We start from the raw sequence: 370663 nt of genomic DNA, 5'->3' as shown, positions 1-370663 counted from the left end.
AAGGTCTGGGCGTGCACGCCCGTGGAGGTGCGGGTGTCTTTGAGTTCGTCGTCGACGTGGACGGTGCAGGTGATGGAGTCACCGTCGCCTTGGGCGACGATGTTGGGCGACGCTGCCGGTGCGGTGGTGGACAGGACGAGTTTCCAGGGCAGCGTGGCGTGGTCGACGCGCTGCGGCTTGGCGTCCAGGTCGAGGTAGTTGATGTCGGCGTAGGCGCCGGGTTCGCCGGTGATCTCGTAGGTGACGACCTTAGGCTTGAACGGTTTGGCGTCGTCGGCGAAGTTGCGTGGGGTGACGATGACGGGGTTCTGGCCGAAGTAGCCGCGCACGCGTTGCACGGTGAAACCGGCGACGAGGGCCACGGCGAGGATGAGCAGCGGGATCCACGCCTTCTTGAGCGCAGTGCCGATCATGCAGCGATCTCCTTGGTCATGCTGACCTCCCCGTTCCTCGATTGCTCGACATGCCTTGGCGGATTGCGTGACCTGGGGCGCTGCGCACGGTTTGTGCGGCGCCGCCGGCTGTGTCACATTCAGTCTGCCGATCGGCAGACTCAGAGTATCCACCAAGGTAAACTTAGACAAGTTAAGCGATTGAATTGATGCAGGTCGGTGCGCACATCGGGGCATCCCGTGTGACGCACGTGACGTCGCCGTGATGGCGGTGACCAGGGCTACACGGCGACCACCCGGTCGGCGGTGAACAGGGAGCGGGGATTGGCCAAATCGGTGGGGCCGCGCGGATCAGCGCGTACGCGGGTGATCGAAGCTGCCCTGGCGTTGTTTGCGGACCACGGCGTGAACGGCACATCGCTGCAGATGATCGCCGATCACATGGGGGTCAGCAAGGCCTCCGTGTACTACCAGTTCCACTCCAAGGACGACATCGTGCTCGCCGTTATCCGGCCGGTGTTCGCCGACCTCGATCAGCTGGCCACCGCGATCGAGGCCGAAGAGAGAGGGCCGGCCCGGCAGGAGGCCGCGATCACCGGGTTCGTCGAGCTCGCGGTCCGGCACCGGCGCGTGACGGCAGTCTTCTATCGCGACCCGGCCATCGACACCCTGGTCAACTCCCACGAGGAGTGCAGCGCCATCAATCGGCGGCTACGCAGCGTGCTCGGACTGGACGGCGCAGACACCGAGACCAGGGTGACCATGTCGCTGGTGATCTCGGGCGTCTACGGCAGCGCGATGGACCCCGAATTGCAGGACATTCCCGACGGCGAACTCCATCGCATCTTGTTGCAGTCCGCGCGTCGGTTACTGCCGATCGGGGAGCGGGAAATTATTCGGCGATGAAGACCGGGATCAGACGGTCGGTCTTGGTCTGATACTCGGCGTAGGGCGGGTAGGCCTCAACTGCCCGGTCCCACCACTCCTGGCGTTCGTCGCCCTCGAGCTCGCGGGTGGTCAGCTCCACGACCGTCTCGCCGTCCTGCGCCGTGATCCGCGGGTTGGCCTTGACGTTGTGGTACCACGACGGGTGCTCCGGGGCGCCGCCCTTGGACGCCACCAGGGCGTAACGGCCGTCGTGCTCGACCCGCATCAACGGCACCAGACGCTTCTTGCCGGACTTGGCTCCGGTGGTGGTGAACAGGACCACCGGCCGATCGAGGATGTGCACGCCATCGGTGGTGCCCTGCGCCAGAATCTGTTCGGTCTGCTTGCGGACCCAGTCGGTGGGGCTCAGTTCATGTTCGGTCACGTCAGTTCCCAACGGATTGAGGAAGCCGGGTTATTCCGGTCGAACCCAATTCTTACCGGTCGGCGGATGTCCCGGGGCGATCCTCGGCGGAAATCCCCTTGGGCGCACCGAGGTGGCCAACCTGAGCGGCTGAACTTAGGTTAGCCTAAATTATGTGTCGACGATATGGGAGACGCTGCCGCCGGAGGTGAGTTCGGCGATGCTCGCGACCGGGCCGGGGCCCGGTTCGTTGTTGGCGGCCGGCGCTGCGTGGCGTGGATTGGCTGCCCAATATGCTGATGCGGCAACGCAATTGACGGGCATCCTGGCGGCGGTCCAGGGCGGGGTGTGGGACGGCTCGACTGCCGAGCAGTACGTGGCTGCCCATCAGCCGTTCTGTCACTGGCTGACTTCGATGGGTGCCGTCGCCGAGCTGATCGCCCAGCAGCACGACACCGTCGTCGCCGCCTATACCGTCGCCGTCGCGGGCATGCCGACGCTGGCCGAACTCGCTGCCAACCATGCCGTCCACACCAGCTTGCTCGCGACGAACTTCCTTGGCCTCAATACCATTCCGATCGCGCTGAACGAAGCCGACTACGGCCGGATGTGGTTGCAGGCGGCTGCCACCATGCGGGTGTACGAGGGCGTGTCCGCGGTGAGTGTGCAGTCGTCGCCGACCGCAGCGCCGGCTCCGGCCATCCTGTCCGCTGATTCTGGCGCTTCGGCCCGCGCCGCGTCGGCGACGTCGGGTTCCGGTCAATTCACGTTCCGTGATCCCGCGGGCATTGTGGTCGAGCAGGTGCGAAAACTCGTCAATGCGCTGGCCGAGTGGGCCCGTGAGCTGCCGGAACCGTTGCGCAGCATCGCGACTCAAGCGTTGGACGGCGCGGCGGCCGCGGTGAACGCCAAACTCTTCAGCATCCTCACCTACTCCGTGCTGGATCCGCTCATCTATTTCGGCCCGTTCGCCGCGGTGCCCGCGCCGGCAGCCGCTGCTGCCGCGGCCGCGGCAGCGAGCGGTGTTCCGCCGGCCGAGCCGGCCACGGACGTAATCCCGGGTCCGGTTGCCGAATCACCTGCATTGGGCCACAACGACATTCAGGATCGCAGTGATTGGCCGGCGGCCGGAACGACGCCGGCGGGCATGACGTCATCGGCCGCGCCGCAAACCGGTTCGGCGCCGGCTCCGTCATCGCCGGCCGCGCCGATGGCTCCTGTGCCCGACGTGCCGTACCTGTACGCCGTGGGTGTCGGCCCGGACGGGGAGGGTTCCGCGCCGACGGTGCGTGGTTCGGCCACCCAGGTGGCATCCGCCCCGGCTCAGGAACCGGTGGCGGCGAGCGTGGCCGTGGCCGAGCGCCGTGCGGCCCGCCGGCGCCGGAAAGCGCGGCAATACCGGCACGAAACAATGGCGGCCGATGGTCGGATGACTCTGCCTGGCACGCCGGCAGAGCCCGACGTCATCGGAACCAATCACGATGCGGGACTAGATGTCTCGGCGCGCGGTTTGGTTGGCCCGCGGGCGACGGTGTTACGCGATGTGGTGCGTACGCCGATGCTGCCGTCGACCTGGGCTGGGCCTAGTTGACGAACCGCTGGGCGCGACTGGGTGCCGATGAGGTGGCGCGGGCCTGCCGGTATCCGACCAAGCCGCCGGCGGCGGTGAGGGTGATGATGCCGGCGAACCCGGGGACGGCGACCGCCGCGACCTCGCTGAGTCCCGCGGCCCGCAGGTAGTCCGGATAGCCCGGCCGGAAGTCCGTCGATGCGACGAGGTGGCTCTCGGCGGCGAAGACGTTGCGGGGCTGGATCGGCGGGACTGGCTTGACGGGTGTGCCCGGAGCACCGGGCGAGACGTCGCGCGGTACCGAATCAGTGCTTGCGGCAAAGGTTTTCGGAATCTGGGGCGCGTTCTGCTGGAGAGTCCGGTTGTCCAGCGGCGACTGGATGAGGGGCATGCCCGGCTCATACTGCAGGAACGGCAGGTCGGACGCGGCTGCCGCCAGGTCTCGGACGGTGCTCTCGATGGGGTTGATCAGGGCATCGGCGAAGGCCGGCAGTGCGGCGAGACCTGGAATCGGCACGGCTTCGACGACTGTCGGGAGGGTGGTCTTGACCAGGTCGAGCGCCGTCAACGGAACCTGGGCGGCCATCAGTGGGAGTTGCGCCAGCGGGGGCTTGGGTGCGGCCGCGGCGGTGGTGTCCTCGGTGGTCTTGGCCGGCTCCGGCGCCAGGGCGGCAGACGGTTGCGGCGCCGCGATGTTCGTCGGCGCGGGGGCCGACGCGGCGAACGTCGATGTGGCGCCAGGCGTCAGCTGCGGGGCGTTCTGGTTGGGCTTGACGCCGGGGATGATGCCGGTGAGTGGTGCGCCGCCGATGATGCTGGCCGGGTGCTGGATGATGCGGGTGAACTGACCGACCATGCCGCCCAAGGTGTTCGGCAGACTCGACGACGAGCTGCTGCCCGTGGTGGAGCCCGTGGTGGTCGAGGATCCGCTGGTCGTCGACGTCGTGCCGGTGCCGGTCGTCGTCGACGTGTCCGAGCTGCCGGTGGTGCCGCCAGTGGACGTGCCCGTAGTGGTGCCGGTGGTGCCAGTGGTTGAGCTGGTGCCCGTCGTCCCCGTCGTTGAGCTACTACTGCTGGTGTCGGAGTCAGAGGACGGAAGCGCGAATGCGACGGCGGCTTCGGGAAGGAATGCCAGGCAGCCTGCGGCGAGGAGGCTGGAGGCGGCGGCGAGCCGCGCGTGGGGCATCACGCGGAGATCACCTCCCCTTTTCTGACCAGAGTGCAGTATGTCACACCCGTCTGACCATTACCTATGAACAAAGTAAGGCCCTACTCCGGCGTCAATTGATGTGGGGTGTGTTCGGCGCTCGGTGGTGGGTCAACCGGGTTCTGGTGGAACGCCCGAAAGCCTGCATCTGGCCGAGTATTGACGCCTCTTCCAAATTGTGCCGGAAGGTGCTAATGAGGCAAATGTGACTACTGGTGTTATTGAGTTGAAGCCCCCATAAGAAAAGGGGACAGAATTTCAGTCCGGTCTCAGAGATCAACGTAGCGAAACGCATAGGGTTCGAACGGTTATCGGTCCGTGTTGTATTTGTGACATTTGTAGCCCACCGTTACCGAAGTGAAATCAGTGCCCAATGTGGCGCCGAGCACTCAGGAACAGGGAGCGTGCTGATGACCGCAACGACTGAAGTGACGTACCGCAGGCGATCGGTGGCTGCCCGCCCGGGCCGGCCGAAGACCGGAAGGACACAGGTCGGCTCCGTGGATGTCATCGCGACATCTGCCGCGGTGCTGCGGCCTGTCGTGGTGGCCGGGGCGATCGTCGCCGCGGCTCTCATGTGGGGGCCGCGCGCCCAGGCCGACGTCGTCCATGACGCGCTCAATGATGTCGGCATCGGCAACAACGGGCCCGTCAGCAATGCGATCGCCGAAGTGGGTACCTCGATCTGCCCGCTGCTCGTGCAGCCCGGCAGCCAGATGGCCAGCACGGCAACTCAGATGAGTGGCAACGGCGGCATCGCGCCGCCGCTGGCCGGGTTCGCCACGCAGGTCGCGATCCAGACTCAGTGCCCCGCCTTCATGACGGCGCTGGCCAACGGGAACATCCCGGCGTTGATGAACGGCGGCCTGCCGGTGGCACCGCCGGGGCTGCCCTCTGTCGGGCTGCCAGACCTGTCGGGCGCCACCGGGGCGCTTCCGGGCACCCTGGGCGCGGTTCCGGGCACGCTGGGCGCGGCTACGACTCCCGTATCGAGCGTCTTGGGCGCGGCCACGGCTCCGGTGCCGGGAACGTTGGGTGCGGTGACGGCGCCGCTGCCGGGAACGTTGGGGGCCGCGACGGCACCGGTTCCTGGTGTGCTCGGTACGGCGACCGCGCCACTGGCTCCCGCGCCTGGTCTGGCCACCCTGCCGGCGGTCACGGCGCCCGCGCCGGGCCTGCTGGCACCTGCGGCGCAGGCGCCGTTGCAGCTGGCTTCGTCTCCGGTCGTGCCGGCGATTCCTGGTTACTGACGTCTGACCCCGTCCACCGAACGTGGGCGGGAATGCATTGAGGGCTGTGGCTTTTCGAAGCCACAGCCCTCAATGTTGTTGTGCTACGTGCTAGCTGTCGTGGCTGCTGCTGCTGCTGCTGCTCGAGCTGTGCGACGAGCTGCCGCCGTCGGGCGCACGGTGCTTGCCGCCGGTCGAACCCGCGGGCACGGAGACCGAACCGCTGGCACCGTCGGGAGCGCTGTGCTTGCCGCCCTTCGAGGTGGACTTGTCGGTCTTCTTGGACTTGCTCGAGTCCGCCTTCGTGGACTTGTCGGCGGTCGACTTGTCGGTGCCCGACTTGCTGTCCGACTTCGTGTCGGACTTCGTGTCGGACTTGGTGTCCGGCTTGTCGGCGCCCTTGGTCTCGGTGTCCTTGGCGTCGGTGCCCTTGGTGTCGGTGCCCTTGGTGTCCGACTTCTCGTCGGTCTTGCCGGCGGGCTTGGTCGTGTCCTTGGCCTCGGTCGGGCTGTCAGTGGTGGCGCCGGAGCCGGTGCTCTCCGTCGTCTTCCCGGTGTCGGTGGCGGCGGGCGTCTTGTCCGGCGTGCTGGACACGGGCGACGTCTTGGCCGAAACACTCGGCGTATCCGCCTCTGCCGCTGCGGGTTTGACCGTCAGAGACAACGGCTGGGTCGTGGGCACAACCGTGGCCGCGGACAGAGTCTTCAACGAGGTGGTGGCGGCCAACGGCGTTGCGGCCAGGGGGAATCCGGACAGGATGGCGCCCGGCAGGGCGTTCAGTCCGGCGATGAGCGCGCCCGGCAGGGCGCTGATCCCCTTGATGATGGTGGCGGGCAAGGTGCTCAGGTTCTGCAACGCGGCGATCGCGGTGTTGATCGCCGTGGTGATGAGCACCGGGATCTTTGCCGTCGTGCCGTTGAAGAACGACGCGTTGATGGCGTTGATGCCCTTGATGATGGCGTTCGGCGCCGCGATCAGGGTGTTGACGATGGGGAGCAGCGTCGCGGCGTGGATCGCCTTGTTGATCGCGTTGAGGTTGTTGATGATCGCGTTCGGGCCCTGGATCAGCTGGGCGACGAACGGGCCGACCGTCTGGGCGTAGATCGCGGCGTTGAGCGTGTTGAAGGCCTTGATGAACTCGTTGGGGCCGGCGATGAGGTTGTTCACGAACGTCTGGTACGTCGTGAACGGCAGCGAGATCAGCTGCAGCAGGTCTGCCGGGAAGGCAGTCAGGTAGTACTTCTCCGCGTAGGTGGAGACGGTCGTCACGGCAGAGTGTGCCGCCGCGGGCACGGCCTGCGGTGCGGGCAGCGGCGCCACGGCTCCGACCGAGGCGACGATGCACACCGAGCACATTCCGGCAACGAGAGACGAAGGCAGTGCGTTGTGCCGAACAGCGATTTGCATGATGGACCCCGGATTCAGTGAAACAGAACGGAATTAGGCGGTCTGAAGGTAGCGGATACCAGCACTCGCCTCTAGCTGAGAAAATTCACTCGTCGGCCGTCTGACCTGCCGATACGTGCACAATTTGCCTGCCCGGGTAAATAAATCAAGCTGAAGTTTTCCAAGAATTCATCCAGGCCCGGAGATTACGACGGGCAATCGGTTTGCCGGGACGCGGTGTGGGCGCTCGCCGAACGGGTCGCGGTGTGATGTGGTGGTGACGATGTCCGACTTCACATTCCGTGCCGCGGGGCTCCTGGCTGCAACCCTGACGGGTGCGACGCTGGTGCTGGCCGGGAGTCCGGCGGCGTCGGCCGATCCCGCCACGGACGCGCAGGGGTTCGTCGACTCGACAGCCCGCTGCCCGACCGGCGATACCGCGGTGGCTTTCGGGAGCACCGCCTCGTCGCGGGTGGCCATCTGCAAGAGCGCCGGCGGTCAGTATCAGTACCGCGGCGTGCGCATCAGTGACGGTGCGAAGCTGATCGTCTCCGCCACCGCTGATGGCAACGGCGGCTACACCGCGACGAGTGACGGCATCACCTACGTCGTGAGCGCCAAATCGCTTGATATCAGCGCGGGTTCACAATCGATCAGGTCCGAGCCCATGACCTTTTACCGCAGCGGCGGGCCGCTGACCGGCACTGCCGCCGCGGCGCCCGCGCCGGCGGGCACGCCACCCGCACCGGTCACCGGAGCTCCCGCGCCCGTGCCGACCACTCCACTTCCGCCGCCATTGCCCGCGGAAGTCGGTGGAGCCCGCTCGAGCGGGCACTGACGGAATCAGCCGGCGGCAGTCTGGGAGTCCCAGGGCTTGGCGGGGTGAATGCCGCAACTGCAGGCGTCGATCGACGGGCAGGTGCACTGGAGACCCCACTCGACGATCGCCCGGGCGAGATGTAATTCGGCGATCTTGGTGTCGATCTCGGCGAGCTTGGCCGTGGCCAGTGCGCGCGTCGAGGGCCGGCCGGGGGCGTCGTCGGCGAACAGCAAGAGGATCTCGTCCAGGGAGAACCCGGCGGTCTTGCACACCCGGATGACGTTGAGCCGATCGACGACGGCGCCGTCGTAGCGGCGCTGGCCGCCGACCCGCGCCGGTGCGGGGATCAGACCGATCTGTTCGTAGTACCGCAGCGTCGTCGCGGCGACGTCGGTGCGCGCCGACACTTCGCCGATGGTGAACGTGGCCATGACACTCCTGGATCGGGCTTGACTTGGAGCCAACTCTAAGTCGTTGACTGTGTGCATGGCTACCAACGCACAGCGATCAGACATCAGCGAGTTGAGCAGGACCCGGTACGCACTGCTCCGGAGCTACCGGAAAAGTGGCGAGCCGGTCGATACCCCGATGTGGTTCGCCGCTGCGGGCAACTCCGTCATGTTCCGGACCAAGCGCGGACCGAAAACCGCACGCCTGCGGGCGCATCCGCAGGTGGAGCTGACCGCCTGTGACTATCGCGGCCGAAAACTCAGCGGCGCAACCGTATTCACCGGCACGGCGACGATCCTCGACGGTGTGGATGCGGCTGCCGCGAATCGCGTGCTGCACCGACGCTATGGGTGGCAGTGGAATCTGGTGCCGCTCATCAGAATTCCGGGCGTGACGCAGGTGCACGCCGGTCTTCCGTGGCGCGAGAAGTGGCGCAAGGCACGGAACCGGAATGTCTGGGACGACAGCGTGATCGTGCGCGTCGACTTCGCATAGGCGACGCGCACGCAAAAACACGGTGCCGACACCAGGATTGGTGTCGGCACCGTGTTGGAGGTCGAAGGTGTCAGAAAGCCGGCGTCGCGAGATGCGTCTTACGACGGTGGTGGTGGAGCAGGGCACTCAGCCAGCGGAGATCGATCAACATGTTCAGTTCCTGTCTTACGCGGACTTCTTGGTGAGGAACGGCAGCAACCGACGGCGCTCGTACATGCTGTCCGAGAAATGGTGCAGCGCTTCGGAGACGGAGGTTGCGGTCGGGAAGGCGGACTCTGCGCCGCAGGCCAGCAGTGCGGTCGAAACCGGCTGGGATGCGATCAGGGACCACTCATTACCTGCTGCGATGCAGCTGTCGTTGACCTTGTCGAGCAGTTCGACACAGGACACTGCGAACGAGGTGACCCCGCTCAGGTCCAGGATGAACGGCTTCTCGGGAAGGACGCAGCGCCGTGCCTGCGCTGCTACCAGGTCCACATCGGATTCGTCGATGACTCCGGTGACGGTGAGTACCGTCGCCAGTTGGCGGCACTGGGCGCGCACCTCGGCGTCGCCGCAGGCGACCGCCGGATTGCCATAGCGGAAAGCGGCTGTCGATGCCGAGTCGCTGGTGACCATAGCCATGTGATGCCTCCCTTCGATGTTGCCGAACGCCCGACTGCTGTGTCGTTTCTTCGGCTCAAGATCGAAGTTATGTGCCCAAGTTAAGGTACCGGGGAGTAAGTCCTAAATCATCGCTAAGAAGTCTGATGGCTCCAGCTAGCAAACATGGTCTCGGCGGGGTAACGCTCACGGACGGCGCCACTGGTTGCCCTGATAGCCCACCCACGGCGAATAGTCGGCGATGAGCGGCTCCTGCGGCGGCCGCAACTGCTCCGGCACATGCTGCAGGTTGATCCGGATGCGGTACCAGATCGAGCTGGGTCCACGCATGCCGTCGACCAGAACATCGATGGCTTCCAGGGCAGATGCCGCTTCGGGATGACGGGACCGCCACACCTCGAGGGCGGCCATCGCCTCGTCACGGGTCTTGGTGCGGGCAACCTCGATGAGCGGCATCTGCGACGCGCGCCGCCCGTCGGCCGTCGCGCCGCCCTCTGGTTTCTCCGCCTTGGGCATCGGACCCAGTTCGTCGGCCAGCGCCAGCAATCCCTCCAGACCGCCTGCAGCGGCGTCCATCCCGGCCCACGGGTCGCCGAATTGCGCGTACCGGCCGGGCACCGTCGCCACGGTGAATTCCTCGGGACGGCAGCCCGGGACCTCGTCCCAGAACAGCGGTGTCGAGACCCGGGCATCGGGCCGCGACCGCACCGAGTACGCCGACGCGACCGTGCGGTCCTTGGCGTTCTGGTTGAAGTCGACGAACACGCCCTGGCGTTCCTCTTTCCACCATCGGCTGGTCGCCAGGTCGGGTGCGCGTCGCTCCACCTCGCGGGCCACCGTCTGGGCGGCCAACCGCACCTCCTTGTACGACCAGTTCCGCTGGATCCGGGCATAGATGTGGAAACCCCGCGAGCCGGAGGTCTTGGGCCATGCCGTCAGCCCGTAGTCGGTGAGCACATCGCGCACCACGATGGCGACGTCGACGATCTGCGGCCACTCGACACCCGGCATCGGGTCCAGATCGACGCGCAGTTCGTCCGGGTGCTCCAGGTCGTCGGCCCGGACCGGATGCGGGTTGAAGTCGATGCAACCCAGGCTCACCGCCCAGACCAGCCCGGCGGCCTCGTCGATCACGGCTTCTTTCGCTGAGGTGCCGGAGGCGTATTTGAGCTCGGCCACCTCGATCCAGTCCGGCCGTTTCTCTGGCGCCCGCTTCTGGAAGATCGCTTCCTGGGCAATGCCTTTCACGAACCGCTTCAGGATCATGGGCCGCCGGGCCACGCCGCGCAGCGCGCCGTCGGCGACGGACAGGTAGTAGTTGACCAGGTCGAGCTTGGTCACCCCGGGTTCCGGGAAGATCACCTTGTCCGGGTTGCTCACGGCAACCTCGCGTCCGCCTACCTCGAGGGACCGCGAGTCACCCATGTGGACAAGCGTAATCGGCCCGATAATTGGGGCGGGAGTTCCGGCCGCGTTACCCGGGGTGTCACATATGGTTGGCTCATGGCGAAGCTGACTGACCTCCCGTCGCAGGTGGCAAACAAGGTTCAGGAAACTTTGGAGAAGTCGGTCGGTAAATACGTCGACCGCGGCGCCGCCGAACTCCACTACGCCAGGAAGATGTTCGAGGCGGGCGCCCTCAAGCTCGAGTCGCCGCAGCACATGGCGGCCATGCTGGCCGACATCGTCCGCTGGGGTGAGATCGGCATGGTCCCGGCGCTCAATGCGCGCCGCACTCCGCACCGCACCGCCGTCATCGACGACGACGGCGACATCACCTTCCAGGAGTTCGACGACGCCGTGAACGCGACGGCCAACGCGTTGCGCGCCAAGGGCGTTCAGGCCGGCGAAGGCGTCGCGATCCTGGCCCGCAACCACCGGTGGTTCCTGGTGTCGGTGTACGGCGCGGCGCGTGTCGGTGCGCGAATCATCCTGCTCAACACCGAGTTCTCGGGTCCGCAGATCAAAGAGGTCTCCGAGCGCGAGGGCGCTCAGCTGATCATCTACGACGACGAATACGCCGACGCCGTCGCGCTTTCGGAGCCGCCGTTGGGCAAGCTGCGGGCGCTGGGCCACAACCCGGACAAGCCGGAGCCGTCGGGCAGCGTCGACGAATCACTGGCCGACGTCATCGCTCGCACCAGCAGCCTCGCGCCGCCGAAGGTCGCGAAGTCCGCTTCCATCATCATCTTGACCAGTGGCACGACGGGAACTCCCAAGGGCGCCAATCGAAGTGCCCCGCCATCGCTGGCCCCGGTGGGTGGTGTGCTGTCCTCGGTGCCGTTCAAATCCGGCGAGGTGACCAGTCTGCCCGCGCCGATGTTCCACGCGCTGGGGTACCTGCATTCGACCATTGCCATGCTGCTCGGCAGCACCCTGGTGTTGCGCCGCCGGTTCAAGCCGGCGACCGTGCTCGCCGATATCGAACGCCACCAGGTCACCGCCATGGTGGTGGTGCCGGTGATGTTGTCGCGCATTCTCGACGAACTCGACAAGACGTCGCCGAAGCCGAACCTGTCGAGCCTGCGCATCGTCTTCATCTCGGGTTCGCAGCTCGGGTCCGAGCTGGCGACGCGGGCACTCAAGGATCTGGGCCCGGTGATCTACAACCTGTACGGGTCGACCGAGATCTCGTTCGCCACCATCGCCCGCCCGCAAGACCTGTCGATCAACCCGGCGACGGTCGGCCCGGTGGTCAAGGGCGTCCGCGTGAAGATCTTCGACGACAACGGCAAGGAGCTGCCGCAGGGCAGCGTCGGGCGCATCTTCGTCGGCACCACCTTCCCGTTCGAGGGGTACACCGGCGGCGGTGGCAAGGAGATCATCGACGGCATGCTGTCGTCGGGCGACGTCGGCTACTTCGACGAGCGCGGACTCCTGTACGTCAGTGGCCGGGACGACGAGATGATCGTCTCCGGCGGTGAGAACGTTTTCCCCGCCGAGGTAGAGGATCTGATCAGCGGGCACCCCGAGGTGGTGGAGGCGACCGCGATCGGTGTCGACGACAAGGACTTCGGCGCGCGCCTGCGGGCGTTCGTCGTCACGACCGATGGCGCGACGGTCAGCGAGGACGACATCAAGACCTACGTCCGAGATCACTTGGCGCGCTACAAGGTTCCGCGCGAGGTCGTCTTCCTCGACGAGTTGCCGCGTAACCCGACGGGCAAGATCCTCAAGCGTGCGCTGCGGGAGATGGACCTCTAGTTACCGTTGACGTACCAGGACAGGCAGCCGGGCTTGTCGTGGCACGCGATGATGGCACCCGCGTCGGGAGCCGCGCCGCGCACCTTGGGTATGTTCCGCACGGGCAGGTTGCAGTTCACGACGTACGGGTTCCACGGGACGACGCCGTTCACGCACGGGTCACCGCCCGCCTGCAGCGTTGTGGCCGGGCTGCGTAACGCCGTCGGGAGGACCGTGAATGCGATCGCGATGGCCCCGATGGACACCAGTCGCAGCACGCGCGACGCCGGTGTCCTCAGCTCGTGTGTGGTCATGATCATCACCACCAAATATGCTTCCGTCTACGTCAACGGTACACCGGGGCAGTAGTCCTCAACAGTCGGGAAAACCCCCATCTCCGCTCGAAAATGGGGGTTTTCACGACTCTTCGCGAGAAACGGTTACGGGTCGCGGGGCAGGCCCAGCAGCCGTTCGGCGATGATGTTCAGCTGCACTTCGGAGGTGCCGCCGTAGATGGTCGTCGCGCGGCCGGCCAACAGGTACTCGTCCCACCGGCCCGAGGGCTGTTGCGTATCGCCGATGACCGCGTCGCTGCCGAATGACGCGACCCCGAACTCCGCGTAACCCTGACCGGTCTTCATGGACAGCAGCTTGGAGATCGCGGCGGCCGGCATGGGATCGCCACCGGCGAGGGTCAGCAGCGTCGACCGCATGTTGAGCAGTTTGGCCGCGTGGCCCTCGGCGATCAGCTTGCCGGCCTCGTGACGTTGCAGCTCGTCGAACTCGCCGGCGCGCAGGAACTCCACGAACTGTTCGAGACTGGCCAGGAAGGGCGGTTCACTGCTGCCGATCGACACCCGCTCGTTGGTCAGGGTGTTCCGGCTGACCTCCCAGCCGCGGTTCACCTCGCCGAGCACCATGTCGTCGGGCACGAACACGTCGTCGATGAAGACGGTGTTGAACATCGCGTTGCCGGTGAGTTCGCGCAGCGGCTTGACCTCGACGCCGGGACTCTTCATGTCGAGTAGGAAGTACGTGATGCCCTGATGCTTCGGCGCGCTCGGGTCCGTCCTGGCCAGCAGGGCGCCCCAGGCGGAGAACTGGGCCCCCGTCGTCCAGATCTTCTGGCCGGTGATGCGCCAGCCGCCGTCGACCTTGACGGCCTTGGTGGTCAGGCTGGCCAGGTCACTGCCGGCACCCGGCTCGGAGAACAGCTGACACCAGATCATGTCGCCGCGGAACGTCGGCGGCAGGAAATCCTGCTGCTGCTTGCTGGTGCCGAACGCCACGATCGACGGGATGATCCAGGCCGCGATACCCATCTGGGGGCGCCGCACCTTTCCGGTGCTGAACTCCTGGGCGATGATGATCTGCTCGATCGGCGCGGCGGCCCGGCCCCACGGCGTCGGCAGGTGCGGTTGCACCCAACCGCCTTCGGCGATCGCGGTGTTGCGTTCCGGCCCGCTCGGAAGCGCTTTCAGCGCAGCCACTTCCGCGCGTATCTCGGCGCGCAGCTTCTCGGTGTCCGGATCGAGGTCGATGTCGATGGACCGCATGCCGGAGGTCGTGGCCAGGTCCACCACCTGCCGTGGGTGGTCGGCGGCGCGGCCGAACCCGGCGACCAGTGCGATGGCGTGCCGGTAGTAGACGTTGGTGTCGTGCTCCCAGGTGAAGCCGATGCCGCCGTGCACCTGGATGCAGTCCTGTGCGCAGTGCTGGGCGGCGACGGGCGCCAGGGTGGCGGCCACGGCGGCGGCGAACTGGTAGTCGGAGTCGGCGTCGCCCGATGCGTGCTCATCGAGTGCGCGGGCGGCGTCCCAGACCGCACCGGTGGCACGCTCGGTTTCGGCAATCATGTTGGCGCACTTGTGTTTGATGGCCTGGAACTGACCGATCGGCCGGCCGAACTGTTCACGAATCTTCGCGTACTCGGCGGCGGTGTCGGTGGCCCACCGCGCGACACCGACACATTCGGCCGACAGCAGCGTGGTGATCAGGGCCCGGGCATGCGCCGGTGTCAGTCCGCTGAGCACCCGGTCGGCACCGACCGTGACGCCGGCGGCGCGCACCTGGGCCGCCGGGTGCAGCGGGTCGACGGTCTGGACCGGGTCGATCTGCAGCGTCGCGGTATCGAGTACCACCCACTGAGCGCCGCCGTCGACGGGGACGACCAGCAGTGCGGCTTGCGCCGCGGCGGGGACGGCACGGATGTCGCCGCTGACGACGAGTCCGTCGCCCTGGGTGGTGGCGGTCAGGTCCGAGGCCAAGGCGTAGGCGGCGATGGTCTCGCCGGAGGCCAGGCCGGGTAGCAGGGGCGACTTCGGGTCGTGCGCGGCGATCAGGGCACTGGCAATGGCCGAGGGGACGAACGGTCCGGGGACGGCGCCGTAGCCGAACTCGGCCAGGGTGATCGCGAGCTCGAGGATGCCAAAGCCTTGTCCGCCAACGGCTTCTGACAGGTGTAGGCCCTGCAAGCCCTGGTCTGCGGCCGCGCCCCAGTAGGGCGGCGGGTTACTGATCGGGGTCTCGAGGGCCTCGTGCAGCACCTCGGACGGCGCGACGCGCGCCACCAGGGATCGGACCGAATCGGCCAGATCGTTGTGCTCGGACATGATCGCGATGGGCATCGTTGCCTCCTGTGACCGGCTATGGGCGTGGTTCGGCGCACCCGACCAAATAACTGGTCGGTTGGTTTCGAGAGTAACCCACTTGACGGGTGTCTAGAGGTTGACTTCGTTCACTACGTTGGCCAGCTGGTGTCCGATGGCGAGTCGCTCGCAGTTGGCGACGGCTTCTTCCAGGTAGCGGCGCATCGTGTCAGCGGTGTACCAGGTGACGTGCGGGCTGACGACGACGTTGTCGAGCGCCAGCAGCGGGTTGCTCGGATCGACGGGCTCGGTCGCGAAGACGTCGAGGCCGGCGGCCTGCAATGACCCGCCGCGCAGGGCGGAGATCAGCGCGGCTTCGTCGATGACCGCGCCGCGTGACGTGTTGACCAGGACCGCACCCGGTTTCATCCCCGCCAGTGCGTCGGCGTCGAGCAGTCCTTCGGTGTGCTCGGTGAGCGGCAGGTGCAGCGAGACGACGTCGCTGGTGGCGAGCAGGTCAGGGAGCGCCCGCCAGCCGGGGTGGCCTTGTGCGCCACGGGTATGGGTGTGCACGACGGTCGCGCCCATCGCGGTGACGATGGTCTCCACGCGCTTGGCGATGTTGCCGTAGCCGATCAGGCCGACGGTGCAGCTGCCCAGGTCCCGCACCGTCTCGCCGAGGGTCGGGTCGGTCGGCCAGCCATCGCCGGCGCGGGTGGCGCGGTCGAGTTCCGGGAGCCGCCGCAGTGCCGCCAGCATCAGCATCACCGCGCCCTCGGCGACCGAGGGGGCGTTGGCGCCGGGCATGTTGGCCACCGCGATTCCGAGTCGCGTCGCCGCCTCGACGTCGATGGTGTTGACGCCCGCGCCCATCTTGTGGACGAGCTTGAGCCGGCGGCCCTGTGCCAGGTCATCGGCGCTGACCGGCCGCAGGACGTGCCAGAGCACATCAGCGTCGGGCAGTTCCCGGTAGAACGTGGTGTCGTCGTCGGCCGCGCAGAATCGTACGTCGATCAGATCGTGCAGTGGGGCAAGGAAATCGGTGACTCGCGGGCCGGGGGTGAAGTGCGCCAGTACCCGAACGGGTGGCGTCACCGCCATCTCTTGGCGATCCATTTGGCGATGAGATCGGCCTGCTCGCTGCGGGCGCCCGGGGTGGTGAAGTAGTGGTCGGAGTCGATGGCGTGCAGCGTCTTGTCCGTGGTGGCCAGCGCATCGAAGATGCGTTGTGCGTCAGAGGGATACACGCCCGAATCCTGCTCGGCGTTGATCACCAGCGCGGGGTTGTCGATGAGGGCCAGGTGTGGCTCGGCCCGGGTCTGGGCGTGCCGCAGGCTCCACATGGTCAGCCAGCTACGCAGCGTGCAGGCGGCGGCGATGCCGTTGGCCGACCGGTTGGCCTGGACGGGGACGCCCGCGTAGCACTGATTGGCCGGGCGTTTGGTGGGTTCGAGGGTGGGGTCGATCATGCGCAGGTCGGCCCAGGTCCGCATGACGGTGAACGGGCGGTCCCGGAATCCTGCGGCGCGGACGCGTGCGTACTCGGTTTCCACCCAGTCGGTGATCGCGTGGTTGCGGGCGACCTGTGCATCGCGGTAGCGCTGGACGAATTCGGGGGAGAAGGGCGGGCCGTTGTGCTCGGCGTAGGGGTCGAGATCGGGATCGGTTGCCAGTGCGTCGGATTCGTCGGTCACCGAGCCGTCCATCCAATTGGTGAGTACGTCCGGTCGGCCGGGATGGGCGGCGCTGGAGATGTAGCCGTCGGCGGGCAGCAGGTCGAAGACGCCCGCGGCCGGGCGCATGCCGTCCAGCGGGGTGATGTGCGGGGACAGCGCCTGGGCCTGGTAGGCGGCCATCAGCGATCCGCCCCCCGAATTGCCCAGCAGAATAACGGTTTCCACGCCGGCCACCTCGCGCAGCCAGCGCACCCCGACACCGATGTCCACGAGCGCGTGATCGAGCAGGAAGCTGGACTCGTAGCCGCGGAATCGGGTGTTCCAGCCGAGGAACCCGATACCCCGGGTAGCCATGTAATCGGCGAGATAGTGCTCGGCGAAGTCGATCTGGTAGTGCGCGGCGATCATCGCCACCTTGGGCTTGCGGCCCATGCCCCGGTAGTAGATGCCCTGGCAGGGATGTCCACCGGACCCGGCGCGCAGCGCGGTCGGCGAATCCATCCCGATGAACTCTCGGGTGACTCCCGCGGCGGACGAACTTCCGGGTTTGTTCATGTACGCGGATTCCCCTCGTGGTAGATGGTCCGGTAGAAGATGTTGGCCAGGGTGGTGACGCAGGCGTCGTCGTCTGCGGTGGTGGCGCCATCGCCTGACAATTGGGTATAGCAGAACTGGTTCAACATCGATACCAGAGCCACCGCGACGAGGCGTGGTTCATCGTCGGGGCAGAAGCCTTGTTGCTGAGCATGTTTGACCATCGCCATGATCAGCGAGATGGGCAGTTCGCAGATTTCGGCCCAGCACTGCGCGAAATCGTCGTTGACCATTGCCAATTGAGAGATGCCGATGACCTCGGCCAACCGGTGCCGGTAGGTGTCCCAGTGCGCGGCAGCGGCCTGATGGGAGCGTTCCCAGTTGGTCAGCTCGGGACCGGTGCCGGCCAGCGCCCGATCGCGGGCCTCGTCGCGGAAGCGCTCCGCCCATTCACGGACCATCGCTTCTTTTGAGTCGTAGTAGTTGTAGAACGACGCGGTGGACCGGCCGGCTTCGGCCGCGATGTCCGAAATGGTGGTCGCCAGAATGCCTTTTCGGGCGATGACGGCGCGGGCGGCGTTGTCGATGGCCGCCTGCGTCTGGCGGCCCCGCACGGTGGGGAGCTGCTCGCGTGGCGCGACGGTCACGGTGGCTACCTTTCGAAACGTCATTGATCAAACCTGAACCTGATGTTAGATTCAGATTCGGTGATTGACCAGACCCTGGCGTCAGGAGTGGCACGATGATCAAGCCGGACAACCGCAACACTGAATTCGAGCTGGGTGGCATCAACCATGTCGCCCTGGTCTGTGCGGACATGGCGCGGACGGTCGACTTCTACTCGGGCGTACTGGGCATGCCGCTGGTGAAGTCGGTCGATCTGCCAGGTGGCATGGGGCAGCATTTCTTCTTCGACGCCGGCAACGGGGACTGCGTAGCGTTCTTCTGGTTCACCCAGGCGCCCGACGGTGCGCCGGGCATCTCACAGCCGGCGGCGCTGCCCGGGATCGGGGAGTTCATGAGTGCCGTTGGTTCGTTGAACCACTTGGCCTTTCACGTGCCCGCCGAAAAATTCGACGAGTACCGGAAACGGCTGAAGGAGAAGGGTGTCCGGGTCGGCCCGGTGCTCAATCACGACGAGAGCCCCATGCAGGCGTCACCGTCGGTGCATCCCGGCGTGTACGTGCGGTCGTTCTACTTCCAGGACCCCGACGGCATCACGTTGGAGTTCGCCTGCTGGACCAAGGAATTCACCTCGGCCGATACGGTGACCGAGCCGCGGACCGCGGCCGACCGGCGGCCCGCTGTGGCACCGGTCTGACTTGCTACGTCGAGCGTGTGGGCTGCCGATCGTCCGAGCGGCGTGTCGTCTCAAGATCCCCCACGCTCGGTGAAGGGCGTTAGCCGATGACCGGACGCTTGCTGTCGGCCGAGGAATGCGACCGGCTCTGGCAGGCCTGGACGCCCGCCGAAGAGGCGGACGACATGCATCAGACCTGGTTGCGCGAACCGGCGACCGGGCACTATCGCCTTGATGGGTTCCGCGAACCGCACCATGGCGACCGGGCCATCCCTGGCTGGCAGAACTCTCGCGCCGCGGGTGTTAGGTCGGGCACGTCCATGGGAACCGCGGCCAATGCGCCTTGATCTCAACTATGGTTGAGGTTGCAGGCTTGGTGCATGCCTACTTGGATTTGCGATGGATGTGGAGTCGAGCACGCCGACACCGAAGCGCGGCCTCCCGAGAACAGTTGCGTTTTCACCGCTGAGGTTGTTCCCATCGAGGAGTGCGGTCATCTGCCATCGCACGGCACCTGGACGACTCTGGAACTTCTTGCCGCGCAGCCGCATCAGACTGAATACGTCGACCATGGTCGAGGAGTGCACAGCCTGCGCAGGGCACCTCGGTTCGCGATCGGGCACCGGTCATATCTGGTACAGACCGCGGCCGGGAACATGCTGTGGGACGCGCCGGCCTATTTGGACGATTCGATCGTCGGTCTGGTGAAGGCACTCGGCGGGATCGCGGCGATCGCAGCGAGTCACCCCCACATGTTCGGCGCCCAGCTGTCCTGGAGCAAGGCATTCGGTGGCGTCCCGGTCTACGTGAATGCTCGTGACCAAGAATGGGTTCCCGTCGCCGACCCGGTCATCGAATACTGGGACGGGGAGATGGAGCCGCTGCCGGGAGTGCGGCTGGTGCACGTGGGTGGTCACATGCGGGGCAGCGCCGTGGCGTTGACCGCGGACGGCACCCTGCTCGTCGGTGACACCATCTCCGGTGGTCTTGCCAAGGATTGGGTGTCGTTCCAGCGCATGTACCCCAAGCACCTGCCGTTATCGGCGGCAGTGGTGCGACGCATCGTCGACCGCCTTGATGCCTACGAATACGACCGGCTCTACACCCTTGGTGGCGACGAGATCGATCACGATGCCAAGGACGTCGTCCACCGTTCCGCCGACGCGCATATCCGCCATGTCAGCGGTGAATTCGACCACCTCACCTGACATCACGGCTAAGGCGCGGTTACTTCGTCGCTTCCACGAAGTAGCCGCGTGGCACGTCGGGCACGTCCATGGGGACGGCTGGTGCGAACCACCGGCCCCAGGCATTGCCCGGCTCGGCCACGTCGGTGACCACCGCCGACCAGCCGTGGTGCTCGGCGAGTTCGCCCGGCTGGTCGGTGCCGAACAGCCACGGTGCGCCGTTGCGCGCCATCGACTGTCGCACCGCTGCCAACAGCTGCGCGTCCAGCAGCGTTCTGCCGACGATGTCGTACAGCAGCACCGAACCCGGCGCCGATAGCGCGTCGACCCGTGCGAATACCGTGCCGACCGCGGCTTCGTCGAGGTATTGCAGCAGCCCTTCGATCAGCCACGCCGTCGGCCGGCGGGCGTCAAAGCCGTTGGAACGCAGGCTGTCTGTCCAGTCGCCGGTGAGGTCGGCGCCGATGGCCACCCGCGTGCACGACGGCTGCTCGCCCTCGAGCGCCGCGGCCTTGGCGGCGATCACCTCGGGTTGGTCCAGTTCGTAGACCGTGGTGCCGGCGGGCCACGGCAGCCGGAACGCGCGGGCATCCATACCCGCCGCGAGAATGACGACCTGGCGGACCGACTGCGTGGCGCGGAGCAGGGCCTCGTCCCAGAACCGGGTGCGCACCACGATCTGGCGGGTCGGCCGGTCTCCGGCTTCGGCGACGGCCTCGGCGAGCAGCCGGTGGCCGGTCTCGCCTGCCAGGCGTTCGGCGAACGGATCGGTGAAAAGCCTGTCAGTACGGCGGGATTCGTCGGCGCGGATGGCGGCGACCAGCAGGCCGGTGTTCGCCACGGCCTTGGCTCCTTCGTGCATCCCACCATGGTGCCGGTCTGCCGAGCACGGCGCTTGGATATTTTTGCCGCGGCTCGATCAGCCCGGCAGCCCCACATGGCTCGGTAGCGCACTGCGCCGTGATGCGTACTGCGTCGGGGTGATCGACGTGAACCCGCGGAATTCGCGCACGAAGTGGGGTTGATCGAAGTACCCGAGCGTGGCCGCGACGTCGGCGCCGTCGCCGGTGCCGGCATCGAGCAGGCGCAGGGCGGACTGGAGCCGCCGCACGCGTAGATACGCCTTCGGGGTCAGGCCGATCTCGTGGCGGAACGTCGCGATCAATCGCTTGGGGGACAAACCCGTCAGCTCGGCTGCCTCGGAAACCCGAAGGGACGGTTGATGTTCGGCGACGTGCAACACGGGCATGAGCGTCAGGGGCGTCGGCCGCAGCCGGGTGAGCAGAAAATCCTCCACGATCTCGATGCGCCGCGGCCAGGCCGGTGTCGCGATCAGTCGCTCACGCAGCAGCGCGGCATCGGCGCCCCAGAGGTCGGTCAGGTTGACGCAGGCATTCTCCAGGTCCGCCAACGGAATTCCGAAGAACGGGAGTGCGCCGCCGGGGCGGAAGTGGATGGTCAGTACCGCTTCACCCGGGTCGATGCGGGTGACGTACGACAGGGTGCCTGGGCCGGTGAGGAACGCCGGTTCCGCCGGCATGCGGGTGGTCCCGTCGGCCGAGTAGAAGTCGACCCGCTCCCGTCCGCCGACGTCGATCACGACGGTGGCCGCGCCGCGGGGCAGGGCTCTGCTGCGGTCGGACACCTCGCCGTCATGCGACCAGTAGCCGAAGAAGTCGATGTGCTGGTTCAGCGGCGGCCGGGGTCGGCGCAGTCGTGGCCCGGTCACCGGCGGACGGCCCGCTTACCGAGCGTATCGAGTAGCAGCGCCAGGTGATCGACCAATTCGTCTGGGCTGAAGGTGATTTCACCGGCCAGCCAGGCGCTCAAGGTCTGCCCGACGCCGCCGACCGCGAAATGCGTACTGGCCCGGCGCCGATCCCCGGCGGGCAACTGCAGGGCGTCACCGGCGTACTGGCCGAGCAGCACAGCGAAGAAGACAGTCGACTCACTGCGTTTGCGCGCCACCACTTCGTTGGACAGCTGGGTGCTGAACAGCAGCCGGCCGACCCGGGGGTCGTCGGCGATCGCGTGCACGATGTTGGCCATGCCGGCACGGCTCTGCTCGTCGGGTGCCGCTGCGGCCACCGCCGCCTGGGTCGTGGCGGCCAGGTCGGCGATGACGTGGTCGTACACCGCCTCGACGAAAACGTCCTTGTCGGTGAAGCTTTCGTAGAAGTAGCGCATCGCGACACCGGCGCCGCCGCAGATGGTTCGGACGGTGAGTTCCGGCGCCGGCGGCGCGGCACCCAGAATCTCCAGTCCGGCGTCGATCAGCCGGGCCCGTCGTTGGGCCAGGCGTTCTGTCGCGTCGATCCCGCGGTACGGGCGTACCTGAGGCACCCCGCCATCTTGACACCCCACCGCGGCGCAGGCAATATCAGGAATCAATCGTTCTCACTTTTGCGAGGAGTGACCAATGACGGTCGATCTGGTCGAACTGCCGGTCAATGCGTGCGCGCCGGGCCGGCGGGTGCGTCGCGATGTCCAGTACGCCGACGGGTTGGTCGGCGCCGCGCTGCTGGCGGGCCCGGCCAACGTGATCATGCAGCTGGCCCGGCCGGGCGTCGGCTACGGCGTCCTGGAGAGCCGGGTCGAAAGCGGGCGGACCGACCTGCACCCGATCAAGCGGGCCCGCACCACCTTCACGTACCTGGCTGTCGCGATCCTCGGATCTGACGACCAGAAAGCGGCGTACCGCAGCGCGGTGAACAAGGCGCACCGGCAGGTCTACTCGACTGAGGACAGCCCGGTGAAGTACAGCGCCATGGACAAGAACCTGCAGCTCTGGGTGGCAGCATGCTTGTTCAAGGGTGCGCTGGACGTATACCGCATGGTCGTCGGAGAGCTGGACGACGAAAGTGCCGAGGAGTTCTACCGGCAGGGCATGACGATGGGCACCACGTTGCAGGTGACGCCGGAGATGTGGCCGGCCGACCGGGCGGCGTTCGACAAGTACTGGCAAGAGTCGCTGGACCAGGTCCACATCGATGACACGGTGCGGGACTACCTGTATCCGATCGCCGCGGTGCGGATGAAGGGGCTGCAACTCCCGGGGCCGCTGCAGCGCTGGTTCGAGGCGTTCTCGCTGCTGCTCACCACCGGCTTTCTGCCGCAACGCTTCCGCGACGAGATGCGGTTGCCATGGGATGCCAAGCGGCAGAAGCGCTTCAACTCGCTGATGAAACTGGTGAAGGTGGTCAACCGGGTGCTGCCCGGGCCGCTGCGGCGTTTCCCCTTCAACTGGATGTTGCGGGACCTGGACTGGCGTATCCGTACCGGGCGTCCGCTGGTCTGAGTCTGGTCTGAGTCGGCAGTCAGATTGTCGGCGTACCCTCGCGCGGGTGCGGACCGACAATGACACCTGGGACATCAACACGAGCGTCGGATCGACTGCGGTAATGGTCGCAGCGGCGCGGGCCTTGGAAGCGGCAAAGCCCAATCCGCTTGCGGTGGACCAATATGCCGAGGTGTTCACGCGCGCGGTCGGCGGTGTGTGGGCCGACGTGTTGGACGGCGAGGCCCCGGAGCATCCCTTGGCGACGTCCGAGTTCGGCGAACCGTTCATTGACTTCCAGGGCTCGCGGACCAAGTACTTCGACACCTATTTCCAGAGTGCCGCGGCCGCCGGCGTGCGCCAGATCGTGCTGCTGGCCGCGGGTCTGGACTCGCGTGCCTACCGGCTGGACTGGCCCGCCGGCACCACCATCTATGAACTGGATCAACCGCAGGTACTCGAATTCAAGCGCGAGGTGCTGGCCGGCATCGGGGACGAACCGAAAGCCGAGCGCCGGGAGATCGCCGTAGACCTGCGCGACGACTGGCAGACGGCGCTCACGGACGCCGGCTTTGATCCCACGCAGCCTTCGGCATGGATCGCCGAGGGCTTGCTCATCTACCTGCCGGCCACCGCGCAGGGCCAGCTGTTCGCCGGTATCGATGCGCTGGCAGCGCCCGGCAGTTGGGTGGCGGTCGAAGAGGGCAAGCCGATGCCGGCCGATGTGTTCGCGGCAAAGCGTGCGGCGTCGGACGAGATGGCGGACGGCTTTTTCAAGCTGATCTACAACGAGCAGATCGCGCCGGCGGCCGATTGGTTCGGCTCGCGGGGGTGGCGCGCGGAGGCCACCGGTCTCGCCGACTATTTCCGCGCGGTCGGGCGTCCGGTGCCGACGAATCCGGAAGCAGCAACCATGATCGCCTCGAACAGCCTGGTCACTGCCGTTAAGGAGTGAGCGTCGTCACCTGCTCCGGCGGAGGGGTACGTCTCGACAACTTAAGTTATGCAATGCTAACTTCGCAGGGTTAGCTTAGGCATACTTAAGGAGATATGCGGGGACTCTAATATCCCGCGAACACCACCATGGGCACTGACACATTTGCGGTATCCGCCGCGGTGCATTTCGAGCAAACCGCGCCCGCGCGGCACAGTGCCCGTCTCGCGGCCCGCCGGGAACCAATCCGTTCCGGGTGCCGACTCCTTCTTAGGACGGCCGCCGCATGAGTGGTGGAACGTCCTCTGGCGTGTCGATGACGGAAAGGACCCACGTGCGACCGAGCAACGCGGGCAGTAACACAGTGGTCGCCGATGGTGACGCCGCGCAGCGGGCATCACGCGTCGATCGCGACGTGCTGACCCGGTTCTCCAGCAGCTGTCTGGCGCTCGGCCTGAGTGTCGACGGTCGCCGTCGCCCGGCCGACCTCGACGCCGCCCTGGGTGGCTTCCTGACTTTGACGCGTATTGCCGGCGAGCACTGCGATGCCTGGACCGGCTTGGCTGCCGCGGGTGCGGCAACGCCCGACGTGATCGAGGCGATCTGGCGCACGGTGTCCTCGGCGGGCGTGCTGCAGCGGGCCCTCGACCTCGCTGACGGCGATCTCGGCTTCAGCTACGACAGCGGTCTGTACCTGCAGTTCCGGGCGACCGACCGCGACGGCTTCCAGTTGGCCTATGCCGCAACCCTCGCCGGCGCCGGCGCCTACGAAGAGGCTGATCAGCTGGTGGGCGACCTGCTCGACCGCAAGCCGGGCTGGCTGCCGGCGCGCTGGGTGCGGGTGGCGATGTACCACCGCACCCGCCGCTGGTCGGACGTCGTCCGGCAACTGACCCCCATCGTGAGCGACCCGAACCTGGACGCGTCCTACGCGCATGCCGCGCGGGTGGCGCTGGGTATTGCGTTGGCGCACTTGGGCATGTTCGCTCCGGCGCTGTCGCACCTGGAAGACCCGGAGGGGCCGGTCGCGGTCGCCGTGGTCGACGGCACCTTCGTCAAGGCGCTGTCCCTGCGCGCGCAGGGCGAGGACGACGAGGCCACCGATGTGCTGGCCGAGCTGTACGCCGCGCACCCCGACAACACCGCTGCCGAACATGCTCTGACCGACACCAGCTTCGGCATCGACCCGACCACCGCGGCCCGCATCGAGGCCCGGCACAACCCGTGGGATCCCGAGACCGAGCCGACCGAGGCCGATTTCGTCGACCCGGATGCCAAGTCGCGCAAGGCGCACCTGCTCGTCGAGGCGGAGGCCGAGCTGGCCGAGTTCATCGGCCTGGAAGAGGTCAAGTACCAGGTGGCCCGGCTGAAAAGCTCTGTGGCCATGTCGATTCGGCGCCAGGAGCGGGGCCTGACCGTCGCCCAGCGCACCAACCACCTGGTGTTCGCCGGGCCGCCCGGAACCGGTAAGACCACCATCGCCCGGGTGGTCGCCAAGATCTACTGCGGTCTGGGCCTGCTGCGCAAAGAGACTGTGCGCGAGGTGCATCGTGCCGACCTGATCGGCCAGCACATCGGTGAAACCGAGGCCAAGACCAACGCCGTCATCGACAGTGCGCTCGACGGCGTGCTGTTCCTCGACGAGGCGTACGCGCTGGTGTCCACCGGCGCAAAGAACGACTTCGGCCTGGTCGCCATTGACACCCTGCTGGCCCGCATGGAGAACGACCGCAACCGGCTGGTCGTGATCATTGCCGGCTACCGCAAGGACCTGGACATGTTCCTGGACACCAACGAAGGTCTGCGGTCGCGCTTCACGCGGAGCATCGACTTCCCGTCGTACTCGGCCTCTGAACTCACCGAGATCGCCATGCGCATGGCCGAAAAGCGGGACAGCGTTTTCGAACCCGCGGCGCAGACCGAGATGGAGCAGCTGTTCGCACACCTCGCGACGGCGACCACGCCCGACGCCGCAGGTGTCGCGCGCCGCAGCCTCGACATCGCGGGCAACGGCCGTTTTGTGCGAAATCTGGTGGAGCGCTCCGAAGAAGAACGTGAGTACCGGCTGGATCACCTTGCCGCACACGACTTCACCGACGACGAACTCATGACGATCACCGCGGGTGACGTCGGCAACTCGGCCGCGCCGCTGCTGCGTGGTCTCGGACTGGTGGTGCCCGCACAGTGAGTGACGACCGAAAGACTTTCAGTTCCCGTACTCCGGTGAACGACAACCCGGAGCAGGTCGAGTACCGCCGCGGCTTCGTCACCCGGCACCAGGTGTCCGGTTGGCGATTCCTCATGCGGCGCATCGCCTCTGGCGTCGCCATGCATGACACCCGCATGCTGGTCGACCCGTTGCGGACCCAGAGCCGCTCCGTCCTCGTCGGTGGGCTGGTGCTCGTCACCGCACTGGCAGGCTGCTTCGTCTTCTCCCTGATCCGGCCCGCCGGTGTCGCGGGTAACGACGTGATCCTGGCCGATCGGGAGACCTCTGCGCTGTACGTCCGGGTGGGTGACCAACTGCACCCGGTGCTGAACCTGACCTCGGCCCGGCTCATCGCCGGACGGCCGGACAATCCGACCACGGTGCCGAGCGCGGAACTGGACAAGTTCGCTCGCGGCAGCCTCATCGGCATCCCGGGTGCGCCGGAACGCATGGTGCCCAACACTTCTCGCGATGCCGACTGGACCGTCTGCGACGCGGCCACCGGTGACGTCGTGGGCGTCACCCTGATCACGGGTCCGCTGGCCGACGGCGGATCCCGCGCCGCCGCACTGGGTGCCGACGACGCTGTGCTGGTTCGCAACGATGGCGTCGGTTCCGCCGGGGTCAACGGCGGCAGCTGGCTGTTGTGGAACGGCAAGCGCAGCGCGGTCGACCTGAACAACCGCGCGGTGACGGCGGCACTCGGCCTGGGCGCCAACGGAACTGCACTGCCCGCGCCGCGCGCCATCGCCGACGGCCTGTTCAACGCGATCCCGGAATCGGCCCCGCTGGCTGCCCCGGCGATCGTCAACGCCGGCCAGCCGACGCCGTACCCACTGCCGGTCGCCGCACCCGTCGGCGCGGTGGTCACCGCCATCACGACCGGAGCCGGCTCGGACAACGCGGGCAACGCCCTCCAGTACTACGCGGTCCTCGATGATGGCCTGCAACCGATTTCACAGGTCGTAGCGGCAATTCTGCGCAACACCGACTCGTACGGTCTGGAGCAGCCGCCGCGGCTGTCCGCCGACCAGGTCGCCCGCATCCCGGTCTCCACCGCGATCAACACCGCGGCGTACCCGGAGCGCCCGCTCACCGTCGTCGACGTCACCAAGGCGCCACTGACCTGCGCCCGTTGGACCAAACACGATGGCGCCACGACAAATTCGCTCACCCTGCTGTCCGGAGCGATGTTGCCGCTGCCCGCCGACGAGCACCCCGTCGCGTTGGCCGGCCCCGCCGGCACCGCGCAGCGCGTGGCGGTGGCCCCGGGCACCGGATACTTCGTCCAGGCCACCGGACAAGCCGGCACCCCGGCGCTGTCCGGCTACTGGATCAGCGACACCGGCGTCCGCTACGGCATCTCCACCGAAGGTGACGCCACCAACGCAAATCGCAAAACCCCTGCCGCGCTGGGGCTTACCGCGTCACCGCTGCCGGTGCCGTGGTCGATCCTCAGCCAGTTCGCGCCCGGCCCGACATTGTCGCGGAGTGACGCGTTGCAGCTTCCGGCACTGGTTCGCCCAGCTGTCGACACCGTTTTGAGGGAGAACCCGTGAGCCGTCTGATCTTCGAAGCGCGGCGCCGGCTGCCCGTCCCGGCGACCCGCGCGAGCGTCATCACCATCGAGGCGCCGCCCGAGCTGCCGCGCCTGGTGCCGCCGTCGCTGCTGCGCCGCGTGCTGCCCTACCTGATCGTCATCCTGATTGTCGGCATGGTCGTGGCCCTGGTGGCCACCGGCATGCGCGTCATCTCGCCGCAGACGCTGTTCTTCCCGTTCGTGCTCCTGTTGGCCGCCACCGCCTTCTACCGCGGTTCGGACAACAAGACCCGGACCGAAGAGGTCGACGCCGAGCGCGCCGACTACCTGCGCTACCTGTCGGTGGTGCGGGACAACGTCCGGGCCCAGGCCGCCGAGCAGCGCGCGGCCCGCGAATGGTCCCACCCCGCACCCGAGCAGCTGGCCGCCGTCGCGGGCACCCGACGCCAGTGGGAGCGCGACCCGCACGACGCCGACTTCCTGGTGGTGCGCGCCGGGCTGCATGACGCGCGCCTGGAGACGGTGCTGCAGGTCAAGGACACCGCGGCCGAGATCGATCTGGAGCCGGTGTCGCACAGCGCATTGCGCGGACTGCTCGACGTCCAGCGGACGGTTCCCGCGGTTCCCGGTGGTATCGACCTGACCAAGGTTTCGCGGATCACCGTGCTCGGCGATGCCGACGAGGTACGGGGCGCGTTGCGCGCCTGGATCGCGCAAGCGGTGACCTGGCACGATCCCGCCCTGCTCGGGGTCGGCCTGGCGGCCGCGGATGCCGAGGCTCTCGAATCGGAATCCTGGTCCTGGCTGAAGTGGCTGCCGCACAGTGACATTCCCGGCCAGATCGACGGTGTCGGCCCGGCGCGCTACCTGGCCGCCGGTGTTCCCGAACTCGCCGGCATGCTGTCCGATGAACTCGCGGACCGGCAGCCGTTCGGCGGCGCGGACACCGCGCCGCTGCGGCACCTGCTGATCGTCGTGGACGACCCGGATGCCGACATCAACGAGCTCCTGCCGCGGGCCGGACTGGCCGGCGTCACCGTGGTGCAGCGCGGCACGGAACAGCCGGAGTACGCGGACCCCGACCGCCCGGTGCTGCGGGTGGCCGACGGCCGCATCGAGCGGTGGGCGGCAGCCGGCTGGCAGTCGTACTTCGATGCCGCCGACGGCTTTTCGCCGCGGGCCGCCGCGCACCTGGCGCGCAGTCTCGCGCGCTGGGACTCCAACCCGAACCGGGCCCGGAGTACCGGTGCCGGACTGACCACCTTCGGCACCCTGCTGGGGATTCCCGATGCGGCCGCATTGGACGTCGCGGGCCTCTGGGCGCCGCGCACGCGGGCCGACGAGCTGCGGGTACCCATCGGCGTCACCGCCACCGGTGAACCGTTGATGTTCGACCTGAAGGACGAGGCCGAAGGAGGCATGGGGCCGCACGGTCTGATGATCGGTATGACGGGCTCCGGCAAGTCTCAGACCCTCATGTCGATCCTGTTGTCGCTGTTGACGACTCACTCGGCCGAACGCCTCATCGTCATCTACGCCGACTTCAAGGGCGAGGCCGGCGCCGACATCTTCCGGGATTTCCCGCAGGTGGTCGCCGTCATCTCGAACATGGCCGAGAAGCGGTCGCTGGCCGACCGGTTCGCGGACACCCTGCGCGGTGAGGTGGCGCGGCGTGAGCAGCTGCTGATGGAGGCCGGCCGCCGCGTGCAGGGCAGTGCCTTCAACTCGGTGCTCGAATACGAGGCGGCGCAGGCGGCTGGGCACGACCTGCCCCCGATCCCGACGCTGCTGGTGGTCGCCGACGAGTTCTCGCTGATGCTCGCCGACCATCCCGAATACGCCGAGCTGTTCGATTATGTTGCCCGCAAGGGCCGTTCGTTCCGCATCCACATCCTGTTCGCGTCCCAGACGCTGGACGTGGGCCGGATCAAGGACATCGACAAGAACACCTCGTACCGCATCGGTCTGAAGGTCGCGAGCCCGTCGATCAGCCGGCAGATCATCGGTGTCGAGGACGCGTACCACATCGAGGCCGGTCCGGAACACAAGGGCGAGGGCTTCCTGGTCCCCACCCCCGGCGCCGTGCCGGTCAAGTTCCGCAGCACCTACGTGGACGGTATCTACGACCCGCCGCGGGTCGAGAAAGCCGTTGTGGTGCATGCGGTTCCGCAGCCACAGCTGTTCCCGGCAGGCCACGTCACCCCGGCTCCCGACACGGTGATCGTCACCGACACGGCTCCGGATCTGCGTGCGCCGCGCAAGCTGGTCGCGACCGTCGGCGAGCAGCTGGCCCAGTACGGTCCGCGGGCGCCGCGGCTGTGGCTGGCGCCGCTGGACCAGCCGATCGCGTTGCCGGAGCTGTTGGCCGGCACCGAGATTCCTGCGGGCCATGGCCGTTGGCCTCTTGGCGAGATCGACCGTCCGTTCCAGATGCGTCGCGACCCACTGGTCTTCGACGCCGGTTCGGCGGCCGCCAACCTGGTCATCCACGGTGGGCCGAAGTCCGGGAAATCGACGGCACTGCAGACGTTCATCCTGTCCGCGGCCGCGACGCACTCGCCACGCGCTGTCACGTTCTACTGCCTGGACTACGGCGGCGGCGGGCTGCGCTCGCTCAAGCCACTGGCCCATGTCGGCAGCGTCGCGTCGCCGCTGGAGCCCGAACGCATCCGTCGCACCTTCGGTGAACTCGAGCAGCTGCTCGCGTCCCGCCAGGCCCGGGCCGCCGCCGGCGACGGTGATCTGCGCGATGACGGCTATGGCGACGTGTTCCTGGTGATCGACAACCTGTATGCGTTCAGCCGGGACAACACCGACACGTTCAACACCCGTAACCCGTTGCTGTCCAAGGTGACCGAATTGGTCAACACCGGCATGGCCTACGGCATCCACGTGGTGCTCACGACGCCGAACTGGCTCGAGGTGCCGCTGGCGATGCGCGACGGGCTGGGTCTGCGGCTCGAGCTCAAGCTGGCCGACTCGCGCGACAGCAATGTGCGGTCGCCAGGTACCCCCGGTGTGGCGGCCCTGTCCCGCCCCGCCGACGGTGTCCCCGCCGACCAACCGGGCCGCGGCCTGACCATGGCGGCCGAGCATTTCCTGTTCGCCGAACCGGATCTCGGTGCGATCGCTGCCATCAACGCCCACTACCCGGGGCAGACGGCGCCGCCCGTGCGTCTGCTGCCGACGGACCTGGCGCCGGAAACCCTTGCGCCGTTGTACCGGAACCCCGAGTCGGTGGTGATCGGTCAGCGCGAGCAGGACCTGGCACCGGTTGCGGTCGACTTCTCGGCCAACCCGCTGCTGATGGTGCTGGGCGACGCCAAGTCCGGTAAGACCACGTTGCTGCGGCATCTGATCCGCACCATCCGGGAGAACTCGACGCCGGAGTCGGTGGCGTTCACCGTGATCGACCGCAGACTGCATCTGGTGGACGAACCGTTGTTCGCGGACAACGAGTACACCCCCAACGTCGACCGGGTCACCCCGGCGATGCTCGGCCTGGCTGCACTGCTCGAAAAGCGCAGGCCCCCAGCGGGTCTGTCGGCCGCGGAGCTGAGCGGGTGGACCTACCGGAACGGGCAGGGCAACCACCTGCACTACCTGATCATCGACGACGTCGACCAGATCCCGGATGCACCCGCGGTCAGCGGTCCGTTCGTCGGCCAGCGGCCCTGGACGGTACTGCTGGGGCTGTTGGCCCAGGCCGCCGAACTGGGTCTGCGGGTGATCGTCACCGCCCGGGCCGCCGGCTCGGCCCACGCGGTGATGACTGCCCCGCTGTTGCGCAGGCTCAACGAGCTGCAGGCCACCACCGTCATGCTGTCCGGCAACCCGCAGGACAGCGGCCGGATCCGCGGCCACCGGTTCAACCGCCTGCCCGCCGGTCGCGCCATGGTGGTCGGCGACAGCGATGAAGCCACGTATGTCCAGCTGATCAATCCGCTGGTGGCAGACCCGATTACGGGCCGACCCACCGGACCACAACGAGGGGAGTTCCACTGATGACCTTGCGCGTTGTTCCCGAAGGACTGACGGCAGCCGGGGCGGCCGTCGAAGCACTGACCGCCCGCCTGGCCGCCGCCCATGCCGCGGCCGCTCCGGCGGTCACCGCGGTGATCCCGCCCGCCGCCGACCCCGTGTCGCTGCAGACGGCGATCGGGCTGAGCGCCCACGGCGCCGAGCACGAGGCCGTCGCGGCGCAGGGCGTCACCGAACTCGGCCGTGCCGGTGGCGGTGTCAGCGAGGCGGGCATCAGCTACGCGACGGGCGATGCCGAAGCCGCCGCCACCTACGTGACGGTGTTGGGCTGACATGACCGCCCCTGTCTGGATGGCGCTGCCACCGGAGGTTCATTCGACGCTGTTGTCCAGTGGCCCCGGTCCGGGTTCGCTGCTGGCCGCGGCGGCTGCCTGGCAGTCGCTGAGCACCGAATATGCCTCGGCCGCAGCTGAACTCACCGCGCTGTTGGGTGAGGTCCAGGCGGGAGCATGGGAGGGGCCGAGCGCCGAGCAGTACATCGCCTCCCATGCGCCGTACCTGACCTGGCTGGCCCAGGCCAGCGCCAACAGTGCCGCCAGCGCGGTACAGCACGAGACCGCCGCCGCGGCCTACAGCACCGCCCTGGCCGCGATGCCGTCGCTGCCCGAACTGGCCCTCAACCACGTGGTGAATGCGGCGCTGGTCGCCACGAACTTCTTCGGTATCAACATGATTCCGATCGCGCTCAACGAAGCCGACTACGCCCGGATGTGGCTGCAGGCCGCGACGGTGATGGGCACCTATCAGGCGGTGTCGGGTGCCGCGGTGGCGGCGGCCCCGGCGACCACGCCGGCCCCGATGATGCTGGCGGCCGGCGTCGGCGAGGCCGGTACCGCCACGGCGAGTGCCACGCAGGCGGGCGCGCAGTTGCAGGCGGCCGATGCGGGCACGTCGTTGAACGCGTCGAACGCGATCACCGATTACCTGTACAACTACATCAAGACGCTGCCGGGCGGCGACCTGATCTGGAAGTTCCTGCAAGACCCGCTGGGCCAGATCCAGCAGATGATCTTCGACTTCCTGACCAACCCGTCGCAAGCGCTGACCACTTGGGGGCCACTGCTTTTCGCGTTGGGCTATCAGGCGTTCTTCCAGCCGGTCGGCTGGGGTTCCTGGGGTTTGATGCTGTCCGCACCGCTGTGGGGGCCGGCTCTGATTGCGGTCGGTCTGTCCAGCCTGGGGTTGTTGACGCTGTTGGAACCCGACTATGTGCCGGATCCCGAAGTCGCCGATGCGTTCCCACCGCCGCCGCAGTTGCAGATTGCCGACCATCAGATGCCGGTCGTCAGCGTCGCCCCGACGGTGCCGGCCACGCCCGCCTCCCCGGCGAGCGCGCCTGCGCCCGCACCGGCTTCGGCGGCGGCTCCCGCGCCGGCGGCCCCGGCGCCGATGATGGCCTACGCGGTGGCCGTCGACGACCCGGGTCCCGGATTCACCCCGACCCTGCGGGACGGCGCCACCGCGCCGGCCCCGGCGTCCGGTATCGCTGCCGCAGCCGCGGCGGCTGCCGCTGCCGCCGCGACCGAGCGGCGGCGCGCCCGTCGCCGTCGCGCGGCGAAAGAGCGTGGTGTCCGCGACGAGTTCATGGACATGAACTCGGAAGTCGATCCGGACTTCGGCGATGACGCCGGAGCGGACAGGGCCCCACGCACCGATGTTCTGGCCTCCGCCCGCGGTGCCGGACCGATCGGCTTCACCGGCACGGTGCACCGCCAGGACCAGCAGGCGACAGGCCTGAACCGCCTGACCGGCAACGGTTTCGGCGGTGGCGTCACCGACCCCATGCTGCCCGGCAGCTGGGGCTCGGAAGGCGGTGCCAACCGCTGAACCTGCAGACCAGAAGACCTGACCACCAAAACAATCCGGACGTACCCCGAGAGGAATCACAATGAGCATGCTCGACGCACACATCCCCCAGCTGGTCGCTTCCGAGTCGGCCTTCTCGGCCAAGGCCGCGCTGATGCGCAGCACCATCGCCCAGGCCGAACAGGCTGCGCAGTCGGCGCAGGGCTTCCACCAGGGTGACTCGGCAGTCGCGTTCCAGGCCGCACACGTGCGCTTCATGGAAGTTGCGGCCAAGGTCAACGCCCTGCTCGACATCGCGCAGGCCAACCTGGGCGACGCGGCAGGCACCTACGTCGCGCAGGACACCGCCGCAGCCGGCACGTACACGTCCGTCTAGCCGCCGCACGCCGACCCCGACAATCAGGAGCGAGGAAATCCCATGTCCCAGATCATGTACAACTACCCGGCGATGCTGGCCCACGCCGGTGAGATGACCGCCTACTCGGGTGCCCTGCACGCCGTCGGCCTCGACATCGCCAGCGAGCAGGCCGCCCTGGCCGGCGCCTGGCAGGGTGACACCGGAACCAGCTACCAGGCGTGGCAGGCCCAGTGGAACACGGCGATGGAAGAACTCGTCCACGCGTACCGCGCGATGGCGACCACCCACGAGACCAACACGCTGTCGATGAGCGCACGCGACAGCGCCGAAGGCGCCAAGTGGGTTTAAGTCCAACGGTTTCGGCGCGTTCCGGGGTGTCAGGCACCCCGGAGCACGCCGAAATCCCGGTCTCCGCGGTCGAACTGACCGCGGAGCAAGCCTGGTTCCTCGCGGATCGTCTCGGCGCTGGGAGCTTTCCGTGGGTGCTGGCCATCACGCAGCCCTACAGCGAGCCCTCCGCCAAAGCCGGATTCGATGCGGACCAGGTCACCGCGCTGACGCGGATGGGAGTGTTGTCTGCCGACGGCTCCGTGCATCCCGCTGTCGCGCACTGGATTCGGACCGTGTGCCGGCCCCGCCGCTGGCTGGAACTGCGATGGGTGTCCGGATCGGGCGCCATGCTGCGCGGGATTCTCGCGCGCAGGGGCGACACCACCGTGGCGGTCCTGCGCAGCGAGCACCTGATGACCTGCACCGAACTGACCGTCGCGTCCCCGGACGCGCTGGTGTCGGTGCTCACGGCAGGGTTGTCCGGCCGCGCGGCCGCTCGGTTCGATGAGTTCGCCATGCCCGCCCACATCGGGGCCAAGGCCGACGAGCGCTTGCGCCGCGGCGATTCGCTGGACGAGGTGATGGATCACCTCGGCATCCCGCCGACCGCGCACGCCGTGGTGCGGGCCGCGTTCGCACCCGGCCGCAGCTACGTGGAGATCGTCGCGGGCGATCACCGTGACGGCCACCGGATCAGCACCGACGTCGGCGTCAGCATCGTCGACACCACCGCGGGTCGCGTCGTCGTGGCCCCGGTGAAAGCCGCTGACGGCACCTGGATTTCAACTTTTGCCCCGGGTACGGATCTTGCCGTCACCGCTGCGGTGCAGCGACTGACCGCGAGCCTGCCCGACGGTCCCTGGTTCCCCACAGTGAACCCGACCCGAGACTTCGAGACCTCGACTGGAGAACGGAAAGAAAATGTCCCAGAACACGTCTGGTAGTACCGCGATGCCGATTGTGCGGGTCGCAGTGCTCGCCGCCGGCGACGAGCAGGGTGGTCGCGGGCGACTCACCGACGTCGCACTGCCGGCGGGCCTGCCCTTGCGGGAGATCGTGCCCGCGGTGCGGCGCATCGTCGCGCCCGACGCCGCGAGCGGCGCCGAATTGTCGCTGGCCCCGCTGGGTGGCGCGGCGTACAGCCTCGACGCGACGCTCGACACGGTCGGCATCGTCGACGGTGATCTGCTGGCGCTGCAGCCGGTGCCCGCCGGTCCGCCGGCGCCGCGCATCGTCGAGGACATCGCCGATGCCGCCGCTATCTTCTCCGCCGCTCGCGAAAACCCTTGGGGTAACACGCATATCCGCCGCCTCGCCGGTTGGGCAGTCGTGGCCTTGACGGTGCTCGCCACCGCGCTGGCGACGCTGGTGCGGGTACGCACCGGCCAGCCTGCCGGCCTGTTCACGGTCGTGGGCGTGGCGGTGCTGACCGTTGCGGCAGCCCTGCTGACGCGGCCCGCCCTGCCGAAGCTGGCGACGGCTCTGAGTCTGGCCGCCCTGCTGCCGGTCGGCGCGGCCTTCACGCTGGCGGTCCCCGGCGCGTCCGGTCCGGCCGGCTTGCTGCTCGGTGCCGCGGCGGTCGCCGCCTGGTCGATCGTCAGCATCGCCGTCGGCGGGCAGGCCATCGCGGCCTTCACCGCCACGACCGTCCTGGGTATCGCGGGCATGATCGTCGGTGGCGCCGCTTCGGTCTGGCAGCTGGGCAACACCGTGATCGGCGCTGTGCTGATCGTTTTCGCGCTGTTGGTCGTGGTCCAGGCCGCTCAGCTCTCGACGCTGTGGGCCCGGTTCCCGGTCCCGAACATCCCGGCGCCGGGTGACCCGACGCCGTCGGCCTTGCCGCTGTCCGTGCTGGCTGATCTGCCGCGCCGCGTCCGGGTGTGCGACGCACACCAGACCGGCTTCCTCGCCGGTGCCGTGCTCACCTTGACCGCCGGTTCGGTGGTCCTGGTGGCGGGGACGCACCCGTCGGCGTGGGCCTGGTACGTGGTCGTGGCCGCCGCCCTCGCGACGGCGCTGCGGGCCCGGATCTGGGACTCGGTGCCGTGCAAGCTGTGGCTGCTGAGCCAGCCGTATCTGGTTGCGGCCGTGCTGCTTACGATGTTCGCCGCCGGCGGGCACTACTCCAACGCATGGTGGTCGCTGGGCGTGCTCGCGGTGCTCGTGGCGGTGGGCGTGGTGGCTGCGCTGAACCCCCAGGTGGCCGACCCGCAGACCTATTCGCTGCCGATGCGTCGCCTGGTCGGCTTCGCCGCGACGGCGTTGGACGCTTCGCTGATCCCGGTGCTGGCCTACCTGGTGGGTCTGTTCGCCTGGGTCATCAACCGGTGATGGTGGCCATCCGGCGCGGAATCTCCGTCCTGACAGTTGCTTTCGCCGCCTCATCCGCAGTACTGCCGGCGGCGGTGTTGCCGGCCGCCGGTGCCGTCGTGCCGCCGCACGTCGACGAGCATGCGGCACCGCCGTCGGGCAGCGTCGGTCCCGTCGCGGCGATGGGCCAACGCGGACAGTGCGTCACCGCCGGCGTGCTGCCCGGCACCGATCCGGGCGCACCGGGTCCGGGTCACACCTTGCTCAACGTGCCGGGCGCCTGGGCCTTCAGCCGCGGTGACGGACAGACGGTGGCGGTCATCGACACCGGCGTGCATCCCGGACCGCGGTTGCCCAATGTGGAGGCCGGCGGTGATTTCGTGGAGAACACTGACGGACTTACCGATTGCGATGGCCACGGCACTCTGGTCGCCGGCCTGGTCGCCGGTCAGCCGGGCGCGGACGGGTTCTCGGGCGTCGCGCCGGGCGCCCGCATCCTGGCCATCCGTCAGACGTCCGAGCGCTACGCCCCGCGTGGCAACGGGGGAGACGCGGCTGCGGCGCAGGCGACCATCGCGGTCACGTCACTGGCCCGGGCCGTGGTGCATGCCGCCGACCGCGGCGCCAAGGTCATCGCCATCACGGCGGTCACCTGCTTGCCCGCCGATCGGCCCGTCGATCAGACCGAACTGGGTGCGGCACTGAAATACGCTGCGCAGGAAAAGGATGCGGTGATCGTCGCCGCCGCAGGCAATGACCGGGCCGGCCTGGCCGGCGGCCCGTCGTGCGAGGCCAACCCGCTCGACAACCCCGGGAATGCGGCCGACCCGCGTAACTGGGCCGGCGTCAAATCGGTGTCGATCCCGTCCTGGTGGCAGCCGTATGTGCTGTCGGTCGGGTCGCTGGACGCGGCCGGACAGCCGTCGGACTTCACCACTCCCGGCCCGTGGGTCGGCATCTCTGCGCCCGGCGAGCACATCGCGTCGACTGGTGTGAATGGTCTGGCCAACGCGCTGCCCAACGAGCGGGGCGACCTGTTCCCGTTGCGCAGCAGCAGCTACGCGGCGGCCTACGTCGCAGGTGTCGCGGCCTTGGTGCGCAGTCGATTTCCCGCGCTCAACGCGGCTGACGTGACGCACCGGCTGACCGCCACCGCGCACGGTGCCGCGCGCATGCCGTCGAACCTGGTGGGCGCCGGCGTCGTCGACCCGGTTGCGGCATTGACGTGGGACCTGCCGGCGACCGGTTCGGCACCGAAAGCCGTGTCTGTTGCCATGCCGCCCGAGCCGGCCCCGAAGGACACCACGCCGCGGACCATCGCGTTCGCCGGTGCGGCAGTGCTGGCGATCGCCGCACTGATCGCACTGATCGCGTACCGAAGAAAGGACGGCGCCCGATGACGGCCCGAATCACGTTGGCATTGCTGGCGATCATCCCGGCGGCCATGACGTACCCGTGGCACACGACGCCACAGAAGTGGATCCTGGGCATCGCGGTCGCCGTGGTGCTGCTGGTGTTCGCCTGGTGGCGCGGGATGTTCCTGACCACGATGGTGGCCCGCCGATTCGCGGTGTGGCGGCGGAACCGGCGCGGTGCGGCGGCCCCGGCGGCTGATCAGGTCACGGTGGTACTGGAAGCCGACGGATTCCCGTACCACGCACTGCCTCTCGTGGCTTCTTACGTCGACCGCTACGGCGTCCGGTGCGACTCGGTGCGCGTCACGGAACGTCAGCTCGACGGCACGCGCAGTGCATGGGTCAGTGTCACGGTGACGGCGGCGTCGAATCTTGCTGCCCTGCAGGCGCGGTCGTCGGATCTGCCGCTCGCGGACACGGCGGAGAAGGTGGCCCGGCGGCTGGCCGACCAGCTCCGTGAGGCCGGGGTGCCGGTCGCGGTCACCGAGGCAGCGCCCTCGCCCATGGCAACCGACGCGCGCGAGACGTGGCGTGCGGTCCGCGACGGGGACGGCTACCTCACCGCCTACGGATTGCCCGCGGATCCGCGCCTGCCGGAATGCCTGGCCGCACTGGCGTCGACGACGGAGCTGTGGACGGTGCTCGAATTCTCGCCTGGTGCAACCATTTCCGCGGCCTGCGCGGTGCGCACGGCCAACGCGCCTGCCGCGGCCGCCGTCGCGGGCCTGACGCGCGAGGCGGGTCGGCAGGGTCCGCTGCTCACGGCGATGGCGCCCGCATCGGTCGGTGGCCTCGCCACGCGCGCGGGTGTGCTGACCACTGCGCTGCTGGCGGAATTGTCGACGTTCGGCGCTGGCGCTGATTCTGCCGTCGACGCTGCGGCCAGGGCGTAAGAGGTCGAGTAGCGGCGGCCCTGCCCACAGGGTCAGCGGGCAGTGCCTGCCCGGTCAGCCGGGCAGTCGCTGCCGTCGAACATGAACGGGCTCATGAACTTGGTCATCCGGCGCAGGTAGTCCGGCTGGCTGACGTGCAGGATGTGGTTGCCCGGGAACCAGTGGAACGCGCAGCGATCCCAGTGTTCCCAGAGCAATTCGGCCTGCTGCGGCGGCGCCAGGCGATCACCCAGGCCGGCGATGATCAATCGGCGATCCCGGGGCACCACCGGCGCGTAGTTCAGCGGTGAGTGGTACCGGCCGGCAGCTGAAACCAGATCCTCATCGATATGCGCCAGCCGGTTGCTCAGCCTGACGAGCAGGTTGGCCGGGAACCACTCGTCGACCGTCCGGTCCGGTGTCACGACCGGAACGTTCGGGATGACGGCCTGGATGCGGTCGTCGACCGAGGCGATCAGTGATGAGGTGTAGCCGCCCAACGACATTCCGGTCAGCGCAATGCGATCGACGCCCGTGTGCTCCAGGTAGTCGAGGACGGAACGGAAGTCGTGCACCGCTTGCGCCATGGCTTCGGCGAAGCCGGGGACACCGTCCATGAAGAAGCCGTATCCACTGTAGGGAGAGCCCTTCTCGGCCCGGGGCCCGTGGAACGGCAGGGTGTACAGCAGTACGTCGTACCCGGACCGGAAAAACCATGGCAGCGAGAAGAACAGGCCATTGAACAGGTAGGGCGAGCCCATGAACCCGTGGATGACGCACAGTGTCGGGCGTGGACCGTCGTCGTGCCGCCAGTGCTGGGCATGCACCACGTTGTTGCGCGTGTAGCTGCGGCGCCGCTCTCGGATGCCGGGATACACGGCGTCGTAGGTGCTCGGGAACCAGATGTTGTCCACCTGGCCGCGTGCAACCCGCTGCGCGACCGGGCCGGCGGGACGAGCGGATACCAGCGGAGGACCGCTGGGCGCCGGGAAGCACTGCTGTGGGTCCTTGGTGGCGGCGAGTTCGGCGTAGAACCGCAGGGCATCAGGGTCGTCACCGGCTCGGCTTCGTACCGCCGAGGCGGCCATCCGCGGAATCATGCCGGCGCCGATCACCGAGGCCAGCGCCGTGCGAAGCCCCAGGTCGGCCACCGCCGAGGAGTCGACGATCAGCTTCTGCTGCCAGGTCAGGTCGGCCCGTCGTGGCAGTCCACGCGCGGTGGCATCCGCACCCGCTACGTCGGGAACCGGGACGGGTGGGTTGAACGCATCGCCTGGCGGACTGGTCACGTTCGGATGCTAACCCCGGTTCTCGGCCCCCGTCAGCTGATCTTCCAGATCAAACAGCCTGGCGGCGTTGTGGTACAGCACTTTTCGCAGCCAATCGTCGTCGGCGGCGACCTTCGTGAGCACCTCGAGGGACTCGGCGTACCGGTACGGAATGTTGGGGAAATCGCTGCCGAACAGGACTCGGTCACCGAGCTCACCCAGACGCGGCAATTCGGCGGGCGGGAACGGCATGTTTTCCTCGATGAACGGCGTGAACGCCATGGTGGTGTCCAGGTGGACGCCGTCGAATTGCTCGCAGAGGTCCAGGAATTCGCTGTACTCGGGCATACCCAGGTGCGCGATGATCAGCTTCAGGTCGGGGTGGCGGTCCAGCACGGTGCGGACCTGGTCGGGGCCGGTATGAGTACCGGGCGCCGGACCGGAACCGCAGTGGATGATCACCGGGACGTCGGCGTCGGCGATGGTGCCCCACACGTCATCGAGCAGTGGATCGGCCGGGTTGTAGTCGCCGACCTGAACGTGCGCCTTGAACACCCGAGTGCCGCCCGCGATGGACTCGGCCACGTAGGCGGGTGCGCCGGGCTCAGGGTAGAAGGTCGCGGTGGACAGACAGTCGGGGGTCTGCGCGGCGAACTGAGCGGCCCACTGGTTCAGCCAGGCCGCCATATCGGGCTTGTGCGGATAGACCAGGGAGGTGAACGCCAGCACCCCGAAACCGCGCAGCGTCTCCAGCCTGTGCTGCTCCTCGGTGCGATACGTGATCGGCCAGGTCCGGCCGGTGAGAGGCCCGGCGCTGTCGAAATACTTCCACACCTTGTCCATCACGGACTTGGGCATGAAATGGGTGTGCACGTCGATCAGGCCGGGGAGGCCCAGCGACTGCCAGAGGTCGCGTACTGACTCGTCCATCGCCTACCAGAATGGCAGGCACTCATCAGCCTCCGGCGGCAGGATGGGGTTGTGTGGAATCCAGACATCTACCTCGCCTTCGCTGACCACCGCGGCCGGCCCTTCTACGACCTGCTGGCGCGCGTGGGTGCCCAGACGCCGCGGCGGGTGGCGGACGTGGGTTGCGGGCCGGGAAATCTGACCGCCACGCTGTCGGAGCGCTGGCCCGACGCAGTGATCGAAGCGGTGGACAACTCACCGGAGATGGTGGCTGCAGCCCGGGCTCGCGGCGTCGACGCCCGGGTGGTTGCCGCTGCCGACTGGTCGCCCGCGCCGGACACCGACGTGATGGTCAGTAATGCTGTGCTGCAATGGGTTCCGGAACATCGTGAACTGCTGCGGCGGTGGGTGACGCAGCTGCCGAAGGGCGCCTGGCTGGCCTTCCAGGTACCCGGCAACTTCGACTCGCCGTCGCATCAGGCCGTACGGGAGGTGGCCCGGCGCCCGGAGTTCGCCGACGCGCTGGCCGATATCCGATTCCGGGAGACGAATGTGGTCGACGACCCGGCGGGTTACGCCGCGCTGCTGACGGCCGAAGGCTGCACCGTCGACGCCTGGGAGACCACATACCTGCATCAATTGACCGGCGAAACCCCGGTGCTGGACTGGATCACGGGTACCGCGCTGACCGACGTCCGCTCGCGGCTGACCGACGATGCCTGGGAGCAGTACCGGCAGGCGATCATCCCGCTGCTGGCGCAGGCGTACCCACCCCAGCCCGACGGCACCACGTTCTTCCCGTTCCGCCGGATTTTCGTGGTTGCCCAGACGTGAATCAGTGGTTGTGCTGGTGGTGGTGATGGATTGGGGTGCCGGGCTGGGGGAAGTTGTTCTGGTGCGGGAATGTCTGGTGCACCGTGCTCGAGGTGCTGGCGCCGGTGTTCGGCTGGGCGTGGGCCGAGGTGGCCAGCCCGATGGCGATCATTCCGGGTGCGATGGTCAGACCGATGACGATGATGAAGTAGCTGACCCAGCGGGTGACGATGCTCATTTGAATTCTCCTGCTGCTGTGGGCTTTTGATGTCGTTTCCGGAGTGATCCGGTGTTGACTCAAGAGTCCCGCAGCAGGGCCCCGATGTATGTCCGCCAGGTGGGCCCCGTACAGGATGAATTCGTTGTCCCCCGATTGGGGGACACGGCGATTTGTGCACGTTTTTCCGCGCCGACCGCGKAAAAACGTGCACAAATCACGGGTCAGCGCAGGGTGTTGAGCGCCCCCAGCACCTGGGCCACCAGGGTGTTGATGTCGGCGCCGGTGGTGTCGACCACGAGGTCCGGGTTCTCCGGCGGCTCGTACGGGGCGTCCACCCCGGTCAGGCCGCGCAGCTCGCCGGCCTTGGCGCGGGCGTAGAGGCCCTTCGGGTCGCGCCGTTCGCACTCGGTGCGTGGGGTCGACACGTAGACCTCGATGAACGGCAGCTTGGCGACGGAGCTCAACTCGCGGGCGGTGTCGCGGTCCGACTTGAGCGGCGACACCAGCGACGCCAGTGCCACCACACCCGAGTCGGCGAGCAGCCGGGCCAGGTGGCCCACCCGGCGGATGTTCTCGGCGCGGTCGCCCGCGGAGAACCCCAGGTCGTCGGACAGCCCGTGCCGGATGTTGTCACCGTCCAGCAGGTATGCCACCTGCCCGGTCTCGACCAGTGCCCGCTCGACTGCGACAGCCAGCGTCGACTTCCCCGACGCCGGCAGTCCGGTGAACCAGATGGTGGCGCCGCGCTGCCCGGTACGTGCCCACCGGTAGGACCGGTCCAACGATGAATGGTGCCAACGGATATCGCTGCGTGAGTGGGTGCCGAGCTTGACCTCGCGCGGCTCGGTGATGGTGCCGGCGCCGACGGTGTCGTTGGACGTCTCGTCGATCAGGATGAAGGCGCCGCTTTCGCGGTTGTCGCGGTACGGGTCGGCGATCACCGTCGAACTGGTCCGGAGCGTGACGGCGCCGATGTCGTTGAGTACCAACTCGACCGGCTGATCGATGTCGTCGAGCGTCTCGGGATCGAGCCGCGTGTGCAACGCCTGTACGGTGGCTCGCACGGTGCGGGTGCCCTGCTTGAGCGCCAGCCGGTCACCGGCTCGCAGCGGGGTCTCCGCGAACCAGCACACCGTTGCGTCGAGTTCGCGGGCCAGTACCGGAAGTGACGCGTTGTCGGCGCTACTGACCAGCACATCACCGCGGCCGACGTCGATGTCGTCGGCCAGTTCGATCGAAACCGACAGTGGGGCAACGGCAGTGGCGCGGTCGTCGTCGAGGGTGTCCACGGCGGTGACGGTGGAACTGGTGCCGGCGGGCAGGCTCAGCACGGTGTCGCCGACCTGTAGCGTGCCGGCACTCAGCCGGCCGGTGTAGCGGCGCCGCTGTTCGGCGGTGGGCCGGGACACCCATTGGATGGGCAGCCGGAGCTTGGCGGGTTCGGGCTGGGGCGCGCTGAGTTCGATGCCCTCCAGATACTCCAGCAGAGTCGGGCCCTCGTACCACGGGGTGTGCTCCGAGCGGTGCACGACGTTGTCGCCGTGCTTGGCGGCCAACGGGATCACCGTCAGATCCACCGCCCCGAGCCGGGCCGCGACCTGACCGAGTTCGTCGTGCACCGCGTCGAACCGCGCCTGGTCGAAATCGACCAGGTCGATCTTGTTCACGGCGGCGGCGAAGTGCTTGATACCCAACAGCTTTGCGATGCGGGCGTGGCGCAGGGTCTGCCGCAGCACGCCGGCCCGGGCGTCGACCAGCAGGATGGCCACATGCGCGTTGGACGCGCCGGTGAACATGTTGCGGGTGTACCGCTCGTGGCCCGGGGTGTCGGCGAGGATGTAGCTGCGCGCCTCGGTGGAGAAGAAGCGGTAGGCCACGTCGATGGTGATGCCCTGTTCCCGTTCGGCGCGCAGACCGTCGGACAGGGCTGCCAGGTCGGCGACGCCGTCGTCGTCGGTGACCGCGTCGAGGTGGTCCAGGGGCAGGCTGTCGGTGTCGTGCAGCAGCCGGCCGATCAGGGTGCTCTTGCCGTCATCTACGGAGCCGGCCGTGGCGATCCGAAGCAGCTGTCTCGTGCTCATCAGAAGTAGCCCTCTCGCTTGCGGTCTTCCATCGCCGCCACCGAGGTCCGGTCGTCGGCGCGGGTCTCGCCGCGTTCCGACACTGTGGCAGCGGATATTTCGTCGATCACGCTCGCGATGTCAACGGCTTTCGAGCGCACCGCGCCGGTGATGGTGAGGTCGCCGACCGTGCGATAGCGCACCCATTCGACGGCGGCGGTCTCGTCACCGGTCGGTTGGGCGTACTCCGACACCGCGAGCAGGATGCCGTCGCGCTCGAACACCTCGCGTTCGTGGGCGAAGTAAATCGACGGCAGCTCAAGGCCTTCCAGCTCGATGTAGCGCCAGATGTCCAGCTCGGTCCAGTTGGACAGCGGGAACACCCGGACCTGCTCGCCCCGGCGGATACGGCCGTTGTACAGCGACCACGGCTCGGGCCGCTGCGCACGCGGGTCCCACTGGCCGAACTCGTCGCGGAAGCTCAGGATGCGTTCTTTGGCACGGGCGCGTTCCTCGTCGCGGCGGGCCCCGCCGAACGCGGCGTCGAAGCCGCCGGCCTCGAGCGCGTCGAGCAGGGTGCGGGTCTGCTGCCGGTTGCGTGACGCCCCCGGCCCGGGATCGGCGACCCGTCCGGTGTCGATGCTCTCCTGTACCGACCCGACGAGCAGCTTGTGCCCGACGCCGGTGGTGCGGCGATCCCGGAAGTCGATGACCTCCGGGAAGTTGTGGCCGGTGTCGACGTGCAGCACCGGAGACGGCAGCGGCCCGGGGCGGAAAGCCTTCTCCGCCAATCGGAGTAGCACGATCGAGTCCTTGCCCGCCGAGAACAGCAGCACGGGGCGCTCCAACTCGGCGACCACCTCGCGGATGATGTGCACGGCCTCGGCCTCGAGCAGCCGGAGCTCGTCGACATGGATACTTTCGGTGCTCATACCGGCAGTCCTTCCTGTTCGGCTTCGGCGCGGTAGCGCTCCACCCATTCGTCCGAACGCTGATCGGCCTGACGTTCCAGCACCGGTCTCGGTGCGAGCCTGCGGTCCTGGCCGAGTGCCTCGAGCACGTCGCCGACGACCTCGGTGAGGTTGCGCCACAACACCGGATAGGGCACTTCGATCCGATTGACGTTCTCGTCGAGGAACCATTTCTGCCAGCCCTCCTCCTGGGCCCGCAGCATCCGTACGACGTGCGCGATGGCTCCGGCGTGGTACTCAGCGCGGGCGTCGCGCACCGGGTCCGGGCGGCCTCGCCACACGCGGGTCTGCACCGCCCGCCAGAACGACACCGCCTGAGACACCACGTCGGGCCGGTGGATGTGGATCAGGACCGGATCGGAGCCGACGACGTCGCGGATGGCGGCCAGCAGCCCGTCACCGGAGCGGTCCGGCAGATCCGCGGCCCGACGTTGCAGCTGTGCGGTCTGGTTCCACATGAGCTTGCCGCCCCAGATGCCGTTGGGCGTGCGGCCGGCGGTCTGGATGTAGTCACGCCAGATCGTCGCGGGCGCCAGTTCGGGCCTGCCGTCGATCAGTGGATCGAGCAGCCGCAGGATCGATTCGTCCTCGGTGTCGGCGAACCATTCCCGGGGCTGCGGCGACATGCTGGTGTGTGGCAGGTACTGAAAGAACTCCTGCGGTTCGCCGGCCACACCGGTGGCGCGCAGCGACTCAACCAGCAGTGTGCTGCCGCTGCGCTGGGATGCGAGGACCAGATAGGCCGTCGATGCTGTCATGGCGCATGAGCCTAGCTTGCGTCGAAATCCCTTGCAGAAGGGGATTTTTCGCACACTGAGTATTAATCTTGCGAGGTGGATTCCAGGTCGATTCCGCGGTCGGACGCCGCTGCGGACCGGCTCGAGGCGGGGCGCCCATGGAGGCTCAGATAGGTCCCGGTGAAGCGGTTCGAGATCTGTGTTCCGGTGAAATCCGAGGGTATGACATCGCCCGTCTGCTGCCGCCAGGTGTTGAGCTTGAGTGCCAATTGCGCTGCCACTGCATGGTATTCGGGCTGCACGTCGAGGAGCAGGTTGTGCCGCTCGGTGGGGTCGGCGTGTAGGTCGTAGAGCTCACGGGCCGGACGCGGGTCTGCGATGGCCGGCTGCACTGCCCGGCCCGGTGGGCTGTCGGCGATGTCCCACGGTAGGTCCAACAACGGACGCGAAGCATAGTTCTCGATGTAACTGAAGTCTTTTGTTCGCACTGCGCGAATAGGGTCGAACGAGTCGTGATAAGTCTTGGCGGTGTAGACCTCGGTGCGGATTTCGGGGCCCGCCGCCGCGCGGACCAGCGCCCCCGCGTGTGAAAGCCCTTCCACTTCAACCGGAACCGGCACGCCGAGCAGATCGAGCAGCGTCGGCAGCAGATCCACCCCACTGAACAGTTCGTCGTAGACGTGCGGCTCGATTCCGGCGTCGCGCGGCGGCCGCACGATCATGGCGATCCCGGTCCCGGCGTCGTACAGCGTCGACTTGGCCCGCGGCAGGGCCGGCCCGTGATCGGTGAGGAATACCACCCAGGTGTTGCGGTCCAGCCCTCCCGCCTGCAGTGCGTCCAGTAGCCGGCCCACCGCCGCGTCGGCGACGGCGATGGACCCGTAGAACTCGGCCAGATCGTCGCGGATGGCGTCGGTGTCGGGCAGGTAGTCGGGGACGGTGACGGTGTCGCTCGCCGCAGGCTCGTAGCGTTCCCGTGGGTACGGCCGGTGGGTCTCGAAGAATCCGGCGGTGAGCAGGAACGGTTTCTGCGGTGGCTCGCTGAGCCACCGCAGGGCCTGTTCGACGACGTACTCGCAGTAGGAATTCGACACGTCGAACTCGTCGAAACCCAGCCGCGACGGGAATGACGTCTCGTGCTGCATGCCGAACAGTGCTGTGTGCCAACCGGATTCGGAGAGCAGCTGGGGTAGCGTCTGGACGCCGGCGTGGTATTCCCAGCCGTGGTGCGCCAGCCCGACCAGCCCGTTGCTCTGTGGGTAGCGCCCGGTGAAGATGGAACCGCGCGACGGCGAGCACAGCGGGGCGGTGGCGTGGGCCCGGGTGAACAGGATGCCTTCGGCGGCCAGTTGGTCCAGCCGGGGGCTGCTGACGTCAGGGTGGCCGTATGCGCTGAGATAGCGCCCGAGGTCGTGCCAGTGCACGAAAAGTACGTTCTGGCCCGGCGATTGGGACACGAGTCGGCTACCTCCTACGATTCTGCTGCCGAACCAGCCATGCCACCCTGTGTTGGATTGTTGGACAAGGGTTTTACGCTGCGCGATTTGTGCATGTCCCGTAACGGCCAGCGTTACCAGACGTGCACAAACCACTCACCGCCAGGCGAACACCGGCTGCTCGAGCTCGTCCACGCGGTCGGGCCGGCCCTCCAGGCCGAGCCAGCGCATCTGCAGCAGGACCGCACCCGTGGGAGCGTGGATGAGGTCGTTGCCCAGCGGAATCTGCACCACCGGACGGTCGCTCTCCGGGATCGTGATGAACCGCGGCGAGTCCGGCCGTTGCAACTGGTGCAGCCCGACCCGATACACGGCCACCACCTCGTCCGGGGAGGGCTGCGGGTCCAGGCGGCCGCCACCCCACAGCACCACCGGCGTGATGACGTATCCGGAGCGGGTCGGGTAGTCGTCCAGCAGGCCCAGCACCGACTCGTCGGACAACTTGATGCCGACCTCCTCGTGCAGCTCCCGCAGCGCGGCGTCCACCACCGTTTCGCCGGGATCGAGGCGCCCGCCGGGCAGCGCCCACTGGGCGGAATGGGAGTTCAGCCGGGACGTCCTGCGGCACAACAGAAACGCCGCGCCGCCGGCGACGTCGACCATTCGGCCGTCCAGATTCTGGTCGGGCAGGGGCCGCCCGCCGATCCATTCGTCGACCGGAGCCGGGTCGATCCGGTCCTCACCGGGTTCCGAGTCCACCAGCACGATGGCCACCGCGGCGTGGCGCTTGCTCGGGTCGTCGACCACTCGCCGCCGGTGCCCGGCCAGGTGCGTCCCGACCTGCTCGCGCAGCGCTTCGTCGTACCGGATCGTCATCGGCCCGACGCTACGCCCCGGCCAGGTCAGGTGGTGGTGGGCATCCCACAGGCGAGGTAGACGTACTTGCTCGGGACGTCGAACGTGAACTTGCGCGCCGGCAGTGCCGCCAGCACCTCGGCCGGCAGTGGGGTCTTGTAGCGCAGCGACATCGAGCCCTCGAAAGTCGGATCGATGGCGGAGATGTCCGTGGCGTCCAGCAGTAGCCCGGAGTCGTCCAGTTCGGCCTGGACCATGGTCCCGGCCGGCGCGTCCCACGGGTGGTTGACGGTCTTGACGGCCTTCTTGGGGGCCGACGACAGCGTGCCGATGAGGCGTTTCTCCGTCACGATCAGCGCGCCGACCAGGCTGCGGAGGGTGCTCTTGGCGACCTTGCCGGGGATGTGGCCGGAGAACCGGAAGGTCACCGGCACGAACTCGGCCACGTGCAGGACGCCCTCGGCCTGGAGCTGCTCGCGGATGTCGTCGGGCACGTTTCCGATGCCGAGCATCTTCCGCAGCAGAACGGGCATGCCTCCAGCGTATGCCTCGGGGGTGAATCCACCACGCGAAACGGCGCCGAGCGTGGACGTGTTGTCCCGCTCGACGCCGTTCGTGGCCGTGTCGCCGTCAGGTCTGCGCAGGCAGGACGTGCTCTCCGGTCTTGTCGGTCGCCAGGCACAGCGAGCAGATGTAGCCGCCCTCGGCCGAGGCCAGCATGTCCGGCCGCTCGTACTCGTGGTGGCAGTTCTGGCACAGCAGGTGCGCGTCGGACGGGTTGCCGTACTCGTCGTACATCGGCAGGTCGATGCCGTCGTCGGTGCGGCGCAGGTAGTACTTGCCCTTGGTCGCGATAGCGAAGATCGGCGGCAGCACCAGGCCAAGCACGATCGCCACCAGCGGCGAGTACGGCCGCAGGGCCTCACCCAGCCCGCCGAAGAACGCGATCACCGACAGACCCGCCGCGATCAGCATGGATCCGAATCCGACCGGGTTGAAGGCGTAGAGCATGCCGCGGCGGAATTCGGGCTGCATCGGTGAGAGCTTCAGCACGAACTTGTTGAACACGATGTCGCTGGCCACGACCACGATCCAGGCCATACCGCAGTTGGCGTAGAAGCCGAGGATGGTGTTCAGGAAGTCGAACATGTTGGCTTCCATCAGCACCAGCGCGATCAGCAGGTTGACGCCGAGGAACACGATCCGGCCCGGGTAGTGGTTGGTGACGCGGGTGTAGGAGTTGGTCCAGGCCAGCGAGCCCGAGTAGGCGTTGGTGACGTTGATCTTGATCTGGCTGATGACCACCAGGATCACGGCCAGGGTCAGCGCCAGCCACTTGGGCAGGAAGTTGTCGTAGATCTCCAGGAACTGGTGCACCGGCTGGTTGGCGACGCCGGCGCTGTCGGCGACGTGCCCGATCAGGTAGACGGCCAGGAACAGGCCGATGATCTGCTTGATGGCTCCGAAGAACACCCAGCCGGGGCCGGCCAGGATCATCCAGGTCCACCACGACCGCTTGTTCTCGGGCGTCTTCGGCGGCATGAACCGTAGGTAGTCGTTCTGCTCGGCGATCTGGGCGATCAGCGACAGACACACACCGGCAGCCAGCAGCGTCGAACCCATGTCGAAGCCCTGCGCGCCGTTGGCGCCCTGGTAGGCGAAGAAGTCGTGGATCGATTCGGGGTGCGAGATCAGCAGGTAGCCGAACGGCAGGACCATCAGGACCAGCCACAGCGGGGTGGTCCACACCTGCAGTGTCGAGAGCACCTTCATGCCGTAGATGACCAGCGGGAAGATCACCAGTGTCGACGCCGCGTAGCCGAGCCACAGTGGTATGCCCAGGCCCAGTTTGAGGCCCTGGGCCATGATCGACCCTTCGAGCGCGAAGAAGATGAACGTGAACGTCGCGAAGATGACGTTCGTGACCACCGAGCCGTAGTAGCCGAAGCCGCTGCCGCGGGTCACCAGATCCAGGTCGATGTTGTAGCGGGCCGAGTAGTAGGCCACGGGAAACCCGGTCAGCAGGATGACGACCGCGAAGATCGCGATTCCGGCGAGCGCGTTGGTGGTGCCGTACGAGATGCCGATGTTGGCACCGATCGCGAAGTCGGCCAGGTAGGCGATGCCACCCAACGCCGAGATTCCGACCACGCGCGTCGACCATTTCCGGTAGCTGCGCGGCGCGAATCGAAGGGTGTAGTCCTCCAAGGTCTCTCGCGTCGCGGTCAACCGGTCCTGATCGACTTCTGGTACAGCTGTGGCCGGCAACGGCTCCTGGCTGAGGTCTTGGGTCATGGTTAGCGAAGCTATGGTCAGTTTGTTTCGTGGCCGTGACAAATATGTTCCGGCCCGTAGCGAATTTCTCGCCAGAAACGGAACTGAGAAGGAGACCGGTGACGAACCGCAACCGCTGGCTGATCGTAGCCGCGGCCGCGATCGGCTACGCCCTGCTGTGGGTGGGCTGGGTCGCACAGTGGTCCTGGGTGACGACGCTCGACGAGTCGCTGCTCGAACCCGCGCACCGTTACGGCGTGGCGCACCCCGGCTGGGTGCTGGGCTGGCGATGGCTGTCCTTCGTATTCGGTCCGTGGACCTTTCAGATCACTGCCGTGCTGGTCGCGTTCGTCGCGCTGGCCCGGCGGCAGCGGCGCACCGCGATCTTCCTACTGGTCGCGGTCGCGTTGTCGGGTTTGGTGACCGAGGTCGCCAAGGACATCGCGCAACGGGCACGGCCGCTGACCGCGCTGGCGCACGAACCGTCCTGGTCGTTCCCGTCCGGGCATGCGCTGGGCACCATCGCCGGTGCGCTGGGGCTGTGCGCGGTGTTCCGGATGGCTCAGGTGGCCCGCCTCCGGCTGATCGAGGTGCTCTGCGCGGTGATCGTGGTGGTCGTCGGGGTGAGTCGGGTGGTGCTCAACGTGCACAACCCGACGGATGTCCTCGCGGGGTGGTTGCTGGGCGGCGTGTGGTTCCTGGTGTGCCTGCCACTGCTTGCACCCAGCGGGTTTTCAAGCCGAAGCCCTATCGTGCCCAAACCTTGACCCGCCCTGGCTTGACCAGCCATCGGACCGTTCTCGACCATGGACGGGTGCGCCGACTGTTCGCTTTGCTGTGTGCTGCCGCGCTGGCGGTGGCACTGGCTCCGGTCGGCAACGCGGTGGTCACGCCGTGGTTCGCCAACTCGGTGGGTTCGGCCACGCAGGTGATTTCGGTTGTGGGCGTGGGCGGTTCGTCGGCCAAGATGGACGTGTACCAGCGCGGGCCCGCCGGGTGGGACGCCGTCGCCGTCGGCATCCCGGCGCACGTGGGCTCGAAGGGCATGGTCCCGCAGAGCCACGACGGCAACCTGCAGACCCCGATGGGCATCTTCACGCTGCCGTTCGCGTTCGGTACCGCGGCCAACCCGGGGACGGGTCTGCAATACGTCCAGACCACACCGGATCACTGGTGGGACGGCGATATGAAGAGCCCCACCTACAACACCATGCAGGTCTGCAAGCAAGCGCAGTGCCGCTTCGATACCGACCCGGCAAGTGGCACCGAGAACCTCGACATCACGCCCTACAAGTACGCCGTCGTCATGGGCGTCAACCCGCAGCGGACGCCCGGTAACGGTGGCGCGTTCTTCGTGCACATCGGTGACGGCCCGACGGCCGGATGTGTGGCGATCGACGAGGGCACCTTGGTCAAGGTCATGCGATGGCTGCAACCGGGAGCGCTGATCGCCGTTGCCAAGTAATCAGATATGAAGAGCAGCACCGGTTTTCGGCTTGAAATTCAAGTTTTCGAGCGGCCTCGTCGCGTCCTCGCCCATGTTGGACATTGCAACACACCGGGTGCACAGGCTCAGCCGGTTTGGTCCACAGGGTGGGCACAGCGGACGAAAAGTAATCTGCGAGAACGCCGTTCGTACGTGTCACAAGCTGCGCTGACACGGTCGCGCGTTAGGGTGGTGGGGTTATGAGCCACCAGCTGGGGTTCTCCAGCGCAAGTGATTGCTAAATGAATTTGACTCGCGTGGCTATTCCGGGTTGGAACAAGACGTGTACGTGTCAGACTCCCAAACATGGGAATGACCGAAGAAAACCGCGCGTGGGCGCGTGAAGCTCTGAAGGTACTCGACGCTGTCATCGAAGAGGACGGACCGGGTCCGAAAAGTGAAGCGGCGCTTGTTACAAGGCTGACTAGGCACAAAGACGAGCCAGTAGAGGCCGCGCTTAGCGAGCTTCTGGTTGGGATGGGAATGCTCGCTAACCTGCTCGTCCTGATGCGTAAACATGACAGCGACGTGTCGACCGATGAGACCATCGCGGAGCTTGGCAGGATCGTGGCTCCCCAACAGTGATGCCGGTCTTATGCCGCCGGCCGAATGCCTAGCCGAACCTTGCCCTCCACTGCGAACGTGTCCGGCACGCGGGAGGCCACCTGTGTGGCTCCCTGGGTCTCTGCCAGTGAGTGGACATGTCCAACTCCCGGAACAACTTTCCGACGTCGCACAGCGGCTCTCAGAGCCCCCAGGGCGTCCAGGTAGATGTCCTCGGCGTCACCGGGTGACTCCGCCGAATAGGCGGTCATCTCCACGACTGGGAACGTCAGCAGGTCCGGCATACCGGAGCCGATACCGCCGTCGCGGCGGAGGTGGACGTACGGCAATTGCCGGTGATCGGCGCCGGGCTCCCACGTGCCGATCGTGGCGCCCGGCAGGGCCTCCCGGAGGATCGGTAGAGCCAGTTTGGCGGGTCTGACGGTCATAGGGCATCTACCGCTCGGGTGATGACGTAGATGCCTTCGGGCGCCTTGGTTTTGGTGCCCTTGAAGATTCCGGAGGGGGAGTGGCCAAACTCCAGGGCCATAGCGTTGGGTCCCTTGAGCATGAATTCGGAATCCACCTCTCCGTGCTCCACTTCGATGTGAGCACCGGATACGGTCCCGTCGATCCGCTTGCGCTTGTGGCCGGCTAGACGGGCTTTGGCTGCGTTGCCGCCCTTGTTGGCTACGGCCTGGACCTCGGCGTTGACACCGTCCAGGTGGCTCACGATGGTGTTGATTGTCTTGTCCGCGTAGAGACGTACGGCCACTAGGCCCTCACCATGACGTACGACGTATGCCGCGTACGCGGGGAGCCGGTGTACTGCCGGGGTTCGCCTTCGATGGCGTACCGCTTGCCCTGCCACTCCACGGCACTCTGCGGGCCGAGGAGGGGGCCGCCTACCAGCCGGAGCCGGTATCGGCTCTCGGTGGTGAATCCGGTGGTTTGGTCCTCGGTGAAACCGATCGGCTGGACCGACGCACGGGCGACGATGCCGACGGTGCTCGGCCGGGTGATGGTGTTTCCGTCGGAGTCGGTGGTGACCCCCTGTGGGTAGACCGTGACGGCCTCAGTTCCCTTGTGTAGCAAGCTCACAGGGGCCTCACCAGGTTCGGGACGATGCAGAACATGCCGCCGGTCTGGACTCCGAGGGCCTGCCACTCGGCGGCCAGAATCTCCAGCTTGCCCGATGCGGCCTGTGAGCTGAACTGATACGAGTAATTGCCGTCGGACTCCGAGGTGTACCCCTCGGGGTTACGCACGAGGCGGAGAACAGCCTCGGCCTGAATCTGTTTGACGTCTTCGGCGTCGATCGTGCCGGCGGTGACCTGGTCGTCTAGGTCACGGATTCGCTTGCGGATAAGCCTCTCTGCGTCCGCTAGGCGGATGGTGACGAGGCCGGTCTCTGCGGGGTCCAGCTCCCGGCCTAATCGGGACTGGACGTCTGCGGGGGTGGCGTATGGCACCGGTAACTCCTGTCTACGGGGTGGTCTGGGTCGATGTGGGTAATACAGTCGTGGAGCCACGACTGGAACATGGCCATATCTGGGCCGGTGTCTTTGTGCGCGTTGGTATTCCAGCGCGTGGGCATTAGCGGTCATCCCACCTGACGCGGGCGGCGCGCCTGTTGCGGTCGGAGATGGACTCCCCGTCCCCGTTGTCCGGGAGGCCGAGAGCGCGTAGATGCTCGGTCAGTGTCTTTTGCTGGAACCGGATTTCGGCGATCAGCGGGTGAACGGTCAACTGTTTCGCAGACCCGTAAGGGCCTATCAGCGGCTGACCGGCCATACCGGTTTGCAGTTCGTCCAACCGGTCACGAACTCGACAAGCCTGCTCAAGTATGGCGACCAGGTGAGGCTCCTCGGTGAAGTTGAAGACGGCGCGGATGTCCCGCCAGAGGGCCTTACCGGCCTTGTGGAGCCCTGCCGGGGCACGGGGGATGGTTGGGGTTACCTCGGCCAACTTGGTCCCTTTCCGGCCCTTTCTGGGCCTGCTCTAGCCATGCATAAATATGCATGACGTGGGCGTTTAGTTCGTGGGAGTCGAAAATCTGAGCTATGCATATGCATCAGATGTCAGAGCCGCATTACCTCCCGGTCGGGGTGCCGGGGTGAGGGGCTCCTCCCGTGGGGGTGGGCTGCATGTTATGCATCAATCGCGCATAAACATTCCCTTGTGCTTGGCCTTGTGGATATGGAGCTGCGGCCGGTCCAACACGATGACCGGAGGGCCGGCGGAGAACGCGTACTCGGTGCCGTGTTTGTTGGCGCGTTGGATGGCTACGTCTTGCAACCTGTTGGGGTCGTTTCTGGCACGGCCTCGTGTGCTATGCGGCACGCCAGGCCAGCTCTCGCCATTGTTCCTTGGTCATACCGGACTGCTTGTATACCGAGGCGAACTCTTTGCGTAGCGCGGTGAGCGCATCGTTGAACGCGACAGCAGCGGACCATAGCTCGGCCGACCCGGGGTGGCCTTCACGACATATCCGTTCGGCTTTTGCCATCTCGTCGTCTGCTACGCGGCATGAAACAGCGCAGTAGTCATATCCGCTTCTCGGGTTTTTGGTGCAGCCTTCTCGCGGGCAGCGGGCTTGGTTCACGGTGTTCCTTTTCGGTTTATGTGTGGATTTGTCGTAGGGGCTGGATACCGTTGTGGTGCGGGACAGTCCGCTTACAACAAAGGGGTTGCCATGGCAGGGGAAGAGTCGGGGGCGGAGCGAGAGCCGTGGAGTAAAGAGACGCGTGACTTCACGCTTGACGCGCTCGCGGTCGCAAGAGAGAACATGGCGGGCGGGTCACGGTACGCGATGGAGGACGTCGCGGCCGAGCTGAAGGCAGCGGTGAAGCGACAGGCGGAGCGCGGGTCCACCAATTCCGAGGAGGGTGCGCTCGCCGGGTTCGTCCTCGGTTTCATTCGCCTGTCCGAGGCCCTGCTGTCTTGGATGCAGGCGGAAGCGGACAACAAAAAGATTCTGCTGGCCGATGTCAGGCGGAGGCTGCCCGACTATGAAGAGCCTGATACCTACCCTCACGAGCCCCGATGGGCGACGTGGGACGGGATGCTGCTGGATATTGAGAAGGCCATTCGAGCCGGCGCCGTAAGCGATTCAGAACCCGTGAACTTGCGGCAGGACGGGGAAGGCTAGTGACCGCTTACAACCTGCGAGTCAGGGAATTTGACGACGTACCGAACATCCGATTAGGTCCGGTAACCATGACGGTCCTGGAGCGGCTACAAGAGCTGCTAGCGGCCGGAGACGACGTACCGGCCGAACAAATCTGCGACTCGATACTGACGGCCGTAGCCAACCTGGAGGTCAACCTCGTTGTCCTCCGGACTGCGACTCAAAATGTTTACTCTCGCGTCCTCGATCTGGAATTGAGACTCCACGACAGTGGTTGTACGCTGCCAACTTCTGATCTACCCCAGATAACAGATTGGCAGGCAGGGGACGGCTAATCCGCCGTCCCCCAACCTATTTAGGCCCTACGTCACGGAGCGTCGTAGCCTCGGACGTTGGCAGCTTCGTGCAGGAAGCCGAGTCCGTAGCGGAAGTTCGCCATGATGTCGAGCGCGTAGTTCAGGAACGAAGACTGCGTGCTCCGCTCCACCTCGGTGCCCTGACGGATCACAAACACGTTGCGGGCCTTGGAGATACCCCAGAACTTGGTGCTGACGTCGACCAGAGGGCTAGTGACGACGGGGAGGCCGGCAATCACAAGATCGCCTGCATCGTTGTACGTCAGTAGCGACTCGTTAGAGCCGGTCGTCAGCTTCTTCAGCTTGAGGATGTCCCGGGCGACGTTCGGGTGCATAACCCACGAGGTCAGCTTTCCGCCGCTTGCTTCGGCGGCAAACTTGGCGTCGATGAACGGGTCCAGGTTGGCCAACGCAGCGCCGGTATCGACGGTGGTGTAGCTGGTGCTCAGCAGCCCGTCGGGACCGTCGGGGGTCGTGTTGCCGAGGAACGCAGCGTCAACAGCCAGTTTGATCTGTTCGACCAGCACACCGGCAACCATGTCTGCGGTGTCCGGAGTCGAGTCGGCGGCCAGCTCCCGCGACGCCCGGTGAGCGCCAGCGGTCCGGTAGATGTCTACCGGAATTTCAGTCGTGGTCGGATCGGCCAGCGCGATCTCCTGGAGCTGCTTGTAATGCGCCACGCTCGGGAACGAGACCAGCTTCGGGTACCGAATCTTGTCCTTATCGGTGGCGGTGCTCGTCGCCACGCGGCCGGCGACGGAGTCCGACTTCACGGCGACGTCCACCAGCTTTCCGAAGTCCTCGGGGGTGAATGCCTCGGCGGCAGAGGTCAGGCCGGCGCCGGTCATGTTGTTAACAAATGCCATTGGATTGTCCTTTGTGTAGGCATGACAAAGGCCCCCAGCGATATGCTGGAGGCCCGAATTGTGTTGCGGTGTATGAAGTTGTTGGGCTACCTCTCAGAGGCAGCTAGAAAGGAGCTCTACCGGCCTCGGGCCGGTCAGTGCTTCAGGAGAGGACCCCACGTCAGGGCTCGCCTGGCTACGCCTCCCCCGCCTTGGCCCTGCGTCGGGTCGACTGCGCGGGTGCGACGGAGGCCCGGCCGGGTGTCCAGCACGCCGGCTACGGCCTTGGAGACCAGTTCGGGGTCTACGTTGCCGTCGGCGTCCCGTAGGTCCGCCACGGTCACGCCGCCGAGGGTGAACAGGTCGGCTGGCTCGGCCAGCTTGTCCGCTAGCCGTTCGATCTCGGCCCGCTGGAGCTGCTCAATCCGAGCGGCAGCGGCGGTCAGTTCCTCACGGGCGGAATCCCGTTCGGTCCGGTACCGGTCCCGTGCCTCCACGAGGCCGGCGTTCACGTCCGGCTGGCCCTCTGGGCCGGCCTCGGGTACCTCGGCGGTCTCGGTGACGATGTCGGTCATGCTGCGGCCTTCCCCTTGTACCGGCGCATGAACAGCTCTCGCTGCGCGTCTACCCCGGTTGATGTGATTCCGAGGCGTGCGAGCTTGGCCGGGTCTTCAAACCACGGCAGGTCCCCGGCGTCTCGGATCGCCTGGAAGTAGTTCACGGTGGAGGTAAGCGTCCGTTGAAACGCAGCCTCTCTTTGTTCGTTGTCTCCCAATGGATTCCCTCTCTTGTCAACAAGAAAGCCCCCGGCGGTTGCCGAGGGCTCTAGTCGTATTCAGTTGTGCGTCAATGGTTTTAGTGGTATTGCAGCGCCCGCTTGTGGAGCGCATTCTGTTTGGCTGCTAGTGCCTCGTCCATATTCGACACTTGGAAGTTGAACGTATCGCCTTGCGGTTGAGCACCTTTGAACAGGTCTCCCGTCAGCGCACCCTTGCCGAGCTCCATCCCGTAACCCATGATTGCCTCCAGAGCGCCGTTGCCGGAGCCTCCGAGGTCGGTAATCAGTTGGTTTCCGTTCGCGCTGGCGAAGTCGAACGCCGAGTTGATCCCCTGATTCTTGTAGGTCCCGAGGTTCTCAAACGGCGCTTGGATGGCGTCTGCCAGCGACTGTGCGGTCTTACTGGCCGGGTCGATCATGGCGTCTAAGCCGTTCACGAACCCTTGCCCGGTGTACTGGCCGAGTTGCTCGAATACCTTCGACGGGGAGTGGATACCCAGAGCCGACTTGGCAGCGTTGATAGCGGACGATGCAAGGCCGGAGACCTTGTCGACCAACGAACTCACAAGTGAGCCAACACCGTTAATCATTCCCTGCACAAGCTGGACGCCTGCGTCCCAGCCGGCTTTTGCCATGCCGGCGAGTGCCGAGGTGACCTTGCCCGGAAGCTCGGAGACCACCGTGACAATCCGCCCCACGGCGTCGGTCAGTCCGGAGACCAACGTGTTCCACGCATCGGAGCCGGTTGTCTTGACGGCCTCCCAAGCGACGGATGCCGCCGTGGTGAGTCCGTCCCACATGCCGGACCAGTTGATGCCGGAGAACATGCCGCTGATCGACGTGAACAGCTTCTCCATCAACTGAATTGGGACCTGGAGGAGGAGTGGCAGCTTCTCAAATTCCCCGGTGAACAGCCGCAGCGGAGCCAGAATCGTAGTGAGCGTTGCCGACAGCACCTGGAACATCGGACCTAGAACGGCCATCGTCGCGTTGATGGCGTCCTTAATGTCGATGAACGTACTCACCAGGGCCGTACCGAATTTCGGGTCGGACAGCCACTCGATGCCCTTTGCGACTAGGTCGCCTACGAGGCCCACGACAACCTGGATCGACGCTCCGAGGTTGTCGAACGCAGCGGACAACTGCCCGTTGCTGGTCACCTTGGTAACCCACTTGTCGAACTGGGCTCCGATCTGCGAGAACCACTGGCCGATCGCTGGCAGCTTGTCGGAGAACCCTGTAGCAAGACCCAGTAGGGCGGAGGTGAACGCACCGATACCCGGCGCCGCAGCCTGGAGGCCGGCGGCGATGTTGCCGATGGTCCAGCGGATGTGGTCCAGTCCCTGCGCCGATGTCGCGGTGTCGATAGCGGACTTGGCCATCGCCCCGAGGCCGTCGATTACCTTGGGCAGTTGCGCTGTAAGCGTTGGGAATACGTTCTTCAGACCGCCGAGGATCGGCGTGAACACGTCCTCGGTTTTCTTCGACATCACAGCTTTGAGCTGGTCAAACGGAGCCTTGAGTTGCTCCGCCGCTTTCTTGAGTCCGTCGATACCAAGGGTTAGTGCCCCGATGGGTACCAACAGCGACGTAATCAACCCTGGGACAGCCGCTAGGGCGCCGGAGGCCAAGGCGATGGCCGGCGCGAGGACCGAGGCGATCAGGGCTCCCAGCGCGGCAATGCCGGCCATGCCGGCGAGTCCCTGCTTACCGAACCCTCCGGCGGTTCCCATGCCGGCCTGGAGGCCGGTGGAGACCTGTTCACCCGCTTGCTCCGCAGCCTTGGCCATCTTCGGGCCAAGAGCCTTAAGGGAATTCAGCGCGGTGTTGCGGTCTACCTCGGCTTTGATCTTGACCGTGGGACTCTCGGCGCCGAGTCGGGCCTTGAGCTCTGCCATGGTCTCCCGGAGCGATGTCCGGTCCAGATCGACCTTGACCTCTACGGGGTCTCGGGTCTGCCGTTCTAGGTCCCGCTCTAGTTCCTTGCGGAATCCCTTGGTGTCGGGGGAGACCTTGATGGTCACCCGGCCGACGTTCTTAGTTCCTTCGGCCATACGGCCTCACCTCCTTTCTGGGGGCATGAAAAAGGCCCCCAGCTGCTCGCTGGAGGCCCTAAGTTGTGTTAGTTGGTATGTCTGGGTGGTTAAGCCTTGATTGGCTCTCCTGTGGCCCTGGAGCGGTAAACCGCGAACGGGTCACGGGCTACGGGCGGCTCATCTCCGGGCTCCAGCCAGATAGTGGTCTCGGTGTCGTCGTCCAGGTCCGTGAACGGGTTCGTTGGGTGAATCGTCGGCTTGGCCCGCTCCTGTGGCCCTGGGGCATCCGGCTGGCTCTCGAATGCTTCGAGCTGCGCATCGAAGTCGGCCGGGAGGTCGAATCCGGCTGCGGCCGATTCGAGTTCCTCGAAGGTTCGAAGGGTGTCCTGTGGGACACCATTGGACTGACTAGTTGCTTCGCAGTTGGCTGCCCGAATACCCGACCCGAAAAACGGGTCGGTGGCAAGGGTGTCCTGTGGGACACCCTTCTCTGGAGAAGTTCCCTCCCCTATGAACTTCTCTTTAGGAGAAGTTCTAGGAGAAGTAGGGGTGTCCTGTGGGACACCCTTTACCGGTCCTGTAGGACACCCTTCTCCTTCCAATGGTGTCCTGTAGGACACCCTTTCGGGTTGGCCATCTGTGGCAAGGGTGTCCTGTGGGACACCCTTCGGGTAGGTCAGTCGGTACGTATTGGCAAGACCGGATGAGTTTCCAGACTTGACCACTTCGAGCCAGCCGGCCTCGACGTTCGCCGCAATCTGCTTGCGAACCCCTCGAATCTGGAGGCCGGTCGCCTCTGCGAGCGTCTCGGCCTTCACCCAGCCGACAAGGCTGTCGGAGTTCACATAGGTACGGATCACGTTGACCACGGACCTCTGGAGCTTCGGGTCTCCGTTGCGGTTGTATGCCTGATCCCAGAGGATCACGGCCGGCACGCTCACTTGCCGGCCTTCAATGCCTCCAGCTCGGCGCGGAGCACGTTACGTTCCACTCGTAATCTCGCGGATTCCTTGCGTAGCCTGATGATGTATTCCGCTACCTCTACGGGCAGGGTGGCCATGTCAACCATGTGTCCCCCTCTTGGGTTATCGCTTGCCACCTGGGCAAGCTGCGATGTGCGGCAACGTGTTTCGTTGCCTTGTTCAGGCGACTAGGGCCTGAAGTTTGACGGCGATTTCGACTAGCTGCGTTCGTGTCGGGTCGTCCACCATGGCGACTCGGTCCGCTAGTTCTCTGGCCAATGCGAGCGCGGCGCGGTTGCGCTCTCTGCGGCGCCGTTCGGCGTCCGCTTTGCACTTGCGGCAGTGGCCTTGTGTGTCACGGTCGGTCGATGTCTTGAGCTTGTGCCCATGCGGGCACTCGGGTGTAACGAGGTGCATCAGCTTTCCTTTCCGTGCACGTGTACGTGGATAGGCAAATGAGAGACACCCACGGCCAGAGAGGTCGCCGTGGGTGATCCCAAGGAGGAGGGACGCCGGAAAGAAAGGAAACGGCGTCCCGAGGGTGGGCCTAGCAGCGAGTAGGCCCGATGGCTGCGATCACTCCCCACCGAGGCGGATCAGCGAGCCAAGTTTGAGCGAAGGGGTTGACCCTCACACTTAGTAGTAGGTCTGACTTTCGGGATTTGGTCCCCACTTAGTAGTAGGTCCCTTTTCTGCGGATGTGCACGAGCGGTGTGGCCGGAGTCACCAACCGGTGGCTTTACCCTCACACTTGATAATGGGAGCCTTTTCCGGGGACTGCCCCTCCTGTGTGACTCACTTCACGGGCGTGAGGGCCAGGGCCGGCCGCAGCCGGACCCCTCCCCGCTGGTACCTACGTCACTCCGTGCGTTCGGTGGCTGTGAATCCGAGCTCGTTGTTTCGGATCGACTCGGGGTCGATGTTCCACACCTTCGGCGCCGCTACCGGGCCGGATGTCTCGTCCATCTTGTTGACCAGTTCCTGTACGGCCTGTTCGAGCTTGTCTGTCATTTTTCCCTCTCACTCGGTAGTAGGTGTCGACGGAGAACCCGCCCGACATTGTGTGACTCAGTTCACGCTGCGACATCATCGGGTATCCGCAGCGTCCACATGTGATCGGTACCGCCGTCTACCTCCAGGGCAGTGACGTACTCCAGGAATCCCAGCTCGTCTAGGTCGATCAATGCCCATTCGATGTCATCGTTGTCTAGGTCATCGGTGGCCGGCGTCCCGTAGAGCGCGATCGACGTTGCGACCAACCGACACACGTCGTCGGCGCCGTCGTGCCGGAGAACGGCGTCCAGCCACTCAAAAGCGTTCACCCCGTCGCCCATCACTTGCCGCCCGCCATGCCGGGGACGCACAGGTCCCAAGCCCCGGCCGGCATCAGCTCCCGCATACGTGTGGCTAGGCCGTCTTGGTCCCCGTGTGCACGGGCAAAGTTGGATATGTAGACGGCTACGTTGGTCGGTCCGCCGTCGGTGTTCCCGATGAGCTGGGACATGTTCCACGATGCGAGGTACTCGGCCGCCTCCCGGAACTTCCGGTAGTCGGTCAGCTCCAGGCCCTGGTTCCACAGGATCACGGCCATATCCGGAGCACCGGCAAAGTACAGAGACGGCATGTCGTCGATGACTAGCTCAGTCTCGAATTTCGTTGTCACTTGGTCCCTTTCATTCGTGCACGGATGTTCTCGGGGATGCACAGCTCGCCTCGGAATACGCCAGCCTGGGTGCGGGTCCTGTCTTCGAGCATCGCCCGTAGGCGAATGCCGGAGTCCAACAGCAGACGGCGCCGTCCCTCGGTGTCGGCGCCCTCCCATTGCTCCCCGTAGGTCACACCGGTAGGTACGTCCTCGGTCCTAGCTGGCTCCACGGGGAGCCGCTCTAGGTTGGCGATCAACGCATCTAGCTCTTCGATCTGGCCCGCCAGTGCCGCACGTACGGCGGCGGATGACGCCTTGGCCATCGCGGCGGCGATGTCCTCCATCGCCAGCTTTGCGTTCTCCAACTCGTCGGTGTGGTCGGACGCCGGAATCACCCGCTTGTCGTAGACCTCGACGTCCCCGAGGTGGCGGAGGAACGCATCCTCAAGTTCCGCCTCCAGCCGGTCCGCCTGGATGTTGCCGACTGTCTCGGTGCACTTCGACCGGCAGTAGTAGTAGCGGTACCGCTTGCCCTTCATCTCTGCGGACCGGTGATGGAGCAGGGCTCCGCAGCCGTAGCAGACGGCGACACCGAGCAAGGGGGACGCCTTGCCGGTTCGGTTGAAGTTGCGCGGCTTTTTGCGCCCGGCCAGAACGGATTGGAGCTCTCGGAACTCGGTGGCCGTCAGGATCGGCGGAGCCTTGAGAACCGTCGGGTCGGCGTCGTCTCCGTGGGTGGTGTACCCGAGCAACGTCTTGGACTCCAACAGCCGGTGCAACGTCGTGGTTGGCCACTTCGAGCCTCGGATCGGCTTGCCCTGGAGTTGCCGCGCTCTGTCGCTGGAGGACAGAACACCCTCCCGAGTGAGCTGGTCGGCTATCGACTGGACTGAGTCACCTCGGTGAACGTCTGCGATCACCCGCCGGATAACGGCGACGGCCTCGGCGTCGTGGACCAGCTTGTAGCCACCACCGGGGAGCTTCTCCGGCCGGAGGCCGTAGTGGAGCTGCTCACCGCCCCAACGGGCCTCCGCGCGTAGCTTCTTGCGGGACTGGAGAACCCGTTCCTTAATCGCGTTCCGCTCGACCTCGGCAAAGATGGATGCCAGCTTCACCCAGACTTGGCCCATCTGGGTATCGGTGTCGATTCCGTCGTCTACGCAGACGATGCGCTTGCCACGGTCGGTGCACCAACGGAGAAGGTTCTCGGTGTCCAGCGACGACCGGCTAATCCGGTCTAGCTTCCACGCGACCAACGTGTTCCAAGGTTGCGGCGGAGTATCTGTGAGCCAGATACCGAGACCGTCACGTTCAAATGGCGATACGGCACCGGAGGTGTCCAGGTCTTCGGATACACAGACAACGTTGGCATCATGGCCCTGTGTCCACCATGCGATCCGTTCACGCTGTCTGGCTACCGAGGTTGACTCCTCGGTCAGCCGGCTCAGACGGACAGCCCCTAGCACTTGTAGAGGTTGTTTCGTAGTCATGGTTGGGCAATCTATAGCGTTGGGGTTGTCGATCGGGACGACCAACCTGGTCGCGGCGCGCATCGGTGAACCGCCCATGGTGCGGCGCGCGGTGTTGAGCCTGTTCCGCGACCGCGCGCCGCAGGTCGGGCTGCCCGCGGATGCCGTCGACGATGGAGTGACGCTCCGCGGCTTCGTCGAACGCGTCGGTGATCCGGTGCCGATGGTGGCGCCCGACGGCACGGCGTATCACGCCGATCAGCTGGTCGCCGAGGCCCTGGACGCCATGATCGAGGCGTCCGGCGGGGAGCCGCCGACGGGGCAGCTGGCGATTTCCGTTCCAGCGCACTGGGATACCGCGACGCTGCGGGCCATGCGGGCCGTGATGCGATCCAATCCGAGTCTGGCTCCCAACGGCGTACCGGCGCGGCTGGTGTCCGATGCGGTGGCGTCGCTGACGGCTCTGCACGCCAACCCGGGTCTGCCGGCCACCGGTACCGCTGCGTTGCTCGATTTCGGTGGCGGCGGCACCAGCATCACGCTGGCCGCGGCGGACTCATCGTTCGAGCCCATCGAGACCGTGCGGTACACCGAATTCTCCGGCGAGGCCGTCGATCAGCTGCTGCTGTCACACGTGCTCGCCCAGGTCAGCGGTTCCGGGGGAGTGGATACCGCGGGCACCGCGGCTGTGAGTTCACTGGAGAAACTCCGTGAATCATGCTGTGCGGCAAAAGAACACCTGTCGGAAGCCGCGACGGCCACGGTGCCGGTGGACATTCCGGAGCACCAGGGCGACGTCGAGGTCACCCGCGCCGAGTTGACCGGCCTGTTGGACGAACCGCTGACCGGGGTGTTGGCCGAGCTCGATGATCTGTTGCAGCGCAACAAGATTACCTGGCAGGCCATCAGCTCGGTGGTCGCAGTCGGTGGCGGCGCCCGGATCCCGATGGTTGGCACGCGGCTCGCGGAACACGTCGCGGCACGTGGTGCCGCGGGCACTCTCGTCACAACCCCACAGCCCGCGCTGGATGCCGCGGTGGGCGCGGCTCTCTTCGCGGTGTACGGCGCCGACGCGGACGCCCAGACCGGGATGGCTCCCGCCGCGCTGCTGAGTGGCACCGCGCCGACCGCCGCCGTCGACGGCGGCTCGGCCACAGCGCCGGCCGCCCTCGTCACCGACCTCGAGCTGCCCGCCGACACGGCGGCCGACCGCGTGGTCAAGGCCACCGGCCCGTCGTTGGCCTGGTCCGAGGATTCCGACGGCGGCGGCGACCTGCTGCCCTACACGGGCGACGATGCCTTCGGCGACACCACGACGACCCGCGCGATCGCCCAGTACGTGGCACCGGCCGCGCCGGTGGACGCCGAACCGTCCAAGGCCTGGCAGCGGCTGCCACTCATCGTCTTCGGCGTCGCAGCCCTCGCGGCGATCGCCGCCGTCGGTGGCGTGACCATCGCGTTGACCGGCGACCGCAAGCCGGTCGCCCCGCCGACCACCCCGCCGCCGTCGATGAGCGAGTCGCCGACACCGCCTCCTGCGCCGCCTCCGGTCGAGCCGCCGCCCAGCACGGTCACCGTCACCAACGAAGTCCCCGCGCCGCCACCGCCGCCGCCGAGCCCGACGTACCAGCCGCCGGTGACCCATGCACCGGCGCCGACGCACACCACCACGACGCACGCCCCGACGACGACTCCGCCGCCGTCGACCACCACCACGCCCACCACGACCGAGCCGCCGCCTCCGCCGCCTCCGCCGCCACCGTCTACGACGGAGACGACGACCTCGGCGACGCCGACCATGACGACGAGCTATATCCGGCTGCCGTTCGTCCCCGTGCCGATCCCGATCCAGGTGCCAAAGGGGCCCGATCAGCCAGTGGAATCCCAGCCGCCGGCCAACCCGTACTACCCCCCGCAGCAGCAATATCCGTACGGGCAGTACCCGCAGCAATATCCACAGCAATACCCACAGCAGTACCCATATTGATGATTTGAACTGCGTAAATCGCTATTGACGCAGGCGTCAGACTATGGCGTGAACAGGAATTTAACTTGCCCGCATATCACGAATGCGGGAACCTTGTTCTATGAATCTGGCAAGAACTCGTTTGGTGGGCCTCGTTGGCGCCGCGGCGATGGTAGCGGTCGGTGTGATCGGCGCGGTTGCCGCCGGAGTCACTGATGGCGGCGCGGTCGCAGGTTCTGACCATGCTCCGACCAACACCGTTTTCAACAAGCCTGAAGTGCCGGATGTGAACATCGGCGCGACGCAGACGTGGGCTCCGGCGACTTCAACTGCGCCGACAATGAGCGCCGCGCCGGCAATTAAGGCAGGATAGGCGCCTATGAAAACTGCATGGGGTGTTGCTGCGGCAACGTCGCTGGGTGCTGTTGCGTTGATGTGCAGTGGCGTGGCTTCCGCCGGCTCTGCACCCAATGTGGTCGGCCAGAAATTCAGCGACGCACGATCTGCGCTGGCTAGCGCGGGTTTCAAGCCGTTGGTGTCGACGACGGTGGGCGATCAGCTCCAGTGGCCGAGCTGTGTGGTGACCAATCAGGTCGCCCGCACGGTCTCGGCACCGGCCAACAGTGGCGGTTCGAGCAGCAATCAGGTTTTGCTGTCGCTGAACTGTGAGGCCGCGTTCGCCACCCCGGGCAGCCCGGGCAACTCTCTGGGCAGCCCGGCGGGCTCGCAGGCCTACGCCTCTGCGTCTGCATCGGCAGCTGCCGCCGCGGCGTCGTCGTCAGCTGCTGCCGAGGCGGCTGCGGCTGCCGAAGCGGGCCAGGTCTGGGAGGGCCAACAGTCCGGACGCTGAACCTGAACGGCTTGTTACCGGACGGTTTCAGTTTTTTTCGGCGGTGTCGAATACCCGGCTGACTGCAAAACCGGGTACTCGACATTGCTGATTCGGAGAGTTCGCCATGGACTCGCTGGCTGGCACGGATATTTCACGTGAACCATGTTTTGCTGATGGCGTGCTGTCGCATGCCCGAAGACGATGAGAATGCCGCTCTGACAGGTGATTTCAAGCGTGTCGCAAGTTGCGTCAAGTCTGCCTGAGCGGCTTGTATATTCCACTGTGCCGGAAATGGATCGTCGTAACTTGATGCGCGCGTCGGGGCTGGGCCTGTTGGCCGCCGCCGCGATGCCGTCCCCCGCCGCTCTGGCGGATCCTCAACCGGGCAGCTCGCCCACGCCGCCGCTGGCCCCGCCGCCGGCCGCGCAAACGCCCTCCTACATCTTCCACGACGAGTTCGACGGCCCCGCTGGTTCGCGGCCCGACCCCGGCAAGTGGAACATCTCCCCGCAGCGCGAGACCATCAAGAACCCGGTGTTCTGGGACCGCCCGGAGAACATGGGCCAGTACCGCGACGACCGGGAGCACGTCTTCCTGGACGGCAAGGGCAACCTGGTCATCCGCGCCACGCGCGACGCCAACGGTAGGTACACGAGCGGCAAGGTCTTCGGCACCTTCTGGGGTGGCATCAACACCACCTGGGAAGCCCGGATCAAGTTCAACTGCCTGACCAACGGTTGCTGGCCGGCCTGGTGGCTGTCCAACGATCACCCCGTCGTCGGTGGCGAGATCGACCTGGCCGAGTGGTACGGCAACGGCGAATGGCCGTCGGGCACGACCGTGCACGCGCGGTCGGACGGCACGTCGTTCGATACCCACCCGCACCCTATCGACGGCGGCTGGCACACCTGGCGCGTCACCTGGAACGACGCCGGTATGTCGTTCTGGCAGGACTACGCCGAGGGCATGCAGCCGTACTTCTTCGTGCCTGCGAACTCGCTGGACGACTGGCCGTTCAACCTGCCCGGCTACTCGGTGTTCCCGGTGCTGAACCTGGCTGTGTCCGGTTCCGGTGGCGGCGATCCCAAGGGCGGCAGCTACCCGGCCGAGATGCTCGTCGACTACGTGCGGGTCTGGTAGACCGCCGACAACTGTCAATGGGCCCCGCTTCGGCGGGGCCCATTCTCTATTGCGGCCCGCGACCGCGGAACGTGGTGCCGGCCCGCTCCAGCAGTCCGCGCACGCGGGTGATGCCATAGCCGGTCTCCTCGGCGAGCTGGCGGATGCTCTCGCCGTTCTCGTAGCGGATGCGCAGTTCCTTGCCGATGCGTTCGGACGTCGTCGGGTCCAGCCGAACGTGCTTGGTCACGGGTGGCACGTCGATGGCGCCGCCGGCGTAGCCCTTGTGCACCTGGCCGCGCGGCGTGACGTCGTCGGCGGACTCGTCGCCCCAGGCGGTCCAGCCCGGCTGCGGGTGCCGGGCGAACAGTTCCAGGTACGGGCCGGGGGAGCAGGCCTCGATGAAGCCGTACTGCTCGTCGGGCTTACGGGAGTGCTCGCGCTTGCGGGTCTCGATCATGTTGACCTGGCTGCGGGCGTGCGGCAGCGTGCGCATGCTGCCGCGCACGCCGAACAGGATGATCTCGGTGACGTTGCGGAAGTAGAAGCCGACACCGCGGCCGTCGGGCCCGCCGTCCTTGCGCCGCTTGGCCCAGATGACGTTGGAGACGTAGCGGTAGCCCCAGGCCTCCATCACGCGCAGTCCCTCGGGCAGCAGCGCGTTGGGCACCCACAGGTACAGGTGCGAGTCGCGTGCCGCGACGGTGGACACCGGGATGTCGCAGATGGCGTCGAGGTCGAGGGTGGAGTAGCGGTCCAGGCGCCGGTGTTCCGGCGCGACCTTGCCGGTCCGGTTGGTGAAACGCCAAGGGGGGTCGGCCAATACGGTCTTCCAGCCGCCGTCGACGGTGGGCAGCGGCGGCGGCGCGGCGATATCGCGCAGGGGAGCGGCCTGTTCCTGGTCGCTGCGTTTCGCCACGTTGACACTCCTACCTTCGAATTAGATCTTTTCGAACGGAGAAGATCTTCACGAAATCGTAGGCGATGACACCGACAGGTCAGGCCTCCCAGAGGCCAGCGAGTCCGGATTCGTCGGTTGTGGTGTCTGCGGCGTCCGGGTCTGGGGTGTGCTCAACCCAGGTGCGGGCGCAGATCGCGACCGCCAGCAGCGGGCAGCCGCCACTGTCGCCGCGTTGCATCCGCGGCCGCAGTTTCTCGGTGTTGGTGGTGGTCGTGGTGGCCAGAATCCGGCGGGCGCGCTCGTCGTCCATGCCGGCCTCGATGCCCAGCCGGTAGCCCAGGGTGCGCAGGTCGGTCTGGGTGCGGGTGATGATGACGGCGACGTCGATCAGCGCCGCGTCGTACAGCGCGCGGTAGGCGCTGAGATCGCGATCGAGGTTGCCGTCCTTGGCATTCCACTCCACATCGAGTGCCAGCCGGTCGACGAAGTTGTCGACCTTGTAGCCCTCGTTGAACACCTCGGTGTCCGCCAGGGTGGGGTGCGCTTCGCCGGCGGGCTTGTGCGGCATCTTGCGCAGCTCGAGGCGGATACGGGTGTCGACGCGTGCCTCGCGCCAGCCCTTGTCGCGGAAGGCGGTGTTGAGCCGCGCTGCCAGCTCGGTCTCCTGGCCCCCTGGTTGGACGAGGTCGTCGGTGCGCAGCTGAAATTCGTGCAGGGCGCTGAGGAGCTCGTCGAACCGCTGCGGGTTGGTGGCGGCCAGGATCGCGGCGGCGTTGCGGGTCTCGATGAACTCGTACCGGTCGCGGATGTGCGGCGGCAGCACGCGGGTGTACGAGTCCGTCAGATCCACGGGGCGACGGTAGCAGTGCGCTCAGCGGCGCAGCACCGTCTCCAACTGTTGGGCGGTGAGCTCCCAGCCATTGTGGAAGTTCTCCTGTTCGTGAGCCGGCAGCAGGGAGTGCTCGATCGCCATCAGCGTCTCGCCCTCGCCGTGGGGTTCGAAGGTGACGTTGACGACGCTGGCCATCGTCGGATCAGGCCAGTTCGAATTGCTCCACGTGAAACGCAGCAGACGCGGGCGGTCGATCTCCAGGAAGCGCCCGATGATCAGGACGAGGCTGCCGGAGTGTTCGACGTCGAACTGTAGCTTGCCCCCGACGTGCGGCTCGACGGTGATGGCGACACAGCGGTCGGGGCGCGGACACATCCAGTCCGCCAGTGACTCGACATCCAGCCATTCGCCGAACACCACGTCCGGCACTGCCGGCATGATGCGCTGGACGCGTACGGTGACGGGCTCTGTCATTGACCATTTCCTTTGCGACGCAAGCGGTCAGCGAGGGCGTCTGCCCGCACCGACCAGAAGTTGGATTGTTCGTTGATCCACTGCTGCGCCACGGTCAGCCCATCGGGGCGCAGGGACACCCAGCGTTCCCGGCCGCGAACATCGCGTTGCACCAGGCCCGCCGATTCCAGCACGCCGATATGGCGGGAGACGCCGGCAAACGTCATCGGCAACGGTGCGGCCAGGTCGGTGATGCGCGCATCGCCTTGCCGCAGCGTCTCCAGCAGCCATCGGCGCGTCGGATCGGCCAGGGCGGCATAGGCCCGGTCCAGCAGTTGATCTTCAACCATCTTGTTGACTATAGCGATGGATGATGCTCTGCTGGAATAGAGATGTTCAACAAAGTTGTTTAATGATTCTGTAGAGGAGGAACACCATGCAGAAACCCGAAATCGTGACAGCGGCCGAGTGGGACGCCGCGCTCGAGAAAATGCTCGTTGCGGAGAAGGAATCGACCCGGCAGCGGGACCAACTGGCCGCGATGCGGCGCCGCATGCCCTGGACGCCGGTCACCAAGGACTACACGTTCATCGGACCGGACGGTGAACTGAGCCTGGCCGAATTGTTCGGTGGGCGAAGGCAACTCGTCATCTACCGGGCGTTCTTCGAGGAAGGCGTGAAAGGCTGGCCCGAGCATGCGTGCCGCGGCTGTTCGATGATCGCCGACAACGTGGGACACGTCGCACATCTCAACGCTCGCGACACCACGCTGGCGTTCGCGTCACGTGCGCCGCAGCCCGACATCGCCCGGATGACGGCCAAGATGGGCTGGAAGATGCCCTGGTACACCATCACCGACGACTTCGACGTCGACTTCGGCGTGCACGAGTGGCACGGCACCAACGCGTTCATCCGGGATGGCGACGCCGTCTTCCGCACCTACTTCATCAACAGCCGCGGCGACGAAGCATTGGGCAGCTCGTGGAGCTACCTCGACATGACGGCGCTGGGCCGGCAGGAGACCTGGGAAGACTCCCCACCCGGATACCCGCAGGACGCGCCCTACGAATGGTGGGACTGGCACGACACCTACGGCGAGCACCAACCGTCCCGCTGGTTCGGCGACCCCGACCCCAGCAAGCCCAATGATCCCCGTCCGCCGCGCGAAGAAGGGTGCGACTCCTGTGAGCGATGAATCCGAACTCGCGGTTCTCTACCAGCAGACCCTGGACCGCATCATCGAATTGGTCAGTGCGCCAGGTGCTTCGGCAGATGCGGCGGTCGCCGCCTGCCCCGGCTGGTCGGTGCGGGATGTACTGGCACATATGGCCGGCGTCGCACAGGACTGGGCCGCGGGCCGCCCGGCCGCACCGCCCACCGACGCGCAGACGGCAGCTCAAGTGGCCCGGTTCGACGGGCTCGGCGTGGACGACATCCTGCGGGCCTGGGGCGAAGCGGCAACGGAAATGCCGCGGCTGGCCCGGGAGGGCATCGCCCCTCCCCTCGGCGACATCGTCGTCCACGAACACGACATCCGGGACGCGCTCGGCCGGCCGGGTGTGCGGGATTCCGCTGCAGTGCAGAGTGTTTCCGATCAATTGCTGCGCATGCTGGACACGCCGGTGCCGGTGCGGGTCATCGTCGAGGACGGCGAGTACCACTGTGGTCCGGATGGGGACCCGGCGATCGATCTGAAGACCACGCGATTCGAATCGATCCGCTGGCGCACGGGGCGGCGCAGCCGCAGTCAGATGGCGGCCATGGCCTGGTCCGGGGACCCGGCGCAGGTACTCGATCAGCTGTACCTGTTCGGGCCGGCGACTGCCGATCTCGTTGAATGACAGTCAGTTCCAGTCGACCAGGCCCAGTTCGATCAGCCGGGTGGCCGTGCTGAGGGCGTCGGTCCTGATCTGATCGGGGGCGAAGCCCGTGGCGTCTGCTGCTGCGACAATGAGGTCGCGCAGCGGCCGTCGCCCGTCGAGCTCGAGCACCACAGGGAGCGCCACCGGAGATACGGTGGCGCACACGCTGAGCCCGGGTAGGGTCCACAGCTGTGTCGGCGCCGGTTCGTACCCGCCGTCTCCACGGGACAACGTCTGGTCCAACCGGTTACCGGGCAGCGGCGTCAGCACCGCGTCGAGCAGGTCCTCATCGGTCAGCTGGGCCAGCCGTCGCCGGTGCGCGAACACCCGTTGAATCTGATCACTGGCCGACCCCGTGGGGGAGCCCGGCATTTCGTCGGTCCACAGGTGCTCGGTCCGAGTGTCATTGCGCTGCATGATGATTGCGCCGGTCGTCAGCGCCTCGATGGCCTGGTCGCGATAGAACGCCAGCCAGCGATCGAGGGCGGCCGCGAAATCGGCGGTGGCGTGCACGCTCTGCGCCAGCCAGGTCTCGGCATGCTCGATGGGATCATGCGTCGCGAACCGCAGAACACAAGCGTCGCAACCTGATTCCGCGAACCACGAGCGGACCGGCGCCACCCAATCGCCGTCCGCCGGATGCGGCCAACTCGCCAGCATGGTGGCCCAGCCCCCGGTGCGCAGCCGCGGCACGATGTCGTGCACCAGCTGCTGGCCCAGGCTGCCGGGCTTGCGGGCCGCCTGACCGGCGTCGCGCCACAGGTAGGTGTTGTCGGGCGAGATGATGAAAGGCGGATTCACCGTGATCAGGTCAAAAGTCTGATCGCCGACGGGTTCCAGCAGGCTGCCTTCGCGCCAGCTGACATTGGACAGGCCGTTGAGTCCCGCGCCGAACTCGGCCAGCCGCAATGCTCGGGTGTTCACGTCGGTACCTGTCACGTGGGCAGCGTGGTCGGCGGCTTGGAACGCCTGCACACCACCGCCGGTGCCGACGTCGAGCGCATCGACATCGGGGAGGCGCACCGTGAGGTCGGCCAGCGTCATGGACGCCTGCGCGACGGCGACGACGTGTTCCCGGCCGGTCGGGCGCCCGTCCTGCCAATCGTGGGCGACGAGCATGTCGTCGGCCCACCCGATGCACATCGTCGCCCGCACATCGTCGTCGCTGCGGGTGAGCAGGCGGGCGTCGACCAGGTCATCGATGTTCAGTGGGTGTAGCGCCCCCGCTGCGTCGGCGGTGGGCACCTTCGAACCGGCCAGGAACAGGTTGGCCAGGGTGGCCAGTGGATCGGAACCCAGGCGGTGCGCCAGCACAACCGCCTCAAGGGGATTCGGCGCGATGCGGCCGCCACCGAGCTGGCTCGGTGAGTAGCGCGCGGCAGCGAGCACCTTGCCGAGGTCTGCGGCGCAATCGACCAGTCGTGCGCCGGCTTCGGTCACTTGTGGAACGGGTTGGTGATCGAAAGCGATGGTGCGCCAGTGATCTTCTGGAACACGTTGAACTTCTGGAAGACGTTGACCTTCTGCAGGTTGTCGAACTTCTGCAGGTTGTCGAACTTCATGAACGGGAGGTTCACCTTCTGCATGTTCCAGAACTTGATGAATGGCGCGTTCAGCTTCAGGAACGGGGGCGGGGCGGTATTGATGCCGCCGACGTCGCAGCCCGTTTCGCAGGTTGCCGGCGCGGCCGCGGCCGACGAGGCGGTGGCCAACGTGACACCGGTGGTCGCCGCCAGCGCCACCAACGACAACGTCACGGTCCGGTTCAATTTTTCGCTAGCCATAGCAGCCTCCGATTAGCCACACGGTGCAAAAACATGCAGGTCAGATGCTATCAGCGAACAGCTCGGCGGACCTAGGAAAATATCTCCGTATGGTTTGCCACTACCGTCGCGGCTGGGTCAGCAACGCGACGACGGCATCGGTCAGCGCCGAGCGGGCGACGTCGAGATCCGAGGTGAAACCGATCTGCCGTTCGTTGCTGAGACCGCGGATCGCAGCGGGCAGCAGGCATCGCACGCGATGCAACTGGTCCGGGTCGACGTCGAGCCCGTCCATCAGATAGTCGAAACCCTGTATCCAGTCGAGCTCACGGGCCGCGAAAGCCGCTGCGGTGCGCGGGTATTCGGCAGCGATATCGGAACGCCGCGCCGGCAGTGACGTGCGCAGTGCGGTCAGAGCCCGTCCCTCCGCGGTGTCCAAGTAGCGCCAGACGGATTCGATGGCCCCTTCCACCCGCTCCCGCAAGGTGCCGCTGCGCGGCGTGTCCGGACCGGAAGACCAACTGCGGGAATGGATTTCGGTGATGACCGCAACCCAGAGTCCGTCGAGGTCGGCGAACTGGTGCTGCACCGTGCCCCAGGTGACGCCCGCATCCTTGGCGATGCGGTTCGCCGACACCGGTTCGCCACCGCTGTCGGCCAGACAGCGGATGGCGACGTCGAGCAGGCGCGCCCTGGTTTCCAGGCCGCGTTTGTTCAGCTTGGTGCCGGCGCCGGACTGGGTGACGACGGCCTGCCACTGCTCCCGGGCAAGGGCCGCCTGCAGGGAATCCCGGGCCGCGTGCTCAGGCAAATCGACCGGGATTCGCCGCGACCGCACGGTGCAGCGTCGGCCGGTCGGCGCGGTAGGCCTCGACCACCGGGGCGAGTTCGTGCGGGCTGGCCCCGTGCATGATCACCGAGTGCACGCCCAGATCGTACTGGCGGGCAATGGTTTTCGCGCAATCCTGTGGCGAGCCCTTGGCGACGGCGTCCAGCCAGTCGGTGGGGATCAACTCCGCGATCCGCTGCAGCGTCTCGAACGACGCACTGGCATCGATGGGTCCGGCAGTGGCCGCATCGGTGAACAGGTCGGATTGGCGGATACGGTCCCACGTCGCTCGATCCCAGCCATTGGCCGAGACCAGCACATCCGGATAGGCCTGCAGATAGGTCGCGAGCCGCCCGACACCACGCCGGATCCGGTCGTCCTCGGACAACGCATCGGGGACCGTTGCCAGACATGCCCAGATGCGGACGCTGTCGGGGTCCCGGCCTGCCTTCTCGGCGCCCCGGCGCACCGCGGCAACCGACTTCTCCGTCGCTTCGTCGGAGAAAAAGGTATGCAGCACAACGAAATCGGCGATCTCGCCGGCGAGCTCCATGGTCTTCGGGCCGACCGCCACCAGGCCGATCGGCGGCCCGTCCTCGAGGCCGTTCACGTGGCGCAGCATGGGCCACTTCCCGGCCGGGCCATCGTGATTGAGGATCATTTCGCCGGCCCAGAGGCGGCGCAGGATGCCGAAGAAGTCGCGCAGGCGGGCCTCGGTGACCACCGGGAGGCCGATCGCCTGCCAATACGGTCCCATCCCGCGGCCGAACGCCATGGCGAACCGGCCCTCGGTCAGCGCGTGCATCGTCGACCCGATGGTCGCGGTCACGGTGGGGTGGCGGGTGTGGTGATTGGTCGACGGCGCGATGCCCAGCGTCGTGCTCGCGCCGGCCACCGCGCCACTGAGGACGCCGGCGTCCTTCACGGTGAAGCGCTCGCCGATGTGGCAGGAGCCCAGCCCGAGCGCCTCGGCCGCCCGGGCCTCGGGCAGCACCACCCGGGTGTCGGCGGGATGCCGGGTGACGGCGTAGTAGCCGAGCTCGTTGAGCTGGTCTGGCGTGCTCATGGTGCGCCTTTCATCGGAGACGCTTAGCACTGTTAACCATCTGGGAGCAATTGTCAATGAGGGTTCTCAATAACTTGGTGAGGGCGTATCCGCCGAGGCGCCCGCTGTGTCGATGCAGGGGAATCGGGCATGCAAGCGATCGATCAGGAACTTGGCCTCATCGAGGTCGCGGCGGAGCTCGTGGGCGCGTCGCCGCATCGACCGCGCCCGCTCTGACCACGCCGACGCATCAGGTAGCGACTCAACCCGGGACAGCCTGGACGTCAGGTCCCACGCATGCCTGCGTAGCTCCGCGCGCAATGCCCGAGCCTGTGCCACATCGGCATCTTCAGTCACAAGGGACATATTTACACCACGGTAAATTGCTTAGCATGGCGGCCTGCGGCTCGCGGAGCGCTAGTTGGCCCGCTCTGGGGTGGCTGACACCTTCTTGTGGCTTGATGCCGACACTGTCAGAACGATGTCGACTACAGCGTCGAGGAACGTGTCGTCTATCGGTTCACCCGTCACGATCACGCGATGGTGAATCGGGCCGACGAGCCACTCGGCCAAGGCGGCCACGTCGGTCTCGGGGGGCAGCTCATTGCGTTCGATCGCGCGGAGGAACGGTTTCTGGTCGCGGGTGCGCTGATCAGAGAGGTAGCGGGATCGAAAGGTCTGTGCCAACTCCGGATCGTGTTGGGCTTGTCCGATGAGTGCGCGGTAGACGACGCCCGCGTCATCGGTGGTCAGGAAGTGGGCGGTATCGCGCAGATGTGCGCGCAGATCGGAGTCCAGGCGGCCGGTATCGGGTGGCTCCAAAGCTGCGGCGGCATCTTCGAGGAATGCGTCCATGAGGACTTCTGTCTTGGAGTTCCACCAGCGATAGACGGTCTGCTTGGCGACCCCTGCCGCTTTGGCAATGCCTTCGATGGTGACCCCGGAAAAGCCCTTTTCGACGAGTAGGTCATCGGCAGCGCGCAGTACGGCATCCCGCGCAGCTTCACTGCGACCGTGCCGGTTTCCGTGATGCGGTTGCGCGTCTGCCATGGCTCGATTGAACACCATCGTAGCCCTAGCCTAGACGCAACGTTGCGTCTATTGTAAAACGCATGACCTCAACCTTGAACCGACCGGAATACGCCTCGATCATCGATCGCCTGTTCGCCGATGCGCAGTTGGACGATCAACGGCGGCAAGGGCTTTCGCCGACCGCCTATGCCATTGCAGAACGTGCCGATATTTGCCAGGACTTCTACCTTTCGGTGGCTCCGGACTCGGGCCGACTGCTGTACAGCCTGATTCGTGCACTGAAGCCCTCGACCATCGTGGAGTACGGGATGTCCTATGGCATCTCCACCCTGCACCTGGCCGCCGCAGTCCGGGACAACGGCGTCGGGCGGATCATCACCACCGAGATGAGTTCGCGGAAAATAGCGGCAGCCCGCGCGACATTCGCCGAGGCGGGGGTTGCTGACTTGATCACGATTCTGGAAGGAGACGCTCGCACGACCCTCGAGACCATCACGGGCCCAGTGCAATTCGTGCTTCTCGACGGCTGGCCCGATCTGGACTTGCCGGTGTTGAAGATCCTGGAGCCGGTGTTGGCGCCCGGCGCGTTGATTCTCGGCGACAACGTCAGGCTCGACCCGGAGCACGTCTACCTCGACTACGTCAACGCGCCGGCGAACGGTTACGTCAGTGCCCCGATTCCCCTCGACAAGGGCATGGAATTGACCGTTCGGGTGTAGTCCCGACCTACAACTCTCGGATCGCCCGCGCCGGCGAGCCGACCGCCAGGACGCGAGGTGGCAGGTCGCCAGTGACCACCGAACCGGCTCCCACGACAGTGTCGGCGCCGATGGTGACGCCCGGGCACACGATGACGCCGCCGCCGAGCCACACGTTGTCGCCGATCGTGATCGGTTCGGCTGCTTCCCACTTGGCTCGGCGGGCGCCCGGCTCCAACGGGTGGGTGGCCGTCAACAGCTGCACATTGGGGCCGATCTGGACGTCGTCACCGATGCTGATCCTGGCGACGTCGAGGAGGATCAGGCCGAAATTTGCGAAAGTGCGGGTGCCGATGGTGGTTTGGTATCCGTAGTCGCACTGCAGCGGCGGACGGATCTCGCTGCCCTCGCCGAAAGCGCCGAGGAGTTCGCGAAGCAGGCGGTTTCGTCCCTCGGTGTGGGTCGGATCGAGGGTGTTGATCTGGTGAGTGAGCTGCTGCGCGCGTTGCGAGTCGCTGATCAATTCGGGGTCGTCGGCAATGTAGAGGTCACCAGCGAGCATGCGGTCGCGCATCGAACGATCCATAGCACCACGTTAGGGGCCTCCTCTGAAGTGAACCTTTTTGACGCCGCATTCGTTCAATTGGTATGAGCATCATCGACTTCCGCCGCCGGCGCCCCACAGCGCCGACCTTCGTGGTGGTCGACCGTCTGCATGGCCGGCGCGCCGAAGAGGTGCCCGGCGAACAGATCGCGGCGACGGTCTCGACGTGGCTCGCTGAACTGGGCGTGGAGAGCCCGCTGATCGACGCGCTGGAAACGGCCGCGCAGAGTCAGGACTGGCCGACCGTGTACGCGCTTGGAGAGCGGCTGTCGGTCGACGTCATGGTCGCGTAGCCGAAATCGCCCGTGCAAGTGCCCCACGTCGCGCACAGTGAACGCATGACAAAGTTGCGCGTTGGGAATGCCTGTGCGGCACTTGGCCTGGCGATGTTGTCGGCACCCGTCGCCGGGGCGACGCCGCCCGAGGGGGACGTCGTGCGCACAGACCTCGCTCGCGGCGATACGTCAGCTCCGGTCGAGATTGTCACCGGCGGCACACCGTCGACCCTGATCGTTCAGGGGCTGAAGCTGGCGCCGGGTGCGAGCAGCGGCTGGCACACCCACCCCGGAACCGAGTATTCGGCGATCAATGCCGGCGGCGTCGTGCTGCAAACCGCCGACAACTGTGCGGGAATCGAATTCGGCAGTGGCCAAGCGGTTTTCATTCCGGCCGGAGTGCCGCATCGGGTCGCCAACGAGAATGCCGGTGCCGCGGAAGTCGTCGTCACCTACACGATGCCCGCCGACGTGCCGCTGCGCGTCGATGCCCCCGACGCCTGCGCCGGCTGAGGTCAGTCCACAGCCAGCTTCGTCGGCATCCCGTCGATGCTCGACAGGTTCTTCTGCTGCCAGTATTCGGCGACGCCCTCCGGGCCTTTCTTCTCGGCCCAGGTGTCGAGCAGCACGCGCTCGGACTCGACTGACATGAGCGGCACGCCGAAGCCGCACGAGGTCTGGACCAGGTCCACGGTCATGTCATAGATCTGGCGGGCGCTGATGTGCGGCGGGAACTCGCGGTAGAGCTCGTCCCAGTCGGGGTCTTTGGGCTGGACTTCTCGGGCCGTGCCATACAGCCGCAGGATCAGGGGCTCGCGGTCGAACGAGCAGAACATCAGCGTCATCCGCGGGTTGTCGAGCAGATGCGCCGAGGTCTCATTGCCGCTGCCGGTCAGGTTCAGCCACGCCACCCGATTCGGCCCGAGGACTCGGAGGGAGTCCAGGCCTTTCGGAGAGAGATTCACCCTGCCGTCACTCGCCGCCGTCGCCACGAAGTACATGCTCTGCGCGGCAATGAAGGTGCTGAATCTGTCAGTGATCTCCGGGAACTGCTTGGCCATAGGGGCATGGTTTCACGGCGGAGTGGAATTGGTCGACAGAGTTTCGCGCGCTACGGAGCTGTGTTGGCGACTGCGTCGTGATGCATCTGGACTGCCGGGGCGACCCAGCGATGGAGGAAGGCGCGCAATTCCTCGCCGTGCCGCTCGGGGCCGCCGGGATCCAAGATGAACGACTGCAGTGTCCGCAGCATGAACTCGACCAGCTCGTCCAGCTGCCTACCGCTGAAACCGGCTGCGGGCCAATCGACTTGGAAGCGCTCGAGGATCGACCGACCGAACGAAATCGACGTTTCGGAGGTGACGCCGGCGGCGAAGGCGCTCGCCCTGCCGGGGTGCATGACCAAGCTCAGATAGCGATCGTTGGGGAGTTGTTCCAACGTGTAGGCGATGCCTTCGATCACGGCCTCGGTGGGGTCAGTGATCGACTGCAGGTCTTCGGCCAAGCGGTCTAGAAAGCCTTCGACTGCCGACAATGCGGTGCCGGTCATCAGCGCGTCGAGGGTGGGGAAGTAGCGATACACGGTCTGCCGGGTGATCCCGAGTTCGGTGGCTACATCGGACACGCTCACCGAACCCCGCTCGTCGATCGACGAGCGGGCCGCGCTGACGATGCGGCGCACCGCCTCCTCGTCGTCGACGGGGATGTCACCAGACCAGCCGTGTCTGCGCATCACCGCATACTTCCATCCCGCTGCTCCCCGGCGGACCTCATCCACTCTTGACCATACATAGTGTCTCTAATGTATGGTCCGATTACTTCCGAGCGTGAAATGAGGTCAGCCATGACGGCGATCGCCGAAGGACCGGTCAGCAATCAAGACGAAGAACTGACCAGGCGTGCCCTGCGTCATGCCGTCGACAAGACGACGGACCTGGCCGACCGCGAACTGCGGGTGCCGCTGCACTACTACCGAGATCCGAAGATCACTGAGATCGAGGAGTCGCAGGTGCTGCGCCGTGTGCCGCTTGCGATCGTGCCGTCGGCCCAGATCCCCAACGCCAACGACTACGTCGTGCGTTCGGTGCTGGGTGATTCGCTACTGGTGACCCGCGATCGCGACGGCGTCAGTCACGTGTTCCTCAACTACTGCCGCCATCGCGGCGCGAAGCCGGCGTGCGGAGCTGGTAACGCTGCGCGGTTCACCTGCCCGTACCACGCGTGGAGCTACAAGAACACCGGCGAACTTTTCACCGTTCCCGGCAAGGCGGGTTTCGATTCGATGGACAAGGCCGACTACGGACTCGTTGAGCTGCCGAACGAGGAGCGCCACGGCTTCATTTGGGCCGTCCTGACCGCCGGTGCCGCCATCGACGTCGGCAGCCACCTCGGGCCCATCGGTCCGGAACTCGAGCTGATGAATTACGCCGCGTACGGGTATCACACCGAGAAGGAGTTCCAGTCGCAAGTGTCGTGGAAGGGAGCCCTCGAAGCGTTCGCCGAGGGGTACCACTTCCCATTCGTCCACGGCGAGAGCGTGATTGGGCAGAACACCCTGCCCAATACCGGGGTGTACGACGAGTACGGCAAGCACCACCGGATCGGCTTTCCCTTCAACTGGGTCGCCAACCTCGCTGACGACCCGTCCGGCTCCTGGGACCCGCACCAGAACATGGGCGTCATCTACTGGATCTATCCCAATCTGATCCTGGCGAACAGCCCGATTGGTGTGGAGATCATCGACATCCTGCCCGCTGGCGAGCCAACCCGATGCTCGGTGCGCCACAGCTGGATGGGGCGCGTGCCGGCCACTGATGACGATATGCGTGCGGTCTATGACCAGGTGTACGACAACGTCCACGCCGCGGTCGTCGACGAGGACTTCGCCATGTTGCCCCAGTGCGGGGAAGGTGTCAGGCACGGTCAGCACGACCACATGATCATCGGCCGCAACGAAATCGGAGTGCAGCACATGATCAGGGTGTTCGCCCAGGAGCTCGGTGTAGCGCTCCAATAAGGGCGCACCCGTCGCTCGTTGGGGCGATCTCTGAGTCGCCAATCGGAATCTGCCGTCCCGCGGTCGTCCGAGGGCTAGATTCGGTGCCAAATCCGGACCGAAGAAGGTGCGCCCCATGCCGAACGCCCGCGGACTGCTGCTCAACCCGAACGATTTCGACCCTCAACACCTCGATCCGGAGTCGCGGCGCCAGTTGCGCGCGCTGATCGAATGGTTCGAAGATCGCGGCAAGGTGCGGTTGCTGCAGGACGACCTGGCCGCGACCTGGGTGACCGACTTTCTCGAATTCATCAAGCGGGAGAAGGTTTTCGCGACGTTCCTGACGCCGTCGGAGTTCGCCGACGGTGATCCGAACAAGCGCTGGGACACCTCGCGCAATGCCGTGCTGAGCGAGATCCTCGGCTTCTACGGGCTGGCGTATTGGTACGCCGAACAGGTCACCATCCTCGGTCTCGGCCCGATCTGGCAGAGCGACAACATCAAGGCCAAGGAGCGTGCCGCCGCCCAGCTCGAGGCGGGCGGCGTCATGGCGTTCGCGTTGTCCGAGCGCGAGCACGGCGCTGACATCTACAACACCGACCTGCTGCTGACGCCGACGACCGACGAGGGCGTGGTGTTCCGGGCCTCGGGGGAGAAGTACTACATCGGCAACGGCAACGTGGCCGGCATGGTGTCGGTGTTCTCGCGCCGCACCGACGTCGACGGGCCCGACGGTTACGTCTGGTTCGTCGCCGACAGCGGCCATGAGAACTACGAGCTGATCGACAACGTGGTGCACGGCCAGATGTATGTCAGCACCTTCCGGCTCAACGACTATCCGGTGCATGAGGAGGACATCCTGTGCACCGGGCCGGAGGCGTTCTCGGCGGCGTTGAACACCGTCAACGTCGGCAAGTTCAATCTGTGCAGCGGCTCGATCGGGATGTGTGAGCACGCCTTCTACGAGGCGATCACGCACGCGAACAACCGGATCCTCTACGGCAACCCGGTCACCGACTTCCCGCACGTGCGTGCGTCATTCGTCGACGTCTACTCCCGGTTGATCGCGATGAAGTTGTTCAGCGATCGCGCCATCGACTACTTCCGCAGTGCCGGCCTCGACGACCGCCGCTACCTGCTGTTCAATCCCGTCACCAAGTCCAAGGTCACCTCCGAGGGCGAGCGGGTCATTACCCTGTTGTGGGATGTGCTGGCCGCCAAGGGGTTTGAGAAGAACACCTACTTCAACGAAGTGAACCGGCTGATCGGTGCCCTGCCCCGACTGGAGGGCACGGTGCATGTGAACGTCGCGCAGATCCTGAAGTTCATGCCGAATTACATGTTCAACCCGGGCAGCTACCCGCAGATCGGTACCCGCGACGACGCGGCCGACGACGTGTTCTTCTGGGCGCAGGGGCCGGCGCGCGGCGCGTCCAAGGTGCAGTTCGCGGACTGGGCGCCGGTGTATGAGCGGAACCTCTCGGTCCCGAACGTCGCCCGGTTCTACGAACAGGTGGTGGCGTTCAAGGACCTGCTGGCCACGGCGGCGCCCGATGCCGACCAACAGCGCGACCTCGACTTCGTCCTCGTTGTCGGGCACTTGTTCACGCTGGTGGTCTACGGGCAGTTGATCCTCGAGCAGGCCGAACTGACCGGGCTCGACCGTGACCTGGTGGATCAGATCTTCGACTTCCAGATCCGCGACTTCTCGTCATATGCGGTTGCGCTGCACGGCAAACCGAGCTCGACGGTGGCGCAACAGGAATGGGCGTTGGCTGCGATCCGCAAACCCGTCGCCGATACGGCGCGCTTTGACCGGGTCTGGGAACAGGTGGCGGCCTACGACGGTGCGTACGAGATGCGGCCCTAGGGCAGGGGCCGAAACACCGGCAGCGCCCGGTAGCGCACGCTGAAGCTGGCCTCGCTCACCGCTTCGCCAACCTCACCGTCATAAGCCACGGTCGTGGGTCCGTCGACGGCGACGAAGCGGAACTCCGGCACCTGCAGCTCGTGATACAGCGGGCTGCGTTCCAGCCTGCCCAACGCCACGGACGTCGAGATGCGCAGCCGGCCGAACCGTCGCCCGGTCTCGAGGATTCGCACGTCGATCAGCCCGTCGTCGAGACGTGGTCGCTGCGACGGGGCGAATCCGGATGGGAAGTACTTCGAATTGCCGAGGAAGAAGAGTTCGGTCTCAAGTGTCTTGTCGTCGTAGCTGATTCGCACCGGAGCTTCCCGGCGCAGCGTCAGATAGAGCGCGCATAGCGCGGCCAGCGGCTTGCCCATCCGGCGCTCGAGCTTCTCGCGTGTCCGCACGTACTTCGGGTAGGCGCCGATGCTGGCGGTGTTGATCACCATGCGTTCGTCATTGAGGCAGACCAGGTCGACGTAGGCCGCGGTGCCTTCGGTGATCGCCTCGACGGTCCGGGCCACCGAATCGCAGCCGATGTCCTTGGCGAAGTGGTTGAACGTCCCACCGGGGAACACCGCGAGCGGGACACCCTGCTCGACGGCGATGCCCGCCGCGCACGCCACCGTTCCATCGCCGCCACCGATCGCGAGCACCTCGACGCGTTTGGCTGTTTCGCGCAGCACCGCTTCGATGTCGTCGTCTTTGTCGAGCTCGACGATCTCCATGCCCGGCAAGGCTTTTCGGGCCTCGTCGATGATGCGCTTGCCCGTCCCGTCACCGGAGGCCGGGTTGATGACGAGTGCGACGCCTGTGCCGTCCGGTCGCGGCTCGGTGTGGAATCGCAGCGGTTCAGAAGTAGGCAGGGTGGCCGCGGGGATGGTGGGGACGATGCGGGCGCCGAGGACCGCGATCGCGGCGCCGATGCCGAATCCGGCGAACACGTCCCCGGGATAGTGCGCGCCGGTGGCGACCCGCGACAACCCGACGAGGCCGGCGAGGAGTGCCAGCGGCAGGCCGGCCAACGGCGATTCCAGTCCGACGGCCACGGCGAAGGCCGCCGCGCTCGCGGAATGACCGGACGGCAGGGAATGTGAGGTGGGGACGCGCTTGGTCTGCCGGGCCAGTGGGATGAGGCTGCGGTCCGGCCGAGGCCGCCGCCAGATCCGTTTGGCCAGCTGGTTGGTCACCAGGCTGGTCACCGCCAGGCTGACGACGCCGCGCGCCGCCCCGCGTTTCACCGATGCGCTGCCGAGCGTGCCCAGCCCGGCGGCGATGGCGAACCACAGCTTGGAATGGTCTGCGGCCCTGGTCAGCCGGGGCATCACGGTGTCCAGGAATGGGCTGGGTGATTCGGCGACCGCCTCGAAGACCTCACGGTCCAGAGTGCCCAGGCCCTTGCCAATCGCGCGGACGTCCATGGGGCCAACGTATCTGTCGCGGCCAGATCGTGCCGCAGGCTTTAGGTGGAGCCGATGACGGGAATCGAACCTGCGTATTCAGCTTGGGAAGCTGATGGGACGTGATCGATGGGTAGCAACTGATCCCAATATCGCGCCCGATGAGCTGTTCGGTGATATTCGCCGCAGGTTGCGAACGATTTGCGACTACCTGATTCGCCGTAAGCCTCCAGATGCTGTCGAGCGCAGCAAGCGGTGGCGGCCGAAGCGCCAGGCTGGGTTGCCGGGGTGACAGATCTACCGAGTGATGTAGTTAAAAGCCGTGCGAAATCGTCGCAGCACCATAAGTAGAGTCAGTCCAAGATGGACGAAGAGCCACACTACGGCGGGGGTCCATCCCCAGGCTAACGCGGTACCGCTTGTTACGGCCGCTGCGACTCCGAGTATTGAACTCAGGGCAAAGCCAACGGCGATTGCGTAGGTGATGTTCGCACGCAGGTCAGCGATGGCTATTGGAAGGTTGTGTGCGTTGGGGAATTTCTCGCCCTCTTTTCGGAGGGTCACACCCATGTTAAAAATCACACCCAGCAGGCCGAAAAGTAGACCCGTGAAAATGGAAGTGCCAGCGAGAACCTGCCCGATATTGCTCAATTCCAAACGCCAGAATACGAAAGGAGCGGCACACGCGGTCGGCGTGATGAAGAACCAAGCCGCCCATTTGCGTCGTTCAGACTTTGCGACATTCTGAACTGGCGAGTCGGACCAGGTGTCGCGATGGTCCTTCCAGATCGCGGGCACACCTGTTCTGCGTTCCAGTAGGGCACTCCAACTGGCCATGGCTCGCCTACCTATGTTGCGGTCGGGTCGCTCCCCGCCCATCCGGCGGGAAGCGAGACGCCTCGGTTGCTCAAGATCGTTTCAGCATGACTCACCCACGCTGCCCACAACTCCGAGTCAGACAATCGCCTGCCGGTCTCGTACACGAACTGAGGCATGCTGTCGCGCTCCACCGAGAATACTCGCTCCGGCCGACGAGTTCCTACGCTCACTTCGTACGACGAGTGCTCAAGCCCCTGCTCAGCAGCATTTTCGACGGGATTCAGATCATTGATTAGGTCGGCTATTGATCTGTCTGTGTGCGAGTCAAGTTCTGCAAGCCTCGCCGCGATGAGTTCTAAGCGCTGTTTGTCTTCGACCGTGAAGGCGTCGTTGGCGGCCTCGCGCTGCTCGGTGGCCAGTCGCTTGGCCTCTAGCCTGGCCGATTCGGTTACGAGTTGAGCCCGGTCATTCCTGCGAGTCACCCGATCGATGACCATCTCTTTGAAACGTTCGGTAAGACCGCGCAGCGTTCCGCCGGTTATCGTGACCTTAACCGTCTTGTCTTCGGCTGTTGAGGCGTCGTCGCCGGGTGCTGACTTGAGCAGTTCTGACACCTGTAAGACTTGCTTCTCCGCCAAAACTAATTGCCAGTCGGATGCCTCGGCGAAGCCTTCTAGTCGAATTATCGATTCGCGAAGGCGAAACATCGACGGCTTTAACACCCAATTGTCGATTAGCTCTTTCAGGTGCCGCCGTCCAATTCTTTCCACAAATAGAATTCCGTAGTAAGAGTCGGATGGAAGAATCATCATCGCGCGCAGTCCGCTGAGAAGAGCCTGCCGTTCGCCAGTCGGAACCGATTCCTGAGTATCCATGTCGTACGTTTCGCCTTCAATACCCGCCGGGCCCTTGTAAATCTTGACCCAGACGCTGCGACCGGATGTTCTGAACTCTTTCCGGCGGAAGCCTTCGGCGGTGCGACTCTCGGAGCGGTAGCCACTTCCCATCGCGTCGAAAGCTTCGGTGACGAGATCAAGCAGGTCAAGGCCATCGGCTCCGCAATGGCTCACGCGCTCCACTGAACGGGGTCGACGCGTTACAGAAACGCGAACGAGGTAGACGAGGTAGCCAAATGCGGTAGCCATCGGTCGGAAAATACCACCAACTGCCCACGTAATTGGTTAGGCGGCGTTTGCCGCGTTTCTTCCGATGAACTTGATGCTTGAATTCTCGAATTCGGCGGAGTGGCCCGAATGGCGAACATCTGGAGCCGCTCTACAAGCGTGTTTGCGGAGAAAGAGCAACCTTGGGCAGGCTCAAGATCGCACGCGGATGCAGTGCAGTTCGTTGGTGATGCGACGCGCAGGGCCTCCGAGTCTGGTCAGGTGCCGCTCATCGGCGCAGATGTCGACATCAGCGTTACCGTCTCCCTGCAGGTGTTTCGTCGATGCCGACCGAGGGCGTGGAACCGGACGGTGAACAGCACTCCACCCCGACGGCAACCATCGCCGTATCGGATGCGGTGGTGCCGCCTGCGCTGAAATTTCACGCGCAGAGCCACATTCACTTGAGCTCGCGCGCGGCGGCAAGTATTCCGCCGCTGCGCTTTTCGCGCTTCATGGGGCCTGTCGAAGGTCGCGACATCCATCTTGATTTACGCCAACGTTCTCGCTGGCGACTGCACGGAAAGAACGATGGTGCGTGAAGCGATCAGCAGGCCAAGCGGCGAGTCGAACGTACTGTCGATGCGCTGCAGTTAGGCAGTATCGGAATCGTGCGGTCGAGCGTCATACTCCTCAACGGTGCGTCTGAGTTGCCGAACATCTTCCGTTATCGAACGCAGCTCGCTGGAGGAAATTGAACCGACCGGACCGCCGTGTACAATTCTGTTGCGCAGTTGTAGGCCGCGCAGTGTCTGGTTGGCTTGGTAATTCGAAAAAACCTGTATATCTTCGATCGATCTGATCATGTCGCGGAACCCGGCGCCAGCATCGCCGAACCGTTCCATGTAGAGAGTTCGAATTGCTTGCTCAAGCTGTTGCCATTCGAATAAGAATGTGCCGATAAACCCAGGGGCAACGGTGAGTGCCGAGGTTGCGGATGTGGGCTCAATCGAGGTCTCTTGCAGCTCTGCTGCGGAACGGCCGCGCAGCACTTCCGTTCTGTAGTCGATCCACCGCTTGGCGAAGAACCTCGACAAGAAAGCGATTGCGAATCCGAGGTAGGCGAGTATGAAGGCGCCATTGAGCCCAGGGTAGTACGAACCAGATTCGCTTGTTCGGGGCAGAAGGAGCACCGTTACTTGATAGATTGCATACGTTAGTCCGCCGCCACCTATGACAATTCCAAGCATTTGATAAGCGTCGAGTAGAAAGCGTAAACGGTGCGCCCGGCGCTCCTGGTATTCGACAGCTGACGGAATCGCTACGCTTTGGCTGGATAATCCGATCGGATGAATTTCGGCGATTGCCTCGGCGATTGCCTCCGCGTCGAAGGGCCTAGGATTTTTATCGGCATAGTTGCGTCTATATGCACGACTAAGAATCTCTCGTCGTTCGTTTTCTAGGTACTTATCTAGCTCGCGCTGGGCAGCCTCGGAAAGTGAATTGTCTGGCATGTTAGTGCCCCTTCACAAAGCGCACAGTCTCACAAGACAGTGCAAGGATGACGGCTACAACAAGTAACACGGCGCCCCAACTCTTGTTGAGATTATTGGTCGCCACACCGGCGATGAATGCTCCGGCGGGTGAGCCGAGTACAAGTAGTAATTCCCCGCGATGGCGTTTTCGGGGAAGGAGCCCCTGGCGGATAACAAGGTCACCTTGGATTACGTGCTGTGCGGTGATTTCTTGGGGCGCGCCGCTCGCGCGGGCTCCTGACTCGAACCGGTCCGCTTCTTGCACGAGGTCGGCCTCGTACCGCAATTTCGCGTTGTCGAACGCGGTCTGACCACCTTGTGAGAAGTTCGCTGTCAACGCGCTCCCGCCCGCTCTTTGATTGACTATCGCGCAAATTGTTGCGTCGCCGATGCTAGCGGACCGGGTGGGTTGGCAAACAGCTTCTCGATGGAAGTATCGAGGCCTGGCGGTCACCGTGGTGATCGCGCAGTGGCAAGAGTGGTACCTGAGGTCCGCTGGGCTTGACTTTCGTGGAGCCGATGACGGGAATCGAACCCGCGTATTCAGCTTGGGAAGCTGATGTTCTGCCATTGAACTACATCGGCACGGTGGTGCTGACGCAGGATATCAAGCTGGCCGTTAGTCTCGTCGGGTGCTCCTCTCCGACCGCGATCTCCGGGCCGAAATCGCTGCTGGGCGTCTCGGCATCGATCCGTTCGACGACGCCATGGTGCAGCCCTCCAGCGTCGACGTTCGCCTGGACAGCCTGTTCCGGGTTTTCAACAACACCCGCTACACGCACATCGACCCCGCGCAGCAGCAGGACGAGCTGACCACCTTGGTCGAGCCCGACGAAGGTGAGCCCTTCGTCCTGCACCCGGGCGAGTTCGTGCTGGGCTCGACACTCGAAACCTGCACGCTCCCAGACGATCTGGCGGGCCGGCTGGAAGGCAAGTCGTCGCTGGGTCGGCTCGGGCTGCTGACGCACTCGACCGCGGGCTTCATCGACCCGGGCTTCTCCGGCCACATCACGCTGGAGCTGTCGAACGTCGCCAACCTGCCGATCACCCTCTGGCCGGGCATGAAGATCGGCCAGCTGTGCCTGCTCCGCCTGACCAGCCCAGCCGAGCACCCCTACGGCAGCGACAAGGTCGGCTCCAAGTACCAGGGCCAGCGTGGCCCGACGCCGTCGCGGTCGTACCTGAACTTCTCCAAGCCCTGACCTGCATTGACTGCGAACTGACGCACAACTTTTGCAAGTAGGGAACTGCGTAGATTCGCAGTCAACGCCTGCCGGGGCTGGGTCTGCTCTGGCGGCGTCAACCACTCGGCCTTTCCAGCCATAGATTCAGGGTCAACGGCCACGGACGAGCTTCTGCAGTTGATCCGGTAACCAGGGCGTTCGTTACTCGCACTTTTGCGCCCTCACGTGAGAGTCAACGGAAACTAGCCGCTCGGGGTCGCGCTCGTCGGCCCAGCTGAGCTGGTGGGCACCGTGGTCGTCGACGTAGAAGACGTTGTCGTGGAAGTAGTCGTGGTGGTTGTCGATGACGTTGTCGTCGGTGAAGTGGTCGTCGTATGAGTCGCAGGCGGCGCCACCGGCACGTGCGTCGTCTCGGTGACGGTCTCGGTCGATGTCGACGCCGAGGGAGAACCAGCCGGAGCCAGCACCGCACACGCCACGCGCCCGCCGGCGTCGCCGGTGGCCAGCGTCTCGGCGTCGGGACCTGAAACACCGTCGTGCGTGTACCGCGGCGGGATGTTGGCGAAGTTGTCCGGACCCTGGTGGATGATCAGCGCGCTGCCTTGCGGCCCCTTCAAGGCTGCCTCGGTGAACGCGTCGGTGGTCGCAACGACCTTCCCGGTGCCGTCGCCGCGGATGTTCAGCGGCGTCAGATCGCCGCTCGAGGGATGCCCGGTGTGCCCGGCGACCTGCAGATGGCCGCCGGCGGACGTGAAGTCTCCTTCGCACTTGCCCACGGAATGGATGTGCATGCCGTGGCTGCCGGGGGCGAGGATGCCGCCGCCGGTGGTCTCGACGGTCACCGTGGCGTAGCCGTCAGAAAAGTCGATGGCGGCGTTGGCGACGGGTCTGCCGTCGGACGTCTTCAGCACGACGTTCAGTGCTGACGGATTCGCCTGGGTCCAGGTGGTGGGCGGCGCAGAGGTCGACGGCTTCGACACCTGGCCGGAAGTGCAGCCCGCCAGCACAAAGGCCGGCGCGGTGAGCAGGGCAGCAGCGACAGTTGTGCGGTTCAACATCCCAGCCGAATACCCCGAACGACCACTGTCTAATCGCCCGTTGTTTCACGCGAAACCACGCTGCAAACCCCCGTGTGAGGCTGGTGTAACACAGCGGAAACGCAGTCGCCGCGCGCCGGAAACTCCGCCGATACATCCTCGTCAAGATTGTCGAAGGAGACCCACGTGCAAGGCATCGATCCCGCCGCCACCGCCTGGCTGCTCGCCAGCACCGCCCTGGTCCTGCTGATGACCCCGGGCCTGGCCATCTTCTACGGCGGCATGGTCCGTACGACCGGCGTGCTCAACATGATCATGATGAGCTTCATCTCGATTCCGCTGGTCACGGTCGCGTGGCTGTTGCTGGGATACACGCTCGCCTTCTCGGAGGGTGACGGTTTCCTCGGCAACCTCGAACACTTCGGCATGCTCGGCATCGGCCCGAGCACGAACCACGGCGCCGTCCCGGAGCTGCTGTTCGCCACCTTCCAGCTGACCTTCGCGATTATTACCGCCGCCCTGATCAGCGGCGCCATCGCCGACCGTGCCAAGTTCTCCGCATGGATGGTCTTCGTCCCGGTCTGGGCGATCGTCGTCTACAGCGTCATCGCGCACTGGGTCTGGGGCCCGGACGGTTGGCTCGCCAAGATGGGCGCGCTGGATTACGCGGGCGGCCTGGTCGTCGAGATCGCGTCGGGTGCCTCGGCGCTGGCACTGGCGATCGTGCTGGGCCCGCGCATCGGCTTCAAACAGGACTCCATGCGTCCGCACAACCTGCCGTTCGTTCTGCTCGGCGTCGGTCTGCTGTGGTTCGGCTGGTTCGGTTTCAACGCCGGCTCGGCGTTGGCCGCCAACGGCACCGCCGCCGCGATCTTCCTCAACACCCTGGTCGCGGGCTGTCTCGGCATGCTCGGGTGGCTCACCGTCGAGCAGGTGCGTGACGGCAAGCCGACGACGTTCGGCGCCGCGTCCGGTGTGGTCGCCGGCCTGGTCGCGATCACCCCGTCGTGCGGCACGGTCAACACCCTGGGGGCGCTCATCGTCGGGCTGCTGGCCGGCGTGGTCTGCTCGTTCGCGGTCGGCCTGAAGTTCAAGCTCAACTACGACGACTCGCTCGACGTCGTCGGCGTGCACTTCGTCGGCGGTGTCGTGGGCGTGGTGCTGATCGGGCTGCTGGCCACCGACGTCATGACCGGCGGCGCCCGCGGCCTCTTCTACGGCGGCGGTTTCGCGCAGCTGGGTAAGCAGCTGCTGGCCATGGCCGTCGTCGCGGCATATGCCTTCACGGCGACCTTCGTGCTCGGCAAGATCATCGACAAGGTGATGGGTTTCCGGGTCAGCGCAGAAGACGAAACCGCCGGCGTCGACTTCACGCAGCACGCCGAAACCGCCTACGCCGAGGGCGTGCACGGCCACCTGGGCACCCGCCGGCCATCCGGTTCCAGCTCGCTCACCGATCTGCTGAAGCAGCCCCGCCCGGACGCCGAAGACGCCTAAAACTGCTTAGGTCATCTACGCCAAACGCGGGTAGGGTTGAACCACCGGCATTGGCGGGACTCTGTCAGCCAGCGCCGCGGCCAGAACTGCATCGGGCCCATTGAGCTGGGGGAATCGGTAACGCCTCCGCCGCCCGCCACGATGAAGTTTCTAGTTGTGGCCTGCGCGTCAGGGGTTTCTCGGTGTCGGCCTAGATAGCGTAGCGAACACTATTGGAGGGTCAGTGGACATCGTTTTGGGTGTGTCTATGACGCCAACCACGGTGCGTATGGCGCTGGTTGAGGGCGATAAGGCCGACGGTGAAATCGTCGACCACGATATTTTCGAAACACAGACGGCGGACAGTTCAGCAACGCCCGTCGAGCAGGTTGTCAGCGCCATCCTGGGTACCCGGGAGAGCGCCGCGGAGGGTGGTCACCACCTGAAGTCGGTGGGTGTCGCCTGGAGTGACCACGACGCTGCCGCGCGGTTGCGCGACGCGTTGGACGCCGCCGGCGTCAAGGACGTCATGATGGTTTCCGAGCTGCACGCGGCCGGCTCTCTGGCGCAGGCCGCGGGGCAGGCGGTCGGCTACTCGAGCACCGGTCTGCTGTTCGTCGACCGCGACACCGCCACCATGTCCGTCGTCGATTCCGACGGTTCCATCTCCAAGGTGCTCAGCCGCAGCCTGCACAGCACCGACGCGATGGCCGTGCTCGGCGATATGGCCGCCGCCGTCGCGAGTGCGGACTCGTCGCCGCAGGGCATGTTCGTCGTCGGCGCAGGCGTCGACGTCACCGCGGTCCGGGCGCACCTGGCCGAGCTGCTCGACATCCCGGTGAACGCCCCCGGCGACGCTGACCTGGCGCTGGCCCGCGGGGCCGCCCTCGCCTCGGCCAACGCGCCGATGTTCGACGCCGCCACCGCAGGTCTGGCCTACTCGGCCGCGCCGGGTGGCGCCGTTGCCGCAGCTCCGCTCGCGGCTCCGCTGCTGACCGCCGACGAGTTCGGTTTCGACGAGCTGGGCGACGCCCCGGTGGTCGCCGATCAGGGCCGCAAACCGTTCCTGCTCGTCGGTAGCGCGCTCACCTCGATCTTCGTGGTCGGCGTTGTGGCCCTTGCCATCTCGCTTGCGGTGAGCATCCGCCCGACGGTCGATCAACGGCCGGCACCTGCGCAGGCCGCCATCGTGCCCAGCGCTCCGGTCGTCGCACCCGTGCCGCCGCCGGCGGCCGTCCCGCCGCCCGCACCCGCCGCGGTCCCCGAACCGGCACCCGAAGTCGTCGCCCCGGCGCCGCGCCACGTCGAAGCGCCGCAGGTGGTCAAGGAATCGGCGCCCCAGGTGCATGTGCCGGCCCCGGCGCCCGAAGCTCCGGCCCCGGCCCCCGTCCCGGTGTCAATGCCTGACGTGCCGGCCGCTCCCGTCGAGCCGCCCGCGGTGGTTCCCGCCCCGGCTCCCGTGGTGTTGCCGCCTCCGGTCATCGCGATCCCCGGTCCGCAGCCACCCGCCTGGAACCCGTGGGTGCCGCGTCCGCAGCAGCCCCAGTGGAATCCGGGCAACAACTACCCGGACTACCCGAGTCGCGGCGGCCGTGGCCACGACGACGACGGCTACCCGGGCAACTACCCCGGCAATGGCTATCCCGGAAACCAGTACCCCGGCAACGGATACCCGGGCAACCAGTACCCGGGCGGCTCGAACGGGTACCCGGGCGACTACCCCGGTGACTCCGGCAAGAAGCCGAAGCAGCCCAAGCAGACCTGCTTCCTGATCTTCTGCGCCCCGAAGTAGTCACCTGCCGTTGGCCTGACGCTCAGTGTCGCGTAGCGACGCGCTCATCGAGGCTGCCTATCAAGGCAGTATGAGATGCACCGTGTTCGGTACTGGCTATCTGGGCGCGACGCACGCCGCAGGCATGGCGGAGCTGGGTCATGAGGTCCTGGGTATCGACATCGACCCCGGCAAGATCGCGAAGCTGGCCGCCGGCGACATCCCGTTCTACGAACCCGGGCTGCGAAAGATGCTGCGCGACAACATCGAAGCCGGGCGCCTGCAGTTCACCACCGACTACGACGAAGCCGCCGAGTTCGGCGACGTGCATTTCCTCGGCGTGGGCACCCCGCAGAAGAAGGGGGAGTACGGCGCCGACCTGCGGCACGTGCACTCCGTCATCGACACCCTGGTGCCGCGGCTGCGCCGGTCCGCGGTGATCGTCGGCAAGTCCACGGTTCCGGTCGGCACCGCCGCCGAACTCGTGGCCCGCGCCCGCGAGCTGGCGCCGGTGGGCGTCGACGTCGAGGTGGCGTGGAATCCGGAGTTCCTGCGCGAAGGCTTCGCCGTCAAGGACACCCTGCACCCGGATCGCATCGTGCTTGGCGTGCAAGCGGATTCGCAGCGCGCCGAAGCGGCGGTCCGCGAACTGTACGCACGGATCCTGGAACGGGGCGTGCCGTTCCTGCTCACCGACCTGCAGACCGCGGAGCTGGTCAAGGTCTCCGCGAATGCCTTTCTGGCCACCAAGATTTCCTTCATCAACGCTATCTCCGAGGTGTGCGAAGCGACCAACGCCGACGTCACCGTGCTGGCCGACGCGCTGGGTCACGACCCCCGCATCGGGCGGCGATTCCTCAACGCCGGCTTGGGTTTTGGCGGTGGCTGCCTGCCCAAGGACATCCGCGCCTTCATGGCCCGGGCCGGTGAGCTCGGTGCCGACCCCGCGCTGACCTTCCTGCGCGAAGTCGACAGCATCAACATGCGTCGGCGCACCCGCATGGTCGAGTTGACCACCAAGGCGTGCCGCGGCACGCTGCTGGGCGCCAACATCGCGGTGCTGGGCGCGGCGTTCAAGCCCGAGTCCGACGATGTGCGCGACTCGCCCGCCCTCAACGTGGCCGGGATGCTGCAGCTCAACGGCGCCGCCGTCAACGTCTACGACCCCAAGGCCATGGACAACTCTCGCCGCGTCTTCCCGACGCTGAACTACTCCACGTCCGTCCTCGAGGCCTGCGACCGCGCCGACGCCGTGCTGGTCCTGACCGAGTGGCAGGAGTTCCTTGACCTGGACCCCGAGCAGCTGGCCGGCACGGTCCGCGCGAAAGTGATTGTCGACGGCCGCAATTGCCTGGACGTCGCGAAATGGCAGGCCGCGGGCTGGCGGGTATACGCACTGGGTCGCAATCTGTCGGCCTGATATCCGACTGCAGTATGTAGCCCGACCCCGCCGGGCGTGCCTAAGCTCGGCGTCATGACGCTGAGGCAACGGCTCAACTGGTTCGCGCTACATGCTGTCATCCGTCAGCTCGCGGGCTACGGCGCGCGGCACGGAGACCTGCAGGGACGGCTCATCGCCGACCCCGCGGTGCGGGCCGACCCAGGGGCGTTCGCCGACGAGCTGCGCAGCCACGGCCGGATGTACCGTGGCCGCGCCGCTTGGATCACCGCGGATCATGCTCTGGTGCACCAGATTCTGCGTTCGGACGACTTCACCGTCACGCAGATCGGCGGCACCCTGCCGGGCGCGCTCGGCTGGCTGGAGGGCAAGACCACCGTCAAGGGCCGGTTGCATCCGCTGCTGCCGCCGTCGCTGCTGTCGGTCGACGGGGAACAGCACACGCGCTACCGCAAGACCGTCTCGGCGGTGTTCACGACGCGCGCCGTCGCGGCGCTGCGCGAACGTGTGCAGCAGGCCGCGACCGTGCTGATCGACGAGCTGGTGGTCGCGCCACCCGACACCGCCGTTGATGTCGTGCAGAGCTACTGCTCGCAGCTGCCGGTCACGGTGATCGCGGACATCCTCGGGGTGCCCGAGCACGACCGGCCGCGCATCCTCGAATTCGGCGAGCTGGCCGCACCCAGCCTGGACATCGGGCTGACCTGGCAGCAGTACCTCAGCGTGGAAGACGGTTTGGACGGGTTCAACACCTGGCTCGGCGACCACCTCCGCGCGCTGCGGGCCAACCCCGGCGACAACCTCATGAGCCAGCTCATCGCCGCGAGTGACGGCGGCGCCCGGCTGAACGACGAAGAGCTGCGGGCCACCGCCGGGCTCGTGCTGGCAGCCGGGTTCGAGACCACGGTGAACTTGCTGGGCAACGGCATTCGGCTGCTGCTGCAGCACCCGGATCAATTGGCGCTGCTGCTGGCGCAGCCCGACCTGTGGCCCACTGCGGTCGAGGAAATCCTGCGGCTGGACTCGCCGGTCCAGCTGTCGGCCCGGATCGCCAAGGTCGATGTCGACATCGCCGGGTACCAGGTGCAGGCCGGTGAGCCCGTCGTCATCTACCTTGCCGGAGCCAACCGCGACCCGGCGGTCTTTCCCGATCCGCACCGCTTCGACGTCACCCGCGACAACGCGGGCAAGCACCATTCGTTCTCCGGCGGACGGCACTTCTGCCTCGGTGCGGCGCTGGCCCGGTCCGAGGGAGAAGTGGGCCTGCGGACGTTCTTCGAACGGTTCCCCGAAGCGCAACTCGCGGGTCCCGGTACCCGGCGCGACACCCGGGTGCTGCGCGGTTGGGCGGCATTGCCGATCGCACTCGGGCAGGCGCGCGCAGCGGTACCGTCGTGAAATGGCCTTCCGCACAGCCCTGATCGAGGAAACTGCCGCTTTCGGCGAGATCATTCGCACTGCCGATCTCACGACCGAAGTTCCTACCTGTCCGGGGTGGACGCTCAAGCAGCTGTTCAAGCACGTCGGACGCGGCAACCGCTGGTGCGCACAGATCGTCGCCGATCACATGAAGGAGCCACTCGATCCCCGCGACGTGCGCGACGGGAAGCCGCCCGAGGATCTCGACGGCGCCATCGACTGGCTGAACGCCGGCGCGCAGGCCCTGATCGACGCCGTCGAGCACGTCGGGTCGGATGCGAAGGTGTGGACGTTCGTCGGGCCGAAGCCCGCGGGGTGGTGGATCCGGCGCCGGCTGCACGAGCAGACTGTGCACCGCGCGGATGCTGCTCTGGCGCTGGGCCTTCCGTTCGTACTCGATCCGGAGCTCGCGGCCGACGGGGTGACCGAGGCACTGGAGCGCGTGGCGCTGATGGCCCCCGCGGCCGATCCGCCGCTGGAGCGCGGCCGGTCGCTGCATCTGCATGCCGCGGAGTCCGAGCTGGGCCCGACCGGCGAGTGGCTGGTGGTCAACGACGAAGACGGCCTGGGTTGGTCGCACCAGCACGCCAAAGGTGATGCGGCAGTGCGTGGTCCGGCGTCCGGGTTGCTACTGGCGGTCAACCGCAGGCAGACGGTCGAGGAAGCCGGCCTGGAAGTGATCGGCGACGCGGCCGTGTGGCAGCGCTGGGTTGATCACTCCGCTTTCTGATTGCGGGAGTAGCGTTTCAGCCATGACGACTTCCGAGATCGCAACGGTCCTCGCCTGGATCGACGCCCTCAACGACCGGGACTTGGACACCCTGGACAAGCTGTCCAGCGGCGACATCGAGATCGGTGACCCCAGCGGGGCAACCCAGGGCCGGAATGCGTTGCGGGCCTGGGCAACTGACCTCGATGAGAAGTCGACGGTCGGTCGGCTGTTCGTGCACGACGGCGTCGTGGTCGCCGAGCAGACCATCACCGGCGCCGGCGCCGACCGTCAGGCCGCCACAGCATTCCGCGTGGTCCACGACCACGTCACCTCGGCATTCCGGCACGACGACCTGGCGTCGGCACTGGCAGCGACGGAGCTCATTGAGTCGGACGCGGTGTAATTCCCGCGGCCGGGCGTGTCGGCTCTCCTATGGCACTTGCGATCTGAGCCCGTCAACTTTCCCTGACGTCAGGGAAAGTTGACGGGTCCAGATCAAACATGTGAAGGGAACCGGGTCAATCCGTAGCGGGCCGCGGTGTAGCCAGCACCGCGGCGATCGCGGTGGTCAGCGGAACTGACAACGCCAGCGCGATGCCGCCGACCGCTGATCGGGCGATCTCGATGGCCACGCTCTCGCTGGTCAGCACGTCGCCGAGCGACCGGTTGGCGACACTGAACAACAGCAGCAGCGGGAGCGCGCTGCCGGCGTACGCCAGCACCAGCGTGTAGACGGTGCTGGCGATGTGGTCGCGGCCCACGCGCATGGCGCCGGTGAAGATGGCCCGCCGCGGCGCGCCATGCTCGGCCAGCTCAAAGGCCGTCGACGCCTGCGTGACGGTGACGTCGTTGAGCACACCCAGCGAGCCGATGATGAACCCGGCGAGCAGCAGCCCGGTGATCGACACCGACCCCATGTAGGCCGCGATCTCGTTGTTCTGATCCTCGGACAACCCGGTGAGGTGCGCCAATTCGATTGCTCCCCAGGACAACACCGCGGACAGCAGCAGCGCGCTCAACGTGCCGAGCAGCGCCGCACTGGTACGCAGGCTGACTCCGTGCGCCAGGTAGATCACCGCGTACAGGATCACCGACGACGCGACCAGGGCGACCGGGATGGCCGGGCCGCCGTCGCGCAGCGCCGGTAGCAGGAACACCGTCAGCACGACGAACGCGACGGCGATACCGACCAGGGCCCGCAACCCGCGCCAGCGGGCCACCGCGACGACGACCACGGCGAAGACGGCAGCCAAGGCGGTCAGCGGCCAGGTGCGCTCGAAGTCGAAGAAGGCGTAGGTGGTGGTGCCGGAGTCGTCGACCTGGCGGGTCACCCGGATGTGGTCGCCGGCGGCGAGGTGCGGCTGGCCGGGGCCGGTGCTGAACTCGAGCAGGGTGTTGGCGCCGGAGTTCGGCCCGGAGTCGATGCCGATCACCGACTGCACGCAGCTCCCCGCACCGGGAGGTGCGGTGACCGGAGACGAGGTCAGGACCGCGCCGACCGACGGGCTGCCGCAGTTGTTCATCCCCGTCGACGCGACGTGCCCGGCCTCGGTGCTGACGGCGCCGCCGTGGGCGTTCTGGAACGGCAGCGGGATGTCGACGGCCTTGCCGTGCGGCCACAGCAGCACAGCGCCGATCACGGTGGCCAGTCCGATCACCGCCAGCAGCCCGACGACGATCTTCGCCGCCAGGGGACTCAGCGGCGCCGGGCCGGAACTGTGCGAGTGGGAATGGGAGTGCGCCACCCGAGCCAGCCTAGGGGGTCGGCCTGAGAGCTTCCCGTCGCTCGGCTTCGATCATCAACTTGGTGGCCAGCGTCGTCAGCACGTACTTCACGACGGCGCGGTAGCCCAGACCGACGACCCGCCAACGACTTTCGAACGTCCCGTGCCAGTCGATGCGGGTGCCGTCCTGCTCTGGGGTGAAAGTGACCTGCGCCTGGTAGTTCCGCACCGGAGTTTTCGAGATGATGGTGTACCCGTGCCGCTGCCCGGGCTCGTGGATGGTCGTCTGCTCCCGGGCGGGAAAACGCGGCGTCCCCACGGCGCGGATGGCTCCGACGCCGCCGTCGTCGGCAGGTCCGCGGGTCTCCCAGACTGAGTAATTGATCAGCGGTCGCGCCCACTCGGACCAGCGGGATCCGTCCGCCACCACGTCGAACAGCGTGCTCGGCGTGGCCTGCGTATGCCGGGTGACCAGGACTTCGTAGCGGTGTGTCATGTTGACCAAGTTAACGGAACAGTGTTCTATTAAGCAATGGATTCGCCGGATTCCGCAGTGGCGCTGCCTTTTGCGCGGGCGCGCAGCCCGCAGCAGCGCGAGGATCGGGTGCGTCATCTGACTCAGGTGACCCGCGACCTGCTGGACGACACCCGGGCCAGCGAGCTGACACTCGGTGAGATCGCGGCCGCGGCCGGCTTGGCCAAGTCGGGCGTACTGCGGTACGCGGGTTCGCGGGAGGCCTTGCTGCTCTTGGTGATGTACCACGAGCACCTGGGTTGGCTGGAGGGCCTACACGCCCAGCTGCAAGACGAACGACGCACTCTGGCAAAGGCTTTGGCGCACACGCTGGCCCAGCGCCCGGTGCTGTGCGACCTGATCAGTGCCGCCCCGGTCCTGATGAACCGGCTGACACCCGAGGCGGCCGAGACGGTGCGCGGTCAGGCGCGCGACATCGAAGACCGGCTACGCGAGACCCTCGAGCCGCGGCTGTCGCTGGACCGGCAGCGCCTGGTGCTGCTCACCGCCGCGATCCACGCCTTCGTCGGCTCGGTATGGGGTTGGGCCGCAATCGATTCCGATAAGCAGCCCGAACCCGGCACCGAACTCGAAAACACCCTCGCCGCGCTGCTGCGGACCTTCATCGCGGGCCTGCAGCAGTAGGGACCTACTGGCGGTAGCTCGCCAGGAAGTTGCCCAGCCGCTCGATGGCGTTGGACAGGTCCCGGGCCCACGGCAGCGTCACGATGCGCAGGTGATCCGGTGTGGGCCAATTGAATCCGGTGCCCTGGGTGAGCAGGATCTTCTCCTGCAGCAGTAGGTCGAGGACCAGCTGCTCGTCGTCCCGGATCTCGTGCACCTCGGGGTCCAGCCGGGGGAACGCGTACAGCGCGCCTTCGGGCTTGACGCAGGAGACGCCGGGAATCTCGTTCAGCTTGTTCCACGCGACGTCGCGCTGCTCGAGCAGTCGGCCGCCGGGCAGGATCAGGTCCTCGATGCTCTGGTGTCCACCAAGCGCCACCTGAATGGCATGCTGCGCAGGCACATTCGGGCACAGTCGCATGTTCGACAGCAGGCTGATGCCCTCGAGGAAGCTGGACGCGTGCTCCTTGGGGCCGGTGATCGCCAGCCAGCCGGAGCGGTAGCCCGCCACGCGGTAGGCCTTGGACAGGCCGTTGAACGTCAGGCACAGCATGTCGGGCGCCACCGACGCCATCGGGATGTGCTTGGCCTCGTCGTAGAGGATCTTGTCGTAGATCTCGTCGGCCAGCAGCAGCAGCTGGTGCTTGCGGGCCAGGTTCGCGATCGACTCCAGCGTCTCGCGGCTGTACACCGCGCCGGTGGGGTTGTTCGGGTTGATCACGACGATCGCCTTGGTGCGGTCGGTGATCTTCGATTCCAGGTCGGCGATGTCGGGGTTCCAGCCCTGCGTCTCGTCGCACAGGTAGTGCACCGGGGTGCCGCCGGCCAGCGCCGTCGACGCGGTCCACAGCGGGTAGTCCGGGGCCGGGATCAGCACCTGGTCGCCGTTGTCGAGCAGCGCCTGCAGCGTCATGGTGATGAGCTCGGAGACGCCGTTGCCGAGGAAGACGTCGTCGACGTCGAAGCGGGGGAAGCCCTCGACCAGTTCGTAGCGCGTGACCACCGCGCGGCGCGCGGACACGATGCCCTTGGAGTCGGAGTAGCCCTGGGCGTACGGGAGGGCGGCGATCATGTCGCGCATGATCACGTCGGGCGCCTCGAAGCCGAACGGCGCCGGGTTACCGATGTTGAGCTTGAGGATCCGGTGGCCCTCGGCCTCGAGCCGGGAGGCCTGCTCGTGTACCGGGCCACGGATCTCGTAGAGGACGTCCTGCAGCTTGGTCGACTGCGCAAACGTCCGCTGGTTACGAGGGTGGCCGCTATGCCATGTGCGGTCAGCGGGTACCTGGTGGGTGGTCACGGTTTCCATGCTCTCATCGGTGTCGAATTCTTTTGCCCATCTGCGATCTGGGCCACATATGCCAATGGCCAGCTACGACGCTCCTGGAGGCGGGTCGTAGCTGGCCATTGCGGTGTACTTCGCGTTACCGCTTACCGGGGCGCCGTGCGCCCGGCTTCATGCCCAGTCCGACGACCGGCGGTTCCGGCTTGGCCTCGGCCGCCGGGGCCGGTTCGACCGCAGTCGAGGCAGGCTCGGTGGCGGTCGATGCCGGCTCAGCAGCCGCCGGGGCAGCCGGAGCTGCTGCCGGAGCAGCGGCCTTCTTGGCGCCCGGACGCTTCGCGCCCGCAGCCAGACCCAGCCCGACAACCGGAGCCGCAGGAGCGGCCGGTGCGGCGGGAGCCGCCTCAGCAGCCGGGGCAGCAGCTGCGGCCGGAGCGGCAGCCTTCTTGGCACCCGGACGCTTGGCGCCGGCAGCCAGACCCAGGCCGGCAGCCGGGGCGGCGGCCGCAGCCGGTGCTTCAGCGGCCGGAGCGGCAGCCTTCTTCGCGCCCGGACGCTTGGCGGCCATGCCGAGACCGGTCACCGGCTTGGCGGCCGCGCCACCGGCGGCCGGGGCGGCAGGTGCCTCGGCAGCGGGAGCGGCTTCAGCGACAGGCTCCGGAGCCGGAGCAGGCTTCGGGGCTTCCTTGGCCTTCTTCTCGGCCAGTGCAGCGGAAGCCTTTGCCGCCGTGCCCTTCTCGGGCAGCGTCACCTTGCTGGTGTCCAGCGAGTTCAGCAGCAGCTGAGCGACGTCGAGCACCTCGGTCTTCTCGATGCTGCGGGTCGCGGCGACGTCGTCGACGCCGTCGCTCATCATCACGCGGCAGAACGGGCAGCCGGTCGCGATCGCCGAGGCGCCGGTGTCGACGGCCTCTTCGGCGCGCTCGGTGTTGATGCGCTTGCCGATGTGCTCTTCCATCCACATGCGGGCACCACCGGCACCACAGCAGAGGCCGCGGTCGGCGTGGCGAGGCATTTCGGTGAGCTTCGCGCCGGCAGCGCCGACCAGCTCACGCGGGGCCTCGTACTCCTTGTTGTGGCGACCGAGGAAGCAGGGGTCGTGGTAGGTGACCTCTTGGCTGGTCGACGACACCGGGATCAGCTTCTTGTCCCGCACCAGGCGGTTCAGCAGCTGCGTGTGGTGCACGACGGTGTAGTTGGCGCCCAGCTGCGGGTACTCGCGACCGATGGTGTTGAAGCAGTGCGGGCAGGTGACGACGATCTTGCGCTTGGCTGGGTCGACGCCCTCGAACAGCTCGTTGATGGTCTCGACGTTCTGCGCGGCGAGCTGCTGGAACAGGAACTCGTTACCGGCGCGGCGGGCCGAGTCACCGGTACAGGTCTCGCCGGTGCCCAGCACCAGGAACTTCACGCCCGCGGTGGCGAGCAGTTCGGCGACGGCCTTGGTGGTCTTCTTGGCGCGGTCCTCGTAGGCGCCGGCGCAGCCGACCCAGAAGAGGTACTCGAAGCCGTCGAAGCTCTCCACGTCCTGGCCGTAGACCGGGATGTCGAAGTCCAGCTCGTCGATCCAGGTGGTGCGTTCCTTGGTGTTCTGGCCCCAGGGGTTGCCCTTGAGTTCCAGGTTCTTGAACAGCACGCCGAGCTCGCCGGGGAACTCGGACTCGACCATGACCTGGTAGCGGCGCATGTCGACGATGTGGTCGATGTGCTCGATGTCCACCGGGCACTGCTCGACGCAGGCGCCACAGTTGGTGCAGGACCACAGCACGTCGGGGTCGATGACGCCGCCCTGCTCAGCAGTGCCGACCAGCGGGCGCAGCGCCTGCTCGGGGCCGGAACCTTCGATGCGGGCGAAGCCGTCCTCGGGGACGCCGTGGCCGTGCAGGCTGTCGCCCAGCGCGGCGAAGTCGACCGAGCCCTCTTCGGGAATCTGCTTGCCCTCGATGATGTACGGCGCCTTGGCGAACAGGTGGTCGCGCAGGTTCATGATGACGAGCTTGGGAGACAGCGGCTTTCCGGTGTTCCACGCCGGGCACTGCGACTGGCAACGACCGCACTCGGTACAGGTGGAGAAGTCGAGGTTGCCCTTCCAGGTGAAGTCCTCGATCTTGCCGCGGCCGAACACCGCGTCCTCGGCGGGATCGTCGAAGTCGATGTTCTCGCCCTTGTATTCCATGGGCAGCAGCGGGCCGAGGCCGTCGGGCAGGCGCTTGAAGGTGACGTTGATCGGGGCCAGACCGATGTGCAGGTGCTTGGAGTGCAGCACGATCAGCAGGAACACCAGCATGACGCCGATGTGGCCCATCAGTGCGATGGTCTCGATCCAGACGTTGGCGGTGTGGCCCAGCGGGGCCAGCAGGGCGGCCATGCCGTCGGAGAAGAACGCGCCGTTCTGGTACGGGAAGTGCTCACCGAGGACGTTGACGGCGGCACCGCGGAAGATCGCGTAGGTCAGGATGACCAGGAAGATCATGATGAGGATCTCCCACGCGCCACCGTTGTGCGATCCGTAGAACCGCGACTCACGACCGATGTTGTCGGGGTTCTTGGTCAACCGGATGATGGCGAAGACGATGATGCCGGCCAGCACGGCCAAGGCGAAGAAGTCCTGCAGGAAGCCCAGGACGGCCCAGTGTCCGACGAATGGGATGGCGAACTTCGGATCGAACAGGACGCCATAGGCTTCCAGGTAGACCGATGCCAGGACGAAGAAGCCCCACATGGTGAAGAAGTGCGCGATGCCGGGGATCGACCATTTCAGGAGCTTCGACTGGGCGAAGACTTCCTTGTTCTGGTTGAGGAACCGGCGGACGAGATCGTCCTTGCGGCCACGTTCGTCGCCGAGCTTCTGCCCGGAGCTGATCAGCTTGGTCAGCCACAGGACGCGCTTGGCGGCGAACCCCAGGACGATGACCGTTGCCAACAGCCCGATGACCAGTCTGGCCACGTCGAGCGTGTGTTCGAGATTCTCCACCGCGCCTCTCCCAAATATGTAGCTACCAACCGGTAACTTGTTGAGGTTACTGATCGGTAACTTAAGCTAGATGCCTGCTCATAGTCGCATCCTGGGTAGAACGGACGCTAGCAAGGCTGTCCTAACTTGAGCTGCGGGTTCGGGCCGGCTTTTTGCCATGAACCGGCGTTCGCCGGGCGCGCGCTTCGCGGCCCTATATATAAGGCCCGGCGTCAGACCTTTTCGACGAGCAGCGCGCGCAGCATCGACAACATCTCCGACCGTGATTCGGCCCCCAACCTGCGGCGAATGCGGGCGACATGGTGTTCGACGGTCTTCGCTGAGATCAGTAGACGAGCCCCGATGTCGCGGTAGGGCATGCCCTGCAGTACCAGTTCGGCGACTTCGCGTTCGCGGTCGGACAACCGGGTCCAGGCCGGTGTTGCGGCGGATGTGGCCCGAGCGTCGCCCGAGGCAGGAGGTGGTGTGGTGTTGCGCACATCTGCGTTCGGACGCGGAATAGCCGGGGCCGCCGGCTCGATGGGATCGGCTGCGGCCTCGAGGGCTGCGTCCTGCTTGAGGTCACGCGCCAGCTGCAGCATGGCACCCGAGATCCGGCCGTCCGCCGAATGCAGCGCCGCCTGACTGGCCAGGCGCGTGGCATCCCACGTCAACCCGAAGCGGGCCAGCCCGCGGGCGGCCGTCGTCACCTCCGCGGCGTCGACGCCGTCGGCCAGCACCCGCAGCCAGGCGCGACCGGCGCCGGCCAGCGCGGTGGCGTACGCGCCGTGCGCGCCCTCGGCCCGGCTGGCCGCGGCCAGTGCCTGCCCGTGCGGGGCGACGGCCTCGGGCGCGTTGGCCAGGATGCCGGCGTGCACGCCCGCCCAGTGCAGCGGAACCGACCACAGCGCCGGATTGCCGGCGGCCCGCAGCAGCCCGAACGCCTCGGCCAGAGGCTGGCGCAGCTGATCGACCTGCTGCAGCCGGGCCGCGGCCACCCACAACTCGCCCAGCGGCAGCAGCGCGAACAGGTCCAGTGAGTATTCGGCCAGCACCTCCATGGCCGCGTACCAGTGTTTCTGCAAGGCGCCGGTATCGCCGCTGCGCCGTGCGACGGCAGTCTGCAGCGCGCTGAACCACAAGGCGTCGCGGCGGTGCAGGTCGGCAATCTCGGCCGTGCCCAATGCCGGGACCGCGGAATCGAGTTGCCCGTCGAGCATCCGGATCCAGCCGAGCAGCAGTCGGTGACGAAGACCGGAGAACCCCTGGTCGGTGCCGGTCCGGACCGCCCGGCCGATGACGCTGCGCGCGCGGACGGCGTCGCCGCCGTGCAGCGCGACGAGGCTCAGCAGCGCGGCGGGGCTGTCGGGCGCGACGGAGTGGACACCGTTGGTGGATCCGACGGCCTGCGTGAGGCGCGCCATCGCCACGGCGAACGGCTGGTCGAGCGTCAGCAGCAGGCCCTCCGCCATGCCCCGCGCCGCACGCGCGGAAGACGTTGGCGGCATGGAGTTTTCGGCCTGCAGGCAAGCCCGGGCCAGCTCCGCGTCGGCCGTGGCGACACCGACCACGGCACCCGCGGCAGCGACGAACGGGTCGGCATCAGGGCCGAGCCACCGGAACAGGTCCGCGGCATGCGCGGCGGCACCGTCGTGCATGGCGACGCTGGCCGCGATGCGCACGGCCTGGGCGCGGACGCCCGCGTCTGCCGCGGTGAGCAGCTCGTCGGCCAAGGTGCCTGCGGTGGTGCAGTCGCCGGTGACGGCCAGCGCATCGGCGAGGTGGACGTCCGCCGGGGCGGTGCCGGCGCGGGCCGCGGCGCGGTACAGGCGAGCTGCCTGCCGGGGCTCGGCGGTCGCGGCGCGGTGGATCAGGTCTGCCGCCAGCAGGTCGTCGACCGCGCCGTGCTCCGCCAACTTCAGTGCCAATTCGGTTGACAGCGTGGATGATTCGATCTGTGAGCGCAGCAGCCGGGACTCGGTCTCGCGATGCCGCGCGGCGCCGACCAGGCGGGTGAGGCACCGGTGCAGCGTGTCGGTGAACCGCGGGTGCAGCGCCGCGGACAGCAGACCCGTGGCGCGGGCCCGGTCCATCAGCACCGCTGCCGCGTCGCCGGGCAGTTGCAGGGCGGCGGCGATGTCGTCGGCCCCCAGTTCGGGGCTGAGCGAACACAACAACAACGTGTCCAGCAGGTGCTCGTCCAGCCGGCGTAACCGCTCGCTCAGCGCGACGGACGCGGCCCGGACCGGATCGCCGCCCGCGGCCAGGGCCGACAGCGCCGAATACACCAGCAGCGGGATGCCTCCGGTGCCGGCGATCAGCCCGGGCACCTGGGCGCCGGAGACGCCGGCGCGGGCCAGCGCCTCGTTGATGTCGCGGGGCGTCATCGGCGCCAGCTGAATCGGCGGATGCTGCCGGCTCAGGGTGGTGGTGAGGGCGTTGAGCGCGCGCTCATGCGCGAGCGGCTCGGCGCTGACCACCACGGTGCGGCCCGGATCGCCGGCCAGCTCGGTCAGCACATCCAGTTCTGCCGGGGAGAGCAGCTGGGCGTCGTCGATGACGATGGCCGCGTCCGGTGCTTCACCGGACTTCGGTACCCGAGCGAGCATCGTCGTGCCGTTGGCCCGCAACGTCTTTCGCACCGCTTCCAGCGCGGTGGTCTTGCCGCTGCCGATTCCGCCGAGCACCAGCGACGTGCCGGCTGCCGCGGTCATTGGCTGGTCGAAGCCGAGGGTTGCGCGGTGATCGGTGCCGACGCGGTGGCCACCGACGCTGTCGGCGCCGACCCGGTTTCCACCGATGCCGAGGCCGTCTTGGGGGCTTGCTCCACCGGGGCCTGGGTGGTCGGCGCCTGCGTCGTCGGCGCAGCCGTGGGTGTCTGCGTGCTGGGCTGCGTCGTCGGCGGCTTCGTCGTCGTCGGCGGCGGCTGCGTGGTGGTGGGCGGCTGCGTCGTCGTCGGCGGTTGCGTCGTGGTCGTGGGCGGCTGGGTGGTGGTCGTGGTGGGCGGCTGCGTCGTGGTGGTCGTGGTGGTGGTCGTCGGCGTGGTGGTCGTCGTCGTAGTCGTGGTGGTGGTCGTCGAACTGGTCGTCGAACTCGTGGTCGACGGATCGGTGGTAGTCGTTGTTGTCGGTGTGTCAGTGGTGGTGACCGGGTTGGTCACCGTCGACGTCTCCACCTGGCCATTCTGATTCGTCTGCGTCACAACGGACTTCGTGGCCTTGTAGGTGCTCGTGGTGATGGAGCCGTCGGGGCCGGTGATGGTGGTGGTGACGTCGACGGTCACCGGACCGGACGGGGTGTCATTGCTGGTGAGCCCCACCGCGGCCCAGCTGCCGCCGGCGACCAGGAACGCCGCCGCGGCCGCGCCGAACAGCAGCGGTGGGCGCCGGTACCAGGGCATCGGCGCCACGTCGGGCAGGTTGTCCTCTTCTTCATGCGCGAAGTCCATCGCCGGCCGGGCGGTGGTGCCGTCGGCGTAGCCGGTCGCGAAATCCGACGGGTATTCGCCGCCCGAGTAGGGCTCGACACCGTCGTCCGGGAGACCTACCGCGGCACCGGGCTCTTCATCGTCAGACCAGGCCAGGGACGGCCCGACGGTCGAGGACGGGTTCGCGTCCGCGGGCGGCACCGGAGCGGCCATGGTTGCGGGGCCACCCGACCAGCCCGCGGGGCCGGCCGCCCAGCCCATGGTGGGAGCCATGCCCGTCGGTGCGTCGGCGCTCATGGTGCTCGGGTCCACCAGGGGGGCACCGGCGGCCGCGGTCAGCGCGGGCTGCGGCGAGGTCACCACCGGAACCCGGAAATACTCCGAAAGCCGTTGGGTGACAATCGGAATCGAGGCACCGCCGCCGACGGTGGCCAGGGAGGTCAGGACACCGGCCGGAATCTGGTTGCGCTGCAGGGTTTCCTGGACCACGGCGAGCAGCCCCGCCAGGGCCGGTTCGAGCAGCCGCTCCAGCTCCGGGCGGGTGATGCGCAGAGCCGACGCGAAGCCGGGCAGGTTGGCGTTGACCGACGTCGCGGTCTCGGACGACAGCCGCTCCTTGGCCTGCCGGCACTGGTCGCGCAGCTGGGACAACGAGCCGACCGCCGCGGTACCGGCCGGGTCGGCGTCGGCCGACTCGGTGATGCCGGCGATGACGTGGTTCAGCAGCGCCTGATCCACCAGGTCGCCGGAGAACTCCGGGTAGCGCACGGTCTCGCCGATCTGGCTCAGGGTCGCGGCGTCGGCGATGGTGACGCTGGTGCCGCTGCCGCCGAAATCGCAGAGCGCCACCACGCCGTGATCGGGCAGCCCGGAGCCGGCCTTGAGGCCGGCCAGGGCCGCGGCCGCGTCGGAGACCACCGGTGCGGCCGCCAGACCCGGCTTGCCGCGCAGCGCCGCGGAGAGTGCGCCGATGGTGGACATGCCCCAGTGCGCGGGCGCGGCGATGACGATCGGGGCGCCGCCGCCCGCGGTGCGGGCCATGGAGTCGAGGGCCTCGGCCAGGACGGCTTCACCGCGATGCGCCGAGCCGTCCGGGGCGATGAGCGGGATCGGGTCGCCGACCCGCTCCACGAAACCGGTCAGCACCAGGCCGCCCGACTGCGTGGGGATGCCGACTTCAGCGGGCCGATCCGGGTACAGGGCCAGGATGGCGCGACGGCTCACCGGCGGTCGCCCGGCCGGCACCGCCACCAGGTTGGTCTGGCCGATCGACAAACCGAGCCCGTTGCTCATGAAGTCCACTCCTTTGACGCGCTCTCGAACTGTGGCCACCCTATGCGCTGGCGGCCTGGGGGTGGGACACAATCCCCTAACGATTGGTAAATCCCTAATGGGAGTGCCCCTAACGGGAGGTGTCGGGTGCTGGGGTCAGCACCGATCTCCAGGAGCTATATCGGCGATAGCATCAAAATAGTTATCGAGGGGTCTACCTGGTGTGAGACCCGAAATGTCGAATCGACGGAAGGAGTATGTGCCGTGGCAAATCCGCTACTGGATTTCGTCATGTCGGTGGTCCGCGATCCCGACGTGGCGGCCCACTACGCCGCCGACCCCGCCGGTGCCATCGCCGACGCCAACCTCAGTGGCGTCACCACGGCGGACGTCGCGCACCTGATCCCGGTGGTGTCCGAGTCCCTGGGGACGGTGTCCTCCATGGCGGGTGGCGTACCGACCGTCGGATTCGACGATCCGAGCGTCAACGTATGGACCAGTGGTGCTGCCACCGCGGCTTTCGACGCCTTCGACGCCGTCAACACCCACGTGCCGACAGTCGTGTCCCCGCACGTGATTTCTGATCCTGACCTGGGTGGATTCGACGGCGGACCGGGCCTGCCGGTCCACGACACCGTGCCGGACCTGGCCGTGTCCGACGACCTGGGCCTGCAGGGCGATGTGCCGGTCGTCGACTCTGGGCAGCTGTCGGATCCGGGCGCGCTCGATTGGCACCCGATCGACACCGCAGACCCGTCGGCCGGCCTCGAGCACCATCAGGGCTTCGACTTCTTCAGCTGACCAGCTCACACCCGACAAACGCCGGTGGCCGCCATGGCCACCGGCGTTTTGCGTTTTCTCACCGCATACTCAGCAAACACCCTAGTTATCCCCTAATCCCCTAATTGGGGGAGTAGCGATACCCCACTATGTTCCATTGGGGGTAGGGGTGGTTGCCCCGTTTGCAGGGCCCTTGACGGCCCCTAACGTTGTTCTCAGTTCGCCGGACACAACGGCAACCCAAAACTTCCAAGAGCAACACCCCAACGAAAGGGACTCCAATGACCAGCCTGATCGAATTCATCATCGACCTGTTCCGCTTCCCCACCGTCGCGAGCTCGTTCGTCGCGAACCCCGAGCAGACCATGCGCGACGCCGGCCTGGCCGGCGTCACCTCCGCGCAGATCGCCGCAGTCGCCGCCAGCGCCGTCCCGGCCGGTGTGGTGCTCGGTGGCGGCGACCCGGTCGTCGGCCTGCAGAACGCGGTCTCGGACTACTACAGCATGTCCTCGCCGTTCTCCCCGCAGACCGCATTCGCCCCGCAGACCGAGTTCGCCAGCCGCAACCAGACCGACTTCGCGAGCCACAACAACGTGCCGATCGCCAGTGGCAACGACATCCCGGTGCTGAGCCCCGACCAGCACGCCGGCGCCAACGCCCAGCAGGGTGCCTTCAACCTGGGCTTCGGTGACATCACCCTCGGCGGCAGCCACGTCCAGCAGGGCGACGGCGGCGTCAACATCGCGGGTAACAACCACGGTGACATCGCCAGCGGCAAGGGCGCGGTGCAGGGCGACGGCAACACCGTCACCAACGGCGACATCCTCACCGGCAGCCACTCCCCGGTGATCGTCGGCACCGGCAACCACGCGAGCGACAGCTCGACCACCGCGGGCGGCAACGTCATCGCCGGTAACCACGGCCCGGTCATCAGCGACGTCAACACCGGTGGCGGCAACGGCGGCAGCGCCAGCGCCGGCGGCGGCCTGCTCGGTGGCGGCCACGCCAACGCGGGCAGCGGCGGCAGCGGTGGCAACATCGTCATCAACGACGGCAACACCACGTCGACGCACGTCGGTGGCAGCCAGACCACGGTCGGTGGCGACCTGGGCAGCGGCAACAAGAGCGTCATCGACGACTCGTCGCACTCCTCGACGGTGAACACCAGCCTGAACAGCGGGAACACGGCCAACACCAGCATCGGTAGCGGCAACAGCACCCACACCAACATCGGCAGCGGGAACACCACCCACACCGATCTGACCGCCGACAACTCCGTGCACAGCACGGTCGCCGACAACTCGGTGCACGAGGCCAGCATGAACACCTACGCACCGGTCGAAACCCACACCACCACCGACATGAGCCACAACACCCACATCGATCCGCACATGCACTGATCGATCGCGACAAACCGTTCCGGCGGGGCCACCTACAGGCCCCGCCGGTCGTTTGCGCATACCGTTAGTCAGCGAGAATGCAGTCGAGGAGAGCCCAGTGACGCAACCGAACGAGGCGAATCCGCGCCCGGTCGCGGTGATCGTCGAGTTGATCGACCACACCAGCCGGATCGCGGGCCTCAACGACCGCGACGACCTGGCGCAGCGGTTGCTGGCGGCGAAGACCCGGATCAGCGATCCACAGATCCGGGTGGTCATCGCCGGCCAGCTCAAGCAGGGCAAGAGCCAGTTGCTGAACTCGTTGCTGAACATGCCGGTCGCGCGGGTCGGTGACGACGAGAGCACCGTGCTCACCACCGTCGTGCACTACGGCGATGCGGCGGCCGCGGAACTCGTGCTGGCCTCGCCCCAGGAAGGTGGCGATCCGTCCGTCGTCGCCATCCCGCCCAACCAGCTGTCGACCGATCTGCGGCAGGCTCCGCAAGCGCAAGGCCGTCAGGTGCTGCGCGTCGAGGTCGCGGCGCCCAGCCCCATGCTCAAAGGCGGACTCACCTTCGTCGACACCCCCGGTGTGGGCGGACTGGGACAGCCCCACCTGTCGGCGACGCTGGGACTGCTGCCCGACGCCGACGCCCTTCTGATGGTCAGCGACACCAGCCAGGAGTTCACCGCCCCCGAACTCACGTTCATCCGCCAGGCCGTCGAAATCTGTCCGGTGGCAACGATTGTCGCCACCAAGACCGACCTGTACCCGCACTGGCGGGAGATCGTCGCGGCCAACGATGCGCACCTGCAGCGTGCGCGCTTGTCGCTCCCGGTGACTCCAGTTTCTTCGGCGCTGCGCACCCACGCGCTGGCCCTGGGTGACAAGGAACTCAACGACGAGTCCAACTTCCCGGCGATCATCAAGTTCCTCACCGACAAGGTGCTCAGCCGTGAGAACGACCGGATCAAGGACGAGGTCGTCACCGAAATCCATGCGGCCGCCGAGCATCTCACGCTGACGGTGTCCACCGAGCTGGCCGCGATCAACGACCCCGACAAGATCGAGCGGATCAAAGCCGAGCTGGAGCGCAAGAAGGACGAAGCGCAGGAGGCGTTGCAGCAGACCGCATTGTGGCAACAGGTGCTCAACGACGGTATCGCCGACCTGACCGCCGACGTCGACCATGACCTGCGCAACCGGTTCCGCAACATCACCTCGCACACCGAGCGCATCATCGACGGCTGCGATCCCACCCAGCACTGGGCCGAGATCGGCGCCGAGCTGGAGAACGTGGTCGCCACCGCCGTCGGCGACAACTTCGTCTGGGCCCACCAACGTGCCGAGGCGCTGGCCGCCGAGGTGGCCCGCAACTTCGTCCAGGCCGGGTTGGACTCCGTGGAACTGGCCGAGGTCAGGGCCCGCGACATGGGTGCCGGCCTGGGTGAGTTCAACCCCGTGGCGCCGCTGGAGTCCCAGCCGATCAGGGCCGGACACAAGGTGATCACCGGGATGCGCGGGTCGTATGGCGGTGTGCTGATGTTCGGCATGCTGACGTCGTTCGCCGGGCTGGGCATGTTCAACCCGCTGTCGCTGGGCGCCGGACTTGTGCTGGGCCGCAAGGCATACAAGGAAGACATGGAGAACCGGATGCTGCGCGTGCGCGGCGAGGCGAAGATGAACGTCCGCCGGTTCGTCGACGACGTGTCGTTCGCCGTCGGTAAAGAGTCGCGCGACCGGCTGCGAAACATCCAGCGCCACTTGCGTGATCACTACCGTGGCATCGCCAACCAGACCACCCGATCGCTCAACGAATCGCTGCAGGCGATGCTCGCCTCAGCACAGATCGAAGCGGGCGAACGCGACAACCGCGTGCGGGAACTGGAGCGGCAGTTGAACATTCTGCGCCAGGTCCTCGACAACGCGGTGAAACTGACGCCGTCGCTGGCCCAGTGAGCACAAGCGCCCGCGTCCGCGCCATCCTGGGCGGCGTCACCTCTGCCTACCGATCCGACCCCGTTTTCCAGCACCGGCCGCAGGCCCTGGCCGAACTGGACTGGATCGCCCGGCGGCTCGATCAACCCATCCGGATCGCCTTGGCCGGCACCCTCAAGTCCGGCAAGTCGACACTGGTGAATGCGCTTGTGGGCGAGGAGATTGCGCCCACCGACGCCACCGAGGCCACCCGCCTGGTCACCTGGTTCCGGCACGGCACGGCGCCGCGCGTCACCGCCAATCATCGGGACGGCCGCCGCACCGACGTGCCGATCACCCGTGCCGACGGCCTGACGTTCGACCTCGCGAGGTACTCCGGGGCGCAGGGCGCGGCCAACGTGGGAGACATCGTCGATCTCGACGTGCAGTGGCCCGCAGTCGAATTGGAGCACACCACCATCATCGACACCCCGGGCACGTCGTCGCTGTCGCGTGACGTGTCCGACCGGACGCTGCAACTTCTGGTGCCGCGGGACGGCGTCCCGCGCGTGGACGCCGTCGTGTTCCTGCTGCGAACTCTCAACGCGCCAGACATCGCGCTGCTCAAGCAGATCGGGGAACTCGTCGGCAGCGGCTCGGGTGCCCTTGGCGTCATCGGGGTGGCCTCGCGCGCCGACGAGATCGGGGCCGGACGCATCGACGCGATGATGTCGGCCCGTGAGGTGGCCACCCGGTTCACGACGGAGCTGGACCGGACCGGAGTCTGCCAGGCCGTCGTCCCGGTATCGGGGCTGCTGGCGCTGACCGCGCGCACGTTGCAGCAGAGTGAGTTCACGGCACTGCAGAAGCTGGCTGCCCTGGATGGTGACGGCGCTACCGCTCTGACCAAGGCCATGCTGTCGGCGGATCGTTTTGCCCGACAGGATGATTCGCTGCCGGTGGACGCCATCACCCGGGCCGCGCTGCTGGACCGGTTCGGCATGTTCGGCATCCGGATCGCGATCGCGGTGCTGCGCGCCGGTGTCACCGACTCGCAGGGGCTGGCTGACGAGCTGCTGGAACGCAGCGGGCTGGTGTCCCTGCGCGACGTCATCGACCAGCAGTTCGCGCAGCGCGCCGACATGCTCAAGGCGCACACGGCGCTGCGCTCGCTGCGCCGCTTCGTGGACGCCAATCCCATTTACGCGACGCCGTTCATCCTGGCGGACATCGATCCGCTGCTGGCCGATACCCACGCCTTCGAAGAGCTGCGCCTGCTCGGTCAATTGCGTTCCCGTCCAACCACATTGAACTCCGACGAGATGGCCTCACTGCGCCGCATCATCGGTGGGTCGGGCACCGATGCGGCGAGCCGGCTGGGGTTGAGCAACGATGCGCCGTATGACGGCCCGCGGGCGGCGTTCGCGGCGGTGCAGCGGTGGCGTCGACGGGCCGATCACCCGCTCAACGACCCCTTCACCGCACGCGCCTGCAAGGCCGCTGTGCGCAGTGCCGAGGCCCTGGTCGCCGACTACGCGGCGCAGGGAAGGTGAGATATTCGAGATCGTTCGCCATTTGGTACCCAGCGCAGCTACCGTTTGCGGGTGGCTCAATCGTTTGACCCCTTTGGACTGGTAGGACGCGCGGTCGACGCCGCTCGACTCGGGCTCGACGTCTACAGCTGGACCGAACAGCAGATCGTCGGCGCGCTGCGTAAAGGCCTCAACGAACTGGAACCGGAAGAAGGCGACGACGACGTCGTCTCGGCGGGCGATACGTCCAAACAGGCAGACAGCGACGACTCGCTCAACTCCAAGATGAGCCAGCTGCTGAATCGGGCGCTCGACCAGAACACCGCCGGCAGCCAGACCGAGCTGTACCACCACCTGCTCGATCAGTTGGTCGCCGACGAGGCCCGCATCGTCGGAGCGCTGTCCGACGGCTCCGTCTCTCCGTTGGTCAACGTGTTCGACCGGACCCGCAAGGCGGTGCTGGAGAACGCGGCACTGGTCGGCCGGACCGCGAACGTCGCGCTCCCGCAGATGACGCCGCAGTACGTCGGGCATTTGCTGGCGCTGCGCCTCGTGGAGATCGGGCCGGAGGATTCTGCGCTGAAAACCGAGTATGAGGTGTTGATGGCTGAGACCATCGTCCTCAACGCGATCAAGGCCGCGTCGAAGGGTCCGCTGCCCGCCAAGGTGGAGAAGCTGACGTTGACGTTGTCGCCGCTGGGCCGATCGCTGTGGGCCGCCGCCACCGCGGAGGACAACCAAGACGGGTGGCACTGATGTCTTTGACCGAGATCCTTCTCGACTTCCGCGAGCACTGGATCATCTACTTCTCCATGCCGCTGGTGGCCGCGTTCGTCGGCTGGAGCACCAAGATCGTCGCGATGGAGATGATCTACCGGCCGCTGGAGTTCAAGGGCATCGGTCCCATCGGCTGGCAGGGCATCATCCCGCGGCGCGCCGGCAAGGTCGGCTCCACAACCATCGAGCTGCTCACCGCGAACCTGCTCAAACCCGAGGAGCTGTTGTCCCGGATCGACGCCAAAGAGGCCGTCGAGGCGTTGCGCGAACCGCTGGCGGCGTCGATCAATGACATCGCCCGCGATGTCGCCGAAGAGATCCGCCCGGGCCTGTGGAATTCGCTGCCCGAGGCCGGGCGGCAGGCCATCCTGAACCGCATCCACTCCCAGGCGCCGCGCATCACCGAGAAGATGCTGAACGAGATGCAGACGGACCTGAGCCGGTTCGTCGACCTGCAGTTCCTTGCGGTCACCACGCTGGTGCGCAACAAGGACAAGCTCAACAAGCTGATGCGCGGCCTGAGCGACGACGCCATGGCGTTCGTGCGGCGCAGCGGTATCTACTTCGGCTTGATCATCGGCACCGCGCAGATGTTCGTCTGGGCCATTTTCAAACTGCCGTGGATCATGCCGGCGTTCGGTTTCGGTATCGGTCTGGTCAGCGACTACATCGCGCTGAACATGCTGTTCCGACCGGTCAAGCCGACGAAGTACCTGGGCTTCATCAAGTTCCAGGGGCTGCTGCACGCCCAGCGCGAGAAGATCACCGCGGACTACGCCCGCATCCTCTCCGAGGATCTCTTCGCTCCCGACATTCTCTTCGACGGCATCCTCAAGGGCCCGGGTGCGGACAAGCTGTTCGCCATGATCGCGCGCGAGGTCGAGGCCGCGATCGACAGCGAGGTCGGCGGGTTGACCGGCACCGTCGTGAAGTTCGCGGTCGGCACGTCGAAGTACAACGCGCTGAAGGACCGGATCGTCGAGCTGGTCATCGAGCGGCTGCCGGACACGCTGCTGGACGCGCAGGACTACGCCATGAGCCAGATCGACCTCGAGCGCACGATCGTCGAGAAGATGAATCAGCTCTCCAACGAGGAGTACGAGTCGATTCTGCGGCCGGTGTTCAAGGACGACGAGCCGTTGATGATCGCCATCGGCGCCATCCTCGGTGGCTGCGTCGGTGAACTCCAGGTCCTGATGATCGAGTTCTTCACGCACTAGTGCGGGCGCGGCCCCGTCGGGTGGGTGCGCCGGGACTGGGTGATCGACGTCGACGTCGTTGGTGTCGGGGTGCGGCGGGTGGTCGTGCTGTCGCCCGACGGCGCGGTCGTGGTCGTGGTCGACGTCGTGTCAGTCGTGAGCGGCAGGTCGATGTCGGTGGTCGTCGGCGTCGTCGACGGGTAGCTGGTCGACGTCGGGGAGGTCGTCGCCGTTGTGGTCGTGGCCGAGTGACTCGAGTCATCCACGATGACGGGCACCGGCGGGGGCTGCGGCTGGTTGTAGTGCCGCGTCAGCCATGACCCCGCGAAATACAGCAGCGCGATCGCGGCGACCGCCGCGATGCTGGCGCCGACGACGTGCGGGGTGCGCTCGTGCCACGGCCGCTCGGTCATGGCCGGTCAGCGTAGCTGTGGAATGACTTCCGTGCTGAAGAAGTCGATGTGGTCGAGGTCGGCCATGTCCAGCACCTGAAGGTAGATGCGCTCGACCCCCGCGGCGACGAACGGCGCCAGCTTGTCGACGATCTCGGCCGGAGTGCCGACGGTGGGGGAGTTGCTGCGCATCTCGTCGACCTCGCGGCCGATGGCGGCGGCCCGGCGGGCGATCTCCGCATCGTCTTTGCCCGCGCACAGCACGAAAGCTGCCGAGTACGTGATGCTCTCGGGTGCCCGGCCCGCTGCTGCCACGGCTGCCCGCACCCGGCCGAACTGGGTGGTGAGCGTCTCGATATCGACGAACGGGATGTTGAACTCGGACGCGAACCGGGCGGCCAACGCCGGAGTCCGCTTGGCGCCGCCGCCACCGATGATCACCGGCGGGTGGGCCTGCGCCGGCTTCGGGAGGGCCGGGGAGTTCTTGACGGTGTAGTGCTTTCCGGCGAAGTCGAAGTGTTCGCCGACCGGGGTGTCCCAGAAGCCGGTGATGATCTGCAGCTGCTCGTCCAGCCGGTCGAAGCGCTCGCCCAGCGGTGGGAACGGAATGGCGTAGGCCTCGTGCTCCTCGGCGAACCAGCCGGCGCCCAGGCCCAATTCCACACGGCCACCGCTCATTTCGTCGACCTGTGCGACGGCGATGGCGAGCGGGCCGGGATGCCGGAACGTCGCCGAGGTGACCATGGTGCCGAGCCGGATGGTGCTGGTCTCGCGGGCGATGCCGCCGAGTGTCACCCACGAATCGGTGGGGCCGGGCAGCCCGTCACCGGCCATGGCCAGGCAATGGTCGGACCGGAAAAACGCCGAGTAGCCGAGGCTTTCGGCGGCCTGCGCCACGGCAAGCTGGTCGGCGTAGGTGGCACCCTGCTGCGGTTCGACGAATACCCGGAAGTCCATGTCGGCCAGCCTAGTTGCTCAGAACGCCTTCACGCCCGCGGTCGAGACGAACATCCCGTGGCCGGTACCGGCATTGGTGAACCGGGTGCCTTCGGCTCCGGCGAGGATGGTCCACCCCACCGCCGAGTACGTCTGGTAGTCGAGGGTGACCGTCGGGATGGCCCCGAGATTGCCCACCCCCCAAGACAATTTGCCGGCAGCGGTGACCCGGACGCCGCGCGCGGTCTCCCCGTCGATCGTCGGGGCGTTGGCGAAGGCCGACTCGCAATCGACCGCGTCAGTGTTGAGCTGGCACCGGGTCTGGCCGGACTTCGTCGCGACGAAGACGTAGCCGTTCTGCGGAGCAAGGGCCTGCGCGGTAGGCGGCGCGGCGCTCGGTGCCGGGATCGGGCTGACCGGCACCGGGCGGATGGCCTTTTCGGATGGTGTCGGGGTGCTCACGGCAGACGATTCGCCCGCGGGGAGTCCCGACTTCGGGCTGCCGGGGGTGGTGCTGTCGCAGCCCGCGAGCAGCGCGACCGCCAGCGCAGCGGTGGCAGACATGGTGAGCCGTGTGTGGTTCATCGGCCATCAGGCTACGGGAGATCCGATCGCGCTGATCCAGACCGCTGCCCCGGCGCGTCCTGCTGCCTAACGTCGATCTTCCGTAGTGAACAGAGGTGGCGATGAGCAGAAAACACATATCCCCGCTCGGTGTGGTCGGCGTCGTCGCCATCGCGGTGGCCGGAGTTCTGATCGGGTTCAAGAACATTCACGGTTCATCGCCGGATGCACTGCTGAACGTGTCGTACGACCCGACGCGCGAGCTGTACGCGGCGCTGGACCCGCAGTTCATCGCGCAGTACCGCAAGCAGTCCGGCGTCACCGTCGACATCGCGCAGTCGCACGGCGGATCCGGCCGGCAGGCGCGCAACGTCATCGACGGCACGTCGAAAGCCGGTGTGGTCTCACTGGCCTTGGTCAGTGACGTCGACAAGCTGGCCAAGCGCGGGCTGATCGCCAAGGACTGGCAGCACCGGCTACCCAACAACTCGGTCCCCTATACGTCGACCATCGTGTTCGTGGTCCGCAAGGACAACCCGAAGAACGTCCATGACTGGCCCGATCTGGTCAAGGGCGATGTCTCGGTGGTGACCCCGGACCCGCGCACGTCGGGCAACGGCAAGCTCAGCGTGCTCGCCGGGTGGGGTTCGGTGACGACCCGCGGTGGCTCTGAGGCGGCGGCCCACGACTACCTGGCGGCGTTGTTCAAGCACGTCGCCGTCGCCGATGAGGGCGCGCGCGGCGCGGCCACCAGCTTCGCCGTGCAGAAGATCGGCGATGTGCACCTGACGTGGGAGAACGAAGCCATCCGGGAAGTGGCTGCGGCACCCAACGAGCTGCAGATCGTGTATCCACCAGTGAGCATCAAGGCCGAACCTGCGGTGGCCTGGGTAGATACGAACGTGGCCGGCAAGAAGACCGAGGCCTATGCGAAGGCCTACCTGAACTACCTGTTCACCGACCCTGCCCAAGACGTCATTGCGCAGTACGGTTACCGCTCGATCAACCCGCAGATCCAGGCCAAGTATCGGGCCAAGTTGCCGGACATCTCGCTGTTCCCGGTGTCCGCGATCGCCAAGGACTGGGACGACGCCGCCGAAAAGTTCTTCGGCGACAACGGAATCGTCGACACCATTCATCTTCCTGCGCAACGAACGGTGGTGGGATCGTGAGCCTGCTTTCGAACCTGAAACACAACTACGACCGCACCCTCGCCCGGCGCGATCTGATCGCCGGCCTGACGGTGGCCGCCATCGCGCTGCCGCAGGGCATGACCTACGCCCTGATCGCCGGCGTCGACCCCAAATACGGCGTCTTCTCGGCCATCGTGGTGACGCTCATCGCGTCGATATTCGGCTCGTCGTCACACCTGATCAACGGACCCACCAGCGCCATCTCGCTACTGGTGTTCAGCTCATTGGCGTTCATCGATCCCGAGAACCGCACCGAACTGTTCGAAGCGCTGTTCCTGCTCGCCGTGCTGGTCGGCACCATTCAGATCCTGATCTCGGTGTTCAAACTGGGTGACCTGACCCGCTACATCTCCGAGTCCGTGATCGTCGGGTTCATGGCGGCAGCCGCGTTCCTACTTGCCTTGGGCCAGTTGGGAAATGCGCTCGGCGTCAAGGACCGGGGCAACGGCAACATGCAGGTGCTGTATCGCACCTACCTCACGCTGTTCCACGGCGACGCGATCAACTACCGAGCCGTGGTACTGAGCGCCACAGCCGTCGTCGCAGCCGTGGTGCTCCGAAAGTTGGTGCAGCGCTACGGCTGGCCGCAGATCGACATGCTTGCCGTCTTGGTCATTGCGGCGCTGATCGCCTACTTCTCGGGCTGGTCGACACCCGGACACGGGGGCAAGACCGCGGTGTCGATCACCGGAAAGATTCCCGCCAGCCTGCCCGACTTCCACATTCCGGTGGTGCATTGGGAGTGGCTGCCGCATCTGTCGGAGGGCGCGTTGGCGGTCGCTTTCATCGGCTTGATCGAGGCGCTGTCGATTGCGAAAGCCATTGCGCACCAGACGCAGCAGAAGATCGACTACAACCGGCAGATTCTGGCGGAAGGGTTGGCCAACCTCAGCGGCGGCTTCTTCCAGAGCCTGCCCGGTTCGGGTTCGTTGTCGCGGTCTGCCATCAACTTCCAAGCCGGCGCGGCCACACGGTTTTCCGGCGTCATCGCGTCGGTGGCGGTCGCCGGCGCACTGCTGCTGTTCGCGCCGCTGCTGAGCTACATTCCGAAGGCGGCGCTGGCCGGCCTGCTGCTGGTGACCGCGGTTCGCCTGGTTGATTTCCAGCGACTGGTGCACACGGTCAGGGCATCTCGCTACGACGCCGGGTTGGTGATCGTCACGGCAATCACCGGCGTGGTCATCGATCTGGACAAGGCGGTGCTGCTCGGCGTGCTGCTGTCGATCCTGCTGTTCGTCCCGCGGGCCTCCAAGCTCAAGATCGCCGAGCTCGTGGTCACTCCGGAACGCGTCGTCCGGGAACGGGTCGGCGACGAGCCGGACAATCCGGCGGTGCTGATCTACGACATCGAAGGAGAGTTGTTCTTCGGTGCCGCACCGGAAATCGAGCATGCATTGGACGCGCTCACCGAGCGGGTCAAGGCCGAAGGCACCCAATTCGTGGTGCTCCGTCTCAAACGGGCCCGCAACCCTGACGCGGTCGGTATCGAGCGTATCGAGCGGTTCCTGCATGACCTGACCGAGCTGGGCGTCACAGTCCTGCTGGCCGGCGTTCGGCCCGACACTCTGGACGTCCTGGGCAACGTCGGGCTGCGAAAGTGGTTCCCGGACGAGCGCATCTTCCCTGAAGGGGAGAGGGAGTTCTCGGCAACGCTCAAGGCGGTCCGCTACGCGGAGTCGCGGCTGGTCCCCGGTGGCGTCAGCAGCGCCGAGGAGCTGTACTACCTGGTCTGACGGGACCTGCTACTGCGGAGGCAGCACCGGCGGCCGGCAGATGTTGTTGATCGGGTCCCACCAGGCGCCGTCGCGGCAGTCGAGCGGTGTCGTCGAGACCGGCGGGCGGCAGCTGTTGATGTTCGGGTCCCACCAGCCGCCGGGACAGTTCTGCACCAGCGGCGCCTGGCACCGGTTCTGCACCGGGTCCCACCAGGTGCCGTTGTCGCAGTCCGCGTGGCGGCCGCGGCGATGATGGCGGCACGCTGCAGAGATTTATGCATGAACTCACCATAACGACGTCGAACGTGAAGTAGATGGCGAGATTTCGCTGAATCTTCGCGATCTACTTCACATTCGGCGCAGCGAAGCTCAGTTACAAGGCAAGTCGCCCGGTGTGTAGTAGGGCACCCCGGCCGGGGTGTAACACGGCGGCCGGCCCGCGGCAGCCTGGGCGGCCGCGTCCTCCGGAGCGGCGGCGGCCACCGCGGCGTCGCCGGCGACGTTCGTGCACCCACCGGCACTGACGTGCCGGCCGCCGACACTGCCACACACATCGGCGTGTGCGACCGGTGTGCTGACGGCCGGTACGGCCGCGGACGCCAGCAGGAAAAGCACTGCAGCTGCGGACTTCTTCATACGAAGATTATTGACGAAGTCGTCAGGCTGGTGTCAGCTTTCCTTGTAACTGCCATCGTCTGTCCGGGTGAAATAGCGGCCCGGGGGTGGCAGGGGGTCGCGGCGCAGCGGCCCGGCGACCGGGCGGTGCCACGGCGTCATCGGCACCTCGTCGACGACGCGGACGAACGCCGGCCGTTGCTCGGCCGGCAGGTTCGCCAGCGCCTCGTTCAGGTCGGTGACAGAGATGTCCCGCCCGTCGACCAGTGACAGTGCCGTCACCGCGATGTCGTCATCGCCGTCCCGAACCCCGTAGGTGTGGACCAGGTCGACGGCCGGCAGCTTGCCGATGGCCGCGGTGCTCACCAGGGACGCCACCACGCCGTCGGCGGTGTGGATTTGGGTGTCGACGGAGTCGATCAGCCAGTAGTCACCGTCGGCGTCCCGGCTGACCAGGCTGCCGCTCGAGAACCAGGAGTCGCCGGCGTCGAACACGTTCCGGATCGGCGGCGCGGAGGCCGTGGTCGCCGAGCCGATCTTCACCAGCAGTAGCCCGGCCTCGTCGTCGTCGCAGCGGATCGCGTAGCCGTCGTCACCCGAAATGACTTGCTGCGCTTCGGGATCCCAGCGCACCACCGCCACCGTCGCGCTGCCGGGCAGCGGCCGGCCCAGCGACCCGGGCTTGGCCGGGTTGATGTTGGCCAGGATGGCCTCGCCCTCACTGGTGGCCCAGAAGTCCAGGACACCGGCGGGTGCGAAGCGATCGAGCACCCGGCGCCAAAGTCCGCGGGGCATACCGGAACCGACGAACAGTCGTACCGAATGGTTGCGCTCGGCGGGCTGCGGCGCGGCGTTGACCAACGGTCGCAGTTGCGCCCACGTGTAGCAGACGATGGTGACGCCGTAGCGGCGCACTTCGGTCCAGAACGTGGTCGGGTCCAGGTCGGTCGCCATGGCCAGGCGGCTACCACCGGCGACGGCACCGCCGATACCGGTGAGCAGGCCGGAGGTGTGGTAGATCGGGTTGATGCAGTAGACGGTGTCGGAATTGGTCAACTCCGCCGACGTCGCGGTGCCGTACGCCGACAATCCGAAGCGGCCGTTGGTGACTCGGATGGGTCGGGGGTCGCCGTCGGGCCCGCCGAAGAAGATGAACGCGAGCTCACCGGCGCGGCCCGGGTTGGGGCGGTACCAGTCGGGGATGCGCACGGCGTTCGTCTCGCCGATCTCGAGCGCGGTGAGGGTGCGATCGCGATGCAGGTAGGGCGTGTCGAGCAGGAAGGTGTGCAGCGGGCGCCCGGCGAAGTCGGCCTCGGAGTGTTCCGGGTCGGCAATCACCCTGTTCACCTTGCCGAGTTCGACTTCCCGCGCGGTGTCGGCATCGGGCCGCAACATCACCACGACCGCGCCGATGCGGTTCAGTGCGACCACCACGGCCAGCGCCGAGGGGCGGGTGCCCATCATGACGCCGACGTGCTCACCGGCGCGCACGCCCGCGGCGAGCAGGCCACGCACCACGGCGTCGATGCGGACCTTGTTCTCGCCGTAGGTGTAGCTGCGGTCCTCGTACATGAAGCTGACGTCGTCGGGAGCGTGCTGGGCCTGTTCATCGAACAAGAGCGCCAACGAGATTCGCGTGTTCGCATCGAGGCTGCGGATGCGGGCCAACCGCGGCATCTGGCGTGCCACCGTGCCGAACATGCCGCGCATGTTGCCTACCGAGCGGGCCACCGAACCGGCGACCGTGCGGCCGGCGTCGATCAGGGTCTGGACGCCCTCGGCCGGTCCCGCGGGCGCCGTCTCGGCGACGGTCGTCGTGGTGTCGACCTTGATGACGTGCTCCGGCAACGGGCCGAGGCCGTCGGCGTACCGCATCCAGTCGGCCACCAGCGGCCAGGTGTGGTTCGTCGCGGTGCTACCCACCACCAGACCGAAATGTCCTGCGTGCAAGGTGCTTTCGAAAATCTCGGTGCGCGGTGCGGCGCCGACGATCCCGCGGACCGATGCGGGAGGGGCGATTTCGTCGACTTCCCCGACGAATGCCAGGATCGGCGAGGTGATGTCGGCGAGCGTGACGGGCCGTCCGGCGATGCTGAAGCCACCCGTCAACATCCGGTTGTGGACCAGGAACTGCTGCAAGAACTCGGCGAGTGCGGGTCCGGGCCACGCCACCCAACCGTCGTTCATCAAATAGCGACGCTGGCCCTCACGGGGCAACAGCGCGTCGCGGTCGTGCAGCGCGAACAGGAACTGCAGCTGCCCTGTCACCGCCTTCACCGGGTCGAGCATCTGGAAACCCAACCGGGTCGCCCAGCCCGGCACCGACCGGCCGCGCAGCACGTTCTCCATGACGAAGCCCATGCCGGGGATGGCGAGTTCCGCAGGGACGCCCATCGGGGCCGTCTTGCTCAGGTCCACCGGGCTGCCGAACGTCACGACACTGCCGATGCCTTCGCTGCGCCGGTACGCCGACGCCTGGTAGCAGAACATGCCGCCCTGCGAGTACCCGGCGAGGTGCACCTTGGTTCCGGTGGTGGCGACGATCTCGTCGATGGCCGCGTCGATGGCCAGCACGTGATCGGCCAGGGTGCGCTTGAGCCCGCCAGGCTCCTGCTCCGGCGACCCGAAGTCGATGATCCACGGATCGATGCCGTGCTCGATCAACGTGCGCACCCCGCTGGCCTGCGGCGACACGTCGAACACGTCGGCGGTCAGCATCAGCGGCGGCACCAGCAGCACCTGGGGCCGACCCATCTCGCCGTCGGTGCGGTACCGCCGCAGCTTGTGGATCCGGCCCTGGGCGACGACGTCGTACGGCGACGGCTCTTCACCCGTTTCCAACCCGCCGTAGCGGGCCACTTCCAGCCAGTTACGAGTCGTTGCCACAACCCTGTCGAAGATCACGGTCCGCCCTTTCGATCAACACTCGGTGCAGATCATGCCAAGCGGACGCGCTCACCATGGCAGTTTGACCGCCAGCCTGGGTGATGGCGGGTTCGTCGACCGCAAATGCACGTCGGTGGAGCGGATCGGATCGAGGACTCGGGTCAGGAAAGTCAGCTCGTCGGCGAGGGCCGCCTCGTGGCACGGCCCCGAGTAGAAGTCGAAATGGTCGGCGGGGTATTCGCACAGATGGGCCAGGTAGCCGGCCTTTTTCGCGGCGCGGCGGGCGGCGTCGGGCGGTGCGATGAGGTCGTTGGTGCCGACTTGGACCAGCAGCGGGCACTCAAGCTGGCTGGCGTGCACAGTCGGTCGGTTGAACGCGACCTCCAGCACCGTGCGGGCGGTGAATTCGTTGCGCCAGGTCGGGCCGGCCATGGCCAGGTAAGCCTCTTCGGCGCCGGGAGTCGTGAGCGCCGCGGTGGCGCCGTGCTGCCCCGTGAGCGGCACGTTGTGCGGACGGCGGCCGAGGCGCGCCCCCGCGGCGTCGAGCACGCCGTGGGCGACCAGACGGGCCAGCGGCCCGGCGCCGGCCTCGTGGAATCCCTGCACCAGGGCGGCCATGCCGTCGGTCGCCGGACACAGCGACACCACGGCGGCTACCCGCTGGTCCTCGGCGGCAACGGCGATGACGTGCCCTCCGGAATACGAGGTGCCCCAGAGCGCGATGCGATCCCGGTCGACGCCCGGCAGATTTCTGGCGGCGTCGATGGCGGCGTGGTAGTCCTGCCGCTGTTTCTTCGCCGAGATGTATTGACGCGGTTCGCCTTCGGAATCGCCGAAGCCGCGGTAGTCGAACACCACCACGTCCATACCGGCGGCGGCGAAGGGCTCCGCGAACGCGAGCAGGCCCGAGTCGCGGGTCCCGCCGAAGCCGTGGGCCATGACCACGCACGGCCGCCCCGTCTGGCCGGCCAGCGCGTCACTCTCAGCGGTCAGATGCCAAGCGGCACAACGCTCGCCGTGGCTGAGGAAAAAGAAGTCGGTTCTCATGATCGCTCCTTCGGTCAGACCACGGGCAGTGGTGCGGCAGCGGGTGTGAAGACGAGAGCCGGGTCTTCGATAGGCCCGTTGCGCAGCCGCTCCTGATCCATTTCGTAGGCATGTTTGAACGCCCACGGGCCGTACGTGCCGCCGCGCGGGAACTGCGCCACGGCCCGCTGGACGTAACCGGAAGTCATGTCCAACAACGGAACTCGTTCCATCGTGCCGTCTTCCAGGATCGGGACGACCTTGCCGTAGCCATGCTCGTCCATGTAATCGAGCATCCGGCAGAAGTGCTCGCACACCAGATCGACCTTCAACGTCCAGGCGATATTGGTGTAGCCGACCGCGAACGCGAAATTGGGCACCCCGGAGAGCATCATCGCCTTGTAGACGGTGAGGTCGGGCAAGTGGAGCGAGTGCCCGTCGACGCTCAGCGCGATCTTGCCGAAGGGCGTCATATTCAGTCCGGTCGCCGAGATGATGATGTCGGCAGCCAGCTCCTGTCCGGACTTCAGCACGATGCCGTTCCTGGTGAACCGGTCGATGTGGTCGGTGACGATCGAGGCCTTACCCGACGCGACCATCTTGAACAGATCGCCGTCGGGCACCATGGCCAGCCGCTGCTGCCATGGGTTGTACTTGGGTGTGAAGTGCGTGTCGACGTCGAAATTCTTGGGCAGTTGCCGAGCTACGTTGGCGATCAACAGCTTTCGCATGACCTTGGGGTAGCGCATGCACATCTTGTACATTCCGCGGTTCAGCGAGATGTTCTTGCGCCGCACGATCTTGTACGCCCGCTCGTGGCCGAGCACCTTGTTGAGCACATTGGCGATCGGGTCGGATGCCGGAATCGAGAACACGTAACTCGGGGAGCGCTGCAGCATGGTGACGTGCGCGGCCTTGTCGGCCATGTTCGGGATCAGTGTGACGGCCGTGGCGCCGCTGCCGATGACGACGACGTTCTTGCCGGTGTAGTCCAAATCCTTCGGCCACAGCTGGGGGTGGATGACCGGGCCCTCGAAGTCGTCGCGGCCGGGGAAGTCGGGAATGTACGGGTTCTCGTAGTCGTAGTACCCGGTGCCCAGGAACAAGAAGCGCGAGGTGAAGGTCTCGGTCTTGCCGTCGTGGGTGGTCGTGACGGTCCAAAGCCCTTGGTGGGAATCGAAATTCGCCGAATCGACGTGGTGGCCGAACCGGAGGTGGTCGGCGAGGCCGTTCTCTGCGACCGTCTGCTGCAGGTAGTCCAGGATGATGTGCCCGTCGGCGATCGACTTGCGGTGCGTCCAGGGTTTGAAGCCGAAGCCGAAGGTCGGCATGTCCGAGTCGGACCGGATGCCCGGGTACTGATGCAGGCTCCAGGTACCGCCGATCGCGTCCCGCCCCTCCAACACCGTGAACGACGTACCCGGCCGAAAAGTCTTGAGGTGATAGGCCATGCCGATGCCGGAAATCCCGGCGCCGATGACCAGCACGTCAACGGGAGCGGTGATGGTGGTCATGGGCACTCCTTTGCCGGCCCGGCGGGTGTACCTGGACTGTAATTCCGTGACGCGCTGTTCACGCTGGGTTTGGCAGGGCTGGGCCTAGCTGGAGGCGATGGGCTGAGCGAACTCGTCGATGGCGTTGACCATCTGGTCGAGGCCCGGTAGTTCGAGCGGGTAGTGGCCGGCGTTCTCGAGCACGACCGTCGTCACCGGAACGCGGGTGATCCGACGCAGGAACGGTTCGCTGAGGTGCTCCGGCGTCCACCGGTCGGCTCCGGGTTGGGTCAGCAGGACGGGACAGGCGGTGAAGTCCTCCGGTTCGACGGCGGGTTGGTAGTTCATGTACGACGCGAGGAACGCCACGGAGACCCAGTTGCCTGCCGACGTACGGTCGGCGAGGCAGGCGCGCAGCGCCGTTTTGTCGTTGACGAGGGTGTGCATCTTGCTGACCGCCCACATCGGAATGCGCATCCGGCGCAGTGGTGTCCGGGCGACGCGGCCCATCATCGGTCCGCCGAGGCGACCCATCATCGGGCTGAGCGCGGTCTCGACCTGGACCTGGGGGTTGCGCTGGTCCAGGAACGTCATACCGACGATGCCCGCCACGTGGGGGCTGATCGCGGCGACGTGGTAGGTGAGCATTCCGCCAGCGCTAAGCCCGTAGAGCAGGATCGGTCGGTCGTCGCGCTTGCGTTCTGCCGCAACGAGATCGATCCCGGCCGCGACCCAGTCGTCGTACGTGACCAGCGCATCCGACGCGACTTCCGTGACTCCGTAGCCAGGCATGTCGACGGCGATGGTCTCGTAGCCGCGCCGGGCCAGCGGTGCCCCGGCGATGGTGCTCATCTGGCGCCCGTTGGTGCCGACACCGTGGAAAAGGACGATCTTCACCGGCGCGTCCGGGTTGCGGTACGTGTCGAGATGCACGCGGTGACCCTGCCAATCCCACCATTCCTCGGTGGGTTCCATGCCGGGCTTGATCCGGTACTCGGCCGGCAGGTGCTGTTGGATTGTGCGCCAGGCTTTTTGGTCGGTGTAGCTCATAGCGAGAGACTAACGGTCGGCTGGCTGGCGCGGCATCGTCGATGGTTAGGTGAGCTGAGTAATCGGCGGCCGGTCCTGTGCTCCCTTCGCCCCACCGTGCGCCGCCCCCGTCTTCCCGCGATGCGATCGTCTGCGGTTAGGTCAGCTAATCGATGCATGCCACCGTTCGCCGTGAGACCGGGCGAACCCTCGCCTCTCTGTCGGGCGACCGCGCTCGGAGGCTAGGCCACCTAAGCATCGACGATGACCGAGCGGTCCCAATCCTGTTGCAGTCCTTGTGTTTAGGTGTCCTAACCGTCGTCGATGCAGGCCCGTGCATTCGGCGCGTTCTTGTCGGTAGGCGCGAGTAATGTCGCACGTATGTTCGAATCGAATAGTGGTCCCCACGCCGCGCCCGCGGCGGTCGACGCGATCACCCTCGCTACCCGGGAAGAGAACGCCGCCGGTGCCCGTCGCCTGGCCGCGATCGGCGACCTGTGGGCCCTGCGGGCTCCCGACGGTGATGTGGAGAAGCGGTATTGGGCGATCGACGGGTATTCGGGGTTGGTGGTCGAGGTTGCCGCCGCTCTCGGGGTGTCCCGCAAGCGGGCGCAGGCGCAGGTGGACCGGGCGGTGATGCTGCGCACCCGGCTGCCGAAAGTGGCGGCGGTGTATGCCAAAGGCCTGATCGATGCGGTGCTGGTCGCGATGATCGTCTCGCGCACCGACCTGATCATCGATGACGACGTCGCTCAGCAGGTCGACGCCGACCTCGCGGCCAAGATCGTGTCCTGGGGGCGGTTGTCGAAACCGAAGATGGAACAACGCATCGACGCGATCATCGCCGCCTCCGACCAAGCGGGGGTGCACGCACCACGGCCTCCGTCGCAGGCCCGCTACCTCGATATTCGCGTCTGCGGCCCGGGAAGTGCCAACGTCTGCGGCACTCTGGATGCGGCGACCGCTGCCGTGCTGGACGCGGCCCTCGATGACCTGGCCCGCGGGGTGTGCAAGAACGATCCGCGATCGCATGATCAGCGGCGCGCCGCCGCCATTGATGCCCTGGCCCGGGGTGGCCGGCTGCAGTGCCAGTGCGGCGACGCCGACTGCCCCGCCACCAGGGTGGAGCTGCCGGCGCCGACCGTCGGGACCCGCGCGGTGATTCACGTGATCGCCGCCGCCGATACCCTCGACGGTGGTGCGCCGGGATTCCTGCCGGGGTACGGGCAGATCCCCGCAGGCCAAGTGACCCAACTGGCCGAGGGCGCGACGGTGCGGCAGGTGCACACCCCGCCGGATGTCGTCGAATCGCGGTACCGGCCGTCGGCCAAGCTCGCGGAGTTCGTGCGGTGCCGCGACCTGACGTGCCGCTTCCCGGACTGTGACCGGCCGGCTGAAGCCTGCGACATCGACCACACCGTGCCCTACCCGGCTGGGCCGACGCACCCGTCAAACCTCAAGTGCCTGTGTCGGTTTCACCACTTGCTCAAGACGTTCCACGGCTGGACCGATCACCAGTTCCCCGACGGGACCGTGGTGTGGACCGCGCCCACTGGGCACACCTACGTCACCAAACCCGAAGGTGCGCACTGGTACCCGCAACTCGGCAAGCCGACCGGAACTCCCGAAATCACTGGGGAGCCGGTGCGGAAACCGGGGCGGGGATACTGCATGCCTAAACGCAAACGCACCCGAGCCCAGGAACGCCAACAATGGGCGAACGAAGCCCGGATGGTCAACGAAGAACGCGTCGCCTCCGAGGAATGGCGCCGGTGTCGTGAACTCGAAATGGCCTTAGCCGCAGAGGAATGGGATGAACCGGCGCCGTTCTAGGCGGTGGCTGCCATTTCGGCGTAGCCCTCGGCGAGCGCTCGCAATTGGGCGGCGCCGTCGCCGGTGTAGGACGAGCCGTGCATGAGGGCCAGGGTTGAGGGATTCAGCGCGGCGAGCTGCTCGAGTGTTGGCGCGAGGTTCGTCGTCAGGCCGGTGGCGTGGAAGATGGACTCGGCCTCCAACGCCGGTGCCACGCAATCGGATTCGGTCAATGCCGGGCAATGCCCGGTGTGCGTCAGGAGGTCGCCGGCGAGCAGGGTGGAAGTGGTCTCGTCGAACCACAGGCCCGCCTCCCAATTGTGGGGAACGTGCGGGGTGGCGATGAATCGCAGCCGGTGTCCGCCGATATCCAGCGTGTCACCAGGGGCGGCGACGGGTGGGCGGTCGCACATGTCGACCAGTGACAGCATCAACGCGAGCCCGCCGTGCACAACCTCGGCGTGCGGGGCGGCGGCCAGCAGCAGGTTCATCGCGCCGCACTCGTCGGCCTCGAGATGTCCGAACGAGATCCAGCGCAGCTTGGGTAGTGGGATGACCTGGCTGATCGCCTCCGACACCATCGGGAACAGCTGCCGCTGGCCGCAATGGAAGAGGAATGGCTCGTCGCCGGTCAGGAGGAATTGGTTGAACGTGAAGCCGTTCTCGGTGATGCCAGGAATCCAGGTGGATAGCCGGTAGATATCGGGGGCAATCTCGTCGACTGCCGTGCTCAGTTCGGCATTCATCTGCCCATGGTGCGCCCTAGTTGAGCGCCGCGGCGACGGAATCAGCAAAGCGCTTCGCAGTCGATCGGTCGATCTGCGCGAAGCCGACCGCGAGGCCATTGATCACGGAGTCGGCCCGCTGGGGAAAGTCTGACAGCGGCGCGACGAGGAGGCCGTCGGCCCCGAGCCGCCCGGCCACGTCGCGGTCGCGACGGTCACCCGGCAGCAGGATGGCGACGTGCAGACCAGCCTGAACGCCGAGCACCTCGAGGTGCGGGCAGCGTGCTTCGAGTTCGGTGATCAAAATATCTCGGCGGCAACGGTATTCGCGGCCGGCCCGGGCCAGGTGCCGTTGCAGTTCGCCGGTGGTGATCAACTCCGTGAGGGCGCCGCGCGTGATGGCGGATACCGCGATCCGGTGGTCGCGGAGGTAGGTCTGAACCGCGTCGCGCAGGGGCAGTGGCGGCACCAACCAGGCGGCGCCCAGGCTCGGCGCGAGGATCTTCGACGCGGTGCCGACGTAGGCGACGTGTTCCCCGGCGCCCGGTATCGACCGGATGGCAGGCAAGGGAGCAACGCCGTAGCGAAACTCGCCGTCGTAGTCGTCTTCGATGACGATCGACCCGGTCCGCTTGGCCCACGCGACCAACTCGGCGCGGCGATTTACCGAGAGCCGGTGCCCGAGCGGGTACTGGTGTGCCGGTGTCGTGTAGACGATGCCGGCCTCGTCGCCGAGGCTGTCGACGCACAGCCCGTCGTGGTCGACGGGTACGAAGATCGGGTGCAGGCCGCCGCGGGTGAACTCCTCCGCTGCGGCGGGGTAGCAGGGCGACTCGAGATAGCAGCGGTTCAGACCGCTCACGGCGGCCAGCGTCTGAAACGCGGCAGTCGATCCTGGAACGTCGAAGACCGTGTCGGTGTCGATGCCGCGGCTGATGCGGAGATGGTGGGACATGGCGGCGGTGAAGGCGGCGTCGGCGCCCTGCCACGGAGACAGCGTCGTGGGTTGGGACGAAGCCGCGGTCCGCCACGCGCGGGTCCAGGCCCGCATGTCGATGAGCCCGGTGTCCGGGGAGCCGGGGCGCAGATCAACGACGGAGTCGGTCTGGTGCGCCGGAGTAGGAAGTGCCGGCACGACACTCTCGTCGAGGCGCGGCGCGCGGCTGGACAGCCCGGCCCTGGCGGCCGCCGTGGCGCCGGCCGTCGTTCGAGTTCCGGCGCCGGCCACACCTTCGAGGAATCCGGCAGCGACCAGCTCGTCGTAGGCGGCCGCGACCATGGTTCGTGAGGCCCCGAGCTCGTGGGCAAACGCACGGGTCGACGGCAGCCAGTCCCCGTCGCCGACCTGTCCGGCGGCGATCAGAGCCACCAGCTGACTCGCGATCGCTCTGGCGCTCAGGTCGGTGGTGTCGAGCGGCAGATGCACCGCCCGGGTGTGGCGGGCCATCCCGCCAGAATAGTGGCCTCTCGAAAATTGCGTTTCCGGCTATTCCAACCAGTCCGCAATCATGGTGATCTTGAATCATGGAAAAGCTCACCCGCAAGTACGGTCGGCAGTCCACGGCCCGCGCCGCTCTCGAAGAGTTCCTCGACGAACAGTGGTGGGGCGTGCTGAACGTCGGCGCAGTGGCCCGTCCGAACGGCAAGGTCAGGCCGCTCGCGGTGCCGACGCTGTACGTGCGTCACGAGGACCGGATTCTCATTCACGGTTCGACTGGCGCGGGCGCGTTGGGGGTCAACGGCAAGCCAGTCTCCGTCGCCTTCTGCGTGACGGCCATGGATGCACTTGTGGTCGCGCACAGCACCTTTGACTCCTCGGTGCACTATCGCTCCGCGGTGCTGTACGGAGAGGCGGAACCCGCCGGCCGCGAGGATCGCGAAGCCCTGCTCGAGCGGTTCAGCGAGCTGCTGATTCCTGGCCGCACTGCGGAGGTGCGTGCGATGTTGCCCAAGGAGATCGCGGCGACCAACGTCATCTCCCTGCCGATCGTCGACGGCGATTGGGTGTACAAGGTCAACGGCGGCCCGGTCGACGAACCGGACGAGGAAACCACGGCCTGGGCGGGCATCGTGCCGTTCTCTGTCACCTATGGAGCACCTGAGCGTGCGGAGTGGTCGACGGCGGAGTTGCCGGAGTCTGTGCGGGCGATGGTCGCCGGGGGAGGCGCCTGACCTGCGCGGGTAGCACCGGATAGACATTTTTGGGGAATCGGGAATAGATCGGGAAGTGCCTCCGTTGGACTCACCGACACCAAGTTGAGTGCACCAGGCTCAAGTTCGGCTTGACAGACGGCCCCGTCCGATAGCAAGCTTGAGCGCAGTTCGCTCAGATCACCCAACAATGTCTATCAGGAGGCATCACTATGGCTCGTGCGGTCGGTATCGACCTCGGGACCACCAACTCTTGCGTCTCGGTGCTGGAGGGCGGCGATCCCGTCGTCGTAGCCAACTCTGAGGGCTCCCGGACCACCCCGTCGGTCGTCGCGTTCGCGCGTAACGGCGAGGTGCTGGTCGGCCAGCCCGCGAAGAACCAGGCAGTGACCAACGTCGACCGGACGATCCGTTCGGTCAAGCGTCATATCGGCACTGACTGGACCGTCGAGATCGACGGCAAGAACTACACCTCGCAGGAGATCAGCGCGCGCACGCTGCAGAAGCTGAAGCGTGACGCGGAGGCGTACCTCGGTGAGGACATCACCGACGCCGTGATCACCGTCCCGGCCTACTTCAACGACGCTCAGCGTCAGGCCACCAAGGAAGCCGGCCAGATCGCCGGCCTCAACGTGCTGCGCATCGTCAACGAGCCGACCGCGGCCGCCCTGGCCTACGGCCTGGACAAGGGCGAGAAGGAACAGACCATCCTGGTCTTCGACCTCGGTGGTGGCACCTTCGACGTCTCGCTGCTGGAAATCGGCGAGGGCGTCGTCGAGGTCAAGGCGACTTCCGGTGACAACCACCTCGGTGGTGACGACTGGGACGAGCGCATCGTGCAGTGGCTGGTCGACAAGTTCAAGGCCACCAGTGGCATCGACCTGACCAAGGACAAGATGGCGATGCAGCGTCTGCGTGAGGCTGCGGAGAAGGCCAAGATCGAACTGAGCTCGAGCCAGAGCACCTCGATCAACCTGCCGTACATCACCGTCGACGCCGACAAGAACCCGCTGTTCCTCGACGAGCAGCTGACCCGTGCCGAGTTCCAGCGCATCACACAGGACCTGCTCGACCGGACCCGCCAGCCGTTCCAGTCCGTCATCAAGGACGCCGGCATCTCGGTCTCCGACATCGACCACGTGGTCCTCGTCGGTGGCTCGACCCGTATGCCCGCCGTCACCGAACTGGTCAAGGAACTGACCGGTGGCAAGGAGCCCAACAAGGGCGTCAACCCGGACGAGGTCGTGGCCGTCGGTGCCGCGCTGCAGGCCGGTGTGCTCAAGGGTGAGGTGAAAGACGTTCTGCTGCTTGACGTCACCCCGCTGTCCCTGGGTATCGAAACCAAGGGTGGCGTGATGACCAAGCTGATCGAGCGCAACACCACCATCCCGACCAAGCGGTCCGAGACCTTCACTACGGCCGACGACAACCAGCCGTCGGTGCAGATTCAGGTCTTCCAGGGTGAGCGTGAGATCGCTGCGCACAACAAGCTGCTCGGCAGCTTCGAGCTGACCGGCATCCCGCCGGCCCCGCGTGGCGTGCCGCAGATCGAGGTCACCTTCGACATCGACGTCAACGGCATCGTGCACGTGACCGCCAAGGACAAGGGCACGGGCAAGGAAAACACGATCAAGATCCAGGAAGGCTCGGGCCTGTCGCAGGACGAGATCGACCGGATGATCAAGGACGCCGAGGCGCACGCCGAAGAGGACAAGAAGCGTCGCGAAGAGGCTGACGTCCGCAACCAGGCCGAGTCGCTCGTCTACCAGACGGAGAAGTTCGTCAAGGACCAGCGCGAAGCCGAGGGTGGCTCGAAGGTTCCCGAGGACACCTTGACCAAGGTCGACGGTGCCATCGCCGAGGCCAAGACCGCGCTCGCCGGCACCGACATCGCCGCCATCAAGACGGCCATGGAGAAGCTGGGCGTCGAGAGCCAGGCCCTGGGCCAGGCGATCTACGAGGCCACCCAGGCCGAGCAGGCCGCCGGCGCGGGCGCTCCCGGTGCCGCCGCTGCCGACGACAACGTCGTGGACGCCGAGGTCGTCGAGGACGATCAGGAGCACAAGTGAGCCAAGACGATTCGCACGAGCCGGTGACCATCACCGACAAGCGGCGCATCGATCCGGAAACCGGCGAAAAGCGTGAGGGCGCTCCGGCGTCGGCCCCTGAGGGGTCGACGCCGGAGGCCCCGGCCTCCGCTGAGGAAGCCGAGGCTCCGGTGTCCGACGAAGCCGCAGAGCTCAAGGCAGACCTGCAGCGACTCAAGGCTGAGTACGACAACTACCGCAAGCGGGCGATCCGTCAGGAGCAGGCCGCGGCCGAACGGGCCAAAGGCATTGTCGTGCAGCAGTTCTTGCCGGTGCTCGACGATCTCGAGCGGGCTCGCGCCCACGGTGATCTGGAGTCCGGGCCGCTGAAGTCGGTGGCGGACAAGCTTTCCGGCGCGCTCGACAGCCTCGGTCTCTCGGCGTTCGGCGCCGAGGGCGACGAGTTCGACCCGTCGCTGCACGAGGCCGTTCAGCACGAGGGTGACGGCTCCAACCCGGTGTTGGGCACCGTCATGCGTCGCGGTTACAAGCTCGGTGAGCAGGTGCTGCGGCACGCGATGGTCGGTGTCGTCGACGCCGAACCCGCAGCTGATGCGCCCGACACGCCCGCCAATGCCACCGCTGCGACTGAACAGAAACCACAATCAAACGAATAACCGAGCGACGCTGAGGAGGTGACGCGACATGGCTCAACGGGAATGGGTCGAGAAGGACTTCTACAAGGAACTCGGCGTCACCTCTGACGCCACGAAGGATGAGATCAAGCGCGCCGCGCGCAAGGTGCTGGCCGACAACCATCCGGACCGCAACCCGAACAACCCGGCAGCCGAGGATCGCTACAAAGCTGCGACCGAAGCCAAGGAAGTTCTGACCGACGACGCCAAGCGTGCCGAATACGACGAAACCCGGCGGCTTTTCGCCAACGGTGGATTCGGCCGCCGCTTCGGTGGCGGCGGGGGCGGTGGTGGCTTCGGAGGTTTCGGCGGCGAGACGTCGGACTTCAACCTGGGCGACCTGTTCGACCAGGCGGGGCAGACCGGCGGCGCCAACATCGGTGACCTGTTCGGCGGCCTGTTCGGCCGGGGTGCGCAGCAGCCGCGTCCCAGCCGTCCGCGCCGCGGCAACGACCTGGAAACCGAAACCGAGCTGAGCTTCCTGGAAGCGACCAAGGGCGTGGCGATGCCGCTGCGCCTGACCAGCCCGGCACCATGCACCAACTGCCACGGCAGCGGCGCGCGTCCGGGCACCAGCCCGAAGGTGTGCCCGAACTGCAACGGCGCGGGCGTCATCAACCGCAACCAGGGCGCGTTCGGCTTCTCGGAGCCGTGCACCGATTGTCGCGGCACCGGCTCGATCATCGAGCACCCGTGTGACGAGTGCAAAGGCACCGGCGTCTCGACCCGGACGCGCACCATCAACGTGCGCATCCCGCCGGGCGTGACCGACGGTCAGCGCATCCGGCTCGCCGGCCAAGGTGAGGCGGGTCTACGCGGGGCGCCCTCGGGCGACCTGTACGTCACCGTGCACGTCCGGCCCGACAAGGTGTTCGGGCGCGACGGCGACGACCTGACCGTCACCGTTCCGGTGAGCTTCCACGAGTTGGCTTTGGGGACAACGCTTTCCGTGCCGACGCTGGAAGGCAAAGTCGGTGTTCGGGTGCCGAAGGGGACCTCTGACGGACGCATCCTGCGGGTACGTGGGCGCGGCGTGCCCAAGCGCGGCACCGACGCCGGTCATGGCGACCTGCTGGTGACCGTGAAGGTTGCCGTGCCGCCGAACCTCGAAGGTGAAGCGGCCGAGGCGCTCGAGACATACGCAAAGGCGGAGCGGGCCAGTGGATTTGATCCACGGGCAGGATGGGCCGGGTCGCTATGAGCGCCCGGCGCAAGGCCGAGGAAGCCCGCACCTTCCTGATTTCGGTGGCCGCCGAGCTGGCCGGTATGCACGCACAGACGCTGCGTACATACGACCGGCTCGGCTTGGTCAGCCCCGAGCGCACCTCGGGCGGCGGGCGGCGGTACTCGCAGCACGACGTCGACCTGCTGCGCGAGGTGCAGCGCCTGTCTCAGGACGAGGGCGTCAACCTGGCCGGCATCAAGCGCATCATCGAGCTGACCAATCAGGTCGAGGCGCTGCAGGCCCGGCTCAGCGAGGTGACCGCCGAACTCGAACGCGTCCGCAAGCCCAGCACCGCACTGGTGCTGTGGCAGCCGCGGCGGGGCGGTAGTTCGCAGCGGGGCTAGGCGTTCAGTCAGCCACCCGGTCGCGCAACAAATCCCGCAGCTGGGCAATTTCGCCCCGAAGGTCTTCGATGTGCGCTGCTGTCACGGCGTCTTGTTTCTGGTCGTCGTCCGACACGGTCTGCACGATCCACGACGCGATGGTGGCGGTGATCGAACCGACCAGGCTGATGCCGCCAATCATCATGAGGCTGGCCATGACTCGGCCGGTGGTGGTGACGGGATACATATCGCCGTAGCCGACAGTGGTGATCGTGGTCATTGCCCACCACACCGCGAGTCCGAAGCTGGTGATGTGGGCGTCCGGTGCGCTGCGTTCGGCTTCGTAGACCGCGAGTGCGCCGACGTACACCAGCAGCACCGCGCCGGAGATGGTGTAGATGATCACCTTGCCCCGGATGGCGCTGCCGATGGCCTTCTGCAAGGCGCCGACCAGGACGACCAGACGCAGCAGGCGAAGCGGCCGCAACAGCGGCAGCAGCACGATGGCCAGGTCAACCAGATGCCGGAAGAACCATTGCTTGCGGTCGGGCGCGAGGTAGAGCCGCGCCGCGTAGTCGGCGGTGAACACCGCCCACGCCAACAGGGTCGCCAACGTCACGAGCCGCGCGAGTACTCCGTGCGGCTGAGCGAGGACCTCCACGCTGTACGCGGCCAGGAACACCGCGGCAACCGCGGCGAGCGGCCATTCGGCCCGATGTTCCCACCTGTCGAGGCGGTCTTGCGTAGTCACGTCAGAAAGTGTGCGGCACCGGCGAACTTTTCGGAACTCAGTTGACCGAGATGGAGAAGCGCGCCACCGCTGGTCGGCCCGGGGACGCGACGCGGTAACCGCCGCGACGCAGCGCATCGGTGGGCGCGGCCATGGGCTCGATGGCCACCAGCGCGTCGCCGGGCGGCGCGAACAGTTGCGCGGCGGGGTAGCCGGTTTCGAACGTCACCGTGATCCGGTGGTCGCCGCCGCGGAGAATGAACTGCGCGCCGTCGGGTACCTGGTCGAAACCGTCGTCGTAGGCGGTGTCGCCGAGCGGCGCGGAACTCGCCGGCCAAGCCTCAACCGCACCGGAAGGCAACCCGCGATCATCGGTCGGCAGGTGCCGCATCGCCGGCGCCTCCAGCACCCAGTCCTGCCGAGGTACACCGGGAATGGTCAGGTACGGGTGATAGCCGAAGCACAGCGGAACCGCTGCCGACGTGGACGGCCGGATGGTGGTCTCGACCGTCAACCTGCGGCTCACCAGCGTGACGCGCTGCGTCAGCACATGCGGGAACGGGAACGACGCCAGCAGGCCGGGCCGGTTGAAATCGACTGCGGCAGTTACCGAGTTCGGCGACTGCTCGGTGATCACCCAGCCCGGGTAGGCGGCCAGGACGCCGTGCATGGGTGAGCCATGGGCGTCGACGCGCACGCCGCCGGAGCCGGGCGTGAACGTGACGACCGCGCCGTCGACGTCATAGGTGGTGGCGCCCAACCGATTCGCCCACGGATACAGCAGCGGGATGCCCATGGTCTTGGCGTTGGTCAGGTAGGCGGCCAGGCCGCGCCGCTGGCCGAGGAACTCGACATCGCCATCGGCAAACGACGTGCCGATCATGCCGGCGGCGGGGACGAACGTCGCCGTCATCGCGGACTCGGGGTCGCTCAGTACGACGGTGTCGAGTTCGGCCATCGGTTCCTCCAGTGTCAGTGGGCCAACGGATCGTGCTGAATGCGTTCTGGTGGTGCGCCTTTGGCGATCAGGGCGGCTTTGGTCGCGGTGACCATCTGCGGGCCGCCGCACAGCAGGATCTGCCGGTCGCCCCAGCTGCCGTAGCTGGTCACCACGTCGGGTAGCAGCCCCGTCTGCCGGACGTGTAGCCCGCGCGGCGGCTGCACGTCGGGGTAGTCGCCGGCCCACGGTGGGTCACTGGTGTATTCGGACACCGGCGTGACGGACAGCCACGGATTGGTGGCGGCGATCTCCCACAACGTGCGCAGGTCGTAGAGATCGCAGGGGTAGCGGCCGCCGAAGAACAGGTGCACGCGCGGATTCTCGGCCTCGCGGCACAGGTTCATCAACAGAGCGCGCAGCGGCGCCAGGCCGGTGCTGCCGGCCACCATGAGCACATCGCCGTCTGAGCGCGAAACATGCATGCCGCCATGGGGATTGGACAGCCGCCAGCGGTCACCGGGTGCGGTCTGGTTGACGATCGCGGTGCTCACCATGCCGCCGCTGACCGACCGGATGTGGAATTCGATGGCACCACTGGCATCGGACGGCATCGACGGACTCAGGTGCCGCCAGCGCCGCGGCCACTGCGGCACCTGCACCGCGACGTACTGTCCGGCGTGATACGACAGCGCTTGGTCCAGTTGCAGCCGCACCACCGACACGTCGCGGGTGACGCGCAGATGCTCGACGACGGTGCCGTCGACGTAGGGCGGGGTCTGTTCGGAATCGGCGGCGCCGCGCATGACACCGACGATCAGATCCACGGCGTGCGTGGTGGCCTCGGCGACCCGAGCATCCCAGCTCGCGCCGAGCTCGTCGCGCAGGGTGGCCAGCAGTGCGTCGTGCAGCGCCGCGTAATGCTGTTGCCCGACACCGTATTTGCGGTGATCCCGGCCGAGCTGCGCCAAGAATGCCACCGGTTCCTCGGCGCGCTGCTCGATGAACTCACCGAGCACCCAGAACAGCGCCTGGCTGAAGGCGGTGCGCTGCGTGGCCAGCTCCGGGGGGAACAGATCGCGCGCCGACAGGTCGGTGGCGAACCACCGGGTGTAGAAGCGGCCGATCACGTCGTCCCCGCCGCGCGCGGGGTCGACCGCGGCGCGCACCGTCATCAGGGCTTCGCGGTCGTCAAGCCCCATCAGGCATCGGCGAGGTGGTGTCGAAGTGGTTCTGCCCCAACGTGCTGACGAAGGTGGGGCCCAGCAGGTCGAGTTCGCGCCGGTGCGCGTCGGCCCACGTGCCGTACGGCTGGTGCGCCAGGTATTCGTTCCGGAACCGGTCGTCCTCGGACACCTCGGTGACGCAGAACGTCGGGATCGCCAGGTCGACGACGGGTCCGCCGCGCTCGACCTCGGCCAGCAGCAGCGGGGCGTTGCCGTTCAGGAACCGGTCGATGATCCAGCCGTCCTCGCCCAGCCACACCGAGTACCGCACCTTGGTGACGACATGGTCGGCGCGACGGACGATTTCGCCGGCCACCAGCGGATCGAGTTCGCGCTCGGCCTCGTAGCGGGTGCCGCCCGCGGCCGGGCCCTTGGCGGTCATGGTGCCGATCGAGTCTTCGCTGATGGCCTCGATGAGGTCGATCGCCGCATTGCTCAGATCGGCGGGGGCGGGTCCCTGGACGCGCACCCGGACGGCGTAGCCGTCGGACGCGAACAGGTATGCCTGCACGATCAGGGCAGGGGTCGGGTCGGACGCGGTGACAGCGGGCAGGTCGCGGACGAGGAACTTTCGTTCGAACTCGAAATCGCCGAAGCCGGATTCGGACATGCTTAGACGGTAGTCCTAGAGGTGGCTGAGACCCTTGTATGCCACGAGGAGTCCGATGATGATCAGGATTCCGGCGACCAGCACGGCGTGCTGACGGTGCAGCCAGGCGCCAAGACGGGCCATGGCCGGGTCCAGCCGCTCACCGGCGGCGACGTAGGTGAGGACCGGGATGGCGACCGAACTGCCTGCCACCACGGCGAAATACAGCACCGATGCCCAGGTCGCCGCTTGCGGGAGTTCGTCGGTGCTGATCGCCAGGCCGGCGGCGATGCACATGAACAGCACCTTGGGGTTCACCACCGCGAGTACCGCCGCGGTCACGAATCCCCGTGCCGGAGTGACGGTGGTCAGCTTGCGCATCCAGGCGGGCTCGTGGGCGTCGTGCTTGCGGGTGGCCCACCGGTAGATGCCGAAGGCGATCAGCAGGGCGCCGATCACGATGCGCACCCATGACGCCGTGGTCGACGGGTGGCCGGCCTCGGGCATCAGTCCGGACAGTTGGACGAATACGCCGGTGAGCACCGCGATGGTGACCAGCCACCCGGCGAGGAAGGTCAGACCGGTGATGCGGGCGTGGGGTGATTGCAGCACGAGCACTGCGGGAATGATCGACAGTGGCGACAGCGCGATCACGAGGGCCAGGGGAATCAGTTCGGTCAGGACCGAAACCCAGTCAGTCATTCACTGCCCCCTTCGTGTCGCGACCAGTATGGACGGGGATCGCGCGGAAAGGCATTCGGGCCGTCGTGAAAGGGTCTTGTGGCCGTATTGAAAACTCGTGGAAATTTCCTAGACTTGAGCGGAACAGACTCAACCTTGACGGCGTTGAAAACAGCGACAAGCATTTTTCTGTAGACGAAAGGGAGGTGTCGTGGACTCGTTCAACCCGACCACGAAGACTCAGGCGGCGCTGACCTCAGCGTTGCAGGCGGCAACAGCCGCCGGAAACCCGGAGATCCGTCCGGCGCACTTGTTGATGGCTCTGCTGACCCAGAACGACGGCATTGCCGCACCCCTGCTGGAGGCCGTCGGCGTCGAGCCCGCGACCATCCGGGCCGAAGCCCAGCGGCTGATCGACCAGCTGCCCAGTGCCAGTGGCGCCAACTCGACGCCGCAACTGTCGCGTGAGTCGGTCGCGGCGCTGACCGCTGCCCAGCACCTGGCCACCGAGATGGACGACGAATACGTCTCCACCGAGCACCTGCTGTACGGCCTGGCCAGCGGCGACTCCGACGTCGCCAAGATTCTGGTCAACCACGGCGCCGCGCCGCAGACGCTGCGCGACGCGTTCGTGAAGGTCCGCGGCAGTGCCCGCGTCACCAGCCCCGATCCCGAGGGCAGCTACCAGGCGCTGGAGAAGTACTCCACCGACCTGACCGCGCGTGCCCGGGAAGGCAAGCTCGACCCGGTCATCGGACGCGACAACGAGATTCGTCGCGTGGTCCAGGTCCTGAGCCGGCGCACCAAGAACAACCCGGTGCTGATCGGTGAGCCCGGCGTCGGTAAGACCGCGATCGTCGAGGGCCTGGCCCAGCGCATCATCGCCGGCGACGTGCCGGAGAGCCTGCGCGACAAGACCGTCGTCTCCCTGGACATGGGGTCCATGGTGGCCGGCGCCAAGTACCGCGGTGAATTCGAGGAGCGGCTCAAGGCCGTCCTCGACGACATCAAGAACTCGGCCGGCCAGGTCATCACCTTCATCGACGAGCTGCACACCATCGTGGGAGCCGGCGCGACCGGCGAGTCCGCGATGGACGCCGGCAACATGATCAAGCCGATGCTGGCCCGTGGCGAGCTGCGGCTGGTCGGCGCGACCACGCTCGACGAGTACCGCAAGTACATCGAGAAGGACGCGGCCCTGGAGCGCCGGTTCCAGCAGGTGCTGGTCGGCGAGCCGTCGGTCGACGACACCGTCGGCATCCTCCGCGGCCTCAAGGAGCGCTACGAGGTACACCACGGTGTACGCATCACCGACTCCGCGCTGGTCGCGGCGGCCACGTTGTCGGACCGCTACATCACCAGCCGGTTCCTGCCGGACAAGGCCATCGACCTCGTCGACGAGGCGGCGTCGCGGCTGCGTATGGAGATCGACTCCCGGCCCGTCGAGATCGACGAGGTGGAGCGGCTGGTCCGTCGCCTCGAGATCGAGGAGATGGCGCTGTCCAAGGAAGAGGACGACGCCTCGAAGGAACGGTTGGAGAAGCTGCGTTCCGAGCTGGCCGACCACAAGGAGAAGCTGGCCGAGCTGACCACCCGGTGGCAGAACGAGAAGAACGCCATCGACATCGTCCGCGAGCTCAAGGAACAGCTGGAAGACCTGCGCGGTGCGGCCGACCGGGCCGAGCGCGACGGCGACCTGGCCAAGGCCGCCGAGCTTCGGTATGGCCGGATCCCACAGCTCGAGAAGCAGCTCGACGCCGCGCTGCCGGTCGCCGAGGCCCGTGAGAACGTCATGCTCAAGGAGGAGGTCAGCCCCGACGACATCGCTGATGTGGTGTCGGCGTGGACCGGCATCCCGGCCGGTCGCATGATGGAAGGTGAGACCGCCAAGCTGCTGCGCATGGAGGCCGAGCTCGGGAACCGGGTGATCGGTCAGGAGCGCGCCGTCCAGGCCGTCGCCGACGCGGTGCGTCGTAGCCGGGCAGGGGTGGCCGATCCCAACCGGCCGACGGGCTCGTTCATGTTCCTGGGTCCGACCGGTGTCGGTAAGACCGAACTGGCCAAGGCGCTGGCGGAGTTCCTCTTCGACGACGAGCGCGCCATGATCCGCATCGACATGAGCGAGTACAGCGAGAAGCACTCAGTGGCTCGCCTGGTCGGTGCCCCTCCGGGCTACGTCGGATACGACGCCGGTGGCCAGCTGACCGAGGCGGTACGCCGGCGCCCGTACTCGGTGGTGCTGTTCGACGAGATCGAGAAGGCGCACCCCGACGTGTTCGACATCCTGCTGCAGGTGCTCGACGACGGCCGGTTGACCGACGGTCAGGGCCGCACCGTCGACTTCCGCAACACCATCCTCGTCCTCACGTCCAACCTGGGCGCGGGCGGCAACGAGGAGCAGGTGATGGTGGCGGTGCGCTCGCGGTTCAAGCCCGAGTTCATCAACCGTCTGGACGACGTCATCATCTTCGAGGCGCTCAAGCCCGAGGAGCTGGTGCGGATCGTCGACATCCAGCTGGCTCAGCTGCAGAAGCGGCTGGCGCAGCGGCGGTTGACGCTCGAGGTGTCGCTGGATGCCAAGAAGTGGCTGGGTGACCGCGGCTTCGACCCGCTGTACGGCGCCCGTCCGCTGCGCCGCCTGGTGCAGCAGGCCATCGGCGACCAGTTGGCCAGGAAGCTGCTGGCCGGCGAGGTGCACGACGGCGACGTCGTGCCGGTCAACCTCAGCGCCGACGGCGACAGCCTGGTGCTCGGCTGAGTTGAGTTACGGGAAAGCCCCGTCACACATTTCGTGTGGCGGGGCTTTTCTAGATGTTGAAGCGGCCGGCGAATCCGCGCAGTGGCACGTCGGCGCTCGTCAGCAGTCCAGGCGGTGCCTTGACCACCGAGGCGATGACGTTGAGTGCGGGTAACCCGGTCACCGTCATCCCGATCGAGGCGAAGGACTCCGGATTCGACAGGTCCACACCGGGTTTCGGGTAGATCATGTGCTTGTTGTAGACGCACGGGTCGCCCTTGATCTGAGTAATGTAGCAGCCCTTGATGTTCCAGTTCGGTTCGGTGTGCGGCGTCATCTGCCATTCGAGATGGGTCTCGATGCGCGGTACGCCGTCGACCATGCCCTGGTACTTGATGTAGTTGCCGCCCAACGATCCTTTGGGCAGCGTGTACCAGCCCAGGTCGACATCCTTGGTGCAGGCGCCGAGCTCGGCGCTGAACTTCACCTCGTCGAGCTCGAGGCCGAAGCAGTCGGCCATCATCAGCACACTGTCGGCGAACACCCGGGTGTATTTTTCCAGCTTGGCCGGGATCGACGGATCATCAACGGGCAGACCGTATCCCACCTCGATCCAGGTGTCCTTGCTGTGGTGGCAGGACACGTCGACGGACTCGATGGTGGTGACGTTCTCGATCTCTGCGACGTCGGCCGAGCACACCACGCCCAGAATCTGATTGACGCCCGGGTTCATACCGGTGCCGTAGAACGTCGACCCGCCCTTGGCGCACGCCTCGGCCAGCAGCTGCGACACCGGCTTGCCGGAGGGGTGCGGGTGGTTGGTGTCGCGGTGCCAGCCGGTGATCCAGTCCGCCGTGGTGACGATATTGATCCCGGCCTCAAGGACTTTCACGTACAGGTCCTCGTCGGGGAAGACGCCGTGGAAGGTGAGGACGTCGGGACGCGCGGCGATGATGTCCTCGACCGACCCGGTGGCGACGACGCCGATCGGTCCGATCCCGGCGATCTCACCGGCGTCGCGCCCGACCTTTTCCGGTGTGTAGCAATGCAATCCGACCAGCTCCAGGTCGTCGCGCTTGCCGATGCGCTTGATCATCTCGGTGCCGACGTTGCCGGTCGCCACCTGGAAGACACGAATCTTGGACATCTGGCTCAGCCCTTCTGATCGGGATAGAACTGCATGGCCCACTTGCGGATTGCGGTGAAGCCCTCGTATTCGGCGGTGGCCAGCGCCGGCGGATCGGAGTAGCGCTGGTGCGACCAGATGTGGATGTCCTGGGTGAACTGCCGGATCACCTCGTCGCCGAATGCGGTGGCCCGCTCGGCGTTCCAGGGCGCCCGCCCGATGTAGACCATGAACCGCACGTCGCAGGTGGACTCGTCGACGGGCGTGACGGCCGAGATCGTGCGGTTGTCGATCATGCCCCAGCTCTTGGTGACGGCGATGCCCAAACCGCCGTTGATGGCCTCCACGCCGCTGCGCACATCGTCGATCGACTGCTGGTCGCTGCCTTCGAAGGTGATGGTGAAGTCGACGTAGGAGATGGGCGCGGCGAAGTCGTGCCGGGTGAACACCGGCACGATCGGCGTCTGGTGCACGAACTTGAAGTGCGCGAAGTCGACGCCGTTCTCCAGCACGTACTGCGGATGCAGCTCCAGCGTTTCGCGGAACAGCCGCTGCTGCGGGTAGTAGTCGGCGGCGGTGCTGCCGTCGTTGAACGAAGCGAACACGTCGGGCGCCTCGAAGAACGGTTCGCGGCCTTCGGTGTCGTGCCAGATGTAGATGGCCTCGTTGCGCTCGGTGACGGGGTAGGTGCGAATTCGGCGGCCGCGGTTGGGCCGGTCCTGGTACGGGATGCAGACGTTGTGGCCGGCGGCGTTCCACTGCCAGCCGTGGAACGGGCACTGGATCGTCTCGCCGACGACGTGGCCGCCGAAGCCGAGGTGCGCGCCGAGGTGCTCGCAGTAGGCGTTCATGACGGTGACGGCCCCGGATTCGGCGCGCCAGGCGACCATCTCCTCGCCGAAGTACTTCATGGCGTGCACCGCGCCCACGCTGACCTGGTCCGACCAGGCGACCTGGAACCATCCCGTCGGCTTCATCGGCAACTGGGGTTTGGCCATGACCCGAATCGTAGGAGGTTCTGTGAAACTTTGGAAGAGGGTTCTGTGAAACTGGGGTAATCTCTGCCAGATGACCGCCGCACGCCGAACCAACAGGCGCGGCGACGCCACGCGGGAAAGCATGTTGGAAGCCGCGCGCAAGGCGCTGGCCACCGGGGACCCGGGCGCGGTATCGGCCAACCGGATCGCCAAGGAGATCGGCGCCACCTGGGGTGCGGTGAAGTACCAGTTCGGCGATATCGACGGCTTCTGGGCCGCGGTCCTGCGCCGCACCGCCGAGCGCCGCGCGGGCATGCTGAGTCACCACGACACCGGCGCCACGCTGCGGCAACGCGTCGCGACCATCATCGACCTGCTCTACGACGGACTGACCATCGGCGATTCGCGGGCCATCGAGAATCTGCGCGCCGCTCTGCCGCGCGACCATGCCGAGCTGGAACGGCTCTATCCGAAGACCGCCGCTGAGCTGTCGTCCTGGGGGCAGAGCTGGCTGCAGACGTGCCAGCAGGCCTTCGCCGACCTGGACGTCGACCCCGAGCGGGTACGCGAGGTGGCGTCGTTCATCCCCGGCGCGATGCGCGGCATCGCCTCGGAGCGTCAGCTCGGCACGTACACCGATCTCGAGGTGGCCCGGCGGGGGCTCACGAACGCGATCGTCGCGTACCTCAAATAGCATGTGACCAGCTTGTGACCAATTCGAGTTCGGGCATTTCGGGTACCAGCCAGTAGGCTTGGCCCGATGGTCCCGCTTTGGTTCACGCTTTCCGCGCTCTGCTTCGTGGGTGCGGCGGTGCTGCTGTACGTCGATATCGACCGTCGACGCGGCCTTGGTAGGCGCCGAAAGTCATGGGCGAAGTCCCATGGATTCGACTACGAACACGAGACTCCCGACCTGGTCAAGCGGTGGAGCCGCGGCATCATGTCGACCGTCGGTGAGAACGTGCTCGCCCGCAATGTGGTGCTCGGGCAGATCCGCGGCGAGGCCGTGTTCATCTTCGATCTCGACGACGTGGCCACCGTCATCGCCCTGCACCGCAAGGTCGGCACCAACGTGGCCGTGGACGTCCGGCTGAAGGACATTCCGGAGCCGCGCGAGAACGACATCTGGCTGCTCGGCGCCATCGGCCCGCGCATGGTCTACTCCACCAACCTCGATGCCGCCCGTCGCGCCTGCGACCGCCGCATGGTGACGTTCTCGCACACCGCCCCGGATTGCGCCGAGGTCATGTGGAACGAGCAGAACTGGACGCTCGTCTCGCTGCCGATCACCAGCACCCGCGCTCAGTGGGACGAGGGTCTGCGCACCGTCCGCCAGTTCAACGACCTGCTGCGCGTGCTGCCGCCGGTGCCGTCCGGCCAGAACAGCGTCGCCGGCCAGGCCGTCGCCCGTCGTAGCGGTTCGCCGAGCCGTCCGCTCAGCGCCGGCCCGATGCGCCAGAACGAACTGCCCGCCGGCCGCAGCAACCAGGCCCCGGGCCGCGCCGACGTCGGTCGTTACACGCAGTTCGCGCCCGCCCGCAACGGCCGCAACGCGCCCAACTACCAGCGCTAGTGCCCGACGGGGTGGCCAGGTGCTCGCAGTAGCCTGATCCCCATGCAGGGTTTGCGCGGCTTGACCGCAGCGTTGTTGGCCGTTTTGTTGGTGGGCTGTTCGAGTAGCTCCGCGAGCACCGTCATCTTCGGTGCGCCCAGCGTGAAGGTCGGCGAGTCGCAGGCGCTGCTGGGCTGGAACGTGTCGGTGTCCAACCTCCGCTTCCAAGATGATCAGGTGCTGATCGACGTCGACCTGGCCGCGGCGAAAGCCGGCGGCGAACACGCCAAGCCCGAGACGCTGCGCTTCGGCCTGTACGGCGCGCTGGCGCACCCCATCGAATCGAATGTGATCGGCGGCTGCGACGGCGTCCCGAACCTGCAGATCAATCCGGCAGTCGTCCAGAATCCGGACAAGGTCACGGGCACAGTCTGTTTGGGCCCGATGCGCGACCAGGCGCAGGTGCGTGGCGTCTACCTGTATTCACCGGCCGACCGGATCAAGGACACCACGGTGGCCTACGGTGCGGCGTACCCGGTGGGGCTGACGCCGACCAACGAGTCCGACACCGGGCTGACCCTCAAGGCCACCAGCGTCGATGGGTTCCGGGCCGACGGCGGGCAGCTGATCCCCGCGGCGCTGGGCGATCCGGCCGCGTTCACCGGCAAGGGCTACATGCTGCTAGGCCTCGAAATCGGCGGTCTGGCAAGCAGATACAAAGACGATTCGGCCAAGCGCGGTGGGCCGTTGATGATCGCTGTGGCGCCGACGCTGCCGCCGCCCGGACTGTCGCATGCCTGTGACGTCTACGGCGCGACGCTGCTGGTGCTACCGGACTCGAAGGTCGGCGCGATCTCGACCCGAGCCTCGTTGTGCACACAGGGGGACATCAACCAGGCGCTGCTGTACGCCACCGTCACCGTGGTGGGAACCCATGCGGCGGTGTGGATTTCGCGTGAGTGATCAGGACGCAGAGCACGCTGATGTGCCAGGCCCCACCGAGTGGGGAGCCGGGCCCGGCGTCGGCCCCTGGCCGGGCGAGCTGCCCGACGATCCGCGCTACGACCCGGAGTTGTTGCGCGAGGGCGACACTCGCAACGTCGTCGATGCCTACCGCTACTGGACGCGGGAGGCCATCATCGCTGACATCGATCAGCGCAGGCACCCATTGCACATCGCGATCGAGAACTTCGGCAACGACGCGAACATCGGCGCAGTGGTCCGCACCGCGAACGCGTTTGCGGTGGACACCGTGCACATCGTCGGCCGCCGGCGGTGGAATCGCCGGGGCGCCATGGTGACTGACCGCTACCAGCGGCTCGTACACCACGCCACCACCGCGGAATTGCTGGCCTTCGCCGACGACGCGGGGCTGACCCCGGTGGCTGTCGACAACGTGCCCGGCTCGGTACGGCTGGAAGAGACGACGCTGCCCCGTGCCTGCCTGTTGATCTTCGGGCAGGAAGGCCCCGGCATCACCCACGACGCCAAGACCGGGTCGATGATGACGGTGTCCATCGCGCAATTCGGCTCGACCCGGAGCATCAACGCCGGGGTGGCCGCCGGGATCGTCATGCACACCTGGATCACTCAACATGCAGGACTGGATCGGGCCTGGTAGGGCAGGATGTATCGCATGGATCAGCTTTGGGCTAACCGTGCGGCCAGCGCCGAAACGGCTGTGTTCAATCGGCATATCCGCCGGCTCTGGGGGATGCCCGGCACCCAGCTGGGCGTGGTGGCCTGGCCGTCGACGCGGGCCGACCGGATGTTCAAGAGCTGGGACTACTGGTGGCAGGCGCACCTGCTGGACACCATGATCGATGCGCAACTGCGCGATCCGCAGGAGTACCGCATCGCCCGGATCGCCCGGCAGATTCGTGGACATCGGCTGCGCAACAACGGGGCCTGGACCAACAACTACTACGACGACATGGCGTGGATGGCGCTCGCGCTGGAGCGCTCCGGCCGGCTGCTCGGCGTGGCGCGGCCCAAGGCGCTCAAGACATTTGCCGACCAGTTCCTCAACGCCTGGGTGCCCGAGGACGGCGGCGGTATCCCCTGGCGCAAGCAGGATCAGTTCTTCAACGCCCCCGCGAACGGCCCGGCCGGCATCTTCCTGGCCCGCCATGACCGACTGCGGCGGGCGCAGCAGATGGCCGACTGGATCGACGGCACGCTGATCGACCCCGATACGCACCTGGTGTTCGACGGCATCAAGGCCGGTTCGATGGTGCGCGCCCAGTACACCTACTGCCAGGGCGTGGTGCTGGGCCTGGAAGTGGAGCTGGCTGTGCGCACCGGGGATGCGCGGCACTCTGAGCGGGTGCACCGCTTGGTGGCCGCCGTCAAGAACCACATGCTCGACGACGGCGTCATCAGGGGAGCCGGCGGCGGCGACGGTGGCCTGTTCGGCGCCATCCTGGCCCGCTACCTGACGTTGGTGGCGACCACGTTGCCCGGGGATTCCGAGGACGACGAAGCCGCCCGGACGACGGCCCGCGAGTTGGTGTTGAAGTCGGCGCAGTCGGCGTGGGACTACCGGCAGTCCGTCAACGGCATTCCGCTGTTCGGTGCGTTCTGGGATCGTGCTGCCGAGCTGCCGAAGGACACCGGCGACAAGGCGAAATCGGTTGACGGCGCGGTGAATTCGTCCGATATCCCGGAACGCGACCTCTCGGTGCAGGTGGCCGGCTGGATGCTGATGGAAGCGGCCTACGCGTTGGGTGCTGACGGTGACGCTGAGACCGAGACCGAGGCCGAGGAGTCCTGACCGACGGCTACTTCGGCGTCAACTCGCGGCAGTACGCGTAGATGGCCAGCCCGCCGAACTTGACGGCATCGTCGTTGGACAGGTTGCCGGCGTTCTTCTTCAGATAGCTCAGCGCCGAGTTGACGCCCCCGCTGCGCATGGCGCTGCAGGTGCCGTGCGCGAGCTTGATGGCGGTGCTGTTCGGCATGAGGATGCCCTTGTCGTGCACTGCTTGCAGGAACATCGGGTCGATCTGATCGTCGGCGTGGGCGGGGACCGCCATCACGATGGTTACCGCCGACGAGACCGCCGCGAACAGAGCTGCTGTGCGTGTGCGTTTCATTCGGATCCCCCATGCAAGATCGGTTTGCTGACAGGTTACGCGAGGCCCGCCGATCCGGGGCGGAGTCGGTTGTTGGCGGGCACAGGAATTTCTTCAGACGCGTCAGCGTCATATACTTAGACCGCATATTGCATTTTGATTTTTTTGCTTATTTCGGAGGTTGGCCATGGCCACGTTCAAGAAGATTGCGTTGACTACAGCACTTGCGGGAAGCATCGGAGCTGCGCTTTTGGGTGTCGGTGCGGGAGCGGCCAGTGCCGCTCCGTCGCAGGATTCCGCCGTCATCCCGATGGACCGTGGCCACGGCCACGACGACTGGGACGATCACGGCCGTGGTTGGGGTGGCCCGGGTTGGCGCGGTGGTGGCTGGGATGGTCCGCGCGTGTACGTCAACCTGCCCTGCGTGACTGGCCCCGCCGGTTTCGTCACTGTTTGCCCATAGTTCTTCGCCGCTGACGATTCATCTCCTTCGCACCGGGTAACCCCTGTTGGTGCGCAAGAGTGTCGTGATCTGTGTGGTGTCCGTCGGGCTGACCGGTTGTTCGACCTACGAATCCGAACCGAATGCCGGCTCGTTGGATTCAGGGATGCGTGCGCCGCAGGTCATCGTCGACGGACAGACCCGGCAGGTGACCGGTGGAGTCACCTGCCACCAGGCGGGCGACCACATGACGATCGGGATCGGGGACGTCTCCAGCGGGGTCGGTGCGGTGGTGACCACGAGCAATCCGCCACAGGTTCGAACCGTCGGGCTCGGCACGGTAGATGGTGTCGCGCTCGGGTTCACGAATTCCGAACCCGGTGAGGCGAACAACGCCGGGGCCGCGGTGCGGGGCAAGTCGTACACGATCCGGGGCACCGCCGACGGCAGCGATCTGAGTGATCCGCAATCGCCGCGACAGGTGAGCAAGAGCTTTGAGATGGACGTGACGTGCCCGTAGCACCAAGATGATTGGTCGTGACGGCACCTGAGGAGGCATCGCCCACGCTGGGCACGGTCCTGAAGGAGTGGGGCACCATCGGGTGCATCGGTTTCGGGGGCCCGCCCACGCACATCAAGTTGCTGCGCAGCCTGTGCGTGGAGCGGCGCCGCTGGATCGGCGCCACCGAATTCGAGGACGCGATCGCGACCTGCAATCTGTTGCCGGGGCCGGCGTCGACGCAGCTGTCGATCTACTGCGCCTGGCGGGTTCGCGGCCGGCTGGGTGCACTGGTCGGTGGCGTTGCGTTCATCGTTCCGGGCCTCATCGTCATCCTCGGACTGGCTGCGCTGTTCCTGGCCGGCTCACCACCGCGGTGGGTACTTGCCGCGGGGGCCGGCGCGGGTGCGGCGGTGGCTGCTGTCGCGGTGCATGCCGGGGCGGCTCTGGTCCCGGCCAGTTGGCAGCGGCGCACCAGCTCCATTCGATGGCCGGTGTACCTCGCGTTGGGTGCGGTCGCGGCCGCAGTGCTGGGGCCGTGGCTGGTGGTTGTGCTGTTGGCTTGTGGCGTAATCGAATTGGCGCGGACGACGACCCTGCCCAGGTCCGGCGCGCGCAGCATGCCGGTGCTGGCGTTTCAGTCGCTGACTTTGGGCACGCTGGGTTCGCTGTGCTGGGTGGCGTTGAAGGTCGGCGCGCTGTCGTATGGCGGCGGCTTCGTCATCATTCCGCTCATGCAGGGCGACGCCGTCGACCACTACCACTGGATGACCGGGGCGCAGTTCCTCAATGCCGTTGCGCTGGGCCAGATCACGCCGGGGCCGGTGGTACAGACCGTCGCCGTCGTCGGCTACGCCGCCGCGGGTCTGGTCGGCGGAGTGCTGGCCTCGGCGGTGGCCTTCAGTCCGTCGTTCCTGTTCATCCTGTTGGGCGCCAAGCACTTCGACCGGATTAGGAGCAACAACTACGCGCGGGCATTCCTGGACGGTGCCGGTCCGGCCGCCGTCGGTGCGATCCTGGGCTCGGCGGTGCCGCTGGCCATGTCGATCAGCCAGACCTGGCAGTACGTGGTGCTGGCCGCCGCGGTGGTCGCGGTGTTCAGTCGCGTGAATGTCGTGCTCACGTTGCTGCTGGCCGCCGGGGCCGGCGTTCTCGCCACGACGTTCGGCATGCCGTTGCCGAGCTGAGCGCCTACTGCCGCGGGATACCCTGCCGCAGCAGTTCGTGGGTGCTGGCGGTCGGCGCGGTGAGCCACAGCCGGAGTAGATGGCGGCGGAGCTCGGGGTCGGCATGGTCGGTGTACTGCTCGCGGGAATGAAGAACGTTGGCGTTGTTCAGAATTTGAACGTCGCCAGGTTCAAAGGTCATCTGGATGTGGAAGGCGGGGTCGTTCGCGACGGCCTCGAAAAGTGCCAGCGCGGCGAGTTGATCGGCGCTGAGCCGCGGGGCGTCTGGGTGCCGTTGCGAGTCGCGGATGTACCAGGCGATGAAGAACACCCGTGGCGTGCCGTCGATGTCGAAGATCGGCGGCAGCTCGAAGAACGGTGGTTGCCCCTGGGGCTGTTCGTCGTTCCGGTCCCAGGGCATCGGTTGATACATCACATCGACCAAATGCGGTGCCCGCCGCAGCGCTTCGTTGTAGACCGCGTGGGCGCTGACGATCTTCGATTCGCCACCGGCCAGGGCCGGCTGCAGGCAGAGCAGGCTCACGAGATCTGAACCGTCGCTGTGGAAGTCCTGGCGCTGATTGGTCCGGTACTTGCGGACGCCCGGGTCGGGCGCCAGTCGCTCGTCGCGAATGTGCGTGAGTACGTTGGCATCTCGGTCTTGGCCGACCGGCGTGCCGAGCAAGGCGCCCAATGCCAGGTAAGTGCGTTCGATTTCGTCAGCCGACAGTTCGTCGATCGGGAACGATCGCAGCCGCAGGAACCCCGCACCGTGCTGCAGCAGGGTGGTCCACTCGATGGCTGCATCGCGGAAGTGTTCGGCCAGAGACGCGGCGTCGCCGTGGCGGCCGGCGGCGATGAGCGCGTCGCGGTCGGCTGCCGTGAGGTCGATGGACCAGGTGCCCTCGTCGGGGAAATCGGCTGGCGTCCATACGGTTGCGGCCGCCGCGGACACTGGTGATCGCATGTCAGCAGCAGTTCGGGTCGAGGACCCGGCACAGTGCGGCGAGCGCGTCCCGGCGGGGAGTGTGGTGCACGTTCATGCCCTGTCGTTCGGAGGTGACGAACCCGGCCGAACGCAGCTGGCCGAGGTGGTGGCTGACGGTGGATTCGGCCAGGCCCACCGCGGCGGCGAGGGAGCCTGTGGTGCAGGGCTCGCCGCAGGTGAACAGCAGGGACATCAATTTCACGCGTGCCGGGTCCGCCAGTGCTTTGAGCCGCATGGCCACGTCGAGCGCGGCGTCGTCGCCGGTCGGGCTGGCGGCTACGGGTGCGCAGCACAGCGGCTCGGACATGTCGATGACGGGCAGTGCCTTGGGCATGTGGCCGATGCTACCTCAGTTTGTTGACATATATCGAAAAGGTGCGTAGAACAGTGCTGCAGGCAGATTCGATATACGTCACATACCCCAGGAGGTCTGCAATGTCTCGTGTCCAGCTCGCCCTGAACGTCGACAATCTCGACGAGTCGATCACCTTCTACCGCAAGCTCTTTGGCGCCGAGCCGGCGAAGGTCAAGCCCGGCTATGCGAACTTTGCGATTGAGAACCCGCCGCTCAAACTGGTGCTGCTCGAGAATCCCGGGCACGGCGGGTCGGTCAACCACCTGGGTGTCGAGGTCGAATCCAGCGACACCGTGCACGCGGAGATTGCGCGCCTGACCGACGCGGGGATGTTCACCGAAGAGGAGATCGGCACCACCTGCTGCTTCGCCACCCAGGACAAGGTCTGGGTGACCGCACCCGGTGGTGAGCGCTGGGAGGTCTACACCGTGCTGGCCGATTCCGAGACGTTCGGTGCTGCCCCCAGCGAATCGGACGATGCGGTGTGCTGCGGGGCGCAGGCATGACACAGACCGCTGACGCCGGTGCGGCGACAGCTCGACTCTCGACGCTCGACCGGTACCTGCCGGTCTGGATCGGGTTGGCGATGGCGGCCGGGCTGCTGCTCGGCCGCTGGGTCCCCGGACTGGATGTGGTGCTGGAAAAGGTTCAGGTGGACGGCATTTCGCTGCCCATCGCGCTGGGGCTGCTGATCATGATGTACCCGGTGCTGGCCAAGGTCCGGTACGACCGCCTGGACACCGTGACCTCCGACCGCAAGCTGCTGGTGTCCTCGCTGGTGCTGAATTGGGTGCTCGGGCCGGCGTTGATGTTCGCGCTGGCCTGGTTGTTCCTCGCCGATCTGCCGGAGTACCGGACCGGGCTGATCGTCGTCGGCCTGGCCCGCTGCATCGCGATGGTGATCATCTGGAATGACCTCGCTTGTGGTGACCGCGAAGCCGCCGCCGTGCTGGTGGCGCTCAATTCGATCTTCCAGGTGCTGATGTTCGCGGTGCTCGGCTGGTTCTACCTGTCGGTGCTGCCGGGCTGGCTGCACCTGCCGCAAACTGCCATCGCGACCTCGCCATGGCAGATCGCGAAGTCGGTGCTGATCTTCCTCGGGATCCCGCTGGCCGCAGGCTATTTGTCGCGTCGGTTCGGCGAAAAAGCCAGGGGGCGTGACTGGTACGAGTCGACGTTCCTGCCCCGGATCGGGCCGTGGGCGCTGTACGGACTGCTGTTCACCATTGTGATTCTCTTTGCGCTGCAAGGACATCAGATCACCACCCGCCCGTGGGACGTGGTGCGCATCGCGCTGCCACTGCTGGTCTACTTCGCGATCATGTGGGGCGGGGGCTATGTCCTCGGCGCTGTCCTCGGACTCGGCTATGAACGCACCACGACGTTGGCGTTCACCGCGGCGGGCAACAACTTCGAACTCGCCATCGCCGTGGCCATCGCGACCTGGGGTGCGACGTCCGGTCAAGCCCTGGCGGGCGTCGTCGGACCGTTGATCGAGGTGCCGGTGCTGGTAGGGCTGGTGTACCTCTCGCTCGCACTACGACCACGTTTGAGGAGCAACCACCGATGAGCCCGAAACCGAGCGTCCTGTTCGTCTGCGTGCACAACGCGGGCCGGTCGCAGATGGCTGCCGCGCTGCTCACGCAGCTGTCCGACGGGCGCATCGAAGTCCGTTCTGCCGGAACAGCACCCGCTGATCAGATCAACCCGGTCGCCGTCGCGGCCATGGCCGAACTCGGCATCGACATCACCGCCGAAACGCCTAAGGTGCTAGCCGCCGACACGGTGCAAACCAGCGACGTGGTGATCACCATGGGCTGCGGAGACACCTGCCCGTACTTTCCGGGCGTCTCCTACCGCGACTGGAAACTCGATGATCCGGCGGGTCAGTCGATCGAGGCCGTCCGGCCTATCCGCGACGCCATCGCCGACCGGGTGCGGGACCTGGTCGACGAACTGCTGCCCGGCTAGGCCAGACTTCCGAGGTACGCCTGCGACTCGATCAGCCCTTCGTCGCTGGGTGCCTGCCCCTCCCCGAACACGCGCTGCTGCTGCTTGGCGCGTAGATCGTGATGGGCGTCAGCAGGCCTGGGGTAGCCGTAGCGCGTGCGCGCCTCGTGCGGGGTGAGCACCTCGTCGGACACCGGCGCGATGCCGAGGATGTACGGCGCGGCCACCGGGGCCACTGACGGCGCGATCAGCTGTGCCACAGCGATTTTCAGCCGGGGATTCGCATCGACGATCCCGTATCCCAGCTTCAGCAGCGGGCGAACGGCGATGTCGACCGCCCGCGGCTGGTTGAAGCCGCTGAGCTTGCGCATCCAGCGGGGCATGGTGGCGATGGTGCCTGCGCGCAGGACGAGGTTGATGAGCTCGACGACGGGCCGCAGCGGCAGCGGTGCCGGTGGCAGCACGACCTTGGCGTTGAGCAGATGGTCCATCATGCTGCGCGCGGCTTCGCTGACGGCCAGGTGCGGGCGCATCTCCTCGAAGTAGGTGCGCACGCCCGCACTGGTGCGGGGGACGTCGGCCGGGTCGCAGGTCTGGAACTCGGCCGCGATGGCGCACTCTTCCCAGTACTGGTTCTCTTCCTCCGGGGTGAGCTTGCCGCCGCCGTACATCTCGTAGGCGGTCAGCACCGAATGCCACCCGGTCAGCAGAATCCACAGCTGCGAGTGCGGGTTGTTGGCGTCGTACTTGTTGCCGCTGACGGGCTCGGTCCCGATGGCTTTGGAGTGCACCTTCACCAGGACGTCGGCGGCCTTGATCACCGTCTCGCTGTCGCCGAAGGCGACGGTCGCGAAGTACCGCACGGTGCGGTCGTAACGGGTGCGGGGCCGGTCGTAGTTCGCCTGGGTGGCGTCGACCGCGGCGATCAGGGACGGGTCGAGTTCCTCCACCACGACGGCGCGCTGCAGGCCGGTCACGGGAGTTGTGGTGTGTCCCCACACCTTCCACGTCACGGTGCCTGGGCCGAAGAATCCGTAGTCCGCGAGGGGCTGGACGGGCTGGGCCATGTCGTTTCTCCTTACTAGGCTGCCGCGAACGCGCGGCACATGAGTCGTCCGTAAAACTCGCCGAGACTGTCTGCGTCCCAGTCGTTCTCGGGGTCCAGCAGGGACCGGACCGCGGCCTCGCTCGATGACACGAACAGTTCGGTCAGGATCGGCATCTTGCGATTGAGATCGGCGGTCTGCCACCACGTGGTCAGCGCCGGGGCGATCCAGCGCGAGGAGCTGGCGGTGAGGGCACGACGCGTTGCCGCGACCATGTCGGCAACAGCGGGATCGACGTGCGACAGGTACACGAAACGCCAGGTGTCCGGCTGGTCCTCGACGGCGTGCAGCAATGCGCGGTACCCGTCGATGAAGGCGGCTTCTGGGTCGTCGCCGCGGCCGGTGTGCAGCGCCGCCAACAGGGTCTCCCGGAGGGATTCGCCTTCCCGATCCAGCAGCGCGGCAAGGAGTTCCACCCGATCGCTGAAACACGAGTACACCACCGGGCGGGTGACGCTGAGGTGTTTGGCCACCGCGCCGATGGTCACTGCCGCGGTGCCGGATTCGGCCGCGATCTGCAACGCGGCATCGAGGATCTGCGGCCGCCGGCGCTCGGGGCCCAGATGGGCGGCCCGCTCCCGCGGCTTCGTTGCGGCGTCGGTGGTCACGTACCCGAATGTAGCAGGATTATTCTCGCTTGAATAATTTTGCTTCATTTCTGTAGGATTTGCCCACATGACCATGCTCAACCCGCACAAGCCGGACTTCGCCGACTTCGACGAGCGGACCCAGCAGATCTTCTCGGCGACCATCGAGTTCTTCGAGAGCCACGGCAAGTCTTGGCTGACGCAGCAGGACCGGGACCGCGTCTGGTACGCGGAGTTCATCGAATTCCTCAAGAAGGAAAGGGTTTTCGCCACCTTCCTGACGCCGTCGTCGGAGGCCGGCGGCGACCCGGACAAGCGCTGGGACACCGCGCGCAACGCCATGTTCAGCGAGATCCTGGGCTTCTACGGCATGCAGTACTGGTACGTCTGGCAGGTCACCATCCTCGGGCTGGGCCCCATCTGGCAATCGTCGAACGCCGCGGCCCGCAAGCGCGCCGCCGATCTCCTGGAGGCCGGCGAGATCTTCGCGTTCGGCCTGTCGGAGAAGGAACACGGCGCCGACGTGTACTCCACGGACATGGTGCTGACGCCCAGCTCTGACGACTCGGCGGAGGCCTACCGCGCCAACGGCGGCAAGTACTACATCGGCAACGGCAATCTGGCCCGCATGGTGTCGGTGTTCGGTCGTCGTGCCGACAAGCCGATCCTGGACAGCTCGACCGCGCTCGACGGCGGTAAGCCCGACGAGGATTTCGAGGGGTATCTCTTCTTCGCGGCCGACAGCCAGCATGCCGACTACAAGCTGCGCAAGAACGTCGTCAACGGCCAGATGTACGTCGCTGCTTTCGATCTCGAGGACTACGCGGTTTCCGACGACGACATCCTGCACGCCGGCAAGGGCGCGTTCCATGCCGCGATCAACACCGTCAACATCGGCAAGTTCAACCTCGGATTCGGCGCCATCGGCACCTGCGAGCACGCCATGTACGAGGCCATCACCCACGCCGAGAACCGAATCCTGTTCGGGCAGCACGTCACCGAGTTCCCGCAGATTCGCCGCATGCTCACCGAGGCCTACGCCCGGCTGGCCGGCATGAAGCTCTACAGCGAGCGTGCCATCGACTACATGCGGTCGGCGTCGGCCGCCGATCGCCGGTACCTGCTGTTCAACGCCATCGAGAAGATGACCGTCACCCGCGAGGGCGAGAAGATCGTCACGCTGCTGTCGGACACCATCGCCGCGCGCGGCTTCGAGAACGACATGTTCTTCCCGATGGCGCTGCTGGGTTCGGTCGGCCTGCCCCGCCTCGAGGGCACCGTCCACGTCAACATGGCGCTCTCGCTGAAGTTCATGCAGAACTTCATATTCCGTCCCGCCGACGCCGGCCTGCTGGCGCTGCAGCAGCTCCCCGTGGAGTACTCGCCGAACGTGGCGACGCGGGCCGTGGCCAACGGCCTGCGCGCCGCCGGTTCGGCCGTGGTGCGGCAGATCGCGCGGATTCCGAAGGCCCCGAAGGCATTACGCACCGAACGGCTGCCGCAGGTGCGCCGCCGTCGTGACTTCACCAACGACGACTTCCTGTTCGCACAGGGCCCCAGCCGCGGTCTGGGCCGGGTCGCCTTCGCGGGCTGGCGTGACGTGCTCCAGGAGTTCGCGCATCTGCCGAACGTCGCGGTCTTCCTCAAGCAGGCCAACGGTTTCCAGACGCTGCTGGCGGCCGCCACGCCGACTGCGCAGCAGCAGGACGACGTCGACTTCCTGTTCTCGATCGGTGAGCTGTTCACCCTGCTGCCCTACGCGCAGCTGATCCTGGAACAGGCCGCGATCGACGGCACCGACGACGACGTGCTGGATCAGCTGTTCGAGGTCCTGGTCACCGACTTCTCGCGGCACGCCACCGCGTTGCACTGCAAGACCAGCGCAACCGCCGCGCAGAAGAAGCTGGCGCTGGACCTCATCGCGGAACCCGTGGGCGACCCGGATCGCTTCGAGCGGATGGTGCGCACCGTGCGGGACCTGGCCGGCCGGTACGAGATGGCGCCCTGACGGGCGCTAGCGGGGTGGCTTCCGTCGACTTGCCGACGCCGGTGCGAATTGCTTTACGTACAAACCCAACGGCAGCAAGGAAATCCGGTCCAGGATCGCCTGTGCGGTCGCGCGATCTTCAGGTGTCCCCGTGGATTCGCTGCGTCCCAGCAGCCAGATGATCGGGGCAGGGGACCGGTGTTCGGTGACACCCGCGGGAAGTTCTCCGTTCCAGCTGGGGCCGGTGATGGCATACGTCTGCGGTTGGGTCCAGGCGACGTGTTCGGCGGTTTCGTCAAACACGTCGGCGCGGCCTGACAGCACCTGGAACAGGTAGCGGCGGTCGGAGGCGCTCGGCAGGGTCAGCACCCACGGCTCGTTGTTGACGTCGAGCAATCTGTCGACATACAGGGCGTGGGATGCGGTGACGTGCCGGGAACTGGTGCGGGGGTACTCGCGCGTCTGCAATACCTGGTGCAGTGGGCATCGGGTGGGGGTGCTCCCGGTGACCTGGGCACGATCCGCGCGGTGCCCTGCGGGCCAGGCCATGATGACCAGTGCGGCCACTGCGATGGACAGCGTGCCGCACCAGAGCAGAATATCGGCTGACACGGCTGCCGTACTCCAATCTCGTTGTGGCCCAGCTCATTGCTGGGAAGGCCCGCTATTTCCACTGTGCAGGATGGCACCGCCGGAAGTCTTGACATCTCGAGACTGATTCTTGACAGTTCGGGACGTGCGTCATCCGAATATGGCGCTCCAGCAACGAAACCGGGGCGGGACCACGAGAATCGCGATCCCGCCCCGGTCGTCGGTATCCAGGTGCTAGCAGGGGGCGCCGGGCGGGGTGTAGTAGGGCACACCTTCGTCTGTGTAGCAAGGCACTTCACCGGCGATGTACGGGTCGTGGGCCGCCGCGATGGCGGTTCCCACGGCGACGTCGCCCGCGATGTTGGTGCAGCCGCCGGCGGAGAAGTGGCGGCCGCCGGCGCTGGCGCAGACGTCAGCACCGGCAGTGGGGGCCACCAGTAGTGGCGCCACTGCCAGGGTTGCGCCCATCAGTGGGATGGCTACCAGCGCGGTGATACGTGGGCTCATGGTGCTCCTTGGGTTGATGGAGACGAAACGGTCTCCAGCTGAGTGCTTTTCGTGAGTTACGGGAGTTTCGTTACTGCCGGGGGCTGCCAGGTGCCGTCGATGATCGAGGGCGGGTTCTGCTTCGGCCAGTACAGCCGCAGCATCAGATTGAACGCCCCGGCCGGTGCGGGCAGCCAGTTGGTCTGCTGTTGCGGGCCCGGATTGTCGTGCTGCAGATACAGATCGACAGAGCCGTCGGGGTTGCGGGTCAGGTTGTCTCGCTGACTCAGCGTGTAGCGGTTGAGCGGGTTGTCGACGAAGAAGTAGCCCTCGTCATACATGGTCAGCGACCAGAAGCCCTCGGCCGGCGGCAGCTGATCCTTGGCGAAATGCACCACATACTTGTTGGCGCCGTTGTACGGCTGGCCCGCGGCATCGGCCTTCGACGTCGGGTAGACCGCGTCCTGGGGCCGGTTGGCGCCCAGTCCGATCGCCGTGATGAGGGCCCGCTGCAGATAGTCGGTGCCGTATTGGCCGGTCTTGGTGGTGAACTGCCATCCGTTGACGGTGTTGAGTGCGCTGTAGTGGTCCATGATCTTGGCGACGCCGACCTTGGGCGTCGGTTGCAGGGCGGCGGCCACATCGGGGCCGAGTTTGCCCATGCCGAACTTCTCGCCGGGCACGATGCCGAGTTTGGCCATCTTCTCGACGATCGGCTTATCGGCCTCGGCCGGCGGGTTGTCCTTCAGCAGCCCGGCCAGCAGGTTGAAATAGGCTTCGGTGCTGAGGTTTTCGACCTGGTCGCGGACCGGTGTCTGCATGTCGATGCTCGGGTCGACCTTCGCGGCCGGCGGGGTGTACGGCTTGCCGTACGAGCTCAGTGGCACCAGGGAGATCTGGTCCTGCATCGCGTGCACCGCGGCGTAGTCGGCAGGCGTGCCATCGCAGTAGATACGGCCGAGCAGCCACACCGTCGACGTCGGCGACTTGTATTCGGTGACGCCGGCGGGCAGCGTGCCCTGCCAATTCGGACCGGTGATGGCGTACGTCTGCGGCCCGGTGCCGGTGGTGCGCTTGCCGGGGACCTGGAACACATCGGTCCATCCCGACAGCATCGGGAACAGGTAGTAGCGATCGTGGGCGTCCGGCAGCGTCAGGACCCACGGCTCGTCTTTGACGTCGATGAACCCGCTTGTGTACAGGGTGTCGGCGTTGGGGGCGGTGACGTCGCGGAATGCGGCGTTCGGGTACTCGCGCATCCGCATCAGCCGGCCCATCGGGGCCCGGGGTGCCTGAGGCTGCGCGACGTTGGTCATGACACGTCGCGTCATCTCGACGGTGACGAGCGGGTAGCCGTAGATGTAGGCGTCGGTCGCGATGGACTTGGCCTCATCGACAGACAGCTTCGTCGGTTTGCTGGAAGCGGAACATCCGACAGCGGTGATCGCGAGTGCCGCGATCGTCAGTGCGGCCAGCGCGCCAGTCCATCGGCGATGTCTGTGCAGCATAGGGGAAGCGCTCCTGTTTCGTTGGTGTGCGGTTCACATTGCTCGGAACTGCGACGCGACGCTGCGTCAGCCCATCGTGGGGATTGACTGTGCTGCACCATACCGATTTGTGTCTTGACATTTCATGACAAATTTTTGACAGTTGGAGACATGTCGGTCATCAGGGGGACGGCGCTCACGAGCTTCCAAGAGCTCGTTGCTGAACTTGGTGGCGACAGCGGTGCACTGCTTGCCGCGGCACACATCGCGGGTGACGACATCGGCCGTCACGACCGGTTCATCTCGCTGCCCAGAGGTGCCCAGATGCTCGAGTTCGCCGCGGCGGCTCTGCAGGCACCCGATTTCGGCCGTCGGCTGGCGTTACGTCAGAGCATCGACATCCTCGGCCCCGTGGGGCTGGCGGCCCGGAACGCCGAGAATGTGGCCGATGCCTTCGTCATCTTCGACAAGTTCATGGCCGCCTACTGCCCGGCGATCAGTGCCCGCATGACCATCCCCGTCGGCGCAGACCTACGCCGCTTCGAGTTCGAGTACCTGTTGAACCCGGCGCCGCCGCAGGCGCAGGCGATCGAGTTGTCGCTCGGTGTCACGTTGCAGGTGTTGCGACTATTCCTCGGTCCGGATTACCGACCACTCATGGTGCACCTGCCGCACTCGGCGCGGACCCCGGCAGTTGAGTACCGGACCTACTTCGGCTGCCCGCCAGTCTTCGGTGAACCGGTGGCCGGGTTCACGCTGCGCGCGTCCGATTTGGAGCGACCTTTGCTCACGGACCGGATCGCGCACCAGACCGCGATGGACTACCTCGTCAGCACCATCGGCGAATCCGAACCTGCCGCAACCCAATTGGTCCGCACCCTGGTTCGTCAGCTGCTACCGGGAGGGGCTGTCGGGCTGCAAGATATCGCTCGTCATGTCGGGCTGCATCCGAAGGCGTTGCAGCGGCGCCTGGCAGCTGAGGGCACGACCTTCGCCGAGGTCGTCGATCAAGCCCGTCGCGAGACCGCGCAACGACTGCTCCGCGAAACCGACCTGACTCTCGACCAGCTCTGCCGTCAGCTCGGCTACGCCGAACAGAGCGTGCTCACCCGGTCGTGCAAGCGGTGGTTCGGTATGACTCCCACGGCTTTTCGGGGCAATCGAAGCTGATGGCTCAGCCGAGCCGCGTCCAGAGGCAGTAGCCCGAGAACTCCACGGTGGAGGCGGTCGGTGCGACGTCGAAGTGCACCGTCTGGTCCGCTGCGCCGTCGGTCGCCACCGGCGCGCTGACCACCCCGGCGCTGACCACCGCGCGCTGCTCGACGTGGCACCGGTTCCCCGGGCTGAGCGGGGTGCCACTCCACTTGCCGGACATCAGGTTCGGATTGCGCATGCCCTGACCGCGCAGGGCGATGACCGGGCCGGTGCTCCACCAGCGGTCGCTGGGTTGGGCGGGCAGCGCGACGGGCTGCCAGCGGCCTTCGTGACACTGCAGTGGGGTGTTGGCTCCCGATGCCGGCGACGGCGTCGTCGGCATGGTGGTGGCTTCATCGGCTGTCGGCGGACACAGCTGATCCTGTTGCGGTGCAACGGGATCAGCCGCGCACAGGGGCGCCAGCGCGGTTACCAGGGCAACTGCGGCAGCGGTCAGGACGGTCGCGCGGATCACGGCTACAGCTTGGTGAGATCGGTCTTCATGAGCATGACGTTGTACTCACTCCACAACGACAGGTTCCAGTACAGGTCGGTGCCGGTGCCCAGGGTCGACGGCGACCAGGGCTGCATCATGGGCGCATAGATGCCGCCGTTCTGCTGCGGCATCAGGACGGTGGCCGCCGACCAGGTGCCTTCCGGGCTGTCGGCGGTGCGCAGCACGATGTTGTTGAACTGGTCGCCGTAGAGGGTGACGTACTTGCCCAGCGTCGGGTTGTACTGCACGGACATCTCACTGACGTGGTTGCCGGCCTTGGCGATACCGCACGCCCCGGTGTCCTTGCCGAATACCGCGCCGGCTTTCGCCGGGTCCTTGTACCAGCCTTGTTTGATCGCACCGATGCCGAACCAGCCGCCGGCACTGCCCTTGTTGTAGTACTCGTACTTGGACGCGTCGAGGATGTCGGCCTCGGCGACCCGCGACACGTAGGCAGCACCGCCGCGACCGTTCGGGGTGCCGTACGAGTAGACGTAGCCGTCGCCCGGGCGTACCAGGGCCGCCTGCTGGAAATTGGCGTTGCCGCCCCAGTTCTGCCGGACGCTCTTGGGCGAGACGTACCAGTTCTCCCCGTTATCGGTGGAGTAGGCCATGGCCGAGTAGTTCGTCGTCCACTGGCCGGGTGCACCCCACTGCTTGACCGACATGAAGCTCAGGTACTGCGTGGCGCCGTACTGGGTGCCCGGTGTCGGCACCGAGATACCGGACGTCGGGATCAGCGTCACCCCGGTGGGCAGGCCGGCCGGGAGCCGCTCGGGCAGGATGATCTGGCGCGAGTACGTCGCGCCCCACAGGGGAGACCCGCCGAACATGTTGCCGTTGAGCCACTGGCCGTCCGGGATCGACATGCCGTCGGACAGATCGGTGTCCGCCGTGCGGAACAGGATGTTGTTGCGCCAGGTACCGGTCATGTTGGGGCCGTTGAACGTGTCGCCGAAGGCGATCAGCACCTGATGCTCGTTGATGGGGGTGCTGGGATCGTCGGCAATGCCGTTGTCCCACATGGTGCCGACGTCGGTACCCCAGACGCCGAACCGGGTGAAGGTGTCGTTGGGGGCGAAGTTCCCGCTGACCCAGTCGACGAAACTCGTTGACGGACTGAGCTGTTGACCCGGCGTCGGCCAGGCCGGTCGGGGATTCATGACCGCGGTGAGCGCGGCCAGTGGATTGCTCAGCACCTGGCCGGTGGTGGTGAGGGCGCTGACGACGTTCTGCGGCTTGATCGCCGTCAGGAGGTTGTCGATCTCTTTGCGGGCGAAGGCCAGTACGGTCCACGCCAGGGTCGGCTGGGTGGGACTGCCGGCCGGGTTGAACGCCCAATTCAGCGCGCCGGAAACGGCTTTCATCACGGCGGCCACCGGGTTGAGTGCCTTGGCGGTGGGTGCGGTGACGTTCGGGGTGAGCAGGCTCGTCGTCGCGCTGACGGGAGTCGGTGACGTCGTGACCGCGCTGGTGGTGACCTTCATGACCGTCGGCGCGACGGCGGCCACGCTGACGGGCTTGGGTGCGTTGGTCTGCTGGGCGGCGGCGGCCGGCTTGGCGGTGGCGGGCTTATCCGGCGTCAGCCGTGGGCGTTTCGGCGCTTTCGGCACAGCAGCGGCCGGCGGTTGCTGCCCGCGGTCGCGGCCCTTGGTCGGCTTGTCCGGCTTGGTTTCGGGCTTGGTTTCCGTCTTGGGGTCGGACGAGGTGTCGCCGGTGGTCCCCGTGGACGGTGTCTCGGTCTTGTCGTCGTCTTTCTTGGGCTTGGTCTTGCCGCGACGTGGCTTGGTCGGGTTGCCCGAAGTACCAGAGACCCCGGCATTTTCGCCCGAGGAAGCTGCTGCTGGGCCGACGGGCGCGCCGGTGTCGGTCTGGTCGGCCCAGGCGGCGCCCTGACCGGAGGCGATCGCGGTCCCGATGCCGAGTGCGACGGCGAGTCTTCCGACGCGGCCGACGTATCTTGCGGCGCTCATCGTGTCTCCCTGTTGTTCCAGCTAATTAACCTATGGAACAACATGGGGACGCGCCGCGGGGGAGTTTGAGCGGGTTGTGTCCGTGTCGATACCGTCAGCGGAGCAGGCCGGCTTCCCGCAGTGCGTCCTCGTACAACTCGATGGCGTGATCGATGCCCCGGTCGACCCAACTGTCGACGAAGGCCACCCGGTCGGCGATCAGCTGGATGCCGGTGGCCCAGCGCTCGAAATCCCCGGTGCGGCGCAGGATATCGATCTGCACGCGGGTGCCCTTGAGATGGATGAAGCCACCCAATTCGGTGGTCTGTGGGCGCAGCACCGTGACGTCGAACTCTTCGATCCGGCCGTCGTCGACGAGTGCCTGCAGGTAGCCACGGGCGTCACGCAGGGCCGCGAGGGCCTGGAGTTCCCGTCCCTGGGTGGGCAGCCCCCAGGCGATCCAGATTCCGGTTTCGGACATGGCGTCCTACGCTACGCGCGGGCCGAGCAGTCGGCGGGGAAGGCGCGGGCGTCGCATGGTGCGCGCCACCCATTCGCCGAGGGTCACACCGGCAGCGAGCGTGCAGCCGACCATGACGGCGGTGAACAGGTTGGAGATGGCCGCCAGCGTCTGGCCGGCCATGATCTCGGACAGCCCGCGATAGACCGCGAGACCGGGCACCAGGGGCGTGATGCCGGCGACGGACACGATGATCGGCGGGACCACCGCGCGCCGGGCCAGTAGGCCACCGGCGAGGCCGACGACCGTGGCAGCGACCGCGGAGGCGACGATCGGGCCCAGCCCGGCGTCCAGGATCGTCCCGACCAGTCCGGCCCCGACGGCGCCCGACGCGAACGAGGTGGCCAGCGCCTTGAGGGAGGCGTAGCTGGCGAGGGCGAAGGCCGCGGCCGCGAGGCCGCCGGTGAGCACCATGATCGGCAGCGGTGCGTAGGGGAACACCTCCTGCTGCATCGGCGGCAGGCTGGCGCCGAGGGCAGAGGTCAGCCGCAGCGCGATGCCCACGCCGCCGACCAGACCCGCGGTGAAGACCATGACCTCGATGAACCGTCCGGCCGCCGTGACCGGCGCACCCGTGATGGCGTCCTGCACCGAACCGACCAGCGACAGCCCGGCCATCAGCACGATGATGCCGGACACGATGATGCGGTACGGCGCGACGACGGCGCTGTGTTCGATGGCCAGCTTGTAGATGAACGCGGCCGGCACCGTCGCCATGAAACCGCCCATGACCTGCTGGAAGAAGTACGGCAGGCCGAGTTTGCCGAGCGCGACGTTGGTGCCGTAGATCGCGGCGGTGGTGAAGAACGAGACGACGGCGAGCGTCGGGCTGCCGCCGAGCATGAGCGTCACCGCGGCAGCCATCAGCGCCCAGCCGGACAGCGCGACCTTGCGCGAGTACGGATGGTCGGCGGCGACGATGTGGTCCAGCGCCGCGCGGGCGGGCTTCAGGCCGAGATGCCCGCGGCCGATCCGCCGGAGCAGCGTGTCCACCTGTTCGAGGCGCGTGTAGTCCAGCGAACGGTATTTCACCGTGCGCATGAAGTTGGTGGGCGGCAGGCCTGGACCGCGTCTGGCCGAGACGTGGATGGCGTTGTAGGTGACGTCGACGGCGCAGTCGGGTAGGCCGTAGGTGGCGGCGACGAAGGCGATCTGCTTGCTGGTGTCGATGGCGCCGGTGCCCGAATCCAGGAGTACCTCGCCGACGTTCATCGCCAGCTCGACGACCTCGGTGACGGCATGTTCGTCGGTCAGGTCGATGGGCTGCGCCGACGTGATGACGGGCAGGCCCGCGGTGTCGGCGGTGGACGGCCGGTCGCCGAGTATGCGGCGTCGCGCGGTGGCGACGCGATCACGCAGTGTCACACCAGCAGCGTAGGTCCCGAAAGTGGTGCCGCATTGCCAGTGGGCTAGATCACCGGCCGCCGGCGTTCGGTTGGGTGGCGGTCCGCCGACTACACCTTGGACAGGCTCGTCGTCGTGGATGGGCGGGGGTTCTGTTGTGCACAGGGGGAATTGGGCGTGGGTGATTCGCTGCCGGGTGACCGGCTGTGGCGGCGTGCTGCTCGCTGGTGGCCGGTGCTGGTGGCGTTGGCGGCCACGATCGCGCTCGCGATCGGCGGGCAGCATTGGTTTGCCAGTTCTGGCCACTCAAAACCTGTAGGTGAGCCTGCCGCGTCGTTGGTGCAGCGAATCGCCGCAGGGCCAACCGACCTAGGATGGAGGCCAGCGTGGGGCGAGGGGGCTGAAAGTGACCGATGATCCGGTGATCGCACAGTTGGTGCAGGCGGTCGAGCAGAGTCCGGACGCGCTGGCCTTGCGCCTGCACCTCGCCGGAATGCTGGCCGAACGGGGCCGGCACGCCGAGGCATTGGCGCACTGCGGCGCGGTACTGGCCGCCGACCCGACCGACACCACGGCGCAACGGTTGTTGCAGCAATGCACCGCGGCACTTGCTGCCCCGGCGCCGGCGCCTGAACCCGAAGTACCGCAACCGAAGTCATCGTTCGACTGGGAGGCGGCCGAGGATCAGGTATCTGACATCGTCAAGCCCGCTTTTGTCGATGAACCCGCGCAGGCCGTGGGAGAGGACGACTTCGAGGCGGTCACCCGCAGCGAGGTGCGGCTCGCCGACGTCGGCGGCATGGACGCCGTCAAGAAACAGCTCGAACTCTCGCTGCTCGGACCGCTTCGCAACCCAGAGCTGATGAAGGCCTACAAGATGTCGGCTCGTGGCGGTCTGCTGCTCTATGGGCCGCCCGGGTGTGGGAAATCGTTCATCGCCAAGGCGGTATCGGGCGAGCTGGGCGCGAACTTCTATCAGGTCGGCATCGCAGACGTGCTGCACCGCTGGTTCGGCGAGAGTGAACGCAGCATCCGCTCGGTCTTCGACACCGCGCGCCGCAACGCGCCGTGTGTGCTGTTTTTCGACGAGGTTGACGCACTGGGCCACCGCCGGTCCGCGTTGAGCGGTACCTCCGGTATCCGGACCATCGTCAATACCCTGCTGGAGGAACTGGATTCGGCCTCGGCCAGCAACGACGGGGTGTACATCCTGGGTGCCACCAACGCGCCATGGGATGTCGACGCGGCCCTGCGTCGACCGGGACGGTTCGACCGGATGGTCTTCGTTGGGTTGCCTGACACCGAGGCGCGGGCCAGCATCGGGCGGCTGCACCTGCAGGATCGACCGATCGAGGGAATCGACCTGTCCGCGCTGGCGGCCCGTACCGCTGGCTTCTCCGGTGCGGACCTGGCTCATGTCTGTGACACCGCAACGCAATTGGCGATGGCCGACTCGCTGCACACCGGGCAGGTGCGGCCGGTGCAGATGTCCGATGTAGATGCGGCGCTGCGTCAGGTTCGTCCGTCGACCGGTCCGTGGTTCGATACGGCCCGCAACGTCGTCGAATTCGGCAATCGGGACGGTACCTACGACGACCTGGCGAAGTACCTGCGTCGCAACAAGATTCGGTGACAGCCGACGCCGTCGATGCCGCGCTGCAGCAGGCGCGGTTGTACCTCGACGTTGACAACCATCAGCGCGCCCGCGAGGTGCTGGCCGGTGCACTCTCGATGGCGCCGGATGATCCGGTGCTGCTCATCCTCGATGCCCAGGCCGCCGTCGGGCTCGGCGACCACATCGGTGCCGAGCGCCGCCTCTATGCGGCACTGAAATTGGCCCCTGGCAATGAGCATGCAATTCGCTTGTACGCGTTGGCACTTCGTGGGCAAGGGCGGCTGCAGGAGGCGAAGTGGATGGCCTGGCGAGCGGTCTGCGGTAACCCGAACGAGTACCGAACCCACCTGGTGTACGCCCAAATCCTGTCGGATGAAGGCTGGCTGGATGCCGCGCTGACCGAGGTCACCGAAGCGATCCGCCTGGAGCCCTCAGATCCTGATCTGTTTGTCCTGCGGGGAAACATCTTTCGCAAGTTGTCTCGAACCGCCGACTCGGATGCCGAATACACTGCCGCGCTCCGGCTGCAACCCGATCATGCAATAGCGACACACAATCTGGCGGTCAACCGGATGACCCGGGGACGGCTGTTGGGCGCGCTTCGGGGGTTCCTCGGTGCCGGCACGCTCGACCCTGCCCTCGGAGGTCTGGCCCGCAGCAACATCGCCCTCGCGCTGGCCCGCTGGCTGCGGTGGTGCAGCGTCGGAGTGCTGTTCCTGCTGTGGCTGCTGCTCGTCACGGCAGCTCCGGGCAACACGCTGGGTTGGGGACCTCGGGTCGGGATCGCCGTGGTGACCGTGGGTCTTGCCGCTGCGCTGGGAAAGTTGGTGGCCACCGTCGGCCACCGTACCTTCGTGTCGGTCCTGAAAAGCCGGCCACTGGTGGCCGTACGCCTGCTGATCGTCTCCGTCGCAGTGGTGCTGGGGGCCCTCACGACCGTCAGCCCCCGACAGTTGGAGGTGGTGCAGGTCGGCGCTCCGATACTGCTCGTCGTCAGCATCGTGCTGGCCTGGGTGAGCCGCTTCACGCGGCACTAGTACGACTGCCCATTGGCGTATCGCTCACGACGGAAGTGGCGGCCGTTGCCGCGGTTGCGGCTCTTGTACGTCGGCAGCTGTGAGTCACAGTTCGGACAGACGAGCCGCAGGTTCTCTCGACGGTTGTTCGTTGGGTCGCCGTCGATGTGATCCAGTACGAACGCCAGCGGCAGGGCTTGCCAGGTTGTGTTTCCGCCGCAGATCGCGCAGCAGCCGGTCTGGGCGGCGATCAGATATTGCCGGACGTAGTGGCCGCGGCGGCCGTCGATCCAGGTCTCGCCAGATTCGAGCCACCGTTTGGTGCTGGCGTCGCGGCGGGCCGACGCCTGGCATGCGTTACTGCAGTAGACCTTCTGGCTGCGCTTCAAGAGTGGACTACCGCAAGCGAGACATGACCTCATGGGCGGACGTTACGACGGGCCACCGACAAGTAGACACGGGATGATGGAGCCCCCTATCGGGATTGAACCGATGACCTACATATTACAAGTATGTTGCTCTACCACTGAGCTAAGGAGGCATGCGGTCCGAGAAGGCTCGAACCGCCCAGAATCCTAACCCGTCAGGGTGCCTGGGTGGATCCCGGCTGGTCCTGGCCGTTCTCGTCGACGACCCGCTGCGAGGCCGCGGCCCGAGCCGCCGCCCGCCTGCCGCGCTGCCGGCTCCCCGGAATCCGGCCGGCGATGTTGCTCAGCGGATTCACCGCGTCATTGAGCACGAGCACCGCGTCGTACAGCTTGTCGACGGTCGGGGCGAGCCCAGCGAGCACGGGCGCCAGTTGGTTGAGGTTGTCGACGACGTCGTTCAGTTTCATCAGGGCGCCGTCGGGCGCGGTGAGGACGTCGATGGCGCCGCCTTCGTCGAGCAGTCGTTCGGCGATGCCGCCCTCGCTGAGCAGTCGGTCCACCAGGCCGCCGTCGGCGAGCATTTTGTCGACCGATCCACCGTCGCCGAGCAGGCGGTCGGCGATGCCGTCCGCTCGCAGCACCCGATCGACCACGCCGTTGTCGGCCAACAGTCGGTCGGCTATGCCACCTTCACCGATCAACCGGTCGGCGATGCCTTCCGGTCGAAGGACCCGGTCCACAATGCCGCCGTCAGCGAGCACCTGGTCCACGACGCCGCCTTCGGCGAGGCCACGGTCGGCCACCCCACCCGGGGCGAGCACCCGGTCGAGGATGCCGTCGGTGGACAGCACACGGTCGACGACGCCGCCGTCGGCGAGGACGCGGTCGGCCGGTCCACCCGGTTCGAGCAGTCGGTCGACGATGCCGCCCGTACTCAGCAGTCGGTCCACCACGCCGTCGTCGGCGAGGAAGCGATCGGCCGGTCCATCCTTGGCGATCAGGCGGGCGGCGATGCCGTCCTCGCTGAGTACCCGGTCAACGACACCGTCGGGGGCGAGCACCTGTTCGGCGAAGCCGCCCGGGGCGAGCACTCGCGACAACGCGCCGTCGTCGGAGGTCAATTGGTCGAGCAAGCCACCGTCGAGGGTCAGCTGGTCGATGATGCCGCCTGGTGCCAGTGCCCGTGTCACGGCGCCGCCCTCGGCGGTCAGGCGGTCGAGGAGGCCGCCGTCCTGGCTGATCTGGTCGACCAGGCCGCCCGGGCGGAGCAACCGATCGAGCACACCGCCCGGCGCCAGCGCCCGGCCGAGGGGAGCGTCGTCGTCGATCAGTCGGGTGAGGCGACCGGCCCGGCTGAGCGCGTCGTCGAAGCCGAAGATGCGGCTCATCGACGGGGCGACGATCGCCGGCCCGCTGCCGTTCAGACCCCGCTGGACGGCGGTGACGGTGTCGCCGGCGATTTCGAGGCCGGCGGAGGCGATGCGGAGCGGCGTCGAGGCCAGGTCTGACAGGGCTTTACCCAAATCCATCGGCCAAGTGTATGGCGCCGGTCACATCCGATGTGGCCGAGGTGCGAGAGGTCTGGCAAATGCCTGCGCGACTCACAGTATCTTCACAGCCACCAGGCAGGGAGGATTTAAGGCCTGCGAGGACCATGGCTGCATGGCCATGGCTGCACTTCCCGAGGCGACGCCCGAAGCACGGATTCTGGTAGTCGACGACGAGACCAACATCGTCGAGCTACTTTCGGTGAGCCTGAAGTTCCAGGGCTTCGAGGTGCACTCCGCCTCCAACGGCCCCGCCGCGCTGGACAAGGCCCGCGAGGTCAAGCCTGATGCGGTCATCCTCGACGTGATGATGCCGGGCATGGACGGGTTCGGTGTGCTGCGCCGGATGCGGGCCGACGGTATCGATGCGCCGGCGCTGTTCCTCACGGCCCGCGACAGCCTGCAGGACAAGGTCGCCGGTCTGACGCTCGGCGGCGACGACTACGTCACCAAGCCGTTCAGCCTCGAAGAGGTCGTGGCCCGGCTGCGGGTCATCCTGCGCCGCACCGGCCGCGGTGTCGAAGAGCCGCGCAGCGCCAAGCTGACGTTCGCCGACATCGAACTCGACGAGGACACCCACGAGGTGTGGAAGGCCGGGGAACCGGTTTCGCTGTCGCCCACCGAGTTCACGCTGCTGCGCTACTTCATCATCAACGCGGGCACTGTCCTGTCGAAGCCGAAGATCCTCGACCACGTGTGGCGTTACGACTTCGGCGGTGACGTGAACGTCGTCGAGTCCTACGTGTCGTACCTGCGCCGCAAGATCGACACCGGCGAGAAGCGCCTGCTGCACACCCTGCGCGGTGTCGGCTACGTGTTGCGCGAGCCGCGGTGATGAGCGCTCGCGCGAAGAACAGACAACACTGAGCGCTTTGCGCGATTCCTGGGTGGACATCGCCAACAATGGAGTGATGACACGCCTGCGTTCACGCGGCATTCCGCTGCGGCTGGGGCTGGTCGCCGCGACCGTCCTGCTGGCGGCCTGCGGTCTGCTGGCCTCCGGCATCGCAGTCACGTCGATCATGCAGCACAGCCTGGTCAACCGCGTCGACGAAACCCTGCTCGACGCCTCCCGTAGCTGGGCGCAGGAGCCGCGGCGGATGCCCGCCACTCCGATCGAGGGACCGAACCCGGCACGGCCGCCGTCGAACTTCTATGTGCGCGGCATCGATCCCGACGGCCGGGTGTGGATCGCCGTCAACGACAACGATGCGCAGCCGTCCCTGCCGGACAGCAATGACGTCGGCCCGGTGCCGACGACGGTCGGCTCGATCCATCATTCGGATGTGAAATGGCGGGCCATGACGGTGCGCGGCCCGGCCGGCGAACTGACGACGGTCGCGATCGACCTGTCCGACGTGACGTCGACGGTGCGGGCGCTGGCGTGGTCGCAGGTCGGCATCGGCGCCGCCGTGCTGCTGATCCTGGGCGTCGCCGGGTATGTCGCGGTGCACCGCAGCCTGCGGCCACTCGTCGAGGTGGAGCGGACGGCCGCCGACATCGCCGCCGGGCAGCTCGACCGTCGTGTGCCGGCACGGGACTCGCGGACGGAAGTCGGCCGATTGTCGTTGGCGCTCAACGGAATGCTCGCGCAGATTCAGAGCGCGGTGGCCTCATCGGAGCAGTCGGCGGAGACGGCGCGTACCTCCGAGGAGCGGATGCGGCGCTTCATCACCGATGCCAGCCACGAGCTGCGGACGCCGCTGACCACGATTCGCGGCTTCGCCGAGCTGTACCGGCAGGGCGCTGCCAGTGACGTCGAGATGCTGATGAGCCGGATCGAGAGCGAGGCCCGCCGCATGGGTCTGCTGGTCGAGGATCTGCTGCTGCTGGCGCGGCTGGACCAACAGCGGCCGCTGGAGCAGCGCCCCGTCGACCTGTTGATCCTGGCCACCGACGCGGTGCACGACGCCCGGTCGATCGCACCGCTGCGGACGGTGTCGCTGGAACTGCTGGACGGGCCGGGTACCCCGGAAGTCCTGGGCGACGAAGCCCGGTTGCGCCAGGTCTTGGGCAACCTGGTGATGAACGCGGTGCAGCACACCCCGGAGACCGGTGGCATCACCGTGCGGGTCGGCACGGTCGACGGCGACGCGGTACTCGAGGTGTGCGACCAGGGCCCTGGCCTGACGGCCGAGGATGCCCACCGCATCTTCGAGCGCTTCTACCGCACGGACTCGTCGCGCACCCGGACCAGCGGCGGCACGGGCCTCGGGCTGTCGATCGTCGACTCGCTGGTGCGGGCGCACGGCGGCGTCGTCACCGTGACCACGGCGCCGGGCCACGGCTGCCGGTTCACGGTGCGCCTGCCGCGGGTCGGCGGCGCCGCCGGCTCAGCCGAGGGCAGCGATGATCTTGGCCTGAGCCTCGTCGAGTGATTCCGGTGACGGGTTCCGGTCGACGTTCGCGAACCCGAAGTCGGACAGGTTACGGGCCGGGAACACGTGCACGTGCAGGTGCGGCACCTCGAGCCCGGCGATGATCACACCGGCGCGGGGCGCGTCGAACGCCGTGCACACCGCGCGGCCGATCTGCTGTGACACCGCCATGACCTTGTTGAACAGCTCGGGATCCAGTTCCTGCCAGTTGTCCACCTCGGCCCGGGGCACGACGAGCGTGTGGCCCTGCGTCATGGGTTCGATGGTGAGGAACGCGACGACGTCGTCGTCCTCGTAGACGAATCGGCCCGGCAGGTCGCGGTTGATGATCATGCTGAAGACGGTCGGCATGGGCCCAGCCTATTGCTCGACGCGGGTGCCGGACAGCCAGGGATCGATGTGCGTGGCGAAGGGGCTGTCGCCGATGGTCTCGTAGTCCTGCTGAAAAGCGTCCGCCGTCAAGTGTTTTCGCGGATTCCGGCCGGTCCCGATGAATCCCGCGAGCTCGAAGTCGAGGGCGCGGGACAGCGATTTGTTGCCGCCGAAGTAGACGGCGCGTTTGACGGCCGCGATGGCGTACGGGGAGCGCCGGGACAGCCGCTGCGCGGTGGCGTGGACGTCGTCGAGGAGGCTCGCGGCGGGCGCGAGTCGGTGCACGACGCCGGCGTCGAGCGCTTCCCGCGCGGTCAGCGGTCGCCCTTCCAGCATGTGCTCCAGTGCGGCGGACATGCCGAGCATGGCCGGAAGTCGTTGGCTCCCACCGCCACCCGGCACCAGGCCCGCGAGAATCTCGATCAGGCCGATGCGGACCTGGTCGGTGTCGGCGGCGATCCGCAGGTCGCAGAACAGCGCGAGCTCGAACCCGCCGCCGAGGGTCGTGCCGTTGATGGCGGCGAGGTAGACGACGCCCGAGCGGTTCATCCGGGTGATGGTCCGCTTGAGGATCGCGCTGTAGACGATGCCGGTGCCCCAGTCTCCGCCGCGTGTCTCGGTGGCCTTGAGCAGGGCCGGGACGCGCATGGCGGCGTTGTTGAGCTTGATGGACCAGCCCACGGCGCGCGACGGCAGCGGCGGCGTCGCCAGCTGGAAGAACAGTTGCACCTGTTCAGGTTCGGAGTGCGAGATGAACTTGTCGCCGGTCCCGGTCAGGATCACCGCGCCGACCTCGGGATCTAGATCCGCGGCGCGGGTCAGCCGGTCCATGTCCTTGACCAGCCGCAGCGACAGGAACTGATTCGGCGGGTCGTCGAACCGCGCGGTGAGGACGCGGCCGTCCTGCTGCAGCGTCAGAGTTTCCAGGTCCAGCTCGGCGGTACGCACCGGGGCTCGTCGTGGCACGGCGGTCTTCCTAGGAGTTCACGGTCTGGACCAGGGCGGGGATGGGCCCGTCCGGCACGATGGTGAGGGGCGCGGTGATGGGGAACGTCGATTCGCGCGACGTCAGCCGGCAGTGCCGGACGATCGACGCCAGCTCCAGGGTCGCCGCGGTCAGGGCGAAGAACTCGCCGATGCACGACCGCGGCCCGCCGCCGAACGGCAGGAACTGCCATTGCATCCGCGAGCGGCCCGCGCTGAACCGGTCGGGATCGAATTCCAGTGGGCGGTCCCATAATTCCGGGTCGCGGTGCATGGCGTACACGCCGACCAGCAGCATGCTGCCCGCCTCGACGCGGAAGCCGTCGACTGCCATGTCCTGCCGGGCAATCCGCATCACACCGGGCGTCGGGCCGCCGAGACGCAGGGCCTCCTGAATGACGCTCACGGTGTAGGGCAGCTGGCTGCGCGGATTGGTCCGCAGTGCCGCCTCGTCGACCGCCGACACCTCGGCCGCGACCCGGTCATAGATGTCGGGATGACGGCCCAGCGACCAGAGCGCGAAGGCGAGCGTCGTCGCGGTGGTCTCCAGCCCGGAGGCCAGGAAGATGACGAGCTCGTGGCAGATCTCTTCGTCCGTCAACGGTTCTGACGTCTCCGGATCCCGGGCCTCCATCATCGCGCGGACCAGGGGCGCGCTCAGCTCCGGATCGGTGCGGCAGTCCTGCAGGATCTGTGCGGCGAGGTCGTGCGCCACCTTGTTGAACTTGACCGCGAAGCGGCGCTCCCTGGTCGGCACCCAGCTCGGCAGCTTCACCGGTGCGCGGCCCCGGTCGGCGATGTACTTGCTGATCCGGCGTAGTGGATCAACCAATTCGTCTGTGTAGGAACCGGGTTCGAATCCCATGATGGTGCGGCCGAGCACCCGCATGGTGATCCGTCGGCTCTCCTGGTCGAGGTCGATCTCGGACCCGTCGCGCCACGAGGTCGCGGCGTCGGCGGCGATGTCGTACATCTGCCCGTTGAGTTCGGCGATGCGCGCGGTGGTGAACACCGGTTGCAGCATGCGCCGCCGCCCGACCCATTCCCGGTGGCTGAAATTCAGCAGCGATCCGCCGTTGAGCTTCTGCTGCTCGGTCATGAACGGGAAGTCGCGGTCGACGGCCGGGTACGTGGCGGTCAGCACGTCGCGGGCGCCCTGCGGAGAGGTCACGGCGACGATCGGCGGCATCATCCACTTCGGGGCGATCCGCACGATGGTGACCGGACCGCCCGCGTCGCGGAAGGTCTCACATCCACTGTGCGCCACCTGGATCGCGGCGATGCGCTCGCGCAGGCTCAAGGGCACGTCGGGGGCCGGCGGCAGCCGGCCGACATCCGTTGCGTCAGTTGACACTGTCGGCTCCTGTCGTCAGATGCCGTACCGGACACCGGTGTGGTGTTCGGCGGCAACCCAATTCGCGGTCATCAGGGCCTGGTCGGTGGCGGCGCGGCCGGCCTTCGCCGGGGCCGGGAGGCCGCGCATCCCGAAGAACCGGTCGGGCCCGTAGTAGCCGCCGGCGACGACGTCGTCCGCGGCGGCAGCGTAGGTGATCGACAGGGCCGCGACGTCCGCCGGCTGACCGATGGCCCGGCACGAGGCACGCCACGAGACGTCGCCCCACTTGCGGCCGGAGTGCATGCCCGCGTCGGTGTCGGCCCAACCGGGTTGTGCGGACACCGATTTCACCGTGCTCCCGGCAGCGGTGAGGCGGCGCTGCAGCTCACCCGCGAACAACAAGTTGGCGAGCTTGGCCTGGCAGTACCCGTCGAACGCGGAGTACCTGCGGGTGCGCCACCCGGGATCGGCGGGCGCGAGCTTGCCGAAGCCCGGTCGGCCGACGAACTCGTGTGCCCGGCTGGTGACCACCACGACCCGGTCGGTGATGCGGTCCAGGAGTTGGCCGACCAGCGCGAAATGTCCGAGATGGTTGATGCCGGTGTGCAATTCGAAACCGTCGGCGGTCAGGCCGTAGGGCACGTGGCACACCCCGGCCAGCGCGATGACGGTGTCGACGGGGCCACAGGCGGCCGCTGCGGACTTCACAGAGTCCAGGTTGGCCAGGTCGAGGTTCAGAGTCTTTGCGGCAGGGCCGATTTCGGCGGCCAACGCCTCGGCTTGCTCAGGGCGGCGGCACGCCAGGATGACCTGAGCTCCCGCGCTCGCCAGGTGCCGCGCGGTGGCGGCGCCGAGGCCACCGTTGGCACCGGTGATCAGGACCGTCCGGCCGGTCTGGTCAGGAATGTGCGCGCCGAGCCAGTCTTTGGCGACTTTGGTGGCGTTGGCGCCGATCGACCGCGCCATCTAGCCGCGGGCCCACTTGGGCTGGATGAAGATGCCCTCGGCTTCGATGGTGACGCCCTGCTCGTCGGCGATGTGGGCGACGCCGTAGGCCTTGAAGCCCTCGGTGCGCACGATGCGTGCTTCGGCTCGCAGCTTGCCCAGCGGGGTGGGGCGCACGTACTTCACGTTGATGGTGCCGGTGAACCGGGTCGTGCCGTCGTTCGATGACACTTCGCCCAGCACATGGTCGAGAATCATGGCGCAGACGCCGCCGTGTGCGTGGTTGGGCGGGCCCTCGTAGGCGGCGCCGAGGGAGAACTCGGACCAGACGTAGTCCTTTGCCTCGAGGACGACGGTCAGCGGCGGTGCGACCGGGTTACGCAGCCCCACAACGGCATTGGCCCATGGCAGCCACTCACCTTCGGTGGTGAAGCGCAGGCCCCAGGTCTTCTCCAGCTGCTTGGACCGCAACCGCGCGGTGGCCGATTCGATTTCGGCTTTCGCGGCCGCGATGGTGTCGGCGTCGGCGTCGCTGCGGACCGTCACATCCATCAGTTCCCGGACCGATTGGGTCAGCGGCTCGAATACGGAACGGAGGCGTTCGGCTTCCTCGGGGCTGAGGGTGTCGGTGCTGAAGTCGAGCATGTCGCTACTAGAACATGTTCTACCGGATGCTGTCGAGCCCAAAGTTTGCTGCGATGGTGGTCGAGGGTTTGCCACGGCGCCGGGCGTCGCGGCGGTGGGCGCGCGGTCCGCAAGCTGATTCACAGCATTGGTCGGTGTCCTTCGAAACACTGTTATCGGTTGTGCGGCAACGTGGTTCCTGCTGTGACGGGGGTTACATCGATCATTGCGTCGAGCAATTATTGAAACAGGTTCTAACTAGTTCGCTAAATTGATAATTAACGCCTCCGACGTGGATATTTACGCCAAAGCAATATGGACTGCACTGGGAATGCGTGTTACAAACTATTGCCGTTAGTTGCTGATATCAGTACGGCGAAGAACAGCCATGCCGTTATGTCCACGCGCACACGACAGTTCTGAGCAGTCCGCGGATTGCGTGGTGCCGCTCGTGGATGACGTTGCCGAGGAGGACAAGAATCTTGACCAATCCCGTAGTCGTTGCGTATGCGCGAACCCCGTTCACGCGTTCGCTGGTAGGTGGGCTGGCCAACGTTTCTGAGTTCGACCTCGCGAGCACGGTGATCCGTGAGGTGATCGACCGCGCCGGCGTCGACCCGCAGTGGATCGACAACATCGTGATGGGTGAGGTGCTGCAGGGCGGCGGCTGCATCGCCCGCTACTCGGCCCTGGACATGGGGCTGCCGCTGGACACCCCGGCCGTCGCGGTCGGCGGTTGGTGCGCTTCGGGAATGATGGCGATGCACCAGGCGGTGGCGACCATCAAGGCGGGCATGGGCAAGTGCGTCATCGCCGGCGGTCTGAACACGCCGTCGGCGTCACCGTTGGCGGGCCCGCAGTTCGCGGCCACCGGCATCACCGACACCAAGATCGCCCCGATGCACCCCGGCATCGGCGAGATGCCGGCGCTCGACCTGGCCCGCACCCTCGGTGAGGGCACCGCGCGGATGTTCGGCCTGACCCGCGAAGAGGTCGACGAGTGGTCGGCCCGGGCGCACACCCTGGCCTCGGACGCCATCGACGCGGGCGTGCTCGATACCGAGAAGGTTGCCGTAACTGTCGACGGCACAGCAGTTTTCAATGACGAACTGCCGTGCCGCGAGTTCAACATGAAGAACCTGTCCGCGCTGACGTCGTTCCTCGGTGAGGACTGCACGGTGACGCCGGGCAACCAGACGGGCCTCACCGACGGTGCCGCCGCCGTGATGATCTGCGACCCCGACTTCGCCGCGGCGCAGGGCCTGACCCCGCTGGCGGAGATCGTCGGCTGGTCGGTCGTCGGCTCGGAGCCCGAGCGCGCCACCGAGGCCGCGATCACCGCCACCCGGCGCGCCCTCGACGGCGCCGGCATCAGCACCGAGTCCGTGGACCTGTACGACGTCCACGACTCCTACGCCTCGATCGGCATCGCCTACGAACGCTCGCTCCACATCGGACGCGACCGGCTCAACGTGCACGGCGGCGGCCTGGCGCTCGGCCACCCCTACGGTGCCTCCGGTACCCGCGTGGCCGGCACCTTGATCAATGAACTGCAGCGCCGCGGCGGCGGTATCGGCGCCGGTGCGATCGTCAGCGCGGGCGGCCTGGGTGCCGCCGTCGTGCTCAACGTCTTCCCGCCGGCGGCGTGACGCGACGATGCTCGAGCTGATCTCGCGTGTCGTCATCGCCGCGCCCAAACGGATTCTCCTGGCCACCGTCATCCTGATGTCGCTGTTCGGGGTCCTGTCCGCGCCCGTCGCCGACATGCTCGGCGCCGGCGGATTCACCGACCCCGACGCCCAGTCCAACCGCGCCAACAAGGTGCTCACCGAAGAGTTCCATCGCGGCTTCGTCAACCTCAATCTGCTGGTGCAGGCGAAGGAGCCGGTGAGCTCGGCCCCGGTGCGGGCCCAGGTGGACCGGCTGGTCACCGAGTTGCGTGGCACCGAGCACGTCGCCCGGGTGCTCTCACCGTTCGAAGCTCCTGATCCGGTCGCGGCCGGCCTGGTGAGCAAGGACGGGCGCTCGGCCCTGGTCATCGCCTTCATGGACGGCAACGAGACCACCGGCATCGCGTCCTCCACCGCGTTGGTGGAACGCTATGTCGGTCAACGGGATCCGGGCCTCACCATCTCGGCGGGCGGTCCCGGCGCCGTGTATTCCGCGGTCAACGAGCAGAGCCGGCACGACCTGACCGTCAGCGAGGCCATCGTGCTGCCGCTGACGTTCCTGGTCCTGGTGTGGGTCTTCGGCGGCGTGGTCGCGGCCCTGGTGCCGCTGGCGGTCGGGGCCTTCGCAATCTCGGGTTCGGTTGCGATCCTTCGGGTGCTGGCCGAGTTCGTCGACGTCTCGATATTCGCGCTCAACCTCGCGGTGGCGTTGGGGCTGGCCCTGGCCATCGACTACTCACTGCTGCTGGTGAGCCGGTACCGCGAGGAGATCGGCGACGGCTCCCATCCCGACGAGGCGTTGCGGCGCACCATGCGCACCGCCGGCCGCACTGTCGTCTTCTCGGCGGCCACGGTCGCGCTGTGCCTGGCGACCATGGCGGTCTTCCCGATGTACTTCCTGCGGTCGTTCGCCTACGGCGCGGTGTCGGTGGTGGCCATGGCCGCGCTCGCCGCACTGGTCATCACCCCGGCCGCCATCCGGGTCACCGGCAAGCGGATCGGCAAGCCGGGCCAGCGTGGTCCGCTGACCGAATCACGTTGGTATACCTGGACGCACGCGGTGATGCGTCGTCCCAGGATCGCCGCCGCCGTCACCCTGATTCCCCTCGTCGTCGTCGGGCTGCCGTTCCTCAACATCAAGTTCGGCTTCCCCGATGACCGCATCCTGCCGACCACGTCATCGGCGCGTCAGGTCGGTGACCACATGCGCAGTGACTTCACGCAGGACGCCGGGTTGCCGGTGCACATCGTGCTGTTGCACGGCAACGGAACCCGCGACAACGCCGCCATCGACGCCTACGCCGCGGAGCTGTCCAAGGTGCCGACCGTGGTGGCCGCGGCCGGGCCGGGTGCCACCTACGCGGGCGGACGCGCCATCGGTCCCGCCGGTCACGAGGCCGGCACCGGCACCGACGCCAGCTTCCTGACAGTGACCACCACGACGCTGCCGTTCAGCGCGGCGTCCGACGAAGCGCTGGACCGGCTGCACGCGGTGCCGCCGCCGGCCGGGATGACGCCGTTGTTCACCGGTGCCGCGCAGTCCAACCGCGACGGCGTCGAGGCCATCGCCACCCGGGTGCCGACCATGCTGGGGCTGATCGCGGTGGTGATGTTCGTCCTGCTGTTCCTGCTGAGCGGCAGCGTGATCATCCCGCTGAAAGCGCTGGTGCTCAACGCCTTGTCGCTCACGGCGACGTTCGGTGCGCTGGTCTGGATCTTCCAGGAGGGTCATCTCGGCGGCCTCGGCACCACGGTGGTGGGCACTTTGGTGTCGACCATGCCGGTGCTGATGTTCTGCGTCGCGTTCGGCCTGTCGATGGACTATGAGGTGTTCATCATCGCCCGCATCCGCGAATTCTGGCTTGCCTCAGACCGATCCGATGCGGCCGGCCGCGAATCGGTGGCCCTTGGTCTGGCCGGCACCGGCCGGATCGTCACCGCCGCGGCGCTCGTCATGGCCATCACGTTCGCCGGGCTCGTCGCGTCGCAGGTGTCGTTCCTGCGCATCTTCGGGTTCGGGCTGGCGGTCGCGATCCTGGTGGACGCCATCGTGATCCGGACCGTGCTGCTGCCGGCCGTCATGGTGCTGCTCGGCAAGGCGAACTGGTGGGCGCCGGCGCCGCTGGCCCGGCTGCATGCCCGCATCGGTCTGAATGAGGTTGCGCCAGCGAAGAATTCGTCAGTTCCAGCGGAAGTCGGGTAATGAATCAGATGGCGACACGAAGTCTGCTGTTGACCGGTGCCACCTCCGGGCTGGGGCTCGGGCTGGCGAAACGCGTGGTGGGACAGCCCGGTTGGCACGCGGTGCTGCCGGTCCGCAATGCCAAGCGGGGCGAAGAACTGAAGGCGGCGCTCGGTGACCGTGCCGCGGCCGGCACCACCCATATCGTGGTGTGCGATCAGGGCAGCCAGGAGAGCGTGCGCAACGCCGCCGCCGAGATCACGCGCCTGGTGGCGGACGGCGTCATCCCGCCACTGCGCACCGTCGTGCTCAATGCCGCGGTGCTGCGCAACGATGCGCACGAGCTCAGTCCCGACGGCATCGAATTGACCGTGGCCACCAACCTTTTGGCCCCGCACGCGCTGCTGGCGCGGATCAGTCCCCAGCTGGCCGCTGATGCGCGCGTCATGATCGTCGGGTCGCCGACCATCCGGCAGACCTTGTTCCAGCGGCTGGCGCGGGTCAAGACCGCCCAGTGGCAGCCGCTCGCCGAGCAGTGCCTGCCCAGCGATGACGGGGTCCAGGCGTACGCGCGCACCAAACTCGGCTTGTTCTACCTGTCCCGCGCGGCCGGCGGACTGGTTCCCGAGGGCATGTCCGCGGCGTATTTCGATCCGGGCGTGATGCCTGGGACGAACATCCTGCGCGAGCGTGGCCAGTTCAGCCAGGTCTACTGGCGCCGGGTGCTGCCGTACATCGCCTGGACGTTCGGCGGGGTCACCGTCGGCCGCGGCGCGCGGTCGATGTCACCCTATGTGCTGCACCAGAAGTCGATGGGGGACAGCGGATTCCTCTCGGTCAAGTGGGGTAAGCGCGCACCGGCTGTCGACCCGGCGCGGGTGCACGAGTACTTCGTTGAGGCGAACGACATCACCGGAATCGGGGAGTCCGACGCCGCGCCGTGGTGGTCGCAACCCGACCGCCTGCTCGGCCMGGCGGTCGGGCCGCGAGCCTGATGGCGCCACGCAAGTCACTGGTCATGGGAGCCAGTGGCTTCCTCGGCTCCCACGTGACGCGTCAGCTCGTCGAACGCGGCGACGACGTGCGGGTGCTGCTTCGGGAGAGCAGCTCGACCCGCGGCATCGACGACCTCGACGTCGAGCGTTGCTACGGAGACATTTTCGACGATGACGCCGTGCGGGCCGCGATGGCCGACCGGGACGTCGTCTTCTACTGCGTCGTCGACGCGCGGGCCATGCTGCCCGACCCGGCGCCGTTGTTCCGGACCAACGTCGATGGCCTGCGCCAGGTGCTGGACATCGCGGTGGACGCCGAGCTCGACAAGTTCGTCTTCGTCAGCACCATCTGCACCATCGCCGTCAGCGCGGACGGGAGTGCGGTCACCGAGGACACCCCGTTCAACTGGGCGGACAAGGGCGGCGACTACGTCCGATCACGGCTTGCCGCAGAACAACTCGTGCTGGATGCGGTCGCCGAACGGGGATTGCCCGCCGTCGCGATGTGCGTGTCGAACACCTACGGCCCGCGGGACTGGCAGCCGACGCCGCACGGTGAGATCGTGGCGCGCACCGCGGCCGGCAAGATGCGGTTCTACGCCGCCCACGCGGCCGCGGAAGTGGTCGGCATCGAGGACGCGGCGCGGGCGCTGCTCCTGGCGGCCGAGCATGGCCGCATCGGGGAGCGGTACATCATCTCGGAGAGTTACCTGCCGCTGCGCACCATCCTGGAGACGGCAGCCGACGAAACCGGTGTCCGGCCACCACGATTCGGTGTCTCCAAGGCCGCGATGTACGCGGGCGCCTACGCCTCGCTGCCGCTGCGCGCGGTGCGCCCGGGCAAGGTGCCGCCGCTGCTGACCATCACGCGGCTGTTGCACGTGACGTCACCGGCGGACAACAGCAAGGCGCGGCGGGAGTTGGGCTGGGAACCGGAGCCGACGGTGAATGCCATTCGCCGCGCGGCCCGGTTCTACGCCGACAATCAGTTGGCCTGATCGGCCGGCTGCTCGAACTTCATGGCCTCGAGGTTCCAGTAGCCACGCAGGTTGGTGATGAGGCCCTCGGCGTTGACCTTGTACGTGAAGGGGCCGCGGACGGTGGCGACGAAACCGTTCGGGAATTCGGTGCGCAGCACCAGGATGTAGGCGATCTCGTTGGGCGAGCTGGACGGGAACGTCTCCTCGCAGGTGATCGTCAACTGGTTGGGCCCGATGTTGGTGTCGTAGAAGGCGGCCAGCGCCTCCTTGCCCTTCACGCCGGTGCCGTCGGGGTTGGTGACGGACTCGCCGATCGGGTCTTCGACGACGATGTCGTCGGCCATCAGGGCCAGCCAGCCCTCCCGGTCGTGGCTCTGAACGCAACGCCACGACGACTGCGACGCGATGACAACGGGATTCATGTTTCTCCTAAACGTGATTTGTGCACGTCCTGTGTCGCTGGGCGTTACAGAACGTGCACAAATCGCCTGAGGGCGGTCAGCGGTCGGCGTCGGTGTACCGGATGACGCCGCGGATGTTGCGGCCCTCCAGCATGTCCTGGTAGCCCTCGTTGATCTGCTCCAGCTTGTACTGCCGGGTGACCATGTCGTCGAGGTTCAGGCGGCCGGCCTTGTACATGGCCAGCAGCGACGGGATGTCATGGTGCGGGTTGCCGCCGCCGAAGATGGTGCCCTGCAGGCGCTTCTGCATGAGCGTCAGCATCGACAGGTTCAGCTTCACGTCCAGGCTGGCCATGTTCGCGACCGCGGTCACGACGCAGGTACCGCCCTTGCTGGTGATGTTGAGGTAGTTGTCGATGTCCTCGCCGTGCAGTTCACCGACGGTGACGATGGTCTTGCTGGCCATGCGGCCTTCGGTGACCTCCGCGACGCCGGCCATGGCGCTGAAGATGTCCGGGTAGGCGTGCGTGGCGCCGAACTTGAGGGCGTTGTCCCGTTTGAACTCAACAGGATCCACGACGAAGACGTTGCGGGCACCGGCGTTGAGTGCACCCTGCAGCGCGCCGGTACCGACACCGCCGACGCCGACGATGCAGACGTCGTCGCCGGGGCGGACGTCGCCGCTGCGCACCGCGGAGCCGTAACCGGTGGTGACACCGCAGCCGACGAGGCAGGCGACCTCGAACGGGATGGTCGGGTCGATCTTCACGACCGAGCTCTTGTGGACCACCATGTAGGGGCTGAAGGTGCCCAGCAGGGTCATCGGGAGGACCGGCGTGCCGTCGGCGGCGTGCACGCGGTGGGTGCCGTCGGAGACTGCGGTGCCGGTCAGCAGGTACATGCCGAGGTCGCACAGGTTGCGCATGCCGGCCTGACACGACGGACACTCGCCACACGACGGGATGAACGACAGCACGACGTGGTCGCCGACGGCGATGTGGTCGACACCGGGGCCGACCTCGACGACGATGCCCGCGCCCTCATGGCCGCCGAGGACCGGGAAACCGGCCATCGGGATGTCGCCGGTCACCAGGTGGTGGTCGGAGTGGCACATGCCCGAGGCTTCCATCTGGATCTTGACCTCGTCTTTGACGGGGTCGCCGATTTCGATTTCCTCGATCGTCCACGGCTTGTTGAACTCCCAGATGAGAGCACCTTTTGTCTTCACCGCATGTGCCTTCCACTAGAACGTGTTTCACTTAGACTAGAGGCAAAAGTTAGATACGTCACACCCACCCCCAATCAACTGCTTGGGCGGGTTTCACCAGATCGGGACCGGAGCTTCGCCCAGCGGGTAGTAGCCGGGCAGCTGCTCGCCGGCCAGGCTGCGCTGGATGCGCTGCTGCATGCCCTTGGACAGTTTGCCCGCGGTCATCAGGTCCAAATAGAGCTTCTGCACGTGGCCGAAATCGAAGAAGTCGCGCTGCCAGGCGATCTTCGGTTCCCCGCCCGCGTTCTCCAGCCGGAACCAGCTGCCGCCGATGCCGTAGATCTCCCGCCCCTCGGCCGACGGCTCGTCCGGATCGGTGACCACCTGCTTCCAGAAACCGACGACCTCGCCCTGCTTGTCGTCGATCACCACCCGTTGGTACGGGTACTTCCAGCCTTCGAGGCCCTCCATCTCCAAACCCAGTGCGATGTCGCGGATTTCGGCCTTGCCGAGGCACATGACGTCCTCCTTGGGCCCGATGTTCCAGCCGTAGGTGGCGTCGTCGGTGTAGAAGTCGGCCATGGGCTTCCAGTCACCGGCCGCCTCGGCGTCCCGGTTGACCTGCAGCCACCGCTGCACCCACTCTTCGAGTTGTTCGCGGGGGAATGACGTCATTGTCTTGTCCTTTGTTTTCAGCTGGTTTCGCGAATGAACAGGGCTTGGGTCGGGCATTCGGCGACGGCGCGCTCGATCTCGTCGCGCGCTTCGTCGGGCGGGGTCTCGTCGAGGATCTCGACGGTGCCGCGCTTGGGGACGTTGAAGTAGTCGGGTGCCTCCAGGGAGCACATGGCGTGGCCCTGGCACAGGTCGCGGTCGACTTCAACGCGGTAGCCACCCATTTCAGGAGCGCTTCCGGTACTGGACCGTGGCGGGCCGGGCCAGCTGGACGACCATCTTCGAGTGGTCGTTCCGGTAGCTCTCCGGGGGCTGGGCCATCTCGAACTCGTACTCGCGCAACAGCACCGAGAAGATCGCCTTGATCTGCATCTGCGCGAATGCCGCACCCACGCAGCGGTGCTTGCCGGCGCCGAACGGGATCCAGGTCCACCGGTTGAGCAGATCTTCCTGCCGCGGCTTCTCGTAACGGTCTGGGTTGAAGGCGTCGGGGTCCGGGAAGTCCTCGGGAATCCGGTTGGAGATCGCCGGCGAGGCGGCCACCATCTGGCCCTTGTGGATCGGGTGCTCGGCGACCTCGAACTCGTCCTGCGCGACGCGCATCAGGATGATCAGCGGCGGGTGCAGGCGCAGGGTCTCCTTGAGCGCGTTGTCGAGATTCGGAATCTGGCGCAGCGCATGGAAACTCACCTCCTGGCCGTCGGAGTAGAGGTCGTCGAGCTCCTGCTGGACCTTGGTATAGAAGTCGGGGTGGCGCAGCAGCTCGATCAACGTCCACGACGACGTACCCGAGCTGGTGTGGTGCCCCGCGAACATCAGCGAGATGAACATGCCGGTGACCTCGTTGGCGCTGAAGCGCAGGTTGCCCTCTTCGTCCTTGATGGACACCAGGACGTCGAGCAGGTCACGATCGCTCTTGTCGGTGGGCGGGTTGGCAATTCGGCCGTCCATGACCTCCTGCACCAACTCCACCAGGTTGGCCCGGGCCTCGTCGCGGATGCGGAAACTCTCGATGGGCAAGTAGGGGTCGACGTAGCAGAGCGGGTCGGTGCCGCGCTCGAGCAGGTGGTAGTAGTTCGCGAACCGCGAATCGAGCTGGTTGCGGAATTTGGGGCCGATGAGGCATGCCGTCGAGGTGTAGATGGTGAGCTCGGAGAAGAACTCCAGCAGGTCGATTTCCCCCGATTCTCCCCAGTTTTCGGTCATCCGCCGGACCTCGCGCTCGATGGTCGTGGCGTGGCCCTTCATCTGCTCGCCGCGCAGCGCGGTGTTGTGCAGCATCTCGGCCCGACGTTCGGGGTCGGCGTCGAATACCACGCCCTCGCCGAAGATCGGGGTCATGAACGGATAGGCCTCGGCCTGGTTGAGTTCACTGTCGCTGGAGCGGAAGAAGAACTCGTTGGCCTCGGAGCCCGTCAGCAGCACCACCTGCTTGTCCGCGAGCTGGAACCAGCCGACGTCGCCGCATTCGTCGCGGATGCGCTGCATCAGGCCGATCGGGTCGGTGCGGAATTCCTCCAGGTGGCCGTGTTCCTCGGCGCCGCCCGAAACCCGTTGTACCTCTTTGGTGATCGTCATTGTCCAGGCATCCCTTCTTCACCCAGGGCGAGTGACTGGCGGTCCTTGATCTCAGTCAGCGGCGCTTCGGGCTGCAGTTCCATGTTGGCGATGTACCCGCCGCGCGGGGTCTCGGCGACGAACGTGATGGCGCGGGCCAGGTCGGCGGCGCGCAGGAAGTAGCTGTGGCGGGCCTGGCCCCATTTGGCCCAATCTTCGAGGGCCGGACCGATCTTCTCGGCCGGCAGGCTCCAGCCCATCGACGTCATGGTCGGGCCGGGGTGCACGACCGAGGCGCGCACGCCGGTGCCTTCCAGCTCCATCTGGAAGTTGGTGACCATCGCGACCAGGCCGGCTTTCGCGGCGCCGTAGGCGCCCATGTGCGGACGCTGCCGCAGTGCCACATCGGATCCGACGAAGATCAGGTCGCCGCGTCGCCGCTCGACCATGCCGTCGAGGACGGCACGGGCCATCCGGTTGGCGCCGACGAGGTGAATCTGCAACTGGGCCGCGAAGTCGTCGGTGCTCATCTCGTGCAGCCGACCGAAGTTGGTGTCGCCGGCGCCGGTGACCAGGACCTCGATGTCGCCGAGAGCGGCTGTCGCCTTGGCGACGAAGTTCTCGACCGACGCGGTATCGGTGACGTCCAGCGGCAGCGCGATCGCTTCTCCGCCTTCGGCTTTGATCTGGTCGACGAGTTCCTGACACTTCTCCACCCGGCGGGCGCCGAGGGCGACCGGGAAGCCACGGGCGGCGAGTGCCGTCGCCGTCGCGGCGCCGATGCCCGACGAGGCGCCGGCCACGATGGCGGGCCTGCGGGTGGGGTGCGGTTCGAAACGGGCCATGTAGCAATGCCTCTCAGAATCTGGCGGTTCAGCGGGTCTGGACGGTGACGGGCAGGTGGGCAAATCCGCGGACGCTGCTGGAGTGCACGCGGACGCAGTTGTCCTCGTCCACCTCGTAGCCGCGGATACGTTTGAACAGTTCGGTCAGGGCGACCCGGGCTTCCATCCGGGCCAGGTGGGCGCCGAGGCAGAAGTGGGCACCGCTGCCGAAACTCACCAGCTTCGAGCCGATCTCGCGGCCGATGCGGTACTCGTCGGGCGCCTCGAACACCCGCTCGTCGCGGTTGGCGGAGCCGGCGAGGAGCACCAGCACCTCGCCTGCCGGGACGGTGGTGCCGTGAAACTCGAGGTCCTCGACGACGGCCCGGGCCAGCAGCTGGCTGGACGTGTCGTAGCGCAGCGTCTCCTCGATCCACGGCGAGATCAGCTCGTGGTCGTCGAAGACCGGAGCCAGCTGGTCGGGGTTCTTGTGTCCCCAATAGGCCGCATTGGCAAGCAGTTTCGTGGTGGTCTCGTTGCCGGCGATCACCATCAGGAACAGGAACGCCATGATCTCGTCGTCGGTGAGTTTGTCGCCGTCGATCTCGGCCTCGACCAGTGCCGAGGTGAGGTCGTCGCTCAGGCTCTTGCGGCGCTGCTTGACCATGGCGGCGTAGTACATCAACAGCTCACCCGAGGCGGCGATGGCGGAGGCCGGGACATCGGGTGCCCCGTCCTCGCGGTGCATCACGCCGTCGGCGAGTGCCCGGATGCGCACGCGGTCTTCGTCGGGGACGCCCATCAGCTCGCTGATGACGTCCATGGGCAGCTTGCCCGCGAAATCGTCGACGTAATCGAAGGTGTTGTGCTGCAACGCCTCATCGAGGTGCTGGACCGCGATCTCGGTGACCCGCCCTTCCAGCTCGCGGATGCGCCGCGGCGTGAAGCCCTTGGAGACCAGGGTGCGCAGTCGCAGGTGCGCCGGATCGTCGAGGGCCAGAAAGGACATCACGCGGTGCGCTTCGTCGTTGCGGGAGATCGGGTCCAGCGAGACGCCGTGCTTGTTGGACAGGGCGACGCTGTTCCGGAAGCCGCGCAGCACGTCCTCGTGCCGCGACAGGGCCCAGAAGTTGAGCTTGTCGTTCCGGTAGATCGGCGCCTCGTCGCGCAGTCGCCGGTAATACGGATACGGATCTTCATGGAAGTCGTAGCTGTAGGGGTCGATGAGTAGCTCGACATTGGCTGTCATGCGTTGTCTCCCACGATAAGTCCGACGACATAGGACAGCCGGTCTGCGATTTGGTGATAGGTGTAGACGCCGCTGCCGGCGTTGACGAGTGCGCCGAAGTACGTCATCTCCAGCGCCGACAGCAGGCGCGGATCGGCGTCCGGCCCGACGGCCGAACGGATCCGGCGATGGATTTCGCCACCGATGCGGTCGCGCACCTTGCGGACCGTGTCGTCGTCGCCGGACAGCAGGGCCGTCGTGCAGGCGGCCGCCACCCCGGGTTCGTCGGCGACCACCAGGGCCAGGCTGCGCAGCGCCTGCTCGACGCGGCTGGCCATCGACTGGTTCACGTCGGTGAAGTAGGGCACCTGCCGAACCATGTCCAGGTACACCTCGGCGATGAGGTGGTTCTTGGACGAGAAGTAGGTGTAGGCGGTTGCCGGCGCGACCTTGGCCCGCGCCGCCACCGCCCGCACTGTCAGGTCGGCGTAGGACGATTCCCGCAGCATCTCGCGACCGGCGGCCAGAACCTTCTGAAAGGTTTCCTCCTGGCGGCGGTTGCGCGGCTGGTCGTCCGCTTCTTGGCCGGTACTTGTGACTGCGGCCACTGCATCGCTGGACACATGTCCAAGTTAGCCGATGACGCGTCGCGGAAGCAAGAAGGTGACCAGAAGTACCAGGTAAATAGACGTTTGTTGCGATGGCGACGTTGCCGATCCAGCCCGACCCTTGCCACTCGGCGGCGCGTGAGGTTATGGTTCGACTGAACGTTGTCGGACAGCTGTCCAGAATTTTCAGGAGTGCAGATGACCTTGCTGGGTGATCGCGAAAGCCGCCTTCTCATCGACGGGAAATTGGTGCCGGGCTCGCGCGGCGCGTTCCCGACCATCAACCCCGCGACCGAGGAAGTCCTCGGCGTGGCGGCCGATGCCACCGTGGGGGACATGGCCGACGCCATCGACGCCGCCCGGCGGGCCTTCGACGAGACCGACTGGTCCACGAACGTCGAACTGCGGGTGCGCTGCCTGCGGCAGTTGCAGCAGGCCATGCGCGACCACCGCGATGACCTGCGCGAGCTCACGATTGCTGAGGTCGGCGCGCCCCGGATGCTCACCGCCGGCGCGCATTTGGACGGCCCGATCGAAGACCTGAGCTTCGCCGCCGACACCGCCGAGAACTACCAGTGGACCACCGACCTGGGACATGCCACGCCGCAAGGGATTCCGACCAACCGGACCATCGCACGCGAGGCCGTCGGAGTCGTCGGTGCCATCACGCCGTGGAACTTCCCGCACCAGATCAACCTGGCCAAAGTCGGGCCGGCACTCGCTGCGGGCAACACCCTGATCCTCAAGCCGGCACCGGACACCCCGTGGGCCGCCGCGGTGCTCGGCGAACTGATCGCCGAGCACACCGACTTCCCGGCCGGCGCCATCAACATCGTCACCTCCCGCGACCACGGCGTCGGTGCCATGCTGTCGAAACACCCTGACGTGGACCTGGTTTCGTTCACCGGATCGACCGTCACCGGCCGCGCCGTGATGACCGACGCCGCGGAAACCATCAAGAAGGTGTTCCTGGAACTCGGTGGCAAGTCGGCGTTCCTGGTGCTCGACGACGCCGACCTGGCCGGCGCCTGCGCGATGGCCGCATTCACGGCGTCGATGCACGCCGGCCAGGGCTGCGCGATCACCACCCGGCTGGTGGTCCCGCGGGCGCGCTACGACGAGGCGGTCGCGGCCGCGGCCGGCACCATGGGCGGCATCAAGCCCGGCGACCCGTCCAGCTCGCGCACCGTCTGCGGTCCGGTGATCTCGGCGCGCCAACGCGACCGGGTGCAGAGCTACCTCGACCTGGCCATTGAAGAGGGCGGCACCTTCGCCTGCGGTGGCGGCCGGCCGGCGGACCGGGACACCGGGTTCTTCATCGAGCCGACCGTCATTGCCGGACTGGATAATTCGGCCCGCGTCGCCCGCGAGGAGATCTTCGGGCCGGTGCTCACCGTCATCGCCCACGATGGCGACGACGACGCCGTGCGCATCGCCAACGATTCGCCGTACGGCTTGTCCGGCACGGTGTTCTCGGCTGACCCGCAGCGGGCGGCCGGAGTGGCTGCCCGGCTGCGCGTCGGCACCGTCAACGTCAACGGCGGCGTCTGGTACTCCGCCGACGCGCCGTTCGGCGGCTACAAGCAGTCCGGCAACGGCCGGGAGATGGGCATCGCCGGGTTCGAGGAGTACCTGGAGACCAAGTGCATCGCCACCCTCGCGACCTAGCCGCTCCAGTGGCCAACTGTGACACGCAAATCAGCGAAAACCGTGTAGTAACTGCCCATTCGGCGGAGAGGAAATCATGAGGTTCGAGAACAAGGTCGCGATCGTGACCGGAGCCGGCGGCGGCATCGGCCAGGTCTACGCCGAGTCGCTGGCGCGCGAAGGCGCCGCGGTCGTCATCGCCGACATCAACGTCGAAGGCGCCGAGAAGGTGGCCGCCGGCATCAAGGCCGAGGGTGGCAAGGCGCTGGCTGTCCGGGTCGACGTCTCCGACATCGATTCGGCCAATGACATGGCCGCCCAGGCCGTGGCCGAGTTCGGCGGGATCGACTACCTGGTGAACAACGCCGCGATCTTCGGCGGTATGAAGCTCGACGGTCTGCTGACCGTGGACTGGGACTACTACCGCAAGTTCATGAGCGTCAACCTCGACGGTGCGCTGGTGTGTACCCGCGCGGTGTTCCCGCACATGGAGAAGCGCGGCGGCGGCTCCATCGTCAACCAGTCCTCCACGGCGGCATGGGTTTACGCCAACTTCTACGGGCTGGCGAAGGTCGGCGTCAATGGCCTGACGCAGCAGTTGTCCCGTGAACTGGGCTGGCGCAACATCCGCATCAACGCGATCGCGCCGGGGCCCATCGACACCGAGGCCAACCGCAGCACCACGCCGCAGGCCATCGTGAAGCAGATCGTCCAGACCCTCCCGCTGGCGCGGATGGGCACCCCCGAAGACCTCGCCGGTATGTGCCTGTTCCTGCTGTCCGACGAGGCCAGCTGGATCACCGGGCAGATCTTCAACGTCGACGGCGGACAGATCATCCGGTCATGAGCGACGTGCGACTCGGGTATATCGGTCTGGGAAACCAGGGCGCGCCGATGGCCAAGAGGCTGGCCGAATGGCCGGGCGGGCTCGTCGTTTTCGACATGCGCGCCGAGGCCATGGCACCGTTCGCGGAACTCGGCGCCACCCTGGCCACCAGCGTTGCGGAGGTCGCCAAGGCTGACGTGATCAGCGTGACCGTGCTCAACGACGAGCAGGTCCGCGACGTCGTGACGCAGCTCGCCGAACACGCCGAGCCCGGCACGGTGATCGCGATCCACTCCACGATCGAACCGACGACCGCCGTCGAGCTGGCTGAGCAGTTGCGGCCCAAGGGGATTCACATCGTGGACGCCCCGGTCAGCGGTGGCGCCGGCGCGGCGAGCAAGGGCGAGCTGGCGGTCATGGTCGGCGCCGACGACGACGCCTACGACAAGGTCAAGCCCGTCTTCAAACAGTGGGCCTCGCTGGTGGTGCGCGCCGGTGAGCCCGGCGCGGGCACCCGGATGAAGCTGGCCCGGAACATGCTGACCTTCATCGGTTTCGCCGCCGCGTGTGAGGCGCAGAAGCTGGCCGAGGCGTCGGGCATCGACCTGCAGAAGCTGGGCCGCGTGGTGCGGCACAGTGACGCGCAGTCCGGCGGACCCGGCGCGATCATGGCGCGGGACGACACCAAGCCACTGGCGCCCGACCACTTCCTCTACAACATGTTCGTCCACACCCGGGGGTTGGCGGAGAAGGACCTGTCGCTGGCACTCGGTCTGGGTTCTGCTGTGGGAGTGGACCTTCCGCTCGCCGAGCTGGCCCTGGCCAACCTCGCCGAGGGACTCGGCGTACCGCATTCGAAGGAGCAGTGATGGACGAGTTGCGCGCCAAGGGCCTGGCGAAGATGAACGAGGTCTACGGCTGGGAGATGCCCAACATCGAGGGCGACCCGTACTTCGATCTCACCGTGGATCACCTGTTCGGCACCATCTGGAGCAAGCCCGGACTGTCCATGCGGGAGAAGCGGCTCATGACGTTCACGTGCGTCACTGCCGTCGGCTCGCAGGACCTCGCGGAAATCCAGGTCAACGCCGCGTTGCTCAACGAGGAGTTCACCGAGGCCGAACTCAAGGACATCGGCATCTTCCTCACCCAGTACCTCGGCTTCCCGCTCGGTTCGGCCTTCAACGGAACGGTGTCCAAGGTGGTGGCCAGGCGGCGTAAGGCTGCCGAGAAGGGTCTCGGCGAGGACCGCAAGGCCAACGTCAACGCCGCGGTCAAGATGAACACCGGGACCGAGCTCGATGACCAGTAGGTATGCCTCGCTGTCGCGTGCCGAGCTCGCCGCGCTGGTGCCGGAGCTGCTGCTGATCGGCCAGCTCATCGACCGCGCCGGAATGGCCTGGTGCATCGTCGAATTCGGCCGCGAAGAGATGCTGCAGGTCGCCATCGAGGAGTGGGCCGGCTCCAGCCCGCTGTACACCAAGCGGATGCAGAAGGCGCTGAAATACGAAGGCGTGGACGTCATCACGATCTTCAAGGGCTTGCAGCTCGACATCGGCGCACCGCCGCAGTTCATGGATTTCCGGTACACCGTGCACGATCGCTGGCACGGCGAGTTCCACCTCGACCACTGCGGCGCCCTGATGGATGTCGAGCCCATGGGCCCCGATTACGTGCGCGGCATGTGCCACGACATCGAGGATCCGACGTTCGACGCGACGGCGCTGGCGACCAACCGGCGCTGCCAGGTGCGCCCCATCCACCGGCCGCCGCGCGTGCCGGCGGGCCGAACGCCGGCCTGCGCGTGGACCGTCACCATCGACGAGTCCTATCCCGAGGTCGGGTTCATCCCGCAGCTCGACATCATCGGCGCGAGTGGTGCGTACAACTGCGAGCTCGATGCGATCGATCCGTCCGACGACGGTCAGGCCGACTACTCCGGCGCGCTGCTGAGCGACGTCGACTTCTCCGCCTTCTCGCACTCGGCCCTGGTACGCATCGCCGACGAGGTGTGCTTGCAGATGCACCTGCTGGTGCTGTCCTTCGCGCTGGCGGTGCGGGCCCGTTGCGACGGTGACGTCGACAAGGAACGGTCGATCCGGACCAAGTCGCTGATCGGCATCTCCGGTGTTGCGGCCGAACGCATCCGGCGGGTGCTGGAGCTGCCGAACGACGCCGCCGGCGCCCTTCGCGTGCTGGAGCTGCATCCGCTGCTCAACCCGGCCGCCTATGTGTCCGTTGATGTTTCGGGTGACGAGGCGCACGTGCACCCCTCGCCGGCGCACGAGGACGACGCCTGGATCGCCCTGGTGTCCCCGGGGTCCGTCCTGCCGCTGCAGGCGATCGCGACGGCCGTCAACCCGCTGCTGCGCGCGGAGGTGTCGGGCACCGACACCGACTGGACCGTCCGATTCGTCGAAACCGACACCCCGGCAAAGGAACTCGGCGAGGTCTCGGTGTGCAAGGTCAGCAGCGGGGCGGCGTGGGTTTTCGAAGAACGCAAATCCCTGCCGCTGACGGTGGTCTAGGCGCGCTCAAAAGTCGTCGAACTCGCGGTCGAGACTCTGGATTCGTCCCGCGACCCCCGACAGGTCCGTGTGTGAGCGCTGGATGATGTCGGCGACATCGCCGCTGGCCTTGCCGATCGCCGACCACAGCGCGTGGTCGGCGGCGGCGGTCGGCGTCTTCTTGGCCTCGTCGGCGAGGTCGTTCACCCACTGCTTGAGCGCGTCGAGTTCCCGGCGCCCGCCGTTGACCACGTCGGCGGACCGCTCGAGTTCGTCGCCCACGAGCTTGTCGAGATCGGCCAGCCGGCCGAGGGCCTGGGCATGCTCGTGGTTGGCGTCGGCGTAGCGGTCGGCTGCGCCGCCCGTCCAGTGCGATCCGGGACCCGCGGCCTTCACCTGGTCCTGCAGCCCGCGCAGCTCCGCGCTCTTGTCGAACTCGGTGCGGTCGTGCGGAACGCCCTCGCCGAAGGTGGCGCGGGCCCGTTCCCACATCAGCAGGAAGGCATCCAGCGGCTCCACCGGTGTGGACCTCCTCGCGTGCGTCGGGCCTGCCCAGTTTAGGACGAGCCGACCAGCTATTAGTGTGTGGCTGTGCGCGTCCTCGTGATCGGCTCTGGAGCCCGTGAACATGCCCTGCTGCTTGCCCTGAGCCGCGACCCCCAGGTGGACTACCTGGCTGTCGCTCCTGGCAATGCCGGCACCTCCGCCGTCGCCGAACAACACGACGTCGACATCACCGCCGCCGACGAGGTGGTCGCGCTGGCCAGGAAGCTGTCCGCCGACCTGGTGGTGATCGGACCCGAGGTGCCCTTGGTGCTCGGGGTCGCCGACGCCCTGCGCGCGGCCGGCATCGCCTGCTTCGGGCCGTCCAAGGACGCCGCCCGCATCGAAGGCTCGAAGGCATTCGCCAAGGACGTCATGGCCGCTGCCGGGGTTCGCACCGCGACCAGCGAGATCGTCGACAACCCCGCTCACCTCGACGCCGCACTGGACCGCTTCGGCCCGCCTGCCGGTCAGCAGGCGTGGGTCGTCAAGGACGACGGCCTGGCCGCCGGCAAGGGTGTCGTCGTCTCCGCTGACCGCGACGCGGCCCGCGCGCACGCCGCCGAACTGCTCGAGTCCGGCCACCCGGTGCTGCTCGAGTCGTTCCTCGACGGACCCGAGGTGTCGCTGTTCTGCGTCGTCGACGGCGAGACCGTGGTGCCGCTGCTGCCCGCCCAGGACTTCAAGCGCGTCGGCGACAACGACAGCGGACCCAACACCGGTGGCATGGGCGCCTACACGCCGCTGCCGTGGCTGCCCGCCGCCGTCGTCGACCAGATCGTCGACGAGGTCGTCAAACCCGTTGCCGCTGAACTGGTTCGGCGTGACAGCGCGTTCTCCGGGCTGCTGTACGCGGGCCTGGCCATCACCTCGCAGGGGCCGGCCGTCGTCGAATTCAACTGCCGCTTCGGCGATCCCGAGACCCAGGCGGTGCTGGCGCTGCTGGAGACCCCGCTGGGCTCGCTGCTGAACGCCGCCGCCACCGGAACCCTGGGCTCGCTGGGCGAGCTGCAGTGGCAGGACGGCTCGGCCGTGACCGTCGTCGTGGCCGCCGAGAACTACCCGGGCCGTCCCCGCGTCGGCGACGTGATCACCGGATCGGAGACGGCCGGCGTGCTGCACGCGGGCACCACCCGCCGGGCCGACGGCAGCGTCGTCTCCTCCGGCGGCCGGGTGCTGTCGGTGGTCGGCACCGGCGCGGACCTGGCAGCCGCGCGGGCCGACGCCTATCGGATCATCGAGTCAGTTCGCTTGCCGGGCAGCCACTTCCGCACCGACATCGGCCTCGCCGCCGCTGAGGGCCGCATCTCCCTCTAGGCGACCAGCAGCGGGGCCAGCCAGGAGATCTCGGCGGGCAGCTGTGAGCTCCAGAACGCCCCGTCGTGCCCGCCGGGGGAGAACCCGCCCGCCGCACCGTTGGGCAGCTGGGCGATGAACTGCTTGGTCGCCGAGTAGAACGGGTCGCTGTCGCCGCAGTCGATCCGGATCGGGATGCCCGCCAGCCCGGGCAGTCCCCACACCGAGTTGGCCGCATAGTCGCCCGCGCCATCGAAGGCGCCCGGAGCCGTCGCGCCCGACGACGTCCACAACGCCGGACTCACCGCGCAGATCGCCGCGGTCCGGGCCGCCCCCAGCCGACCGCCCAGCAGCAGCGCGCCGTAACCGCCCATCGACCAGCCGAGGAAGCCCACCCGCGAGGTATCCAGCCCCTGACCAGCCAGCATCGGGATCAGCTCGTCGAGCACCATCGCGCCGGCATCCTCACCGGATGCCCGCTTGTGCCAGTAGCCGCCACCGCCGTCGACGGCCACCACCGCGAACGGCGGCAGTCCCGCCGCCACGGCCTGTGCGAGCCCCTGTTCCACACCGCCGGCCATCACGGTCGCGGCATCGCTGCCTTTGCCGTGGAGCGCGATCACGGGGCGCAGCGGCGCGGTCTGGCCCGGCGGGCGGGCGATGGCCCAGTTGGTCGAGACGCCGCCACGGGCCTGCGAGACGAACGAGCCCGTCACATAGGTGGGCGCCGGGTCCGCGACGGCCGGGGGTGGCGCCAGCGGCGTTCCCACGCTCGTCATCGTCACCGGTTGCGCGGTGACGGCCGGGCGGTTGATCGTCGACCCCAACGCGAACGCGCCGGCGGCCCCTGCGGCGGCACCCGCTCCGAGACGGAGGACGGCGCGTCGGCTCAGCTCTGTCATGGCCGCCATCATGCCATCGGCCACCAGGCGTCATTCCTGAGTAATGCCTAATGGATTACGTCAATTCGTGATCACCACGTGACCATTGCTGGCAGCATTTACCTGGTGATGACAGCAGTCACCCCTAAGGGGGAACGGCGACGGTATGCGCTGGTCAGCGCCGCCGCCGAGCTGCTGTGCGAGGGGGGCTTCGACGCCGTCCGGCACCGCGCCGTGGCGCAGCGAGCCGGGCTGCCGCTGGCCTCCACCACGTACTACTTCTCGTCCCTCGACGACCTCATCGAAAAGGCCGTCGAGCACGTCGGCGAATCCGAATCGCAGCAGCTGCGGCTGCGGGTTTCGGCGCTGTCCCGGCGCCGCCGCGGCGCCGACGCGACGGCCGATCTGCTGGTCGATCTGCTGGTCGGCGACGGTAACCGGGCGTCCGACCAGCTGATTTCCCGCTACGAGCGCTACATCGCCTGCGCCCGCCAGCCCGGGCTGCGGGACGTGCAGCGACGCATCCTCAAGCAGCGCTCCGACGCCGTCATCGAGGTGGTGGAACGGTCGGGACGCTCGGTGCGCGCCGAACTGCTGACGGCCCTGGTCTGCGCGGTGGACGGGGCGGTGGTCGCCTCGATGGTCAGTGACGGTGACGGCCCGCGCGCGACGGCCCGGGCGACCCTCGTGGACGTCATCGACGTCTTGGCGCCCTTCGACCAAGAACGCCGGATCGCCCTGTAAATAGGCCGAAGTAGGCTTAAGCCCCGTGAGCATCCCCAATGTGCTGGCCAACCGTTACGCCAGCGACGAGATGGTGGCCATCTGGTCACCGGAGAACAAGATCGTCGCCGAACGCCGGCTGTGGCTGGCCGTGCTGCGCGCGCAGTCCGAGCTCGGGGTGGCCGTGCCGGACGGTGTGGTGGCCGACTACGAGCGCGTGCTGGAGCAGGTCGACCTGGCGTCCATCGCCGCGCGCGAGCGCGTCACCCGCCACGACGTCAAGGCGCGCATCGAAGAATTCAACGCGCTGGCCGGCCACGAGCACGTGCACAAGGGCATGACGAGCCGCGACCTCACCGAGAACGTCGAGCAGCTGCAGATCCGGCAGTCGCTGGAACTGGTGTTCTCGCACGGTGTCGCGGTGGTGGCGCGGCTCGCCGAGCACGCCGCGCTGTACCGCGACCTGGTGATGGCCGGTCGCTCGCACAACGTGGCGGCGCAGGCCACCACCCTCGGCAAGCGGTTCGCCTCTGCAGCCGAAGAGACTCTGGTCGCGCTGACCCGGCTGCGGGAGCTGATCGACCGGTACCCGCTGCGCGGCATCAAGGGGCCGATGGGGACGGCGCAGGACATGCTGGACCTGTTCGGCGGTGACGCCTCGCGGCTGGCCGACCTGGAGCGCCGGGTTGCCGAATTCCTCGGATTCACCGAGGTTTTCACCTCGGTCGGCCAGGTGTACCCGCGGTCGCTCGACCACGACGTGCTGTCCGCGCTGGTGCAGTTGGGCGCCGGTCCGTCGTCGTTCGCGCACACCATCCGGCTGATGGCCGGCCACGAACTGGCCACCGAGGGCTTCGCGCCCGGGCAGGTCGGCTCGTCGGCCATGCCGCACAAGATGAACACCCGGTCGTGTGAACGTGTCAACGGTCTGCAGGTCGTGCTGCGCGGCTACGGCTCGATGGCCGCGGAACTGGCTGGGGCGCAATGGAATGAGGGCGACGTCTTCTGCTCGGTGGTGCGCCGCGTCGCGCTGCCAGATGCCTTCTTCGCGATCGACGGGCAGACCGAGACGTTCCTGACGGTGCTCGACGAGTTCGGCGCCTACCCTGCGGTGATCCAGCGTGAGCTCGACCGCTACCTGCCGTTCCTGGCGACGACCCGCATCCTGATGGCCGCGGTGCGCGCCGGCGTCGGCCGCGAGACCGCGCACGAGGTCATCAAGGAGCACGCCGTCGCGGTGGCGCTGGCGATGCGCGAAAAGGGTTTGGAACCAGACCTTCTGGATCGGTTGGCCGCAGATCCGCGGCTGCCGCTCGACCGCGTCGAGCTCGATGCGGCGCTGGCCGACAAGCAAGCGTTCAGCGGTGCGTCCGGTGACCAGGTCGACGCCGTGGTGGCTGCGGTGGACCGGTTGGTCGGGCAGTACCCGGAGGCGGCCAAGTACACCTCGGGCGCCATCCTGTGACCCTGGCGCGAAGTCTCGCCGGGGTCGACCTGACCGACCTCGACAACTTCGCGTCGGGTTTCCCGCACGAGCTGTTCGCGCGGCACCGCGTCGAAGCCCCGGTGTACTGGCACGAGCCGACCGAGAACACCCCGGACGGCGAGGGCTTCTGGTCCGTCGCCACCCATGCCGAAACCCTTGCGGTACTGCGTGATCCGGTGACGTTCTCGTCGGTGACGGGCGGTTCGCGGCCGTTCGGCGGGACCCTGATCCAGGACCTGTCCATCGCCGGCCAGGTGCTGAACATGATGGACGACCCGCGGCACGCGGAGATCCGGCGGCTGGTGTCGTCGGGGCTGACGCCGCGGATGATCGCGCGGGTCGAGGATGACCTGCGTGCGCGCACCCAGGCGCTGCTGGACGCTGTGGAGCCGGGTGTGCCGTTTGACTTCCTGGTCGACATCGCCGCCGAGCTGCCCATGCAGATGATCTGCATCCTGATGGGTATCCCTGAGTCGCAACGGCATTGGCTGTTCGAGGCGATCGAGCCGAGTTTCGATTTCGGCGGTTCGCGCAAGGCCGCCATCACCCGGTTGTCGGTGCAGGAAGCCGGGTCCCGGATGTACAACTTCGGGATGGAGCTGATCGCATCCAAGCGGGCCGAACCCACCGACGACATGCTGTCCGTGGTGGCCAACGCCGAAGACGTGTCAGACCTCGAGGTCTATCTGTTCTTCAACCTGCTGTTCAGTGCGGGCGCGGAGACCACGCGCAACTCGGTCGCCGGCGGGCTGTTGGCCTTGTGCGAGAACCCATCTCAGCTGGCACTGCTGCGCGCGGACCCGGCACTGCTGCCGTCGGCGATCGAGGAGATGGTGCGCTGGACCTCGCCGTCGCCGTCGAAGCGGCGTACCGCCACCCGCACCGTCGAGCTGGGCGGGTGCGCCATCGAGGCGGGGCAGAAGGTCGTGGTCTGGGAAGGTTCGGCCAACCGCGACGAGCGGGTGTTCACCGATCCGATGGCCTTCGACGTGGCCCGGAAACCCAATCCGCACTTGGGATTCGGGCAGGGACTGCACTACTGCCTGGGCGCGAACCTGGCCCGTCTCGAGCTGCGGGTCCTGTTCGACGAGCTGCTGGCCCGGTTCCCGGACATCCAGGTCGTTCGGCCACCGGAATGGACTCGCAGCAACCGGCACACCGGGCTGCGGCACCTCTGGGTGTCACTGTCGTGATTTGTGCACGAAAATCCGCGGGTGGCGCGGAAAATCGTGCACAAATCACGGGGTTTTCTCCAGGGTGAACTGGTTGACGTCGACCTGGCGCAGCCGGAAACCCTTTGCGCACCCGGTCAGGTATTTCATGTATCGGTCGTAGACCTCGACCGATTGCAGTGCGATGGCTTCGTCGCGGTGTGCTTCGAGTGCTTCGGCCCAGAGGTCGAGGGTTTTCGCGTAGTGCGGCTGCAGTGACTGGACCCGGGTCACGGTGAATCCGGCTGCGGTGGCGTGCTGTTCCACCATCGCGGTCGACGGCAGTCGGCCACCCGGGAAAATCTCGGTCGTCATGAACTTGATGAATCGAGCCAGCTCGAAGGTGATCGGAATACCGAGTTCGGCGGCCTGGCGTGGGTCGAAGCCGCAGATGGAGTGGAGCAGCATCACGCCGTCGGGTGGGAGGGCGTCGTAGGCCATCTGGAAGAACGCTGGGTAGCGGTCGTGGCCGAAGTGTTCGAACGCGCCGATGGAGACGATCCGGTCGACCTGTTTGTCGAATCGCTCCCAGCCTTCCAGTAACACGCGACGGGAGCGGGTGGTCTGCATCCCGTCCAGCAGTTGCTCGACATGCGCGGCCTGGTTCTTGGACAACGTCAGTCCGACGACGTCGACGTCGTACTTCTCGATTGCGCGTCGCATGGTGGCGCCCCAGCCGCAGCCGATATCGAGCAGCGTCATCCCGGGGGCCAGGCCGAGTTTTCCGAGGGCGAGGTCGATTTTGGCTGTTTGGGCTTGTTCGAGGGTCATGTCGTCGCGCTCGAAGTAGGCACAGCTGTAGGTCTGGCTGGGGTCCAGGAACAGTCTGAAGAAGTCGTCGGACAGGTCGTAGTGCGCTTGCACGTCCGCGAAATGTGGTTTGAGTTTGTCTGCCATGGCTTTTCCTTCCCGGCAGTGGATGTGGAGTGCTGTCACGTGCACATCTGTCGGGCCGGCCACAGCGACGGTCCCTACGCGATGCGATGTTCAGAACACGTAAGCGGGGGCAGCGTGGTTCGCCGGACCAGCCAGGCATTCATTTCAGGTATTCGTCGCCAAACTTCAGTTGGATGGCTCGAACATCGAAATTGATGGGTACAAACTGCTGAAGCAATGGAGTTGGGCAGGAATCAGCAGGGCAGGACGTCGCGGTCCGGCGGCGCCCACGCTGCTGGAGCGATCATCCAGAGACGTCCCGAATATGTTGGCCAACCGGCCGCAGGCCCGCGGACCGCAGCTCCAGCGCCGCCAATTTCCGGATCGCGATGGTGTCGTGGGTGCGCCAGGCGGTCACCGGGTCGTCGGAGACCTCGGTGAGCTTGGCCAACGGCCGGTTGGCCAGCGCCCGCAACGCCAGCAGCTGTTCGCCGGCGTCGGTCGAGGCCAACGCCACCGCCGTCCACTTGCGCCGGAAGAACCGGATCCGCAGCACCAGCCACGGCATCGCCACGGCCAGGATCGGCGGCAACGCCACCGCCAGCGCGAGCACCCACGCCAGCCAACTGGCCGTGCTGTTCAGGCTGTCACCGGCCCCCGCGATGTCGACGGCGGCGCTGCCGGCCGATCGCAACGGACCCCCGAAGGCCTTCCCGATCAGGGGAATCCCGTCGGCGTTGTGGCCGGCAGAGGCCAGGCTGTCGGCGACGCCGCCGGCGCCGTCGTGCACCTGACGCCCGACGTCGGCGATGGTGGCGATGGCGCTGTGCACCGCGACGCCGACCGAGATCCAGATGACGAACCACACCAGCGCGACGACGTCGCTGGTCAGCTGGGCGAGCAACCGGCCCGGCGTCCGGGCGTAGGGCACGTAGCGCGAACTCATACCAGCTATCCCAACAGATAGGGTGGTCCGATGCGCCCAGCTTTGTCCGACTACCGGCATCTGACCAGCGGTAAGGTTCGCGACCTGTACCGCATCGATGACGACCACCTGCTGTTCGTCGCGTCAGATCGGATTTCGGCGTTCGATTACGTGCTCGACAGCGAGATTCCGGACAAGGGCCGGGTCCTGACCGCCATGAGCGTCTTCTTCTTCGACTACCTGGCCGAGCAGCTGGGCACCGCCAACCACCTCGCCGGCCCGGCCGACGACGAGCGAATCCCCGCCGAGGTGCTGGGCCGCGCCCTGGTGGTGCGCAGCCTGGAGATGATGCCGGTCGAGTGTGTGGCGCGCGGATACCTCACCGGTTCGGGGCTCATCGACTACCGCAAGACGGGGCAGGTGTGCGGTATCGCCCTGCCCGCGGGGCTGACCGAGGCCAGCCCGTTCGCCGAGCCGCTGTTCACGCCCGCGACGAAGGCCGAGATCGGTGCGCACGACGAGAACATCGCGTTCGACGCCGTCGAGAAGCTGGTGGGTACCGAGCGGGCCGAGCAGCTGCGCGACGAGACCCTGAAGGTGTACAGCGCCGCCGCCGCGCACGCGCTCACCAAGGGAATCATCTTGGCGGACACCAAGTTCGAGTTCGGGGTCGACGCAGACGGCACTCTGGTGCTGGCCGACGAGGTGCTGACGCCGGACTCGTCCCGGTACTGGCCGGTCGATGGGTACACCGAAGGTGTGGTGCAGCCCAGCTTTGACAAGCAGTTCGTCCGGAACTGGCTGACCGGGCCGGACTCCGGCTGGGACCGCGCCGGTGACACCCCGCCGCCGGCGTTGCCCGACGACATCGTCGAGGCGACGCGGGCGCGGTACATCGAAGCGTACGAACGGATTTCGGGTCGCCGCTTTGCGGATTGGATCGGCGCATGAGCCGGCCTCCCGTCGCCAAGAAGGTCGAGCACCGCCGCGAGCACCACGGCGACGTGTTCATCGACCCGTACGAGTGGATGCGGGACAAGAACGACCCCGAGGTGCTCGCGCTCCTGAACGCGGAGAACGCCTACACCGAGGAGATCACCGCGCCGCTGGAGCCGTTGCGGCAGAAGATCTTCGACGAGATCAAGGCCCGCACCAAGGAGACCGACCTCTCGGTGCCGACGCGCCGCGGCGACTGGTGGTACTACGCCCGCAGCTTCGAGGGCAAGCAGTACAGCGTGCACTGCCGTTGCCCCATCAGCGATCCCGACGACTGGACGCCGCCGCAGCTCGATGAGCACACCGAGGTCCCCGGCGAACAGGTGCTGCTGGACGAGAACGTCGAGGCCGAGGGCCACGACTTCTTCTCGCTCGGGGCGGCCACCGTCAGCGTCGACGCCAACATCCTGGCGTACTCCGTCGACACTGTCGGCGACGAGCGATACACGTTGAAGTTCAAGGACTTACGCACCGGCGAGCTGTACGACGACCGGATCACCGGCATCGGTGCCGGAGGTACCTGGGCGGCCGACAACCGGACGCTCTACTACGTCACGGTCGACGACGCCTGGCGTCCGGACACCGTGTGGCGGCACCGGCTGGGTTCCGGGCTGCCCGGCGAGAAGGTGCACCACGAATCCGACGAGCGGTTCTGGGTCGGGGTCGGCCGCACCCGCAGCGACAAATACGTCTTCATTGCCGCGGGCAGTGCCGTCACCTCCGAGGTGCGGTACGCCGACGCGGGTGACGCCAAGGCCCAGTTCGCAGTGGTGTTGCCGCGCAAGGACTCTGTGGAGTACTCGGTCGAGCACGCGGTGATCGGCGGTGAGGACCGGTTCCTGATCCTGCACAACGACGGCGCGGAGAACTTCACGCTGGTAGATGTGCCCGTGTCCGATGCCCCACTGACCGGCCTGACGAACGCCCGGACGCTGATCGAGCACCGCGACGACGTCCGCCTGGACGGTGTCGACGCCTTCGCCGACCAGTTGGTGATCAGCTACCGCAGCGAAGCGCTGCCGCGAATCCAGCTGTGGCCCTTGGATTCCGACGGCAACTACGGCGATCCTCAAGAGATCACCTTCGAGTCGGAGTTGATGTCGGTAGGCCTGTCGGGCAACCCGAACTGGTCGTCGCCGCGGCTGCGGGTGGGGGCGACGTCGTTCGTCATCCCGGTGCGGATCTATGACCTGGACCTGGCCACCGGCGAGCGAATCCTCCTTCGCGAGCAGCCGGTTCTCGGCGACTACCGGCCGGCGGACTACCTGGAGCGCCGGGATTGGGCCGTCGCGCCCGACGGCACGAAGGTGCCGCTGTCGGTCATCCAGCGGGCCGGTGCGCCGACCCCGGCGCCGGCGCTGCTGTACGGCTACGGCGCCTACGAGTCCTGCGAGGACCCGCGCTTCTCGATCGCGCGGCTGTCGCTGCTGGACCGTGGCGTGGTGTTCGTCATCGCCCACGTCCGTGGCGGTGGTGAGCTGGGGCGCGGCTGGTACGAGCACGGCAAGCTGCTGCACAAGAAGAACACCTTCACCGACTTCATCAGTGCCGCAGAGCATCTGATCGCCACCGGGGTCACCCGGCCGGAGAACCTGGTGGCCCTCGGCGGTAGCGCCGGTGGTCTGCTGATGGGTGCGGTGGCCAACATGGCGCCGCAGTTGTTCGCCGGGATTCTGGCGCAGGTGCCGTTCGTCGACGCGCTGACCACCATCCTCGATCCGTCGCTGCCGCTCACCGTCACCGAATGGGACGAGTGGGGTAATCCGTTGGCGGACAAGGATGTCTACGAGTACATGAAGTCCTACACGCCGTACGAGAACGTGACGGCGCAGGAGTATCCGGCGATTCTCGCGATGACGTCGCTGAACGACACCCGGGTGTATTACGTCGAACCGGCCAAATGGGTTGCCGCCCTGCGTAGTACCAAGACCGACGACCATCCCGTCCTGCTCAAGACCGAGATGGCCGCCGGACACGGTGGCACCAGCGGGCGCTATGAGCGGTGGAAGGAAGCGGCGTTCCAGTACGCGTGGGTGCTAGCCACCGCGGACCGCGACAAATATGGCAGCGGCCAGGTAGATGACCTCCTCGACGGAGCGCACGCTTAGGTTCGATGCCATCGAAGGTGGGGTATCGGGCATCTGCGCGGCATAGATGTTGGCGGGAAACATGGCCAGCATCAACAGGAACAGGCAGATGGCCGCGGCGACGCGGGTGGGTGGGAACAGCAGACCGGCCGCGCCGAGCAGTTCGAGCACGCCCGTGACCGTCACCAGCAGCTCTGGCGACGGCAGCCGCGGCGGGACGATCGCGATCATGTCGCCGCGCATGCCGGGAACGAAATGCGCGATCCCGGTCATGACGAACATCAGCGCCAGGCCGACCGCGATGGCGTTCGGCCAGCTGTTGACGTAAGCAACCCCGAGCCAGCCCACAGTGCGGGCGCCCAGGCTGCCCAGGACGAGAGCAAGAAGTACGGCCACGAACTGTGCCTCCCTCATCTAGTCGGTGTCTAGATTGAGGATAGCCCTGAACTAGTCGCTGTCAAGATAGGATGTCGATATGGCCAAGGGCAGCTACCACCATGGCGACCTGAGGGTCGTCATCCTGGCGCAGGCGGCCGCGCTCGTCGCCGAACGCGGCGCCGACGCCATCTCGCTGCGCGAGCTGGCCCGCGCGGCCGGGGTATCGCACGCGGCGCCCGCCCATCACTTCACCGATCGGCGCGGATTGTTCACCGCGCTGGCGACCGAGGGCTTCACGCTACTGGCTGCGGCACTTGCTGACGCCAAGCCCGAATTCGCCTACGCCGCACGGGTGTACGTGCAATTCGCCCTCGACCACCCCGGCCACTACGCCGTCATGTTCGACAAGATGCTCTACGACCCGGCCGACCCGGACCTGCGTGCCGCCGAGGACGAGGCGGCGGCCGAACTCACGGGCGGCGTCGCGACCCTCACCGATCCCAACGCGCAGCGTGACCCCGAGGGCTCGGCGCTGGCCGCCTGGTCGCTGGTGCACGGCTTCGCGCTGCTGACGCTCAACGGCACGGTCACCGACACCGACCCCGTCGACACCGCCGAGCGCCTCGCCCGAATCCTCTTCTCCGGCTGAAACGTCTCGCTGGCGGTAGCGGGAACTGTTCAGGTGGCACCAATGTCACGGCAACCATCGAGACACCTGGAGTTGCCACACTGCTTACATGGCTGGCCAATTGATCGTCTCGATCTCGGGCATCCGGGACCGCACGCTGGGCGATGTCGCCGACTTCTGTAGCGAACTCGACGCACGTCAGATTCCCGCATCGCTGCTGGTCGCCCCGCGGCTCAAGGGCGGCTACCGACTGGACCGCGACATTCCGACCGCCGAGTGGTTGACCAAACAACGCGCAGCAGGAGCCTCTGTCGTCCTGCACGGATTCGACGAAGCGGCCAGCAAGAAGCGCCGCGGCGAATTCGCCGCGCTGCCCGCCCACGAGGCCAACCTGCGGCTCATGGGCGCCGACCGGGTGCTCGAACACCTCGGGCTGCGCACCCGGTTGTTCGCGGCACCCGGCTGGACGGCGTCACAGGGCACCGTGATGGCCTTGCCGCGCAACGGTTTCCGGCTGCTGGCTGGAGACAGCGGCATCACCGATCTGGTGCGGTCGACGACCCTGCGGGCCCGGGTTCTCGGCATCGGCGAAGGCTTCCTCACCGAGCCATGGTGGTGTCGCACCCTGGTGCTGGCCGCCGAACGCACAGCCCGGCGCGGCGGCACCGTCCGGCTGGCCGTGGCTGCCTCCCAGCTGCGGCGGATCGGTCCGCGGCAGGCCATGCTCGACGCCATCGATCTTTCGCTCATGCACCGCTGCGGCCCCGCGGCCTACGAGTGGCTGCCGGACCCGGCACTAACCGACGCGGCCTGAAGGCCGGGGCGCTAGCGTGGCCCCATGGACGCTGACGTCATCGTCGTGGGGGCCGGGCTCGCCGGATTGGTCGCCGCCGCTGAACTGCTGGAGCGCGGCCGGTCGGTGCTGATCGTCGACCAGGAGAACGAGGCCAATATCGGTGGCCAGGCGTTCTGGTCGTTCGGGGGCTTGTTCTTCGTCGACAGCGCCGAGCAGCGGCGCGTCGGAATCCGCGACAGCTACGAGCGAGCGCTGGAAGATTGGCTGCGCACAGCGGGATTCGACCGCAGCGAGGATCACTGGCCCGAGCAGTGGGCGCGGGCCTACGTCGACTTCGCGTCCGGCGAGAAGCGCAGGTGGCTGCGCGAGCGCGGACTGCAGACCTTCGCACTGGTCGGTTGGGCCGAGCGCGGCGGCTGGGACGGCAAGGGGCCGGGCAATTCGGTGCCGCGCTTCCACATCACCTGGGGCACCGGTCCGGCGCTGGTCGACGTCTTCGCCCGACGGGTCGTCGGGCATCCCAAGGTGAAGTTCGCGCACCGGCATCGAGTCGATGAGCTCATGGTCGACGGTGGCGTCATCACCGGTGTGCGCGGCGCAGTGCTGGAACCGTCGACCACTGCCCGCGGCGAAGCGTCGTCGCGTAACGCCGTGGGGGAGTTCGAGTTCCGGGCGCAGGCCGTGATCGTCGCCAGCGGCGGTATCGGCGGCAACCACGATCTGGTGCGTCAGAACTGGCCCAAGCGCATGGGCCGGGTGCCCGGCCAGCTGCTGTCGGGCGTCCCCGCGCACGTCGACGGCCGCATGCTCGGCATCAGTGCGGCCGCCGGCGCGAGCATCATCAACAACGACCGGATGTGGCACTACACCGAGGGCATCACCAACTACGACCCGGTGTGGCCGCTGCACGGCATCCGCATCCTGCCCGGCCCGTCGTCGCTGTGGCTGGATGCGACCGGCAAGCGCCTGCCCGACCCGCTGTACCCGGGCTACGACACCCTGGGCACGTTGGAACACATCTGCCAAACCGGTTACGACTACACGTGGTTCGTGCTCGACCAGAGCATCATCGCCAAGGAGTTCGGCCTGTCCGGCCAGGAGCAGAATCCCGACCTCACCGGCAAGAATCTGCGGGAAGTGCTGGCGCGCAGCCGAAATGGCGGCCCCGCCCCGGTCCGGGCGTTCGTCGACAAGGGCGTGGACTTTGTGTCGGCGAAGACGTTGCGGGACTTGGTGACCGCCATGAACAACGTGCCCGACGTGGTGCCGCTGGACTACGCGACCGTCGAAGCCGAGGTCACCGCCCGCGACAAGGAGATGACCAGCAAGCTCACCAGCGACGGCCAGACCGTCGCCTACCGGGCGGCGCGCTCGTATCTGCCCGACCGGCTGGCGCGCATTGCCGGGCCGCACAAGCTGACCGATCCCAAGGCCGGCCCGATGATCGCGGTGAAGCTGCACATCCTGACCCGAAAGTCGTTGGGTGGCTTGCACACCGACCTCGATTCGCGGGTGCTGACGCCGGAGGGTGCGGTGCTCGACGGGCTGTACGCCGCCGGTGAAGCTGCCGGGTTCGGTGGCGGCGGGGTGCACGGCTACCGGGCGCTGGAGGGCACCTTCCTCGGGGGCTGCATCTTTTCGGGCCGGGCCGCCGGACGTGCCGCCGCCCGCGCCGTGGGCTGAGGTTTACCGCCGAACACTTCCACTTCCCCAGTGGGAGGCGCCCCTGGTTCGCGAATGGTGCAGGGCCTGCGGGCCGGCGGCCAACACCGCCAGGCACACCATGGACGTGGCATAGAACGCACCACCGATGATGTCGGTGAAGTAGTGGAAGTCGTTGCTGGCCATGCCAATCGAGGGGATGGCGGCACCGATCACGGCGAGCGTGACACTCCACGGGTGAATACCGATCGCGAGCAACAGCATGGCCGCGACGGTGATCGCCACCGTGGTGTGGCCGCTCGGATACGCCAGATTCTCGCCGTACCAAGGCCGGCCGAACAGCACCTTGAGCACCTTCGCGCCGATGATCGAGATGAGCGGGCACAGCGCGGCCACGGTGGCCAGCCGCCACTCGCGCCGCCACAGCGGGATGCCGATCGCGAGCAGGTAGAGCGGCACGAGCACCCGGACCCGGTTCAGCGCCAGCATCCAGTACGGGTGCTTGCCGAGTAGTTCCTGCGACGTCTCCATGAACCAGCGGTCCAGGCCCGAGTCACCTGACCTCACGGCCAGGCCCAGCACGATCGTCGCGGTGAACCCCACCAGGGGCCACCAGACCAGGAACCGCCGCGTGCTCAGAACCGCGTCTCCTGCTCGGGCGTCAGCACCCGGAAGTCCGTGTCGGTCATCTCGTCGAGCCGGCCGTAGTAGATGCCCTTGGCCTGTTCGGCGACGACGCCCTGATGGATCGGCACCGCGTGCTGCGGCGCCACGGCCCGCAGGAAGTCGACGGCCTCGGCGATCTTCATCCACGGCGCGGCGGCCGGTGCGGCGAGCACCTCGACCGGCTCATCCGGCACGAACAGCGCGTCACCCGGATGCATCAGGCGGGCAGCGTGACCAGCATCACCGACCAGATACGAGATGTTGTCGATGATGGGGAGCTCCGGGTGGATCACGGCGTGCTTGCCGCCTGCGCCGCGCACCGTCAGGTGACCGATCGAGAGGGTGTCGCCGACGTGCACCGCCTGCCACGGCCCGCCCAGCTGCGCCGCCGTCATCGGGTCGGCGTACAGCTTGGCCTGCGGATTCGCCTCGACCAGGGCGGGCAGGCGCGCCGGGTCGGCGTGGTCGGGGTGCTGATGGGTGATCAGGATGGCGTCCAGTCCGGTGATGCCCTCGAACCCGTGCGAGAAGTTGCCCGGGTCGAACAGCACCGTCGCTTCCGCGTCGCCATCGGTGAATCGGGCCAACAGGCAGGAATGTCCGAAGTGCGTCAGCTCCATCAGTCCATTCTGGCGGCACTCGGGCGGCATCGCGCCTTTTCCCGGCGCCGGTAGAGTAAGCGCGAGCAATCCGACCCGAACAAAGGAGCGCGCGTGGCCCGCGTCGTTGTGCACGTGATGCCCAAGGCCGAGATCCTGGACCCGCAAGGCCAGGCGATTGTCGGAGCGCTGGGGCGCCTCGGAATCACCGGAGTGTCCGATGTCCGGCAGGGCAAGCGGTTCGAGCTCGAGGTCGACGACACCGTGTCCGACGAGACGCTGGAGCACGTCGCCGAGACGCTGCTGGCCAACACTGTCATCGAGGACTTCTCGGTGCACCGGGAGGACGCGTGACCACCAAGGTCGGTGTCATCACCTTCCCCGGCACGCTCGACGACGTCGATGCCGAGCGCGCGGTGCGCGCCGTCGGCGGCGAGGCCGTCAACCTCTGGCACGCCGATCCCGACCTCAAGGGCGTCGACGCCGTCATCGTCCCCGGCGGTTTCTCCTACGGCGACTACCTGCGCTGCGGCGCCATCGCCAAGTTCGCGCCCGTGATGACCTCGGTCGTCGAAGCCGCCGGCAAGGGCATGCCCGTGCTGGGCATCTGCAACGGCTTCCAGGTGTTGTGCGAAGCCGGGCTGCTGCCGGGCGCGCTGACCCGCAACGAGGGCCTGCACTTCATCTGCCGCGACGTGTGGCTCGAGGTCACCGCGACCTCGACCGCGTGGAGCAGCCGCTACGAAGCCGGCGCCGACATCCTGATCCCGCTCAAGTCGGGCGAAGGCCGGTATGTCGCGTCGGAGAACGTGCTCGACGAACTCGAGGGCGAAGGCCGCGTGGTGTTCCGCTACCGGGACAACATGAACGGCTCGATGCGCTCGATCGCCGGGGTCAGCTCGGCCAACGGCCGCGTCGTCGGCCTGATGCCGCATCCCGAGCACGCCACCGAGGCCCTCACCGGCCCGTCGGATGACGGGCTCGGCATCTTCTTCTCGGCGCTCGACGCGGTCCTGAGCGCCTGACAGCTCAGCTGTCGAGCGCGACCGACGCCTCGGCGGTGTAGCACAGGAACGTCAGCGTCTCCTGCAGGTACAGCTGCACCGAATCGGCATCGTGGGACAGGTATCCGATGGTCACGTCGGTGCCCAATTGCAGATCGAAATCGCCGCCGCGCGTGGACAATACGAACGCGCCGTCGATGGCGGGCGCCCAGATGATCTCGCCGTCCACCAGCCGGTTCAGGTGCTCCAGCAGCGGGTAGCCGTGCTCGGTGGTCTCGGTGACCTTGGTGTAGGCCTCCGCCGACAGCAGCACCGAGTACGGCCCGTCCACACCGGCCAGCCGGAGCTCCGACAACGCCTGCGAGATCACGTCGGGGTAGCCGCGCGGATCACTCGGCAATGCCAGCGCCGGGTTGGAACCGGAGGCGCGGATGCCTTCGATCTGCGCGTCCGCGTAGCCCTCGAAGATCGCGCGGTCCTCGGCGAAGGCCAGCTTCTTGGCGGCCTCCTTGACCGGATCCCAGTCGGAGTCCTGCGCGCCCCGCTCGACGTCGTCGATTGCCGTGCGCGACACCGTGAACGGCACCCGCAGCCGCACCAGCGGCCGGGACTCGCGGAGGTGCGCCTGGACGCCCTCGGCCGGCGATGCGACATCCACCAGATGGCCGGTGCCGACGGCAGCGGCCGTCGGGCCGTTCGGGCCGCTCACGTCGACGACGCGGCGACCGGCGATGTGCCGCTTGAACGTCCGCGCGGCTTCCTCCTCGATCTGCGCCCAGGCGGCGGAGGTGACGGGAGCCAGTTCGCGGTACAGGTTGTTCATTGCGGTTGACCTTTCAGACTGCCGATAGACAAGGGGCTGACGTGCTCGGGTACTGCGGGTGCGGCGGGTGTCGCCGGTGGCGGCGGGGGAGAGTCGAGGAAATCCGTTGTGGGCGTGAAGAACAGGGCGCCGGTGACGGCAGTGGAGAAATCCAGGATGCGGTCGGTGTTGCCCGGCGGGTCGCCGATGAACATGTTCCGTAGCATCCGCTCGGTGACCTCGGGATCGGCCGAATAGGCGATGTAGTACGTGCCGAACTCGGCGGAGCCGACCCGGCCGAAGGGCATGTTGGCCCGCAGAATCTGCAACTGGTTGCCGTCGTCATCGGTGATGACGTTAAGTGCCAGATGGGAATTCGCGGGTTTCACGTCGTCGGCCATCTCGATGTCGTCGAGCTTGCTGCGCCCGATCACCCGCTCCTGCTCGGCGACACTGAGTGAGTCCCACGACGACATGTCGTGCAGGTACTTCTGAATGTGAACGTAACTGCCACCGGCGAATTCGGGATCGTCGTCGCCGATCTGCACAGCCGCCACGGCGTCCGGCCCGTCGGGATTCTCTGTGCCGTCGACGAACCCGAGCAGGTCGCGGTTCTCGTAGAACTTGAACCCGTGCACCTCGTCGACCACCGTGACGGCGCCGTCGAGTGACTTCAGAATCTGGCCGGCCATCTCGAAACACACGTCCATGGCATTGGCCCGGATATGGAACAGCAGATCGCCCGGCGTCGACGGGGCGTGGTGCCGCGCGCCCTGCAATTCGGGGAACCGATGCAGGCAGGCCGGGCGCGGCCCCGAGAACAGGCGATCCCAGGCGTCCGAGCCGATCGACGTCACCACGGCCAAAGCGCTTGCCGGTGTGCGAAATCCGACGGCCCGGCCCAGACCGGACAGTCCGGAGAGCGCGTCGTTGACCGCGGATTCGGCGCCTTCGTTGATGGTGGCGATGAGGAAGATCGCTGCGGACGTCAGGGGGCTGGTGACCGGTTGCGGTCTAGGCGGTCGCACGAATTCGACCCTAGCGGCAAGCGCCGCGGATTTCCGGGTGATGATGGCCTCATGACCGGAGCTACTGCCGCGGGCCTCTGCGGGTTCATCGACGCGTCGCCCTCGCCGTTCCACGTGTGCGCCACGGTGGCCGCGCGTCTGACCGCCGCCGGCTTCACCGAACTCGCCGAGACCGACGCCTGGCCCGCCTCTCCCGGCAACTACTTCACGGTGCGGGCCGGCTCCCTGGTGGCGTGGCAGACGACGGACGCACCGAACCCGTTCCGCATCGTCGGCGGCCACACCGACAGCCCCAACCTGCGGGTCAAGCAGCACCCGGACCGGTTCGTCAGCGGCTGGCAGGTGGTGGCGCTGGAGCCGTACGGCGGCGCCTGGCTGAACTCCTGGCTGGACCGCGACCTCGGCATCAGCGGCCGGCTTTCGGTGCGGCGCGGCAACGCCGTCGAGGACGTGCTGGTCCGGATCGACGACCCGATCCTGCGGGTGCCGCAGCTGGCCATCCACCTGTCCGACGACCGTAAGGGCGTCAGCCTCGATCCGCAGCGGCACGTCAACGCGGTGTGGGGCGTCGGGACGGGCAGCCGTGACTTCGTCGGCTATGTCGCTGAGCGCGCGGGCGTGGCGGGCGCGGACGTGCTGGCCGCCGACCTGATGACCCACGACCTGACGCCGTCGCGGCTCATCGGTGTCGACAGCGAACTCATCAGCGCACCCCGGCTGGACAACCAGGGCACCTGCTACGCCGGGCTGGAGGCGTTCCTGGCCGCTCCCGCTGCCGCATACGTTCCGGTGCTCGCGCTGTTCGACCACGAAGAGGTCGGGTCGACGTCCGATCACGGCGCGCAGTCCGACCTGCTGCTGACGGTGCTGGAACGCATCGTGCTGGCCGCCGGCGGGACGCGGGAAGACCTGCTGCGCCGGCTGGCCGGGTCGATGGTGGCCTCCGGCGACATGGCGCACGCCACCCACCCCAACTACCCCGAGCGGCACGAACCGGGCCACCTAATCGAGGTCAACGCCGGTCCGGTGCTCAAAGTGCAGCCCAACCTGCGGTACGCCACCGACGGCCGGACTGCCGCGGCGTTCGCCCTGGCCTGTGCCCAGGCCGGGGTGCCGCTGCAGCGGTACGAGCACCGCGCCGACCTGCCGTGCGGATCCACGATCGGCCCGATGACCGCCGCGCGTACCGGCATCCCGACGGTCGACGTCGGCGCCGCGCAGCTGGCGATGCACTCGGCGCGCGAGGTGATGGGCGCTCACGACGTCGCGGCCTATGCCGCGGCGCTGCAGGCGTTCCTGTCGCCGGCCTGACCTAGAGTCGCGACCATGGCACTCAAAGTGGAGATGGTCACGTTCGACTGCACCGACGCGCAGGCCCTGGCCGACTGGTGGGCCGCGCAGTTCGGCGGCAAGGTGCACACCCTGATGCCGGGGGAGTTCTTCGTCGTCAACTTCGCCGAAGGCCCGAACCTGGGCTTCCAGCAGGTCGACGATCCGACGCCCGGCAAGAACCGGCTGCACCTGGACTTCCATCTCGAGGGCGACATCGAGCCCGAGATCGAGCGGCTCAAGGCTGCCGGCGCGAGCGAGACCGAGCGGCACGCGTTCGGCGAGGTGGCCCGCTGGGTGGTGCTGGCCGACCCGGAGGGCAACGCCTTCTGCATTGCCGGCGCGGCCTGACGGCTTACGGACCTCGACTGTCGTCGACGAGTTCGACACCGGTCGACACATACGGCTCAGACGCGGCATGCCACGCCTTGGACGCGACGACGATCGCGCCGGCACAGATACACACCAAGGCCGCGACCACGGCAAACACCGCGATCGTGGCTCGGTTGATACCCAGTTGGAGTCTCATTCGGCCACGCTAAATCCGGTGGGTAAGGGCTACGTTTGTGCTTCTTAGCTGCCGGCTGTGAGTGCGGTCGCGATGAGTCTCGGCGCCCGCGACGGTCATAGTCTTGAAACCTCGATCGAGAACGGAGTCCGCCATGACCGGCGCCAAGGATGTATCGAAATCACGGTCCGCGTTCGCCGGCCGCACCACACCGGAGAAGGTCGGCCTTGCGCTGAGCGCCTTCCTCCTGCTGTTCCTGCTGGCCGATGCCATCCCGAAGATTCTCGGGGTGGAGTTCGCGCGCACCGCGACCGAGGGACTCGGCTTCCCGCCCTATCAGACGTACCTCATCGGATGGGTGCTGCTGGCCTGCGTCATCGCGTGGGCGATCCCCCGCACGGCAGTGCTGGGCGCGGTCGGGCTGACGGCCTATCTCGGCGGTGCGGTGACCATCGATCTGCACGAGCAGGCCTGGTTCCCGGTGGTCTTCGCGGTGGCCTTCGGCCTGCTGATCTGGGGCGCGCTCATTCTGCGGCGTCCCGCATTGCTCAAGGTGTTGATCGGCGGGACCGAGTAGCCGGCATTCGCCGTGGCGGCCGGGCGCGATCGGCAACGATAGACTCATCGGCGTGACGTCCTCGGTCGATACCGTCAATAACGCGACTACCACGCCCGATCAGCCGCAGCCGTATCGCGAGCTCGGTCTCAAGGATGACGAGTACCAGCGCATCCGCGAGATCCTCGGCCGTCGGCCCACCGACGCCGAGCTGGCGATGTACTCGGTGATGTGGAGTGAGCACTGCTCCTACAAGTCCTCGAAGGTGCATCTGCGCTACTTCGGCGAGACCACCACCGACGAGATGCGGGCCGGCATGCTGGCCGGTATCGGCGAGAACGCGGGCGTCGTCGACATCGGCGACGGCTGGGCCGTCACCTTCAAGGTCGAGTCGCACAACCACCCGTCGTACGTCGAGCCCTACCAGGGCGCGGCCACGGGCGTCGGCGGCATCGTCCGCGACATCATGGCCATGGGCGCCCGCCCGGTCGCGGTGATGGACCAGCTGCGCTTCGGCGCGGCCGACGCACCCGACACCCGCCGCGTGCTCGACGGCGTCGTCCGCGGCGTCGGTGGCTACGGCAACTCGCTCGGCCTGCCGAACATCGGCGGCGAGACCATCTTCGACCCGTCCTACGCGGGCAACCCGCTGGTGAACGCCCTGTGCGTCGGCGCGCTGCGCGTCGAGGACCTGCACCTGGCCTTCGCCTCCGGTACCGGCAACAAGATCATCCTGTTCGGTGCCCGCACGGGTCTGGACGGCATCGGCGGTGTGTCGGTGCTGGCCTCGGACACCTTCTCCGGCGACGAGTCCGGCGCCGGCCGCAAGAAGCTGCCGAGCGTTCAGGTGGGCGACCCGTTCACCGAGAAGGTGCTCATCGAGTGCTGCCTCGAGCTGTACGCCGCACACCTCGTGGTCGGCATCCAGGACCTCGGTGGCGCTGGATTGTCCTGCGCCACTTCGGAACTGGCGTCCGCTGGTGACGGCGGCATGCACATCGATCTGGACCAGGTGCCGCTGCGCGCGACGGGCATGACCCCCGCCGAGGTGCTCTCCAGCGAGTCGCAGGAGCGCATGTGCGCGGTCGTGACCCCGGAGAACGTCGACGCGTTCATGGCCGTCTGCCGCAAGTGGGACGTGCTGGCCACCGTCATCGGTGAGGTCACCGACGGGGACCGGCTGAAGATCAGCTGGCACGGCGAGACCGTCGTCGACGTGCCGCCGCGCACCGTCGCGCACGAGGGCCCGGTGTACAACCGGCCCGTCCAGCGTCCCGACACCCAGGACGCGCTGATCGCGGACACCTCCGCCAAGCTGACCCGGCCGAAGACCGGTGACGAGCTGCGCGCCACCCTGCTGCAGCTCATCGGCAGCCCGCACCTGTGCAGCCGGGCGTTCATCACCGAGCAGTACGACCGCTACGTGCGCGGCAACACCGTGCTGGCCGAGCACGCCGATGGCGGCGTGCTGCGCATCGACGAGGCCACCGGCCGCGGTATCGCGGTGTCGACCGACGCGTCGGGCCGCTACACCCAGCTGGACCCGTACACCGGCGCGCAGCTGGCGCTGGCCGAGGCCTTCCGCAACGTCGCCGTCACCGGCGCCACCCCGGTCGCCGTCACCAACTGCCTCAACTTCGGTTCGCCGGAGGACCCGGGCGTCATGTGGCAGTTCTCGCAGGCCGTGCGCGGCCTCGCGGACGGCTGTGCGGCGCTTGGCATTCCGGTCACCGGCGGCAACGTCAGCTTCTACAACCAGACCGGCTCCACCGCGATCCTGCCGACCCCGGTGGTGGGCGTGCTCGGCGTCATCGACGACGTGCACCGCCGCATCCCGACCGGCATCGGCCTGGAGCCGGGCGAGACGCTGATCCTGCTGGGCGACACCCACGACGAGTTCGACGGCTCCGTCTGGGCCCAGGTCACCGGCGACCACCTCGGTGGCGTGCCGCCCAAGGTGGACCTGGCGCGCGAGCAGCTGCTGTCCGAGGTGCTGACCGCAGGTTCGCGCGACGGCCTGATCTCGGCCGCGCACGACCTGTCCGAGGGCGGGCTGATCCAGGCCGTCGTCGAGGCTGCCCTGGCGGGCGAAACCGGTTGCCGGGTCCTGCTTCCCGAGAACTCGGATGCGTTCGTGCAGCTGTTCTCCGAGTCGGCCGGCCGCGTGCTGGTCGCGGTGCCGCGCACCGAGGAGAGCCGCTTCCTGGCCATGTGCGAGGCCCGCGAGCTGCCGGCCGTCCGCATCGGTGTGGTGGACCCGGGCAGCGACTCGGTCGAGGTGCAGGGCCAGTTCAGCATCACGCTGGACGAGCTGCGGCGCACCTCCGAGAGCGTGCTGCCCGCCCTGTTCTCCCACGAGTGATCTGTGCACGAAAATCCGCGCTCGGCGCGGAAAAACGTGCACAAATCACCGAGGCTGAACCATGACCGGGCGTAAGGCGCCCGACCCGGCCAAGACCCGGGCAGCGGTGTTGCTGGTCGCCGACTGGCTGCGCGACGAGCAAACCGAAGCGCCCCCGCGGGCCGCGATCGCCGACGCAGTCCGGTTGACGGCGCGCACTCTGGCGGCCGTCGCACCCGGCGCCAGCGTCGAGGTGCGGGTACCGCCTTTCGTTGCGGTGCAGTGCATTTCGGGGCTCAGTCACACCCGCGGCAACCCGCCCAACGTGGTCGAGACCGACCCGCGCACCTGGTTGCTGCTGGCCACCGGACTGTGCACTGTGGCCGACGCCGCCGGCTTGCAGATGTCCGGATCGAGGGCCGCGGAGATCGCCGACTGGTTGCCGCTGGTGGCGCTCACTTGAAGAACGGGTACTCCTGGACCCAGTGAAAACCCCGGTTGCGCAGGGTGAATTGGTCGAGGTCAACCTGATCCAGGTCGATCAGCACGGGCCGGCCCTGCAACGTGCCGCTCAGCCTCAGCTGGTGGACCGACGGGCGTGACACCTTCAGATCGGCCAGCGTGGCACCGCCGGGTTCCGTCGCCTTGATGGTGTCGGAACTGACGGTGGCGGCGGCGTCCACCAGCTCGCCGTTCATCCGCTGGTACGTCAGTGCGCCGTCCTTTTCGAAAACCAGGCGTTGCCAACGGGTCTGATCGGTCGCCAGGGGCGGCACCGGCTTGCCGTCCACACTGAACTCCCGGACCGACCAGATGCCGTACAGCTCAGGCTTGGCCTTGCCGCCGCCGTAGGCGTGCCACGCCTGCCAGCTGCCGACGATGCAGCCGACCATCACCCACAGACCCAGTACGGCCTGCGCGGTGGCGGCTCGCCGATTGGCCCGCTCGGAGCTGAACAGCGCGGGCTGGCTCACCGGCTCGGACGGGCGTTGCAGGACAAACATGTTCGTCAGCCGGCCCAGCTGCGGGGCCAGCAACACCAGGCTCATCAGCAGCAGATGCCCGGACAGGATCTTGACCGGCACATCGAAGGTCATGTTCAACAGGAACACCTGAGCCATGCTGGCCAGCCCGAGCAGCGTCCCCAGGGTCGCGGTGCGCGGCAGGAACATCAGCAACCCGGCCAGCACCTCGACGGCGCCGAGCACCATCTCGTACGGATGGGAGCTGCCCACCTGCAGCCACAGCACCGACGCCGGGCTCAAATCCCCGTAGGACCGCAGCAACGCGCTCGGCGGCGGCGTCGGCATCTGCGTGGGCACCAGTTTGGCGAACCCGTAGAACAACATCTGCCCGGCGACGCACAACCGCAGGAACGTCAGGAACCACGCCGACAGCCGCGCGTAGTCGGGCCGCTGTCGGTCGACCAGGGTCCACACCGCGGTCCCGACGACCGCGACGAGCAGGAGGCAGAACATCAGCACCCAGACCACAGCCTGATCGCCGCTGCCGGAGTCCTGGTGCAGGACCGCCTCGACACCGAAGACCTCGCGGCCGACCCATTTCAGCGGCGGACCCAGCACGGCCATCTGCCACATGACGGCAAGCTTCGGCAGCCACTCGCCCACGATCCCGAAGAAGGCGAAGAGGATCTGCGCGAACACCACACAGAACAGGCCGAAGTACAGAAAACAAAACCTGAATGCGATCTTCGTCACTGTGGACCATGGCCGGGTCGGCTCCGCGGCGACCGAATCTACAAGCGCGGTACCGGTGTTCCCGGAAAATTGACTGGCCATGAAATCCATATAAACAGCCGGACTGAAGTGGGCTGATAGGACGGCTGACGGCCATGCGCGAAGCCCGCCGCGGCGCGGCAGCCGAGCCGGAGTTGAGCCCGGCCGGTGCGTCGGTGGAGCGGGACGCGAAGGCGGACCGGCAATTCGATTCCGTTTACCGGCCGGCTGGACCGTAGACTCATACGTGTCACCAACCGCCTCCCTGGGAGCAGCCCTATTGTGACCGAACAGACCGAGAACGAGCCACGCGAGGAATGCGGCGTATTCGGGGTCTGGGCCCCTGGCGAGGATGTGGCAAAGCTCACGTACTACGGCCTTTATGCGCTGCAGCACAGAGGGCAGGAAGCGGCAGGCATCGCCGTCGCTGACGGATCTCAAATCCTGGTGTTCAAGGACCTCGGTCTGGTCAGCCAGGTCTTCGACGAGCAGACGCTGGCCGCCATGCACGGCCACGTCGCCGTCGGGCACTGTCGCTATTCGACCACCGGCTCCACCACGTGGGAGAACGCGCAGCCGGTGTTCCGCAACACCGCTGCCGGCACCGGCGTCGCGCTGGGCCACAACGGCAACCTGGTCAACACCGCCGAACTGGCCACCCGGGCCCGCGCAGCCGGGCTGATCAACTCGCGTGGCCACGTCGCCGCCACCACCGACTCCGACATCCTGGGCGCCCTGCTGGCCCACGGCGCCGCCGACTCGACCCTGGAACAGTCCGCGCTGGAACTGCTGCCCACGGTCCGGGGTGCGTTCTGCCTGACCTTCATGGACGAGAACACGCTGTACGCCGCACGCGACCCGCACGGCGTGCGTCCGCTGTCCCTCGGCCGGCTGGACCGCGGCTGGGTCGTCGCCTCCGAGACCGCCGCGCTGGACATCGTCGGCGCCTCGTTCGTCCGGGACATCGAGCCCGGTGAACTGCTGGCCATCGACGCCGACGGCGTGCGCTCCACCCGGTTCGCCAACCCCGAGCCCAAGAGCTGCGTCTTCGAGTACGTCTACCTGGCCCGCCCGGACAGCACCATCGCCGGCCGCTCGGTCCACGCGGCACGCGTCGAGATCGGCCGCCGGCTGTCCCAGGAGAAGCCCGTCGACGCCGACCTGGTCATCGGGGTCCCGGAATCCGGCGTACCCGCGGCTGTCGGCTACGCGCAGGGCTCGGGCATCCCGTTCGGTCAGGGCCTGATGAAGAACGCCTACGTCGGGCGCACCTTCATCCAGCCGTCGCAGACCATCCGCCAGCTCGGTATCCGGCTCAAGCTCAACCCGCTGAAGGAAGTCATCCGCGGCAAGCGGCTGATCGTCGTCGACGACTCGATCGTCCGCGGCAACACCCAGCGCGCCCTGGTCCGCATGCTGCGCGAGGCCGGCGCCGTCGAGGTGCACGTGCGCATCGCATCGCCGCCGGTGAAGTGGCCGTGCTTCTACGGCATCGACTTCGCCACCCCGGCCGAGCTGATCGCCAACGCCAAGAGCACCGAGGCGAGCGAAGCCGAGATGCTCGAGGCCGTCCGGCACGCGATCGGCGCCGACTCCCTGGGCTACATCTCCAAGCAGGGCATGATCGCCGCCACCGAACAGCCCGCCACCCGGCTGTGCAGCGCCTGCTTCGACGGCGACTACCCGATCGAACTGCCCGGTGAAGCTGCCCTCGGCAAGAACGTCGTCGAGCACATGCTGGCGTCCGCAGCCCGCACCGGACTGCCGCTGACCGTCGACAACGACAACGCCTCAGCCCTGCGTCGTCCCTGACCAGCGGCCGTCACCCGGGCGCGACGTGCATCGGCAAGGGTGCGACCGGTAGCCTTGGGGCCGATGACTAGCCAGGATGAGCGAGCTGAATCGATTGGCGCCTCCTACGCTTCGGCGGGGGTTGACATCGAGGCAGGCGATCGCGCCGTCGAATTGTTCAAGCCCTACGCCAAGAAGGCCACCCGGCCCGAGGTCCGGGGCGGCCTCGGAGGTTTTGCCGGGCTGTTCGGCCTGAAAGCCGGGTACCGCGAGCCACTGTTGGCCTCGTCGACCGACGGTGTGGGCACCAAACTCGCCGTGGCCCAGGCCATGGACAAACACGACACCGTCGGCATCGACCTCGTCGCGATGGTCGTCGACGACCTCGTGGTGTGCGGCGCCGAGCCGCTGTTCCTGCAGGACTACATCGCCGTGGGCCGCACCGTGCCCGAGCGGGTGGCCGAGATCGTCTCGGGCATCGCCGAGGGCTGTGTGCAGGCCGGCTGTGCCCTGCTGGGCGGCGAGACCGCCGAGCACCCGGGCCTGATGGAGCCGGACCACTACGACATCTCCGCCACCGGCGTCGGTGTCGTCGAGGCCGACGATCTGCTGGGCCCCGAGCGGGTCAAGCCGGGTGACGTGATCATCGCCATGGCCGCGACCGGCCTGCACTCCAACGGCTACTCGCTGGCGCGCAAGGTCCTGCTCGACATCGACCGGATGAACCTGACCGCGCATGTCGAGGAGTTCGGCCGCACGCTCGGCGAGGAGCTGCTGGAGCCGACGAGGATCTACGCCAAGGACTGCCTGGCGCTGGCCGCCGAGACCAAGGTGAGCACCTTCTGCCACGTCACCGGTGGTGGGCTGGCAGGCAACCTGGAACGCGTCATCCCGCACGGCCTGACCGCAGAGTTGGACCGCGGCACCTGGACGCCGGCACCGGTGTTCCAGATGATCGCTCAGCGCGGCCGCGTGGAGCGTGCCGAAATGGAGAAGACGTTCAACATGGGAGTCGGCATGGTCGCCGTCGTCGCGCCGGAGGACACCGACCGCGCACTGGCGATTCTGACTGCCCGGCACCTGGACTGCTGGACTCTGGGCACCGTGAACAAGGGTGGCAAGAGCAGCGTTCGCGCCGAGTTGGTGGGCCAGCACCCGCGCTTCTGACCAGACGAGTCATGCGCGGGGCTGGGCCTGCGGCCCTGATCTCAGGGCCGCACGTGGGGTCTAGTGACGCCAGTCGTCTTCGGGTACGGCCCAGCGACCGGCGGGCTCGTCGCCCGAGTCGTCGTCCAGGTCGTTATCGATGGCACTGGTGCTGTAACCAACGGTGTCGTTCGACAGCTCCCGTTGCAACCGACCGAAATCGGTCTGCGGTGAGCTGTACTTTAGGTCTCGAGCAACCTTGGTCTGCTTTGCCTTTGCCCGGCCGCGGCCCATGGGGGACCCCCTCGCGCAATAACGGAGCGGCCCGATGTGCAGGCGGCTCCGATCTGAGTGTGTTTATTGTCCTGCCGCTAGCTTACCGTGCCCGGCGGTCTCATGCTGGCAGGCCACCCTCCCCGGGCGTCGGAGGCGAATCAGTGCAGCGCTCAGGCCTGTCCGGACGCGGTGGCCCCTAGCGGGCGCCGCCGCGTAGCCGGTCCACCGCGGCCCGGCCCGCACCGGCGGTCTGGTCCGCGTCCGGCAGCGAATCCGCGTCGATCGCGGCGGGCACCTCGGACTCGCCGCCCGTGGTCAGTTCGGTGTCCGCGGGCACGCCACGCTTGAGCAGCGCCAGCGCGATCGGGCCGAGATCGACATGGTCCGCGACGGTGCCCAGGCGGCCGATCGTCCGGCCGCCGGCGAGCACCGGATCACCCGTCGCGGGGCGGTCGTCGCCGCCGTCCAGGTGCAGCAGGACCAGCATGCGGGGCGGCTTGCCCAGATTGTGCACCCGCGCGACGGTCTCCTGGCCGCGGTAGCAGCCCTTGTCGAGATGCACGGCGCCGACGCCCGGCCCGCCGATCCAGCCGACCTCCTGCGGGATGGTCCGCTCATCGGTGTCGACACCCAGCCGCGGCCGCAGCGCCGCCACCCGAAGAGCTTCGTAGGCCCACAGCCCGGCGGGCCGGACGCCCGCGTCCAGCAGCCGTTGCCGCCATGCCGGGGCATCGGCCCGCGGCACCACCAGATCGATCTCCTGCGGCCCGACACGGCGTACGAAACCGCCGTCGGGCAGCGGGGCCGCGGCCCACTCGGCGTCCGGGGTCGGCAGGTCGAGTGCGTTGACGGCGGGCCCGAGCAGCGACAGCACCGCGAGGTCGGCGGGGTTCACCTCGACCTTGGACCAGAACACCATCTTGCGCAGGAAGTCGGCGAGCGGCTGCCCGCGCCATGACTCGGTGTCGAGCGTGGTGACGCCGCCGAGTTCGGTCTGCAACCAGTGGTCCTCGACGCGGCCCTGCAGGTCCAGGCTGAGGTTCTGCGCGACGGACCCCTCCGGCAGGGCGCTGACGTGCTGGCTGGAGATGGTGTGCAGCCAAGTCTGTCGTTCGGGGCCGGTGAGTTCGATGGTCGCGCGGTGGCCGCGGTCCACAATGATGGCGTCGACGGCTGCACTGCGCTGCTCCCCGAGTGGGTCGCCGTAGTGCCAGACGGCGCCGGCGTCGGGTCCGGATTCGGGGGCAGGAACAGCGCTCATCCTTCGAGCCTAGTGAGTGCGGCCCCGACTAGCCTTTTGCCCATGACCCCGCCGCCGCTCGTCGTCCCGGTCGAGGACTGCCGGGCCTCGGTTCGCGTCGACGATCCGGTGTTCTCCCGCGGTGACGGCGTCTTCGAAACGGCGTTGGTGCGTGGCGGCGTCGTCTTCCTGCTCGACGAGCATCTGGCGCGGCTGACGGCGTCGGCCGCGCTGGCAGGCCTGCCGTGTCCCGATGCCGTCCGGTGGCGGGCGGCCGCGTCGGCCGCGGTCGGTCAGTGGCCCGAAGGGGACGCGGTGCTACGGCTGGTGCTCGGACGCGGTGTCGACGGCGTGGTGGCCTTCGTGATGATCTCCGCGGTGCCGGATCGCGTGGCGGCGGCCCGCCGGGAGGGCGTGGCGGCGGTGACGCTGGTGCGGCCGTACTGGCCGCTGGCTGCTGCGAAATCGCTGTCCTATGCGGCGAATGTGGCCGCGCTGCGGCATGCCGAACTGGCCGGCGCGGGCGACGCGGTGTTCGTCGATGCGACGGGCGCGGTGCTCGAAGGGCCGCGGTCCGCCGTCGTGCTGGCGGTCTCCGGCTCCGGCGGCGAGCCGGTTCTGGTGACGCCGGACGCGTCGTCGATCCTGCCGTCGACGACGCAGCGCGCGCTGTTCGCGGCCGCCGAGGCGCGGGGTGTCGAGTGTGTGTACCGGCGGATAGAGGTGTCGGATTTGCTTGCCGCACAAGGTGTTTGGCTACTGTCGGCGATCACGCTGGCAGCCCGCGTCCATACCCTGGACGGGCGCGCGCTGGCGGTATCGCCCTTCGAGTCGGTGGTCGCCGAGCTGATCGACGGGCAGTTCTGAGCCCGAGAAAAATCGGTTGTCGGGGCTCGGACCTGGGAGTACGGTCGCACGTACACAGGGAAGGAGGTGGTCCGACAAATTGATTGAAACTTTGAGGACATGTGAGGTGGCTGCCCGCTAGTAGCGCCGGGTATTTCGTCCGAGCGCACTCGCGAAATCCCGCAGCCACCCGGCCCCCGAGCCTCCCGGTCTTGTCCAACCAGGAACCTTGGCTCGGGGGTCGCCTCATGTCCGGGGTCAGCTGTGAACTGGCTGCGCCGCCGGAGGGTCAGCCGACGAAACGTGCCAGGCGCGCGGAGAGATGCGGGGTCAGGCCGCCGTCGGCGTCCACGCGCTCCTCGACGTAGGCCAGGTCGCCGTTCTCGATGATCCCGTAGAGCCGCTTCGCGCCGCCGACCAGAACGCCCGACTTGCTGCGGGCCAGGGCATCGGTCGCCAGTTCCCAGGAGGACTGGTTCAGCGGGCCACCGTAGAACAGCTCGACGTAGCCGGCCGAATGCGCCAGCAGCAGCTCGATGGCCTGCGACTCGTCCTGTCCATGCGGATCGGTCGGGTCGTTGACGAATCGCCAGTAGCCGGTCTCGCGCAGACCCGGACCGGCGTACTCGCCGTTCTCGTCGAGCCGCCACGAGCGGGCATCCCAGTTGAGGTAGTCGTTGCCGTTGTGCGACACGATGATCTGCTGGCCGAACCGGTAGTCGCCTGCGGCATCGCGGCCTTCGCCCTCGCCGCGCCAGACGCCGACCAGCGGCAGCAGGGCCAGCAGGGCGTCGTTGAAGTGCGCGCCTTCGCGCAGGTTGGCGGTATCGGCGGGCAGCGGCAGGTCGTCGAACCCGGGCACGTTGCGCGCGGCCGTGGCCTTGGCGCGATCGGCTGCCGCGGCGATGGCGCGGTCGCCGGAACTGGCCAGTGCGCCGAGCTCGGAGCTCGGATCGCCCGGGCCGTTTTCAGGGTCCGGGGCGGACGTCACAACTCGTCGGTGATCAGTCGGTACAGCGCGTAGAGCGCAAACCAGGTGATGGCCAGCGAGGCCACGACCAGCAGGATCTCGAAGAAAAGCACCACGGGGAGACAGATTACTCGCGATGCCGGTGTGACGTGCGCCGCACCGGTCCCTCAAATGCGACGAGCGGCCGCATCTGTACGTCCGGACAGGGAGTGTCCGGGTACAAACACGGCCGCTCGCGGCAAAAGGAGTTACGCGACCTTGACGTCGACCTCGTGGATACCGGCACCGGTCGGGGCCACCACGGCGTCGCCGTTGCCGACCTTGGAAAGTGCACGCAGCGTCCAGGTGCCGGGGGCGGCGAAGAACCGGAAGTCACCGGTGGCCGACGCGACGACCTCGGCGGTGAACTCGTCGGTGCTGTCCAGCAGCCGCACGAACGCGCCACCGACCGGCTGGCCCGAGCCGTCGACGACGCGGCCGGTGATGACGGTTTCCTTCTCCAGATCAACGCTGGCCGGCAGCGTCAGGCCTTGCTTGGGTGCAGAGCACATATCAGTTTCCCAACTCGATCGGGGCACCCACCAGGGAGCCGTATTCGGTCCAACTGCCGTCGTAGTTCTTTACATTCCGGTGGCCGAGCAATTCCTGCAGCACGAACCAGGTGTGCGACGAACGCTCACCGATGCGGCAGTACGCGATGGTCTCCTTCTCGCCGTCGAGGCCGGCGTCGGCGTAGATCTTGGCCAGCTCCTCGTCGGACTTGAAGGTGCCGTCGTCGTTGGCGGCCCGGCTCCACGGCACGTTGATGGCGCTCGGCACGTGGCCGGGGCGCTGGCTCTGCTCCTGCGGGAGGTGAGCCGGAGCCAGAATCTTGCCGGAGAACTCGTCGGGGGAACGCACGTCGACCAGGTTCTTGGTGTTGATCGCGTCGATCACCTCGTCGCGGAACGCGCGGATGCTGTTGTCGATCGGCTTGGCCTCGTACGACGTGGCAGCGCGGACGGTCGCGTCCTTGACCAGTGGCCGGTCGTCGAGCTCCCAGCGCTTGCGGCCGCCGTCGAGCAGCTTGACGTCGCCATGGCCGTACAGCTTGAAGTACCAGTAGGCGTAGGCCGCGAACCAGTTGTTGTTGCCGCCGTACAGGACGACGGTGTCGTCGTTGCTGATGCCCTTGTCGGACAACAGCTTCGAGAACTGCTGCTGGTCGACGAAGTCACGCTTGACCGAGTCCTGCAGATCATCGCGCCAGTCCAGCTTGACGGCGCCGGGGATGTGCCCCTCGTCGTCGTAGGCGCTGGTGTTCTCGTCGACCTCGACGAACACCACGCCGGCGGTGTCGAGGTTGTTCTCGGCCCATTCGGTCGAGACCAGGACGTCGGAACGTGCCATGTACGAATTCCTTTCGGTTGCTTTTGAGCTCTAGCGGGTCAGGTGGCGGGGATCGCCGTGCGGCGCAGTCGCGCCACCAGGGGGTAGATCTGGCAGCCCAGGCAGATGCCGAAGGCGGCGTTGAGGAACGCGGCGATCAGCGCGAAGGCGGTGGCACCCAGGCCGAGGGCGGTGATGCCCGTCGCGAAGCCGACGGTACCGGCGATGGCGAACAGCAGCCCGACGAGCTGGGCGAACTTCAGCGGCGCGACCGGTTCCTTCTCGGTCACCGGCGCCAGCCGCGGCGCGATGAAGGTGGCGAAGATGCGGCCGTACGGGTGCTTGCGCGGCCCGCCGATCGCGCCGATCGCGAACATCACGGCCTGAATGCCGAGAATCACGGCTGCGGCGATCGGGCTCGCGGCCGAGACCAGCAGCGCAGCGATCAGCACGCCGGTGGTGACCCAGGCTGCGAAGCGGGGTCCACGCACGTCGACCTGCGGGGTTTCGATGGAATTGTCTGACATGGGAAAGCTCCTGTTGTTGGTAAACGGAGGCGGCCGCAGAGTGATTCGCGGCCCGCCGCGGAAAGCTCCTCGGAGCGCAACACGAAACGACGGCGCGACTCTCAGCAGCTACAACAACAACAGCAACAACCCGCAACGCGGCACAGATCAACTGCGCGACGCTTGGTGAGCAGGAGCTCGCGGGGGGACAACACGGCAGACAGCTTACCCAACGACGGGGTGCTCAAGCCAACAGCGGTAGCAGGGCATCCCGCAGGTCAGCGGATTTCGGGACCCCCGCGGTGCGGTACCGCTGCTGCCCCGAGGCGTCGAAGATGAACGTCGTCGGCAGTGAGAGCACCGACAGTCGTCGGGCCGCAACAGGATTGGCGTCCAGGTCGATCTCGACGTGCGCGACCCCGAGCTCGCCGCACACCTGGTCGACGACGCGGCGGACGGCCGCGCACGGTCCGCACCACGTTGCGCTGAAATGCACGACGGTCGGGCCGGTGGTGGACAGGCCGAGATCGGAGTTGTCGTTTTCGGCGTACGGTTCGGCCGGTGGGACTTCCTTCATCAAACCGGCACGCCCGGTGAGCAGCCGGCCGACGATGTACGCGATCCCGAGGGCGGCGACCAGGACCGTCAGCACCAGAACGGTGGAGTTCATGACTGTCTGAACCCATCCAGGGGCACGGTTACTCCCGTTGTGATGCCTTCGATGATGACGTCGGAGCCGCGGGCGCCCTCGCTGGTCGGGGCCAGCCCGAACGGCAGCTTCATCCCCGGCATCGTGGTGGAGAAGGCGCGGAACACCGCAGCCTTCTTGTCGTCGGGCACCTGCCGCTCGGCGGTACCCGGGCCGGTGAGCACCTCGGTGGCCGTGAACACCAGGTTGGTGTGGTCGGCGCCGGTGATCGACAGATCCACCGCGACGCTGACGCGCTTGTCGAGGCCCGCGGCGGTCGGGGTGCCGGTGAACACCAGCCCGTGACTGTCGGAGATGCCGGACTCAGTGGTGCCGCCGGTCGCATCGTCGGTCTCGTTCGGCGGGGCCTCCACCAGTAGATCCTTGATACCCATGAAGCGGCCGACGTGGGTGGAGTCGATGATGATGCGGCTCTCCAGCTTGGACGCCGAGAGCTTGGCGTCGGGTCCGATCAGCCAGGACTTCGGCGACGAGACCATGTCGTACATGGTGGCTTCCAGCGACACCTTGCCGGCGACGGGATGCGAGACGCTGCCCGCCTTGATCTCCACCTCGTCGTACTCGCCGCGCGCGGCCTGCGGTCCGAACGGGAACCCGAGGATCGCGACCCACGGATCGAAGTGCAGGTGCGCCGCGGTCCGGACGCTGCGGGCCATCCGGTATTCGGCGAAGATCGCGAACCCGAAATCGGTGCCGACGACCACGAGGATCAGCACGGCCACCGGGATCAGCAGCCGAGTCATCACCTTGCGCATCCGGACATTCTGGCGTACGCCCAGCCACGCGGTGCCGCGACCGGCCGTTCCAAGCCGCTAAATCGCAGGTGGCAAGCTATCGTTAGGTGATCTTGGCCGGTAACGGCCATGTGTCAGCCATGATTCTCCGGAGTCAAGCTGGATCGAACCGCGACAGCGTCGTCGCCGGGAACGGTCCAGTGCGGCTCCGGACGCACTGGAGGACCCGTTGGATCTTCTGCTATTGACCGTCGACCCGCACCCGGAGTCGGTACTTCCGGCGCTGGCGCTGTTGCCGCACAACGTGCGGCCGGCACCCACCGAGGTGTCGTCGTTGCTGGAAGCCGGCAACGCCGACGTGGCGATCGTCGACGCGCGCACCGATCTCGCGGCCGCCCGCGGACTCTGTCGTCTGCTGGGTAGCACCGGCGCGTCCGTACCCGTCGTGGCGGTGGTCAACGAAGGCGGTCTGGTGGCCGTCAACATCGAGTGGGGTATCGACGAAATCCTGCTGCCCGGCACCGGGCCCGCCGAGATCGACGCCCGGCTGCGACTGCTGGTGGGACGCCGCAACGGCGTCGCCGACCAGCAGAGCGCCGGCAAGATCACCCTCGGTGAGCTGGTCATCGACGAGGGCACCTACACAGCCCGGCTGCGTGGCAAGCCCCTCGACCTGACCTACAAGGAATTCGAGCTGCTGAAGTACCTGGCCCAGCACGCCGGCCGGGTGTTCACCCGCGCCCAGCTCCTCCAGGAGGTGTGGGGCTACGACTTCTTCGGCGGCACCCGCACTGTCGACGTGCACGTGCGGCGCCTGCGCGCCAAGCTCGGCCCCGACTACGAGTCGCTGATCGGCACCGTCCGCAACGTCGGCTACAAGGCCGTCCGGCCCGCACGCGGCCGCACCAATGGTGCCGCCGAGGCGGTCGACGACGTCGAAGACGAGGACGACGCCGACGACGTCGAAACCGGGCCTGACGCTCGCCAGACCCTGCCCGCCCAGTGACGGAACTGACCTGGCACACCGCGCTGAGTGCTGACCATCAGGCGGCGATCCGCGCACTCGTCGGGGCCGCGACTGCCGCAGACGGGGTGGCCCCGGTGGGGGACCAGGTGCTGCGGGAGCTGCCGTTGGACCGCACCCGGCATCTGCTGGCCCATGACTCCGGTGAGTTGGTCGGCTATCTGAACCTTGCGCCGGACATGGCCGAGGCCGTCGTCTCCGTCCCGGCGCGGCGCCGCGGGATCGGCAGCGACCTGATCCGCACGGGTTTGGCCGCCGGTGGCCCGGACACCCGAATCTGGGCGCACGGCAACCTCGATGCTGCGCGCGCCACCGCCTCGGCACTCGGCCTGACGGCGGTGCGAGAACTCTGGCAGATGCGCCGCTCGTTGTCGGCGCTGCCGCCGCTGTCCGATGCGCCCGGGGTACGGCTGACCACCTATCCGGGTCCCGTGGTCGACACCGAGCTGCTGCGCGTCAACAACGCCGCGTTCCACTGGCACCCCGAGCAGGGCGGTTGGACGCAGGCTGACGTGGACGAGCGCCGGGGTGAGTCGTGGTTCGACCCGGCGGGGTTGTTCCTGGCCTATGACGCCGGGGATCTCGCCGGGGAACGGTTGCTCGGCTTCCACTGGACGAAGATTCACCCAGGTTCCGGGCTCGGCGAGGTGTACGTCGTCGGGGTCGGTCCCGACGCGCAGGGCCGCGGGCTCGGTGCGTTGCTGACGCTGGCCGGGCTGCACTATCTGGCCGACCGCTTGGGAACCGACGGGACAGTACTGCTGTATGTCGAGGCAGACAACACTGCGGCGGTGAAGACGTATCAACGTCTCGGGTTCGAGCTGTACAGCGCCGATGTCGCGTACGCCGGAGCGCCGACCGTTAGCTGAAACAGCGAGTTGGCTGAAAAGTCGCTGACCGTGTTCACCCCGTGTTCATTCCGCATCAGGAATTCGTCCACCACGGCCGCATACGTTGCGCGGGAGTCGGAAGCCGACCCTTGAAGCCGACCATCGGCCGACACCGAAAGAGGACCCGTGAAGTTCACCATCATCGGTAAAGCACTCGTCGTCACCGCAGCGGCCGCGTCGCTTGCCGTTGGCATGACCGCGTGTGGCAACGACAACAAGTCCAGCACCGCGTCGTCGACCGGCGGTTCCGCCGCGGAGTGCGGCGGCAAGAACGCGCTGACCGCCGAGGGCTCGACCGCACAGCAGAACGCGATCGCCGAGTTCAACAAGGCCTGGGGCCAGGTCTGCTCGGGCAAGACCCTGTCCTACAACGGCACCGGCTCGGGCGCCGGCCGCCAGCAGTTCATCGCCAAGCAGGTCGACTTCGCCGGCTCCGACTCGGCGCTGGCCAAGGAGCAGATCGAGAAGGCTGCCGAACGCTGCGGCGGCAACCCGGCGTGGAACCTGCCGCTGGTCTTCGGCCCCGTCGCCATGGCCTACCACCTCGAAGGCGTGAGCAAGCTCGTCGTCAACGCCGACGTGCTGGCCAAGATCTTCCAGGGCGAGATCAAGAAGTGGAACGACCCGGCCATCGCCGCGCTGAACGCCGGCACCACCCTGCCGGACACCGACATCAAGCCGGTCTACCGCTCGGACTCGTCGGGTACCACCGACAACTTCCAGAAGTACCTGGCCGCCGCGGCTCCGGAGAGCTGGAAGAAGGGCGCCGGCAGCGAGTTCCAGGGCGGCGCCGGTGAAGGCGCGCAGAAGTCGGCCGGCGTCGTGCAGGCCGTGCAGGCCACCCCGGGTGCCATCGGCTACGTCGAGAAGAGCCCGGCCGCGGCCGCGGGCCTGCCGTTCGCGCAGATCGACACCGGTTCCGGCGCAGTCGAACTGACCGATGACAACGCCAAGAAGGCCATTGCCTCCGCCAAGTTCGCCAAGGACGGCAACGACCTGGCGCTGGACCTGAAGTCGCTGTACTCGACCAAGGAAGCCGGCGCCTACCCGCTGGTGCTGGCCACCTACGAGGTCGTCTGCTCCAAGGGCTACGACGCCGACACCGCCGCTGCGGTCAAGTCGTTCCTGAAGGTGGCGGCCAACCAGGGCCAGGCCAACCTGTCGAAGGCGGGCTACATCCCGCTGCCCGACGCCTTCAAGGCGCGTCTGCTGCAGTCGGTCGACGCAATCGCTTAAGCAGTACTGCTGGCGCTCCGGTTCCATCCCGGTGAGGATGGAACCGGAGCCCACGACCGTTAGGTTCCTGACAGGATGACAGTGACAACACCGAATCCAGCCGACGCGGGGTCGGGTGAGGCGCTCGCCGCACCCCTCCCGGAGCCGACGCCGGTGTCTCTCGACCCATCGAAGGGCTCGAAAGTTCGCCTGGGCGACCGGGTTTTCCGCCTGCTCGCGGAGGGCTCCGGCGTACTGATCGTCGTGCTCATCGCGGCCATCGGCGTCTTCCTGCTGTGGCGCGCCATCCCGGCGCTGGCCCGCAACAAGGAGAACTTCTTCACCTTCGGCGGCAACTGGGTCACCACCGACACCTCGGCGATGCACTTCGGCATCCTCGATCTGCTGCAGGTCACCGTCTTCGTGTCGGTGTTCGCGCTGCTGATCGCAATGCCGGTCGCCCTGGGTATCGCGATCTTCGTGACGCAGTACGCCCCTCGCAAGATGGCCGGTCCGCTGTCGTACATGGTGGACCTGCTGGCCGCGGTGCCGTCGATCGTCTACGGCGTCTGGGGCCTCTACGTCCTGGCCCCGGTGCTCAAGCCGTTTGCGTTGTGGCTCAACAAAGATCTGGGCTGGCTGTTCCTGTTCAAGAGCGGCAACGCCTCGGTGGCCGGTGGTGGCACCATCTTCACCGCGGGCATCGTGCTCGCGGTGATGATCCTGCCGATCATCACCGCGGTGAGCCGCGAGGTCTTCATTCAGACGCCGCGCGGCCAGATCGAAGCGGCGCTGGCGCTGGGCGCCACCCGCTGGGAAGTCGTCCGCACCACGGTGCTGCCGTTCGGCCTGTCGGGCTACATCAGCGGTGCCATGCTCGGCCTGGGTCGCGCGCTCGGTGAGACCATCGCGCTGCTGATCATCCTGCGCGGCACCCAGACCCAGTTCAGCTGGACGCTGTTCGACGGCGGCTACACGTTCGCCAGCAAGATCGCCGCCACCGCAAGCGAATTCAACGACCAGTTCAAGGCCGGCGCCTACATCGCCGCCGGCCTGGTGCTGTTCATTCTCACCTTCGTGGTGAACTCCGCGGCGCGCGCCGCGGTGGCCGGTAGGGGAGCGAAATGAACGCCAAGATGGCCGCGATGCTGGATCGGCCGGTCAAGCACCAGTCCTTCGAAGGGGTGGGCCTGCGCCGCAAGGTGGTCGACAATCTGGCCACGGTGCTGGTCAGCATGTCGGTGCTGTTGGCGCTGATCCCGCTGGTGTGGGTGCTGTATTCCGTTGTCACCAAGGGATATAAGGCCCTCACCTCGGCGGAATGGTTCACCAATTCGCAGTCCGGCATGACCGCGTTCGTGGAGGGCGGCGGTGCCTACCACGCGATCGTCGGCACCGTGCTGCAGGCTCTCGTGTGCGCCGTCATCTCCATCCCGATCGGCGTGCTGGTCGCGGTGTATCTGGTCGAGTACGGCGGCGGCACCAAGCTGGGCAAGCTCACCACTTTCATGGTCGACATCCTCACCGGTGTCCCGTCGATCGTCGCCGCACTGTTCATCTACGCGCTGTGGGTGGCCACTCTCGGCTTCCAGCGCACCGGTTTCGCGGTGTCGCTGGCGCTGGTGCTGCTGATGATCCCGGTCATCGTGCGATCCACCGAGGAGATGCTGCGCATCGTCCCGATGGATCTGCGCGAGGCCAGTTACGCACTGGGCATTCCCAAGTGGAAAACCATTGTGCGCATTGTCATTCCGACAGCGCTGTCGGGCATCCTCACGGGCGTCATGCTGTCCCTGGCTCGCGTCATGGGCGAGACGGCACCGTTGCTGGTTCTGGTGGGCTACGCCCAAGCCATGAACTTCGACATGTTCGGCGGCTTCATGGGCTCGCTGCCCGGCATGATGTACGACCAGATCGGCGCCGGCGCGGGCGCCAACGAGGTCCCCACCGACCGGATGTGGGGAGCGGCACTGACCCTGGTGCTGCTGATCGCTCTGCTGAATGTGGCAGCGCGGTTGTGCGCCAAGTTCTTTGCCCCGAAAAAAGTTTGAGCAGGAGTGCGGGTTAATGGCCAAACGGCTTGATCTCAAGGATCTCAATATCTACTACGGCTCGTTCCACGCCGTGGCGTCCGTCTCGCTGTCGGTGGAGCCGCGCAGCGTCACCGCGTTCATCGGGCCGTCGGGCTGTGGCAAGTCCACGGTGCTGCGCACCCTGAACCGGATGCACGAGGTGATCCCGGGCGCACGCGCCACCGGATCGGTGCTGCTCGACGGTGACGACATCTACGCCCCGGGCGTGGACCCCGTCGGCGTCCGCAAGACCATCGGCATGGTGTTCCAGCGCCCGAACCCGTTCCCCACCATGTCCATTCGCGACAACGTGGTGGCCGGGCTGAAGCTGCAGGGTGTGCGCAACAAGAAGACGCTCGACGAGGTCGCCGAGCGGTCGCTCAAGGGTGCCAACCTGTGGAACGAGGTCAAGGACCGGCTCGAGAAGCCGGGTGGCGGCCTGTCCGGCGGTCAGCAGCAGCGGCTCTGCATCGCCCGCGCGATCGCGGTGCAGCCCGATGTGCTGCTGATGGACGAGCCCTGCTCGGCGCTGGATCCGATCTCGACGCTCGCCATCGAAGACCTGATCTCAGAACTGAAGCAGGACTTCACCATTGTGATCGTCACGCACAACATGCAGCAGGCTGCGCGCGTGAGTGATCAGACGGCGTTCTTCAACCTCGAAGCCACCGGCAAGCCCGGCATGCTGGTCGAGATCGACGACACCGAGAAGATCTTCTCGAACCCGTCCAAGAAAGCCACCGAGGACTACATCTCCGGCCGCTTCGGGTAATCCCCGAGCAGACGTGAAAACCCCCAAATCTTGCGGGATTTGGGGGTTTTGCGTCTGCGCGCGAGCAATCAGGGCGTGATGACGACGCGGGTGCCGGAGGGTTCCTTTGCCGCCCAGACGTTTTCGATGTCGGCCAGTGGGCGGGCGACGGTGGTCAGCTGAAGTTCGCCGGCCGCCAGCATGGCGAACAGCCTGGGCAAGCCTTCGGTGCGGGCGCGCAGCAGGGCCTCGGGCGGGACGCTGCCGATGCCCACGCCCTGGAGGGTAATTCCGGTGCTGCGCAATGTCGCAGCGTCGACGCTGATGCTCGCGCCGGTCATCGAGCCGACCTGGATGAAGCGGGTGGCGTGGAAATGCGTCGACGAATGCGCGGCCGCCAGGGCTGCCAGGGTCTGCTGTGCGGGCGTGCCCCACAGGTAGTCGATGACGGCGTCGAACGGCCGCGCCGAGTGTTGGGCCACAACGGTTTCGGTGAGATCGTCGGTTCCGAGCGCGATGACGTCGTCGGCTCCGACGGTGCGGAGCCAGTTCAGTCGCTCGGGGTTGCGGCCGGCCACCACGACGCGCCCCGCCCCGAACACGAACTTGGCCAACTGCACGGCCAGCGACCCGGTGACGCCCGTGGCGCCGAGGATCAGCACGTGGTCGCCGGGTTTGGTCTGCGCGGCGTAGTCCAGGCTCATCCATGCCGACATACCGGGATTGGGCACCGCGGCGGCCGTCACCGAGTCGACGTGCTCGGGTATCGGGACACCGTCGGCCGGGACGACGAGGGTGCGTTCGGCCATCAACCCGTACGGTGTCAGTGACCCGGTGTACACCCGGGTGCCGTCGTCGAGGCGGGCGATGCCGTCCACCCCGGCGATGGCGGGCAGCTGAATTTCCTTGCTGCTGTAGTGCTTTCCCATGATCACCATGCGGCTGAGGTTGGTCAGCGCTGACGCCTCCACCGCGGCGACGACAGCGCCGTCGCGCGGCTGGGGTTCGGGGAAATCCAGGTACCGGGGCTGCTGGCCCCACTCGTGCACGACCGCTGCCTTCATGTGCGCTCCTCGGCTCAGAAATAGTTTCTACGGAAACTATATGGCGAGCGCCGTCCGGATGGCAAGATGGTTTCCGTGAAAACCAAGTCAGCGCTGATCACCGAGATCGGTGCGCTGGTCGGTGCGGTCGGGGACAAGTTCGACAACGACGAGGCCGATGCCGAGCGTGATTACCTCGCCGAACACTGCCCACCGCGGCTGGAACGCACCGCGCGTGAACTACCCACGCTCAGCCTGCATCTGCTGGCGGTACTCGCCGACGGCCCGATCAGCGTGGTCGGCCTGGCCGCCCGCGCCGACCAACTCAAGGGCACGGTGTCCAAGCATGTGCAGCGCCTGGTCGACGCCGGTCTGGTCACCCGCTCGCCGGTGCCGGGTAACCGTAAGGAGCTGCAGCTGACGCCCACCGCAGACGGGGAGCTGGTCATCGAGGTGCACCAGCGCATGCACCACGAGATGGATGCCGGCCGGCACGACTTCCTGTCGCGCTACACCGCCGCGGAACTGTCAGTGCTGGCGAAGATGCTGCAGGATCTGCTGGCCGCGGGCCGGGACGGCGTCCGGCTGGTGCCGGCCGACTAAGACTTGCTGAGCACCAGAAACCTAGCGAATGGTGGGTAGGCCGTCGCTGTCGTCGGAGAAACGGCCGGTGACCTGGAAGATCACCCGGCGGGCGACCTCGACCGCGTGGTCGGCGAAGCGCTCGTAGAAGCGGCTCAGCAGCGTCACGTCGACGGCTGCAGTGACGCCGTGCTTCCATTCGCGGTCCATCATCACGCTGAACAGATGACGGTGCAGGTCATCCATCGCGTCGTCTTCTTCTTGGATACGGGCGGCGCGCTCCGGGTCCCGGGTGAGCAGTACCTCTTGTGCGGTGTTGCCCAATTCGACTGCCAGGCGGCCCATTTCGGCGAAGTAGCCGTTGACCTCCTCGGGCAGCGCGTGCTGGGGGTGGCGCCGGCGGGCGATCTTGGCGACGTGCAGTGCCAGCGCGCCCATGCGGTCGACGTCGGCGACGATCTGGATCGAGCCGACGACGGACCGCAGGTCACCGGCGACGGGGGACTGCAGAGCCAGCAGGACGAACGCCTGCTCTTCAGCGTGCGCGCTCATCGCGGCGATCTGTTCGTGATCGGAGATGACCTGCTCGGCCAGCACCAGATCGGCCTGCAGCAGCGCCTGGGTCGCGCGCTCCATGGCAACGCCGGCCAATCCACACATCTCGCCAAGGCGATTGGTCAGGCCCTCAAGCTGCTCGTGGTACGCGGTACGCATGGGCTCCACACTACTTTCTGGCCATGAGACATGCCGTGATCTGGCAATGAACGCCCGGTGAATGGGACAGGTCAGGTGCTATTTGCAGCTGGTGTCGGCCGCATTGGTGATGCTGAGGTCTTCCGGCAGCTTGGTGGGCTCGCCGGACAGGCTGCCGTGGGTCACCCGCATCTGGGCCGCTGAGCCGCTGGTTGCCGGGGTGCCCACCGAGGTGAAATCGGTCCCGAGCACCACGCGCACCACGTCTCCCAGGCCGGATACCCGCTCGACGTGGGCGTTCGGCAACGACGAAGCCACGGTCGCGGCGGCCTGCTCATGACCGGCCGAGAAGAACACCGTCGTCGACGTCACCTGGCCCTGGTAGTCGTCCGGGGAGGTGACGGTGAAGCCGTGCTGCTCGAGTTCCTTGGTCGCGGTCGCGGCCAGGCCGTCCTGGCCGGTCGAGTTGGACACTCGGACCGTCACCTGGCTCGGATCCGTCGTCGTGGTGTCGACCTGTTCGGCGTCCGAGTTGGCTGACGTGGTGCTCGGCGCGGCCGGCGTGCTGGGCACCGGAGTGCTGTCGGCGTTGCGCTCCTCGGGCAGCGGGTCGTCGTTGATGATGGCGTCGAACAGCGCGCGCATGTCGTCGACCCGTGGTGGTTCGTTGCCTTCGGAATCGGTGACGCCGGTGGGCACCGTGACGAAGGTGACGCGGCCCGCGCTGACGCCCTGGATGGACTGGCCCAGCTGAACGAGATCCTTGGTGGTGACGTTGTCGACCGAGGAGTCGTCGATGAACAGGTTGACGACGTTGTTGAGCTTGCCGAGGTTGAAGAAGGTGTCCTTGGAGATCATCGACCGCAGCAGTGAGGACAGGAACATCTGCTGGCGCTTGATCCGGCCGTAGTCGCCGTTGACCTCGGTGGTGACCTGGCGGGCGCGGACGTACTGCAGCGCGGTGTGACCGTCGATGACCTGGCGGCCGGAGTGGTCCAGCACGGTGCCCAGCTCGTAGTCCTCGAGGGGTGTGGGGCTACAGACTTCGACGCCGCCGACGGCGTCGACGAGTTTGGAGAAGCCGGCGAAATCGACTGCCATGAACCGGTTTACCGACAGGCCCGAGAGCTTCTGGATCACCTTGACCAGGCACTTGGGGCCACCGAAGGAGTAGGCCGAATTCAGCTTGGTCTCGGTGTAAACCTGGTCGGACCCATAGCTTTTGGTGTCTTCGTCGTAGATGGGCCCGTAGGCGCCGGTCTTCGGATCCCAGGCTTCGCACAGCGTCGACTTGATGGCCAGGTCGCGCGGGAACGACACCGCCACAACACGTTTGCGGTTCGCCGGGATGTTCACCAGCATGATCGTGTCGGAGCGCGCGCCACCCGCCTCTTCGGTGGTACCGGCACCCATGTCGGCGTTCTGGCCGTAGCGGCTGTCCACGCCGACGATCAGGAAGTTCTCGTCGCCGAACTGCGCCTTGGGGTCGACGATGTCGCGGGAGTTGAGGTCCAGCGCCGAGACCCGGTTCATGCTGTTGTTCTTGATGTTCTGCCACTGCCAGGCAGCACCGGTCATCGTGAGCGCGATGACGGCGGCCAGCGCGATGATGACGCGACCTGCCACCGCGAACCGATGGCGGGTGTGGTGATCGACGGGCGGGGGAGCGTCGGCATGCGTCGGCCGCTCCGGATGGTCGATGTAGTTCCGCACGTCGGTGCGCACCACGGCGCGCGGCCGCTCGGGCAGCTCGACCGGGTCGGCCAACGGCACCAGCGCGCCGAAAACCTCTGTGGCGGGGTCAGATTCGGGCAGACGGCGCGTGGGGCGCGCAGGCGCCTCGGCCGCCGGCGCCGGGCTGACGGGCTCGGGCTTCGGTGCGGGACGCGGCGGGGGTACGGGCTTCGGGGCAGGCTGCCGCGGCGCCGGCGTCTTGGGTGGCGAGGGCGCTTCGATGGCCTGCGCCGGCGGCGCCGAGCCACCCGAGAGTCGCGCGATGAGTTCGGCGACCGTGACGCCACCACCGCCGTGGCTGCCGGTGACCTCGTCGTCCGGTTGATCCGGCAGGCGACCGGCCCGTTCCCACGGCGCCCGGACCGGCCCCGAGGCCCGCGTCGTGCGCGTTACCCAGGGGTTCTCGCCGGCAGCATCGCCGTCACCCTCACCGGGGGTGGTCCGGTCGCGGTCGCTCACGTCTACCCGCCGGAGTTGACCAGGTCGGCGCCGAACGGCACCGTGCAGTCGTCGGGATCGTCGAGCCAGCCTTCGGGCAGCACCACCGAACCGGGTGAACCCTGCCGGCCACGTGGGCCTTCGGCGCAGTCCGGGAACGGTACATCCGAATTGAGTTGGGTGAGGAGCTCATCCAGCTCGGCCAGGGTCTTCACCAGAGCCAGTGCGCGCCGCAGATCGGTGCCGGCGGGCAGGCCGTGCAGGTACCAGGCGACGTGCTTGCGGATGTCGCGCATGCCTTTGTCCTCGCCGAAATGATCGGCGAGGAGCTGGCCATGGCGGCGGATGATGTTCGCGATCTCGCCGAGGGTAGGCGGAGTGGGGCGAGGCTGCCCGTTGAATGCCGCCGACAATTCGGCGAACAGCCAGGGCCGGCCCAGGCACCCGCGCCCGATGACGACGCCGTCGCACCCGGTCTCGGCCATCATCCGCAGTGCATCGTCGGCGTCGAAGATGTCGCCGTTACCGAGCACCGGAACACCGGTGACGTGGGCTTTCAGGGCCGCGATCTGGTCCCAGTCGGCCGTGCCGGAGTAGCGCTGCGCCGCGGTGCGGGCGTGCAGCGCGACGGCCGCGGCACCCTCCTCGGCGGCGATCCGGCCGGCATCGAGGTGGGTGTGGTGGGCGTCGTCGATCCCGACCCGGAACTTCACGGTGACGGGGATGTCGGTGCCCTCGGTGGCGCGCACGGCGGCGGCGACGATCTGGCCGAACAGCCTGCGCTTGTAGGGCAGGGCCGAACCACCGCCGCGCCGGGTGACCTTGGGCACCGGGCAGCCGAAGTTCATGTCGATGTGGTCGGCCATGTTCTCGTCGACGATCATCTTGGCCGCCGCGTAGGTGGTGGCCGGGTCGACGGTGTAGAGCTGCAGTGAGCGGGGTGATTCCTCGGGCGCGAACGTCGTCATGTGCAGGGTCGAGGCGTTCCGCTCGACCAGGGCACGCGCGGTGACCATCTCGCAGACGTACAGGCCGCTCACCGTGCCCACGCGGGCCAGCTCCTGCTCGCGGCACAGGGTGCGGAAGGCGACGTTCGTCACACCCGCCATGGGGGCGAGCACGACCGGGGAGCGCAACGAGATCGGCCCGATCCGAAGGGATCGGGCCGAAGGCGCCGCGTCTAGCGGTGGAGTTACGACGTTGATGACGACACCAAAAGGTTCTTCATCGCCTTCTTCTCGGCGACCTTGCGCTCGCGCTCCAGACGGCGTTGCTTGGCGACCTCGAACTTCTCGCAGGTGTCCTCGAGCTCCTCGATCAGCTTGCCCAGGTCGTCGCGCAGCCGGGCGCCCTCACCGGTGAAGTCCTCGCGCTCGAAGATCCGCCACTTCTTCAGGATCGGCATCACCACGTCATCGAGGTGGATCCGCGGGTCGTAGACGCCACCGACGGCGATGACGACGGCCTTGCGGCGGAAGTCGGGCACGGTGTAGCCGGGCATCCTGAAGTTGCGCAGCACGCGGTGCAGCGCCTCCATCGCTTGGTTGGGTGCGATGTCCAGGCCCGCGGCGGAGATGTCGCGGTAGAAGATCATGTGCAGGTTCTCGTCACCCGAGATGCGCTGCAGCAGCTGGTCGGCGACCGGGTCGTTGCACGCCTTGCCGGTGTTGCGGTGCGAGACGCGGGTGGCCAGCTCCTGGAAGGACACGTAGATGACCGACTCGAACAGCTTGTCGGCGAACAGGTCGCCCTGTCCGTTCTGGCCGGGGGAGAAGCCGCGGGTGACCTGCTCTACGCGCAGTTCTTCCAGCTCGACCGGATCGCAGTTGCGGGTGACCACGAGGTAGTCGCGCAGGGCGATGCCGTGCCGGTTCTCCTCGGCGGTCCAGCGGTTGACCCAGAAGCCCCAGGGGCCGTCCATGCCCATGTTCATCGCGATCTCGCGGTGGTAGGACGGCAGGTTGTCCTCGGTCAGCAGGTTCTGCACCATGGCGGTCTGCGCGACCTCGGACAGCTTTGACTGCTCCGGGTCCCAGTCCTGGCCGCCGAGGGCGTAGTAGTTCTTGCCCTCTTTCCACGGGATGTAGTCGTGGGGGTTCCAGTCCTTGCGCATGTTCATGTGCCGGTCGATGAGCGTCCCGACGACCGGTTCGAGCTCATGAAGGAGCTGCAGGTCGGTCATTTCCGCTGTCATCGCGCCTCCCGATGTATCTGTACCTGTTGGTAGCAGTCAGAGTATCTGTGTCGGGTAGTGACATCAAGTTGCTGTGACGCATGTCGGACTGGTGAATCTGAACTGTTATCTCGGGAATTGCTTGTCTTACTGGCGTGACGGGACCCGGCTGAGCAACATGTCGACGCAATAATCGACGAATTGCTCCCGGGTGACGGGCAGCTTCCCGCCCAGATATCCGGTAAACAGCGCGGTCAGGGCGCCGATCAGGCTGGTCGCCTCCAGGGTTCGGCGGGCGGGGTCGCCATCGGGGAACATCTTGTGCTGCACCAGTTCGATGAAGCTCGGCATCCAGTCGGCGCCTGACCTGGTCAGCACCGGTTCCTGGGCCGGGGCGATCAGCAGCACCCGGCCACGGGTCGGGTCGTCGACCATCATCGTGACGAACCGCTCGACGGCGTCGCGGGCGTTTTGTGAGGTGGTCAGCGCCGCCATGGCGGTCGTGCACACCTCGTCGTAGACGGCGCGGACGAAATCGTCACGGTCAGTGAAGCTTTCGTAGAAATAGCGTTCGGTGAGGCCGGCGGTCCGGCACACCGCGCGGACGGTCGCCGCCGGGCCGGCGGCATGGCCGAGCGCGGCGATGCCGGCGTCGATGAGCGCCTCACGGCGCCGTGTCGGGCGGTCCGCCAGTGGGACGGTGGACCAGCGGCCCTGTCGTTGACCGGAAGGCACGTGACTCCTAGGCTATGGCTGACAACGCGTGTAGTCAGGATACCCGCTGACATCCAGGAAAGAATGCCGGTGACCCAAAATACTTCCGACGTATGCCCCGTGACCAGCGACTCTGCCCCTGTGTCCGCCGGTTGTCCGGCTGCGCCCGGCGGCTACGACGCAGTGCCACTCGGGCCGGACTCGTTGACCTGGAAGTACTTCGGCCAGTGGACCGGGCTGTTCCAGGGCACTTGGGCGGGCTCGATGCAGAACATGCACCCGCAGTTGGGCGCCGCCGTCGAGGAGCACTCGATCTTCTTCATCGAACGGATGCCGCGGTTGTTCCGGTCGATCTACCCGATCGGCGGGGTGGTGTTCGACGGGTACCGCGCACCGCAGACCGGCGCCGAGGTCCGCGACTATCACGTCGGCATCAAAGGGGTGGACAAGCAGGGGCGGCGCTACAGCGCACTGAATCCCGATGTCTTCTACTGGGCGCACGCGACGTTCTTCAAGTCGACGCTGCTGGCGGCCGAGAAGTTCGGCGGCGGTATCACCGAGGCCGACAAGCGACAGCTGTTCGACGAACATGTCACCTGGTATCGCATGTACGGCATGAGCATGCGGCCGGTGCCGAAGAGCTGGGAGGAATTCCAGGAGTACTGGGACCACATGTGCCGCAATGTGCTGGAGAAGAACTGGGCCGCGACGACGGTGATGGATTTGTCGACAATGCCCAAACATCCTTCGCTGCAATGGGTTCCGGATCGGCTGTGGAAGCTGAACCTGTCGGTGATGCAGCGGTTCCTGACCTTCATGACGGTGGCGCTGTATGACGAGCCGGTGCGCGAGTTGATGGGGTACACCTGGTCGCCCCGGCAGCAGCGGCTGCATGACCGGCTGTGCACGGTGATCACGCTGGCCGCCAAGTACGGCCCCAAGCGGGCGCTGATGCATCCGCGCAAGCGCTCGGCGGTGGATCGGGCGTCGGGCCGGCTGCCCGTCGACGCGCCGCTGGTGCAGACACCCGCGCGCAATCTGCCGCCGGTCGAGTACCGCGACAGCCCCAACTTCTACAGCCCAAAGGTCGACTGAGACCTGCCGGCATCGCAGCGCGAGGGGTCTGCGATGCCGATGCGGCCGCTGGAGTCCGCTGACCGGCATCAGGACTAGCGTTGGAGTCATGCCAGCCCCGGGCGTTCTTGCCGATCGATACCAGTTGCGGGGGACGCTGGGGCGCGGCGGCATGGCCGAGGTACGCGACGCCTGGGACACCCAGCTGCAGCGGCCGGTCGCCGTCAAACTGCTCTATGCGCAGTTCAGCGATCAGCCGGATTTCCGGCGCCGGTTCCAGGTCGAGGCCCGTGCCGCGGCCGGGCTGAACCATCCGCACGTCGTCGCGGTCCACGATTACGGCGAGCAGGACGGCACGCCGTACATCGTCATGGAGCGGCTGCCGGGGCGGACGTTGGCGGATGCGATCGCCGCGGGTCCGCTCTCGCAAGACCTCGTCCGATCCGTCCTCGACGGTGTGCTGTCGGCACTGGCCATGGCTCATGCGGCCGGCATCCTGCATCGCGACATCAAGCCCGGGAACATTCTCTTGGCTGATTCGGGAGCGGCGAAGCTCGCCGACTTCGGCATCGCCAAGAGTGCCGACTCGAACCACACGGTGGCCGGCCAGGTCGTCGGAACGATGGGCTATCTCAGCGCCGACCGGCTGTCCGGGCGACCGGCCACCGTCGCCGACGACCTCTACGCCGTCGGCGTCGTCGGATACGAGGCGCTGACCGGCCGACGACCCTTCCCGCAGGACAATCTGGTCGCCTTGGCCCGCGCCGTCGCCGACGGGCATCCGGTGCCGCTCCACACGCTGCGGCCCGATGTCGAACCGGCCCTGGCGGTCGCCATCGAACGGGCGATGACCCGCGACCCGCGGATGCGTTTCACCAGCGCCGACGAGATGCGTGCAGTCCTGTCCGGAGCCGTGCCCATCGCTCGGCCGCAGACCCTGGTGCTCGGCCAACCGTTGCCGGATCCGACGACGTCGCTGCTGCCGGTTGTTGCTCCGCGGCGTCGCTCGCGGATCCTGCTGTGGGGTGCGGCGGCCATCGCGGTGCTGGTGACGGTTGTCGCGGTGATCGTCGACGCCGCGTCGCGCCCGGCGGGGCCGCCGACGCCGGTGGGGACGAGCACGACGGAGTCGGTCCCCACCTCGACGTCGACCCCGGCGCTGACGTCAACCCCGACGTCGGCTGCTGATGTCCCTCCGTCCAATGGTCCGGGCAACGGGCGAGGCAAAGGTCCCAAGAACAAGCACCACGGTGACTGAGTGAGGGCGGAGTACATTATTTTCTGAATACAGAATTTGATGTACTGTTCTGGCATGACCACGGCGCAGCACACCGACGCGTTGTCGCGTTTCGGCCATGTCCTGTCCGACCCGACGCGCACGCGAATCCTGTTGAGCCTGAACGGGACTTCTGGCTATCCGTCGGATCTGGCCGACCAGCTGGGCGTCTCCCGGCAGATTCTGTCCAACCACCTGACGTGCCTACGTGGCTGCGGTCTGGTGGTGGCGGTGCCCGAAGGACGTCGCATGCGATACGAACTGGCGGACAGCCGCATCGGCCGCGCTTTGGACGACCTCATGGGTCTCGTGCTGGCGGTCGATCCGAACTGCGCCTGCGTCGGCGCGGACGGCGAGCCCTGTGGGTGCGGGCAATGACGCTCACCGACGTGCGCCGCGGTCAGCTCGGGCGGCGCATCAGGTGGCTGGTCGCGGCGACCATCTCCTACAACGTCATCGAGGCCGTCGTCGCGCTGTCGGAGGGGGCTCGCGTCTCTTCCGTGGCGTTGGTCGGCTTCGGCCTGGATTCGGTGATCGAGGTGTCCTCGGCCGCCGTGGTGGCCTGGCAGTTCGCCGGGGCCGACCCTGAAGCGCGCGAGAAGACCGCACTCCGCGTCATCGCGTACTCGTTCTTCGCATTGGCCGGCTACGTCACCGTCGATGCGATCCGGGCCCTGCTTGGATTCGGGCAAGCCGAGCACTCGACCATCGGCATCGTGCTCGCCGCGGTCAGCCTGCTCGTGATGCCGGTGCTGTCGTACGCGCAGCGCCGCGCGGGCCGTGAGCTCGGCTCGCGGTCGGCGGTCGCCGACTCCAAACAGACGCTGTTGTGCACCTACCTGTCGGCCGTGCTGTTGATCGGCCTGCTGGTGAACAGCGTCCTCGGCTGGTCCTGGGCCGACCCGATCGCCGCTTTGGTGATCGCCGGGATCGCGGTGAAGGAAGGCATCAACGCCTGGCGGGGTGACGTCTGCTGTGCGCCGGCCGTACGCGAGCCCGCCGCGGCATCCGATGACTGCGGATGCTGCGACTAGGCCCGCGGGTCGTGCTCAGTCCGTTCGGTTGGCCAGGTCCCGCTTGAGCACCTTGCCGGTCGGGTTGCGCGGCAATTCGTCGAGGAATACCACCTCACGTGGCACCTTGTAGCGCGCCAGGTTGTCCTTGACGAACTGCTTGAGGTCCGCCTCCGAGACCTCGGCGCCGGAAACGGTAACCACGAAGGCGCGCAGGCGTTTTCCGAACTCGTCGTCGTCCACGCCGATGGCGGATGCTTCGACGATCGCGGGATGGGTGACCAGGAGTTCCTCGATCTCGACCGGGAATACGTTCTCGCCACCGGAGACGATCATGTCGTCGTCCCGGCCGTCGATGTAGAGCCGGCCCTTGTCGTCGAAGTGCCCGACGTCGCCGCTGGCCATCAGCCCATCGATGAACTCCTTGGTGCCGCCGCCGGTGTAGCCCTCGAATTGTGTTGCCGCGCCGACGAATATGCGCCCGGTCCCGGGCGTCGGCACCTCGTTGCCATTGTCGTCGATGATCTTGATCCGGCAACCGAGCATCGGCTTACCCACTGAGGTGGGGGCCTCGCGGACGTCGGCCGGCGTCGCCATGGTCGCCAACGCGACTTCGGTTGAGCCGTAGAGGTTGTAGACCACGTCGCCGAGCAGGTCCTGCGCCGCGGTGGCGACGGCGGCCGGCAACTGAGAGCCGGCGCAGAAGATGGCGCGCAGGCTCGAGGTGTCGTAGCTGCGGACCGTGTCATCGCCGAGGCCGAGCACGCGCTGCAGCATGACCGGCACGACACATACCGTCGTCGCACTGTGTTTCTCGATGTCCGACACGAGCTGCTCGGCGTCAAACTTGCGCCGCAGCACCAGCTTCGAGCCGAGGGCGATCGTCATGATGGCGATCAGCAGCCCGGTGCCGTGGAACAGCGGCGGCCCGATGATGGTGGCTTCGCGAGCGCGCATGGGCAGGCGTTCCAGGAGACCACCCGGGAGGATGAAGCTGCGCGGCTCCGCGCGGGGAGCGCCCTTGGGGGTGCCCGTCGTGCCGCTCGTCAGCAGGATGATCCGGCCCTGCTTGGCCGGTGCCGGCGGCGCCTTCGGCGATGCATCGGCCGCGAGTGCGTCGAGATCGTCGGTGGCGCTGTCGATGTCGGCGACGAACGTGCCTTTCCTGGCCTCGATATCGGCGACCAGATCGGTGAATTCGACGTCATGCACCAGCAGATCGACACCTTCGCGGTTCGCGACCTCTGCCGCCTGGCGGGCCGAGAACGCCGTGTTGAGCCACACCGCGTTGACCCCGGCGCGGGACGCGGCGAACGCCACGATCAGCGGCCCGCGGTGGTTGCGGCAGAGGATGCCGACGGTGTCGCCCGGAGCCAGTCGCTGCCGCAATGCGTTGGCAATCCGGTTTACTGCCTCATCGAATTCGGCGTACGTCAGCTCGCCGCGTTCGTCGGCGATCGCCGGATACGCGCCGTGCCGGATGGCGGCGATACGCGGCGCGGCCCCGAACGGCCCATAGGTGTTGAGGGCCTGCAGGACCTGCACCAACCGGTGCGGCAGATCGACGCCGATGGCGCCGGCCCGTACCAACGCCACGAGGGCGCGGGTTTCGAGGCCGGCCCGCCGGGCCGGCTCGGCAAGCAATGAGTTCAGGTCCATGCCAGTCCTTTTCTATTCGGCCGCAACGGGTTCGGTGGACTCTTCCGGTGCCGACTGGGCAGCGGCGGAGTCACCGAACATCGAGTAGACCTTGTTCCGCACCATGTCGAACGGCCGCGGGCTGAGGGCGTCGGTGAGGGCGGTGAGCTGTCCCGACGGCGGGCTCAGCCGGCGCGGGCGGTGCATGATCGCGTCGCACAGCGTGGCCGCGGCCTGCTCGGGGGTGAGGGTGGGGAAGCGGTCGTACATCTTGGTCGGGGCGATCATCGCGGTCCGCACCAACGGCATGTGCACCGTGGTGAAGGTGATGTTCTCCGACACCGTCTCACCTTGCAACGTGTCGCACAGTCCGTCCAGTGCCGACTTGCTGGCGATGTAGGCGCCGAAGCGCGGCAGCTTGGTCTGCACGCCGATCGAGGACACGTTGATGATGTGCCCGAAGCCGCGCTCGCGCATGCCTGGCGTGAACTTCAGGATCAGCTGGACCGGCGCGAAGTAGTTGAGCTGCATGGTGCGCTGGTAGTCGTGCATCCGGTCGTGCGACAGCTCCAGTGAGCGGCGGATGGAGCGGCCGGCGTTGTTGATGAGGATGTCGACGCGGCCCAGGTCGGCCAGCACCTGGTCGGCCATGGCGCCGATGGCGTCAAGGTCGCTCAGGTCGCAGGGGTACACGTGGGCGGTGCCGCCGTCGGCGCGGATGTCGTCGGCGACGCGGTCCAGGTTCTCCCGGGTCCGGGCCACCAGCACGACCTCGCCACCGGCAGCGCCGATGCGGCGGGCGGTGGTCTCACCGATGCCCGCCGACGCGCCGGTGATCACGACGATCTTGCCCGCGACGGCGTCCTCGAGGGTGTAGCCGGTGATGGCGTCGACCACGGTCTGCAGGTAGATGGGGCGGGTCTTGATGGGGGTGTTCATGACGCTGGCGAAGACGGCGAGCGGCTTGGCGGCGACGACGGCGACGGGCTTGGTCGCCAGTGCGGTGATGTCGGAGAGGTTCACGGCTGGGGTCCCTTCTTGAGTGTGGTTGGTTGTCAGCCCAGAGCCCGGCGGGCCAGGCGCAGGGCCGGCAGCAGCAGGGCGTGGGGGGTGATCGAGCCGGTGATGGCCATGAGCTTCACGACGGTGCCGGGCACGATCTGCCGGGCGCCGGCCTGCATGCCGTCGACGGCCTGGGTCGCGACGTCGACGGGGGAGACCTGAGCCGGTCGCAGGCTGAATTCGTGGGCGGAGGCGACCTCGGCCCACTCGGTGGGGACGGGTCCGGGGCACAGCGAGGTGCAGGAGACGCCGGTGCCGCGCAGCTCTTCGTGCACGGCTTCCGAGAACGAGTTGACGAACGCCTTGGACGCTCCGTAGGTCGCCATCGACGGCATGGGCTGGAACGCGACGACGGATGCGACGTTGAGGACGGCGCCGGCGCCGCGCTCGACCATGCCGGGCAGGACGGCGTGGGTGAGTTCCTGCAGCGCAACAACATTGAGCTCGACCTGCTCGCGTTCGCGATCCATGGGCAGGGTGTGGAAGGCGCCGCTGGTGCCGAAGCCGGCGGAGTTGGCCAGGCCGGCGACGGGCCGGGTGCGCAGCTCCCCGATCAGGGTCTGGCGCTGTGCGGCGTCGGCGAGGTCGCACGGCCGCACCGTCACCCTGACGCCGTGCTCGGCGCGCAGTTCCTCGGCGAGGGCGTCGAGCCGGTCCTGGCGACGTGCGACCAGAAAGAGGCTGTAGCCGCGGGCGGCGAGCACCCGGGCCAGTTCGGTTCCGATTCCGGACGAGGCACCAGTGATGACGACCTCGGTGGTGGCAGAGGGCTTCGGCAGAGTCATGTGGCTCTCATTTCATGTCGACGTGTGACTGTGCCAGTAACACTGGCACAGTGTGAATGTTGGTGTCTATACTTCGTGGAATGACAGATGTCACAGTCGAGGAATTCACCATCGACGAACTCGCTGCACGCACCGGAATGACGGTGCGGACCATCCGCTTCTACAACGAGAGCGGCCTGCTGCCGCCGGCCGAGCGACGTGGTCGCCTCGCCTATTACGGTGCGCCGCACCGCATTCGGCTGGAGTTGGTGCAGCAGCTACAGCAGCACGGCTACACCCTGGCGGCCATCACCAAGGTGCTGGCGCGGCTGCCCGAAGGCGCGACGGCCCACGACCTCGCCGTGCGTGCGGCGCTTCTCACACCGTGGAGCCCGGCCGAAGACGAGACCGTGGACCTACGGGAACTCGAACAACGTGCCGGCCTGTCGTTGGACGACCGGGCCCTGCAGACGCTCGAGGCGCTGGGCGCCATCCGGCGCCTGGATGACGGCACGTTCAGCGTCCGGCAGTCCGTCCTGGGCGCGGCCATGAACCTGCGCGACACCAACGTTCCGGCCGAGGATGTCCGGCGCCTGGCCGGCGTCGTCGACAAGCACATCGACGCCCTCGCCAACGAGGTGACGGACGTCGTCTTCAGCCGGATTCGGGAGGCCGAGGACCCCAATGTGTACCTGGGGCGGATCGCCAAGGTGGTGCCGAACCTGCGGCCGCTGGCGGCGCAGATGATGGCCGACCGGTTCACCGCCGCGATCAGTCAGGCGGTGCAGGAACGCGTGGCGGAGCTGGAGATTCCGGCGAAATAGGCCGCTGCGGTTACTTTCGGCGGAGCTGGCAGGTCGCCTGGGTGGTGGCCACGACCGTGCCGTCGGCATCCGTCACGACCGCTTCGACGACGTATTCGGACTTGCCGTTCTGCGCCGCCTCGGCCTCGATCCGTGCGATGTCTGCGTCGCTCATCTCGGCCTGTGCCCGCACATCGGATTTCGCCGGTGCCTTGTACTGGATCGACATGTCCTTGACCAAGGGATAGAACTGGCTCTGGTCGAACGCGGTGAGGGCGAGAATCCCGCCGAGTACCTCAGCGACTGTGAACAACACGCCGGCGTACATCACGCCAAAGTGGTTGCCATTACCCGTGATTGGGGCGGTGGTGGCGGCGAACCCGCGGCGGACCTCGACGACTCGGACGCCCAGGCCGTGAGCGGACGGAATGGTGGTCGCGAACGCCGAGTTCATGAACTCGAGCTGGGCTGCATCGGCGGTGTTCGTCACGTTGCCAAGACTATCCACCGCGATGAACGCGGCTACTGATTTCGCGGGCTTGTGGTGCTTGTGGTGCCCCCACCAGGGCTCGAACCTGGGACCTGCGGATTAAAAGTCCGTAGCTCTACCGACTGAGCTATAGGGGCGTGGGAGACAGGATACTGCGTCCCGCGCGGCAGCCTTCGGGGGTGGCCGGTTGTGCGGCGCCGAGGGGTCTGTAGTGCCGATTTGGGCCGTGAGGCAGTCGTGCCCTAAGCTATCGAAGCTCCCAACGGAAACGTTGAGAGTGCCCCCGAAGAGATTCGGATTGGCCCCCATCGTTTAGTGGCCTAGGACGCCGCCCTTTCACGGCGGTAGCACGGGTTCGAATCCCGTTGGGGGTACGCAACGCGGAAACGCGGAGCAAGCAGTGCGTAAGGCCCTGTGGCGCAGTTGGTTAGCGCGCCGCCCTGTCACGGCGGAGGTCGCGGGTTCGAGTCCCGTCAGGGTCGCCAGAACGGCGAGGCAACTTGCCCTTCCGGCCAGGTAGCTCAGTTGGTACGAGCGTCCGCCTGAAAAGCGGAAGGTCGCCGGTTCGATCCCGGCCCTGGCCACTTCAAGAACCACCTGGAGACGGGTGGTTTTTCTCGTATCTGGGGCAGGTTCTGGCAGGGCTCCGATGACCCAGAGTGACCCATTCCGGATTCAATCGCCCGCCGGTTACCCCGATGACCCACGGCTGGGTCACTCCGACGCGTCGATGGCTCGTTTGAATCCACCCGACAGCGGGATGGGGCGGCGGTACTGTCAGCGCACTATGAGAGCACGACTGCTCGCCGCGACTGCGATGCTCGCCGCGTTCACAATCAGCAACGCGGGCACGGCATCCGCCAACGAATACTCATGCGCCAACGCAGCTGCGGCGAACGGCTACGTCAACTCGAACAAGTTCCTCGCGGAGGTCCAACAGGACTGTGCCGTCGCATACGGGATCGCCAACGCGAAGGGCGTAGGCACTCAGTCTGAGGCCAGCGCCGCTGTTGCCGCCGCTGAGCAGTACTTGCGTTCGCGCGGGTATGACGCTGCGACGGTAAAGCAGATGGACATCGCCGGCCACGGGGTGTAGCTGCTGCGAGTTACTCCGCGGCTCTGTCCGGCTTTGCGGTCGTGATCGAGCTGCGGTGACAAGCTCTACGTGAACCAGCCCCTGATTCGATCCCACAGGCTGGGTGGTTTCGGCTCGGGTCGTTGCAGTGGATTGTTCTGCCGCCACGCAGGGACATCGCGGCACGGTTCTTCGAACCGGTAGCGGATGCCGCGTATGGGATCGGGCAGCGCACCGCGCTCACCCATGGTCGGCCGTCTCCGCTCGCTCACGCCGCCCGCCCTCCGATAGTCCGTCCGTGTGCAACTGAATGTAGGCCCGGCCCGACGTACGAAGGATCACTTCGACCGCATCTTCCATTCCAGCCTGCGCGACCGACTGCCCGGGCAAATCAACAGAGGGGGACCCGGGCCTCAGCCCTTACGCACGGGGATGGCCTCCGCCAGCTCGCCCGACAGTCGCCACCGGGCATGGTGGCCGTCTTCAACCGAATGGCCGATGCTGAGGGTGATGTGGGCGGCGACGCAGAGATCATCGGCGGGGTTCCACTGCACTCCCGTCGGGCCGAACGATGACAACAGTCGCCTGCCCCCGAGTGCGGCCCATCGCCGATCGTGAAGCTGGTCTCGCAGCGTCTCCGTCGATCCCAGCCCTGCCTCTGCAAGCCGCTGAGCTTCGGCTGCTCCGTCGGTGCCCTCGTGGCTGTGATAGGCGCTGATGATGCCGTCCAGCGTCGGCTTCACGATGTAGGCCAACGAACTCGCGGGCCTGTCCTTCCTCGTGTCCGTTACGTGGAGCTTGAGAAGGAAACGTGTTGGCGCCGTGGCTGTCTCGCCTGGTGGCGCCGCGAAGTCCCGGATTGACTTCCACACCGGCGCGGGCTTGCCGTTGACCGAGTCCACCGGGACGCCGGCAAACGCTGCCAGCTGCTTTCCCGACCTCCGCGAGGCGCGGCTTGACGGTGTCGCTTAGTTCGGCCATCTGTGCCGTGGAGAACCGCGTCACCACTCGCCGTCGTCGTCAGCCGGCGGACGTGGCTCGCGCATCATCACCCTGAGCGAGCCCGAACCAGATGCGGTACTGCCACTCCTCAGGCTCACCATGGCGATCGACGTACATACCCCGGACTCGCTCGACCGCAGCGTCTGCGGACAAGCCCCAGTCGGGAACCTGGTTACCGTCGCCCGGTAGATCCCCCACGCTGACCAGCCCCTCACCCAGCAGCGCGCGCAACACCGTCGACACCAGGTCGAATCGGTCGCTGTCGCCCGCCGCGAGCTGCTGTTGCGTCACGATCTGATCGACCTCGATCATGGGCACCCAGTCGTAGGCTGCGGCGTCCAGGATCTCGCTGCGCAACGTGTTCTGCGCTCCGCTTTCTGGCTCGGTCATCGCGGTGTGCTCCTCATGTTCGTCATCACCATTGTCTCAGTGCCCCTCGAAGTCGCGGGGATTCTCGTTCGGGTTGTCATCGCCGAGGATCGGGAAGTGGTGATTGATGCTGCCCGGCGGGTGCACCGGCTGCGGCCCCATCGGCTCGGCGGATGGCCCGCCCCACCCCCCGATACCTGGCGTGGGTTTCACCGCGGGCGCTGGCTCGGCGACCGGTGCCGGTTTCGCGGCGGGGCCGGCTTCCGCTACCGGCGGTGGTGCTGGCCGCGGCGCTTGCGGTTCCGCCACCTTCGGCGCCTCGACCGGTGCCTTCGGAGCCGGAATGTTCGGTTCGGCGCCCTTCTCGGGGTTGATGTGCACCTTGATGTAGCCCCGGCCGGGGACGTTCACGTCCAGCGCGGACTGGCCCGTGGATCGCGCTGCGGCACGCTCTCCGACTGATGTCCCGTCGGGCAGGTCGACCGAGACCCCGTTGGTGCCGCCGTACCGCCCCGGATTCTCCACTCCGTTCTGTTTCATCCACTGCCAGAGCCGGTCGATGTCGGCCTGAGAGCGCACCACCTTGATGTTCGGCCTGCTGTCACTCGGCAGCTGGTCGAGCACCTTGGCGATGTCTTGCCCGTTCGGGCCCGCAGGAGGCGGGGGCGGAGGCTTCGGCACGTCCCTTTTGAACCCGTAGTCGACGGCCTGCACCGTCGGGTCGTGCTTGCCGTCGCCGTCGTGACCTGGGAACGTGACCCCGTTTAGCGAGGAGAGTGCGCCGTGGATCCGGTCGGCGGTCTGTTTGTCGGCGTCGACCAGCTGCTGCACCGCGGTTTGGATCGCGTGCGCGTGTTCCTTCGCCTTCGATTGCCGGTCCTCGCCGTCGCTGAGGAGAGACGGCATCGACGTGTCCTTCACGGAGCAGTCCTGGCCGACAGTGAACCCGTCCTCCTCCGCCTCGACGATCGCGTTCAGGGCCTGTCGCTTCGCCCACGCCACGTCGCCAGACCCGGTGGTGGCGTGCGCGCTCGCGCTGTGCAGCGCGTCCGCGGCGCCCCGGACTGTCACCAGGTCCGCCCAGGAGCGTTCGGCGGCAGCGTCAGCCCCGGCGCCCTCCCAGGTCGTCCCACCGGGCCGGGTCATGCCGCTGTGGATCGTGGTGAAGTGCTCTTCCCATGCCTGGGCTGTGCTCGACCAGTGGGTCGCCGCGGTGTCGAGGTGCTCGGTGCTCCACGCCTCGATGTCGGCGCGGGTGAGGGATCCGCTGGCCAAGGTTCAGACCTGAACGGTCGTCGAGATCGCCTGCCCGGAGTCGCCGTCGGTGTGCGTGTAGCTGGCCGCCGCCGCGCGCAATGTCTCCCCGGTGCTGGTGGCCCGGTTGGACAAGGTCGAGGTGACGGTGTCGATCAGCGAGTGACTCTTGGTGACGGCAGACATGCTGGCCTGGGTATGGTGGCCAGCCGCGACGGGCGCGGTGATGCCGACGAGGGACGCAGCGGTGGTATCGCAGACGTCGGCGTGCGACTGCAGGCCCTCGGAATCGACGCGGAGCGCATCGGACATAGATCCCCCTTCCCCCGAGGATCCAGCATAGGGCCGTATCTAGTGCAGTCCCACGCCGATTTCGACGTGTGGGCGCTGGCGTCGGGGTCGCGTGGCGGCAAGCTCACGCGGGTCGAATCCGGGAGACGTGCAGCGTGACGCGACGGAGTGCCAGCGGTAGTCGCAGTGACGGGGACAGCGCCAGCACCGACCCGTGGTGCTGGGGCTGCTTCGTGCGTATGTGGTCGCGTAGGCGACTACTACATGTTCAGGCTGACGACCGCGGTTCCCACCACGACGCGAAGCACCTGCACGGTGACGTCGCAACGGCCTGGCGCCAAGGCTTCGCGTCGTGGTGCGGGGGAGGGGAACAACCGTGCGAGCAGTACTGCCCGATGCCCCACCGTTGACCCATTTCGTGCGAACCGGCCCGCGACCGACGCAGAGAAAGCCCAGTTCACCGCGCCGAGGCTTCCGGGCTGAACTGGGAAACAGTCCGCAGGCGTTCTGAAAGCGGAAGGTCGCCGGTTCGATCCCGGCCCTGGCCACTTCAAGAACCACCTGGAGACGGGTGGTTTTTCTCGTATTTGGGGCGCGTGCCGTGATCGTCAGCCGCCCCCACCACTGCAACCGCCCCCGCCGCAGCCGCTGTGCCCACCACCGCAACCCGAGTGCGCCCCGTGGCCTCCCTCGCCGCAGCCGGAGAAGTCGGCACCGGCCGCCCAGCCGGCAGCTCCGGCGTCGGCAACAGGCCCGAAGCTCCCGCCGCGGGTAGTTCCAAGGCGCTGAAGCCCCCGTCGCTTGACGGTTACGAAGAGCAAAATGAGCGCCGCGTCGAACGCGATGACCACTACCGGAATCGTCCACCACATGATCGCGTCCTCCCGCATCGTGTACGCACTTACGGGACGAAGCGGACCATCACCGCAGCGCTACCGATCCCAACTCCGGTGTCGTACTCGCCACGTACCTCCACCGCCGTCACTCGGCACCCGACGCGTCGTTCAATGCGGCCCTCTGCGCCGTGGAGAACCGCGTCACCGCCAATCCGGGTGGAGATCATTCGGCCCGGGTCGGGCGAGGCGCCCACACCCGGCTCCACACTTCACGAATCGCGATGCCGACTAGCACCAGCACGAACACGATCACCAGGTTCAACTGGAAACCACCGCCGAAGCGGGTGCCGTAGTGGAGCGCACTGAGGATGATGACCGCGCCGGTGATCGGCGTGAGAATCGTGGCAATGCCTGCTGGCCATCTCGCGACGGTTGTCGCCTCGACCGTGGCGGCAATCGTAGTGATGGCCAGCGCCACGACCGCGACGGTCGAGAGGACGTTCACGATGAAGAACCCATCGTTCAGCGCTGGCGGATGGCCGGTCAGCGGCTCGTACGCCGTCCAGCCAGAGTCTTTGTGCCCCAACCCGACTCCGAATATCGACTCGTCGTAGTCGGCGTACCGCCGCGGCAGGCCGAAGTTCAATGGCGCTGAATTCATCTCCGTCATTAGACGAGCGACGACGAACACCCACCACGACACGGCCCCGGTGACGTGAGCGATCTGCGCCGTAACGAAGCGCCGACCGTGGAGTTCAACGCAGCTCATCCGAATACCGGCGCGCCGTTCGGGACGATCTGTGGCGCCGGCATGAAGCACGGCGGGATTCCCGGTGCGTACGGGGGCACGCAGGGCTGCGGGAAGCACGGCTGCCCGTTCCAGTACGTCGACTGGTTCGGAGGACACACCGTCATCGGTTCGGCGGTGGACTCGGGGGCAGCCGACAGCGCGGCAACTCCGGCAACCGAGGCAACGATCGCTGCGACTGCGGACCAGCGAGTCATAGTTCGTCGTCTTCGTCTTCAAGCCGCGGGCGTGGCTTGCGCATCACCACCACTGCCCAGATCACGCCGCCGATAAGCACCGCGACGATCGCCAAGAAGACGAGCTGTCCCGCCAGGTAGTCCATCGCATCCCCCTGCCCCCGAAACCAAGGATAAGCGGATCACCGGCATGGTCCCCGCGGAGATTTGGGCGTCTCCCGCTGAGGTGACAGCGGGACGGAACACGCGCACTCAGCTCAGTCGACTTGCGGGTACCTCTAACCGTGGGCGTCGGGCTACGTTGGTCATTGAACGGGTGAAAGCGTGGCGATGATGGCCGGTCTCCTTCGGATGGGCACGTACCTGGCGGCATGCGGGGCACTGGCGATCGGCCTTGCATCGCCCGCGGCGGCCGACGCTGCTTTCGATCCGACCGGGAACCGATCAGGTGGACCGGTACCGACCATCAACGGTGTGCCATGTGTCGGCGGCGGCCTGGGCGCTTGCCTGAGTATGAGGCAGAACCGTCCGCCCATGTCGGTGCCGCAGTCCGGGGTGGGGCACAGTCCGACGGTGCGTCGCTGAGTATCGAGGTGCCGGCCGGTCTCGCAACCCGCGGCCGGTGAGTCCCGCTGGGTAAGGTGCTGGTGATGACCAATTTCCCTGAGCCGGTCGACGACCTCGAGCCGCAGCTCGAACCGGTCGCCGCCCGCCTCCTCGACGCGCAGGTGGCGTTCGCCATGCAGCAGCTGCGCGGCGAGAACTACCACAGCTTGGTGCTCGACGAGATCGAGCACGCCCTGCTGGAGGCGTCGGAGATCACGCTGTCTGACGCCGTCACGCCCACCATGATCAAGAATGTTGCTGCGAAATACGCCGTGCAGGTGCCGGTGGAAGGCGGCATCGCGGAACTGGTCAGTGAGGTTGCCTTGCGGCTGTATCAGCTCACCGCGACCACGGACACCAGCTTCGGCGACGTCATCGACGGGCGGCGTTTCGGCGAGCTCAGCGCGATGGTGGTCGAGATGGGGGTCACCCAGCGCGTGCTGGAGCGAATCCTGAGCAGCGAGGCGTTCGCGGAATTCTGCGTGACGCTGGTTCAGCACTCGCTCGCGGAATCTGTCACCGAGGGTGGCAAGTCATTGGCCCGCGGCCGGGTGGGCCGCATCATTGGCGGACTCGGCGCCCGGATGCCGCAGTCTGCGGTCGAACGGCTGGAGCTTCGGGCAGAGGGCCTGGCGCGCCGTGGCGCCCGCTTTCTCCTCGCGCACACGCATGCGGACGAGAACGTGCTCGCCGATGCGGTCAACGAGCTGTGGCGCAGTAACCTCGACACCCCGCTGTCGTCGGCGGCATCGGCGATTTCCGCTCGCGACGTCGAGGACGCGGTCGTGCCGGTCTACGAATTCTGGCGCACCTTTCGCGACACCGACTACTTCCGGGCGCTGCTCGACGAGGGCATCGACCACGTCTTCGAAAAGTACGGCGAGGTAAGCCTTTACGAGCTGCTGCTCGATCTCGGAGTTGGGCGAGAGGACATGATCGAGGAAGCCCTCCGTTTCGGTCCTCCGGTGATCGCCTTGCTCGACGAGCGGGGCTATCTGGAGTCGGTGCTGCGGCGTCGTCTCATCCCGTTCTATGTCTCGGATGAGTTCCGGGAGGCCTTGGCGGGAGGCTGAGCCTCCAACTCGGCTACTCGCGCCCTGAGCGTGTCGATCTCGGCCTGCAGTTCGGCTTCTCGCGCGTCGAACTTGGCTTGGTACGCCTCACCCAGCTCACGGAGGTACTCGCGATCGAAGCGCGGGATGATGGACCGCGAGCAGTTCCAGTCGAAGGCTTCGACCGCGATCTCGATCTCCCGCTGCGGCCCGTCTTTGACGACTGTCCCGCGGCCGAAGACCTTGAGCCTGCTGCGCCGTGGGTAGTCTACGAAGAACATGGCCAGCCGGTCGTCGGCCGCCAGATTGCCCAGGGTGACGAACTGGTTGTTGCCCGGCAGGTCGACAAACCGCAGCCGGTCGGTCTCGGGCAGGTACCGCACGAATCCGGCTGGGCCACTACGGTATTGGAGATAGGGCCAGCCGTTGGGGGTGACGGTGGCCAGGCAGAACTGGTCCGCCCGCCGGATCATCAGCAGCTCGCGGTCGTCGAGGCGCTGGGGGCCGTCGTCGGCGCGTTCGGTGTGCCGGCCATAGGCCAGGTAACTGCCGTTGTGCTGCTGACGATTCAGCGCATCGGGGCCGAATGCCAGGTGGTGATAGTGGTTGTTCGGCTCGGTCGACACAACGGCCACGCTACTCCCGCGGCGCGTCAGGGCGCGGCGGTCACCACGACCTGAACGACGCCGGTGTCGGTGTCCGATGCGATCACCAAGGCCGGTGCGTTCGCGGCTGAAACCACGTGGCCGCCGGTGACGGTGACTGTGTACCCGTTCGGGTATGCGACGGCGGGCACCGAAATGGTGCTCTGTGAACCGACCGCGAAGTTACCTGAACCATCCGCCTCCGCCGTCGAGTAGCTGAAGGTGAAGGTGCCCTTGGCATTTGAGAGTCTGAGCGGGGTTCCGGAAACCGCCTGCGGATACGGAGACGCCAGCACCTGCAGGCTGCCCGCGTTGACGTTGCCGCCGGTCGGTGGCAGGGCCGGGTCGTAGACCACTGACTCGCCATCGGTGCTGCCGCTGGTGGTGATGTCGCCGACACCGGAGTAGGCCCACTCGGACCAGCTCATCAGGTATTGGTCGGCGGCGCTCATCTCGGCTTTCAGATCCGATGGCAGGTTGGAGGCGCCGAACTCGTTCATGAACACCGGGACGTTGTGGGCCTTCCCGTAGGCGTTCGCGGTGCTGGCCTGCTGCCTCGCCAGCCACCCGCAGATGCTGCTGGTGGCCGACCCGGCGCAGTAATCATGAAATGCCAGAACGACATTCGTGTCGTCGATGGTGCCCAGCTGGATCGGTGCGCCGAGGATCGCGGGTATTTCGGAGACCGCGGGGTTGGCGGGCTCGACGAACAGCGCGGTGTTCGGATCCACGGCCCGGATGGCAGCTGCTACCTGGTTGTACATCGGGGTCAGCTGTTGCTCCGCGTAGAACGGGCTGCCCAGCAGGGTCGGCAGCCAGGAGGTGCCCGGGAAGGGCTCGTTCATGATGTCGTACCCGATGACGCTGTTGTTGCCGGCCATTGCGGCAGCTACCGTTTCCCAGGCCTTGGCGTAGTTGTCCTGGAGCCCGATTCCGTTGGCGGCGTTTGAGTTGTTCCAGAATGCGTCCCACGCCGCGGTTTCGGCGGGGTTCAGGTAGTAGCTGCCGGGGAAGCCGAATCCATGGTTGGGCAGTCCACCGGTCTGCGTGGCCCACTCGGGGGCGCCCTCGCCGCCGAGCGATGCGCTGTACAGGTCCTGGTGCATGTCGATGATCGTGTAGATGCCGTGTGCGGCGAGCATCTGGACGGTCTGCTGGATCGACGCGACGTAAGCGGCGTCGTACACCCCGGGCTCGGGCTCGACCCCGGCCCAGATGACACCCAGCCGCACCACATTGAAGCCGTTGGCCGCCAGGAATGCAGCGTCGTCCTCGCTGAATCCGCTGGCCGACGGTTCGTACGGCGCGAGCTTGTACACCTCGTTGAATCCGTGCAGCAGGACAACCTGCCCGTCGCTGTTGGTCAACCAGACACCAGTGGACGTCACGGACAGCATGGAGCCGTTGGCGCCTGTCTGGACGAGCGTGGCTCCGGTACCGGACTTACCGACCGAGCCGTGGTTGCCCAGCAGGCCCGCGTTGCCGCCTGCTCCACCCAGCGCCGGCAACCCGGTGGACACGGCGCCGACACCGCTGTTTCCGGCATCTCCGCCGGCACCGCCGATGCCCAGAATGAAGGCGCCGGAGCCGCCATTCCCACCGCGGCCGCCGTCGGCCCCGTCGCCGCCTCGGCCGCCACCACCACCGGCGCCGAACAACAGGCCCTTACCCTGGCCGCCCCGTCCACCCGCTCCTCCGGTGCCCCCGGACATCGCACCGCCGTTTCCGCCGTGACCGCCAATGCCCATCAGGAAGCCACCGGCGCCACCGGTGCCGCCGGACGCTCCGGTGCCGCCGGTCCCGCCCCGCCCGCCGTTGCCGACCATGCCCGCTGCGCCGCCGTTGCCTCCGGAGACCGCGGCCTCGGTGCTGTCCCAACCGGCCCCGCCGTCGCCGAGCAGCCATCCGCCGGCCGTGCCATTCGGTGCGGAAGCGGTGCCGGTTCGGCCGTTCCCGATCACGTAGGTGCCGGCCAGCCTGTTGATGACGCCGTCGACGCCCTGCCCGAGCGGACTGTTGATCCAGCCTTCGATGCCGGTGTGCAGCGGGTTGTAGATCAGCGCACGCATCCATCCGGCCGGGTTGTTGGGTGGCGCCGGCACGGCGTTCTGGGTCGTTGTCGAGGGGAGCGCAGCGGCAACGGCGGCAGGCGTAGTGCTGGTTGCGGTCGGGGTTACGGCCGATACCCCGACCGGTGGCTTGGGTTTGGTGACAAGGGGATTCGACGTGGCGCGGGGTCGCGACGATGATGCGCCGGTGGTTGATGTGGCCGTGCCGGGCGCCGGCTTACCAGCCGACTTCGTCGCGGGTTTGATGCTGGCGGGGGATCGGCTGCCGCTCGTGCGTGGGGCCGTGCGGTTACCACCGGCGTGCGCGGTGGAGCTGACAGCCGAGGAGGCGGGACCACCGGCAGCGTCGTGGCCGGAATCGTTGTCGGCCGATGCGACGGCTGTCCCGGTGGTGAGTCCTACCCCGATGATGGCCGCTGCCAGTCCGCCGATGCCCCATAGACCGGCGCTTACCGTCATCGTCTGTGTATACGTGACGGCCGCTCGTGTCGCGGCTTAATTGGCGAGGCTGTCTGAATTGCCGAACGCTCCGACCGTCGGGAGCGGTCCGGCACATACGATTTGGGCCCGTCAACCGGAGTTGACGGGCCCAAATCGTGTATTCAGTTGGCCGGGGCCGGAGGAACCGGCGGCACCGGTGCCCCTGGCGGGGGCGGGACATCGGCGGGGTCCGGTCGGAACTCGACCAGGCCCGGCGGGATGTTGGTGCCCGGCGGCGGAGCGGTACCGGGCAGGGATTCGCCGAGCTGTTCGCGCGGCATCTGTCCGAGCAGGCCGCCCTTGAGGCGACCGTCGCGGTACATGTCGATGTAGCGGCCCAGCCACTGACGTCCGGTGACGTCCTCGTTCTCCTGGCCGGCTTCGACGCCGAACTGCTCGCACTTGCCCGGGGCCGACGGCTTGAGGCACTGCTGCGGGCCGTAGCCGTTGTTGAATGCGCGCAGGTTGGGTGCGGTGACGGGCCCGCCCGTGCCGGGAGCCGAGGGTGCGGCGTACTGGCCGAGAACGGAGCCGCGGTCCAGACCGGTCAGGTCCGACGGTGCGCCCAGCGCGGCGGCGAGCGGATTGACGTCGCTGGTCTGTCCCAGGACGTTCAGACCCTGCGGGCCCAGGTTCGCACCCGCGATCGGCACCGCCAGGTTCGCCCCGGGACCGTCGGCTGCGACGGGGGCCGGTGGCGGCAGGGCGGGGCCGGGCGCCGGGACCGGCGTGGGCACGGGATCCGCTGACGCGATGTCTGTCTGCGTCATTGCCGCCGCCGCAGCGAAAACCGCTGCGGCGGTGACAATTCCGCGTGTAATGCGGTGCATCAGACCGACTTGGTGATGCCGTAGTAGGCGACGATGTCGTCGGTGTCGGTGGTGGAGCTGGTCAGCACCGCGTAGGACCGCAGGAAGGACTGGCCGACGCAGCCGTCGATCTTGATGTGGGTGTCCTTGAGGGTGACACGCACCGGCGCCGACTTGAAGGTCTTCTTGTCGACCGGCACCTGGGTCACGGTGCCCGGCTTGGCGTGAATCTCGATGGTGCCCGACATCGGGACGCTGATGCCGGTGGGCAGCAGGCCGGCCAGGGTGGAGCCGGAGGTGCTGATACCGATCTGACCGATCAGGCGGACCTGGCCCAGCTCGATACCGCAGCCGATCTGGTAGCCGGCTTCCAGCGTTCCGCCGGCCAGCTTGGTCTTGCCGTTGCCGGTGACGGTGCCGCTGAACGTGCCGCCCACCAGGTACTCGCGCGAGCTGACCGCGGTGGTCAGCGGGGCGACCGGCAGCTGGGTCTCGTTCTTGGCGACGACCTCCAGGTTCCAGCCGTCCGGGCTGGTGATGCGCGCGGGCTCATCGGAGGCGACGATGCCGGTGTCCGGCGGCGGGCCGTCGAAGCCGGCGGGGTCAACCGGGTCGGCCAGGGCGAGCGGCGTAACGGTCGCCGACAGCAGCACGCCTGCTGCGGCAGCCAATGTGGCAAGTCGGTTCAACATGGGGTTACGGCGCCTCTCGTGGTTGGAATCCGAGATCGGAACAATTTCGATTCTCGGAGCATTCAATAGTCGTATTTCGAATTGGTGAACGGCTGGCCAATTACTCGGAACTGGCTCGGTGGTGCGTGACAATCAAATTCTTTAATCAGTGACAATATTTTTGTTCTGACTGATTAAATTCACGTCCGGTGTCTGTGTCCGGTGCGGACGGGCTCGCGGTGAGCTGCTTTGCCCGCACCGGACATCAGGTCAGACGGACTTGGTCACACCGAGGTAGGTGATGACGTCGTCGGTGTTGTCGGTCGAGCTGGTCAGGGTGGCGTACGACCGGATGAAGGACTGGCCGGCGCACTGGTCGGTCTTGATCCGGACACCGGTGATGGTGACGCGGGCCGTGGTGCCCTTGAACGACTTCTTGTCGATCGCGACGGTGGTCACGGTGCCGGGCTTCAGGTAGACCTTGCCCTGCAAGCTGATACCGGTACCCAGGCTGGGGTCAGTGCCGGCGAACGGGATCTTGATACCGGGCGTGAAGCTCGCGCCGGGGTTGATCTCGGCCTCGTCGGAGATGATGCCGCAGCCGATCTGCTCTCCGGCTTCCAGCGTTCCACCAGCCAGCTTGGTCTTTCCGCCACCGGTGACGGTGCCGGTGAAGGTGCCGGCGACCCAGTACTCGCGCGAGGAGATCGCGGTGGTCAGCGGGGCGACGGGCAGCTGGGTCTCGTTGGTGCCGACGACCGACAGGCGCCAGCCGTCCGGGGTGTCCAGGATTCCGGCGGGGCCCGACGGCACGGCGCCTTCGCCCGGAGGCGGGGGACCCGGGTTACCGGCCGGCTGCACGGCCGGGTCGGCGGGCGGGTCAGCGAGTGCCAGCGGCGCGGTGCCGACCGGGAGCACCACGCAAAGGGCTGCCAACATGGCATAACGGTTCGACATGGTGATGAGCGCGCCTCTCGTATCGGGTAATCAGCGTCGCTGCGGATCGCTGAGCGTTGCTGAATTTGTGTCGCTGCGGAGCATCTACTGGCCGGGTTGCCGGACGGTTAACGGACTGCAAAAACTTGCCCCTGCGTTATCAACTACTGGGCGAAGCGGGAATATGCGTGTATTGCTGGAATCATTTGTCGTGGTAGCCGACCAGCGAATGCGCAGTTCAGTGAGTGTGATCTAGATCATTCGGCCACCGATGCAATGCAACCGACGGGGATTGGAAATCGCCGGTTTGTCTTTTGTTAACCAACTGGCCATGTACACGCCTGACCGTGAGAGGGTCGAACGCCGAGCGTCCGCCATTGCCGGAGGCGATCGTCTCCGGAGGATGCGGCGGTCACACCGAATGACTTGGAGGAAACGGTGAAGTCTTCACGCACCTGGGTACGGCTGGTTGCCGCGTCTGCTGTCGTATTCGGCGCTGGGGCGATGTACCTGCCCGCGGCGGCGGCCGATGACGAAGCGGGTCCGATCGGTCCTATTGATGCCGGCGCTGGTGTGCAGGCTTCCGGTGTCACGTCGTCGAACGCCGACCCGGCCGCGGTGGTGGCGTGCTCGCAGTTCGCGTCCGCGCTTGACGGCGCGGCCTCCGGTTACGAGGGCTTCGCCGACAGCCTCGACGCAAACGACCCTTACGTTCACCAGAGCAATGTGGCGGGCCGGACCAGCCTGCGACAGTCCGCGGCGGTTGCGATGGATGCGGCGAACACGCCCGGCCTGGCGCCGGACATCGCCGGCCCCATGCGGTCCTGGTCGATGGGTGCCGCCAAGCTGCTGGTGAAGATGGGCATCGGGATGACGGGCGGCAGCCTCGACAGCACCGCCACCGAGGTCAACACCAACGCCGAGGCCGTCCAGCGCGGGTGCGCCGCGGCCGGTACCCACGCCTGAGCGCGCGCCGGTATATAAGGAACACGTGAAGCGACACGCCTTGGGCGTTGCCGTGCTGTGCCTGGCCCTGGCTGCCTGCGGCGGTAAGACTGGCACGCCGACACCAGCCACGCCGTCGGTCGTAGCCGAGTCGAGCATCAACGATCTGCTGCTGACCCCGGCCGAGCTGAACAAGACGATGGGTGTCACGGGCCTGGTCGGCCAGCCGCCGACAGATGTGATGGACGACCACCGCAACATGCTGCCGAACCTGAATTGCCTCGGCGTTTGGCAGATCAACGAGGCCGTCATCTATTCGAAGGACGGCAAGGACGTCAAGAGCGGCCAGGACTGGAAGGTCATGCGGCAGCAGATGCTGCGGACGCCCGATGTCGATCAGTGGAACTACCTGGCGGCACAGTCGGTCGTCTACTACCCGACGTCCGCGGCGGCCCGTAACTTCTTCAACCTGTCGGCCGAGCGGTGGTCCAAGTGCACCAACCACCACGTGAACATCCGGCTCAACGACAAGCCGCTGCCGAAGTGGCTGTCCGGCGACCTGGAACGTACCGACACCAAACTCGCGATGCCCATCACGCGTGGCACCGGACCCGAAACCCGTTGGTGCCAACATGTTTTGCAGCTGGTCGCCAACTTGATTATCGACGTCGAGGCGTGCACTCCCAAGGCGCCGGTGACGGCGGCCGCTGATATCGCCACGAAGATCCAAGCGGGCATCCACTAGCGGAGATCGTCCCGCTGGTTGCACCATCCTTGCCACGACGCTCGCCACTGTGGTCTATCGTCGCGCCATGGCAGTCAGCGCGTCGCACGAAGTGACCATCGAGGCAACCCCTGAAGAGATCATGGATGTCATCGCCGACCTGGCGCAGACACCTGTGTGGTCGCCGCAGTACACCAAGGCCGAGGTGCTAGCCACCTACGACAACGGCCGGCCGAAGCAGGCCAAGATGACCATCAAGGCTGCCGGCATGGCCGACGATCAGATCCTGGAGTACACCTGGACCGATCTGACGGGCAGCTGGGTGCTGATCAGGTCGTCGTCGCTCAAGAAGCAGGAAGCGCGCTACACGCTGACCCCGGCCGGCAACAAGACCAAGGTGAAGTTCGAGATCACCGTCGACCCGGTGGTGCCCATCCCGGGATTCCTGTTGAAGCGCAGCGTCAGCGGCGGCGCGGAGACCGCCACCGAGGGGCTGAAAAAGTTCATGGCGAAGAACAAGAAGGGCTGACGCGCACCGGGATTCAGCCTCGTCGACCCATGGGCTAACGTCGCGGGATGACGAATGTGGGACCACTGGCCGGTGTCAAGGTGATCGAACTCGGCGGGATCGGCCCCGGGCCGCACACCGCCATGATGCTGGCCGACCTCGGCGCCGACGTGGTGCGGGTCCGTCGCCCCGGCGGTCTGACCATGCCGGCCGAGAACGTCGACCTGCTGCACCGCGGCAAGCGGATCGTCGACCTGGACGTGAAGTCCGACCCGGCCGCGCTGCTCGCGCTGGCCGCGAAAGCTGATGTGCTGCTTGACTGTTTCCGCCCCGGCACCTGTGAGCGCCTCGGCATCGGGCCGGCCGAGTGCGAGGCCGTCAACCCGCGGCTGATCTTCGCCCGGATCACCGGCTGGGGGCAGGACGGACCGCTCGCGCAGACCGCGGGCCATGACATCAACTACCTGTCGCAGACCGGCGCGCTGTCGGCCATCGGCTACCGCGACCGCCCGCCGGTGGCACCCCTGAACCTGGTCGCCGACTTCGGCGGCGGTTCGATGCTGGTGTTGATCGGCATTGTGACGGCACTGTACGAACGCGAACAGTCCGGCCGCGGCCAGGTGGTCGACGCGGCGATGGTCGACGGTGTCAGCATGCTCGCCCAGATGATGTGGACGATGAAGTCCACCGGCGTGATGAAGGACCAGCGCGAGTCGTTCCTCCTCGACGGCGGCGCCCCGTACTACCGCGTGTACGAGACCTCCGACGGCGGTTACATGGCGGTCGGCTCGATCGAGCCGCAGTTCTTCGCCCAGCTACTTGTGGGTCTCGGCCTGGATCCTGCCGACGTCCCGAACCAGTTCGACCTCGCGCGCTACGACGAGATGCGCGACATCTTTGCTGCCCGGTTCGCGAGCCGGACCCGCGCCGAGTGGGCCGAGACCTTCGCCGGCACCGACGCCTGCGTCACTCCCGTGCTCAACTGGACCGAGGCCGCGGCCGGTGACCACCTCCGGGCCAGGTCGACCATTGTCACCGTCGACGGCGTCGACCAGGCCGCACCGGCGCCGCGGTTCTCGCGCACCCCGTCCGGCCCGGTCGGTGCCCCGCCGCAGCAGACCACGCCGATCGACGAGGTCGGTTGGTAACGGTTGCGAAGTTAGCTGACGTATTCCCTACCCGAGGCCGGTGTAGAGGACTAAATTTGCTCTTATGGCAGTTATGGCGTCCCGAGAGCTGGTGATCGACGCCTCGCCCGAAGCCATCATGGATGCGCTGGCCGATATGGACGAGGCGTCGCAATGGCGCAGCTTGCACCGGGAACTACAGGTAGTAGACCGATATCCCGACGGTCGTCCGCACCACGTCAAAGCGACCGTGAAGATCATGGGCATCACCGACAAGGAGCTCCTGGAATACCACTGGGGTGATGACTGGATGGTGTGGGACGCGGCCGACACGTTCCAACAACGCAGTCAGCATGCCGAGTACAAATTGACTCGCGAGGGCGATCGGACCCGGGTGCGGTTCGACATCATCGTCGACCTGGTTGCCCCCATTCCGGAGTTCTTGTTGCGCCGAGCCCGCAAACTGGTGCTCGATGCTGCGGTCGACCGGCTGCGGGCCCGGGTGACTCGGCTCTACGGCTAGTCCACACTCTGTCGACAGGGAGCTTGTATGGCAGACCGCCCACCTTCTCCGCTGTTGGAGAAGCTGGTGGTGGTGCGGCACGGTGGGCCGCAACAGACCGTGGTGACAGAACTGCGTCGGGTGATCCTGCGCGGTGACGCGCCGCCCGGAACGCCGGTGCCGCTGACCGAGGTTGCCGAGCTGTTCGGCGTCAGCCACATTCCCGTCCGGGAGGCGCTCAAGACGCTGATCAGTGAAGGCCTGGTGACCCACCGGCCGAACTCGGGGTACGCCGTCGCGCGGATGACGAAGCAGGAGCTGCACGAGATGTACGTTGTGCGCGCGGCACTGGAGGGCGCGGCGCTCGCGGTGGCCGCGGAGCGGGCCACCGACTACGAGCGGGCCGTCGCCGTCGAGGCCAATCACCGCATGGCGCAAGCGATTCAGGACTCCGACGGCGCGGCGTTCCAACGGGAGAGCCGCAACTTCCACATGGCGCTGGTGCGTCCGTCGGGCATGCATCGGCTGCTGCACATTCTCGAGATGTCGTGGAACATGATCGAACCCGTGCAGGCGATGATGCACGTGACCCCGGACGACCGGGCCAAGCTCAACCACGATCACGACGAGATGCTCGAGGCCTTCCTGGCCCGGGACACCGAGCGGCTCAATGCGGTGGCGCAGCGGCACAACGACAGCGTCGACGCCGCGATCGGCACCCTGCCCACCGACACCGGGCTACTCCACGACGAGTAGCGCGCGATTCGTGCACGATTTTCCGCGGCGAGCGCGGATTTTCGTGCACAAATCACAGGGTGCGGAGCCGGCTGATGGCCTCGTCGAGGGTGTCGTCGCGCTTGCAGAAGGCGAAGCGCACCAGGTGATTCCAGCCCGCCGAGTCCGGTGAACCGGGATCCAGGAACGCGGACATGGGGATGGCGGCGACGCCGACCCGTTCGGGTAGTTGCGCGCAGAACGCCGTGCTGTCGTCGTAGCCCAGCGGCCGGGGATCGGCGCACAGGAAGTAGGTGCCGAAGCTGTCGTGCACATCGAATCCGATGTCGGTCAGGGCGCCCGCCAGCCGGTCCCGCTTGCCGCGGTAGGACTTTCGCAGCGCCGCGACCCAGGCGTCCTCGTGGTCGAGCGCGTGCGCGACGGCCGGCTGGAACGGCGCACCCCCGACGTATGTCAGGTACTGCTTGGCGGCGCGGACGCCGGCGATCAGGTCGGCGGGCCCGCAGGCCCAGCCGATCTTCCAGCCGGTGCAGTTGAACATCTTCGCGGCGCTGGAGATGGTGACGGTGCGCTCGGCCATGCCGGGGTAACCCGCGAGCGGCCGGTGCTCATGGCCGTCGAACGTCAGCTGTTCGTAGACCTCGTCGGTGATCACCAGCAGGTCGTGCTCGATGGCGAGTGCGGCGATGGCCGTCAGCTCGTCGTGGCTGGCGACCATGCCTGTCGGGTTGTGCGGTGAGTTGAGGATCAGGGCGCGGGTCTGCGGGGTGATCGCGGCGCGGAGCCGGTCGATATCGATGGCGAATCCATGGCTGTCCGGTGCCAGCGGGACGACGACCCGGCGGCACCCCGCCATCGCGATCACCGGGGAGTAGGAGTCGTAGAACGGCGCGATGATCAGGATGTCGGACCCCGGCTCGACCAGTCCGATCACGGCCGACGCGATGGCCTCGGTGCCGCCGACGGTGACCAGTACCTCGGTGTCCGGGTCGTAGTCGATGCCGTAGTGCCGTTTTCGCTGGGCGGCGATGGCCTGGCGCAGCGCGGGGATGCCCGGACCCGGCGGGTACTGGTTGACGCCGTCCGCGATGGCTTGCTGCGCCACCGCGAGCATCGGCACCGGGCCGTCCTCGTCGGGAAAACCTTGGCCGAGGTTGACTGCGCCGACCCGCGCGGCCAGCGCCGACATCTCGGCGAAGATGGTGGAGGCGTAGGGCCGCAGGCGGGCGACCATCCTCGGGGGCGTCACCCCGAGATTGTCGCAGAACCCCTGACGTTGTCGGCCGCACCCTGATGCCGCTGCTGCCGCGCGATGACCGCGAAGTAGAACGCCAGCGCGAAGGCGCAACTGGTGAACAGGCTGCTGACGAAGAACAGCCACGGATGCCGGATGCCGCGCCGCAGGCCGTCCGCGATGGTGAACAACGGCAGCAGGATCACATTGATGATCGTGTAGTCCTGGCCGGCAGAGGACGACGCGGGGTTGACGAACATCAGCCGGATGTAATCCGACCAGCTGCCCGGCCCGGTGATCGGATTGCCGTTCGGCGGTTGGTAATCCATCACGAACTTGGTGTTGAAGTAGTAGCCGAGCGCTATCGAGGCGATGCCGATCACGTAGTAGGCCACCTCGAGAGCCGAGAACGCGGGTCCGTCGGCGGGCTTGCGGAACACCGCCGGATTGAGCTTGACGATGAACGCGATGGTGATCAGTCCGAGGACGGCGTGGACGATGAGCGAGACCATGCCAGCGGAGTCTGCTCGCCACCCAATGTTTTGTCAATCATGACAAAACATTCTGCGGTACCGTACTGGGATGCCACGCCCGCCGCAGACCGTTCGTAGTGAGCGCACGCGTGAGGCGTTGCAACAGGCGGCGTTGGTCCGCTTCCTGGCGCAGGGTGTGGAGGGCACCACCGCCGAGGAGATCGCCGCGGATGCGGGGGTGTCGCTGCGCACGTTCTACCGGCATTTCACCTCCAAGCACGAGCTGCTGTTCGCCGACTACGACGCCGGTCTGCACTGGTTCCGGACGGCGCTGGCCGGACGGCCCGCCGACGAGCGCGTACTGGTGGCCGTGCAAGCCGCGATCTTTGCCTTTCCGTACGACTTTGGCGCCGTCACCAAGATTGCGGCGCTGCGCGAACAGGAACTCGACGCCGATCGGATCGTCAGCCACATCCGCCAGGTCGAGGCGGACTTCGCCGACGCCATCGCCGAGCACCTGGCTCGGCGCGGCGGATCCGAGGACCGGCTGCGTATCGCGGTGACCTCGCGGACCATCGCGGCCGCGGTGTTCGGCGCCATGGAGGTGTGGATGCTGGGCGCGGAGCGGTCGCTGGCCGATCTGGCGCGCATGTGTCACCAGGCGTTGGATCAGCTGGCGGCCGGACCGGTCTGAATCCCGTCGGTCAAAGTTTTGTCACTATTGACACAACTGGTCCGACGGTGCGAGTCTGCGGACATGGCGCAATTCGACGCGATCGTGGTGGGAGCGGGGCACAACGGACTGGCTTCGGCGGTGATGCTGCAGAAGGCGGGACTGCGCACGCTGTGTCTGGAATCCAAGCTCTACTCCGGCGGCATGGCCTCGACCGTCGAGCTGTTCGACGGCTTCAAGTTCGAGATCGCCGGGTCCGAGCAGTTCCCGACATCTCTCAAGGTGAGCCAGGAGCTGGGCCTCGACGAAGTGCCCAGCGTCGAGCAGGAGGTCATGTCGGTCAACATGCGGGGGATCGGCGACGAGCCGTTCCTCTTCTACTCCGATCCGATGAAGCTGCTCACCCACATGAACGAGCTGCACGGCGCCGAGGCCGTCAACGGCATGGCCGGACTGATGGCCTGGAGCATGGCGCCCGCCCGGGCCCTCGGCCGGTTCGACGCGGGGCTGCCGCCCAAGACCTACGACGAGATGTACGCCTGCGCCACAAACGAATTCGAGCGGTCGGCCATCACCGACATGTTGTTCGGTTCGGTGACCGACGTGCTGGACCGCTACCTGCCGGACAAGGACAAGCACGGCGCCATCCGCGGCATGCTGTCAGTGCTGGCGTGCAACACCACCTACCGCGGCCCGGCCACCCCGGGCAGCGCTGCCGCACTGGCGTTCGGGCTGGCCATCCCCACCGACGGCGCGTCGCTCATGCGAAAGCTCAAGGGCGGCATCGGGGCACTGTCCAAGCACCTCGAGGACACGTTCGTCGCGCACGGCGGTGAGGTCCGGTTGCGCAGCGCCGTCGCCGCCATCACCGTCGACGACGGCCGAGTCACCGGCGTCCGGCTCGAAGGCGGCACGGAAATCGCCGCGCCCGTGGTGGTTTCGTCACTCGCACCGTCGTACACCGTGGACCGGCTGCTCGGCGGCGCCGTGCCCGACGACGTGCGGGCCCGCTACACGCGCGTCGACCACCGGGGCAGCTACCTGCAGATGCACTTCGCGCTCGACGGCATCCCGGAGTTCGACGAGCCCTACGAAATCCTGAACAACCCCGAATTGCAGGGCACCATCGGACTTTTCAGCACTCCGGAAGAACTGCAGCAGCAGTGGGAGGACAGTCGCCGGGGCATCGTGCCTGCCGATCCGTCCATCGCCTGGCAGATTCCGTCGGTGCAGGATCCCGGGCTGGCGCCGCCGGGCAAGCATGCGTCGTCGGCGTTCGCGCTGTGGTTCCCCGTAGGAGAGGAGGCAGGTGATTCCGCCAGTTACGGTTCGATGAAACGTGAGATGGGACAACGGGTCATCGACAAGATCACCCGCGTGGCACCCAACTTCGAGAAGCTGATCCTGCGCCACACCACCTTCACCCCACGGCACATGGAGCGAATGTTCGGTGCCCCCGGAGGCGATTTCTGCCATGGCCTGATCCACCCCGAGCAGATGGGCCCGAACCGGCCCGGCCCGCGCGGCTACCTCGACCAGGAGCTGCCGGTCGACGGCCTGTACCTGGGCGGCGCCGGCTGCCACGGTGGCCCGGCCGTCAACTTCATCCCGGGCTACAACGCCGCCCACGCCGTGCTCAACACCTGACTCCGCTAACAAGGTGGAAACTTCGCCGAAACGGGTTCGGGAACAACGGCGACCTAGTCTGCGGGTATGCGGCCACACCGGCGTTCGGTCCTGCTCGGACAGCTGGTCGCGGACCGGGCTGCGCCGTCACAGCAGGGGGTGTTGAACGAACTGCGCCGTGCGCTCCTCGACGGCGGTGTGCCGCCCGGCACGCCCATCCCGTTGGCCGACGTGGCCGACGTGTTCGGCGTCAGCCAGATTCCGGTGCGGGAGGCGCTCAAAACCCTGATCGGGGAGGGTCTGGTAGAGCATCGGCTCAATTTCGGCTACACGGTGGCCCTGTTGACACCGCAGGAACTGCGCGAAATGTACATCGTGCGTGAGGCTTTGGAGTCGGCGTCGCTGGCAGTCGCCGTGGCCAACGCCTCCGACGCGGACCGCGCGGCTGCGGTCGCGGTCAATGTCAGGCTGCAGCAGGCGATCCGCGACGATGACGCGGGCGCCTACCACCGGCAGAGCCGGGAGTTGCATGCCGCCCTCACCCGGCCGTCGCGCATGCACCGACTGCTGCACATGCTGGAGGCGGCGTGGAATGTCACCGAACCAGTGCAGTCGATGGTGCATGTCAGCCATGACGACCGGGCGGACCTGCATGCCGATCACTGCGCGATGGTCGACGCCTTCGTCGCCGGCGATGCGGAGCGCCTGATCGCCGTCGCGGCGGACCATGCCGTCCGGCTCAACGCGGTGATCGCCAAACTGCCGACAGACACCGGGCTGCTGGCGTAGCCGCGAAACATATATCTTTTCCGCAATTGCCGCATATCTCAGGTGAAACAGCAGGGAAACGTTCCATTCCTAGCGTTTTCCAGCATGACTGACACCCTCGTTCCCAAGGAAATCATGCCACCGGGCGCGGTGGTCGGCGCAGGTGACATCGTCGAGGCCGCCGGCCACCCAGTCGGTGGCGGCGTCATCAAACCGGAGTACGACCCGCGGTTGACCAACGAGGACCTGGCCCCGTTGGGTAAACAGAGCTGGGGCTCCTACAACATCTTCGCATTCTGGATGTCCGACGTGCACAGTGTCGGCGGCTATGTGACGGCGGGCAGCCTGTTCGCGCTGGGCTTGGCCAGTTGGCAGGTGCTGGTGGCGTTGCTGATCGGCATCACCCTCGTCTACTTCCTGTGCAACCTGGTCGCCAAGCCGAGTCAGGTTGCCGGTGTGCCGTACCCGGTGATGTGTCGCACCGCGTTCGGCGTGCTGGGCGCGAACGTGCCGGCCGTCATCCGCGGCCTGATCGCGGTGGCCTGGTACGGCATCCAGACCTACCTGGCGTCGGCCGCCCTGGATGTGGTGCTGCTCAAGCTCTTTCCCGGGCTGGCGCCGTATGCGGACCTCGGCACCCATGGCTTCCTCGGCTTGCCGGTACTGGGCTGGGCCAGCTTCTTGTTGCTGTGGGTGTTGCAGGCCTGCGTCTTCTGGCGCGGCATGGAGGCCATCCGCCGGTTCATCGACTTCTGTGGTCCCGCGGTCTACGTCGTCATGTTCATGCTGTGCGGTTACCTGATCTACAAAGCGGGTTGGGGCGCAATCGATCTGAACCTCGGCGCGGTCAAGTACACGGGCCTCGATTCGATTCCGGTGATGCTCGGCGCGATCGCGCTGGTGGTGTCCTACTTCTCTGGTCCGATGCTCAACTTCGGCGACTTCTCCCGCTACGGCAAGTCGTTCGCCGCGGTCAAGAAGGGCAACTTCCTCGGGCTGCCGGTCAACTTCCTGGTGTTCTCGGTGCTGGTGGTGGTCACCGCGTCGCTGACGCTGCCGGTGTTCGGCGAACTGCTCACCGACCCGGTACAGACAGTGGCCCGCATCGACAGCACGTTCGCAATTGTGTTGGGCGCGTTGACCTTCACCATCGCGACCATCGGCATCAACATCGTCGCCAACTTCATCAGCCCGGCATTCGACTTCTCCAACGTCAGCCCGCAGCGCATCAGCTGGCGTGCCGGCGGCATGATCGCCGCGGTCGGCTCGGTACTGATCACCCCGTGGAACCTCTACAACAACCCCGAGGTAATCCACTACACGCTGGAGATTCTGGGCGCCTTCATCGGCCCACTGTTCGGCGTGCTGCTGGCCGACTTCTACCTGGTTCGTAAGCAGCAGGTGATCGTCGACGACCTGTTCACCATGAACGAGTCCGGAAAGTACTGGTACACAAACGGATACAACAAGGTCGCGGTCATCGCCACCGTGGTCGGCGCGGTGCTCGCGGCGCTTCCGGTGCTCCTCGCGGGTACCGTCTACGGCATGCACACCGCCGCTCAGTACAGCTGGTTCATCGGCTGCGGCGTGGCGTTCGTTCTCTACCGTCTACTGGCTGCGCGCGACCGGTTCGTCGCAAAGTCATTGTCGTGAGCCGGATTTGGGTTATCAACCCCAACACCACGAAATCCATGACCGTCGGGATCGGCCGCTGCGCACAGGCAGTGGCCGGTCCCGGCGTTGACGTCGTTGCCGTGACGTCCGAATGGGGTCCGCCCTCGATCGAAAGTCACTACGACGAGGCCATGAGTGTGCCGGGTCTGCTCGAGATGATCCGGCGCGGTGAGGACGCCGGGGTGGACGGGTACGTGATCGCGTGCTTCGGTGATCCCGGTCTGGACGCGGCCCGAGAGATCGCCACCGGCCCGGTCATCGGCATCGCCGAGGCCGCGATGCAGACCGCCAGCCATCTGGGACGGGGATTCTCGGTGGTGACGACGCTGTCCCGGACCATGGGCCGAGCCGCCGATCTGGCGGAACGCTATGGGATGCAACGGTTCTGCCTGGGCATACACGCCTGCGACATTCCGGTGCTCGATCTGGAGACCGACCCGACGGCGCGCAAGGTCATCACCGAGGCGTGCCGGGAGGCGTTGGAGGCCGACGGCTCCGACGCCATCGTGCTGGGGTGCGCGGGCATGGCCGAGATGTGCGCGGCGATCACCGCCGAGCTGGGGGTGCCAGTGGTCGACGGGGTGAGCGCCGCGACGCTGACGGTGCAGGCCCTGGTGCGGATGGGTCTGCACACCGGCAAACGCGGTGAATTCGCCGCTCCGCCGGTCAAGGAGTACACCGTCCGGCGCGGAGGCTAGCCGGCCGGGTGTACGGCGCGCCAGTGCTCGGCGATCTCGATGCGCCGGGCCAGCCACACCCGTTCGTGGCGCTGCACGTGGTCGAGGAATCGTTCGAGGGCGGCACTGCGGGCCGGTCGGCCGACCAGGCGGCAGTGCAACCCGACGGAGAGCATCTTCGGGCTGCCGCCCAGACCTTCGGCGTAGAGCACGTCGAACGCGTCACGCAGATGCGCGAAAAACTCCTCGCCGTTGGAAAAGCCTGCCGGAGAAGCGAATCGCATGTCGTTGGTGTCCAGCGTGTACGGCACCACAAGATGGTCGGTGTCGGCCACCCGCACCCAGTACGGCAGATCGTCGGCGTAGGAGTCCGAGTCGTAGACGAACCCGCCGTGTTCGACCACCAGCTCGCGAGTGTGTGGTGAGTCCCGGCCGGTGTACCAGCCCAGCGGCGCGGCGCCGGTGAGCTCGGTCAGGATTCGTACCGCTTCGGCCATGTGCTCGCGTTCGGTGTCGCGGTCGGTGAGCTGGTAGGACTTCCACCGCAGACCGTGACAGGCGATCTCGTGCCCGAGTTCGCCGAACGCGGCCAGCGCCTCCGGGTTGCGCTGCAGGGCCCGGGCCACTGCGAAGATGGTCAGCGGGACACCCCGGCGCTCGAAAAGCCTTAGTATCCGCCACAATCCGGCCCGCGAGCCGTACTCGTAGAGCGACTCCATGCTCATGTGCCGGTCGGGGAACGCGTCGGCCGGGGTCATCTCGGACAGGAACGTCTCTGACGTCGGATCCCCGTCCAGCACGTTGTTCTCCGCGCCCTCTTCATAATTGAGGACGAACTGCACCGCAATCACCGCACCCCCGGGCCACTGCGGGTCCGGCGGGGTGCGGCCATAGCCCACCAGATCGCGCGGGTAGCTCACGTGAGCTCCCCGAACAGCCGCAATCGCGCCAATCCTCCGTCCGGATAGATGTCCAGTCGTGCCTCGGACACCACGTCGGCGGTGTCGATGAGGAAGCGGTGGCGTGTGTCTGGCAGCAGTTCGGTGCGGGGCAGGAGTTCGATCCACTGCCCGTCGGCGCGCAATCCGGTCAACGCCGCGGCCCCGGGGCTGTTGCCGATGAAGTAGGACGTATCGATTTCGGCGAGCTGCACCCGGCCCGGTCCGGCCAGCCGGATACGCACCCAGTCGTTGGAGTCGTCGCGACGACGGGCGGTTTCCCAGCCGTCGCCCATCACCTGCGCCTGTCCGGGGAAGATCAGATTCTGCGGCGAGCTGTAGAACCGGTTCGAGCAGTCCAGCACCAGACCGCCGTTCTCCAGCGCCGCGAGGTCCAGGGGGCCGATGCCGAAGAACCGCTTGTCCGGACGGCCCTCACCGTGCACCCGCAGTCGCGCCACCCCACCGTCCGGGTAGATGTTGAGGCGCACATGCGTCCATCGCTGTTCCGAGGAGACCTCGAAGTTGTTGCGCGTGTCCCCGTATGTCCGCGAGCGTTCGATGAGCGGCGCCCAGCCGGGGTCGGTGGCCAGCTGTTCGGCGGTCGGATACCCGTCGACCTCGATGGCGTCGACGGAGACCGCCGGCGGATAGTTGCCTTTGAACCACGCGGTGTCCACCACCACGCCGCGGATGACACCCGGTACACCCAGCCGCACGATCGCCGTGTCGTGGCCGGCGTCGCGGCGGCGCCGGGTCTCCCAACCGTCGTATACCTGTCCCTTGTGCCCGAACGATGCCGGCCGATATGCCGAGGGGCCGGGGGAGATGAGGTTTTCTTTCTCGGCGAACACGTCGTCGTTGGCCCAGATCACCGCCCCACCGAGGCTCCGTAGCGCGAGGTCCGGCAGCCAGGTGAAGTCTGGCAGTGATTCAGTCATGAGAGCTTCCGGTTCTTGAGGTTTCGTAGTACTGCGACGGTAGCGCCGGGCGCGACGGCGAGGACGTCATCGGCACCGAATGCGCCGCAGTCCAGGCCACGCAAGACGACCGCCGCCAACGCCTCGGCGGTCGCGGGTTCATCGACGATCGGGCCGCCGCTGCGGTCCAGGTAGGCCTGCAGCCGTGGCGCCGCGGCGGACATGGCGGCCCGGAAGAACGTGAAGGTGGCCAGCCACCGCGTCACCAGGTGGCCGGGGTGCATGTCCCAGCCCTGGTAGAAGCCGCGCTCGAGTGACCGGGTGACGAGCCGGTGGTGACGCCGGATCGCCTGCACCACTTGATCTTCGGTGCCGACCGGGGCCACCTGCGTCGAGCCGTCGGCAACCCAGACCCCGGTTTGTGCGGCGGCGGTCTGCATCACCACCTTGGCGTGGTCGGCCACCGGGTGATCCAGTGCTTGGTGCTGCGGTGCGATACCGCACGCTGCGCTGTAATCGTATGTGCCGTAATGTAATCCGCTGCACCGTTGGTTGGCGAGTTGGATCGCGCGGGCGAGGGTCGCGGTCCCGTCGGGGCCGAGTACCGCTTGCGGGCTCTCGATCTGCATCTCGAAGCGCAGCGTGTTCTCCGCCAGACCGTGTGCGGTCTCCAGGGCTTCGCACAGCCAAACCGCCGCGGTGACCTGTTCGGCCGCACGCAATTTCGGCACGGTGAAGACGAACCCGTCGATGGCGCCGGTGTCCAGGACCAACTCGAGGGTGCGCAGCGCCCGGGGTCGCTCGGCGGCGGTCAGCCCCTTGATGCGAATCCCGCTGTGGCGCAACCCGAGTGCACGTAGGGTCACCGCCGCCCGTTTCGCGTCACGATCCTCCACATCGTCCCCACGGCGGCCGTAGCCGTCCTCGAAATCCAGCCGCAGATCGGTAATCGGCGCTTCGGCGAGCTGGTCGCGCACCAGCGCCACAGTGGTGGGGTCGCCGAGTTCGGCGAAGACCTCTGCGTGCCGGTCCAGCAGTTCGAGCGCGGCCTGCCCCCATTGCGCGGGAGTGTCGGGAGCGGCGTCGGCCGCGCTGACATAGACGGTGTGTATCGGCTGCACGTCAGCGCTGTCTCCCGGGAACCGCGCTGCAAGGTCGGCGTCGACGCGGGACAACAGGGTGTCGATGCGATGTAGTGCATCCGCGGGGATGCGATGTTGGGGGGCCGACACCTGCCTATCGTGCCGTGCCAACGCGATCTCAGCACGTCGAGTCCACGCCCCCATCGGGGAGCTGATCTAGTCTCGGCACAGCAACGTTGCCAAAGGAGGCCCTATGACCAGCGCCGAACGGATCGACGATCCCTTTGAGGGCTCTGCGCCGGAAACCGCGACGTACACCGGCCCGGAATGGATGGGCAAGGCCAACTGGCATTCGGTCGCAGAGACCTACCTGCTCAAGGCCATGAAGCCGATCATGTTCCTGTTGACCAAGGTGATGCTGGCCATCAACAAGCGGTTTCCGCAGGTCCTGCTGAACCGCGCCTACGACGGTGCCGAGCGCGTCATGCATTGGATGCCGGGCGTGGCCGGTTCTCGGACCGAAAAGGTCGAACTGCCGAACTGCCCGGCGGAATGGGTCTGGAACGAGACCACCCCTCCGGTCGATGGGCGCGTCATCATCTACTTCCACGGGTCGGCGTTCATCGCGCTCGGCATCAACAGCCACCGGCCGCTGGTCAGCCACATCGCCCGCGACAGCGGCGCGCGTGCTCTCAGCGTCGGGTACCGGCTCTGCCCGCGCAACCTCGTCGAGGACGCGGTCGACGACGGCGTCGACGCCTACCGCTACGTGCTGGCGCAGGGCGTGAAGCCGGAGAACATCGTGTTGGCCGGCGACTCTGCCGGTGGCTTCATCGCGGCGATGACCGCCGTCGCGGTGCGCGACCTGGGCCTGACGCCGCCCGCGGGCTGTGTGCTGCTCTCGGCCGCCACCGACAGTGACATGACGCCGAAATATGAAGCAGCCAAACGCATTCCCGACGCCATGTTCCCGATCGACTTCCTGCGGATGATCAGCGAGGTCTTCCTGCTGCGCAATGGTGCCCGCGGCCCGATCCCGTCGCCGGTCGACGCCGACCTGCGCGGCCTGGGTCCGTTCCTGCTGCAGGTGGGATCCGAAGAGGCGCTGCGGCCCGACTCTGAGCTGATGGCCGAGCGGCTCGCAGCGGCGGGAGTGCCGGTGCGGCTGCAGGTCTTCGACCGCGCCGTCCACGTCTTCCAGGCGTTCGCCTTCTCGAACCCCGACGCTCGTCGTGCGGTCCGCGAGGTCACGGAGTTCGTGAAGTCCGTCGCCTGATTCCGCCGAGTGTCGGCTCGTGTTCGAGGATCCGCGAAATCGTCGAACACGAGCCAACATTCGATGCGGTTGACCACAGCCGGGAATGAACCGGCGCCGTGCGGCGGTTGCCTACTCCGTGACTGCCGCTCCCTTCCGTCTTGCCACCGACGCCGCGCTGCTCAAGCCCGTTGAGGTCGGTGACACGCTGGCCACCAACCGTCTGTTCATGGCGCCGCTGACCCGGTCGCGGGCCGACGCCGACGGCACGCCGTCGGATCTGGCGGCCGAGTACTACTCGCAGCGCGCCGTCGCCGGGCTCATCATCTCGGAGGCCACCGCCGTCTCGCGGAGCGCCAACGGCGCCTACATGAACACCCCCGGCATGTACACCGACGGGCATCAGGCGAAGTGGGCCGAGATCGCGCAAGCGGTACACGATGCCGGCGGGAAGATGTTCGTCCAGCTGTGGCACGTCGGCCGCATGGCGCATTCGGAGATCAGCGGTACCACGCCGGTCGCGCCGTCGGCCATCGCCGCCGACATGGTCACCCACACCCCCACGGGCAAGAAGCCGCTGGAGATCCCTCGGGCGCTCGACATCGCGGAGATTCCCGGGATCGTCGCCGACTTCCGTGCCGCCGCGCGCCGCGCGGTCGACGCCGGGATGGACGGCGTGGAGATTCACGGCGCCAACGGTTACCTGCTGCACGAGTTCGCGTCCGATGTGATCAACCAGCGCACCGATTCGTACGGCGGATCACCGGAGAACCGGGCCCGGCTGACCGCCGAGGTCGTCGAAGCGGTCGTGGCCGAGATCGGGCCCGGTCGGGTCGGGCTGCGGATATCTCCCGGGAACCCGGCCGGCGACATGCATGAGGACGACGCGTTCAGCACGTACGAGGCCCTGCTGAACCGGATCGACCCGCTGGGTATCGCCTACCTGCACGTGCTCATCGACCCCACCGAGGGTCTGTTCGGTGCGATCCGCGCGCTGTGGTCGGGGACCTTCGTGCTCAATACGGGTCGGGGTTCAGGCACCGATTTCTGCCAGCTGAACAGCTTCGTCGACCTGGGTGCCGTCAGTGCCGTCGCGGTCGGGCGGTCCTTCCTGGCCAACCCCGACCTGGTCGACCGGCTGATCCTGGGGGCCGAGCTCAATGAGCCTGACGTGGCGACGTTCTACGCGCCGGGTCCCGTCGGCTACACCGACTATCCGACCCTCACCGAGGCTGTCGCTTAACTCGCGGCGCAATGGCCACTTATTGCACGTCAGGTCGTCCAGAACGTGCAGTAGGTGGCCTTTTGCGTTCCTCTGGTCACTCTCCCAACCACCTGGTTGGGAGGGCCTGTTACGCTTCCGGGCAGGGGACCGTCGACCTGCTGGTGGGCGCACCCACAACCCCATCTCAATAGGACCTGGAGCAAACACATGTCCGAAGAAGCCTTCATCTATGAGGCCATTCGCACGCCCCGTGGCAAGCAGCGCAACGGTGCACTGAACGAGGTCAAGCCGGTCAACCTCATCGTCGGCCTGATCGACGAAATGCGTCGCCGCAATCCCGACCTCGACGAGAACCTGATCAGCGACGTCATCATGGGCGTCGTCTCGCCCGTCGGCGACCAGGGCGGCGACATCGCCCGCACCGCCGCTCTCGTGGCCAAGCTGCCCGAGACCACCGGTGGTTTCCAGCTCAACCGCTTCTGCGCCTCCGGCCTGGAGGCCGTGAACCTGGCCGCCCAGAAGGTCCGTTCCGGCTGGGACGACCTGGTGTACGCCGGTGGCGTCGAGTCCATGAGCCGCGTCCCGATGGGTTCGGACGGCGGCGCGTGGGCCGGTGACCCCGAGACCAACTACCGCATCGGCTTCGTCCCACAGGGCATCGGCGCCGACCTGATCGCCACCATCGAGGGCTTCTCGCGCGAAGACGTCGACGCCTACGCGGTGCGCTCGCAGGAGAAGGCCGCCGCGGCCTGGTCCGGCGGCTACTTCGCCAAGTCGGTCATCCCGGTCAAGGACCAGAACGGCCTGACCATCCTGGACCACGACGAGCACATGCGTCCCGGCACCACCGTCGAGAGCCTCGGCAAGCTGAACTCCGCATTCGCGGGTCTGGGCGCCATGGGCGGTTTCGACGACGTGGCGCTGCAGAAGTACCACTACGTCGAGAAGATCAACCACGTCCACCACGGTGGCAACAGCTCGGGCATCGTCGACGGTGCCGCGCTGGTGCTGATCGGTTCGGAGGCCGCCGGCAAGTCGCAGGGCCTGACCCCGCGCGCCCGCATCGTGGCCACCGCCACCAGCGGTGCCGACCCGGTCATCATGCTGACCGGCCCCACCCCGGCCACCAAGAAGGTCCTGGACCGCGCCGGCCTGACGGTCGACGACATCGACCTCTTCGAAATCAACGAGGCCTTCGCCTCGGTGGTGCTCAAGTTCCAGAAGGACCTGAACATCCCGGACGAGAAGCTGAACGTCAACGGTGGCGCCATCGCGATGGGCCACCCGCTGGGCGCCACCGGCGCCATGATCACCGGAACCATGGTCGACGAGCTCGAGCGCCGCGGTGCCAAGCGTGCCCTGGTCACGCTGTGTATCGGCGGCGGCATGGGCGTTGCCACCATCATCGAGCGCGTCTAGGGAGATTGAAAAACAATGGCTGAGAAGACAATTCAGTGGGACAAGGATGCCGACGGCATCGTCACCCTGACGATGGACGACCCGACCGGTTCGGCCAACGTGATGAACGAGCACTACAAGGAGTCGATGCACTACGCGGTGCAGAGCCTGCTTGCTGAGAAGGACTCCATCACCGGCGTCGTCATCACCAGCGCGAAGAAGACCTTCTTCGCCGGTGGCGACCTCAAGGGCATGATGCAGATCGGTCCGGACGACGCCGGCGAGGCGTTCTCGATGGTCGAGGACATCAAGGCCGACCTGCGCGCCCTGGAGACCCTGGGCAAGCCCGTCGTCGCCGCCATCAACGGCGCCGCCCTCGGCGGTGGCCTGGAGATCGCCCTCGCGTGCCACTACCGCATCGCGGCGGACGTCCGCGGCAGCCAGATCGGCCTGCCCGAGGTCACCCTGGGCCTGCTGCCCGGCGGTGGCGGCGTCGCCCGCACCGTCCGCATGTTCGGCATCCAGAAGGCCTTCATGGAGGTCCTGAGCCAGGGCACCCGGTTCACCCCGGCCAAGGCGCAGGCCACCGGCCTGGTCAACGAGCTCGTCGACACCGTCGAGGAACTGATCCCCGCCGCCAAGGCATGGATCAAGGCCAACCCCGAGGGCGGCGTGCAGCCGTGGGACGTCAAGGGCTACAAGATGCCCGGCGGCACCCCGTCGAGCCCGGGCCTGGCCGGCATCCTGCCGTCGTTCCCGGCTCTGCTGAAGAAGCAGCTCAAGGGTGCTCCGATGCCCGCGCCGCGCGCCATCCTGGATGCCGCCGTCGAGGGTGCGCAGGTCGACTTCGACACCGCGTCGCGCATCGAGAGCCGCTACTTCACCACCCTGGTCACCGGCCAGACCGCGAAGAACATGATCCAGGCGTTCTTCCTGGACCTGCAGGCCATCAACGGCGGCGCCTCGCGTCCGCAGGGCATCGCCAAGCAGGACATCAAGAAGATCGGTGTCCTCGGCGCGGGCATGATGGGCGCCGGTATCGCCTATGTGTCGGCCAAGGCCGGCTACGAGGTCGTCCTCAAGGACGTCACGCAGGAAGCCGCCGACAAGGGCAAGAACTACTCCGAGAAGATCGAGGCCAAGGCCCTCGAGCGTGGCAAGACCACTCAGGAGAAGTCCGACGCGCTGCTGGCCCGGATCACCCCGACCGCCGACCCGCAGGATCTCAAGGGCGTCGACTTCGTCATCGAGGCCGTGTTCGAGAACCAGGAACTCAAGCACAAGGTGTTCCAGGAGATCGAGGACATCGTCGAGCCGAACGCGCTGCTCGGCTCGAACACCTCCACCCTGCCGATCACCGGTCTCGCGACCGGCGTGAAGCGCCAGGAGGACTTCATCGGTATCCACTTCTTCAGCCCCGTCGACAAGATGCCGTTGGTGGAGATCATCAAGGGCGAGAAGACCTCTGACGAGGCGCTGGCCCGGGTGTTCGACTACACCCTGGCCATCAAGAAGACCCCGATCGTCGTCAACGACAGCCGTGGCTTCTTCACCTCGCGCGTGATCGGCACCTTCGTCAACGAGGCGCTGGCCATGCTGGGCGAGGGCGTCGCGCCCGCGTCCATCGAGCAGGCCGGTTCGCAGGCCGGTTACCCGGCGGCGCCGCTGCAGCTTTCGGATGAGCTCAACCTGGAGCTCATGCACAAGATCGCCGTGGCTTCCAAGGAGGGCGTCGAGGCCGAGGGTGGCACCTACGTCGGGCACCCGGCCGAGGCTGTCGTCGAGAAGATGATCGAGCTCGGTCGCCCGTCGCGCCTGAAGGGTGCGGGCTTCTACGAGTACACCGACGGCAAGCGGACCCAGCTGTGGCCGGGTCTGAAGGACGCCTTCAACTCGGGCTCGGTCGAACTGCCGCTGCAGGACATGATCGACCGCATGCTGTTCGCCGAGGCGCTGGAGACCCAGAAGTGCATCGACGAGGGCGTGCTGACCTCGACCGCTGACGCGAACATCGGCTCGATCATGGGTATCGGCTTCCCGCCGTACACCGGTGGTTCGGCTCAGTTCATCGTCGGCTACCAGGGCGAGCTCGGCGTCGGCAAGGAAGCCTTCGTGGCCCGGGCCAAGGAACTGGCCGCCAAGTACGGCGACCGCTTCCTGCCGCCGGCTTCGCTGGAGAGCTAGCCTCTTAGCGCAAGCAGTCGCGAAAACCCCCAAATCCTCAGGGATTTGGGGGTTTTTGCGTTTCTGGTGTGGTGCTGCACACGTGATTGTTGACAGCGAGCTTTGGCGCGGGGCATAGTTACGCCTGCCATATAGTATGGCTAACGTACTAAATCCGATTGAGGAGTGATCACCTTGGCTGTCCAGATTCGCGAACTGCACCACATCGGCCTCGGCATGGGAAGCGCAAAGGCCGACGAAGCCAACGACTACTACCGCGATGTGCTCAACCTGACCCAGGACGGCGGCCGCTGGCACATCCCGGGCATCCATGGCTACTTCCTGGATGTCCCGAGCGATGTCCAGATTCACCTGCTGGGCAGCGACGGGCCGTCGCCCTACAGCCAGGGGCCCGGCAAGGATCCGGTCGAGAACCACATCGCGCTCGCGGTCGACGACGTCGCCGAAGCCGAGGCGGAGCTGGGCCGGTTGGGTGTGGACTACTTCGTGCTCGACAACGTCGCGTCACCCGAGTTGAAGCAACTGTTCCTTCGAGACCCCGCGAACAACCTCGTGGAGATCCATCAAATCGGGCAGTGCCGGTGCCGCAAGAGCCGGCGGTAGCGAGTTCAGGCTTTCCCCAACGGATTACGAGACAGCTCAGGAGACCGACATGCTCTTCGATATCGACGCCATGGACGTGAAACCGCGCTACAATCTACTGGCTTCGCTCATCGTTCCTCGCCCGATCGCCTGGGTCACCACCGTCGACCAGTCGGGCCGAGTGAACGCGGCGCCCTTCTCGTTCTTCAATCTCATGTCCGGCACGCCCCCGGTGGTGGTGCTCGGCATCGGCAATCGCGATGGCGCGCCGAAGGACACCGCCCGCAACATCGTCGACACGGGCGAGTTCGTCATCAATCTCGTCACCGCAGAGCTGATCGACGCGATGAACGTCACGGCGATCGACTTCGACGCCGAGGTCGACGAAACCCGCGAGGCCGAGCTGGAAACCGTTGCGTCCCATGCCGTGACGCCACCTCGGCTTGCTGCCAGCCCAGTTGCGTTGGAGTGCGTGTTCACTCAAACGGTGCCACTGGGACAGGGCCGCAATCTGCTCGTCGGCGCGGTGGCGTATGCCCACGTCCGCGACGACGTCGTCATCGATGCCGGCCGCGGGCATATCGACGCGACCCGGCTGAACATCGTCGCGCGCATGCACGGGGGAGGCTGGTACACCGCGACCTCCCCCTTTCGCCTCGATCGAATTACGTTGGGCGACAGAAAGTCTCAGTCTTCGGGGGCCGAGGCTGCGGGCGCTTTCATATGAAGCCACAGTTTGTCGAGAATGCGCTGCAGGTCCTTGCGGTCACGTTCGCTCAGCACATCGACCAGCTCGCCGCACGCCTGCTCGAAGATCGGTACCGCCTCGGCGGCCAGTTCTTCCCCTTCGGGGGTGATTCGGACCGGCGTGCTGCGGCGGTCCGTGGCATGGCGGGTCCGCGTCACGAGCTTCCGGTTTTCCAGCCAGTCGATGAGCCCGGTCGCGCTGGCCTTCGTGATACCGAAGTACTCCGAGAGCCCGCTCGGTGTTTGGCGAACACGCCATTCCTCTTCGGGCTGGGTGAGTTGCGCCGCGAAGATCATCAGGACATCGAGTTTGGCCTCCGAGATGTGCAGGCGTTCGAGCTTTCGATTCACCGCGGCGATGACGTCGTCGGCCAACCACAGCAGGGACAGCCCCAGCCTGGCCGCACTCACATCCTTCGACGGATCGGAGCCCCGCATGAGGTCGAGCACGGGCTGCATAGCTTCCGGCGCAGTGAGTTTGACGCGGGCGGCCGAGGGGCTGCGACGACCGTTGGGGCTGCTGCTCTGCGACCGGCTCATGGCGACAGTCTATGAGCCAGACAATAAGGCTACCGAACCGAATCGCCGTGCTGGAACGTCCGGCAATCGACCAGAGGGATCACCACACGTGATGTACATGGTGCAGGCACAACATGTTTGGCGGGCCGGCGCCCGTAGGCACGGTGACATCTCGTGCTGAGCGCAGACACCGTGGCGGCGGTGGCCGCCCAACTCGAGGCCGCGCAGGTGAACCGCCAGCAGATACCGCAGGTCTCCCGCGCCTACCCGCAGATGGACATCGACGACGCGTATGCGGTGCAACAAGCGTGGATGCGGCACAAGATCGCCGCCGGGCGCGAGGTGCGTGGGCACAAGATCGGTCTCACCTCTCGGGCCATGCAACGATCGTCGAACATCGAGGAGCCCGACTACGGCGTGCTCCTCGACGACATGTTCTTCGAAGACGGATCCGAGCTGCCGGCCGACCGCTTCATCGTCCCCCGCGTCGAGGTGGAACTCGCCTTCATCCTCGACCACGCGCTCGCCGGGCCACACTGCACCACCGTCGACGTGCTGGACGCCACGCGTTACGTCATGCCGGCCCTCGAGATCATCGATGCCCGTATCGAACAGGTCGATCGAGAAACCGGCCGAACCCGGACAGTGCTCGACACCATTTCCGACAATGCGGCCAACGCGGCGGTCGTGCTCGGCGGAAATCCTGTCCGCCCCAACGCTATCGACCTTCGCTGGGTCAGCGCCCTGTGTTATCGCAACGCGGGAATCGAAGAAACCGGCGTAGCGGCAGGCGTCCTGAACCACCCTGCCGTGGGGGTTGCCTGGCTGGCCAACAGGCTGGGTGCCCGCGGCGTGACACTGCAACCGGGCGACGTCGTCCTCTCGGGCTCGTTCACTCGTCCCGTTCCAGCCCGCCCCGGCGACAGCTTCCATGTCGACTACGGACCGCTCGGATCCATCTCCTGCCGATTCGGCACTTCCGGCGAAAGTGCAAGCCATGAAAGCTGATTGGTTCACGGGTGGTTCGGGCGGGGGACCGGCTTTTGGCCTGTGGCTGGGGCTGGCCAACTCCTACAGCGCAGAACTGTGCGCAACCCTGGGTTTCGACTGGCTCCTCATCGACGGAGAGCACGCGCCCAATACCCTGCAAACCGTTCTCCACCAGTTGCAGGCAATCTCCGGAGCCACGAGCACTGCCGTGGTGCGCACACCGACCACCGACGCCGACACCATCAAGCGCTACCTCGACATCGGCGCACGGCACCTGCTGCTGCCGATGATCGACAGCGGGAAGCAGGCGCGAGACGCCGTCGCCGCCTCGAGATACCCGCCGCATGGAACCCGGGGTGTCGGAAGCGCTCTCGCGCGCGCGTCCGAATGGGGTACGCAGGAGGACTACCTCGCGACGGCGAATGCCGGTCTTCGCCTCATCGCGCAGATCGAGACTCCCGCAGCGGTCGCCGCCGTCGACGACATCGCGAGAACCGACGGGATCGACGCCATCTTCGTCGGCTTGTCAGACCTCGCCGCCACCATGGGGCACCTCGGCCGGCCGGCGCATCCCGACGTCCAGAGTGCCTTCGCCCACGTGGTCGCTCGTGCTCGTCACGCGGGGAAACCCGTTGGCACACTTGCCACCAATCCGACGCTCGCCCGGTCCGCCGAACAGTACGGGTGCGGCTTCATCGCCGTGGGTACGGACGTCGGGCTGCTTGTCGGCGGTGGTCGCCAGCTCCTGGCTCGGGCGCGGGGCGTGGTGGACCGGCCACCCGCGACGAGTGGGTACTGAGCGCCTCAGCGCGCGGGGTTCGAATACACGCGCGTCGGTGAGATCAGCACCGCGGCGCGACCCTCGTCGCGCATGACGCGGTCGTAGGTGTCCCAGTCGTCGTGCGTCCCGCCGGCGGCGGTGAAGACGTTGCGCAACAACACTCTCAGGGTCTCGGCGTCGGTGTCGGAAGGGCCGATGACCTCCGCGGTGCCTTCCACCGTCAGCCACTGCCACCCCGCGTGCGCGACGACCGAGGTGCGCGGATCGGCGCGCAGATTGCGCAGCTTGCGGGTGGACCCGATCGCGACGAGCGCGACGACCGGCTCCCCGGTGTTCGGGTGCGGCATCACGCCGGCATTGACGACCGAGGACTGGATGCTGCCGTCATCGCGCAGGGTGTTCAGCACACACAGGCCGTGATCACGTGCGGACAGCTCGGTGAAACCAGAAAGGTCGGTCATGGAGTCCTCAATCCGCCACATCAAATGCGGCAATGACTTTTGTGGGTTTGACCCGCACCACGAGCTCGCCGGGTACGCCGTTGCGCCGGCCGAATTCGTCGGCGCGGTCGGCGCCCATGTATCGGCCGCCGGTACGGGTGGCGATGTCGAGAAGCTCGTCGGGATCTTCGCTGATCGACACGACGCCCTGAACTTGGACGAACGCATAGGGCGGGGACGTGTCATCGACACATAACACCACCCGTGGGTCGCGTGCCAGCGCTCGTCCCTTGGCGGTGTTCTTGTCGGTGTTGAACACCAACTCGCCGTTGTCCACGACGAACCACACGGGTGCGGCCAACGGCCGGCCGTCGGCGGCAACCCAGCCGAGCACCGCGGTGCGGGTGCCCTCGGAGAGGAAAGCGATCACATCGTCGGAAAGTTCGCCCATGCGGCCACGCTACGCCCGGACGCCGTCGGCCTGATTCCGGCGGCTGACCGCGCAGACTCAGGTGCGCCGCCGCGCGAACAGGTAGTACCGCGCCGGGTTCTTGCCATTGTGGTCCAACCCCGGCTCGTCGCCGCTGTCCAGCAGCGTCCACCCGAGCGCGAACCGTCGCTGCACCTCCGCCGGATCGATCCCCGGCACCCCGAACGAGGCGTCCGGGACGAACGCGACGATCAGCAGCCGCGCGTCCGGGGCCGCGACCGCGGTCACCTCACCCACGTAGGCGTCGCGGTCGTCGGCACTCATCCCGTGCAGGCAACCGTTGTCCACGATCAGCGTGAAATCCGCGCCGATGCCCTGACCGGTGAGCCGGGTGGCGTCGGCCTGGTCGAACCGCACCGTTCCCGGTGCGGAGTCGGCCCGCTTGGCGGCCTTGGCCCGCGCCTTCTGTACTGCGGTCGCGACGTAGTCCACTCCGGTGACGTCCCAGCCGAGCCCGGCCAGATACAGCGCGTTGTCGCCGGTGCCGCAACCGATGTCGAGCGCGGTGCCCGGGGTCAGGGCAGCGTCACCCTCGACCAGCTCACGCAGGCTGGTGGCTAGCGGATGACCGTCCCACGGAGTGAATCCGAGCCGGTAGAAGACCCGGAACAAGCGCTGCCGGGACGACATGGCATCACAGCGCCCCGAGGTCGGCCGACAGCCAGTGCTTCGGGTCGACGGTGACGGTCACGCTCGCGCCATGCTCGCGCCGGGCCATCTCCAGATACGCCGGGGCCTTCTCTTCACCGAGGTACCGGACGGCCATCTCGACCAACTGCTCGTCGGTACCTGGCTCGATGCTGAGCACCGGACCGTCGACGGCGACGTAGCGGACCGTCGGATCCAGACGCTCGGCCATCAGCGACAGGTGCCCCGCCGCCTCGATCAGTTTGTGCTTGCGGGAGCCGAGCCCGGTCAGCAGCCACAGCTTGCCGCCGGGCGTGTACTGGTACCAGATCGGCACCGTCAGGGGGCCGCGGTCTGCGCCGGCGTTGACCGACAGTGCCCCGATGTGTGGTTCGGCCAGAAACTTTTCGCGTTCATCCTTGGAAAGCGCCATGGGATCCAACGTAGCGAAAATGAGTGACACCGCAGCGGCTTCCGCCACACGCGATGACGTCAGTTCGGCAGCGGCATGGTGTCGTACAGCCTGACGCCCTTCTCATTGAGCCGGGCCAGCCGCTGCGTCAGGCCGCTCGGCAACAACGAGACAGTGCGTGCGGCGCCGAGGAGTGCCCTTGTGCCCCAATGTGATCCGGGCACGACGGTCTTCGCGTTGACCCGCGCCATGGTGCGGCTGCCTGCCACCGGAGCGGCCATGGTCCGTTCGTAGGCGGCGAACGCGGCAGTGTGGTCGCCGCGTGCCGTGATCAGGGCGTGCGCCAGGACGTACGCCCCGTACACCGCCAGGCTGGTACTGCCACCGACCGCGGGCCCCGGGCAATATCCGGCGTCGCCGACCAGCGTGACGCGCCCACGCGACCAGGTGCTCATCTCCAGTTGGGTGATCGCGTCGAAATAGAACGCCGGAGTACGGTCCGTTTCCTGCAGCCAGTAGTCGACTTCGGGCGCCAGCCCGGCGAACGCCGCCCGCAGCTGCCGCTGTTGGCCGGCGACGTCGCGGTAGTGGTAGTCCAAGGGCTGCTGCGTCCGGAACATGAAGACCGCGCGAGCGTCGTCGAGATGGTCGGCGGTATAGATCATGGCGATCCGCCGGGGCGCCAGATATCCGCTCATCTCACCTTTGGGCGCAAGCACTTTCGGCACAGAGACCACCGCCAGGTACCCGCCGAGGAACCGTTCCCGCACCTGATCGCCGAAGGTCAGTCGGCGCACTCCAGAGTGCAGGCCGTCAGCGCCGATCACCAGGTCGTACCGTTCCGGGGCGCCGTGCTCGAACGTCACCTCTCCGGCGTCGGTGATGGACGTGATCTGGTCTCCGAAGCGGAACTCGGCGTCGTCGCGGACGGCGTCGTAGTAGGCCTCGCTGAGGTCGTCCCGCATGATCTCGACATGCCGGTCGGACATGGCCGCGAGGAGCTTGACGTAGTCGACGTTTGTCCACCGGGTGCTGGGCGGGCGGTTGAGGGCGAGCATGGTGGTCCCGGTGGCGCGCGACTCGATGCGGTCCAACACGCCCATGCGCTCGGAGATCTCCATCGCCGGCCGGAACAGGTCGACGGCATGGCCGCCGGTCTTGCGCAGCGCGGGCGCGCGTTCGACCACCGTCACGTCGAATCCGTTGCGGGACAGCCAGTAGGTCAGGACCGGGCCGGCGATGCTGGCGCCGGAGATGAGCACCTTCATGGGGTTCCTCCGTGTTTACTTAACGGTCGGTAAGTAGATGTCCGGTCAGCTTACCGCCCGTTAAGTAAGTTAGGGTGGTTACGTGGCGAGACCCCCTTCCGAGACACGGCTGCGCATCCAGGACGTGGCGCGCGAGCTATTCAGTCAGAAGGGCGTGCAGCGGACCAGCCTGCAGGACATCGCCAACCGGCTCGGTATCAGTAAACCCGCGCTGTACTACCACTTCAGTTCGCGCGAGGACCTGGTGCGCAGCATCCTGCAGCCGCTGGTCGACGAGGGTGAGGAGTTCGTGGCCGCCCAGGAACGCCTGCGCGGGTCTGCCCGGGCCACGCCCCGCGAGCTGCTGCAGGGCTACTTCGACTTCCACTACCGGCACCGCGCCGATCTGTTGCTGATCGTCACCGACCTGACCACGCTCGCGGATCTGGGGCTGATCGACGCCATGCTGGCCTGGCGCGACCGGCTCGGCAAGCTGGTCTTCGGACGCCGGCCGACGCTGGAACAGTCCACGCGCGCCGTCATCGCTTTCGGCGGCCTGCAGGACTGTTGCCTGCAGTTCCCGGACGTCCCGGCCGACCAGCTGAGACGGGCGACGGTCGACGGCGCGATGGCCGCGCTCGGGCTGCCGGACTGAGGGCCGTCGCGTCGACCACAGCTGGCCAGGATGTCGCATTCAGAACCCCGCAAGGCGGCGTCGGTACGATTGCCCCATATCGGTCTGAGCGATCGACGTCGAACGCAACGGAGAGTGCCTGTTGGAGATCCCCTTTGTCGGGCCACTGACGCTGTCCGGGTTCTCCAGTGCGTGGTTCTTCCTCTATCTGATCGCCGTCATCGGGGCCGTCGCGATTTACCTGCTGCTGCGCAAGGCGCGGCGCAAGCGGGTGCTGCGGTTCGCCAACACCGAGCTGCTGGAGCAGGTCGTCGCGGCCCGTCCGAAGACGCAGTCGCGGTGGCGGCATGTGCCGGCGGTGTTGCTGGTGACCTCGCTGGTGCTGCTCACCACCGCTATGGCCGGACCGACCCACGACATCCGGATTCCGCGTAACCGCGCCGTCGTCATGCTCGTCATCGACGTCTCCGAGTCGATGATCGCCACGGACGTCAAACCCAGCCGCATCGAGGCGGCGAAAAGCGCAGGCAAGACGTTCGTGAAGGGCCTGACCAACGGGATCAGCGTCGGCCTGGTCCAGTTCTCCTCCAGCGCAACGATGTTGGTGGCCCCGACCAGTGATCACGACGTCGTGGCGCGAACCATCGAGACTCTGGAGCCGTCACCCCGCACCGCGACCGGCGAAGGCATCTTCACGGCGTTGCAGGCCATCGCCACCCTCGATGCGGTGATGGGTGGCGGTGACGGTCCGCCGCCTGCCCACATCGTGTTGATGTCGGACGGTAAGGAAACCGTGCCGGCGGACCCGAACGACCCGCGCGGCGCCCTGACGGCGGCGCGGGCGGCCAAGGACCAGGACGTCGTGATCTCGACGATCTCGTTCGGTACGCCGTCGGGCGTCATCACCTACGAGGGTCAGGAAGTGCCGGTCCCGACCGACGACCTGTCGCTGCAGAAGATCGCGAAGGTGACCGGCGGCGAGTCGTTCCGCGCCGAGACCCTCGACCAGCTGACCCGCGTCTACGCCAATCTGCAGGAGCAGATCGGCTACCAGACCATCCGCGGCGACGCCAGCGGCAGCTGGACGCGAGTCGGATTCTTCGTGCTGGTGTTGGCGTTGTTCGCGGGCCTGAAGATCAACAACCGCCTGCCGGGCTGAGCCATGGACCGCCGGTTGATCGCGGTGTCGCTTGCGGCGCTGGTCGTGGCCGGCTGCGCCAACACCGAGCCCGGGCAGGCCGAGAAGCAGGGCGGCGGGCCGCCGTCGTCCGCCGTAGACGCGACCCTGCTCGGCAGCGGGAACTTCCCGGTGACGCCGACACCTCCGCTGGGCACGGCGGGAGCGGCGTCCACCGGGGCGCAGATCGATGCGCGGCGGATGGCCGACGACGTCGTCGGGCCCTGGGAGATCGATCCGCAGATGGTGCTGCCAGGTGAATCGCGGGCCGTCGTGATCACCGGAGCACCGGCCCTCGGCACGATCCTGCCCGCCGCCGTGGCGAGCACCGTCACCGCCCACCACATGCTGTACGGCTTCGCATCAGACCGGCAGGACCCTGACCAGTGGCGGTTGATGAACGGCGTCCTGCGGTTCCCCGACCCCGCCGCCGCCGTTGCGGCGGCCGCGGATCTGGCCGGTGCGGTCGCCGGGCTGTCGCCGACGGTGAATCACCCGGTACCGATCGCCGGGCGTCCGGACGCGCGCGCCACGACCTACAGCTCGAACCTGAACACCGGCCCGGATCAGCCGGTCACGCTGTACTCGTTCACGCCGCACGGTCCGTATGTCCTCACCCAGCTGGTTTACGGGCCGGACCAGGACGATGCCGCGGCGGCCGTCGGCGCTGTGTTGGACGCGCAAATGCCGCGCATCGACGAGTTCGTGCCGACCGACCCGGCGAAGCTGCCGACGCTTGCCGTGGATCCGTCAGGCTTGCTGTCGCACACCATGTCGCCGCCGACTTTCCCTGATCCGCCGTCCTCGCGGCTGCCGGACGCCAAGATTGGCAGCTACCTGCCGCGGGCCGCGCTGCACTTTCAGGACGAGCCGACCGGCGCCGCACCGTTGTTCGCGGCTGCGGGCCTGCAGGAGATGACCTACAACCAGACGATCGTCTATCGCGTGAAAGATGCGGCGGCCGCGAAGAAACTGGTCGATGACCTGGCCGACCTCAGCGCGCGCGTCGAGGTGTCGGCGCATCCGGCCAATGCCGTCGATTTCCTGCCGGGCAGCCGGTGCGTGCAATCCGAGATCGACCCGACGATGACCAACGGTTCGATGTTCTATTGCTTTGCGGCGCTGAACAATACCGTCATCGCAGTGCGCAATGCCGATGCCACCGGGGCGCGTCAGGAGACGGCGGCGCAGTACAAGATGCTGCTGGCCCCGTAGGGCCGCGGGCTGATCAGCGTCCCGGCATGGTCTTGCCGATGGCGCTACCTGACGTGGCATCGGTGTTCTGGTACTTGGTCGCCGCGGTGCGCAGTGAGTCGGCGTACCCCGTGACCGCCTTCCCGAGGTTCTGGCCGTCGGTGTTCAGCAGCGGGCCGACGCGTTGGCAGGCGGCCCCGGTCGCGAGCCCGGACATGCCGGACGCGGCCGAATTCAGCGGCTCGCCCGGCTTGAGCTCGCCGACGGCGGAACCGCACGACGCCATGGTGCTCGCCGCGGTTGTCAGGACCTGCGGGTCGACGCGCAATTCGGGTGCCACTTCTTCAGCCTAAGGCCGCGGCGGCGTGGTCTCCGACGCTGTTTCTTTGCCCCGTTTGATCGTCGTACGGCCTAAAGTCGGGGCCATGCGCTTCGGATTGTTCATCCCGCAAGGTTGGCGTCTCGATCTGGTGGGGATCGCTCCGCAGGACCAATGGCAGGTGATGCGCGACCTCGCCGCGTACGCCGACGCCGGACCGTGGGATTCGCTGTGGGTGTACGACCATTTCCACACCGTGCCGATGCCGACCGCAGAGGCCACGCACGAGGCGTGGACGCTGATGGCGGCCTACGCGGCGACCACCAATCGCATCAAGCTGGGCCAGATGTGCACGGCGATCAGCTACCGCAACCCCGCATATCTGGCGAAGGTCGCCGCGACCACCGACATCATCTCCGGCGGCCGCGTCCAGATGGGCATCGGCGGCGGCTGGTACGAACATGAGTGGCGCGCTTACGGTTACGGTTTCCCGTCGGCCGGGGTGCGGCTGGCGCGGCTCGACGAAGGCGTGCAGATCATGCGCGCGGCCTGGCGCGACGGCGTGGTGAGCTTCGACGGCAAGCACTACCAGGTCGACGGTGCCATCGTGCAGCCCAAGCCGTTGCAGGCCGGCGGGATTCCGCTGTGGATCGCGGGCGGCGGGGAGAAGGTGACGCTCCGGATCGCCGCGAAGTACGCGCAGTACACCAACTTCACCTCCGAGCCCGCCGGTTTCGCGCACAAATCCGAAGTGCTGCAACAACATTGCCGCGAGGTCGGCACCGACTACGACAGTATCGTCAGATCGGCCAACTTCAACGTCGTGATCGGTGACTCCGAGGCCGACGTCGCGGCCCGCATCGCGCGCATCCGCGAGCGGCAGGTCGCTGTCGCGCATGAGGCTGCCGTCGACGCGATGGTCAAGAACCTGACCTCGCCCGACTCTGCCTGCGGGACAACCGAACAGGTCATCTCGAAGCTGCAGAAGATCAAAGATCTCGGGTGTGAGTACGCGATCCTGTATTTCCCGGAAGCCGCGTACGACCGGTCGAGCATCGAGGCATTCGAGCGCGAAGTCATTCCCGCGCTGAGTGACTAACCGGCATGAATGGCTTCCTGGTCGACGCCCCGCCGCTGCCGCCGCCGGTGTGGGTCGAACAGTTCTGGGGCGACCTCACATTCCTGCACTGGCCGGTCGACCCGGCGACCGTCGCGCACCTGTATCCGCCCGGCACCGAGCCGGACGTGTTCACCGACGGGCTGACGTACGTCGGCCTGATCCCGTTCGTCATGCACCGCTCCGCGGTGGCCGGCAGGGTGCCGCTGCCGTACTTCGGCGCCTTCGCCGAAACCAACGTGCGGCTGTACTCGGTGGACGCCGCGGGCCGGCACGGCGTGCTGTTCCGGTCGCTGGAGACGACGCGGCTGGCGGTCGTCGGGATGACGCGGCTCGGCATGGGCGTGCCGTACACCTGGGCCAGGCTGCGGGTCGCCCGCACCGGTGACCGGATCACCTATACGGGCACGCGCCGGTGGCCGGAGCGGGGCCTGCGCAGCCTCGCGGAACTGGCGATCGGTGAGCCCGTCGAACCCACGGCGTTGGAGGTGTGGCTGACGGCTCGGTGGGGCGCGCACACCCGCAAGGCAGGCCGGACGTGGTGGGTCCCCAATGCGCATCCGACCTGGCCGCTACGGCAGGCCGAACTGATCGAGCTGACCGACGATCTGGTGCCCGCCAGTGGTGTGGTGCCGGTGGGGCCGCCGTTGCGCGCGCTGTTCTCGCCGGGCGTGCAGGCCCGTTTCGGGCGGCCCACCGCGCTCCGCTGACCTTTACCCGAAGGTGTCTGATTCCGGTCCGGAAGATGAACGGTTGGTAGCGCAAAGGTGCAGTCTCGGTGATCATTGCGCCATGTTGCCGACGATGCGCGAAACCGGACGCCGAGCCGCCCCGGTGCCGATCCCCTCCAATGCCACGGCCACCCGGCGCACGGTGCGCCAGGGCGTCGTGAGCGGCCGGCCGCGCGTCGATACGCAGCCCCGTCCCGCCCACCGCGCCGACCTGGCGCAATCACGCCTGTTCGCGGCGCTGTTGCTGGACGAGATCGCCGATCTGGAAGACCAGATGACGTTGGTGGAGCGGCGATCCCGACGTGCGCAAGGCACCGCGGCAGCGGGGTCGGAGCTTCCGTCGGACACTCTGCTCGCACTGCGTCGGCGACTCATGGAGGTGCAGCGGATGCTCGACGCACTGGGCCGTCGCTTCCCCAACGAGGGGGATTCGCTGCGCGTGATTTAAACCGCCAAACGGTTCCGGTGGGCATTGCTGAAGCGGATATTTGAATCATGGAGAAAATCTCGCTGACCGCTCTGGCGCGCCAGCATCTGGATATCGCGCGGGATGGGAACGGTGGGCGCAGTGCTCACACGATCTTCGGCGGCCACGAGCACGCGTTGCGGCAGACGCTGATCGCTCTCGCCGACGGCAACGAGTTGGCCGAACACGAAAGCCCCGGCGAGGCCACGCTTCAGGTGCTGCAGGGCCGGGTGCGGCTCGTCGCCGAGCAGGCCAGCTGGGACGGTATGGCCGGTGACCACCTCATCATCCCGTCCACCCGGCACAGCCTGAAGGCGCTCGCCGACTCGGTGGTGCTGCTGACGGTGGTCAAACAGCCTGCGCGTTAGGTGGAATGAACGTCATCGCACGCTCGGCGAGCGCGGTGATGGTCAGACTCGGATTGGCACCCACATTCGCCGGGACGGCTGCACCGTCGGTGACCAGCAGGTTTTCGTAGCCGAACACGTGGTTGCGGCTGTCGACCACGCCCGTCTCCGGAGAGGCGCCGATCACGGCGCCACCGAGGATGTGGGCCGTCGACGGGATCGCGAAGATGCCCTCCGTCACGCCGGTGTAGGGAACGCCGCCCATCCGCCGAGCGAACCATTTCGCCGCGTCGTAGGCGGCCGGCACGAAATCCGGGTTGGGGTTGAGCGGGTCCTGCTCGGTCGTCAGCGCCACGTTTCCGTTCGGCAGCCGCATCTTGACCTTCAGGCGCATCGCGTTGTCGATGGACTGCATGACCAGCAGGATGATCGTGCGGCGTGAGGTGCCCTTGATCTTCCACGCGGCCAGGGCTGCCTTCGGGTTCTTCGCCGCGGCGGCCAGGAAATGAAGTGGCCTGGTGCCGCGCTTGCCGGCCTCGATCATCAGGTTGAACAGCATCGACTGGGTGTCGCCGCCCTTGCCGTACGTGACGACCTCGATGTGGGTGGTCGGGTCGGTGTAGATACTCGACGTGATCGCGATCGAGTGGGTGAAGTCGTCGGGGTAGTCCTCGGGCGCCATCACCGCCATGATCGATTCGCTGTTGGTGCGCACCACATACCCGAGGCGGTCGGAGATGTTCGGGAGCGAACCGCTGAGCTTGCAGCGCTGCAGCAGCCGGTTGGTGCCCAAGGCCCCGGCCGCGACGACGACGCCGCGGGCACGCAGCGTCTCGCTGGTGCGCTTGCCCAATGCGCCGCTCTTGCGGTGTGTCACTTCATATCCCGCTGAACCGTCGTCGTCGAGCGGCTTGATGTCGGTCACCGTACGCTCACTGAAAATGCGGACGCCGAGCTTCTCGGCGAACCACAGATAGTTCTTCCGCAACGTGTTCTTCGCGCCGTGGCGACAGCCGACCATGCACGAACCGCATTTGATGCAGCCCGTCCGGTCGGGTCCGTCGCCGCCGAAATACGGGTCCGGCACCGTCCGGCCCGGCTGCCCGAGGAACACGCCCACGTGCGCACGGCGGTAGGTGTCGCCGACGCCGATCGACTTGCCGTACTCCTGCAACAGCAGGTCTGCCGGTCCGTCGTCGTCGTACTCGACGACGCCCAGCATCCGTTCGGCCTCGTCGTAGTGCGGCGCCAGCTCGGTTTCCCAGTCGGCCAGGCCCTTCCACTGCGAGCTTTCGTAGAAATTCGGGAACGCCCGGTAGAGCGTGTTCGCGTAGCCGAGGCTGCCACCACCGACACCGCAGCCCGAGCCGATGAAGATGTCCTTGAACAGCGTCAGCCGCAGGATGCCGCGCATCCCGAGCTGCGGCGCCCAGTAGTAGTTCTTGGCGTCCTTGGTCTCGTCCGCGAAGTCGGCATCCTCGAAGCGCCGCCCGCATTCGAGAATCGCTACGCGGTAACCCTTTTCGGCCAAGCGCAGCGCCGAGACGCTGCCGCCGAAACCGGACCCGATGACCAGCCAGTCGTAGTCGTACGTCATCTGTGACCTCCGCAATCGGCGAACTGCGAAGAGCCTATGCCCTGATTGCTGGGACTGACTAGATAGCGGGCCCCAGCAGGTCGTCGGCGTCCTTGATGACGTAGCCGTAGCCCTGCTCGGCCAGGAAGCGCTGCCGGTGTGCGGCGTACTCGGCGTCGAGGCTGTCGCGCGAGACCACCGAGTAGAACACCGCGCCGCCGCCGTCGGCCTTCGGGCGCAGCAACCGGCCCAAGCGCTGGGCCTCCTCCTGCCGCGACCCGAACGTGCCCGAAACCTGAACGGCCACAGATGCTTCCGGCAGGTCGATGGAGAAGTTGGCGACCTTCGACACCACCAGGGTGCGGACCTCACCGCGCCGGAACTGATCGAACAGCGCTTCGCGTTCGGCGTTCTTGGTCGAGCCCTGGATCACCGGGGCGTCCAACTCCTGGCCGAGTTCCTCCAACTGGTCCAGATAAGCGCCGATCACCAGGGTCGGTTCATCAGGATGACGGGCCAGGATCGACTTCACCACCGCGATCTTGGTGTGCGCCGTCGAGCACAGCTTGTAGCGCTCCTCGGGCTCGGCCGTCGCGTACGTCATGCGCTCGTTCTCGGTCATGGTGACCCGCACCTCGACGCACTCGGCCGGGGCGATCCAGCCCTGCGCCTCGATGTCCTTCCACGGGGCGTCGTACCGCTTGGGCCCGATCAGGGAGAACACGTCGCCTTCGCGGCCGTCTTCGCGAATCAGGGTGGCGGTCAAGCCAAGTCGGCGCCGGGACTGCAGATCGGCAGTCATCCGGAACACCGGCGCGGGCAGCAGGTGCACCTCGTCGTAGATGATCAGGCCCCAGTCGCGGCTGTCGAACAGTTCCAGGTGCTTGTACTCGCCCTTGGTGCGCCGGGTGATGACCTGATACGTCGCGATGGTGACGGGCCGAATCTCCTTGCGTTCACCGGAGTATTCGCCGATCTCCTCTTCGGTCAGCGAGGTGCGCGCGATCAGTTCGCGTTTCCACTGCCGGCCGGCGACGGTGTTGGTGACCAGGATCAGCGTCGTCGCCCCGGCCTTGGCCATCGCCGCCGCACCGACCATGGTCTTGCCCGCGCCGCAGGGGAGGACCACCACACCGGAGCCGCCCGCCCAGAACGAATCCGCGGCCAGCTCCTGGTAGTCGCGCAGCTTCCAGCCGTCTTCCTCCAGCGCGATCGGGTGCGCCTCGCCATTGACGTAGCCCGCCAAATCCTCGGCGGGCCAACCGATCTTGAGCAGCATCTGCTTGACGCGGCCGCGCTCGGACGGGTGGACGATGACGGTGTCGTCGTCGATCTGGGCGCCCAGCATCGGGGCGATCTTCTTGTTGCGCAGCACCTCGGTGAGCACCGCGCGGTCGAAGCTCACCAAGGTCAGCCCGTGCGCGGGATGCTTCACCAGCTGCAGGCGCCCGTAGCGGCCCATGGTGTCGACGATGTCGACCAGCAGTGGCTGCGGCACCGCGTAGCGGGAATGCGACACCAGCGCGTCGACCACCTGCTCGGCGTCGTGACCCGCGGCGCGCGCGTTCCACAGCGCCAAGGGCGTGATCCGGTAGGTGTGCACGTGCTCGGGCGCACGCTCCAGCTCGGCGAACGGCGCGATCGCCGCCCGCGCCGCCCCGGCCAGCTCATGGTCGACCTCGAGCAGCACGGTTTTATCCGACTGAACGATCAGGGGTCCGTCAGTCATGTGCGATCCATTCCATTACTCGCTCGCAGGCCATCCGATCCATTATCCAGACTCTGGGGAGTGGATCGGATTCCGTCAGTCCGGCGCCACCACCGAGGTCACCCGGTGGATGGCGAATTCGCGGACCCGGCCGGCGGCCGGGTCGTAGGCGGTCAGCTGGCCGCCGCGGACGTTGACCGGCGACACCACCCGCTGCGTGGCGACCCCGGCGGCGTCGACGTAGCCGATCACCACCGAAGACTGGGTGACTGCGGCATCGGTGAGCAGCGAGATCGCGGCGGCCGGGTCCAGTCGCTCGCCGCCGTTGCCGCGGCCGGTCTGGCGCAGGACGGCGACGATCGCGCCGAGCGTCTTCGGGTTCGGCGGCTGCGGGTGCCGGAAGGTGCGACGGTGTATCGGTGTGGACACCCGCGCGCCGAGCGGGCGCAGGTCGACGATGGTGCCCGACCAGTCCTCGGCGGCCGGGGCGAAGCCCGCGGTGCGCAGGCCGGCGAGCACGTCGGCGATCGGCGCCGGGGAGACCGCGACGGTGGGGGCCAGGGCCCGCAGGCTCAGCTGCTCGAGGGTGGGGGAGGCCAGTGCCTGCGCCAGCAGGGCGGGGTCCTCACACCGCACGAACGACGATGCCATGCCCACCCGCAACTGCCCGTGCCGCCGGGCCACGTCGTCGATGAGGTAGCTGAGGCCTTGCGGCACCGGCGTTTTGGAGTGCCGGGCGAACAGGGTGTGGATCTCGCTGGCGGTCCTGCCGGTGTCCAGGGCACGCCGGATGGACTGCTCGCTGATGCGATACACCGTTGCCGCGCCGGCGGATTCGATGTCGGCGACAACCGCCAGCTGATCGGCGAGGTCGCGTTCCAGCGGTCCGGGGACGACGACCGTCAGGTCGGCCTGCAGCAGGAAATGGTCGATGGGGTCGGGCAGTGCCGCGGCCATCGCGGCGGTGACCTCTTCTTCGGGCGCACCCGCCAGCAGCAGCCGGATGGGGCCGGCGATGGCGCCGCGGCCGATCATGCCCAAAGCGTGTGCCTCGGTGAGCAATTCGTCGGTGGGCTCGGGTTGCAGCCGGGCGGTCCAGCGCGGCCGGCGCCAGAGCATCGCGGCGGACGCTGCAGCAGTGTCCATGGTGCTGCCCGGCGGCAGCTCGGCGAGCACCGTCAGCAGCAGCCGGCGGTCCAGCGGAGCCGCCGACGAGTACAGCGCATTGGTCAGGGCGGCATAGGGCTTGCCGTCGGGGCCACGCTTGCCCACCAGGCCGGGCCGGCCCGGCAGGTCCAGCCAAGTGGTGGCGAGCAGATGCCAGCGCGTCGCGGCGCTCGATTCGATGAACCGGTCCGCGGTCACGGTGGGCGCCCAGTAGGGGCCGTCGTCGTAGTCGTCCGAGTCCGGGATGCCCGACGCGATCAGCGTGGCCGACGCGCACAGCTCCAGAATCAGTGACAGCCGGCCTTCGTCGATGCCGGTGACCTTGGTCAGCCGCTTGGCGTCGCGCACCCCGAGGCCGCCGCTGCGCAGCTCGGGAACCGGTGTCGCCGAAAGGGTTTCGAGGACCAGTTCGACCTCGCGCAGCAGGTCGATGGCCGAGCCGGCCGCCGCCGCATCGACGTCCGCCGCCGCCAGCACCGGCGATGACGGAGCCGGTGGAGTCAACGTCGTCGGCGCCGGTGGCTGACCGCGCAGCACCTGGCCGACGAGCCGCGGCAGGATCACCGTCTCGTCATCGATCCGGCGCAGCAGTCCGGCCGCGATCAGCTGTGGCACCGGGCGGTCGTCCGGCGTACCGGGGGCCGCGTCCTTGGTTCGGCCGATCGGTGATCCGTCGGCCAGCCGCTCCAGCAGATCGCGCTGCGGGGTATCGATACCGGCCAGCTTCCCGGCGATGCCGTCGCCGTCAGGGTCTTCGACCGTGACCTGCCCCGGGTACCAGGGCAGCACCGACGCCGCCTCCGAGACCACCCGCACCGAGGTGTCGCCCCACACCAGTCCGCGGGTCCGCAGCTCGTCGAGCGCCGAGGTGACGATCTTCTTGGTGGCCCGGCCGGCCAGCAGTTTGAACAGGGCTCCGGTCGGCACGGAGATGCTGGTGGCCTGCAGCGTCAGCAGCGCGTCCAGCACCGCCAGCTGCAGGAAATCGAGATCGTCCGTCGCGGCTTTGACCGACTGCCGGGACTGGGCCCGGGCGGCCAGCGCCGACAGGGTCGCCGGTGGCGGCTGGGTGAGGTCAGGTCGGGCGCTGAGCAGCTGTACCAGCTGCGCATCCGACATGTCGGCCAGCCAGGAGCCCAGCGGCACACCCGGGGATTCGTCGATCATTGCTGACCAGCGTAAAGCAGCCTCCCGGCCTCGCCAGCGGGCGCGGCGCCTGCCACAATGTCATCCGTGGCTGAGAAGAAGAAGAACCAGTACGTCGACAACGGCTGGCCCGAGGTGGCCGACGACGATCACGCCGTCAGTGAGCTCGCGACGGACCGTACCGGCGCCCTGTCTCCGTTCGGTGACGTGGAGTTCCCGCTGCCGGCCGAGCGGCTGCCGTACATGCACCCGGTCACTGTCGTCAACAAGTAGCCGTGGAGCTCTCGCACCTGGACGAATCGGGTGCGGCCCACATGGTGGACGTGTCCGCCAAGGACGCCACCCGACGCACCGCCGTCGCGGCGGGCGTCCTGCACACCCGCGCTGACGTCGTCGACCTCATCACCAGCGGTGGCCTGCCCAAGGGCGATGCCCTCGCGACGGCCCGCGTCGCCGGCATCATGGCCGCCAAGCGCACGAGCGACCTGATCCCGCTGTGCCACCAGCTGGCGCTGACCAAGGTCGAGGTGGCCTTCGAGACGAGTGCGGGTGCTGCCGATATCGCGATCACCGCGACGGTGCGCACCACCGACCGCACCGGCGTCGAGATGGAAGCCCTCACCGCCGTCAGCGTCGCGGCGCTGACGCTGTACGACATGATCAAGGCCGTCGACCCGGCCGCGCGCATCGATGACATCCGGGTGCTGCGCAAGGAGGGCGGCAAGACCGGTCTCTGGGAGCCGGCGTGAGCCGTACCGCCCGCGTCGTCATCGCCTCGACCCGGGCCGCCGCCGGCGTCTACGAGGACCGCACCGGCCCGCTGATCGTCACCTGGCTCGCTGAGCGCGGGTTCGACGTACCCGCGCCGGTCGTCGTCACCGACGGTGCCCCGGTCGGCGCCGAACTGCGCCGCGCCATTGCCGACGACGTGGACGTCGTCCTCACCTCCGGTGGCACGGGAATCTCCCCGACCGACGCCACCCCGCAAGCCACCCTCGAGGTCCTGGACTACCAGATTCCCGGGCTGGCCGATGCGATCCGCCAATCCGGCCTGCCGCACGTCCCGACCTCGGTGCTGTCCCGTGGTGTGTGCGGCGTCGCCGGCCGGACGTTGATCGTCAACCTGCCGGGTTCGTCCGGGGGAGTGAAGGACGGGCTGGGCGTGCTGGCCGGGGTGCTGGACCATGCGCTCGACCAGCTCAGTGGAAAGGACCATGCCGGGTGATCGTGCTCCGTGCCGACCTCAGTGAATCGCCGATCGACGTCGCCTCCCACGAGGCGCTGGTCGACCACCGCGCCGCGGGAGCGGTCGTGAGCTTCGCCGGCGTCGTGCGCGATCACGACGGCGGCCGTGGGGTGACGCGCCTGGAGTACTCGGCGCACCCGTCGGCCTCGGAGGTACTGGCCGAGGTCGCCGCCGAGGTCGCCGCCGCCTCCGAAGGCGTGCGGGCCATCGCGGTCAGCCACCGGATCGGCGTCCTCAACATCGGCGACGCAGCCCTCGTCGCGGCGGTGTCGGCCGATCACCGCGCCGCGGCGTTCCGGACCTGCGCGCTACTGGTCGACACCGTCAAGGAGCGGCTGCCGGTCTGGAAGCACCAGTTCTTCACCGACGGCACCGACGAATGGGTCGGCTCCGCCTGACTTCCGCCGACTGGCCACTTACGACCCGCGTTCGACGAATATCCGTGCCGTAACTGGCCACTCGGCAAAAGAAATCGCCCCGGTCGATGACCGGGGCGATTTCTCTTTGCATGTATTACGGAGCCGGAGGGGCGTCGACGATCGGGGCCGGGCCGGGCGCCGGAGCGTTCGGCGGGGCCGGGACGCTGCCACCGGGAGTGCCGGTCCGCGTCGAGGCGACGGCGAGCAGGGCGTCACGTCCGGAGATGTCGTTGTTCTGGACCGCGTGCCACAGCTGCTTGAGGTAGCTCATGTTGGCGCTGTCGCCGGTGTCGGTCGGCTCCATGGTCGAACCCGGAGGCAGGTTGGTCGGGCTGGCCAGGTGCGGCGTGCCGTTCGGCGGGGTCTGCAGCGCGGCGGGGGCAGCCGGCGCGGGGGCCGGGGCCGCGGCGTCAGCAACCGGAGCCGGTGCGTCGACGACCGGGGCCGGGTCGGCCGGCAGGTCCTGCTTGGCGTGCAGTGCCCAGACGCCGGGCTCGGCGGGGGCTTCGGTGGTGTCCCAGTTGGCGGCCTGGATCACGGGCGCCGGGGCCTCGACCGGGGCTTCCGGGGCAGGTGCTTCAACGACGGGAGCCTCGGGCGCGGGGGCCTCGGGCACGTCCAGGACCGGCGCCTCGGGGGCGGGGACCTCGTTGACGACGTTGACGATCGTGGGACCCTCGGGGGCCTCAGGTGCGGGTGCGGGCGCGTCCAGCGGAGCGGCGGCTTCCTGCACCGGCGCCGGATCGGCCGGGGTGTTGAGCTCAGGGTTGTCCAGCGTGACGGCCGGGGCCGGCTTCGGGGTGTTCACCACGTTGCGCGGGGTGGAGCTGGAGAGGCCGGTACCGCAGACGGGCCAGGCGCCACGGCCCTGGCGGGCCAGGACGCGCTCGGCGACGGCGATCTGCTGGTCCTTGCTGGCCATGTTCGCGGCCGGGGCGTACTCGCCACCGCCGTGGGCGCTCCAGGTGCTCGGCGAGAACTGCAGGCCGCCCTGGTAGCCGTTGCCGGTGTTGATGGCCCAGTTGCCGCCGGACTCGCAGCGGGCTACCTGGTCCCATTCGCCGTCGGTCGCTGCGCTCGCCTGAGCGGCGAGGGCGATGCTGCCACCGCCGAGAACAGCGCCGGTGAAGGCGATCTTCGCAACGCTGACGCTGGACGTGGTCGGTTTACGGTGGCGTCCACTCATAGAAAAGCAGTCCTCTCGTCAACGCCTGCGAGGTCAGCTGTCGGGTTCGGGCTGGAGAGGTTGCCCGGCCTGCAAAGCAGGCTTCACCCCAAGGAGCCGAGGCTCCTGGTCCTGATTTCTTCGGTGGACCGGTTGGGTCCCCCGCCTCCATCCACGGTTTGTCGTCGGCCGCACTTGATGGATGGAGCTAGGCGTTTCAAGTGCGGGTGCCAAAGGGTCGCTCTGGCTTGAGAGACGACGGTATCGGGTCCGGTGGGTTCCGTCACTTCGGCGGATTTTGGGCGTTTCGGGCCAGGGCAAATTATGAGAGGACTTTAAAGCCGCTGGCTGTTTCGGCGTTTTCGCAGGTATTGACGCCGGTCAGCGGCACCACAGCCAGGTCGTTATCGATTCGTTATGTGAGGCATTTCACAATTAGCCGCCGGCGAAGGGGGGTAACACATCGACCGTCTGAGCTGTTGCGAGCGCGGAGTTCAGATCGCGCACGGCGACGCCGTCGCGCAGAAACGAGCAGCGTGTCAGCACTTTTGCCACATCTGCCCCACGCGTACCAATGGAGTCCACCAGATCGCGGACGGTTACACCCTCAGGAAGCCGCAACGTTTCGGTCTCGATTCCGGTTGCGGCCTTCGCGGCGGCGAAATAGCGCACCGTCACCACCAATTCGGTCAACCTCAGCCGCCGATCGCACTCATCGGGCGGTCCGGCTGGACGAACCCCGGATCGTTGATGCCGTGCCCTGCCGGCTTGGCCCACATCGCCGCCCGCCAGGCGGCCTCCAGCGCGTCGTCGTCGGCGCCGCCCCGCAGCAACGCGCGCAGGTCCGTCTCCTGCTGGGAGAACAGACAGCTGCGCACCTGGCCGTCGGCCGTGAGCCGGGTGCGGTCACACGTGCCGCAGAACGCGGCCGAGACCGACGCGATGACGCCGACGGTGCCGAGCACCGCCCCGTCGTCGTGGACCTGCCAGAGCTCGGCAGGCGCCGAACCCCGCGGCGCCGGGTCCGGGTGGAGGGTGAATTCGGCGCGCAGTGCCGCCAGAATCTGCTCGGCCTGCAGGACCGAACCGCGCTCCCAGTGGTGCCCGGCATCCAGCGGCATCTGCTCGATGATCCGCAGCTGGTATCCGTGCTCGAGACAGAAGCGCAACAGCGCGGGGGCGTCGTCCAGGCCCGTCTGCGGATCGAGCACCGCGTTGACCTTCACCGGGCTCAGCCCGGCGTCCTTCGCGGCAGCCAGGCCGTCGAGCACCTCGGGGAGGCGCCGGCGCCGGGTGATGGCCGCGAACCGGTCCGGGTCGAGCGTGTCCAGTGAGACGTTGACGCGATTGAGCCCGGCCTTCTTCAATGCGGCGGCGCGCTTGGCCAGTCCGATCCCGTTGGTCGTGACGGCGATCGCCGGACGCGGGTCCAGTGCGGCCGCCGCTGCGACCACGTCCTCCAGATGCGGAGACAGCAGCGGCTCGCCGCCGGTGAACCGCACGCCGGTGATGCCCAGACGGGTCACGGCCACCCGGATCAGCCGGGTGAGCTCTTCGAGAGTGAGTAGGTCGGCACCGGGCAGCCAGTCCAGGCCCTCGGCCGGCATGCAGTAGGTGCAGCGCAGATTGCAGCGGTCGGTGAGCGACACCCGCAGGTCGGCGGCGACGCGGCCGTACGTGTCGATCAGCGGCCCGGATTCCGGCGCTGAGCCGACGGGCCGTGCGACGGTGGGCAGACCGAGGGGTATGAGTGTCATTGCTGCCAGGCGGGTGCGGGGTGCGTCTGATCGACCGGCACGATCTGCTTGCCGAGAGGCAGTAGCGACACCGGGATCAGCTTGAGGTTGGCCAGGGCCAGCGGGATACCCACGATGGTCAGGGCCTGGGCGATGGCCGTGACGATGTGGCCGAGCGCCAACCACCAACCGCACAACACCAGCCAGATCACATTGCCGACCAGCGCACCAGGGCGCGGGCCGGGCTTGTCGACGACCGTCTGGCCGAACGGCCACAGCGCGTACACGCCGATGCGCGCCGCGGCGACGCCGAACGGGATGGTGACGATGAGGATGAAGCAGATCAGGGCGGCGAGGAAGTAACCGAGCGCCAGCCAGAAGCCGCCGAAAACCAGCCAAATGATGTTCAGGACCAGGCGCATGTCACCTCCTACAGGTAGAACCTTCAGTCTACTGAGTAATGGGGATGCTGTGATCTGAGGTGGCCGAGTAGAATCAACGTCAACGCGTCCTGCGTCGGTGGGGCGCTTTCGTTATGTAACCGCATGTTGAGAACGAGCAGGTGAGACCAGTGCCAAGCGGCCGGGTTAAGTGGTACGACACGGAGAAGGGCTTCGGCTTCCTCTCTCAGGAAGAGGGCGAGGACGTCTACGTCCGGTCTTCGGCGCTGCCCGACGGGGTCGAAGGTCTCAAGGCCGGTCAGCGCGTCGAGTTCGGCGTCGCCGCCGGGCGCCGCGGTCCGCAGGCGCTGAGCCTCAAGTTGATCGACCCGCCGCCGAGCCTGTCGCGCACGCGTCGCGAGGCGTCGGCCCCTGAGCACAAGCACACGCCCGACGAGCTGCACGGCATGGTGTCGGACATGATCACGCTCCTTGAGGATGCGGTGCAGTCCGAGCTGCGCCGGGGCCGTTACCCGGACAAGAAGACCGCCCGCAAGGTGTCCGAGGTGGTCAAGGCCGTCGCGCGCGAGCTCGACGCCTGATCCCTGCGCCGAACGTTGGCTTGTGTTCGAAACTCGACTGATTTCTCGCACACAAGCCAACTTTGGGCGGGCAGACTGGGGACGTGTCCTACGTCAACCCAGGTACTGAATACACCCGCGACACCAACTACATCAGCACCCGGATCACGGCTGACGGCCGTGACGGTTACCCCGTCGAACCCGGCAGGTACCGGCTGATCGTCGCCAGGGCCTGCCCGTGGGCCAACCGCGCGATCATCGTTCGTCGGCTGCTGGGCCTGGAAGATGTGCTCTCCATTGGCTTTTGCGGTCCGACGCACGATCAGCGCAGCTGGACGTTCGACCTGGATCCCGGTGGGGTGGACCCGGTGCTGAAGATCCCGCGGCTGCAGGACGCGTACTTCAAGCGCGACCGGGACTACCCCAAGGGCATCACGGTGCCGGCGATCGTCGACGTGCCGACCGGCGCGGTGGCGACCAACGACTTCCCGCAGCTGACGCTGGATCTGTCGACCGAATGGACGGCGTATCACCGACCCGGTGCGCCACAGCTGTACCCGGAGCACCTACGCGCCGAGATCGACGAGGTGGCGCGTCGCGTCTATACCGAGGTCAACAACGGCGTCTACCGCTGCGGGTTCTCTGGCTCACAGGAGTCCTACGACGCCGCGTACGACCGGCTGTTCACCGCGCTGGACTGGCTGACCGAAAGGCTCAGTGGCCAAAGGTATCTGGTGGGGGACACCATCACCGAGGCCGACGTACGGCTGTTCACCACGCTGGCCCGGTTCGACCCCGTCTACCACGGGCACTTCAAATGCAACCGGTCCAAGCTCACCGAGATGCCGGTGCTGTGGGCGTACGCGCGGGATCTGTTCCAGACGCCGGGCTTCGGCGACACCGTCGACTTCGTGCAGATCAAGCAGCACTACTACATCGTGCACGCGGACATCAATCCGACGCGGATCGTGCCGAAGGGTCCCGAGCTGGCCGACTGGCTCACGCCGCATGGCCGGGAAGCGTTGGGTGGCAGGCCTTTCGGTGACGGCACGCCACCCGGCCCGGTCCGTGCGGGCGAACAGGTGCCGATCGGCCACGGCGCCTGACCCCTACGCCGAGTGGCCACCTGTGACACGGAAATCGCGAAAACCCGTGCGACAAGTGGACATTCGGCGGTTACGGCCAGACGGTCCGCACCGACCATTCGGCGTGCGGCAGCGGGAACTCGTTACCGTCGGAATCCCTTGCCAGCGTGGGCAGCTGGACGGCGAGCCCGAGCAGCTTGCCGTGATGTGGGTCGACGGTCGGGATCGTCACGGCCAGCCGCTTGTCCGGCCGGAACTCGCTGACCGCCGAGCCGCCGTCCTCGTAGGCGAGCAGCAGCACCCACGGTGCGCGGGCGATGGCCTGCGGCACCGACAGCTGAATCGGATGCCGCGCTGTCACGTGCAGCTCACCCGTCGTCGCGGGGACGTCGCATGCCTTCAGGTGCACGTCGCAGTAGCGGTAGGGCCCGACCCGGGCCAGCTGGCCGTCGGTGAAGGCGCTGATCTCGGGGAAGTCGGGGCCCTGGTGCCGCGTCATCCGCCAGACCAGGACACCGGTGGCCGTCGCAGACAGCACCGCGACCACTGCCAACAGTGCGAGAACTCGTTTCATATCCATCCTTGGCGCGCCCCGGGCGTTGCCGCGGGATCGGGCCGTGGTCCTTCCTGTTCGGCTAATACGGGCCGGTTGCCGCCCAGGCCCGGGATCAATGAGCCTCCGTTGTAGCTCACCAGGGTCTGGGCCAGCCCGGGGATCAGCAGGGCGCTGATCGCGGTGAACCCGACCCAGAGGTCGGTATAGATCAGCACACCGATGGCGCCGCCGATCACCCAGGCCAACTGCAGAACGGACTCGGACCGGCCGAAGGCGGACGCCCGGGACTTTTCGGGCAGGTCGTGCTGCAGTGACGCGTCCAGGGACGCCTTGGAGATCGCCGTGGCCGCCGAGGTGATCAGTGCGGCCGCCGCGGCCACCATCAGATTGCCGGCCACCGCGGCGGCGATGGCGCATGCGGTGACGATGACGGTGGCGCGTACGACCACCTGTGCGGGATGCCCCAGCTTGAGCCGCGCGCTGGCGATGTTGCCTGCGATGTTGCCGATGCCCGCGGCGGCGCCGATGAGGCCGAGGATCTTCAGCTGCTCCCATGCGCCCGCGTCGTGCGACTTGGCGACGAACGCCGGATACAGGAACAGGAATCCGACCAGCGCCTTGATGGTGCAGTTGCCCCACAGCGACGTGATGATGTTGCGGCCCAAGGGCTGTCGCGGAGATTGGTCGTGATGCGGATGCCGGAGCTGCTCGGTCGGCGCGTGGTACGACAGCGTCGCCGGCACCTCGCCCTCGGTGACTTCGACCCATTTGGGGATGCGCATCGTCAGGACCGCACCCGCGACGGCCACGACGGCGACGACGTAGAGCGCGCCCGGCAGGTGCATCAGACCGAAGGTGTACTCGAATGCGGCCGCGAGCCCACCGCCGAGCCCGGTGCCACCCAGCAACCCGAACATGGTGAGCCGGGAATTGACCCGGACCAGGTCGATGCTCGGCGGCAGCACGCGCGGCGTCACCGCACTGCGCAGCACGCTGAACGACTTGGACAGCACCATCATGCCCAGTGCGCACGGGTACAGCACCCAGGGCGGATAACTGCCGGTGGCGCCGTCGTAGTTGCCGATCAGCACCAGTGCCAGCACCACGCGCAGCGCGAACGACACCGCCAGGGCGACCCGGCGGCCGTGCTGCACCCGGTCCAGCGCCGGCCCGATCAGCGGGGCGATCACCGCGAACGGCGCGATGGTGATGAGTAGGTACAGGGCCACCTTGCTCTTGGACTCGCCGGATGCCGCCGCGAAGAACAAGGTGTTGGCCAGTGCGATGCCCATGGCCGCGTCCAGCGCGTTGTTCGCGACGACCGGCCAGGTCAGCGCCGTCAGGCCGGACTTGTCGGCGCCATCGGCGGTGGCGGCGCGATGCACCAGCCCGTACACCTTGGTGCCCATCTCGCGGCTGCGCTGGGCGGCGGCGCGGGTGACGGTGATCTTCTCGCCGCCCGCGGGGCCGCCGCGCCGGTCGTCGTAGTCACGGCGCCGCTCGTCCCGGTCATCGTCGTAGCCACGGTCGTAGCCGGCACCATCGTGGTGGTCGTCGTCGAGCGGCGGCAGCCACCGGTTGTCGCTGTGCGCAGATGAGCCCCGAGGCGGCGGGCGGCGTCGTGAATGATCGGGATCGCTCGGGTAGTTGGCCATGCCGGGATGCTCTTCGTCATGGCGGCGCGGTGGGCGCGGCGGGTAGTAGCGGGGATCTCCCGACCACCCGGCGTCCCGCGGTCCACTCATGAGCACGATTGTTCCCCATGCTGCCGACAGCGGCGCGCAGGCAGGCGGTGTGGCCTTGTCCTGGGTGGTCAGGCAGTATTGATCGCGATGGACACGCCCAATGACACCGAATCGGCAGCCGTGACGCCGGACGAGTCGACGCCGACGGAGGCGCCGGTCGAGGTGCCGGCCGCTGAAGCCGCCGCGGAAACCGTGGAGGCCGTCGAAGTTCCCGCTGAGGCAGTGGAATCCGCCGACGTGCCGGAGACCGTCGACGAGCCGCAGCCGCAGGCCGCTGCCGACGAATCCCCGTCCGCCGAGGTTCCGGCTGTGGAGACCGACGATGCGCCGGAGGCCGAAGCAGCCCCCGAGCCCGAGCCGGTTGTCGAAGAGGCCGACCTACCCGACCTGACCCCGATCCTGATGGGCGCGGTCGATCAGGCCCGCGCCGCGATCATCGAATTCAGTGGCGACGGCGTCGTCGGCGACTACCTGGGCGCCAGCTTCGACGACCCGGCCTCGGTGACCCATCGTTTCCTCGCCTCGATGCCCGGCTACCACGGCTGGCAGTGGGCAGTGGTGCTGGCGACCTATCCGGGCGCCGACCACACCACCGTCAGCGAAGTGGTCCTGGTGCCGGGTCCGGATGCGCTGCTGGCCCCGCAGTGGGTGCCGTGGAATGAGCGCGTGCAGCCGGGTGACCTGAGCCCCGGTGATCTGCTGTCGCCGCTGCCCAACGATCCGCGTCTGGTGCCGGGCTACTTGGCGTCCGGTGACCCCGAGCTCGACGAGGTTGCCGCCGAGGTCGGGTTCGGCCGCAAGCAGGTCCTCAGCGACTGGGGCCGGACGGACGCCGCGCAGCGCTGGCAGGACGGCGACTTCGGACCGAACGCCGCCATGGCGCGCGCCACCCGCCGAACCTGCCGTGGCTGTGGCTTCTTCGTGCCGCTGTCGGGGTCGCTCGGCCTGGTGTTCGGTGTCTGCGCCAACGAGCTGTCCGCGGACGGGCGCGTGGTGTCGGCGGAGTACGGATGTGGCGCCCATTCGGACACGCCGCCGCCGGAGCCCATCGGCTCACCGGCGTTCGAGCCGTTCGACGACGGCGTGCTCGACCTCGGTACTTAGTTCGAGGAGCCTTCGGCCGCGGCCTTGATCCGGCCGAGCGAGGTCTTCATGCCCTCGACCAGTTCCACTTCGAAGTTGGGCACTCCACCCATGAAGCGGTTGATCAGCGTGCTGGAGATCGGTTTCACGGCTTCCGCGTGCCGGCTGACGGTGACCTTGGTACCGGTGCTGGAGGGCTCGAGGTCGTAGGTCCACTCGGTGTTGTTGGTGTTGACCCGGAACGACAGCTTCTGCTGCGGGTCGAGTGCGGTGATGGTCGCGGTCGTCGGCCAGAACAGCGCACCCCGCCGGTTGACGTTGACGGTCTTGGTGCCGACCTTGACGGCGCCGAGCGCCTTCATGGTCCGACACTGCGGGCTCCATTTGGGCATGTTGCCGAGGTCGGAGATCAGCGCCCAGACCTTGGCCACTGGCGCGTTGATGGTGATGTCTGCCTGCAGCAGAGGTGTTTCTCCAGCCATCGGACTCTCCCTTATCGAGACGTTGGGTCAGCGCAGGCCGCGTTGGGCACCACGTGCTCCCCGACGGGCTGCGCTGCGTTGCCACAGAAATATAGATGTGCCCAGTACGCCGACACCGAGGCCCGCGACGGTCACGGGACGCCAGTCGTGCAGGGCCGCGACGGTGAAGGCCAAGACGACCGCGACCAGCCAGCCCACAGCGATCACCACGATCACCGGAACCGGGTCGAGGAGTCGGTCGGGGAGAGCCGGCGGCTGGGGTGCCGCCGGGTGTTCGTGCGCGGGCGTGGCCATCTCCTCTAACGCTAGTCGATCGATCGGTACGCTATCTGCTCGTGACGGACGCCGATGACCGCTTGGCCAATGACCTGTCGCTGGCCGTCGTGCGGCTGGCGCGACAGTTGCGGTTCCGTCGTCCCGATTCCCCGGTCTCCCTGACGCAGTTGTCGGCGCTGGCGACCCTCGCCAAGGAGGGTCCGATGACGCCGGGCGCGCTGGCCACCCGCGAGCGGGTGCGGCCGCCGTCGATGACGCGGGTCATCGCGTCGCTGGTCGAACTGGGGCTGGTGGAACGCAGTTCGCATCCCGACGACCGGCGCCAGGTGCTGGTCGTGGTGTCCCCGGCCGGTGAGGAGCTTTTCGAAGCCGAGCGCCGGGCCGGCATGGAATGGCTGCAGGGACGGCTGGAGAAGCTGACGCAGCAGGACCGCGCGACGCTGCTCGCCGCGGCGGATCTGATGTTCGCGATCATCGACGAAGCCCAGTGAGCGCGGCGCCCGACATCGACGCCATGGACGACGTCATCGTTGTCGACGTCGACGACCCCGCTGATCCGCGGCTCGACGATTTTCGCGACCTCAACAGCGTGGACCGCCGCCCCGACCTGCCGTCGGGCAAGGGCCTGGTGATCGCCGAAGGCGTGTTGGTGGCGCAGCGCATGCTGGCATCGCGGTTCAGCCCGCGGGGCTTCCTCGGCACCGATCGCCGGCTCCGAGAACTGTCCGACGACCTGGCCGGTTGCGGCGTGCCGTACTACCGCGCCAGCGCCGAGGTGATGGCCGAGGTGGTCGGCTTCCACCTCAACCGCGGCGTGCTGGCCGCGGCGCCACGGCCGGTCGAACTGTCGGTGCCCGAGGTGCTCCGGGGCGCCCGCACCGTCGCGGTGCTCGAGGGCGTCAACGACCACGAGAACCTGGGGTCGATCTTCCGCAACGCCGCCGGCCTGGGCGTCGACGCGGTGGTGTTCGGCGCCGGGTGCGCCGACCCGCTGTACCGGCGCGCGGTCCGGGTGTCGATGGGCCATGCTCTGCTGGTGCCCTACGCCCGCGCGGAGTCCTGGCCCGGCGATCTGAAATTGATGCAGGGCAACGGCTTTCACTTGATCGCCATGACGCCGGGGGAGGGGTCCGTGCCGCTGGCCGACGCCCTCGCGCCACTGGCCGATCAGAAGGTCGGGGTGCTGGTCGGCGCGGAAGGTCCCGGGTTGACCGAACACACCATGCGGGCCTGTGAGGTGCGGGCGCGCATTCCGATGTCGCGGGGCACCGACTCGTTGAACGTCGCCACCGCCGCAGCCATGGCGTTCTACGAACGCACCCGATCGGCGGTCTAGATTGGCTCAGATGACCTTGCCGTCGCGCACTCCGTGGGGCACCGGGCTGACGGTGTCGGCGTTCGTGGCCGCGGTGACGGCCGCCGCCATCATCGTCTTGTCCCTCGGGCTGTTGCGGGTGCATCCGCTGCTCGCGGTGGGGCTGAACGCGGTGGCGGTCGGCGGCCTGGCCCCGACGGTATGGAGCTGGCGGGTGCGCCCGGTATGGCGCTGGTTCGTCTGGGGCGCCGGGCTGGGTGTGGCGCTGGGCTGGGTCGCGACACTGGCCATCGCGCTGAGCAGCTAGCCCCGCCCGCCGTTGATCCTGCGGCTATGGCACACAAGTGCGAGTAGCCGAGACCGTCAGCGCGGAGTCAACCCGAGAAACGCAGGGTCAGCGCTGGCCGTTGGCCCGCACGCCCAGCAGGACGTCTTCCCAGGCCGGAATCTCGGGCTTCTTCTTGCGCGGACGCGCCGCGGGAGCGGCCGGCTCGGGAGTCTCGGGGGTTTCGACCGCGGCAGCCGGTTCCGGCACCGGGATGGGCTCGGGTGCCGGCGGGGCGACAGGCGCCGCGGGCACCGGAGGAGCGACGGGAGGCGGCGTCATGACGACCACCTGGGCAGGCACGGGTTCCGGAGTGGGCTCCGGCTCCGGCACGAAGGCGGGCATCGGGATCTCGGCGACCGATTCCTCGAAGCGCAGCTGCGGGAGCGGTGCCACCGACCGCAGGGCCGGGCGGGTGTAGTTCGGATCGATGAGCTCGGTTGCGGCGTCGTCGAACGCGGTGGTGGTGCCGCCGTGGGCGCCCGGGCTGAACCGGAAGTGCGCGATGTTGTCGGAGCGTCCGGCCTTCCAGCCGAACTGCACGGTCCACCGGCTGTCCTCGTTGCGCCAGGCGTCCCACTTGGTGGCCTCGGGATCGAGGCCGCGGGCGATCAGCGCACCTGTCACCGTCTCCAGCAGGGTCAGCACCGACGGACCGTCGGGCAGGATCGGGTGCGACGCGGTGGCGAGCTCGGCGGCGCGGGACCGTTCCAGCAGCACAGGGTGAGCGAAGCGCATGACGCGCTCCGGCGTCACGCCGGCGGCCGCGGCGAGCTGTTCGACGGAGGCGCCGGCCCGGATGCGGGACTGGATGTCACGGGGGCGCAGGGTGTTGGGCACCTCGACCTCGACCTCGATCTGCGTCTGGTTGCTGGCGGCCCGGTCGCCGCGGACGGCGGCCTTCAGGCGATTATCGACGCGCACCACGAATTTCTCTGCGGTGTCGGCGGTTTCGCAGATGATGCGCTTGCCGTCGGCGTCGAGTCCGACGAGCGCAGCTCTTGCTGAGCTGCGCGCCTCGGTTGCTGGTTCAGATCATGCGGAGAGCCGCGCTACAGCCGTTCCACGACCCAGTCGACGCACGCCGTCAGCGCGCTGATGTCGTCGGGGTCGACGGCCGGGAACATCGCGACGCGCAGCTGGTTGCGGCCCAGCTTGCGGTACGGCTCGGTGTCGACAATTCCGTTGGCGCGCAACACCTTTGCCACCGCGGCGGCATCCACATCGTCGTTGAAGTCGATGGTGCCGACGACCTGCGACCGCAGCGCCGGATCGGCGACGAACGGCGTGGTGAACGGACGCGACTCGGCCCACGAGTACAGCCGCTGCGACGAATCGGCGGTGCGCTTCACGGCCCAGTCCAGGCCGCCATTGCCGTTGAGCCAGTCCAGTTGCTCGGCGAGCAGGATCAGGGTCGCGATCGCCGGGGTGTTGTAGGTCTGGTTCTTGAGGCTGTTCTCCACCGCGATGGGCAGCGACAGGAAGTCGGGCACCCAGCGGTCGGTGGCGGCGATCTGCTCGACGCGGGCCAGCGCGGCAGGGCTCATCACGGCGATCCACAGCCCGCCGTCAGAGGCGAAGTTCTTCTGCGGCGCGAAGTAGTAGGCGTCGGTGTCGGCGATGTTGACCGGCAGGCCGCCGGCGGCCGAGGTGGCGTCGATGGCGACGAGCGCGTCACCGGCGGGACGCTGGATCGGCACCGCGACACCGGTCGAGGTCTCGTTGTGGGCCCAGGCCACGACGTCGACGTCCGGGTCCGACTGCACCGCGGGCGCGCTGCCGGCGTCGGCCTTGATGACGATCGGGTCGCCGACGAACGGGTTCTTGGCGACGCACGATGCGAACTTGCTGCTGAACTCGCCATAGGTGAGGTGCAGCGAGCGCTTGTCGATCAGGCCGAACGCGGCGGCGTCCCAGAACGCGGTCGAGCCGCCGTTGCCGAGGATGACCTCGTAGCCGTCGGGGGTGGAGAACAGTTGCTTGACGCCGTCGCGCACGCGGCCGACCAGGTTCTTGATCGGGGCCTGGCGATGCGAGGTGCCGAACAGGTCGCCGGCGGCGGCCAGGGCGGTCAGCTGCTCGGGGCGAACCTTGGACGGGCCGCAGCCGAAGCGTCCGTCGGCGGGCTTGATGTCGGCGGGGATGGTGAGCTCAGCCATGGGTGTCAGCGTAGTTGCAGGTCGCCGCCTCGTTGTCGTGGGGGATCCGGCTGCTTATCCGACGGCTCTGCCGAATCGCGTGACCGGGATCACAATGTAGGTAGAGATGTGTGACGACGGGCACTAGTTTCTAGGTGATACCTGCGGTACCGTTCGACACAAGGCAGCCGAATGTAAAGCTCACAATGAAGCCCTGGGAGGCTCAAAATGGCTCGTACCCGCATGATCCGTCGCTGGCGTCGGAACATGGATGTCCTGGACGACCAGGGCTACGTCGAGAAGCTCGCCACGCTGTCCGAGGGGTCGGTGCGGCGCAACTTCAACCCGTACACGGACATCTCCTGGGACTCGCCGGAATTCGCTGTGGTGCCGAACGACCCGCGATGGATCCTCCCGGACACCGACCCGCTCGGTGGTCACCCGTGGTACCAGGCTCAGTCGCACGAGCGTCAGATCGAGATCGGCATGTGGCGCCAGGCCAACGTCGCCAAGGTCGGTCTGCACTTCGAGAACATCCTGATCCGCGGCCTGATGGAGTACGCCTTCTGGGTCCCGAACGGGTCGCCCGAATTCCGGTACTGCACCCACGAGGCCATCGAAGAGGGCAACCACACCCTGATGTTCCAGGAGATGGTCAACCACATGGGGGTTGACGTCCCGGGCATGCCGAAGCTGCTCAAGTGGATTCAGCCAGTGATCCCGCTGGCCGCCGGCCCGGCGCCCATCCCGTTCTTCTTCGGTGTGCTCGCCGGCGAGGAGCCCATCGACCACACCCAGAAGAACATCCTGCGTGAGGGCAGCGAGCTGCACCCGATCATGGAGCGGGTCATGGCCATCCACGTGGCCGAAGAGGCCCGGCACATCTCGTTCGCCCACGAGTACCTGCACAAGCGCGTCCCGGAGCTGAGCCGCTGGAAGAAGTTCTGGCTGTCGCTGTTCGTGCCGCTGACCATGCGCATCCTCTGCTCGGCGATCATCGTGCCGCCGCGCGTCTTCTGGAAGACCTTCGACATCCCGAAGTCGGTGCGCGACGAGCTGTTCTTCGACGCTCCGGAGTCGCGCATGTTCCTGCGCAATATGTTCTCCGACGTCCGCATGCTGGCGTACGACACCGGTCTGATGAACCCGCTCGCCAAGCTCGTGTGGAAGCTCTGCAAGATCGACGGCCCGCCGAGCCGGTACCGCAGCGAGCCGCAGCGCCAGCACGTCGTGGTCGCTGCCTGAGCATTTAGGTAACTCATGCCGCACGTCATTACTCAGTCGTGCTGTAGCGATGGTTCATGCGTTTTCGCATGCCCGGTGAACTGTATTCACCCGTCCCCGGACGAGCCGGGTTTCGCTACCGCCGAAATGTTGTTCATCGATCCCGCTGCCTGCGTGGACTGTGGTGCCTGCATCACGGCCTGCCCGGTCGGCGCGATCCAGCCCGACACGAAGCTGACCGAAGCGCAGCTGCCGTTCATCGAGCTCAACGCGTCCTTCTATCCGAAGTACGAGGGCAAGCTGCCGCCGACGTCGAAGCTGGCGCCGGTGCCTGATGCCCCGGCGGTGGACCAGCGGCCGCACGGTCCGCTGCGGGTCGCGATCGTCGGCTCCGGGCCGGCCGCCATGTATGCCGCCGACGAGTTGTTGACCCAGAGCGGGGTCCGGGTCAACGTCTTCGAGAAGCTGCCGACGCCCTATGGGCTGGTGCGTGCCGGGGTCGCCCCCGACCACCAGAACACCAAGGGCGTGACCCGGCTGTTCGACCGGATCACCGAGCGTCGCGGGCTCGACTTCTACCTCAACGTCGAGGTGGGTCGGGACGTCACGCACGCCGAGCTGTTGGAGCACCACCACGCGGTGCTGTACGCGGTGGGCGCGCCGAACGACAAGCGTCTCGACATCGAGGGCATGGAGCTGCCGGGAACAGGCACCGCCACCGAGGTGGTGGCCTGGTACAACGGGCACCCCGAGTTCTCGCATCTGCCGGTTGATCTGGGCCACGAGCGGGCGGTGATCATCGGTAACGGCAACGTCGCGTTCGACGTGGCCCGCATCGTGACCGCCGATCCGGATGCGTTGGCGCGCACCGACATTTCCGATCATGCGCTGGCCGCACTGCGCGACTCGAAGGTGCGTGAGGTGGTCATCGTGGCGCGGCGTGGCCCGATCCACTCCGCGTTCACCCTGCCCGAGCTGATCGGCCTGACGACGACCTGCGACGTGGTGCTCGACGCCGCGGACCACGAGCTGGTCCGCCGGGACCTGGAAGCAGCGACGGACGCGCTGACGCGGCACAAGCTCGAGATCCTCGCCAAGCTGGCCGACAGCTCCGCGCCGCCGACCCGCCCGCGGATTCGGTTGGCCTACCAGCTGACCCCGGCCCGGGTACTCGGCTCGGACAAGGTCACCGGTATCGAGTTCACCGTGACCGGCACCGACGAGGTCCGTCAGCTCGACGCCGGCCTGGTGCTGACGTCAATCGGCTACCACGGCAAGGCAATTCGTAGTCTGCCGTTCGACGACGCCGCCGGCGTGGTGCCCAACGACGAGGGCCGCGTCATCGATCCGACCACCGGTGAGCCGGTCCGCGGCAGCTATGTGGCGGGCTGGATCAAGCGCGGTCCGACGGGCTTCATCGGCACCAACAAGTCGTGCGCGGCGCACACCGTCGACCGGTTGGTCGCCGACTACAACGCCAGCCGTCTCGGTGAGCCCACTGCGAGAAACGGTGCGCTGCAACAACTCATCCGCGACCGGCGGCCAGAAGTGGTCGACATGGCGGGGTGGCGGGCCATCAATGCGGCCGAGATCGCCCGCGGCGGGGCAGACCGCCCACGGGACAAGTTCATCGACGTGTCCGACATGCTGGCCGCTGCCGCCAGCGCACCGAAGCCGACGCTGCGTCAGCGTCTGCTCGGCGCCTTCTCTTGACAGTGATTTGTGCACGATTTTMCGCGCCCGCCGCGGAAAATCGTGCACAAACCCGAATCGCTAGCCCTGCTGGGCTGCCATCGCCTCGGCGATTTCCTCGGGGCTGACGACGCGCACGGTCTGCGCCAGCGACCAGTGGTGCCCGAACGGGTCTTCCACCTGGCTGTAGCGGTCACCCCAGAACATGTCGGCCGGGGCCATCAATTCGGTGGCGCCGGCGTCGAGGGCGCGCTGGTATGCCGCGTCGACATCGGGGACCTGCAGGTGGATGGTCACCGGCGTGCCGCCGAAGGCCTTCGGGGTCTGCGACTTACCGCCACACATCTCGGGGAAGTCGTCGTTGAGGTAGACGTTCGCGCCGTTGATGGTCAGCGCGGCGTGCATGAGCTTGCCGTCGGGGCCGGGCACCCGGCCCAGCTCGGTGGCGCCAAAAGCCTTGACGTAGAAGTCGATTGCGGCGGCACCGTCGCCGACGACGAGGTGCGGGGCGAGGAAGGTCTGGGACTCGGTCATCGTGTTCTCCTCAGAGCGGTACTGCGTGGATTGGGGTCAATCGTTATGACCATCCCCAACGCTACTTCTCATCGGTGACAAAAAATTGAGCCCGAAATGTCAGCTGTGCTTGATGCTGTCCCAGCCGGCGACGGAGTCCGCGGACCGTGGCTGCGGGCCGACGTAGATGGCCGCCGGGCGGACCAGCTTGCCGAGCCGCTTCTGCTCGAGGATGTGGGCGCACCAGCCCGCGGTGCGGCCGCAGGTGAACATGGCGGGCATCATCGCGCTGGGCACCTGGGCGAAGTCCAGGATCACCGCGGCCCAGAACTCGACGTTGGTCTCGATGGCCCGGTCGGGGCGGCGCTCGCGCAGCTCGGCCAGGGCGGCTTGCTCGAGTGCGGCAGCCACTTCGTAGCGCGGGGCGTCCAGGCGCTTGGCGGTGGCGCGCAGCACGCGGGCGCGTGGGTCCTCGGCGCGGTACACGCGGTGCCCGAAGCCCATCAGTTTCTCTTTGCGGTCCAGGATGCCCTTGACCACGGCACGGGCGTCGCCGGTGCGCTCGGTCTCCTCGATCATCGGCAGCACCCGGGCCGGGGCGCCGCCGTGCAGCGGGCCGCTCATGGCGCCGATGGCGCCGGACAGCGACGCGGGCACGTCGGCTCCGGTGGACGCGATGACGCGCGCGGTGAAGGTGGACGCGTTCATGCCGTGCTCGGCGGCGCTCACCCAGTAGGCGTCGATGGCCTCGATGTGCCGCGGGTCCGGCTCACCCTGCCAGCGGGTCATGAAACGTGCTGTCACAGTGGAGCATTCGTCGACGACGCGCTGCGGTACGGCGGGCTTGTAGATCCCGCGGGCCGACTGCGCGACGAACGACAGCGCGGTCACCGAGGTCTGCGCCAACTGGTCGCGGGCAGTGTCGTCGTCGATGTCGAGCAGCGGCTGGAAACCCCACATCGGGGCCAGCGTCGGCAGCGCGGCCTGGACGTCGACGCGGACGTCGCCCGAGTGCACGTGCAGCGGGAAGGGTTCGGCGGCCGGCAGGCCTCGGCCGAACTCGCCGTCCACCAGCAGGGCCCAGACGTCACCGAAGGTGACGCGGTGGCTCACCAGGTCTTCGATGTCGACGCCGCGGTAGCGCAGCGCGCCGCCGTCCTTGTCCGGTTCGGCGATCTCGGTCGTGAAAGCGACGACGCCTTCCAGCCCGGCGACGAAGTTCTCGGGGATCTGCGGCGTCGACACTGACGTGGTTCCGGTCATGCCGAAATTGTTCCACTAGTCGATGGGCGTGGGGCTACCGGCCGGTAACTAACGGTCAGACCACGGAGAAACCGGCAGGCAGAGCACCGCGTCCCGTGAGCGCCGTCAGTACCGCTGCGGCCTGGCCGGTCAGTGCGGATATCTGCGCCGCCAGCACCGTGGCGGCCTCCAGTGCCTGCTCGGGCGGGGCGAAGTCGATTCCGGTGGCGCGCGCGATGTCCAGGCTGTGCACTGTCAATTCGAATACCCGGGTCGGTAGGTAGTTGCTCAGCCGGATGCCCAGACCGCCGATCACGGCGATCAGTGGGTCGCCGGCGCCGTCGAGATCGGTCAACACCTGGTGCAGTAGTTCGGTGACCTTGGCCGAGGGGTCCGCGCCCAGAACGCGCCCGGCCTCGCGGCCGCGCTCGACGATATCGGGGCTGCCCGCGGCATAGCCGCGCAGCAGCGCGTAGTAGTGCGCCGGCCCGGTCACATCCTCCCGCTCAGCCGGGATCCGCAGGTAGCTGCTGACGGTGATCAATGACCGTGAGGTGTGCCCGACCAACGACCTCAGATCCCAGTCGCCGAGTCCGGGGCCGTCCCAGGAAGTTGCCGGGATCAGTGCCACCAGGTCCGCGAAAGCTGTTGCCGCCGAGACGAACACCGAGTAGTCGGGTGGTGTGGTGGACGCCATATCCGCATTGTGTCACCGCATGGGCGTAGCGTCGCCGTCCATGACATCCGATCATGTGGAACAGTCGGCTGATCGTCTGGCGCGCATGCGGGCCGAGTACGGCTCGGCGGAGAAGGACGGCAGCGTCGACCTCGACGTCGACTGGCTGGACCGGGGCTGGCTGGCATTGTTCCGCGACTGGATGGCCGACGCCGTGCAGGCCGGGGTCTCCGAGCCCAACGCCATGGTGCTCGGCACGGTCGATGGGCACGGGCATCCGGTCACCCGCTCGGTGCTGTGCAAATCGATCGAGGAGACGGGCATCTCCTTCTACACCAACTACGACTCCGACAAGGGTGATCAGCTGGCCGCCGTGCCCTACGCGTCGGCGACGTTCCCCTGGTACCTGCTGGGCCGTCAGATCCACATCCGCGGCGCGGTGACGAAGGTCGACGCCGAGCACACCGCCGAGTACTGGTCGAAGCGGCCGCGCGGTTCGCAGCTCGGGGCGTGGGCGTCGCACCAGTCAAAATCGATTGCCTCGCGCACGGCGCTGCTGGAACAGTTGCGTGATGTGACCGAGCGATTCGCCGACGTACCCGAGGTGCCGGTGCCGCCGAACTGGGGCGGCTACCTGATCGCCCCGGAGGTGATCGAGTTCTGGCAGGGCCGGGAGAACCGGGTGCACAACAGGATTCGTGTCACCGGCGACCGTATCGAACGGCTCCAGCCCTGAAAGGTCTGATCGCCGACACCACACCGCTGCGCAACCCGGACTATCGCCGGCTCTGGGGCTCCAGCGTCGTCACGGTGATCGGGGCCAACCTGACCATCTTCGCGGTGCCGGTACAGCTGTACGCGCTGACGCAGAACTCGGCGTATGTCGGGCTGGCGGGTGTGTTCAGCGTCGTGCCGCTCATCGTGTTCGGCCTGTGGGGCGGAGCCTGGGCCGACGCGATGGACCGCCGGCGGCTGCTGATCATCGCGTCCTGCGGGCTGGCGGTGGCGTCGGTCCTGCTGTGGGTGCAGGCCGCCGCCGGGTTCAACAACGTCTGGCTGGTGCTGTGCCTGCTGTCGGTGCAGCAGGCGTTCTACGCGATCAATTCGCCGACCCGCTCGGCCGCCATTCCACGGATGCTGCCCGCCGATCAGCTGCCCGCCGCCAACTCGCTGAACATGACGGTGTTCCAGGCCGGCGCCATCATCGGCCCGCTGCTGGCCGGTGTGATGCTGCGGTGGGTGGACCTGTCCACGCTGTACTTCATCGACGCGCTCACCACGATCGCGCCGATCTGGGCCACCTTCCGGCTCTCGCCGATGCCGCCCGAGCATTCGGGCGACGACGACACCTCACGCTGGGGCTTCGCGGCCGTGCTGGACGGCTTCCGGTACCTCTCGGGGAACCGCGTGGTGCTCATGTCGTTCGTCGTCGACCTCATCGCGATGATCCTCGGCATGCCGCGGGCGCTGTTCCCACAGATGGCCCATGAGAACTTCGGCGGGCCGGTCGCAGGTGGGACGGCGATGGCTCTGTTGTCGGCGGCCATGGCGGTCGGCGCGGTGGCCGGCGGGGTGTTTTCCGGCTGGCTGCCGCGGGTACGCAGGCAGGGTTTGGCGGTCGTGGTGTCGATCGTGGTGTGGGGTGCGGCCATGGCCGGTTTCGGGCTGGCGGTCGGTCAGGCCACCGGCCGGCCTGACGGCTTCCTCTGGATCGCCCTGGTGCTGCTGGCCGTCGGCGGGGCCGCGGACATGGTCTCGGCGGTGTTCCGGAGCACGATCCTGCAAGAAGCGGCCTCTGACGAGCTGCGCGGCCGTCTGCAGGGTGTCTTCACCGTGGTGGTCGCGGGTGGCCCGCGAATCGCCGACGCGGTGCACGGTGCGGCGGCCGCGGTGGTGGGCACGACGGTGGCAGCGGCAGGCGGCGGTGTCCTGGTGGTGGTCGGCGTCGTCGTATCGGTCCTGGTGGTACCCGCGTTCGTCCGGTATCGGGTGGCGCGCAGATGATGGTTGACAACGGGTATATGCGACCCCCACAAGGCACATAGTTCTCTTAACGACTACCGTCTAGTCCCGGACGTTTCTCCTGTCGACACCGCAAAAGGGGTTCTAGTGGCCGACACCTCCAGCACTGACGACGTCGCCAACCTTCGGTATCCCGGAGGCGAGGTCGACCTCAAGATCGTGCGCGCTACCGAGGGGTCTGACGGTATCGAGCTCGGCTCGCTGCTGGCCAAGACCGGTTACACCACCTACGACGGTGGCTTCGTCAATACCTCGGCGACCAAGAGCGCCATCACCTACATCGACGGTGACGCCGGCATCCTGCGCTACCGCGGGTACCCGATCGAGCAGCTCGCCGAGAAGTCGAACTTCATCGAGGTCAGCTACCTGCTGATCTACGGGGAGCTGCCGACGGCCTCCGAACTCGAGTCGTTCACCAACAAGATTCAGCGGCACACCCTGCTGCACGAGGACCTCAAGCGGTTCTTCGACGGCTTCCCGCGTAACGCGCACCCGATGCCGGTGCTGTCGTCGGCGGCCAACGCGCTGAGCGCCTACTACCAGGACTCGCTCGACCCGAAGGATCCCGAGCAGGTCGAGCTGTCGACCATCCGGCTGCTGGCCAAGCTGCCGACCATCGCGGCCTACGCGTACAAGAAGTCGGTCGGTCAGCCGTTCCTCTACCCGGACAACTCGCTGAACCTGGTCGAGAACTTCCTGCGCATGACCTTCGGCCTGCCGGCCGAGCCGTACCAGGTCGACCCGGAGCTGGTCCGGGCCCTGGACATGCTGTTCATCCTGCACGCCGACCACGAGCAGAACTGTTCGACGTCGACGGTGCGGCTGGTCGGCTCGTCTCAGGCCAACCTGTTCACCTCGATCTCCGGTGGCATCAACGCGCTGTGGGGCCCGCTGCACGGCGGCGCCAACCAGGCGGTGCTGGAGATGCTGGAGAAGATCCGTACCGAGCACGGCGACGTCCGCGACTTCGTCAAGAAGGTGAAGAACCGCGAGGACGGCGTGAAGCTCATGGGCTTCGGTCACCGGGTCTACAAGAACTACGACCCGCGGGCGCGCATCGTCAAGGAGCAGGCCGACAAGATCCTCGGCAAGCTCGGCGGCGACGACGAACTGCTGGACATCGCGAAGTCGCTGGAGGAGATCGCCCTCACCGACGACTTCTTCGTCGAGCGCAAGCTGTACCCGAACGTCGACTACTACACCGGCGTGATCTACCGGGCCATGGGCTTCCCGACGCGCATGTTCACCGTGCTGTTCGCCCTGGGCCGGCTGCCGGGCTGGATCGCGCACTGGCGCGAGATGAGTGCCGACCCGAGCACCAAGATCGGCCGCCCGCGCCAGATCTACACCGGCTACACCGAGCGGGACTACCCCGCCCACTAGAGCCCGACCACAGACACGGCCCCTCCCGCATCTCGCGCGAGGGGCCGTATCTGTCTTCCCGCGAGCGTGCGGGTCTGTACTGCAACACGCCGCGTTCCGCGTGCAGTCGGAGCACGCTCGCGCGCGTCGAGCGGCCTCAAACCGCTCACTGTCGCCAATGTCACTCCGGGCCGATGTTGCCCAACCGATAGTTGTAGTTTCACAATGGTTGTGTGAATACAACTATCGACGCGCTCGACGGCCGGCGCAAGACGATCATCCTGATCTCCTGCTGCCTCAGTCTGCTGATCGTGTCGATGGACTCCACCATCGTCAACGTCGCCATTCCGTCGATCCGCGCCGACCTCGGCGCGAGCGCCACCCAGATGCAGTGGGTCGTCGACGTCTACACGCTGGTGCTGGCCTCGCTGCTGATGCTCTCTGGCGCCGCCGGCGACCGCTTCGGCCGCCGGCGGGTGTTCCAGATCGGCCTGACGGTCTTCGCGTTCGGTTCGCTGTTGTGCAGCCTGGCGCCGACCGCCGACGCGCTGATCGGTGCTCGCCTGGTTCAGGGCATCGGTGGCTCGATGCTCAACCCTGTTGCGCTGTCGATCATTTCGCAGGTCTTCACCGGCAAGGTCGAGCGGGCGCGGGCGCTCGGTTTCTGGGGCGCGGTCGTCGGTATCTCGATGGCGCTGGGCCCGACGGTCGGCGGCCTGCTGATCCACGCCATCGGCTGGCGTTCGGTGTTCTGGATCAACCTGCCGATCTGTCTGGCCGCCATCGTGCTGACCGCGGTGTTCGTCCCGGAGAGCAAGTCGGGCACCATGCGCGACGTCGATCCGGTGGGTCAGGGACTGGCGGTGCTGTTCCTGTTCGGCCTGGTCTTCACCCTCATCGAGGGGCCGGGTATGGGTTGGACCCAGCCCCGCACGCTGATCATCGCGGCGCTGGCGGCGGTCGCCCTCATCGCCTTCCTGCGCTACGAGCGGCGGCGCCACGACCCGTTCATCGATCTGCGCTTCTTCCGCAGCATCCCGTTCGCCGGGGCCACCGTCACCGCGGTGCTCGCCCTGACCGCCTGGGGTGCGTTCCTGTTCATGATGTCGTTCTACCTGCAGAACGAGCGGCACTACTCGGCCATGCACACCGGCATCATCTACCTGCCCATCGCCATTGGTGCCCTGGTGTTTTCACCGTTGTCGGGACGGATCGTCGGGCGCTACGGCGCACGCCCGTCGCTGATGGCCGCGGGCGTCTTGATGGCCTCGGCGGCGTTGATGTTGACGACGTTGACCGCGACGACGCCCATGTGGCGAGTGGTCGTCATTTTCGCGGTGTACGGCATAGGGTTCGCGATGATGAATGCGCCAGTGACCAACGCCGCGGTGAGCGGCATGCCGGTAGATCGCGCCGGCGCCGCGGCGGCTGTTACCTCCACCAGCCGGCAAGTGGGCGTGAGTATCGGTGTGGCACTGTGCGGTTCGATCGCCGGCTCGGCACTGGCCGGTAGCGGCGTCGACTTCGCCACGCAGGCCCGGCCGCTGTGGTGGATGTGCGTCGGGGTGGGTGTGGCGGTCACCGTGCTCGGCTTCATCTCGACCTCGCCGCGCGCGTTGCGCTCCGCCGAGCGACTGGCGCCGCTGATCGAGGGTTCCCGTGAGCCGGAGCCGGCCGGTGTCCACTGATCCATTGGCCGACGAGGTCTGGCAGGCCATGGCCGCCGTCGTGGTCGAGAACCGCGACAGCTGGAAACGCGCCGTGGTCGAGCAGACCGGATTGCCGTTCAGCCGCGCCCGGATTTTGCGCCGGCTGGAGGCCAAGTCGATGACGGCCAAGGAACTCGCCGCGGCGACCGGCATGGACGCACCCGCCACCACGGTGGCCATCAACGATCTCGAAGAACGCGGTTTGGTTGTGCGCCAACTGGATCCGGGCAATCGGCGGTGCAAACTGGTGTCGCTTACCGACGCCGGTGCGGCGGCGATGCGGGGCATCGACCAGATCGATGATCCAGCGCCGCCGGTATTCAGCGCGTTGAACGCCGACGAGCTGGCCACGCTCCGCGATCTGTTGAGCCGCCTGCGCCGCCACTAGGGACGCGGTTCCCGTCCACCCGCGATGAGTGCCCGACTACGGTGGTGTCCGTGGCAAACACCAAACCTGAGATCGAATTCCCGGACGGCCCGGCACCTGATTCGCTGGTGATCGAGGACCTCATCGTCGGCGACGGTGCCGAGGCGGTGCCCGGCGGCAACGTCACGGTGCACTACGTCGGCGTCGAGTACGACACCGGTGACGAGTTTGACAGCTCGTGGAACCGCGGCGAGACCATCGAGTTCCCCCTGCGCGGCCTGATCCAGGGCTGGCAGGACGGCATCCCCGGGATGCGCGTGGGCGGCCGGCGCAAGCTGACCATCCCGCCCGCACAGGCCTATGGCCCCGCCGGTGGTGGCCACCGGTTGTCCGGCAAGACGCTGATCTTCGTCATCGACCTCGTCGGCGCCCGCTGACCTGATCGACTTTCGTCGGGCTTAGGGCCCGGCGGTTGTGGCGTGTCATGGCGGCAACCTGCCGTCTCCGCAGCCGTCGGGCCCTAGGCTCGAACTTGTTTTGAGGAGGGTTGCGTGCCGGACACTGCTGACGTCACCGAGCCGTCCGGCGTCGTCCGTCGGCTGGGTACCCGCCGCGGCGTGGTTGCGCTGGTGATCGTGGTGGCCGTCGTCGCGGCGATCGGTTGGGCGGTATTCGGCACCTCAGATGAGCACCGGACCCCGAGTTCGATCGCGGCGTCCGCTGCGGCGCCGGCTCCGGCGCAGCCCGAGCTGACCTCGGCGCCCTTCGCCCTGACGCGCGACGGCAACACCATCACCCTGACGGGCAGCGTGGCCAGTACCCGGTCGAAGTCCGAACTCGCTGCCGCGGTGAAAGCGCAATGGCTGAACGCGACCCTGAACGACAAGACGAATGTCGTGGACGGTGCCGGGACTCCCGACATGTCGGCCATCGGCAACGTGCTCTCCACCGCCGATCAGATCCCGGATTTCGGATTGTCCATCGACGGCGCCACCATCACGTTGATGGGGACGGCGCCCAACCTCGACGTCGCCGGCGAAGTGCAGAGCGCTGCGGCCCTCGCGTTCCCCGGCGCGAAGCTGGCCAACAACATTCAGATTCCCGCACCGGGCGGGCCGGTGGCGCCACCCGTGCAGGCACCCTCGTCGGCACCCGCTCCCGCGCCTGCGCCTGCGCCCGCCCCGGCCCCGACCGGCGGCTCTTGCGCGAAGGTGCAGGCGGACATCACCGAGATGCTGCGCACCCCGATCAGCTTCGTCACCGGCGGGTCGCAGATGACGTCGGAGTCCCGCAAGGTGCTGCAGCAGGTTGCGGACAAGATCAAGGGTTGCCCCAACGGCGCGGTGACCGTGGTCGGCTACACCGACAACGAAGGCAGCGACGCCGTCAACCTCAAACTGAGCGACACCCGCGCCAAAGCCGTTGCCGCCGCGCTGGTTTCGAACGGAGTCCTGGCGTCGAAGGTGTCTGCCCGCGGCGCCGGGTCCGCCAACCCGATCGCCGACAACGGCACCGCGGAAGGCCGGGCGAAGAACCGCCGGGTCGAGATCACCGTCGGCTGAGACGGTACTGCGCCGACGGGCCAGATATGACACGACTTTTCGGATTTTCCGTGCAGTGATTGGCCATCCGGCGCCGGCTAGCGATGCCCAGGCAGGCGCAGCAGCAGCCGCGTGCCGCCCAGGGGGCTGGTCTCCAATGTCGCGGTGCCGCCGTGCAATTCGGCCTGCTGGGCCACCAGGGCCAGCCCCAGTCCCGAGCCTGAATGCGACGCGGTGGAGCCCCTGCTGAACCGCCCGAACACCTTCAGCCGTTCCTCTTCGGGGATGCCGCAGCCGTCGTCGTCGATGGCGATCTCGACCCCGGCCCGCGAACTGACCGCCGACAGCTGAACTTTCGACGCGCCGCCGTGCTTCACCGCGTTGGCGATCGCATTGTCCACCGAAAGCCGCAGTCCGGCAGGCAGTCCCACGATGATGATCGTCGGCGCCGGCACCAGCGACACCTCCAGATCGGGGTACACGCGCATGGCGTCGTGCGCGGCGCGGTCCAGCAGTTCGGTGATGTCCACGGGCACATGGTCATCGACGGTGGAGAGCTCGCCCTGCGCCAGCCGCTCCAGCGCCCACAGCGTGGTCTCGATGCGCGACTGGGTACGGACCACGTCGCTCAGCACTTCTTTGCGCTGCTCGTCCGGCAGATCGAGCATGGTCAGGATTTCGACGTTGGTGCGCATGGCCGTGAGCGGGGTACGCAACTCGTGCGCCGACACCGCGGCGAAGTCGCGGGCTGACGCCAGCGCGGCCTTGGTCCGGCCCTTCTCCTCCCACACGCGGTCCACCAAACCCTTGACCGCGTCGGCGATGTCGACGGCTTCGGTGGCGCCGCGGACGTCGATGTCCGGCGCCTCGCCCTCAGGGTCGATGTCGCGGGTCTGCTGGGCGAGGCGTTTGAGCGGACGCACCGCGAACGCGGCCAGCGCCCAGCCTGCCAGCGCCGCCGCGCCAATCGCGAACGCACACAAGGCGATTACCCGGCGGTGCAGGTTGTTGGTGTCGACGATCGTCGCGTCGTAGGTGGCGCCGACCGCCACCAGCATCGGGTCCGGCATGTGGATCTGCACGGTCCGCACCCGATAGCGGATGCCCTTGACGTCGGTGTCGGCGTAGCCGACGGGCAGCTCGGGCAGCACGACGTTCGAGTTCGAGCTGACCTGGCCGTTCCGGCGTGCGGTGATGACGACGTTCTCGTCGTGCGGCGGCCGCGGAATCTCGTCCAGCCCGCGCGGCAGGAACGGGATCGCGAAACCGGCCGCCTCATCGAGCCGCCGGTCCAGGCGCTCCTTGCGGTCGTTGGTGATGCCGATCCACACGATGGTGCCGACGATCCCGACCACGATGGCGGCGGCAATACCGGTGGCGAACGCGACGCGCGACTGCAGCGACGGGGTTCGGCGGAAGACCCGCGCCAGTACGTTCACGCCGCTACTGCCGTCTGTTCGTCGCGCGGGCGCTCATCACTGCTGCCTGAGTACGAACCCCACGCCGCGGACCGTGTGCAACAGTCGCGGCGCCCCGTTGGCCTCCAGCTTGCGGCGCAGGTAGCCGATGAACACGTCGACGACGTTGGTGTCGGCGGCGAAGTCGTAGCCCCACACCAACTCCAGCAGCTGGGCGCGGGACAGCACTGCGGTCTTGTGCTCTGCCAGCACGGCCAGCAGGTCGAACTCGCGCTTGGTCAGGTCGACGTCGGCGCCGTTGACCCGGGCCCGCCGGCCCGGGATGTCGACCTCGAGCGGCCCGACCGCGATGGTCTCCGACGAGAACGTCGCCGTCGCGCCCCGGCGGCGCAGCAGCGCCTTGACCCGCGCGACCAGCTCAGCCAGGACGAACGGCTTCACCAGGTAGTCGTCGGCGCCGGCTTCCAGCCCCGCGACCCGGTCGTCGACCGAGCTGCGGGCCGACAACACACAGACCGGCACGTCGTTGTCCATGGCGCGCAGCGCGGTGACGACGCTGACGCCGTCCAGCACCGGCATGTTGATGTCGAGAATGATGGCGTCCGGCCGGAATTCGGTGGCGCTGCGCAAGGCCTCGGCACCGTCGACCGCGGTCGACACCTCGAATCCGGACAGCCGCAGTCCACGCTCCAATGAGGCCAGCACGTCCGGGTCGTCGTCGACTACGAGCAGACGGGGCGAGGCGCTTCCGCTATCCATGCGCCTCATCTTGCCCGATGGCCACCTCTTATTGACGGAGGCACGTCTGGCAGCCCCTATTCGGTGCTAGCATCCGGCGCTTATGGGGCCTGAGTCGCCGCGCGTCATCGTCCAACCCGATGACGGTGTGCAGCCGGTGCGGGAGTTCATCGCATCGGCGCAGAAATCGCTGCTGATCAAACAATTCACGTTCACCGAGCCGTCGCTCGTGGCGGCGGTGATCGAGCGGCACCAGGCGGGGGTCACGGTGCGCGTCATGCTGAACCCGGCCCGCTCCGGCGGGGACCGCGCCAATGACGAGACGTTCGAACAGTTCTCGGACGCCGGAGTGAACGTGCAGTGGTCCAATCCGTCGTTCTATGTGACGCACGAGAAGTCGATCGTGGTCGACGAGACGGCCGCGCTGGTGGCCACATTCAACTTGTGCGAGAAGTACTTCACGCTCACCCGCGACTACGGCTTCATCACCACCGATGCCGAGCATGTCGCGCAGATCGTCGAGGTGTTCGACGCCGACTGGTCCCACACCGATTGGGCGCCGTCGCAGTACCACGGGCTGTTGTGGAGCAACTCGAATTCGCGGTACCACATGGCGAAATTCATCGACACCGCCGAACAACACCTGCGTATCCAGCACCCCAAGTACGTCGACGCCGTCATCCTCGATCACATCGCGGCTGCGGTGGGCCGCGGCGTGAACGTCCACGTGCTGTGCGGCGGTAAACACGGCATCAGCGAGTGGGACATCCTCGATACCTTCGCGTCGCTGCGGACCCTGCGCCGGTTCGGCGCCAAGGTGCGCAAGCAGAAGAATCTGCGCGTGCACGCCAAGCTGGTCATCGTCGACGACCGGGAGGCCCTGGTGGGGTCGATGAACATCGACCGCAGCGCCTTCGACCTGCGTCGTGAACTGGGTGTCATGGTCCACGACCCGGATGCGGTCGGGCAGCTGACCCAGGTGTTCGACGCCGACTGGGAGACCTCGCACCACTACGAGCCGCCGGATCCGCTCGACGCGTCGCAGCATCACGAGGACGACTTCCCGCACGACCCCGAGTTGGTCCATGAGTGAGCAGATCGACTCGACAGCACAACGGGTTTCGTTGTTCGAGTTGGTCCTGACGTTCAACCACATCGCGCTGGCGTCGTTCGGTGGCGGGCTGTCGGCCTGGTCCCGTGAGGTGCTGGTCGTAGAGAAGGGCTGGCTCGGGGATGCCGAGTTCCTTTCGGCCACAACGATGTGCCGCATCCTGCCCGGCGCCAATCAGGTCAACATGGCGGTGTTCGCCGGTACCAAGATGCGCGGCTTCCCGGGTGCCGCGGCCGCGGTATTCGGCTTGTGCGCCATGCCTTTGGTCATCGTGCTGGTGCTGTCGTTCGCCTACTTCCGGTTCAAGGAGGTGCCCGCCGTCAAGGGTGTGCTGCACGGCGCGTCGGCGGCCGCGGTGGCCCTGACCTTGACGATGGTGCTCAAGACCGGCCAGAAGTGCCTGACGGGCGTCGTGCCGGTCCTGTTGTTCGCCGGTGCCTTCGTGCTCAACGGCGTCTTGCGGTTTCCGTTGTTGGGGACGCTCGCGATCCTGGCTCCGCTCAGCCTGCTCTGGGCGTGGCCCCGGGATCGCGCCGCAGCGGCATGAGTACAGCAGCCCTGTCGACCTACGTCCAGCTGATCGGGCTGTTCGGCATGCTGTCGCTGCTGTCCATCGGCGGTGGCAACGTGGTGCTGCCGGAAATGCACATCAACGCCGTCAACGGCAGGCATTGGCTGACCAACAACCAGTTCGCCGACCTGTTCTCGATCTCCCAGACCGCGCCGGGGCCGAGCATCCTCATCGTGTCGATGGTCGGTTACGGCGCCGGCCTCAAAGTGGCCGGCATTCCCGGGGCGATCATCGGCGGCATCATCGCGATGATCGCGATGGTGGTGCCCGCCGCGATGTTCGTCTACGTCATCACGTTGATCTGGCAGAAGGCCGAGCGCTCCAAGCTCCGCCGCGCCGTCGAGAAGGGTTTCGCCCCGCTGACGGTCGGGCTCATCCTGGCGGCGTCGCTGGTCATGAGCCGTGCCGCCGACCATGACTGGCGCGCCTACACCGTCACGGCGGTGTGCACCGTGATCTTCATGCTCACCAAGCTCAACCCGCTGATCGTGGTCGCCGCGGCCGGCGTGGTGGGGTACCTGGGTTTCATCTGACCGGAGCCAGCTGAGCTGGTCGCCCCGCCGCGCCGCGGGATTGTCGGTGGCACATGGGAGCATTGAAGTTGTTGTGTCAGATGTAGCCCCGCCCCTGCAGTCGGCTCCGGTGATCGCCCCGGTGCCGGGGCGGCAGCGTGCGTCGGCGGACCTGCTGCGCTTGTTGCCGTACCTCGGGCCGTATCGCGCTCGCTGGGTTGCGATGCTGCTCACCGCGTTCGTCGGGCTGGGTGTGACGGTGTCGATCCCGCTGGTGACCAAGGCGGTGATCGACGGCCCGGTGCGGCACCAGGATCAGCAGGGCCTGTGGGTGCTCGGTTCCGCCGCGCTGGCGCTGGGGCTCGTCGAGGCGGTGCTGTGGTTCATCCGGCGCTGGCTCGGGGCCCGCGCGACCATGGGCGTCGAGGCCGACATCCGCAAGGAGCTCTACGCGCGGCTGCAGATTCTGCCGATGTCGTTCCACCGGCAGTGGCAGTCCGGGCAATTGCTGTCCCGCGTGATGAACGACCTTGGCACGATTCGCCAATTCCTCGGATTCGGCCTGCTGTTCTTGGTGCTCAACACGATTCAGATCATCGTGGTGACGGGCATCCTGCTGGCCATGTACTGGCCGCTGGGTGTGGTGGTGCTGGTGTCGGTGCTGCCGGTGACGGTGACGATCTTCAGGTTCGAGCGGCAGTTCAGCCGGCTGTCGCGGCAGGCACAGGATCAATCCGGCCATGTGGCAACGCATGTCGAGGAGTCGGCGCTGGGCCTGCGGGTGATCAAGTCGTTCGGCCGCGAGGACTATGTCTACGAGCGGTTCGACGAGCGGGCCACGGCCCTGTACGACGCCGAGGTCGGCAAGGTGGCGGTGTCGGCGCGGTTCTGGACGCTGCTCGAGGTCATCCCCAACCTGACGCTGATCGTGGTGCTGGGGTTCGGCGCGTACGCCGCCGGGCACGGCCTGGTGACCATGGGCACGCTGGTCGCGTTCATCACCATGATGCTGTCGCTGGTCTGGCCCATCTCATCGCTGGGCTTCCTGCTGTCGATGATGCAGGAGTCGATGACCGCGGCCAATCGCGTCGCCGAGATCTTCGACGCGCCAGTGGATATCAGCGACGGACCGGTCAACACCGCGCCGCGCGGTGGGCACCTCGAATTGCGTGACGTCGGCTTCCGCTTCCCCGACGCGGCGCCCGACGACTGGGCGCTGCGCCACGTCTCGGTGACGGTGGAACCGGGCCAGACGCTGGCCCTCGTCGGCGCGACCGGATCAGGGAAATCAGTTCTGGCGGCGCTGTTCTCGCGGCTGTACGACGTCACCGAGGGCGCCATCCTGCTCGACGGCCGTGACATCCGTGAGCTGTCGCTGCCCGCCCTGCGTAGCGCCGTGGCCACGGCCTTCGAGGACCCGACGCTGTTCTCCATGTCCGTCGTCGAGAACCTCACCCTCGGCCGCGGTGCCGACGATCCCGCCACCGACGACGAGATTCACGCGGCCATCGACATCGCCGCCGCTCGCTTCGTCTACGACCTGCCGTTCGGGCTGGACACCCGCATCGGTGAGCAGGGCATGAGCCTGTCCGGCGGTCAGCGCCAACGTCTTTCGCTGGCCCGCGCCATCCTGGCCGCGCCGGCGTTGCTGGTGCTCGACGACACCCTCTCGGCCCTGGACATGCACACCGAAGCCGAGGTCACCGTCGCGCTGCGACGGGTGCTGACGTCGGTGACCGGCATCGTGGTGGCGCACCGGGCGTCGACCGTGCTGCTGGCCGACCGGGTGGCACTGCTGCAGAACGGCACCATCACCCGCATCGGCACCCACACCGAATTGTTGGCGCAGGCACCCGAATACCGCTATCTGCTGTCGGCCGACGACGCGCTCGACGACGGCGCCGAATGCAGCTGCGACTGGGAGCAGGACGCCGAGCGCGAACGGCTCGAGCAGCTGTATCTCGAGCAGAGCGACGAAGCCGAAGAGGTGCGCAGGCGATGAGCACCGAGAGCTGGCGCGGGCAGACCGTCGAGGCGGCTCAGGACCTGCCCATCGACGAGAACGTGTCGCGGCGCCGCGAGGCCCGTGCCCTGCTGGGTTCGCTGCTGAAGCCGTACCGGGTAGCGGTCCTGCTCCTGGGTCTGGTCGTGGTGGTGGAAAACGCTGCACGCCTGTCGGTTCCGCTGCTGGTGCAGCGCGGCATCGACCACGGCATCCCGCCGATCCTGCAGGGCGGCCCGGCCCGCGAACTGCTGCAGGTGGTGGCGGCACTGTGCGTTGTGGTGGTGCTGCAGGCCAGTTTCCGGCTGTTCTTCCTGAATCGGTCGGGGCGCATCGGACAGAAGGTGCTGCTGGAACTGCGCCGCCGGGTGTACCGGCAGTTCCAGCGCCTCGACGTGGCTTTCCACGACCGCTACACGTCGGGCCGCGTGGTGAGCCGGTCCACCAACGACATCGAAGCCATCCAGACCATGCTGTCGACGGGTTTCGACAGCCTCATCACTGCCGTGCTCACTTTGGGCGGCACCGCCGTGCTGCTGGTGACCCTGGACGTGCGGCTCGGACTGATGTGCCTGGGCGCCTTCCCGCTTCTGGTGTTGTTGGTCGCCTGGTTCCGCCGCGAGTCGTCCAGGACGTACCGCGTCGTCCGGGAACGGGCGGCGCTGGTGATCGTCCAGTTCGTCGAAACCATGACGGGCATCAAAGCCGTGCAGGCGTACCGCCGCGAGCCGCGAAACCAGGAGATCTTCGACGACGTCGTCGACGACTACCGCGTCATCAACGAACGCACCATGACTCTGCTCGCGGTGTTCATGCCCGGGGTCAAGCTGGTCGGCAACATCACCACCGGCCTGGTGCTGCTGTACGGCGGATACCTGGTGCTGCACGGCCGGATGACCATCGGCACGCTGACGGCCTTCCTGTTGTACCTGCGCATGTTCTTCGAACCGATGCAAGAGATTTCGCAGTTCTTCAACACATTCCAGTCCGCCGCCTCGGCGCTGGAGAAGCTGGCCGGGGTACTCGGTCAGCAGCCGGCGATCATGGATCCCGCCGACCCCGTCACCCTCACCGCGGTGAAGGGGGACATTGCTTTTCGCGGGGTCAGCTTCGGCTACACCACGGAGCGGCCGGTGCTGCCGGAATTGAATCTGACGGTGCCCGCGGGGCAGACCGTCGCCCTCGTCGGTGCCACCGGTGCGGGCAAGACGACGATCGCCAAACTCATCGCCCGCTTCTATGACCCGGTCACCGGCACCGTGACCCTCGACGGCATCGATCTGCGCTCGATCGCCCAAGCCGAGCTGCGCCGGCATGTCGTGATGGTGACGCAGGAGAACTTCATGTTCGCCGGCAGCGTCGCCGACAACATCCGGTTCGGCCGCCCCGACGCCACCGACGCCGAGATTCGTGCGGCGGCGGAAGCCGTTGGCGCCGACCGGTTCATCGACAACCTGCCCGACGGCTACGACACGGACGTCGCCAATCGGGGCGGAAGGCTGTCGGCGGGCCAACGCCAGTTGATCGCGTTCGCCCGGGCGTTCCTCGCCGACCCCAAGGTGCTGATCCTGGACGAGGCAACGTCCTCGCTGGACATCCCCACCGAGCGCCTGGTGCAGCGCGCACTGGCCACCATCCTCGCCGGGCGCACCGCGCTGGTGATCGCCCACCGGCTCTCCACCGTGCAATCGGCGGACCGGGTGCTGGTCCTCGATGGCGGACGCATCGTAGAAGACGGTGCGCCCGACGATCTGGTCGCACAGAACGGGCGGTACGCCGCGCTGCACCGCGCCTGGATCGACTCGCTGGCCTGACCGGTCAGGGGATCAGTCGCAACTGCCGCGCCTTCGACACCGCCTCGTGGCGGGTGTGGGTGCCGAGTTTCGTTGCGGCACTGCGCAGGTAGCTCTTGACTGTCTCGGGCTTCAACGAGAGCCGCTGTGCCGCTTCGGTGTTGGTGCAGCCCAGCGCGATCTGCGCAAGTACGTCAAGTTCCCGTGGACTCAGTGGACTGGCCGGCGCCGGTCCGCCGGCCAGGGACTCGGCCAGCCGGTCCGCGAGATGACCCAGGTGCGCCGGCGCGACGTGCTCGCCACCGGCCGCCAGTCGACGCAGCTCGGCGTGCACCTCACGGATGTGTTCGGCGTTGACCACGGTGTCGGTGGACGGGGCCTGTTGCAGCCGCAGCCGGCGGTCCACCTCGTCGCGGATGGCCAGTTCGTCGGCCAGCCGCTGGGCCGACGTCATCATCAGGTCGATGGCCCGTCCGCCGAACGGTGCGGCGGAGCGGTACGCGCCGTAGAGCACGGCCCGGGTCTGCCCGTCGACGACGACGGGCACCGACAGGATCGACCGGATGCCCTCGGACAGCACCGGCATGTCGTAGTCGTGGGTGATCGACGGCGCGCGCCGGTAGTCGGCCACCGCCAGCGGCTGGCCAGACACCATGCTGGCCCCGCCGAGCCCGAGCGTCGACCGCACCACCAGGCCCCGCAGCCTGCCGGTCCGGGTGCCGTAGAACTCGGTGAGCAGCAGCGCGTCGTCGTGCACCTCGCCGCCGAACATCACCGGCACCGCGCCCTCGGTCCCGATCCGTCGCAGCTCAGCGCGCACGGCGTCGGTGTCGCGCGGACGCAGCAGAGTCGGGCCGGTGGTCACGGTCAGTACCCTCTTTCGGGGGTAGCGGGCGGGTACGTGTGACGTAGATCCTACGTTCATGGCGACAGACGCTGGGATCACGACCAACACCGAGCAGTATCGCGCCGCGCGGGACCGGCTGGTGACATCGATCGGTGACTACGCGCAGGCCGTCGACACCTTCCGCTGGCCGCGGCTGACCGGCACGTTCAACTGGGCCACCGACTGGTTCGACGTCATTGCCCGCAGTCCGGAGCGCGCCGCCCAGGTGGCGCTGTGGATCACCGAAGAGGGCGGTGCCGAGCAGCGGTACACCTTCGCGGAGATGGCCGACCGGTCCGACCAGGTGGCGACGTGGCTGCGGTCGCTCGGCGTGGGCAAGGGCGACCGGGTGATCGTGATGCTCGGCAACCAGGTCGAGCTCTGGGAGTCGATGCTGGCGGTGGCGAAGCTCGGCGCGGTGGTGATGCCGACGACCGGCGCGCTGGGCCCGGCCGATCTGGCGGACCGGATCACCCGCGGCGGGGCGGGCTTCGTGGTGGCGGGCGCTGCCGACGCCGACAAGTTCGCGTCCGTCGATGGGCAGTACACCGGGATCGTCGTCGGGGATTCGGCGCCGGGCTGGCACCGCTACGCCGATGCCTATCACGTGGTTTCGGCGGGTCCGTTCGCCGCTGTCACCGAGGTGGACGATCCGCTGCTGGTGTACTTCACCTCGGGTACCACCAGCAAGCCCAAACTTGTTGAACATTCGCAGATTTCGTATCCGGTCGGGCATCTGTCCACGATGGCCTGGATCGGGGTGACGCCGGGCGATGTGCACCTGGCGATCAGCTCGCCGGGCTGGGCCAAGCACGCCTGGAGTTGTGTGTTCGCGCCGTGGATCGCCGAGGCGACCATCTTCGTCTACAACTACGGCCGCTTCGACGCCGCTGCACTCATGGGGCAGTTGCGTCGCGCCGGCGTCAACACTTTCTGTGCGCCGCCGACGGTGTGGCGGATGCTGATCCAAGCCGATCTCGGCGCCAAACCCGAAGGGCTGCGGGAGATTCTGGGTGCCGGGGAGCCGCTGAACCCCGATGTCATCGCGAAGGTACAGGACGCCTGGGGTCTGACGATCCGCGACGGCTTCGGGCAGACCGAGACCACCCTGCTGGTGGGCAACACCCCGGGGCAACCCGTGAAGGCCGGTTCGATGGGGCGGCCGATGCCGGGGGTGCCGGTGCTGCTGGTCGACCCGGTGACCGGCGAGCCGGCCGACGAGGGCGAGCTCTGCCTGGAGCTGAGCGCCCACCCGCTGAACCTGATGACGGGCTATCTCGGTGACCCGCAACGGAATGCGGACGTCATGGCGGGCGGCTACTACCACACCGGTGACGTGGCCTCCCGTGACAGCGACGGCTACATCACCTATATCGGCCGCACCGACGACGTGTTCAAGTCGTCGGATTACAAGGTGTCGCCGTTCGAGCTGGAGAGCGTGCTCATCGAGCATCCGGCGGTGGTGGAGGCCGCCGTGGTGCCCCAGCCCGATGACACCAGGCTCGCCGTGCCGAAGGCGTATGTCTGCCTGGCCGCGGGCTGGAGCGCCGACGAGGAAACCGCAAGGTCCATCATGGAATTCGCCCGCGATCACCTGGCGCCGTACCTCAAGGTCCGCCGGGTCGAATTCGGCGATCTTCCGAAGACGATTTCCGGGAAGATCCGACGCGTGGACCTGCGCAAGCGCGAAGATCAAGCGCATGCGGCCGGCACCCCGATCGCATCGGAGTACCGCTACGAGGACCTGGTGAACTGATGCTGAGCTACGACGCGGGGCCGACCGACACCCCGATCCTGGAAGAGACCATCGGGGCCAACTTCGAGCGCACCGTCGCCGCCTACCCCGACACCCTGGCGTTGGTCGACCGCGGACAAGGCCTGCGGTACACCTACGCCGAGTTGAATGCCGAAGTCGATCTGATCGCCCGGGGCTTGCTGGCCCGCGGCATCGAGAAGGGTGACCGGGTCGGCATCTGGTCACCGAACTGTGCGCAGTGGATCGTGACGCAGCTCGCGACGGCCAAGATCGGCGCCATTCTCGTCAACGTCAATCCGGCGTACCGGGTGCACGAACTGGCCTACGCGCTCAACCAATCCGGGATGCGCATGCTGATCTCGGCGACGTCGTTCAAGACGTCCGACTACGCGGCGATGATCGAGGAGGTGCGTCCGCAGGTACCCAGCCTGACTGACGTCGTCTACCTGGACAGCGCCGACTGGGGTGAGTTACGTTCCGGCAGCGCGGCTGTCGGCGCCGATGCCTTGGCGGCGCGGCATGCCACGCTGTCCAACACCGATCCGATCAACATCCAATACACCTCAGGGACAACGGGATTCCCCAAGGGGGCGACGCTGTCGCACCGCAACATCCTGAACAATGGCTACTTCACCACGGAGGGCATCAACCTGCAGGCGGGGGAGCGGTTGTGCGTTCCGGTGCCGTTCTACCACTGCTTCGGCATGGTGATGGGTGTGCTCGGCTGTATGAGTCATGGTGCAGCGGTGGTGATTCCGGCCCCCGGTTTCGATCCCGCTGCCACGCTCGATGCCGTCGAAGCCGAGCAGTGCACAGGCGTCTACGGGGTGCCGACGATGTTCATCGCCATGCAGAACCACCCGTCGTTCGCTGGACGGGACCTGTCGAGCCTGCGCACCGGCATCATGGCCGGCTCGGTGTGCCCCGTTGAGGTGATGAAGCACTGCGTCGCCGACATGCACATGGCCGAGGTGGCCATCGCCTACGGCATGACCGAGACCTCGCCGGTGTCCTGCCAGACGCTCATCGACGACGACCTGGACCGCCGCACCGCGACCATCGGCCGGGCGCATCCCCACATCGAGGTGAAGGTCGTCAACCCGGAAACCGGTGAGACGGTGGAGCGCGGCGAGCCGGGCGAGTTCTGCACCCGCGGTTACTCGGTGATGCTCGGGTACTGGAACAACGACGAAAAGACCAGGGAAGCCATCGATCCCGAAGGCTGGATGCACACCGGCGATCTCGCGGTGATGCGCGAAGACGGCTACTGCGCCATCGTCGGCCGGATCAAGGACATGGTGATCCGTGGTGGCGAGAACGTGTATCCGCGCGAGATCGAGGAATTTCTGTACACCCACCCGGACATCGAGGACGCCCAGGTGATCGGCGTACCCGACGCCCGCTACGGCGAAGAGATCTGCGCGTGGCTGCGGATGCGCCCGGGGGCCGAGCCGCTCGACGCCACGGCAATCCGGGAATTCACAGCAGATCGACTGGCACACTTCAAGATTCCACGCTATGTGCACATCGTCGACGAGTTCCCGATGACGATCACCGGCAAGGTCCGCAAGGTCGACATGCGCGCCGAGAGCATCCGCATCTTCGGCCTCGAACAGCCCTGAATTGGAGCCGTTGGCTCTGCGCCTACGCACACTGGCTCTCGAACCTATGTGACGTAGGCGCAAGGTCAACGCGGAAATCGTCCGCCCTCCTCGGCGTCTTCGACCCCGAGCTGTCACAAGACCGGACATTGTCAGCCGATGGTGACAGCCTCAGATCGCAAGTGTTGCAACAGAGTCCGTGAACCATGGCCACGACCTCGACTCCGTCACGAATGTGCGCGTGGATCGTGATTCTCGGTGGAATCGAGATCTGCACGCACCCTCGGGGTCACCGGCATCACAGCCCCCAAGTTGACGGGTCCGCGCACCGGGGTTACCTTGGGTTGGTCAGCACCTCGCTAGGCGAGGCTCCTGAACGAACAGAAGCCACTGATCCGACGACGTCGAGAGACGCCCAGGGTCAGGACAGGTCTCCCCGGATTAAGGGGTTACCCAAAGTGGCTATCCGCTCGCGGATTACGTCGTTCAGTGCCGAAGCTCTGACGAGAGGGGTGTAAGTGGCACCGAGTTTTATCGGGTTCTTGATGCCGAGTTCGGATGCTGCGTCCTCCCCTGCGTGTTGTCATAGATATGCGTGACACAACTGCCCCGACCGGGGCCTGGCAGCGAGGAGGTGAGGGGCGAATGAAACCTGGCGATGGTCCGAGTTCCAGTCCGGAGCGAAAACCCAACGTGAACAACTTCATTCAAGCTCTCCCGCAGCCCTGCCAACTCGTCATCGGGATGGTCGTCTGACCGACGGCGCCTGATCGATGCGCGCTGTTGTTGGCCCGCGGGACTGATCCCGACAGGAGCCCTGTCATGACCGTATTTCGTATCACCTCAGTCCGTCGTATCGCCCGGATGGTGCACACCCGCACGCACCTGACTCCGCAGGAACGGCACAACCTTCAGATGTCGCAGACGCCGCTCGCGGTGATCTCGGCTTCCCTTGGGGCACACCCCGACTTCTGACCGTTCGGCCGCACGGTCCGCCCCCCCCTTGTCGGGGGGGGGGCACCCCTGCTGTGCTGCCATTCTCCCCGAGAGGAATCTCGCCATGGCTCTCTTCGCTCGCACGCCGCGACCCGCCGGTGGAACGCCTGTGACCCAACATGATTCACCGAGCACCGCAGTGCTCGACACCGCACACGTCGGCGATATCGTCGGCGCGCTCGGCACCATCCGCACCGACGAGACCACGACGGGTCGCAGCCGCTGGCAGCGACTGAAGATGCTGCTGGTCGTGATGGGGCCCGGCCTCATCGTCATGGTCGGCGACAACGACGCCGGCGGTGTCGCCACCTACGCGCAGGCCGGCCAGAACTACGGCATGGCGCTGATGTGGACGCTGGCACTGCTGATCCCGGTGCTGTACGTCAACCAGGAGATGGTGGTCCGGCTCGGTGCGGTCGCCGGCGTGGGACACGCGCGGCTGATCTTCGCCCGGTTCGGCAAGTTCTGGGGTGCGTTCAGTGTCGGTGACCTGTTCATCGTGAACGCGCTGACGATCGTCACCGAATTCGTCGGTGTGTCAATGGCGTTGAACTACTTCGGCCTGCCCAAGTCGATCTCGGTGCCGCTCGCGGCGGTGCTGCTGTTCGCCGTGGTGGCCGGTGGTTCGTTCCGCCGTTGGGAGCGTTTCATTTTCGCGCTGATCGCCATCAACATCGTGATCTTCCCGTTGGCGTTCATCGTGCACCCGTCGGCAGCGGACACCGCGCGTGGATTGGTCCCGTCGTTCCCCGGCGGCCTGAACTCGACGCTGTTGCTGCTGATCGTCGCGATCGTCGGCACCACCGTCGCGCCGTGGCAGCTGTTCTTCCAGCAGTCCAACATCGTCGACAAGCGGTTGACCCCCAAGTGGATTCGCTACGAGCGGGTCGACCTGTGGATCGGCATCGTCGTGGTGATGGTGGGCGCGGTCGCAATCATGGCCGCTGCCGCGTTCGGGCTCGGTGGCACCGCCGCAGCCGGGAACTTCACCGACGCGGGCGACGTGGCAACGCAATTGGGCCAGCACGTGTCTCACACCGCCGGCGCGCTGTTCGCCATCCTGCTGCTCGACGCTTCGCTCATCGGGGCCAACGCCGTTGGACTGGCCACCACCTACGCACTCGGCGACACCTTGGGCAAGCGGCACTCGCTGCACTGGAAGGTCAGTGAGGCGCCCGCCTTCTACCTGGGCTACGCCGCGCTGCTCGCGGTGGCGGCGGCGGTGTCGTTCAGCCCGGATCACGTACTGGGCCTGCTGACTCAGGGCGTCCAGGCACTGGCCGGGGTGCTGCTGCCGTCGGCGACGGTGTTCCTGGTGCTGCTGTGCAACGACAAGGCCGTGCTGGGTCCGTGGGTCAACACGATGCGGCAGAACATCATGGCCGGCGTGATCGTCTGGGCGTTGGTGTTGCTGTCCTTGGCGCTGACGGCCGCGACGTTCTTCCCCAATCTGACTGCCGGACAACTTGAGTGGGGCTTCGGTGCCGGTGCGGCCGTCGGCGTGCTCGGTGGGGTGGCCATCGCCGGTGCGGGGCTGCGGTCGCGGCGCACGCAACGGAAGCAGGCCGCCGTGGCGGTCGCCGCCGAACTGGGTGGCCTGGACCCCGAGCAGGTGGAAGATCTGGACGAGCAGCCCGACGATCGCAAAGTCCGGAAGGCGCTGCGGAACCAGGAGCGGGACAGCTTCCGCACGCCTGCCCTGGACACCCTGGACCGGCCGGCCTGGTCGCCGCTGCGGGTGGCCGGCATGGTGGCACTGCGCGGCTACCTGCTGGTGGCGGTGGTGCTCGTCGGGGTGAAGGTCGCCGAGGCGATCACCGGCTAGACGCGGTTGGGTGGGGCACGGTGGCCGTGCTGCCGTGCCCCACCTCGCGTCGATTTCGCAACCCTCGGCACGCTGTGCGACGTAGGCTGTGTATCCGACTCCCAAGTCGGCGGGGCGACGGCGAAAGGTGTTGGCACAGTGAAGGTGACAGTAATGGGGGCCAGTGGCCTCATCGGAACCCTACTGGTTGACCTCTTGACTCGGGAGGGCGAGGACGTGGTCGCGGCGTCACGCCGTTCCGGTGCCGATGTCTGCAGTGGCGCGGGCCTCGCCAAGGCGCTCGCGGGCGCCGACGCCCTGGTCGACGTCACCAACTCGCCGTCCTTCGAGGACAGCGAAGTGATGGATTTCTTCGTCGCATCGACCACCAATCTGGTGGCCGCGGCCCGGGCGGCCGGGGTGGGCCACTACGTCGCACTGTCGATCGTGGGAGTCGACGAGTTGCCGGACAGTGGCTACATGCGCGCCAAGGTCGCTCAGGAGCGGATCATTGCCTCGTCGGGGCTGCCCTACACGATCGTGCGGGCCACGCAGTTCCGTGAGTTCGCGCAGGCGATCGTCGAGTCGATGGTGGTCGAGGCCGCCACGGATGAGGGTGACGAGCATGATGTGCGGGTGCCGGACGCGCTGATTCAGCCGATCGCGGCCGACGAAGTGGCGGCCTTCCTCGCTGAGGTCGCGATAGAGCCACCGCGTAACCACGTGGTCAACATCGGCGGGCCCGAGAAGATCCCGTTCTCCCGGCTGGCTCGCGAGGTACTGGCCATCCATCACGACGATCAGCGGGTGGTGGTCGATCCGCGGGCGAAGTACTTCGGTACGACGCTGAAGAAGGACAGCCTGGTCACCGGGGACGGGGCGATGATCGCCTCGATTCCCTTCTGACCGGCGTCACGCCAGCAGCGGCGCCAATTGGGTTGCGTAGTCCTGCAATACCGGAATCTGGCGGTGCAGTAGCTGATCCTGTTCGGCCCGGCCGGACATCGCCACCGCGGCCACCAAGGTCGCGGTGGTGGACCGGACCGGTACCGCAACACACGCGAAGTCGGGCCGCAGCTCACCGGTCTGGGCCGCGTACCCGCGCTCCCGGACCTCGGTGAGTTGTTCGGCCAGAGCCGATTTCGAGGTGACGGTGCGGTCGGTCAGCGCGGCCGGCGCGGGTCCGAGCAGCGCGTCGGCATCGCGCTTCTCAGCGAGCAACAGCTTGCCGACCGCACTGGCATGCAGGTTCCGGTTCAGCACCGACTCGTCTGCCGGCGGCGGGTACTCGCCGTCGGCGTCTGCCAGGCGCACCGAGGTGTTGGTGAAGTAGAACAGGTGTACCCCGAACCGCACCGACAGCCTCAGCTCGCCCAGCGTCTCGCGGGCCTTGGTGCACACGGCGGGGGAGACAGCGGCGTCGATCAGCAGGCCCATCCGCGGGCCCAGTGCGAACCCCGACAGGTCCGGCAGACGCACGATATAGCCATCGGCGACAAGGAGATTCAGCAGCCGGTAGGTCGTGGCGGACGGCATGGACAGGTGCTCGGCGATGTCCTTGGCGGTGACGCCGGTGCCGGCCAGCGCGACCGCCTCGAGCACCTGCAGCGCGCTCTGTACGGCCTTGGGCTGACGGCCCGACAGCGCGCCGTCGGCGGGGCTCATCGGCGCACCTCCCACGGGTTGTAGTCGGCGAACACGTCGCCGGCGATGGTCTCGTCGAACACCCCGACCCGGTCGGCCAGATCGGGCACCCGACGGCGGCGTGCCAGGAATGCCGCCAGACCCGCTGCCAGCAGTACGGAGTAGACCGCGGTGGCGATCCACACCGGCGACGCCACCGTCAGCGCCGCCCAGACGATGATGGCGATCATGGTGGCGGCGGTGGCCAGTCCGACGATCAGCGGGACGGTGGTGAGCTCGCCGATCCGGCGCAGAAATGCCGGAGTGGCAAGGCACACCAGCAGATACGCCACGATGTAGCCGTGCGCCGACACCGCCAGCAGCCCGACGAGGACGTCGCGGCTGGAGTCCGCGGCGAACAGGTAGCCGACCGGCACCGCGACGATCACCGGCACCGCGACGCTGAGTGCGACGTGCGGCGTGCGGTACCGCCGGTGGGCATGGCCCATGGTGTCCGGCAGGAGACCCTCGCGTCCCATCGCGAACAGCGTCCGCGACAACGCGGTGGTGGAACCGATCACGCACGCGATCCAGGACGCGGTGATGCCGATCTCCATGGCGACGGAGAGCGCTCCGGCCAGGGTGTCCGCCGAGTCCGGCAGGGAGAGCACGATGGGTGTCGACCCGGTCCGGGTCTGGATGGAGCCGGTGGCCTGCAGGACGGCGGCGAAGGTGTACAGCGCACCGAGCGCCAGCGGCGTCCAGCGGATGGCGCGGGTCACGGTGACGAACGGGCGCTGGGCCTCGCGAGCCACGGTACTGGCGCTCTCGAACCCGACATACGAGGTGATGGCGAGCAGGATGGCGAAGCCCAGGGCTGAATGTGGCGCATCGGCAACCGTTTTCGATGATGCGGCGCTGCCGGTGACGGCTCCGCCGAAGGCGATCATCAGGACTACGCCGGCCACCACGATGGCGAACAATTCGACGGCCAGCGAGATGCGCGCCGACAATCGGATGCCCCGCACCATGAGGATCAGTGCGGCGCCGCCGACCAGTACGGTCAGGCCGGCGATGACGGGCTTGCCGGCCGGTACCCCCACCCGGCCCAGTAGCACCGCCATGTAACTGGCCGCGCCGAGCGCGCTGGCCATCGCCGCCGCTGCGTAGCCGATGACCAGCGACCAGCCGGCCGCGATGCCGGGCACCGGGCCGAGGCCCTTGACGGTGTAGCTGTACAGCCCGCTGACCGCGACCATCCGGGTGGAGAACTGGGTGATGCAGTAGCCGACCGCGGTCATCATGAGGGCGGTCAGGATGAACACCGCGATCGTGAGGTGCCCGGCCGCCGGTAGGACCAGCGCCGGCAGGGTGACCATCACCGCCGACGGGGCCACCGCCGACACCGACTGCCCGAGAACCTGGGTGAAGGTCAGCTGTGCGCGCTGAAGCCCGGCGACCGGCGAGCGGCTCCGGATGGTGCGGGTGGGGCCCATTTGTCGGAAGGTAGCCGATCGCCGCCGACGCCGACAGCGTTGTCGGGTAAACATCCAAAATCTTCAAATGAGAATCTGCGCCGGGTCCAGCCCCGGGGGAGCCCACTCGTAGCCCCCAAATCTGCCCGAGCTGCGATTATCAACCGGCCCGAATGAGAATGGTGAAGCCATTTCAAATGAGAATCCGAATAGCCGAAATACCCATTCGGAATTAGTGGTGACGCGCACCACATCGAGGCGTAAACATGATTTCCATGACAGCCACGCTCAGCGCCGATCTGGACCCGCGGACCGCCGATTTCATTTCCCGTCCGCGGCAGATGTACGTCGACGGTCAGTGGGTCGAGTCGGTCTCCGGCCGGCGGTTCGACACCGTCGACCCCGCGACCGAGCAGGTCATCACGACGGTCCCGCACAGCGGCCCCGAGGACGTCGAGCGCGCGGTGCGGGCGGCGCGGCGAGCGTTCGAGGACGGCCCCTGGCCGACGATGACGCCGGCCGAACGCCAGCGGATGATCTGGCGGATCGCCGAGGGCATCACCGCCCGGGCCGACCAGTTCGCGGAGCTGGAGAGCATCGACAACGGCAAGTCCGTCGCCGTCGCCAAAGCCGTCGACGTGACCTGGGCTGCGGAGATCTTCTACTACTACGCGGGCTGGGCCACCAAGATCGAGGGCCGCACCGTCCCGGTGTCGGTCCCGTGGGCTCCGGGCGGCAAGTTCCACGCCTTCACGCTGCGTGAACCCGTCGGCGTCTGCGCCCAGATCACCCCGTGGAACTTCCCGCTGGTCATGGCCGCGTTCAAAGTCGCACCGGCCCTGGCCTGCGGGAACACTGTCATCCTCAAGCCTGCCGAGCAGACCCCGCTGACCGCGCTGCTGCTCGCGGAGGTGATCGCCGAGGCCGGGGTCCCGGCCGGGGTGTTCAACCTGCTGACCGGCTTCGGTGACGTCGGCGCCGCCCTGTCCGCCCACAACGGCGTCGACAAGGTCGCCTTCACCGGATCGACCGAGGTCGGCAAGAAGATCGTCAACGCCGCCTCCGGCAACCTCAAGAAGGTCTCGCTGGAACTGGGCGGCAAGAGCCCGCAGGTGGTCTTCGCCGACGCCGATCTCGAGGCCGCGATTCCCGGCGTGGCCGGCGGATTCCTGTTCAACCACGGCCAGACCTGCACCGCGGGCACCCGGCTGCTGGTCGAGGACACCATCTTCGACGAGTTCACCCAGGGTGTCGCCGAGCACGCCGCCGGTCTGCGGATCGGGCCCGGCCTGGACCCCGCCAACGACATCGGGCCGCTGGTCTCGCGTGAGCAGCTCACCAAGGTCACCGGCTATCTCGGCGACGGCATCGCGCAGGGTGCGCGCGCCCTGGCCGGCGGTGGCCGCCATGGCGACACCGGCTTCTACGTGCAGCCCACGCTGCTGGTCGACGTGAATCGCGACTTCAACGTCTACCAGGAAGAGATCTTCGGGCCGGTCGCCGTGGCCGTGCCGTTCAACCGCGACCGCGGGGTGCGGGAGGCGGCCAACGACACGCCCTACGGCCTGGCGGCCAGCGTGTGGACCCGCGACGTGTCGACCGCACACCGGGTGGCGCAGCAGATCAAGGCCGGCACCGTGTGGGTCAACTGCCACAACGCGTTCGACACCGCCCTGCCATTCGGCGGATACAAACAGTCGGGCTGGGGTCGTGAACTCGGCGAGGGCGCCATCGCCGAATACACCCAGACGAAAGCCATCAACATCGCGCTGTGAATTCTCCGCTCAAATGAGAATTCGCCGAACCGGTAATTCTCATTTGAACTCACCGAAGCCTTACCGCACCGCAACCAATTCATATTCAATTCCAGCGAAGGTGCTGTCATGACAACTGACGCAGTTCTCGATGCCGGTCGAAGCACCGGCGTTCAGCCGAACCGATTGACGGGCCGGCTCGGCCCGGTGGCGATCGTGTTCATGGTCGTCGCCGCGGCCGCGCCGCTGACCGTCGTCGCCGGCACCTTCCCGATCGGTATCTCCGCCGGCAACGGGGCGGCCTACCCGGCGTCGTACGTGGTGTGCACCGCGGTCCTGCTGCTGTTCGCGGTCGGCTTCACCGCCATGGCCCGGCACATCACGGGCGCCGGCGCGTTCTATACCTACATCGCGCACGGCTTCGGCAGGCATGCCGGCCTCGGCGCCGCGTTCCTGGCGCTGCTGTCCTACACCGCCGTTCAGGTCGGTGTGTACGGCTACATCGGCGCGTCCATGAACGAGCTCATCACCGCACACGGCGGACCGTCGGTGCCCTGGTACCTCTATGCCCTGGTGATGATGGCGGTCACCGGGTTCCTCGGCTACCGGCACATCGAACTGTCGGGCAAGGTGCTGGGCGTCCTGTTGGTGTGCGAGGTCGGCATCGTCCTGGTGATCAACGCCGCCGTCATCGGACATGGCGGCGCCCAAGGACTTTCGGCGGCGGTGCTGCACCCCGACAACTTCTTCTCCGGCGCCCCGGGCATCGCGCTGATCTTCGCGCTGGCCGGCTACATCGGTTTCGAGGCCACTGCCGTGTTCCGCGACGAGGCCCGCGATCCGGTGCGCACCATCCCGCGGGCGACGTACGCCGCGCTGCTGCTGATCGGTGGCTTCTACGCGCTGAGCAGTTGGGCGCTGGTCAGCGCCTGGGGTGACTCCGGTGCGGTGGACGAGGCGACGAAGAACCCCGCGACCATGCTCACCGAGACCGCGACGCACTACGTCGGCACGGTGGCCGGTGACCTGGTCCAGATCTTCTTGATCACCAGCCTTTTCGCGGCACTGCTGTCCTTCCACAACGTGCTGGCCCGCTACATCTTCTCCCTCGGCAACACCCGGGCACTGCCCGAACGGTGCGGCCGGTCGCACCCGCGCCACGACTCCCCGCACATCGCCTCGTTCGCCCAGACGCTCTCGGCGCTGGTGCTGGTCGCGGCGTCGGTCCTCGCCGGGCTGGAGCCGGTGACGCAGGTGTTCACCTGGTTCGTCGGCGCCGCCTCGGTGGGCATCGTGGTGCTGATGACGCTGACGTCCGCGGCCGTCGTCGTCTTCTTCCGCCGGACCCGCCTCGATACCCGGCCGTGGCACACCGTCATCGCACCGAGCCTCGGATTTGTCGGGCTCGCGGCGCTGTCGGTGATGACCGCGGTGAACCTGCCGCTGCTGGTCGGCGGCTCCGGCACGATGGCCGCCATCCTCGGCGTCCTGCTGGTCGGCGCCTTCGTCGGCGGCATCGTGGTCGCGCTGATGCGGCCACGCGCTGGAGCGGGGCAGAACGAAAACCCTGATATCGCAAAGGAGATCGCACGATGACCGCCACCCTGGACAAGCCTGGCGCCCAGTCCGACACCACCACCCCTGACCACCCGCTCACTCCGCTGAGTGCCGACGAAATCCGCGAGGTACGTCGCATCGTCGGCGCACATGGCCTGCTCGGTGAGAGCGTCCGCTTCGTCTACGCCGCGCTGGAGGAACCCCACAAGGACGTGGTGCTGGCGTTCCGGCCCGGTGATCCGATCGAGCGACGGGCCCGAATCATGTTGCTGGACCGGGCAATCGGCAAGGGTACCGACGCGATCGTGTCGATCACCGACAACGCGGTGGTCTACGAGCACACCGTCGACCCCGTCACCGAAGGGCAGGTGCCGATCCTCGACGAGGAATTCGGCGACATCGAGGCGATGCTGCTGGCCTGCGACGAGTGGGTCGCCGCGATCAGCAAGCGCGACCTGGACCCCGAGAAGGTGCGCGCAGTTCCGTTGTCGGCCGGCGCATTCGGCCATGCGGACGAGGTCGGCAAGCGCGTCGTGCGGGTGCTCGGCTTCTACCAGTACGACGACGCCGACCTGCCCTGGGGACATCCCATCGACGGGCTGCTGGCCACCATCGACGTGACGGCCAAGCACGTCTTGTCGGTCAACGATCACGATGACCTGCCGGTGCCGAGCGAGCGCTCCGAGTGGGACGCCGAGCCGCACCTGACGCCCACCCGCACCGATCTCAAGCCCATCGAGATCACCCAGCCCGAAGGTCCCAGCTTCACCGTCGACGGCAACAAGATCACCTGGGCCGACTGGTCTTTCCGGTTCGGCTTCGACATCCGCGAAGGCCTGACCCTGCACCAGCTGTCGATCAAGGACGGCGATAACGAGCGGCCCCTGATCTACCGGGCGTCGGTCGCCGAGATGGTGGTGCCGTACGCCCATCCGTCACCGTCCCGCTACTGGATCAACTACTTCGACCAGGGCGAGTACATGTTCGGCCGCTACACCAATTCCCTTGAACTGGGCTGTGATTGCCTCGGCGAGATCAAGTACTTCGACGTCACCATCGCCGACGAGAACTGCGAACCCCGGGTGATCAAGAACGCGATCTGCCTGCACGAGGAGGACTATGGCGTGCTGTGGAAGCACGTCGACATCTTCAACGGCATGGCCGAGGTCCGCCGGCAGCGCCGCCTGGTCATCTCCTTCTTCCTGACCATCGGCAACTACGACTACGGCTTCTTCTGGTACCTGTACCTTGACGGCACCGTGCAGCTGGAGGTCAAGGCGACCGGCGTCGTGTTCGCCTCCGCCTACCGCGCGCCGGACCCGTTCGCCTCGGAACTTGCTCCCGGCCTCGGTGCCCCGTTCCACCAGCACCTGTTCTCGGCGCGACTGGACATGTCCGTCGACGGGCACGCCAACACCGTCGAGGAGGTCGACGCCGTCGCCGCCCCGATGGGCCCGGATAACCCGTGGGGCAACGGATTCGTGCAGCAGAAGACCAAGCTGACCCATGAGCTGGAGGCCATGCGCATGGCCGACAACCTGAAGGCGCGGGTCTGGCACATCACCAATCCCAACAAGCAGAACCGGTTGGGCCAGAATGTCGGCTACGCGCTGTATCCCGAGGGGCAGCCCACCCTGCTGGCCGACCCGTCGAGCTCGGTCGCCAAGCGCGCGGCATTCACCACCAAGCACCTGTGGGTGACGAAATACGATCCGGCGGAACGGTATCCGGCGGGCCACATCGTCAACCAGCACCCGGGCGGGGACGGGCTGCCGCGGTTCGTCGCGCAGGACCGAAACATCGAGAACGACGACGTCGTGCTGTGGCACACCTTCGGGCTGACGCACTTCCCGCGGCCCGAGGACTGGCCGATGATGCCGGTCGACTACGCGGGGTTCACCCTCAAGCCGGTCAGCTTCTTCGACCGCAACCCGGCGCTGAATGTGCCTGCGGGCAAGAAGAAGTCGCACTGCTGCAACGGCTGAGCGGACGATAGGCCGCCGGGCCTGGTCACCCCCGAAGACCAGGCCCGGCTTTCCGCTGTCCGGGCGGGCTCAGCGGTTGGACAGCCCGGACAGCCGCCACGCCAGCTGATTGCGCACGGCGGGGAGCCGGCCGACCAGCCCGATCGCCAGGTTCCGGATGGGACGGACCGGCGCGGGCAGGGTGGCCAGCCGGGTCAGTCGGTCGGTGAGTGCCACGACTTGCTGGGCCAACGGGCGCCTGGCCGCGCTGTATTCGTCGAGCACCGCATCGCGCCCCGTCGCCAAAACCGTTGCCAGGGAATCGCTCAACGCGATGGCGTCCTGAATGCCCAGATTCATGCCCTGGCCGCCGGCGGGGCTGTGTACGTGCGCGGCGTCCCCGGCGAGCAGCACCCGCCCGGCGCGATAGCTGTCGGCGACCCGGTGGTGGACCCGGAACCGCGATCCCCATTCGACGTCGGTCACCGTCACCCGGCCCGGCCCGAAAGCGCGGGTGTCGAGCAGTTCCTGGACGAAAGCGGCGGACGGCTCTTCGGGCGCCGCGTCGACGGAGGCGACGATCCGGTAGGTGCCGCCGGGCAGGGGAGCGACGACCGTGAGTCCGGTGGCCGCCCAGAAGAGGATCACCTCGTCGTCGGTGACGTCGCCGGCCAGACGGACGTCGGCCAGGGCGAACGACTGCCCGTACTGCCCGCCGCTGAACCCGATCCCGGCCTGCTCCCGGACGACGCTGTGCATGCCGTCGGCGCCGACCAGATGCCGCGCGCGGATCGTCTCGCCGTCATCGAACTGCGCGGTGACGCCGTCGGCGTCCTGGGTGACGCCGGTCAGGGTCTTGGGCCGGACGACCTTGCCGCCGAGTTCGGCCAGGCGGTCCAGCAGCACCCGCTCGGTGGTGCACTGCGGCACCATCAGGCTGTACGGATAGCGCGTCGGCAGCGCGCTGAAGTCGACCGGGATCAGGGTCTTGTGGCCATCGCGGATCGTGAACCGCGGCGCCTGAATACCCAGCTCAACCAGGCGCTCAGACACTTTCAACTCCTCGAGCACCTCCAGCGTGCGGGCATTGACCACTGCCGCACGCGAGGTGTTGGCGCCCTCCGCCAGACGGTCGACGACGACGGTGTCGACGTCGCGGGCCTGTAGTGCGGCGGCGAGGGCCAGTCCGGTGGGGCCGGCTCCGACGATCAGCACATCGGTGTCAGTCATCTGCGTCTCCTTCGACGTATGCCAACAGTTGTTGGCATAACCATGGTGGCGCGCCGCGATGTCAAAGTCAACAGTTGTTGGCATACACTTGTTGGCATGCGTAGATCGTCGGAAGAGACCAAGGCGGTGATCCTGGCCGCGGCCCGGGAGCGATTCGCGACGACTGGTTATCAGGCGGCGACCATCAGGGCCATTGCCGCGGACGCGCACATCGATCCGTCGATGGTGATGCGGTACTTCGGCAACAAGGATCAATTGTTCGCCGCCGCAGCCGAATTCGACCTGCGGTTCCCCGACCTGTCGGACGTCCCGCGGGCTGAACTCGGCGCCGCGCTGGTGGCGCATTTCCTCGGCCGCTGGACTCAGGACGACGGGCTGATCGTGCTGCTGCGCTCGTCGACCACGAATGCCGAAGCGGCGCAACGAATGCAGGCCATTTTCGCCGAGCAATTGGGGCCCGCGATCGCGCGGCTGAATCCCACCGACCCGGCACGGTGTGCCGGGTTGATCGCCACGCAGGTGCTCGGCATGGCGATGTGCCGGTTCGTCCTGAAGCTGCCGCCCATCGTCGCGATGAGCGACGGCGACCTCGTCCACTGGCTCGCGCCGACGCTGCAGCGCTACCTCGACGAGGCGTGATCAGCTGCCGGGGACGCCGATCCGCCGGTACCGCTGCAGCCGAACCCCGAGCCGTTGCGCTGCGGGCACGGTGTGCAACGCGTGCAGCTCGGCGGCGATGGCGGACGACATCCGCTCGGTGAACCCGACCGGATCGTCAGCGGCGTCGGGATTCTCGGGCACGATCACGTCGACGATCCCGGCCTTCAGCAGATCCAGGGACCGGACACCTTGGGCGGCAGCAAGTTCCGGGGCATGGTCGACGTCACGGTAGACGATGGCGCTGGCGCCTTCGGGTGGCAACGGCGCCAGCCAGCCGTGCTGCGCGGCGAGCACCCGGTCTGCCGGGACCATGGCCAGCGCCGGCCCGCCGCTGCCCTGACCCAGCAGTACCGACACCGTCGGGGTGTCGAGCGTGACGAGTTCGGCAAGGCACAGCGCGATCTCCCCGGCCAGTCCGTCCTCCTCGGCCTGCTGCGACAGCGCGGGCCCGGCGGTGTCGATCACCAGCACCAGCGGCAGCTGCAAGCCGGCCGCCAGCGCCATGCCGCGCCGCGCCTCCCGCAACGCGCGCGGCCCGACCAGGCCGCCGATCACCCGGCGCTGGCCGACCACCACCGCGGGCTGCCCGCCGAAGCGGGCCAGCGCCAGCAGCGTCGTCCCCGATTCGCCGCGCCCGGTCCCGGACAACAGCACCCGGTCCGTCGCCCCGTGCGCCAGCAGGTAGTCGACGCCCGGCCGGTCGGCCCGCCGCGACGCCTCCACCGAATCCCACGCCGGGTTGTCCGTGATTTGTGCACGATTTTCCGCGCCCGCCGCGGATTTTCGTGCACAAATCACTGGCTCCGGCGGGTCGGTGACCACCGTCAGTACCCGATCCACGACGCCGCGCAGCTTGTCCAGCGGCACCACGCTGTCGATCACGCCGTGCGCGAACAGGTGCTCGGCGGTCTGCACGCCTTCAGGGAACGGCTCGCCGTACAGGTGCTCGTAGACGCGCGGCCCCAGGAACCCGATCAGGGCGCCCGGTTCGGCGGCCGTGACGTGCCCGAGCGACCCCCACGAGGCGAACACCCCGCCGGTCGTCGGGTGCCGGAGATACACCAGGTACGGCAGATGCGCTTTCTTGTGCAGCTCGACGGCCGCGGCGATCTTCACCATCTGCAGGAACGCGACGGTGCCCTCCTGCATGCGCGTCCCGCCCGACGACGGCGACGCGATGAGCGGCAAGCCGAGCGCAGTCGCGCGCTGCACGGACGCGGTGATCCGCTCGGCCGCGGCCACGCCGATCGAGCCGGCCAGGAAGTCGAATTCGCAGGCCAGCACGGCCACGCGTCGACCGGAGACGGTGCCCTCACCGGTCAGGACGGACTCGTCGAGCCCGGTGCGCAGCGTCGCATCGGCCAGCTCGGCGCGGTACGCGTCGGTGACGGCCACCTGCAGCGGCGGTCCGTCCCAGCTGCGGAACGATCCGTCGTCGAGGATGGCATCGAAGAACTGCCGTGCTCCGGTCCGGCTCACTCGGTCAGGCTAATCGGCTACCGCCCGGCCCCGGTCCACACCTCGTCGTTTCGGACCCGGCGCCTGACCTCGGCGGCCTGGTCCTTGACCCACACGTCTTCGAACCGCTGCCCCTCGGGTTCGCGGCGGAGGCGATTCAGCAGCCGGCTCAGCCACTTCGGCGGAGTGGCGGGCTCGTACTGCGGCAGTCCGCTGGCCAGCGAGTACAGCGTCTTCAGCACCACGAACACCCCGAACATCCGGGCGGGGGAGTTGCTCACTGCGGCGGCGAAGATGCCGAAGATCAGCGCGAGATGCACCACCCCGACCCGCCCGAAGCTCCGGTTGGCGGTCTGCTCGAGCAGACCGAACGACCAGCGGCGCAGGTAAGGCACATCGACGAGGAAATCGATCACGATGATGACGAGCATCTGCACGCAACCGATGCCCGCGCTGCGCCAGTCCAGACCCACCAGCTCGGCGTTTCCGTTGTGCGTGAGGATCAGCAGGATCACCGCGATGAAGACGCCGTGCGCCGCGCAGAAGACCGCGTTGATGAAGAAGAACCCCTTGATGAAGGAACCGGGCTTGCCTTGGGGACCTTTCGACTGCGGCGCTTCGTACCGGAAATGGCCGCGGCGCGGGTTCCACCGCTGCTGCAGGACACCGCGCGCGTAGATGAACAGCAGACCGACGACGGTCTCGAACCAGTAGACGATCAGCGTCGTCGCCGCTGACCAGTCCTGTGAGAACCAGCCCACCGCCGGGATCGCGTTGGCCGCGATCAGCGTCAACGTGTGAGCGATGCGATTCGCCCGGGGCTGGTCGGGCGGGGTAGGCGGCACGGGGCAATCGTTGCACCTGAACACGTGCGTTACTCCGCAACACGGCTCGTGCCTCGCCGCATGATCGTCGTACCGCCTAGGCTGGCCGAATGATCGGAGTGACCCGGGACGGCAATGTCCTGACCCTGGAAATGCAGCGCCCCGAGCGGCGCAACGCGCTGAACGCCGCACTTGTCGACGGCGTGCGCGAAGAAATCGAGAAGGCCTCGCCGGCCGATACCCGCGCGATCGTGCTCACCGGGCAGGGCACCGTGTTCAGCGCGGGCGCCGACCTGTCCGACGCCGAGGGCGTGGCCAGGGAGCTGCCGGACAAGGCGCTGGCCCTGAACCTGGCCATCGACGCCAGCCCGATCCCGGTCATCGCGGCGCTCAACGGCCCGGCCATCGGCGCCGGCGTCATCCTGGCCATGATCTGCGATCTGCGCGTGGCCGTTCCCGGCACCTACTTCCAATTCCCCATCGCCAAATATGGTCTGGCACTGGACAACTGGAGCATCCGCCGGCTGACGTCGCTGGTCGGGCACGGCCGGGCCCGCGCCATGCTGATCGCCGCCGAGCGCCTCGACTTCGACACCGCGGTGCAGACCGGCATGATCAACCGCGTCGGCTCGCTGACTGACGCGCAGACCTGGGCTGCCGAGATCGCCGGCCACGCGCCACTGTCCGTGGCGCACTCCAAGCGTGTGCTCAACGACGACGGTGCCTACGACACCGTCCGCGGCGAGCACACCCGCATGTTCAACAAGGCCTGGGCCAGCCCGGATGTGATCGAGGCCCAGGTGGCCCGGTTCGAGAAGCGGGCGCCGAGGTTCCAGGGCGCCTGATGCTGCGACGGGCACTGCGGCTGATGTGGGGAACGGCGGCGCTGGTAGCCGGTGGCTGGGTGGTGCGGGCGCTCAACGGCACGCCCGCCGCACTCGGTGCCGGCCCTGTGGATATCAACGCGGTGGCGGCCACCTCGCCCAACTATCACGACGGGGTGTTCGTCAACCTCGAACCGGCGTCGGACACGGAGCTGAGCCGGGAACAGCAGTACGCGCTGGTCCGTGACCTCCTCACGGCCGGTGCGACCCAGAAGCCCCCGGTGCCCATCCCGCTGGTGGTGCCCGACCCCGGGCTTCCCGCCGGGGACCTGGCGGTCACCTGGTTCGGGCACTCGTCGGCGCTGATCGAGATCGACGGCTACCGCGTGCTGGCCGATCCCGTGTGGAGTCAACGGTGCTCGCCGTCGCGGACCGTCGGCCCGCAGCGGCTCCACGAGGTGCCCGCGCCGCTGGAGGCGCTGCCGGCGGTCGACGCGGTGATCATCAGCCACGATCACTACGACCACCTCGACATCGACACCGTCACGCAGCTGGCCAGCATGCAGCGGGCCAAGTTCTTCGTGCCGCTGGGCATCGGCGCACACCTGCGCTGGTGGGGCATCCCGGCTGAGCGCATCGTCGAACTGGACTGGAATCAGAGCGCCAAGCTCGGCGAGCTGACGCTGGTGTGCACGCCGGCCCGGCACTTCTCGGGCCGCTTCCTGACCCGCAACACCACCCTGTGGGCGTCGTGGGCGTTGATCGGCCCGCAGCACCGGGCGTTCTTCGGCGGCGACACCGGCTACACCAAGAGCTTCGGCGACATCGGCGCCGACTACGGGCCATTCGACCTGACCCTCATGCCCATCGGTGCCTACCACCCGGGCTGGCCGGACATCCACATGAACCCGGAGTTCGCGGTGCGCGCGCATCGCGACGTCACCGACAGCGGCCTGCTGGTGCCGATCCATTGGGCGACGTTCCGGCTGGCCCCGCACCCGTGGTCCGAGCCGGTCGAGCGCATGATCGTCGCGGCGCGCGACGAATCGGTCGATGTGGCCGTACCCATGCCGGGGCAACGGTTGGAACCGGCACGGCTGCCGGGTCTGGATGAGTGGTGGCGGCCGTCTCTATAGCGATTTGTGCACGATTTTCCGCGCCGGTCGCGGATTTTCGTGCACAAATCACGACTTCGTGGGGGAATGAAGCGTGACTGTCGACGATCCGGAACGCAGCGTCACTACGGATCTCACCGGCCTGTCGGACGCTGACGTCGCACAGCGAGTCGCCGCCGGCCAGACCAACGACGTCCCGACGCGGGCGGCCCGCAGTGTCTCGGAGATCATCCGCGCCAACGTCTTCACCCGGATCAACGCGATCCTCGGGACGCTGTTCCTGATCGTGCTGGCGACGGGCTCGGTGATCAACGGGCTGTTCGGGCTGCTGATCGTCGCCAACAGCGCCATCGGCATCATCCAGGAGTTGCGGGCCAAACAGACCCTGGACCGGCTGGCCATCGTCGGCCAGGCAAAACCGTTGGTGCGCAGGCAGTCCGGCACGCAGGAACGGCCGGCGGGCGAGGTGGTGCTCGACGACGTCATCGAACTCGGCCCCGGCGATCAGATCGTGGTCGACGGAATCGTGCTGGAAGCCGCCAACCTCGAGGTCGACGAGTCGCTGCTCACCGGTGAGGCCGACGCCATCGACAAGAACCCGGGTGACACCGTCATGTCGGGCAGCTTCGTCGTCGCCGGTAGCGGTTCCTACCGCGCCACCAAAGTCGGCCGTGCGGCTTACGCGGCCCAATTGGCCGACGAGGCAAGCAAATTCACCCTGGTCAAGTCCGAGCTGCGCAGTGGCATCAACACCATCCTGCGGTTCATCACCTACCTGCTGTGGCCCGCCGGCGCGCTGATCATCTACACCCAGCTGTTCACCGTCACCGGCGTCGGCTGGCGGGAGTCGGTGCTGCGGACCGTCGGCGCCCTGGTGCCGATGGTGCCCGAAGGCCTGGTGCTGATGACGTCGCTGGCGTTCGCGGTCGGCGTGGTCCGGCTGGGCCGGCGCCAGTGCCTGGTGCAGGAGCTGCCGGCCATCGAGGGCCTGGCCCGTGTCGACGTGGTGTGCGCCGACAAGACCGGGACGCTGACCGAAAACGGTATGCGCGTCAGTGATCTCAGGACGTTCACGACGGACGACGCCGCGTCCGTGCTGGCCCAGATGGCGGCCGACGACGTCCGGCCCAACGCCAGCATGGCCGCGATCGCCGAGGCGTACAAACTGCCGCCGGGGTGGACCCAGACCGCGAACGCGCCGTTCAAATCGGCGACCAAGTGGAGCGGGGTGTCCTACGGCGAGCACGGCAACTGGGTGCTCGGTGCGCCCGACGTCCTGCTTGCCGCCGGTTCACCGGAAGCCGAACAAGCCGAACAGATTGGCGCACAAGGCCTGCGGGTGCTGCTGCTCGGTGCCTCGGACCGCCCCGTCGACGCACCCGATGCACCTGGCGAAGTGACCCCTGCGGCGCTGGTGACCCTGGAGCAGCGCGTCCGCCCCGATGCCGGTGCGACGTTGGAGTACTTTGCGCAGCAACATGTCTCGGTCAAGGTGATCTCCGGCGACAACGCGGTATCGGTGGGCGCGGTGGCCGGTTCGCTCGGGTTGCACGGTGAGACGCTCGATGCCCGTCACCTCCCGGACGAGCCCGAGCAGCTGGCCGAAACCGTCAGCGAATACACCACTTTCGGCCGCGTCCGGCCGGATCAGAAACGCGCCATGGTGCATGCCCTGCAGTCCCGCGGCCACACCGTCGCGATGACCGGCGACGGCGTCAACGACGTGCTGGCCCTCAAGGACGCCGACATCGGCGTCGCGATGGGGTCGGGCAGCTCGGCGACCCGCGCGGTCGCGCAGATCGTCTTGCTGGACAACAAGTTCGCCACCCTGCCGTATGTGGTCGGGGAGGGCCGCCGGGTGATCGGCAACATCGAGCGGGTCTCGAACCTGTTCCTGACCAAGACGGTCTACTCGGTGCTGCTGGCGGTACTCGTAGGTCTGGCAGGCCTGTCCGCCAGGTTCTTCGGTACCGAGCCGGTGCTGTATCCGTTCCAGCCCATCCACGTCACCATCGCGGCCTGGTTCACCATCGGCATTCCGGCTTTCGTGCTGTCGCTGGCGCCGAACAATGAACGGGCGCATCACGGTTTCGTGCGCCGGGTGATGACGGCCGCACTGCCGTCGGGCCTGGTGGTCGGGGCCGCGACGTTCGCCTCGTACCTGCTCGCCTATCACGGGAAGTACGCAGATGTGGTCGAGCAGAACCAGGCGTCCACCGCCGCGCTGATCACGCTGCTGGTGTCCGCGGTGTGGGTGCTGGCGGTGGTGGCCCGGCCGTATCAGTGGTGGCGCGTGGCGCTGGTCGCCGCGTCGGCGTTGGCGTACGTGGTGATTTTTTCGATTCCCTGGGCGCAGCAACAGTTCATGCTCGATCCGTCGAACCTGGCGCTGACCTCGGCCGCGGTCGGAATAGGCCTGGTGGGCGCGGGTGTGATCGAGGTGCTGTGGTGGCTACAGGGCCGCTGGCTGGGCGAGCCTCGTCGGTTGTGGCGAACCGACGAGCAATGAACAATGAGCACGTTCACTGGACAATCCGGCAATAGATAGGGTGAAACCATGGGATTTCTGGACAAGGTGAAGGACCTGGCGGCACAGAACGCCGACAAGGTCGAGGCTGCCATCGAGAAGGTCGGCGACATCGTCGACGAGAAGACCGAGGGCAAGTTCAAGGGCGTCGTCGACGGCGCCCAGGAGGCCGCGAAGAAGGCCGTTGCGGGCGAGCAGCCGGCTGAGGCCGCTGCCGAGCCGCCTGCCGAGGGGACCCAACAGCAGTAGTCATGGCAAAGCTCGCGAGTTCTATCGAAGTACCGCTGTCTCCCGACAAGGCCTGGGAGGCAGCGTCAGACCTGTCCCGGTACGACGACTGGCTGTCCATTCACCGGATGTGGCGCAGCGCGTTGCCCGAGACGTTGGGGAAGGGCACCCAGATCTCGTCCGTCGTCGAGGTCAAGGGCATGCTGAACCGGGTCGACTGGACCATCGTGCATTACAACCCGCCAGGGTCACTGACCCTCAACGGTGTCGGCAAGGGTGGTGTCCGGGTCAAGTTGATGGCCAAGATCACGCCGGCCGGCGACGGCTCGAACGTGGCGTTCGACATCCACCTCGGTGGCCCGGCGTTGTTCGGGCCCATCGGCATGGTGGTGGCGGCCGCGCTGCGGTCCGATATCCACCGGTCGCTGGACAAGTTCAAGGAGCTGTTCGCGTCGGTTTAGACAGCGTCCAGTGTGAAGAAGATGGCGAGAATCTCGACGATTCTCGCCATCTTTTTCGTTTCGAGGAGCAGTGGCAAGCCTTGGTTGGCTGGGCGCTGTCATCCGATCGGGCGAATCATTCTGGGTTTGCTGGCTGTTTGCTCAAGAAGGCTACTCCGTGTGGTTGAAGCTGTGATATACCACTGCTTTGGCGGCAAAATGTGCCTGCTCTGACCGAAAAGCGAGGATCCTGTGACCCATCCATCTTCCAGGCGCATGAAGGTTCGTGAGTTTGCCTCAGTCGAGTGTGGTTACCGCATTGCGCGGATAGCGCCGGCCGTGTTGATCGCGCTGCTGGCAAGTCCGATGGTCGCTGCGCCGGCGCACGCGGACCCGGTGGCGACGGTCAAGGCGCGGACTCAGCGGATGAGTGAGCCGAATCTCGGCTCACATCAGGACGGCTGGTACAACCCTGGTGACCGGGTGACCCTGACGTGCTCCCAGCGCGGACAGCAGGTGAAGGGTTTCTTCAGCTTCAACATCCCCGGTGGGTGGGATAACTTGTGGTACAAGACTTCTGACGGCCACTTCGTCGCTGACGTCGATATCGAAACCGGCACTCTCAAAGATGTGACGGGGGATTGCGGCAACGGTGGCGGTCAGACAAATCCGGCCCCGCCCGCTGCGTCGTCGAACGCCGACGCGGCCCTCGCCTGGGCCAACAGCAAGATCGGCTCGGACGAGTACGACCAGTTGTGCGGCCAATTCGTCGCCAACGCGTACGGTCAGCCCGGTCTCGGCGTCGGAACCGCGTACGCGTTCTACCAGAAGCTGGCCGGTGAGAACAAGATCCATCCGGACGGCGCTGCTGCACCCGCGGGGGCACTGGTCTTCTCGCTTAGCCCGGGGGACAGCCGCGGGCACGTGGACCTGGCCCGCGGCGACGGCACCTTCATCTCCGGTGGTGTGGACCCGAGGTACAAGTTCCTCGCCGGGGGGTACCACACTGTGCAGGTGCTGCCCAGCCCCAATCCGTCGAGAGGCTCGAACGTACTTGGCTGGGCGTACGCGCCCTGGTGATGACCGCGATGAGTTTTGTGCGGGGTGGTGGTCTGTACTGATGACCACCCCGTTACTCATCTAGGGAGAAGCATCATGACCACCCGTACTGCAACCCCGCTCGGCGCTCCGGTCTGGATCGACCTGGCCACCTCGGATGCGGCTGGCGCCCAGGTGTTTTACCGCACGGTGATGGGTTGGGACTACGAAAACCCGGGGCCTGATTACGGCGGCTACATCAACGCCCGGCGCGACGGCCGGTACGTCGGCGGCATGATGGCGAGCGACCCGGCGTGGAACGCTCCCGACGCCTGGACGGTGTACCTGCACACCGCCGACATCCAGGCCACCATCGACGCCGCGGTCGCGGCCGGCGCCACCAACTGCATCCCGGCCATGGAGGTGCCCGAGAAGGGCTGGATGGCCATGCTCACCGACCCGACGGGCGCCTTCTTCGGCCTGTGGCAACCGACCGGTCATCAGGGCTTCGAGGTGTACGAGGAAGCCGGCGCTCCGGCGTGGTTCCAGCTGACCACCACCGACTTCGCCAAGGCCACCGAGTTCTACACGACGGTGTTCGGCTGGCAGCTGCAGGTCGAGGCCGACAGCCCCGAATTCCGTTACAGCAACGCCATCTTCGACGGCGTGCCGCTGATCGGCGTGATGGACGGCTCGGTCATTCCCGGCCTCGAGGGTTCCACGTGGAACTGTTTCCTCGGTAGCGACGACGTCGACAAGACCATCGAACTCATCACCGCCAACGGTGGCTCCGTGGTGCGCGCCGCCGAGGACACCCCGTATGGGCGACTGGCCGCCGTCACCGACCCGACGGGCGCCGCATTCAACCTGGCTTCGATCCAGGGCTGACCGCCCAAAATGAGCTTGTGGTCGAACATTCCGCGGATTTTCGACCACAAGCTCAGCTTCGGCGCCGAGCATCCCTACGTTGGCTGCTGCCCGATCTCGGACCCGCGTACGGACTCCTGGCATTGGTCACACGCCAGTTGGGCGTGGAACTCGTTCGCGCACCGCGTGTGGGTGACGATCACCGCCGGGCCTTCCGGCGTGGCGAACCAGCGCTGCGCCCAGTCGAGCGCGGTGACGATGATGGGGAGCACCGCCCGGCCCTTCTCGGTCAGCCGGTACCTGCCGTCGCTGACTGTCAACACGTCGTTGCCAACCAGGATTTGGAGCCGGTCGGCCAGCGATCCCGGTGGGGCACCGAGCTGGTCGGCGAAATCGGTGAACCGGGTGGTCCCCACGAACGCGGCCACCATCACCGCGAATGACCACCGATTGCCCAGGATGCTCATGGTCTGCGGGAACAGCTCGGCCTGTCCGCCCCGGTCGCCGTGGGAGCGCCGCCGGGTCGCCGACACCGGCATGGACCGGGGCCACGACCCGCTCGGACCCCATTGCGCGACAAGGTTTTTCTCATCGGTGAGGCTTCCGCAGGCGCGGCAGGTCAGCTCTGGGGAGAAGGTCCGCCCGCACAGTCCGTGCCGCAGGGCGGGAAGATCGTGCTCGGGCACCCACCGGCGTTCCCAATCCCAGATCGATACCAGCACGGGCCACAAGGACCTGCCGCGCCCCGTCAGCTGATACTCGTATCGGGGCGGATTGAACTGGTATTCAACACGATTCAGCAGCTCGGCGCCGGTCATCATGCTGAGCCGGCGGGTGAGCACCGCATGGGAGATCGGCAGCCGGTCGGCGAACTCCGCATAGCGGGTGGCGCCGAGCAAGGCCTGCTGTGCGATCAACAGGGTCCATTCGTCGCCGAGCAGGCCGAGCATCAGCCCCACGGCATTGACATCCGGGCCGGGCCCCATCAGTCGCGCCAGCGCCGCAGTTCCGAGCCGGCAGCCCAGGTCGAATGGGTGCCACTCGATACTCGTTCCGGCAGTTGGAGTTTGCACACCGGCCCGTCGGCCACCCGGGCTGCGTCGAAGACCAGGCAATAAGATTCATCGGCGTTCATGTCGGTGGTGATGGTGACCAGGTACCCGTCGTCCTCGCCGGTACTGCCGACGCGTGGCGCCATGGCCGTCTCGCTGCCGAATACCCCGTCTTCGAAGTCGTATCGCTGTTCCGATCCGGTGTGCAGGTCGTGTCGGACCAGGCCGTCGAACAGGAACCAGCCGGGTTTTCCGGTCGCGGCATATGTGTAGCGGTAGTTGCGGCCGGCGTTGGCGGAGTTGATCATCCCGAATTCGGTGATGCTGTCGGACAACTGCTCTTCACGAGTTTGCCCGGTGACGAGGTTGAACCGCCAGCGGTGCAGTCGGGTCTGCATTCCGTCCAGGGACAGACCGCGAAAGATGCGCTGCCACCTGGGATCCATACCGTTCTCGACGCCGTCACTCGGTGCGGGCTCACCTTGGAAGAAACCGTCGAGCACAATCTCGTCACCGTCCTCGTAGGCATTGGTGAAGTGCAGGACATAGGTGCTGTCCGCTTCGAACCAGCGCACGTCGTCTGCGGTGCCGCGGCGGGGCAGGACCGCGAACCGCGACGGGAGGTCGCGGTGCAGGCGCGGGATGTGCGCGTTGTGCTTGAGCAGCTCGGCATCCCAGAACAACGGAAAGTCGTTGAGGATCACATAGTTTTCGGTGAATGCCATATCGTGGGGCAGCCGCGGCCCGGGCAGTTCGACATTGACGTAGTGCACCAGCGCGTTGTTCTCGTCGACAACCCCGTAGTGCAGGTACGGCGCCTGCTTGCCGTAGTTGAAGAACAGCAATTCGCCGGTGCGGTCATCGGACTTCGGGTGCGCGGACACCCCGAGGCCGGTGGGGAAGCCCCCGCGCCAGTCCTCCTTGCCCAGGGTGTCGCCCGTATAGGGGTCGATGCGGTACAGGTCGCCACACTGATAGAAACTGGTCAGCGCCACGCCGCGGTGCACCGTCACGTCGGTGCTCGAGGCATCCTTCATGAAAGTCCGGGCGCCCCAGCCATGTTCACGCTGGGCCAGTTCGACCGGTTCGGCGATTCCCGGCCACAGCGGGCCACCCGCGTCGATCTCGGCGAGCAAACCGTCGGTCCGGACGAACCGGTTGCGGTAGAAGGCTTTTCCATCCCGGAAGCCGACGATGTGCAGCATGCCGTCGCCGTCGAACGGATGGTAGAACTTGAACGCGGGGTGCAGCGGGTTCTCGGTGTTGCGCAGGTACACCCCGTCGAGGTCGGCGGGAATCTCGCCGTCGACGGCGAGCAGATCGTCGGCGTCCCACTCCGTGGTCTGCGGGCGCCACGCGCCGGTCCGGTACGGATGGTCGTCATCCTCAGGCAGTGTGGACAGGTACTTGGCGACGACGTCGGTGTTCATGAGACCTCCTGGGCGGACCCGATGACAAAGCTGACCGTGGTGGCGGTGCTGCCGCCGAAGTTCAAGGTGCCGAAGGTTTTTGCACCTTCGACCTGGTAGGCGCCGGCAGTGCCGCTGACTTGTTTGGCGGCGTCGAGCAGCATCCGGACGCCGGAGGCGCCAACCGGATGCCCGCCGCCGATCAGGCCGCCGCTGGGATTGACCGGCAGGCGTCCGCCGATCTCGATCTCGCCGTTGTCGATGGCTTTCCACGATTCGCCGGGGCCGGTCAGGCCCAGGTGATCGATCGCCAGATACTCACTGGGCGTGAAGCAGTCGTGCACCTCGACACCGTCGAGGTCGTCGATGCTGACCCGCGCCCGTTCGAAAGCGTCGAGGGCGGCCCGGCGTACGTGGGGCAGGACGTACGGGTCATCGGCGGAGCGGGTGAGCTTCTGCTGCAACCCCAGGCCGACGGTGCGATGCCCCCAGCCGTCGATGCGGGCGATGGGCCGCACCGTGGGGTGGTTACGCCGGTAGGCGTCGTTCACCAGGACGACCGCGGCACCGCCGTCGGTCATCTGGCTGCAGTCCAACCGCCGGATGCGGCCCTCGACAGGGGGATTGGACCGCGGATCGACCGACCAGGACCGGGTTTGGGCGTTCGGGTTGGCCTTGGCGTTGGCGTAGTTCAGGGCGGAGATGGCATCGAGGTGGATGTCATCGAGGCCGTAACGCCGGTCGAACTCGTCGGCCACGAGGCTGAACATGTGCGGCCACATGAACTGTGCATCGGCACCCTCGTGGCCGGTCCACGCCGCGGCGCCGAGATGCTGCGCGGCGGTGTCCCCGGGCACCGTCTTCTCCAGTTCGACGCCGAGGACGAGCGCGCTGTCGTAGGCGCCGGAACGCAGATCGGCGATCGCCGCGAGGGTCGCCACGCCACCGGATGCGCACGCCGCCTCATGCCGAGTGGCCGGGGTTTCCCAGAACCCGTCGTCGACGGTGGCCGGCATCGCGCCCAGGTGACCTTGCGTGGCGAACATCTCGCCGAAGGCGTTCGCGACGTGCACAACGCCGATATCCGCGGCCCGCACCTTGGTCGCGGCCAAGGTTTCGCGGACCACCTCGGCGGTCAGGTCGGCGAAGTCCAGGCCCTCCCGGTGCAGGTTGCGGGCGAAATCACTCTGATAGCCGCCGAGGATCCACACGTCCATTCCGGCGACGTTACTACAACTAAGAGAGTGACTGAAGAAATGTGTCCCGATTCGGGGTGCTCGGTGCTCCTACCGATATGAACATCCACTGGCGGCACCAGAGCCCCGCAACGACGACGTACGAGATCGTCGACCAGCTCCACGATCGTCACGCAGTCGGCGTCACCGCGGACCGCGTCGCGGCGACGGTGGCGGGCTGGCTCGCCGAACTGGATGTGCAGAGCCCATTGACCGAGGAACTCGCCCACGCGACGCTGCGCGGCGACTGGCCCGCCACGCACACCATCTGCGATCAGCTGTCCATCGACTTGATGATCGCGGCCTGACCGGTGGGCGGCGTCGCCATCATCCGCGCGCTGCCGTCAACATGTCGGCTATCTCGACGAACTTCACCCGCGGTCTGCGTTGTTCGACGCCGCGGGCGCGCTCTACTGCGTCGATGGATTGCCAGCCCTCGCCGCTGACCGGCTGGGCCCCGCGGGCGGCCAGTAGCTCGGATAGCTCAGCCTGGCCCACGTCGCGATCCAGCAAGCCGGTGTCGAAGTCGCCCCACACCTGGGCAACCGTCTCGCGGGCGCATTCGCGGTTGGTGCCGATTACGCCGTTGGCGCCTCGCTTGATCCACCCGGTCACGTACGTGCCTGGCACTACGCGCTCGCCATCAGTGACGCGACCACCCTCATTGGGGATGACGCCGGCAGCGCCGTCGAATGGCAGACCCGGAATTGCCTGGCCGAGGTAGCCGATGGATCGCAGAACAAGCCCCGACTCGATGTGATCGCCGTTCGAGACGCGCACTGCCTCCACAGCCTGGGTCCCGACGATTTCGGTTGGCGCCGTGTCGAATCGG

Annotated in this window: 376 protein-coding genes, 8 tRNA genes, 1 pseudogene and 2 riboswitches (1 of these 387 running past the window's edge); of the genes and pseudogenes, 192 read left to right on the top strand and 193 right to left on the bottom strand. The window is 67.2% G+C overall.

Annotation, left to right across the window (positions count from 1 at the left end):
- Positions 1-413 (bottom strand): MmpS family transport accessory protein (locus AC1U2B_RS14255; RefSeq protein WP_480217288.1); only part of this gene is annotated, 413 nt, incomplete at its 3' end.
- Positions 414-698: 285 nt separating this feature from the next.
- Between AC1U2B_RS14255 and AC1U2B_RS14250 the strand changes: the two genes are divergently transcribed.
- Positions 699-1298, top strand: coding sequence for a TetR/AcrR family transcriptional regulator (locus tag AC1U2B_RS14250; RefSeq protein WP_480217287.1), 600 nt, complete (start codon positions 699-701; stop codon positions 1296-1298).
- Here the strand turns inward: AC1U2B_RS14250 and AC1U2B_RS14245 are convergent.
- Complete coding sequence (locus AC1U2B_RS14245) at positions 1285-1704, bottom strand: nitroreductase family deazaflavin-dependent oxidoreductase (protein ID WP_043389975.1); 420 nt, start codon at positions 1702-1704, stop codon at positions 1285-1287. The two genes, AC1U2B_RS14250 and AC1U2B_RS14245, sit on opposite strands and share 14 nt — an antisense overlap.
- 154 nt (positions 1705-1858) lie before the next feature.
- Here AC1U2B_RS14245 and AC1U2B_RS14240 point away from each other — a divergent pair, with 154 nt between their 5' ends.
- Positions 1859-3274, top strand: coding sequence for a PPE family protein (locus AC1U2B_RS14240; RefSeq protein ID WP_480217286.1), 1416 nt, complete (start codon positions 1859-1861; stop codon positions 3272-3274).
- Here the strand turns inward: AC1U2B_RS14240 and AC1U2B_RS14235 are convergent.
- Complete coding sequence (locus tag AC1U2B_RS14235) at positions 3267-4442, bottom strand: hypothetical protein (protein WP_480217285.1); 1176 nt, start codon at positions 4440-4442, stop codon at positions 3267-3269. The genes AC1U2B_RS14240 and AC1U2B_RS14235 overlap by 8 nt on opposite strands.
- A 428-nt stretch (positions 4443-4870) precedes the next feature.
- Between AC1U2B_RS14235 and AC1U2B_RS14230 the strand changes: the two genes are divergently transcribed.
- A complete protein-coding gene (locus AC1U2B_RS14230; protein ID WP_480217284.1) occupies positions 4871-5710 on the top strand; it encodes a hypothetical protein in 840 nt (279 codons plus the stop codon).
- Between the two features lie 90 nt (positions 5711-5800).
- On the opposite strand, the gene AC1U2B_RS14225 is transcribed toward AC1U2B_RS14230, so the two are convergent.
- Positions 5801-7096: a hypothetical protein gene (locus tag AC1U2B_RS14225; RefSeq protein WP_480217283.1), complete on the bottom strand. Its 1296-nt coding sequence runs from the start codon at positions 7094-7096 to the stop codon at positions 5801-5803.
- 262 nt (positions 7097-7358) lie between these two features.
- On the opposite strand from AC1U2B_RS14225, the gene AC1U2B_RS14220 reads away from it, so the two are divergent.
- A complete protein-coding gene (locus AC1U2B_RS14220; RefSeq protein WP_480217282.1) occupies positions 7359-7913 on the top strand; it encodes a hypothetical protein in 555 nt (184 codons plus the stop codon).
- Between the two features lie 5 nt (positions 7914-7918).
- On the opposite strand, the gene AC1U2B_RS14215 is transcribed toward AC1U2B_RS14220, so the two are convergent.
- Positions 7919-8326, bottom strand: coding sequence for a MerR family transcriptional regulator (locus AC1U2B_RS14215; RefSeq protein WP_480217281.1), 408 nt, complete (start codon positions 8324-8326; stop codon positions 7919-7921).
- A gap of 55 nt (positions 8327-8381) precedes the next feature.
- On the opposite strand from AC1U2B_RS14215, the gene AC1U2B_RS14210 reads away from it, so the two are divergent.
- On the top strand, positions 8382-8840 hold the full coding sequence (locus tag AC1U2B_RS14210; RefSeq protein ID WP_043985881.1) for a PPOX class F420-dependent oxidoreductase: 459 nt from the start codon (positions 8382-8384) through the stop codon (positions 8838-8840).
- A 165-nt stretch (positions 8841-9005) separates the two neighbouring features.
- On the opposite strand, the gene AC1U2B_RS14205 is transcribed toward AC1U2B_RS14210, so the two are convergent.
- On the bottom strand, positions 9006-9464 hold the full coding sequence (locus AC1U2B_RS14205) for an STAS domain-containing protein (RefSeq protein WP_043389992.1): 459 nt from the start codon (positions 9462-9464) through the stop codon (positions 9006-9008).
- A gap of 165 nt (positions 9465-9629) precedes the next feature.
- Positions 9630-10868 carry a non-homologous end-joining DNA ligase gene (ligD, locus tag AC1U2B_RS14200; RefSeq protein WP_480217280.1) on the bottom strand — a complete coding sequence of 413 codons (1239 nt, stop codon included), beginning with the start codon at positions 10866-10868 and terminating at the stop codon, positions 9630-9632.
- Between the two features lie 78 nt (positions 10869-10946).
- Between ligD and fadD2 the strand changes: the two genes are divergently transcribed.
- Positions 10947-12647, top strand: a complete 1701-nt coding sequence (gene fadD2, locus AC1U2B_RS14195; protein WP_480217279.1) for a long-chain-fatty-acid--CoA ligase FadD2 — start codon at positions 10947-10949, stop codon at positions 12645-12647.
- Here fadD2 and AC1U2B_RS14190 read toward each other — a convergent pair.
- The 5 genes from AC1U2B_RS14190 to AC1U2B_RS14170 form a co-directional block, all read right to left on the bottom strand.
- Entirely contained in the window at positions 12644-12940 is a 297-nt protein-coding gene (locus AC1U2B_RS14190) for a hypothetical protein (RefSeq protein WP_480217278.1), read from the bottom strand. The genes fadD2 and AC1U2B_RS14190 overlap by 4 nt on opposite strands.
- 126 nt (positions 12941-13066) lie before the next feature.
- Complete coding sequence (locus AC1U2B_RS14185) at positions 13067-15253, bottom strand: acyl-CoA dehydrogenase family protein (RefSeq protein WP_480217277.1); 2187 nt, start codon at positions 15251-15253, stop codon at positions 13067-13069.
- Positions 15254-15346: 93 nt separating this feature from the next.
- Positions 15347-16330, bottom strand: a complete 984-nt coding sequence (locus AC1U2B_RS14180; RefSeq protein WP_480217276.1) for a 2-hydroxyacid dehydrogenase — start codon at positions 16328-16330, stop codon at positions 15347-15349.
- A complete protein-coding gene (locus tag AC1U2B_RS14175; protein WP_043390003.1) occupies positions 16306-17445 on the bottom strand; it encodes an alpha/beta hydrolase in 1140 nt (379 codons plus the stop codon). Before AC1U2B_RS14175 ends, AC1U2B_RS14180 begins: the two co-directional genes overlap by 25 nt.
- On the bottom strand, positions 17442-18071 hold the full coding sequence (locus tag AC1U2B_RS14170) for a TetR/AcrR family transcriptional regulator (RefSeq protein WP_418006070.1): 630 nt from the start codon (positions 18069-18071) through the stop codon (positions 17442-17444). Before AC1U2B_RS14170 ends, AC1U2B_RS14175 begins: the two co-directional genes overlap by 4 nt.
- A gap of 95 nt (positions 18072-18166) precedes the next feature.
- On the opposite strand from AC1U2B_RS14170, the gene AC1U2B_RS14165 reads away from it, so the two are divergent.
- The 3 genes from AC1U2B_RS14165 to AC1U2B_RS14155 all read left to right on the top strand — a co-directional run bounded on the left by AC1U2B_RS14165 (position 18167) and on the right by AC1U2B_RS14155 (position 19932).
- On the top strand, positions 18167-18745 hold the full coding sequence (locus tag AC1U2B_RS14165) for a VOC family protein (RefSeq protein WP_480217275.1): 579 nt from the start codon (positions 18167-18169) through the stop codon (positions 18743-18745).
- Between the two features lie 86 nt (positions 18746-18831).
- Positions 18832-19071, top strand: coding sequence for a hypothetical protein (locus AC1U2B_RS14160; RefSeq protein WP_480217274.1), 240 nt, complete (start codon positions 18832-18834; stop codon positions 19069-19071).
- Positions 19072-19104: 33 nt separating this feature from the next.
- The gene (locus AC1U2B_RS14155) at positions 19105-19932 is read left to right on the top strand and encodes an MBL fold metallo-hydrolase (protein ID WP_480217273.1); all 828 of its coding nucleotides are present in this window, start codon (positions 19105-19107) and stop codon (positions 19930-19932) included.
- 19 nt (positions 19933-19951) lie between these two features.
- Here AC1U2B_RS14155 and AC1U2B_RS14150 read toward each other — a convergent pair whose 3' ends face one another.
- Genes AC1U2B_RS14150 through AC1U2B_RS14140 form a run of 3 tightly spaced genes read right to left on the bottom strand, consistent with a single transcriptional unit; the run spans position 19952 to position 22254 of the window.
- Entirely contained in the window at positions 19952-20773 is an 822-nt protein-coding gene (locus AC1U2B_RS14150) for an SAM-dependent methyltransferase (protein WP_480217272.1), read from the bottom strand.
- Positions 20774-20830: 57 nt separating this feature from the next.
- Positions 20831-21640: a helix-turn-helix domain-containing protein gene (locus AC1U2B_RS14145; RefSeq protein WP_480217271.1), complete on the bottom strand. Its 810-nt coding sequence runs from the start codon at positions 21638-21640 to the stop codon at positions 20831-20833.
- On the bottom strand, positions 21637-22254 hold the full coding sequence (locus AC1U2B_RS14140; protein ID WP_480217270.1) for a TetR/AcrR family transcriptional regulator: 618 nt from the start codon (positions 22252-22254) through the stop codon (positions 21637-21639). The genes AC1U2B_RS14145 and AC1U2B_RS14140 overlap by 4 nt, the downstream gene beginning before the upstream one ends.
- A gap of 76 nt (positions 22255-22330) precedes the next feature.
- Here AC1U2B_RS14140 and AC1U2B_RS14135 point away from each other — a divergent pair, with 76 nt between their 5' ends.
- From AC1U2B_RS14135 to eccE, 13 genes are all read left to right on the top strand, one after another.
- Complete coding sequence (locus tag AC1U2B_RS14135) at positions 22331-23209, top strand: oxygenase MpaB family protein (protein WP_480217269.1); 879 nt, start codon at positions 22331-22333, stop codon at positions 23207-23209.
- 46 nt (positions 23210-23255) lie between these two features.
- On the top strand, positions 23256-24143 hold the full coding sequence (locus tag AC1U2B_RS14130; RefSeq protein ID WP_480217268.1) for a class I SAM-dependent methyltransferase: 888 nt from the start codon (positions 23256-23258) through the stop codon (positions 24141-24143).
- 343 nt (positions 24144-24486) lie between these two features.
- Complete coding sequence (gene eccA / locus AC1U2B_RS14125; protein WP_480217309.1) at positions 24487-26310, top strand: type VII secretion AAA-ATPase EccA; 1824 nt, start codon at positions 24487-24489, stop codon at positions 26308-26310.
- A complete protein-coding gene (eccB, locus tag AC1U2B_RS14120) occupies positions 26307-27890 on the top strand; it encodes a type VII secretion protein EccB (RefSeq protein WP_480217267.1) in 1584 nt (527 codons plus the stop codon). The genes eccA and eccB overlap by 4 nt, the downstream gene beginning before the upstream one ends.
- A complete protein-coding gene (gene eccCa, locus AC1U2B_RS14115) occupies positions 27887-31876 on the top strand; it encodes a type VII secretion protein EccCa (RefSeq protein WP_480217266.1) in 3990 nt (1329 codons plus the stop codon). Before eccB ends, eccCa begins: the two co-directional genes overlap by 4 nt.
- Positions 31876-32184, top strand: a complete 309-nt coding sequence (locus tag AC1U2B_RS14110) for a PE family protein (RefSeq protein ID WP_480217265.1) — start codon at positions 31876-31878, stop codon at positions 32182-32184. Before eccCa ends, AC1U2B_RS14110 begins: the two co-directional genes overlap by 1 nt.
- Before the next feature lies 1 nt (position 32185).
- Entirely contained in the window at positions 32186-33739 is a 1554-nt protein-coding gene (locus tag AC1U2B_RS14105) for a PPE family protein (RefSeq protein ID WP_480217264.1), read from the top strand.
- Positions 33740-33800: 61 nt separating this feature from the next.
- Positions 33801-34094 carry a WXG100 family type VII secretion target gene (locus tag AC1U2B_RS14100; RefSeq protein WP_043390021.1) on the top strand — a complete coding sequence of 98 codons (294 nt, stop codon included), beginning with the start codon at positions 33801-33803 and terminating at the stop codon, positions 34092-34094.
- A 42-nt stretch (positions 34095-34136) separates the two neighbouring features.
- Positions 34137-34424 carry a WXG100 family type VII secretion target gene (locus tag AC1U2B_RS14095; RefSeq protein ID WP_043390023.1) on the top strand — a complete coding sequence of 96 codons (288 nt, stop codon included), beginning with the start codon at positions 34137-34139 and terminating at the stop codon, positions 34422-34424.
- Positions 34425-34477: 53 nt separating this feature from the next.
- Positions 34478-35350, top strand: a complete 873-nt coding sequence (locus tag AC1U2B_RS14090; protein WP_480217308.1) for an ESX secretion-associated protein EspG — start codon at positions 34478-34480, stop codon at positions 35348-35350.
- A 7-nt stretch (positions 35351-35357) separates the two neighbouring features.
- Positions 35358-36737 (top strand): type VII secretion integral membrane protein EccD, encoded by a 1380-nt coding sequence (eccD, locus tag AC1U2B_RS14085; protein WP_480217307.1) that lies wholly within the window; start codon positions 35358-35360, stop codon positions 36735-36737.
- Entirely contained in the window at positions 36737-38116 is a 1380-nt protein-coding gene (gene mycP / locus AC1U2B_RS14080; RefSeq protein WP_480217263.1) for a type VII secretion-associated serine protease mycosin, read from the top strand. The genes eccD and mycP overlap by 1 nt, the downstream gene beginning before the upstream one ends.
- Complete coding sequence (gene eccE / locus AC1U2B_RS14075; protein WP_480217262.1) at positions 38113-39024, top strand: type VII secretion protein EccE; 912 nt, start codon at positions 38113-38115, stop codon at positions 39022-39024. Before mycP ends, eccE begins: the two co-directional genes overlap by 4 nt.
- A 32-nt stretch (positions 39025-39056) precedes the next feature.
- Here the strand turns inward: eccE and AC1U2B_RS14070 are convergent, their stop codons facing one another.
- Both AC1U2B_RS14070 and AC1U2B_RS14065 read right to left on the bottom strand, forming a co-directional pair.
- The gene (locus AC1U2B_RS14070) at positions 39057-40292 is read right to left on the bottom strand and encodes an alpha/beta hydrolase family protein (protein ID WP_480217261.1); all 1236 of its coding nucleotides are present in this window, start codon (positions 40290-40292) and stop codon (positions 39057-39059) included.
- Positions 40293-40301: 9 nt separating this feature from the next.
- The gene (locus AC1U2B_RS14065; RefSeq protein ID WP_480217260.1) at positions 40302-41201 is read right to left on the bottom strand and encodes an amidohydrolase family protein; all 900 of its coding nucleotides are present in this window, start codon (positions 41199-41201) and stop codon (positions 40302-40304) included.
- A 51-nt stretch (positions 41202-41252) separates the two neighbouring features.
- On the opposite strand from AC1U2B_RS14065, the gene AC1U2B_RS14060 reads away from it, so the two are divergent.
- Complete coding sequence (locus AC1U2B_RS14060) at positions 41253-42014, top strand: trans-aconitate 2-methyltransferase (protein ID WP_043390033.1); 762 nt, start codon at positions 41253-41255, stop codon at positions 42012-42014.
- A 1-nt stretch (position 42015) separates the two neighbouring features.
- Here AC1U2B_RS14060 and AC1U2B_RS14055 read toward each other — a convergent pair whose 3' ends face one another.
- The 8 genes from AC1U2B_RS14055 to AC1U2B_RS14020 all read right to left on the bottom strand — a co-directional run bounded on the left by AC1U2B_RS14055 (position 42016) and on the right by AC1U2B_RS14020 (position 50567).
- Positions 42016-42231, bottom strand: coding sequence for a hypothetical protein (locus AC1U2B_RS14055; protein ID WP_480217259.1), 216 nt, complete (start codon positions 42229-42231; stop codon positions 42016-42018).
- A 203-nt stretch (positions 42232-42434) separates the two neighbouring features.
- Positions 42435-44294, bottom strand: coding sequence for a sulfate adenylyltransferase subunit CysN (gene cysC / locus AC1U2B_RS14050; protein WP_480217258.1), 1860 nt, complete (start codon positions 44292-44294; stop codon positions 42435-42437).
- The gene (gene cysD / locus AC1U2B_RS14045; protein WP_480217257.1) at positions 44294-45205 is read right to left on the bottom strand and encodes a sulfate adenylyltransferase subunit CysD; all 912 of its coding nucleotides are present in this window, start codon (positions 45203-45205) and stop codon (positions 44294-44296) included. The genes cysC and cysD overlap by 1 nt, the downstream gene beginning before the upstream one ends.
- A complete protein-coding gene (stf0, locus tag AC1U2B_RS14040) occupies positions 45202-46002 on the bottom strand; it encodes a trehalose 2-sulfotransferase (protein WP_043985860.1) in 801 nt (266 codons plus the stop codon). Before stf0 ends, cysD begins: the two co-directional genes overlap by 4 nt.
- Before the next feature lie 62 nt (positions 46003-46064).
- Positions 46065-47438, bottom strand: coding sequence for a sulfatase family protein (locus AC1U2B_RS14035; RefSeq protein ID WP_480217256.1), 1374 nt, complete (start codon positions 47436-47438; stop codon positions 46065-46067).
- Positions 47439-47573: 135 nt separating this feature from the next.
- Positions 47574-48293, bottom strand: coding sequence for an NUDIX hydrolase (locus AC1U2B_RS14030; protein WP_480217255.1), 720 nt, complete (start codon positions 48291-48293; stop codon positions 47574-47576).
- Positions 48294-48319: 26 nt separating this feature from the next.
- A complete protein-coding gene (locus AC1U2B_RS14025) occupies positions 48320-48805 on the bottom strand; it encodes a hypothetical protein (RefSeq protein WP_071288407.1) in 486 nt (161 codons plus the stop codon).
- A gap of 97 nt (positions 48806-48902) precedes the next feature.
- Positions 48903-50567, bottom strand: a complete 1665-nt coding sequence (locus AC1U2B_RS14020) for a purine-cytosine permease family protein (protein WP_480217254.1) — start codon at positions 50565-50567, stop codon at positions 48903-48905.
- A 98-nt stretch (positions 50568-50665) separates the two neighbouring features.
- On the opposite strand from AC1U2B_RS14020, the gene AC1U2B_RS14015 reads away from it, so the two are divergent.
- The 3 genes from AC1U2B_RS14015 to AC1U2B_RS14005 all read left to right on the top strand — a co-directional run bounded on the left by AC1U2B_RS14015 (position 50666) and on the right by AC1U2B_RS14005 (position 52617).
- Entirely contained in the window at positions 50666-51313 is a 648-nt protein-coding gene (locus AC1U2B_RS14015; protein ID WP_260934051.1) for a phosphatase PAP2 family protein, read from the top strand.
- A 47-nt stretch (positions 51314-51360) separates the two neighbouring features.
- The gene (locus AC1U2B_RS14010) at positions 51361-52011 is read left to right on the top strand and encodes a L,D-transpeptidase family protein (RefSeq protein ID WP_051954405.1); all 651 of its coding nucleotides are present in this window, start codon (positions 51361-51363) and stop codon (positions 52009-52011) included.
- 327 nt (positions 52012-52338) lie between these two features.
- Positions 52339-52617 (top strand): hypothetical protein, encoded by a 279-nt coding sequence (locus AC1U2B_RS14005; RefSeq protein ID WP_480217253.1) that lies wholly within the window; start codon positions 52339-52341, stop codon positions 52615-52617.
- 8 nt (positions 52618-52625) lie between these two features.
- Here AC1U2B_RS14005 and AC1U2B_RS14000 read toward each other — a convergent pair whose 3' ends face one another.
- The 6 genes from AC1U2B_RS14000 to AC1U2B_RS13975 all read right to left on the bottom strand — a co-directional run bounded on the left by AC1U2B_RS14000 (position 52626) and on the right by AC1U2B_RS13975 (position 55084).
- Positions 52626-53024, bottom strand: a complete 399-nt coding sequence (locus AC1U2B_RS14000; RefSeq protein ID WP_480217252.1) for a phage tail termination protein — start codon at positions 53022-53024, stop codon at positions 52626-52628.
- On the bottom strand, positions 53021-53350 hold the full coding sequence (locus AC1U2B_RS13995) for a DUF5403 family protein (protein WP_480217251.1): 330 nt from the start codon (positions 53348-53350) through the stop codon (positions 53021-53023). Before AC1U2B_RS13995 ends, AC1U2B_RS14000 begins: the two co-directional genes overlap by 4 nt.
- The gene (locus AC1U2B_RS13990; protein ID WP_480217250.1) at positions 53350-53676 is read right to left on the bottom strand and encodes a hypothetical protein; all 327 of its coding nucleotides are present in this window, start codon (positions 53674-53676) and stop codon (positions 53350-53352) included. The genes AC1U2B_RS13995 and AC1U2B_RS13990 overlap by 1 nt, the downstream gene beginning before the upstream one ends.
- Positions 53673-54047 carry a Gp19/Gp15/Gp42 family protein gene (locus AC1U2B_RS13985; protein WP_480217249.1) on the bottom strand — a complete coding sequence of 125 codons (375 nt, stop codon included), beginning with the start codon at positions 54045-54047 and terminating at the stop codon, positions 53673-53675. The genes AC1U2B_RS13990 and AC1U2B_RS13985 overlap by 4 nt, the downstream gene beginning before the upstream one ends.
- Before the next feature lie 124 nt (positions 54048-54171).
- Complete coding sequence (locus AC1U2B_RS13980; RefSeq protein WP_480217248.1) at positions 54172-54543, bottom strand: hypothetical protein; 372 nt, start codon at positions 54541-54543, stop codon at positions 54172-54174.
- A 364-nt stretch (positions 54544-54907) separates the two neighbouring features.
- Positions 54908-55084 (bottom strand): hypothetical protein, encoded by a 177-nt coding sequence (locus tag AC1U2B_RS13975; RefSeq protein WP_480217247.1) that lies wholly within the window; start codon positions 55082-55084, stop codon positions 54908-54910.
- Between the two features lie 186 nt (positions 55085-55270).
- Here AC1U2B_RS13975 and AC1U2B_RS13970 point away from each other — a divergent pair, with 186 nt between their 5' ends.
- Entirely contained in the window at positions 55271-55726 is a 456-nt protein-coding gene (locus tag AC1U2B_RS13970; protein WP_480217246.1) for a hypothetical protein, read from the top strand.
- A 346-nt stretch (positions 55727-56072) separates the two neighbouring features.
- Here the strand turns inward: AC1U2B_RS13970 and AC1U2B_RS13965 are convergent, their stop codons facing one another.
- The 8 genes from AC1U2B_RS13965 to AC1U2B_RS13930 all read right to left on the bottom strand — a co-directional run bounded on the left by AC1U2B_RS13965 (position 56073) and on the right by AC1U2B_RS13930 (position 63817).
- A complete protein-coding gene (locus AC1U2B_RS13965; RefSeq protein ID WP_480217245.1) occupies positions 56073-56927 on the bottom strand; it encodes a phage major capsid protein in 855 nt (284 codons plus the stop codon).
- A gap of 134 nt (positions 56928-57061) precedes the next feature.
- Positions 57062-57481, bottom strand: a complete 420-nt coding sequence (locus tag AC1U2B_RS13960; RefSeq protein ID WP_480217244.1) for a hypothetical protein — start codon at positions 57479-57481, stop codon at positions 57062-57064.
- A 280-nt stretch (positions 57482-57761) separates the two neighbouring features.
- Positions 57762-59738: a phage tail protein gene (locus tag AC1U2B_RS13955; protein WP_480217243.1), complete on the bottom strand. Its 1977-nt coding sequence runs from the start codon at positions 59736-59738 to the stop codon at positions 57762-57764.
- A gap of 89 nt (positions 59739-59827) precedes the next feature.
- Complete coding sequence (locus AC1U2B_RS13950) at positions 59828-60646, bottom strand: hypothetical protein (RefSeq protein WP_480217242.1); 819 nt, start codon at positions 60644-60646, stop codon at positions 59828-59830.
- 894 nt (positions 60647-61540) lie between these two features.
- Positions 61541-61693, bottom strand: a complete 153-nt coding sequence (locus AC1U2B_RS13945; RefSeq protein WP_480217241.1) for a hypothetical protein — start codon at positions 61691-61693, stop codon at positions 61541-61543.
- A 62-nt stretch (positions 61694-61755) separates the two neighbouring features.
- The gene (locus AC1U2B_RS13940) at positions 61756-62004 is read right to left on the bottom strand and encodes a hypothetical protein (protein ID WP_480217240.1); all 249 of its coding nucleotides are present in this window, start codon (positions 62002-62004) and stop codon (positions 61756-61758) included.
- Between the two features lie 11 nt (positions 62005-62015).
- Positions 62016-62306, bottom strand: a complete 291-nt coding sequence (locus AC1U2B_RS13935; protein WP_480217239.1) for a hypothetical protein — start codon at positions 62304-62306, stop codon at positions 62016-62018.
- Positions 62307-62341: 35 nt separating this feature from the next.
- Positions 62342-63817, bottom strand: a complete 1476-nt coding sequence (locus AC1U2B_RS13930; RefSeq protein WP_480217238.1) for a recombinase family protein — start codon at positions 63815-63817, stop codon at positions 62342-62344.
- Between AC1U2B_RS13930 and AC1U2B_RS13925 the strand changes: the two genes are divergently transcribed.
- The 4 genes from AC1U2B_RS13925 (at position 63816) to AC1U2B_RS13910 (ending at position 67734) form a co-directional block, all read left to right on the top strand.
- Entirely contained in the window at positions 63816-65783 is a 1968-nt protein-coding gene (locus AC1U2B_RS13925; RefSeq protein ID WP_480217237.1) for an Hsp70 family protein, read from the top strand. The two genes, AC1U2B_RS13930 and AC1U2B_RS13925, sit on opposite strands and share 2 nt — an antisense overlap.
- Before the next feature lie 100 nt (positions 65784-65883).
- Positions 65884-66135 carry a hypothetical protein gene (locus AC1U2B_RS13920; RefSeq protein WP_156127068.1) on the top strand — a complete coding sequence of 84 codons (252 nt, stop codon included), beginning with the start codon at positions 65884-65886 and terminating at the stop codon, positions 66133-66135.
- Between the two features lie 6 nt (positions 66136-66141).
- Positions 66142-66612, top strand: a complete 471-nt coding sequence (locus AC1U2B_RS13915) for a PASTA domain-containing protein (protein WP_260934041.1) — start codon at positions 66142-66144, stop codon at positions 66610-66612.
- 273 nt (positions 66613-66885) lie between these two features.
- On the top strand, positions 66886-67734 hold the full coding sequence (locus tag AC1U2B_RS13910; RefSeq protein WP_081936485.1) for a glycoside hydrolase family 16 protein: 849 nt from the start codon (positions 66886-66888) through the stop codon (positions 67732-67734).
- A gap of 46 nt (positions 67735-67780) precedes the next feature.
- Here the strand turns inward: AC1U2B_RS13910 and AC1U2B_RS13905 are convergent, their stop codons facing one another.
- The 4 genes from AC1U2B_RS13905 to AC1U2B_RS13890 all read right to left on the bottom strand — a co-directional run bounded on the left by AC1U2B_RS13905 (position 67781) and on the right by AC1U2B_RS13890 (position 70249).
- Complete coding sequence (locus AC1U2B_RS13905) at positions 67781-68632, bottom strand: MT-A70 family methyltransferase (RefSeq protein WP_043390060.1); 852 nt, start codon at positions 68630-68632, stop codon at positions 67781-67783.
- Between the two features lie 79 nt (positions 68633-68711).
- On the bottom strand, positions 68712-69464 hold the full coding sequence (locus tag AC1U2B_RS13900) for a BglII/BstYI family type II restriction endonuclease (protein WP_480217236.1): 753 nt from the start codon (positions 69462-69464) through the stop codon (positions 68712-68714).
- Between the two features lie 21 nt (positions 69465-69485).
- The gene (locus AC1U2B_RS13895) at positions 69486-69920 is read right to left on the bottom strand and encodes an SRPBCC family protein (RefSeq protein ID WP_480217235.1); all 435 of its coding nucleotides are present in this window, start codon (positions 69918-69920) and stop codon (positions 69486-69488) included.
- The gene (locus AC1U2B_RS13890) at positions 69917-70249 is read right to left on the bottom strand and encodes an ArsR/SmtB family transcription factor (protein WP_043987896.1); all 333 of its coding nucleotides are present in this window, start codon (positions 70247-70249) and stop codon (positions 69917-69919) included. The genes AC1U2B_RS13895 and AC1U2B_RS13890 overlap by 4 nt, the downstream gene beginning before the upstream one ends.
- Before the next feature lie 86 nt (positions 70250-70335).
- Here AC1U2B_RS13890 and AC1U2B_RS13885 point away from each other — a divergent pair, with 86 nt between their 5' ends.
- Positions 70336-71094 (top strand): DUF899 domain-containing protein, encoded by a 759-nt coding sequence (locus AC1U2B_RS13885; protein ID WP_480217234.1) that lies wholly within the window; start codon positions 70336-70338, stop codon positions 71092-71094.
- Entirely contained in the window at positions 71084-71740 is a 657-nt protein-coding gene (locus AC1U2B_RS13880; protein WP_480217233.1) for a maleylpyruvate isomerase family mycothiol-dependent enzyme, read from the top strand. The genes AC1U2B_RS13885 and AC1U2B_RS13880 overlap by 11 nt, the downstream gene beginning before the upstream one ends.
- A gap of 3 nt (positions 71741-71743) precedes the next feature.
- On the opposite strand, the gene AC1U2B_RS13875 is transcribed toward AC1U2B_RS13880, so the two are convergent.
- The 5 genes from AC1U2B_RS13875 to AC1U2B_RS13855 form a co-directional block, all read right to left on the bottom strand.
- Positions 71744-73201 (bottom strand): DUF7059 domain-containing protein, encoded by a 1458-nt coding sequence (locus AC1U2B_RS13875; RefSeq protein ID WP_480217232.1) that lies wholly within the window; start codon positions 73199-73201, stop codon positions 71744-71746.
- Entirely contained in the window at positions 73198-73545 is a 348-nt protein-coding gene (locus AC1U2B_RS13870; protein WP_071288404.1) for a hypothetical protein, read from the bottom strand. The genes AC1U2B_RS13875 and AC1U2B_RS13870 overlap by 4 nt, the downstream gene beginning before the upstream one ends.
- Before the next feature lie 100 nt (positions 73546-73645).
- Entirely contained in the window at positions 73646-74335 is a 690-nt protein-coding gene (locus tag AC1U2B_RS13865) for a TetR/AcrR family transcriptional regulator (RefSeq protein WP_480217231.1), read from the bottom strand.
- Entirely contained in the window at positions 74328-75419 is a 1092-nt protein-coding gene (locus AC1U2B_RS13860; protein WP_480217230.1) for a TIGR03857 family LLM class F420-dependent oxidoreductase, read from the bottom strand. The genes AC1U2B_RS13865 and AC1U2B_RS13860 overlap by 8 nt, the downstream gene beginning before the upstream one ends.
- Before the next feature lie 396 nt (positions 75420-75815).
- Entirely contained in the window at positions 75816-76448 is a 633-nt protein-coding gene (locus AC1U2B_RS13855) for a TetR/AcrR family transcriptional regulator (protein WP_480217229.1), read from the bottom strand.
- 62 nt (positions 76449-76510) lie between these two features.
- Between AC1U2B_RS13855 and AC1U2B_RS13850 the strand changes: the two genes are divergently transcribed.
- Entirely contained in the window at positions 76511-77149 is a 639-nt protein-coding gene (locus AC1U2B_RS13850; RefSeq protein WP_480217228.1) for an O-methyltransferase, read from the top strand.
- Between the two features lie 7 nt (positions 77150-77156).
- On the opposite strand, the gene AC1U2B_RS13845 is transcribed toward AC1U2B_RS13850, so the two are convergent.
- Positions 77157-77714 (bottom strand): sugar O-acetyltransferase, encoded by a 558-nt coding sequence (locus AC1U2B_RS13845; RefSeq protein ID WP_480217227.1) that lies wholly within the window; start codon positions 77712-77714, stop codon positions 77157-77159.
- Between the two features lie 62 nt (positions 77715-77776).
- On the opposite strand from AC1U2B_RS13845, the gene AC1U2B_RS13840 reads away from it, so the two are divergent.
- Positions 77777-78025: an Rv2628 protein family gene (locus AC1U2B_RS13840; protein ID WP_071288401.1), complete on the top strand. Its 249-nt coding sequence runs from the start codon at positions 77777-77779 to the stop codon at positions 78023-78025.
- Positions 78026-78070: 45 nt separating this feature from the next.
- The gene (locus tag AC1U2B_RS13835; protein ID WP_480217226.1) at positions 78071-78520 is read left to right on the top strand and encodes a cupin domain-containing protein; all 450 of its coding nucleotides are present in this window, start codon (positions 78071-78073) and stop codon (positions 78518-78520) included.
- A gap of 2 nt (positions 78521-78522) precedes the next feature.
- On the opposite strand, the gene AC1U2B_RS13830 is transcribed toward AC1U2B_RS13835, so the two are convergent.
- A complete protein-coding gene (locus AC1U2B_RS13830; protein ID WP_480217225.1) occupies positions 78523-79068 on the bottom strand; it encodes a pyridoxamine 5'-phosphate oxidase family protein in 546 nt (181 codons plus the stop codon).
- Positions 79069-79118: 50 nt separating this feature from the next.
- Positions 79119-79739: a TetR/AcrR family transcriptional regulator gene (locus AC1U2B_RS13825; RefSeq protein WP_480217224.1), complete on the bottom strand. Its 621-nt coding sequence runs from the start codon at positions 79737-79739 to the stop codon at positions 79119-79121.
- A 111-nt stretch (positions 79740-79850) separates the two neighbouring features.
- Between AC1U2B_RS13825 and AC1U2B_RS13820 the strand changes: the two genes are divergently transcribed.
- Positions 79851-81023 (top strand): aromatic ring-hydroxylating oxygenase subunit alpha, encoded by a 1173-nt coding sequence (locus tag AC1U2B_RS13820; RefSeq protein WP_480217223.1) that lies wholly within the window; start codon positions 79851-79853, stop codon positions 81021-81023.
- A 115-nt stretch (positions 81024-81138) separates the two neighbouring features.
- Positions 81139-82872, top strand: a complete 1734-nt coding sequence (locus AC1U2B_RS13815) for an acyl-CoA dehydrogenase family protein (RefSeq protein ID WP_480217222.1) — start codon at positions 81139-81141, stop codon at positions 82870-82872.
- Here the strand turns inward: AC1U2B_RS13815 and AC1U2B_RS13810 are convergent.
- The 4 genes from AC1U2B_RS13810 to AC1U2B_RS13795 all read right to left on the bottom strand — a co-directional run bounded on the left by AC1U2B_RS13810 (position 82869) and on the right by AC1U2B_RS13795 (position 86275).
- Positions 82869-84332 (bottom strand): bifunctional phosphatase PAP2/diacylglycerol kinase family protein, encoded by a 1464-nt coding sequence (locus AC1U2B_RS13810; protein ID WP_480217221.1) that lies wholly within the window; start codon positions 84330-84332, stop codon positions 82869-82871. The genes AC1U2B_RS13815 and AC1U2B_RS13810 overlap by 4 nt on opposite strands.
- Before the next feature lie 46 nt (positions 84333-84378).
- Positions 84379-84469: transfer RNA gene (locus AC1U2B_RS13805), tRNA-Gly, on the bottom strand.
- 139 nt (positions 84470-84608) lie between these two features.
- Positions 84609-85148: a hypothetical protein gene (locus tag AC1U2B_RS13800; protein ID WP_480217220.1), complete on the bottom strand. Its 540-nt coding sequence runs from the start codon at positions 85146-85148 to the stop codon at positions 84609-84611.
- Between the two features lie 11 nt (positions 85149-85159).
- Entirely contained in the window at positions 85160-86275 is a 1116-nt protein-coding gene (locus AC1U2B_RS13795) for a hypothetical protein (protein ID WP_480217219.1), read from the bottom strand.
- Between the two features lie 302 nt (positions 86276-86577).
- Between AC1U2B_RS13795 and AC1U2B_RS13790 the strand changes: the two genes are divergently transcribed.
- The gene (locus tag AC1U2B_RS13790) at positions 86578-86835 is read left to right on the top strand and encodes a hypothetical protein (protein ID WP_480217218.1); all 258 of its coding nucleotides are present in this window, start codon (positions 86578-86580) and stop codon (positions 86833-86835) included.
- 51 nt (positions 86836-86886) lie between these two features.
- Here the strand turns inward: AC1U2B_RS13790 and AC1U2B_RS13785 are convergent, their stop codons facing one another.
- Together AC1U2B_RS13785 and AC1U2B_RS13780 are read right to left on the bottom strand one after the other, a co-directional pair.
- Complete coding sequence (locus tag AC1U2B_RS13785) at positions 86887-87747, bottom strand: hypothetical protein (RefSeq protein ID WP_480217217.1); 861 nt, start codon at positions 87745-87747, stop codon at positions 86887-86889.
- Positions 87748-88279: 532 nt separating this feature from the next.
- Positions 88280-88353, bottom strand: a tRNA-Gly gene (locus tag AC1U2B_RS13780).
- 47 nt (positions 88354-88400) lie between these two features.
- Between AC1U2B_RS13780 and dcd the strand changes: the two genes are divergently transcribed.
- Positions 88401-88970, top strand: a complete 570-nt coding sequence (gene dcd / locus AC1U2B_RS13775; RefSeq protein WP_043987885.1) for a dCTP deaminase — start codon at positions 88401-88403, stop codon at positions 88968-88970.
- Between the two features lie 224 nt (positions 88971-89194).
- Here dcd and AC1U2B_RS13770 read toward each other — a convergent pair whose 3' ends face one another.
- On the bottom strand, positions 89195-90010 hold the full coding sequence (locus AC1U2B_RS13770) for a superoxide dismutase family protein (protein WP_480217216.1): 816 nt from the start codon (positions 90008-90010) through the stop codon (positions 89195-89197).
- Between the two features lie 165 nt (positions 90011-90175).
- On the opposite strand from AC1U2B_RS13770, the gene AC1U2B_RS13765 reads away from it, so the two are divergent.
- The 6 genes from AC1U2B_RS13765 (at position 90176) to AC1U2B_RS13740 (ending at position 97169) form a co-directional block, all read left to right on the top strand.
- The gene (locus AC1U2B_RS13765) at positions 90176-91486 is read left to right on the top strand and encodes an ammonium transporter (protein WP_071289615.1); all 1311 of its coding nucleotides are present in this window, start codon (positions 90176-90178) and stop codon (positions 91484-91486) included.
- A gap of 223 nt (positions 91487-91709) precedes the next feature.
- On the top strand, positions 91710-93257 hold the full coding sequence (locus AC1U2B_RS13760) for a DUF7159 family protein (protein WP_480217215.1): 1548 nt from the start codon (positions 91710-91712) through the stop codon (positions 93255-93257).
- Between the two features lie 70 nt (positions 93258-93327).
- Positions 93328-94656, top strand: coding sequence for a UDP-glucose dehydrogenase family protein (locus AC1U2B_RS13755; protein ID WP_480217214.1), 1329 nt, complete (start codon positions 93328-93330; stop codon positions 94654-94656).
- Positions 94657-94716: 60 nt separating this feature from the next.
- Entirely contained in the window at positions 94717-96033 is a 1317-nt protein-coding gene (locus AC1U2B_RS13750) for a cytochrome P450 (protein WP_480217306.1), read from the top strand.
- 1 nt (position 96034) lies between these two features.
- Positions 96035-96784: a maleylpyruvate isomerase family mycothiol-dependent enzyme gene (locus tag AC1U2B_RS13745; protein WP_480217213.1), complete on the top strand. Its 750-nt coding sequence runs from the start codon at positions 96035-96037 to the stop codon at positions 96782-96784.
- 22 nt (positions 96785-96806) lie between these two features.
- Entirely contained in the window at positions 96807-97169 is a 363-nt protein-coding gene (locus AC1U2B_RS13740) for a nuclear transport factor 2 family protein (RefSeq protein ID WP_043390162.1), read from the top strand.
- A 115-nt stretch (positions 97170-97284) separates the two neighbouring features.
- Here AC1U2B_RS13740 and AC1U2B_RS13735 read toward each other — a convergent pair whose 3' ends face one another.
- Both AC1U2B_RS13735 and AC1U2B_RS13730 read right to left on the bottom strand, forming a co-directional pair.
- Complete coding sequence (locus AC1U2B_RS13735) at positions 97285-98511, bottom strand: YibE/F family protein (protein WP_480217212.1); 1227 nt, start codon at positions 98509-98511, stop codon at positions 97285-97287.
- 10 nt (positions 98512-98521) lie between these two features.
- Entirely contained in the window at positions 98522-98986 is a 465-nt protein-coding gene (locus AC1U2B_RS13730; protein ID WP_480217211.1) for an SRPBCC family protein, read from the bottom strand.
- 36 nt (positions 98987-99022) lie between these two features.
- Between AC1U2B_RS13730 and AC1U2B_RS13725 the strand changes: the two genes are divergently transcribed.
- Positions 99023-99649: a TetR/AcrR family transcriptional regulator gene (locus AC1U2B_RS13725; RefSeq protein ID WP_480217210.1), complete on the top strand. Its 627-nt coding sequence runs from the start codon at positions 99023-99025 to the stop codon at positions 99647-99649.
- Positions 99650-99653: 4 nt separating this feature from the next.
- On the opposite strand, the gene AC1U2B_RS13720 is transcribed toward AC1U2B_RS13725, so the two are convergent.
- The 4 genes from AC1U2B_RS13720 to AC1U2B_RS13705 all read right to left on the bottom strand — a co-directional run bounded on the left by AC1U2B_RS13720 (position 99654) and on the right by AC1U2B_RS13705 (position 108583).
- Positions 99654-100937 carry a pyridoxal phosphate-dependent aminotransferase gene (locus tag AC1U2B_RS13720; protein ID WP_480217209.1) on the bottom strand — a complete coding sequence of 428 codons (1284 nt, stop codon included), beginning with the start codon at positions 100935-100937 and terminating at the stop codon, positions 99654-99656.
- Between the two features lie 115 nt (positions 100938-101052).
- Entirely contained in the window at positions 101053-103884 is a 2832-nt protein-coding gene (locus AC1U2B_RS13715; RefSeq protein ID WP_480217208.1) for a heterodisulfide reductase-related iron-sulfur binding cluster, read from the bottom strand.
- A 212-nt stretch (positions 103885-104096) separates the two neighbouring features.
- Entirely contained in the window at positions 104097-106577 is a 2481-nt protein-coding gene (gene iniR, locus AC1U2B_RS13710) for an isoniazid response ATPase/transcriptional regulator IniR (RefSeq protein WP_480217207.1), read from the bottom strand.
- On the bottom strand, positions 106574-108583 hold the full coding sequence (locus tag AC1U2B_RS13705; protein ID WP_480217206.1) for an Hsp70 family protein: 2010 nt from the start codon (positions 108581-108583) through the stop codon (positions 106574-106576). Before AC1U2B_RS13705 ends, iniR begins: the two co-directional genes overlap by 4 nt.
- Before the next feature lie 243 nt (positions 108584-108826).
- On the opposite strand from AC1U2B_RS13705, the gene AC1U2B_RS13700 reads away from it, so the two are divergent.
- The 6 genes from AC1U2B_RS13700 (at position 108827) to AC1U2B_RS13675 (ending at position 116168) form a co-directional block, all read left to right on the top strand.
- Positions 108827-109363 carry an Rv0340 family IniB-related protein gene (locus tag AC1U2B_RS13700; RefSeq protein WP_480217205.1) on the top strand — a complete coding sequence of 179 codons (537 nt, stop codon included), beginning with the start codon at positions 108827-108829 and terminating at the stop codon, positions 109361-109363.
- A 260-nt stretch (positions 109364-109623) separates the two neighbouring features.
- Complete coding sequence (locus AC1U2B_RS13695; protein ID WP_480217204.1) at positions 109624-110742, top strand: IniB N-terminal domain-containing protein; 1119 nt, start codon at positions 109624-109626, stop codon at positions 110740-110742.
- 52 nt (positions 110743-110794) lie between these two features.
- Positions 110795-112681 (top strand): dynamin family protein, encoded by a 1887-nt coding sequence (locus AC1U2B_RS13690; protein ID WP_480217203.1) that lies wholly within the window; start codon positions 110795-110797, stop codon positions 112679-112681.
- A complete protein-coding gene (locus AC1U2B_RS13685; RefSeq protein ID WP_480217202.1) occupies positions 112678-114192 on the top strand; it encodes a dynamin family protein in 1515 nt (504 codons plus the stop codon). Before AC1U2B_RS13690 ends, AC1U2B_RS13685 begins: the two co-directional genes overlap by 4 nt.
- A gap of 51 nt (positions 114193-114243) precedes the next feature.
- Positions 114244-114927 (top strand): Abi-alpha family protein, encoded by a 684-nt coding sequence (locus tag AC1U2B_RS13680; RefSeq protein ID WP_260933948.1) that lies wholly within the window; start codon positions 114244-114246, stop codon positions 114925-114927.
- The gene (locus AC1U2B_RS13675; protein WP_480217201.1) at positions 114927-116168 is read left to right on the top strand and encodes a DUF445 domain-containing protein; all 1242 of its coding nucleotides are present in this window, start codon (positions 114927-114929) and stop codon (positions 116166-116168) included. The genes AC1U2B_RS13680 and AC1U2B_RS13675 overlap by 1 nt, the downstream gene beginning before the upstream one ends.
- Here the strand turns inward: AC1U2B_RS13675 and AC1U2B_RS13670 are convergent.
- Genes AC1U2B_RS13670 through AC1U2B_RS13660 form a run of 3 tightly spaced genes read right to left on the bottom strand, consistent with a single transcriptional unit; the run spans position 116165 to position 118060 of the window.
- The gene (locus AC1U2B_RS13670) at positions 116165-116560 is read right to left on the bottom strand and encodes a hypothetical protein (RefSeq protein WP_480217200.1); all 396 of its coding nucleotides are present in this window, start codon (positions 116558-116560) and stop codon (positions 116165-116167) included. The genes AC1U2B_RS13675 and AC1U2B_RS13670 overlap by 4 nt on opposite strands.
- Before the next feature lie 6 nt (positions 116561-116566).
- On the bottom strand, positions 116567-117496 hold the full coding sequence (locus AC1U2B_RS13665) for an LLM class F420-dependent oxidoreductase (RefSeq protein WP_480217199.1): 930 nt from the start codon (positions 117494-117496) through the stop codon (positions 116567-116569).
- 18 nt (positions 117497-117514) lie between these two features.
- Positions 117515-118060: a hypothetical protein gene (locus AC1U2B_RS13660; RefSeq protein WP_260933938.1), complete on the bottom strand. Its 546-nt coding sequence runs from the start codon at positions 118058-118060 to the stop codon at positions 117515-117517.
- A gap of 101 nt (positions 118061-118161) precedes the next feature.
- Between AC1U2B_RS13660 and AC1U2B_RS13655 the strand changes: the two genes are divergently transcribed.
- Positions 118162-119211 carry a sulfate ABC transporter substrate-binding protein gene (locus AC1U2B_RS13655; RefSeq protein ID WP_480217198.1) on the top strand — a complete coding sequence of 350 codons (1050 nt, stop codon included), beginning with the start codon at positions 118162-118164 and terminating at the stop codon, positions 119209-119211.
- Entirely contained in the window at positions 119208-120965 is a 1758-nt protein-coding gene (locus AC1U2B_RS13650) for a SulP family inorganic anion transporter (RefSeq protein ID WP_480217197.1), read from the top strand. Before AC1U2B_RS13655 ends, AC1U2B_RS13650 begins: the two co-directional genes overlap by 4 nt.
- Before the next feature lie 9 nt (positions 120966-120974).
- Here AC1U2B_RS13650 and AC1U2B_RS13645 read toward each other — a convergent pair whose 3' ends face one another.
- From AC1U2B_RS13645 to AC1U2B_RS13620, 6 genes are all read right to left on the bottom strand, one after another.
- The gene (locus AC1U2B_RS13645) at positions 120975-121220 is read right to left on the bottom strand and encodes a hypothetical protein (protein WP_480217305.1); all 246 of its coding nucleotides are present in this window, start codon (positions 121218-121220) and stop codon (positions 120975-120977) included.
- Positions 121221-121316: 96 nt separating this feature from the next.
- Entirely contained in the window at positions 121317-121583 is a 267-nt protein-coding gene (locus AC1U2B_RS13640) for a hypothetical protein (RefSeq protein WP_166651430.1), read from the bottom strand.
- A gap of 33 nt (positions 121584-121616) precedes the next feature.
- Positions 121617-124466, bottom strand: coding sequence for an AMP-binding protein (locus AC1U2B_RS13635; protein ID WP_480217196.1), 2850 nt, complete (start codon positions 124464-124466; stop codon positions 121617-121619).
- Positions 124467-124517: 51 nt separating this feature from the next.
- A complete protein-coding gene (locus AC1U2B_RS13630) occupies positions 124518-125495 on the bottom strand; it encodes an alpha/beta hydrolase (protein ID WP_480217195.1) in 978 nt (325 codons plus the stop codon).
- Between the two features lie 14 nt (positions 125496-125509).
- Positions 125510-126988 carry a flavin-containing monooxygenase gene (locus AC1U2B_RS13625; RefSeq protein ID WP_480217194.1) on the bottom strand — a complete coding sequence of 493 codons (1479 nt, stop codon included), beginning with the start codon at positions 126986-126988 and terminating at the stop codon, positions 125510-125512.
- A gap of 84 nt (positions 126989-127072) precedes the next feature.
- A complete protein-coding gene (locus AC1U2B_RS13620; RefSeq protein ID WP_480217193.1) occupies positions 127073-128017 on the bottom strand; it encodes an alpha/beta hydrolase in 945 nt (314 codons plus the stop codon).
- A 360-nt stretch (positions 128018-128377) separates the two neighbouring features.
- On the opposite strand from AC1U2B_RS13620, the gene AC1U2B_RS13615 reads away from it, so the two are divergent.
- A complete protein-coding gene (locus tag AC1U2B_RS13615) occupies positions 128378-129829 on the top strand; it encodes an HNH endonuclease signature motif containing protein (protein WP_480217192.1) in 1452 nt (483 codons plus the stop codon).
- Here AC1U2B_RS13615 and AC1U2B_RS13610 read toward each other — a convergent pair.
- Positions 129826-130542 (bottom strand): oxygen-binding di-iron domain-containing protein, encoded by a 717-nt coding sequence (locus AC1U2B_RS13610; RefSeq protein ID WP_480217304.1) that lies wholly within the window; start codon positions 130540-130542, stop codon positions 129826-129828. The two genes, AC1U2B_RS13615 and AC1U2B_RS13610, sit on opposite strands and share 4 nt — an antisense overlap.
- Before the next feature lie 28 nt (positions 130543-130570).
- Positions 130571-131980 carry an aminotransferase-like domain-containing protein gene (locus AC1U2B_RS13605; RefSeq protein WP_480217191.1) on the bottom strand — a complete coding sequence of 470 codons (1410 nt, stop codon included), beginning with the start codon at positions 131978-131980 and terminating at the stop codon, positions 130571-130573.
- A 77-nt stretch (positions 131981-132057) separates the two neighbouring features.
- Between AC1U2B_RS13605 and AC1U2B_RS13600 the strand changes: the two genes are divergently transcribed.
- The 5 genes from AC1U2B_RS13600 to AC1U2B_RS13580 all read left to right on the top strand — a co-directional run bounded on the left by AC1U2B_RS13600 (position 132058) and on the right by AC1U2B_RS13580 (position 136975).
- Positions 132058-132705 (top strand): pyridoxamine 5'-phosphate oxidase family protein, encoded by a 648-nt coding sequence (locus AC1U2B_RS13600; RefSeq protein WP_480217190.1) that lies wholly within the window; start codon positions 132058-132060, stop codon positions 132703-132705.
- Positions 132706-132896: 191 nt separating this feature from the next.
- On the top strand, positions 132897-134753 hold the full coding sequence (gene dnaK, locus AC1U2B_RS13595) for a molecular chaperone DnaK (RefSeq protein ID WP_480217189.1): 1857 nt from the start codon (positions 132897-132899) through the stop codon (positions 134751-134753).
- A complete protein-coding gene (grpE, locus tag AC1U2B_RS13590) occupies positions 134750-135388 on the top strand; it encodes a nucleotide exchange factor GrpE (RefSeq protein ID WP_043390225.1) in 639 nt (212 codons plus the stop codon). The genes dnaK and grpE overlap by 4 nt, the downstream gene beginning before the upstream one ends.
- A 28-nt stretch (positions 135389-135416) precedes the next feature.
- Positions 135417-136607 (top strand): molecular chaperone DnaJ, encoded by a 1191-nt coding sequence (gene dnaJ, locus AC1U2B_RS13585; RefSeq protein WP_043390227.1) that lies wholly within the window; start codon positions 135417-135419, stop codon positions 136605-136607.
- Positions 136604-136975, top strand: a complete 372-nt coding sequence (locus AC1U2B_RS13580; RefSeq protein ID WP_480217188.1) for a heat shock protein transcriptional repressor HspR — start codon at positions 136604-136606, stop codon at positions 136973-136975. Before dnaJ ends, AC1U2B_RS13580 begins: the two co-directional genes overlap by 4 nt.
- A 4-nt stretch (positions 136976-136979) precedes the next feature.
- On the opposite strand, the gene AC1U2B_RS13575 is transcribed toward AC1U2B_RS13580, so the two are convergent.
- Genes AC1U2B_RS13575 through AC1U2B_RS13555 form a run of 5 tightly spaced genes read right to left on the bottom strand, consistent with a single transcriptional unit; the run spans position 136980 to position 141138 of the window.
- Positions 136980-137705 carry a potassium channel family protein gene (locus tag AC1U2B_RS13575; protein ID WP_480217187.1) on the bottom strand — a complete coding sequence of 242 codons (726 nt, stop codon included), beginning with the start codon at positions 137703-137705 and terminating at the stop codon, positions 136980-136982.
- A 37-nt stretch (positions 137706-137742) separates the two neighbouring features.
- Positions 137743-138642, bottom strand: a complete 900-nt coding sequence (locus tag AC1U2B_RS13570; RefSeq protein ID WP_480217186.1) for an aldose 1-epimerase — start codon at positions 138640-138642, stop codon at positions 137743-137745.
- A gap of 14 nt (positions 138643-138656) precedes the next feature.
- On the bottom strand, positions 138657-139823 hold the full coding sequence (locus tag AC1U2B_RS13565; protein ID WP_480217185.1) for an FAD-binding oxidoreductase: 1167 nt from the start codon (positions 139821-139823) through the stop codon (positions 138657-138659).
- Positions 139813-140457 (bottom strand): CYTH domain-containing protein, encoded by a 645-nt coding sequence (locus AC1U2B_RS13560; RefSeq protein WP_043390239.1) that lies wholly within the window; start codon positions 140455-140457, stop codon positions 139813-139815. Before AC1U2B_RS13560 ends, AC1U2B_RS13565 begins: the two co-directional genes overlap by 11 nt.
- A 15-nt stretch (positions 140458-140472) precedes the next feature.
- On the bottom strand, positions 140473-141138 hold the full coding sequence (locus AC1U2B_RS13555; RefSeq protein ID WP_480217184.1) for a GAP family protein: 666 nt from the start codon (positions 141136-141138) through the stop codon (positions 140473-140475).
- Between the two features lie 190 nt (positions 141139-141328).
- On the opposite strand from AC1U2B_RS13555, the gene clpB reads away from it, so the two are divergent.
- Complete coding sequence (gene clpB / locus AC1U2B_RS13550; protein WP_480217183.1) at positions 141329-143875, top strand: ATP-dependent chaperone ClpB; 2547 nt, start codon at positions 141329-141331, stop codon at positions 143873-143875.
- A 49-nt stretch (positions 143876-143924) separates the two neighbouring features.
- On the opposite strand, the gene AC1U2B_RS13545 is transcribed toward clpB, so the two are convergent.
- Positions 143925-145001: an NAD(P)H-dependent amine dehydrogenase family protein gene (locus tag AC1U2B_RS13545; RefSeq protein WP_480217182.1), complete on the bottom strand. Its 1077-nt coding sequence runs from the start codon at positions 144999-145001 to the stop codon at positions 143925-143927.
- A 5-nt stretch (positions 145002-145006) separates the two neighbouring features.
- The gene (locus AC1U2B_RS13540) at positions 145007-145978 is read right to left on the bottom strand and encodes a 3-ketosteroid-9-alpha-monooxygenase, oxygenase component (RefSeq protein ID WP_480217181.1); all 972 of its coding nucleotides are present in this window, start codon (positions 145976-145978) and stop codon (positions 145007-145009) included.
- A gap of 70 nt (positions 145979-146048) precedes the next feature.
- Here AC1U2B_RS13540 and AC1U2B_RS13535 point away from each other — a divergent pair, with 70 nt between their 5' ends.
- The 5 genes from AC1U2B_RS13535 (at position 146049) to AC1U2B_RS13515 (ending at position 150282) form a co-directional block, all read left to right on the top strand.
- Positions 146049-146651 carry a TetR/AcrR family transcriptional regulator gene (locus tag AC1U2B_RS13535; protein ID WP_418003729.1) on the top strand — a complete coding sequence of 201 codons (603 nt, stop codon included), beginning with the start codon at positions 146049-146051 and terminating at the stop codon, positions 146649-146651.
- Positions 146652-146717: 66 nt separating this feature from the next.
- A complete protein-coding gene (ttfA, locus tag AC1U2B_RS13530; protein WP_480217180.1) occupies positions 146718-147530 on the top strand; it encodes a trehalose monomycolate transport factor TtfA in 813 nt (270 codons plus the stop codon).
- Between the two features lie 42 nt (positions 147531-147572).
- A complete protein-coding gene (locus tag AC1U2B_RS13525; protein ID WP_480217179.1) occupies positions 147573-148472 on the top strand; it encodes a hypothetical protein in 900 nt (299 codons plus the stop codon).
- The gene (locus AC1U2B_RS13520; RefSeq protein WP_480217178.1) at positions 148465-149130 is read left to right on the top strand and encodes a TrmH family RNA methyltransferase; all 666 of its coding nucleotides are present in this window, start codon (positions 148465-148467) and stop codon (positions 149128-149130) included. Before AC1U2B_RS13525 ends, AC1U2B_RS13520 begins: the two co-directional genes overlap by 8 nt.
- 15 nt (positions 149131-149145) lie before the next feature.
- The gene (locus AC1U2B_RS13515) at positions 149146-150282 is read left to right on the top strand and encodes a glycoside hydrolase family 76 protein (protein ID WP_480217177.1); all 1137 of its coding nucleotides are present in this window, start codon (positions 149146-149148) and stop codon (positions 150280-150282) included.
- Positions 150283-150289: 7 nt separating this feature from the next.
- On the opposite strand, the gene AC1U2B_RS13510 is transcribed toward AC1U2B_RS13515, so the two are convergent.
- The gene (locus tag AC1U2B_RS13510; RefSeq protein ID WP_043390261.1) at positions 150290-150604 is read right to left on the bottom strand and encodes a DUF732 domain-containing protein; all 315 of its coding nucleotides are present in this window, start codon (positions 150602-150604) and stop codon (positions 150290-150292) included.
- A gap of 166 nt (positions 150605-150770) precedes the next feature.
- Between AC1U2B_RS13510 and AC1U2B_RS13505 the strand changes: the two genes are divergently transcribed.
- The 3 genes from AC1U2B_RS13505 to chrA are packed head-to-tail and all read left to right on the top strand — an operon-like array spanning position 150771 to position 152711.
- A complete protein-coding gene (locus AC1U2B_RS13505; protein WP_480217176.1) occupies positions 150771-151046 on the top strand; it encodes a hypothetical protein in 276 nt (91 codons plus the stop codon).
- A 49-nt stretch (positions 151047-151095) separates the two neighbouring features.
- Entirely contained in the window at positions 151096-151545 is a 450-nt protein-coding gene (locus tag AC1U2B_RS13500) for a lipoprotein LpqH (protein ID WP_480217175.1), read from the top strand.
- Between the two features lie 17 nt (positions 151546-151562).
- Entirely contained in the window at positions 151563-152711 is a 1149-nt protein-coding gene (chrA, locus tag AC1U2B_RS13495) for a chromate efflux transporter (protein ID WP_480217174.1), read from the top strand.
- 4 nt (positions 152712-152715) lie between these two features.
- On the opposite strand, the gene AC1U2B_RS13490 is transcribed toward chrA, so the two are convergent.
- Both AC1U2B_RS13490 and AC1U2B_RS13485 read right to left on the bottom strand, forming a co-directional pair.
- Entirely contained in the window at positions 152716-153657 is a 942-nt protein-coding gene (locus tag AC1U2B_RS13490; protein WP_480217173.1) for a TauD/TfdA family dioxygenase, read from the bottom strand.
- Between the two features lies 1 nt (position 153658).
- A complete protein-coding gene (locus tag AC1U2B_RS13485) occupies positions 153659-154012 on the bottom strand; it encodes an Rv2640c family ArsR-like transcriptional regulator (protein ID WP_043390271.1) in 354 nt (117 codons plus the stop codon).
- Positions 154013-154113: 101 nt separating this feature from the next.
- On the opposite strand from AC1U2B_RS13485, the gene AC1U2B_RS13480 reads away from it, so the two are divergent.
- Genes AC1U2B_RS13480 through AC1U2B_RS13470 form a run of 3 tightly spaced genes read left to right on the top strand, consistent with a single transcriptional unit; the run spans position 154114 to position 156004 of the window.
- Complete coding sequence (locus AC1U2B_RS13480; protein WP_480217172.1) at positions 154114-154539, top strand: ArsI/CadI family heavy metal resistance metalloenzyme; 426 nt, start codon at positions 154114-154116, stop codon at positions 154537-154539.
- Positions 154536-155603: an ACR3 family arsenite efflux transporter gene (gene arsB, locus AC1U2B_RS13475; protein ID WP_071286488.1), complete on the top strand. Its 1068-nt coding sequence runs from the start codon at positions 154536-154538 to the stop codon at positions 155601-155603. The genes AC1U2B_RS13480 and arsB overlap by 4 nt, the downstream gene beginning before the upstream one ends.
- The gene (locus tag AC1U2B_RS13470) at positions 155600-156004 is read left to right on the top strand and encodes an arsenate reductase ArsC (RefSeq protein ID WP_480217171.1); all 405 of its coding nucleotides are present in this window, start codon (positions 155600-155602) and stop codon (positions 156002-156004) included. Before arsB ends, AC1U2B_RS13470 begins: the two co-directional genes overlap by 4 nt.
- On the opposite strand, the gene AC1U2B_RS13465 is transcribed toward AC1U2B_RS13470, so the two are convergent.
- Positions 156001-157050, bottom strand: coding sequence for an oxygenase MpaB family protein (locus tag AC1U2B_RS13465; RefSeq protein WP_480217170.1), 1050 nt, complete (start codon positions 157048-157050; stop codon positions 156001-156003). The two genes, AC1U2B_RS13470 and AC1U2B_RS13465, sit on opposite strands and share 4 nt — an antisense overlap.
- A gap of 14 nt (positions 157051-157064) precedes the next feature.
- Positions 157065-157697, bottom strand: a complete 633-nt coding sequence (locus AC1U2B_RS13460) for a TetR/AcrR family transcriptional regulator (RefSeq protein WP_480217169.1) — start codon at positions 157695-157697, stop codon at positions 157065-157067.
- A gap of 67 nt (positions 157698-157764) precedes the next feature.
- Here AC1U2B_RS13460 and AC1U2B_RS13455 point away from each other — a divergent pair, with 67 nt between their 5' ends.
- Entirely contained in the window at positions 157765-159684 is a 1920-nt protein-coding gene (locus AC1U2B_RS13455) for an acyl-CoA dehydrogenase family protein (protein WP_480217168.1), read from the top strand.
- Positions 159685-159690: 6 nt separating this feature from the next.
- On the opposite strand, the gene AC1U2B_RS13450 is transcribed toward AC1U2B_RS13455, so the two are convergent.
- The 3 genes from AC1U2B_RS13450 to AC1U2B_RS13440 all read right to left on the bottom strand — a co-directional run bounded on the left by AC1U2B_RS13450 (position 159691) and on the right by AC1U2B_RS13440 (position 162248).
- Positions 159691-160275 (bottom strand): DUF1254 domain-containing protein, encoded by a 585-nt coding sequence (locus AC1U2B_RS13450; protein ID WP_480217167.1) that lies wholly within the window; start codon positions 160273-160275, stop codon positions 159691-159693.
- Between the two features lie 213 nt (positions 160276-160488).
- Positions 160489-160761, bottom strand: a complete 273-nt coding sequence (locus AC1U2B_RS13445) for a hypothetical protein (protein ID WP_480217166.1) — start codon at positions 160759-160761, stop codon at positions 160489-160491.
- A 56-nt stretch (positions 160762-160817) separates the two neighbouring features.
- On the bottom strand, positions 160818-162248 hold the full coding sequence (locus tag AC1U2B_RS13440; protein ID WP_480217165.1) for a DUF1254 domain-containing protein: 1431 nt from the start codon (positions 162246-162248) through the stop codon (positions 160818-160820).
- Between the two features lie 150 nt (positions 162249-162398).
- On the opposite strand from AC1U2B_RS13440, the gene AC1U2B_RS13435 reads away from it, so the two are divergent.
- A complete protein-coding gene (locus AC1U2B_RS13435; RefSeq protein ID WP_480217164.1) occupies positions 162399-163397 on the top strand; it encodes an AraC family transcriptional regulator in 999 nt (332 codons plus the stop codon).
- 4 nt (positions 163398-163401) lie between these two features.
- Here AC1U2B_RS13435 and AC1U2B_RS13430 read toward each other — a convergent pair whose 3' ends face one another.
- From AC1U2B_RS13430 to AC1U2B_RS13415, 4 genes are all read right to left on the bottom strand, one after another.
- A complete protein-coding gene (locus tag AC1U2B_RS13430) occupies positions 163402-163896 on the bottom strand; it encodes a hypothetical protein (RefSeq protein ID WP_480217163.1) in 495 nt (164 codons plus the stop codon).
- A gap of 2 nt (positions 163897-163898) precedes the next feature.
- Positions 163899-165890: a glycoside hydrolase family 183 protein gene (locus tag AC1U2B_RS13425; protein ID WP_480217162.1), complete on the bottom strand. Its 1992-nt coding sequence runs from the start codon at positions 165888-165890 to the stop codon at positions 163899-163901.
- A gap of 94 nt (positions 165891-165984) precedes the next feature.
- Positions 165985-166350 (bottom strand): hypothetical protein, encoded by a 366-nt coding sequence (locus AC1U2B_RS13420; RefSeq protein WP_043390286.1) that lies wholly within the window; start codon positions 166348-166350, stop codon positions 165985-165987.
- 6 nt (positions 166351-166356) lie between these two features.
- Positions 166357-167754, bottom strand: a complete 1398-nt coding sequence (locus AC1U2B_RS13415; RefSeq protein ID WP_480217161.1) for a threonine/serine exporter family protein — start codon at positions 167752-167754, stop codon at positions 166357-166359.
- Positions 167755-168139: 385 nt separating this feature from the next.
- Here AC1U2B_RS13415 and AC1U2B_RS13410 point away from each other — a divergent pair, with 385 nt between their 5' ends.
- The gene (locus AC1U2B_RS13410; protein WP_480217160.1) at positions 168140-169366 is read left to right on the top strand and encodes an ATP-binding protein; all 1227 of its coding nucleotides are present in this window, start codon (positions 168140-168142) and stop codon (positions 169364-169366) included.
- A complete protein-coding gene (locus AC1U2B_RS13405) occupies positions 169363-170385 on the top strand; it encodes a tetratricopeptide repeat protein (protein WP_480217159.1) in 1023 nt (340 codons plus the stop codon). Before AC1U2B_RS13410 ends, AC1U2B_RS13405 begins: the two co-directional genes overlap by 4 nt.
- On the opposite strand, the gene AC1U2B_RS13400 is transcribed toward AC1U2B_RS13405, so the two are convergent.
- The 3 genes from AC1U2B_RS13400 to AC1U2B_RS13390 form a co-directional block, all read right to left on the bottom strand.
- Positions 170382-170786 (bottom strand): HNH endonuclease, encoded by a 405-nt coding sequence (locus AC1U2B_RS13400; RefSeq protein WP_480217158.1) that lies wholly within the window; start codon positions 170784-170786, stop codon positions 170382-170384. The genes AC1U2B_RS13405 and AC1U2B_RS13400 overlap by 4 nt on opposite strands.
- Positions 170787-170830: 44 nt before the next feature.
- A tRNA-Thr gene (locus AC1U2B_RS13395) sits at positions 170831-170905 on the bottom strand.
- A 42-nt stretch (positions 170906-170947) separates the two neighbouring features.
- Complete coding sequence (locus AC1U2B_RS13390; protein ID WP_480217157.1) at positions 170948-172261, bottom strand: hypothetical protein; 1314 nt, start codon at positions 172259-172261, stop codon at positions 170948-170950.
- 133 nt (positions 172262-172394) lie between these two features.
- Between AC1U2B_RS13390 and AC1U2B_RS13385 the strand changes: the two genes are divergently transcribed.
- Both AC1U2B_RS13385 and AC1U2B_RS13380 read left to right on the top strand, forming a co-directional pair.
- Positions 172395-173114: a response regulator transcription factor gene (locus AC1U2B_RS13385; RefSeq protein ID WP_043390293.1), complete on the top strand. Its 720-nt coding sequence runs from the start codon at positions 172395-172397 to the stop codon at positions 173112-173114.
- 76 nt (positions 173115-173190) lie between these two features.
- Entirely contained in the window at positions 173191-174657 is a 1467-nt protein-coding gene (locus tag AC1U2B_RS13380) for a sensor histidine kinase (protein WP_480217156.1), read from the top strand.
- Here the strand turns inward: AC1U2B_RS13380 and AC1U2B_RS13375 are convergent.
- Genes AC1U2B_RS13375 through AC1U2B_RS13355 form a run of 5 tightly spaced genes read right to left on the bottom strand, consistent with a single transcriptional unit; the run spans position 174613 to position 178939 of the window.
- Complete coding sequence (locus AC1U2B_RS13375; protein ID WP_071286463.1) at positions 174613-175008, bottom strand: HIT family protein; 396 nt, start codon at positions 175006-175008, stop codon at positions 174613-174615. The genes AC1U2B_RS13380 and AC1U2B_RS13375 overlap by 45 nt on opposite strands.
- Before the next feature lie 9 nt (positions 175009-175017).
- Positions 175018-175995: an enoyl-CoA hydratase/isomerase family protein gene (locus AC1U2B_RS13370; RefSeq protein ID WP_480217155.1), complete on the bottom strand. Its 978-nt coding sequence runs from the start codon at positions 175993-175995 to the stop codon at positions 175018-175020.
- 10 nt (positions 175996-176005) lie between these two features.
- A complete protein-coding gene (locus AC1U2B_RS13365) occupies positions 176006-177367 on the bottom strand; it encodes a cytochrome P450 (protein WP_480217154.1) in 1362 nt (453 codons plus the stop codon).
- 15 nt (positions 177368-177382) lie between these two features.
- Complete coding sequence (locus AC1U2B_RS13360) at positions 177383-178315, bottom strand: SDR family NAD(P)-dependent oxidoreductase (protein WP_480217153.1); 933 nt, start codon at positions 178313-178315, stop codon at positions 177383-177385.
- Complete coding sequence (locus AC1U2B_RS13355; protein ID WP_480217152.1) at positions 178316-178939, bottom strand: PaaI family thioesterase; 624 nt, start codon at positions 178937-178939, stop codon at positions 178316-178318.
- A gap of 461 nt (positions 178940-179400) precedes the next feature.
- Here AC1U2B_RS13355 and AC1U2B_RS13350 point away from each other — a divergent pair, with 461 nt between their 5' ends.
- Genes AC1U2B_RS13350 through AC1U2B_RS13335 form a run of 4 tightly spaced genes read left to right on the top strand, consistent with a single transcriptional unit; the run spans position 179401 to position 184763 of the window.
- Positions 179401-180567 (top strand): thiolase family protein, encoded by a 1167-nt coding sequence (locus AC1U2B_RS13350; RefSeq protein WP_480217151.1) that lies wholly within the window; start codon positions 179401-179403, stop codon positions 180565-180567.
- A 7-nt stretch (positions 180568-180574) separates the two neighbouring features.
- Positions 180575-182791 carry an MMPL family transporter gene (locus AC1U2B_RS13345; protein WP_480217150.1) on the top strand — a complete coding sequence of 739 codons (2217 nt, stop codon included), beginning with the start codon at positions 180575-180577 and terminating at the stop codon, positions 182789-182791.
- A gap of 8 nt (positions 182792-182799) precedes the next feature.
- On the top strand, positions 182800-183765 hold the full coding sequence (locus tag AC1U2B_RS13340; RefSeq protein WP_480217149.1) for an SDR family NAD(P)-dependent oxidoreductase: 966 nt from the start codon (positions 182800-182802) through the stop codon (positions 183763-183765).
- The gene (locus AC1U2B_RS13335) at positions 183765-184763 is read left to right on the top strand and encodes an NAD-dependent epimerase/dehydratase family protein (RefSeq protein WP_480217148.1); all 999 of its coding nucleotides are present in this window, start codon (positions 183765-183767) and stop codon (positions 184761-184763) included. Before AC1U2B_RS13340 ends, AC1U2B_RS13335 begins: the two co-directional genes overlap by 1 nt.
- On the opposite strand, the gene AC1U2B_RS13330 is transcribed toward AC1U2B_RS13335, so the two are convergent.
- The 8 genes from AC1U2B_RS13330 to AC1U2B_RS13295 form a co-directional block, all read right to left on the bottom strand.
- Positions 184751-185167 (bottom strand): nuclear transport factor 2 family protein, encoded by a 417-nt coding sequence (locus AC1U2B_RS13330; protein ID WP_480217147.1) that lies wholly within the window; start codon positions 185165-185167, stop codon positions 184751-184753. The two genes, AC1U2B_RS13335 and AC1U2B_RS13330, sit on opposite strands and share 13 nt — an antisense overlap.
- Before the next feature lie 76 nt (positions 185168-185243).
- Positions 185244-186374: an NDMA-dependent alcohol dehydrogenase gene (locus AC1U2B_RS13325; protein ID WP_043390316.1), complete on the bottom strand. Its 1131-nt coding sequence runs from the start codon at positions 186372-186374 to the stop codon at positions 185244-185246.
- 93 nt (positions 186375-186467) lie between these two features.
- Entirely contained in the window at positions 186468-187031 is a 564-nt protein-coding gene (locus tag AC1U2B_RS13320) for a nuclear transport factor 2 family protein (RefSeq protein WP_480217146.1), read from the bottom strand.
- Between the two features lie 17 nt (positions 187032-187048).
- Positions 187049-187255, bottom strand: coding sequence for a ferredoxin Fdx (locus tag AC1U2B_RS13315; RefSeq protein WP_480217145.1), 207 nt, complete (start codon positions 187253-187255; stop codon positions 187049-187051).
- A gap of 1 nt (position 187256) precedes the next feature.
- Entirely contained in the window at positions 187257-188609 is a 1353-nt protein-coding gene (locus AC1U2B_RS13310; RefSeq protein WP_480217144.1) for a lanosterol 14-alpha demethylase, read from the bottom strand.
- Complete coding sequence (locus AC1U2B_RS13305) at positions 188606-189433, bottom strand: SDR family oxidoreductase (RefSeq protein ID WP_043390324.1); 828 nt, start codon at positions 189431-189433, stop codon at positions 188606-188608. The genes AC1U2B_RS13310 and AC1U2B_RS13305 overlap by 4 nt, the downstream gene beginning before the upstream one ends.
- 28 nt (positions 189434-189461) lie before the next feature.
- Positions 189462-190661: a cytochrome P450 gene (locus AC1U2B_RS13300; protein ID WP_480217143.1), complete on the bottom strand. Its 1200-nt coding sequence runs from the start codon at positions 190659-190661 to the stop codon at positions 189462-189464.
- Positions 190658-191263, bottom strand: a complete 606-nt coding sequence (locus tag AC1U2B_RS13295; protein WP_043390328.1) for a TetR/AcrR family transcriptional regulator — start codon at positions 191261-191263, stop codon at positions 190658-190660. Before AC1U2B_RS13295 ends, AC1U2B_RS13300 begins: the two co-directional genes overlap by 4 nt.
- A gap of 183 nt (positions 191264-191446) precedes the next feature.
- On the opposite strand from AC1U2B_RS13295, the gene AC1U2B_RS13290 reads away from it, so the two are divergent.
- The 5 genes from AC1U2B_RS13290 to AC1U2B_RS13270 all read left to right on the top strand — a co-directional run bounded on the left by AC1U2B_RS13290 (position 191447) and on the right by AC1U2B_RS13270 (position 196249).
- Complete coding sequence (locus AC1U2B_RS13290) at positions 191447-192916, top strand: aldehyde dehydrogenase (protein ID WP_480217142.1); 1470 nt, start codon at positions 191447-191449, stop codon at positions 192914-192916.
- Between the two features lie 76 nt (positions 192917-192992).
- Positions 192993-193742 (top strand): SDR family oxidoreductase, encoded by a 750-nt coding sequence (locus AC1U2B_RS13285; RefSeq protein ID WP_133762416.1) that lies wholly within the window; start codon positions 192993-192995, stop codon positions 193740-193742.
- The gene (locus tag AC1U2B_RS13280; RefSeq protein WP_480217141.1) at positions 193739-194590 is read left to right on the top strand and encodes an NAD(P)-dependent oxidoreductase; all 852 of its coding nucleotides are present in this window, start codon (positions 193739-193741) and stop codon (positions 194588-194590) included. Before AC1U2B_RS13285 ends, AC1U2B_RS13280 begins: the two co-directional genes overlap by 4 nt.
- Positions 194590-195033 (top strand): carboxymuconolactone decarboxylase family protein, encoded by a 444-nt coding sequence (locus AC1U2B_RS13275; protein ID WP_480217140.1) that lies wholly within the window; start codon positions 194590-194592, stop codon positions 195031-195033. Before AC1U2B_RS13280 ends, AC1U2B_RS13275 begins: the two co-directional genes overlap by 1 nt.
- A complete protein-coding gene (locus AC1U2B_RS13270) occupies positions 195023-196249 on the top strand; it encodes a hypothetical protein (RefSeq protein WP_480217139.1) in 1227 nt (408 codons plus the stop codon). The genes AC1U2B_RS13275 and AC1U2B_RS13270 overlap by 11 nt, the downstream gene beginning before the upstream one ends.
- A 6-nt stretch (positions 196250-196255) precedes the next feature.
- On the opposite strand, the gene AC1U2B_RS13265 is transcribed toward AC1U2B_RS13270, so the two are convergent.
- Positions 196256-196747 carry an EspA/EspE family type VII secretion system effector gene (locus AC1U2B_RS13265; protein WP_480217138.1) on the bottom strand — a complete coding sequence of 164 codons (492 nt, stop codon included), beginning with the start codon at positions 196745-196747 and terminating at the stop codon, positions 196256-196258.
- Positions 196748-196819: 72 nt separating this feature from the next.
- On the opposite strand from AC1U2B_RS13265, the gene purD reads away from it, so the two are divergent.
- Positions 196820-198088 carry a phosphoribosylamine--glycine ligase gene (purD, locus tag AC1U2B_RS13260; protein WP_043987351.1) on the top strand — a complete coding sequence of 423 codons (1269 nt, stop codon included), beginning with the start codon at positions 196820-196822 and terminating at the stop codon, positions 198086-198088.
- Here the strand turns inward: purD and AC1U2B_RS13255 are convergent.
- The gene (locus tag AC1U2B_RS13255; protein WP_480217303.1) at positions 198085-198981 is read right to left on the bottom strand and encodes an alpha/beta hydrolase; all 897 of its coding nucleotides are present in this window, start codon (positions 198979-198981) and stop codon (positions 198085-198087) included. The two genes, purD and AC1U2B_RS13255, sit on opposite strands and share 4 nt — an antisense overlap.
- A gap of 96 nt (positions 198982-199077) precedes the next feature.
- Here AC1U2B_RS13255 and AC1U2B_RS13250 point away from each other — a divergent pair, with 96 nt between their 5' ends.
- From AC1U2B_RS13250 to AC1U2B_RS13240, 3 genes are read left to right on the top strand one after another with little or no spacing between them, the layout of a single operon-like run.
- Positions 199078-199692, top strand: a complete 615-nt coding sequence (locus tag AC1U2B_RS13250) for a TetR/AcrR family transcriptional regulator (RefSeq protein WP_480217302.1) — start codon at positions 199078-199080, stop codon at positions 199690-199692.
- A 25-nt stretch (positions 199693-199717) separates the two neighbouring features.
- The gene (purB, locus tag AC1U2B_RS13245) at positions 199718-201136 is read left to right on the top strand and encodes an adenylosuccinate lyase (RefSeq protein WP_480217137.1); all 1419 of its coding nucleotides are present in this window, start codon (positions 199718-199720) and stop codon (positions 201134-201136) included.
- A complete protein-coding gene (locus tag AC1U2B_RS13240) occupies positions 201133-202350 on the top strand; it encodes a cytochrome P450 (RefSeq protein WP_480217136.1) in 1218 nt (405 codons plus the stop codon). Before purB ends, AC1U2B_RS13240 begins: the two co-directional genes overlap by 4 nt.
- A 45-nt stretch (positions 202351-202395) precedes the next feature.
- Here the strand turns inward: AC1U2B_RS13240 and AC1U2B_RS13235 are convergent, their stop codons facing one another.
- Both AC1U2B_RS13235 and AC1U2B_RS13230 read right to left on the bottom strand, forming a co-directional pair.
- Positions 202396-203265 (bottom strand): cyclopropane mycolic acid synthase family methyltransferase, encoded by an 870-nt coding sequence (locus AC1U2B_RS13235; RefSeq protein WP_480217135.1) that lies wholly within the window; start codon positions 203263-203265, stop codon positions 202396-202398.
- A 283-nt stretch (positions 203266-203548) separates the two neighbouring features.
- On the bottom strand, positions 203549-204190 hold the full coding sequence (locus tag AC1U2B_RS13230; RefSeq protein WP_480217134.1) for a hypothetical protein: 642 nt from the start codon (positions 204188-204190) through the stop codon (positions 203549-203551).
- A gap of 30 nt (positions 204191-204220) precedes the next feature.
- Between AC1U2B_RS13230 and AC1U2B_RS13225 the strand changes: the two genes are divergently transcribed.
- A complete protein-coding gene (locus AC1U2B_RS13225) occupies positions 204221-205120 on the top strand; it encodes a phosphoribosylaminoimidazolesuccinocarboxamide synthase (protein WP_260972287.1) in 900 nt (299 codons plus the stop codon).
- Entirely contained in the window at positions 205117-207273 is a 2157-nt protein-coding gene (locus tag AC1U2B_RS13220; RefSeq protein WP_480217133.1) for a S9 family peptidase, read from the top strand. The genes AC1U2B_RS13225 and AC1U2B_RS13220 overlap by 4 nt, the downstream gene beginning before the upstream one ends.
- Here the strand turns inward: AC1U2B_RS13220 and AC1U2B_RS13215 are convergent.
- Positions 207202-207648 (bottom strand): DoxX family protein, encoded by a 447-nt coding sequence (locus tag AC1U2B_RS13215; RefSeq protein ID WP_480217301.1) that lies wholly within the window; start codon positions 207646-207648, stop codon positions 207202-207204. The genes AC1U2B_RS13220 and AC1U2B_RS13215 overlap by 72 nt on opposite strands.
- A 79-nt stretch (positions 207649-207727) precedes the next feature.
- Between AC1U2B_RS13215 and AC1U2B_RS13210 the strand changes: the two genes are divergently transcribed.
- The 3 genes from AC1U2B_RS13210 (at position 207728) to AC1U2B_RS13200 (ending at position 210737) form a co-directional block, all read left to right on the top strand.
- Positions 207728-208279 (top strand): TetR/AcrR family transcriptional regulator, encoded by a 552-nt coding sequence (locus AC1U2B_RS13210; protein WP_480217132.1) that lies wholly within the window; start codon positions 207728-207730, stop codon positions 208277-208279.
- Between the two features lie 88 nt (positions 208280-208367).
- Positions 208368-209072 (top strand): DUF2334 domain-containing protein, encoded by a 705-nt coding sequence (locus AC1U2B_RS13205; protein ID WP_480217131.1) that lies wholly within the window; start codon positions 208368-208370, stop codon positions 209070-209072.
- Between the two features lie 24 nt (positions 209073-209096).
- Complete coding sequence (locus AC1U2B_RS13200) at positions 209097-210737, top strand: FAD-binding dehydrogenase (RefSeq protein WP_480217130.1); 1641 nt, start codon at positions 209097-209099, stop codon at positions 210735-210737.
- 3 nt (positions 210738-210740) lie between these two features.
- On the opposite strand, the gene AC1U2B_RS13195 is transcribed toward AC1U2B_RS13200, so the two are convergent.
- Positions 210741-211319 (bottom strand): phosphatase PAP2 family protein, encoded by a 579-nt coding sequence (locus AC1U2B_RS13195; RefSeq protein ID WP_480217129.1) that lies wholly within the window; start codon positions 211317-211319, stop codon positions 210741-210743.
- A 32-nt stretch (positions 211320-211351) separates the two neighbouring features.
- Positions 211352-212002, bottom strand: a complete 651-nt coding sequence (locus AC1U2B_RS13190) for an MBL fold metallo-hydrolase (protein WP_418003671.1) — start codon at positions 212000-212002, stop codon at positions 211352-211354.
- A 93-nt stretch (positions 212003-212095) separates the two neighbouring features.
- Between AC1U2B_RS13190 and purS the strand changes: the two genes are divergently transcribed.
- Together purS and purQ are read left to right on the top strand one after the other, a co-directional pair.
- Positions 212096-212335 carry a phosphoribosylformylglycinamidine synthase subunit PurS gene (purS, locus tag AC1U2B_RS13185; RefSeq protein ID WP_043390368.1) on the top strand — a complete coding sequence of 80 codons (240 nt, stop codon included), beginning with the start codon at positions 212096-212098 and terminating at the stop codon, positions 212333-212335.
- A complete protein-coding gene (gene purQ / locus AC1U2B_RS13180) occupies positions 212332-213006 on the top strand; it encodes a phosphoribosylformylglycinamidine synthase subunit PurQ (protein WP_480217128.1) in 675 nt (224 codons plus the stop codon). The genes purS and purQ overlap by 4 nt, the downstream gene beginning before the upstream one ends.
- 4 nt (positions 213007-213010) lie before the next feature.
- On the opposite strand, the gene AC1U2B_RS13175 is transcribed toward purQ, so the two are convergent.
- Together AC1U2B_RS13175 and AC1U2B_RS13170 are read right to left on the bottom strand one after the other, a co-directional pair.
- Positions 213011-213808 (bottom strand): family 1 encapsulin nanocompartment shell protein, encoded by a 798-nt coding sequence (locus AC1U2B_RS13175; RefSeq protein ID WP_043390374.1) that lies wholly within the window; start codon positions 213806-213808, stop codon positions 213011-213013.
- Positions 213805-214815 carry a Dyp-type peroxidase gene (locus tag AC1U2B_RS13170; protein WP_480217127.1) on the bottom strand — a complete coding sequence of 337 codons (1011 nt, stop codon included), beginning with the start codon at positions 214813-214815 and terminating at the stop codon, positions 213805-213807. The genes AC1U2B_RS13175 and AC1U2B_RS13170 overlap by 4 nt, the downstream gene beginning before the upstream one ends.
- Before the next feature lie 51 nt (positions 214816-214866).
- On the opposite strand from AC1U2B_RS13170, the gene AC1U2B_RS13165 reads away from it, so the two are divergent.
- Together AC1U2B_RS13165 and AC1U2B_RS13160 are read left to right on the top strand one after the other, a co-directional pair.
- Complete coding sequence (locus tag AC1U2B_RS13165; RefSeq protein WP_480217126.1) at positions 214867-216126, top strand: M18 family aminopeptidase; 1260 nt, start codon at positions 214867-214869, stop codon at positions 216124-216126.
- Between the two features lie 15 nt (positions 216127-216141).
- Positions 216142-216495, top strand: a complete 354-nt coding sequence (locus tag AC1U2B_RS13160; RefSeq protein ID WP_043390381.1) for a VOC family protein — start codon at positions 216142-216144, stop codon at positions 216493-216495.
- 4 nt (positions 216496-216499) lie between these two features.
- Here the strand turns inward: AC1U2B_RS13160 and AC1U2B_RS13155 are convergent, their stop codons facing one another.
- Positions 216500-216673 carry a hypothetical protein gene (locus AC1U2B_RS13155; protein ID WP_480217125.1) on the bottom strand — a complete coding sequence of 58 codons (174 nt, stop codon included), beginning with the start codon at positions 216671-216673 and terminating at the stop codon, positions 216500-216502.
- Between the two features lie 133 nt (positions 216674-216806).
- Here AC1U2B_RS13155 and AC1U2B_RS13150 point away from each other — a divergent pair, with 133 nt between their 5' ends.
- From AC1U2B_RS13150 to AC1U2B_RS13140, 3 genes are all read left to right on the top strand, one after another.
- Positions 216807-217229: a DoxX family protein gene (locus AC1U2B_RS13150; protein WP_071287789.1), complete on the top strand. Its 423-nt coding sequence runs from the start codon at positions 216807-216809 to the stop codon at positions 217227-217229.
- A gap of 52 nt (positions 217230-217281) precedes the next feature.
- Positions 217282-219570 carry a phosphoribosylformylglycinamidine synthase subunit PurL gene (gene purL / locus AC1U2B_RS13145; RefSeq protein WP_480217124.1) on the top strand — a complete coding sequence of 763 codons (2289 nt, stop codon included), beginning with the start codon at positions 217282-217284 and terminating at the stop codon, positions 219568-219570.
- A 61-nt stretch (positions 219571-219631) separates the two neighbouring features.
- On the top strand, positions 219632-220012 hold the full coding sequence (locus tag AC1U2B_RS13140; RefSeq protein ID WP_071287790.1) for a sterol carrier family protein: 381 nt from the start codon (positions 219632-219634) through the stop codon (positions 220010-220012).
- Here AC1U2B_RS13140 and AC1U2B_RS13135 read toward each other — a convergent pair.
- The gene (locus AC1U2B_RS13135; protein ID WP_480217123.1) at positions 220005-221348 is read right to left on the bottom strand and encodes a DoxX family protein; all 1344 of its coding nucleotides are present in this window, start codon (positions 221346-221348) and stop codon (positions 220005-220007) included. The genes AC1U2B_RS13140 and AC1U2B_RS13135 overlap by 8 nt on opposite strands.
- Before the next feature lie 216 nt (positions 221349-221564).
- Here AC1U2B_RS13135 and purF point away from each other — a divergent pair, with 216 nt between their 5' ends.
- Positions 221565-223097 (top strand): amidophosphoribosyltransferase, encoded by a 1533-nt coding sequence (gene purF / locus AC1U2B_RS13130; protein ID WP_043390895.1) that lies wholly within the window; start codon positions 221565-221567, stop codon positions 223095-223097.
- A 63-nt stretch (positions 223098-223160) separates the two neighbouring features.
- Complete coding sequence (purM, locus tag AC1U2B_RS13125) at positions 223161-224243, top strand: phosphoribosylformylglycinamidine cyclo-ligase (RefSeq protein WP_043390389.1); 1083 nt, start codon at positions 223161-223163, stop codon at positions 224241-224243.
- Positions 224244-224303: 60 nt separating this feature from the next.
- Here the strand turns inward: purM and AC1U2B_RS13120 are convergent, their stop codons facing one another.
- Both AC1U2B_RS13120 and ygfZ read right to left on the bottom strand, forming a co-directional pair.
- Positions 224304-224516, bottom strand: a complete 213-nt coding sequence (locus tag AC1U2B_RS13120; protein ID WP_133762387.1) for a DUF3073 domain-containing protein — start codon at positions 224514-224516, stop codon at positions 224304-224306.
- Positions 224517-224694: 178 nt separating this feature from the next.
- On the bottom strand, positions 224695-225759 hold the full coding sequence (gene ygfZ / locus AC1U2B_RS13115) for a CAF17-like 4Fe-4S cluster assembly/insertion protein YgfZ (protein WP_480217122.1): 1065 nt from the start codon (positions 225757-225759) through the stop codon (positions 224695-224697).
- A gap of 42 nt (positions 225760-225801) precedes the next feature.
- On the opposite strand from ygfZ, the gene AC1U2B_RS13110 reads away from it, so the two are divergent.
- Positions 225802-226605: an aminodeoxychorismate lyase gene (locus tag AC1U2B_RS13110; RefSeq protein WP_480217121.1), complete on the top strand. Its 804-nt coding sequence runs from the start codon at positions 225802-225804 to the stop codon at positions 226603-226605.
- A gap of 268 nt (positions 226606-226873) precedes the next feature.
- Here the strand turns inward: AC1U2B_RS13110 and AC1U2B_RS13105 are convergent, their stop codons facing one another.
- The 7 genes from AC1U2B_RS13105 to lmeA form a co-directional block, all read right to left on the bottom strand.
- Entirely contained in the window at positions 226874-227515 is a 642-nt protein-coding gene (locus AC1U2B_RS13105) for a heme-binding beta-barrel domain-containing protein (RefSeq protein WP_260937930.1), read from the bottom strand.
- A gap of 287 nt (positions 227516-227802) precedes the next feature.
- The gene (locus AC1U2B_RS13100) at positions 227803-228105 is read right to left on the bottom strand and encodes a DUF1416 domain-containing protein (RefSeq protein WP_020098804.1); all 303 of its coding nucleotides are present in this window, start codon (positions 228103-228105) and stop codon (positions 227803-227805) included.
- A gap of 1 nt (position 228106) precedes the next feature.
- Positions 228107-228943 (bottom strand): sulfurtransferase, encoded by an 837-nt coding sequence (locus AC1U2B_RS13095; protein ID WP_043390397.1) that lies wholly within the window; start codon positions 228941-228943, stop codon positions 228107-228109.
- 38 nt (positions 228944-228981) lie between these two features.
- Positions 228982-229449 (bottom strand): DUF4395 domain-containing protein, encoded by a 468-nt coding sequence (locus AC1U2B_RS13090; protein WP_480217120.1) that lies wholly within the window; start codon positions 229447-229449, stop codon positions 228982-228984.
- A 101-nt stretch (positions 229450-229550) separates the two neighbouring features.
- A complete protein-coding gene (locus tag AC1U2B_RS13085; protein ID WP_366663813.1) occupies positions 229551-229643 on the bottom strand; it encodes an Ms5788A family Cys-rich leader peptide in 93 nt (30 codons plus the stop codon).
- A gap of 29 nt (positions 229644-229672) precedes the next feature.
- Complete coding sequence (locus AC1U2B_RS13080) at positions 229673-230098, bottom strand: thioredoxin family protein (RefSeq protein WP_480217119.1); 426 nt, start codon at positions 230096-230098, stop codon at positions 229673-229675.
- Positions 230095-230892: a mannan chain length control protein LmeA gene (gene lmeA / locus AC1U2B_RS13075; protein ID WP_260933622.1), complete on the bottom strand. Its 798-nt coding sequence runs from the start codon at positions 230890-230892 to the stop codon at positions 230095-230097. Before lmeA ends, AC1U2B_RS13080 begins: the two co-directional genes overlap by 4 nt.
- 208 nt (positions 230893-231100) lie before the next feature.
- On the opposite strand from lmeA, the gene AC1U2B_RS13070 reads away from it, so the two are divergent.
- The 6 genes from AC1U2B_RS13070 to pstB all read left to right on the top strand — a co-directional run bounded on the left by AC1U2B_RS13070 (position 231101) and on the right by pstB (position 236844).
- Positions 231101-231877, top strand: coding sequence for a winged helix-turn-helix transcriptional regulator (locus AC1U2B_RS13070; RefSeq protein ID WP_043390405.1), 777 nt, complete (start codon positions 231101-231103; stop codon positions 231875-231877).
- Complete coding sequence (mshD, locus tag AC1U2B_RS13065; protein ID WP_480217118.1) at positions 231874-232764, top strand: mycothiol synthase; 891 nt, start codon at positions 231874-231876, stop codon at positions 232762-232764. Before AC1U2B_RS13070 ends, mshD begins: the two co-directional genes overlap by 4 nt.
- A gap of 147 nt (positions 232765-232911) precedes the next feature.
- Complete coding sequence (pstS, locus tag AC1U2B_RS13060; protein ID WP_043390410.1) at positions 232912-234021, top strand: phosphate ABC transporter substrate-binding protein PstS; 1110 nt, start codon at positions 232912-232914, stop codon at positions 234019-234021.
- A gap of 75 nt (positions 234022-234096) precedes the next feature.
- Complete coding sequence (gene pstC, locus AC1U2B_RS13055; RefSeq protein WP_480217117.1) at positions 234097-235128, top strand: phosphate ABC transporter permease subunit PstC; 1032 nt, start codon at positions 234097-234099, stop codon at positions 235126-235128.
- Positions 235129-235136: 8 nt separating this feature from the next.
- Complete coding sequence (gene pstA / locus AC1U2B_RS13050) at positions 235137-236051, top strand: phosphate ABC transporter permease PstA (protein ID WP_480217300.1); 915 nt, start codon at positions 235137-235139, stop codon at positions 236049-236051.
- 16 nt (positions 236052-236067) lie between these two features.
- Positions 236068-236844 (top strand): phosphate ABC transporter ATP-binding protein PstB, encoded by a 777-nt coding sequence (gene pstB, locus AC1U2B_RS13045; RefSeq protein WP_480217116.1) that lies wholly within the window; start codon positions 236068-236070, stop codon positions 236842-236844.
- A gap of 68 nt (positions 236845-236912) precedes the next feature.
- Here pstB and AC1U2B_RS13040 read toward each other — a convergent pair whose 3' ends face one another.
- The gene (locus tag AC1U2B_RS13040; RefSeq protein WP_480217115.1) at positions 236913-237887 is read right to left on the bottom strand and encodes a quinone oxidoreductase family protein; all 975 of its coding nucleotides are present in this window, start codon (positions 237885-237887) and stop codon (positions 236913-236915) included.
- 75 nt (positions 237888-237962) lie between these two features.
- Between AC1U2B_RS13040 and AC1U2B_RS13035 the strand changes: the two genes are divergently transcribed.
- Complete coding sequence (locus AC1U2B_RS13035; protein ID WP_480217114.1) at positions 237963-238469, top strand: MarR family winged helix-turn-helix transcriptional regulator; 507 nt, start codon at positions 237963-237965, stop codon at positions 238467-238469.
- A gap of 21 nt (positions 238470-238490) precedes the next feature.
- Here AC1U2B_RS13035 and phoU read toward each other — a convergent pair whose 3' ends face one another.
- The 5 genes from phoU to AC1U2B_RS13010 all read right to left on the bottom strand — a co-directional run bounded on the left by phoU (position 238491) and on the right by AC1U2B_RS13010 (position 244221).
- Entirely contained in the window at positions 238491-239162 is a 672-nt protein-coding gene (phoU, locus tag AC1U2B_RS13030) for a phosphate signaling complex protein PhoU (RefSeq protein WP_480217113.1), read from the bottom strand.
- Positions 239163-239240: 78 nt separating this feature from the next.
- Positions 239241-241334, bottom strand: a complete 2094-nt coding sequence (locus AC1U2B_RS13025) for an LCP family protein (protein ID WP_480217112.1) — start codon at positions 241332-241334, stop codon at positions 239241-239243.
- Positions 241335-241336: 2 nt separating this feature from the next.
- Positions 241337-242518, bottom strand: a complete 1182-nt coding sequence (gene dusB / locus AC1U2B_RS13020) for a tRNA dihydrouridine synthase DusB (protein WP_480217299.1) — start codon at positions 242516-242518, stop codon at positions 241337-241339.
- Complete coding sequence (locus AC1U2B_RS13015) at positions 242506-243507, bottom strand: acyl-ACP desaturase (RefSeq protein ID WP_043988314.1); 1002 nt, start codon at positions 243505-243507, stop codon at positions 242506-242508. The genes dusB and AC1U2B_RS13015 overlap by 13 nt, the downstream gene beginning before the upstream one ends.
- A gap of 126 nt (positions 243508-243633) precedes the next feature.
- Entirely contained in the window at positions 243634-244221 is a 588-nt protein-coding gene (locus tag AC1U2B_RS13010; RefSeq protein ID WP_043988313.1) for a TetR/AcrR family transcriptional regulator, read from the bottom strand.
- A 63-nt stretch (positions 244222-244284) separates the two neighbouring features.
- Here AC1U2B_RS13010 and AC1U2B_RS13005 point away from each other — a divergent pair, with 63 nt between their 5' ends.
- The 4 genes from AC1U2B_RS13005 (at position 244285) to AC1U2B_RS12990 (ending at position 247584) form a co-directional block, all read left to right on the top strand.
- Complete coding sequence (locus tag AC1U2B_RS13005; RefSeq protein ID WP_480217111.1) at positions 244285-245295, top strand: oxygenase MpaB family protein; 1011 nt, start codon at positions 244285-244287, stop codon at positions 245293-245295.
- A gap of 88 nt (positions 245296-245383) precedes the next feature.
- On the top strand, positions 245384-246532 hold the full coding sequence (locus tag AC1U2B_RS13000) for a serine/threonine-protein kinase (RefSeq protein WP_480217110.1): 1149 nt from the start codon (positions 245384-245386) through the stop codon (positions 246530-246532).
- 54 nt (positions 246533-246586) lie between these two features.
- Positions 246587-246928, top strand: coding sequence for an ArsR/SmtB family transcription factor (locus AC1U2B_RS12995; RefSeq protein ID WP_480217109.1), 342 nt, complete (start codon positions 246587-246589; stop codon positions 246926-246928).
- A complete protein-coding gene (locus tag AC1U2B_RS12990) occupies positions 246925-247584 on the top strand; it encodes a cation efflux transmembrane domain-containing protein (RefSeq protein WP_480217108.1) in 660 nt (219 codons plus the stop codon). Before AC1U2B_RS12995 ends, AC1U2B_RS12990 begins: the two co-directional genes overlap by 4 nt.
- A 15-nt stretch (positions 247585-247599) precedes the next feature.
- On the opposite strand, the gene AC1U2B_RS12985 is transcribed toward AC1U2B_RS12990, so the two are convergent.
- The 3 genes from AC1U2B_RS12985 to AC1U2B_RS12975 are packed head-to-tail and all read right to left on the bottom strand — an operon-like array spanning position 247600 to position 251048.
- A complete protein-coding gene (locus tag AC1U2B_RS12985; RefSeq protein WP_480217107.1) occupies positions 247600-249222 on the bottom strand; it encodes an AMP-binding protein in 1623 nt (540 codons plus the stop codon).
- Positions 249223-249234: 12 nt separating this feature from the next.
- The gene (locus tag AC1U2B_RS12980) at positions 249235-250224 is read right to left on the bottom strand and encodes an SDR family NAD(P)-dependent oxidoreductase (RefSeq protein ID WP_480217106.1); all 990 of its coding nucleotides are present in this window, start codon (positions 250222-250224) and stop codon (positions 249235-249237) included.
- A gap of 32 nt (positions 250225-250256) precedes the next feature.
- Positions 250257-251048, bottom strand: coding sequence for an SDR family NAD(P)-dependent oxidoreductase (locus AC1U2B_RS12975; protein WP_480217105.1), 792 nt, complete (start codon positions 251046-251048; stop codon positions 250257-250259).
- 80 nt (positions 251049-251128) lie between these two features.
- Between AC1U2B_RS12975 and AC1U2B_RS12970 the strand changes: the two genes are divergently transcribed.
- Positions 251129-251851 (top strand): MerR family transcriptional regulator, encoded by a 723-nt coding sequence (locus AC1U2B_RS12970; RefSeq protein WP_480217104.1) that lies wholly within the window; start codon positions 251129-251131, stop codon positions 251849-251851.
- A 10-nt stretch (positions 251852-251861) separates the two neighbouring features.
- Here AC1U2B_RS12970 and AC1U2B_RS12965 read toward each other — a convergent pair whose 3' ends face one another.
- Together AC1U2B_RS12965 and AC1U2B_RS12960 are read right to left on the bottom strand one after the other, a co-directional pair.
- Positions 251862-252320 carry a PaaI family thioesterase gene (locus tag AC1U2B_RS12965; RefSeq protein ID WP_480217103.1) on the bottom strand — a complete coding sequence of 153 codons (459 nt, stop codon included), beginning with the start codon at positions 252318-252320 and terminating at the stop codon, positions 251862-251864.
- A 61-nt stretch (positions 252321-252381) separates the two neighbouring features.
- Positions 252382-252457, bottom strand: a tRNA-Lys gene (locus tag AC1U2B_RS12960).
- Positions 252458-252621: 164 nt separating this feature from the next.
- Between AC1U2B_RS12960 and AC1U2B_RS12955 the strand changes: the two genes are divergently transcribed.
- The 4 genes from AC1U2B_RS12955 to AC1U2B_RS12940 all read left to right on the top strand — a co-directional run bounded on the left by AC1U2B_RS12955 (position 252622) and on the right by AC1U2B_RS12940 (position 253416).
- Positions 252622-252694 (top strand) — tRNA-Glu (locus AC1U2B_RS12955).
- A gap of 34 nt (positions 252695-252728) precedes the next feature.
- Positions 252729-252805, top strand: a tRNA-Asp gene (locus AC1U2B_RS12950).
- A 25-nt stretch (positions 252806-252830) separates the two neighbouring features.
- Positions 252831-252904: transfer RNA gene (locus tag AC1U2B_RS12945), tRNA-Phe, on the top strand.
- 203 nt (positions 252905-253107) lie between these two features.
- On the top strand, positions 253108-253416 hold the full coding sequence (locus AC1U2B_RS12940) for a hypothetical protein (protein WP_480217102.1): 309 nt from the start codon (positions 253108-253110) through the stop codon (positions 253414-253416).
- 392 nt (positions 253417-253808) lie between these two features.
- Here AC1U2B_RS12940 and AC1U2B_RS12935 read toward each other — a convergent pair whose 3' ends face one another.
- The 4 genes from AC1U2B_RS12935 to AC1U2B_RS12920 form a co-directional block, all read right to left on the bottom strand.
- The gene (locus AC1U2B_RS12935) at positions 253809-254150 is read right to left on the bottom strand and encodes a hypothetical protein (RefSeq protein WP_480217101.1); all 342 of its coding nucleotides are present in this window, start codon (positions 254148-254150) and stop codon (positions 253809-253811) included.
- A 265-nt stretch (positions 254151-254415) separates the two neighbouring features.
- Positions 254416-254787, bottom strand: coding sequence for a hypothetical protein (locus AC1U2B_RS12930; protein ID WP_061003199.1), 372 nt, complete (start codon positions 254785-254787; stop codon positions 254416-254418).
- A 36-nt stretch (positions 254788-254823) separates the two neighbouring features.
- Positions 254824-256041 carry a hypothetical protein gene (locus AC1U2B_RS12925; RefSeq protein WP_480217100.1) on the bottom strand — a complete coding sequence of 406 codons (1218 nt, stop codon included), beginning with the start codon at positions 256039-256041 and terminating at the stop codon, positions 254824-254826.
- Positions 256042-256044: 3 nt separating this feature from the next.
- Positions 256045-256332, bottom strand: coding sequence for a hypothetical protein (locus AC1U2B_RS12920; RefSeq protein WP_480217099.1), 288 nt, complete (start codon positions 256330-256332; stop codon positions 256045-256047).
- Between the two features lie 455 nt (positions 256333-256787).
- Between AC1U2B_RS12920 and AC1U2B_RS12915 the strand changes: the two genes are divergently transcribed.
- Positions 256788-256859, top strand: a tRNA-OTHER gene (locus AC1U2B_RS12915).
- A 511-nt stretch (positions 256860-257370) separates the two neighbouring features.
- On the opposite strand, the gene AC1U2B_RS12910 is transcribed toward AC1U2B_RS12915, so the two are convergent.
- The 3 genes from AC1U2B_RS12910 to AC1U2B_RS12900 form a co-directional block, all read right to left on the bottom strand.
- A complete protein-coding gene (locus tag AC1U2B_RS12910) occupies positions 257371-257838 on the bottom strand; it encodes a hypothetical protein (RefSeq protein WP_480217098.1) in 468 nt (155 codons plus the stop codon).
- Between the two features lie 74 nt (positions 257839-257912).
- Positions 257913-258152, bottom strand: coding sequence for a hypothetical protein (locus tag AC1U2B_RS12905; RefSeq protein ID WP_480217097.1), 240 nt, complete (start codon positions 258150-258152; stop codon positions 257913-257915).
- On the bottom strand, positions 258149-258277 hold the full coding sequence (locus tag AC1U2B_RS12900) for a hypothetical protein (protein WP_480217096.1): 129 nt from the start codon (positions 258275-258277) through the stop codon (positions 258149-258151). The genes AC1U2B_RS12905 and AC1U2B_RS12900 overlap by 4 nt, the downstream gene beginning before the upstream one ends.
- A gap of 504 nt (positions 258278-258781) precedes the next feature.
- Here AC1U2B_RS12900 and AC1U2B_RS12895 point away from each other — a divergent pair.
- Positions 258782-259810, top strand: a complete 1029-nt coding sequence (locus AC1U2B_RS12895) for a hypothetical protein (RefSeq protein WP_260933556.1) — start codon at positions 258782-258784, stop codon at positions 259808-259810.
- Here AC1U2B_RS12895 and AC1U2B_RS12890 read toward each other — a convergent pair.
- From AC1U2B_RS12890 to AC1U2B_RS12870, 5 genes are all read right to left on the bottom strand, one after another.
- Entirely contained in the window at positions 259768-260415 is a 648-nt protein-coding gene (locus AC1U2B_RS12890; RefSeq protein ID WP_480217095.1) for a pyridoxamine 5'-phosphate oxidase family protein, read from the bottom strand. The genes AC1U2B_RS12895 and AC1U2B_RS12890 overlap by 43 nt on opposite strands.
- Positions 260416-260441: 26 nt before the next feature.
- Positions 260442-262961 carry a cellulase family glycosylhydrolase gene (locus AC1U2B_RS12885; RefSeq protein WP_480217094.1) on the bottom strand — a complete coding sequence of 840 codons (2520 nt, stop codon included), beginning with the start codon at positions 262959-262961 and terminating at the stop codon, positions 260442-260444.
- 143 nt (positions 262962-263104) lie between these two features.
- Positions 263105-263752 carry a hypothetical protein gene (locus AC1U2B_RS12880; RefSeq protein ID WP_260938197.1) on the bottom strand — a complete coding sequence of 216 codons (648 nt, stop codon included), beginning with the start codon at positions 263750-263752 and terminating at the stop codon, positions 263105-263107.
- Between the two features lie 59 nt (positions 263753-263811).
- Positions 263812-264483: an MspA family porin gene (locus tag AC1U2B_RS12875; protein ID WP_260933547.1), complete on the bottom strand. Its 672-nt coding sequence runs from the start codon at positions 264481-264483 to the stop codon at positions 263812-263814.
- A 249-nt stretch (positions 264484-264732) separates the two neighbouring features.
- Complete coding sequence (locus AC1U2B_RS12870) at positions 264733-265419, bottom strand: MspA family porin (protein WP_377042105.1); 687 nt, start codon at positions 265417-265419, stop codon at positions 264733-264735.
- Positions 265420-265836: 417 nt separating this feature from the next.
- Here AC1U2B_RS12870 and AC1U2B_RS12865 point away from each other — a divergent pair, with 417 nt between their 5' ends.
- From AC1U2B_RS12865 to AC1U2B_RS12840, 6 genes are all read left to right on the top strand, one after another.
- Positions 265837-266364, top strand: a complete 528-nt coding sequence (locus AC1U2B_RS12865) for an Rv2240c family protein (protein WP_480217093.1) — start codon at positions 265837-265839, stop codon at positions 266362-266364.
- A gap of 25 nt (positions 266365-266389) precedes the next feature.
- Positions 266390-267088: a sensor domain-containing protein gene (locus AC1U2B_RS12860; protein ID WP_480217092.1), complete on the top strand. Its 699-nt coding sequence runs from the start codon at positions 266390-266392 to the stop codon at positions 267086-267088.
- A 67-nt stretch (positions 267089-267155) separates the two neighbouring features.
- Positions 267156-267596 (top strand): SRPBCC family protein, encoded by a 441-nt coding sequence (locus AC1U2B_RS12855; RefSeq protein WP_043390474.1) that lies wholly within the window; start codon positions 267156-267158, stop codon positions 267594-267596.
- A gap of 47 nt (positions 267597-267643) precedes the next feature.
- Complete coding sequence (locus AC1U2B_RS12850) at positions 267644-268723, top strand: CaiB/BaiF CoA transferase family protein (RefSeq protein ID WP_480217091.1); 1080 nt, start codon at positions 267644-267646, stop codon at positions 268721-268723.
- Positions 268724-268787: 64 nt separating this feature from the next.
- Entirely contained in the window at positions 268788-269225 is a 438-nt protein-coding gene (locus AC1U2B_RS12845) for an SRPBCC family protein (protein WP_043390478.1), read from the top strand.
- A gap of 27 nt (positions 269226-269252) precedes the next feature.
- Entirely contained in the window at positions 269253-269960 is a 708-nt protein-coding gene (locus AC1U2B_RS12840; RefSeq protein WP_480217090.1) for a GntR family transcriptional regulator, read from the top strand.
- Between the two features lie 52 nt (positions 269961-270012).
- Here the strand turns inward: AC1U2B_RS12840 and AC1U2B_RS12835 are convergent, their stop codons facing one another.
- On the bottom strand, positions 270013-271173 hold the full coding sequence (locus AC1U2B_RS12835) for a pyridoxal phosphate-dependent aminotransferase (RefSeq protein ID WP_480217298.1): 1161 nt from the start codon (positions 271171-271173) through the stop codon (positions 270013-270015).
- Positions 271174-271184: 11 nt separating this feature from the next.
- Positions 271185-271685 carry a DUF2834 domain-containing protein gene (locus AC1U2B_RS12830; RefSeq protein ID WP_480217089.1) on the bottom strand — a complete coding sequence of 167 codons (501 nt, stop codon included), beginning with the start codon at positions 271683-271685 and terminating at the stop codon, positions 271185-271187.
- A gap of 70 nt (positions 271686-271755) precedes the next feature.
- Here AC1U2B_RS12830 and AC1U2B_RS12825 point away from each other — a divergent pair, with 70 nt between their 5' ends.
- The 5 genes from AC1U2B_RS12825 to AC1U2B_RS12805 all read left to right on the top strand — a co-directional run bounded on the left by AC1U2B_RS12825 (position 271756) and on the right by AC1U2B_RS12805 (position 277085).
- A complete protein-coding gene (locus tag AC1U2B_RS12825) occupies positions 271756-272340 on the top strand; it encodes a TetR/AcrR family transcriptional regulator (RefSeq protein ID WP_480217088.1) in 585 nt (194 codons plus the stop codon).
- A gap of 63 nt (positions 272341-272403) precedes the next feature.
- Positions 272404-273966, top strand: a complete 1563-nt coding sequence (locus tag AC1U2B_RS12820) for a phytoene desaturase family protein (protein WP_480217087.1) — start codon at positions 272404-272406, stop codon at positions 273964-273966.
- 66 nt (positions 273967-274032) lie between these two features.
- A complete protein-coding gene (locus AC1U2B_RS12815; RefSeq protein WP_480217086.1) occupies positions 274033-274734 on the top strand; it encodes a GntR family transcriptional regulator in 702 nt (233 codons plus the stop codon).
- An 84-nt stretch (positions 274735-274818) separates the two neighbouring features.
- A complete protein-coding gene (locus tag AC1U2B_RS12810) occupies positions 274819-276366 on the top strand; it encodes an NCS1 family nucleobase:cation symporter-1 (protein ID WP_480217085.1) in 1548 nt (515 codons plus the stop codon).
- Positions 276363-277085 (top strand): aspartate/glutamate racemase family protein, encoded by a 723-nt coding sequence (locus AC1U2B_RS12805; RefSeq protein WP_480217084.1) that lies wholly within the window; start codon positions 276363-276365, stop codon positions 277083-277085. The genes AC1U2B_RS12810 and AC1U2B_RS12805 overlap by 4 nt, the downstream gene beginning before the upstream one ends.
- On the opposite strand, the gene puuE is transcribed toward AC1U2B_RS12805, so the two are convergent.
- From puuE to AC1U2B_RS12790, 3 genes are read right to left on the bottom strand one after another with little or no spacing between them, the layout of a single operon-like run.
- A complete protein-coding gene (puuE, locus tag AC1U2B_RS12800) occupies positions 277082-277984 on the bottom strand; it encodes an allantoinase PuuE (protein ID WP_480217083.1) in 903 nt (300 codons plus the stop codon). The two genes, AC1U2B_RS12805 and puuE, sit on opposite strands and share 4 nt — an antisense overlap.
- Positions 277981-278943 (bottom strand): allantoicase, encoded by a 963-nt coding sequence (gene alc, locus AC1U2B_RS12795; protein WP_480217082.1) that lies wholly within the window; start codon positions 278941-278943, stop codon positions 277981-277983. Before alc ends, puuE begins: the two co-directional genes overlap by 4 nt.
- Entirely contained in the window at positions 278940-280154 is a 1215-nt protein-coding gene (locus AC1U2B_RS12790; protein WP_480217081.1) for a DUF6986 family protein, read from the bottom strand. Before AC1U2B_RS12790 ends, alc begins: the two co-directional genes overlap by 4 nt.
- Positions 280155-280257: 103 nt before the next feature.
- Between AC1U2B_RS12790 and AC1U2B_RS12785 the strand changes: the two genes are divergently transcribed.
- The 6 genes from AC1U2B_RS12785 (at position 280258) to AC1U2B_RS12760 (ending at position 287375) form a co-directional block, all read left to right on the top strand.
- Positions 280258-281280: an alpha/beta hydrolase gene (locus AC1U2B_RS12785; protein WP_480217080.1), complete on the top strand. Its 1023-nt coding sequence runs from the start codon at positions 280258-280260 to the stop codon at positions 281278-281280.
- An 85-nt stretch (positions 281281-281365) separates the two neighbouring features.
- Positions 281366-282502: an alkene reductase gene (locus AC1U2B_RS12780; protein ID WP_480217079.1), complete on the top strand. Its 1137-nt coding sequence runs from the start codon at positions 281366-281368 to the stop codon at positions 282500-282502.
- Between the two features lie 189 nt (positions 282503-282691).
- Positions 282692-283903, top strand: a complete 1212-nt coding sequence (locus AC1U2B_RS12775; protein ID WP_043390495.1) for an acetyl-CoA C-acetyltransferase — start codon at positions 282692-282694, stop codon at positions 283901-283903.
- Positions 283904-283918: 15 nt separating this feature from the next.
- Positions 283919-286066: a 3-hydroxyacyl-CoA dehydrogenase NAD-binding domain-containing protein gene (locus tag AC1U2B_RS12770; protein WP_480217078.1), complete on the top strand. Its 2148-nt coding sequence runs from the start codon at positions 283919-283921 to the stop codon at positions 286064-286066.
- Between the two features lie 165 nt (positions 286067-286231).
- Positions 286232-286669, top strand: coding sequence for a VOC family protein (locus tag AC1U2B_RS12765; protein ID WP_480217077.1), 438 nt, complete (start codon positions 286232-286234; stop codon positions 286667-286669).
- Positions 286670-286718: 49 nt separating this feature from the next.
- Positions 286719-287375: a flavin reductase family protein gene (locus AC1U2B_RS12760; protein WP_480217076.1), complete on the top strand. Its 657-nt coding sequence runs from the start codon at positions 286719-286721 to the stop codon at positions 287373-287375.
- On the opposite strand, the gene AC1U2B_RS12755 is transcribed toward AC1U2B_RS12760, so the two are convergent.
- Entirely contained in the window at positions 287336-287935 is a 600-nt protein-coding gene (locus AC1U2B_RS12755; protein ID WP_480217075.1) for a MarR family winged helix-turn-helix transcriptional regulator, read from the bottom strand. The genes AC1U2B_RS12760 and AC1U2B_RS12755 overlap by 40 nt on opposite strands.
- Before the next feature lie 153 nt (positions 287936-288088).
- Here AC1U2B_RS12755 and hpaH point away from each other — a divergent pair, with 153 nt between their 5' ends.
- A complete protein-coding gene (hpaH, locus tag AC1U2B_RS12750) occupies positions 288089-288922 on the top strand; it encodes a 2-oxo-hept-4-ene-1,7-dioate hydratase (protein ID WP_480217074.1) in 834 nt (277 codons plus the stop codon).
- The gene (locus AC1U2B_RS12745; protein ID WP_480217073.1) at positions 288912-289703 is read left to right on the top strand and encodes an HpcH/HpaI aldolase family protein; all 792 of its coding nucleotides are present in this window, start codon (positions 288912-288914) and stop codon (positions 289701-289703) included. The genes hpaH and AC1U2B_RS12745 overlap by 11 nt, the downstream gene beginning before the upstream one ends.
- A 5-nt stretch (positions 289704-289708) precedes the next feature.
- On the opposite strand, the gene AC1U2B_RS12740 is transcribed toward AC1U2B_RS12745, so the two are convergent.
- From AC1U2B_RS12740 to AC1U2B_RS12720, 5 genes are read right to left on the bottom strand one after another with little or no spacing between them, the layout of a single operon-like run.
- Positions 289709-290146, bottom strand: coding sequence for a TIGR03618 family F420-dependent PPOX class oxidoreductase (locus AC1U2B_RS12740; protein WP_480217072.1), 438 nt, complete (start codon positions 290144-290146; stop codon positions 289709-289711).
- 7 nt (positions 290147-290153) lie between these two features.
- Positions 290154-290576, bottom strand: coding sequence for a PPOX class F420-dependent oxidoreductase (locus AC1U2B_RS12735; protein ID WP_480217071.1), 423 nt, complete (start codon positions 290574-290576; stop codon positions 290154-290156).
- A 57-nt stretch (positions 290577-290633) separates the two neighbouring features.
- Complete coding sequence (locus tag AC1U2B_RS12730) at positions 290634-291245, bottom strand: class I SAM-dependent methyltransferase (RefSeq protein ID WP_480217070.1); 612 nt, start codon at positions 291243-291245, stop codon at positions 290634-290636.
- Positions 291246-291249: 4 nt separating this feature from the next.
- Complete coding sequence (locus AC1U2B_RS12725) at positions 291250-291675, bottom strand: pyridoxamine 5'-phosphate oxidase family protein (protein ID WP_480217069.1); 426 nt, start codon at positions 291673-291675, stop codon at positions 291250-291252.
- Between the two features lie 59 nt (positions 291676-291734).
- Positions 291735-292922 carry an FAD-dependent monooxygenase gene (locus AC1U2B_RS12720; RefSeq protein WP_480217068.1) on the bottom strand — a complete coding sequence of 396 codons (1188 nt, stop codon included), beginning with the start codon at positions 292920-292922 and terminating at the stop codon, positions 291735-291737.
- An 82-nt stretch (positions 292923-293004) separates the two neighbouring features.
- Between AC1U2B_RS12720 and AC1U2B_RS12715 the strand changes: the two genes are divergently transcribed.
- The 3 genes from AC1U2B_RS12715 to AC1U2B_RS12705 all read left to right on the top strand — a co-directional run bounded on the left by AC1U2B_RS12715 (position 293005) and on the right by AC1U2B_RS12705 (position 295927).
- The gene (locus tag AC1U2B_RS12715; protein ID WP_480217067.1) at positions 293005-293556 is read left to right on the top strand and encodes a TetR/AcrR family transcriptional regulator; all 552 of its coding nucleotides are present in this window, start codon (positions 293005-293007) and stop codon (positions 293554-293556) included.
- Positions 293557-293677: 121 nt separating this feature from the next.
- Entirely contained in the window at positions 293678-294694 is a 1017-nt protein-coding gene (locus tag AC1U2B_RS12710; RefSeq protein WP_043390508.1) for a VWA domain-containing protein, read from the top strand.
- Between the two features lie 3 nt (positions 294695-294697).
- On the top strand, positions 294698-295927 hold the full coding sequence (locus AC1U2B_RS12705) for a DUF7373 family lipoprotein (RefSeq protein WP_480217066.1): 1230 nt from the start codon (positions 294698-294700) through the stop codon (positions 295925-295927).
- Positions 295928-295940: 13 nt separating this feature from the next.
- Here the strand turns inward: AC1U2B_RS12705 and AC1U2B_RS12700 are convergent, their stop codons facing one another.
- Positions 295941-296246, bottom strand: a complete 306-nt coding sequence (locus AC1U2B_RS12700; RefSeq protein WP_480217065.1) for a type VII secretion target — start codon at positions 296244-296246, stop codon at positions 295941-295943.
- Between the two features lie 85 nt (positions 296247-296331).
- Between AC1U2B_RS12700 and AC1U2B_RS12695 the strand changes: the two genes are divergently transcribed.
- The 4 genes from AC1U2B_RS12695 to AC1U2B_RS12680 all read left to right on the top strand — a co-directional run bounded on the left by AC1U2B_RS12695 (position 296332) and on the right by AC1U2B_RS12680 (position 298907).
- A complete protein-coding gene (locus tag AC1U2B_RS12695) occupies positions 296332-297324 on the top strand; it encodes an LLM class F420-dependent oxidoreductase (protein WP_480217064.1) in 993 nt (330 codons plus the stop codon).
- Positions 297325-297329: 5 nt separating this feature from the next.
- Entirely contained in the window at positions 297330-298052 is a 723-nt protein-coding gene (locus AC1U2B_RS12690; protein WP_480217063.1) for a YqjF family protein, read from the top strand.
- Positions 298053-298134: 82 nt separating this feature from the next.
- Complete coding sequence (locus AC1U2B_RS12685) at positions 298135-298521, top strand: hypothetical protein (protein ID WP_260933440.1); 387 nt, start codon at positions 298135-298137, stop codon at positions 298519-298521.
- A gap of 47 nt (positions 298522-298568) precedes the next feature.
- Positions 298569-298907 (top strand): cupin domain-containing protein, encoded by a 339-nt coding sequence (locus AC1U2B_RS12680; protein WP_418003591.1) that lies wholly within the window; start codon positions 298569-298571, stop codon positions 298905-298907.
- Here AC1U2B_RS12680 and AC1U2B_RS12675 read toward each other — a convergent pair.
- The 3 genes from AC1U2B_RS12675 to AC1U2B_RS12665 form a co-directional block, all read right to left on the bottom strand.
- On the bottom strand, positions 298888-300483 hold the full coding sequence (locus tag AC1U2B_RS12675; RefSeq protein WP_480217062.1) for an FAD-dependent oxidoreductase: 1596 nt from the start codon (positions 300481-300483) through the stop codon (positions 298888-298890). The two genes, AC1U2B_RS12680 and AC1U2B_RS12675, sit on opposite strands and share 20 nt — an antisense overlap.
- A 58-nt stretch (positions 300484-300541) precedes the next feature.
- The gene (locus tag AC1U2B_RS12670) at positions 300542-302191 is read right to left on the bottom strand and encodes a DNA repair helicase XPB (protein WP_071286711.1); all 1650 of its coding nucleotides are present in this window, start codon (positions 302189-302191) and stop codon (positions 300542-300544) included.
- 75 nt (positions 302192-302266) lie between these two features.
- Positions 302267-304504, bottom strand: a complete 2238-nt coding sequence (locus tag AC1U2B_RS12665; protein ID WP_480217061.1) for a helicase-associated domain-containing protein — start codon at positions 304502-304504, stop codon at positions 302267-302269.
- Positions 304505-304561: 57 nt separating this feature from the next.
- On the opposite strand from AC1U2B_RS12665, the gene AC1U2B_RS12660 reads away from it, so the two are divergent.
- The 4 genes from AC1U2B_RS12660 to AC1U2B_RS12645 are packed head-to-tail and all read left to right on the top strand — an operon-like array spanning position 304562 to position 306127.
- Complete coding sequence (locus tag AC1U2B_RS12660) at positions 304562-304756, top strand: hypothetical protein (RefSeq protein ID WP_043988086.1); 195 nt, start codon at positions 304562-304564, stop codon at positions 304754-304756.
- Positions 304757-304758: 2 nt separating this feature from the next.
- Complete coding sequence (gene moaC, locus AC1U2B_RS12655; RefSeq protein ID WP_082068106.1) at positions 304759-305232, top strand: cyclic pyranopterin monophosphate synthase MoaC; 474 nt, start codon at positions 304759-304761, stop codon at positions 305230-305232.
- Positions 305229-305708 (top strand): MogA/MoaB family molybdenum cofactor biosynthesis protein, encoded by a 480-nt coding sequence (locus AC1U2B_RS12650; RefSeq protein WP_043390525.1) that lies wholly within the window; start codon positions 305229-305231, stop codon positions 305706-305708. Before moaC ends, AC1U2B_RS12650 begins: the two co-directional genes overlap by 4 nt.
- Entirely contained in the window at positions 305705-306127 is a 423-nt protein-coding gene (locus AC1U2B_RS12645) for a molybdenum cofactor biosynthesis protein MoaE (protein ID WP_480217060.1), read from the top strand. Before AC1U2B_RS12650 ends, AC1U2B_RS12645 begins: the two co-directional genes overlap by 4 nt.
- Positions 306128-306242: 115 nt before the next feature.
- Here the strand turns inward: AC1U2B_RS12645 and AC1U2B_RS12640 are convergent, their stop codons facing one another.
- The 4 genes from AC1U2B_RS12640 to AC1U2B_RS12625 form a co-directional block, all read right to left on the bottom strand.
- Complete coding sequence (locus tag AC1U2B_RS12640) at positions 306243-307334, bottom strand: transglycosylase family protein (RefSeq protein ID WP_480217059.1); 1092 nt, start codon at positions 307332-307334, stop codon at positions 306243-306245.
- Positions 307335-307341: 7 nt separating this feature from the next.
- A riboswitch (cyclic di-AMP (ydaO/yuaA leader) is annotated at positions 307342-307514 on the bottom strand.
- Between the two features lie 234 nt (positions 307515-307748).
- Complete coding sequence (locus tag AC1U2B_RS12635; RefSeq protein ID WP_418003585.1) at positions 307749-308006, bottom strand: MoaD/ThiS family protein; 258 nt, start codon at positions 308004-308006, stop codon at positions 307749-307751.
- Between the two features lie 2 nt (positions 308007-308008).
- Positions 308009-309070 carry a GTP 3',8-cyclase MoaA gene (moaA, locus tag AC1U2B_RS12630; protein ID WP_480217058.1) on the bottom strand — a complete coding sequence of 354 codons (1062 nt, stop codon included), beginning with the start codon at positions 309068-309070 and terminating at the stop codon, positions 308009-308011.
- A complete protein-coding gene (locus AC1U2B_RS12625) occupies positions 309067-309471 on the bottom strand; it encodes a YccF domain-containing protein (RefSeq protein WP_480217057.1) in 405 nt (134 codons plus the stop codon). The genes moaA and AC1U2B_RS12625 overlap by 4 nt, the downstream gene beginning before the upstream one ends.
- A gap of 149 nt (positions 309472-309620) precedes the next feature.
- On the opposite strand from AC1U2B_RS12625, the gene AC1U2B_RS12620 reads away from it, so the two are divergent.
- Both AC1U2B_RS12620 and AC1U2B_RS12615 read left to right on the top strand, forming a co-directional pair.
- The gene (locus tag AC1U2B_RS12620; RefSeq protein WP_043390536.1) at positions 309621-310031 is read left to right on the top strand and encodes a cold-shock protein; all 411 of its coding nucleotides are present in this window, start codon (positions 309621-309623) and stop codon (positions 310029-310031) included.
- Between the two features lie 83 nt (positions 310032-310114).
- A complete protein-coding gene (locus tag AC1U2B_RS12615; RefSeq protein WP_480217056.1) occupies positions 310115-311116 on the top strand; it encodes a glutathione S-transferase family protein in 1002 nt (333 codons plus the stop codon).
- Positions 311117-311186: 70 nt separating this feature from the next.
- On the opposite strand, the gene AC1U2B_RS12610 is transcribed toward AC1U2B_RS12615, so the two are convergent.
- Both AC1U2B_RS12610 and AC1U2B_RS12605 read right to left on the bottom strand, forming a co-directional pair.
- Positions 311187-311669, bottom strand: coding sequence for a DUF2771 domain-containing protein (locus AC1U2B_RS12610; protein WP_043390538.1), 483 nt, complete (start codon positions 311667-311669; stop codon positions 311187-311189).
- Entirely contained in the window at positions 311666-313396 is a 1731-nt protein-coding gene (locus AC1U2B_RS12605) for an MFS transporter (RefSeq protein WP_480217055.1), read from the bottom strand. Before AC1U2B_RS12605 ends, AC1U2B_RS12610 begins: the two co-directional genes overlap by 4 nt.
- Before the next feature lie 402 nt (positions 313397-313798).
- Between AC1U2B_RS12605 and AC1U2B_RS12600 the strand changes: the two genes are divergently transcribed.
- A complete protein-coding gene (locus tag AC1U2B_RS12600) occupies positions 313799-314500 on the top strand; it encodes a DUF3027 domain-containing protein (RefSeq protein ID WP_480217297.1) in 702 nt (233 codons plus the stop codon).
- Here AC1U2B_RS12600 and AC1U2B_RS12595 read toward each other — a convergent pair.
- Positions 314497-314961: an SRPBCC family protein gene (locus AC1U2B_RS12595; protein ID WP_480217054.1), complete on the bottom strand. Its 465-nt coding sequence runs from the start codon at positions 314959-314961 to the stop codon at positions 314497-314499. The genes AC1U2B_RS12600 and AC1U2B_RS12595 overlap by 4 nt on opposite strands.
- Positions 314962-314988: 27 nt before the next feature.
- Positions 314989-315255 (bottom strand): DUF2530 domain-containing protein, encoded by a 267-nt coding sequence (locus tag AC1U2B_RS12590; RefSeq protein WP_043983892.1) that lies wholly within the window; start codon positions 315253-315255, stop codon positions 314989-314991.
- Positions 315256-315296: 41 nt separating this feature from the next.
- On the opposite strand from AC1U2B_RS12590, the gene AC1U2B_RS12585 reads away from it, so the two are divergent.
- From AC1U2B_RS12585 to AC1U2B_RS12575, 3 genes are read left to right on the top strand one after another with little or no spacing between them, the layout of a single operon-like run.
- A complete protein-coding gene (locus AC1U2B_RS12585; RefSeq protein ID WP_480217053.1) occupies positions 315297-315728 on the top strand; it encodes an Rv0880 family HTH-type transcriptional regulator in 432 nt (143 codons plus the stop codon).
- Between the two features lie 23 nt (positions 315729-315751).
- A complete protein-coding gene (locus AC1U2B_RS12580) occupies positions 315752-316573 on the top strand; it encodes a TrmH family RNA methyltransferase (RefSeq protein WP_480217296.1) in 822 nt (273 codons plus the stop codon).
- A 10-nt stretch (positions 316574-316583) separates the two neighbouring features.
- Positions 316584-316859, top strand: coding sequence for a DUF2537 domain-containing protein (locus AC1U2B_RS12575; RefSeq protein ID WP_043390551.1), 276 nt, complete (start codon positions 316584-316586; stop codon positions 316857-316859).
- An 87-nt stretch (positions 316860-316946) separates the two neighbouring features.
- Here AC1U2B_RS12575 and sepH read toward each other — a convergent pair.
- Positions 316947-317885: pseudogene (gene sepH / locus AC1U2B_RS12570) on the bottom strand (septation protein SepH); the annotation flags it as partial.
- A 44-nt stretch (positions 317886-317929) separates the two neighbouring features.
- Positions 317930-319036, bottom strand: a complete 1107-nt coding sequence (serC, locus tag AC1U2B_RS12565) for a phosphoserine transaminase (RefSeq protein WP_043390555.1) — start codon at positions 319034-319036, stop codon at positions 317930-317932.
- 207 nt (positions 319037-319243) lie between these two features.
- On the opposite strand from serC, the gene AC1U2B_RS12560 reads away from it, so the two are divergent.
- On the top strand, positions 319244-320260 hold the full coding sequence (locus AC1U2B_RS12560) for an AurF N-oxygenase family protein (RefSeq protein ID WP_043390557.1): 1017 nt from the start codon (positions 319244-319246) through the stop codon (positions 320258-320260).
- Between the two features lie 15 nt (positions 320261-320275).
- Entirely contained in the window at positions 320276-321952 is a 1677-nt protein-coding gene (locus tag AC1U2B_RS12555; protein WP_480217052.1) for a 4Fe-4S binding protein, read from the top strand.
- 60 nt (positions 321953-322012) lie between these two features.
- On the opposite strand, the gene AC1U2B_RS12550 is transcribed toward AC1U2B_RS12555, so the two are convergent.
- The 3 genes from AC1U2B_RS12550 to AC1U2B_RS12540 form a co-directional block, all read right to left on the bottom strand.
- Positions 322013-322465 carry a VOC family protein gene (locus AC1U2B_RS12550; RefSeq protein WP_480217051.1) on the bottom strand — a complete coding sequence of 151 codons (453 nt, stop codon included), beginning with the start codon at positions 322463-322465 and terminating at the stop codon, positions 322013-322015.
- Positions 322466-322564: 99 nt separating this feature from the next.
- Complete coding sequence (locus AC1U2B_RS12545; protein ID WP_418003575.1) at positions 322565-323707, bottom strand: citrate synthase 2; 1143 nt, start codon at positions 323705-323707, stop codon at positions 322565-322567.
- 55 nt (positions 323708-323762) lie between these two features.
- Complete coding sequence (locus AC1U2B_RS12540) at positions 323763-324383, bottom strand: maleylpyruvate isomerase N-terminal domain-containing protein (protein WP_480217050.1); 621 nt, start codon at positions 324381-324383, stop codon at positions 323763-323765.
- 40 nt (positions 324384-324423) lie between these two features.
- Between AC1U2B_RS12540 and pdxH the strand changes: the two genes are divergently transcribed.
- From pdxH to arfA, 7 genes are all read left to right on the top strand, one after another.
- Positions 324424-325098 (top strand): pyridoxamine 5'-phosphate oxidase, encoded by a 675-nt coding sequence (gene pdxH, locus AC1U2B_RS12535; RefSeq protein ID WP_390892731.1) that lies wholly within the window; start codon positions 324424-324426, stop codon positions 325096-325098.
- A complete protein-coding gene (locus AC1U2B_RS12530) occupies positions 325095-326366 on the top strand; it encodes an MFS transporter (protein ID WP_480217295.1) in 1272 nt (423 codons plus the stop codon). The genes pdxH and AC1U2B_RS12530 overlap by 4 nt, the downstream gene beginning before the upstream one ends.
- Before the next feature lie 105 nt (positions 326367-326471).
- Entirely contained in the window at positions 326472-327767 is a 1296-nt protein-coding gene (locus AC1U2B_RS12525) for a citrate synthase (protein ID WP_043390565.1), read from the top strand.
- A gap of 212 nt (positions 327768-327979) precedes the next feature.
- Entirely contained in the window at positions 327980-329434 is a 1455-nt protein-coding gene (locus tag AC1U2B_RS12520; protein ID WP_480217049.1) for an MFS transporter, read from the top strand.
- Complete coding sequence (locus AC1U2B_RS12515; RefSeq protein ID WP_480217048.1) at positions 329424-329843, top strand: MarR family winged helix-turn-helix transcriptional regulator; 420 nt, start codon at positions 329424-329426, stop codon at positions 329841-329843. The genes AC1U2B_RS12520 and AC1U2B_RS12515 overlap by 11 nt, the downstream gene beginning before the upstream one ends.
- Positions 329844-329893: 50 nt before the next feature.
- The gene (locus tag AC1U2B_RS12510; RefSeq protein WP_043390939.1) at positions 329894-330259 is read left to right on the top strand and encodes an FKBP-type peptidyl-prolyl cis-trans isomerase; all 366 of its coding nucleotides are present in this window, start codon (positions 329894-329896) and stop codon (positions 330257-330259) included.
- Between the two features lie 114 nt (positions 330260-330373).
- Positions 330374-331384: a channel-forming protein ArfA/OmpATb gene (gene arfA, locus AC1U2B_RS12505; RefSeq protein WP_480217047.1), complete on the top strand. Its 1011-nt coding sequence runs from the start codon at positions 330374-330376 to the stop codon at positions 331382-331384.
- A gap of 77 nt (positions 331385-331461) precedes the next feature.
- On the opposite strand, the gene AC1U2B_RS12500 is transcribed toward arfA, so the two are convergent.
- Positions 331462-332802, bottom strand: coding sequence for a sensor histidine kinase (locus AC1U2B_RS12500; RefSeq protein ID WP_480217046.1), 1341 nt, complete (start codon positions 332800-332802; stop codon positions 331462-331464).
- Positions 332803-332838: 36 nt separating this feature from the next.
- A complete protein-coding gene (locus AC1U2B_RS12495) occupies positions 332839-333540 on the bottom strand; it encodes a response regulator transcription factor (RefSeq protein WP_043390574.1) in 702 nt (233 codons plus the stop codon).
- An 82-nt stretch (positions 333541-333622) separates the two neighbouring features.
- Here AC1U2B_RS12495 and AC1U2B_RS12490 point away from each other — a divergent pair, with 82 nt between their 5' ends.
- From AC1U2B_RS12490 to AC1U2B_RS12470, 5 genes are all read left to right on the top strand, one after another.
- The gene (locus AC1U2B_RS12490) at positions 333623-334612 is read left to right on the top strand and encodes a phospholipase D-like domain-containing protein (protein ID WP_480217045.1); all 990 of its coding nucleotides are present in this window, start codon (positions 333623-333625) and stop codon (positions 334610-334612) included.
- Positions 334605-335177, top strand: a complete 573-nt coding sequence (locus tag AC1U2B_RS12485) for a chromate transporter (RefSeq protein ID WP_480217044.1) — start codon at positions 334605-334607, stop codon at positions 335175-335177. The genes AC1U2B_RS12490 and AC1U2B_RS12485 overlap by 8 nt, the downstream gene beginning before the upstream one ends.
- Entirely contained in the window at positions 335174-335734 is a 561-nt protein-coding gene (locus tag AC1U2B_RS12480) for a chromate transporter (protein ID WP_480217043.1), read from the top strand. The genes AC1U2B_RS12485 and AC1U2B_RS12480 overlap by 4 nt, the downstream gene beginning before the upstream one ends.
- A gap of 73 nt (positions 335735-335807) precedes the next feature.
- Positions 335808-337715: an ABC transporter ATP-binding protein gene (locus tag AC1U2B_RS12475; protein ID WP_480217042.1), complete on the top strand. Its 1908-nt coding sequence runs from the start codon at positions 335808-335810 to the stop codon at positions 337713-337715.
- Positions 337712-339529 (top strand): ABC transporter ATP-binding protein, encoded by a 1818-nt coding sequence (locus tag AC1U2B_RS12470; protein ID WP_480217041.1) that lies wholly within the window; start codon positions 337712-337714, stop codon positions 339527-339529. Before AC1U2B_RS12475 ends, AC1U2B_RS12470 begins: the two co-directional genes overlap by 4 nt.
- A gap of 4 nt (positions 339530-339533) precedes the next feature.
- Here the strand turns inward: AC1U2B_RS12470 and AC1U2B_RS12465 are convergent, their stop codons facing one another.
- On the bottom strand, positions 339534-340373 hold the full coding sequence (locus tag AC1U2B_RS12465; RefSeq protein WP_480217040.1) for a LuxR C-terminal-related transcriptional regulator: 840 nt from the start codon (positions 340371-340373) through the stop codon (positions 339534-339536).
- A gap of 58 nt (positions 340374-340431) precedes the next feature.
- Between AC1U2B_RS12465 and AC1U2B_RS12460 the strand changes: the two genes are divergently transcribed.
- The 5 genes from AC1U2B_RS12460 to AC1U2B_RS12440 all read left to right on the top strand — a co-directional run bounded on the left by AC1U2B_RS12460 (position 340432) and on the right by AC1U2B_RS12440 (position 347457).
- Complete coding sequence (locus AC1U2B_RS12460) at positions 340432-342150, top strand: AMP-binding protein (RefSeq protein ID WP_480217039.1); 1719 nt, start codon at positions 340432-340434, stop codon at positions 342148-342150.
- Entirely contained in the window at positions 342150-343772 is a 1623-nt protein-coding gene (locus AC1U2B_RS12455) for an AMP-binding protein (RefSeq protein ID WP_480217038.1), read from the top strand. Before AC1U2B_RS12460 ends, AC1U2B_RS12455 begins: the two co-directional genes overlap by 1 nt.
- 327 nt (positions 343773-344099) lie before the next feature.
- A riboswitch (M-box (ykoK) riboswitch) is annotated at positions 344100-344270 on the top strand.
- A 303-nt stretch (positions 344271-344573) separates the two neighbouring features.
- The gene (locus AC1U2B_RS12450; protein WP_156127081.1) at positions 344574-344726 is read left to right on the top strand and encodes a hypothetical protein; all 153 of its coding nucleotides are present in this window, start codon (positions 344574-344576) and stop codon (positions 344724-344726) included.
- Between the two features lie 85 nt (positions 344727-344811).
- Positions 344812-346572: an NRAMP family divalent metal transporter gene (locus AC1U2B_RS12445; protein WP_480217037.1), complete on the top strand. Its 1761-nt coding sequence runs from the start codon at positions 344812-344814 to the stop codon at positions 346570-346572.
- A 138-nt stretch (positions 346573-346710) separates the two neighbouring features.
- Entirely contained in the window at positions 346711-347457 is a 747-nt protein-coding gene (locus AC1U2B_RS12440) for an SDR family oxidoreductase (RefSeq protein ID WP_480217036.1), read from the top strand.
- A 6-nt stretch (positions 347458-347463) separates the two neighbouring features.
- On the opposite strand, the gene AC1U2B_RS12435 is transcribed toward AC1U2B_RS12440, so the two are convergent.
- Together AC1U2B_RS12435 and AC1U2B_RS12430 are read right to left on the bottom strand one after the other, a co-directional pair.
- Positions 347464-348216, bottom strand: coding sequence for an IclR family transcriptional regulator (locus tag AC1U2B_RS12435; protein WP_260933335.1), 753 nt, complete (start codon positions 348214-348216; stop codon positions 347464-347466).
- Positions 348213-349670: an APC family permease gene (locus AC1U2B_RS12430; protein ID WP_480217035.1), complete on the bottom strand. Its 1458-nt coding sequence runs from the start codon at positions 349668-349670 to the stop codon at positions 348213-348215. Before AC1U2B_RS12430 ends, AC1U2B_RS12435 begins: the two co-directional genes overlap by 4 nt.
- A gap of 254 nt (positions 349671-349924) precedes the next feature.
- Here AC1U2B_RS12430 and AC1U2B_RS12425 point away from each other — a divergent pair, with 254 nt between their 5' ends.
- The 3 genes from AC1U2B_RS12425 (at position 349925) to AC1U2B_RS12415 (ending at position 354945) form a co-directional block, all read left to right on the top strand.
- On the top strand, positions 349925-351424 hold the full coding sequence (locus AC1U2B_RS12425) for an aldehyde dehydrogenase family protein (RefSeq protein ID WP_480217034.1): 1500 nt from the start codon (positions 349925-349927) through the stop codon (positions 351422-351424).
- 108 nt (positions 351425-351532) lie between these two features.
- Positions 351533-352999, top strand: coding sequence for an APC family permease (locus tag AC1U2B_RS12420; protein ID WP_480217033.1), 1467 nt, complete (start codon positions 351533-351535; stop codon positions 352997-352999).
- Positions 352996-354945, top strand: a complete 1950-nt coding sequence (locus tag AC1U2B_RS12415) for a primary-amine oxidase (protein ID WP_480217032.1) — start codon at positions 352996-352998, stop codon at positions 354943-354945. The genes AC1U2B_RS12420 and AC1U2B_RS12415 overlap by 4 nt, the downstream gene beginning before the upstream one ends.
- 69 nt (positions 354946-355014) lie before the next feature.
- On the opposite strand, the gene AC1U2B_RS12410 is transcribed toward AC1U2B_RS12415, so the two are convergent.
- Positions 355015-356154, bottom strand: a complete 1140-nt coding sequence (locus tag AC1U2B_RS12410; RefSeq protein ID WP_480217031.1) for an FAD-dependent monooxygenase — start codon at positions 356152-356154, stop codon at positions 355015-355017.
- A 96-nt stretch (positions 356155-356250) separates the two neighbouring features.
- Between AC1U2B_RS12410 and AC1U2B_RS12405 the strand changes: the two genes are divergently transcribed.
- Positions 356251-356793, top strand: a complete 543-nt coding sequence (locus tag AC1U2B_RS12405) for a TetR/AcrR family transcriptional regulator (RefSeq protein WP_480217030.1) — start codon at positions 356251-356253, stop codon at positions 356791-356793.
- Here the strand turns inward: AC1U2B_RS12405 and AC1U2B_RS12400 are convergent, their stop codons facing one another.
- Positions 356794-358293 carry a carboxyl transferase domain-containing protein gene (locus AC1U2B_RS12400; protein ID WP_480217029.1) on the bottom strand — a complete coding sequence of 500 codons (1500 nt, stop codon included), beginning with the start codon at positions 358291-358293 and terminating at the stop codon, positions 356794-356796.
- A 17-nt stretch (positions 358294-358310) separates the two neighbouring features.
- Positions 358311-359117: a DUF6498-containing protein gene (locus AC1U2B_RS12395; RefSeq protein ID WP_204354867.1), complete on the bottom strand. Its 807-nt coding sequence runs from the start codon at positions 359115-359117 to the stop codon at positions 358311-358313.
- Between the two features lie 89 nt (positions 359118-359206).
- Here AC1U2B_RS12395 and AC1U2B_RS12390 point away from each other — a divergent pair, with 89 nt between their 5' ends.
- The 7 genes from AC1U2B_RS12390 (at position 359207) to AC1U2B_RS12360 (ending at position 366156) form a co-directional block, all read left to right on the top strand.
- Positions 359207-359941, top strand: coding sequence for an enoyl-CoA hydratase (locus AC1U2B_RS12390; protein ID WP_071289404.1), 735 nt, complete (start codon positions 359207-359209; stop codon positions 359939-359941).
- Positions 359941-361056 (top strand): MBL fold metallo-hydrolase, encoded by a 1116-nt coding sequence (locus AC1U2B_RS12385; RefSeq protein WP_480217028.1) that lies wholly within the window; start codon positions 359941-359943, stop codon positions 361054-361056. The genes AC1U2B_RS12390 and AC1U2B_RS12385 overlap by 1 nt, the downstream gene beginning before the upstream one ends.
- 73 nt (positions 361057-361129) lie before the next feature.
- Positions 361130-363544 (top strand): HAD-IC family P-type ATPase, encoded by a 2415-nt coding sequence (locus tag AC1U2B_RS12380; RefSeq protein WP_480217027.1) that lies wholly within the window; start codon positions 361130-361132, stop codon positions 363542-363544.
- Positions 363545-363592: 48 nt separating this feature from the next.
- Positions 363593-363811 carry an antitoxin gene (locus AC1U2B_RS12375; protein WP_418003545.1) on the top strand — a complete coding sequence of 73 codons (219 nt, stop codon included), beginning with the start codon at positions 363593-363595 and terminating at the stop codon, positions 363809-363811.
- A 2-nt stretch (positions 363812-363813) separates the two neighbouring features.
- Positions 363814-364251, top strand: a complete 438-nt coding sequence (locus AC1U2B_RS12370; RefSeq protein WP_480217026.1) for a type II toxin-antitoxin system Rv0910 family toxin — start codon at positions 363814-363816, stop codon at positions 364249-364251.
- 318 nt (positions 364252-364569) lie between these two features.
- Entirely contained in the window at positions 364570-365310 is a 741-nt protein-coding gene (locus tag AC1U2B_RS12365; RefSeq protein ID WP_480217025.1) for a hypothetical protein, read from the top strand.
- A gap of 75 nt (positions 365311-365385) precedes the next feature.
- The gene (locus tag AC1U2B_RS12360; RefSeq protein WP_480217024.1) at positions 365386-366156 is read left to right on the top strand and encodes a VOC family protein; all 771 of its coding nucleotides are present in this window, start codon (positions 365386-365388) and stop codon (positions 366154-366156) included.
- A 74-nt stretch (positions 366157-366230) separates the two neighbouring features.
- Here the strand turns inward: AC1U2B_RS12360 and AC1U2B_RS12355 are convergent, their stop codons facing one another.
- The 3 genes from AC1U2B_RS12355 to AC1U2B_RS12345 are packed head-to-tail and all read right to left on the bottom strand — an operon-like array spanning position 366231 to position 369813.
- A complete protein-coding gene (locus AC1U2B_RS12355) occupies positions 366231-367121 on the bottom strand; it encodes a winged helix-turn-helix transcriptional regulator (RefSeq protein WP_480217023.1) in 891 nt (296 codons plus the stop codon).
- On the bottom strand, positions 367121-368617 hold the full coding sequence (locus tag AC1U2B_RS12350) for a carotenoid oxygenase family protein (protein ID WP_480217022.1): 1497 nt from the start codon (positions 368615-368617) through the stop codon (positions 367121-367123). The genes AC1U2B_RS12355 and AC1U2B_RS12350 overlap by 1 nt, the downstream gene beginning before the upstream one ends.
- Positions 368614-369813: an acetyl-CoA acetyltransferase gene (locus AC1U2B_RS12345; RefSeq protein ID WP_480217021.1), complete on the bottom strand. Its 1200-nt coding sequence runs from the start codon at positions 369811-369813 to the stop codon at positions 368614-368616. Before AC1U2B_RS12345 ends, AC1U2B_RS12350 begins: the two co-directional genes overlap by 4 nt.
- A 77-nt stretch (positions 369814-369890) precedes the next feature.
- Between AC1U2B_RS12345 and AC1U2B_RS12340 the strand changes: the two genes are divergently transcribed.
- Positions 369891-370139, top strand: coding sequence for an Rv2628 protein family (locus tag AC1U2B_RS12340; protein WP_480217020.1), 249 nt, complete (start codon positions 369891-369893; stop codon positions 370137-370139).
- 19 nt (positions 370140-370158) lie between these two features.
- Here AC1U2B_RS12340 and AC1U2B_RS12335 read toward each other — a convergent pair whose 3' ends face one another.
- Positions 370159-370663 carry the 3' portion of an FAD-dependent oxidoreductase gene (locus AC1U2B_RS12335; protein WP_480217019.1) on the bottom strand. 1073 nt of this gene lie beyond the right edge of the window, so the window shows 505 of its 1578 coding nt (coding positions 1074-1578); its start codon lies beyond the right edge, outside the window — the gene reads right to left on this strand; it ends in the stop codon at positions 370159-370161.

It is taken from the genome of Mycolicibacterium sp. P4_G11 (genome assembly GCF_056555145.1).
The sequence above is the reverse complement of the archived record's forward strand: the minus strand, read 5'-3'. Positions and strand labels throughout refer to the sequence as shown.

Coding starts and splice junctions, on each gene's coding strand:
- AC1U2B_RS13420 (WP_043390286.1), bottom strand. CDS start 166,350: ATGTCCGAAACCGGAATCTGGATCGCCTGGGGGCTGCCCACCCAGGGA.
- AC1U2B_RS12735 (WP_480217071.1), bottom strand. CDS start 290,576: ATGGGCGAACTTTCCGACGATGTGATCGCTTTCCTCTCCGAGGGCACC.
- AC1U2B_RS13555 (WP_480217184.1), bottom strand. CDS start 141,138: ATGACTGACTGGGTTTCGGTCCTGACCGAACTGATTCCCCTGGCCCTC.
- AC1U2B_RS12740 (WP_480217072.1), bottom strand. CDS start 290,146: ATGACCGACCTTTCTGGTTTCACCGAGCTGTCCGCACGTGATCACGGC.
- AC1U2B_RS12875 (WP_260933547.1), bottom strand. CDS start 264,483: ATGTTGAACCGACTTGCCACATTGGCTGCCGCAGCAGGCGTGCTGCTG.
- AC1U2B_RS12495 (WP_043390574.1), bottom strand. CDS start 333,540: ATGGATAGCGGAAGCGCCTCGCCCCGTCTGCTCGTAGTCGACGACGAC.
- AC1U2B_RS12490 (WP_480217045.1), top strand. CDS start 333,623: ATGGGGCCTGAGTCGCCGCGCGTCATCGTCCAACCCGATGACGGTGTG.
- AC1U2B_RS12460 (WP_480217039.1), top strand. CDS start 340,432: ATGGCGACAGACGCTGGGATCACGACCAACACCGAGCAGTATCGCGCC.
- AC1U2B_RS13725 (WP_480217210.1), top strand. CDS start 99,023: ATGGATTCGCCGGATTCCGCAGTGGCGCTGCCTTTTGCGCGGGCGCGC.
- AC1U2B_RS14215 (WP_480217281.1), bottom strand. CDS start 8,326: ATGGCCACGTTCACCATCGGCGAAGTGTCGGCGCGCACCGACGTCGCC.
- AC1U2B_RS13015 (WP_043988314.1), bottom strand. CDS start 243,507: ATGACAGCGGAAATGACCGACCTGCAGCTCCTTCATGAGCTCGAACCG.
- AC1U2B_RS13505 (WP_480217176.1), top strand. CDS start 150,771: ATGGCCACGTTCAAGAAGATTGCGTTGACTACAGCACTTGCGGGAAGC.
- AC1U2B_RS12675 (WP_480217062.1), bottom strand. CDS start 300,483: ATGACGTACGACTACGACTGGCTGGTCATCGGGTCCGGTTTCGGCGGC.
- AC1U2B_RS12590 (WP_043983892.1), bottom strand. CDS start 315,255: ATGGCCACGCCCGCGCACGAACACCCGGCGGCACCCCAGCCGCCGGCT.
- AC1U2B_RS13255 (WP_480217303.1), bottom strand. CDS start 198,981: ATGATGGCGGCCATGACAGAGCTGAGCCGACGCGCCGTCCTCCGTCTC.
- AC1U2B_RS14185 (WP_480217277.1), bottom strand. CDS start 15,253: ATGCCCATCGCGATCATGTCCGAGCACAACGATCTGGCCGATTCGGTC.
- AC1U2B_RS12970 (WP_480217104.1), top strand. CDS start 251,129: ATGACAGATGTCACAGTCGAGGAATTCACCATCGACGAACTCGCTGCA.
- AC1U2B_RS13510 (WP_043390261.1), bottom strand. CDS start 150,604: ATGAAACGCACACGCACAGCAGCTCTGTTCGCGGCGGTCTCGTCGGCG.
- AC1U2B_RS12350 (WP_480217022.1), bottom strand. CDS start 368,617: ATGAACACCGACGTCGTCGCCAAGTACCTGTCCACACTGCCTGAGGAT.
- AC1U2B_RS13755 (WP_480217214.1), top strand. CDS start 93,328: ATGAGATGCACCGTGTTCGGTACTGGCTATCTGGGCGCGACGCACGCC.
- AC1U2B_RS13845 (WP_480217227.1), bottom strand. CDS start 77,714: ATGGATCGTTCGATGCGCGACCGCATGCTCGCTGGTGACCTCTACATT.
- AC1U2B_RS13205 (WP_480217131.1), top strand. CDS start 208,368: ATGGCTGGCCAATTGATCGTCTCGATCTCGGGCATCCGGGACCGCACG.
- AC1U2B_RS12880 (WP_260938197.1), bottom strand. CDS start 263,752: ATGACGCAGACAGACATCGCGTCAGCGGATCCCGTGCCCACGCCGGTC.
- alc (WP_480217082.1), bottom strand. CDS start 278,943: ATGACTGAATCACTGCCAGACTTCACCTGGCTGCCGGACCTCGCGCTA.
- AC1U2B_RS13955 (WP_480217243.1), bottom strand. CDS start 59,738: ATGGCCGAAGGAACTAAGAACGTCGGCCGGGTGACCATCAAGGTCTCC.
- AC1U2B_RS13795 (WP_480217219.1), bottom strand. CDS start 86,275: ATGGCTACCGCATTTGGCTACCTCGTCTACCTCGTTCGCGTTTCTGTA.
- AC1U2B_RS14030 (WP_480217255.1), bottom strand. CDS start 48,293: ATGACGATCCGGTACGACGAAGCGCTGCGCGAGCAGGTCGGGACGCAC.
- AC1U2B_RS12840 (WP_480217090.1), top strand. CDS start 269,253: ATGGCAGACCGCCCACCTTCTCCGCTGTTGGAGAAGCTGGTGGTGGTG.
- AC1U2B_RS13625 (WP_480217194.1), bottom strand. CDS start 126,988: ATGACCACCATCACCGCTCCCGTTGACGTGCTGGTCATCGGCGCCGGG.
- AC1U2B_RS13200 (WP_480217130.1), top strand. CDS start 209,097: ATGGACGCTGACGTCATCGTCGTGGGGGCCGGGCTCGCCGGATTGGTC.
- AC1U2B_RS12390 (WP_071289404.1), top strand. CDS start 359,207: ATGATCGGAGTGACCCGGGACGGCAATGTCCTGACCCTGGAAATGCAG.
- AC1U2B_RS13525 (WP_480217179.1), top strand. CDS start 147,573: ATGCAGGGTTTGCGCGGCTTGACCGCAGCGTTGTTGGCCGTTTTGTTG.
- AC1U2B_RS13570 (WP_480217186.1), bottom strand. CDS start 138,642: ATGGCCGAACTCGACACCGTCGTACTGAGCGACCCCGAGTCCGCGATG.
- AC1U2B_RS12815 (WP_480217086.1), top strand. CDS start 274,033: ATGCGGCCACACCGGCGTTCGGTCCTGCTCGGACAGCTGGTCGCGGAC.
- AC1U2B_RS13620 (WP_480217193.1), bottom strand. CDS start 128,017: ATGAGCTACACCGACCAAAAAGCCTGGCGCACAATCCAACAGCACCTG.
- AC1U2B_RS13790 (WP_480217218.1), top strand. CDS start 86,578: ATGCCGACCGAGGGCGTGGAACCGGACGGTGAACAGCACTCCACCCCG.
- AC1U2B_RS14000 (WP_480217252.1), bottom strand. CDS start 53,024: ATGACCGTCAGACCCGCCAAACTGGCTCTACCGATCCTCCGGGAGGCC.
- AC1U2B_RS12545 (WP_418003575.1), bottom strand. CDS start 323,707: ATGACCGGAACCACGTCAGTGTCGACGCCGCAGATCCCCGAGAACTTC.
- AC1U2B_RS13630 (WP_480217195.1), bottom strand. CDS start 125,495: ATGAGAACCGACTTCTTTTTCCTCAGCCACGGCGAGCGTTGTGCCGCT.
- AC1U2B_RS12560 (WP_043390557.1), top strand. CDS start 319,244: ATGGCTCGTACCCGCATGATCCGTCGCTGGCGTCGGAACATGGATGTC.
- AC1U2B_RS13335 (WP_480217148.1), top strand. CDS start 183,765: ATGGCGCCACGCAAGTCACTGGTCATGGGAGCCAGTGGCTTCCTCGGC.
- AC1U2B_RS13970 (WP_480217246.1), top strand. CDS start 55,271: ATGGCAGGGGAAGAGTCGGGGGCGGAGCGAGAGCCGTGGAGTAAAGAG.
- AC1U2B_RS13465 (WP_480217170.1), bottom strand. CDS start 157,050: ATGGCCCAGCCCGTCCAGCCCCTCGCGGACTACGGATTCTTCGGCCCA.
- AC1U2B_RS13815 (WP_480217222.1), top strand. CDS start 81,139: ATGCCGAACGCCCGCGGACTGCTGCTCAACCCGAACGATTTCGACCCT.
- AC1U2B_RS12605 (WP_480217055.1), bottom strand. CDS start 313,396: ATGAGTGGACCGCGGGACGCCGGGTGGTCGGGAGATCCCCGCTACTAC.
- AC1U2B_RS13745 (WP_480217213.1), top strand. CDS start 96,035: ATGGCCTTCCGCACAGCCCTGATCGAGGAAACTGCCGCTTTCGGCGAG.
- AC1U2B_RS13660 (WP_260933938.1), bottom strand. CDS start 118,060: ATGAACCACACACGGCTCACCATGTCTGCCACCGCTGCGCTGGCGGTC.
- cysC (WP_480217258.1), bottom strand. CDS start 44,294: ATGAGCACGAGACAGCTGCTTCGGATCGCCACGGCCGGCTCCGTAGAT.
- AC1U2B_RS13615 (WP_480217192.1), top strand. CDS start 128,378: ATGTTCGAATCGAATAGTGGTCCCCACGCCGCGCCCGCGGCGGTCGAC.
- AC1U2B_RS14020 (WP_480217254.1), bottom strand. CDS start 50,567: ATGACCCAAGACCTCAGCCAGGAGCCGTTGCCGGCCACAGCTGTACCA.
- AC1U2B_RS13600 (WP_480217190.1), top strand. CDS start 132,058: ATGGAAAAGCTCACCCGCAAGTACGGTCGGCAGTCCACGGCCCGCGCC.
- AC1U2B_RS12905 (WP_480217097.1), bottom strand. CDS start 258,152: ATGACTCGCTGGTCCGCAGTCGCAGCGATCGTTGCCTCGGTTGCCGGA.
- AC1U2B_RS13565 (WP_480217185.1), bottom strand. CDS start 139,823: ATGGGGCTTGACGACCGCGAAGCCCTGATGACGGTGCGCGCCGCGGTC.
- AC1U2B_RS13435 (WP_480217164.1), top strand. CDS start 162,399: ATGTCGGTCATCAGGGGGACGGCGCTCACGAGCTTCCAAGAGCTCGTT.
- AC1U2B_RS14100 (WP_043390021.1), top strand. CDS start 33,801: ATGAGCATGCTCGACGCACACATCCCCCAGCTGGTCGCTTCCGAGTCG.
- AC1U2B_RS14225 (WP_480217283.1), bottom strand. CDS start 7,096: ATGCAAATCGCTGTTCGGCACAACGCACTGCCTTCGTCTCTCGTTGCC.
- ligD (WP_480217280.1), bottom strand. CDS start 10,868: ATGGGTGACTCGCGGTCCCTCGAGGTAGGCGGACGCGAGGTTGCCGTG.
- AC1U2B_RS13160 (WP_043390381.1), top strand. CDS start 216,142: ATGGCACTCAAAGTGGAGATGGTCACGTTCGACTGCACCGACGCGCAG.
- AC1U2B_RS13305 (WP_043390324.1), bottom strand. CDS start 189,433: ATGGCCCGTTTCGAACCGCACCCCACCCGCAGGCCCGCCATCGTGGCC.
- AC1U2B_RS13740 (WP_043390162.1), top strand. CDS start 96,807: ATGACGACTTCCGAGATCGCAACGGTCCTCGCCTGGATCGACGCCCTC.
- AC1U2B_RS13300 (WP_480217143.1), bottom strand. CDS start 190,661: ATGACAGCCAATGTCGAGCTACTCATCGACCCCTACAGCTACGACTTC.
- AC1U2B_RS12835 (WP_480217298.1), bottom strand. CDS start 271,173: ATGGTCGCCCGCCTGCGGCCCTACGCCTCCACCATCTTCGCCGAGATG.
- AC1U2B_RS12920 (WP_480217099.1), bottom strand. CDS start 256,332: ATGTCCGATGCGCTCCGCGTCGATTCCGAGGGCCTGCAGTCGCACGCC.
- AC1U2B_RS13800 (WP_480217220.1), bottom strand. CDS start 85,148: ATGGCCAGTTGGAGTGCCCTACTGGAACGCAGAACAGGTGTGCCCGCG.
- AC1U2B_RS13375 (WP_071286463.1), bottom strand. CDS start 175,008: ATGCCGACCGTCTTCAGCATGATCATCAACCGCGACCTGCCGGGCCGA.
- AC1U2B_RS13925 (WP_480217237.1), top strand. CDS start 63,816: ATGGTTGGGCAATCTATAGCGTTGGGGTTGTCGATCGGGACGACCAAC.
- AC1U2B_RS13670 (WP_480217200.1), bottom strand. CDS start 116,560: ATGACCGAGCGGCCGTGGCACGAGCGCACCCCGCACGTCGTCGGCGCC.
- AC1U2B_RS14135 (WP_480217269.1), top strand. CDS start 22,331: ATGACGGTCGATCTGGTCGAACTGCCGGTCAATGCGTGCGCGCCGGGC.
- AC1U2B_RS12420 (WP_480217033.1), top strand. CDS start 351,533: ATGACAACTGACGCAGTTCTCGATGCCGGTCGAAGCACCGGCGTTCAG.
- AC1U2B_RS13385 (WP_043390293.1), top strand. CDS start 172,395: ATGGCCATGGCTGCACTTCCCGAGGCGACGCCCGAAGCACGGATTCTG.
- AC1U2B_RS12770 (WP_480217078.1), top strand. CDS start 283,919: ATGGCTGAGAAGACAATTCAGTGGGACAAGGATGCCGACGGCATCGTC.
- AC1U2B_RS13400 (WP_480217158.1), bottom strand. CDS start 170,786: ATGAGGTCATGTCTCGCTTGCGGTAGTCCACTCTTGAAGCGCAGCCAG.
- AC1U2B_RS13080 (WP_480217119.1), bottom strand. CDS start 230,098: ATGAACTCCACCGTTCTGGTGCTGACGGTCCTGGTCGCCGCCCTCGGG.
- AC1U2B_RS13560 (WP_043390239.1), bottom strand. CDS start 140,457: ATGTCCGAATCCGGCTTCGGCGATTTCGAGTTCGAACGAAAGTTCCTC.
- AC1U2B_RS13000 (WP_480217110.1), top strand. CDS start 245,384: ATGCCAGCCCCGGGCGTTCTTGCCGATCGATACCAGTTGCGGGGGACG.
- ttfA (WP_480217180.1), top strand. CDS start 146,718: ATGGTCCCGCTTTGGTTCACGCTTTCCGCGCTCTGCTTCGTGGGTGCG.
- lmeA (WP_260933622.1), bottom strand. CDS start 230,892: ATGCGCAAGGTGATGACTCGGCTGCTGATCCCGGTGGCCGTGCTGATC.
- AC1U2B_RS13785 (WP_480217217.1), bottom strand. CDS start 87,747: ATGCCAGACAATTCACTTTCCGAGGCTGCCCAGCGCGAGCTAGATAAG.
- AC1U2B_RS12720 (WP_480217068.1), bottom strand. CDS start 292,922: ATGAAGGTGCTCATCTCCGGCGCCAGCATCGCCGGCCCGGTCCTGACC.
- mycP (WP_480217263.1), top strand. CDS start 36,737: ATGGTGGCCATCCGGCGCGGAATCTCCGTCCTGACAGTTGCTTTCGCC.
- AC1U2B_RS12555 (WP_480217052.1), top strand. CDS start 320,276: ATGCCGCACGTCATTACTCAGTCGTGCTGTAGCGATGGTTCATGCGTT.
- AC1U2B_RS12405 (WP_480217030.1), top strand. CDS start 356,251: ATGCGTAGATCGTCGGAAGAGACCAAGGCGGTGATCCTGGCCGCGGCC.
- AC1U2B_RS13250 (WP_480217302.1), top strand. CDS start 199,078: ATGACAGCAGTCACCCCTAAGGGGGAACGGCGACGGTATGCGCTGGTC.
- AC1U2B_RS13890 (WP_043987896.1), bottom strand. CDS start 70,249: ATGGTTGAAGATCAACTGCTGGACCGGGCCTATGCCGCCCTGGCCGAT.
- AC1U2B_RS12820 (WP_480217087.1), top strand. CDS start 272,404: ATGGCGCAATTCGACGCGATCGTGGTGGGAGCGGGGCACAACGGACTG.
- AC1U2B_RS12455 (WP_480217038.1), top strand. CDS start 342,150: ATGCTGAGCTACGACGCGGGGCCGACCGACACCCCGATCCTGGAAGAG.
- AC1U2B_RS14005 (WP_480217253.1), top strand. CDS start 52,339: ATGGGAATGACCGAAGAAAACCGCGCGTGGGCGCGTGAAGCTCTGAAG.
- AC1U2B_RS13825 (WP_480217224.1), bottom strand. CDS start 79,739: ATGCGCAGACACGGCTGGTCTGGTGACATCCCCGTCGACGACGAGGAG.
- AC1U2B_RS13230 (WP_480217134.1), bottom strand. CDS start 204,190: ATGAGTTCGCGCTACGTGCCCTACGCCCGGACGCCGGGCCGGTTGCTC.
- AC1U2B_RS13280 (WP_480217141.1), top strand. CDS start 193,739: ATGAGCGACGTGCGACTCGGGTATATCGGTCTGGGAAACCAGGGCGCG.
- AC1U2B_RS13910 (WP_081936485.1), top strand. CDS start 66,886: ATGGATCGTCGTAACTTGATGCGCGCGTCGGGGCTGGGCCTGTTGGCC.
- AC1U2B_RS12665 (WP_480217061.1), bottom strand. CDS start 304,504: ATGATCGACGAATCCCCGGGTGTGCCGCTGGGCTCCTGGCTGGCCGAC.
- AC1U2B_RS13345 (WP_480217150.1), top strand. CDS start 180,575: ATGCTCGAGCTGATCTCGCGTGTCGTCATCGCCGCGCCCAAACGGATT.
- AC1U2B_RS12375 (WP_418003545.1), top strand. CDS start 363,593: ATGGGATTTCTGGACAAGGTGAAGGACCTGGCGGCACAGAACGCCGAC.
- AC1U2B_RS13165 (WP_480217126.1), top strand. CDS start 214,867: ATGACCGGAGCTACTGCCGCGGGCCTCTGCGGGTTCATCGACGCGTCG.
- dnaJ (WP_043390227.1), top strand. CDS start 135,417: ATGGCTCAACGGGAATGGGTCGAGAAGGACTTCTACAAGGAACTCGGC.
- AC1U2B_RS13380 (WP_480217156.1), top strand. CDS start 173,191: ATGACACGCCTGCGTTCACGCGGCATTCCGCTGCGGCTGGGGCTGGTC.
- AC1U2B_RS14175 (WP_043390003.1), bottom strand. CDS start 17,445: ATGAACAAACCCGGAAGTTCGTCCGCCGCGGGAGTCACCCGAGAGTTC.
- AC1U2B_RS12360 (WP_480217024.1), top strand. CDS start 365,386: ATGACCACCCGTACTGCAACCCCGCTCGGCGCTCCGGTCTGGATCGAC.
- AC1U2B_RS12580 (WP_480217296.1), top strand. CDS start 315,752: ATGGACGACGTCATCGTTGTCGACGTCGACGACCCCGCTGATCCGCGG.
- AC1U2B_RS13225 (WP_260972287.1), top strand. CDS start 204,221: ATGCGCCCAGCTTTGTCCGACTACCGGCATCTGACCAGCGGTAAGGTT.
- AC1U2B_RS13840 (WP_071288401.1), top strand. CDS start 77,777: ATGAGCATCATCGACTTCCGCCGCCGGCGCCCCACAGCGCCGACCTTC.
- AC1U2B_RS12870 (WP_377042105.1), bottom strand. CDS start 265,419: ATGTCGAACCGTTATGCCATGTTGGCAGCCCTTTGCGTGGTGCTCCCG.
- AC1U2B_RS14180 (WP_480217276.1), bottom strand. CDS start 16,330: ATGGATCGCCAAGAGATGGCGGTGACGCCACCCGTTCGGGTACTGGCG.
- AC1U2B_RS13290 (WP_480217142.1), top strand. CDS start 191,447: ATGACCTTGCTGGGTGATCGCGAAAGCCGCCTTCTCATCGACGGGAAA.
- AC1U2B_RS13445 (WP_480217166.1), bottom strand. CDS start 160,761: ATGAGCCCACGTATCACCGCGCTGGTAGCCATCCCACTGATGGGCGCA.
- AC1U2B_RS12670 (WP_071286711.1), bottom strand. CDS start 302,191: ATGACTGACGGACCCCTGATCGTTCAGTCGGATAAAACCGTGCTGCTC.
- AC1U2B_RS12725 (WP_480217069.1), bottom strand. CDS start 291,675: ATGGCGCTTTCCAAGGATGAACGCGAAAAGTTTCTGGCCGAACCACAC.
- arsB (WP_071286488.1), top strand. CDS start 154,536: ATGACACAGACCGCTGACGCCGGTGCGGCGACAGCTCGACTCTCGACG.
- AC1U2B_RS13090 (WP_480217120.1), bottom strand. CDS start 229,449: ATGTCAGACAATTCCATCGAAACCCCGCAGGTCGACGTGCGTGGACCC.
- AC1U2B_RS13860 (WP_480217230.1), bottom strand. CDS start 75,419: ATGAGCACGCCAGACCAGCTCAACGAGCTCGGCTACTACGCCGTCACC.
- AC1U2B_RS12345 (WP_480217021.1), bottom strand. CDS start 369,813: ATGGACGTGTGGATCCTCGGCGGCTATCAGAGTGATTTCGCCCGCAAC.
- AC1U2B_RS13580 (WP_480217188.1), top strand. CDS start 136,604: ATGAGCGCCCGGCGCAAGGCCGAGGAAGCCCGCACCTTCCTGATTTCG.
- AC1U2B_RS12425 (WP_480217034.1), top strand. CDS start 349,925: ATGACAGCCACGCTCAGCGCCGATCTGGACCCGCGGACCGCCGATTTC.
- AC1U2B_RS12680 (WP_418003591.1), top strand. CDS start 298,569: ATGGAGAAAATCTCGCTGACCGCTCTGGCGCGCCAGCATCTGGATATC.
- stf0 (WP_043985860.1), bottom strand. CDS start 46,002: ATGACAGCATCGACGGCCTATCTGGTCCTCGCATCCCAGCGCAGCGGC.
- AC1U2B_RS13485 (WP_043390271.1), bottom strand. CDS start 154,012: ATGCCCAAGGCACTGCCCGTCATCGACATGTCCGAGCCGCTGTGCTGC.
- AC1U2B_RS13655 (WP_480217198.1), top strand. CDS start 118,162: ATGAGCAGAAAACACATATCCCCGCTCGGTGTGGTCGGCGTCGTCGCC.
- AC1U2B_RS12600 (WP_480217297.1), top strand. CDS start 313,799: ATGGGCGCGGTCGATCAGGCCCGCGCCGCGATCATCGAATTCAGTGGC.
- AC1U2B_RS13235 (WP_480217135.1), bottom strand. CDS start 203,265: ATGGCAGACAAACTCAAACCACATTTCGCGGACGTGCAAGCGCACTAC.
- AC1U2B_RS13540 (WP_480217181.1), bottom strand. CDS start 145,978: ATGGCCAAACCCCAGTTGCCGATGAAGCCGACGGGATGGTTCCAGGTC.
- AC1U2B_RS12480 (WP_480217043.1), top strand. CDS start 335,174: ATGAGTACAGCAGCCCTGTCGACCTACGTCCAGCTGATCGGGCTGTTC.
- AC1U2B_RS13285 (WP_133762416.1), top strand. CDS start 192,993: ATGAGGTTCGAGAACAAGGTCGCGATCGTGACCGGAGCCGGCGGCGGC.
- AC1U2B_RS12985 (WP_480217107.1), bottom strand. CDS start 249,222: ATGGACCTGAACTCATTGCTTGCCGAGCCGGCCCGGCGGGCCGGCCTC.
- AC1U2B_RS13730 (WP_480217211.1), bottom strand. CDS start 98,986: ATGACACACCGCTACGAAGTCCTGGTCACCCGGCATACGCAGGCCACG.
- AC1U2B_RS13945 (WP_480217241.1), bottom strand. CDS start 61,693: ATGACAGACAAGCTCGAACAGGCCGTACAGGAACTGGTCAACAAGATG.
- AC1U2B_RS12410 (WP_480217031.1), bottom strand. CDS start 356,154: ATGACTGACACCGATGTGCTGATCGTCGGAGCCGGCCCCACCGGACTG.
- AC1U2B_RS13455 (WP_480217168.1), top strand. CDS start 157,765: ATGACCATGCTCAACCCGCACAAGCCGGACTTCGCCGACTTCGACGAG.
- eccD (WP_480217307.1), top strand. CDS start 35,358: ATGCCGATTGTGCGGGTCGCAGTGCTCGCCGCCGGCGACGAGCAGGGT.
- AC1U2B_RS13005 (WP_480217111.1), top strand. CDS start 244,285: ATGCCGGTGACCCAAAATACTTCCGACGTATGCCCCGTGACCAGCGAC.
- AC1U2B_RS14055 (WP_480217259.1), bottom strand. CDS start 42,231: ATGAGCATCGTCACCCGCTGGGTCAGCTACTTCATCATCGTCATCGGT.
- AC1U2B_RS13705 (WP_480217206.1), bottom strand. CDS start 108,583: ATGAGCAACGGGCTCGGTTTGTCGATCGGCCAGACCAACCTGGTGGCG.
- AC1U2B_RS12885 (WP_480217094.1), bottom strand. CDS start 262,961: ATGACGGTAAGCGCCGGTCTATGGGGCATCGGCGGACTGGCAGCGGCC.
- AC1U2B_RS13040 (WP_480217115.1), bottom strand. CDS start 237,887: ATGAAGGCAGCGGTCGTGCACGAGTGGGGCCAGCAGCCCCGGTACCTG.
- AC1U2B_RS12705 (WP_480217066.1), top strand. CDS start 294,698: ATGGACCGCCGGTTGATCGCGGTGTCGCTTGCGGCGCTGGTCGTGGCC.
- serC (WP_043390555.1), bottom strand. CDS start 319,036: ATGGCTGAGCTCACCATCCCCGCCGACATCAAGCCCGCCGACGGACGC.
- AC1U2B_RS12610 (WP_043390538.1), bottom strand. CDS start 311,669: ATGAAACGAGTTCTCGCACTGTTGGCAGTGGTCGCGGTGCTGTCTGCG.
- AC1U2B_RS13975 (WP_480217247.1), bottom strand. CDS start 55,084: ATGGCAAAAGCCGAACGGATATGTCGTGAAGGCCACCCCGGGTCGGCC.
- AC1U2B_RS13100 (WP_020098804.1), bottom strand. CDS start 228,105: ATGTGCTCTGCACCCAAGCAAGGCCTGACGCTGCCGGCCAGCGTTGAT.
- AC1U2B_RS14105 (WP_480217264.1), top strand. CDS start 32,186: ATGACCGCCCCTGTCTGGATGGCGCTGCCACCGGAGGTTCATTCGACG.
- pstC (WP_480217117.1), top strand. CDS start 234,097: ATGACAGTGACAACACCGAATCCAGCCGACGCGGGGTCGGGTGAGGCG.
- AC1U2B_RS13665 (WP_480217199.1), bottom strand. CDS start 117,496: ATGGACTTCCGGGTATTCGTCGAACCGCAGCAGGGTGCCACCTACGCC.
- AC1U2B_RS13935 (WP_480217239.1), bottom strand. CDS start 62,306: ATGCCGTCTCTGTACTTTGCCGGTGCTCCGGATATGGCCGTGATCCTG.
- moaA (WP_480217058.1), bottom strand. CDS start 309,070: ATGACACTCATACCCCTCGGTCTGCCCACCGTCGCACGGCCCGTCGGC.
- AC1U2B_RS14160 (WP_480217274.1), top strand. CDS start 18,832: ATGACCGGACGCTTGCTGTCGGCCGAGGAATGCGACCGGCTCTGGCAG.
- AC1U2B_RS14205 (WP_043389992.1), bottom strand. CDS start 9,464: ATGGCTATGGTCACCAGCGACTCGGCATCGACAGCCGCTTTCCGCTAT.
- AC1U2B_RS12930 (WP_061003199.1), bottom strand. CDS start 254,787: ATGACCGAGCCAGAAAGCGGAGCGCAGAACACGTTGCGCAGCGAGATC.
- eccE (WP_480217262.1), top strand. CDS start 38,113: ATGACGGCCCGAATCACGTTGGCATTGCTGGCGATCATCCCGGCGGCC.
- AC1U2B_RS12825 (WP_480217088.1), top strand. CDS start 271,756: ATGCCACGCCCGCCGCAGACCGTTCGTAGTGAGCGCACGCGTGAGGCG.
- pstB (WP_480217116.1), top strand. CDS start 236,068: ATGGCCAAACGGCTTGATCTCAAGGATCTCAATATCTACTACGGCTCG.
- AC1U2B_RS13175 (WP_043390374.1), bottom strand. CDS start 213,808: ATGAACAACCTGTACCGCGAACTGGCTCCCGTCACCTCCGCCGCCTGG.
- AC1U2B_RS12435 (WP_260933335.1), bottom strand. CDS start 348,216: ATGAGCCCCGCCGACGGCGCGCTGTCGGGCCGTCAGCCCAAGGCCGTA.
- AC1U2B_RS13135 (WP_480217123.1), bottom strand. CDS start 221,348: ATGGCCAGTCAATTTTCCGGGAACACCGGTACCGCGCTTGTAGATTCG.
- AC1U2B_RS12895 (WP_260933556.1), top strand. CDS start 258,782: ATGACCAATTTCCCTGAGCCGGTCGACGACCTCGAGCCGCAGCTCGAA.
- iniR (WP_480217207.1), bottom strand. CDS start 106,577: ATGACCGCGGCAGCCGGCACGTCGCTGGTGCTCGGCGGAATCGGCAGC.
- AC1U2B_RS12780 (WP_480217079.1), top strand. CDS start 281,366: ATGAACCGGCGCCGTGCGGCGGTTGCCTACTCCGTGACTGCCGCTCCC.
- AC1U2B_RS13320 (WP_480217146.1), bottom strand. CDS start 187,031: ATGACGTCATTCCCCCGCGAACAACTCGAAGAGTGGGTGCAGCGGTGG.
- AC1U2B_RS13810 (WP_480217221.1), bottom strand. CDS start 84,332: ATGGACGTCCGCGCGATTGGCAAGGGCCTGGGCACTCTGGACCGTGAG.
- AC1U2B_RS13915 (WP_260934041.1), top strand. CDS start 66,142: ATGAAAACTGCATGGGGTGTTGCTGCGGCAACGTCGCTGGGTGCTGTT.
- AC1U2B_RS13870 (WP_071288404.1), bottom strand. CDS start 73,545: ATGGCTAGCGAAAAATTGAACCGGACCGTGACGTTGTCGTTGGTGGCG.
- AC1U2B_RS12450 (WP_156127081.1), top strand. CDS start 344,574: ATGACCGTATTTCGTATCACCTCAGTCCGTCGTATCGCCCGGATGGTG.
- AC1U2B_RS13155 (WP_480217125.1), bottom strand. CDS start 216,673: ATGAGACTCCAACTGGGTATCAACCGAGCCACGATCGCGGTGTTTGCC.
- AC1U2B_RS14150 (WP_480217272.1), bottom strand. CDS start 20,773: ATGCACGAAGGAGCCAAGGCCGTGGCGAACACCGGCCTGCTGGTCGCC.
- AC1U2B_RS13150 (WP_071287789.1), top strand. CDS start 216,807: ATGACCGGCGCCAAGGATGTATCGAAATCACGGTCCGCGTTCGCCGGC.
- AC1U2B_RS12550 (WP_480217051.1), bottom strand. CDS start 322,465: ATGACCGAGTCCCAGACCTTCCTCGCCCCGCACCTCGTCGTCGGCGAC.
- AC1U2B_RS13965 (WP_480217245.1), bottom strand. CDS start 56,927: ATGGCATTTGTTAACAACATGACCGGCGCCGGCCTGACCTCTGCCGCC.
- AC1U2B_RS14155 (WP_480217273.1), top strand. CDS start 19,105: ATGCCTACTTGGATTTGCGATGGATGTGGAGTCGAGCACGCCGACACC.
- AC1U2B_RS12660 (WP_043988086.1), top strand. CDS start 304,562: ATGTCATCCGTGGCTGAGAAGAAGAAGAACCAGTACGTCGACAACGGC.
- ygfZ (WP_480217122.1), bottom strand. CDS start 225,759: ATGAGCGCTGTTCCTGCCCCCGAATCCGGACCCGACGCCGGCGCCGTC.
- AC1U2B_RS13470 (WP_480217171.1), top strand. CDS start 155,600: ATGAGCCCGAAACCGAGCGTCCTGTTCGTCTGCGTGCACAACGCGGGC.
- pdxH (WP_390892731.1), top strand. CDS start 324,424: ATGACATCCGATCATGTGGAACAGTCGGCTGATCGTCTGGCGCGCATG.
- AC1U2B_RS13820 (WP_480217223.1), top strand. CDS start 79,851: ATGACGGCGATCGCCGAAGGACCGGTCAGCAATCAAGACGAAGAACTG.
- AC1U2B_RS12595 (WP_480217054.1), bottom strand. CDS start 314,961: ATGGCTGGAGAAACACCTCTGCTGCAGGCAGACATCACCATCAACGCG.
- AC1U2B_RS12845 (WP_043390478.1), top strand. CDS start 268,788: ATGGCAGTTATGGCGTCCCGAGAGCTGGTGATCGACGCCTCGCCCGAA.
- AC1U2B_RS12540 (WP_480217050.1), bottom strand. CDS start 324,383: ATGGCGTCCACCACACCACCCGACTACTCGGTGTTCGTCTCGGCGGCA.
- AC1U2B_RS13605 (WP_480217191.1), bottom strand. CDS start 131,980: ATGGCCCGCCACACCCGGGCGGTGCATCTGCCGCTCGACACCACCGAC.
- AC1U2B_RS12485 (WP_480217044.1), top strand. CDS start 334,605: ATGAGTGAGCAGATCGACTCGACAGCACAACGGGTTTCGTTGTTCGAG.
- AC1U2B_RS12745 (WP_480217073.1), top strand. CDS start 288,912: ATGAAAGCTGATTGGTTCACGGGTGGTTCGGGCGGGGGACCGGCTTTT.
- AC1U2B_RS12850 (WP_480217091.1), top strand. CDS start 267,644: ATGACGAATGTGGGACCACTGGCCGGTGTCAAGGTGATCGAACTCGGC.
- AC1U2B_RS13515 (WP_480217177.1), top strand. CDS start 149,146: ATGGATCAGCTTTGGGCTAACCGTGCGGCCAGCGCCGAAACGGCTGTG.
- AC1U2B_RS12430 (WP_480217035.1), bottom strand. CDS start 349,670: ATGGGCCCCACCCGCACCATCCGGAGCCGCTCGCCGGTCGCCGGGCTT.
- AC1U2B_RS13360 (WP_480217153.1), bottom strand. CDS start 178,315: ATGGCGCGGTCGATCGGCGCCAACGCCACCAAAGTCGCCAAAGACTGG.
- AC1U2B_RS13270 (WP_480217139.1), top strand. CDS start 195,023: ATGACCAGTAGGTATGCCTCGCTGTCGCGTGCCGAGCTCGCCGCGCTG.
- AC1U2B_RS14110 (WP_480217265.1), top strand. CDS start 31,876: ATGACCTTGCGCGTTGTTCCCGAAGGACTGACGGCAGCCGGGGCGGCC.
- AC1U2B_RS13720 (WP_480217209.1), bottom strand. CDS start 100,937: ATGGAAACCGTGACCACCCACCAGGTACCCGCTGACCGCACATGGCAT.
- AC1U2B_RS13095 (WP_043390397.1), bottom strand. CDS start 228,943: ATGGCACGTTCCGACGTCCTGGTCTCGACCGAATGGGCCGAGAACAAC.
- AC1U2B_RS12355 (WP_480217023.1), bottom strand. CDS start 367,121: ATGGGGCCCGGCCCGGATGTCAATGCCGTGGGGCTGATGCTCGGCCTG.
- AC1U2B_RS13440 (WP_480217165.1), bottom strand. CDS start 162,248: ATGCTGCACAGACATCGCCGATGGACTGGCGCGCTGGCCGCACTGACG.
- AC1U2B_RS12785 (WP_480217080.1), top strand. CDS start 280,258: ATGACCAGCGCCGAACGGATCGACGATCCCTTTGAGGGCTCTGCGCCG.
- AC1U2B_RS14230 (WP_480217284.1), top strand. CDS start 4,871: ATGACCGCAACGACTGAAGTGACGTACCGCAGGCGATCGGTGGCTGCC.
- AC1U2B_RS12625 (WP_480217057.1), bottom strand. CDS start 309,471: ATGCGCCTGGTCCTGAACATCATTTGGCTGGTTTTCGGCGGCTTCTGG.
- pstA (WP_480217300.1), top strand. CDS start 235,137: ATGGCCGCGATGCTGGATCGGCCGGTCAAGCACCAGTCCTTCGAAGGG.
- AC1U2B_RS12990 (WP_480217108.1), top strand. CDS start 246,925: ATGACGCTCACCGACGTGCGCCGCGGTCAGCTCGGGCGGCGCATCAGG.
- AC1U2B_RS13315 (WP_480217145.1), bottom strand. CDS start 187,255: ATGGGTGGCTACCGCGTTGAAGTCGACCGCGACCTGTGCCAGGGCCAC.
- AC1U2B_RS12385 (WP_480217028.1), top strand. CDS start 359,941: ATGCTGCGACGGGCACTGCGGCTGATGTGGGGAACGGCGGCGCTGGTA.
- AC1U2B_RS13960 (WP_480217244.1), bottom strand. CDS start 57,481: ATGACCGACATCGTCACCGAGACCGCCGAGGTACCCGAGGCCGGCCCA.
- AC1U2B_RS12730 (WP_480217070.1), bottom strand. CDS start 291,245: ATGTCGTCCCGGCAGCGCTTGTTCCGGGTCTTCTACCGGCTCGGATTC.
- AC1U2B_RS13275 (WP_480217140.1), top strand. CDS start 194,590: ATGGACGAGTTGCGCGCCAAGGGCCTGGCGAAGATGAACGAGGTCTAC.
- AC1U2B_RS12995 (WP_480217109.1), top strand. CDS start 246,587: ATGACCACGGCGCAGCACACCGACGCGTTGTCGCGTTTCGGCCATGTC.
- AC1U2B_RS13210 (WP_480217132.1), top strand. CDS start 207,728: ATGGCCAAGGGCAGCTACCACCATGGCGACCTGAGGGTCGTCATCCTG.
- AC1U2B_RS12755 (WP_480217075.1), bottom strand. CDS start 287,935: ATGAGCCGGTCGCAGAGCAGCAGCCCCAACGGTCGTCGCAGCCCCTCG.
- AC1U2B_RS13885 (WP_480217234.1), top strand. CDS start 70,336: ATGCAGAAACCCGAAATCGTGACAGCGGCCGAGTGGGACGCCGCGCTC.
- AC1U2B_RS13390 (WP_480217157.1), bottom strand. CDS start 172,261: ATGGATTTGGGTAAAGCCCTGTCAGACCTGGCCTCGACGCCGCTCCGC.
- AC1U2B_RS13695 (WP_480217204.1), top strand. CDS start 109,624: ATGACCAGCCTGATCGAATTCATCATCGACCTGTTCCGCTTCCCCACC.
- AC1U2B_RS13425 (WP_480217162.1), bottom strand. CDS start 165,890: ATGAGCGCCGCAAGATACGTCGGCCGCGTCGGAAGACTCGCCGTCGCA.
- AC1U2B_RS13930 (WP_480217238.1), bottom strand. CDS start 63,817: ATGACTACGAAACAACCTCTACAAGTGCTAGGGGCTGTCCGTCTGAGC.
- AC1U2B_RS14220 (WP_480217282.1), top strand. CDS start 7,359: ATGTCCGACTTCACATTCCGTGCCGCGGGGCTCCTGGCTGCAACCCTG.
- AC1U2B_RS12760 (WP_480217076.1), top strand. CDS start 286,719: ATGCTCTTCGATATCGACGCCATGGACGTGAAACCGCGCTACAATCTA.
- AC1U2B_RS12415 (WP_480217032.1), top strand. CDS start 352,996: ATGACCGCCACCCTGGACAAGCCTGGCGCCCAGTCCGACACCACCACC.
- AC1U2B_RS13830 (WP_480217225.1), bottom strand. CDS start 79,068: ATGGCCAAGCAGTTCCCGGAGATCACTGACAGATTCAGCACCTTCATT.
- AC1U2B_RS12445 (WP_480217037.1), top strand. CDS start 344,812: ATGGCTCTCTTCGCTCGCACGCCGCGACCCGCCGGTGGAACGCCTGTG.
- AC1U2B_RS12640 (WP_480217059.1), bottom strand. CDS start 307,334: ATGAGTGGACGCCACCGTAAACCGACCACGTCCAGCGTCAGCGTTGCG.
- phoU (WP_480217113.1), bottom strand. CDS start 239,162: ATGCGTACCGCGTACCACGAGCAGCTTGAGGGCCTGACCAATCGCCTT.
- AC1U2B_RS12685 (WP_260933440.1), top strand. CDS start 298,135: ATGTTGCCGACGATGCGCGAAACCGGACGCCGAGCCGCCCCGGTGCCG.
- AC1U2B_RS14190 (WP_480217278.1), bottom strand. CDS start 12,940: ATGACCACACACGAGCTGAGGACACCGGCGTCGCGCGTGCTGCGACTG.
- AC1U2B_RS13110 (WP_480217121.1), top strand. CDS start 225,802: ATGACCCCGCCGCCGCTCGTCGTCCCGGTCGAGGACTGCCGGGCCTCG.
- AC1U2B_RS12855 (WP_043390474.1), top strand. CDS start 267,156: ATGGCAGTCAGCGCGTCGCACGAAGTGACCATCGAGGCAACCCCTGAA.
- fadD2 (WP_480217279.1), top strand. CDS start 10,947: ATGGCGAAGCTGACTGACCTCCCGTCGCAGGTGGCAAACAAGGTTCAG.
- AC1U2B_RS13535 (WP_418003729.1), top strand. CDS start 146,049: ATGACCGCCGCACGCCGAACCAACAGGCGCGGCGACGCCACGCGGGAA.
- AC1U2B_RS14210 (WP_043985881.1), top strand. CDS start 8,382: ATGGCTACCAACGCACAGCGATCAGACATCAGCGAGTTGAGCAGGACC.
- cysD (WP_480217257.1), bottom strand. CDS start 45,205: ATGAGCACCGAAAGTATCCATGTCGACGAGCTCCGGCTGCTCGAGGCC.
- AC1U2B_RS14165 (WP_480217275.1), top strand. CDS start 18,167: ATGATCAAGCCGGACAACCGCAACACTGAATTCGAGCTGGGTGGCATC.
- AC1U2B_RS13770 (WP_480217216.1), bottom strand. CDS start 90,010: ATGTTGAACCGCACAACTGTCGCTGCTGCCCTGCTCACCGCGCCGGCC.
- AC1U2B_RS13675 (WP_480217201.1), top strand. CDS start 114,927: ATGTCTTTGACCGAGATCCTTCTCGACTTCCGCGAGCACTGGATCATC.
- AC1U2B_RS12940 (WP_480217102.1), top strand. CDS start 253,108: ATGAGAGCACGACTGCTCGCCGCGACTGCGATGCTCGCCGCGTTCACA.
- AC1U2B_RS13895 (WP_480217235.1), bottom strand. CDS start 69,920: ATGACAGAGCCCGTCACCGTACGCGTCCAGCGCATCATGCCGGCAGTG.
- AC1U2B_RS13140 (WP_071287790.1), top strand. CDS start 219,632: ATGACCGGGCGTAAGGCGCCCGACCCGGCCAAGACCCGGGCAGCGGTG.
- AC1U2B_RS12975 (WP_480217105.1), bottom strand. CDS start 251,048: ATGACTCTGCCGAAGCCCTCTGCCACCACCGAGGTCGTCATCACTGGT.
- AC1U2B_RS12690 (WP_480217063.1), top strand. CDS start 297,330: ATGAATGGCTTCCTGGTCGACGCCCCGCCGCTGCCGCCGCCGGTGTGG.
- AC1U2B_RS13640 (WP_166651430.1), bottom strand. CDS start 121,583: ATGAAGAAGTCCGCAGCTGCAGTGCTTTTCCTGCTGGCGTCCGCGGCC.
- AC1U2B_RS12900 (WP_480217096.1), bottom strand. CDS start 258,277: ATGGACTACCTGGCGGGACAGCTCGTCTTCTTGGCGATCGTCGCGGTG.
- AC1U2B_RS13480 (WP_480217172.1), top strand. CDS start 154,114: ATGTCTCGTGTCCAGCTCGCCCTGAACGTCGACAATCTCGACGAGTCG.
- dnaK (WP_480217189.1), top strand. CDS start 132,897: ATGGCTCGTGCGGTCGGTATCGACCTCGGGACCACCAACTCTTGCGTC.
- AC1U2B_RS12830 (WP_480217089.1), bottom strand. CDS start 271,685: ATGGTCTCGCTCATCGTCCACGCCGTCCTCGGACTGATCACCATCGCG.
- AC1U2B_RS13220 (WP_480217133.1), top strand. CDS start 205,117: ATGAGCCGGCCTCCCGTCGCCAAGAAGGTCGAGCACCGCCGCGAGCAC.
- AC1U2B_RS13850 (WP_480217228.1), top strand. CDS start 76,511: ATGACCTCAACCTTGAACCGACCGGAATACGCCTCGATCATCGATCGC.
- AC1U2B_RS14065 (WP_480217260.1), bottom strand. CDS start 41,201: ATGGACGAGTCAGTACGCGACCTCTGGCAGTCGCTGGGCCTCCCCGGC.
- purM (WP_043390389.1), top strand. CDS start 223,161: ATGACTAGCCAGGATGAGCGAGCTGAATCGATTGGCGCCTCCTACGCT.
- AC1U2B_RS12340 (WP_480217020.1), top strand. CDS start 369,891: ATGAACATCCACTGGCGGCACCAGAGCCCCGCAACGACGACGTACGAG.
- AC1U2B_RS13355 (WP_480217152.1), bottom strand. CDS start 178,939: ATGCTCGACTTCAGCACCGACACCCTCAGCCCCGAGGAAGCCGAACGC.
- AC1U2B_RS13855 (WP_480217229.1), bottom strand. CDS start 76,448: ATGGCAGACGCGCAACCGCATCACGGAAACCGGCACGGTCGCAGTGAA.
- AC1U2B_RS12810 (WP_480217085.1), top strand. CDS start 274,819: ATGACTGACACCCTCGTTCCCAAGGAAATCATGCCACCGGGCGCGGTG.
- AC1U2B_RS13545 (WP_480217182.1), bottom strand. CDS start 145,001: ATGTCCAAGATTCGTGTCTTCCAGGTGGCGACCGGCAACGTCGGCACC.
- AC1U2B_RS14025 (WP_071288407.1), bottom strand. CDS start 48,805: ATGCCCGTTCTGCTGCGGAAGATGCTCGGCATCGGAAACGTGCCCGAC.
- AC1U2B_RS13920 (WP_156127068.1), top strand. CDS start 65,884: ATGAATCTGGCAAGAACTCGTTTGGTGGGCCTCGTTGGCGCCGCGGCG.
- AC1U2B_RS12575 (WP_043390551.1), top strand. CDS start 316,584: ATGACCTTGCCGTCGCGCACTCCGTGGGGCACCGGGCTGACGGTGTCG.
- AC1U2B_RS13310 (WP_480217144.1), bottom strand. CDS start 188,609: ATGACGATCACCAAAGAGGTACAACGGGTTTCGGGCGGCGCCGAGGAA.
- AC1U2B_RS12470 (WP_480217041.1), top strand. CDS start 337,712: ATGAGCACCGAGAGCTGGCGCGGGCAGACCGTCGAGGCGGCTCAGGAC.
- AC1U2B_RS13490 (WP_480217173.1), bottom strand. CDS start 153,657: ATGCGATCACCAGTGTCCGCGGCGGCCGCAACCGTATGGACGCCAGCC.
- AC1U2B_RS12370 (WP_480217026.1), top strand. CDS start 363,814: ATGGCAAAGCTCGCGAGTTCTATCGAAGTACCGCTGTCTCCCGACAAG.
- AC1U2B_RS12775 (WP_043390495.1), top strand. CDS start 282,692: ATGTCCGAAGAAGCCTTCATCTATGAGGCCATTCGCACGCCCCGTGGC.
- AC1U2B_RS14095 (WP_043390023.1), top strand. CDS start 34,137: ATGTCCCAGATCATGTACAACTACCCGGCGATGCTGGCCCACGCCGGT.
- AC1U2B_RS13330 (WP_480217147.1), bottom strand. CDS start 185,167: ATGAATCCCGTTGTCATCGCGTCGCAGTCGTCGTGGCGTTGCGTTCAG.
- AC1U2B_RS12695 (WP_480217064.1), top strand. CDS start 296,332: ATGCGCTTCGGATTGTTCATCCCGCAAGGTTGGCGTCTCGATCTGGTG.
- AC1U2B_RS13835 (WP_480217226.1), top strand. CDS start 78,071: ATGACAAAGTTGCGCGTTGGGAATGCCTGTGCGGCACTTGGCCTGGCG.
- AC1U2B_RS13190 (WP_418003671.1), bottom strand. CDS start 212,002: ATGGAGCTGACGCACTTCGGACATTCCTGCCTGTTGGCCCGATTCACC.
- AC1U2B_RS13120 (WP_133762387.1), bottom strand. CDS start 224,516: ATGGGCCGCGGCCGGGCAAAGGCAAAGCAGACCAAGGTTGCTCGAGAC.